Below are 449,324 nucleotides of genomic sequence, written 5' to 3' on the forward strand. Positions count from 1 at the left end.
CGACCGCTTCTTCCGCCTCGCGGACGTGGCCGAGATCTCCCGCGGCTACGAGGATCCGCCGGCCGCCCTGTTCCGCGTCGACGGCAAGCCGGCGATCGGGCTCGCCATCGCCATGCGCCCCAACGCCAACCTGCTCAAGTTCGGCGAGGATCTGAAGGAACGCATGCACGTCATCGAGGGCAAGCTGCCCATCGGCGTCGGCATCCACCTCGTCTCCGACCAGCCTCGAATCGTCGAGGAGGCGGTCGGCGGCTTCACCAAGGCGCTGGTCGAGGCGGTCGTCATCGTCTTGGTGGTGAGCTTCGTCAGCCTGGGGCTTCGCGCCGGCCTCGTCGTCGCGGTCTCGATCCCGCTCGTGCTCGCCATCGTCTTCGTGGTCATGCAGATCATGGGCGTGACGCTGCAGCGCATCTCGCTCGGCGCCCTCATCATCGCGCTCGGCCTGCTCGTCGATGACGCGATGATCACCGTCGAGATGATGGTGGCCCGCCTCGAACTCGGCGACAACCTGAAGAAGGCGGCGACCTTCGCCTATACCTCGACCGCCTTCCCGATGCTCACCGGCACCCTGGTGACGGTCGCCGGCTTCCTGCCGATCGGCTTCAACGGCTCGTCGGCGGGCGAGTACACCTACTCGCTGTTCGTGGTGATCGCCGCTTCGCTCTTGGTCTCCTGGGTGGTCGCGGTGCTGTTCGCGCCGCTGCTCGGCGTCACCATGCTGCCCAAGACCATGAAGCACCATTCGGAGCGGCAGGGCCTGTTCACCCGCGCCTTCATGGCGACCTTACGGGTCGCGATGCGGCTACGCTGGATCACGGTGGTCCTCTGCGTCGCGCTGATGGGGCTGGCCGTGGTCGGGATGGGCCATGTGCAGCAACAGTTCTTCCCGTCCTCCGACCGCTCCGAGCTGCTGGTCGATCTGACGCTGCCGCAGAACGCCACCATCACCGAGACGCGGGCGCAGATGGACCGCTTCGAGTCGCACCTGAAAGACGACCCCGACATCGAGCGCTGGAGCTCCTATGTCGGCCAGGGCGCGGTGCGCTTCTACCTGCCGCTGGACCAGCAGCTCGCCAACGCCTTCTTCGGGCAGATCGTGATCGTCACGAAGTCGCTGGAGATCCGGGATCGGGTGATCACGCGGCTACAGAAGATCGGCCGGCACGATTTCGTCGGCACCGACATCCTGGTGCAGCCACTCAGCCTCGGCCCTCCGGTCGGGCGCCCGATCCAGTACCGCCTGTCTGGGCCCGACGTGCAGGAGGTGCGCCGCCTTGCCCTCAAGCTCGCCGACGTGGTGGCCACCGACAAGCGCCTCGCGGTCCCGACCTTCGACTGGAACGAGCCCGGCAAGGTGCTGCGCGTCGAGATCCTGCAGGACAAGGCGCGCCAGCTCGGCGTCACCAGCCAGGACATCGCCGGCATCCTCAACGGCGTCGTCGGCGGTCAGGCGATCACGCAGGTGCGCGATTCGATCTACCTCGTGAACGTGGTCGGCCGGGCCCGCACCGTGGAGCGCACCTCGCTCGACACGCTCCAGAGCCTTCAGGTCGCCCTCTCCAACGGCTCGGTCGTGCCGATCCTGGCATTCGCCAAGATCGACTACGACCTCGAGCAGCCGATCGTCTGGCGCCGCGACCGGGTGCCGACGCTGACGGTGCGCGCCACCATCAAGGACGCGACCCAGCCACCGACCGTCGTCGCCGCGCTCCAGCCCGCCATCGACGCCTATGTGAAGGCGCTGCCGGAGGGCTACACGCTTGCCGTCGGCGGCGCGGTCGAGGAGGCGGGCAAGGGCCAGGGGCCGATCGCGGCGGTGGTGCCGGTGATGCTGCTGGCCATGGCCTTCTTCCTGATGATCCAGCTCCAGAGCTTCCAGAAGCTCTTTCTGGTATTTTCTGTTGCGCCCCTCGGTCTGATCGGCGTGGTGCCGGCGCTCCTGCTGTTCGACAAGCCGATGGGCTTCGTCGCCATCCTCGGCATCCTGGCGCTGATCGGGATCATCGTGCGCAACGCGGTGATTCTGGTGAGCCAGATCGAGGAATGCGAGGCGGACGGGATGGCGCCGTGGGATGCTGTGGTCGAGGCCACCCGCCACCGGATGCGGCCGATCCTGCTCACGGCTGCGGCGGCGAGCCTCGGACTGATCCCGATCGCCCGCGAGGTGTTCTGGGGGCCGATGGCCTACGCCATGATCGGCGGCATCCTGGCGGCGACCGCCCTGACCCTGCTGTTCCTGCCGGCGCTCTATGTCGGCTGGTACCGGATCAGGCCGCCCACGCACGACGCGGCAGCGCCCGGCCATTGAGGCCGGGCATGCCGATCCTCACGCCGATGCCGGAGGCATCCCACGGGATCCTGCGGATCGGAGACGATCGCGCAAAGATGAAACTAGTTCTATTATGCATCTCACGCGCTTTGCGCCGAGATTTCTGCGCCTGAGCGCATGACCTCTGCTTTTGCTGCATGACCGTCCTGTGCGGCATCTCGCGTCGCCAAAAACTCTTTGCGGATGTCAAGCCATCCGCTAGGCACGTGCCGAACGCCGCGCCAAGGCGGCGGCTCCGATCACCTTCAGGCGAGCCGGCTGCCCGCGATGACCACCGACCACGCCACGGCCAATTCTCACCCGCTCGAGCGCGACGCGCAGGTGGCCATGAGCCACCACGACGTCAGCCCCAACGACATCGCGCTCGGCGTGGTGATCGGGCGGGCGTCGGAATATTTCGACTTCTTCGTGTTCGGCATCGCCTCGGTGCTGGTGTTCCCGAAGGTGTTCTTCCCCTTCGCCGCCCCGCTGACCGGCACGCTTTACGCGTTCGCCATCTTCGCGCTGGCCTTCATCGCCCGCCCGCTCGGGTCGATCTTCTTCATGTGGGTCCACAAGCGGCACGGGCGCGGGGTGAAGCTCACCATCGCCCTGTTCCTGCTTGGCGGCTCGACTGCGGCGATCAGCTTCCTGCCGAGCTACGACTCGATCGGCGTCGTCGCCATCGAGCTGCTCGCGGTGCTGCGGGTGGCGCAGGGCTTCGCCCTCGGCGGCGCCTGGGACGGGATGGCTTCGCTGCTCGCCCTCAACGCGCCGCGGGAGCGGCGCGGCTGGTACGCGATGATCCCGCAACTCGGCGCGCCGATCGGCTTCATGGTGGCGAGCGCCCTGTTCGCTTTCTTCGTGGTCAACCTGACCCCTGAGGATTTCACTGATTGGGGCTGGCGCTTCCCGTTCTTCTGCGCCTTCACCATCAACGTCGTGGCCTTGTTCGCCCGCCTCCGCCTCGTCGCGACGCCGGAATTCACCCGGCTTCTCGACAAGGGCCGGCTGGAGCCGGTCAGCGTCATCGATCTCACCCGCCACCACGCCCTCGACGTTTGGATCGGCGCCTTCGTGCCGCTGGCGAGCTTCGCCCTGTTCCACCTCGTGACGATCTTCCCGATCGCGTGGCTCGCCCTGTCGAGCGAGCGTTCCGCGGGCGACTTCCTGATGGTGCAGTTCTCCGGCGCCCTCGTCTGCGCCGGCGCGGTCGCTGCTTCCGGCCTGATCGCCGACCAGATCGGACGCCGCAACATCCTTCTCATCAGCGCCGGCCTGATCGCCGTATTCGCCTGCGGCAGCATCCTGGCCCCGCTGATCTTCGGCGAGAACGCCATCGGCCAGACGATCTACGTCAATATCGGCTTCATGCTGCTCGGTCTGTCCTACGGCCAGACCGCCGGCGCCGTGACCTCCCGGCTCGGGGCGCGCTACCGCTACACCGGGGCGGCGCTCACCTCCGACCTCGCCTGGCTGTTCGGTGCGGGCTTCGCTCCCCTCGTGGTGCTGTACCTCTCCACCGAGTACGGGCTCGCGATGGTCGGCGTGTACCTGCTGTCGGGCGCGCTGGCGACGCTGCTCGCGCTCGCCCTCGACCGGTCCGAGATGCGCCAGATGTGAGTTTTGCCCCGCGGGCGGAGAATCCGTCTCGCCGCGGGACCGAGAACGCTTTCCGCCGAACGACGACTGCCGGCTCGGCGAGACAAAGCGCGCCACAACACGATCCCGGAGACGCCGAGCCGACACCGTCGGCTCGGCATCTCCGGAGAGAAACGAACCGCCGCCACGCGGGAAGTCACCCGCGCGGCCCTTGCGATGGAACGAAGATTCGTGGCCATGACCGCCGACCGTTCATTGAGAGCCCGTGCCGGGGCCGGCTCCGCGGGCCGGATCCTGCGGGGTCTCGTCCTCCTGCCGCTGTTCGGCCTGCTCGCCGGCTGCAACCTCGTGGTGATGCAGCCCTCCGGCGACATCGCCATGCAGCAGCGCAACCTCGTCCTCGCCTCGACGGGGCTGATGCTGCTCATCATCATCCCGGTGATCGTGCTGACCCTGCTGTTCGCGTGGCGTTACCGCGCGTCGAACACGGCGGCCCGCCACGACCCCGACTGGGACCACTCGACCGGGCTCGAAGTGGTGATCTGGACCGCGCCGCTGATGATCATCATCGCGCTCGGCGCGCTGACCTGGATCAGCACCCACACCCTCGATCCGTTCCGGCCGCTCTCGCGCATCGAGCCGGGCAAGCCGATCGCGGCGGAGGTGAAACCACTGGAGGTGCAGGTCGTCGCCCTCGATTGGAAGTGGCTGTTCTTCTACCCCGAGTACAACGTCGCGACGGTCAACGAGCTGGTCGCGCCGGTGAACCGGCCGATCAACTTCAAGATCACCGCCGCATCGGTGATGAACGCTTTCTACATCCCCGCGCTCGCCGGCATGATCTACGCGATGCCCGGCATGCAGACGCAGCTCCACGCCGTGATCAACAAGCCGGGCGCCTATGACGGGCTGTCGTCGCACTACAGCGGCACCGGCTTCTCGCGCATGACGTTCAAGTTTCACGGGCTCGAAGGCGACGGCTTCGACCAGTGGATTGCCAAAGTGAAGCAGCAGGGTTCGGAATTGAGCCGTGATGCCTATCTCGAACTCGAGCGCCCGAGCGAGCGCGTTCCCGTCACCTACTACGCCTCGTTTGCCGACGGCCTCTTCGGCAAGATCGTCGGCATGTGCGCCGTGCCCGGCAAGATGTGCATGCACGAGATGATGACCATCGACGCCAAGGGTGGCGCCGGCAAGGAAAGCCGAGAGAACGCCGAGCGGCTCCAGTACGACAACCGCCACACGCAGCGCGGCGACGAAGCCCCGGGGGCGACGACCCCGGCCTCGCACCGCGCGCCCAAGAGCGAGTCGCCCGACGGCGAGAAGAACCACGAGGGGAGCGGCCAAGGCCACTCCGCTCCCGACCAGACCAACAACTGATCCGTCGCCGCCTCAGGATTTACGGACGAGTTTCAACCCATGTTCGCAAACACGGACCTGCAGCACCTGCTGTTCGGGCGCCTCTCCCTGGAGGACATCCCGTTCCACGAACCGATCCTGCAAGTAACCTTCGCAGGCGTCGCCGTGGCCGGGATCGCGGTGCTCGCCGCCATCACCTATTTCCGCTTCTGGGGTCCGCTCTGGCGCGACTGGTTGACCTCGGTCGATCACAAGAAGATCGGCATCATGTACGTCATCCTGGCGCTCGTGATGCTGCTGCGCGGCTTTGCCGATGCGTTGCTGATGCGCTCGCAACAGGCGATCGCGTTCGGTGCCAACGAGGGCTACCTGCCGCCGCATCACTATGATCAGATCTTCACGGCGCATGGCGTGATCATGATCTTCTTCGTGGCGATGCCCTTCGTCACCGGCCTGATGAACTACGTCGTGCCGCTGCAGATCGGCGCGCGCGACGTGGCCTTCCCGTTCCTGAACAACTTCTCGTTCTGGATGACGGTGTCGGGCGCGGCCACGATCATGATCTCGCTGTTCGTCGGTGAGTTCGCCCGCACCGGCTGGCTCGCCTACCCGCCGCTCTCGGGCGCGGACATGAGTCCGGGGGTCGGCGTCGATTACTACATCTGGGGCCTGCAGATCGCGGGCATCGGCACGACGCTGTCCGGCATCAACCTGGTCGCGACCATCGTGAAGATGCGCGCGCCCGGCATGTCGATGATGAAGCTGCCGATCTTCACCTGGACCTCGCTGTGCACCAACGTGCTCATCGTCGCCGCCTTCCCGATTCTTGCCGCCGTTCTCGCGCTGCTGAGCCTCGACCGCTACGTCGGCACGCACTTCTTTACGAACGACCTCGGCGGCAACCCGATGATGTACTTCAACCTCATCTGGATCTGGGGTCACCCGGAGGTCTACATCCTCATCCTGCCGGCCTTCGGCGTGTTCTCGGAGGTCACCTCGGCCTTCAGCGGCAAGCGCCTGTTCGGCTACACCTCGATGGTCTACGCGACCGTCGTCATCACGATCCTGTCCTACCTCGTGTGGCTGCACCACTTCTTCACGATGGGGTCGGGCGCGAGCGTGAACTCCTTCTTCGGCCTCACGACGATGATCATCTCGATCCCGACGGGCGCGAAGATCTTCAACTGGCTGTTCACGATGTACCGCGGCCGCATCCGCTTCGATGTGCCGATGCTCTGGACGGTCAGCTTCATGGTCACCTTCACCATCGGCGGCATGACCGGCGTGCTGCTCGCCGTGCCCCCGGCCGACTTCGTGCTCCACAACTCGCTGTTCCTGATCGCGCACTTCCACAACGTGATCATCGGCGGCGTGCTGTTCGGCATGTTCGCCGGCGTGAACTACTGGTTCCCGAAGGCCTTCGGCTTCAAGCTCGACGAGTTCTGGGGCAAGGTCAGCTTCTGGTTCTGGACCATCGGCTTCTACGTCGCCTTCATGCCGCTCTACGTGCTGGGCCTCATGGGCGTGACCCGCCGTGCCCAGCACTTCGACGATCCGTCGCTGCAGATCTGGTTCGTGATCGCCGCCATCGGCGCGGGTCTGATCGCCCTGGGCATCGGCGCGATGATCGTCCAGTTCGCGGTCTCGATCAAAAACCGCGAGAAGCTGCGCGACCTGACCGGCGATCCGTGGGAAGGCCGGACCCTCGAATGGGCCACCTCCTCGCCGCCGCCGGACTACAACTTCGCCTTCACGCCCGTGGTGCATCGCCTCGACGCGTGGTGGGACATGAAGGCCCGCGGCTTCCAGCGGCCGCTCTCGGGCTACAAGCCGATCCACATGCCCAAGAACACCGCCACCGGCGTAATCCTGGGCATGGTCAGCATCGTCTTCTCCTTCGCGATGATCTGGTACATCTGGTGGCTCGCAGCCCTCACCTTCGTGGCGATGCTGGCGATCACGATCGGCCATACCTTCAACTACAACCGCGACTTCTACATCCCCGCCGAGACGGTCCGCCGGACCGAGCAGCGGCGGACCGAGGCGCTGGCGGCGCGGGTCTGAGCATCATGGCAACGCACGCGACCCACACCCTTGTCGGCGAACGGATGTCCGGCGCCGACGTGCCGGACTTCCTCGATCTCGAGGGCGAGCATCACCCGGAAGGGGGCACGATGCTCGGCTTCTGGATCTACTTGATGAGCGACTGCCTCATCTTCGCAGTCCTGTTCGCGACCTACGCCGTGCTCGGCCGCAGCTACGCGGCCGGGCCCTCGCCCAAGGACCTGTTCGACCTGCCGATCGTGGCGGTGAACACGTCGATGCTGCTGTTCTCCTCCATCACCTACGGCTTCGCCATGCTGGCGATGGAGAAGGACGATCTCGCCAAGACCCAACTCTGGCTCGCAATCACCGGCCTGTTCGGCGCGGCCTTCGTCGGGCTCGAACTCTACGAGTTCGCCCATCTGATCCACGAAGGCGCCACGCCCCAGCGCAGCGGCTTCCTGTCTGCGTTCTTCACCCTGGTCGGAACCCACGGCCTGCACGTCACCTTCGGCCTGATCTGGCTCGTCACGCTGATGATCCAGACCCGGCTTAAGGGCCTCGGGGCGGAGAACAAGCGCCGGCTGATGTGCCTGTCGATGTTCTGGCACTTCCTCGACGTCATCTGGATCGGCGTCTTCACCTTCGTGTACCTGATGGGAGTCCTGCAATGAGCGGGGCAGCACACGCCGACGATCACGGGCACGACGGCCATGGGCAGGACGCCCACGGCCACGGCTCCTTCAAAGACTACGTCACGGGCTTCGTGCTCTCCGTCATCCTGACGGCGATCCCGTTCTGGCTGGTGATGGGCGACGTGCTGGGCGACAAGCTCGTCACCGGCGTCGTCATCCTCGGCCTGGGTGCGGTGCAGATCGTGGTTCACATGATCTACTTCCTGCACATGAATACGAAGTCGGAGGGCGGCTGGACCTTCATGGCGCTGATCTTCACGATCACCCTCGTGGTCATCACCTTGTGCGGGTCGATCTGGGTGATGCACCACCTCAACACCAACATGATGCCGATCTCGGCCGAGGAGATGCGTCACGCTCCCTGACGCATCCCGCAAACCCGACGCTTCGACGTCCGCCGTCCCGGCGACGGGTCGGCGGCGCCCGTTGCTCGTCCGGCTCGCCCTGATCCTGGCGGGCCTTGCGGTGACGGGTGTGTTCCTCGGCCTCGGCACGTGGCAGGTCGAGCGCCGGATCTGGAAGCTCGACCTGATCGACCGGGTCGAGGCCCGCATCCGTGCCGAGCCCGCGCCCGCACCGGGGCCGGAGGAATGGGCCGGCCTCACCGCCGCTTCCGCCGAGTACCGGCGGGTCCGACTCACCGGGCGCTTCGCCGACGATCGTGCCACCCTGGTTCAGGCGGTGACCGCGCGCGGCGGCGGTTTCTGGGTGCTGGTGCCGCTCGCGACCGACCGCGGCTTCACCGTCCTCGTCAACCGCGGATTCGTACCGACGGAGGCCCGCGAGCGCGCGGCCCGTGCCGCGGGTGAGCTGGATGGAGACGAGACGGTCACGGGCCTGCTTCGCCTGTCCGAGCCCCGCGGCGGCTTCCTGCGCCGCAACGATCCGGCGGCCGACCGCTGGTACTCCCGCGACGTCGCGGCTATCGCCGCCGCCCGCGGGATCGACGGCACGCCGAATGCGCTCGCGCCCTATTTCGTGGATGCCGATGCCGCATCCAATCCCGGCGGCCTGCCGGTCGGCGGCCTCACGGTGGTGGCCTTCCACAACAACCATCTCGTCTACGCGCTGACTTGGTACGCCCTCGCGCTGATGACCGCCGCGGCCCTCATCTACGCCCTCAGGGAGTCTCGCAGGATGCCAAGTCGCTGACCGCCGTCCTATGCCGGTTCGACGGGATCTTCATGGGCAGCTGCGGCTCCCGGCCATTTGAAAATTATTTCGCACATTTTATCGCTGCACCTGTATCGATTGAACGGTTGAGGTTGTTAACCCTTCATACACCGGTCGCCGTCGCGATTCGCGGCGGCCCTGACCGCGCCGGATGAAGCGGGGAGCCGATATGGGAGTCGCCCTGCAGGGGCCTGAACGGGACGGACGTGATCGCCGGGATGGCGACGGATTCGCCCGTCGCGTACCCGAGCCGCTGGCAGATCTCATTGTTGCCATGGAGCGGACCCTTGTCGCGCTGGCAGGAGAGAGCGGCGGGCGCGACGAGTTGCATGCCCTGCGTAACTATCTCTCCGACCTGTGCGTCCTGACCCAGGAGACGCCGACGATCCGCCGGGCAGTGGACCGTCTCGTCCTGGCAGGCGACCGCCTCGGCGAGGCAGTGATTGCGCCGCGGGGCTACGAGCGCCGCTGGCGGAGCCCCCGCCTGAACAAGGCACGCCAAGCGCTCACCTCTCTCGAACGGACGCTCACGGGTGCGCGGCCGAGCCGGATCGCGGTGCGGCTCGACCGCGACTGGTGAAGGGGAGGCGGGCGAGGCAGGCGCCGCGTTGAGCGGGCGCATCGGGCACCACGCGAAAACGGCCGAGCTTGGCGGAACAGTTGCGCCGGCCAACGGTTTGCGGACGCGTGCGACCGGCGCGCCGGTCCCGCTTCGAGCCACTGAATGGATAAACCCAGCCGCTCGGCCCAGACCTGGGCAGCCACGGCCGGCGCCGCCGCGCTGGCGGTCGGGGCATGGTACCTCCTGCCCGTCGAGGAATGGCTGCGCGCGTTCTCGGACTGGGCGAACGGCCTCGGTCCCTACGGCCTCCTCGCCTTCGGCGTGCTGTTCTTCCTTGCGACGCTCCTTGTCGTACCAGGCACCCCGCTCACCATCGCCGGAGCCGCCGCCTTTGGCTGGGCGGTGATGCCGGTGGTGCTGTTCTCCGCGACGCTTGGATCCTGGCTCGCCTTCGTGGCCGCCCGTCACCTGTTCCGCGAGCGGGTGCGGGGACTGATCCGGCGCCGGCCGGCGCTGAACGCCACCCTGGAGGCGGTCGGCGACGGCGGCTGGCGGCTCATGACCCTGATGCGGCTCAGCCCTTTCGTGCCGTTCAACGCCCAGAACTACGTGTTCGGGGTGACGGATGTCCCCACCTCCGCCTATCTGGTCTCCACGGTGATCGGCATGCTGCCGGGCACGGTGGTGTGCGTCTATCTCGGCGTCATCGGCCGCCATGCCGGCAGCGAGGAGCCGACCCGCTGGGTCACTCTCGGCCTCGGCCTCCTCGCGACCGTCGCGGCGGTGGAACTCACCCGGCGCCGGGTGCGGGCCAAGCTTGAGGCGAGCAAACTCAAGCCGGAAAAGGCCGGGGCACGATGAGTGTTCCGCTCGAACAAGGGATGAGCGCGCCGTCGCGGGGTGGCGGCTCGGTGCGCGCATGAGGATGGAAGTCGGGGTGGGTTACGGATCGTCCGAGAGCTGGCTGCGGCCCGGGCTCACTTGCTGGCGGCAGGAGAGGGCGGGGCGCATCGCGGTGCTGCATGACGGTGCGGCCTATTTCGCCGCCGCCCATGCGGCGCTGCTGAAGGCGCGCACATCCATCACCCTGATCGGTTGGAGCTTCGATCCGCGCTCGCGCCTGCTGCCGGGGGATTCGCCCGATGCGGGCGAGACCCTGGCGGAACTGCTGGCCCGCCTCAAGGCCGCGCGGCCGGAACTCGCCATCCGCATCCTGATCTGGGACATGCCGTGGCCGATCTCGGCGGGCAACGACCACACCCCTGACAGCGTGAGGGCGAGCCTCGGGCCCGACATCGACTTCCGCATCGACGGCACGCTGCCTTTCGGCGCCTGCCAGCACCAGAAGATCCTCGTCATCGACGATGCGATCGCCTTCAGCGGCGGCAGCGACTTCGAGGTGAACCGCTGGGACACCCCCGCCCACCGCGACCGCGACCCCCGCCGTCGCCTGCCCTCCGGCGAGGACTACCCGCCGCGCCACGACGTGATGATGCTGGTCGACCGTGCCGCCGCACGGGCGCTGGCGGATCTGGCCCGCGAGCGCTGGCGCCGCGCCACCGGCGAGACCTTTCCGCTCGCAGGTTCCGACGAAGCCCACGATCCCTGGCCCGAAACCCTCGCACCGCACCTGACCGACGTAATGGTGGGGCTCGCCCGCACCGATCCGCCGCGGGACGGGCGCCCGGCGGTGACGGAGAGCGCCGCGCTCTATCGCGCCTCGATCCGCGCGGCGCAGCGCTTCATCTATCTGGAGAACCAGTACCTGACCTCGCCGGTCGTCGCGGAGGCGCTGGCCGAGCGCCTCGCCGAACCCGACGGGCCGGAGATCGTGATCGTGCTGTCCGAACGCAGCCCGAGCGGCTTCGACCGCCTGACCATGGACAGCGCCCGCCGCGGCCTGATCCGGGCCTTGCGCCGCGCCGACCGGTTCGACCGGCTGCGGATCGTGGCGCCGCACACGGAGAAGGGCCGGCCGATCCTGGTGCATGCCAAGGTCGCGATCATCGACGAGCGCCTGCTGCGGATCGGCTCCACCAACCTCAACAACCGCTCCCTCGGCTACGACACCGAGTGCGACCTTGCCGTTGAGGTGCCGGCCGACGACGCCGAGGCCCGCGCGGCGCTGCGGCGCTTGCTCGTCCGGCTGCTCTCGCATCACGGCGGCTGCCCACCGGATGTGTTCGCGCAAGCCCTCGAGGCCCGCGGCTCCCTGCGCGCGGTGCTCGACGATCCCCGATTGATGCCGCGCCCCCGGGTCTGCCCCCTCGTCCCCTCCCGCCGCGGCCCGGTGGCCCGCCTCGTCGAGGCCTTCCATCTCGGTGACCCGGTGAGCCCCGCCGACGCGTGGCGCCCCTGGCGGCGGCGCAAGGCGCTGCGCCGGGCTGGCGGCCCAAGCTGCTCGGAAGCGGACATCGCCTCGCAACCGGAGAAGGCGGCGCTGGGCGCCTCATAACCCTCAACCGTGACGGTTGGACGGTTGGTTTTCGCCAAGCTCCTCCTCTCCCCGAACAGCGGGGAGAGGCGATGCTCGCTCAGTTCGGGTCCATCACATGGAGCCGAAAAAGCACCGCTACTTGTCGAACACCGCCTGCAAAGCCGCAGCGTCCTTCCGCGCCTCCTTGCCCGCGGGCAGGGCGAGCAGGGTGAGGATGCGAGCCTTGTCCGGCGTGAGGTCGCCCGCAAACACGGCGCCGGCCTTGCGCAGGGTGTTGCCGCCGCCCTTGAAGCCGTAGACCGGGAGCGCGCGGCCGTCATGCACCTTGGTCGCCACGATCACCGGCACGCCCCGCGCGATGACCTCGGCGATGGCGTCGTGCATCTCGGCGTTGACGTTGCCCCAGCCATAGGCCTCGACCACGATCGCCTCGGCCCCGCTTTCGGCCGCGTGCCGCACCTGCGAACCGTCGGCGCCGGCATACATCGCCACGAGATCGACCCGCGGCATCCGCTCCGGCAGCGGCAGGGTCTGGCGGCGCAGGGAACGGCGGCCGAACACGACGCGGTCCTCGTCCACGTATCCGAGGATGCCGGCTTCCCCGGAATGGAAGGTCTCGACGTTGCTGGTGTGGGTCTTGCGCACCTCGCGGGCCGCATTGATGCGGTGGTTGAGCGTCACCGTCACGCCCTGGCCCACCGCGCCCTCGGCCAGGATCTGGCGGGCGGCGTTGAGGAGGTTGCGCGGGCCGTCGGCATCCGCGTCGGACGCGTTGCGTTGCGCCCCCACCAGCACCACCGGCTTGTCGCTCTTCAGCGTCAGGTCGAGGAAGTAGGCGGTCTGGTCGAGGGTGTCGGTCCCGTGCAGGACGATCGCCCCGTGGATGCCGGGATCGGCGAGCAGCGCGTCGAGCCGAGCGGTCAGGGCCGGCCAGCGGTCCGGCCCCATATAGTCGCTCGGCACGTTGCTGAACTCGGTGACCTCGATGGTGGCGATGTCCTTCAGCCTCGGCACCGCCGCGACGAGATCCTCGCCCGACAGGGCCGGGACCGGCGCGTGGGTCGTGGGATCGAGCTTCATCGCGATGGTGCCGCCGGTCGCGACCACGGCGATCCGCGGCGGCTCCGCCCGGGCCGGCCCGGCGGACAATGCGGTCAGGGCGGCGAGACCGAGAGCGGTCAGGAATCCGTTCATCTTCGTCATCGCGCGGCGCATCCTCTCCGGTCCACGGCCGGTCGTTCGTGCCGTCCTGCGAAGGACCATGCGCGCACGCGAAAAAACCCTCAACCCGGCTCGATCCGGATCTCCGCCAGAAGCGGCCGATGGTCGGACGCCTTCCGCGCCAGCGGCGTGTCCACGACCGCGACGCGCTCGACGGTAACGCGCTCGCTCACGAAGACATGGTCGATGCGCAGCAGGGGGAAGCGGCTCGGGAAGGTCGCCCCGCCGCGGCGCCAGCGCCGCTCCCCGGTGAGCCACCGCGCATCGGTGAGGCGTCCGCTCAGCCGGCGGTAGGCGCGCGACCAGCCCGTGGCGTTGAAGTCGCCGAGCAGCACCGCCGGTGCGTCGCAGGCCGGATCGCCGAGCCAGTCCGGCCCGAGCAGCGCCTCGGCCTGGGCGACGCGCTCCGCCCCGAGCAGGCCGAAATGCGTGGTGAGCACCTGAAGCCTGCCCGCGCCGGCCGTCACCTCGATCCAGAGCGCGCCGCGCGGCTCCAGGCCGGGGCGCCGCAGCAGGCCGGGCAGGGGGCCGGCGCGCCGGAGCCGCGAGGGCAGGTGGGTGAGCAGGGCATCGCCGTAGCGCTCCTCCTCGATGTGCAGGGCCGGGTGGAAATGCGCGAACATGCCGACGAGCCGGGCGATCTCCTCCGCCTGATCCAGGCCGCCGGTGCGCTTGCGTCCGACATCGACCTCTTGGAGCGCGACGATGTCGGGCGCACACGCGGCAATCACCCGCGCAACCCGCTCCGGCGCGACCCGCCCGTCGGTGCCGCGGCAATGGCGGACGTTGTAGGTGAGCAGGCGAAGGCGCCGCGACGCCATCGAGGCCGGCTCGTCGGCCGCGATCTCCGATCGATCCTCGGCATGCGCCTCGATCTGCCCCTGTTGCACGCCCTCTCCCCCGGCCGATTGCAGCGCGCCCTACCAAGGAACCGGAGCGGCGCGCGCCAACCGAACGCCGGGACCGGCCAACCGATCCCGGATCGCACGCAGCGAACCCGCGCCGACGGCCGTTTTCCGCTCGAAGCGGAACCGCACCGGGGATGACTTCTTTCGAAAGGGCGAGGCGCGTGATGCGGCGCCGAAGGCAGGATGGGGTGGACGCGATGCGGACGAGCGGGGCACGCAAGGCATGAGGACCGAGGACGCCAGCGCCCGCTACGTCGATCTCGATGCCTGGGCCGGGCTCGACATCCTCCAGGCGCTCTGGGAGGGCCAGCTCGCGGCCGTCGCGGCGGTGGGGCCGGCGCTGCCGGCGATCGATGCGGCGGCGCGGGCCGCCGAGCCGGGTCTGCGCGAGGGCGGGCGGCTGGTCTATGTCGGGGCCGGCACCTCCGCACGGATCGGCGTACAGGACGGGGCGGAATTGCCGCCGACCTTCGATTGGCCGGAGGCGCAGCTCGGCTTCGCCATCGCCGGCGGGGAGGGCGCCCTGCTGCGTGCCGTGGAAGATGCGGAGGATTCTGCCGCCGACGGCGCCGCCTGGATCGTCCGCGCGGAGATCGGCCCGCGCGACGTGGTGGTGGGGCTCGCCGCCAGCGGCTCGACGCCGTTCACCGTCGAGGCGCTGAAGGCCGCCCGCATCCTCGGCGCCGTCACCGTCGGCGTCAGCAACAACCCCGAGGCGCCGATCCTGCGCGAGGCCGCCCACGGCATCCTCGCCGCCACGGGGGCTGAGGTGCTGGCGGGCTCCACGCGCATGAAGGCGGGCACGGCACAGAAGGTGATCCTCAACCTGTTCTCGACGCTGGTGATGATCCGGCTCGGCCGGGTCTATCGCGGGCGGATGGTGGCGATGCGCGCGACCAACCGGAAGCTGCGCGCCCGCGGCGTCGCCATGGTCTCCGAGCTGGCCGGCTGCCCGGCGGAGGTCGCCGCCGACGCCCTGACGCGGGCCGACGGCGACATCAAGCGTGCGGTGCTGCTCGCGGGGGGGATGAGCGCGATGCGGGCCGACGACCTGCTCCTGCGCCACGACGGCAACCTGCGCCGGGCGCTTCGTGAGGTAGGGCGATCATGAGCGCGACGACCTTCATGGCGCGGGAGATCGCCGAGATCCCCGATACAGCTGCAGCGTTGCTGGCAGCCGGCGAAGCAGCCCGGCTCGGCGCGACGCTGAGGGCACAAAGCTTCCCCTTCGTGGTCGTGTGCGGGCGGGGCAGTTCGGGCCATGCCGGCGTGCATCTGCGCTACCTGATCGAGACGCGGCTCGGCCTGCCGGTCTCGGCCGCCGCGCCCTCGGTGGTGACAGGCTATGACCGGCCACCGAAGGTCGCGGGCGCACTCTTCGTCGTGGTCTCGCAATCGGGCCGCTCGCCCGATCTCGTCGCGGCGACGCAAGCCGCACGCGCCGGCGGCGCGCTGACCCTCGCCCTCGTCAACGATCCCGACTCCCCGGCCGCGCGGGCGAGCGATCTCGTCCTGCCGATCCTCGCCGGGTCGGAGCAGGCGGTCGCCGCCACCAAGACGGTGACGAACTCCGCCATCGCGGGCGCGGCGCTGGTGGCGGCCTGGGCCGGCGACAGCGAGCTGGAACAGGGCCTCGCCGCCCTGCCCGAGCGGCTGAGGCAGGCGCTCTTCCTGGATTGGTCCGCCTGGAGCGCTGATCTCGCGAGCGCCCCGGCGGCCTTCGTCACCGGACGCGGCCACGGACTGGGCCCCCTGCGCGAGATCGCGCTCAAGCTCGCCGAGACCCTGCGCCTGCCCGCGCTCGGCTATTCGGCGGCGGAGCTGCGCCACGGTCCGCGCGCCTCCGTCTCCACCGCGACGCCGGTCTTGGCCCTGCGCCAGGCCGACCCGCTGGCTGAGGGCGTGGATGCGCTCGTGCGCGATCTGACCGGGGATGGAATGCGGGTTCATGCCTGCGGCGGCCCCCACGGAACCCTGCCTTGGCTCGGCGACGGGCATCCGGCCTGCGATCCCATCGCCATGCTGGTGCCGGCTTATCGCGCCATCGAGGCCGAGGCCCGCCGCCGCGGCCTCGACCCGGACAAGCCGGCCGGCCTCACCAAGGTCACGGAGACGCTCTGATGAATCCGGATCTCGAAAAGGTGAGCCTTTTCGCGGGTCCAGGGCAGAGCCCTGGAAAGACATCGGGGCGCTGCCCCTACACCCCGCCAAAGGGATGATCCCTTTGGGAACCCAACATTCTTGCGCGCTCGCTGCCGAGCGGGTCTTCGACGGCGAGCGGATGCTCGGTGGCCGCGTCGTCGTGCTGGGCGGCGGGCGCATCATCGACGTCACCGCCGAACCGCCTGCGGGCGTGCCGCTCATCCGGCTGCCGGCGGGGGCGGTGCTGGCGCCGGGCTTCATCGATTGTCAGGTCAATGGCGGCGGAGGGGTGCTGCTCAACGACGATTCCAGCGTGGCCGGCATTGCCCGGATCGCGGCAGCGCACCGGCGCGGCGGCACCACCGGCCTGTTGCCGACCCTCATCACGGACACGCGGCCCGCGATCCGCGCGGCCATCGCGGGCGTTGCGGCGGCGATTCAGGCGGGTGTCCCCGGCATCCTCGGCATCCACCTCGAAGGGCCTTTCCTGAGCCCGCAGCGGATCGGCATTCACGATCCCGGCCGCCTCGCCGCGTTCGGCCCCGGCGACGCCGAACTCCTGACCGAACTGGGCGAGCATGGCCTCACCCTGGTGACGCTGGCACCCGAGCGGGTGCCGGCCGGCGCCGTGGCCGACCTCGTCGCCCGCGGCGCCCGGGTCTGTGCCGGCCACACGGCGGATGCGGGTCCGGCGATCCGAGCGGCGATCGGGGAGGGGCTTACCGGCTTCACCCACCTGTTCAACGCCATGTCGCAGATCGGCCCGCGCGAGGCCGGCGCGGTCGGCGTCGCCCTCTCGGAGGCCGGGACATTTGCCGGGATCATCGCCGACGGCCACCATGTCGGCGACGACCAGCTTCGGCTGGCCCTGCGCCTCAAGGGACGCGACCGGCTGATGCTGGTGAGCGATGCCATGCCGACGGTCGGGGACCCTCGCGCGGACGCGTCCTTCACCCTGTTCGGCCGCCACATCGTCCGGACCGGTGACCGGCTCACCGGCGAGGACGGCACCCTGGCCGGCGCGGCGATCACCATGGCGCAGGCCGTGCGCCACATGAGCACCCGCGGCGGCGCCTCCCTGGAAGAGGCCCTGGCGATGGCTTCGCTGACTCCGGCCCGCTTCCTCGGGCTCGACGCGCGGCTCGGCCGGACCGCCCCCGGATTCGCGGCGGATCTAGTCGGGCTCTCGGTCGACAAGGCTGTGCTCGGTACCTGGATCGGCGGGGAACAAGCCGTCTGAGGCACGGTTCGCTCCCTCATAGAGCCCGTCCTGGGCCGCTTTTCCGTAAAAGGTTCGAACCATGAGATTTCCGCTTCGAAGCGGTCTCGTCGCCCTGGCCGCGACGCTCGCCCTGACCCTCGCCGGCCCCGCCGGCGCGCAGGGCAGCAATTCGGGCAGCGGCCTCTCGCCGTCGGCGAGCGCCACCGGCAACGACCGCAGCGCCGGCGTCAACAGCGGCAACTACCGGCGCCCCGGCGGGTACGGCACCCGGCGGGCCTACCGGGCAAGGCGGAGCCCGTCGCGGCCGTTCATGCGAAGCCGCGCCCCGCGCTTCTGAGCGGCTCCCGGCGCTGCGTCGCCTGATGTCGCAGGGGCGAACCCTGCGCATCTCGGAACGTTGCCGCGGCGCCACGCAACGGGAGCGACCGTGACGGACAGACCCATCGCCGACTACGCCGTGATCGGCGATACCTGCACCACGGCCCTGATCGCCCGCGACGGTTCCCTCGATTGGCTGTGCTGGCCCCGGCACGACGGACCGGCGGTGTTTCTGGCCCTGCTCGACAGCGAGCAGGGCGGCGCCTGCCGCCTCGTCCTCGACGGCCTGACCGGGACGACCCGCCGGTATCTGCCTGACACCAACATCCTCGAAACCACCTTCGTCACCGCTACGGGCTGCGCGGTGCTCACCGACTTCATGCCGCTTCACCGTCACGAATCGGTGCCGGAGGAGGGGCCGGACGGCCGGGCCCAGGCTCAGGTGGTCCGACGCCTCGCCTGCGTATCCGGGCATGTGTCCGGCCGCTGGCGGCTGCGCCCGAGCTTCGATTACGCCCGCGCCCCGACCGAGGCGACGATGGACGACGGGGCCGGTGTCCGCTTCCGCGGCGGTGGGGACACCATCCGCGCCGTCTGCGCCGTGCCGCTCGCCCTTCGCGACCGTGAGGCCGAAGGCGCCTTCGCGCTCGGGGCCGGTGAACGTGCCGACCTCGTGATCGCCCACGGCGAAGCCCGCGTGACGGAGGGAGAAGGGTTACCCGGCGTGGTGGATGCGTCACTTGCCGACACGCGGGCCTATTGGGAAGAGTGGTCGGGCCGATGCACCTACCAGGGGCCCTACCGCGAAACGGTCCTGCGCAGCGCCCTGACCCTCAAACTCCTGACGCACGGCCCGTCGGGCGGCATCGTCGCCGCCGCGACAGCGGGACTGCCCGAGGCGGTGCCGGGCAACCGCAACTACGATTACCGCTACGTCTGGATGCGGGATGCGAGCTTCACCGTTACCGCCTTCGTCAATCTCGGCTACCGGCGCGAGGCCGCGGAGTTCCTGCGCTTCCTGCGCGAGGCCGATACGAGCCGGGGACGCGACCTCCACCTGATGTACGCCCTCGACGGTGCGGTGCCTGGGGAGGAATCCCTCGACCACCTGCGCGGCTGGCGCGGCACCGGCCCGGTGCGGATCGGCAACGCGGCGGCCGATCAGGAACAGTACGACATCTACGGCGAGTTCCTGGTGGCGCTCCACGGCTACCTCGAAGCGGTGGAGTACGACCCACCGGTCAAGGTCAACGACCATCTGCCCGAGGCGCTTGGCCACCTGACCGACCACATCCTGCGCGCCCGACACGCGCCCGATCACGGCCTATGGGAGATGCGCACGCAGAAGCGCCAGAGCGTGCACACCAAGGCAATGCTCTGGGTTGGTCTCGACCGCGCCGTGCAGATCGCCCGCGCCGACCCGAAGCGCCGCCTCGCCCATCCGGACACGATCGCGGGGTGGGAGCGCGCGGCGGCCGAGATCCGGGCCGAGTACCACGCCCGCGGCTGGAACGCGGCGCGCGGCGCCTACACCATGGCCTACGATTCGGACGACCTCGACGCGGCGGTGCTGCGCGCCGTGCTGTTCGATGCCTTCGACCCGGACGATCCGCGCGTGACAAAAACCCTGGAGCGCGTCGGCGAGGAACTCGGCGCGGGCGATCTCGTCTACCGCTACCGGCTCGACGACGGGCTGGAGGGCGAGGAGGCGACCTTCACCGCCTGTGCCTTCTGGCGGGTCGGCTGCTTGGCTATGGCCGGCCGCAACGACGAGGCGACCGCCCTGTTCGAGCGGTTGCTGGCGCGGGGCAACGACCTCGGCCTGTTCGCCGAGGAGATCGACGCGGAAACGGGCGAGCAGCGCGGGAACGTACCGCAGGGCTTCACCCATATGGCGGTGATCAACCACGCCGTCCGTCTCGCCGCGGCCGACCGCGAGACGCCGACCGACGAGCCGGATTGCCGGGCAGAGGCCGATGCCGTCTCGGCCTGATCTGCCGAGCCGATCGGGCGCCCTGACACAAACCGGACCGATTGTCGGGCTACCTTGATTCCGAGGGTGCGGCGATGCGGAGGCCATCCGATGCGAAGCTACAACCTGTTCCGCCGCCGGGGCAGGGAAGCGCTGTTCTGCGCAGTTCCGGAGAGCTGTGCCGTGCCGCGCTTCGTCGGCGGGCGCCGCTGGACCTTCGGCGGGCGAATCGACGGCAGCGCGAGCCCGCCCCCCGGCTTTGACGACCGCGCCGCGGTGACCGCCGTGCGCTTCAACGGCTTCTACCTGTTCCAGTGCCTCGACGAGGGCGGGGCGGGGCGGGTGGGCGACGCCCCCTGAGCGGGCGCGCGATCATGGCGAGCATTCCTTAACGGCCGGCATGGCAGACAGGCGGGGAGTCAGGCGGGCCGGAGACCGATCATGATCAGCGACAAGCGCCAGGAGACGCGCAAGCGAACCTTTCTCAAGGGACGGATCCACTTCAACAAGGGTGCGTCCAGCATGGACTGCCTCGTCCGCGATTTCTCGGAGATGGGCGCGCGGCTGGAGTTGAGCGAGACCAATACCCTGCCGGAAACATTCGACCTCTACATCCCGCAGAAGGAAATCACCCTCCGGTCGAATCTGCGCTGGCGCCGCGGCGATGCGGTCGGCGTCGCCTTCGCGGAGGCGACGAAGGCCGCCCCAGAGCCATCCCCGGCACCGTTGACGGACCCGTCGCTCGCCGTCCTGCTGCGCCGGATCGCCGAGTTGGAGGCCGAGAATGCCGGCCTGCGCTCGGTGATCGCGTCCATGGGAACCAGCATGGGTGCCGCTATGGGAGCGGGATCGGCGAACGGGGCCCAACACGCCTGAATCGCGCTGGCGCGTCGGGACCCCTCCTCAAGCGCCGCGCGGGCTTGCTGATCCGGTCCGCGCTTGACTCAAGCGGAAACCGGATCAGCCCTCGTCCAGCGCCGCCCGGATGCGCGCGGCGTGCTCGGCGAGCACCGCATTGTCGGCCATGCCGCCCTCGTGGCGCTTCAGCGGCACGCCGTCATGGCGCGGCACGAGATGGAAGTGCAGGTGGAACACCGTCTGCCCGCCGGCCGGCTCGTTGTACTGGAACAGCGTCAGCCCATCCGCCTTGAAGGCCGCCTTCACCGCGCGGCCGACCCGCTGCACCGTGCCGATCACGGCGCCGAGCGTCTGCGGCTCGGCGTCGAGCAGCCCGCGCGAAGGCGCCTTCGGGATGACGAGGGTATGGCCCTCGCCCTGGGGCATCACATCCATGAAGGCGACGCTGTGCTCGTCCTCGTAGACCTTGTGGGCGGGGATCTCCCCGCGCAGGATCTTCCCGAAGATGTTGTCCGGATCGTAGGGCGTCATCGCACGGCTCCTCGCAGAAACGGCCGGCACGTTGCACGGGCCGGCTCATCGCAGCAACTGTGCGAGCAACCTTGACCACTCCGGCGGCGTTGACGAGCCCGTGACGGCGGTGCGCGCCGCTCGGGAGCGGGACATGGCCGAAAGCACGGGTGCGATCTACACGGCGGCGGGCGCCAACCTTGCCATCGCGGCGGCGAAGTTCGTCGGCGCCTTCCTCACCGGCTCGACCGCGATGCTGGCCGAGGGCGCGCACTCGCTGGTCGACACCGCCAACCAGCTCCTGCTGCTGGTTGGCCTGAGGCGGGCGAAGAAGCCGGCGGACGCCAAGCATCCCTTCGGCTACGGGCGCGAGGTGTATTTCTACGCCTTCATCGTCGCCCTGTTCATCTTCCTCGGCGGCGGCATCTTCGCGATCTACGAGGGCGCCCACAAGATCCAGCATCCCGAACCCGCCGCCGACGCCACCGTGCTCGGCTTCCACCTCTCCGGCTTCTGGGTGAACGTCTCGATCCTCGGCTTCGCGATCCTGGCAGAGGGCTATTCCTGCCTCGTCGCGCTGAAGGCGTTCTGGGCGGAGAAGGGCGAGCGCGGCGCGATCACCGCGATCCAGCGCAGCAAGGACCCGGCGCTCTACACCATCCTCGTGGAGGACGTCGCCGCCCTGATCGGCCTCGTCATCGCCATGGCCGGCGTGGTGCTCGCGCATGTCCTCGACAAGCCGGCGCTCGACGGCTGGGCCTCGATCGGCATCGGCCTCGTTCTGATCGGCATGTCGATCTTCCTGATGATCGAGACCCACGGCCTGCTGATCGGCGAGGCCGCCGACCCGGCGGTAGTGCGCACGATCCAGGCGGCGGTGCGCGAGGAGAGCGCGGTCCAGCACGTCAACGAGGTGCTGACCCAGCATCTCGGCCCCTCGGACATCCTGGTGAACCTCAGTCTCGACTTTGCCGACGACGTGCCCGCGGGCGAGGTCGAGCAGACGGTGGCCCGGCTGGAGCAGCGGATCAAGGCGAAGAGCCCCAACGTCACCCGCGTGTTCATCGAGATCCAGTCGCGGAAGGGACATGCCGCAGGGCACGCGCCCACCGATACGCCGACCGATGCCCCCACTCCTGCGCCCACTGGCCACGACGCGGCCCCGCCCGGCTCGGCCGTTCCGGCGTGAGGGATTAGAGCATCGTCCCGAAAGGTGGCTTCCGGCTTTCGGAAAAGATGATGCAAAAACAAAAGGCTAGAGCATCGTCCTGGATCCGATATCTAGGACGATGCTCTAGCGCTTCACTCCCTCGCGGGCGAGCAGGGCCGCCTTGCGCGCCGTGCCCCAGCGGTACCCTGAGAGCGCCCCGTCCGAGCGCACCACCCGGTGGCACGGAATCGCGACGGCCAGCGCGTTGGCGCCGCAGGCCATGGCCACGGCGCGGACCGCCGCCGGCTCGCAGATGGCGCGGGCGATCTCTGCATAGGTCGCGGTGGTGCCGACCGGGATGCGGCGCAGGGCCTGCCATACCCGCTGCTGGAAGGCGGTGCCACCGATGTCGAGGGGCAGGTCGAGCGCGCCTCCCGGCGCCGCGACGAGGCGCACGACCTCAGCCACCGTCGCTGCGAAATCCGCGTCGCCGGCCACGATCGCCGCCTTGGGGAAACGCGCCGTCAGGTCGGCTCGGAGCGCGTCGGCATCGTCGCCGAGCAGGATCGCGCAGACCCCTCGAACGGTGGCCGCCACCAGCACGAGCCCGAGAGCGCAGGCGTCGGTTGCAAAGAAAATCCGCTCGCCCGCGCCGCCCTTGCGGTAGGCCGAGGGGCTCATGCCGAGCCGCTCCGCGCCGCCCGCATAGAACCGGCTCGGCGCGCCGTAGCCCGCCGCGTAGACGCTCTCGGTCACGGTTCGGCCCTCGGCGAGGCTGTCGGCGGCGCGGGCCGCGCGGTGGGCTTGGGCGTAGGCCCTCGGCGTCACGCCGGTGACCGCCTTGAAGATGCGGTGGAAGTGGAACGGGCTCAGGGACGCCGCGCGGGCGAGCGCGTCGAGAGAGGGCGGCGTCTCCGCCGCCTCGATCAGCCGGCAGGCGCAGGTGACGGCCTCCGCCTGCCGCTTGGACTGGGCCGCCTCGTCGGGCCGACAGCGGCGGCAGGGCCGGAAGCCCGCGGCCTCGGCTTGCGCCGGTCCGGCATGGAAAGACAGGTTTTCAGGCCGCGCCGCCCGCGAGGGACAGCTCGGCCGGCAATAGACCCCCGTGGAGCGCACCGCGTAGACGAAACGCCCGTCGAAGCCGCCATCGCGCGCGGCGACGGCAACGCGCATCTCGGCCTCGGTGAGAGGCGCCTCGTCGGGTGGGGCGATTTCGGGTTCGGCGAGCATCGGCTCCTCCGGGAGAAGGGGATGCGGCGATCCTGACGGATCAGCGCGGCGCGCGCATCCCGTCCCTTGCGGTCGAATCCGAATGCCGTTGCAAAACCCCTCCCTCCCGCATGCGGAGAGAGGGGGGCTCACGTCACGCCGCCGTGCGCCGCTCCACCATCCGCGCCAGATAGGCCGCGCCGAGCGGGATCAGGCTGTCGTCGAAATCGAAGCTCGCGTTGTGCAGGCCCGGCCCCGGCGTCGCGCCGAGCCAGGCGTAGGCGCCGGGCACCGCCGCGACCATGTCGGCGAAGTCCTCGCTGCCCATGCGTGGCACGGTGTTGGCCTCGACCTTCTCGGAGCCGAACAGCTCGGCGGCGATCTCGGCGGCGGCCGCCGCCTGCTCGGGATGATTGTCGAGCACCGAGAACACGTCGCGCAGGTCCACCTCGATGGTGGCGCCGTAGGCCGCCGCGAAGCCCGCTGCCAGTTCGCGGATGCGGGTGGCGATCAGCTTGCGCAGATCGGCGTCGAAGGTGCGCACGGTGCCGGTGAGATGCGCGCCCTCGGGGATAACGTTGTAGGCAGCGCCCGCATGGATCTGCGTGACCGAGACCACGGCGGATTTCAGCGGGTTGCTGTTGCGGCTGACGATCGACTGCATCGCCTGCACCAGCCCCGTCGCGATCACGATCGGATCGATGCCCTGGTGCGGCATCGCCGCGTGCGCGCCGCGGCCGGTGATGCGGATGTCGAAGAAGTCGGCCGCCGCCATCATCGGGCCGGGCCGCACTTGCAGTACGCCGTGCGGGCCGTGGGGCGCGTTGTGGATCGCGTAGATCTCGTCGACCGGAAATTTTTCGAACAGGCCGTCGGCGATCATCGCGCGGGCGCCGCCCAAACCTTCCTCCGCCGGCTGGAACACGAACACGGCGGTGCCGTCGAAATCCCGCGTCTCGGCGAGGTAGCGGGCGGCGCCGACCAGCATGGTGGTGTGCCCGTCATGCCCGCAGGCATGCATCTTTCCCGGCACGGTGGAGCGGTAGGGGAGGTTGGTCTCCTCGGTGATCGGCAGGGCGTCCATGTCGGCGCGCAGGCCGATCCGGCGGGCGCCGGGCCGGCCCTGCAGCACGCCGACCACGCCGGTCTTGCCGAGCCCCCGGTGCACCTCGATGCCGAACTTTTCGAGCTGCTCGGCGACGATGCCGGAGGTGCGGACCTCCTCGAAGCCGATCTCGGGATGGGCGTGAAGATCGCGCCGCAGGGCGGTCAACTCGTCGGCATAGGTGCGGATGCGGTCGATCGGGCTCGTTTGCAGGCTCATTCGTTTGCGTCCTCGCAGGTGCGGCGGAAGGGCGACATCGTCTCGTACTCGGCCATCGCCGCGTTCACGTGGCTGCGCTCCCGCTTCAGATAGTCGGCGACGGCGCGGGCCAGCGCCGGGTCGGCGATGTCGTGGGCCGAATGCATCGGCACCGGGCGGTAGCCGCGGGCGAGCTTGTGCTCGCCCTGCGCCCCGGCCTCGACCCGCTTCAGCCCGCGGGCGATCGCGAAGTCGATGGCCTGATAGTAGCAGACCTCGAAATGCAGGAACGGGTGATCCTCGATGCAGCCCCAGTTGCGGCCGTAGAGCGCCGTGTCCCCGATGAAGTTGATGGCGCCCGCGATCGGCCGGCCCGCATTCCTGGCGATCACCAGCAGGATGCGCTCGGGCATGCGCGCGCCGATGAGCGAGAAGAAGGTCCGGTTGAGGTAGGGCCGCCCCCATTTGCGGGCGCCGGTGTCCTGATAGAACTCGTAGAAGGCGTCCCAATCGGCTTCCGTGATGTCGGCGCCGGTCTTGTGCTCAACCGTGATGCCCCGGCTCAGAGCCTCCCGCCGCTCGCGCTTGATCGCCTTGCGCTTGCGCGAGGCGAGCGCCCCGAGAAAATCGTCGAAGCCGGCATAGCCCTCGTTCTCCCAGTGGAACTGCTGGTCGATGCGGGTCAGCATCCCGAGGGCTTGCGCCTGCTCGGCCTCGCGCGCGCGGGTGAAGGTGATGTGGATCGAAGAGGCCTCGGTCTCGGCCCGCAGGGCACGCAGCCCCGCGACGAGGGCGGAGGCGGCAGTGTCGGGATCCTCCCCCGGAGCGATGAGGAAGCGCGGCCCCGTGACGGGCGTGAACGGCACGCTCACTTGCAGCTTCGGATAATAGCTGCCGCCGGCCCGCTCGTAGGCGTCGGCCCAGCCGTGGTCGAACACGTATTCGCCCTGGCTGTGGGACTTCAGATAGCAGGGCGCGGCGCCGACCAGCCGGCCCTCGCGCTCGACGCGGACATGCAGCGGCAGCCAGCCGGTGCGGCGGGAGACGCAGCCCGCCTCTTCCAGCGCCGAGAGAAACGCGTGGCAGGTGAACGGGTTGAAGGTCTCGTCGCCCGCCCCGAGGGTCTCGGGGGAGGTGGCGCAGGCGTCCCATTCGGCGGCGTCGAACCGGGCCATGCCCGGCACGGCGCGCACCTGCAGGACGGGCTCGGGAGCGTTCGCCGTCGCGGGGGTCGTCATGGCCCCAAGTTAGAGCGCCTGAGCGTGGATGTGGATAGCGGTTCGGCACATGCCGGGCGCGACAAACTGAGACCGCTCCACGCCTCGCCCTCATCCTGAGGTGCGGAGCGCAGCGAAGCCTCGAAGGATGAGGGCGAGGGTCGGATCTCCGTCATCGCTGTGAGTCGGGCGCCCCTATCGCTTGATCCGGCGCCCGCGCCGCGCCCATATCGCGTCCATGTGCGGACGCTTCTTCATCGGTCAGCCGCCGGAGGTCTACCGCGCCCTCTACGGCTACTCCGAACAGCCGAATTTTCCGGGCCGCTTCAACGTGGCCCCGACCCAGCCGGTGCCCGTCGTGATGCGCGAGAGCGGCGAGCGGCATTTCCGGCTGATGCGCTGGGGCCTGTGGCCGGCATGGCTGAAGGATCCGTCGGACTTTCCCACCCTGTTCAACGCCCGCATCGAGACGGCGGCCGAGAAGCCGGCCTTCCGCGGGGCGCTGCGCCACCGCCGGTGCGTGTTCCTGGCCGACGGCTTCTACGAATGGCGCCGCGACGGGGCCGGCAAGGCCGCGACGAAGACGCCGTTCGCGGTGCGCCGGACCGACGGAGCGCCGATGGCGTTCGCCGGCCTGTGGGAGCCGTGGATGGGCGCGGACGGATCGGAAGTCGACACGGCGGCGATCATCACCTGCTCGGCCAACGGCACCCTCAGCGCGATCCACGAGCGGATGCCGGCGATCCTGGCCCCGGAATCGGTCGGGCCGTGGCTCGACGCGGCGGTGGACGCGCCCGAAGCCGCCCGCCTCTGCCGGCCCTGCCCGGACGAATGGCTGCGGCTCGATCCGGTGAGCGAGCGGGTCAACAGCGCGCGCAACGACGATGCCGGGCTGCCCGAACCGGTGGCCACGCCCGCCGGCCGCAGGGCTCCGGCGAAGGCCGAGACCGTGCAAGGCGAGCTGTTCTGACGCGCTCGCCGCTCAGGCTGCCGCGCCGCTTCCCCCGGCCGTCTCCTCTCCGAACCGTTCGGCGGCGTAGTCGTCGAGGTTGAACGCGTCGTCGGGCACGCGAAACATGAACCGCTCGGCGATCTCGGTGAGCAGGATGTCGGGCCGGGTCCGCTCGACATAGGACCAATCGACCGACGTGCTCCAGACGAAATGCACCTCGGCAAAGGTCTCGGCGAGCATGATCGTCAGCATCAGCGGCGCGAAGTGCGAGTAGGAATCGCCGAACAGGACGAGGCGGCGCGGGTCGCGGGGCGTGGCGTTGGCGTAGATCACGTGCGAGCCGACATGGAGCGTGTCGGCGCGGCCGGCCGCCTCCCGTGCCTGCACGATCGGGCTGGCGTAGCGGCGCACGGCATCGCGCTGCAGGTCGTGGATGCGCGTCCGTTCGATGCGCGGCGGATCGAACCGTCCTCCGAGATCGCCGGAAATCTCGGTCTCGCGGAATCCGCGCGCGGCGAGGTCCGGGCAGGGCGCGGCCCGCAGCGCGCGGCAGATCTCGCGATAGGCGAGGTGGCAGCCGGCGAAGGTCCAGTGGCTGTCGGTGCGGTAGAACAGGTCTTCCCCCGCGCGGGCCGCGCGCATCGGCTCGACGAGGTCGATGCAGGTCCGCCGCAGGACGCGCGTGACCGGCCATTCCCGGAGATGCCCCTTCAGCCGGGAAAGCCACCACCGCCGCGGCAGGCCGCGGATCAGGCGGCGGGCGGGGGAGAGGCGGTGATCGACGGCGATCCCATCGAGGAAGCCGTCGTAGACGCTGAGCTTTTCCGGGACGACGACGTGGTGGTAGGCGATGCCGAGTTCCCGCGCGCGCGCCGCACGGCCGGCGATGCGCTGGCGCCACAGCTCGGTCTGGTGGGCCATGAAGCCCGACTCGTTGAACTGCGCGATGACGTTGTTGCTGCCGGCGACGACGAACAGCCAACCGTCCTTGCCGACATGAATGTGATCGGTGGCCGTGTCCGACACGAAGTCCCGCCCCTCCTCAACCGTCTTCGCCAATGCCGAACGCGCGGGCGGGCCGAGGCTCTACAGGCGCCGGCCGTTCCGAGGCAAATGCGGCTGGGCACGAAGACATGCGTCGGATTTCGCCCGCAGCGATATGCTAGAGCATCATCCCGAAAGGCGGCCGCCGGCTTTCGGAAAAAGATGATGCGAAGACAAGGGTCTAGAGCATCATACCGGACGGTACCCTCCGGGTTTCGGCACGATGCCCCAGCGGTGTTGCGAATTCCTTGAAGGGACGGGCGTCACGGCGGGACCCGTAAGGAGCAGGCTTGAACGACACGCAAGCGGATGAGGCTGCGGCGCATGCCCGGCTGATCGAGGACAACCTCGTCCTCACCTGCGAGGCCGGGCACCTGTACCGCGACGGCGGATTCGCGGGCGATGCCGCCCTGCTCGACCGGCTGCGGGAACGGGTAAGCCCGCTTACAGAAGTGGTCGGCGCGGTGTTTCCCGGCTTTCCCGCGCACGACCCCGCGCCGCCGCGCCTGTTCGGCGGCAGTGCCGCCTTCCGCGAGAAGCAGGGGGCCGCGCTCGCGGCGCCACGCCCGCCGGGACCGCCGACCCTGCTATGCGAGACCCGCGACGTGCGCCTTGCGGGCAACGCCCTGTTCCATGTCAAGGACGGCCGGCCGCAGGTGCTGTTCGAGACCTATCGGCCGCAGGAGCGGCACGTGGTGCCCGGCCCCGGCCCCGGCTTCCTGCATGTGGACGAGACTATCGCGGAAGCGGGCCTCGTCTTCCTCCTCAACTCCGCAGGCTCGTTCAATTACGGCCATTGGCTGATCGACGACCTGCCCCGGCTGCACGCGCTTGCGCTGCTGCGCAAACGTCATCCAGGAGTGCCGATCACCGTCGCGCTCGTGTCCTACTTCCCGCATATCGACGCAGCGCGGCGCCGCTCGATCCAGCTCCTCTTGGGCCACCGCGTCGCGATCCGCTTCCTCGACCGGTACAAGACCTACCGCTTTGCCCGCCTGCACCACGCCACGCCGTGCAGCCTGCCGAGCACGGGCAAGTCGCCGCACGCCCTGCGATATCTCACCGGGCAGGTGCAGGCGCGGACCCGCCTGCCGCGCGCGCTGTTCGCGCTCCGGAGGCTCACAGGGCGAGGCCTGCGCTTGTTCGTGGACCGGCATCCGGGGCGGGGCCGGGGGCTCGCCAACCGCGACGCCGTACTCGGCGGGCTGCGCGGCCTCGGCTTCGAGGTCTTCGACCCCGAACTCACCAGCGTGCGGCAGCAGGTGGTGCGGTTCTCGGCCGCCGAGATTGTGGTCGGCATTGCCGGGGCGGGGATGGCCAACACGGTCTTCTGCCGGCCCGGCACGCCGGTCATCCACCTCGTGCCGGAGGGCTGGGAGGACCGGTTCTACGGCGAGATCGCCACCGCCTGCGGCCAGGATTACGCGGCGGTGTTCGGCTCCCGGATCCCGTCGGACGCGCCCGAGTACCTTCGGGATTTCGCGATCGACCCGGAGGCCCTGCGCGAGGCCCTCGCGGCCGCGGGACTCCGCTAGCGCATCGTCCTGGATATCGGATCTAGGACGATGCTCCAAGCTATTGTTTTTGCATCGTCTTTGTTCCGAAAGCCGGCAACCACCTTTCGGGACGATGCTCTAAAACCCGAGATCCCAAGGGGATCATCCCTTTGGCGGGGTCTCGAGGCAGCGCCCCGATCTCCCGCCATCAAGGTTCAGCGCGGGCGGCGCAGGGTTCGGCCGGTGACCTTCGCCTGCTTGCGGAACACCCCGACCAGCTCGACATGGGCCGACCACGCGAACTGATCCACCGGCGTGACCCGCTCCAACCGGTAGCCGCCCGCGATCAGGGTCGCGGCGTCGCGGGCGAAGGTGCCGGGATCGCAGGCCACGCCGACGACGAGGGGCACCTTCGATTCCGCGATCCGGCGCACCTGTGCCTCGGCTCCGGCACGGGGCGGGTCGAACACCACCGCGTCGAGGGCATCAAGTTCCGGCCCGAGCAACGGGCGGCGGAACAGGTCGCGCGCCTCCGCCGTGATCCGGGCGTAACCAGCTCCGGCCCGGTAGGCGCGGATGAGGGCGGTGATCGCTGCTGCCTCGCCCTCGGCGGCGTGGACCTCACGGGCGCCGGCCGCGAGCGTCAGGGCGAAGGGACCGCTGCCGCAGAACAGGTCGCCGACGCGCCGCACCTTGGCCTTGCCCTCGTCCATGGCCTCCAGCACCAGGGCGGTCAGGCTCGCCTCGCCGGCCTGCGTCGCCTGAAGGAAGCTGCCGGGCGAGGGCACGCGCCGGGCCGGCCCCTCGCCGACCGCGGGCGGGCGGCGCTCGACCACCACGTCGCCGTGGATCGACAGACGGGCGAGGTCGAGTTCGCCGGCAAGCCGGGTGAGGACGCCTCGGACGCCGTCGCTGACCTGCCCGTGGCCGCGGATGTCGATGTCGAGGCCGGTCACGGTGGCGGTGGCGGCGATGTCGAGCGGCTTGCGGCCGTGCCCGAGCGGGGCGGCGAGCGCCTCCGCGACGGCCGGCGCCCGGTGCAGGCCCGGCACGGTGATCGGGCAATGGTCGATCGGCACCAGCGCGTGGCTGCGCGCGGCCATCAGCCCGGCCCGCGCCCGGCCCTCGATCTCACGCACGTGCAGGGTGATCCGCCGCCGGCCCTCTCCCTGGGCGTCGAGGAGCGGCATCAGCGTGGTCTCGATGCGCGCCTGCCCCAGTGCCCCGGCGACGATGCCGCGCTTCCACTCCGCGTAAGGGGCGGGGGCGAGGTGCTGCACGGCGCAGCCGCCGCAGGCCGAGAAATACGGGCAGAACGGCGCGATCCGCTCCGGCGACGCCTCCTCCACGGCGATCAACGTGCCGATTCGGTCGCCGCGATGCACCCGCACGCGCTCGCCGGGCAGGGCGCCGGGCACTGCCAGCCCGCCCTCCGTGAGGCCGTCGCCGCGGGCGCCGAGCCGGGCGATGGTCAGGGTTTCTTCGATCACGTCGGACATGGGATCAATCATGAGAGGAACGCCTCGCGGCGACCAGGAACTCGCGGTTGCCGTCGCCGCCCTCGATGGGGGAGGGGATCGGCCCCGACACGGTGAAACCGAGGCCGACGAGTACGGCGCGCACGCCCTCGCAGACCTCGGCATGAATGTGCGGATCGCGCACGATGCCGCCGCGCCCGACCCGCTCGCGGCCGGCTTCGAATTGCGGCTTGATCAGCGCGGCGATCGCGGCCTCGTCGGCGAGCTGAGCGGCCACCGCCGGCAGGACCAGGCGCAGGCCGATGAAGCTCACGTCGATGGTGGCCAGCCGCGGCGCCGGCTGGATCGCGCCCGGCGGGAGGGCGCGGATGTCGGTGCCCTCCAGGCTCGTCACCCGCGGGTCGGCGCGCAGGGCGGCGTCGAGCTGGTCGCGACCGACATCGACGGCGTGGACATGGGCCGCGCCGCGCCGCAGCAGCACGTCGGTGAAGCCGCCGGTCGAGGCGCCGACATCGAGGCAGGGAAGACCCGTCGGGTCGAGGCCGAACGCGTCGAGCGCCGCGGCAAGCTTCAGGCCGCCGCGGGAGACGTAAGGGTGGGGGGCCGACGCCTCGATCCGGGCGTTGGCCTCGACCAGATCCGAGGGGCGCGTGACGAGGCGGCCGTCGGCGCTGACGAGACCGGCCTCGATCGCCGCCCGCGCCTGCGCCCGGCTGCGGAAATGCCCGCGCTCGACCAGGAACCGGTCGGCCCGCAGCCGCTCGCCCGTCATCGGTCACCCTTTCGCAAACCGCTCCGCCGCGCCCGAGGCTCTCGTCCCGAATACCGGGTCCGGGACGAAAATTTCGGATTTCGATGTTGCATCGTTCTTTTCCAAAAGCCGGTGGCCGCCTTTCGGGACGATGCTCACGTGATCGAGACGGACCGGCCCGTCCCCTGTCGGAATGCGCCGCTTCGCGTTACCTACAGCATCGCCTGAGACGGCGCGTGCCGGCTCGTCCGAAAAGGGCGATGCGAAATCCGCTTTTGCCGGGTAGCCCGGATTGCGCACCGCCTCAAGCGGTGGCGGAATCCCGGGCGGAACCGCCGGGCCGCAGCAACGGAGTGAGTCAGTTCATGAGAGATGCCATCATGCGAGGGGCCACGACGCCTGCCATCCGCCGTATACCGGTCGCCATCCCTTTGGCGGCGGCCCTGCTCGCGGGCCTTGCCGGATCCGCCTTCGCGCAGGATGGCAAGGAGGCTCCGAAGGAGCCGGCCCCCGCCAAGACGGAGAGTGCCGGCGCGCCGCAGACCTACGAGAGCGCGATCACCAACGGCAAGGGTGACACCATCGGCAAGATCATGATCCGCGACGGGGCGAACTCCCTCGTCATGCGGTTATCGATTCAGGCCGGCGGCCTGCCTCCGGGCTGGCACGGCATCCATTTCCACGCCGTCGGCGACTGCTCGGACACGGAAAAGTTCGAGAAGTCGAAGGCCCACGTGAACCACGACCAGAGCAAGCACGGCCTGCTCAACCCCGACGGCCCGGACGAGGGCGACCTGCCCAACGTCTTCGCCAACGCCGACGGCTCGGTGAACGCGGAAGTGTCGAGCGAAACCCCGCTGACCGGCGAGGGCGGCCTGCGCGACGGCGACGGCTCGGCGCTGATCATCCACGCCAACGAGGACGACCACACGAGCCAGCCCATCGGCGGCGCGGGCTCGCGCATCGGCTGCGCGGTGATCAAGTAACACGCCTCTTGCCCTCCCCCTGCGGGGGGAGGGCGTTGTCGGAGGCTACCGCTTCAGGCTCACCACGCTGCCCTCGCGCTGCGCCGCCTTCTCCGGCAGTGCGGCGCGGACGGCCTTGAGGATGCCGTCGGCGTCGAGACCGGCCTCGGCGTACATCTTCTCCGGCTTGTCGTGGTCCTGGTAGCTGTCCGGCAGCGTCAGCGTGCGGACCCGGACCCGGCCCGTGTCGAGCACGCCGCGCTCGGCCAGCAGGTGCAGCACCATCGCCCCGAAGCCGCCGACCGAGCCTTCCTCAACCGTCACCAGAACCTCGTGGCTCATCGCCAGATCGACGATCAGCTCCGCGTCCAGCGGCTTGGCAAAGCGCGCATCCGCCACCGTCGCCGCGACACCCTCGGCCTCCAACGCGTCGGCCGCCTTCAGCGCCTCCGACAAGCGCGTGCCGAGCGAGAGCAGCGCGACCCGCGCCCCTTCCGGACGCCGCACCACACGGCCCCGGCCGATCGCCAGCGGCTCACCCTTCTCGGGAAGTTCGATGCCGACCCCCTCGCCGCGCGGGTAGCGCAGCGCGATCGGGCCCGAATCGTGCGCGTGGCAGGTCGCCACCATGTGCACCAGTTCCGCCTCGTCGGCGGCGGCCATCACCGTCATGTTCGGCAGGCAGCAGAGATAGGCCAGATCGAACGCGCCCGCATGGGTCGCGCCGTCGGCACCGACCAGACCGGCCCGGTCGAGGCAGAACCGCACCGGAAGGTTCTGCAGGGCGACATCGTGCACGACCTGATCGTAGGCCCGCTGCAGGAAGGTCGAGTAGATCGCCACGAACGGCTTGTAGCCTTCCGTCGCCAGGCCGCCGGCAAACGTCACCGCGTGCTGCTCGGCGATGCCGACGTCGAAGGTCCGGTCGGGATGCGCCTTGCCGAATAGGTCGATGCCGGTGCCGCCGGGCATGGCGGCGGTGATTGCCACCACCTTCGGGTCGGCATCGGCCGCCTTGATCAGGCTCTCGCCGAACACCCTTGTATAGGCCGGGGCGTTGGCCTTGGCCTTGGCCTGCACGCCCGAGACCACGTCGAACTTGACCACGCCGTGGTAGCGGTCGGCGCTGGCTTCCGCCGGCGCGTAGCCCTTGCCCTTCTGGGTGACGACGTGGAGCAGGATCGGGCCCTGATCCGAGTCGCGCACGTTCTTCAGGACGGGGAGCAGGTGGTCGAGGTTGTGCCCGTCCACGGGGCCGACATAGTGGAAGCCCATCTCCTCGAACATCGTGCCGCCGCCGACGATCAGCGAGCGAGCATATTCCTCGGCCGCCGCCGCGCGCTGGTAGAGCGCCTTCGGCAGCAGCTTGCCGAGCTGCTTGGCGGTCTCGCGGAGCGAGCGGTAGGTGCCGCCCGAGGCCAGCCGCGCGAGGTAGGCCGACATCGCACCGACGGGGGGCGCGATCGACATGTCGTTGTCGTTGAGGATGACGATCAGGCGCGAGTGCAGCGCGCCGGCATTGTTCATGGCTTCATAGGCCATGCCCGCCGACATCGAGCCGTCGCCGATCACCGCGATCATGTTGCGGCGCCTCAGAGCCGGGCCGCCCGCAGCCTTGGCGTCCGCCTCGTCGAGGTCGCGCGCCACGGCCATGCCGAGCGCGGCGGAGATCGAGGTGGAGGAATGCGCCGCGCCGAAGGGGTCGTACTCGCTCTCCGAACGCTTGGTGAAGCCGGACAGGCCCCCGCCCTGGCGCAGCGTGCGGATGCGGTCGCGGCGGCCGGTGAGGATCTTGTGCGGGTAGCACTGGTGGCCGACGTCCCAGACGATGCGGTCGTCGGGGGTGTCGAAGACGTGGTGGAGCGCCACCGTCAGCTCGACCACGCCCAGCCCCGAACCGAGATGGCCACCGGTGATCGACACGGCGTCGATCATCTCGGCGCGCACCGCGTCGGCCACCCGCCGAAGCTCGCTCTCCGGCAGAAGCCGGAGACGATCCGGCGTCTCAAGACCCTCAAGGATCGTCGTGTCCGCTAGTGCCAAAGCCTTCACCCGTCTCTCAATGCGTTCCCGTCGGCAGGCGGCTCTTGCAGGGCCGCACGCCCGAATCCTCGAACGCGGCCTGCCTTCGGATCTCGCCCGCCCCCGGAAACCGCTCTCCCGGGACATATGAACGATCATTCTAGCGCAAACCGATCATGGGATACCATGATCTTGCTGCAACAGCGGCGCGTCTTTCAGACGATTCGGCCGCTTCGTCTGCCTTCAGAGTTAAGGCAGCCTCACGATTTCACGCGTGACGCGCCCTCAATTATGGATGAAGGCTGCATTGATCAACATCTCGCCCGCTCATCCCTGAGGCTGCCGCCCGATGCCTATCGCCGCAACGTTACCGGCCGCGGCCGCGCTGGCGCTCGCCCTGATCGGTGGGAGCGCGGCCTGGGCGGCGGATGCCGGCAGGCCCTACCCCGGCACGGCGCGCTGCCCCGACGACGTTCGCTGCCGCCGCCCGCCGGGACCGCCGGACCGGGACATCCGTCCGCTGATCGATCCGCTCGGGCGCCCCTGCGGCTTCCGCTGGCGCGAAACGCCGTCCGGCCCCCGCCGCGTCCGGGTCTGCTACTAACTTGGCGATGGCACTGCGTCCGCTCGTTCCGGCTCTTCTCCTTGTCGTCGTCTCGCACGCGGCTTTGTCCCAGGCCCTGCCGGAGGCGCCGGCCTGCCCCACCCTGTTCGCGGACGGCCGGGCGCCGACGCTCACCAACCCGAAGCTGGCCGACAGAGCCGTCCCGCTCTGCTTCGAGGCCTTCGCCGTGCTCCATTCGGGCGTCTCGCGCACGCCGCTCTACGCCGCCGAGCGCCTGACGCGCCGGAGCGTGTCCGCCGCCCGGCGGGTCGAGCGCGCCGACGCCTTCCACGACGAGGACCGGCTGCCCGAGGACGACCGCGCGAGCCTGGCCGACTATGTCCGCAGCGGCTACGACCGCGGCCATCTCGCGCCGGCCGGCGACATGCCGAGCGCGGTGGCCCAGGCCGAATCCTTCAGCCTCGCCAACATCGTGCCCCAGAACCGAGCGGTGAACCGCGGCCTGTGGGCGGCGATCGAGGAGAGCGTGCGCCGGCTGGCCGCCGAGCGCGGCGAGATCTTCGTCGTGACCGGCCCGATCTTCGAGGGCCGCTCGGTCGGGGCGATCAAGGGGCGGGTGCTGGTGCCGACCCAGATGTTCAAGGCGATCTACGATCCGCGCACCGGCGAGGCCGGGGCCTATCTCGTACCGAATGCGGCAGGCGCGGAGTGGCGCGCGGTCTCGCTCGCGAGCCTGCGGGAGACGGCGGGGCTCGACGTGTTCCCGTCGCTGCCCGAGGCGAGCAAGGCTAAGGCGATGGCGCTGCCCGAGCCGCAGGAATTCTCCCGCGGCGGCCAGGAATCCTTCGCCGACTTCCTCAAGCAACTGGCCGTCGATGTCCTGCGCCGGCTCTGGCGCGAGCTGATGCGCGCGATCTTCTAGAGCATCGTCCCGAAAGGTGGCCACCGGCTTTCGGATTCGGACGATGATCGAGCCAAGGAGTCCCCGATGCCGCGCCGCAAAGCCGATGCCCTCCACTTCCGTCCCTTCGCGGAGGATGCGGGCGTCCAGACCTTCGCCGGCTTCTCCATCGAGAACGGCAGGCAGCGCATCGCCCTGCACGGCAGCCTCGACCTCACCCGTGACCGGGCAGGGTTGAAGCGTGCCAGAGCGCTGAAGAGTCTGCTCGACGCGGTGGTCGCCACCCTCGAAGCGGAGGATCTGCCCGACGCCGTGCCCGAAGAGCCGGAGGCGGCCGAGCCGGTGCGCAACCCCTTCGCCTGAGGACCTTTCACCCCTGCCCGACATCGGGCCGGCGCCGGGCGCCGCCTTGCCCTTGCCGGGCGCCGCCTTGCCCCTGCCGGGCGGCCCTGATACTCGAACACGAAATTCTTCATCCGCGAGCGGACGGCGCCCCGCGCGGCATGGCTCGAGCCCCTCGGCTCGACAGAGCCAGCCTCGCGCGAGAGGCCACGCATCCGCGAGCGCCGGCCCGACCGGCTCCCACGCTTCACGCAGGACGAACGTACATGGCCCGCGAATTCATCTACCACATGCGGGGTCTGACCAAGACCTATGTCGGGGGCAAGAAGGTCCTCGAAAACGTCAACCTGTCGTTCTACCCCGACGCCAAGATCGGCGTGCTCGGCATCAACGGCGCCGGCAAGTCGACGCTGCTGAAGATTATGGCCGGCATCGACAAGGACTGGACCGGCGAAGGCTTCGTCGCGCAGGGCGCGCGCGTCGGCTACCTGCCGCAGGAGCCGCAGCTCGATCCGAACAAGTCAGTGCGCGAGAACGTCATGGAGGGCGTCGCCGAGAAGCAGGCGCTGCTCGACCGCTACAACGAACTCGCGATGAACTATTCCGAGGAGACGGCGGACGAGATGACCGCCCTCCAGGACCAGATCGAGGCCCAGAACCTGTGGGAACTTGATTCCAAGGTCGATCAGGCCATGGAAGCGCTCGGCTGCCCGAGCGACGAGCAGCCGGTTGCGACGCTCTCGGGCGGCGAGCGCCGCCGCGTCGCGCTGTGCAAGCTGCTGCTGTGGGAGCCGGAACTGCTGCTTCTGGACGAGCCGACCAACCACCTCGACGCCGAGACGGTGAACTGGCTGGAGGGCCACCTCAAGCAGTATCCGGGCGCGATCCTGATCGTGACCCACGATCGCTACTTCCTCGACAACGTCACCGGCTGGATCCTCGAGCTCGATCGCGGACGGGGCTACCCCTACGAGGGCAACTACTCGGCGTGGCTGGTGCAGAAGCAGAAGCGCCTGGAGCAGGAGGGCCGCGAGGACATGGCCCGCCAGCGCTCGATCAATCGCGAGCAGGAGTGGATCTCGGCCTCGCCCAAGGCCCGGCAGTCGAAGTCGAAGGCGCGTATCACGCGCTACGAGGAGTTGGTCGCCAAGCAGAACAACAAGATCGACGCGGCCGCGCAGATCGTCATCCCGATCGACGAGCGGCTGGGCACCAACGTCATCGAGTTCGACCACCTCAACAAGGCGTTCGGTGATCGCCTCCTGATCGAGGATCTCTCGTTCAAGCTGCCGCCAGGCGGCATCGTCGGCGTCATCGGCCCGAACGGCGCCGGCAAGACCACGCTGTTCAAGATGATCACCGGCCAGGAAAAGCCCGACGGCGGGGCGATCGCCGTCGGCGAGACGGTCAAGCTCGGCTACGTCGATCAGTCGCGCGATGCGCTCGATCCCAACGCGACCGTCTGGCAGGAAGTGTCGGGCGGCAACGACATCATCTACTTCAACAAGCGCGAGATCAATTCGCGCGCCTATTGCGCGGCCTTCGCCTTCAAGGGCGGCGACCAGCAGAAGAAGGTCGGCACGCTCTCGGGCGGTGAGCGCAACCGCGTGCATCTGGCCCGTACGCTCAAGGGCGGCGCCAACGTGCTGCTCCTCGATGAGCCGACCAACGACCTCGACATGGAGACCCTGCGCGCCCTCGAGGACGCGCTGGAGGATTACGCGGGCTGCGCCGTCATCATCAGCCACGATCGCTGGTTCCTGAACCGCATCGCGACCCACATCCTCGCTTTTGAGGGCGACAGCCACGTCGAGTGGTTCGAGGGCAACTTCTCGGAATACGAGGCGGATAAGAAGCGCCGCCTCGGCCTCGATTCGATTATCCCGAAGAAGCTGAAGTACAAGAAGTTTTCGCGCTGACACTCCCCTCTCCCCGCCATGCGGGGAGAGGGCTCTGTACGGTCCTCACCACCACGCCTTGCCCGCCCCGAGCGGCGGCAGGCCGAGATGGGCCGCGACTGACGCGCCGATGTCCGAAAACGTTTCGCGCGGCCCGATCGAACCGGGCGCGATCTCCGGTCCGAAGGCCAGCACCGGCACCTGCTCGCGGGTGTGCTCGGTGCCGGTCCAAGTCGGGTCGTTGCCGTGGTCGGCGGTGATGACGCAGAGATCGCCGGGCCTCAGGACCGCGTGGATCTCGGGCACGCGGGCGTCGAAGGCTTCCAGTTCGGCGGCGTAGCCCGGCACGTCGCGGCGGTGGCCGTGCTCGGTGTCGAAATCCACGAGGTTGAGGAAGACGAAGCCGCCCTCAGGCAGTCCGGCGAAGGCATCGAGCGCCGCGTCGAGGCAGGCGGCGTTGCCGGCGGGCTTGATCTCGCGGCCGGTGGCGCGGTGGGCGAAGATGTCGCCGATCTTGCCGACGCTCACGACCGCCCGGCCCTTAGCCTCCAAACCGTCGAGCAGCGTCCCGGCCGGAGGCGCGACGGAAAAATCCTTGCGGCGGCTAGTGCGGCGGAACCCCTCCGCCTCGCTGCCGAGGAAGGGCCGGGCGATGACCCGGCCGACGCGGTAGGGGTCGCAAAGTTCGCGCGCGATCCGGCAGGTCTCGGTGAGCCGCTCCAGCCCGAACGTCTCCTCGTGCGCGGCGATCTGGAACACGCTGTCGGCCGAGGTGTAGCAGATCGGCCGGCCCGTCCGGACATGCTCGGCCCCGAACGCGTCGATGATCGCGGTGCCCGAGGCGTGGCGGTCGCCGAGGATGCCCGGCAGCCCTGCCCGCTCGATCAGCTCCGCCGTCAGCTCCGCCGGGAAGGCGGGCTGCGTATCGGGAAAGTGGCCCCAATCTTCGCGCACCGACACGCCCGCGATCTCCCAATGGCCCGACGGGGTGTCTTTGCCCGAAGCGGTCTCGACGGCGTGGCCCCAGAGCGCCTGCACCGGTCCCTCCGGCGCGAGCCCCGGCGGCATGCGCCCGGTGGCGCCCTCGCAGGCGAGCCCGAGGCCGAGCGCGGCGAGGTTCGGCAGGCGTAAACGGCCGGTGCGCAGACCCGGCCGGTCGCCGCGCCCGGCGGCGCAGGCCTCGGCGATATGCCCGACCGTGTCGGAGCCGGAATCGCCGTAGCGGTTCGCATCCGGAGCGCCGCCGATGCCGACGGAATCGAGGACGATGAGGAGGGCGCGGGCCATGCGTTCAGGCCGGCTCGATCTCGGCGGTGGTGGCGGCGTCCATTTCGAAGGCCGCCGCGAACAGGGTGCGGGTGTAGTCGGTCTTCGGTGCGGCAAAAATCTCTTCGGCCGGGCCTTCCTCGACCACTTGGCCGTGCTGCATCACCATGACGTAGTTCGAGAGCGCGCGGACCACCTTGAGGTCGTGGCTGATGAACAGGTAGGCGATGCCCCGCTCGCGCTGGAGGTCGCGCAGCAGCGTCACGATCTGCGCCTGCACCGAACGGTCGAGCGCCGAGGTCGGCTCGTCGAGGACGACGAAGCGGGGCTTCAAGACGATGGCGCGGGCAATCGCGATGCGCTGGCGCTGGCCGCCGGAGAATTCGTGCGGGTAGCGGTCCATCGCCGCCGGATCGAGCCCGACATCAGTGAGCGCCTTCGCTACGAGGGCGCGGCGCTCGTCGCCGCCCTTTACCAGCCCCTGCACGGCCAACCCCTCGGCGACGATGTCGCCCACCGACATGCGCGGCGAGAGCGAGCCGTAGGGATCTTGGAAGACCACCTGCATGTCCTTGCGCAGGGGCCGCATCAGGGCGGGGCCGCGCCCCTCGATCCGCTGCCCGAGGAACACGATCGGGCCCTCGGATTCAGTGAGCCGCAGCAGAGCGAGGCCGAGGGTGGTCTTGCCCGAGCCGGATTCGCCGACGACGCCGACCGTCTCGCCCGCCCGCACCCGGAGCCGCACGCCATCGACCGCCTTGACGTGGCCGACGGTGCGCCGGAGCAGCCCCGCCTTGAGGGGAAACCACACTTTGAGCGGACCGGCCTCGACCAGCTCCTCGGCGTCATCGGGCACCGGGTTCGCCCGGCCGGTGGGCTCGGCGGCGAGGAGGCGCTGCGTGTATTCGTGCTGGGGCCGGGTGAAGACCCGATCGACCGGACCCGCCTCGACGATCCGGCCGGCGAGCATCACGCAGACCCGGTCGGCGATGCGCCGGACGATGCCGAGGTCGTGGGTGATGAACAGCATCGCCATGCCGAGCCGCTTTTGCAGGTCGGCGAGCAGCGCGAGGATCTGCGCCTGCACGGTGACGTCGAGGGCGGTGGTCGGCTCGTCGGCGACCAGCAGGTCGGGCTCGCAGGCGAGCGCCATGGCGATCATCACCCGCTGGCGCTGGCCACCGGACAATTCGTGCGGATAGGCGCCGAGCCGCCGCTCGGCATCGCGGATGCCGACGAGATCCATGAGTTCGAGGATGCGGGTGCGCGCCGCTTTGCCCTTCAGGCCGCGGTGGATCTCCAGCACTTCGCCGATCTGCCGTTGGATGGAGTGGAGCGGGTTGAGCGAGGTCATCGGCTCCTGGAACACCATGGTGATGTCCGCGCCGCGCACCGCGCGCATCTCGCGCTCGGGCAAGGCCAGGAGGTCGCGACCCTTGAACAGGATCTTTCCGCCTGGATGATGCGCGGCGCCGTCGAGCAGCCGCAGGATCGAGAGCGCCGTCACCGACTTGCCGGAGCCGGATTCGCCGACCAGGGCCAGGGTCTCCCCCCGCTCGATGGCGAAGCTGACGCGGTCCACCGCGCGCGTCTCACGTGTCCCGCTTCGGAAGGCGACCGAGAGATCCTCGACGGTCAGCAGCGTATCGGACATCGAACCCCGGCGAACGAAAAACGGCCCGCCGCGATCCGGTGTCGGAGCGGCGGGCCGAGGGGTTATAGCGCGCGGGGCCTCCTACGCGAATCGTCTTCGCGTCGCGCTACTGCGCCAGCCCGACCTGCACGAGGTTGTCGCTGAAGGTCGGCGAGTGGCCCATGCCGCCATAGGTCGAGGCGCTGATGACGTTCACCGCCCCGTCGCGGTTGAGCGAGTGCCAGTAGCCGAGCGAGGCGATCACGAGCCCCGGCGGCACCTCGTCGGTGACGCGCGCCTGCCCGTGGAAGGCGCCGCGATCGTTGAACACCCGCACCAGCGCGCCTTCGCCGATCTCGCGGCTCTGGGCGTCGCTCGGGTTGATCAGGATCGTCTGCTCGCCCTGTGCGCGGACCTTGTGCGCCTCGTTGGCGTATTGCGAGTTGAGGAAGCCGTGGCTCTTCGGCGAGACGATGTTGAGGGGATAGCGCTCGGCTTGGGCCGGATTCGTCTCCGGCCGCTCGTTGGCCGGCACGTAGCCCGGCAGCGGGTCGAGGGCCTCGCCGCCCTGGAACTGCTCGTACATCTGCCGGAAGGGCGGCGCGACGAAATTGCCACCCGTGACCGCCGCTTCCGAGTAGAACTCGCACTTGCCGGACGGCGTCGGGAAGTTGCCCTCGGCATGCGGTGTGCGCGTGTCCGGATCGCCGATGTTCAGGCGGTACCAGCCGTGCTGGCGGAAATGGTCCATGCCGATGCCGCCGAGCTTCGGACTCTCCCAATCGAGATACCATTCCATGAGTTCGGTCTCGCTCATGGAGAACTGCGGCTCGGTGAAGCCGAAGGTCTTGGCCAGCCGCCGGAACAGCTCGGCATTCGAGACCGTCTCGCCCAGCGGCTCGATCGCCTTCTGGTTCAGCGTGAAGAAGAAGTGCCCCCAGGAGAACATCATGTCGTCGTGCTCGGCCGCCATGGTGGCCGGGAGCAGGATATCGGCGTAGCGGGCGGTGTCGGTGACGAAGTGCTCGCTGACGACCGTGAACAGATCCTCGCGGGCGAGCCCACGCTTGATCTTGGCGGTCTCGGTCGAGTTCGAGACCGGGTTGGCGTTGTAGACCATCAGGGCGTGGATGCCGGGCTCGATCCCGGCCTCGCCGGTCAGCACCTCGCCGAGCTTGAGCACGTTGAGCACCCGCGTGCCCTCGGGGATCAGGTCCGGCCGGCAGACCCGGTCCCAGTGCACCGGGAATTCCCAGAGCGGCATCTGGTAGACGCCGCCGCCCGGATCCTTCCAAGAACCGGTGAGGGCGGGAAGCGAGAAGATCGCCCGCAGCGCCTGGGCGCCGCCGGCACTCCGCTCCACCGCCACGCCGGGCCGCAGCGCCGCGTTGCGGGTGGTGGCGTATTCGCGCGCGAGCTGCCGGATGTCATCGGCCTGGATGCCGCAGATTTCAGACGCGTATTCCGGCGTGAAGGCCTGCGCCCGTTCCTTCAACGGCTCGAAGCCGACCGTGTGGCGGGCGATGTAGTCGTCGTCGGTCAGGCCCTCTTCGACGATGACGTGGATCATCGCCATGGCGAGCGCGCCGTCGGTGCCGGGCCTGGGCATCAGGTGCCAATCGGCCTGGGCGGCGGTGCGCGAGCGGTAGGGGTCGATCACGATGACGCGGGCGCCGTGGCGTTGCGCCTCCTTCACCACGTGCCAGTGGTGGATGTTGGTCGAGACCGAGTTGCAGCCCCAGATCACGATCAGCTTCGATTGCGCGAAGCTCATCGGGTCGGTGCCGTTGGTCGGGCCGACCGTGAGCAGCCACGCCGTGCACGAGCCGGACCCGCAGAAGGTCTTCTCCGCCACCGTGGCGCCGAGGCGGTTGAAGAAGGCGTCACCCACGGTGAGCCCCTGCACCACGCCCTCGTTGCCGAGGTAGTTGTAGGGAAGGATCGCCTCCGCCCCATGCGTCTCGATGATGCCGGTGAAGCGGCGGTGGATCTCGGCGAGCGCCTCGTCCCAGGTGATCCGCTCGAAGAGGCCGCTGCCCTTCGGGCCGGCGCGGCGCATCGGGTAGAGGATGCGATCGGGGTTGTAGTGGTGACGGTCGAAGTCCTTGAGCTTGCCGCAGAGGGCGCCGCGGGTCATCGGGTGGTCGGGGTTGCCGCGCACGTCGATCAGCCGACCGTTCTCGACGGTGTAGATCATCGAGCAGGTATCGGGGCAGTCGTGCGGGCAGGCGCCGAGCCGGGTGACGGCTTCGGAAACGGACTTTGCGGCCGCCTCGGCGTCGATCTCCGAGATGCGCTCTTCGAGCATCGTGTTCCTCCTCATGAGGCCGGATCTTGGCGTCCGGCTCTTGCAAGCATCGAGCCTAGCGCGCGGGGCGCCAGAAAAATAGTGCAATTCTAAGAACACTACTAAGGTACGGCTCCCTCGCGAAGCGCTACGCCGGCACAATGATGCTCGCCGACAGGGCAGGCCCTGCGGGGTAAGCGGGCAGCCATCCCCTTCCTGGGCCGGCGCCCTAAATCAGCCGCCGTGTCTCGTTTCGCCCTCGTCTTCCTGCCGGCCGCCCTCGCCATGCTCGCCGGTCCCGCGCGTGCGGCCCCCTCGCCCGAAAGCGAGACGGTGGAGCAGGCGCTCTGCCGGCTGATCGAGGACTCGGCCAGGGCGCGAAAGCTGCCGGTGCCGTTCCTCACCCGTCTGATCTGGCGCGAGAGCGCGTTTCGCGTCGGCGTGGTGAGCCCGGCGGGCGCACAGGGCATCGCGCAGTTCATGCCGGGTACGGCGCGGGAGCGCGGGCTCAGCGATCCGTTCGACCCGGAACAGGCGATCCCGCACGCGGCGCATTTCCTGGCTGACCTGAAGCGGCAATTCGGCAATCTCGGGCTCGCGGCGGCGGCCTATAACGGCGGGCCGGGGCGCGTCTCGGCTTGGCTCGCCGGCAGCGGCGGCCTGCCCGCCGAGACGCGGGCCTACGTCATCGGCATCACCGGCCGCCCGGCGGAGGATTGGCGGCCGAACGCGAGCGTGGAAATGCCGGAAGGGGCCGATCCGGCAGCGAAGAAGGTTGAAGGGAAGCCGGAGGACAAGCCGCCCCCGCCGGAGGCCGAGACGCAGAGCTGTCTTCAGGTCACCGCGGCGCTCCGCGTCCCGTCGCGCGGAGACCGCTTCGCCCTGGCGATCGAGGGCGGCCCGGCCGCGCCCTGGGGCGTGCAGCTCGCCGGCAACTTCTCGAAGTCGCTGGCGCTGGCGAGCTTCCAGCGGGCGCGCACGCGCTACACCAGCGTGATCGGTGAGGTGCGGCCGATGATCGTCGGCACCCGCCTGCGCTTTCGCGGCACGCGCACCTTCTACCGGGTGCGCATCCCGGCCGAGAGCCGGAACGCGGCCGACGGGCTCTGCCAGAAGATCCGCGGGGTCGGCGGCGCCTGCCTCGTCCTGAGGACATAACTCCCAACGTCGCCACCCCGCGGCCATGAATCCGCCGCGACCGCCGCGTCAATCACGGGTTACATGATTAAGGCATTCGTCTCCCTCGTCTCGCTGGTTTGCCTCGGGCTCACCGCCCTGGGCTTAAGCGGTTGCTCGCCGCTGGCGCTGTTCGATGCGCTCGGGCCGCGCGACAAGGGCGGGCGCCTCGCGATCCGCGACGCGGCCTACGGCACCGACCCGCGCCAACGCCTCGACGTGTTCGTGCCGACCGACCCCGTGACGCGGGCGCCGGTGCTGGTGTTCTTCTACGGCGGATCGTGGAACAGCGGCAGCAAGGACGATTACGCCTTCGCCGCGCAGGCCCTGGCCGCGCAGGGCTTCGTGACCGTGCTGCCGGATTACCGGCTCTACCCGCAGGTGCGCTTTCCCGACTTCCTGAAGGACGGGGCGGCGGCCATCGCCTGGGTGCGCGACAACATCGCCGCGCAGGGCGGCGACCCGAGCCGGATCGTGCTCGCGGGCCATTCGGCGGGCGCCTACAACGCGGCGATGCTCGGGCTGGACCCGGAATACCTGCGCCAGGCCGGCGTCGATCCGCGGGTCATCCGGGCGGTGGCCGGCCTGTCGGGCCCCTACGACTTCCTGCCCTTCGACCAGAAGACCTCGATCGACGTGTTCGGGCAGGCGCCCGACCCGGAGGCGACGCAGCCCGTGTCCTTCGCCGGTGCCCACTCGCCGCCGACCTTCCTCGCCACCGGCGACAAGGACACCGTCGTGCGGCCCCGCAACACCGCGAGCCTCGCCGAGCGCCTGCGCACCGCCCGCGTGCCGGTGCAGGAGCGGGTCTACGAGGGACTCGACCATGCCGACACGCTGCTGTCGCTCTCCGTCAGCTTCCGCCGCAAGGCGCCGGTGCTCGCCGAGATGAGCGCCTTCCTGCACCAGCACGCGAGCGCACGCCGGCTCACCACGCTGACGATGCACTGACAGCCCGGTCCGCGATCGGCGGGCATCGCCGCCTTCAGCCCTCCAAAGCCTCCGGGATCGGCCGCGGCCGGCGGTCCGGCCCGATGGCGACGAAGGTGAAGAGGCCCTCCGTCACTTTCATGGTGGTCTCGCCCTCCCGCTCCCGGCGCCAGACCTCGACTTGGATGCGCATCGAGGTGCGGCCGGTCTTCACGATCCAGGCATAAAAGCTCACCTCATCGCCGACGAAGACCGGGCGGTGGAACGTCATCGCCTCCGCCGAGATCGTGGCGCAGCGCCCCCGCGCCCGGCGGGCGGCGACATTGCCGGCGGCCATGTCCATCTGCGCCATCAGCCAGCCACCGAAGATGTCGCCGGCCGGGTTCGTGTCGGTGGGCATCGCCACCGTGCGGATCACCGCCGGCCCGCGGTCAGTGGGCTGCACGGCTTCGGCGGAAAGGAGTTCGCTCGTCATCGGAAGGCTTTGCGGATCCTGGAATAATCCCAAGCCTAGCAGGTGCCGTGCCGGCGCGGCCACCGCGCTCGGTGACGGTGCTCGGGACTTGTCTCGCACCGGCTCATGCGCCCCGCCGCGGGCGTCCCGGCCCCGATCGATCAAATGCGACGGATCACGTTAACCGATTTTTAACTCGCCGATTGCGGGAACCGGACGGCCGTGAGAGCTTCATTAACAGAAGCTTAACTGCTCGGTCAGGGCCATGCGTATCGCGTTCTCCAAGCTCTGTGTTGTCCGGTCCGCGCTCACGAGCCGCCTGCTGGCGGGCCTCGCCCTGGCCGGGGCTCTTCTCATCGCGCCGGCCCCGCGCGCCGAGGCGCAGCCGACCGCCGCGCTGCCCGCGGTGAGCCTGTCGGCGGTCACCACCGGCCCTGCCCGGCCGATCGCCGCCTGGGCCGAGTTCTGCGAGCGCTATCCGGGCGAATGCACGGTCGATCGCACCGAGGCCGCCAGCATCACCCTGACCCCGGCGCTGTGGCAGACGATCAACGCGGTCAACCGCCGGATCAACCGGTCGGTGGAGGCGGTCACCGATCAGGAGCACTGGCGCGCCGCCGACCGCTGGGACCTCGCCGAGGACGGCCGGGGCGACTGCGAGGACTTCCAACTCCTCAAGCGCCGCCTGCTGGTCGAGGCCGGCCTGCCGCGCCGGGCGATGCGGATGACGGTGGTCATCGACGAGAAGGGCGAGGGCCACGCGGTCCTCACGATCATCACCAACCGCGGCGATCTGATCCTCGACAACAAGACCAACGCGGTGCTGCCCTGGACCCAGACCGGCTACACCTTCGTCAAGCGCGAGAGCCAGGAGGCTGTGGGCTGGATGGCGCTCGGCCGCGACGCCTCGCCGCTTACGGCGGCCAACCGCTGAGGGAAACGTTTCCCGGTCCCAAATCGGGACCGGACATGGACCCGGCGCGTTAGCGGGTTTTAACGGTTCGGCCGCCAAGGTTGATGAGAGGTTTCCGCGAAGGCTTTCCGCCCCGGAAAACCCCGTCACCGCCTCAGGTTCGCCGTCCCAGGGTCCGCTCGTCCCATGCGTCGCGTCCTCCTCGCCAGCATTCTCGCCCTCTTCGCCGCCCTCCCCGCGCGGGCGGAAACCGCGGAGGGCGCGCGTCACGCGGCGTGGCAGGCCTGTCTCGACGAGGCGTTCGCGGAGCAGATCCGCACCACCAGCCGCAGCTTCGCCGCCACCAAGGCGGTCTCGACCTGCCGGGATCGGGAAGAGGCCTATCTCGGCGTGCTGGCCGGATCGCCGCTCCTCGACGGCGAGGACGTCACCCGCATCCGCCCCGCCCTCGTCGCCCGCGCCCGCGACCGGCTGATGGGCGAGCGGCGCTTCAGCGCGCTTTGACCCCGCCCATCCTCGCCGCGCCTCACGCCAGCATGTAGGCGAGCAGCGAGCGCAGTTGCGCCGGCTTGATCGGCTTGTGGACGAGTTCGGCCCCCGTGGCCTGGGCGCGAGCGGCGATGTCGGCCCCGTGATCGGCGGTGGTGAGGATCACCGGCGTCACCCAGCCCCGGTTGCGCCGCAGGTAATCCACCACATCGAGGCCGCAGGCGCCGTTGTCGAGGTGGTAGTCGATCACCATCACGTCCGGCCGCGCCAGACCGGCACCGAGGGCGGCGACGACGCCGGCCAGATCGCGAAACACCTGCACCTCGGCATCCCAGTTGCGCAGGAGCCGTTGCAGCGCCTCCGCCGTCGAGGCGTCGTTCTCGATCGCAAGTACCCGTGCGCCCGTCAGCGCCGTGGCGAGCGGCGCGAGGGTCACCCGCGCGTCCGGACGCTGGGTGGCCAGCGGCAGGGTGAGGCTCAGCCGCGTGCCGTGGCCGCTGTGGGAATGCAGTTCGATGGCGTGATCCAACGTCGAGGCCATGCGCTGCACGATCGACAGGCCGAGCCCGAGACCGATCCCGCCATCGTCGCACTCGCGCGCGCCACGAAAGAACTCCTCGAAGACCAGCGCCCGCTCGGTCTCGGGAATGCCGCAGCCGGTATCGACCACGTCGATCCGGCAGAGCCTGTCCCGTCGGCGCGCGGCGATCAGCACGCCGCCGCTCTCGGTGTAGCGGATCGCGTTGGAGACGAGGTTCTGGAGGATGCGCTGGAGCAGGATCCCGTCCGTCTCCACCACGAGGTCGGCGCAGCGGGTGACGAGGCGCAGCTCCTTGCGCTCGGCAAACGGCCGGAAGCTGGCCTCGATCCCGGCCACGAGGTCGGCGAGCCGCACCGGCTTGACCACGGGGCGCACGATGCCGGCATCGAGCTTCGAGATGTCGATGAGCGCCTTGATCAGATCCTCGATCGTCTCCAGGCCGCGCTCGACCTGCCGGGCGATGCCCTGCGCTTCCGGCCCCGGCGCGAGGTCGGTCAGCGCCGAGAGCGAGAGGCGGGCGGCGTTGAGGGGCTGGAGCAGATCGTGGCTCGCGGCGGCCAGGAAGCGCGTCTTCGAGCGGTTGGCGGTCTCGGCCTCTTCCTTGGCCGCCTGCATCGCCGCGTTCGAGCGCTCCAGGCTGTTCATCAGCGCGGTCAGTTCTTCCGTGCGGGCGCGGACGCGGCCCTCCAGCATGATCGCGGTCTGGAACAGCGAGTAGGCACCGCCCTGCTGGTCCATGGTGCGCTCGACATGGGCCATCAGCGCCGCGTTGATGCGCTCGAGCTTGGCCACGCGATGCGTCAGGGACTCGATGGTCTGCGGTTCGGGGGCCGGTTCCATCCAGAGGGTCGGGCGGTTCATCGGGCCGTCTTCATGTCGCGGGCTTCGGTTCGGCCCGGCCGATGGCGATGCCCGTGAACGTCTGGTTCAGGTGCATCGAGCGGTACTGCTCGCCATAGGTCTCGAAGCCGACCACGCCGTAGCGCCGGTAGAGGTCGGCGATCCGGTGGCGCACCTGCCGGCTCTCGGCGTCGAGCCGGCGAAACACGCAGTCGAAGCCGATCACGAGATCGAGCCCGCCGAGCGACGCGTCGAGGCTTTCGAGTTCGGCCTGCGTCGCCTCGACGATGTCGCGGGGCTGCGCCAACGTCAGCACCACGCCCTCGCCGATGGCGCAGAAGAAGGTCATCGAGCCGTCCGGCTCCACCCGGCTGATCGAGCGGCAGTAATACTCCCCGCCGATCTTCACCGCGAGCGGGTAGGCGGCAAAGCTCATGGTCGAGAGGTTTTCCGGGTCGAGCCCCACCGCCATGGCGTATTCGCGCGCCGCGGGCTCGGCGTTCAATTCGGTGACGCGCCGCTCGTCCTCGCGGGCGGCGGTGACCACGAACTTGCGGTTCGTCGGCTCGAAATTGTCGCTCTTGAAGATGCGGATCGGGAAATCGGTCTCGACCAGCAGGATCACCGCCGCGTCGCGGCAGAGCCGACCCTCGTGGATCAGCACCGTGCTGCGGAAGGCGAGGTCGTCGCCGGCCGAGCCGCCGATCAGCGGGATGCCGTCGAGCGCCCAGGCCACCGCCGAAACCACCGTCTCCTCCGCGTTGGCGAGGGAATCGATCAGCGAGAGGGCGAAGCGGTGGCCGCTGCCGCCGTCCAACCGCCCCCCGTCGAGGGTCCGGCGCAAGGCCCGCACGGTCGAAGCCGCCCCCTCCACGTCGAGCCGGGCGATGTCGGTGAGCAGACCCGAGACGATGCGGAAACCCTGGCGGGGAAAGGCGATGGCGACGAGGCCGCGGTCGATCGAGCCCGCGGGGCTGATCCCGCCGGAGGTGGAGCAGCCGGTGAGTCCGACGCCGGGGAACTGCGCCGCGAGCGCGACGGTAAGAGGCTCCGCCTCGTAGGCCGGCGAGAAGAAGACGATCAGATGGCCGACAGCCGCGCGGTCGAGGGCCTCCGCCACGGCCGCAACCGCGTCCAGGGCCTCGCCCGCATCCGTCCAGGCCGTCTGGATTCCGCACAGATGCCTGCGCATCTGCGTGCCGTGTACCACCGCCTCGCTCCCTTGCACGGAGTCTGTTCCGGCAAGCCGGCCGCCCCTGACATATTGTGCACGACTATGTCCGCCGTGACAGGGCGTGGCAATGGCCGGACCCGTGAGCCGATCAGGCCGCCGCCGCCGGCCGCTCGCCCCGCGCCCGGTAGGACAGCGCCTCGGCCAGATGCAGCCGCCGCACCTGTGCCTCGCCGTCGAGGTCGGCCAGCGTGCGGGCGACCCGCAGGGTGCGGTGGAAGCCGCGGGCGGACAGCCGCATGGTCTCGGCCGCGTGGCGGATCAGCGCCGCGCCCTCGGCATCGGGCGCGGCGGCGGATTCGATCACGGTCGCCGGGCAAGTGGCGTTGGTCGTCGCAGCCGGCAGGCCGAGGGCAGTGTATCGCGCGCTCTGGAGCAGGCGGGCCGCGGCGACCCGTGCGGCGGCCTCGGCCGAGCCCTCCGCGGGCGGCGGCAGAATCAGGTCGGCGGCGGTGACCGCCGCGACCTCGATCCGCAGGTCGATCCGGTCGAGCAGCGGCCCGGAGATGCGGGCGCCGTACTGGGCGACGCAGCGCTCGTTCGGCCCCCGGCGGCAGGCATAGCCGGGTTCCAGCGCCATGCCGCAGCGGCACGGGTTCATCGCCGCCACGAGCTGGAACCGCGCCGGATAGGTGGTCCGATGGTTGGCGCGGGCGATCATGATTTCGCCCGTCTCCATCGGCTGGCGCAAGGAATCGAGCACCTGGGGCGTGAACTCGGGCAGTTCGTCGAGGAACAGCACGCCGCCATGGGCGAGCGAGGCCTCGCCGGGCCGCGCATTCATCCCGCCGCCGACCAGCGCCGCCATGGAGGCGGAGTGGTGCGGCTGGCGGAACGGCCGCCGGTTGGAGAGCGCCCCGCCCTTCAGCTCGCCCGCGACCGACTGGATCATCGAGACTTCGAGCAGCTCGCGCGGACCGAGCGGCGGCAGGATCGAGGGAAGGCGCGCGGCGAGCATCGACTTGCCGGCCCCCGGCGGGCCGTTCATCAGCAGGTTGTGGCCGCCGGCCGCGGCGATCTCCAGGGCACGCTTGGCGCCCTCCTGGCCCTTGATGTCGCGCAGGTCCGACATCGGCCCGACGGGTGCTGCCACCGCGGGCTGCGGCCGGGCCATCACCTGACTGCCCTTGAAATGGTTGGCGAGCTGGATCAGCGAACGCGGCGCCAGCACATCCATATCGCCGGCCGCCCAGGCCGCCTCGGGCCCGGTCGCGGCCGGGCAGATCAGGCCGAGCCCACGGCCATTCGCCGCCATCGCCGCGGGCAGCACGCCGGCCACTGCGGTGATCGAACCGTCGAGCGCCAGTTCGCCGAGCACGCAATAGCCGCCGAGCGCGTCCGCCGGCAGGGCGCCGATGGCACCCATCACCGCGAGCGCGATCGGCAGATCGTAATGCGAGCCCTCCTTGGGCAGGTCGGCCGGGGCGAGGTTGACCGTGATGCGCTTGGCCGGAAGCGCCAGCCCCGAGGCGATCAGCGCCGAGCGCACCCGCTCGCGCGATTCCGCCACCGCCTTGTCGGGCAGGCCGACGATGGTGAAGGCGACGGCGCCGGCTGCGATCTGCACCTGCACATCGACGGCACGCGCCTCAATCCCCTCGAAGGCGACGGTGGCGACGCGCGTGACCATGGTGTTGCGGCAAGCTCCGAACCCGGAGGTTGCAGCCTAGGCGGCACTACGCGCGCTGGCAATCACGAGCGGGGTCGTCTGGCGATCAGGCAGGAACAACCGGGACGATCGACCGTTCGCCCGGCGTCTCTTATTAATTTGGAGCGTCTCATGTCCTTCCGCCCCCTCGCCGCCTTCGCCCTCGGCCTTGCGCTTCTCAGTGGTCCGGCGCTCGCCGACGAGAAGCTGCCGCCCGATCAGCAGGCCAAGGTCGAGGACATCCTGAAGAAGGAGGGCTTCACCAAGTGGAAGGAGATCGAACTCGACGACGGCATGATCGAGGTGGATGACGCCATCGACGCCAACGGCAAGCAGTTCGACCTGAAGCTCGACCCGAAGACCTTGGAAATCGTGAAGCGCAAGGCGGAGTAGGCGCCCGCTCCCGGAGAGGTCGCCTCTCCGGGACTACCGCATCTTCTTGAAGGTAGCACCGCTCTCGGCCACGCCCTGCCCATCCGGCTTGAGGCCCTGCCAGCGTGTGGTCAGCGCGGCATCCTTGGCGCGAGCAACCTTGGCTAACGTGAACAGGGGCTGGCCCGGCTTGTAGACCGCAACCCCGTACTTGTTGACCGTTCCGCCATCGCCGTAGCGATCGAACGCCACCACGAGATCCTGCCCGTCCCGACGGGTGCGGCAGCGGAGCGTCTCATCGGATTGAAAGCCCCGCACGGTCAGAACGCATCCGTTGCGGACATCGGGGGGCAGCATCACGAGGTCGTAATTGACGACGATGCCCGTGCCGCCGGCCGTGCGACCGGCGACGTGCTCGTAGCGGTAGCGACCCTGCCAATCCTTCGGCGCGCCCTCCTGTGCCGGCTCTCCGGCCCGATCCTGCGCGCCGGCGGGCGCGGACAGGCCCGCGAGCAGAGCGAGTACGGTGAAGTGCACCGGAATCGTGGTCGTCCGCATAGCCTCTCCCTGCATCGGCCCCTGCTTACCGGAAGCATGGCCGCGCGGATCGGGCGAGGCAACCCGCTTGCATCCCGCCGCGCGGGCCGTCATATACGGCGCGGGAGGTTGGCGAGGGACGTTTCACTCGCCAACCGGGTCAGGTCCGGAAGGAAGCAGCCCTAACGAGACCGAGCGGGTCTTTGTCCAGCCTCCCACCCTCGCCGTCCGCCTGAGCGGGACGGCCCGGCCACTTTCCGAAAATTCGAACGGCGGCATGGACGAGACGCACGGCACGCTCACCGACGAGCCGGGCCTGCCCGGCATGCCCGCCGCCGTATCCGTGCCGGCTGCGGCCCCCTATCGCGTCCTGGCGCGAAAATACCGCCCCCAGACCTTCGATGACCTGATCGGCCAGGGCGCCATGGTGCGCACGCTGGCCAACGCGTTCGCGGCCAACCGCATCCCGCAGGCCTGGATGCTGACCGGCGTGCGCGGCGTCGGCAAGACGACCACCGCCCGCATCCTCGCCCGCGGCCTCAACTACCTCCGCACCGGGCAGCCGGATACCGGCCCCACCGTGTCGATGCCGGAACTCGGCCAGCACTGCCAGGCGATCATGGAATCCCGGCACATGGACGTGCTGGAGATGGACGCCGCCTCGCATACCGGCATCGACGACGTGCGCGGCATCATCGATGGCATCCGCTATTCCCCGGTCTCGGCCCGCTACAAGGTCTACATCGTCGACGAGGTCCACATGCTCTCGGAGAAGGCGTTCAACGCCTTCCTGAAGACGCTGGAGGAGCCGCCGCCCCACGCCAAGTTCGTGTTCGCGACCACCGAAATCCGCAAGGTTCCGGTGACGATCCTGTCGCGCTGCCAGCGCTTCGACCTGCGCCGGGTCGAGGCCGACGTGCTCTCCGCCCACCTGAAGAAGATATGCGCCGCGGAAGGCGTGGAGGCCGAGGACGAGGCGCTGGCCGCTGTCACCCGCGCCGCCGAAGGCTCGGTGCGCGATGCGCTTTCCCTGCTCGATCAAGCGATCGCCCACGGGGCGGGCGCGGTCTCGGCCGCGGGCGTCCGCGACATGCTGGGGCTCGCCGACCGCTCACGCATCGTCGATCTGTTCGAGGCCGTGATGCGCGGCGACGTGCCGGCCGCCTTCGCCGAGATCCGCGCCCAGTACGATGCGGGCGCCGACCCGGCGGTGGTGCTCTCGGATCTGGCCGGCTTCACCCATCTCGTCACCCGCCTCAAGCTGGTGCCGGGGGCGGAGGCCGACCCGACCTTGAGCGAGGCGGAGCGCGTGCGCGGCGTCGCGTTCGCCGGGCGCCTGCCGGTGCGGGCCCTGTCGCGGGCGTGGCAGATCCTACTCAAGGCGCTGCCCGAGGTGCAGGCCGCCCCCCGCCCGCTGGCGGCGGCCGAGATGGCGATCGTGCGGCTCGCCTACGCCGCCGATCTGCCGACGCCCGACGAGGCCCTGCGCCAGCTTCGCGCCGACATCGCCTCGTCCGAGGGCAATGGCGCCGCTCGCCCGAGTTCCGGGCGCGACGGCGGTTCCGCCATGGCCTCGCACGGCTCTGCCGCGCTGCAGATGGCGCCCCCCGCCCCGCAACCCGCGCCTCGGCCGACCTTGGCCGCGGTTCCCTCCCCCGTCACCGCCGCGGCACCGCAACCCGCATCGCGCCCGGCTCCGGTGGCCCCCGCCGGTCCGCGGCTCGGACGCTTCGAGGACGTGGTCGCCCAGGCCGAGGCGGCCCGCGACATCGCCCTGAAGGTGGCCCTGGAGCGCGACGTGCATCTCGTGCGCTTCGAGGAGGGGCGGATCGAGTTCCGCCTTGCCCCCGGTGGCCGGCAGAGCCTCCCGACCGATCTCGCCCGGGCGCTCGATGCCTGGACCGGGCGGCGCTGGCTGGTGGCGCTCTCCAAGGAGCCCGGCGCGCCGACGCTCGCGGAGAACTCGCGGGCGGCCGAGGAAACCCGACACCAGAACGCCGCCGCCCACCCGCTGGTGCGGGAGGTTCTGTCGCGCTTCCCCGGCGCGCAGATCGTCGATGTGCGGGACAAGGCGCCGGAGACCGATGGCGCCGACGCCGCGGCGGCGGGCACCGGGCCGGCAGCCCCTCTGCCCGAAGAGACGGACGACGACGCCTGAGGCGCCCGCCTTACCCTGGCAAGGCCGGGCTCCCGCGCCTAAGTGCGGAGAGCTGACCCTTTCTCGACCGGAACCGGAGCGAACCCACCATGCGCGACCTCATGGGCATCATGAAGCAGGCCCAGGCCATGCAGGAGAAGATGGCCTCGGTTCAGTCCGAACTCGAAGCGGTCGAAGTGTCGGGCGCGTCCGGCGGCGGCGCTGTGACCGTGCGGATGACGGCCAAAGGTCAGGTGCTCGGTGTTTCCATCGACCCGAGCCTGATGGTCGCCGACGAACGCGAAATCCTGGAAGACCTGATCGTTGCCGCCTGCAACGACGCCCGCGGCAAGGCCGAGGCGACGGCGCAGGAGAAGATGGCGGAGCTGACCAAGGGCCTGCCGCTCCCGCCCGGCATGAAGCTGCCATTCTAGAACATCGTCCCGAAAGGTTTTTGCCGGCTTTCGGAAAAAGACGATGCGCTAGGCTTGGTTCGGCAGGATCGGCGGCGGGCTATCCCGTCGGCCGGAAAGGTGTCGGCCGGACGAGTGAGGCGACTTGCCACATGCGTCAGCGCGGGCGAGATCCGACGCCCTCACACGGGAGTCGCTCGCGAAATCGAAGCAATGTATCAAGGGCTTGGCATCATCGGGCCATGGCGCATCCAGGGTGCCTCGAGGCCGACATCTGAACGTTCCCCGAACGCGGCGGCACAACTCTAAATTTTGTTAAGGCGGCGATTTCATCGGAGCGGCAAGGTGAATGGGCCGGGTCGAACGCGGCCCCCCTTAGCGAGGCTCGGCGGTTCCGCCGGTCCCTCCGATCTGGGCCGGCGGAACCACCGCCCTGATTCGGGGAGATACCGTACGGATCCTGCTCCCGGTTTCCCTGACCGCCGCGTGCGTTGCCCTCGCGGCCTTTGTTGGCACCACAACCTCTCGGCCCTGCTTGTTGCCGCCGCGATGACCGCGACGGAAGAAGAGCAGGGAACGGGTTGCTGAAGCGGCGCCTCGCCGCTTCAGAGGTCTGCCGGCGCGTCAGGCCGAAAGCCGCAGAGGCGTCGCTTCCAGGCTCGGAGTGAGTTCCGCGTCCTCGCCGTGGCGGGCGACCACCACCCGGCCCACGCCGGTTTCCTTGGCGAGGCGATAGAGCGAGACCAGAACCGGGTCGTCGGACGCCGCATCCGAGGCGATCACGATCGAGTCCATGCAGGGGCCGACCGCGGGAATGAGTTCGGCGCCGTCCTCGGCATTGCGCGCATCGAGGCGGCAGAGCACCCAATCGTAACTCTGCGACAGGGCGTTGAGCCCGATGGCGAGGCCTTGCGGCTCCTCCAACAGCACGTCGAGAGGCGCTGCGCCGCGCTTCACCGCGTGGAGACGTGAGCCCCGCACCGGCTGGATCACGTCGAGGAAATCGGCCGCACCGGCCACCAGATCGGTCAGGCCCGGCTCGGACGGTCCGGAGAGCGCGCCGTTCACATCGACCAGTAGCGTCTGGCGGCGCGGACCGAGCACCCGGGCGAGATTGGAGGCGAGACCGGGCGTGCCGTCGGCACGCGGGGTTTCGACCACGAGCACGCAGCCCCCCTTGGATGGCCCGGTCAACTGCCCCTTGCCGTGCGGCTTGCCGGTTCCGTTCTCCAGCCGGGCGATCAGACCATCGAGATCGGCATAGGAGGCGGAGGATTTCGCGGGGACGCCGAGCCCTTCCTTGCTCGCTCGTGCCGCATCCCCTGGCGCAGCCGCCTCGGCTCCGATCGGCGCCGTGCTGGCGAAGACCGGGTGATGCACCGTCGCCGTCGCCCTTAAGGAGTTGGCAAAGGCGAGGGCCGGCGCGAAGCGTTCCGCCGCAGAGGCCGGATAGGCCCCGCCATAGACCGGCTCGTAGGCAGGACGGCGCGACGCGGGCGGCTCCGGTTCCGGGTAGAAGTCGCGCGGACGATCGGTCCGTGCGTCTTGAACGAGGGGCTCCCCCTCATCTCCGGTACGGTCTCCGCCCGGCTCGGACGGCGTGACGAGGAGATGGCGGCCGATGACGCCCGCGCTCGCGAGCAGGAAGGCGAGCATCGTAGCGAAGGCGACGATCGGCAGCTTCTTCGGGAAGGAGGGCAGATCGGGCACGATCGCACGGGACACCACGCGGGCATTGGCCGGGCTGGCATTCTCGGCGTCGCGCGCGGCCGCCTCGCGGTAGCGGGCGAGATAGGATTCGAGCTGCTCGCGCTGGGATTTCGCCTCGCGCTCGAGAGCACGCAGCTCCACCTCGCTGGTGTTGCCCTTGGCGACCACGTCCTGCTGGCCGTCGACCGCCGCGCGCAAGGACTCGACGCGGGCGCCCGCGATCTTGGCGTCGTTCTCGAGGGTGCGCACCACCCGCTCGGCCGCGGCCTTGATCTGATTCTCGAGATCCTGGACCTGGGCCGTCAGCTCCTTGATGCGCGGGTGGGCCGGCAGCAGCGTGCGCGATTCGAGGGCGAGCTGCGCACGCATCGCCATGCGGCTCTCGACCGTGCGCCGAATCAGCTCGTTGTTGGCGACATCGGGGATCTCGAAGGCGCGGCCCTCCTTGATCATGTCCTTGAGGAGCTTGGCGCGGGCGGTCAGGTCCGCCTGGATCGTGCGCGCCTGCGAGAGCTGGCTCGACAATTCGGAGAGCTGCTGGGACGAGAGCGGCTGAGCCGCCGCGCTGCTGCCCGTGCCGATCAGGCCGTGCTTGGCGCGGAACGCCTCGACCTTCGCCTCCGCTTCGGCCACGCGGGCGCGAAGGTTGGCGATGTTGTTGCCGAGCCAGGTCGAGGCGTAACGGGCGGTATCGACGGAGGCGGCTTCCAGCGAGGCGAGGTAGAGGTCCGCCACCGTGTTGGCACCGCGCGCGGCGAGTTCGGGATCGCGCGAGCGGAACTCGACGGCGAGGATGCGCGACTTGCCGACCGGATAGACCAGCAGGTGGTCGAGATAGCTTTCAAGAATGCGATCCTCGGAAGGACGCTCCATCGGCGCAGAGACGAGGCCCAGCATCATCAGCGTGCGCCGGATCGCCGAGCTGCCCTCGGCCTCCGGATCGAATTCGGGGTTTCCGACGAGCTTCAAGCTGCGAATCGCTTCACGGGCGATGTCGCGCGACATCGCCACCTGCACTTGGCTGGCGACGGCCTGCTCGTCGATCGGCTGGATCTGGTCCGTCCGCTCGGCGGCGGTGCGGGCGAAGGCGGGGTCGCGGCTTTCCAGCAGAACCTTGGCTTCTCCGGTGTAGCGCGGGGTCACCACCTGCACGAAGACGCCCGCCCCGAGCGCGGCGACCAGCGTCGGCACGGCGATCCAGCCCCAGGAGCGGTGCAGGACGCCACCAATCTGTGCAACCGCCAATCCATCGCCGGGCCCACCGGGCCCGCCGGGCGGCGGAAGAGACGGATCGGTCGACAGCCTGAGGCGCGGCATGGGCAGTCTTTACGAAGGCGGGACGCGGATCGGGGCGATCGATCCACCTTCGACCAATAGAGGTCGTTAAGGTTGACTTCTCGTTAAGAGCTGCGGCCGGCCCTCATCGACATTCGAGACGCCGCGCCGGAGGCCGGGCATGTTTCCGCCCGGCATCGCGGCCGGATCAGCATTCGTTAACCATACGCAGTTAAGTAACGCTGAGGTTCTTCACAACGGCGATGGCGATGCAGCGGCGCGCATTCCTCTTGGCCCTTCCGTCCGTCCTCGCGCTCGGCGGCTGTCTGCGTCCGGATTTCCGGACGGTCGATCTCGATGCCACCGGCACCGGCTCCATCGGCACGCGCTACTCGCTGGCGGCAGGCGACAAGCTTCGCGTCATCGTGTTCGGGCAGGACAACCTGTCCAACATCTACGCGGTCGATGGCGGTGGGCGGATCGCGATGCCGCTGATCGGCGTGGTTCAGGTGGGCGGGCAGACGACGGCGCAGGCCGCCCGGCTGATCGAAGCGAAGCTCGCGGCCGGCTTCGTGCGCGAGCCGCACGTGACGGTCGAGGTCGATGCCTACCGGCCCTTCTACATCCTCGGCGAGGTGACGACCTCGGGGCAGTACCCTTACGTCAACGGCATGACCGTCGAGACGGCGGTGGCGATCGCCGCAGGCTTCGGCCCCCGCGCGGCGCGCGACTACGCGGTGTTGACCCGCGAGGGCCAGGGCGGGCTCATCAACGGCATCGTCCCGATGTCTTACCCGGTGCGGCCGGGCGACACGATCGTCGTCAAGGAGCGGTTTTTCTGAGCCGGCTCACTGCGGCATTCACCAACGCCTAACCGTGATCCACGAAAGCCGGGCGTGAGAGACCTCCGCGTGCCATTCTCGCTTGCCCCTTAACCGGGCGCTGACCGCGCCATGACGATCTTCCGCCGGACCGGGCCCCGCATTGGGGCCGCCCGCGCGGAGACCGACTGCCGTGGCCTCTCCCTTCGCCGCTCCTCTGACCGCCGCCGTGACGCCACACGAGCCGATAGGACACCTGGGCGCGGACCTGTCGTCCCGCGTCGGCACCGGTGAGCGGCACCGCATCCTCCACGTGTTCCGGGCCCCGGTCGGCGGTCTGTTTCGCCACGTCATCGACCTGACCCGCCTCCAGGCGGAGGCGGGCCACGCCGTCGGCCTCGTCTGCGACGCCTCGACCGGCGGTGAGCGCGCGGAACGGACCCTGGCGGATCTCGCCCCTTCTCTCGCACTCGGCGTCACGCGTGTCCCGATGCGCCGGAATCCGCATGCGAGCGACCTTCAGGTGTTGCGCACGGTGAGAGCGCAGGCTCTCGCGGTGGGGGCCGACGTGTTGCACGGCCATGGCGCGAAAGGCGGCGTGTTCGCCCGCCTCGCCCCGCTCGGCGCAGGCGGACGCGGGGTGATCCGCGCCTATACCCCGCATGGCGGCAGCTACAACTATCGTCCGGGAACGGCTCTGCACCGGGTCTACATGGCCGCCGAGCAGGTGATGGCGCGGGCGACCGACCTGTTCCTGTTCGAAAGCGAATACGTCGCCTCGCGTCATGCCACCTTTGCCGGAGGCTCGCCGCGCCTCGAGCGCATCGTCCACAACGGCATCGCGGAAGCTGAGTTCGCCCCCGTGGAGACGGCGGATGACCCGTTCGACCTCGTCTATGTCGGTGAACTGCGGGAGGCCAAGGGATTGCCGGTGCTGTTGCGGGCCCTCGCACGGCTGCGGGGACAAGGTCGCGACCTCCGGCTTTTGATGGTGGGGTCAGGCCCTGATACCGAAAGCATCGCCGCGATGGCCGAGAATCTCGGTCTGCGCCATGCCATTGCGTTCGAGCCGCCTCAGGCGATCCGGCCGGTGCTCGGACGCGGCCGGGTCATGGTGGTGCCGTCCTTGGCGGAATCCTTGCCCTACGTCGTGCTGGAGGCTGCGGCGGCCGGCCAGCCTCTCGTCGCGACCAATGTCGGCGGCATTCCGGAAATCTTCGGGGCCTTCTCGTCCGATCTGGTTGCACCCGGCGATTGCGAGGCCCTGAGCGCCGCCATCCTCCGTATCCTCGATGAGGAGCCTGCACGCCGGCAGGGCCGCGCCCGGGCGCTCAGCAATTCGCTGCGCACCCGCTTCTCGATGAACCGCATGGCGACCGACGTGCTGTGCGGCTACGCCGCTGCCTTCAATGCGAAACGCACACGAATAGTGTCTGGCGCCGTGACGGCTTGAGGGCGGGCGGCGATGCGTTCGATGTCCCCGTTTTTCACAGCCCGGCCCGCCCGCACATTAGGCTTTCGTGAAGATCGATCCGGCACACTCGATGGCCGGAGAGGCTCGATGTTTTCACGTGGAACATTCCTATGAGCGCCATCGACGTTCGGGATCTGCTTAAAGTCGCGAAGGAAAACGGCTCGCTGACATCCGTGCCGGCGCCGCTCCCGCTCCACGGCAAGAATCCTGGGGCTGCGCCCTCCGCGTCCGCATTGAAGGGGACTTGGCTGTCGCCGGTCGTGCTGGCCGGTTGCGTGCGGCTTGCCGAATTCTTCGGTCTGATCCTGCTCGGCTTGGTTCTGCATCAGGCCTTGCTGCGAGGCGTCGTGCCGCTCGCGCCGCGCTACCACGCTGCCATTCTAGCGGTGACCCTGGCGGCACTCGGACTGTTCCAAGCCTCGGGCAGTTACCGGATCAGCGCATTCCGCGATCTACCAAGAACAGCCGTGAAGCTTGCCACCGGCTGGTCCATCGCGTTCCTGATGGTGGCCGCGGCCATGGTGCTCGGCAAGGTCGCGGACCATTACTCCCGGTTCTGGCTGCTCAGCTACTACATGGCCGGCCTCGGTATCTTGCTCGGCGGACGCGCGGCGCTCTCGGCCTTCGTGCGGATGCAGGTGGCCAAGGGGCGCTTCGACCGTCGTACCGCGATCGTCGGCGGCGGACCGGCGGCGGTGGAACTGATCCACGCCCTGGAAGCGAGCGGCGACAACGGGATCCGCATCATCGGGATCTTCGATGACCGCGGCGATGACCGGTCCAGCACCCACGTCGCCGGCTATCCCAAGCTCGGCAATGTCAGCGACCTCGTTACTTACGCCCGCCACACCCCCGTCGATCTCGTGGTGTTCACCCTGCCGATCTCGGCCGAGACACGCATCCTGCAGATGCTCGCCAAGCTCTCAGTTCTGCCGGTCGATATCCGACTGTCGGCTCACGCCACCAAGCTGCGTCTGCGCCCGCGCGCCTATTCCTATCTCGGCGGGGTCCCGCTGCTTGACGTGTTCGATAAGCCGCTGGCTGATTGGGACGTTATCCTGAAGGGGATGTTCGACCGCCTCGTCGGCCTGATGCTGCTGCTGGCGCTCTCGCCGGCGATGATCGCGGTCGCGGTCGCGGTGAAGCTGACATCGCCAGGGCCGGTGCTGTTCCGACAGAAGCGCTACGGATTCAACAACGAGCTGATCGAGATCTTCAAGTTCCGCTCGATGTATGTCGATCTGTGCGACGCAGGCGCATCGCAGCTCGTCACCAAGACGGATGCTCGCGTGACGCCCGTGGGCCGCTTCATCCGCAAGACGTCGCTGGACGAGCTGCCGCAGCTCTTCAACGTGATCCGCGGTGATCTCTCGCTGGTCGGACCGCGCCCGCATGCCGTCCAGGCCAAGGCGGCAAACACCCTCTACGATCAGGTGGTGGACGGCTACTTCGCCCGCCACAAGGTGAAGCCCGGCATCACCGGCTGGGCGCAGATCAACGGCTGGCGCGGCGAGACCGATACCAGCGAGAAGCTCCAGCGCCGCGTGGAGCACGACCTGCACTACATTGAGAATTGGTCGATCCTGTTCGACCTCAAGATCCTGCTCACCACGCCGCTCGCGCTCTTCAGGACCGAAAACGCGTATTGAGGATCCTTGAGATCACGAACGGGACGAGGCCCAGGACCGCCAGAGCGCAGTCCTGGGCCTCATTGTTTTTCTGGGCCTCACCGTTTTCAAGGAATGATCCGGCTCGGGCCTGTATGCCAGACTACGGCAGCGCGCCGGCCTTCTCCTTCACCTGGGTCATCGTATCCTGGCAGGCGGTCTCCTGACCGGCCTTGTCCTGCTCCTTGGCCTTGGCAAGCAGCGTGCGCGCCTCTTCCACACCCGCCTTCGTCGACTTGGTCGACGGATCGGAAGGAGCGCCGGCCGGCGGCTTGTCGAGGGCCTTGGGCGAGTTCGACGAGGTGGCGCCGCCCGGTGGCTCCTTGCCGGTCACCATCTCCGCGCCACTGCTGTTGAGCCGCCGCTCCACGGTGGAAATGTCGTCCTTGCAGGTGACGGCCAGGGCGGGGCCCGCGGCAATGAGGACAGCGAGGGCGACGGGCAGCGTAAGGGCAATGCGCATGGGGTTGGGGCTCCTCCGGATCGGCTGTTCGCGAGCCGGTCCCGTGACCGCCCGCTTCGGCCGGAACAGCCCTCGAAGGCCCCTTGGAGTTCCGCTCTGCGACGCTTCGCCCACAGCCCTCGGAAGGTTCGCTGGAGATGAAAAAGGGTGCGGATCTCGCGATCCGCACCCTGGTTTTCGTCCCGAACGAAGTGTCCGGAGATTTAGCGGATCAGGTTGACCAGGGCCGAGCCGGCCGGGCTCGCCAGTTCCTTGGCGTCGATGGTGCCGTCGTTGTCCGGATCGGCGGCCTTGAACTGGGCTTCGACGGCGGCGAGGTATTCCTTCTTGTCGAGGGTCCCATCGTTGTCCGGATCGAGCTTCTTGAGATCGGCCTCGCTGACGCGGCCCTTCAGCTCCTTGGCATCGAGCGTGCCGTCCTTATCCGGATCGAGCTTGTCGAAGGCGGCGGAGCCGGCGGCCAGGGCCTCCTTGAGATCGACGGTGCCGTCCTTGTCCGGATCGAAGGCAGCGATGTCGACCTTCGTCGTCGTCGTCGGAGCCGCATAGGCCGGGGCCGCGACGAGCGCAGCAAGAAGAACGGCAGAGGAGAGGCGCAACGCCATCGGGGGTAAACTCCTGATCGAAGTGGCCCGGCAATCGGGCCAACGGCAAAATCGCGGAGACGCTGACGCCCGCCACGCCTCAGGCAAACCAGCCTAGGCAGGGCGGCCGATCGGCCTCGCTTCAATTGCGTAACTTGCCCGGGATGAAATGGCAATAGCCGGAGTGCCGTTGGCAGGTCGCCTCGGCGAAACCCTGAGGCTCGTCCTGAACATGGAAACGGCGCGGTTCCGGAGAACCGCGCCGCTTTGCATCGATCGAGAACTGTCCCGGACCGGAGATAGTCCGGGCGCCTGTTCGGTTGGGAGACCCGCTCAGCCCTTACGAACCAGGGGCAGCGGCTCCACCACCGGGACCGGAGGCGGCGGCTCGAAGAGGATGCGCAGGCCGCCGAAGGCTGCCACCGGCGCGCCGGGCGCGAGGCTGCGGTTCGAGGTGGCGTTGGGCACCCGGACGATCGGAACCTCGTCCACCGGCGAGAAGGTGCCGAAGGTGGCGTAGTTGGCGTTGAAGGCGTTCTCGACGTAGCCGTAGATCTCGATGTTCGACGCCACGCGGTAGCTGGTGTTGAAGCCGAACACCGCGAAGTCGCCGGTGGTCTTGTTCTGGTTGGTCGGGTCGCCGACGAGGAACTTGCCCGTGGCGAAGCGGGCGAGCGCGCCGACCCGCCATTCCGGCGTTACCTGATACTGCACGCCGACCTTGAGCTGGTGCGGCGCGACGCCGGGCAGGCGGTTGCCCGGACGCACGAGCACGACGCCGCTCTCGTCGCCGCCCGCGCTGTTGAACGGGTTGCCGGGGGCTGCGAGTTCGACCGGCGACTCGAAGGTCGCATCGACGAAGGCGTAGTCGATGAAGGCGTTCCAGCGCGGCGCGTTGTAGAACAGGCTCGCTTCGACGCCCTGCCGCTTGGTCGAGCCGACGTTGCGGAAGAAGGCGCGGCCGATCGTGTCGGGGGCCGGCACGAACAGAATGTCGTCGTCGTTGCGGGTCGAGAAGAAGCCGGCCTTGTACGAGAGGATGCCGCCGAAGAGATCGTCGGGCTGCGGGATGCGGCCGCGGATACCGGCTTCGACCGTGCGCGCCACGACCTGCTTCAGCGGCGGGTCGCCGACGAAGAAGTTGGTGAGCGAGCAGGGCGCCTGCGGATCGGCGCAGGAGAGTTCGGCCGGGGTCGGGGCGCGGTTGGCTTCCGTGTAACCGCCATAGGCGACGAGGTAATCGGGGATGACCTTGTAGGTCGCGCCGATGCCGGGGTTGAAGCGCTGGTAGTAGTGGTCGCCGTTCAGCGCCGTGCCGATCTGGTCGCGCAGGATGATCTTGGCCATGTTGAACCGGCCCTGCAGCGTCAGGGTCAGCCGGTCTGTCAGATCGGTGTTGTTCGAGAAGTAGATGCCGCCGTAATCGTTCGAGGTATGAACGGAGACGGGGGTGATGATGCCGTCGTCGCTGGAGACGACGATGCCCGGGGGCGAGAAGCCGCGGTCGAGCGTGAGGCCACCGATGGAATTGTCGGCCCCGAAGCGGGTACGACCGCCGTCATACTGGCCGCCGAGCACGAAGCGGTTGGGCAGGCCGAACAGCGTCTCGCGCACCACGGTCTGGACCGTGGCACCGAAATTGTCGGTGTCGGTGCGGGTCTGGTTGAGGAAGGCGTAGGGTCCGCCCTCGTCGAAGCGGTCGGCGAAGGTCGGGTTGATCCCGCCGAAGTTGAAGGTGCGCAGCCGGTTGACCGCCACCGGGTTGCCGGTGCGGTCACGCAGGAAGAACTGGTTGTCGTCCGCGCCCTCGGAGCAGACGAAACGCTCGTCGGCCTCGCAGTTCTCCACGTCGGCGGCGTCGCCGTTGGCGGTGCGCTGGCGGAACAGGCCGTAATAAGCGTTGCCCTGCACGGTGATGGTCGGCGTGACGTCGTAGGTGCCGGAGAGCTGGAAGCGCAGGAAGTCGTTCTTGGTCTGGTCGGGATAGGTGAAGACGTCGCTGCGGTCGGCCTTCAACAGCTCGACCGGGGCGGTGCCGTTGCCAGTCAGGCTGTTGCTGGCGCCGATGACGTTGAAGTGGAACTCGCTCCGCTCCCCCTGCACGCCGAGGTCGGCGTAGATCTGGTTGAGGCGCGACGGCGAGTGGCGCCGCCAGCCGTCCTCGCCGAGCTTGGTGCCGGCGACGTAGAGGCCGATGTTGTCGATGCGCTGGCCGTGCTGGAACGCCACCGCGCCGCGGCCGAACGAGCCGCCGAGCACGTTGATCTCGCTGCCCTGGTAGGTGAAGCCGTTCTTCAGCGTCACGGCCAGCGAGCCGCCGAGCGCGTTGAGGCCGAAGGCCGGGTTCGACCCCTCGAGCTCGATCCGATCGACGGCGATGTCGGGGATCAGATCCCACTGCACCGTGTCACCGAACGAGGTGTTGAAACGGGCGCCGTTCAGGTAGACGGCCACGCCCTGCGGTGAGCCGCCGAGCGGCGAGGCCTCGAAGCCGCGGTAGGTGATCGTCGGCTGGAAGGGGTTGCCCTGGGCGTTGTTGACACTGATCGAGCCGACGCGCTCGTCGAGCGCCCGAACCGTGCTCGGGAAGCCGACGCGCGAGACGTCGCCCGAAGTCAGCACGCTCGTGTTCTGCGGCAGCTTGTTGCGATCGATGCCGTCGAGCACCGTCACCTCGCGCAGACCCGAGGGGGTCTGTGTGGCCACGACCCGGCGCGAGGCCGCGACCGGCGTATTCGAGACGACGCTGATCTCTTCGAGCGTGACGGCCTGCCCGCCGCCCGCGCCTTGCGCCATCACATGTCCCGGAAGCAGCGCAACCGATGCGATGAGGCTGCCTCGCAGCACCCGCATTGTCATTCCCCCAGCCCTTGTCATTCGTGCTTGCGGCCCATTCGAGCGGGACCGTTGCCGGATGTTGCTGAAGCTGGGGGGTCACGACAATCGCTGCCGAGCTTCTACGGGATCAATTATGATGGGACGCTCAAGCTTCCGCCGACGCGTGGTGTTGCGGCAACATATTTCTGACGTTCCACCAAAGACTTATGGATAAAAAGGCAGACATATCCGGGATCATTCGGCAATCCTTGGCTGGCATTCGTCAGCCCATCCGGCCAAGATTCTGCCGAGGCTCTTTCTGCCCGAGAATCGGCTTGCTCCACATCAAACCAATTCGCTGCGACCAAGAAGGCCGATGACGAAGCGTGGCCCGACGTCATGCGGTCTAGCTGCAGGCTGCATCGCGCCCGGCATCAAAGGGCCTGGCCGTCGATTGGCAAGGGAAGCAGGTCAGAGATGCGCCTGGATGCGACGGGCAATCTCGCCCAGGCGCTGCTCCAGAATCGTCGGCACCTCGCAGACATAGGAGACCGACTGGTTCCGCTCGTCGAAGATGCGACGGTCCCAGTTGAACCGGCTTTCCAAGTCCGCGACGTCCTTCGAGGCGACCTTGGTGGAATCGGATTCCGGGCTGTCCTTGAGCTCGCTCACCTTGTCCGCCTCGTCGCGGATGCGTTCGGCGAGACGGCGCTGGCCCTGGGCGTAGCGGCTGATCCCGTTCATCACCGTGCTGCGCTCGCCGTTGATGATCTCGAACACCCCGGCAAAGACGCGGGTGAGGCGCTTGCCCTTCTCTGCGGGATCGGCCTTCTGCGCGAATTCATCGAGCAGGGTATCGACCTCGCGCAGTTCGGTGCGACGGGAGGCGAGCTTGCGGGCGAGTTGGGCCGCCTCGCGGTCGCTGCCCCATTCACCCGCCTCGGCGAGGTCCGGCCCGGTCCAGAACGAGCCGTAGCCCAAAGTCGTCACCTTACGCTGCGCGCAGGGCCAATCCGGATCGGCCTTGGGCTGCGCGAGCGCCGGAGCCACCGCGAGGATCAAAGCGAGGCAAAGCGGGGCACGAACGGAACGAGGGATCATGGGAGGTCTCTCAGGCGGCTTCGCCGGCCGGTCCGCCGCGCCGGGCCATGATGCCGCGGCCCGGATCGTAGGCGATCGCGGCGAGGGTGAAGAACAGGAGGCCGGTGCCGACCACGACGGCGCAGGCGACCGGCTCGAAGCGCCCGTAGAGGGCGAAACGCACCAATTCGACCGCGTGGGTGAACGGGTTGGCCTGGCAGATCAGATAGAGCCACTCGCTCGATGCCCGAACCTGCCAAAGCGGATATAGGGCAGAAGAGGCAAAGAACATCGGGAAGATCACGAAATTCATGACGCTCGCGAAGTTCTCGAGTTGCCGCACCAGCGACGACAGGAACAGGCCGATCGCCCCGAGCATCAGGCCGGAAGCCAGGAAGGCCGGCAGGGCGGCGAGGTAGCCGACCGGCGGGATGCCGGTCTCCCAGAACCATGCGATGGCGAGGAACGCGTAGGCCTGGACGATGGAGACGCTGACGCCCGCGATCAGCTTAGCGAGCAGCAGCGACCAGCGCGGATAAGGCGAGGTGAGCAGCACCTTCATCGAGCCGACCTCGCGGTCGTAGACCATCGAGAGCGAGGACTGCATGCCGTTGAAGAGCTGGATCATCACCGCCAGCCCCGGCACCACGTAGGCCTCGTAGAGAACGTAGGTCTCGTAGGGCGGCACGATCGAGGTGCCGAGCGTGTTGCGGAAGCCCGCCGCGAAGATGAACAGCCAGACGAGCGGGCGCACCATCGCCGAGAAGAAGCGCTCCTTCTGGTGGAAGAAGCGCAACAGCTCGCGGCGCACGATGCCGCCGAGCGCGATGAGGTAGCCGACCGCATCGAGCCGGCCCGCATGGGGCACGGTCTTCGCGCCGTCCTCGGCACGGACTGCGACGGCGGGGTTCGGGGGAGACCTCATGCGGCGGACTTCACGGCTCTCTTGTCGGGTTCGGCGACGAGGCGGCGGAAGGCGGCCTCCAGCGTCTCGCCGGGAGCGCCGATCTCACCGGCGCGGCCCCGGGCGACGATGCGGCCCTTATGAAGAACGACCGCATCATCTTCGGACGAAATCTCCTCGAAGATGTGGGTCGCCCACAGCACGGACAGTCCCTCCTCGCGTACCAGGGCGCGGACGATGGCGACGATGTCGGCGCGCGATTCGAGGTCGAGCCCGACCGTCGGCTCGTCGAGGAGCAGCAGGCGCGGCGCGTGGATCAGCGAGCGGGCGATCTCGATGCGCCGCGACTGGCCGCCGGAGAGGGTCCGGATCTTGTCGTCACGCCGCTCGGCCAATCCGACGCGGGCGAGCAAGGTCTCGATGCGCGCACGCGCCGCCGCCCGGCCGATGCCGTGCAGGCTGGCATGGTAGTGCAGGTTCTGCGCGACGGTGAGGTCGGTATCCAGGGTGCGCGCCTGGAACACCACGCCCAGGCCGGCGAGCGCCCGCGACGGCTCGCGGTCGAGGGGATGGCCGAGGATCGAGACCCGGCCCTCCTGATTGTTGTAGAGCCGGGTGATCACCGAGAAGAGCGTGGTCTTGCCCGCGCCGTTGGGCCCGAGCAGCGCCATGAAGTGCCCGCGCTCGACCGTGATCGAGACATCGGAAAGCGCGGCGCGCTGGCCGAAGCGGTGGCTGACGCCGGCGACCTCGAGAGCCGCGCTCATTTCGGCAGCGCACGCTTGGCGTCGTCGAGCGCTTCCAGGCACTCGTCGAACTCGCCCTCGCCCTGCTCGCGCTCGGCGATCTTCAGGGCGCGGGTGAGTTTCTGCGGAACCGCACCGGGCGCCAGCTTTTCGGCCTGCACTTTCACCGCGGCAATGCCCTCGGCGCAGGCAGCCTTGTCGTCGGCGAGCGCGGGGGCGGCGAGGAGGAGAACGGCAAGGGCGGCGCCGCCGCGGAAGCCTCTCGGTGCAGCGAGGGAGGAGCGTGTGCGCATCATGAGATGTCCCCTCTCACTTCACCGTAATCGTGCCGGCCATGCCCTTCTCCTCAAGCCCTTGCGCGTACCACTTGTAGGCACCGGGCTTGATGGCGACGAATTCGATGGCGATCTCACCGGGATCGTCGAATTCGAGATGATCCGGCGGGCCGCCGCCGTGGATCTCCTTGTGCTCGATCACGATCTGGTTGAACCAGATGTAGCGGAAGAACTCGGGCGCGTAGAATTTGTACTCCTGCCGCCCCTTGGCGACGATGCGCAGGCGGTAGGCCTTGCCGGCTTCCAGCTCGATATCCTTGTTCTCGACCACGAAGTCGTTGCCCTCCTCGTTTCCGAGCACGAGGTCGGGCAGGTTCTGCCGCTTCTTGGTGAGGTCGAGGGCACCGGCCGGGCTCGCGGCCAGCATCAGGGCCGCGGCGGCGAGGCCGAGGCGCGTAGTCCATCTCATGTCGCTTCCTCCCACCGCCGTTAGCCGGCGAACTGAACTTATTTCTTCGAGATCGCCACGCCCCAGGGCAGCAACCCGACCGGGATGCTTTTCACCACCTTCAGACCCTCGACGTCGATCACCGAGACGTCGTTGGAGGTGCCGTTGGTCGTGTAGAGCTGCTTCTCGTCGGGCGTGAAGGCGAGCTGCCACACGCGCTGGCCCACGGGCAGGTACTTCTGGACCTCGTAGGTCTTTGCATCGACCACCGCGACGCGGTTGGCCGGCCCGAGCGCGACGAAGGCGCGGGTGCCGTCCTTGGTCAGGCGCACGCCGACGGGCTGGATCTGTTCGTCGGTGACGCTCGGAATCTTGAAGGTGATCTTCTTAATGACCTTGCGGGTGGCGACATCGATCACCGAGACCGTGCCGCCGACCTCCGCCGAGACCCAGAGGAACTTCCCGTCCGTCGAGAACTCGGCGAAGCGCGGCCGGGCATCGACCAGCACGTTGTCGATCACCTCGAAGGTCTTGGTGTCGATGAAGTGGGCCATGTTGGTGGTCTCGGAGGTGTTCACGAGAAGCTTGCCGTCCGGCGACAGGCCCATCCCCTCCGGCTCGACGCCCACCGGCACCTCGGCCAGCACCTTGTTCTTCTCGATGTCGAGGATGGTGACTTGGCTGTCGTCCTCGTTGGCGACGTAGAGCGGGTTGCCGCTCTGATCGAGGATGAACTGCTCCGGGTCGGGCCCCGAGCGCAGGGAGCGCACCACCTTGCCGGTGGCCGTGTCGAGCACATCGATGCGGTCGTCGTCGCTGGCGCAGACGAACAGTTCCTTGTCGTCCTTGGAGAGCGTCACGCCGCGCGGGCGCCGCCCGACCTTCCAGGTCCCCGTCACCGCCAGGGTCTCGGTATCGATGACCGAGACGGTGTTGGCCTTCTCGTTGGTGACGTAGGCGGTAAAGGCCTGCGCGCTTCCCGCGCTCCCGAGCGATACGCCCGCGAGCAGCGCGCATCCCAGTCCTGCCCTCAAGCGCATGACCATCGGCGTTCTCCCTGTCGTTTCCGGCGCGTCGTCTCGCGCGCCTGCGTCCACATCGGCCCGAGCGACATGGCCCCCGCGGCCCCATCGCTCAAACAAGAAACAGGTGACCGGCCGAACCTCACCGGGCGGTGGATTGCCGCATCGCCCGCCGACACGCCGGGATCGCTTCCGCAAGCGGTCACGGCAGTTTGCAAGCGGTCTCCGGCATGTCGGCCCCCAGCGTATCGAGCGGCGTGCGCTGGTGGATGAAGCCCTGTTCAGGCGCCACCGAGACCATCGATTTCGGCTGCACCACGATGACCGGCTGACGGAGCTGGTGGTCCCAGGGCCTGTAGGTCAGCGACACGCCCTTGTAGGCGGGCAGCGAGAATTCGGGCTTCACGAGATGGGCCGCGAGCGTGGCCGGATCGGTGCCCCGCGTCTGCGTCGCCGCCTCGCCGACCGTGCGCACGGCCGCCCAGACCTGATAGTCGAGCGGCTGCATCAGGCGGCTCGCCAACCGCCGGAAACGGTTCTGCGCCTGGGCCGCGCCCCAGGTTTCCAGGGTCGGGTGCCACGTGGTCGCGATCAGCCCCTGCGTGCCGGCCACGGGGCGCGGATCGACGGTGCGGAACGGGACGTAATCGCCCCAATCGCCCTCCTCGTCGGCGACCACCGCGAGGTCGTAGTCGAGCCCGCGGGTGAACACCATCGCCTCGGCCCGGGTCGGCGTATCGCCGCGGGCCTTCGCCAGGGGCCCGAAGGTCCAGGGCTTCTCCGCGGTGATCTTGAGGCCGAACTTGCGGGCGGAGTTCCGCATCGCATCCGCATAGGCCTTGTCGCGCTCGGTCGGGCCGACGATCAGAAAGATCTTCCGCCAGCGCATCAGCGTCAGGTACTGCGCCAGCGCATCCGTCTGCATGGCGCGGCTCGGCAGCACGTGGAACAGGTTGGCGCGGCAATCGGCCCCGCGCAGGCGGTCGTCCGGCGCGCCGGCATTGAGGATGACCGCGCCCGTCTCCTTCAGCGCATCGGCCACCGCCAGCACCTCGGCGGCGGGCAGAGCCAGCACGAAGAACCGCACGCCCTTGGCCGAAAGCGCCTTGGCCGCCTCCACCGGATCGCGCTCGCCGTCGAGGGCGACCTCATCCAGCGCGAAGGTCTGCTTGGTGAAGCGGCCGGTGGTGTTGTTGTCCTTCACCGCCATGCGTGCGCCGGCCACGCCGAGGTCTTCAGGATCGGCCTCGGCATCGTAGGATGAAGGCGCCGGCACCGGACGATAGAGAACGGCGATATGGGTCTCGGAGCCGGGGACCGGCGCGGGCGTCTCGGCAGCGGGGGACCCCGGCGGCGGCTCGCCGGTGGCCGCCTTCGGCTCCTGGGCGCGGGCATGGATGGAAGCGGCCAGGAATGCGGCCGGGCCGGTCGCGAGACCGGCGGCGAGGAGGAGCGGAACGGACAAACGCATTACCCGGTACGCTAGCAACATCTTGCCACCGGCCTCAACGAGAGAAGCATAAGATTTTCATAAGATCACGTGATCGGTGTTTCCGTCCGCCGCTGCCGTTATTCGCCTCCTCACCGTTGCCGGACATGCCGGTACGCTCCAGGGCCGGCCGCCCCGACAGTTGCCAAATCCTCCGGGAAACCGAGTTAAAGACGGTCCGCGCGGCCCCGCGCCCGTCCGAGGCTCTGACCCCATGCGACTTCGCGCCCTCCTGCCCGCCCTCGCTCTCCTGTCCACGCTGAGCGGCACAGCCCTGGCCGAGGATGCGGCGCGCAAGGCCGCGATCTTCCCGGCGGAGGTGAACGACCCGACGCTGGCCTATGGCCGCAAGCCGCTCCCGGCCGACCAGAAGCGCCTCGACCTCGTCACCGACGTGCTGCGCAGACAACTCGCCGAGAAGGGCGGCCTCGAGAGCGTCGATCTCGCCCCCCAGGCGGAAGAGATCCGCAAGGAGAGCCCGCTCTACAAGTGCAACGGCTGCGCCTCTCCGATCGCCAAGGCGCTGGGCGCGGAACTCGCCGTGACCGCCTTCGCCGACAAGGGCGCCAACCAGTTGTTCAGCCTCGTCGTCACCATCGCCGAGGCCGAGACCGGCAAGGTCGTGCGCCAGGGCCAGGTCGTGATAAGAGCCAACACCGACGACGACTGGTCCCACGCCACGCGCTGGATCGTGAAGAACCGCCTCCTGGCCGAGCCGCTGCCCGGCCGTTCCTGAAGCGGGGCTTGTGTGGGCGTGCAAGGCTGAGCAAGAACGTTTCCCGTGTCCGACATCGTATCGATTTCTTCCGCGCGTCCCCGCCTGCTCGTCAGCGTCCGTGGGCCCGACGAGGCGCTGACGGCGCTCCGGGCCGGGGCGGACCTCATCGACGCCAAGGACCCCGAGCGCGGGGCGCTCGGCGCGCTGCCGCCCGAGACCGTGCGCGCCATCGTCGCGGATGTCGGCGGGCGGGCGGTCACCAGCGCCGTGGCCGGCGACGGCACCGGATGCGAAATCGCTGCGGCCATCGCGACCATGGCCGCAACCGGCGTGGATTTCATCAAGATCGCTGTCGGTTCCGCGGACGATGCGGCTTTGGCCGAGGCCGCCGCGCGGGCGCCGGGCCGGATCATCGGCGTGCTCTTCGCCGAGGATGACGTGGCCGCGGATTGGCCGGCGCGCCTCGCCGCAGCCGGCTTTGTCGGAGCGATGATCGACACCCGCGGCAAGAGCGGCACCACCCTTCGCACTCTCATGGCCGCGCCGCAGCTCGCGGACTTCGTCGCCGGATGCCGCGCGCACGGCCTGATGAGCGGGCTTGCCGGCTCGCTCGGCCTCGGCGACATCCCGGCGCTCGCGCGGCTCGACCCCGATTATCTCGGTTTCCGCGGCGGCCTGTGCCGCGCCGGCGACCGGCGGCAGGCGCTCGACGGCGCGCGGGTGGCGCAGGCTGTGACTGCGATGCGGGACGGCCCACGGGCCGACGCGGCGTAAGGCATATGACAAGCGTCCCCCCCGCCCCTCCCCGCTTCACGGGGACAATCGACGGCGCCGTGGTCAAGATCGGCGGCAGCCTCGTCACCGACCGCGCGCGCCTTTGCGCCATCCTCGCCGAATGCGTGGAGGAACCGCCGGTCGCGATCGTGCCCGGTGGCGGCCCCTTCGCCGACGCGGTGCGCATGACCCAAGCGGCGCTCGGCTTCGACGACACCCTCGCCCACTGCCTCGCCCTCGACGCCATGGGCCGCATGGCAGAAGTGTTCTGCGCCCTCGAACGGCGCCTGACCATCGCCGCGAGCCCCGAGACCGTTGCCGATGCCCTCGCGCAGGGCCGCTCCGTGATCTGGGATCCGGTCACGCTCAAAGCGGGTCATGCCGAGATCGCCGAAAGCTGGGATGTCACCTCCGACAGCCTCGCCCTGTGGCTGGCAGGCAGGCTCGGCATCGATCGCTGCATACTTGTAAAGTCGGCAAAACTTCCCGTTCTAACCGATCCCGCGGCTCTGGCGCGCGTCGGCTTCGTCGATGCCGCGTTCCCGCGTTTTGCCGCCGCCTATCGCGGTGCGATCGTGATCCGGGGCCCCGAGGATTTCCGCCAAAGGCACGCCGCATGAGCGCGCCCGAACATCTCGTCTTCATCACCGGCAAGCTGGCCCATGCCCGCCTCGAAAAGGTCGCGGCCACGCTGCCGGCCGAGCGGTTCACCTGGAGCATCGCCGATGCCGGGGTGAAGGTCGCCGCGCTGATGACGGAAGAGATCATCAAGCGCCGGGTACAGATGCCGGAGGGCGCGACCCGCATCGTCCTGCCCGGCCGCTGCCGCGCCAACCCGGAGACGCTCAGTGCCCATTTCGGCCTGCCGGTCGAGCGGGGGCCGGACGAGATCGTTGATTTGCCGGCTTATCTTGGCCTGATCGGGCGCAAGGTCGATCTCTCGCGCCACGATCTGCGCATCTTCTCCGAGATCGTCGATGCCTCGAAGATGACGCCCGACCAGATCCTGGCCAAGGGGCTCGACCTCGCCCGTCGCGGCGCCGACGTGATCGATCTCGGGGGACTGCCCGACACCGCGTTCCCCCATCTCGAAGACAGCGTGCGGGCCCTCAAGGGGGCCGGGCTGAAGGTCAGCGTCGATTCCTTCTCGCTGGACGAGTTGACCCGCGGGGCGCGGGCCGGGGCCGACTATCTTCTCAGCCTCAATGAGGAAACGCTGGACCTCGCCTTCGAGACCGACGCAGTGCCGGTCCTCGTGCCGATGCGGCCCGACGACCTGCCCTCCCTCGACCGCGCCATCGAGCGGATGGAGCGGGCCGGCCGGCCCTTCATGGCCGACCCGATCCTGGAGCCGATCCATTTCGGCTTCGTCGATTCGATCTGCCGCTACCGCGAGATCCGGGCGCGCTGGCCGAACATCGAGATGATGATGGGCACCGGCAACCTCACCGAGCTCACCGAGGCCGACAGCCTCGGGGTCACGGCGCTCCTCGTCGGCATGTGCTCGGAACTCAGCCTACGCAACGTGCTGATCGTGCAGGTCTCGAACCACACCCGCCGCACGGTGGAGGAGCACGACGCCGCCCGCCGGGTGATGTACGCGGCCAAAGAGGACGCCGCCCTGCCCAAGGGCTACGGCCGCGAATTGCTCGCACTGCACGACAAGCGCCCCTTCGTGCAGACCCCCGATGAGATTGCGGCTCTCGCCGCGGAGGTGCGCGATCCCAATTACCGCATCGCCGTCGCCGAGGACGGCATCCACGTCTACAACCGCGACCGTCACACCACCGGCACCGACGCGATGGCCTTCTTCCCCGAACTGAGCGTGGAGAGCGACGGCGCCCACGCCTTCTATCTCGGCGGCGAGCTGACCAAGGCCGAGACCGCGTTCCGCCTCGGCAAGCGCTACGTGCAGGACGAACCCCTCGATTGGGGCTGCGCCGCCGACCGCACCCAGGACGACACCACCGCCTTCAAGGCGGCCGGTCCGACGAAATCCGCCCATACCAAGCATAGCGGCCCCGAGGCGCCCGCCGCCGAGCGCGCGACGCAAGCCGATCCGGAGCGTGACGCCGCGCCGCCGCGAACCGAGACCGGAAGCGGCACGGCAACGGACCGCGACCCGCTCAGCGAGCCGAAGGGCAGCCGCATCGTCTGCGGCCGGCTGGTGCCCGACGAGGACCGGAACTAGTCATTTCTGCATCGGCTTCTTCGGACAAGCCGGTGGCCACCTTTCGGACCGATGCTTGATGCCGCTGATCCTTGAGACCGTCGTCACCACCCTGTCGGCGGAAGGCGCGATGCATCTCGTGCCGTTCGGGCTGATCCGCGAGGGCGAGGATTTCGTGCTCGCCCCGTTCCGGCCCTCGCCCACGATCGACAACCTCGCGGAGCGCCCGTACTTCACGGCCTCGGCGCCCAGTGACGTGCGGGTGATCGCGGGTATCGTCACCGGGCGGCGCGATTGGCCGGTGGTCGATTGCGATCACATTCCCGGCAAGCGCCTCGCCGAATGCTTCGGCCATGCCGAGTTTGAGGTGGCGGCGATCGAGGACGACCCGCAGCGCCCGCGCTACCGCGGGCGGATGGTGCACGCAGTGAGCCACATGCCGTTCATCGGCTACAACCGGGCGCAAGCCGCGGTGATCGAGGCGGCGATCCTGTCCACGCGGCTCCACATGCTGGAGCCGGAAAAGATCCTGACGGAGATGGCCTATCATGCCATAGCCATTGCCAAGACCGCCGGCCCCGCCGAGCGCGAGGCCTGGGATTGGATCGAGGACAAGGTCGCGGGAGCCCTCGGGCGCACCGGCCGCGTCCTCGACGGGACGAGCCGCCCCCTGTGAGGCGCCGACAGACTCAAGCGATGCTCAAGGAGACCTCCGGTTTGAAGCGGATCGCCCTTCTCGCCGCTGCGGCGCTCGCCGTGACCACTGTCGGGACGCAGGCCCAGCACGCGCCGACGCGGCGCAAGGTCGTCGAAAGCGTCACCATCGACGCCTCGCCCGACAAGGTCTGGGCGGTGGTCGGCAACCCCGCCGATGCGGGCTGGATCGAGAACGTGGCCCGCGGCGAACGGCAGGGCAACGCCGACAAGCCGGTCTTCCGGCTGACGCTGAAAAACGGCCACGTCATCGTCGAGGAGAGCCGCAAGCTCGATCCCGAGCGCAAGAGCTTCGGCTACTACATCCTTGAAAATGAGGTCGCCGACCTGCCAGCCAAGGATTACTCGGCCACGATCACGGTACAGCCCGAGGGCGCGCAGGCGCGGGTCGAGTGGCGGGCCGCGTTCTACCGCGGCCATCCGAACAACGACCCGCCGCCCGAACTCAACGACGAGAATTCGGAGAAGCGCGTGCGGGCCTGGATTCACGCCAGCCTTGAGAACCTCAAGGCCCGGCTTGAGAAGAGCGGCTCCTGACACAAGTCGCTCGAATGAGGGATGAGGCTGCCATGCTCGGCAGCTTCGATGGGAGGAGAAAAACGTATGAAGTTCAGGACGCTCGCCGCCGTGGCGGCGCTGGCCACGGTCACCTTCGCCGCGCAGGCCCATGGCCCGACCCGGCAGAAGGTTTCGGAGTCGATCGAGATCAACGCCCCCGCCGACAAGGTCTGGGCCATCCTCGGCAACTTCCAGGACGGAAGCTGGATTCCGGCGGTCGAGAAGACCGAGGGTAAGGGCGGCAACGAGGTCAAGGCGACCCGGACGCTGACCCTCAAGGGCGGCGCGACGGTCGAGGAAGAGCTCGCCAAGTACGACGCCGAGAAGAAGACCTTCATGTACCGGATCACCAAGGTCGACGTGAAGACCCTGCCGGTGAACGACTACTCCTCGACGGTCGAGGTCGAGGGCGACGGCGCCAAGACCAAGCTGACATGGCGCGGCGCGTTCTACCGCGGCTACATGAACAACGATCCGCCGCCCGAGCTGAACGACGAGGCCGCCAAGAAGGCCGTCTCCGGCCTCTACAAGGAGAGCCTGGAGAACGTGAAGGCCAAGGCCGAGAAGGGTTCGTAAGGGCTCGATGATGCGGCAGGCCGGCGTGCTTCGATTGATTCGGCGGGCGCGCCGGCCGTCCCCCCCTCCCCTCCGCAACGGGGGGAAAGTTTGGGCCCTGGGCCTCGTCTGCCTGGCTGCGCTGCCCACGCCCGCCCTGGCGCAGGAAGCCCTTGTCACGGCGCAGCTCGGCAACGCCGTCGAGATCATCGACCTCGCGTCCCGAAAAATCCTGCAATCGATCCCCGTGCCGGGGGCACCCGCCGGCATCGCCCTCTCACCGGACCGGAAGACGGCCTACGTCACCCGCCCCGAGGGTCACGGCGTCTCGGTGATCGACCTCGACGCGCGCCGGGTGACCACGAGCCTCGATCTGCCCGGCGGCCCGCTCGGCATCGGCGTCAATCCGAAATCCGGCGAGGTCTACGTCGCCGACTGGTACGGTGCGCGCGTGTTCGTGCTGCGCCCGAAGGCGGACGGCCTGACGCTGGAAGGCGAGATCGCCACCGGAAAATCCCCCTCCGGCATCGCCGTGACGCCGGATGGCGCCACGCTGCTGGTGGCCAACCGCGAATCCGACTCGGTTTCGATCGTCGACGTAGCGAGCCGCCGGGAGACGCGGCGTGTGTCCGTGGGCCAGCACCCGTTCGGCCTGACCCTCTCGACGGACGGTCGCTACGCCTACACTGCCAACGTGGTCTCGAACGACGTCTCGGCCGTCGATGTCGGAGCCGGCCGCGAGACCGGCCGGGTCGCCACCGGTCAGCGGCCCTACGTGATCGCGTTCGCCGCCGGCAAAGGGTTCGTGACCGACCAGTATTCCAACACCGTGACGGTGTTCGACCCCGCCACCTTGAAGACACTTGCCGCGATCGATGTCGGCGATCACCCCGAGGGCATCGCCGCCACCCGCGACGGAAAGACGATCGTCGTCGCCAACTGGGGCGACAACGCCCTGAGCCTGATCGATCCGTCGAGCCTCGCGGTGACCGGCACGATCGCGACCGGCGACGGGCCGCGCGCCTTCGGGGATTTCCTGCGGTAGCGTCAGGCGGCTGCGGGCGGCTCGCCGGAGCCCGTCTCGGTAGGCGAGTTGAGGACGTCCTCCAGCTCATCCACGAGACGGTCGATCTGGTCCTCGCTCGCCAGCACCCGCGTGGTCCGGCCGTCCTCGGTGACGAAAGCCAGCTCGATCGCCTCGCCGGTGCGGGTAGCCAGGATGCGGGCGAGCTTGTTTCCTGCAGTCATGCGCCTCTCCTTGTGACATGTCCCCGTCAACGCGCGGGAACGGCCCCGTTCCCGAGAGCATCGTCCTGGATACCGAATCCAGGACGATGCTCTCGCCTCTTGTTTTTGCATCGTCTTTTTCCGAAAGCCGGCAACCACCTTTCGGGACGATGCTCTAACCGATCAAACCCACGGCCACCGCCGGGCCGCAGGTCGAGACCCAGGCGGCATCCTCGCCGTTCAAGCAGTCGGCGATGGTCTCGGTGAGCGGCACGGCGCGGCGTCCGAGCCGGGCGGCCAGCCGCTCGGCCAGGAAGCGGCCGGCACCGCAGACGACGACCGGTGCATCCTCCGGCAGATCGGGGCGCGACAGCAGAACCGCGGCGGCATCGTGCAAGGGGCGCAGATGCGCCTCGGCGAACCACGCGGCCAGGGCCCGCCATTCCTCCGCGCTCCCCTCCCCCCGGTCGCGGCCGACCATGCGGGCGAGCCGGATCTCGGTCTCGGGGATCGATTTGCCCTTCAGGTCGGCGCTGTATTGCTGGTCGGCGCCCTCCGGCAGGTCGCCGGTGAGCCGGTAGATGTCGGCGGTGCTGGCGAAGGTCTCGGCCATCAGCCGCGTACGCCGGCCGCGCCAGGGCGCGTGGGTGGCAAAGGCCAGGAGCGGCGTGCGCACCACGCCGGTATAGACCAGTTCGCCGGTCTCCAGCCGCTCGGCGTCGCTGTAGCCCTGCGCGGCGGGCTGCCCTCCGACGATCGGGATCAGGTCGGCGGTGGTCGAGCCGATATCGACCAAGAGCGCGTCGGGAACATGCCGGCCGATCAGGGCGGCGGTGGCATGCCAGTTGGCCGAGGCGATGTCGGCGGAATGCGGGCGGGCGTCCTCGGCCGAGACGAAGCCGGCGCGGCCGGCATAGATCTGCACCGGGCCCGCGAGCGTCGCCGCCGCCCAGGCCGAAAGCTGATGCACCCCATCCGCCCGGTCACGGAAGCAATCGGTCAGCTCGCCGGTCATGGTGACGGCATGCATGGCTTCGCCCCGCACCCAATCCGGCAATTGCGCGAAGGTCTCGTCGAGGGCGGCGACGCCGCGCCAAAGCCGACAGGGCGCCTGCACCGCCTCGACCACGCGGCCCGCCTCGACCAGCGCCGCCTTGACATGCACCCCGCCGAGATCCCACCCGATGACCCTGGTCTCAATCCGGTTCACGCGATGTCTCACGGTTCTGAGGGGCGGCCGTTTCGGCTGATCCCGGTGATCGACCTGCGCCGCGGGCAGGTGGTGCGCGCCCGCGCGGGCGAGCGGGACGCCTATGCCCCGATCGACACCCCCTTGGCCAGAGGCTCGAGGCCTGCCGATGTGGCCCGCGGCCTACTCGATGCCGTCGGGGGGGACCGCCTCTACGTCGCCGACCTCGACGCGATCATGGAGGGCGGCGAGCCCGACCGCGCCAGCCTGGCGGCGGTGGCCGATGCCTGCCCCGGCGTCACGCTGTGGGTCGATGCCGGCTTCTCCGATGTTTTGGAAGTCGAACGCTTCATCCAACTCGGCCTCGGCCGCCCGGTGATCGGCAGCGAGAGCCAGCGCGACGCGGATCTCGTGTGCGCCCTCGGCAACCGTGCCGTGCTCTCCCTCGACAGCCGCGGCGTTGAGCGGCTCGGACCGGACGCCCTGCACGACGATGCGTCGACGTGGCCCGAGGATGTGATCGTGATGACGCTGGCACGCGTCGGCACCGGGACCGGCCCCGACCTCTCAGGGGTGTCGCGGGCGGTCGAAACGGGCGAGGGCCGGCGGATCTATGCGGCCGGCGGCGTGCGCGGGCCGGAGGATGTCGCCCGGCTTAGCGCGGCGGGCGTGGCCGGCGCGCTCGTGGCCTCGGCGATCCATGACGGGCGCCTGCGGTGAACGCCAGAACCCTACAGTGTTAGGGCTCCCTGAATCACGTACATTTCGCCGACGACGGCGGTGACGTCGATGCGCTCCGGCCTCAACTTGCCGTGGGCGATCTGATTGCGGAGGGCATAGTAGAACTGTACCCGCGCCCAGGAACTTTTCGCGCCACTCTGACGGTCGAGGACGAGAGCGGTGCGATCCTCGAAACTGAGACCGGAGAGACGCTTGTCCTCGGGATTGTAAAGGTCCCAGGCACGCCTCACCGCCCAATCCGCGTGGCCCCTTCGCGCGCGGATCGCGGAGCGGCAGGCATCGTCGATAGCGTTTTCGAGCTGCCCCCAGCAGATCACAAAGTAGGCCTGATCGTTGAGGCGCTGCTTGGCCTCGATCCGATCCGCGCCCGGCGCATCACCGGCCTCGATCAAGGTTGCTCGGAGCGCTTCGAGATGCGCGTCGATCTCGGCATACAGCCCGGCAAGTGCGGTCAAGTCCTGCATGGCGTCGGCAAGCCGCTCAGCTCAATACGAACGAGAGAGCCGCGCGATCCAACGGAACGGCCCGCTGCCGGTCAGACAGGGGTACGAGAACCCAATCCGGCTCCTCGAAATTCGCGGCCCTGTCGAGGATGAGATGATGGTCGGCTCCCCGCCGAAGGTCGAGGCGCCCGTTGGCGCCAATGATCCAGAGCCCCCGCGGCTCAATCACCGCTGCGCTTCCCCCGTCCGCGAGCAGGTCGAGCACCGGGAGTTCGTACGCGGGCAAGTCAACCTCGCGCATCGGCTCCTCATGCATCTGTATGCGCCGGTTCCGCTTGGAGGACCAGCCGGATGGAAGCCAGGAATCGATTTGGCTGTACAGGCCGGCGATACGCTGCGCCCAATTCTCCACTCGCTTCTCGACCTGCGAGCGCGTGAGGGCATCGGCCGTGAGTTCTTCGAGGACGTCAGCCATTGCGGCCTCCACTCTCAGTGTCTGTCACACCGTCCTGAGGTGTCATCGTCTCGCCCAAAAAGAAAGGGACGGCCGAAGCCGTCCCAATCCATCAACTAACGTCCAAGGAAGATCGAAGCCAGTCGCTGGAGCAGACCCCGCGGTGCGGGCGGAGGCTCGCTCTGCCCAGGACTGCCTCCGATCTAAGCGTTTGCGGCGAAGGGGTGGGTCGCCGACTTGCGCTGCTCGGTGACGACCGAAGCCTTCGGCTCGCCGTTGACGGCGCGCTGGATCGAGAGCTTGGTAGCCTCGTAGTTGTACTTCTGGATCTTGGCGTCGTCGGCCGCTTCCCAGTGGATGAACACGCCGACCAGCACGTACAGGTCGTCGGCTTCGTCGGCCGGGATGATGCCTTCGGCAACCGCGTCCTGCACGGCCATGGCGACGCCATGCTGAGCCGGGCCGAACATCTGGACGGCCTGACGGGCGTCGTTGATGGTGACCTTGTTGAACATCAGCGTGTTCGGCTTGCACGGCAGGTTCGGCGCGATCACGGCGAGCAGGCTGGTGAAGCCGTGCTTGTTGTTGACCAGACCGTTGCAGAAGGCCGTCTCGGCCGGCGAACCGCGCGGTCCGATGATGAGGTCGATGTGGGCGACTTCGTTGCCATCGCCGACGAGGGCCTCGCCGACCTGAACCTTGGTGATCTTTGCCATTCGGGGTCTCTCCCTGGATTCCTGAAAAAAGGCCCGCCCTGAGAGGAGGCGGGGCCTGGAAGCCATCCTTGTTTGCGGCGCCCGGCTGAGAGCCGAGCCGGTTTGCCCGGATAGCGGGGCGGACCCTACAGCGGGCCATTCCGCCGAACAACCCGCGCAAAGCCCTGAAATCGGCGATTTTTTGGAGGTTGGGGGGCCTTGACGCGACAAGATTCGTCCCCTCGCGGGCGAGGGCCCGGCAATGCCTCAAAATGGCTCAGACGGCCTCGCCGCGGGCGGACAGGAGCGCATCGAGGAACAGCGTCGCGACGGTGAAGTCGGCGCTCGTGCCGGGGTTGAGGCCGGCCGCCTTCAGTTCCCGGTCGTAAGCGAGGAGTTCCTCCACCGGCGCCGCGGCGAGGTCGAGGCCCGCGAGCCGCGCCCGCACTTCCGCCCGCACCGCCTCCGCCCGTTCGGGGCCGTGCTTGCGGGCGATGTGGCTGTCCGGCACGGCGATGAGATAGGCGATGTGCACGGCCGTCGTCGTCCAGGGCGGGGCGAGCCCGCCCGCGCGCGCGCTGACCAGCGCCGGCAGACCGATCGTGAACAGGTCGCGAAACCCGTCCGCGTAGGCGCGGGCGATGCGGTCGCGCGGGGCGGCCTCCGCCATCGCCGCGCGCAGCGGCGGGACCGGAGCGTCATCCGCTTGGGACACGTCGTGGCGCTCGGCCCGGCCCAAGCCTCCGGGATTGGCCCGGCGGATCGCCGCGAACACGTCGCGGGAATCGGAGGCGTCGAACCCCGCCAGCACGGCGTTCAGGGCCTCGGGCAGCGGGCCGGGCTGCTCCGCGGCATACGCCAGCGGGGCGCAGAGAAGCAGGATGCCGAGATTGGTGTTCTGCCCGACGGCGGCGAAGGTCGCCTCGACCCCGCCGCGCACCCGCTGCCCGACGCGCGCCCCTGCGACGGCGAGCGGCGGCGCCGAGACGTCGGCACTGGTGACGAAATCGGCCACGACCATGCGGTGGCCGGGGGCGTAGCCGTGGACGTTGCCGGGTTTCAGCGCGTCGAGTTCGGCAAGGCAGGCGGCCCGGTAGAGGTCGGCCACTGTCGCCGCAGGCAGGCCGCCGGGCGCCGCCATCATCCGAGCGCCGAGACCAGCCGCGGCGGTCGGGCGGCGCGCACCGCGTTGAGGAAGCCGCGCGCCACCGCCCCGGCGATGTCGACCTCCGTCACCTGCTGTAGCCCGGACCAGGCCGGCATGGAGTTGACCTCCAACACGAGAAAGCCGCCCTCGCCGTCCTCGACGAGGTCGATGCCGGTGTATTCGACGCCGACCGCCGCGGCGGCAGCCTCGGCGAGTTCGGCAGCGCGGGCCGGCACGTCCCAGGCGAAGGGCCGGCCGCCGCGGTGCACGTTGGTGATCCAGCCGTCGCCCTCGCGGATCATGCCGGCGATCGCCCGGCCCTCGCAGACGAAGACGCGGTAGTCGCGCCACAGCCCGTCGGCACGGGCGACGTAGCGCTGAAGGTAGTAGACGCCACTCACCGCTTCTTGCGCCGGCAGATCGTCGGGGCTTTCGAGAAGCATCAGCCCCTCGCCCTGCGAGCCGAACAGCGGCTTGAGCACGATCGGTTTTCCCGGCCGTGCCTCGCGGGCGACGATCTCGGCCGCCGCCTCGCGCTTCGAGACGACGAAGGTGTCGGGAGTGGCCAATCCGGCGCGGGCGATCAGCAGCGAGGTCGCCGCCTTGTCCACCGAGCGCTCGATCGCCGCCGGCCCGTTCCAGACGGTGACGCCAGAGGCGACGAGGGCGTGGAGCACACCGAGACGCATGGTGGTGGCCTCGAACGTGCCGCCCGCGATGGTGCGCAGCAGGACGCCGTCCGGCAACCCATCCTCGAAGCCGGGAACGCGCAGCGGTTCGCCGCCGCCCGTCACCACGGCGACGTCGGCCAGCGAGAACAGCACCGGCTCGACGCCGAAGCCCCGCAACGCCTCCCGCAGCCGCGCCTTGTGCCAATTGCCGTTGTCGGCCGCGAGCCCGATGCGCATTCGCTCTTTTTCCGTTCTTCTCAGCGCCTGTTCGACCGACCTATTCGGACGCTCATGCCGGCCCTCATGCTGAGGTGCCGAGCGAAAGCTCGGCCTCGAAGCACGCCGGAACGACCGATCCTGCGGCACCGGCCTGTTGGCGTACGCGGCGCGGCGTGCTTCGAGGCTGCTGACGCAGCACCTCGGCATGAGGGCCGAGGTGCTTGCCAGAGCACTCCGATCAAATCGGCTCTCGGCGACCCTCTCCCTCTGCGGGGGAGGGCCTCACATGCGTGCCTTACGCGAACGATGCATCCACCAACTGCGGCTCCAGCCGGCCGCCGCGGAACGACTTACCGGTCTTGACCGAGGTGACGATGGCCTCGGCCGGGGAGAACAGCGCGCCGTCGATCTTGTAGAAGTCGCCGTTCACCCGCGAGAAGATCTCGGCGAAGGGCGCGCCGTGATCGGCCGAGGTGGTGGAGGGGAGCTGCTCCGCGAGCCCCTTGGCATCCGCGTCGTCGGCATCGACGAAGAGTTGCACCCGGCCGCCATAGATGATGGCGTCATTGGTGCGGCCCATCGCCTGGATGAAGTCCGGATGCGGCGGCGAGAGCGGGGCCGAGCCGATGCCGTCGAGGATCTTGTGCAGATCGAAGCCGACGGTGTGAGCCTTGTGCAGCGCCACTTCCAGCACGCGGGCGACGACCTGCGTCGAACCGGCGAGGCTCTGGGTCGGGGCGTAGATGAAGGTCACGTTCTCCGGCGCGATGCCGGTCTCGCGGGCGACCTTGTTCACCACGGAGGCCGGCGGGGCGCTGGCGGATTCGAGGACGAGGGCGGTCGTCGTCGCGTTGTCGCGATAGCCGAGCTCCTTGTAGAGTTCCTCCACCACGGCGACCGCGCGGCCGGGGCCCGAGCCGAGGGCGAAGAAGCCGGAATCGCCCTCCTCGTCGGCGAGGCTCCAGCCGGCATATTGCGAGCCGAGGCAAGCCAGCACCGGATCGGCGGAGTGGACGACGACCGTGTAGGGCCATGAGGCGACCGGGCCGATCGGCGCGATCGTCACGGTGCCGAGGCCGCCGAGGCAGATCTCGGCGATGCGCCGGCCGGCCTCGATCGAGCCGCGGGCATTGGCGCCGGCATCGACGGTGCGCGCGCCGTTCTCCTGGGCGACGATGAGCCGGAGCTTGGCCGCGTCAGCGACGAGGCTCTCGACCAGAGGCCCGGCCAGGGCGTTGAGGCTCGGCGCGCTCGTGTTGGAACTCATGACTGTTCTCCGTCTCCTCCAGCAGCGCGCGGACCCTCTCGGCCCCCGCCCGCAATTCTTGCTTGACCCCCGCGGCGTCCGGCCCGGAGGCCGTCACCGTGCAGAACGGTGCGTCGCGCGCCACACGGCTGCCGGCTCGCGGCCGATCCCGCACGTGATCCGGCCAGTCGAGCGGCGGCACCGCCGCACAGGTCCGGGCCGCGTAACAGATCTCGGCGCCCGTCGCATCCGCCGGGGCAGCCTCGATTGACGGCATCCGGCCGAGCGCCGCCTCGATATGCTGAATCAGGAGCGGCGTCGGGCGGTGATCGAGCACGTCGAGGGTGGCGCCGGGGCGCGGATTGATCTCCAGCAGCCACCATGTCTTCCCATCGACGAGACAATCGGCGCTGGCGAGGCCGGTGAGGCCGGTGGCGCAAGCGAGTCGGAGCGCGGCCTCGGCGATCTGCGCGGCGACCATGGCCGGAACCGGCGACGCCTCGTCGCGGCCGCGGGCGAGCGCCCCGGCATAGCGGAACGGCCGCAGAGGCGACGGGGACTGCCACTGCTCGGTGAGCGCCAGGGGCTCGATGCGGCGGCCGTCGGACAGAAAGTTCAGGGCGAAGGCGCGGCCGGGCATCCGGGCCTGGAGGTAATGGCCCGGCGGGGTGGTGCCGGCCGCACTCGCGCGGATATGCGAGCCGCCGCAGCCCCCCGCTTGCTTCAGGAGCCAAGCACCGCGCTCCGTGACCGGACCGGCGCTGACCGCCGGATGCGGGATCGCGAGGCGTCCGCACAGGGCGGCGAAATGGAACGGGTCCTTGAGGGCGGCGACCGTCCCGGGGCCGGCGCCGAGCAGGCGGTGGCGGGCGGCGATCTCGGCAATGAGATCCGGCGCACCCTCGAAACCGCTGCCGAGCACCACGCCGAGGGTGCCGCCGGCTTCCTCCGACAACGCATCGAGCCCTGCCAGCACGCCGGCCCGCTCTCGGGCGCCCGCACCGAAGCGGCCGGGCAGCGGGCGGTGGCTCTCGGCCAGCGCCAGGGTGTCCTCGTCGCCGAACAGATCGAGCACGAACGGGCGAAACCCCGCGCGCCGCGCGGCCTGCGCCAGCGCCCGGCCGGATTGGGCGGCGATCAAGATCGCGCCGCCCTCACGGTAGCGGAACGGGCTCAGCCGGCGATCTCGACGGCGAGCTTGTAGGCGTCGCGGAAATCGAGGCAGAGCGGCTCCTGCGCCTCCAGCATCTTGCGGAACATGCGGCACTGGGTCTGGTACTTGACGTTGCCGACTGCGAGCGCGCCGATGCCGACGCCCTTGCCGGTGGGCAGGGGTACGTCGACGGCGTTCACATCGATGCCGGCGATGCCGGCGGGCGGCACGGCGTTGACATCGGAGGCGACCAAGAGCTTGGGCGCCGATTCGAGATCCTCCGCCGTCAGGATCGAGACACCCGCAGGGCCGGCCGAGAGGATCACGTCGGCGTCCGCAATCGCGGCGCGGCGCGCCTCGGGCAAGGTGCCGTCCACGGCGCCGACCTCGATGCCGAAGCGCCACTTCATGGTGAAGGCGATCTTCGAGACGCGCTCCTCGCCGTCATGGCCGACGAGCACGCTGTGCGCCCCCTCCAGCGCGCCGATCACCGCCGCGACGTAGGCGACCACACCCGCACCGCCGAAGATGACGATGCGCTTGCCCTTGAGATCGGTGCCGAACTTCGCTTTGAGCGCACGGGACACCTCGGCGACCATCGCCGCGCCGGTGGTGAAGGAGCCGGCCGGGTCGGCGAAGACGTGGTTGACGAAGGGCGGCACGAAGGCCTTCTTCGCCCGATCCACCATATCGAGCGCCAGTTCGGCGTTCTTGCCGGCGATGAAGATGCCGGTGCGCACGCCGTCCTGCGGCGCGCGGGAGAAGATTGAGTCCTGGGTCAGCGAGACGACATCGGCGAGATCGACGCTCGTGTAGGGAATCAGCGTCTCAAAGCCGGCATCGATCGCCATGTTCACGTCGAACGGGCTCATGTGCTTGAGCGGCGTCAGCATGTGCAGGATCGAGCGGGCCATGGTGTTCGTCCTCTCGTGACCGCGCCCTTGGCAGAGCGCTTCAGGTGCAAAACCGGAACGGCTGGCGCCGGTCAAGCGCAGGTTTCTTTGAAACGGGCGAAAGAAAAAAACTCTAAACTTCGGAAACCGAGGCGCCGACATTGCGCCCGCGGGCGATGACGAAGCGCAGGCGGCCGGGCCGCGCCAGCCCTGCGACCAGCGTCTCCGCCTCCCTCTGCGAGGGCACGAGCGCGAATCCGGTCGGTCCCCAGGAGCTCTGGCCGTAGCCGGGCACGCCGGCCCCTGCGATCGCCGCGAGAGCGTCGGCCACGGCGGGGCTGGCGAATCGTCCGCCCTGATGGGGTGCGAAATGGTCGCCGATCCGCTTCTGGATCGCCGTGATGCCGGCACCGAACCCGTTCGGCTCGGCGGTCGCGGCGGCGGGCAGCACCTGCATCAGCACGATCCGGCAGATCTCGGCGGCTTGCCCCGCATCGAAGGGCGGCAGATCGCGGAACGCTTCGGTCTCGCGGGAGCCATGCACGCCGGTCATCGCCTCGTCGAGGATGAGCACGACGCGCCAATCCTCCGGATAGGGCAGCCGGGCGATGACGGGCGGCGGCGCACCGGAGCCGTCGCGCCCGCCATCCACAATCAACCCGCCCTCGGTGAAGGCGGCGAGCCCGACGCCGGAACGGTTGCCGCGGTCGAGCACGTCGGCGAAGTCCGCCGGCGCGAAGGAACGTCCGTTGAGGCGCGCCAGTGCGGCGGCGACCGCCAGCGCGAGCTGCGTGCCCGAGCCGAAGCCGGCATGAGCGGGAATCGATTCCTCGACCTCCACCGCCACGGCCTCCGGCACATCGAGATAGGCGGCGGCGGCGAGTAGGTTGGCGCGCACCCGCTCGGCCTCCGGGCCGCTGGCGGAGGCGCGTTTGGCAGGGCGCGCGACGAGTTGGACGGCCGGCGCGTCGAGGGCGAGGCCGATGCTGCCGAAGCGGCGCCCGAGGCCGCCGTTGAGATCGAGGAAACCGAAATGCAGGCGCGCGGGCGCGCGGACCCGCACGGCGGCCCCGGCCGGCCGGGGCGTCGTGCTCACGATTTCACCCGTCTGGTCCGGGACCTCGGCCACGGTCTCATTCCCTTCCGCCGACGTCGCCGGCCCAGCCGGCGCGGACGCGCCCACGATGGGGGCGGCTTCTCACATGCTGCGGCGCCCGCGACAACCTCGCAAATGCCGACGCGGTTGTCCCCGCGCCGAACGGATTTCGCGCGCAAACCCGGCGATCGGAGAGAGCGGCCGACGAACGAAATCCTGACGCAAACTTCGCCGGGGGCTTGCGGCCTCCGGCACAGGAATGCAAAACCACCCGGCTCCCTTCGCGGAGCCGGTCCGAGCCACTGCCCCCGAACCCGCATCCCGGATTTCGAGGCATCGAGGCTCCACCAGGGGCGCCCGCGCCTTTCGGACGTGACCGTCTTTCGCCCCGCCTCGAGGCGGGGATGCCCGAAGAAGCGACGGTGAGGAAGCATGGCAGCCTGGGTGAAGGGAGGCGCAGCGGATGGTGACGCTGCGGTCGAGGCCGCGGCCGACCTGCTCGCCGCCTCACGCGTGCCGGTGCTGGCGGGCCTGAGCGCCGAGGTTTCGGCGTTGCGCGCCGCCTACCGGCTCGCCGAAACCCTCGGCGCCTCGCTCGATCCCGTCTCCGGCCCCAGCGTCTACGCCGAACTCGGCGCGCTCAGCGCGGGTGGTGCGATGAGCACGACACGGGCCGAGACGATCGGCCGGGCGGACGTGGTCCTGATCGTCGGCAACCGGCCCTGGGACGGTGAGCTGGTCGCCGAGATCGCCGCCGCGGCCCCTCGCCGCGGACGCGCGGCGGGCACCGAGCGGGCCCTGCTCTCGCTCGGCGGTCCTCAGAACGGTGCGATCCGCCACGTCGCCTATGCGGCGGATGCCGGTGGCCTCGCCATCTCGCTCGGGCACCTGCGCGCCTTCGCCAAGGGACATCTCGCCGGTGAGGCCGCCTTTGCCGACCTCGCCAAGCGCCTATTCGCGGCCCAGTACGGCGTCGTCGTCTACGACCCGGAGGAGGTCGGCGAACTCGGCACGGAAATGCTCCAGGGGCTGATCCGCGACCTCAACGAATCCACCCGCTTCTTCGCGCTGTCGCTGGCCGACCCGTTCCAGGGCCGCACGGCGGTGCAGCTCTCCGCCTGGACCACTGGACAGGCGCCGCGGGTCGGCTTCGGCCGGCACCAGCCCGAGCACGATTCCTGGCGCTTCGACAGCGCCCGCCAGATCGCCGCGGGCGAGGCCGATGCCGTGCTGTGGCTCGCCTCGCTTCCCGCCCCACGCCCCGCTTGGCTCGGGAGCCTGCCGACCATCGCCATCGTCGGCGAGGGCTCTCAGGAGGCTGCGGGCGAGACGGCGGAGGTCGTCATCACCGTGGGCGTGCCCGGCCAGAGCGTCGGCGGCGCCCTCTGGAACGAGCGGCGCGGCGCCATCGCCTACGCCGAGGCCAGCGATCCATCGAAGACCCAGGCTGAAACGGAGACAGCGGCCGGCGTGCTCACCCGCATCCGCGACCGCCTCATCGAGAAGGGTGTCTCATGCTGACCCGTATCCACGGCGGACGGGTGGTCGATCCCACGGCCGGGCGCGACGCCATCGGCGACGTCTGGATCGAGGACGGCCGCGTCGTCGCCCCGAGCGAGCGCGCCCCCGACCAGACCATCGATGCCACGGGCTGCGTGGTGATGGCCGGCGGCGTCGAGGTCCACTCGCACATCGCCGGCGGCAACGTGGTGATGAGCCGCCTGCTGCTGCCCGACCTCTACGTCAGCGAGTCCGCTCCCAACGGCCATCCCTTCGCCCATGCCGGCGGCTCGGGAAGCTGGATCGGCGCCAACTACGCGCGGATGGGCTACACCACCGCGGTCGAACCGGCGCTGCCGCCCTCGAACGCGCTCGCGACGCACCTCGAACTCGCCGACATCCCGCTGCTCGACCGCGGCGGTCTGGCCGTGCTCGGCAACGACGACCACCTGCTCCAGCTCCTGCGCGACGGCGAGGGCAAGCAGGCTGTGCGCGATCTCGTGCAGCAGACGCTGGCCCATTCGCGGGGTCTGGGCGTCAAGTGCATCAATGCGGGCGGCGCCTCGGCCTTCAAGGACGGCGTCTTGAAGCTCAGCCTCGACGACGAAATCCCCTGCTACGGGCTCTCGACGCGCAAGATCATGTCGGCCCTGCTCGACGCGGTGGAAGAGATCGGCGTGCCGCACCCGCTGCACGTCCACTGCAACAATCTGGGGCTCCCCGGTGCCGACGACTCCCTCGTCGCCACGCTGGAGGCGGCGGAAGGCCGGCGCATCCACTTCGCCCACGCCCAGTTCTACGCCTACGGCGTGGTCGATCCAGAGAACCCGATGACCGGCGGCTTCCGCTCGGCGGCCGAGCGCATCAACGCAGCGATGGAGGAGCACCCCAACGCGACCTACGACGTGGGTCAGGTGGTGTTCGGTCAGACGGTGACGATCTCGCTCGACATCCTGCGCCAGTTCGGCGGCCGCAAGGGCGCCAAGCCGAAGAAGTGGGTGATCCAGGCCGGCGACGCCGAGGGGGGCGGCGTGGTTCCGTTCCTCTACCGGCCCCGCGGCCCGGTCTCGTCGCTGCAATGGGCGATCGGCCTGGAATTGATGCTGCTCTCCTCGAACCCCGAGCGCACCATCCTGACGACCGACCATCCGAACGGCGGCGTCTTCACCGAATACCCGCGCATCATCCACCTGCTGATGGATGCCGAGGAGCGCGCCAAGGAAATCGCGACGCTGCCGGCGATCGTCGGCGAGCGCTCCGGCCTGCCCAAGATCGAGCGCGAGTACAGCTTCAGCGAGATCGCCCAGCTTACCCGCTCCGGCCCGGCCAAGCTCCTCGGCCTGACCGACCGCGGCCACCTGCGCGAGGGTGCCAAGGCCGACGTCGCGATCTACCGAGACGACAAGGACCGCACCGCGATGTTCTCGCACGCCAAGCTGGTGCTCAAGGACGGCCAGCCCATCGTCGAGGACGGCGAGGTCGTGGCGTGGTTCTCAGGAAAAACGCTCTCGCTCGACGTCGAGGCCGATGCGGGCATGGAGAAACGCGCCGAGAGCTACCTGCAGGACCGCTTCGGCGCCGGGCTCGACACCTTCGCGGTGCCGGACGCCGCCTTCCCGGAGAACACCGGGACGTTCGAAGACGTGGCGTGCCGGGCCTGATGTCGAGGGTGATGGAATCGAATCGATGAGCGACTTCACCCTCAACGGCATCAAGGTCGAGGACACCTTCGCCGAAGCCTTCGACGTCGCGGGCACCGCGATCATCGTCACCAACGACACGCCGAAATGGGCGATGATCGCGGCGACGGTGATGACGGGCTTCGCCACCTCGGTGATCGGCTGTGGTGCCGAGGCCGGCATCGACGCCGAACTCTCCCCCGAGGAGACGCCGGACGGGCGCCCGGGCGTGCGCATCCTGCTGTTCGGCTTCGAGCCGAACGGACTCAAGGACCAGCTCCTCAAGCGCGTCGGTCAGTGCATTCTCACCTGCCCCGGCACCGCGTGCTTCGCGGGCGTCGAAGGCCCGACCAAGATCAAGCTTGGCGGCGCGATCCGCTATTTCGGTGACGGCTTCGCAGTCGCCAAGCGTCTTCCCGACCACGAGGGCAAGATGCGCCGCTACTGGCGCATCCCCGTCATGGACGGCGAATTCCTGTGCGAGGATTCGGTGCGCGCGGTCGACGGCGCGGTCGGCGGCGGCAACCTGCTGTTCCTCGGCCGCAAGCACGCCGACACGCTGGTCGTCGCCGAGATCGCCGTCGAGGCGGCGAAAGCCATCCCCGGCGCGATCCTACCCTTCCCCGGCGGCATCGTCCGCTCCGGCTCGAAGGTCGGCGGGCGCACCAAGGGCATGATGGCTTCGACCAACGACGCCTATTGCCCGACGCTCAAGGGCCGGGCCGGCTCGGCGCTGCCGCCCGAATGCGGCGTGGTGCTGGAGATCGTCATCGACGCGCTGACCTCGCAAGGTGTCTCCGACTCGATGCGCGCGGCGCTCCACGCCGCCACCGAGATCGGCGCCAAGCACGGGCTCGTGGCCGTCACCGCCGGCAATTACGGCGGCAATCTCGGCCGGCATCACTACCACCTCCGCGACCTGTTGGAGAAACCCGCCGCATGAGCACGCTGAGACTGCGCGGTGATCTGCCGGAGCGGGTCGACCTTCTCAACATCACCCCCCTCGCCCTGAGCGGTCTGTCCGAGGCCGAGGCGGGCAAGCTCGCCATCGGCACGAGCCGCCGCGGCCTGACCCTCGGCGACGTGTTCGAGATCAGCCTCGACGGCTCCGACCGCCTCGTGATCGAGGGCGGTTCGTCCCGGCTCGACCGGGTGGGTGCGGCGCTCTCGCAAGGCGACATCCGGGTCGAGGGCGATGTCGGCCAGCGCCTCGGCGAAGGCATGGCGGCGGGCACGCTCACGGTGACCGGCTCGGCTGGCCCCTATGCCGCCACCGGCGCCACCGGCGGCACGATCACGATTCAAGGCGATGCCGGCGACCACGCGGGCGGCGCGGTCTACGCCGCCAAGGCCGGGCTCGACGGCGCGACGCTCGTCATCGAGGGGCGGGCGGGCGATCATCTCGGCGACCGCATGCGCCGCGGCATGATCCTCGCCGGCTCGGCCGGTGCTTACGCCGGCTCGCGCATGATCGCCGGCACCATCGTCGTCTCCGGCGCGATCGGCGACCATCCGGGCTACGGCATGCGCCGCGGCACCCTGATTGCCGGCAGCCACGGGGCGCTGCTGCCGACTTTCGTCGAGACCGGCACGCCGGATCTGGTCTTCGTCCGGCTGCTGGCCCAGAGCCTCAAGCGTCTCGGCGCGGCGCAGGCCGGCCTTCTCGGCGGCACGCTGCGGCGCTACTCGGGCGATCTCGCGACGCTCGGCAAGGGCGAACTGTTCGTGCCGGCTTAGGCCCGCACGATTTTTCCGAAAGCCGCCGGCAAGTCGCATAAAAATGACTTGCCGGCCTGCCGGATTCTCCCACCTTGCCTTGGACCGAGGCGCGGGACACCGATCCGGTCGAGCCGACCGCGCCCCCTCCGAACCGAGGCCGCGCGCATGTTCCTGCTCCTCTCCGTCTGCCTGATCGCCCAGCCGGCGAAGTGCCACGACGAGCGGATCAACCTAAACTACGACAATCCGAACCCTTTCCTGTGTCTGCGCAACTCGCAGAGCACCCTCGCGGCGTGGCAGGAGGAACATCCGGACTATCATGTGAAGAGTTGGCGCTGCGCCCCCAGGGCGAGCCTGCCGAACGATCTGTAGGACCGATCTGCGAACGGACCGGGAAAAGCCGGCAATGCAAGCCGGCTTGAGACCCCGCCCCGGCGGTGACATGGTCCGCCCGCCGCAGCCGCGGCGGAGAGGGAGACCATGCGTTCGCTGAGAGTCCGGTTCGCCCTCCTGCTCGGCGGCACGGCGTTGATCGCCCTGCTGGCGGCGGCCGGCGTGCTGTGGTCGATCCGGCTGACCGAGAACGTCATCGAGCGCACCCTCGCCGCCCAGCACCGGCTTGAGCTTCTGGCGGAACTGTCGGGGCGGCTGGCGCAGTATGGCTTTGCCGCCATCGACAGCGTCGGCAACCCGGACGCGCCGCCCGAGGCCCTGTCGGTGACCCGCGACCGGGTCGATCAGGCGCTCAACCATGTCGATGACGCCATCGGCAACGGCATGGCGACCAGCGCCAACCTGGAAGACCGGATCCAGTACGTCGCCCGCACCCGGCCGCTCGCCAACGTGCGCGCGGCCCGCGCGATGCTCGACCGTCAGGTCACCCTGGTGCGGCGCGAGACCGATCCCGACCGGCGCAAGACGGCGATGCAAGGCGCGCTCAACGCCTTCGGCGCGATGACGGGACCGCCGCTCTCCCTGCTGATCGAGGCGGAGCGGCGCAGCATGACTGCCGGTTCCGCGGCGGCCCGGACCCTTTCGCAGCGGCTCACCGCCGCCGCGCTCGCCGCGACGGTGCTGGCGCTCGCCTTCGTCGGGGTGCTCTACCGGTCGGTCACGCGGCCGACCCTGGCGCGGATCGAGGAGATCCGCCGGGCGGCCGGCGCCGTCGGCAGCGGCGCGCTCGAGACCCGGCTTTCGGTCGAGACCCGCGACGAACTCGGGCTTCTGGTCGCGAACTTCAACCGCATGGCCGCGCGGCTCGCCCGCCGCGAGGGCCGGCTTGCCGCCGACCGGGCCGCTCTGGAGGACACGGTGGAGGCCCGCACCGCCGACCTGCGCGCGGCCAACGAGCGGCTGGAGATGGTGGACCGCTCCCGGCGCCGCTTCTTCGCCGATGTCAGCCACGAACTGCGCACGCCGCTCACCGTGATCCTGGGCGAATGCGACCTCGCTCAGCGGACAGCGGAGCGCGCCGCCGGCCGAACCATCGATCACGGTCCCGTCTTTGCCACCATTCGCAAGCGGGCGCAGCGCCTCAAGCGGCGGGTCGAGGATCTGCTTCGCGTGGCCCGCTCCGAATCCGGCCAGATTGAACTCGACCGGCGCGCCGTGAGCGCCGTCGAGGTGCTGACCGATGCCGTCGACAGCGCCGGGTCGGAGGCCGCGCGCCGCCGGGTCGAGCTGGTGCTGGAACCGGGCGACCACGACATCGAGATCGCCGCCGATCCGGAATGGCTCCGCCAGGTTGTCGAGAGCCTGATCGACAATGCCCTGCGTCACGCCACCGGCCTGACCCGTATCACCGTCTCGCTAAGCGAGCACGGCACGCCGCAGGGCAGCCGGGCGCTCGTCACCATCGACGACGACGGCCCCGGCTTCCCCGCGGGCGGGGACGGGCTGTTCGAGCGCTTCCGCCGCGAGGCCCGATCGGGAGAAGCGGGATTCGGCATAGGTTTAGCTCTGGCGCGATGGGTCGTTGAGCGCCATGATGGCGCGATCAGCCTCGGCGGAGCCGAACACGGCGGCGCCCGGGTGGTCATCGACCTGCCCTCGCTCGACGATGGCGTCGCACCGGAATTCCACGGGGCAGGACACGAGAGGATCGGCGCCGCATGACGACGCGCGTATTGATCGTTGAGGATGACATCGACATCCGCGGCATTCTGGCTCGCGGCCTGGAAGCGGAGGGGTTTTCCGTCGGCGTCGCAGGCCGGGTCGAGGATGCGCTGAGTGCCGCCCGCGACGACGCGCCGGAGGCGGTGGTGCTCGACATCACTCTGCCCGACGGCTCCGGCCACGACGTCTGCCGCTCCTTGCGCGAGGGCGGCTATCCCGGCGCGATCCTCTTCCTGAGCGCCCGCGACGAGGTCCGCGACCGGGCCGAGGGGCTGGCGCTCGGCGCCGACGATTACATCGTCAAGCCGTTCGTGTTCGACGAACTGCTGGCCCGGCTCCAGGTCCACCTGCTGCGCCGCCGCGAGGCGGACACCCCGCGCACCGTCTTCACCGCCGGCCGCCTGACCCTCGACGTGAACATTCGTCAGGTCAGCTTCGGCGAGGCCTCGGCCCGACTCACCCCGCGGGAGGCGGAGCTGCTCGCTCTGCTGATGCAGGAGGTGAATCGGCCGATCTCCCGCGGCGAGATTTTCGACCGGCTCTGGGCGAGCCAGGGCGGGCTCTCCCTCAACGTGGTCGATGTCTATGTCGGCTACCTGCGCTCGAAGCTCTCGGACTTCGTGCGGCTGGGCGGTCCGGTGATCGTCACCGTGCGCGGCAAGGGCTTCATGCTCGATCTGCGCGGCCAGGATTTCCGCCACTGACCCTCGCGGCATTTTGCTCCGGCCGTCCTCTTTTCCGCTGAAGTCCACCCGCGTGTTTCACGCAAACTTGGCCTGAACCTGGGAAGAAACGGCAAGCTGGCTCTTGCAGGCGGGGCCGGAATTGGCGATATACCTCCGGCGTGCGAAAACGAGTGCGTCGCCAGTATCTTACGATCCTCTTAATCAGGAGATCGAGAGGTTCCGGCGTTCCATAAAGTCGAGGAGAGACACCATGAAGTGGGCTGCCCCCATCGTTTCCGAGATCTGCGTCGGCATGGAAGTCACGAGCTACGAGTCGGCCGAGATCGACACCTTCAACTAAGGTGATTTGAGCCGGGTTGGGGTTGCAGGCATCAGCGGGTTTTCACCATGCATGTCGTGATCCTGGGCTCGGCTGCGGGCGGCGGCGTTCCTCAATGGAATTGCCGCTGCTCCATCTGTTCGCTGGCCTGGGCGGGCGATTCCTGCGTCAGGCCGCGTACGCAGTCGAGCCTTGCGGTTTCCCCTGACGGGGAACGCTGGCTCCTGCTGAACGCCTCCCCCGACATCCGCCAGCAGATCCAGGCCAATCCGCAGATGCATCCGCGCGAGGGCCTGCGCCACTCGCCGATCCACGCGGTGTTGCTGACCAATGGCGATGTCGATCACGTGGCGGGCCTGCTGACATTGCGTGAAGGCCAGCCCTTCACGCTCTACGCCACGCCCGGCATCCTGGCCTCCGTCTCCGACAACCGCGTCTTCGACGTGATGGCCGCCGAGGTGGTGAAGCGGCAGACGATCGCCCTCAACGAGACCTTCGAGCCGGTGCCCGGCCTGTCGGTGACGCTGTTCTCCGTCCCCGGCAAGGTGCCGCTCTGGCTGGAAGACGCCTCGATGGAGATCGGGGCGGAGACCGAGACCACGGTCGGCACGATGATCGAGGCCGGGGGCAAGCGCCTCGCCTACATCCCGGGCTGCGCTCGGGTGACGGCGGATCTGAAAGCCCGCATCGCGGGCGCCGACGCACTCCTGTTCGACGGCACGGTGCTGGAGGACGACGACATGATCCGCGCCGGCGTCGGCACCAAGACCGGCTGGCGGATGGGCCATATCCAAATGAACGGCGAGACCGGCTCGATCGCCTCTCTCGCCGATATCGAGATCGGCCGGCGGGTCTTCGTTCACATTAACAACACCAATCCGGTCCTAGTCGAGGATTCGCCCGAGCGCGCGAGCGTCGAAGAGCGCGGCTGGACGGTCGCCCATGACGGCCTGACCCTCGATCTCTGATCGGGCAGGCCTCGCAGGAAGGGTCCGGCCTGGAAATTTAGTGCCGGACTGAATATGTTTTGCACGATGCAATCGTGCGGCAGCGGCCCTGCTCCGACCGGCAACGGGCCCCATTTAAAAACAACTCCAGGAAACGTCACTCGAAGCTCGGGGGAAACCGAACGCCATGACCGCCCAATTCCCGCCGCCCGTCCCGGACGCCGAGCAACGCCTGCTGAGCCACGAGGAGCTTGAGGCGGCGCTCCGCGACATCGGTGCGCGGCGCTACCACAACCTCCACCCGTTCCACCGGCTGCTGCACGACGGCAAGCTCTCGAAGGATCAGGTCCGGGCCTGGGCGCTCAACCGCTACTATTATCAGGCGATGATCCCGGTGAAGGACGCGGCGCTTCTCGCCCGCCTGCCGGACGCGCAGCTTCGCCGGATCTGGCGCCAGCGCATCGTCGATCACGACGGCGATCACGAGGGCGACGGCGGCATCGAGCGCTGGCTCAAGCTTGCCGAAGGCGTGGGTTTCACGCGCGATTACGTGCTCTCGACCAAGGGCATCCTCTCGGCGACCCGCTTCTCGGTCGATGCCTATGTCCACTTCGTCTCCGAGCGCAGCCTGCTCGAAGCGATCGCCTCCTCGCTGACCGAGATGTTCTCGCCGACGATCATCTCCGAGCGCGTCGCCGGGATGCTGAAGAACTACGACTTCATCACCAAGGACACGCTGGCCTATTTCGACAAGCGCCTGACCCAGGCCCCGCGCGACGCCGATTTCGCCCTCGATTACGTCAAGCGGCACGCCACCACGCCGGAGATGCAGCGGGCGGCGATGGAGGCGCTGACCTTCAAGTGCAACGTGCTCTGGACGCAGCTCGACGCACTCTACTTCGCCTACGTCACCCCCGGCTTGGTGCCGCCCGATGCGTGGCAGCCAGGCGAGGGCCTCGTGACCGAGGCGAGCCCCGCCGCGGCGACGGCTCAGCCCGCGGCCTTCTCGGGCAGCGACGTGCCGCGCCTGCCCCGCGGCGTGCGCCTGCGCTTCGACGAGGTCCGCAACAAGCACGTGCTGCTCGCCCCCGAGCGCACCTTCGACCTCGACGACAACGCCGTCGCGGTCCTCAAGCTCGTCGATGGCCAGAACACGGTTTCGCAGATCGCCCGGATTCTGGGCCAGACCTACGACGCCGATCCGGCCATCATCGAAGCCGACATCCTGCCGATGCTGGCTGGCCTCGCGCAAAAAAGGGTTCTGGAGCGATGAATGCACCGACCCCCGCCCCCTCCCCCGTGGACGTCATTCCGGCGCCGGTGGGTCTGCTCGCCGAGCTGACTCACCGCTGCCCCCTGCGCTGCCCGTACTGCTCGAACCCGCTGGAGCTCGACCGGCGCTCGGCCGAGCTGGATACGCAGACGTGGCTGCGGGTGTTGACGGAGGCGGCGGGTCTCGGCGTGCTGCACGTCCACCTTTCGGGCGGCGAACCGACCGCCCGCCCCGACATCGTCGAGATTACGGCCAAATGCGCCGAACTCGGCCTGTACTCGAACCTGATCACCTCCGGCGTCGGCGGTGCGCTGGCCAAGCTCGACGCGCTCTACGACGTCGGCCTCGACCACGTGCAGCTCTCCGTACAAGGGGTGGACGCGGCCAATGCGGAAAAGATCGGCGGCCTCAAGAACGCGCAGCCGCAGAAGATGCAGTTTGCCGCCCGAGTCACCGAACTCGGCCTGCCGCTGACGCTGAACTCGGTGATCCACCGGGGCAACATCCACGAGGTGCCAGGCTTCATCGACCTCGCGGTCAAGCTCGGCGCCAAGCGGCTGGAGGTGGCCCATACCCAGTATTACGGGTGGGCCTACGTGAACCGCGCCGCGCTGATGCCGGATAAGAGCCAAGTCGATGAATCGATCCGCATCGTCGAGGCCGCGCGCGAGCGCCTGAAGGGTCAGCTCGTCATCGACCTCGTGGTGCCCGACTACTACGCCAAGTACCCCAAGGCCTGCGCCGGCGGCTGGGGCCGCAAGCTCATGAACGTAACGCCGCAGGGCAAGGTGCTGCCCTGCCACGCCGCCGAGACCATTCCGGGCCTCGAATTCTGGTACGTCGGCGACCACTCGCTCGGCGACATCTGGACGCAATCGCCGGCCTTCGCCGCCTATCGCGGCACAGGCTGGATGAAGGAGCCCTGCCGCTCCTGCGACCGGCGCGAGAAGGATTGGGGCGGGTGCCGCTGCCAAGCGCTGGCGCTCACGGGCGATGCCGCCAACACCGATCCGGCCTGCTCCCTTTCGCCGCTGCACGGGAAAATGCGGGATCTTGCCAAGGAAGAGGCTGCCGAGACACCACCCGATTATATATACCGCAGCATCGGGACGAATGTGCAAAACCCGTTGAGCGAAAAGGCACCCCTTTGAGACGATCCTTTCTGGCGGTCGCCCTCTCGGCCGCCCTCGTGACCACACCCTCCGCCTGGGCGGCCTCCGACCCTGCCCCGGCGGCGCCTCGAGATACGGCGGCCCAAGGTTCGACAAACAGAGATCCGGCAACCAAGGGCACCGCACCGGACGCCAGTGAACTGCTGTTCGAGCAGCCGCAGATGAAGAACACCGCGCCCGGCAGCACCCTGACTTACGATTATGCGCGCCGCAGCGGCATCGAACGTGGACCCTACGGGCCGCCGCTCAGCGACGCGATCAAGCTCACGGTCGAGCCCGGCAAGAGCGCCGAGAGCCGCGACATCCGCGTGCAGATGTTCTCCGGCGGCAACCGCCTCCCGGCCGGCCCCTTCACGGACATGCCCGGCAACCCCGTGCTGAGCCTGTTCCTCGAGAACCACCTGAAGGGTCTCGCCAGCCTGCTGGAAGCCAACCCGCGCTACATCAAGAACGCGATCCGAAAAGGTCTGCGCGACAAGGCGACGGTGACGCCGATGCAGGTGTCGTTCAAAGGCCGGACCGTCGAGGGCTGGCGCGTCGAGATGAAGCCGTTCGCGGGCGATCCTCAGTCGGAGCGGATGCGCGGTTTTGAAACCATCACCTACACCTTCGTCGTCGCGCCTGACGTGCCGGGAGAGATTGTCTCGATCCAGGCCCGCGCGCTGAAGCCGGATGGCGGCGAACTCCTCGAAGAGAGGCTCGATTATGACCAGAAGGATTCCTGAGGCGCTCGCCGCCGCGATGCTTGCCGCCGCGATGCTCGCCGCGCCGGCTCGTGCCGACGACAACGACTATCCGACGGATGTGCGGGCCGATTACGTGTTCGGCTGCATGGCCGCCAACGGGCAGACCCGCGAAGCGCTGGAGAAATGCTCCTGCTCCCTCGACGCGCTCGCATCGATCTTGCCCTATGACCGCTACGTTCAGGCCTCGACCATCCTGTCGATGCGCCAGGGCATCGGCCAGCGCACCGCCGCGTTCAAGTCGACCAAGATGTTCGACGACAAGGTGGCCGAGCTGCGCCGTGCCCAGGCCGAGGCGGAGATCCGCTGCTATCGCGGCGCCTCCTGAGTATGCCGGGCCGGGGATGAGGCTGAAGCGGATTGGATCTGGCGCAACCCCGCCGGAGGGGCTAGGCCGGCAAAGTCAGCCCCTCATCCTCGATCCGCGATGCCGCCCGACGCTTCCCCTCCGCCGACGCGCTTGAACACCCTGCTGCCCGGCCTCGGCCGGCGCACGCTGGTGATGGGCATCCTCAACGTCACGCCGGACTCGTTCTCGGACGGAGGCCGCTTCGAGGGCGTCGAGGCGGCCCGCGCGCAGGCGGCGGCATTGACGGAGGCTGGCGCCGACATCCTCGATATCGGCGGTGAATCGACCCGTCCCGGCCATACGCCGGTGCCGGCCGCCGAGGAGCAGGCCCGTGTCCTGCCCGTGATCGAGGCCGTGGCCCCGGGCCTGTCGGTCCCGATCTCGATCGACACCTACAAGGCGTCCACGGCGGAGGCTGCGCTGAAGGCGGGGGCCACCCTCGTCAACGATGTCTGGGGCCTGCAGCGCGAGCCGGACATCGCCCGCGTCGCGGCCGAGCACGGCGCGCCGGTCATCGTCATGCATAACCGCGAGACGATCGACGGCTCGCTCGACATCATCGCCGACATGCTGCGCTTCTTCGAGCGCTCCCTCGACATCGCCCGCCGCGCTGGCATCCCCGACGGCGACATCGTACTCGATCCCGGCATCGGCTTCGGCAAGAGCTGGGAGCAGCATCTCGAGGCGCTCCGCCGCCTGCCCGAAATCCGGGCGCTGGGCTTCCCTCTCCTCGTCGGTGTCTCGCGGAAAAGCCTGCTCGGTCGCCTGCACGACCGGGAGACGGCGCCGCGCGACCGCCTCGTCGGCTCGCTTGCCGCGCATGTGCTGGCCAGCTCGCTCGGCGCCGACATCGTGCGCGTCCATGACGTCGCGCCGCATGTCGAGGCGCTGCGGGTGCTTGACGCGGTGATGCACCCGAAGGGCACGTCTGGGACGATCCATGGCTGACCGCATCCTCGTCCACCGCCTCGCGGTCTTCGCCCGTCACGGCGTGCTGCCGGAGGAGGAGCGGCTCGGCCAGCGCTTCTACATCTCGCTGGAATGCCGGCTCGACCTCGCACCCGCCGGCCGCAGCGACGACGTGACCGCCACCGTGAGCTACGCGGATCTCGCCGAGATCGCCCTCGACATCGCCACCAACCGGCGCTTTGCTTTGATCGAGGCGCTCGCTGAGGCGATTGCCCAGACCTGCCTCGCGCGGTTTGCCCGGATCGAGACGATCGCGGTGCGGATCGACAAGCCGAGTGCGCCGATCCCCGCCGTGCTCGACTACGCGGCCATCGAGATCGTGCGGGGTCGTTCCGACAGAGCAGCGACGCCGGAGACGAGATGACCCGCGCCTATCTCGGACTCGGCAGCAATATCGGCGACAAGGCCGCGATGCTGGCCCGCGCCGTCGAGTATCTTGCGGCGACGCCCGGCATCCGGGTGACGGCGCGTTCCGCCGATTACCGTACGCCGCCCTGGGGCGACACCGATCAGGACTGGTTCCTCAACGCGGCCGCCGCCATCGATACCGAGCTGACGCCGCACGGATTGCTGGAGGTCTGCTTGTCGATCGAGGCGGCGCTCGGACGCGTGCGCGAGCGCCGCTGGGGGCCGCGGGTCATCGACATCGACGTGCTGGCCTACGAGGGGGCGCAGGTCGCCGACGAGCGCCTCGTGCTGCCGCACCGCTTCGTGCGCGAGCGCGCCTTCGTTCTGGTGCCGCTCGCCGAGATCGCCCCCGACCTCGTCATCGGCGGCGAGACGGTCACGGAGGCTCTGGCCAAACTCGATCCGACGGGCATCGAACGGGTGGAATGACAAAAGGCCCGAACCGGGGTTCGGGCCTTCGCATCACGATCCGGGATCACTCGTCCGCGGCGTCGAGAGGCTTGTTGTCCTCCTCCGCCAGCAGCGGCACCTCGTATTCCCGCAGCACCGCCTCGATGTCGGCCTTGCGCTTGCGCAGGACCGCGTTGAGGCTGCGCTTCCAGTCGTTCTCGTTGTGGCGGACGCCCATCGAGACACGGAAGGTCAGCGGCGGCCGTCCCGGCTCTTGGAGGAGCGGCACGACATCCATCGGTACGCCGCTCTGCTTGGCCAGCCAGCCCGCGGACGGCCCCCAGAGGATCGCCACGTCGATCTTCTTCTCAGCGAGATCCGCGATCACTTCCGCCGCGACCGTCTGATGCTTGCGCTCGGCCCCGAAGGCGTAGGGCGCGTAGGCATGGATCCGCTCGCCGACGAGCTTCAGCTCGCTCAGGCGGTTGGAGGGCGGCGTGCCGGCAATGATACCGATCTGCTTGTCCTTCAGCCGCGGGTCGTCGAGACGCTTGAGGTCCGGCAACTCACCCTTGCGCGCGACCAGGACGTAGGCCGAGCGGTAATACGGGTTGGTCGCTTGGACGATGTCGCCGCCCGACGTGCCGATGATCAAGTCGCACAGGCCGGTCCCGAGAGTATTGCGGACGAATCCGGGCCCCTGGGTCAGCCAGTAATAGCGCAGCTTGATCTTGAGTTCGTCGGCGACGATCTGCGCGATCTTGTTCTCGAAACCGCCGCCCTTGCGGTCGGAGAACGGCATGTTGCCGGGATCGCTGCAGACACGCAGGACATCCTGCGTGACCAGATCAGGCAGGTGCTGCGCATGAGCGGGCCGCGCCCCTGCCGAGAGCAGGAGCGCGGCGACCGCGACCGAAACGGGTGCGCTTGAGCGGGTCATCAGCCGCCCAGGCACTCCTTCTCGACGGTCTTGGCGCTTTCGGGCTTGTCTTCCTTCTCGCCCGGACGGGCACGGCCCCAGGCACCGGCGGCGCGGGCGCGCAGGTACACGTAGAGGTCGTTGGCGTAGCACATCACGTTCTTGTTGTCGCCGAAGGCGGGCATCACCTGGTTGGCGGTGTTGCTGACCTCCTGCTTGCCGCCGGCGAGGATGCCGTAGAACTCCTCGTAGGAGAGGCGCTTCAGCGAGTCCTTGAGGGCGGGCGCGTAGGTCGAGCCCATGCCGTCCGGGCCGTGGCAGACGTGGCACTCGGCGTGATAGCGGCGATAGCCGGAATAGGTGAACCAATCGACCTTCTTGCCGTCGTTGGTGATGTGGAAGGTCGGGTGACCGTCCTTATCGAAGTACTTGCCGTCCTCTTCCTTCGTCGCTGCGGCGGCCTTGAGCACCGGCTCGTCGAGCTCCTTGGCGTTCGGATCGAGCTTGTTGGCGAGTTCGGGCTTGGCGTCCTGGGCGAAGGCGACGGTGGCGGCCGGAACCGCTCCGAGCAAGGCTGCACCGACGAGACCAAGAAGAGCGGTTCTTTTCATCGAAGACAACGACGTTTCTCCCGAGACCATCATGTTGCACCGCAACGTAATCTGTGCGGCTACCAAGCAGGCCCTACAGCATAATCATAAAATCATAAAGATGCCGGCGCGATTTCCCGCGCCGGCATCCTTTAGGCTCTATGTCGCAAGCGACTTAGTTGTTCGGCAGCGAGAAGACCGTGAGCTGGCCACCGAGGTTGGTGTAGCTCGACAGAGCCGCGTAGCCACCCACGGCGCCGAGACCGGCGTTCGGGTCGGTCAGGCCGGCCGCGAGGCCGATGCCGGCCCAGCCGCCGACGCCCGAGAGCACGGCGATGTGCTGCTTGCCCTTGTGCTCGTAGGTCATCACGTTGCCGATGATGCCCGACGGGGTCTTGAACTTGTACAGTTCCTTACCCGTCTTCGAGTCGACGGCCTTCAGGAAGCCTTCGAGCGTGCCGTAGAACACCACGTCACCGGCCGTGGCGAGCGCGCCGCCCCAAGCCGAGAACTGCTCGGGGTTGGACCACTTGATCTTACCCTGGAGGTTATCCCAGGCGATGAAGTTGCCCATGCCGCCATGCGAGCCGGGAGCCGGGTACATGGAGAGGGTCGCACCGACGTAGGGCTGGCCCGGGGTGTAGGTGACCCGGAACGGCTCGTAGTCCATGCAGACGTGGTTGGTGGGGACGTAGAACAGGCCGGTCTTGGGCGAGAAGGCCGCCGGCTGCTGGTCCTTGGTGCCGAGAGCCGCCGGGCAGATGCCCTTCGAGTTCACGTCTTCACCGTTCTGCTCGGTCGAGTACTTCGACACAACCAGCGGACGGCCGTAGGTCTTGGAACCCTTGTCCAGGTCGACCTTGGTGGCCCAGTTCACGACCGGATCGAACTTCTCGGCGACGAGCACTTCACCGGTGGCGCGGTCGAGCGTGTAGCCGAAGCCGTTACGGTCGAAGTGCGTCAGCAGCGGACGGTCCTTACCGTCGAACTTCTGATCCGTGAGGATCATCTCGTTGATGCCGTCGAAGTCCCACTCGTCGTGGGGGGTCATCTGGTAGACCCACTTGGCCATGCCGGTGTCGGGGTTACGCGCCCAAATGGTCATCGACCACCGGTTGTCGCCCGGACGCTGCTTGGGGTTCCAGGTGGAGGGGTTGCCCGAGCCGTAGTACATCAGGTCGAGCTTGGGATCGTAGGAGAACCAGCCCCAGGTGCAGCCGCCGCCGGTCTTCCACTGATCGCCTTCCCAGGTCTTCAGCGAGGAATCCTTGCCGATCGGCTTGCCGAGCGACGTGGTCTTCTCGGGGTCGACGATGAGCTGATCGTCCGGGCCGATCGAGTAGCCGCGCCACACCTTCTTGCCGGACTTCAGGTCGTAGGCGGTGACGTGGCACTGCACGCCAAATTCGCCGCCGGAGATGCCGACGATGACCTTGTCCTTCACCGGAAGGACGGTAGCGGTGTTGGTCTCACCCTTGGACGGGTCGCCGTTCTTGACCGACCAGTTGACCTTTCCGGTCTTGGCATCGAGCGACACGACGGTGGTGTCGGCCTGGTGCAGAATGATGGTGCCGTCGGCATAGGCCAGACCACGGTTGACCGTGTCACAGCACATGACCGGGATCACGGACGGATCCTGCTTCGGCTCGTACTTCCAGACGATCCTGGCGCCCTGGTCGAGGTCCAGAGCGTAGACGATGTTCGGGAAGGGGGTGTGGACGTACATGATGTTGCCGACGACGAGCGGGGAGCCCTCGTGGCCGCGCAGCACGCCGGTCGAGAAGGTCCAGGCGACCTGGAGGTTCTTGACGTTGCTGGCGTTGATCTGGTCGAGCTTGGAATAGCGGGTGTTGGCGTAATCGACCGTCTGGAGCACCTGCTCCGCCGGGTTGGCGACGCCCTTCAGAACGCTTTCGTTGGCGAGGGCCGGGCTTGCAGCCGCGAGACCCGCACCGAGTGCGAGGAGATGTACCGCTCTCATGGATTCCTCCGACAAGTCTTATCCGCCGCCGAATAGCAGCCCGCTACCCGCCGTTGATTGACCTGCTGTTTGCGACAGGGATGATATTCGCTCCGGCCGCTCGCGCCTGCCGCACAGGAATTAGGATTATTCCATAGTTCCCGGCGACTTACCCGGCTGGGTCCGCATCCCTTAGCGGCTCCCCGAAACCGAAGCTTGAACGAACTCTAAGAAAATTTCGGGCGCCGTCAACTCGCTTTCGTGTGTCGAATGTCGCACTCGCATCGGCCTTTATCAGGAAACTTGCCGGATAAATTCAGCTTTTTGCGCTGCACAATTTGATGGGCGGCGCACACTTCTCAAGTTTGTTTTGACGAGCTCGAACCCTTTACCAGCAACACCGATGCGCCCACCGCATGGTATGACCAAATTTTCCCACCCCCCATGCGTCAGCGGCACTTTAATTCCTGCCTTCGATGCCACAGATGCCCATTCGCGATGCCGCGTTGCAAACATGACAGGCCTCCGCCGATGCGCTGGAAGGGTCGTCAGGCTGCTCGATCCGCCTCGTAACAGCCGGGAATTTTTTGCAATGAACCGCTCCGTTTATCCTTAAGAGATGGCAGCCATCCCTAACCGGGCCGCGCAGAGCGGGCTGCGGCAGCCTCCGATGGGCTGCCGACGCGTCTGCGGCCTTGGCCGCGCACGATTCTCTCGGACGTGATTCTACTGAGCGACGATGCCGGGAAAGCGCGCGGCAAGGCTCTGCCGTGTCGCGTCGGCCCAAGATCGGTCCCGCTCGCGGCGCGGCCGGTCGAGGGGCAGGCTCGCCAGCAGCCGCGCGGGCCGGGGCGAGACCAGCAGCAGGCGGTCAGCGATCTCGATGGCCTCGGCCACGTTGTGCGTGACCATCAGCGCGCTCGTACCGGAGCCGGCCACCGCCTCGACCACCAGCGCGCGCAGGGACGCGGCCGCCGCATCGTCGAGGGAGACGAAGGGCTCGTCGAGAACGAGGATGCGCGGCTCCAGGGCCAGCGCCCGCGCCAGCGCCACCCGACGCTGCATCCCGAGCGACAGCGCGCCGGGATAATGCGCGCGCCATGGCGCGAGCCCGAGCGACGCGAACAGGCCGTCGAGGTCGCGTGACCGGCGCGCGCGCGGCAGGCCGAGCCGCACGTTCTGCTCGATGGTGCGCCAGGGCAGCAGGCGCGGGTCCTGAAACACCATCGCGATGCCGGCCTCGGAGGGCTCGGGCGTCACGCTGCCCTCATAGTCGCGGTCGAGGCCGAGCAGGATGCGCAGGGTCGTCGTCTTGCCCGCGCCCGAAGGCCCGATCAGGCAGGTGATCTCGCCGGCATGAAGCTCGAAGGCGAGGCCGCACACGGCCTCGACGGCTTCGGTCCGCGCCTTGCGGTAAACCTTGCGGTCCACGCGCACCGTCAGCAGCGGCGCCGACCCGGCGCCGGGTTCAGCGCCGGAGGCAGACTCAACGCCAGCGGCGGACATGGGCATCGAGGGGCTGGAGGAGGAGCGCATCGAGGGCGAGCATCACGCTCATGAAGACGAGGCTGTAGCCGATCACCGCGGTGACGTCGAAGAGGGTGAAGTAGTAGTTGATCGCAAAGCCGACCCCGTTGGGACGCCCCAGCAGCTCCACCACCAGCACGATCTTCCAGGCGAGCGAGATGCCGGAGCGCGCTGCCGCCACCATGAAGGGCTGGAGTTGCGGCAGCAGCACATGGGCGATCCAGGTCCGCCGATCGAAGCGATAGGTCGTCGCCATCTCCTCCAACCCCGGATCGAGACCGCGGGCGCCCTCACGCATGATGACGGCGACGTTCGGAAGCTTGTTGAGCGCCACCGCGACGATGGCCGCGGTCTCGGTCAGCCCGAGCCAGACATAGGCCAGCACCGTGATGACGAGGGCCGGCGTGTTGAGGACGACGAGAAGCGGCGTATCGAGCAACCGGTCGGCAAGGCGCGAGCGGCCGAGCGCGATGCCGAGCAGCACACCGAGGCTCATGGCGATCACGAACGAGATCGCGACCCGGGCGAGCGTGACGCCGACATTGTAGAACAGGCTGCCGCTCTGCGCCTCGCGCAGGATGAACGCGAACACCGCGCTCGGCGTCGGCAAAGTCCGCGTGTCGGCATAAACGGAGACGCCCTGCCACAGGGCGAGGAGGACGGCGAGGGAGAGGAGGCGCGCGAGCAGGGCCATGCGCAGGGTCAGCGGACCAGGACCGTCATCGCGCCTCTTCAGCCGTTGCCCGAGGCGTCGAGATAGAGGTCCGGCGGCAGGCTCTTGCCGACGCCGAGGAGTTGCGCACCCGCGAGCCGGTCGAGGGCCGCGTAGATGCGCTCGCCGTCCGCGCGCTCGGCGGCGATGGTCCGGCGGGGGATGCCGGCGAGGAAGTCGCGCTTGAGCGTGGCGAAGGTGGCGTCGTCCTCCGCCGCCATCAGCGGGCGGACCGTCTCCCAAAGGGCCGGCTCGTTGGCGAGCGCGTCCTTGGCGGCGGCCGAGGCGCGGGCAAAGCCCCGCACCACCTCACCCCGGTCGGCCACGGTGTGGCCCTCGTAGAGATAGCCGATCAGCGAGACGGCACCCTTGGCGCCGAAAGCCCGCATCACGTCGTCGGCCGAGATCAGCCGCTTGAAGCCCTTGGCTTCGAGGCGGGCGCAGAACTGCCAGTAGAGCAGGGCCGCGTCGAGTTCGCCGGTCTCCAGCTTCTGCGCCAGAAGCGGCGGCGCCCCGTAGGCGACCTGCGCCACGTTCTCGAGGTCGAGCCCCGCCGTCTCACGGCCCTGTGCCCGCAGCAGGATCCAGTTCTTGTCGAGCGCGCCGCCCGCCACCCCGAGCCGCTTGCCCGAGAGCCCCTTCAGATCCGTGATCGGGCTTCCGGCAGGCACCATCAGCGCGCCCTCGGTGGTGGAGTAGGGCGAGAAACGCACGCCCCGCCCCTCGTTACCGAGGCGGGCGGCGAAGATCAGGTCGCCGACGATGGCGTCGACCTGTCCGCCGAGGAAGGCGATGCGGGCGGCGTCGTTGCCGGCGAGCTTGACGATATCGAGGGTGAAGCCGTTGGCCGCGTCGAGGCCGCGCGCCTTGATGATCGCAGCCTCCCAGGCCGCGGTGCCGAAGGGCAGTACGCCGAGCCGGAACGTCTCGCCCGCTGCCTGCGCGCGGCGCCCTGTCGGCAGCGCCGCCGCCAGCGACAGAGCCGCCGTCGCGAGCATTCCGCGCCGTGACAGCATGGGCGTCCTCATGAATTATCGGTCAGGCCGTTCCGTCCCCGGCGGAGGCGGACAGTTTCTGTTGAATTTTTTAATAGGGAATCGCTCCCGCTCCGTCCACAGCCGGCCCCGGCGTTTCCGCTGCGACATGCAAGCGTCCGATCTCTGCGATCCTGAGCTTGCGCGCGAGCCGGTCCCGAAGCAGGTTTTCGCCCTCTTCGAGGGAGGGTAACGATGACTCAAGCGCGTGAAGGCGTCCTCGACGACGCCACGGTCGAGCGGCGGCTCAAGGAAGAGCTGCCGGAATGGCGGCTGGAGGATGGCTGGATCCGGCGAACCTACAAGACCGCTTCGTGGAAGAGCACGCTGATGGTGATCAACACCGTGGGCCATCTGGCGGAAGCCGCGTGGCACCACCCCGACCTCACCGCATCCTATGCCTGGGTCGAGGTGCGGCTGATGAACCACGCCGCCAAGGGCATCACCGAGAAGGATTTTGCCTTGGCCCGGAAGATCGAGGAGGTGGTGGGCTGGCAGCCGGGCACGGAAGGCGCCGGGCTGGAAGGCACGCCGACCGATCCGCGCTTCGCCTACATCAAGTACGACAAGTAAGTCCGGCGCCTCGCTCCGGCCTGGAGCGAGGCGCCATCGGCCTCAAGCCACACCGTGCTGCCGGAACCAGTCCTGCAGCCGCTTCCAGCCGTCCTGCGCCGGCTCCGCTCGGTAGCTCGGACGGTAATCGGCATGGAAGGCGTGCGGGGCATCGGGAAAGACGATGAATTCGCAGGTCTTGCCGGCGGCGCGGCAGGCCTCCTTCATCCGGTCGATCGTGGCGACCGGGATGCCTTGGTCGGCCCCGCCGTAGAGGCCGAGCACCGGCGCTTTGAGGTCGGCGGCGACATCGACCGGGTGCTTCGGCGTCAGCGCCGAGCTGTCGCCGACGAGCCGCCCGTACCACGCCACGCCCGCTTTCACGCTCGGATTGTGCACGGCGTAGAGCCAAGTGATGCGCCCGCCCCAGCAGAAACCGGTGATGCCGAGGCGGGCCGTGTCGGCCTTGCCCGTCCCCTTGGCGTAGGCGACCGCCGCGTCGAGGTCGCCCATCACTTGAGCGTCAGGTACCTTGGAGACGACCTCGCTCACGATCTGCTGAATGTTCGTGAGCCCGGAGACGTCGCCCTGCCGGGCATAGAGTTCGGGCGCCAGGGCGACATACCCGAGCTTGGCCAAGCGGCGGCATACGTCCTTGATGTGTTCGTGGACCCCGAAGATTTCCTGCACGACCAGGATCGTCGGAAAGGGTCCGCCCTCGCTCGGCATCGCCCGGTAGGCGGGGATCTCGCCATCCCCTGTCGGGATCTTCACCTCGCCCGCGATCAGCCCGCTCGTATCCGTGGTGATGGTGGTCTGCGCCGCGACGGGCTGCGCCGCGAGCGCGAAGCCGGTGGCGAGGCTCGTGGCGATCACAGTGCGCCGCGACAGAGTCGTCTGAGCCGAAAGGCTCCGCAGGTCGGCATCGAACGCGGTCATGCGAGCCTCTCGGGATGTGAGCATCGAGCGGAACAGTGCCCGTCGGCATAGTTAGCGGCGCAGCGGCGAATGACGACGGTGGCGCGGCGCTTTGGCTTCCGTCGAGGCGGGGCGTGCTGGGGCTCAGCTTGGCGGGATCAGCCGTGCGGCTCCGGCCGGTTGCGCCGCTGGGCTCCTGGCTCTGCCTGTCGATGCCAGTGCATACCAAATCCGGTCGATCCCTTTGGGATGGCGGATTTGGGCTTCGGCGGGATCCCATCGCGCTGGCGCGATGGGGTACCCTCCTCAGTCGCCGCGCGGGCTTGTTGATCCGATCCCCGCTTGGATCAAGCGGGGATCGGATCAGACGAGTGGAACGGCCGCGCCTGAATGCCGGCCACTCAAAAGAAAATGGCCGGGCGAACCCGGCCATCCTCCGTCGATCATGTGAAGAGTTTACTTGCCACCCATCGCGTCGGCCTTCTGGATCAGCGCCTCGGCCATGCGGATCGAGGCGATGTCGATGAGGCGGCCGTCGAGGGAGACGGCGCCGCGGCCGGCCTTGGCGGCCTCTTCCATGGCTTCCAGGATGCGGCGGGCCTTGGTGACCTCGGCCTCGGAGGGGGTGAACACCTCGTTGGCGAGATCGATCTGAGAGGGGTGGATCGCCCACTTGCCCTCGAAGCCGAGCGCGGCGCAGCGGCGGGCCGCCGAGGTGTAGCCGTCCGGATCGGAGAAGTCGCCGAACGGGCCGTCGATTGGGCGCAGGCCGTAGGCGCGGCAGGCGACCAGCATGCGGTTCTGGGCGAACAGCCACGGATCCTGCCAGTGGGTCTGGCGGTTGCCGGCCTCGTCCTTGTCCGTGAGCACGCTGTAATCGACGTTGACGCCGCCGATCACGGTGGAGCGGGCGCGGGTGGAGGCGGCGTAGTCGGCCACACCGAAGGACATCGCCTCGAGGCGCTTGGAGGAGGTCGCGATCGCCTCGACATTGGCCATGCCGAGCGCGGTCTCAATCAGCACCTCGAAGCCGATCTTCTTCTCGCGCTTCTTGGCCTGCTCGATCTGCGTCGTCAGCACGTCGATGGCGTAGACGTCTGCCGGCACGCCGACCTTGGGGATCAGGATCATGTCGAGGCGCGGGCAGGCCTCCACGATGTCGACGACGTCCCGGTACATGTAGTGGGTGTCGAGACCGTTGATGCGGATCATCATGGTCTTGTTGCCCCAATCCAGGTCGTTCAGGGCCTGGATGATGTTCTTGCGGGCCTGCTCCTTGTCGTCGGGCGCAACCGCGTCTTCGAGGTCGAGGAAGATCACGTCGGCCTTCGAGGCGGCCGACTTCTCCATGAAGGTCGGGTTGGAGCCAGGAACCGCGAGTTCGGAGCGGTGCAGGCGCGGGGTGGCCTGCTGGATCAGGGTGAAGCTCATCGGGAATCCTCCGTTCTGTGAGACCGTCTTGTCGTGCGCGCGGTCACGCTCTGGCGTCGCGTGCCGCACTTGAAGTGCATCGTCGTTTTCCGAAAGCCGGCGGCGACCTTTCGTGACGATGGTTTATCTCGCGCGTCCAGGCCGGCCGTCCAGCCGGGCCCGGAACACGTCGCCGAGATTGTATGCATTATCCAGTCGCGCCGAAGCCGACGGCGATGCAGTTGATCGACAGCAGCAGCGCGGACTTCACCGCCTCGCGTTTGTCCTCGTCGGCTTCGTTGCGGTAGCGGCGCAGCAGCTCGACCTGTTCGCGGCTGACCTGATTGATGGTCGGCAGCCGCCCGCGCAGGCGCTCGCTGAATTGCGGGAAGCGCTGGGCGAGTTCGCTGTCGCCCGACACCCGCAGGACCATTTCCCGCGTCAGCGCGTATTCCGCCTCGATCATCCCGAAGATGCGCGCGCGGATGCTCTCGTCCTCGACGAGGCCGGCATAGTCGCGGGCGATCTCGAGATCGACCATCAGCAGGGTCTTCTCGACCTCGTCGAGGACGAGGCGGAACACCCGGCAATCCCGGAACAGGCGCTTGAGCAGGGCTTCGCCCGCCTCGCCGCGGACGTCGATGAAGCTCTTCAGCCCCGATCCGACGCCGTACCAGCCGGTGATGACGTGCCGGTTCTGCGACCATGCGAACACCCAGGGGATCGCGCGCAGGTCCGAGAGCGACTTGGCGCCGAAGCGCCGGGCCGGGCGCGAACCGATGTTGAGCAGCGAGATCTCGTCGAGCGGGCTCGCCGCCTGGAAGTAGTCCACCAGCCCATCGGCCTGGAGCAGGTTGACGTAGGCCGCGCGCGAGGCGCCCGAGAGCGCTTCCAGCGCATCGTCGAATTCGGCGCGCGAGCCGTTGCTGTTACCCTCCGAAAGCAGGGCGTGCTCGAACACCGAAGCCGCGAGCAGCTCCATCTGGTAGGCCGCCGTGCCGCGGTTGGCGTATTTGAACGAGACGACCTCGCCCTGCTCGGTGATGCGGAAGCGGCCCTGGATCGAGCCAGGCGGCTGAGCGGCGATGCCGCGATGGGTCGGTACGCCGCCGCGGCTCACCGAACCGCCGCGGCCGTGGAAGAAGGCGATCGGCACGCCGAGATGGTTGCCGAGCGTCGTCAGCCGCACCTGCGCCTTGTAGAGTTCCCAGTTCGAGGCGATGAAGCCGCCGTCCTTGTTGGAGTCGGAGTAGCCGATCATCACTTCCTGCACCCCGCCCTGCCAGCGGGTGGAGCGGCGCACCACGGGGATGCCGAGCAGCTCCTTCATGATGGCCGGGGCGGCGCGCAGGTCGTCGATGGTTTCGAACAGCGGCACGATCGGCAGCGGGCAGATCTCGGTCCCCGTCGCGTCGAGGAAGATGCCGGCCTCCTTGGCGAGCAGGTAGGCACCGAGCACGTCGACGGTGGAACGCGTCATCGACAGGATGAAGGCGCCGAAGGCTTCGCGGTCGAGGGTGTCGCGCATCTCGCCGACCAGGGCGAAGGTGGCAAGCGTCTCGCGCGCATCGTCGGGCAGACGGTCGGCGAAATCCTCGAACGAGGTTTCGGGCGTGCGCGGGCGGGCGAGCTCGGTGAGCAACCACTCCTTCCAGGCTGGCGCGTCGAGTTCCGGCGGCTCGCGGTCGCCGTTGCGCAGCTTCCACAGCGCGTGCAGCGTCCGGGTGGTGCGGGTCGAGTTCTCGCGCAGATCGAGCCGCACGGTGGAGAAGCGGAAGATCTCGACCATCCGCCGCACGGGCCGCACGATGTCGGTGGCGAGCGCGCCGCACTTGGCATCGGCCAGCCCCCTCTCCAGGGTCCGCAGGTCATTGATGAGCCCATCGGCGCTCGGATAATCCGGCCCGACCGAGCGGGCGCCCTTGTTGCGGGCGATCGTCGCTTCGAGCTTGCGCAGCACGCAGGAGAGGAACTGGCGATAAGCCTCGCCGGGATTGCGGCTGGCGATCGCCCGCGCGTCGCCGGACTCGGCCAGCATGTGCGCCAGTTCACGGCCGAAGGTCTCCGGCACCGGCAGCGAGCGCTCGGTGATCGACAGCACCCGGCCGAGATGGGTGATGCCGTCGCGGTAGCGGCGCAAGCTCGCCAGCGCGTTGCGCTGAAGCGTCTCGCGGGTCACGCTGGCGGTCACGTAGGGGTTGCCGTCGCGGTCGCCGCCGATCCAGCTTCCGAACTGGAAGAACGGCGGCACCTCGAAGGTCTCGTCGGGATAATACTGCGCGAGGCTCTCCTCCAACGAGAGCAGCATCTCGGGCAGCATCTCGAACAGGGTCTCGTCGAAGAAGTGCAGGCCCCAGGCGACCTCGCGCTCGACGGTGGCCTTCTCCAGATGCAGCTCACCCGTCATCCAGATCAGCTCGATCTGGTCGCGCAGCTCGTTCATCAGGCCGTTGCGCTCGCGCTCGGTCCAGCGCGGCAGTTCCAACTCGCGCAGAACGAGGTAGATGCGGCGCAGCTTCTCCAGCACCGTCACGCGCTTGCCCTCGGTGGGATGCGCGGTGATGGTCGGGCGGATGCGCAGGTCTTTCAGCAGCGCGTGGATCTGCTGCGGGCCGATGCCCCGGGCGGAGGCCTCGGCCAGCACCTTGGCGAAGGAGCCGTTCAGCGCCTCGCGGCCCTGGTCGCGCTCGACATGGCGGCGGCGGCGCATGGCCGCGTTCTGCTCGGCGATCGAGACGAGCTGAAACCAGATGCCCTGCACCTGGAGCGCGCGGGCCAGCATCTCCGGCGTGAAGGACGAGATGTCGGCGCGGCCGTGCAGCACGTCCTCCAGCTCGGGATCGTGGCGGCGGGCCACGTCGAGCAGGGCGTGGAACAAGATCTCGAGGGCGTCCTCGGTGGCCGTGCCGGTGATGACCGGCGGCGCGAAGGTCGTGTCGGTCGCGGCTGACGGCCGGGCGTGCAGCGTCTTGGTCATGGGATCCCCCCTGGCGAGGTTCTTTTCGGAGTTCCGCAGGCTGATGCCTTTGGGCGGGCGGATTGATTCGATCGTCGGGGCGCTTCCTCCCCGCAGGCCGGAATGGAGACCTCGTGCTCGTTTGCCCCAACCCTCACCCTCATCCTGAGGTGCTGGAGCGAAGCGGAAGCCTCGAAGGGTCGTCCAGGAATCGCCCGCGATCTGGAGGACCCTTCGCGGCCGCGTCGCGGCACCTCAGGGTGAGGCGTTGGACAGGAGAAGCGCCGCCGACGGAGAGTGCCTCAGGCCGCGCGGGCGAGCACGTCGGCCACGGTGCTGCCGAAGGAGCCCGGATCGGGCGCCACGGTCAGGCCGTAGGAGCGCATGATCTCGGCCTTCTCCGCAGCGCTGTCGCCGGTGGCCGAAATGATCGCGCCGGCATGCCCCATGCGGCGGCCCTTCGGAGCCGTCAGCCCGGCCACGAAGCCGATCACGGGCTTGGAGAAGTTCTCCTTGATCCAGGCTGAGGCCTCGGCCTCCTGCGGACCGCCGATCTCGCCGATCATCAGCACCGCTTCCGTCTCGGGATCCTGCTCGAACAGCGCGAGATGGTCGAGGAAGGAGGAGCCGTTGATCGGATCGCCGCCGATGCCGACTGAGGTCGAGATGCCGATGCCGAGTTCCTTCATCTGCGCGGCGGCCTCGTAGCCCAGCGTGCCGGAGCGGGAGATCACGCCGACCTTGCCGGGCAGGTAGATGTGGCCGGGCATGATGCCGAGCATCGACTTGCCGGGCGAGATGATGCCCGCGCAGTTCGGGCCCACCACCATCGTGCGCTTCTCCTTGGGATAGCGCCGGAGGTAGCGTTTCACCCGCATCATGTCCTGAGCGGGGATGCCGTCGGTGATCGAGCAGACGAGCTTGAGCCCGGCATCGGCCGCCTCCATGATCGCGTCCGCCGCGAAGGGGGGCGCCACGAAGGTGATCGAAGTGGTGGCGCCGGTCGCCTCCACGGCCTCCTTGACGGTGTTGAACACCGGCACGCCGCAATGGGTCTTGCCGCCCTTGCCCGGCGTGACGCCGCCGACGACGTTGGAGCCGTAGGCGATCATTTCCTTGGCGTGGAAGGTACCCTTGTCGCCCGTGATACCCTGGACGATGATCGGGGTCTTCTCGTCGATGAGAATGCTCATGGCGTGATTCCTCCCCCGTTCGTCAGTGCTTGGCGCCGGGGCAGGCTTCGACAGCCTTGCGCGCGGCTTCCGTAAGGGTGTCGGCGGTGATGAGGTCGAGCCCGCTCTCTGCGAGAATCTTCTTGCCCTCATCGACGTTCGTGCCGGCGAGCCGCACCACCAGCGGCACGTCGATCTTCACCTCGCGCGCGGCCTTCACCACACCTTCCGCGACCCAGTCGCAGCGGTTGATGCCGGCGAAGATGTTGACGAGGATCGCCTTCACGTTGCGGTCCGACAGGACGAGGCGGAAGGCCGTGGCGACGCGGTCGGGCGAAGCACCGCCGCCGACATCGAGGAAGTTCGCCGGCTCACCGCCCGCGTGCTTGATCATGTCCATGGTCGCCATGGCGAGCCCGGCACCGTTGACGATGCAGCCGATCTCGCCCTCGAGGCCGATATAGCTGAGATTGTGCTCGGCGGCCTGGGCCTCGCGCGGGTCGCCCTGGGACGGATCGTGCATGTCCGCGATATTGCGGCGGCGGAACAGGGCGTTGTCGTCGAAGGACATCTTGGCGTCGAGCGCCAGAACCCGGTCGTCCTTGGTGACGACGAGCGGGTTGATCTCCAGCATGGTGCCGTCGCAGTCGCGGAACGCCCGGTAGGCGTTCATGATGGTCTTCACCGCGGCCGAGACCTGCTTGATGTTGAGGCCGAGCTGGAACGCGATCTCGCGGGCCTGGAACTGCTGCAGGCCCACCGCCGGCTCGACCACGACCTGGATCAGCGCCTCGGGCTCCTTGGCGGCGATCTCCTCGATGTCCATGCCGCCGCGCTGAGAGGCGATGACGCGGACGCGCTCGGCCTTCCGGTCCAGCACGTAGCCGAGATAGAGTTCGCGCTCGAACGGATCGGCGGTCTCGATGTAGACGCGCTGCACCGGCTTGCCCTCGGGGCCGGTCTGGAGCGTGACGAGGCGCTTGCCCAGCAGGTCGCGGGCGGCATCGCGCACTTCGTTGTAGGTGCGACAGAGCTTGATCCCGCCCGCTTTGCCGCGGGCGCCGGCATGGATCTGGGCCTTCACCGCCCAGAACGAGCCGCCGAGCTCGGTCGCCGCATAGACCGCCTGATCCGGGCTGAAGGCCACGGCGCCCTTCGGGACGGCGACCCCGAAGCTCGCGAGCAGCTCCTTGGCTTGGTACTCGTGAACGTCCATCGAGACCTCCTTCGCGTTTCCGTCGTTTTTGTTGGGCCGACCTTCGCGGAAAAATTACTTTTCGGGAAGCGGGTCAGCTCTCAATTTTTTCTTTTGTAGTGGTTCAGTTTGCTTGCCCGTCAGAGACTTAGCGGGCTTCTCAACTGCGAATCGTCCGGTGCGGGGACGGAGCATAACAAGGCTCGTCTCATCCGCTTCCGCCTGAGACGACGGATCGTCCGGCGGCCACGCGATCCCGGGAGGATCCTTCGAGGCCGCTTCGCGGCACCTCAGGATGAGGCACAGGGTCGGGCGGAGGATATCTGCATCCGCTCTGTTGAAGCGGAGCCGACGCAATCGCGGGCTTGAGCCCCGTCCGGAAACGTCACGCCCCTGAATCGCCCCGCGCTCACTCGCGAGGATGGCAGGGGCGCGAACGGCTCAGTTCACCTTGGCCTTCACGGTCTCATAGATCCGCTCGTTGAGCGCACCTGCCTCGGCCAGCAGGCCTTCCAGCTCCTTCAGCCGCTCCTCGGCAAAGGCGCGGTCGTCGAGCCCCTTGGCGTTGACGTAGACGTTGAGCGCGGCCGAGCGCAGACCGGCATAGGCCGAGAGAACGGCGACGCCGGCATCGGAGATGACGTTGAGATTGCCCTTCTCGGCGACGATCTCGGCCAGATCGATCACCTCGCGGCAGACGCGGCAGCAGGCGAGCGGCACGTCGGTCGCCGTCTTGAGCGCTTCCTGGATCTTGGCGGCGCGGGCGGCCTTCTCCTCGTCGGTATTCTTCGGCAGCCCGTAGGCGCCCATCACCGCATCGAAGGCTTCCACGTCGTCGGCGATCATGCCGGTAAGCGTGCGGCGCAAGCCTTCCGACTTCTCCAGCACCTGCTTCAGGTCGGCCTCGACCTCGACGTATTTCTTCTTGCCGATGGTGAGGTTGCACACCATCGAGACCAGCGCCGCGCCCATAGCGCCGGAGATCGCGGCGGCCCCGCCGCCGCCGGGGGTGGGAGCCGAGCTGGCGAGCCCGTCGAGGAATGTTTCGATCGTCTCGTTCGCGGCCATGGGTCCCTCCCCTGTCGGTTCTTGTTGATTCATCGAGGCGGCGCCGAAGGCTGGCGCCACCCCAAGTTTTCGTTTTTGCATCGTCTCGAAAGACGGCAACCATCTTTCGGGACGATGCCCTAGGCTATGAAGCCGTCAGGCCATTTCCTTGGCGAGCTTGTAGATCTCCTCGGCGTCGAAGACGCCCTCGCTCGACTCGAACAGCTTGGCGATGCAGGCGCGGTGCAGCTTGAGCTTCAGGCCGCCGATGCCGAGCGCACCGAAGGCGCGCTTCCCGCCGTACTCCTTGCCCTTGTCGGTCGCGTCGATGCCACCGATGCCGAGCGGCGGCTGGGCGTTGTAGTCGGCCACGATCTCGATCGAGGCTTCGTTCTGCCAGGTCGCCTGCGGCAACAATTCGAGGCCGATCGCGCCGGCGGCGAAGACGAGATGGGCGCCTTTCACCGCTTCCGAGCGCGAGGCGTCGTCCGGCGTCTCGGCCGCGGTGACGTTCACCTTGAAGCGCTTGTTCACGGAATCGGCCGCGGCCTGCGCCTTGTCGAGCTTGCGCCCGCACAGCACGACCTCGGCGCCCTCGCCGGCCAGCAGCGCCGCGGAGCGCATGCCGACCGGGCCGGTGCCCGCGAGCACCACGGCTTTCTTGCCCTTCACCGAGCCACCCGCCGCCTTGACGACGAGCGCCACGCCCGCCGCGGCGGTCGTGTTGGAGCCGTTCGAGTCCAGCATGCAGGAGACGCGGAACGGTCCGAAGAAGCGCTTCTTCACCGCCTCGAACACCCGCTCGCCAGCGGCCATGTCGCCGCCGCCGACGAAGATCGCCGTCGACTGCTTCTCTTTACCGCCGCGGGTGTAGATCGTGCCGTCGACATAGGCGCCGACATTCTCGGGCGTGACGTTGCCGTAGCCGGCGATGTGGTCGGCACCGCCGTCGTAGCCGACGACGACGTCGAACACGCTCGGGGCGGCATCGGTGTCGAACTGGAAGAGCAGCTTCTTGGACATGATTCCTCTGGCCGGTTGTTCATGGGCCGCCGTGACGGGTCACGCGGCACGTCCGTAGGGAGGATAAGCCCAGGGCCATCCGGCCCCGATCGTCCTCGCCCCTGAGATGTTTCTCATAGCGCGGCCCCGTTTGGCGCCGCAGCCACTCACGCCTCTACGACGTTCTGCGGCTTGCCCGCGACGTAGGCCTCGACGTTGTCCACGAGCTGGTCGGCGAGGATCTGCATCGCCTCCTTGCTCGCCCAGGCCACGTGGGGCGTGACGATCAGGTTCGGCAGGTCGGCGTCGCACAGGATGTTGCCGTCCTTCGGCGGCTCCTGGGCCACCACGTCGAAGCCGGCGCCGCCGATGGTGCCGTCCTTGAGCGCCTGGAGCAGGGCCGCCTCGTCCACCAGCCCGCCGCGGGCGGTGTTGATGAGGATCGCGGACTTCTTCATCTTCTTGAGCTGCTCGGCCCCGATCATGTTCTTGGTGTCGGGGGTCAGCGGCACGTGCAGCGTGATGACGTCGGACTGGGTCAGGATCGTATCGAGATCCACGAGCCCATCCTGGGGGAACACGTCGAAGGCCAGCACCTTCATGCCGAGGGCTTCCGCCCGCTTGGCGATCGACTTGCCGAGCGCGCCGTAGCCGATGATGCCGAGCGTCGAGCCGGCGATGTCGTAGATCGGGTAATCGAAGTAGCAGAACTGCTTCGACTTGTTCCAATCCCCCCGGCGCACGGAATTCGCGTAGGGGACGATCGCCCGACGCAGGGCGAACATCAGCCCGACCACGTGCTCGGGCACGGTGTTGAAGGCGTAGTTGCGGATGTTGACGACGGTGATGCCCTGCGCCTTGGCAGCAGCCTTGTCGACGACGTCCGTGCCCGTGGCGGCCACCGCGATCAGCTTCAGGTCGGGAAGCTGCTTCAGCGTGTCGGCGCGCATCGGCACCTTGTTGATGAGCGCGATCTCGGCACCCTGAAGGCGCTCGACGATCTCCTCCGGCGTCCAGGTCGACTCGTATTCCTTGTACTCGTGCGGGAAGTTGAATTCGCGCACGGTCGCGTCGAGCGACTCGCGATCGAGGAAGACGACTTTCTTTGTCATTCTGGACCCCTTCCGGATCGACCGGCGGGCGTAACGCCGGCCCCGTTTCCTCACTGTCTCGAAGCGTCTCCCGCGGACGATCCGGCAAGCCGGATCGTCCGCGGGGCGCCTTTCTCTACTTAGCGGAAGCGGCGCCGTTGGAACCGGCGCCGCTCACCAAAATTCAGGCCTTGGCGAGGGGGTTCTCGCGCAGGTAGCTGGAGGCGGCGGCAACACCCGAACCGGGGGTCACGTTCACGCCGTTGTCGATGAGCGACATCTCGGCACCGGCGATCGCGCCGAGCAGCGAGAGTTCGTTCAGGTCACCGACGTGGCCGATGCGGAACACCTTGCCCGCGACCTGGGACAGGCCGGCGCCGAGGGCGAGGTTGTAGCGCACATAGGCGTGCTTGATGATCTTGGCCGCATCCACACCTTCGGGCGCCAGGATGGCGGTGACGGTGTCGGAGTTCCACTCCGGCGACTTGGCGCAGGTCTTTAAGCCCCAGGCCGCGACGGCCTGGCGGGTCGCCTCACCGAGCACGGCGTGGCGGTGGTAGACGTTCTCCAGGCCTTCCTCGAACAGGCAGGCGAGCGCCTCGCGCAGGCCGTAGAGGAGCGGCAGCGGCGGGGTGTAGGGGAAGTAGCCGGTCGGGTTCTGCTTCTTCTGGTCTTCCCAGTCGAAGTAGACGCGGGCGAGCCGGTCGTTGCGGCCGGACTGGCCCTCGGCAGCCTTGAGCGCCTTCTGGCTGACGCAGAGCACGCCGAGGCCGGCGGGCAGCATCAGGCCCTTCTGGGAGCCGGCGATGGCGCAATCGACCTTCCACTCGTCGGCCTTGAAGGGCAGCGAGCCGATGGACGACACGCCGTCCACGAACAGCAGGGCCGGGTGGCCGGCGGCGTCGATCGCCTTGCGCACGGCGCCGATGTTGGAGGTCACGCCGGTCGCGGTCTCGTTATGGACCACCATGACGGCCTTGATCTCATGGTTCTTGTCGGCGCGCAGGGCCTCCTCGATCTTCTCGGGCTTGGCGCCGGTGCCCCACTCCTCTTCCTGGACGATCACGTCCAGGCCGAGGCGCTGGGCCATGTCGATCCAGAGGTGGCTGAACTGGCCAAAGCGGGCGGCCAGCACCTTGTCGCCGCGGGCGAGCGTGTTGGTCAGCGCCGATTCCCAGATGCCCGTGCCGGAGGCTGGGAACAGGAAGATCGTGCCTTCGGTCGAGCCGAACACCTTCTTGGTGTCCTCGAACAGCGGCTTCGTCAGCGACGGGAAATCGACCGAGCGGTGATCCTCGGACTGCACCGACATGGCGCGCATCACCCGGTCCGGGATGTTGGTCGGGCCGGGAACGAACAGGTGGTTGCGTCCCGGACGTCTCGTTGCCGCCATGAGAATTTCCTCCAATTAAGTCGTTCTGGGCAGAGCGGCCCTTCGCGGCCGCGATCCCGCCCGATCCTGATGGCGGGCGCAAGCCCGCCGCGAAACGTCGTTCAGTCCCGCCGCAAGGCCGCGCGCAAAGATGCCTTTCGCCGGCCGGGACCGTACCACTGCGATGTCGGATCGTTGACCGTCCCGGAGCGGCGAAGCGGCCGTCGTGCCGCCCGCGTCGCGGCGCGTGCAGCCGCGCCGGTCGCCTCCAAAGGACAGAACCCTCGATGCGTCAGCCCAGCGCCGCATTCAAGCGCGCTCCTGCTGCGTGTCCAGCGCTCCCATCCGTCGCGGCCATTCCCACACCTCTGCCGGGTGCTGCTGCGCATGCACGAGGCACGCACGGCGGATGACCTTGGCTGCCGTTATGCCTCCCCCGCCGGGGAATGGAAAACGGAAAAAACTGAACTGAAAAACAAAAAGATTTTCGTATGCGCCGGCCGCGGGCGGGGTCTGCGGCGCGCCGTGGGCGGACGCGATGCCCGAAACCGGGAAAGGCCGGCCGGAGCGCGGAAGCGGGGCAGGTTGATGCACCCCGCCGTCATCAAACTGAGATCGGAATGCGATTTGGCTCTCCCGCATCGCGATGCGGTTGTGAGGAGCCGGAGGCGCCCGTGTCCCAAGATCCGGAATCGACCATCCGCGTTCGGACGCTCTTCCTGTCCGATCTGCATCTCGGCACCAAGGGCTGTCAGGCGTCCCTGCTGCTCGACTTCCTGCGCGACGTCGATGCCGACACGATCTACCTCGTCGGCGATATCGTCGACGGTTGGCAGCTCCGCTCGGGCTGGTACTGGCCGCAGGCGCATAACGACGTGGTGCAGAAGCTGCTGCGCAAGGTGCGGAAAGGCGCCCACGTCGTCTACGTGCCGGGCAACCACGACGAGTTCCTGCGCGACTATATCGGCATGACCTTCGGCGGCATCGAGATCGCCGACAGCCGGGTCCACGTCGCGGCCGACGGCAAGCGCTACCTCGTCATCCACGGCGACCAGTTCGACATGGTGGTGCGCCACTCCAAGTGGCTCGCGCATCTGGGCGACTGGGCCTACACCTCGGCGCTCGCGGTCAACACCGTGGTCAACCGGGTGCGCCGCCGCCTCGGCCTCGCCTACTGGTCGCTCTCGGCCTGGGCGAAGCTCAAGGTGAAGAACGCGGTCAACTTCATCGGCCAGTTCGAGACCTTCCTCGCCACGGAAGCCCGGCGCCAGGGCGCGGACGGGGTGATCTGCGGCCACATCCACCACGCGGCCCACCGCGAGGTCGAGGGGCTGACCTACCTCAACACCGGCGATTGGGTGGAATCCTGCACCGGCATCGTCGAGCATTACGACGGCCGCATGGAGGTGCTGCACTACCCGACCCTGCTGCGCGAGCGCCGCGCCGCGGAGAGCTTCGAGCCCGAGATCCGACGCGCCGTCGCCTGACCTTTCCCCCACACACGAGACCCGCATGAGGCTGCTGCTCGCCACCGATGCGTGGCACCCGCAGGTCAACGGCGTGGTGCGCTCCGTGGAGCGCATGGCCGAGGCCGCCGCCGGCCTTGGCGTCGAGGCGCTGATGCTGACGCCGGCCGACTTCCCCTCCCTGCCGATGCCGGGCTACCGCGAGATCCGGCTCTCGCTGATCACTCGCGGCCGGGTGCTGTCGCGCTGGGAGCGGCTCGCGCCGACCCATGTGCACATCGCCACCGAAGGGCCGATCGGCCATGCGGTGCGCGCCGCCTGCCTGTCACGGGGGCAGGCTTTCACCACGAGCTACCACACCCGCTTTCCCGAATACCTCGCCGCCCGCGCCCCCGTGCCGGAGGCCTGGAGCTATGCGTGGCTGCGCCGCTTCCACGCCGCGGCGAGCGGCACCATGGTCAGCACGCCCTCCCTCGAACGGGAGTTGGCCGGGCGCGGCTTCACCCACCTGATGCGCTGGACCCGCGGCGTCGATACCGACCTTTTTCGCCCCCGCGATGAAGAGACCGAAGCCGGCCCGTTGCGCGATCTGCCGCGGCCGATCTTCCTCTCGGTCGGCCGGCTCGCGGTCGAGAAGAACCTCGCCGCCTTCCTCAGCCTCGACCTGCCGGGCTCAAAGGTCGTGGTCGGCGACGGGCCGGATCGGGCGCGGCTCGAGGCGCTGGCGCCGGACGCGCATTTCCTCGGTGCGCTCACCGGCGAGGCGCTGGCGCGGGTCTATGCCAGCGCCGACGCCTTCGTGTTTCCGAGCCTGACCGACACCTTCGGCATCGTCCTGCTCGAAGCGCTCGCCTCGGGCCTGCCGGTGGCGGCCTATCCGGTGACCGGCCCCCTTGACGTGATCGGCGGCACCGGCGCGGGCGCCCTCGACGCGGACTTGCGCACGGCAGCACTCGCCGCGCTCGCGATCCCGCGGGCGCGCTGCCGCGCGGAGGCGATGCGCTATACCTGGGCCGAGAGCGCCCGCCAGTTCTACGACAACATTGCGACCGCCCACGCGCCCGGATCGGCTCGGCGTTCCGCCCGCCATCCGAGCAGCGCCCCGCTGCCGCGCCCCGGCTGAACGACGCCGACCTTCCGGCGGGACCAATCGGATGCCGCCGGATACTTTTTCAGTGTGGTCCCCCTTGTCCGCCGGGTTTTGACCCGGCCCAGGATGACGGGTGGGCGTGAGAATGCGAGGGTCCGCGCCATGGCCCCTCGACCGAAATCCGTCAAAGCCCCGCGCCCGTTCGATCCGGCACTTGCCGCGACCTATCCGGCGGTGATCGGCTGCGACGAGGTCGGGCGTGGGGCTCTGTGCGGTCCGGTGATGGTGGCGGCCGTCTGGTTCGACCCCGTCGCCTTTCCGCCGGAGATCCTGGCCCGGCTCGACGACAGCAAGCGCCTGGACCGTGCCGCGCGCGAGGCGCTGACCCCGCTGATCCGGGCGCATGCGCGGGTTTCGCTCGCGGCGGGCTCGCGGGCGCTGGTGGACCGGGTGAACGTGCGCGGCGCGACCCTCGACGCCATGCGCCGGGCGGTCCTGAACCTCGGGCTCGATGCGACCGTGCTGGTGGACGGGCGCGATCCGGTTCCCGGCCTGACGCAGGGCTGCCGCGCGGTGATCGGCGGAGACCGCCTCGTGCCGCAGATCGCCGCCGCCTCCATCGTCGCCAAAACCGTTCGCGACGAGATCATGCGTCGTCTGGCCTCGCGCCACCCGGCCTATGCCTGGGAGCGCAATGCCGGCTACGGCACCGCCGCCCACCTTGCCGGCCTCACCGCGCAGGGTCGCAGCCCGCACCACCGGGTGAGCTTTACGGGGCGGTTCGAGACCGCGCGTGCCCTCTCGGACGCGTGACGTGGTTGGATCGCTGCGTGTCCCGTTGAGCCCCCCTCTCCCCGCACGCGGGGAGAGGCCCATGGCCACCCCGTCTTGCCCATGGGAAGCGGAGGCGCAGCCGCAGCGGCGGTGAGGGGGTGGCTCAGGATCAGCCTGTTCCGGCCAAGCCCCCTCACCCTCGGCTGCCGCCTCGCTTTGCCGACGACGAGGTCGGCAAAGCCCTCTCCCCGCAGGCGGAGCGAGGGGATGCGCTCTCCCTCCCCCGAGCCTCCTCAAAACAAAGCGAGCTGATCCCCTGCCCTCTCCGGCCGGCGAAACAGCTCCGTCGTTTGGCGCACCGGTTCTTCCGCATAGCCGAGGCGGCGCTTGGCCAGGGCGAAGCGGCGGCGGATCAGGTCGGCATAGGGGCCCTGCCCGATCATGCGGGTGCCGAAGGCGGCGTCGTAGGCCTTGCCGCCGCGGGCCCCGCTCAGCAGGGAGAAGACGTGCGCCTTGCGCCCCGGATAATGCTCCGAGAACCAATCGCCGACCAGTTCGTCGAGTTCGTGCGGCAGGCGCAGCAGCACGTAGTTGGCCTCCCGCGCGCCCGCCGTCCGGGCCGCTTCGAGGATCGCCTCGATCTCGTGATCGTTGAGCGAGGGGATGACGGGTGCGGCGATCGCCATCACCGGCACACCCGCCTCACTCAGGCTCCGGATCGCCTCCAGGCGCTTGCGCGGATGCGGCGCGCGCGGCTCCATGCGGCGGGCGAGATCCGGATCGAGGGTGGTCACGGAGATCGCCACCTTCACGAGATCCTGCGCCGCCATCTCGGCGAGGAGATCGCGGTCGCGCAGGATCAGGTTCGACTTCGTGACGATGCCGACGGGATGGCGGAACCGGGCCAGCACCTCCAGCACGGCGCGGGTGATGCCGTGCGTGCGCTCGATCGGCTGGTAGGGGTCGGTCGCGGTGCCGAGCGCGATGGTCCGCGGCCGGTAGCCCGGCGCCGACAGCTCGCGCTCCAGCAGGGCGGCCGCATCGGGTTTCGAAAACAGCCGCGTCTCGAAATCGAGACCCGGCGAGAGCCCGACATAGCCGTGGTTCGGCCGGGCGAAGCAGTAGACGCAGCCGTGCTCGCAGCCGCGATACGGATTGATCGACCGGTCGAACGAGATGTCCGGCGAGGCGTTGCGGGTGATGATGTGGCGGGCGCGTTCCGGCGTCACCTCCGTACGCCGGACACGTTCCGCCTCCCCCGGCCAGCCATCGTCGAAGGTCTCGTGCCGGGTCGCCTCGAAGCGCCCCTCCGGGTTGGCGGTCGCCCCGCGACCGCGCCGTGCCTCCGGCGCGACCGGGGAACCGCCGTGTGAGAAGCCGGTCGGCTTTCCCCGAAGCGGCGTCTGTCCGTCACCCACCCCGAACCCCACCGTCATGCCATGCTCGCGTTCTTCATAAGAACATAGCGCGAACATGAAAAGCGGGGATGCACAAGTTTCATGCAGGTGAGGGCTTTGTCCGTCCTCCGGGGCCGTCGAAGGCGAGGGCAGCGCAACGAGTGCTTTGCGAAGGCGGAAAATCGGGTATTCGCCCCCCATGATCTCCGGCCTCATCCACGTGGCGCGATCCGCCGACCCTGCCGCGATCGAGTGCCTCGCCGACACGCTGAGCGCACTCGTCGCGGGCGTGGCGGCCGGGCTCGTGGGCGACGCGGTGATCGTGACGGCGGAGGCCTGCCCCGCGCTTGAGACGGTGGCCGAAGGCAGCGGCGCGACCTTGGTTGTGCGCCCGCCCGGCGCCAACCCGTGGAGCGCGGGCGCGCGGGCGGCGCGGCGCGAGTGGCTGCTGTGCCTGGAGCCGGGCGACATCCCGGCGGAGGGCTGGATCCGCAGCCTCGACCGCTTCGTCGGCACGGCGCGGCCGGACATGGCGCTCGGCCGGATGCGACGGGCATACGGTGCTCTACCGGCTCGGATCGCCGCACGAGGAGAGAGCGTGGTCGGCGCGCGCGGACCGCGGGCGGGCGATGTGGTGCGGCGGGAGCGGGTGCTGGCGGGCCTGCCGTTCTCGCCCCGCCTCAAGGTGCGGATGCTGACCGCCCGGCTCGACCGCGCCTGAGCCCGCGACCGGCCACGCCTCGGCGAGCACGTCAGCTCACCCGGAACCAGGTCGGGGCCGAGCGCAGCAATACCACCAGCGCGGTCGCCACCAGGGCGGCCCCCAGGGTGATCTCGGCCGAATGCGCGTAGCCGGACCGTTCCAGGACGGTGGCGGCCGAGGCGATGGTGAGGCCGATACCGGCCGGAGCGAGGCAGCTGGGCAAGGCGTTCATGCGCCGACCCTAGACGCGATCGCTTGCGCGAGCGTTACGCCGGGCCGCCCTGATTCTTCAGCACTCCGTGAGGATGGGTCGATGCTACAAGGAAGCGGGTGCCGGAACGCGAAAAAGCCGCTCCGATGCCGGAACGGCCTTGCCGCATCGCTTCCCAGGGAAGCGGACGCTTGGTGTCTCGCCCCCGGCTGCACCGACACGCCCCGAAGGCGGTCAGGGTCCGGGATTTGGGCGAGACCGGCTTACTTGATCTCTCTTACTTGATCTTGGCTTCCTTGAACTCGACGTGCTTGCGCGCGACCGGGTCATACTTCTTCATGACCATCTTCTCGGTCTGCGTGCGGGAGTTCTTCTTCGTGACGTAGAAGTAGCCCGTGTCGGCGGTCGAGACGAGGCGGATCTTGACGGTAACGGCCTTGGCCATGGCGTGGCGCTCCTAAAGCGGGTCGAGGGGCGATTCGCTGGTGGCGGCGCCAGCGCGGGCGAAACGCAAAAGGCCGGGAAGCCCCGGCCGAATTCCGGCGCGGTCAATGCCCGATGGGGGGCGTTTCGTCAAGCCGGACTGTGCCCGCGCAGGCGGGCGCCAGCGATTGGGGCCGGCCGAAACCCAGGGTGATCGCTCTGAAGCGATGGCCTTGTCACCGCGGCGGGTAGGTGTGCCCCTCGGCCGGGAAGCGGCCCGCCTGCACCTCGTCGGCATAGGCGCGCACCGCCTCCTCGATATGAGCGCGCAGCGAGCCGTAGCTCTTGACGAAGCGCGGCACCCGGTCGCTCAGGCCGAGCATGTCCTCGAGCACGAGGATCTGCCCGTCGCAGGCCGCGGTAGCGCCGATGCCGATGGTCGCCGCGCGGATCGTCGGGTCGGTGGCGATGGCCCGCGCCACCGGCTCGACGATGCCTTCGAACACGATGGCGAAGGCGCCCGCATCGCTGATCGCGCGGGCATCGGCCCGCAGGCGGTCCTCGTCGCCGGCCCCGTGCCCCTGCACCTTGAAGCCGCCCATGGTGTTCACCGATTGGGGGGTGAGGCCGATATGCCCCATCACCGGCACGCCGCGCTCGGTCAGGAAGGCGACCGTCTCGGCAAAGCGCGCGCCGCCCTCCAGCTTGATCGCCCCGGCGCCCGTTTCCTTGAGGACGCGGGCGGCGTTGAGGAAAGCCTGCTCGCGGCTCGCCTCGTAAGAGCCGAACGGCATGTCGACCACGACGAGGGCGCGGGAGGTGCCGCGCATCACGGCCTGGGCCTGGAGAATCATCATCTCCAGGGTCACGGGCAGGGTCGATTCCATGCCGTGCATGACCATGCCGAGGGAATCACCCACCAGCACGAAGTCGCAATAGGCATCGACGATGCCCGCCGTGTGCGCGTGATAGGCGGTGAGCGCGATGATCTTGCGCCCCTCGGCCTTGCGCTTGATCAGATCGACCGCCTGGAGACGGCGCGTTTGAACGACCTGCGACATGGCTCGTGATCCGGAGTCTGGCGTTCCCGGGGGCGCCCATCGGATCGGGCGCGGCGTGCGGAACGCCTCTATAAGCCCGTTCGCGCCGCCCCGCAGGGGGCCTGTGGGCCGGTTCCGGTGGATCGGACGCGAAGTGTCACGACGAGAAGGTTCACCCGGAGGGGCCTGCCTTCTCCTGCGGCGTTCCGGCTCCTTCACGCAACGACCGCCGAAAGCGGCGGCCGGCAATCAACGTGAAATGCGCTTCGGTCGTCCCGCTCGCCCTTTTCCGGGCGTTTCCTCCCTAGACTTCGGACCGCCTCCGGGTCCGCCGTTTTTCCGCCACATCCCAGCCGGTGTCAATGGCGTAGCCTGAAGATCGAGGCGATTGAGATTGCTCGAAATTTAGACTCTTGAGCACACCTGGCCGAATCATGGCAGAAACGTGTCAGAGCGCTTTTTCGAGGAGCTGGTCGATCCATTCGGGTTGAGTCTCGCCGACCGAGCGGGCAACCTCAGTGCCGCCCTTGTAGACGATGAGCGTGCTCTGCATCTGCGCTCCGAACCGGCGCACGAGTTCGCGCTGCGTGTCGAAGTCGATCGTGAAGACCGCGAGCGTCTTGAAGCGCGGGTCGGCGGAGAGCGCGGCCAGGATCGGCTTCTGTGCGCGGCAGATCGGGCACCACGGCGCCGAGATCTGCACGAGGATCGGCCGCCCCGCCGCCTGCGCCGCCTCGAAGGCTTTCTGGTCGTAGGCAGCAGATTCGGCGGCTTGTCCGGCACAGGTCCAGCCGCCGGCCAGGACGGCCGCCGCGAGGATGAGAACGTTCCGGCGGCTCCTCATCGGTGTCCTCACGGCCTCTTCGCTCAAAGGCTCAGCGCTGGGGGGCACGCGCGCTGTCCACGCGCATCCAGGCCGGATCGGGCTTGGCGACGGCGGTGTCGTGATCGTCCTGCCAGCCCTCGACGCCGGGGGGGAACCAGTGGACGCGGCTATAGCCGGCCGCGACCAGCCGCTTGCCGGCGTTCCAGCTGCCCCAGCATTCCGGCCGGCAGAAGGTCACGACGGGCTTGGCCTTGTCCCCGCCCGTCAGCTCGGCGACGCGCTTGAGGAAGGCTTCCTCCTTCTCGGGTGCGAGCGGGGCGCCGCCCGCGCCCGGCATCCAGACCGCGCCGGGGAGCGAGCGGTGGGTCGGCAGCCAGGGCCGGTCGGCGGGCAGGCCCTCGGGCCGGCGGTCGGCCAGCACCACGTCGATGAGGACCGGCCCTTCCGCCAGCAGGCCCTCAAGCCCCTTCAGATCGATGACCGTCGCGCCCTTGAGGGTCGCCGGGGTGTAGCCCTTCGGCGGCCCGGTATAGAGCCCGTCCGGCTCCGGCACATTGACCGGCGAGTCGGCAGGGCCGGCCGCGCCGAGCATCAGGCCAAGGGCAGCCAACGCCGCGGTTCTGGCGATCACCCGCATGCTCTTCCCCATCGGCGTCAGTTGCTCGCGGACGGAACGGGGAAGGTCTGCGCCCAGCGCCCTTCCTGGTTGTCCGAGGCCGTGACCTTGAACGACCCCTGCCCTTCCGGCTTGAAGGCGAAGTTGATGACCGGGTTCGAGGCGATGGAGATGTCGCCGTCGAGGTGGAACACGAGCGTGTCGCCGTAGGTCACGTCGAGCGCCTGGATGTAGCGGGCCGGGGTGTAGTCGCGGGTGAGCTGGTTCATCTGCATCCCGGAGAAGTTCGGATGGCGCACCATCAGCGTCGCCTCGGCCGGCTTGCCGGGCTGGACGTCGCCGACGAACTTCATGCGCATCTCGCCCATGCCCTTCATCGCCTCCTCGTCGCTCATGCCCATCGGCGCCGAGCAGCCGCCGGAGGCCTTGACGAACTTGGCCGATTCAAGGAGCCGCCCGTCCTTGGTCTCCACCACGGCGTGGACGTTGGTGTAGTTGTTCACCCGCACCCGCATCTTGATCTCGCCCGGGTCGGCGGCCGGGCCGAAGGTGAAGTGCGCCGCGTAGGGCGACGGGTTGTCGTCGATGATGAAGTAGAGGCCCTTCACGCTGTCCTTGTTGGCGAGCGTCAGGCCGATCGGCACCAGGGCGGCGTCGAGGGCACGGGCGGGCGCGTCGATCTTCACGGCGCTGTCGCTGGCCTCGACCTTCCGGTCACCGAAGATCGACGCCTTGATCTCGGTCCAGCGGGCGGCGCGTTCCTCGTCGGTATCGGTGGCGCCGGCCAGCGCCGGGGCGGGCGCGAGCGCCGCCGCGGAGAAGGTCAGGCCGAGGGCGAACATCAGGCGTTTCATGGCGCGTTTCCTTCCTAAAAGTCCCCCGAAGCGGGCGGCGGTCATTCCCATTCGAGTTCTTGGTAGGCCTGGGTGACGTTGCGGCCGTTATAGGTGTCGAACAGCGCCCAGTTGTCCTTTTCCCCCAGCGCGACGGTCTGCACCGCGGCCTCGATCGGCACGCCGGAGGCCACCGCCTTGCGAGTCTCGTCGCGCAGTGCCGAGAGATAACGCGCGAGATCGGCCATCGCCGGCGCGAACGCGACCCGCGTCGGGCCGTGGCCCGGCACGGCGTCGGCGGCGCCCACCGCCTTCAGCCGCTCGATCTCCTTGAACCAGCCGAGCAGGCTGCCGTCGAGCGAGGGGATACGGCCGACGAACAGCAGGTCGGCGGGGAACAGTAGCCCGCTGCCGGTGTCGAGCATCGACAGGTCGCAACTCGTATGCGCAGCACCGTGGGCGGTGAGCCGGAACGTGCGGTCTCCGAGATCGATCTCGGCGTGATCCTTCACCTCCATCGTCGGGTAGACCACCTCGCCCGCCGCCGCCTCTCCGAGGATCTCGACGAGCCGCTGGCGGTAGAACGCGCCCCGGGCATCGAGCGCACCACGCAAGCCCGCATGGCCGACGAAGGTGGGGTTGTCGCCGCGGAAGGCGGCAGCGCCGAAGACATGGTCGGGATGCACGTGGGTGAGCATCACGTAGCGGATCGGCTTGTCGGTGCGCCGGGCGATTTCTTCGCGCAACCAACGTCCATCGGCGAGGCTGCCGCCGGATTCGGTGACGAGCACCCCGTCGCGCCCGATGATGAAGCCGACATTGGCGATCCCATCAGCGTTCGCCGGTGTCGCCTCTGCATCGGGCCCGCGCCGGATGAAGGTGCCGGGTGCGACCTCCTCCATCGACAGGGCATCGACGGCAAAGCCCGCCCGCGGCAGGCAGCACAGGCAGAACCCGCCGAACAAGGCCGCGCGGCGTGTGACGGGGGCGCTCACCACCCGTCTCCGCCGGACTCGTGACCCTGGCACGTCCGTGCCGCCATCTGCCGCTTCCTCCCGCTGATTTTGTCGATATAGTGCAAACCATCTAGTAGGTAGATTTTTGCGCCGTCAAGTGCCACCATCGCGAAACGAAGGGGTCCATCGCGGGCACGTGATCGGCCCGATACGAACGGACGGACGATGAGAGACACGCGCGCATCGCTCCTCAGCGAGGCCGAGATCCTGGTGCGCGGCCGGGGCTATTCCGGCTTCAGCTACGCCGACCTCGCCGAGGCGGTCGGCATCCGCAAGGCGAGCATCCACCACCATTTCCGCACCAAGGAAGCGCTCGCCCAGGCGCTGATCGAGGCCTACGACGCGCGCTACGACGCGGCGCTCGACGAGATTTCGGGCGCGACCAGCGACGGGGTCGCCCGGATCGAGGCCTATGGCCGGCTCTATCTCGGTGGGGTCGAGCAGGGGCTCGGCTGCCTGTGCGCGGCGCTCGCCGTCGAGTTGGAGACGCTGCCCGAGGCCCTACGCCGCGCCATCACCGCCTTCTTCGAGAAGCACATCGCCTGGCTCGCCGGCGTGATCGAGGAGGGCCAGATCTCCGGCAGCGTCCGCGCCGGCCTCGACCCGCAGGCCCATGCCCGGATGATCGTGGCGACGCTGGAGGGTTCTTTGCTGCTGGAGCGGTTCCTCGCCGGCCCGGAGGGGTTCGGGCGGACGCTGGCGGCGCTCAGCGAGGGGCTGCGGCCGGCCCGTTCGAACGGCGGAGCCTGACAAGAGGCTGCGTTGCAACGGCGCGGCCTTTCATGGACGCCCGTTGATACAATATGACAGGCCATACCCTTCACAGCCCCCTCTGCCCAGGTTTGCCATGTCCGACGCCTCCCCCCTCGCTGCATCCCAAAAGATCCCGGTGACGGTGCTCACCGGCTATCTCGGCGCTGGCAAGACGACGCTGCTCAACCGCATCCTCACCGAACAGCACGGCAAGCGCTACGCCGTGATCGTCAACGAGTTTGGCGAGATCGGCATCGACAACGACCTCGTGGTCGGCGCCGACGAGGAAGTGTTCGAGATGAACAACGGCTGCGTCTGCTGCACCGTGCGCGGCGATCTGATCCGCATCATGGACGGGCTGGTGAAGCGCCGCGGCAAGTTCGACGCGATCATCGTCGAGACCACCGGGCTCGCCGACCCGGCCCCCGTGGCCCAGACCTTCTTCGTCGATCAGGATGTCGGCGAGGCCGCCCGGCTCGACGCGGTGGTGACGGTGGCCGACGCCAAGTGGCTCACCGACCGGCTCACCGACGCGCCCGAGGCGAAGAACCAGATCGCGTTTGCCGATGTGATCCTGCTCAACAAGTCCGATCTCGTCTCGGGCCAGGATCTCGACCGGGTCGAGGGCCAGATCCGCGCGATCAACCCCTGGGCCAAGATCCACCGCACCGAGCGCTGCGCGATCCCGCTCGATCAGGTGCTCGACCGCAACGCCTTCGACCTCGCGCGCATCCTCGACGTGGAGCCCGACTTCCTGGAGGAGGGCCACCACCATCACCACGACGAGCAGATGCAGTCGGTCTCGGCCAAGATCGACGGCCCGGTCGATCCGGAGAAGTTCATGCCCTGGATCTCGAACCTGACCCAGGTTCAGGGGCCGGACATCCTGCGCTGCAAGGGCATCGTCGCCTTTCCCGACGAGCCGAAGCGCTTCGTCTTCCAGGGCGTGCACATGATCCTCGACGGCGACGTCCAGGGCGATTGGGGCGCCGACGAGCCGCGCGTCTCCCGCGTCGTGTTCATCGGCCGCAACCTCGATCCGGAGGCGATCCGCGAAGGCTTCTTCGCCTGTAAGGTCTGATACGGTTTCCGCTTGATCCAAGCGGGGACCGGATCAGCAAGCCCGCGCGGCGCCTGAGCGAAGCCCAAATCCGCTATCCCGAAGGGATCAAACGGATTTGGTATGAGGCAACGCGCTGCCGATCGGGAAACGCGCATGAAAAAGGGCCGCCCTCGCGGGCGGCCCCTTCGTTTTCGTCGATCGCACCGCCGGTCGGCCGACCGGGGACTTTCGATCAGAGGGTGGTGTTCGGCGTCAGAGGTTGAGCAACACGCTCGCAGAGCCGACCGCGGTGGTCACGAGGCCAACCGCGAGAGCACCGATCATCCCGTAAGAAAACGCCTGCATCATCCGCATCTGTCGAAAATCCTCCATTCGTATCCAATCGAAGCGCCTGTCGCCGATCCCGCTGCCGGTTCGGCGGAGACGAAGCGCGTTCAAACAAGGGTTGAGAGATCAGGCCCTACCCGGCTGGATCGGGCCGAAGACTCAGCAGCGGTTGCCGCCCGCGGTCTGGCCGTACTGCTTGACCGGAAAGTTCTGCTGGTTGGCGTTGCCTTCCGCGGCCGAGTTCATCGGGCAGGCGGCGTAGCGCGGGCCGTCATGGACGCCGAGGGAGTCGGTCCAGCCGGACGTCATCGGGATCGGGCGGGCATAGCTTTCGCTGAAGGCCAGGGCGGACGTGACCGGTGCGACACCCAGGACGATAGCGGCGACGGCGGCGGCAATACGGGTCTTCATCAATCTCTCCGATGATCTGCTTCAGGATAGTCCGGCGATCCGAACTTCTTTTTTCTTCGCTAAACTGGATATGGGGAGCGTTTGTCCGCCCTGACGTGCCGTGGCGCACGTGGTGAGCCGGCAAGGCGCTGGGCCGGTCTTTCGGCGCCGTCCCGGCAAAGTCGAGGCCGGTCCCATCCGGCCGAAAGTCCGCCGCCGGGTCGATCCTATTCGGGTCGCAGAATCGTTCCGACGGATAACGTCGGCGCATCGTCCGTCACGATGCGCCCGCGACGATCGCGTGATCATCTGGCGCGTCGCCTCGAACTTGTTGTTCCGGACGCGGTGGAGGCACCCCGGCCGGGCATCTCGCGCGGGGCGCGGCGAATGAATCCGTACCCAGGCGGAACGGCCACCTCAGGTTTGCTAGCAGCGATGTTCCGCACCCTGACAGAGCGGAAGATGCCCCGCAGCCCGGTGCTGTTGGTTAAAACGCAACCTTTCGGTGGTTCGATCCGTCCGGTTGAGGGGTCCGCAATCCCGCCGGGTGCCGCGTCGCGGGGCTCTGGCGGGTGGCGTGCGCGGGGCCCCGCGAGAGTTCGAGTTCGCCGATGTCCTCCATGACAGCCGCGCCGACCGGTGCGACGGCCGCCGCGTCGGCTTGGGCTGCTGGCTCGCCACCATGGGCCGCGGGCTCGTCACCATGGGCCGCGGGCGCCTGGGGCCGCGTCCCCGCCCTCCGCGCGGTCCAGGGCTTGGCGAGCGGCCTCCACGCGGCGTTCATCTTCTTTGCCTGCTTCGCCTTCTCGGATGCCTCGCCCTACGACCTCGTGGCGATTCCGACGATCGTGCTGTGGCTGGCGCTCGGCATCCGCCTGCACAGGGGGGCGCTGCCCCTCGTGCTCCTGCTCCTCGCCTACCTCACGGCGATGGGGATCGCGCTCCTGCCCTATCTCAACGAGCCGCTCTCGGTGACGTGGACGGTGCAGCTGTTCTACCTCGCGGCCACCTGCATCTTCTTCGCGATGCTCTACGCCGACGACACGCAGGCGCGCATCGAGGTCGCGCTCAAGGCCTATACCGCCAGCTGCGTGCTCTCGGCGGGTCTCGGCATCGTCGGCTACCTGCAACTGCTCGGCATCGAGGATCTGTTCTACAAATACGGCCGCGCCTCGGGCACCTTCCAGGACCCGAACGTGTTCGGCTCCTTCCTCACGCTCGGCGCGCTCTACCTGATCCACCGCCTCCTCTCCGGCGCGACCCGCTGGCCGATCCTGTCGCTGCTCAGCCTCGTCGTCGTGATGGCGGGCATCTTCCTGTCCTTCTCGCGCGGCTCCTGGGGCGGGACGGTGGTGGCGGTCGCCGTCATGGTCGTGGCGCTCTACGCGACGAGCCGCTCGCGGGCCCTGCGGCGGCGGATCGTGACCCTCGGCCTCGTCACCGTCGGCTTCGGCGCGGTCGCGCTGGCGGGGCTGCTCTCGATCGACAGCGTCGCCCAGACCTTCCAGACCCGCGCCGCGGTCACGCAGGACTACGACGAGGGCGAGACCGGCCGCTTCGGCAACCAGATCCGCGGCATGGGGATGCTGCTGGAGGAGCCGCTCGGCCTCGGCCCCCTGCGCTGGCGCCAGATCTTCAACTTGGAGCCGCACAATTCCTACATCGGCAGCTTCGCCAACGGCGGCTGGATCGCGGGCGCCGCCTTCATCGCCCTCGTGGCGGCGACCTCCTTCGTCGGCGTCCGGCTGATGCTGCGCCCCTCGCCCTACCGGGCCTACGCGCAGATCGTGTTCCCCGCGCTGCTGATGTTCTTTCTCCAGGCGATGCAGATCGACGTGGAGAAATGGCGCCACGTCTACATGATGCTGGGGATGGTCTGGGCGCTGGAGGCGGCCCGCCTGCGCGCCGTCCGTGCGCCCTTGACCCTCCCCCTCCCGCGGCGCATCGGAGACCATCCGAGCGTTGCAGCACCGCCCGGGACAGGCGGAGCGCACCGAAATTGGATCGGAGGCAGGGGCGAGGTGTCCGGAACGACGGTGAGGCCGTGACCACGGGAGCGGCAAGCGAGGCCGAGCGCCTCGCGGCCCTGCACGCGTTGCGCATTCTGGATAGCGATCCGGAGGCGCAGTTCGATGCCGTGTGCCGGACGGCGCAGCGCCTGTTCGGCGTCGCGGCGGCCTATATCTCCCTGGTCGATGCCGAGCGGCAATGGCTCAAGGCCTGCGCCGGCACCATGCCGACGCAGACGCCGCGAAAGGACTCCTTCTGCGACCAGACGATCGAGCAGGATGCGATGCTCGTCGTTCCCGATGCCCGCCGCGACCCACGCTTTTCCGGGCTCGGGATCGTCACCGGCCCGCCCCACATCGTGTTCTATGCCGGCGCCCCGCTGATCCTGCGGCCGGGCGTGCGGCTCGGCTCCCTCTGCCTCGTCGATCCGCAGCCGCGGGACTTCACCCCGGACGACGCGGCGGCCCTGCGCGACCTCGCCGAGATCGTGATGGCGCAGATGCGGCTGCGGCGCGACAACCTCGCCTTCGCCAGCGAGAAGGCCTTGCGGCAGATCCACGAGAGCACCATCCGCGCCCAGGGCGTGGAGATCGAGCGGCGGGCGAGCGCCAACTCGCTTCTCACCATGGCCGAGCAGATCGCCCAGGTCGGCCATTGGCGCATCAATTTCGCCAGCGGCCAGCCGATCTACTCGGAGAGCCTGCTGCGCATCGCCGGGCTCGATCCGGCGGCCAAGCATCCCGGCCTCGCCCGGCTGTGCCATCACGCGGACCGGGAGCGCGTCGAGGCCGCCCTCGCCGCGGCGATCGCCGGAGGGCGCGACTTCGAGTTCGAGACGCGGTTCGCGCGGCCCGACGGAACGGTCCGCGACGTGTTGGTGCGCGGCACCGGCAAGACCGACGAGGCGGGCCGTACGATCGGACTGTTCGGCATCCTCATGGACGTGACCGACCGGCTGCGGATCCAGGCCGAGATGCGCCGCAGCGAGATGCGCTACCGCAGCCTGGCCGACGCCCTGCCGCTGCTCGTCTGGACCATCGATCCGGACAGCGGCGAGGCGACCTACGTCAATGCGCGCTTCGAGGATTACTACGGCCCGATCGGCGCCTCGCGGGTGCAGCGGCTCGCCCGCAACCATCCCGACGACGCGCCCGCCATGGAGGCGGCATGGCAGGCGGCTCAGGCCAGCGGCCGGGGCTATGACGGCCAGTGGCGCCTGAGGGCGCGGGACGGTTCCTACCGCTGGCACAAGCTGTCGATCACCCCGATCCGCAGCGCGGGCGACCCGGCCGGGATCACCGAGTGGATCGGCACCGCGCTCGACATCGACGAGATCGTCTCCGCGCGGCTGTCCGTGGAGGATACGAGCCGCCTGCTCGGCATCGCCCTGGAGGGTGCGGAGGCCGGCACCTTCGACTGGAACCTGCGCACCGGCATCACGGTGCTGTCGCCGGAAAGCGTGCGCCTCTACGGCCTGCCCGAGACCGGTGAACCGCGCGCCCTGTCGCCGACGGAATGGACCGCGACCATCCACCCCGACGACGTCGTCGAGGCGTGGAACCGGATCCATCACGCCGTCGATTCCCGGTCCCGCTTCACCGCGGAATACCGGGTGGGCGAGCGCTGGCTCTACACCTCCGGCCGCACCCTCTACGAAGGCGACGGCCGCCCCTACCGGATGCTCGGGCTGCATCTCGACATCACCGAGCGCAAGGCCGCCGAGGCGGCCCTGCGCGCCGCCACCGCCGAGGCCCGCGCCGCCACGGTGGAGGCCGAGCGGGCGAGTGCGGCCAAGAGCGAGTTCCTCGCGGCCATGAGCCACGAGATCCGCACGCCGCTGAACGGGATCCTCGGCTATGCCGACCTGCTCCTCGACCGAACCGACCACGATCCGGAGGATCAGCGCCGCCTGGAACTGATCCGCGTCTCGGGCGAGTCCCTGCTCACCGTCGTGAACGACGTTCTCGACGTCTCCAAGATCGAGGCCGGCCAACTCGAACTCGACCCGCTTCCCTTCGCGCTGGGCAAGCTGATCGAGGACACGGTCGCGATCGTGCGCGGCACCGCCCTCAAGAGCGCGCTGACCGTCGAGGCGCGGATCGATCCGGACCTGCCCGCGAGCGTGGTCGGCGACGCGAACCGCCTGCGGCAGGTGCTGTTCAACCTGCTCAACAACGCGGTCAAGTTCACGCCGGCCGGCTCGGTCGTCCTCACGGCCCGCTACGAGGGCTCCGTCCCGGGCACCGACGGCGATCCCGCGGAAGCGCTGCGCTTCGAGATCAGCGACACCGGCATCGGCATCGCGCCCTCGCAGCGGCACCGGCTGTTCAAGCCCTTCAGCCAGGTCGACGGCTCGATCAGCCGGCGCTTCGGCGGGTCGGGCCTGGGGCTCGCGATCTGCCATCGCCTCGTCACCATGATGGGGGGCGAAATCGGCGTCGAGAGCCGAGAGGGCGCCGGCTCGACCTTCTGGTTCACCCTGGCCCTGCCGCGCGCCACCACGCCGCCCGCCGCGCAGCCGGCGGCCGGACCGCTTCGCCCGGAAGCGGCGCGACCGGCCCGGCTCCTGCTCGTGGAGGACGTGCCGATCAACCAGACGCTGGCCCGCGCCGTGCTGGAGGTGCAGGGCTACCGCGTCGATGTGGCGGGTGACGGGAACGCAGCGATCGCGGCCGTCGAGGCCACCTATGGCCCGGAGGAGGCCGGCACCGACCCTTACTCCGTCGTGCTGATGGACGTGCAGATGCCGGGCATGGACGGCCTCACCGCGACCCGCCGCATCCGCGCCATGACGGGCCCCGCCGCCCGCCTGCCGATCGTGGCGATGACGGCCAACGTCCTCGACGGGCAGGTGCAGGAATTCATCGCGGCGGGCATGGACGACCATGTCGGCAAGCCGTTCAAGCGCGCCCAGCTCTGCGCGGTGATCGAGCACTGGCGGGCCGTCGGCGCCGAGCGGGCGCGGGAGACGACATCCCCGGCTCGTCCGCCCAGAGACCTTCTCCGGCGTCGCCCCGAAAGCGTGCCGCCGGATTTCGCGGATCGCGGGCACGGCGAGCCGTTGCTCGACCGCGCCGCCTTTGCCGCCGTGCAGGCCACGATGGGCCGCGAGCGCGTGCTGTCGCTCCTGTCCCTGCTCGAACTCGACCTCGAGCTGCGCTTCCTCCCGGAGGGGGCCGAACCGGGCCGGACCGAGTTCGACCGGGAGCAGCTCGCCTACGACGCCCACGCCATGGTCGCCGCGGCGGGCGCCCTCGGCTTCATCGCCCTGTCCGGTCTGTGCCGGGAGATCGAGGACGCCTGCCGGGACGGCGGCGCGCTCGGCCCCCTGATCCACCGCCTCGCGACGCTGCGGACGGGAACGCTCGGAACGATCAGGGCCCTCAGGGCGGCGTGAGATGCCTCCGAGGCCTTTCCGCGTCTTGAGATCGCGGCCGCCCCGCGCCACCTGACAGCCGGTCCCGCTTCCCCAACGAAGCCTGCCGCCAGAGCCTGCCTTGCCGCCCCTCTTCGACTACGCCGCGCAAGCGGGCTCCGCGATCAAGGCCTTCGCCGAAGCCTCCAGCGATCTCCTGATCCAGCCGACGCTGAGGCTCGGTGTCACCGGTCTCGCCCGCTCCGGCAAGACGGTGTTCACCACCGCGCTGATCCACCATCTCGTGGAGGGCCACGCGCTGCCGGCCTTCGAGCCGGCGCAAGGAGGACGCCTGCGCCGGGCGCGGCTCGTGCCGCAGCCCGACGACGACGTGCCGCGCTTCCCCTTCGAGGAGAACTTTTCCGCGCTCACCGAGGCCCGGCGCTGGCCGGGCTCCACCGACCGGATCAGCCAGCTCCGCCTGGAGATCGAGTACGAGCGCGCGGGCGGCTGGCGCTCGGGTCCGGGCACGCTGATGCTCGACGTGGTGGACTATCCCGGCGAATGGCTGCTCGACCTCGCGCTCGTCGATCAGAGCTACGTGGCGTGGTCGCGCGCGACCATCGCCGGCACCCGCCGGGCGGGGCGGGCCGCGATCGCCGCGCCCTGGCTCGCGCTGATGCAGGAACTCGACCCTGCGGCCCCCCTCGACGAGGTGCTGGCCGAGCGCGCCGCCAATGCCTTCAAGGCCTATCTTGGGGCGCTGCGCGCGGGCGCGGAATCGGTCGCCACCACGCCGCCGGGGCGCTTCCTGATGCCGGGCGATCTCGCCGGCTCGCCGATGCTGACCTTCGCCCCCCTCGACCGCCTGGAGGAAGCCCAGGTGCCCGGCAGCCTCGGCGCGCTGATGGAGCGGCGCTTCGAGGCCTACAAGAGCAAGGTGGTGGAGCCGTTCTTCCGCGAACATTTCCAGCGCGTCGATCGGCAGATCGTGCTGGTCGATGTGCTCTCGGCGGTCGATTCCGGGCCCGCGGCGCTGGCCGAACTGGAGGAGGCGCTGGACGCGGTGCTGCTCGCCTTCCGGATCGGGCGCAACAGCCTGCTCTCGCGCTTCTTCGCGCCGCGGGCCGAGCGGATCATGTTCGCCGCGACCAAGGCCGACCACCTCCACCAGTCGAGCCACGACCGGCTCGACGCACTCCTGCGCCTCCTCGTTTCGCGGGCGATGCGCCGCACCGAGGCCGCGGGCGCGCGGGTCGGCACCGTGGCGCTCGCCTCCGTCCGCGCCACCCGCGAGACCACGGTCCACGATGGCGGCGAGGTCTTGCGCGCGGTCTCCGGCACGCCGGAGGCGGGCGAGCATGTCGGCGACGAGATCTTCGACGGGCTCTCGGAGGCCGCGGTGTTTCCCGGCGAACTGCCCGCCGACCCGCAGGCGGTGCTCGACGGCGCGGTTCCGGCAGGCTCGTTCCGCTTCCCACGCTTTCGCCCGCCGCCGGTGAAGCCCGACGCGCTCGGCCGTGCCGGGCATCTGCCGCAAATCCGGCTCGACCGGGCCATGCAGTTCCTGATCGGGGACAAGCTGACGTGACCAACCCGCAGCGCCCGCGCGCCTTCCGCATTCCCGCCGCCGACCAGCCTCCGCCGGAGGCCGCCACCGCCGAGGCGACGCCGCGGCCGGAGGTGCGCCTCGTCGACGAGCCCTACGAGATCGTGGACGCCGCCGACGGCGTCGCCGTGCCGGTGGCGCCCAAGCGCCGCGCGCCCTGGCTGTCGATCCTGTTCAGCGCGCTCGGCGGCCTCGTCACCATCGCCGTCGGCCTCTCGCTGGAACGGCTGATCGCCGATCTGTTCGCCACCGCGCCCTGGCTCGGCTGGGTCGCGCTGGCGCTCCTCGCCGTCGCCGTGATCGCGCTGACGGCCATCGTCGCCCGCGAGGCGCTCGGCGTCTGGCGCGAGCGCAAGATCGAGGCGTTGCGCGAGCGTGCGCTGGCCGCCCTCTCGACCCGTGACCACACCGCCGCGCAGGGCGTGGTGCAGGAGCTGCGCGGCTTCTACGCCGACCGGCCGGCGCTGGCAGGCGCCATCCGCCGGCTCGACGCGGTGGGCGATGCGATCCTCGACGTGGACGACCGTCTGGCCCTGGCCGAGGGCGAGTTGCTTATCCCCCTCGACCGGCAGGCCAAGGCGGCGATCGCCCAGGCCGCGAGCCAGGTCTCGGCGGTGACGGCGCTGAGCCCGCGGGCCATCGTCGATGTCGCCTTCGTGGTGTTCTCCGCCGCCCGGCTGCTGCGCCGGATCGCGGCGATCTACGGCGGGCGGCCCGGCTTGCTCGGCTTCCTCAGGCTCGCCCGCGCCGCTTTCGCTCACCTTACCGTCACCGGCGGCATGGCGGTGGGCGAGGGCATGCTGCATCAGGTGCTCGGTCTCGGCCTCGCCGCCCGGGTCTCGGCCAAGCTCGGCGAGGGCGTGCTCAACGGTTTGATGACGGCCCGCTTCGGGATTGCGGCGCTGGCCGTCTGCCGGCCGCTCCCCTTCGTCCGCGTGAGCCCGCCCACCGTGAATGACGTCGCGGGCCAGCTCTTCCGCAACAGCGAGCCCAAGGAATAACAAGATCCCTTTGGCGGGGATTGGGGCAGCGCCCCGAAAACAAGAAGCTCCCGAGCCGTCAGGCCCGGGAGCTTCTTCTCTTCTACGGCTGAGTGAGCGCGACGATCAGCAGTCGTCGCCGCCCTTCTTCTCGCCGAGCTTCTGGTCATGACCGGCGGCGTTCATCGCGCCGACCGTGCCCGGCGCAGCCGGCTGCTCGCCGCCGGCGGTGTTCTTGGCCGAGGCGGTCTGCTCCGAGCCCGGCTTGTTGCCGACGCCCTGTCCCGCGCCGACGTTGTTCATCGCACCGACCGTGCCGGGCGAGGCCGGCTGCTGGCCGCCCGCGAGATTCTTCGAACCCGAATCGGCGCCACTGCCGGTGCTGCTGTTCGCTGCAGCGGAATCGCCGGGGGCCTTGGCGTTGGTGCTGCCGGTGTTGCACGGCGCGGCGAGCGCGGAACCGGCGATGAAGGCGAAAGCGGTGGCGGTAGCGATGGTCTTCGTGAGCGTCACGATTGCGTCCCTCCGGAATTATCCAACCGGCATTGCCGGCCGGTCTGCCCGGAGAAAGCAATTAAGGAAATTTAAGTTCCCGATTCGCCCCAACACCGTAGGAACTTTTTAGAACTGCATTCCCATGCATTTGATGGAAATTCCAACAAACCCCTGATGGATCATCTTCTATTCGGCTGGCACCTCAGCCGCTCCGGCGGCTCAGTCCGGCTCAGAGCGGGGCGAGGAAACCCGCCAGCCGCATCAACCCCTCCGGCCAGGGCCCGTGCCCGCTCGCGACGTTGATGTGGCCGGCCTCGCCCGCATCGACCAGGGCCGAGCCCCAGGCATAGGCGTAGTCCTCCGCCCGCCCGTAGGTGCAGTGCGGGTCCGTGCGGCTAGCCACCAGCAGCGACGGGAAGGGCAGCGGATCGCGCGGCACCGGCCCGAAGGCGCGCACGCTCTCGGGCAGGTCGGCGCCCGCCTCGATATCTGGGAAGGCCACCAGCAGGGCCCCGCGCACGACGCCTTCGGGGAAGCGCGGCGCGGCCTCCACCGCCGCAACGACGCCGAGGCTGTGGGCGATGAGGATCACCGGCTGGGTCGCCGCCGCCACCGCCTCCGCGACGCGGGCACGCCACGCCTCCGGATCGGGCCGGTGCCAGTCGTCCTGCGCGACGATCCGCGCGGTCTTGAGCCGCGCCGCCCAGCGCGCCTGCCAGTGCTCCTCCTCGGAGCCGGCATAACCCGGCAGGATCAGGATATCGCAATCGGCAGTCTTCATGGGCGGTCTTCTCGGACGGGCGGCGTCCTCACGCAACGGGCAGCGGGCCGCGCGGGCTCCGCCGAGAGCGTCACGCGAGCCAATCGGGCAGGCGGTCGAGGCGGATCAGGTCGTCGTAGCTCGGGCGCGGGCGCACCACAGCCGAGCGGTCGCCGCTCACCAGCACCTCCGGCACGAGGCGGCGGCTGTTGTAGGTGCCGGCCTGGACCGCGCCGTAGGCGCCCGCGCTCATGACGGCGATGAGGTCGCCCGGCGCCACGGTCGGCATCTCGCGCCCCAGTGCCAGATAGTCGCCGCTCTCGCAGACCGGACCGACCACGTCCGCCGTCAGTCGGGGGGTGTCCGGGGCGGGCTCGCGCACCGGGCGAAGGGCGTGGAAGGCCTCGTAGAGCGTCGGGCGGATCAGGTCGTTCATCGCCCCGTCGACGATGACGAAGGTCTTCTCCTCCGTCGGCTTCACGTAGATCACGCGGGTGACGAGGATGCCGGCATTGCCCGCGATCATCCGCCCGATCTCGAAGACCGGACGCAGGCCGAGCGGCCGGAAATGCGGGCGCAGGATCGCGGCGAGCGCTGCCGGATCGGGCGGGGGCGCGTTGTCGTCGCGATAGGGAATGCCGAGCCCGCCGCCGAAATCGACGTGGTGCAGCCGGTGCCCGTCGGCGAGCAGGTCGCGGGCCAGTTCGCAGAGCAGGCGCGCGGCGTTGTCGAACGGGGTCAGGTCGGTGATCTGGCTGCCGATATGCGCATCGACGCCGACGATCTCGAGGCCCGGCAGCCGAGCGGCCCCGGCATAGACCGCGCGGGCGCGGGAGATCGGGATGCCGAACTTGTTGTCGGACTTGCCGGTCGAGATCTTGGCATGGGTCAGCGCATCGACATCCGGGTTCACCCGGATCGAGACCGGCGCCTTGCGCCCGCGCGCGGCGGCGACCTCGGACAGGGCGGCGAGTTCCGGCTCGCTCTCGACGTTGAAGCAGAGGATGTTCGCGTCGAGCGCGGCGGCCATCTCCTCGCGGGTCTTGCCGACGCCGGAGAAGACGATGCGCTCCCCCGGCACGCCCGCAGCGAGCGCCCGGCGCAATTCACCCTCGGAGACGATGTCCATGCCCGCGCCCTGACGCGCGAGGGTGGCGAGCACCGCCTGGTTCGAGTTCGCCTTCATGGCAAAGCACACCAGGGCGTCGTCACCCGAGAAGGCCTCGGCGAAGACGCGGTAGTGACGCTCCAGAGTCGCGGTGCTGTAGCAGTAGAACGGCGTGCCGACCTCCTCGGCCAGGGCCGCCAGATCGACGTCCTCGGCATGGAGGCGCCCGTCCCGGTAGTGGAAGTGGTGCATGTCAGGAGAATCCGCCGCCGCGCCCGCCGGATGGGGAGCGGCGCATCCGAATGCCCCCATGCGCGGTGCGCTGTCTACGTGTCTGTCACAAAACGCCCGGTGTACCGGCATGGCTGGAGGGGGAGGCTCGACGATCGGACGTTCCGCGAGCCCGCCGCGATCCGGTCACGCTCCGGCGGCCCGCTACAGAAGCGGATCGAGGATGAACGGCTCCTTGGGGATCCGGTAGCCGCGCTTGGATCCGCGGGAGGTCGTGACCGGAACGCCGTCGCCGCCCGCGGGGATCGCCGCGGCGCTCAGTTCGTCGCCCGCCTGCACGGCTTCCGGATCGGGGGCCGCGCCGCGATCGCCCACGGAGACCGTGCTGCCCGGCAGGCTCCGCGACGAGGCGGGAACGCCGGGCCGCGTCCCCGGAGCGGTTTCTGACAGGGCCGCACCCGGCGGCTCCAGGCTGCCGCGCCGGCCACAGGCCGTGCAGGCCAGGGTGAGGCCGAGCGCGATCAGGATCGAGAGGCGGGCGGAAGAGGCGGGCATCGAGGTTTCCGGCGGTCTTTCCCGGCTGGGCGGCGCCAGCTTAGCCGTTGGGGCTTCGCCCCGAAAGGTGGGCCGCGGCGTCTCGGGCGGGACGATGCGCGCTCGGCGCAGAATGCTCGGCGCGCGCCCGCTTCCGTTGCCCCCCGCGTGGCCCTCAGCTCTTCTTGTTGCCGCGCTGCGAATCCTTCGGCGGCGCGTAGGCATCGATCGCCCGGCGGCAGTTCTCGGAGAGCTTGGCCCAGTTGGTCTTGAAGCACTGATCGGTGGCCGGATCGTCCGGGTCGAGATTGCCGCAATAGCTGAGGTAATCGCCGGTGCAGTACTTCTTGAGCGTCTCGTTGCCGCGCTTCGACTGCTGCGCCTGCGCCGGAGCAGCCAACACGGCGACCGCGCCCGTGAGGGCGAGAACCAGGGGCGTCAGCTTCAAAGCCATGATGTTCGCTCGATCGCGGTTCGTGGGAAGAGATTCGTGAGAGGAGGTCCGGGCGCGATGATGCCCTCGCTTGTTCGAAACAAGGCGGGTCCGGGGCAACCGCAAGATGGTTCGGTGCTTACGGGCTCGTGCCGGACGGGGCAAGGGAGGCTGAAGGAGACGCTGAAACGGACGCTCGACGGGACGGTAGCAGAGTAGGCCCCCGATCGGCTCCGCTCGGTGCGTTTCAGCTCTCGGCGAGCGCAGGCGACGCGGCCGGAAAGCCTCCGGCTTGGGGCAGACGGTCTTGAGGCAAGCGGTCTTGGGGCAAGCGGTCGCGGCGCGCCAAGGCGTCGGCGACCTCGCCGATGCGGCGGCGCAGCTCGGCGGTGTCATCGCTCCCGCGTGCGGCCAGCGTAGCCTGGGCCGCCGTCAGTTCGGCGCGCAGCGCCTCGATCTCGGCCGCCGTGGAGGTGTATCCGACGGTCTCACCCTCGGCGCCCGACGGCGCGGTCGCGGTCTGCATCCGGCGCGTCGCCTTGAGATCGTCGAGGATCGCGCGGTGAGCCTCTTCCAGGGCATGCAGGGTGGCGAGCCCCGTCTCGCCCTCGGCCCGCGCACGGGCGAGATCCCGGTCGAGCCCGGCGATGCGCTCGAGAGCGCGGGCCACCTCGGCCTCGCTGAGGATCCGGGCGGTAACCGCGGCCTCGGCCTCCATGGTGCGGGTGCCGATGGCGGCCATGTCGGCGTGGCGCCGGGCGGCCACCGCCTCGGCCTTCCGCTCCAGCCGGCGCTGCGCGACGGCGAACTCCGCGCGCAAATGGTCGCGCTCGGCCACGACCTCGGACACGCTCACCGGCAGGGTCGCCTCGATCCGCCGCCGGGCGAGACGGCCGGCGCGGGCGCTCACGGTCGGCAGGATCGTCAGGGCGCACAGGCTCGCCAGGAGGAAGCCGAGCCCGAAGATCATTACGGTCTCGATCACGAAGGGGCCCTCACGCCGCCTCGGCCGGGCAGATCCGGCCGCTGCGTCTTTTGCCCGTCTTGCCCGCGCGGAGGCAAGCGCCGTGTCTTCGCTCCAGCTTCAAGCGTCGGCGGGCGCTTGTCGCAGGCAGGCCTCCCACCGACACCTGCCCCCTTTCTCCGAGCCATCGCGCCGCATCGCATCAGGTGCTGGCCGGAGTCGCTCTGAAGACGATCAGAACGGGTTCCAGGTCGGGCGGCCGGTGAATTTCAGGTAGCCGATATTGATGCCGAGCCGGGCGCCGACGCCGGAACGGATCGGCACCACGATGATGCCGCCGTCGGTCACCGCCGTCATGCCGAAGCCGCCGATGAAGTAGGCCGAGCCATCGACGCCGCCGAAGCGCCGGTAGAGGTCGCGCACGGCGGGCAGGTTGTAGACGAGCATCATGGTGCGCGCGCCGTCGCCGCCGACATCGAAGCCGAGCGTCGGGCCCTGCCAGTAGATCCGGCGCTGCCCGGCATTGCGGGTATAGAGCGTGCCCTCGCCGAAGCGCAGGCCGCCGACGATGGCGCCAGACGCCTCCTGTCCGAGGATATAGCCGTTGGGCTCGCCCCAGCGCCGGGTCGCCTCCTCGACGGTCAGAGCGAGGCCGCGGGACACGCTGCCGAAGAAGCGGTGCCCGTTCTCGACCACCTCAGCGGCGCGGAACGAGTCCGGGCGCACGCCGTCGTCCTGATAGGCCAGAGCCGGGACGGCCCCGGCCAGGAGGCCGCCGGACAGTCCGGCCGAGAGGCCGAGCAGGGCAGCGCGGCGGGTCGTGCCCCCGGTGCGGATGGGATCGTGCGGCATGTCGGTCTCCCTACCGGCTCCCTTGACTAGATCTCTTGGCCCGCCCCTCCATGCCGGCCTCGCGGGCGCTGCCCTCAACGGAAGCGGCATCGGATCGAGGCACGCAGGGAGCGCGCAGTCTCGGGTCCGATCAAGTCAAGTTTGGGTTAACGGCTGGTTAAGCGGCTTGCCGCCGCCTCAGGCCTCCTGGACCGCATCCGGCGAACCCGCCCCTCCGGCGCGGCGCCGGTCGAAATACGACACGGCGCTGTGCTGCGGCAGGTCGAGCGCGTCGCGGTAGGCCGCCGAGGCCAGCGCCGCGAAGGGGCCGTTGCGGTAGAAGCGGGCATGGTGGCCGTAGGTGATCGTGGCGCCGTCGGGCCCGACGACGCGCCCGCCGGCCATGGTCAGCACGTGGTCGCCGGCCGCCGTGTCCCACTCCATGGTGGGGACGCAGCGCACGTAGATATCCGCCTCGCCCGCCGCGATCAGGCAGAACTTGAGCGCCGAGGAGGCGACCCGCCGCTCGCCGACCGGCAGCCGCTCCAGGCAGGCATCGGTGTCGCTGTCGCCGTGCAGGCGGCTGACGAGGGCGACGAGACCGTCGGCGGGGGCCGCGCGCACGCCCACGGCCTGGAACGCGCCCGGCCGCCCCTCGCGGATCGGCGCCTCGCGGGCGGTAGTGCCCGCCGCCCAGACCCGGCCGAGCCCCGGCGCCGCCAAGGCGGCGGCGATCGGGCGGTCGCCCTGAATCAGGCCGATATTGACGCAGTACTGTTCGTTGCCGGCCAGGAAGTCGCGGGTGCCGTCGAGCGGATCGACGAGGAAGAACAGCGCGGCGGGCTGCGCGGTGCCGGAGGTCTCCTCGGCGATCACCGGGATGCCGGGGAAAGCTTGCCTCAAGGCCATAATGATCAGCTCCTCGGAGCGGGTGTCGGCGAGGCTGGCGGGCGAACCGTCGGGCTTGATGACGTGCGGGCAGTCGCTGCCGTGATAGCCCTTCAGAATACGCCCGGCCTCGCAGGCAATGCCGGCGAGCTGCTCCGCGATGGCGTCTCGCATCGCGGCCGGAACGGGGGCCGTCAGGGACGCCGACGGGACGGGAGCAAGGGCGGTCATCGCAATGTCATCAATGAAGGAAAGGGGCTTGTCGATCCGAGTCTTGAGCAAATTCGGTGCGCAAGCCTGCGTGACCCGATCCCCATGAGCGCCGGTTGCGGCGAATTGGGGACACTTGTGCCGTCGCGGCGGCCTTCACCGCGAAATGAGCGCCGCAACGGGGCCCGGGATCTGCCGGGGTGCCGTCGCGCGCGACCGGCGAACCGGTCGGATTGATGTCGGCGGCTTTCCAAAGCGGTCGCCGGTGACTATTCGCTTGGGCCCATCCGGTGTCCGCGGCATCCGAGGGGGCAGGCCACCTCCGCGATCGACGGCACTACTTTCGACAGCCGGTTTCGACAGCCGGGAACGGAGCGCGCCATGAGCGGTACCAGCAGCCTCACCCTCGACGCCCTCGATCTCTCGGCTCTGCTGTGCTCGCGCGTGTGCCACGACGTGATCAGCCCGATCGGGGCGATCGTGAACGGGCTCGAAGTGCTGGAGGACGACGACGACCCCTCGATGCGCGAATTCGCCCTCGAACTGATCCGCAAGAGCGCGCGCACCGCCTCGGCCCGGATCCAGTTCGCCCGGATCGCCTTCGGCGCGGCGGGCTCGGCCGGCGCCTCGATCGATCTGGCCGACGCCGAGAAGGTCTCGAAGGCCATGTTCGCCGACGAGAAGACGCAGATCGCCTGGAGCGCACCGCAGGCGCTGTTTCCCAAGAACAAGGTCAAGCTGCTGCTCAACCTCGTGGTGATCGCGTCGAGCGCGATCCCGCGCGGCGGCCTGATCGACGTGGCCGTGACCGGCGGCGGCGACGCCCCGCGCTTCGTCCTGCGCGCCAAGGGCAGCCATGCGCGCATCCCGCCCCATGTCGAGGGGCTGATCGCCGGCACGCCGGAGGGCGGCACCGTCGACGCCCACGGCATCCTGCCGTTCTATGCCGGCCTCGTCGCCCGCGCGGCGGCGATGGACGTGCGCTTCACCATCGAGGGCGACGAGGTGACGGTCGCCGCCACGCCGACCGAGGCCGCGGTCGGATTGCCCGGCGCCCCCGCCCCCAGCATCGAGGACGAGCGCCCCTCCGATAGCGCCCCGCCGGACACGCAGCTCGCCTGAGGCGGCCGCGCCGCAACCATCGCGCGGAGAAGTGGGCGGAGGCGGGTCGCGGCGAATTCTTGCGGCCGTCTTCTCAAAACAATTGTGAAGTCGGCCCCCGCCCTCAACGCTTCCATAACTTTCCGAGGCGAGAGTGCTCGTCGCACGTCCCTTTGTGCGCGTAGACGAGTACCCCCCCATGGACGATCTGCTTCGCGAGTTTCTGGTCGAGAGCGCCGAGCATCTGGACACCGTCGATGCGGAGCTGGTCCGTTTCGAACAGGACCCCAATAACCAGCAGATCCTGCGCAACATCTTCCGGCTCGTCCACACCATCAAGGGGACGTGCGGGTTTCTCGGCCTGCCGCGCCTCGAAGCGCTGGCGCACGCCGCCGAGACCCTGATGGGGCGTTTCCGCGACGGCTATCCCGTCAGCGGCGCCTCGGTCACGCTGATCCTGGCCACCCTCGACCGTCTCAAGGCGATCCTCGGCGACTTGGAAGCCACCGGCTCCGAGCCGGCCGGCGCCGACGAAGACCTGATCGGGGCCCTGGAGGCGATGGCCTCCGAGGAATCGCCCGCCGCCGCCGCGCCGCCGCCCCTGCCCGAGCTGCCGCCGATCGTCGAGCGCGAGCTCAAGCCCGGCGAAGTCTCGCTGGACGACCTCGAGCGGGCTTTCATGGAAGCCCCCGGCCCCGACGACTTTGCCGCCATGGACGCCCCGGCACCCGTCCTCGCGGCCGACGAGCCGGCCTTCGAGAGCGCGCCCGAGCCGGCGGCCCCGATCCAGGCTGCCGAACGTCCCGCCGCCGCTGCCGCCCCCTCCGCCGAGGGCGGTGAGAGCGCGGTGGCCGCCAAGGTGCAGACGATCCGCGTGAACGTCGACACCATCGAGCACCTGATGACGATGGTCTCGGAACTGGTGCTGACCCGCAACCAGCTCCTCGAGATCGCCCGCCGCCACGAGGATTCCGGCTACAAGGTTCCGCTCCAGCGCCTCAGCCACGTCACGGCCGAGCTGCAGGAAGGCGTGATGAAGACGCGCATGCAGCCGATCGGCAATGCGTGGCAGAAACTGCCCCGCGTCGTGCGCGACCTCTCGGCCGAGCTCGGCAAGGGCATCGACCTCGTGATGTCGGGCGCCGAGACCGAACTCGACCGCCAGGTACTCGACGTCATCAAGGATCCGCTCACCCACATGGTGCGCAACTCGGCCGACCACGGCATCGAGTCCACCAACGAGCGCCTCAAGGCCGGCAAGCCCGCCCGCGGCTCGATCCGCCTCTCCGCCTACCACGAGGGCGGCACGATCACGATCGAGATCGCCGACGACGGCAAGGGCCTCGACCTCGCCGCGATCCGCAAGAAGGCGATCGAGCGCAACTTCGCGCCCGCCGCCGACATCGAGCGGATGACCGACGCGCAGGTCGCGAAGTTCATTTTCCACGCCGGCTTCTCGACCGCCAAGGCGATCACCTCGGTCTCCGGCCGCGGCGTCGGCATGGACGTGGTCAAGACCAACATCGAGACCATCGGCGGCGTGGTCGACATCGCCACCGAGCTGGGCAAGGGCACCACCTTCACCATCAAGATCCCGCTGACGCTCGCCATCGTCTCGGCGCTGATCGTCAAGGCCGGCGCACAGCGCTATGCCGTGCCGCAGATTGCGGTGCTCGAACTGGTGCGGGTCGATCCCAAGGGTGACAACACCAGCGCGAACTCGATCGAGCGCATCCACGGCGCGCCGGTGCTGCGCCTGCGCGAGCGGCTCCTGCCGATCGTCACCCTCGACGGGCTGATGCGCGGGCAGGCGACCGTCGAGGAGGGCGAAGTCGTCGAGTCCGGCTTCGTGGTGGTGGCCCAGGTCGGCCGGCAGCGCTTCGGCGTGCTCGTGGACGAAGTCTTCCACACGGAAGAGATCGTCGTGAAGCCGATGTCGTCGAAGCTGCGGCATATCCCGCTGTTTGCCGGCAACACGATCCTCGGCGACGGCGCCGTGGTGCTGATCGTCGATCCCAACGGCGTCGCCAAGCTGGTGGGCCAGAGCGCGCAGTCGGGTGCAGCGACGGAGACCGAGTCCGAGGAGGTCGAGGCCGGCGACGCCAAGGCGACGCTCCTCGTGTTCAAGGGGGGTGCCGGCGGCTTCAAGGCCGTGCCGCTCTCCCTCGTCACGCGCCTCGAAGAGATCGACGCCTCGAAGATCGAGCATCTCGGCGGGCGTCCGCTGATCCAGTACCGCGGCCGCCTGATGCCGCTGGTGCCGGCCGATCCTGCGGTTCCGATCCGCTCGGAAGGCAACCAGGCGCTCGTCGTGTTCTCCGACGGCGACCGGGCGATGGGCCTCGTCGTGGACGAGATCGTCGACATCGTCGAGGAGCGCCTCGACATAGAGATCGCGGCCGACCGCTCCGACCTCATCGGCTCGGCGGTGCTGCGGGGCCGGGCGACCGACATCATCAACATCGCCCACTTCCTGCCGCTCGCCTACGACGACTGGGCGCGGGGCCCGCGCAAGACGGTGGTCAAGGCGCCCTCGCTCCTGCTCGTGGACGACTCGGCCTTCTTCCGCGACATGCTCACCCCCGTGCTCAAGGCGGCGGGCTACGGCGTGACGACCGCGGCATCGGCGGAGGAGGCGCTCGGTCTGCTCAAGGGCAATGCCGGCATCGACCTCGTGGTCAGCGATCTCGACATGCCCGGCCGCAGCGGCTTCGACCTCGTCGCCGCCATGCGCAAGAGCGGCGGGCGGCTGGCCGAGATGCCGGTGATCGCGCTCACCGGCACGGTCGCCCCCGACGCCATCGAACAGGCACGGCGCCTCGCGATCAGCGATCTCGTCGCCAAGTTCGACCGCAGCGGCCTCCTGGCAGCGCTCGCCGAGATCGGCGAAGCCGCCCAATCCGCCGACGCCCGCGTCGCGGCCTGAACCACGAACGGACCGGAAGAGGACACGCCGCCATGCAGGCCGCCAACGGAAACACCGTTCCCACCGACACCACCGACTACGTCACCGTCTTCGTCGGCGAGACGATGTTCGGGCTCACCATCGACCGGGTGCACGACGTGTTCGTGCCCGCCGGCATCACCCCGGTGCCGCTCGCACCCCGGGAAATCGTCGGCCTCCTGAACCTGCGCGGGCGGGTCGTCACGGCCCTTTGCCTGCGCCGCCGCCTCGGCATCCCCGGCCGCGAGGCGGGTGCCGCCGAGATGGCGATCGGCCTGGAACAGGCGGGCGAGACCTTCGCGCTCATCGTCGACGGGGTCGGCGAGGTCTTGAAGCTCGGCGCCGAGACGCAGGAGCCGGTGCCGATCAACCTCGATCCCCGCTGGCGCGACCTCTCGCTCGGCGTCCACCGCCTCGACGGGCGCCTCCTTGTCATCCTCGACGTCGATGCGCTGCTCGCCTTCGGCGACGCCCGCGAGGCGAAGGTCGCCTGAAGCCAAGGGGTGCGCTCATGATGACCGGCTCGACCAAGAACGCGGCGAAAACGGCCCTGATCGTCGATGACTCGGCGGTGATCCGCAAGGTCGCCCGCCGTATCCTGGAGACCCTCGACTTCAGCGTCCGCGACGCGGAGGACGGCGCCACGGCGCTGGCGATGTGCGCGGAAGCGATGCCGACGGTGATCCTGCTCGACTGGAACATGCCGAACATGGACGGCTACGAGGTGCTGCGGCGCCTGCGCCAGTCCCCGCTCGGCGATCGGCCGAAGGTTCTGTTCTGCACCACCGAGAACGATGTCGGCGCCATCGCCCGGGCCCTGCATGCGGGTGCCGACGAGTACATCATGAAGCCCTTCGACCGGGAGATCATGATGGCCAAGCTCGATCAGGTCGGCTTCGCGGTGCGTCCGTCCGAAGCCGCCTGATCCGTCTCCGGGGGCTTGCCCAGGCCTCCGCCCCTCCCTCGCTCCCCCGGAAACGAGTTCCCCCCATGTCGGCATTCCCGGCCGTCGCACAGGCTCCGGCGGCGCGCAGCCCGATCAAGGTGCTGGTCGCCGACGACTCGGCGGTGGTGCGCGGGCTCGTCTCCCGCTGGCTCGGGGAGGCGGGTCACGAGGTGGTCGCCACCGCGCCCAACGGCCGCGCCGCCGTGGACGCGCTCGCCCGCTGCAACCCCGACGTGGTGCTGCTCGACATCGAGATGCCGGAACTCGACGGCATCCAGGCCCTGCCGCTGATGCTGGCCAAGCAGCCGGGCATCCAGGTCGTGATGATGTCGACGCTGACCCAGCGCAACGCCGACGTCTCCCTGCGCTGCCTCGCGCTCGGCGCGGTCGATTATATCCCCAAGCCCGAGAGCAACCGCGGCGTCACCACCTCGGACGGCTTCCGCAACGACCTGATCGAGCGCATCCGTGTGTTCGGCGCCGCCCGCGCCCGGCGCCGGCCCGCGCCGACCGCGGTCGAGGCCGCCGCTTCCGCCACGCCCGCCGCACCGGCGGTCTCGCGCCTGTCGGGCACGGTGACGCTGCGGCCGAAGCCCCGCACCGTGACGCCGCCGCGCGTCCTGCTGGTCGGCTCCTCCACCGGCGGCCCGCGTGCGGTCGGCGAGGTGCTGGAGAAGATCGGCGCGGCCACGCTCCGACGCCTGCCGGTGCTGATCGTGCAGCACATGCCGCCGGTCTTCACCGCCGTCTTCGCCGAGCATCTCGGCGCCCGGATCGGGCTGCCCGCGGCCGAGGGCAAGGCCGACGAGCGGTTGCAGCCCGGCCGCATCTACGTCGCCCCGGGCGGGCGCCACATGCGGCTCGCCGGCTCCGCGGCCGAGACCGTCATCCGCCTCGACGACGGGCCACCGGTGAACTTCTGCCGCCCGGCGGTGGACGTGATGTTCCTCGATGCCGCCGCCCTCTACGGCGGGGCGACGCTGAGCGTCATCCTCACCGGCATGGGCTCGGACGGCACGGCGGGCGCCCGCGCGCTGGTGGAGGCCGGCGGCATCCTCCTGGCTCAGGACGAGGCCACCAGCACGGTCTGGGGCATGCCCGGCAGCGTCGCCAAGGCGGGCCTGTGCCACGCCGTCCTCCCGCTCCCCGACATCGGACCGGCCCTGCGCAGCGCGATCGGAGACCGGGTCTGATGACCGAGGCGGATTTCGCGTTCCTGCGCGACTATCTCAGGAAGCGCTCCGGGCTCAGCCTCGGCGCGGAGAAGCGCTACCTCGTGGAGAGCCGACTCACCCCCGTCTGCCGCCGCTTCGGGATCGCGACGCTGAGCGACCTCGTCGGCACCCTGCGCCTGTCCCGCGAGGGGCCGCTGGAGAAGGCCGTGGTCGAGGCGATGACCACCAACGAGACGTTCTTCTTCCGCGACCGCGCGCCGTTCGACCTGTTCCGCGACGTGCTGCTGCCGAAAGCCATCGCGGCACGCGCATCCCAGCGCCGCCTGCGGATCTGGTCGGCGGCGGCCTCCACGGGACAGGAGCCGTACTCGCTCGCGATGATGATCCAGGAAGCCGCGGCGCAGCTCGCCGGCTGGCAGGTCGAGATCGTCGGCACCGACCTCTCGACGGAGGTCTTGGAGAAGGCGCGGCTCGGCCTCTACAGCCATTTCGAGGTGCAGCGGGGCCTGCCCGTCCAGCTCCTCGTGAAGCACTTCACCCAGGTCGGCGAGCAGTGGCGCATCAGCCCGGCGCTTGCCGGGATGGTGAGCTTCCGGCCACTCAACCTGCTGAACCCGTTCGAGCATCTCGGCCAGTTCGACATCGTCTACTGCCGCAACGTGCTGATCTACTTCGACGCGCCGACCAAGACCGACGTGCTGGAGCGGATCGCCAAGACGCTCACCCCCGACGGGGCGCTGCTGCTGGGCGCAGCCGAGACCGTGATCGGCCTCACCGAGGCGCTGGTGCCTGATTCCCAACATCGCGGCCTCTACCGCCAGGCCGCAGCCGCCGGGCGGGCGGCGGTGCCCCACCGCCTCGCGGCGGGGTTCTAAAAATCGACGTCTCGCAGCGGGCCGCCCGATTGGGTAACCTGCCACCCATGACGCACGACGCGCCGCGGCTGCTGCCCTGCGGAGACACGGCCTTCACCATCGAATTCGGCTCAAGCATCGACGCGGGCCTCAGCGCCCGCGTGCTGGCCCTCGACGCGGCGCTCGCGGAGCGGGCCCTCCCCGGCGTGGTGGAGAGCGTACCGACCTACCGCTCGTTGACCGTCCATCTCGACCCACTCCGCGCCGACCCGGCCGAACTCGGCCGCGCCGTGCTGGCGCTCGCGGGCGAACCGCTCGCGGCGGTCCCAGCCCCGCGCCTATGGCGCATCCCCGTGGTCTATGGCGGCGCGTTCGGGATCGACCTCGACGCGGTCGCCGCGCATCATGGGCTCACGCCCGAAGCGGTGATCGCGCGCCACAGCGCCCCGGACTACAGCGTCGCGATGATCGGCTTCCTGCCGGGCTATGCCTATCTCGAAGGGCTCGATCCCGGCCTCGCCCTGTCGCGCCGCCCCAGCCCGCGCCCGGTGACGCCCGCCGGCACCATCTCCATCGGCGGCGCCCAGGCGCTGGTGGCGAGCATCGCGGCCCCGAGCGGCTGGCATCTTCTCGGGCGAACCCCTGAAAAGACCTTCGTGCCCGAGCGCGACCCCGTCTTCCTGCTCCGCCCCGGCGACCGGGTCCGCTTCGTCCCGACCCCGGCCGAGCGCTGGGACGCGCTGGCCGCCGCGGCGGAGGCCGGCGAGCCGGTGGCCGAGCTGTGCGAGGGGTGAGCGCTCACCTCCATCTCGCCCGCCTCACCGGTGCGGCCTCGCTTCAGGACGGCGGACGGCGCGGCTATTTCCGCTTCGGCCTCTCGGCCTCCGGGCCGATGGACTCGCTCGCCTTCGCCGCCGCCAACCGCCTCGTCGGCAACCCGGCCGATGCGGCGGCGCTCGAACTAGGCCTCGCTGGGGCGAGCCTGCGGGTCGAGGGAGGGGCTGCCCGCCTTGCGCTGGCGGGCGCGCCGAGCGGGCTGCGTCTCGACGGCGAGCCGCTGGCCGCGCATCGCTCCTTCGTCCTGCGCGAGGGCTCGGAATTGACGGTCGAACGACCGCGCGAGGGCGTGTTCACCTATCTCGCGGCGGCCGGCGGCTTTCCGGTGCGCAGCGTCATGGGCAGCCGGGCGCTCCACCAACGTGCGGCCCTCGGCGGCCTCGACGGACGCGCATGCCGCGAGGGCGACCGCCTGCCGCTCGCCGCCCCAGCCTCGGGCGAGGCGGACCAGAGCCTCGACCCGATTCCGCTGGAGCGCGACGCCCCGATCCGCGTAATCCTCGGGCCGCAGGACGACCTGTTCTCGCAAGTCGGCCTCGCGACCTTCCTCGGCGAGGCCTTCACCGTGTCGAACCGAGCCGACCGGATGGGCTATCAGCTCGACGGACCGGAGATCGCCCACGGCGCGGGCGGCTTCAACATCGTCTCCGACGCCACCGTGGCCGGCTCGGTGCAGGTGCCGGGCTCAGGGCGCCCTATCGTCCTGCTCGCCGACCGCCAGACCACCGGCGGCTACCCGAAGATCGCCACCGTGATCTCCGCCGACCTGAGACGGATCGCCCAGCGCCGGCCGGGCGAGACTTTGCGGTTCGTGGCGGTGGATCTCGCCACCGCCACCCGCCTTGCCCGCGAGGCGGCGGCGCGGATCGCGGCCCTGGGCACACATCTCCGGCCGGTCGAGGGCGAGGCCGAGCGGCTGATGGCGGCCAACCTCGCGGGCGCGGCGGTGGATGCTTTCCAAGATGGGGATTGATGCATTTCACCGGGGGCCGAAGCCGGCCCTGACGCGTTATCGGCCCATGTCGCGCAAGCCCAACCTCTCCCAGCCGCCTCGCCTCGGCTTCTGCTGCACCTTCATCCCCGATCCTGACCCAAGCCACAAAACCCTGAAGGCCGCCAAGGATGCGGCCAAGCTGATGAATCTCGGCACGGTGACGATGGCGCATCTGGAGCGCCTTGGGCCGACCGCGCGCTTCGAAAAGCTGGAGGGCGTGGTGCGCCACAACCTCGCGGCGCTGGAACGCCAGATCGCCTGGGTGTCGGCCCGGCCGCCGTTGGAGCGGCTGCTGCGCATGGCGAGTTCGGTGCTGCCCGGCTACACCCATCCGGTGGCCGAGCCGCTCTATGCGCAAGCCCCGATGCGCGCGCTGATCGAGGCCGGCCTCGCCCGGATCGGCGAGCAGGCCCGGACAGGCGACGTGCGACTGAGCATGCATCCCGGCCCGTTCTGCATCATAGCCTCGCGCAACCCGAACGCGCAGAAAAACGGCATCGCCGAACTCGAATACCATGCCGAGGTGATGGCGATGCTGGGCTACGGCTCCGGCTGGCACCCGCATGGCGCCCACGTGAACATCCATATCGGCGGGCGCGAGCCCGGCATCGAGGGATTCCGCAAGAGCCTGTCACTGATCTCGGAGACGGCGCGCAACCTGCTGACCGTCGAGAACGACGAATCGCTGTTCGGCCTCGACGCGGTGCTGCGGCTCGGTGAGCGCGTGCCGGTGGTGCTCGACCTCCACCATCACTGGGTCGAGAGCCGCGGCGCCTATATCGAGCCCGACGATCCCCGCATCCCGGCGGTGATCGCCTCCTGGCGCGGGGTGCGGCCGGTGAGCCATATCAGTGTTTCACGGGAAACGGTCCTGCCCGAGCACGATACCGGCACCCTGCCGGACTACGCGGCGCTCTCGGAACAGGGCCATTCCTGGCGCGATCTCGCCGCCCATTCCGACCTGATGTGGAACGAGGCGGTCAACGCGCTCGTCGCCCGGCACCTCGCCTGGAGCGATTTCGAGATCGAGGCCAAGGGCAAGAACCAAGCGAGCGTGCCGCTCGCCGCCCGGATCGGCCGCGAATTCTCGAGGGCCGCGGCCTGAACGCCCCAAGCGCGGCTGGGCGGATTTGACCCGGCGGAGCGCGCCCGTCACCATGCTAGCTTCCTCATTCGTGCGCGGGGCTCGTCTGCCCGGCGCCCGCGGGAGCCGCGACCGGACACGATGAGCGAGGCCGAACGGACGAATTCGAGCAGCGGCGATCCACAGGGCGCGACGCGCCATCGCCTCGACCGGCTGGTGGCGCAGGCGCGGGCCGCGGGCCTGTGGGAACGGGCCTGGCCGGTGCTGTGGCGCGGGCTCGGCGTCGTCCTCGCCTTCCTCGCCGCCTCCTGGCTCGGCCTATGGCTCGACGTATCCCCGCTCGGGCGCATGATCGGGCTCGGGCTCTTTGCCCTTCTGCTTGTCGCAGCGCTTTGGCCGGTCGTCCGGCTCCGCGCCCTGAGCCGGCGTGAGGCGCTCGCCCGGATCGACCGCGAGGCGGCCCGCGGCGGCGGGACCGCGCATGATCCAGCCTCGTCGATCGAAGACACGCTCGCCGTCGGCCAGAGCGATCCGGTCACCCGCGCGCTTTGGGCCATGCACCAGTCGCGGGCGGCTGCCGCCGTGGCGAGGCTGAAGGCCGGGCGCCCGCGCCCGCATATGCCGGGGCACGATCCGCTGGCGCTCCGCGCGGGCGTTCTCGTCGTGGCGCTGGCCGCCCTTTTCGTGGCGGGCCCCGAATGGCGCGGGCGCGTCGCCGCCGCCTTCGACTGGCGCGAGCCCCAGGCCGCCGCGCCGAGCTTCCGCGTCGACGGCTGGATCGACCCGCCGATCTACACCCGCGTGCCGCCGCTGATCGTGACGATGTCGGGGACTCCGAAGGATACGGTGCAGCGCCTGCGCGCGCCGGTCAATTCCACCCTGATCGTGCGCATCGCCGGCCAGGGCGAGGCGGAGCTGACCCCGAACGCCGCCCTGGTGCCCGTGGCCAAGGACGAGAAGGCCGCCTCCGCCCGTCCCACGCTCCAGAACGAGACGAGGGGCGCGAAGGCCAACGAGACACGCGCGACCCTGCGCGAGGAGCGCTTCCGGCTCGCGGGCGGCACCGCCGAACTCGGCATCGCCGCCTCCGGCTCGGAGCCGCAGCGCCTCGTGATCGAGACGATCCCCGACCAGCCGCCGGAGGTGCGCCGGGTCGGCGACCTCGAAGTGAACGGCCGCGGCACCTTCAATCTCAGCTACCGCGCCAAGGACGATTACGGCATCGCCTCTGCCGAAGGGCTGGTCGAGCCACTGAAGGCGGGCCGCTCGCTCGTGCCGGTGCCCAAGATCGCGCTGGCGCTCCCCGCCGACGCGACGGGTGAGACCGACACCAAGACGCTGGTCGATCTCACCGACAATCCCTGGTCGGGCGCGCGGGTGAGGCTCACTCTCGTGGTGCGCGACGAGGCCGGGCAGGAAGGCCGCACCGAGACCGCCGAGATCGTGCTGCCGGCCCGCCCCTTCAGCCAGCCGCTCGCCCGCGCGCTGGCCGAGGAGCGCCGCCGCCTCGTGACAGCGCCCGACGCCGACCGCGGCCGGGTCCAGACCGCGCTCGACGCCCTGCGGATCGCGCCGGAGCGGTTCACGCCGCAGCCCGCGATCTTCCTCGGCCTCACCACCGCCGCCAGCCGGCTGCGCGCGGCGAAATCGGACGAGGATCTCACAGGCGTCGCCGACCTCCTGTGGGAGATGGCCCTCAAGATCGAGGACGGCGACCTCTCCGATGCCGAGAAGGCCCTGCGCGCCGCTCAGGACCGCCTCAAGGAGGCGATCGAGCGAAACGCGCCGGACGAGGAGGTCAAGAAGCTCACCGAGGATCTGAAACAGGCCCTCGACAAGTTCATGAAGGAGTTCGCCCAGCGGGCGAAGCCGCAGAACCGGCAGCAATCGGAGCGCCAGCAACAGCAGCAGAACGGCCAGACCGTCACGCCCGACGATCTGGAAAAAATGATCAAGGACATGCAGGAGGCGATGCAGCGCGGCGACACGGCGGAAGCCCAGCGCCTGCTCGAACAGCTCCGCAACGTGCTCGAAAACCTCCAGAACGCCGAGGGCGGCCAGAAGTCCGATGGCGGCATGGCCGAGATGAACCGGCAGCTCGACGAACTCGACAAGATGTCCCGCGAGCAGCAGGAGCTGCGCGACGAGACCTACAAGGAAGGCCAGCAGGGCCAGCAGCGTCCCGGCCAGCGCCAAAGGCCGCAGCCGGGCCAGCAAGGCCAGCGCGGGCAGCAGCCCGGCCAGCAGGGCGAAGGGCAGGAAGGCCAACAGGGGCAGCAGGGCCGCGGCCAGCAGGGACAGCGCGGCCAGGGACAGGGCCAGCAAGGTCAGGGCAGCGGGCAGCAGGGCCAGAACATGGGCCAGCGCCAGCAGGGCCTGCGCGAACAGCTCCAGGATCTCAAGAACCGGATGAAGCAACAGGGGCTTCAGGGGGAAGAGGGACTGTCGGATGCCGAGGAGGCCATGCGCGAGGCCGAGGAATCGTTAGGCCAGGGCCGCAATGGCGAGGCGGTGGACGCGCAGGGCCGCGCCCTCGACGGGCTGAAGCGCGGCGCCGAGGGCATGCATAAGCAGATGCAGCAGATGGCCGAGGGCGAGGGCCAGGGTCAGGGTGAAGGCCAGCAGGACGGGCAGTCGCAGGGACAGCAGGGCCGCTCGGGCTCCGCCGACGACGACCCGCTCGGCCGTCCGACCCGCGGGCGCGACCTCTCGAACGGCAACGTGCGGGTGCCCAATGCCGACGAATCCGCGGTACAGCGCGCCCGCCGGATCATGGAGGAGTTGCGGCGCAAGCTCGGCGACCCCTCGCGCCCGCAGGAAGAACTCGATTATTTCGAGCGCCTGCTTCGCCGGAACTGAGTGTCTCTCACAAAACTCCCGTTGCGCCGTCGTGCCCAGAGGGGGAACGATCGGGGATCGGGAGTTTTGCGAGGCACTCCGAACCCCGCCGATCGAACCCCATTTCGGGCCGTGCTCGCGCGAGCACGGCCTCTCACGAGATCACCGACCGATGTCCGCCAACCAGCTCGTTCTCCTCGCCTGCCTCGCCGTCGCCGGCGTGCTGCTCTTCGGCCTCGTCAACATGATGCGGGGCGGCAGCGCCAACCTCTCGCAGAAGCTGATGCGCCTGCGCGTGCTCCTGCAATTCGTGGCGATCATCGTCATCATGGGCGTGGTGTGGTGGCGGGCGGCCTGAGCACCCGCGCCCTCACTCCTTCGCGCGCTCGAAGGTGACGATGCTGCGGGTTTCCCCTTTGTCGGCCCAGTTCGGCATCACCCGCCAGGGGGTCAGAACCCGCAGGCGTTCGCCGTCGAACGCGAACGTCCGGGTCTGCTCCGAGCCGACCCATTTCGGATCCCAGGCAACGTCGAGGTCGGCAATCCACTTGTCGCCGTCGAGGCGGAACTTGCCGGTATAGGAGACGAGGGTTTCAAGGAGATGCGCCCGCTGTGCGTCGTCCTTGGCGGGCTTGCGGCCTTCACCGGTCAGCACGAAGAACACGCGCTTCTCCGGGGTGAAATAGGCGTAGCCGGTCGGGTGGTCGCCCATCACCGGCAGCTTCTCGCCGTCCTTGCGGACCTCCACCTCGTACGAGACCAGCTTCCAGAGACCCTTGAGCGGGGTGTCGCTCTCCGCCCGGGCCGTCATCGGCATCAGGGTCGCCGCCAGGGTCGCAGCCGCCATCATCGTCGTCGTTGTCCGCATCGTCCGTCCCATTGCGTGGAAAGCCCCGCTCGGAGGCCTTTCATCCAACGCTGCCCACCCATTGTGCGATGCATCATTCGTTGCACGACCGGAATGTTGTCACCGGATTTCCCGCCGACCGTGCCCGCGCCGGCACGTCCGTCTGCGCACCGGACCAAGTGTGGCGCGCACGCCCCACCCGACCGGCAAAAGGATCCGGACCGGATGAATCCGCAGGCTGTGCTCAGGACGCCGTGATATTTGGGGCGGATTGAAACGGACGGACCGACCGCCGATGAAGTCACCCTTTGCCCGGATTTGCGTCGGCGTCCTCGCCGCCTCGGCCATCACGACCACGCAGGCCGCCGATCTCGGCGCCGCCCGGGCTCCCGCACCGCCGCCCTACTTCGCCCCCGTCCAGCCCTACTCCATCGTGTCCGAGGTCCGCATCGGCGGCTCGGTGCAGGATCCGGGTAGCGCCGAGGGCAAGCTGCCGGGCTTCAGCACCGCGAACGTCAACGGCGAGATCCTGTTCGCCAAGCCGCTCGTGACCACCGATCCGTTCTGGCAAGCCTTCGTGCCGCGGCCCACCGTGGGCGGCAGCTACAACACCGGCGGCCGCACCAGCTACGCCTATATCGGCGCGACCTGGACCGTGGACCTCTTCCCCGAGACCCTGAACCGGCGCGTCTTCCTCGAAGGCTTCTTCGGCGGCGCGGCGCATAACGGCTATACCGGCCTCAAGGCGAACGCGCCCTACGGCTTCAACGCGCTGGGCTGCAATCCGCTGTTCCGCGAGGCGGCCGCGCTCGGCTTCCGTATCGACGCGCATTGGAGCGTCATGGCCACCGTCGAGCACATGTCGAATGCCGGCCTGTGCGGCGACAACCGCGGCCTGACCAATTTCGGCGGCAAGATCGGCTACACCTTCTGACCGAAAGCCGCTTTTGCGGGTTGCCAGAGTTTTATGGGTTGAAAAGACCCGCCGAGCGCGAAACATCGCCCGGCGGGTCTTCTCATTGAAGAACATTAATGGCCCGCGGGAGAGACGCCGTGGTCAAGCTCAACCGCATCTACACCCGTACCGGCGACCAGGGCACGACCGGGCTCGCCAACGGCGAGCGCCGCTCGAAGGCGGATCTGCGGGTGGAGGCCTACGGCACCGTCGATGAGACCAATGCCTGCATCGGGCTCGCCCGCCTCACCGCCGAGCCCACCCTCGACGCGATGCTGGCACGCATCCAGAACGACCTGTTCGATCTCGGCGCCGACCTCGCCACACCGCCGAGCGACAAGCCTCTGGAGTATGAGCCCCTTCGCGTGGTCGCCGCGCAGGTGCAGCGGCTGGAGACGGAGATCGACGCGCTCAACGCGAATATCCCGCCGCTGAAATCCTTCGTCCTACCGGGGGGCTCGGCCACGGCCGCCGCGCTCCACCTCGCCCGCACCGTCTGCCGCCGCGCCGAGCGGCTGGTGGTCGCGCTGTCGGGCGTCGAGAGCGAGGCGATCTCGGCGGAAGCCCTGCAATATCTTAACCGGCTGTCGGACTTCCTCTTCGTGGCCTCCCGCGCGGCCAACCGCGACGGCACCGACGACGTGCTCTGGGTACCCGGCCAGAACCGGTGAGTGTGCGGGGCGTGCCCCGACAGGGGGCAATCACGCGAAGCCGCGTGAGCGGGCTGTTCAGGACGTCAGTCCTGAACAGCGTCGAGTGAAGCGAAAGCCTGAGCCCGCAGAGGCGCGCGCCGGCGATTGAGGCCGGCAATAATTCAGGGCAATCGCTTTCAAGCGATCGCCCTGCAAGCCGCCGACAAGGCGCGTTGACAAGCGGGAAATCGCCTCGCTACGGTCCCGCCGCCCTGACAATCCCATCGATCGCGGTCAAGCGGGTCCGAGAGCCGTCCACCAAGTGACGCCGGGACTATCGCAGGAGCGGAGGAAAGCGACAGCCATGAAGGTTCTGGTGCCCGTCAAGCGGGTCGTCGATTACAACGTGAAGATCCGCGTCAAGGCCGACGGGTCGGGCGTGGAGCTCGCCAACGTCAAGATGTCGATGAACCCCTTCGACGAGATTGCCGTCGAGGAGGCGATCCGCCTGAAGGAAAAGGGCAAGGTCACCGAGATCGTCGCCGTCTCGATCGGCCCGCAGCAGGCGCAGGAGACCCTGCGCACCGCCCTTGCCATGGGGGCCGACCGGGCAATCCTGGTCAAGACCGACGTGAATTGCGAGCCGCTCGCCGTCGCCAAGGTGCTGAAGGCGATCGTCGAGAAGGAAAGCCCGAACCTCGTCATCCTCGGCAAGCAGGCGATCGACGACGATTCGAACCAGACCGGCCAGATGCTGGCGGCGCTTCTCGGCTGGCCGCAGGGCACCTTCGCCTTCAAGCTCGAATTCGGCGATGGAAGCATCGACGTGACCCGTGAGGTCGATGGCGGCCTCCAGACCGTCTCGCTCAAGCTGCCGGCGATCGTCACGACCGATCTGCGCCTCAACGAGCCGCGCTACGCGAGCCTGCCCAACATCATGAAGGCGAAGAAGAAGCCGCTGGAAGAGCTGACGCCGGAGGGGCTCGGAATCGACGTCGCGCCGAAGCTGACCGTGCTCAAGGTCGTTGAGCCGTCGGGCCGGCAGGCGGGCGTCAAGGTCGGCTCCGCGGCCGAGCTGGTGCAGAAGCTCAAGGTCGAAGCCGGCGTGCTCTGATCCTCGCGGCGCCGCTCCCGGCCCCCCGGTCGAGCGGCGCGCCTCCCCTCTTTTCGAGAAGTTTCGCCGATGACCACGCTCCTCTACGTCGAGCACGCCAACGGGCAGATCAAGGACGGCACGCTGAAGGCGCTGACCGCTGCCAGGGAACTGGGTGCGCCCATCCACGCCCTGGTGCTCGGCACCGGCTCGAAGGCTGCGGCCGAGGCTGCGGGCACGTTCGAGGGCGTCGAGAAGGTGCTGAATTCCGAGGATGGCGCCTACGACCACGACCTCGCCGAGCCGACCGCCGCGCTGATCGCCGCAATCGCCGAGCCCTACGACGCGATCGTCGCCGCTGCCACGACCACGGGCAAGAACACCCTGCCGCGCGTGGCCGCGCTCCTCGACGTCGCCCAGATCTCCGACATCATCAAGGTTGTCTCACCCGACACCTTCGAGCGGCCGATCTATGCCGGCAACGCGATCCAGACCGTGCAGGCCGGCTCCGGCAAGCGCGTCATCACCGTGCGCACCGCCGCCTTCAAGCCCGCCGAACCGGGCAGCGCTTCGGCCGCAATCGAGGCGGTTTCGGCCGCCGCGCCCGATGCGCTGGGTGCGGCCTACAAGTCGGAAGAAATCGCCAAGTCCGACCGGCCGGAGCTGGCCTCGGCCAAGTTCATCGTCTCCGGCGGCCGTTCGCTCGGCTCGGCGGAGAAGTTCAAGGAGCTGATCGAGCCGCTGGCCGATGCGCTCGGTGCCGCGGTCGGCGCCTCGCGCGCGGCGGTGGATGCCGGCTACGCCCCGAACGACTGGCAGGTGGGCCAGACCGGCAAGGTGGTGGCGCCCGACCTCTATGTCGCGGTCGGCATCTCCGGCGCGATCCAGCATCTGGCCGGCATGAAGGACTCGAAGGTCATCGTCGCCGTCAACAAGGACGAGGACGCGCCGATCTTCCAGGTGGCGGATTACGGGCTGGTCGGCGACCTGTTTCAGGTCGTGCCGGACTTGCAGGCCGAGATCGCCAAGGCCAAGGATCGGTAGGTGTATCGGTAGACGCATCGATAGACGGATCGGTAACGCACCTCGCGACACCGTCGAACCGGCCTGGGCGCCTGCGGCTTGAGGCCGGTTTGACGCATTTGTTGCAGTGCCGCATCCTAAGGGTGCGGTCGAGAGGACGATGCCGCAGCAGGTAGGACGCGATACGGTTATGGGCATCGAGATCAAGACGGTCGGCATCGTCGGTGCCGGCCAGATGGGGAACGGCATCGCGCATGTCTGCGCGTCGTCGGGCCTCCATGTTCGGCTGAACGACCGCGATCCGCAGCGGATCGATGCCGGCCTCGCACAGATCGACGCGAACCTCACGCGTCAGGTTCAGAAGGGCACCCTGAGCGACGAGCAGCGCCGCGGCGCGCTGGACCGCATCGCGGCGGCCCGCAGCTTCGACGACCTCGCGCCCTGCGACCTCGTCATCGAGGCGGCGACCGAGGACGAGGCGACCAAGCGCAAGATCTTCCAGGCGCTCTGCCCCTCGCTCAAGCCCGACGCCCTAGTCGCGACCAACACCTCCTCGATCTCGATCACGCGGCTCGCGGCCTCGACCGACCGGCCGGACCGCTTCATCGGCATCCATTTCATGAACCCGGTGCCGGTGATGCAGCTCGTCGAGCTGATCCGCGGCATCGCCACCGAGGATCCGACCTACGAATCGGCCAAGGCCTTCATCGCCCGGCTCGGCAAGACCTCGACCATGTCGGAGGACTTCCCGGCCTTCATCGTCAACCGCATCCTGCTGCCGATGATCAACGAGGCGATCTACACCCTCTACGAGGGCGTGGGCTCGGTCGAGTCGATCGACACCGCGATGCGGCTCGGCGCGAACCATCCGATGGGCCCGCTGCAGCTCGCCGACTTCATCGGCCTCGATACCTGCCTGTCGGTGATGCAGGTGCTCTACGAGGGGCTGGCCGACTCGAAGTACCGCCCCTGCCCGCTGTTGGTGAAATACGTCGAGGCCGGCTGGCTCGGCCGCAAGACCAAGCGCGGGTTCTACGATTACCGCGGCGAGACGCCCGTCCCGACACGCTGAAGCGCACGCCGCACGCAAAAAGGAAAAGCCGCCCGAGACGAAGTCTCGGGCGGCTTTTTCGTGGTCCCTACCTCTTAGCCTTACTGCGCCGACTTCTGCGCCGGCTGCGGATAGGCGGGGTTCTCGGCCGGAACGTTACCGCTGTTGGAAGACGGGGCCTTGTTGACGGAACCCGTGGTCACCTCACGTGCCGATTCCTGGCTCTTGCCAGCGTACTCGGAGGTCGTCTCCGCCCGGTTCCAGCTCAAGAGGCCGACCGTGGCGACCGCCAGCAGGACGAGGCTCGCCACGAGGACGTAAAGGACAGGCTTGCCCTTCGCACCCTGGCGGGCATCGGTTTGGGTCTCGATCTGGGCCATGAAGTTCCCTCTCTTCCGCCCGGCGAAAGGGGCGGCGTCAGCATCGGTTATGCTTGGCCAACGCCGGTCCGGCTTCGAGAGTTCCTGTGGCAAGCTGCGCCCTGAGCCTTGCCCCGTATTCGGGCTGCGGCTCAGAGTTCTCATTTTGGAAGCGTCGCTTTCGAACCGTCGCAGGCCATCGTTCGCTAGAACATCATCCCGAAAGGTGGCTGCCGGCTTTCGGAAAAAAGATGACGCAAAAACAAAAGCCGAGAGCATCGTCCTGGATCCGATATCCAGGACGATGCTCTCGGCGGCTTCAGCGGCCCGTCGTCAGCAGAATCTTGCCCGTGTGGTTGCTGGTCTCCATCAGTTCGTGCGCCTTGCGCGCCTCCTCCAGCGGGAAGGTGGCGTGAACGACGGGGCGGATCTTGCCAGCTTCGACCAGCGGCCAGACATCCCGCTTCAAGCCCTCGGCGATGGCGGCCTTCGCCTCCTTGGCCTGGGCCCGAAGGGTCGCGCCGGTGATGGTCAGACGCTTGAGCATGATCGGGGTCAGCGTCAGGTTCTCGGCCTTGAAGCCCTTCATGAAGGCGATCTGGACGAGACGCCCCTCCACCGCGAGCGAGGCGATGTTCTTCTGCAGGTAGGCCGCGCCGACCATGTCGAGGATGACATCGACCCCCTTGCCGTCGGTGAGACGTTTCACCTCCTCGGCGAAATCGGCCTCGTGGTAGTTGACGGCGGCATCCGCGCCCAGTTCCTCACAGAACCGGCACTTCTCGTCCGAGCCGGCGGTGGTGAGGACGCGGGCACCGTGCTGCTTGGCGATCTGGATCGCCGTGGTGCCGATGCCGCTCGACCCGCCATGGACGAGGAAGGTCTCGCCTTTCTGCAGCCGCCCGCGCTGGATCACCGTGGAATAGACGGTGAAAGTGGTCTCGGGCAGGCCGGCGGCCTCCACCAGCGAGAGCGGCCCGGGCTTCTTCAGCACCTGCCCGGCTTCGGCGACGGCGAACTCGGCGTAGCCGCCGCTGATGACGAGCGCACAGACCTCGTCGCCCACGGACAGACCCGTCACACCCTCGCCCAGCGCCGCGATGCGGCCGGCGACCTCGAGGCCGGGAATCTCGGTCGCCCCCTTCGGCGGCGGGTAACTGCCCTGGCGCTGCATGATGTCCGGCCGGTTGACCCCCGCCGCGACCACCTCGATCAGAACCTGCCCGGCCGCGGGCTCCGGCAGCGGCACGGTCTCGACCGCGATGACCTCCGGGCCACCCGCACCGGTGAAGCGGATCTGGCGCATGGTCTCGGGCAGGTTTTTTGTCATCAGACTTCCTCGGGGCTTCCTCGGGCTCACGCGGCGGGCTGGTCGCGCGTACGCTCGCGTCAGATGGCGCAGGGGACGGGGCGCGTCGAGGCGTGAACCGCCTCCGTCATCGCGAGCGAGCGCTAGATCGAAAACCGAAGCATCAGCGCGTGCCGTACATCCGGTCGCCGGCATCGCCGAGGCCCGGCACGATGTAACCGTGGTCGTTGAGGTGGCTGTCGATCGCCGCGGTCCAGACCGGCACGTCCGGATGCGCCGCCTGGAAGCGGGCGATCCCTTCGGGGGCGGCAAGCAGGCAGACGAAGCGGAGATCCTTCGCGCCCCGGCTCTTCAGCCGCTCCACCGCCGCGACCGCGGAGTTGGCGGTGGCGAGCATGGGGTCGAGCACCAGCACGGTGCGGTCGGCCAGATCCGACGGGCTCTTGAAGTAATACTCCACCGCCTGGAGCGTGTCGGGATCGCGGTAGAGTCCGACATGGGCGACGCGGGCCGAAGGCATCAGCGAGAGCATGCCGTCGAGGAAGCCGACGCCGGCGCGCAGGATCGGGGCGAGCACGAGCTTCTTGCCGGCGATCCGGCGCCCTTCCATGGGCTGAATCGGCGTCTGGATGGTGACCGGTTCAAGCGGCAGGTCGCGGGTCACCTCGTAGGCGAGCAGCATGCCGATCTCGTTGAGGAGTTCGCGGAACCCCTTGGTCGAGCGGTCACCGTCGCGCATCATCGTCAGCTTGTGCTGGACGAGGGGGTGATCGACCACCGTCACCCGCGCCGCGCCGCCGCTCTCCGCCTGCATCGATACCGTCCCTTTGCCTGTAGTGATCCGGCCGCACGATGCCACGGGGGGCGGAGGAAGCCGAGACGCGCGGGACGTTTTCCCGCTTGAGCGGATCAGTCGAGGATGGGGGGCGACTTCAGCACCAGCACCGCCCGCTCGGGCAGATCGACGGTGCCACCGGCCGGGACCGGCGGACGCGCTCCGTCGGGGACCGTGCCGGTGTCGAGGGTGGTGTCGAAGACCGGGCGCCAGGGACCGCCGAGATCCGGAGGCAGGGCGAAGGGGCAGGGCTCGGGCGCCGCGTTCATGAGGATGAGGACGCGCTCGGAACCCTCGATGTCGTTGCTCATCTGCATGCCGAAGGCGCGGCGCTCGCCGTCGGCCCAGGCGGCCGCGTCCATCTCGGTCCCATCGGGGGAGAGCCAGTGCACGTCCTTCAGGGCCGTTTCGCCGACACGGCTGCCGACGAGGAAGTGCCGCCGCCGCAAGGATCGGCAGACCCGGCGGAGCCCGGCGAGGTTTGCCACGAACTCGGTGAGCGTCGGGTCGGGATCGGTCTCCCAATCCATCCAGCTCAACGCGCCGTCCTGGCAATAGGCGTTGTTGTTGCCGCCTTGCGTGCGGGACCGCTCGTCGCCCATCAGCAGCATCGGCACGCCCTGCGCGAAGAACACGCAGGCCAGCATGTTGCGCTTCTGCCGGGCGCGGACGGCCAGGATGGCGGGGTCGTCCGTCTGGCCCTCGATCCCGTAGTTGGCCGAGAGGTTGTGGCCGTGGCCGTCGCGGTTCTCCTCGCCATTGGCCTCGTTGTGCTTCTCCTCGTAGGCCACCACGTCGGCGAGCGTGTAGCCGTCATGCGAGGCGACGAAGTTGATGCTGGCGAGCGGCGAGCGGCCGGAGGGCAGGAAGATCTCGCGCGAGCCGGAGAGCCCCTGGGTCAGCTTGGCCAGCGTGCCGGAATCCCCCCGCCAGAAGCCGCGAAGGTTGTCGCGGAACTGGTCGTTCCACTCGCTCCAGCCATAGGGATAGCCGCCGAGCTGGTAGCCGCCCCCGCCGATGTCCCACGGCTCGGCGATGAGCTTGACCCGCGAGAGGACGGGATCCTGCTGCACCGCCTGGAAGAACGCGGCCTGGGGAGAGAAGTCGCTCGGCGCGCGGCCGAGGCTCGTTGCGAGATCGAAGCGGAAACCCGCTACGCCATAGGCGGTCACCCAATGGCGAAGGGAGTCGAGCACCATCCGCATCACCCGCGGATGGGCGACGTTGAGGGTGTTGCCGCAGCCGGTGCAGTCGATGTTGCGGCGTGAATTCTCGGGATCGAGCTTGTAGTAGCTGGCGTTGTCGATGCCGCGGAAGGCGAGCGTCGGCCCGAGATGGTCGCCCTCCGCCGTGTGGTTGTAGACCACGTCGATCAGGGTCTCGATGCCTGCCGAGGCCAGCTCGCGGATGGCGAAGCGCAGCCCGCTCGCCCCGCCCTCGCCGAGGTAGCGCGGCTCGGGGGCGAAGTAGTTGTAGGGCTGGTAGCCCCAGAAATTGACGAGCCCCTTGTCGATCAGGAAGCGGTCGTCGGCGAAGGCCTGGATCGGCAGGAGTTCGAGGGCGGTGACGCCGAGCTTCAGCAGGTGCTCGATGATTGCCGGGTGGGCGAGGCCGAGATAGGTGCCGCGCTCGGCCTCCGAGAGAGCCGGATGCGTCTGGGTCAGCGCCTTGACGTGCGCCTCGTAGATCACCGTCTCGTGCAGCGGGCGCGGAGCGGGCAGGGCGATCGCGTCGGGCGTATCGGGGCGGGTGACCACGCCGCGCGGCACGAACGGGGCGCTGTCGCGCCGGTCCATCTGGTCCTCGCGGGCGCCGCCGTGGCGATGGCTGTAGAGCGCGTCGTGCCAGCGGATGCGGCCGGCGATCTCGCGGGCATAGGGGTCGAGGACGAGTTTGGCGGGGTTGAAGCGGTGTCCGGCCGCCGGGTCCCAGGGACCGAACACGCGGTAGGCGTATTGCTGCCCCGGCAGAAGGCCGTGGAGATAGCCGTGGAAGACGTCGTCGGTCCGGCTGGGTAGGCGAATCGTGCGCGATTCGTGACGGGCGCCGGGATCGAACAGGCAGAGATCGACCCGGGTCGCGTTCTGCGAGAAGAGGGCGAAGTTGCTGCCGCGGCCGTCGAAATGTGCGCCAAGCGGCGTCGGCAGGCCCTCCTCGATGACGATCATTCCGGTCTTTCGTAAAGCGGGCCCAAAAAGAAAAGGCCCCGCTTCGACTTAGGCCGATTCGTCGCCGAGGCGGAAGCCCCGCTACTCCGCCGCCGCCGCCGTCGTGCTCGGCGGCTCGCGCTCGACGGTGCGGAAGGTCTCCAGCTCCACCATGAAGCAGCGGGCCCACCAATCCACATCCTCGCGCAGCATGCGGTCCGCCATCGGCTTCCAGCGCTCCAGGCGCTCAGCCCGGGGCATGTAGAGCGCCTGCCGGATCGCCTCGGCGACCTCGAAGCGGTCGTAGGGGTTCACGAGCAGCGCCTCGGGCAACTGACGCGCCGCACCCGCAAACTTCGAGAGGACGAGGACGCCGGGATCCTCCTCGCTCTGGGCGACGACGTACTCCTTGGCCACCAAGTTCATGCCGTCGCGCATCGGCGTGACGAGGCCGACGCGGGCAGCGCGATAGAGACCGGCGAGCACGGGCCGCGGATAGGCCTTGGTGACGTACTGGATCGGCGTCCAGGCCGGCTCGCCGAGCATACCGTTGATGTCGCCGACCTTCTCGTTCACCTCGCGCGAGAGCTGCTCGTATTCCGGCACCTCACTGCGGGATTTCGGCGTGATCTGGATGTAGACGACGTTGCCGCGCTGGTCCGGATTCGAGGCGAAGAAGCGGTCCACCGCCTCCATGCGCTCGGGCACGCCCTTCGAGTAGTCGAGCCGATCGACGCCGATAAGCAGCTTGCGGGTGCGCAGGCCCGCCATGGTCTCGCGCACCACCTTGTTGGAGCCGGCCTTGTCGGCAGCCTCCTTGAAGCTGGCGACATCGATACCGATGGGGAAGGAGCGGATCCGCGTGCGCCGCCCGTCCACCATCATCGAGCCGCCGCCGAGCGGGATCGCCCGCATCGTGTCGATGAAGTTGCGCGAGAGATTCTGCACGTCCGCATCGGTCTGCAGGCCGATCAGATCGTAATCGGCCATGGCGCGCAGCAGCTCATTGCTGGCGGGCAGGGTGTTGAACACGTCGGCGGCGGGCCACGGGATGTGGTGAAAGTAGCCGATCGGGTTGGCGATGCCCTGGCCGCGCAACTCGCTCGCCAGCGGCAGAAGGTGATAATCGTGGACCCAGATCAGATCGTCGGGCTCGACGAGCTTGGCGAGCGCCTGGGCGAAGGTCTGGTTGACGCGCTGGTAGCCTGCATAATCCGAGCGGGAGAACGTCCCGAGCCCAATCCGGTAGTGCATGATCGGCCAGAGCGCCCGGTTGGCAAAGCCGGCGTAGTACTCGCGATGGTCTTGCGGCGAGAGATCGAGGACGGCGTACTGGATCGGCCCGCGGTCGATCAGTTCGGGCTCGGCGCTCGGGTTGTCGCGGATGTTGCCGCTCCAGCCGAACCACAGCCCCTCGTAGGAGGAGAAAGCTTCCTTGACCGCGACGGCGAGTCCCCCTGCGGAGACCGCATCCTTGCCCTCGGCGGGCACGGCGACACGGTTGGAGACGATGATCAGACGTGCCACGAACCCGGCTCCGGTCCTCGCTGGGGCCGGCACGCGGGGCGCGCCAGCCTAAGGGTCTTGCGTCTGGGAGAAAACGCGCGGAAGCCTGGCGCGATCCGTCGAGATGCAGCCAAACGCATCCCCGCCGGCAGGTCAAGCGGGCGGACCGACGATGTCACCGCTGTTCGACCCCGCATCCGCCCGACCGGCCCCCACGCTTTCCCGCGTTCCCCGCAGTGCAGCAGAGCCGCCGCCACCATGCAAGGGCCAAGCTGAACGGGTGATGACATCCGGGTCCGGACCAGCATCGGGCCGGGGAGCATGATCGTCGCGGGCATCGGCATCGGAGCGGCGGCGCTTCCTCGCTTGTTCTGACGTCCGTTCACAGCGGCCCTTCGTTCGGCGACCACGGCGCGGAAGGGTCTCGTGAAACGGAACTCCGCGAGGCAGCCAACGGTTCTCCGGCCACGTTCGTCGCAGATCGAAGCGCATCCGCGCCGATCCAGCGATCTTGACCCGCCATCTTGCCCGGAGACAACCCCATGACATCGTCCGCGTCCCCAGATCCCATCGGCGGTGCCAAGCCGGCCGAGACCAAGGCCGACCTGGAGGATCTGCGCCACGACGTGGAAGACACCGCGAATCTCGCGGCCGAGCGCGGCAAAGGGCTCGCCGCGGCCGCACGCCAGCAGGCGCTCTCCTACGTCGACGACCGCAAGGGCGAGGCGGCCCGCTCGGTCTCGGACCTCGCCAAGTCTCTGCGCGATTCCGGCAAGACCTTCGACGACCGTCCCAACATCCGCGCCTTCTTCGACAGCGCGGCGGAGGGGCTCGACGACCTCGCCGGCTCGATCGAGCGGCGCAGCCTCGACGACTTCTACCGTCAGGCGGAAACCTACGCCCGTCGCTCCCCGGTGACGGTGGCGGTCGGCGCGTTCGCGGCGGGCTTCCTGCTGTCGCGCTTCGTCAAGGCGTCGGGCAGCGCCGAGACGGATCCCCTCTACGACGACTACCGGGCCTGAAGGGACGCGCCATGGCAGGCCCCAATCCATCCCCTCCTCCCTCCTCGATCCAAGCCCTCGTCGCCGACGCCCTGCGCGAGGCAAGCGAGCTTGCCAGCAAGGAGATCGCACTCTTCCGCACGGAGATGACGAACAACGTCCGCTCCCTGTTCATCGGCCTCGCGATGATGGTGCTGGCCGCGGTGTTCGCGGTCACGGCGATGCTGGTGCTCATCGGCGCGCTGGTGAAGTTCGTCGCCACCCTCGTGGGGTCCGAGTGGCTCGCGGCCCTGCTGGTGGGCGGCGGCATGCTGCTCGTGGCGGTGGTGCTCGGCGTCATCGGCGCCCGGGCGATGTCGCTGTCCAACCTCGCGCCGACCCGGACCTCGCGGCAGGTCCGGCAGGATGCCCGCGCGCTGACGGAAAGGGTTTCGGGATGAGCGAATCGATCTCGGACCTCGAGAAGGACATCGAGCAGAGCCGCGCGCGGCTCGACGAGACCATCGACCGGATCCAGGGGCGCCTGAACGCGTCGAGCCTCGTCGACGAGATGCTCGGCTCGGCCCGGCAGACGCCCTACAGCGGCTTCTACGACGATGCCTTGCTGGCGGTGCGGCGCAACCCCCTGCCGGTTCTGCTGATCGCGGCCGGCGTCGGTCTCCTACTTAACGGCATGCGGACCGTCCGCCGTCCCTCTCCCTCGCGCGCCGTCGTGCCGGTGGACGCCAAGCCGGTCACCGTGACGGGGGCCGACCGCACCTACGACCCCGACGCCCCTGGCGGGCGCCCCCTCCATGATCTGCCGCCCGAGCGTCAGGTCTGACCCCTCATCTCAGGCCGCGCGCGGACGTTCCGCGCCGACGGCCGACCAGGAAACGGAGTCCATCATGAGCCAAGGCCCCACTCATCAAGGCCCGGTCACCACGCCGCCCTCTGGCGCGCCGGTGGAGACCCTGCCCGAAAACATCGCCGCCCGCTCCGGCATGCCGCGCGAGTCCGGCGTCGATCATAGCCTGCACGAGATCGCCGACCGGGCGACCACGCAGGGCCGCGACGCCAATGCCCGCCTCCAAGCCGGCCTTGAGGATACGACCGAACAGGCACGGGAAGGCGCGCGCAACCTGCGCGACCAGGCCGCGGACCGGGCTTCGGATCTGAAGAACCGCGTCAGCGAGGCCGCCGACTCCACCCGTGCCCAGGCCGGCGAAACGGTTCGCGCCGCCCGCGAGCGGGCGAGCGAGACCTACGAGGGTGCCCGCTCCTGGGCCGAAGACCGTTACGAGACGCAGCGCCAGCGCGCGGCCGACCTTGCGGATCGCGGCTATCGCCGCCTGAACGAGGGTCGCACCGCGACCGAGCACTTCGTTTCCGAGAACCCGCTCCTCGTCGGCGTGGTCGGCCTTGCTGCCGGCCTGCTGCTCGGCGCGCTCCTGCCGCGCACCCGCCAGGAAGACCGGGCGCTCGGCCCCTATGCCGACGACCTGCGCGACCAGGGCATCCGCTACGCCCGCGACCTCACCCATCGCGGCCGCGCCTTCGTCGAGACGGCGCTCGACCCCGAGAACATCGACGCCGCGGTCAAGCGCGCGAGCGCGGAAGGCGGCCCGCAGAGCGGTCAGCAGGGCGGGCCGGCAACGGGACAAGCGACCGGCTCTCAGCCCGGCTTCAACGAGACCGCACGGCCGGCGCACAGTCTGTAAGGGACATGCGCGGGTCTTCCCCTCTCCCCGCATGCGGGGAGAGGGGGTGTGCTCATACGGACCGACGGTTGAGGTGGAACTGTCTCACCCGAAATGCCGGGCCAGGGTCTCGCGGACCGCCACGATCATCCGCTCCACCGGCACCGAGATCTGCGCCGGGCGGGCGGCCTTCCACTCGGCGTTGCTGGCGATGGCTTCCGCCTTGCGGGCCCCCTCGATCAGGTCCTTGATCTGGACCTCGCCGGCCTCGCGCTCGTTCGAACCCTGGATCACCACCGCCGGGGCGCGGCGGCGGTCGGCGTATTTCATCTGCGCCTTCATCCCGGCCGCACCCAGGTAGAGTTCGGCCCGGATGTTTTCCGCACGCAGCTGCGCGACCAGCGCTTGATACTCGGCGATGTTCTCGCGATCGAGCACCAGCACCACGACCGGCCCGGGTTTCATCGCGCCCTCGACCAGCGGGCTCTTGGTCAGCCGCAGGGCCGAGAACAGCCGCGAGACGCCGATGGAGAAGCCGGTCGCCGGGACCGGCTCGCTGCGGAAGCGGCCGACGAGACCGTCATAGCGCCCGCCGCCCGCCACCGAACCGAAGCGGACGGTCTGGCCGTCCTCGTTGGTGACGGGGAAGGTCAGCTCCGCCTCGTAGACGGGGCCGGTGTAGTATTCGAGGCCGCGCACCACGGAGGGGTCGGCCCGCACCCGGTCGTGGCCGTAGCCCGCCGCCTCGCACAGCCGCATGATCGCGTGGAGTTCGGCGATGCCCTCGCGGCCGGTCTCGGAGGTGCCGACGACCTCCTGCCAGGAACCGAAGAACTTTTCCCAGAATGCCATCCGGTCGGCGCCCTCGTGCGGGCTCGCCTCGAAGCCGACATAGGCCAGGATGCGCTCGATCGCGTCGTCGCCCAGCCCGGCGCCCTTGGTGAAGTCGCCGCTCTCGTCCTTGCGGCCGGGGCCGAGCAGCAGGCGCACGCCGTCGGCGCCGAGGCGGTCGAGCTTGTCGATGGCGCGCAGCACGGTGAGGCGCTGGCCGGCCTTGTCCGGGCCGGCGAGGCCGATCGCCTCCATCACGCCGTCGAGCACCTTGCGGTTGTTGACCTTGACCACGTACTGGCCCGCGAGCCCGAGCCGCTCCAGCGTGTCAGCCATCAGCATGCAGGTCTCGGCATCCGCCGCGACGGAGCCCGCCCCGACGATGTCGGCATCGAACTGCATGAACTGGCGGAAGCGGCCCGGCCCCGGCTTCTCGTTGCGGAAGACGTAGCCCGCCCGGTAGCTGCGATACGGTTTGGGGATCGCGTCGAAGTTTTCCGCGACGTGGCGGGCGAGCGGCGCTGTGAGATCGTAGCGCAGCGAGAGCCACTGCTCGTCGTCGTCCTGGAACGAGAACACGCCCTCGTTCGGCCGGTCGAGATCCGGCAGGAACTTGCCGAGCGACTCGGTGTACTCGACGAAGGGGGTCTCCAGCGCCTCGAAGCCGTACAGCTCGAAGGTCTGCCGGATCGTGTCGAGCATCCGCCCCTGGGCCAAGATGTCGGCCTCGGTGCGGTCGGGGAAGCCACGCGGCAGGCGGGGTTTCAGGGTGTCGGCCTTGGCCATGTCGTCGCCGATCGGAGCGGTTCTTTGAAGGGAAGCCCGGCTCTATCGCAGGCGGCCGTGAGGCGGCAACCCGAGGGCATCTCAGAACAGGCGGCTGCCATCCGGCACCGGCTTGTCGGGGGCGAACAGCACGACGGCGCCGGCCGCGTCGGCAAAGCCGAGCGTCAGCACCTCCGACAGGAATTTTCCGATCTGTCGCGGCGGGAAATTCACCACCGCCGCGACCTGCCGGCCGACCAGGGCGTCGGGCGTGTAATGCTCGGTGATCTGCGCGCTGGAGCGCTTGGTCCCGATCACCGGCCCGAAATCGATGACGAGCTTGATCGCGGGTTTGCGCGCTTCGGGGAAAGGCTCGGCCGAGATGATCGTGCCCACGCGGATATCGACGGCGAGGAAGGCGTCGAACCCGATCTTTTCGGATTCCGGGGCGGTGGGATCGTGGCTGACGTGCATGGCCGGGCTTGACTTGGCGGGATGAGAGCAGAGCCTTCTACGAAAGCCGACCGCGTCCTCCAATCCGCATCTTCACACTGAGGTGCCGGAGCGAAGCGGAGACCTCGAACGATCTTCCAGAGATCACGCGGGATCGGGAGGATCCAGAGCATCGTTCTGGATCCGACATCCAGGGCGATGCTCGCGCGCGGGCACCCCAGGATGAGGGGGAGTGGATCGGGATCCTCCACCAAAACGAAAGTTAGAGCGTCAGGCGATAGGCCAGCAGCGCGGCGAGGCTGAGGACGGCCAGCGGGATCTGTGCCGGCCGCAGGCGCTCGAAGAACAGGGGCGCCTCGCCCCGGCGCGCGGCGATGGGATCGAGGATCGTGATCTCGGTGAAGCCGGCGATCAGCAGCCCGAGCGCGATGGCGGGCTTGCCCAGCGCAAAGGCGATGAGGGCGCCGTAGCCCAGCAGGAACAAGCTCAGCATCGTGGCGATCTGCGCCAGCGTCGCCCCGCCCTCGGTGCGGAAGCTGACGCCGCGACGCACGCCGGAGAGGAACAGCAGGATCGCGCACCCCCACAGGAGCGTCAGGGTGAAGACCGCCTCGGCCACCGGCCCGCGCAGGATCCAGACCAGCACCGCCCCGGCGACGAAGGGCAGCATCGGCCCGTAGCCGAATACGACGCTGAGCCAGGGCACCGCGCGGGGCTCGTGCGCATGGATCATCCGGCCGGTCTCGTCGCCCTGGGATCGGGCCGTCGGAATTTGAGCCATGCACGCCTCGCGGCCGAAGGAAAAGGCTTCGCCGACCGCTCGCTCTCCGGACGCGGCTATGCGGTGGGCGCTCCGTGGAGACGCCGAAACGCACGGTGAACCGCTGGGGAGTCGGCCTGTTCCGGCCGATCAGGCCGGCTTCTCCGAGGAGCGCGCGGCGTACCGGCGCTCCTCGCGCCGGGTGCGGCGGCGCTGGGAGCGGCTGTCCTCGGTGGTGGCGGCGAGCCACCAGACCAGGGCGAGCGCCCCGAGGCCCGCTGCGCCGAGCGCAAGGAAGGATCCGCTCCAGCCGAACCAGCCCTGGGCGAGACCGCCGTACCATGCCGAGAGCGCGCCGCCCGCGCCCTGCACAGCGTTGACCGTGCCGAGCGCCGTCTGGGTTCGGCCCGAACCCCAGGTGAGGTCGGCCACCACCACCGGCACCGCCACGCCGATGATGCCCGAGGCCACGCCGTCGAGGATCTCGGCGGTGATGAGCCAGTATGGGTCGTCGATGAAGGCCGAGAGCGCCGCCCGGATTGGCAGGACGAAGCAGGCGGCGATGAGGAGCTGGCGCCGGCCGCGCCGGTCGGCGAGCGATCCGGCGGCCAGCGCCACCGGCACCATCACGAGCTGGGCCACCATGACGTAGCGGGCGGTCCAGGCGGTGGGGTTGTCCGCCGTGTGGACGAGCTTCTGCCCCAGCAGGGTCAGCATGCCGCCATTGCCGAGCTGGAACAGGGCGAGCGCCACCGCGAGCACGAGCAGCCGCTTGTTGGTGAAGACGTCGAGGTAGGAGGAGCGGGCGGGCTCCGTCTCGTCCTCCTCCGTCCAGCCCGCCGCCCGGCGCCGGTTGAAGCTGCCGGCCGGCATCGCCCACGCGGCGGCGATGGCGGCGGCGGCCATGGCCCCCAAGACCCAGAAGGCGATCTCGGGCCCGAAATGGGCGGTGCCGAGGGTGATGAGCCCGGCCGCGATCAGGATGCCGACATGGTTGAAGGCCTGGTTGCGCCCCTGCTGGCGCGGGAACGCCTCCTTGCCGACGACGCCCAGCGTCAGCGCCGTGACCGCGAGCAGCAGCAGCGTGCCGCCCGCCGCAGCCAGAAACTGCGCTGCCAGCACTGGCACGAAGGAATGGGCCGGCATCAGCAGCAGCGTACCGGCGAGGATCGCGACGCAGGAGACCACGATGAGCAGGCGCGGGCGCCCGAGGCGATCGACCAGCGCGCCGAAGGGGCCGCTGAGCAACAGCGTGCCCACCCCCACCAGCGTGGTGACGAGCCCAACCTGCGACGGGCTCCACTGCCGCATCTGCGCAAGCCACGTGCCGAGGAACGGCCCGAGCCCGCCCTGGATGTCGCCGATGAAGACGTTGATCAGGGCAAGGTGGGTGGTGGGCGCCATGCTGTCCTTGGGGGCGGGCCGGGGGCGGCGGCCGTAGCGTACCGCCGCCCCCAGGGCAACGCTCGCCAGCGCCGCCGGGCTCGGACCCGGCGGCGCGATCCGGATGCCCGGATGCGCAGGCCCGGACTATGAGGCCCGGCTACCGTGGCGCGAGCCAGCGCTGGAAGCCGTCGGCGTAATCGTTGGCGGCCCGGTCGAACTGGTCATCGGCCCCGGCCGAGACCATGACGGCATCCACCAAAGCGACCGCGCCCTGGCCGGCGGGTCGGGTGCCGATCGCGCCCCGGTACGTCGTCAGCAGCGCGCCCGAGCGCGCGTCAACCACGGCGATGTCAGCCTGCACACTCGGATGGCCGCCGATGAGCACCCGCTGCGCGGCGGAGGGGATATCGACCCGGTTGATCGTGGCGACGAGCCGCACCGGCTGGGAGCCCTCAGGCCGGGCCGCGGTCACACGCTCCAGGGCGCGCTTGAGGCGGCTCGCGGCGAGATCGCGCAGATGGGTACGGGCGGCCGGCGTCGCGGTGAGAGCCGGATCGGTCTGCGAGAGGCCGCGGGCGCGCAGGTAATCGTCTTCGGCAGCGCTCCAACGGATCGCGGCCTCGGGCGGGACGCGAACCTCAAGGCTGGTAAAGCGCAGGTTGGCCGTCTCCTGCGGCGAGAGCGTATTGGGCGCAACGGTGGTGCAAGCGGACAGGCCGAGCGCCAGGAGAAGCGCGGCAAAGGTCGGACGGCGGAACATCGGGAAGGCTCGGGTCGGCAGCCAGAATCGGCTGCGACCAGCGCGCTAACACAGCTGTTGCGCGAGCCCTGCGGCCAGAGAGCCACAAGGCACTGCAAATCAAACAAATGATGCAAAGCAAAACCCCAGGGCCGTCAGCCCTGGGGTTTTGCTCAGAGAATTCGAGAGGAAGGTCTACGCAAAGCCTCGTCTCAAGAGGCGAGCGGCGCACCCGGCTGGCCGCCCTGGGCCTGCGCTTCCATCATCTTCTGCTGATAGAGGCCGACGAAATCGATCGGGTCGATGTAGAGCGGCGGGAAGCCGCCGTTGCGCACGGCCTCGGCGACGATCTGGCGCGCGAACGGGAACAGCAGGCGCGGGCACTCGATCATCACCGCCGGGTGGATCTGCTCCTGCGGGATGTTGCGCATGCGGAAGATGCCGGCGTACTTCAGCTCGAAGGCGAACAGCACCTCGTTCTGGATCTTGGCATCGCCCTCGAGCGTCAACTCGACTTCGAAGTCGGCCTCGGCGATCTGCTGGGCGTTGACGTTGACCTGGATGTTGATCTGGGGCCCGCCCTCCTGCGGCTGCAGGGAGCGCGGCGCGTTCGGGTTCTCGAAGGAGAGATCCTTGGCGTATTGCGCCAGCGCGTTGATCGCGGGCGCGAGATCCTGGCCCTGCGCGCCGTTGCCGTTCGGTGCCGCGGTATCGGCCATGGCGTCTCTCCTTCTTGCGTCGTCTTCGGCGCGCGCGTGTCCCGCGCTAAAGAGCGCCCCTTCGGCGCGGGCTGCGGCTACCATGCCCGTATCCGGCGAACAAGCCGAACCCATGCGACCGCCTCGGCCCGAACCAGGCTTCGAACCCCGGTTCCGCAGCATGCGCCGTGGCGCGCGTAAATGGGACGCGGCGGCTCGTCTGATTCGTTTCCCTGGAATACCTCGCAGGTCCGCCCATATCACGGTAAGGTCACGGACTTCGAACAGTCGGAGACATTCAGACCCAAGCGCCTACCAAGGTCTCCGTTCCCGGGTCGATCCCCACGCCGCCCTCGGCTAAGAGCCGGTCTCGCGAACCCTTCTCCGGCTCCGGTCGGGAACCTCGCGGAACCATCTTCCGGAGCGCGGCGGGCGGGATCAGGGGGCGGACCTTTCCCGTCCGGGCGGCCTTACGGGCGCCGGACTCACGTGTGCGACGGTCACGATTCGGATCGGTGATGCAGGATTCCTTCGACGCAACCACTCTGATTTTCCTGGCGCTGGCCGTCTTCGTGATCTGGCGGCTGCGCTCGGTCCTGGGCCAGAAGACCGGCACCGAGCGCTCGCCCTTCCGGCCGGTGGAGCGCAATCGCACCGAGCCGCCGGCCGGCCGCAGCGAAGGCGACAACGTCGTGCGCCTGCCCGGCGCCGACCGCAGCCCGGCAGGAGCGGCGGCCGTGCAGACCGCGACCCGCGATTGGCGCGGCATCGCCGAGCCGGGTTCGGCGGTCGCCCGCGGCCTCGAGCAGGTGGTGCAGCTCGAGCCGACCTTCGAGCCCCGTGCCTTCCTCGAAGGGGCCAAGGGCGCCTACGAAACCATCGTCACCGCCTTCGCCAAGGGAGACCGCAAGACTTTGCGCACGCTCCTCTCGCGGGAGGTCTGCGAGGGCTTCGAGCGGGCGATCTCCGAGCGCGAGAAGCGCAACGAGACCGCGGAAACCACTTTCATCTCCATCGACAAGGCGGAGATCGCCGCCGTCGAGGTGAAGAACCGTGCGGCCCAGATCACCGTGCGCTTCCTCTCGAACCTCATCACCGCCACCCGCGATGCGGACGGCAAGGTGATCGACGGCAATGCCGAGACCGGCGTCGAGGTGCCCGACGTGTGGACCTTCGCCCGCACGCTCGGCTCGCGCGACCCGAACTGGCAACTCGTCGCCACCGACGCGGGCGGCTGATCGTTTCGCCTCATGCCGTGTTTGCGCGTTTCCCTTCCGGCCGCAGCGGTCCTCGCCGCTGCGGCCGTTTCCATTCCCGCCGTACCCTCACGCGCGGATGGGCCTCCGCGCGTGCCGGGCGCCGTGCTGGAGCCGGTCCCCCTCGCAGCCCTGCCCGGCTGGCGCGAGGATGACGGGGCGGCCTCTCTCGACGCCTTCCGCCGCACCTGCGCCGGGCCCGGCCCCAACCCGCCCCAGATCGGGGGCGTGACGGGCTCGCCCGCCGACCTCGCGGCGGCCTGCGCCGCCGCAGCCGAGGTGAAGCCGAGCGAAGCCAAAACATTCTTCGAGGCGCGGTTCTCCGCCTACCGCATCGTCCGCCCGGCCTCCGGAACGGAACCGGAGCGCCGGGTCGGCTTCCTCACCGGCTATTTCGAGCCGGAACTCACCGGGTCGCTCGAGCCCGGCCCCGGCTACACCGCCCCCGTGCTGGCCCGACCGGACGACCTCGTCAGCCTCGCCCCCGGCGAGACGGTGCCGGGGCTCGATCCGATCTACCGCGCAGGCCGGCGCACCGAGACCGGGCTCGTCCCCTATCCCGACCGTGCGGCGATCGAGGACGGGGCACTCGGCGAGCGCACCCGGCCGCTGCTGTGGCTGCGCGACGCCGTGGACCTCTTCGTGCTGCAGGTGCAGGGGTCCGGGCGGGTGCGCCTGCCCGACGGACGCGGGATGCGGGTGCTCTACGACGGCAAGAACGGCCAGCCCTACACCTCGATCGGCAAGCTGCTCGTCAACGAGGGCCACCTGCCGATCAACGGGCTGAGCCTGGAGCGCTGGACGGCGTGGCTGCGGGCCAACCCCGACCATGCCCGCCGGCTGATGCGGATGAACGCGTCCTACATCTTCTTCCGGACCGAGCCGGTGACCGACCCCGCCCTCGGGCCACCCGGCGCCGCGGGCGTGCCGCTGAGTCCGGGGCGCAGCATGGCCGTCGACGGGAACCTGTGGCGCTACGGCCTGCCGTTCTGGCTGGAAGGCAAGCTGCCGGGCCAGCCCGGCCGCGGGCATCTGGTCGTCGCCGCCGATACCGGCTCGGCCATCGTCGGCCCGGCGCGCGGCGACCTCTATGTCGGCACTGGCGCCGCCGCCGGACGGGCGGCGGGCGACCTGCACGACCGGATGGGCTTCGTGGTGCTGATCCCGAAACCCGCCCCGGATAGCGCTGGGAAGGACGCGGCCGCACCGGAGGCCGCCGCCGGAGCGGCGCGGCCGTGAGCGTGCGACCGCCGCGGCGCTCGCGCCTGCTCTCGCGTGAGGAGGCGCATCTCTGGGGCGAGATCGCCAAGCTGATCACGCCCCTGCGGAGCCGCGCCAAGCCGAAAAAACCCGCTCAGAAGGGGCCCGAGGCCGGCGCCGAACAGCCCGCGCCGCCGATCACCAGGTCTGCGGCAAAAGTCGCCAAGCCGGCTCCGAAGCCGGCCGCCAAGCCTATCTGGAAATCCGCCTCCCCTCCCCCGGCGCCCCCCGCCAAGCCTGTCCCACTCAAGCCTGCTGCCGCACTCTCTGTGTCGCGGGCCGCGTCGAAGCCGCTCAAGCTTGGCGACCTCGCTCCCGAGATCGCCCGGGCCAGCGCCGCACCCGCTTCGCCACCGCCGCCTCCGTCCCCAGGGGCGCCGGGCCTGGAGCGGCGGGAGCGGCGTGGGCTGGAGCGGGGCACGCTGACGATCGAGGCGCGCATCGATCTGCACGGCCTGTATCAGGCGGAGGCGCATGCGGCCCTGGTCGGCTTTCTTCTGCGCTCCCGCGCGGCGGGGCATGCCCGCGTGCTCGTCGTGACCGGCAAGGGCGGCGAGGATTTCGGCGGCCGCGACCGCGGCGGTTTCTCCGAGCGCGGCGTGCTCCGCCGCAGCGTCCCGCACTGGCTGCGGGGCCCGGAATTGCGCGGCCTCGTGATCGGTTTCGAGGAGGCGGCGCGCCATCACGGCGGAGGCGGCGCCCTCTACGTGAGGCTGCGGCGGCGATAGGCCGGCTCGCCAAACCCTAAGATGAAATCGGCGGGCGGGGTCTTGAGCCGGGTGGCGAAACGCGCTACTGAGCCATGCTCTCCCATTGCAGCCGTGTCGCATTCCGAGGTCTTTCTGGCCCAGCGGAACCGATGCGCGGGCCGAGCCGCGCGCCCGCGACGGCTATGGACCCTGGGGCGCTTCCCCGGCGCCCGGCTCTGCTCCCGAACCGGCCGACCACTCCCCGCCCTTCGTTGGTTGCATCTCCCCACATGACGTCACAGAACGACGCTCTCTCCCCTGTCGAAGCTCCGGCCGAAGCCGTCGTCGCGCCGGCCGATCTCGTCGCCCGGCGGGAGGTGAAGCTTCAGGACCTCAAGTCCAAAACGCCGACCGAGCTCACGGCCTTCGCGGAGGAGCTCGATGTCGAGAACGCCTCGACGATGCGCAAGCAAGAGCTGATGTTTGCGATCCTCAAGCAGCTCGCGGCCAACGAGACCGAGATCATCGGCGCCGGCACGGTCGAGGTGCTTCAGGACGGGTTCGGTTTCCTGCGCTCGCACGATTCGAACTACCTGCCGGGTCCGGACGACATCTACATCTCGCCGACCCAGATCCGCCGCTTCGGCCTGCGCACCGGCGACACCGTCGAGGGCCCGATCCGCGGCCCCAAGGACGGCGAGCGCTATTTCGCGCTGCTCAAGGTCAACACGATCAACTTCGAGAACCCGGAGAAGATCAAGCACAAGGTCCACTTCGACAACCTGACGCCGCTGTTCCCGACGCAGCGCTTCAAGCTCGAACTCGACAACCCGCCCAAGAAGGACTTCAGCCCGCGGATCATCGACATCGTCTCGCCGATCGGCAAGGGCCAGCGCGCGCTGATCGTCGCGCCGCCGCGCACCGGCAAGACCGTGCTGATGCAGAACATCGCGCAGTCGATCACGATCAACCACCCGGAATGCTACCTCATCGTGCTGCTCATCGACGAGCGCCCGGAAGAGGTGACCGACATGATCCGCTCGGTGAAGGGCGAGGTCATCGCCTCGACCTTCGACGAGCCGGCGACCCGCCACGTGCAGGTCGCCGAGATGGTGATCGAGAAGGCCAAGCGCTTGGTCGAGCACGGCCGCGACGTGGTGATCCTCCTCGATTCCATCACCCGCCTCGGCCGGGCCTACAACACGGTGGTCCCGTCGTCGGGCAAGGTGCTGACCGGCGGCGTCGATGCCAACGCCTTGCAGCGGCCCAAGCGCTTCTTCGGTGCGGCCCGCAACATCGAGGAGGGCGGCTCGCTCTCCATCATCGCGACCGCGCTGATCGACACCGGCTCGCGCATGGACGAGGTGATCTTCGAGGAGTTCAAGGGCACCGGCAATTCCGAGATCATTCTCGACCGCAAGGTCTCGGACAAGCGCATCTTCCCGGCCATCGACATCACCCGCTCCGGCACCCGTAAGGAAGAGCTGCTGGTGCCGCCCGATTCGCTCAAGAAGACCTATGTGCTCCGCCGCATCCTCAACCCGATGGGCGTCACCGACGCGATCGAGTTCCTCATGGACAAGCTGCGCCAGACCAAGAGCAACAGCGACTTCTTCGACTCGATGAACACATAAGGCGAGACACCTCGCCGAGGCTTTTGCCAAGGGGGCCCGCCGACACGATCGGCCGGCCCCCTTTTTTATGTCAGAGCCTATCGCGCAATGGGATCGCTCGGGCACGAAGCAGCCGGAACGGAAGAAGGGCCGTCATCGATCCGGCCCGGCCACAGGTCGGCGAAGTGACGATCCTGCCGGAGACGATGCGCTCGGCATGCGAAATTGTGCAGTCATTACAAAATCTTCGATCCATCGAACCTTCGCTTGCGTTTGACGTTGGCCCGCCGTCACCGCCTTCTCGGGCGGTCCTGTTCGGAGACGGCGCATGGCAACCCGCAACGTATCGGATCTCGTGGTCGAGACGCTCCAGCAGGCGGGCGTGCGCCGCGTCTACGGCCTCGTCGGCGACAGCCTGAACGGGATCACCGAGGCGATCCGCGCCCGCGGCGTCATTGATTGGGTCCATGTCCGCCACGAGGAGGTCGCCGCCTTCGCCGCCGCCGGCGAGGCGCAGATCACGGGCGAACTGGCGGTCTGTGCCGGCTCTTGCGGACCGGGCAACCTCCACCTCATCAACGGCCTGTTCGACGCTCACCGCACGCGCACCCCGGTCCTGGCGATCGCCGCGCATATCCCGTCGAGCGAGATCGGCCTCAACTACTTCCAGGCGACGCGGCCCGAGGAGTTGTTCCGCGATTGCAGCCATTTCTGCGAGACGGTCTCCGACCCGGCACAGCTGCCCAACGTCCTTGAGGCGGCGATCCGCTCGGCGGTCGGCCAACGCGGCGTCGCCGTGGTGGTCATCCCCGGCACCGTCGCCCTGAAGGAGGCGCCCAAGCGCGCTCTATCCGCGCCCGCAACGCTGCGCCCCCGCGCGCCGGTCACCGTACCGCCCGCGGATGAACTCGACCGCTTGGCGGATCTCCTCAACGGGTCCAAGAAGATCACGCTTCTGTGCGGGCGCGGCTGCGCCGGGGCGCACGCCCCGCTGATGCGGCTGGCCGAGCGTCTCAAGAGCCCGATCGTCCACGCGCTCGGCGGCAAGGAGCATGTCGAGCACGACAATCCCTACGATGTCGGCATGACCGGTCTGATCGGGTTCAGTTCGGGCTACGCGGCGATGGAAGCCTGCGAGACCCTGCTGATGCTCGGCACCGACTTCCCCTACCGCCAGTTCTACCCTGAGCACGCCAAGATCGCGCAGGTCGATCTGCGTCCGGAGAATCTCGGCAAGCGCTGCCGGCTCGAACTCGGTCTCGTCGGCGATGTCGCCGCCACCATCGAGGCGCTGCTGCCGCGGCTGAACGGCAACGACAGCGGGCGCCATCTGGAGACCAGTCTCAAGCACTACGCCAAGGCGCGCGAAGACCTCGACGACCTCGCCACCGGCAAACCGGGGCGCAAGCCGATCCACCCGCAATACCTCACCCGGCTCCTCAGCGAGGCGGCGACCGACAACGCGGTGTTCACGGCCGATGTCGGCACGCCGACCGTCTGGGCCGCGCGCTACCTCGCCATGACGGCGGGACGGCGCCTGATCGGCTCCTGGGCGCACGGCTCGATGGCGAACGCCCTGCCGCACGCCATCGGCATCCAGGCGGCGAGCCCCGGCCGGCAGGTGATCTCGCTGTCGGGAGACGGCGGTTTCACCATGCTGATGGGCGACGTCCTCACGCTGACGCAGGAGCGGCTGCCGGTGAAGGTCGTGATCTACAACAACGGCACCCTCGGCTTCGTCGAACTGGAGATGAAGGCCGCAGGCTATCTCGAGACCGGCGTTACGCTCGAAAACCCGGATTTCGCCGCCATGGCCCGTGCCATCGGCATCCACGCCCGCCGGGTCGAGGATCCGGGCGATCTGGAAGGCGCCATTCAGGACGTGCTGTCCCATCCCGGTCCGGCTCTGCTCGACGTGGTGACGAACCGCCAGGAACTGGCGATGCCGCCCAAGCTCCAGGCCGAGCAGGTGAAGGGGTTCAGCCTCTACGCACTCCAGGCGGTGATGAACGGGCGCGGCGACGCAATCCTCGATCTGGCCAAGACCAACCTGTTGCGCTGAACCGATCCGCCTCGGCGCGGTCCTCTCGGGAGGTCCGCGCCGGCTGAGAAAAGTCTCTCGCCGAGTATCTCGACAACACCGTTCCGGGTCACGGCTCGCTCTTCTCGAACTTCGCCGATCCGCGCTTCCAGAAGACGAACCTGTTCTCGGGCGATCCCGCCTTCCAGGATCTCACCACCTGGCAGTACCGCATCGGCTACGCCTTCGAGCACCGCTTCGGTCCGGATGTCGTGTTCCGGCAGAACTCCCGCAATTACAACGTCCTCGGCTTCCTGAGAGACACCCAGACCGGCACGATCAACCCAGATCTCCAGACCGCCGGCCGCTTCAACGGCCGCATCACCAATGCCCTCGACACGCTCTCGCTCGACAACCCGCTTGAAACCCGCTTCGCCACGGGCCCGGTCGCCCACGTCCTGATCGCCAGCCCGACCAACGAGGTGCCCGGCAGCTTCCGCCGCTCAACCGTCACCTTGCTCGATGCGGTCGCGGCCTCCGACTTCGTCAAGGCCGATCCCCGGCTGAAGCGCCTGCGACTTCAGGTCAACGTGAACAACGCGTTCGACCGCCGCTATTTCACTTGCCAGGCGGGGCTCTGCTACCGCGGCCAGCCCCGGCAGTTCTTCGCGAGCCTGATCTACCGCTGGTGAGGCGGATCCCGCCCTGACCCTCATCGTCCAGACATCCCTCGACGGCGCCCTGAGCGGGGCCTTCGCCCCCTTTGCCGGTCGGCTGCGACGCGATCCTGACCCTCGGGCCTGTGCGCTGTCGGAGCTCGCGCGCAGCGGTGCGATCGACGACGGGGTCGCCCGCTTCGCGGATGTCCAGTCCGGGGGCGAGCGCAGGGCGGTAGCCTCGCTGTGGAGCGCCTACCTCTTCGCGGCGCTGGTCGCGCCAACGCTGGCAGCGGGCGCGCGGCTCGGCGTGGTGCTCCCCCTCGACGCGGTTTGTCTCGCGCCGGAGACCGGGCTGCCGGCGACGGTCCATCTCGCACCGGAACGGGCGCTGCCCGCCTCGCTTCCCGTTCAAGTCGATCGGCTGCTCGCCGAGTGCCTCGCACCCGTGATCCAGGCGCTGCGAGTCGAGACGGGGCTCTCGACGCGGCTGCTGTGGGAGAATGCCGGGGGGCATCTGTTCTGGACGCTCAAGACGATCGCGCGGGAGGATCCGGAGCGGACCGGCGAGGTGACCGAGGCGCTACAATCCCTGCGCTGGCCGCGCGAAGCCTGCGGGGCGCTCACCCTGATGCGCGCCGATGCGCTGGCGGGCTTTGAGGCGCCACGCCGCCGGCTCTGCTGCCTGCGGCACGGCCTGCCCGGCTTCTCGAAATGTGAGGGGGTCTGCCCCCTGCTCAGGCAGCGCGGGGAAAGCCGCTTATCCGGTTCTCCCCCCTCATCGTGAGGCGCTGGAGCGGAGGCCTCCTTCGCGGCCGCTCCGCGGCACCTCAGGATCAGGTGAAGTTTCGAAGAGCGACCTCCGCGCTCAGCCGCGCCCGGCTTCCGCGCCGAGGCCACGCTGCGCCTTCGAGCGCAGGCGCTTATTCTGAAAGATCAGTGTGACGGTGCCGCCGCTGCCGCGGTCCGACCAGAGATAGGTCTCGAAGGTACCGAGCCCGGGTATGGTCGCGGTGGCGTCGAGGGTGCCGCGGCAACCCAGTAGGCCCTCGGCCTCGGCCAGACGCATCTCGGCCTGGAGCAGATCGAAGGTGCCGAGGCTGACCGGGCACTGGGTCCGCTCCGTCGGCGGCCGGTGCGCGGCGACCGACGCCGTGGCGAGGCGGGGCGGCTCGCCCGCCGCGTCGGCGGCCGAGGGCTGCGCCTGCCAGGCTCGAACGGGCGGCGCATCATGCCGCGCATCGGGGGAAGCGGCAGGCATCGGGGCAAGCGCGCGTGGCACTTCCGCCTGCGCTACGCCGCTCCGTAGGGCGGGGGTGAAGGCCGAGCCCTGCCGAAGCCGAGAGGTCCCGCTCGAAGCCCCCCCGCCCCCATGCGGTGCCCATTCCTCCATCGCCTCGCCGGGCGCGCGGGTATGTCCAACGACGATGGCGCGGCGCAGGGCCGTCTCCAGGCCGCGCAGGTCGCGGGCGAGGCGCTCGCTCATTCCGGTGCGGGCCGACCCCGACTGGGTCTCGCAGGCCGCGAAGGTGGAAACGGCGTCGCGAATCTCATCCTCGGTCCACTGTCCGGCCGGCTTGCCGAAAAGGTCGGCCTCACCCTGCGGCACGGCATGGGCCGTGGCCGCGCCGAGCCGGCCGAGCCTCTCCTCCGCGAGGACGCGGTGCATGCCGCAGCCGCCGGCCGCCGCGAGGGCCGCGCGAAACGGCGAGGGCGCCGCCGCAACGGAGGATCCGCACGCGGCTGCGAGCAGGGCCGGTGCGAGGAGGAAGCGCATGAGGGCGGTCGCCTGGGTTCAGGTCATGCTGCCGAAATGAGCGTTTCGGCGTGAACGGATCCTTACCCCACGGGCCGGGTCAGCCGGGGATCGGCCTTCATGCCTTACCGTCCGTTGACCGGTTCGCTCGGATCGATCGCATCCGCGCCCCGAGAAACATCGCCATCCGAGCCGGCACGGCCTCGGGAGCGGAGGACGTATGACGTCCCAGCATCTCCCGGCAGTTTTCACGGGAAAACTGCCGCGCTTCAGGCGCCACCCATTGGCGTCTTCGCCCGCCTGCGGCGGCGGGCCACCATGTTGAGGCCCTCCACACCGGCCGAGAACGCCATGGCGGTGTAGATGTAGCCCTTCGGCACATGCGCCCCGAAACCTTCGGCGAGCAGCGTCATGCCGATCATGATGAGGAAGCCGAGCGCCAGCATCACCACGGTGGGGTTGGCGGCGATGAAGCGCGACAGCGGGTCGGCGGCGATCAGCATCACGGTCACGGCGGCGACGACGGCGATGACCATGATCGGCACGTGCTCGGTCATGCCGACGGCGGTGATGATCGAATCGATCGAGAAGACGAGGTCGAGCACCAGAATCTGGCCGATGGCCGAGCCGAAGGTGAGCGCCGCCCGGCTGCCGGGCTTCTCCTCCGGGCTCGGATCGACGCTGTAATGAATCTCCTTGGTCGCCTTCCACAGCAGGAACAGGCCGCCCGCAATGAGGATGAGATCGCGCCAGGAGAAACTCTTGCCCAGCACCGCGAAGACCGGCTCGGTCAGGTGGACGATCCAGGCCACCGTGCCGAGCAGCGCCAGCCGCAGGATCAGGGCGAGGCCGATGCCCAAGCGCCGCGCCCGGCTCCGCTCGGCCTCGGGCAGCTTGTTTGTGACGATCGAGATGAAGATCAGGTTGTCGATGCCGAGGACGACCTCCATCACCACGAGGGTCGCCAGCGCCGCCCAGGCGGTGGGGTCGGCGGCGAGGTGAAGCAGGCTGTCCACGGGCGGATCCGAGGGTTCAGAAGGGAAGAGGGAACCGGCTCGTGGCGACGGGCGCGGCGTCCGGCGGCGCGAGAACCCGCACCGCCTTCGGCATCACCTTGAAATGGGCCGGCGTCCAGGTCGTCAACTCACCGTCGGTGTTGACCGCCCGCGGCTTGCGGGTCTTCAGCATCAGCTCCGTGGTCTCGAACGCACGCACATCCGCTGCCTTGCCGTGGGTCCCGCGGCGCAGGGCCGGCAGCAGCGCGATCAGCCGCCACCAATGGGCGACCTCCAAGCTGTAGAAGTCGAGCCGTCCGTCATCGACGGTGGCGTCTTCCTGCACGGTCATGCCACCGCCGTAATGGCGCCCGTTGCCGACCGAAGCCTGGATGGTCGTGACCTTCTCGGTGCGGCCGTCATGCTCGATCGTCACGGTGAAGGGACGGGCGCGGCGCAGAAGCCGGAAGGCGGCGATGGCATAGCCCACCGTGCCCCAGGTCTTCTTGGCCTCCGCCGTCAGCTCGCTGGCGAGATCTGCGGAAAAGCCGACGCTCGCCACGTTGAAATAAAGGTGCCCGTTGACCCAGCCGAGGTCGATCGCCTTCTCCGGCGCCGTGGGGATCAAGCGGGCGGCCGGCTCCGGCTCGAGGGGCAGGCCGAGGGAGCGGGCGAGATCGTTGGCGGTGCCGAGCGGCAGGATGCCGAAGGGCAGCCCCGTCTCGACCAGGGCGGGTGCAGCCGCGTTCATGGTGCCGTCGCCACCCCCGAGGATCACCAGATCGACGGAGGACGCATGCCGCCCGATCACCTCCTTGCAATCGGCGCTGTCCTCCGGCTCGACGAGGTCGAGCCCCCCCTCGCGCAGAATCGTGCGGATCGCATCCAGCGACGCGGACCCGCTGCGAGCCTTGGCGTTCACGAGAAGGAGCGCGCGGCGCTTCCCGGTCTCCGAGGTCGCGCTCAAGCCGCTGCTCCGCTCGCATGGGGCCGGAACAGGAAAACCAACATGGCCGGCACAGGAATATCCTCGCACGCTTTACGCGCCGCGTTCGCGCCAGCGGTGAAAAATCCGACATCACGGTCGACGCCTCGACCGTCGGAGGGGCCCGGCCCCGTCCTCGGCGGCCCCGCTCGATGCTTGGCACCAAGGGCGCTCGGCCTGCTGCATTCGCACGCAGGACGAGCCGGGAACGTCATGCTCAAGGTGGGCACTTCCCGCGCGATGGCAAGGGCGCGGCGCAAGGGCACGGGGAAAGGGTGCGTGCGAGGGCGCTTGGCGCGGGCCCGGCACCAGGGGCCGTGACCAGGGAAGCTTGGACAGCGGGGGTAACAGGCCTTCCGGTGAAGGCATCGGTCGCACGGGCGCCCGACTCGGTGTAGGCACTCAGCCGGTGGCGGAAAGGCGTGGAACCGTAGCGGTGCCGTCACGCGTTCCCTCTCACCGACCGCCTTCCGCGGAGTGCCGGCCGCCGTCACCCTTCCGAGGTGAGCGCCGCCGGTGACCCGGCCTTCCGCGAGGCACCTTCAGGCCTGCTCGCCCGATCGGTCCCGTCATGCGCCCCGTCCTGTTTCTGACTCTTCTCCTCTCCTCGGCCTGCGCGACGGGAGGCGCCCTGGCCCAGCAGGGATCGAACTGGATCGACCCACCCGCCAAATCCGACGCCGCCCCCGCTGGCAGCGAGCGGACGAAGCCGGCGGCCAAATCCGCCCCCCGTTTCGAGGCCGAACCGGAGGCCGGGACCCGTTCGCGCCGGGCCACCGCCCCCGCCCCCGCCCGGCGGGACATGCACCGCCAGGACCGCACCCGCGCCGCCGAGATGCGCCGCGCCCGCCGAGCCGCGATCCGCGAGCGGGCGCGCGACGAGGGGCACGCCCACACCGCCCGGATGCACCGCCCTGCCCCGCCGCCCGCCGCGAACCTGGCCCGCGCCGAGCCGGATCCGCGCTTCTCCGATTGGGCCGTGGCGGCGCGTCGCCTGAGTTTCGGCTATCTCGACAGCGTGTCGGCGCCCAACGGCGCGATGCTGTCCGCCGCGCCCCGCTTCTATGGCAGCTCGGTGCGCTTCCACGGCCGTGTCATGACCACCAACGCGCTCCTGGCTGAGAAGCGGCGCTTCGCGCGGCGCTGGCCCGAGCGGCGCTACGAGCCGCACGGGGAGCCGCGGATCGCCTGCGACGGACCCAGCGCCACCTGCCTCGTGCGCATCGTCCACGATTTCACGGCGGTCAGCCCGGCCCGCGGTGCGCGTTCGCAGGGGGTGGCCGAACTCACGCTGACGGTGAGCTTTGCCGGAGGCGCACCGGTCATCGTGTCGGAGTCGAGCCGCGTCCTGAGCCGGGCAGGGGCCTGACGATCGGGGTCCATCGCTCGAAGCCGCATGAGTGGCTTGCCGGCGCGAAGAGCGTGCTCTTTGGGGCGTGAGCCTCGGAGAGCATCGAGCGGCGCGGGAAGCATAAGTCCGCGGAGGCGGGCGCAGGCGATTGAGGCCGGGTGGGAAATCAGGGTGTTCGCCTTGGGCGGTCATCCTGCGGGATCAGCCGCCGCATCGACCGGATACTCCGGCCGGTCCATGTTGTAGAAGCAGCCGACGGGCGCCGCCGTGAGGGGCGCCCCGGCGACGAACGAGAACAGGGCATCGCACGCGTGAAGGGATCGGCAAAGGCCGCAGGTCGGAGCAAGGACGAGACGGCGGCCCCGCCGGAGGCGCCGGTCTCCGAGGACGACCGCCGGATCCGCGCGCTGATCCTGGCCGAGCTCGACCGACGCGGCGCGCGACCGGTGGCACGCCGGACGCTGGCCCTGATCGCCGAAGGCTTCGTCTTGCCCGCCGACGGGGTGCCCGGCTACCGGATCGTCGATCGCACCGGCACGGTGCGCCTGCGGGGCGAGGCGGGTGCCGGCGTGCCGCTGACCCTTCACGACCTCGTTGAGGAACTTCGGGAGCAGCACGCACCGCTGTTTCTCCCCCCTGCCCCCGAACCGGAGCCGGAACCCGCCCGCGACACCATCGCCGACGTGCGGGCCGCGGGCGCCCGCTTCGTGGAGACGCAGTCGGCGCTGGCGCGCTCCCTGGCGAACAGCTCCGCCGAGCGCAGCCGGGCGCTCGCGAGCGCCGCGAGCGAGACCGTCGAAGGCTGGCGCAGCCGCCTCGCCGAACGGCTGAAGGCCCGGCCGCGGCCCGCACCGGTCGGCGCCTCCCTCGATCCGGCCGCGTCGTCGCCGAACGCGGCGGAGCGCCTTGCCGGTGCGCGCGCCCGCGTCGGAGACGGCTGGCGGCGCGTGGCCGGCGGGATTCAGCCCCGCCAGACGGCGAACCGGATGCGCGACCTCGCGGAGGATGCCTTCGCTGCGGGAAGCCGCCGGCCGGTTCTGCTGATGGCGTTCGGCGCCTTGGCGGGCGCAGGCCTCGTCGCGGCGCTCTCCCTGAGCGGACGCGATACGGAGGAAGCCGGTCGCCCCGTCCAGCAGACCGCCGAAACCCAGGCCCCGCAGACGACGCCCACCGGATCGCCGCCGGCCTCGGAGCGCGTCCCGGCCGCGGAGGAGCCGGCTCCCGATGCACCACCCGCGGACGCGCCGGGGACCACGGCCGAGCGTCCGCCCGAGCCGGAGGCGCCGCGCAAGGGCGCCAACGCCATCGTCGGCGTGCCGGAGGTGATCGACACGGCGACGCTGCGCGTCGGCGGCAAGGTCGTGCGCCTGTTCGGCGTCGAGTGGGTCCGCGGCGGCCAGTCCGACGAGCTAAATAAGTATCTCCGCAAGCGCTCAGTGACCTGCCAGCCCGCGCCCGGCAGCAGCGCGCATATCTGCACCGTGGAGGGCCGCGACCTCTCCGAGGTGGTGCTGTTCAACGGCGGCGGTCGCGCCTCATCCGAGGCGACGCCGGATCTCGCGGCGGCCGAGGATCACGCCCGCACCGAGCGGCTCGGCGTCTGGAAGCGGTGAGGCGTTGGGTCCGGGCCTATCCCGGCCTCTTCAAAGCAAGGGCTGGCGCGCGGCCGCATCCTCACGGGCACAGAGCGTGGGGTCAGGCTTTGCCCCCTCCCCGCTCAGCGCGCGTTTGAGGTCGGCCCGGGCGCGCTCCAGATCGATGCGGAACTCGGGATCGGCGAGCAGCACGGCGACCAGCGCCGAGGCGCCGGTGCGGGCGGCCTCGACATCGCTGAGCCAGTGGACGCCGCACACCACTCGGCTCTCGCCGTAGAGCCGGCTCCGCACCAGGAACTGCGTCGCCTTCTCCGGCATCAGGTTCGCCATGATCATCCCGTAGGCCCAGCCCTGGCCGGAATGGCCGGAGGGATAGCTGAAGCTGTCGGCGAGCTCGGCCGTGCGGGCGACGCAGATCGGCAGATCGTTGCCGACGAAGGGGCGCAGACGGCGGTAGCGCCGTTTGGCCACACGGGTGGCGCGGGCGATGTCGATGCGGGCCCGGTCGAGGAGCCGCATCAGGTCGGGCACGCCCCCCTGGTCGATGCGCTGGCCGAGGACGCAGGCATAGTCCTCGAGAAGCGCGGCGCCGCCATCGGCGACGTCGTTGGTGGCGAGCGCCCAGCGCGGGCTACCCTGGAAGGCCCGGGTCGCGTTGTAGACCGCCCGGTCCGCCGCCTCCGCCGCCGAGTGGCCCGCGGGGGGCGGGGGCAGGATCGCCACGAGGTTCGGCGTCGCCTCCTCGCTGAGATAGCCCTTCGGGGCAGCGGCCGCGAGCTTGTCCTTCTCCAGAGAGGGCGCGGAGGTCGCCGGACTGGCCGGTGCCGCCGGCTCGGCCTTGACGGGGGCGATTTGGAGCAGCGGGACGGCGAGGGTCAGCGCCACCAGGGCGGCCAAGCGCACCGGCGCACGGGTCGGGCGGGTCATCGGAGGAGAAGCTTTCAGGCGCCGGGGCTGAATGGATCGTGGCGGAGGCCAGGAGCGGGCTTCAGTTTCGAACTGATGCTTCCGGCCTGTCTAGAAGGGACGTGCGACGGATGCGTCACAGTCCCAATCCGGTGTCAGGCCGCAGCGCTTTTTCGGCCTGGCGTCAGGGCGTCCGGATCGCGGCGGCGACCTCGCGGAAGAACTCCTCGTGGGCGCTCAGCGCCCCCGGTACGGTGAGAGCCGAGACGCGGCCCGTGCCGATCAACGCATCCATCTCGGCGCCCGAGCGGCGCGGCGCCTTCTCCGGACGCAGCACCTGCACGGGCGGCAGATCGTCCCCGAACGAAGCCAGGAATTGCTCGCGCGAAGAGGCCGGATCGAGGCCGCCCGTGACGAAGGCCGCGGTGCCGAATCGGCCCCGGCTCTGGCGGGTGATGCGGTGCTTGGCGGCGATCACGGCCGGCGTGACATGCGCCGGCTCGGCATAGACATGGGCGCGCATCATCCGCCCGATGATCGGCCGGCTGATGTTGATCCGGTAGAGCGCTTCGCCGAGGAGCGGCGTCTCGACCGCGCGACGAATTCGGCCGAACCACGCGGCGCGCTCCGGCCCCATGGCGGTCGGCAGGGGCCCGCGCCAGGTCGGCGCCACGAGCACGAGCCGTGCAAACGCGCCGGGATCGCGGCGTGCGGCGGCGACGAGGTAGGGCGCGGCGTGGCCCGCGGCGATGCCGAGCGCGTAGGGGCCGGGTGCGGCCGCCAGCAGCGCATCGAGGAAGGCGTGGAGGTTGGCGGGATTCAGCGGCAGCCGGGCCCGCGGATGCGCGCCGAAGCCCGGCCAGTCGGGCACGAGGCAGCGATGCGTCGCGCCGAGTTCGCGGGCGAGGGGCAGCATCTCCTCGCGCGCCGAGATCGAGGAAAGGGCGGGCAGGAGCAACGCGTCGGCGCCCTCCCCGATCACGGCACAGGGCGTCGCCACCCGGTGCCCCGCGACGGTGAGGTCGAGGGTCCGGGTGGCGGGCGACGGGCTGGCCGACGCCATCAGGTCCGCAGCAGCTCGTTGATACCGGTCTTGGCGCGGGTACCGGCATCGACGCGCTTGACGATCACGGCGCAGTAGAGGCCGGGGCCGGGGGTACCGTCGGGCAGCGGCTTGCCGGGCGTCGTGCCCGATACCACCACGGAGTAGGGCGGCACGCGGCCGTAGAAGGTCTCGCCCGTATTGCGGTCGATGATGCGGGTCGAGGCGCCGATGTACACGCCCATCGACAGGACCGAGCCCTCGCCGATGATCACGCCTTCGGCGACCTCGGCGCGGGCGCCGACGAAGCAGTTGTCCTCGATGATGACCGGGTTGGCCTGGAGCGGCTCCAGCACGCCGGCGATGCCGGCGCCGCCCGAGATGTGACAGTTCTTCCCGACCTGGGCGCAGGAGCCGATCGTCACCCAGGTATCGACCATGGTGCCCTCGCCGACATGGGCGCCGAGGTTGATGAAGCTCGGCATCAGCACCGCGCCCGGCGCGATGTAGGAGCCGCGGCGCACGAAGCAGCCCGGCACGGCGCGGAAGCCCGCGGCGCGGAACTCGGCCTCGCCCCAACCGGAAAACTTCGAGGGCACCTTGTCCCACCACGGGGAGGAGCCGGGGCCGCCCTCGATCGGCACCATGTCGTTGAGGCGGAAGGAGAGCAGCACCGCCTTCTTGAGCCACTGGTTGACCTGCCAGGACTCACCCGCCTTCTCGGCGACGCGGGCCTGACCGGAATCGAGCAGGTTCAGCGCCTCGTCCACCGCCTCGCGCACCGCGCCGGTGGTCGCGGTCGAGATGCCGGCGCGCTCCTCCCAGGCGGCTTCGATGGTCTTTTCGAGATCGGCGTGTGACATCGGGGCTTTCCGGACGAGAAGGCGCGAAAGGTGGTCGTGCTTACAAAAGCCGTCCGGTCCTGTCACCGTTTGCGTGGCGCGAGGCCCACAAGTCGCTCGCGCACGCCGGACAGACCCTGCACCAGATCGAGCAGCTCCTCGGCCATGCCGTCACGGATCGCCGCCGCCGCGTCGGGAAACTCGCGCAGGACACGGCTCATCACCGAGGGCGTCACGCGCATCACTTCGGCAGGCTCGACCGCGCGCGCCTCCGCCGGCCGCTCGACCGGGCGGAAGAGGGCGTTGCGCCCGATGACCCCGGAGCGGGACACCGTGACCGGCTCCGTACCGGACCGCAGGGGGACGAGCGCGATGGTGCCGGACATGACGACGTAACCGCCATCCGACGGCTCGCCGCGGGCGAACAGCAGGTCGCCCTCCCCCAGGAGGCGGCGCTCACCGGCAAAGCAGAGCAGGCGCAGGGCGTCGCGTCCGAACAGCTCGAACACGGGGGCCGCGGCGAGGATCGCGATGTCGTCGTCGAGCCCCAACGCCTCTCCGCCCCTCGGCCGCGATACGCTACGCCTGTTGCATCGCCTCGGTGTCTCTCACGAAACGCCCGCTGCGCCGCCGTGCCCGGAAGGGAAACGATCGGTGATCGGGAGTTCTGTAAGGCACTCTCACTCCGAAAGCCGGCGACCACCTTCCGGGACGATGCTTGACTGTCCGGGCGCAAGCTTAACCGATGCGGAGGCGGCGCGATACGTCACCCGGCCGCGTGCTGTGCGGGACGGTGGATACCGGCGCCGAATCGGCCTTCAGGGTAGCAATTTGTAGCCGCCGCCTTCGGTGACGAGGATCGCGGCGACCGCTGGGTTCGGCTCGATCTTCTGGCGCAGCCGGTAGATGTGCGTTTCGAGGGTGTGGGTGGTGACGTGGGCGTTGTAGCCCCACACCTCGGCGAGCAGCGTATCGCGCCCCACCACCTCGCGGCCCGCCCGATAGAGGTAGCGCAGAATCGCCGTCTCCTTCTCGGTGAGCTTCAGCTTGGAGCCGCGCTCGCCGACCAGCAGCTTGGCACCCGGCCGGAAGGTGTAGGGGCCGATGCGGAACACCGCATCCTCGCTCGCCTCGTGCTGGCGCAGCTGCACCCGGATGCGGGCGAGCAGAACGGCGAACTTGAACGGTTTGACCACGTAATCGTTGGCGCCCGCCTCCAGGCCCTCGACCATGTCGTCGTCGGATTCCTGGGCGGTCAGCATGATGATCGGGCCGCGATAGCCGTTGCGGCGCAGGGTCCGCACCGCCTCGCGCCCGTCCATGTCCGGCAGCGCGACATCCATCACCACGAGATCGACCGGCTCCTGCGTGACACGGTTCAGCGCCCCGGTCGCCGTCGGCTCGCCGATGACGGAGAATTCGTCATAGGCGTCGATCTGTTCCGTCAATGCCTCACGCAGGGCGTCGTCGTCGTCACAGACGAGGAGGCAATAGGGGTTGGACATCGACGCAGCGGCTCTCAACAAGCATTCCGGCCACCTGGACTTCGCACAGAGATCCGGCAGGCGGCCAAGACGATTTCATCGCGGCACGCCGATTCGAATAGGCATATCGCCCATTGGCTGGCCGCGGACGGAACCCATGCGGTGCCGCCTGACGACAAACCTAGTTCGTTTTACGCGCCGGGAAATCCGGATTGCGCGCTTATGCAGAATTTTCGCCATCTTCCACCTTTCTCTGCCGCGACACGACGTCAGGCCGGGCAAAGCTCGGAACAAGCTGGGACAAACTGGCAATGCGGCGCGCTCAAGTTGCGAAGTGGACCGGGATCGCCGCGACAGGACAGGGGAGACGGACCGGCACCCTCGATCTGCTGCGGGTACGCCCGCTGCCGGGCGACCCGACCCGCGGCACGCTGATCGCAGGCGGGGTCGTGATCCCCTGTGCCCTCGGGCGCTCCGGCATCACAACGCAGAAGCGGGAAGGGGACGGGGCCTCGCCGCGGGGTGTCTTTCGCCTGCGCGGCGGCTTCTACCGGCCCGACCGCTTCCCCGTCCGCCCCATCAGCGCGCTCCCTCTGCGGGCCACGCGACGTGACGACGGCTGGTGCGACGCGCCTCAGGACCGCCGCTACAACCAGCCGATCCGGCTGCCGAGCACGGCGGCGAGCGCCGAGCAGCTCTGGCGCGACGACGGACTCTACGACCTCGTGATCGACCTCGATTACAACCGCGGTCCGATCCGTCCGGGCCGGGGCTCGGCGATCTTCCTGCACATCGCACGCAGCGGCTACCGCCCGACGGAAGGCTGCGTCGCCCTGAAACCCGCCGACCTGCTGCGCCTGCTCCGCCGCCTCGGGCCGGGAACGCGGATGAAGATTGGGAGATAACCTGTCATTAACCGGCTAATCCTTGAGGCGCATCAGGGTTTTACCGGAACCGAGCGGCCGTCTGCGCGAAGGACAGGCCGGCCCGTTGGTCGCAGGCGGGTCAGGCCCGCTTCGTCCGCCGGCCGAAGATGGCCGTGCCGACGCGGACATGGGTGGCGCCCATCTGGATCGCGGCCGGAAAATCCGCGCTCATGCCCATCGACAGGATCGGTAGGCCGTGGCGCTCGGCAATGCGGGCCAGCAGGGCGAAATGAGGGGAGGGCGGGTCTTCGGCCGGCGGGATGCACATCAGGCCGTGGATCGCGAGATTGTGGGTTTCACGGCACTCCGAGAGCAGAACATCGACCTGATCGGGGGAGACGCCCGCCTTCTGCGTCTCGCCGCCGGTATTGACCTGGATCAGGAGCTTGGGCGCCCGGCCGCTCCGCTCGATCTCCTTGGCGAGCGCCGCGGCGAGCGACAGCCGGTCGAGGGCGTGGATCACGTCGAACAGCTCGACCGCCTCACGCGCCTTGTTCGACTGGAGCGGGCCGACGAGATGCAGTTCGACATCCGGATAGCGCTCCCGCAGCGCCGGCCACTTGGCCCGCGATTCCTGCACGTAGTTCTCACCGAAAATCCGCTGGCCGGCCTCCAGCGCCGGCAGGATGCCCTCGGCCGGCACCGTCTTCGAAACGGCGACGAGGTGGACGCCGGCCGGATCGCGCTCGTTGTCCTCGGCGGCCCGGCGGATGCTCGCGCGTACCTCCGCGAGCCCGGCCGCGACATCGGCCTCACCCACCGGCGGCTTGGCGTCGAGGGTCTGATCCGGGGTTTGGCTCTCATCCATCATGGGCCCTCCTTGCGGCGGCGCAGACACGACTTCAAGGGTCGCGGGGTGTTTCCCTGCTTCGCGCCCGCGATATCCTGGCCTCTCCCGATCCGAACGGAGAAGCCCCGCCGATGTTCGATACGCCCGCCGACGCCCAGGCCCAACTCGCGCAGCACTTTGCGCGCCCACAGGTCGAGAGGGTGGTCGGGGCGCTGGTGCCGACCGTCGTGTTTCGTCCGCTGCCGACGGACAAGGGAAGCGTCGGCGGCACGCGGATCGGCGGGACACCGGACCTTCCGCCGGGGCTGACCTGGCCGCGCCGGGCCATGCCTGCCGATGCGGAGGCCATCGCCAAGCGAGGGAACGCGGATGCCGGGGAGGACATGCGGCGGCACTTCCGCAAGGAGTTGCCCTACGCCCTCTTCGCGCAGGTCGATCTCCGGGAGGCGAGGGGGCAGGCCGAAGGGCCGGCCAAGAAGGCGGCCAAGGAGTCGGCCAAGGAGCCGACGATGGGAGAGGGCGGTCCCGCCGCCGCCCTGCCGGGGCACGGGCGGCTGCTGTTCTTCTACGATCTCTCCGCCGGCCCGTGGGACAACGGCACCGAGTCCGCCCGCGTGATCTGGGACGAGAGCCCGCGCGAAGGCCTCGCCCCCCAGACCATCCCCGCCGACCTCGCGGCGGCGGCCGATGCGCACCGGGCTGAGATCGCGAAGACAAACCGGCAGTTCAAGCTGCCCCTCCCGAAGCCCGGCTCCGGCACGCCCTATGGCGGCCCGGCCCGGCCGATGAGCCTGCACGCCACCCTGCGCCCGCCGGCCATCGAGAGCCTGGAGATGGACGCTCAACCGGCCCTGAAGGCGGCGTTAGCGCTCCGCACCGAGGGTGAGGAGAGCTTTCACGACGCCTATCAGGACCTCTTCGCGAAGGCCTTCGACAGCTATTACGGGGCCGCCAATGCCGGGCGGCGCAACCAGCTCCTCGGCTCGCCGCTGCCGGAACAAAGCGATCCGCGCTTCGAGGCGGAGGTCGTCTCGCGCTTCGGCATGCAGCATCTCAGCCAGGAGGAATGGAGGGCGCACAAGCCTGCAATCGAGACCGGCGCACGCTCCTGGCGCCTCCTCTTGCAGATCGATGTCGGCGACTTCCTGCAGGAGAACGGGGAGGGCACCGTCTACTTCCTGATCCGCGCCTCCGATCTTGCCGAGCGGCGCTTCGATCGGGTCGTGGCGGTCTATCAGCAGACCTGAACCGCGCCGATCGTTGACCCTTGACCGCACGGATATGCTAGGTGCCGGGCTTCGGCCCCCGCGACAGCCTCGCGTACGGCCCACCTCCTTCTTACGCTGATCCCGGCGCCCCCGATGACCGACTCCGCACAGCCCTCTCCGACAGCGCAAGAGCGCCACCACGAGCGTTACAACGCCAAGGACGCCGAGCCGCGCTGGCAGCAGGCCTGGGACGCGGCCAAGCTGTTCGAGACGAAGAACGACGACGCCCGACCGAAGTACTACGTGCTGGAGATGTTCCCCTACCCGTCGGGGCGCATCCATATCGGCCATGTGCGCAACTACGCGATGGGCGACGTGGTGGCCCGCTACAAGCGCGCCAAGGGCCACAACGTGCTGCACCCGATGGGCTGGGACGCCTTCGGCCTGCCGGCCGAGAACGCCGCCATGGAGCGCAAGGTCAACCCGCGGGAGTGGACCTACGCTAACATCGCGACCATGCGCGGGCAGCTTCAGAGCATGGGCCTGTCGCTGGATTGGAGCCGGGAGATCGCGACCTGCGATCCTGACTATTACAAGCACCAGCAGCGCATGTTCCTCGACTTCCTGGGCAAGGGGCTCGTCACCCGGCGCACGGCGAAGGTGAACTGGGACCCGGTCGATCACACCGTGCTCGCCAACGAGCAGGTCATCGACGGGCGCGGCTGGCGCTCGGGCGCGCTGGTCGAGCAGCGCGAGCTGACCCAGTGGTTCTTCAAGATCACCGATTTCGCGCAGGATCTGCACGACGCCCTCGACGGGCTGGAGCGCTGGCCGGAAAAGGTCCGGCTGATGCAGCGCAACTGGATCGGCCGCTCTGAAGGGCTGGAGGTGCGCTTCGCGCTGTCCGCGCCGTTCGCCGGCACGGACGAGGTGGCGGTCTACACCACCCGCCCCGACACGCTGTTCGGTGCCCGGTTCCTGGCGATCTCCGTCGATCACCCGCTCGCCAGGGCGCTGGCCGAATCCGGCCCGAAGGCCGCGGAGTTGCAAGCCTTCGCCGAGGAGTGCCGCCGCATCGGCACGGCGCAGGAGGCGATCGATACGGCCGAAAAGCTCGGGCACGACACCGGGCTCACGGTGCGCCACCCGCTCGATCCGTCCTGGGAGTTGCCGGTCTTCGTCGCGAACTTCGTGCTGATGGAGTACGGCACCGGCGCGGTGTTCGGCTGCCCGGCCCACGACCAGCGCGACCTCGACTTTTCCAACAAGTACGGGCTCGGCAACACACCGGTGGTCTGCCCCGAGGGACAGGACCCGGACGCCTTTGTCATCACCGACACCGCCTATGACGGCGATGGGCGGATGATCCACTCGCGCTTCCTCGACGGCATGACGACGGACGACGCGTTCAAGGCCGTCGCCGACCGGCTGGAGGGCGAGACCCTCGGCGTTGCGCCCGTCGCTCGCCGGAAGGTCCAGTTCCGCCTCCGCGATTGGGGCGTGTCGCGCCAGCGCTATTGGGGTTGCCCGATCCCGATCATCCACTGCGAGGCCTGCGGCCCGGTGCCCGTGCCGGTGGAAGACCTGCCGGTGAAGCTGCCGGACGAGGTCTCGTTCGATCAGCCCGGCAATCCGCTGGAGCGGGATCAGGCATGGCGTCAGGTGCCGTGCCCGCGCTGCGGTGCGGCGGCCCGGCGCGAGACCGACACCATGGACACCTTCGTGGATTCGTCCTGGTACTACGCCCGCTTCACCGCCCCCTGGCTCGCCGACGCACCGACCGACCGGACGACCATCGATCACTGGCTGCCGGTGGATCAGTATATCGGCGGCGTCGAGCACGCGATCCTGCACTTGCTCTACTCGCGCTTCTTCATGCGGGCGATGCAGGCGACGGGCTGGTCCGGCGTGTCCGAGCCGTTCGCCGGCCTGTTCACGCAGGGCATGGTCGTCCACGAGACCTACAAGGATGCGGCCGGCGCCTGGACGCCGCCCGCCGAGATTCGCTTCGAGACGCAAGACGGAGCGCGCAAGGCTTTTCACGTGAAAACCGGCGAGCCGATCGAGATCGGCCCGACCGAGAAGATGTCGAAGTCGAAGAAGAACGTCGTCGACCCCGACGACATCATCGCCAGCTACGGCGCCGACACCGCGCGCTGGTTCATGCTGTCCGACTCGCCGCCCGAGCGGGATGTGATCTGGACCGAGGAGGGCGTGCAGGGTGCCGCCCGCTTCGTGCAGCGCGTCTGGCGCCTCGTCCACGGAGTGGCGACCGCGAGCGGACCTGGGGGCGCCGCCGACACACCCTTGCGCAAGGCCGCCCACAAGGCGCTCGCCGCCGTCGGCGAAGATATCGAGCGCCTGCGCTTCAATCGCTGCGTGGCCCACATCTACACCCTGGCCAACGCCCTCGACGAGAGCCTGCGCGGCGGTGCCTCGCAGGCCGCGGCGGGCGAGGCGGCCCGCATCCTCGTCCAGCTCATCGCACCGATGATGCCGCATCTTGCCGAGGAATCCTGGCGCGTGCTGGGCGGGGAGGGGCTCGTCGCAGAGACGGCTTGGCCGGTGGCCGATCAGGCGCTGCTCGTCGAGGACGAGATCACCCTTCCGGTTCAGATCAACGGCAAGAAGCGGGCGGACGTGACCGTCCCGCGCGACGCGGATGCGGGGGCCGTCGAGGCGGCGACGCTGGCCCTGGAACCGGTGCAGCGCGCTCTGGAAGGCCGGGCCCCGCGCAAGGTCATCGTCGTGCCGGGGCGGATCGTGAATCTGGTGGTCTGACCGGCCTCTCGTTTAAAATAGGTCTCGCGGCTGCCGCGTCCCTCCTCCCGCAAGAGGAATGGGGCGCGGCGGCGGGATAGCCTCTACCGTCATGTCTCCACCCCTTCCCCACCGCGACGACACCATCTTCGCCCCGGCGAGCGGCTTCGGCCGTGCAGCGGTGACGGTGGTGCGCATCAGCGGGCCGGCGGCGGGGCTTGCGCTCGACCGGCTGGCCGGCGGGCGCCCGGAGCCGCGCCGTCTCTCCCTGCGCCGCCTGCGCGACCCCGACTCCCGCGGCATCCTCGATCAGGCCCTCGTGGCATGGCTGCCAGGCCCTGCCACTGCCACCGGCGAGGACATGGCCGAGCTGCACCTGCATGGGGGCCTCGCCGTGCGGTCCGCCGTGCTTGGAGCGCTCGGACGCGTGCCGGGCTGCCGCCCGGCGGAGGCCGGGGCGTTCAGCCGCCGCGCCTTCCTCAACGGCCGGGTCGACCTCACCGAGGCGGAGGGCATCGCCGACCTCATCGACGCCGAGACCGAAGCGCAGCGTGTCCAGGCTCTGCGTCAGCTCGACGGAGCCCTCGGCCGCCAGGTCGCCACCTGGCGCAAGACCGGCATCGATCTGCTCGCCGGAGCGGAGGCGGCCCTCGATTTTGCCGATGAGGGCGATGTCGATGAGGACGGTCTCGACGCTGCCCTGTCCGGCCGCGCCGCGGCCCTGCGCGATGCGATCCGAGCCGCGCTGGCCGACGGACGCCGGGGCGAGCGTCTGCGCGAGGGTTTCTGCGTCGTGCTGGCCGGGGCGCCCAACGCTGGGAAATCGACCCTGCTCAATGCGCTGAGCGGGCGCGACGCGGCCATCGTCTCGGACATTCCCGGTACGACCCGCGATGCCATTGAGGTGCGCTGCGATCTCGGCGGGCTGCCGGTTGTGCTGGTCGATACCGCGGGCCTGCGCGAGACGGCGGATGCGATCGAGGCGGAAGGCGTCAAGCGCACGCAAAGTCGTATCCGCACCGCCGACCTCGTGCTCCATCTCGTGTCGACGGACGGCAATGCCGATACCGGGCTTTCAGCGGACGTCCCCGTCCTTCTCGTTCGCACGAAAACCGACCTTGCGCCGGAGGTGTCGGGGGCGGGCGGCCTCGCCGTCTCGGCTGTCACGGGCGCTGGGCTCGACGCGCTCCTGGATGCCATCCAGGCCGCAGCTCAAACGGCCCTCGGTCAGGGCGACGCCCTCGTCACCCGCGAGCGTCATCGCGAGGCCTTGTCCCGGGCTGCGGATCATCTCGACCGCGTTGCTAGCGCTTCAGTTGGCTTCCCGCCCGAACTGGTGGCGGAGGATCTCCGCCTCGCCGTCCGGGCGTTGGGCGAAGTCGGGGGCCATGTCGGCGTCGAGGAGATGCTGGACCGCCTCTTCTCTGGGTTCTGCATCGGCAAGTAGTGGGCGTGAGTGGCTAGAGCATTGTCCTGGGTATCGGATCCAGGACGATGCTCTAGCCTTTTGTTTTTGCATCATCTTTTTCCGAAAGCCGGAAGCCACCTTTCAGGACGATGCTCTAGCGCCGGAATACCGCGATACGGTTGCCCTCGACGATCTGGAAGCCGATTCCTGCCCGCTGAAGCGCGGCCACGGCCCTCTCATGGCTGTGGGCGCGCCGCCCGCCGGCATTCTCCTCGAGGCGTCGGACAGTGGCGAATGACAGGCCGCCCGCCTGAGCCAGATCCTGCATCGACCAGCCGAGCAGCGCACGCGCCGCGCGCAGATGGCTGCTGTCGATGCTCTGCACCAGTCCCCGACGCACCTGATCGATGACCGGAGCCTTGGGGCCGCCCAGCCGCGATGCGTAGGTCGCCCAGGTCTCGGTGCGGCCCTCGGCGTCGCGGACGGGGGTGTAAAGGAAGCGGAACTGGCCCTGGTCACCATCCGCCATGAGCAGGCGTTTCGAGACCTCGAACGACTTCCCCTCGGCAATCATGGCCTGAATATGCGCGCGCATGCGGGCGCGGTCGTCGGGGGCGACGATCCGGTCGCAATCCGCCTTGAACACATCCTGGCTCACGCCGGTCAGACTGAGAATCTCGGGCGACGCTGTCCGTTGCCCGCCGACATAGAGCGCCGCGTTCGACCAGGATTGCAGCACCTCGAACAAAGCCCATTGGCGACGGCGCTCCATGCGCAACGACGCCGCCATCTGCTCACGATCCGTCACATCCAGCACGATGCCGGCCGCCGCGCGCGGGCGGCCTTCGGGCGTATGATAGACGGTACCTCGAAGGCTCAGGATCCGCAGGACTCCATCGGGGCGCAGCACACGGACGGTGTGCGCGCCGAGCATGCCTTCGACTCTGACATCATCCGGACGTTCGAGCCGGTCCTGATCCTCCGGATGGACGAACTGGATCAGTCGCTCATAGCTCGGCGTGGTCTCGCCGACAGCGAGCCCGAGCATGCGGAAAAGGCCGGGCGACCAAACCTGTTCCCCCGTCGCGAACGTCCAGCCCCAGGTACCGGTGAGGCCGATACTTTCCAGAAGCTGCAGGAAGTCGGACGACGAGAAGCTGAAATCCGCCGCGTTCATCGGCGAGCCGATGCAGGATTGCGGCGTGATACGAAAGGGCCTGGACGATTTTCGCTCATCTCTCACCGGGGAGCTGGGTAGATCTGCGACGGACAACGCTGTCTCAACCGACGGACCAAGCCCACTATCTCAGGACGCGGCCATTTTCCTCGGTTGCCTTCCAAGTGATATATCGCGCGCTATTTAACATCGAACAATGCAACATATTCTTCCGGGCGTCAGCCCATTTGAGCATTTTTTGGCGAAGCATAAACTGTCGTCGAAGCGTATGAGCACAAAGTGCTCAGCAAATTATTGACTACAAACTTTATTATTTACGGGATTTAGGTCATCATTGCTTTTCATTACGCTCAATCACCGAATGCGATATGCCAAAGTACTTCTTCAACGTGCACGACGGCCTCGACATCGCGGATGACGATGGGGTTGAATGCGCCGATCTGGAAGCCGCTCTTTGCACAGCGGTGCGCTATGCCGGCTCTCTGCTCAAAGAATCCGGCCATCGGATGAACCTGGGCGACACATGGTCCCTGGAAGTGATCGAGGAGGCGACGTTATCGTCGTTCTGCATCGACCTGCATATTCGTCCGTCCCTAGCCTCGGCCCTCCCCGAGCCCCACCGGTCCGCCGCCTGACGCGTGTCTCGCAAAAATTCTCACCACCTCTCCGCAGCGGAGACGTGAGCGTTTTACGAGATCGGCATCGCGAGGGCGGGAGAGGCCGAAGGCTTTGAACCACTGCCAGCCGAGGCAATGAAGCGGGTCTGCGTTGACCTCTTCGATGGCGCGCGCATAAGCACGGGTCATGCACGCCCATTCTTCCAGTTACGACGTCATCGTCGTCGGCGGCGGCCATGCCGGCGTCGAGGCCGCCGCGGCATCGGCGCGCGTCGGCGCCCGCACCGCCTTGGTGACACACCGGGCCGCCACCATTGGCGCGATGTCGTGCAACCCGGCCATCGGCGGCCTTGGCAAGGGCCATCTCGTGCGCGAGGTGGACGCCCTCGATGGGTTGATGGGCCGCGTCGCGGACGCCGCCGGCATCCAGTTCCGCCTGCTCAATCGCCGCAAGGGCCCGGCCGTGCGTGGCCCACGCACTCAGGCCGACCGGGCGCTCTACGCCCGCGCCATGCAAACGGCGGTGGCGGAGACACCAGGGCTCACCGTGATCGAGGGCGAGGCCGACGACCTGACCGTACATTCAGGCCGTGTCGCGGGTGTGTTGCTCGCGGACGGCCGTGCCCTCACCGCGGCGGCCGTCGTCATCACCACAGGCACCTTCCTGCGCGGGCTGATCCACATCGGCGACCAGCAGATCCCCGCGGGCCGCGTCGGCGAAGAGCCCGCCATGGGGCTGGCGCGCACGCTCGACCGGCACGGCTTCCGCCTTGGCCGCCTGAAGACCGGCACGCCGCCGCGCCTCGATGGACGTACGATCGATTGGGCAGCGCTGGAGATGCAGCACGCGGACGCGGAGCCCGTGCCGTTCTCGACCCTGACCGAGCGGATCACCACGCCGCAGATCGCCTGCGGCATCACCCGCACGACGCAAGCGGTGCATGACCTGATCCGGGCCAACCTCCACCGCTCACCGATGTATTCCGGTGGCATCAGCAGCCGCGGCCCGCGTTACTGTCCCTCGATCGAGGACAAGGTCGTGCGCTTCGGTGACCGCGAAGGCCACCAGATCTTCCTGGAGCCGGAGGGGCTCGACGATCCGACCGTCTACCCGAACGGCATCTCGACGGCACTTCCGGAGGAGGTTCAGGCCGGCATCATCGCCGCCATCCCCGGGCTGGAGCGCACCCGCATCCTGCGCCCCGGCTACGCCATCGAGTACGATTACGTCGATCCCCGCGAACTCGACGCGACGCTCCAGACCAAGCGTCTGCCCGGCTTGTTCCTGGCCGGCCAGATCAACGGCACCACCGGATACGAGGAGGCGGCAGGGCAGGGGCTCATCGCCGGCCTCAACGCGACCCGGCTGGCGGGCGGCTCCAATCTCGCGATCTTCGACCGGGCCGAATCTTATCTCGGCGTGATGATCGACGATCTCGTCACCCACGGGGTGAGCGAGCCCTACCGCATGTTCACCTCACGCTCGGAGTACCGTCTGAGCCTGCGTGTGGACAATGCCGACGAGCGCCTCACGCCCCGCGGCGCGGCACTGGGCTGTATCGGCTCGGCTCGGGCCGCGCACTTTGCCGCTTCGCAGACAGCGTTGTCCGAGACACGCGCCCGGCTCGACACCTTGAGCCTCACCCCGAACGAGGCGGCCCAGCACGGCCTCGCCCTCAACCATGATGGCCTGCGCCGCAGCGCCTTCCAGATCCTGTCCTACCCGGAAATCGGCTGGGAGCGGCTCGCCGCAGTTTGGCCCGAACTGGCAGCGGTGCCCCCGCGGGTCGCGGAACGCCTGCGGACGGACGCGACCTACGCCGTCTATCTCAATCGGCAGCAAGCCGACATCACGGCCTTCCGCCGCGACGAGGCGGTGCACCTGCCGACCGCCCTCGATTACGGCGCCATCGCCGGCCTTTCCAACGAGATGCGGGCAAAGCTCGACGGCGTTCGCCCGACCACACTGGGGCAGGCAGCCCGCATCGAGGGCGTAACACCGGCCGCCCTGACCCTGCTTGCCGCCCACGCTCGCCGGAGCCGGGTCCAGGCATCGGCATGAGAATGCCGGCCTGCTCCGACACGAGGACGGCAGAATGAGCACTGATCTGCGCAACCGCGTCCTGAGTGAGCATCATGTTTCACGTGAAACAGCCGCGACTCTCGACCTTTACGTCGCACAGCTCACGCGCTGGCAATCCGTCAAAAACCTCGTCGGCCCCGCCACGCTGAAGGAGGTCTGGCACCGGCACATCGCCGACGCGCTTCAGCTTCTGACCATCGCGCCCGGTGCGTCTCGCTGGCTCGACCTTGGATCGGGCGCCGGCATCCCCGGTCTCATCCTCGCCATCGCCGGCAAAGAGCGACCGGGCTTTCACGTCCGTCTGGTCGAGAGCAACGCGCGCAAATGCGCCTTCCTCTCCGAGACCGCGCGCCTCACCGGTGCACCGGTCACCGTCCACAATGCGCGTATCGAGGCGATGATCGGGACCCTCACCGACACTGAAATCGTCTGCGCCCGCGCCCTAGCCCCACTCACGCAACTGCTCACCTGGACCGAACCATTGTTGACAAGGGGCACCGTCGGGCTGTTTCCGAAGGGACGTGATGCAGCCACGGAATTGACCGAGGCCGAGGATGCGTGGACATTCACCCGCGACCTGATTCCGAGCCGCACCGACTCGCAGGCACGGATCGTGCGCGTCACGTCGCTTTCCCGCGTGGACCCATGACCGACTCATCCACGGCCTTACCGGCGCAGGCTGCTCCTGCTCAAGCCAAACCGCTGCGCGTGCTCGCGCTCGCCAACCAGAAGGGCGGCGTCGGCAAGACCACGACGGCAATCAATCTCGGCACGGCACTGGCTGCGATTGGCGAGCAGGTGCTGGTGATCGACCTCGACCCGCAGGGCAACGCCTCGACCGGTCTCGGCATCGACCGACGCCGCCGCAAGGTCTCGACCTATCATGTCATGGCCGGCGAGGCGCCGCTGGTGGACGCGATCACGCCGACCGCGGTGCCGCGCCTCTCCGTTGCACCCTCGACGATGGATCTGCTCGGCCTCGAACTCGAACTGGCAAGCGCCTCCGACCGCGCCCATCGCCTGCGCAACATCCTGCGCGACCTGACGATGCCGGAGGGGATCGAACCCATCAGCTACGTGCTGATCGATTGCCCGCCCTCGCTGAACCTGCTCACCATCAACGCGCTGGCTGCCGCCGACGCGGTGATGGTGCCGCTGCAATGCGAGTTCTTCGCCCTCGAAGGTCTGAGCCAGTTGCTGCGCACTGTCGAGCAGGTGCGCGGGGCGCTGAACCCCAAGCTTCAGATTCAGGGCGTCGTGCTGACTATGTACGACCCGCGCAACAACCTCTCGACCCAGGTGGTCGCCGATGTCCGCGGATTCATGGGCGACAAGGTCTACGAGACGATGATCCCGCGCAACGTGCGTGTCTCGGAGGCGCCCTCGCACGGCAAGCCGGTCCTGCTCTACGATCTCAAATGCGCCGGCTCGCAGGCCTATCTGCGGCTTGCCTCCGAAGTGATTCAGCGCGAGGGCCGGGCGCCCCCGCCCGCCGCCGCCGCTTAAGCAATTAAAAAATCTGGAGTTTCGATCGTGGCAATGGCGGATGATGCGGCGCGGCCGCGGCTCGGACGCGGCCTTGCGGCGCTGATCGGCGATTTTTCCGACGACGCGCCGGAGGAGGCCGCCCGCACCGCCGGGCACGCGCAGCGCAAGGTGGCGGTGGAGTTCCTGCGCCCGAATCCACGCAACCCGCGCCGCCGCTTCTCCGAGCCGGAACTCGACGAGCTGGCAGCCTCGATCCGCCAGCGCGGCGTGATCCAGCCGATCGTCGTGCGTGCGCTTTCGGGCGTGCCCGGCACTTTCGAGATCGTAGCCGGCGAGCGCCGCTGGCGCGCAGCCCAACGGGCGGGCCTCAACGAGGTGCCCGTGGTGGTGGTCGAGATCGACGACCGCACCTCGCTCGAATACGCGATTCTGGAGAACGTCCAGCGGGCCGATCTGAACGCCATCGAGGAGGCGTCGGGCTACGAGCGGTTGATGGGCGAGTTCAAATATACCCAGGCCGAGCTGGCCGATCTGCTCGGCAAGAGCCGTAGCCATCTCGCCAACACCCTGCGCCTGCTCCAGCTTCCCCCCGCGATTCAGGACCGCGTGATCGCCAGCGAAATCACCGCCGGCCACGCTCGTGCGCTGCTCTCCGTACGCGACCCGGAGGCGGTAGCCCGGCGGATCGTGGCCGAGGGGCTGTCGGTGCGTGAGGTCGAGGCGCTGGCCGCAGCGGAGACCCCACAGGACGACACGCCCCGCCCCGGCCGTCCGCGCCGCTCCGCCGAGGGGGATGCTGCCCTGCGCTCCCTGGAGGACGTGCTCGGCCGGGCACTCGGCTACAGCGTGGCGGTGAAGGCCAAGGCGAGCGGTGAGGGCGAGATCCGCATCCGCTATACCAGCGCCGAGGAGCGCGACGCGCTCTGCCGCAAGCTCGGCGGAGCCTGAGGGGGATGCACAGCGGCTGTCACGAAACGAGCGGCGGCCTTCCCGATCAGACCGCGCTCCACACCGGCCGCGCGGTCTTCACCGAGCCGCTCAAGGGCGACGTGACAGACCCGGCACCAGGGCGGCGAGCCGGTCCTTGAGGGCGAGCCGCGGCGGCCCGAAACCGGGCGGCGGACCCTGCGGCGGCCCACCCGGTGGTGGCCGCTCGGGCCGGCCGGAGGGCGTGCGCACCCGGTCGGTCAGTTCCGCCGCGTCGGCACCGCGGTCCACGCCGATAACGAGGCTCGCGACGTAGCGGTCGCGCTCCTCCTTCACCGCACAGAAGGCCCGCCGCTGCGGATCCTCCTCGCTGGCGATGCCGTCATTGACGTTGACGACGAGGCGGTCGGCCTTGCGCCCGCCATAGGCCGGGACCTGCGTGTAGAGGAACTCATTGAGCGCATCGGGAAAGTAGATCTGCCCGGTCAGCACCGTGCGCCGGTCGAGGAAGACCTTGACGTGAACATGCGTCGCCCGGCCCGCGTACCAGCCCGGATAGATCGTCTCGAACGTGGCCCAGCCGCTCGAATCCGTGTGCCCGGTACCGCGCAGAAATGTCTGGCCGCTGGTGTCGATGCTGCGCGAATCGCCCTGGCCGGGATAGCCCGAGTAAAGCCCCTGTGCATCGCAGTGCCAGACGTCGACCCGTGCGCTCTCCACGGGCGTACAGGGTCCGGCCTCGATCACGCGCAGGCGCAGGCGCAAGGGCACGCCGGGCCGCCCCTCGGTGATGTCGGCGCGGGCGAGGCGTGGGTCGGTGTAGAACGGCCCCTCGATCGCTTGCGGCGTCAGCAGGCAGGCGCCCTCGTCGGAGACGTGCGTTGCCGTAGCGGCGACCGGCCTGGCGGAGAAGAGACCGGCGGTTCCCGCGCTCAGGATCGCGAGCAGACCACGGCGCGAACTGGTGAGTTCCGGCATTCGTCCTTCTCCCGCCGATGGCATGGGGCGATGCGATACGCCGGGAGGATGTCTCGATTGTTTCGCGGTGTCAGGCCCGCCGCCGCGCGGCTTCGATGGCGATGCGCAAAAACACACCCTGCGCCTGGGCATGGGCGAGGTCCGGTTCGGAGCGGCGGCAGGCAAGCACCGCGTCCTGAAGCCAGGCCACGGCCTGCTGCAGCCCCGGTGCCGACCACCGGGCGAGCTGGGTTTCAGCCAGCGCCTTGCGGCGAAAATGCAGGCCGCGCCAACTGGCGACAATCTGGCTCGCGCTGCCGCGTGGATTGTCGAGGCGCAGCGACAGCAGGGTGAGGGCATGGCGCAAACCGGCCCCGAGCATCGCCGAAGGGTCCATCCCCTCGTGGCGGAAGCGGCGATACTCGCGCTCGGCCTCGCTGGCACGGCCGGCGAAGGCTGCGTCGATCAGCGCGTTGAGGACGCTCGCCCCGACATCGCTGACGATCGCCTCGACGTCGTCCACGCCGACGCTGCCCTGGCCGCGGGCGTAGAGAGCGAGCTTGCCGATTTCGGAGAGGCTGGCGCGGCGGTCGCTGCCCAGGCTGCCCGTCAGCAGGTCGCGGGCGTCGCGGTCGATGCGCAGCCCGTCCTCCTGCAACGTGCGCTCGATCAGATCGGCGAGCGTGCGCTCGTCGTCGGGGTAGCACGGCAGGGCGAGCGCCCTGGGCGAGCCCTCGCACAGCGTGCGCAGGGGGGCGGAGCGGGCGAGATCACCCGCCTCCACGACGATGCGGGCACCATCGGTCGGCGCCTTCAGCACCGCATCGACGGCCGGCGCGTAGTTGCGGCTGCCGGAGCGCACCCAGATCGTGCGGCTGCCGCCGAACAGGCCGACGGTGCCGGCCTCGTCCACCAGACGGCCCGGATCGGAGGCGAGGGTGTCGCCGTCGATCCGGATGAGGGCGAAGGGGTCGTCCGGGTCGGCGACCATCCCCCGGACCAGCCGCATCGCCCGGTCGGCGACAAGACCGACATCGGGCCCGTAGATCAGAATCACCGCGATACGCGGATCGGGGCCGCGCCGGACCAGCCCCTCGACGTCGCCGGCTTTGACCGCCGTCATGCCACGCCCGTCAGGGATTCGTCTTGACGGTGAGGACAGAGGCGATCCGGGTCTTGATCTGGTCGGCCAGCACCTTGGCGAGGCGGATCTCGGCGTCGCGCGCGGCGCGCAGCGAGGCGAAACGCTGGATCGAGCGATCATACGTCGCGGTGCTGGTCGCGACGCCCTCGGTGAGGATGCGGCGCCCGTCCAGGCTCTCCAAAGAGAACTTCACCGTGCCGACGATGGTGCCGGCTTCCGCCCGCGCCGTGGTCGAGGAGACGATCGGCGTCTGGACCTGCTCGGAGCCTTGCATCTTCAGCCGGTAGCGCTTGGGCACGGCCGACTGGCCGGAGCCGTCGAGATCGAAGATCAGTTCGCTGCGCAGGTAGTGCCCGAGGCGCTCCTGGTCCTGCGCCATGTTCACGTCATCCACTTGGATCGCCGCGAGCAAGCCCTGCATCGATTCGCCCGACGCCGTCGGCCCGTAGAGGGGGCGAAAGCAGGCACCGAGATTCAGCGCAAGGCCGGCGGCGAGCGCGAGCCGCGCGATCCGAACCCCCGGTCTGTTCCTCGCCACACCCATCACCCGCCCCAAGGCTGTTCCCCGCCGCGTCACGTCGATCCGTCCAAAAACCGTCGCTGCGAACCCAAGCGCAGCACGCTGCTCCGCTTGTACGGCAAGCATCTTCTACGGCAGGCATCGTGCCCGGTCACCCTGCCAGACCCATGCTTTACGAATGCTGTGCGGCGGGACGATGATCGCTCGACCGAATCGGGACGCGGCAAGGCGCCCTCGCTTGTGGAACCAGGCGGCGATCCCCACCTTATCTTGACCCCGGAACCCGTTCCGAACCAGCGCCTTGACGGTGGTCGGACGAGCGCTGTAGAACAGAACAAATGGCGAACAAACGAGCCCTGTCCTGGTCGGTCGCGCTTCGCGATCTCAAGGACGATCGATCCCGGAGAGCGGATGTGCGCGAGGAGCGTCTCCGAACCATGGCGGGCCTGCGCGGCGCTGCCGCCCCCGCCCTGAGCGCGTGGCGCGGCCGGTCCGGCCGCCGCTACGTCGTCGGCGTCCACGAGCTGGCCGCGCCCGACCTCGCCGAGGTCGATGAGGCGGTGGTCATCGCCGTGCGGCGGGACGAGGCCGGCATTGCCCAGGCCGTTTCCATCGCCGCGACCGGCAAGGGGCCGCGCGAGCGCCTGCACCGCAACTGGCTGGCCCGCGCCCGCCAGGGCGGCGCGACGGAGATGCACGTTCACCGCCTCGCCGAGGGCGAGACCGAGCGCCGCGCCGTCGTGCTCGACCTCGCTGCCGACACGGAGCAGGCAAGCGCCTGACCCGACGCCGCCGACGTCGCCTCTCCGGCCTTTGAAAGCCAGGGGAGGGCGGGGCCCTTGCCTTGGACAGCCCCGGTCTCCAAACACGGGGCGTCCGGCCTCTCCTGCCGGGCCGCGCAGGAACGAGGCCGATGGCGCAGACACCCGATCCGATTCCCGGCGGACCGCTCCCGCGGCGCAGGCGGGTTGGCCTTTTCCTTCCCTACATTCTGCTCGCTACCCTCGCCATCGCCTGGACCGCCGCGTGGTTCTTCATCCGTGGCAAGGCCGAGAGCGAGATGGATGCGTGGCTCGCCCGTGAGGCTCAGGCCGGCCGGGAATGGACCTGCGCCGACCGCTCGATCACCGGCTATCCCTTCCGCCTCGAACTGCGCTGCGGCTCGGTCCGCTTCGCCCGCTCCGACGGCAATTTCACCCTCGGGCCGACCACCGCCGTGGTACAGGTCTACGATCCGCGCCACGCCGTTCTCGAAGTCGCCGGCCCCTTCCATGTCGAGCAAGGCGAACTGACCGCCGATGTGACCTGGACATCTCTCGAGGCGAGCTTCCACGCTGCCTCGAACGGCTTCAACCGCGCCTCCCTCGTCGTCGATGGCCCCAAGGGCACGGTGCAATCCCCCGATCCGGGCCCGGTGGACTTCGCCGCTCAACACCTCGAACTACATGCCCGGCCGACTCCGGGCCGCTTCGAGAGCGACGGCGCCGTCGACCTCAGCCTGCGCCTCGCCAAGGCCGCCGTGCCGCGGCTCGATGCCCTCAGCGGCAGCGGCGACCCGGCCGACGTCGATCTCGACACGACCATCGAGCGGGCCACGGTGCTACGCACCGGCACGGTGGCGCGGGAGTTGGAGAAATGGCGCCGGGCCGACGGCCGCCTCGACGTGACCCGCCTGTCGATCGCCAAGGGCGAGCGTCGTCTCCAAGCCAAGGGCGAAGTCGGCCTCGACGAGGCCCATCGGCCCGAGGGGCGCTTCGACATCCGCGCGCTGGGGCTCGAAGCCCTGGTCGGGCAGGTGATGGGCCAGCGCTTCGGCTCAGACAAGGGTGCGTTGATCGGCAATCTCGTCGGCCAGTTCCTCGGCGGGCTGCGCAAGCGCGAGGGCGCAGCCGGCGAAGCGCAGGCGGCGGACAGCCCCAACGGTCTCAAGCCCCTGCCGACGCTGCGCCTGGGCGACGGGCGCCTGATGCTCGGCCCGCTCGCCGTGCCGAACGTGGCGCTGCCCGCCCTGTACTGAGTGATTGCTCGGCCTTCCGGGTCCGAAGAGCGCCCCGTGGAGCCGGTTCGAGGTTGGCATGACGCCTAAACGCCACGAACTCCTGCGTCACCTGCGGCGCTCGCCCGAGAGCGGCATCCGTGCCCTCGCCCGAGCGCTCGGGCGGGATGTCCGGCGCGTACACGAAGATGTGGTGGCGCTGGCGGAACTCGGCTTGGTGACGCGAGACGCAGACGGCCGCCTGTCGAGCGTCGTGGACGAAATCCCCTCGACGATCCGCATTGCGGCCTGATCCGAGCGCCCGCTACGCGGCCTGATCCGAGCGCCCGCTACGCAGATGCTCCGGCCCTCGTCTACCAGGGGCGCGGTGCCCCGAAGATCTTGCGCCGAACGAAGCGCCCGGCGGCTTCCACCCGCAGCCTGTGCAGATGGCGCAGCCGCCACAGGCGATGCTCCCGCAGCGCGACCGGCTGCGCCAGCTCGGGCACCGCAGCGGTGCGCGCGCGCAGCCGCGCGGCCTCGGCCGGTGCGACGCTCTCCAGGTACGTCAGGAGATGGCGCATTTCGTCGAGGGTCGGCCGCACCCAGCTCGCCGTCCGGGCGCACGGCTCCGTCTCTGCGCGCGTTTCGGGTGCCGATGCGCCCGGAGCAGGACGGGGATAATGGTTGAGCCGGATCTCCCCGTGCCGCACGGCGAGGATCGCGCCGGGCCGCTGCGGGTCCGGCTCGGCGGGTCCGAAATCGCTCATCAACCGCTCGCCCTGCACGAGTTCCGCCATGTGCGCGTCGGCGATCGTGGCGACGGCGCCCTGCCGGTAGATCGATGTGACGACGCGGTTCTCCGCGCGGTCAGCCTTCGTGAAGGCGCGAGGGAAGCGGCGCAGGACGAGCCCGGAGGCCGGGCCGTCCGGCTCCGCGGTGTCGAAGACGCGCCGGTTGACCACCACCGCACCGGCATGCGGCGGGATGCGGGCGATCCAGTCTTCGATCGAACGGCCGGGGGCCGGCACCAGGAATTCATCGGTGCCGAGGAAGGCAGCGAAGCGGAACAGCCGCGCCCACGAGGCGAGGAAATGGTCGTAGGCCGCAAAGCGCGGCGTGCGGTCGATGCGGGTCGGGCAGGGCAGGGTGGTGACCCCGATCGCCGCGTGCGCCTTCAGGAGCGCCGCAGCCTCACCGTCGAGTCCGTTATCGTAGATCACGAAGTGGCGCACGCCGACCGCCCGGTGGAAGGCGAGCCACTCGAACAGATCGGGCGCCGCGCCCTCGACGACGGCAACGATGGCGAATGTGCGCATCTCGGGCGCCCTTTCCTTCAGCTCTGCTTCGCCGCGGGCGCCGCCGCGTTGCGGGCGCGGCCGAAATCCGGCTCGGCCGTTTCCTGGCCCATGGCGACGATGCCGCGGCGGATGGTGCGGGTGCGGGTGAACAGTTCGTGCAGAGCCTCGCCGTCGCCCCAGCGGATCGCCCGCGACAAGGCCGACAGATCCTCATTGAAGCGCCCGAGCATCTCCAGCACCGCGTCGCGGTTGGTCAGGAAGATGTCGCGCCACATCGTCGGGTCGGAGGCGGCGATGCGGGTGAAATCGCGAAAGCCGCCGGCGGAGAACTTGATCACTTCCGACTGGGTGACCTCTTCGAGGTCGGCCGCCGTGCCGACGATGTTGTAGGCGATCAGGTGCGGCACGTGGCTGGTGATGGCGAGCACGAGGTCGTGGTGCTCGGGCGTCATGGTCTCGACGATGGCGCCCAAGCCCTGCCACAGGCCCTGCACCCGCTCCACCGCCGTCGCGTCGGTTCCCTCCGGCGGGGTGAGGATGCACCAGCGGTTCGAGAACAGGGTGGCGAACCCTGAATCCGGCCCGGAATACTCGGTGCCCGCCACCGGATGCGCCGGTACGAACGGGTTGTCTGGCGAGAGATGCGGCGTGACGGCCGCCACCACCGCGGCCTTGACCGAACCGACATCGGAGACGACCGCGCCGGGCTTCAGGTGCGGCGCGATCTCAGCCGCCACCGCGCCGATGGCGCCCACCGGCACGCAGAGGATGACGAGGTCGGCCTCGGCCACCGCCGAGGCTTCGGTGCTTGTCGCCTCGGCCAGACCCAGGGCCATCACCCGCTCGATCACGCCCGCGTCGCGGTCGATCGCAACGACCGCGTCGGCAAGACCGTAGGTCCGGGCGCCGCGGGCGATCGAGGAGCCGATCAGGCCCAGCCCGACGATGGCGAGGCGCTTGACGACCGTCACGGACGCTTGGCTCCCAGGAAGGCGGCCAACGCATCCACGAAGGCGCGATTGGCCTCCTCGCCGCCGACCGTCACCCGCAGGGCGTTCGGCAGGCCGTAGGAGGAGACGCGCCGCACGATCACGCCCGCGCTGGTCAGATGCGCATCCGCCTCCGCCGCCGTGCGGCCGGGCCTGTCCGAGAAGTGCAGGAGCAGGAAGTTGCCGACGCTCGGCGTCACGGTGAGCCCCAGCGCCTCGACTGCGCAGGTGAGCCAGGCGAGCCATTCGTCGTTGTGGGCGACCGCTGCCGCGACGTGGGCCTCGTCGGCGATCGCCGCAGCACCCGCCGCGATGCCGCCCGCCGAGAGGTTGAACGGCCCGCGGATGCGGTTGATCGCATCGACCACGGCCTCGGACCCGACCATCCAGCCGATGCGCTGCGCCGCCAATCCGTGGATCTTCGAGAAGGTGCGCGTCATCACGACGTTCGGCGCATCGAGCGCCATTTCGAGGCCGGCGGTGTAGTCGTTCGCGCGCACGTACTCGGCATAGGCCCCGTCGAGCACGAGGAGCACGTTGCCGGGCAGGCCGGCATGCAGGCGGCGCACCTCCTCGAACGGCAGGTAGGTGCCGGTCGGGTTGTTGGGGTTGGCGAGGTAAACGATCCGGGTGCGGGGCGTGACCGCGGCGAGGATGGCATCGACATCCGCCGTCAGGTTCGTTTCCGGCGCCACCACCGGCGTGCCGCCCGCGGTGAGGATCGCGATGCGGTACACGAGGAAGCCGTGCTCGCAGAAGATGCCCTCGTCACCCGGCCCGACGAAGGCCATCGCCAGCAGCGTCAGCAGTTCGTCCGAGCCGGCACCGCAGACGATGCGGGCGGGATCGAGCCCGTAGCGCGCGCCGATCGCCGTGCGCAGGCGGGTCGCGCTGCCGTCCGGATAGAGGGCCAGCGTCGCGGCCTCCGCGCGCAGAGCCTCGATCGCGTGCGGGCTCGGGCCCAAAGGCGTCTCGTTGGACGAGAGCTTATGGATCTTCGCCACGCCCGGCGCGGCGCTCTTGCCGGGCACGTAGGCCTCGATGGCGAGCACGCCGGGGCGCGGCTGAGGGCGAAGCACGGGATCGGTTGCGGACATGGGCGAGGGTCAGTCGACGAGAGCCAGCGGGAGCGTCGGACGCGGGTATCGCCCGTCCCTCTACAGCATTTCGCGGGAACGGGGAGCCGCCGAGTTGGCGGCGCACCGATCCCGCGCCCTCCGCTGTCCGTGCCCGCCCTGGGCCGGTGGGCAGCGCTATGGCTGCGCCGGCTTGCCTTCAGGCGCAGCGGGCACTTCGCCGGAGCCCGGCGGCAGCAGGACGTTCTTCACCACGTTCCCCTCGGGGCCGTACTCGCCGGCCACCGCGAGGCAGGCCTGTTCGCGGTTGAGGTTCATCTGGTTGGACATCAGCGTGAAGATGCCGATCACCCGGTTGCCGAAGGGCCCGCGGGGGCTCACGTCCTCGGGCCGCGTGTTCTGCTTGGCGAGCAGCGCCTCGAATTCGGGCGCGTTGAGCCGGTAGCCGCAGACATTGACCGCCGAGAAGATGTACGCGGCAAATTCCAGCGCCCGCGGGCTCGGCGCGTTGCGGATCGGCCGCGGGGGTGCGGCCTCCTTCGAGGGCTCCTGCGGCGCGGTCTGCGCCGGGGGCGGGGCGGTTTCCTGCGCACCGGCAGGGCAAGCCATGCCGACCATCAGGAGAGCGGCAAAGAGGGGGCGGGCGATCATCGGCGTTCCTCGGGCGGCGGATTCTCATGATCCGCTTACGAAACCCCGAGATAGACCGGCAGCCCGTCGCCTCCAAGGTGGTGCAGGGCCCGGAGCGGGGCCCTGCGGCGGTTCACCACTTGTAGCTCACGCTCGCCAGCACGCGGCGAGCATCGCCATAGAAGCACTCGTTGGCCGAAATGCACGAGGAGACGAAGCGGCGGTCGCCGATATTGGTGGCGTTGATCGCCGCGCGCCAATTGTCCCAGGTGTAGTGGACCTGCGCGTCGAACAGCACGTAGTCCGGCACGATCAGGGTGTTGGCCACGTTCGCGAAGGAACGCCCCACATAGCGGACGCCGCCGCCGAAGCCGAAGCCGCGCCAGTCGCCGGTCGGGATCGTGTAGTCGGCAAAGACCGAGGCCAGCACCTCCGGGATGCGGGTCGGCGTGCGCCCGACCTGATCGGCCTCGCCCTTGATGGTCTGAAGGTCGTAGGCGGTGAAGGCCGCCACGAGGTTCAGGCCCTGCGCGAGGTTGGCAACCGCTTGAACCTCGACGCCGCGCGAGCGCACCTCGCCGAGCTGGGAGCTGAAGAAGGTGCCGGGCACCGGCTGCAGCACGTTCTGGCGCACGAGATCGAAGGCCGCCGCCGTCAGGAAGAAGCCGTAGCCGACGGGCTCGAACTTGACGCCGACCTCGACCTGCTCGCCGTATTCGGGTGCGAAACTGCGGCGGTTGGCGTCCGAGCCGATCTGCGGCTGGAACGAGGTCGAGTAGCTGACATAGGGCGCTAGCCCCTCGGGGAAGTTGTAGATGAGGGCGGCGCGCCCGCTGAAGGCTTCGTCACTGCGGCGGCTGCTGTTGGCCGGGGTGAGCCGGTCGCGCACCACGTTGTCGGCGAAGTCCTGGCGGCCGCCGAGAACCAGGGTCAGGCGGTCGGTGAGCTTGATCTGGTCCTGGGCATAGATGCCGAGTTGCTGGAACGTATCGGCGTTGACGAGGTAGGGCGACGGGCGGCCGCTGATCTGGCCATAGACGGGGTTGAGGAGGCTCAGGCCCGGAACGGGGTAGAAATTCGCGAAATTGGTACCCTGGTTGTCGTGCAGATCGTAGCGCTTGTAGTCGAGGCCGATCAGCAGATCGTGGGCGAAGAAGCCGTCGAAGAAGCGCGCCTCGGCCTGGTTGTCGACCTGGAAGATCCCGACCTTCGAGCTGGTCAGGAACTGGTAGCGGTTGAGAACCGTCTCCGTTGCGGCGTCGATGTAGCCGGTCTGGTTTAGGTACGAGTTCTGGAACGCGTCGCTGAACGAGTAGCGGAGGTTCTGGCGGAAGGTCCAGGTCTCGTCGATGGCGTGCTCAAACTCGTAGCCGGCGAAGACCTGCTCGCGCTGGAAGGTGTTGATCGCCGGATCGCCGACGTTGAGCGAGCGCGGGATGCGCAGGCCGCTGAGATTGCGCCGCACGGTGCCGGAATAGGGCAGGAAGTTCGCGGTGACGGCGGTCGAGTCGCGCTGATAGCTGGTCAGGATGGTCAGCGAGGTGCCGGCATCCGGGCGGTAGGTCAGGGCCGGTGCGATATAGGCGCGGTCGTCGGGCGCATTGTCCACCTGGGTGCCGCCCTGCCGGCCGAAGCCGGTGAGGCGATAGAACCAATGCCCGGAATCATCGGCCGGCCCGCCGATGTCGAAGGCGCCGTAGACCTGACCGAACGAGCCGCCGCCGACCTCGACATAGCCGAAGGGCTGGGTCGTCGGCCGCTTGGTGATCTGGTTGATGATGCCGCCCGGGTTGCCCGCTCCGAACAGAACCGCGGCGGGCCCGCGCAGAACCTCGATCCGCTCCAGGCCGAAGGTCTCGACCTTGAAGGTGCCGAAGCCGTAGTTCAGCACCTGGAGGCCGTCGCGGTAGATGCCGTAATCGCTGGCGATGAAGCCGCGCAGGGTGAAGTAGTCGACGCGGGTGTCGGCACCGAAGGTGCCTGAATAGATGCCGGCCGTGTATTGCGTCGCCTGCGTCAGGGTCTGAGCCTTCTGCGCGTCGATCTGCTCGCGACCGACGACGGTGATCGATTGCGGGGTCTCGATGAGAGGCGTGTTGGTCTTCGTCGCGGTGGCCGAGCGGGTGGCGACGTAGCCCTGGACGGGACCGCGGGGATCCTCGGGCGCGGCACGCCCGTCGGGGCCGCGTTGGGCAGCCTGCCCTCCGCCGGTGGCGCCCGCGCCCCGGCCGCTGCCTTCGACCGACAACTCTTCCAGCCGCGCCGTCGCCTGCGCCGCGGCGCCCACCGTGAGGGCGACCAGCGAGGCGCCTGCCAGGACCGCGGTCCGCAGGGCGCGGATGCCTACGAGAGTGTGTACCGACTCCATCACCGTGGTCCCTCCGCCCGGCGCAGCCGGAACCCTCCGCAGGAGACGCGCGGAACCCGGCAGGTCGGTTGTTTGGAATTATGCTAAAGTGTTGTTGTTACTTGCTTTTCGCAAGCCAAGCCGTACGGGGCGGCGCCAGGGGGTGCAAGTCGGTCGCGCGCAAATGGTCGTCCTGTAGCCGGCAGGCCACAGGATTGTGCACAACCCTTCGTTGGCAGACCGGGGCGGAATGCATCCGGCCCGATCGTCCCATACGATGGTCTAAACGGTCACCTGCGTGCCGACCTCGACGACGCGGCCGGTCGGAATCTGGAAGAAGTCCGTCGCGTCGTTGGCGTTTTTGGCCAGCGTGATGAAGATCCGATCCTGCCAAAGCGGCATGCCAGAATGAGCCGCCGGACGGATCGAGCGGCGCGACAGGAAGAACGAGGTCGACATGATGTCGAACTTGAAGCCCTGGGGCTTGAGCAGCGTCAGGGTGCGCGGGATGTTGGGCGTCTCCATGTAGCCGAAGCGCATCACCACCCGGTAGAAGCCGAAGCCCACGGGCTCGATGCGCACGCGCTCCCCTTTCGTCGCGCGGGGCCGGTCCATGGTCTCGACGGTGAGCACCACGTTCTTCTCGTGGATCACCTTGTTGTGCTTCATGTTATGCAACAAAGCGGCCGGGGCGATCTGCGGATCGCTCGTGAGGAAGACCGCGGTGCCCTTCACCCGCTGGTAGGAGGTGCTCTTCTCCAGCATGCCGACGAGTTCGACCAACGGCACGTCGGTCTTGCGGGTCTTGTTGAACAGGATCGTGACGCCCCGCACCCAGGTCCACATCATCAGCATCAGGCCGCCGGCCAGCAGCAGGGGCACGTAGCCACCCTCGTGCAGCTTCAGGAGGTTCGAGAGCAGGAACAGCGTCTCCAGCACGATGAACGGCACGATGATCGCCGCCGAGACGAGCGGCGAGAGCCGCACGACCTTCCACAGCACCACGTAGGCCATGGAGGCGGTGAGAAGCATCGTGCCCGTCACGGCGATGCCGTAGGCCGAGGCCAGCGCCGAGGAGGAGCGGAAGGTGATCGCCAGGATCACCACGCCGAGGGCGAGCAAGGTGTTGATCTGCGGCAGGTAGATCTGGCCGGAATGCGACTCGGAGGTGTGGCGGATCTCCATGCGCGGCAGCATGCCGAGCTGGATCGCCTGCCGCGACAGAGAGAAGGCGCCGGTGATGACCGCTTGGCTCGCCGTCACCGTGGCGAGTGTCGCCAGCAGCACCATGGGGATCAGGCCCCATTCCGGCACGAGCTGGTAGAACGGATCGGTGGTCTCGGGCTTGGCCAATACGAGGGCGGTCTGGCCGAGATAGTTCAGGACGAGGCAGGGTGCGACGAGGCCGAGCCACGCCACCTGGATCGGGCGGCGCCCGAAATGGCCGAGATCGGCGAACAGGGCCTCCGCCCCGGTCACCGCCAGGAACACCGCGCCGAGCGCCACGAGCGCGCCGGTGCCGTGGCCGAGCAGGTAATGCACGGCGTACCAGGGATTGAAGGCGGCGAGCACGCCGGGATTGCCGGCGATGTGCGGAAGGGCGGCGGCGGCCATGGCCAGGAACCACACCACCATGGCCGGCCCGAAGAAGGTCGCGACCCGCGCCGTGCCGTGGCTCTGGACCGCGAACAGGCCGAGGATGATCGCCACCGTGATCGGCAGCACGTAATCGTCGAAGGCGGGCGTGACGAGCTTCAGACCCTCCACCGCGGAGAGCACCGAGATCGCCGGGGTGATGACGGAATCGCCGTAGAACAGCGAGGCGCCGAGCAGGCCCAGCATGAACACGATCTTGGAGCCGCCGAGCGCGTGGCGGGCCTGGGCCATCAGCGAGAGGATGCCACCCTCGCCGTTGTTGTCCATGCGCAGCAGGATCGCGACGTACTTGATCGTCACGATCAGGAGCAGCGCCCAGATGATGAGCGAGGCGGTGCCGATCACCTCCTCGGGGAGCAGGATGCCGTCGGTGCGCGAAGGCGCCAGCGCCTCACGGAAGGCGTAGAGCGGGCTCGTGCCGATATCGCCGTAGACGACGCCGACGGAACCGACCGTGAGGGCCCAGAAGCCGGTCTTGGCGTGGCCGTGCGCTTCCTCCTGGGTCGCATCGACCGCGCCCGCCGAGGCCGCGACCGGGCCTCCCTCGCCGGGCGCCGGCCCGCCCGCGGGAGCGGCGACGGGGCCGTCCGGCGGCTTGGATCCGGCGGAATGGGGGCTGTCGGGCTGGGTCATCGGGCAGGCGTGCCTGGGCTCGCGCGTCGTCCGGCCGGGTGTGCCGGAGTCGCATGAAGGGAATGCGTCGGAGATGCGAATCGATGCGCACCGGTCACCGCGGCGCCCCTGAGGCGGCCACACCACCGCGAGCCGTCTCGCGGCACAGGAACACCGTCCGCGTTCGGTTCGCGAGGCTCGAACCGGAACGTCATGGCGGGTGCGAGGCGGGGGGCAGGGAACGCGGGCGGTCCGCCGACAGGGCGGCCCGGTTCGGACAACGAAGGGCGGGCCGCTTCCCTCACCGCGAAGGTTTCGGGAGCCGGCCCACCCGAGGGGCTCACTCGGCGGCGTCGCGCTTGCCCTGGCCGAAGCGGCGCTCGATGTAATCGACCACGATCGTCTCGAAGTCCTTGGCGAGCGTGGCGCCGCGCAGGGTCATCGCCTTCTTGCCGTCGATGAAGACCGGTGCGCTCGGGCTCTCGCCGGTGCCGGGCAGCGAGATGCCGATATCAGCGTGCTTCGACTCGCCGGGACCGTTGACGATGCAGCCCATCACCGCAACGTTGAGGCCTTCGACGCCCGGATAGGTCTTCTTCCACTCCGGCATGGAGGTGGAGATCCAGTTCTGGATGTCGCGAGCCAATTCCTGGAACGTCGTCGAGGTGGTGCGACCGCAGCCGGGGCACGCCGCCACGAGCGGCACGAAGGTGCGGAAGCCCATGGTCTGCAGGAGTTCCTGCGCGGCCTTGACCTCCACGGTCCGGTCGCCGCCGGGCTCGGGCGTCAGCGAGTAGCGGATCGTGTCGCCGATGCCTTCTTGCAGCAGCACGCCGATGGCGGCCGAGGCCGCGACGATGCCCTTCGAGCCCATGCCGGCCTCGGTCAGGCCGAGATGGATCGCGTAGTCGGAGCGGCGCGCCACTTCGCGGTAGACCGCGATCAGATCCTGCACCGCCGAGACCTTGGCCGACAGAATGATGCGGTCCTTCGGCAGGCCGAGTTCGACCGCCCGGTCGGCGGAGGTCAGCGCCGACTGCACCATGGCCTCGCGCATCACCGCGCGGGCATCGATGGGACGGGGCGACCGGGCGTTCTCGTCCATGAGGTGCGTCAGCAGGGCTTCGTCGAGCGAACCCCAGTTCGCGCCGATGCGCACCGTCTTGCCGTACTTCACGGCCTGCTCGACGATGGTCGAGAACTGGGTGTCCTTCTTCTCCTTGAAGCCGACATTGCCCGGATTGATCCGGTACTTGGCCAGCGCCTCGGCGCAGGCCGGATGGTCGGACAGGAGCTTGTGGCCGATATAGTGGAAGTCGCCCACCAGCGGCACGTGCACGCCGATGCGATCGAGCCGCTCGCGGATCTTCGGCACGGCGGCCGCCGCCTCGTCGCGATCGACGGTGATGCGCACCAGTTCCGAGCCGGCGCGGGCGAGCTGGGCGACCTGGGCCACGGTGCCGTCGATGTCGGCCGTGTCGGTGTTGGTCATCGACTGCACGACGATCGGGGCGCCGCCGCCGACGGTGACGGCGCCTTCGCCGCTGCCGATCTGCACGCCGACGGTGCGGTGCCGCGGTGCCGGCCCGGCGATCTCCGGCCCCATCATGTTGGGGCTGCGGGAGTCGAGCGGGTTTGCCAGGGCGTCGGGAGCTTCCATGACTTCCATCGTGCCTTCGCGGGTCAAACTGTCGTCCGCGCGTGCCGGCTTTCGGCGTCCCGCAGGCGCGGGCGTGATCCTATCCGAATCCGGTTCGATCCGCGACCTGGAGATCGTCTCCGCGCCGCGCCCGCGCGGACGGATGCGCAGCACGCCTCGATACGAGGCCGCTTCCATGTCGCATCCCGAGCGGGATGTCGAGCGTATGCAAGGATGTCGGGAGACGAAAGCGCCTTATCATACCTTGCATTCGCGTGCCTGCGGGTCAAAGAACCGCACGGGCACACTTGCTGCTTTGCACCATTTGAATGTGCATCGCAATAAATCACGTGAGGCAAGATGGACAGGACGAGCCCGGACATTCACTCCACCGACAGTGAGCAGATCGAGGCTCGGTCCGCCGGCTCGCCTCCGGTCGATACCCGTGAGCGAACCGGAACCCTCGACGGACCGTCTCACGACGACGCCCACAACCCCGCGACCGCCGTTCCCGATCCGATCGCGGATTCGACCCGGCCGGGCGCCGCGTTTCGGGGCCTTGCCGGACCGCGCGCGGAGAAAGCCGTCTCGCTGGCGCTTCAGGGCGGCGGCTCGCACGGCGCCTTCACCTGGGGCGTACTCGACGCGCTGATCGAGGACGGGCGCGTTGCCTTCGAGGCGGTAACGGGTGCGAGCGCTGGGGCGATGAACGCCGTCGTCCTCGTGGACGGCTGGCTCGCGGGCGGCCCCGACGGCGCCCGCACGGCGCTGGAGAAGTTCTGGCGCGAGGCGAGCCTGGACGCCGACCTGCGGCCCTCGCAGCAGAGCTGGATCAACGGCCTCTTCAACTTCTGGAAGGGCAACCCCTTCGCCGAAGCATGGATGAAGGCACTCAACCCCGGCCCCTACGCGACCAATCCGTTCAACTTCAATCCGCTGCGCGACGCGCTGGAACACACCGTCGATTTCGACCGCCTGCGCGCGTCCGACACCGCCAACGTCTTCGTCTCGGCGACCAACGTCTGGACCGGCAAGCTCGCGGTGTTCGAGCGCGATTGCCTCACGGTCGATCACCTGATGGCCTCGGCCTGCCTGCCGACGGTGTTCCAGGCGGTCGAGATCGACGGCGTGCCCTACTGGGACGGCGGCTACCTCGGCAATCCGGCCCTCTACCCCCTGCACGGGTCGAGCACCCGCGACATCCTGCTCGTGCAGATCAACCCCGTGGAGCGCCGCGAGACGCCGCGCTCGGCCAGCGACATCCAGGACCGGCTCAACGAGATCACCTTCAACGCCAACCTGATGCGGGAACTGCGCTCCATCGACTTCGTGCACGGCCTGATCGACGAGGGCGGACAGGGGCAGGTTCCGGGCTTGGAGCGGGTCTTCCTCCACCGCATCGACGGGACCGACTCGCTCGACAACTACGCCGCCTCCTCGCGCATCGATGCCCGCTGGCGGATGATCGAGCGCCTACGCGACAAGGGCCGCGCCGCCGCCAAGGCTTGGCTCGCGGAGGGCTACGACGAGGTCGGCGTGCGCTGCACCCTAGACCTCAAGAAGGCCTATCAGTAGCGGCCCGTCGCTGACGAAGGGACCGGGTCGTCAGCGAAACCTCTTGCCACCGGCTCGCTGCGCACATAAAGATATCTTTATGTCTAGCGAGAGCGGCCTCACGAACAGCGCGACCCCGGTCCCGGTGCCCTTCGCCGAGGCGCTCGCCGTGCTGCGGGCGGCGGCGGAGGAGACGCGCCTGCGTATCCTAGCGCTGCTGGCCGAGGGCGAGTTGTCGGTCTCCGACCTCACCGACATCCTCGGCCAGTCGCAGCCGCGCATCTCGCGCCATCTCAAGCTCCTCGTCGAATCCGGCCTGATCGAGCGTCACCGCGAGGGCGCCTGGGCGTTCTTCCGCCTGCGCGAGGCCGCCATCGGCTTCGTCGAGCCCCTGATCGCAGCGCTGGAACGCGCCGCGCCGCCGCTCTCCGAGGATCGCGCCCGGCTCGACTCGGTGCGGACGCAACGGGCCGAGGCGGCGCAGACCTTCTTCGCCCGGCTCGCTCCCAAATGGGACGGCCTGCGCTCCCTGCACGTGCCCGAGGCCGCCGTCGAGGCGGCGGTGGTCGAGGCGCTCGGAGACCGGCCGATCCGCCACGTGATCGATCTCGGTACCGGGACCGGGAAGATGCTCGGCCTGCTGGCCCCCCTGGCCGGTCGCGCAACCGGGCTCGATTCGAGCCATGCCATGCTCTCGGTCGCCCGGGCCAACCTCGAACGGCTCGGCCTGTCGCGGGTCGACCTGCGCCAGGGCGACCTCCACGCGCCGCCCTTCGGCCGCGGCGGCTTCGATCTCGTGGTGCTGCATCAGGTGCTGCACTACCTCGACGACCCGGCTCGGGCGCTGCGCGAGGCCGCCCGCCTCGTCGCGCCGGGCGGGCGGTTGCTCGTGGTCGATTTCGCGCCCCACACCCTGGAGCAGTTGCGCGAGAGCCAAGCCCATCGCCGCCTCGGTTTCGGTGCGGAGCAGATCGCGGGCTGGCTCGTCCAGGCGGGCCTGGGCGATGTCGAGAGCCGCGACCTCGCGCCGGAGGACGGGATCGAGCACCCGCTCACCGTCACCCTCTGGCTCGCGCACGACACCGCCGCCGCGATCGAGGCGCCAACCCTAGAACGCGCCGTGGCCTGAACTTCGGGCCCTGGCCGACTTCCATCGACGACCGACACCACGACAGACGTCCAGGAGAAGGGACGAAGAGATGCCCAACGCCTCCCAACACCGCGCCAGCCGCGACGGCTTCCGCCCGATCCGGGTCTCGATCGAGTTCTTCCCGCCCAAGACCGAGGAGATGGAGAAGATCCTCTGGTCCTCGATCGAGCGCCTCGCGCCGCTCCAGCCGAAATTCGTCTCGGTGACCTACGGCGCCGGCGGCTCCACCCGCGAGCGCACCCACAACACCGTGGCGCGCATGGTGCGCGAGACCAGCCTCAAGCCCGCCGCCCACCTCACCTGCGTCGCGGCGACGAAAGAAGAGATCGACGCGGTGGTGCAGTCCTACTGGGATGCGGGCGTGCGCCACATCGTGGCCCTGCGCGGCGACCCGGCCGAGGGCGTCGGCCACAGCTACCGGCCCCATCCCGGCGGCTACGCGCAGACCTCAGACCTCGTCGCCGGCATCAAGCGGATCGGCGACTTCAAGGTCTCGGTCTCGGCCTATCCGGAGAAGCATCCGGAGGCCGCCTCGCTCGATGCCGACATCGACGCCCTGAAGGCCAAGGTCGATGCCGGGGCGGACCAAGCGATCACCCAGTTCTTCTTCGATAACGAGATCTACCTGCGCTACCGCGACAAGGTGCGCGCGGCTGGCATCGACATCCCGATCATCCCCGGCATCCTGCCGGTGCAGAACTTCAAGCAGGCGGCCAGCTTCGCCCGCCGCACCGGCGCCTCGGTGCCGTACTGGCTCGCCGCCCGGTTCGAGGGCCTCGACAACGACGTGGAGACCCGCCGTCTCGTCGCCGCCGCGGTCGCCGCCGAGCAGGTGCTCGACCTCGTCGACGAGGGCGTGGAGGACTTCCACTTCTACTCGATGAACCGCTCGGATCTGGTCTACGCCATCTGCCATCTGCTCGGCCTGCGCTCCCAGGCGCCGGCCAAGCCGGCGGCGAAGCCGGAAGCCAAGGCGGCCTGACCCCTCGCCACCCCGCTCCTGAACCTCATCCCGAGATGCGACCGCGCCGCGGTCGCCGCACGGGTGGGTGCCAGGAGCGATCGCGTTTTCTGGAGGCCTCCGAGGCCTCCGCCCCGGCGCCTCAGGATGAGGTGGGTTGATGCGGCCGACGCTTTCGGCCATCGCCGTCCCGGAACATCCCAGGATCGTCCGACATGACCGCTTTCCCCCCCGTCGACGGCACCGAGATCGAGCGCGCGCTGCGCCAGCGCGCCTCGGAGAAGATCCTCGTCCTCGACGGGGCGATGGGCACGGTGATCCAGCGGCTGAAATACACGGAAGAGGATTTCCGGGGTGAGCGCTTCAAGGATCACGGCCACGACCAGAAGGGCAACAACGACCTCCTGATCCTCACCCAGCCCGACGCGATCCGGCAGATCCACCTCGACTACTTCCTCGCCGGCGCCGACGTCTGCGAGACCAACACCTTCTCCGGCACCACGATCGCCCAGGCCGATTACGGCATGGAATCGATCATCCACGAGCTGAACGCCGAGGGCGCCCGGCTCGCCCGCGAAGCCGCCAAGCTCGCGGAAGAGCAGGATGGCCGCCGCCGCTTCGTGGCCGGCGCCATCGGCCCGACCAACCGCACGCTGTCGATCTCGCCGGACGTCAACAATCCCGGCTACCGCGCCGTGACGTTCGACCAAGTCAAGCAGGCCTATATCGAGCAGGTGCGTGGCCTCATCGACGGCGGCGCCGAACTCATCCTGATCGAGACGATCTTCGACACGCTCAACGCCAAGGCGGCGATCGCCGCCGCTTGGGCTGTGTTCGACGAGACCGGCATCCGCCTGCCGATCCAGATCTCCGGCACCATCACCGACCTGTCCGGCCGTACGCTGTCGGGCCAGACGCCGGCCGCGTTCTGGAACTCGCTGCGCCATTCGAGCCCGCTGACCTTCGGCCTCAACTGCGCGCTCGGCGCTAAGGAGATGCGCGGCCACATCGCCGAGCTGTCGCGCATCTGCGACACGCTGGTCTGCGCTTATCCGAATGCCGGCCTGCCCAACGAGTTCGGCCTCTACGACGAGAGCCCGGAGGCCATGGGCAAGCTCGTCGGCGAGTTCGCCGCGTCTGGCCTCGTCAACATGGTCGGCGGCTGCTGCGGCACCACGCCGGACCACATTCGCGCCATCGCGGAAGCCGTCGCCGACAAGACCCCGCGCGCGATTCCCGAGATCCCGCGCCTGATGCGCCTGTCGGGCCTCGAGCCCTTCGTGCTGACGAAGGAGATCCCCTTCGTGAACGTCGGCGAGCGCACCAACGTCACCGGCTCGGCCAAATTCCGCAAGCTCATCACCAACAACGACTACGCCGCCGCGCTCGACGTCGCCCGCGATCAGGTCGCGGCCGGCGCCCAGGTCATCGACGTCAACATGGACGAGGGCCTGCTCGACAGCGAGAAGGCGATGGTCGAGTTCCTCAACCTCGTCGCCGCCGAGCCTGACATCGCCCGCGTGCCGGTGATGGTCGATTCCTCGAAATTCGAGGTGATCGAGGCTGGCCTGAAGTGCATCCAGGGCAAGCCGATCGTGAACTCGATCTCCATGAAGGAGGGCGAAGCGAAGTTCATCGAAGCTGCCAAGATCTGCCGCTCCTACGGCGCGGCGGTCGTCGTCATGGCCTTCGACGAGCAGGGCCAGGCCGATTCCTACGAGCGCAAGGTCGAGATCTGCACCAAGGCCTACACGATCCTCACCGAGCAGATCGGCTTCCCAGCCGAAGACATCATCTTCGACCCGAACATCTTCGCGGTGGCGACGGGTATCGAGGAGCATAACCCCTACGGCGTTGCGTTCATCGAAGCCACGAAGACCATCCGCGAGACGCTGCCCCACGCCCACATCTCCGGCGGCGTCTCGAACCTGTCCTTCGCCTTCCGCGGCAACGAGCCGGTGCGCGAGGCGATGCACGCGGTGTTCCTGTTCCACTGCATCAAGGCGGGCATGGACATGGGCATCGTCAATGCTGGCCAGTTGGCCGTCTACGACGAGATCCCGGCCGAACTCCGCGAGCTGTGCGAGGACGTGGTCCTCAACCGGCGCGACGACTCGACCGAGCGCCTGCTGGAGGCCGCCGAGCGCTTCAAGACCGGCGCCTCGGCCCAGGCCAAGACCGCCGACCTATCCTGGCGCGAGGCCCCGGTCGCCAAGCGCATCGAGCACGCGCTGGTCAACGGCATCACCGAGTACATCGTCGCCGACACCGAGGAGGCGCGCAAAGAGGTCGCGCGTCCGCTCCACGTCATCGAAGGCCCGCTGATGGCCGGCATGAACGTGGTCGGCGACCTGTTCGGGTCGGGCAAGATGTTCCTGCCGCAGGTGGTGAAGTCCGCCCGCGTGATGAAGCAGGCGGTGGCCTATCTCGAACCCTTCATGGAGGAGGAGAAGCGGGCCAATGGCGGCGACGGCAAGCGCCAGGCCGCCGGCAAGGTGCTGATGGCCACCGTGAAGGGCGACGTCCACGACATCGGCAAGAACATCGTCGGCGTGGTTCTGGCCTGCAACAACTACGAGATCATCGATCTTGGCGTGATGGTGCCGGCGGCCAAGATCCTCGAGACCGCCCGGCGCGAGAACGTCGACATCGTCGGCCTGTCGGGCCTCATCACCCCGTCGCTCGACGAGATGGTGCATGTGGCCGCCGAGATGGAGCGCGAGGGCATGGAGATGCCGCTCCTGATCGGCGGCGCCACCACCAGCCGCGTGCACACGGCGGTGAAGATCCACCCGGCCTACGCCAAGGGGCAGGCGGTTTACGTCACCGATGCCAGCCGGGCCGTCGGCGTGGTGTCGAGCCTGATCTCGAAGGAGACCCGCGGGGCCACCGTGGAGAAGGTGCGCGCCGAGTACGCCAAGGTTGCCGATGCGCACCGCCGCTCGGAGGCCGACAAGCAGCGCCTGCCGCTCGCCAAGGCGCGCGCGAACGCCTTCAAGGTGGATTGGTCGGCCTACAAGCCGGCCAAGCCCAGCTTCACCGGCACTCGCGTCTACGGCTCCTACGAGGTGGCGGACCTCGTCCCCTACATCGACTGGACGCCGTTCCTGCAGACCTACGAGTTCAAGGGCCGCTACCCCGCGATCCTCGACGATCCCGAGCAGGGCCCGGCGGCGCGGGCGCTGTTCGAGGACGCGCAGGTGATGCTCAAGCAGATCGTGGAAGAGCGCTGGTTCAACCCGAAGGCGGTGATCGGCTTCTGGCCGGCCAACAGCGTCGGCGACGACATCCGGCTCTATACCGGCGAGAGCCGGGGGGAGACGCTCGCGACCTTCCACGGCCTGCGCCAGCAGCTCTCGAAGCGCGACGGGCGCGCCAACACCTGCATCTCCGACTTCGTGGCGCCGGCCGAGACCGGCATCGCCGATTACGTCGGCGCGTTCGTGGTGACGGCGGGGCTGGAAGAGGTGCGCATCGCCGAGCGGTTCGAGCGGGCGAACGACGATTACCGCTCGATCCTCGTCAAGGCGCTCGCCGACCGCATCGCCGAGGCCTTCGCCGAGCGGATGCACGAGCGCGTCCGCAGGGAGTTCTGGGGCTATGCGCCGGACGAGAGCTACACGCCCGACGAACTGGTGCACGAGAAGTATGACGGCATCCGGCCCGCGCCGGGCTACCCGGCCCAGCCCGACCATACGGAAAAGGTGCAGTTGTTTGACCTGCTCAAGGCGGAGAGCCGCATCGGCGTGAAGCTCACCGAGTCCTACGCCATGTGGCCGGGCTCCTCGGTCTCGGGCCTCTACCTCGCCCATCCCGACGCACACTATTTCGGCGTCGCCAAGGTCGAGCGGGATCAGGTCGAGGACTATGCCGGGCGCAAGGGCATGGACATCGCCGAGGTCGAGCGCTGGCTCGGGCCGATCCTCAACTACGACCCGGCCCGCTACCTCAAGGCCGCAGCCGAGTAGTCACGCCGAATAGGTCACAGGTGGCGCGGGATCGCACCGCAACGCTCCCGCGCCGCGACTTTTTCCTTGCCGAGGGGCGGCGGGGCGCGGCACGCCTGCCGTCACGACCCGCGGGGCCGCCCCGCCTTCGACAGGAAGTCCCGATGCGCCCCACGCTGCTCGTCCTCGCCGCCGCCGTCCTCGCCTGCGGGCTGTCGGCCTGCAACAGCACCGATTCCGGCGGCCCTGGCCTGGCCTCGGCTTTCGAGACCAGCAACTACCGCCATTCGTCCGACACCAACGGCACCCAGACCCGCCGGGACGTGAACCGCGCCTACACGCAGCCCTCGCTGCCCTCGATCGCCAGCCGCGGCTTCTGAGCCGCCTTGGCTCAGCGCCGCAGCCGCCGACGCAGGTTCTGGGCCGCCGCCCAGAGCCGCGGCGAGCGCTTGATCCGGTGCTTGAGCCGCACCGCCAGCCGTGAGGCGAGCACGAGGGCGTGGCTCGCCGGGCTCACCGGCACGACCTGCTCCACGAGTTCGATGGTCTCGTCGCAGGTCTTGGCCTTGTAGCCGGCCTCGCCGACGCCAAGGTCGAGCGCCCTGCGGCCCCGCGCGGCCTGATCGCCGACGAGCCGGTGCAGCAGGATCTCGCCGGGGCTGAACCGGCCGAGTTCGGGGTCGGTGTCGAAGGACGTCCACATCCCGCAGAAGCGGGCGCCGTCCACCGCGCCGCCGAAGGTCGCCAGGATGCGCCCGCTCTCGCTCGCCACCAGGGCGTGGGTCTCGATCGCCGCCGCGCGGCCCTCCGCGCCTGGCACGGTGGCAAAGGCGATGAAGCGGCGGATCTCGGCATCCGCGTAAGGGTCGGCGACACCGAGATCGGCGAAGCGCGCGGCCTTCTGCGCATAGAATGCCGCCTGGATCTCGGCGGCCGCCTCCGGCGTCCCGGCGACGCGGTGCTCGACGGACCCAAGAAACTCCACGAGCTTGCGCTCCTTGGCCCGCAGCTTCTTGCGGGTGTCGCCGCTGAACACCCGGCGCAGGGTCGCCTCGGCATCGGGGCCGAGCAGCATGCCGTAAGCGTCGCTCGGCGCCGGCAGGCCGCCTCCGGCCAACGGGTTCGGGGTGCCGTCCCAGACGCGCGGCTGGTTGCGGAGCGCGAAGGCGTCGATGCCCGCCGCGCGGCCGGCCCGGACCAGCGCTTCGGTCAGATCCTCGGCCGGCATCGCCGCCGCCTCGCGGGAGGCAAAGAGCGGCATGTGGAAGTTGGCGTGCCGGTCGCCGACCACCCGCGCGACCCGCAGCGGACCGCGGCGCCCGATCGCGAGCGGGAGAAGCAGCCGCACCCGTCCATGCGCATCGCGGAGCACGAGAATGCGCGTCTCCTCACCGGCATCGATCCCGGCGCCGAGATACGCCGCCACCCAGTCGAAGCGCTGGTAGGGCGTCATCAGGACGGCCGGGTCGGATTCCAAGCCTCGCCACAGCCCCTCGACCTCGGCGAGATCGGAAAACACCTCCGCGGTGAGGCCGCCATGGCCCCGCAGCTCCGCCCGCACGGGGCGCCCCAGATCTTCGGCGAGAGCCGCCATTGCCACATCCCCCTTTGCGGGCGCCCGTCACGGCCAGGACGGGCAGCCCCACGAAACCGCCGGATACGGTTGCCGCTTGATCCAAGCGGGAACCGTATCCGCAAGCCCGCGCGGCGCTTGAGAAGGGATCCCATCGCGCCAGCGCGATGGGATCCCGCCGAAGCCCAAATCCGCTATCCCGAAGAGATCAACCGGATTTGGCATGAGGGCGATCCTGCCCGGTCTGGCCTCAAGCCTCGGTTGATGCCGGCGGCCGATCTGCGGGGATGGGTAACGAAAGCTTTTCGCGTCGGACGCTAGGCTCAAGGCGATGCCGGGATCGCCCGGTGCCCCGAGTCCTGACGCGCCATGCTGTCGCCCCGCACCCGACACCGCCTGTTCCGCGCCGGCTTTCGGGCGATCACCGCCACGGGCGCCGACCGCTGGCTCGCCCCCGCCACCCGCGGGCGCGGGATCATCCTCACCTTCCACCATGTCCGCCCCGAGTCGGTGCCGAGTTTCGCGCCGAACGCTCTCTTGTCGATCACCCCCGCCTTTCTCGAACGGACGCTGAAGGGGCTCGCCGCCCGTGGCTTCGAACTGATCGGCCTCGACCAAGTCACCGAGCGGCTCGCAAGCCCGGAGGCTGGGCCTCCCTTCGCGGTGCTGACCTTCGACGACGGCTACCGCGACAATGTCGAGCACGCCCGGCCCGTGCTGACACGGCACGGCGCACCCTGGACGCTGTTCGTGACGAGCGATTTCGCCGAGGGGCGCGGGCGGCTGTGGTGGCTCGAACTGGAGCGGGCGGTGGTCCGGCTCGACGCGGTGCGGCTCGGCTCCGGCCTCGTCCTGCCGGCCCGCACGGATGCGGAGAAGACGACCACCTTCGAGACGGTCTACCGCGCCCTGCGCGCCGGCCCGGAGCCGGTGCTGCTCGAAGAAATCGCCCGGCTCTGTCGCGAGGCCGGGTTCGAGCCGGGCGGGCTCGCCCGCGAACTCTGCCTGACCTGGGAGGAACTGCGCGACCTCGCCCGCGACCCGGCCGTCTGCATCGGCGCGCACACGCTCTCGCACCCGATGCTCGCCAAGCACGACGCCGGTTTCGCGCGGCGGGAGATGGCCGAGAGCCGTGCGCGGATCGAGGCGGAGCTGGGTCGCCCGGTGCGCCACCTGTCCTATCCGGTGGGCGATCCGACTTCGGCCGGGACGCGGGAATTCGAAGCCGCCAAAAAACTCGGTTTCGCCACCGCGGTGACGACCCGGCCGGGCCACCTGTTCGCAGGGCACGCGGAGCATTGCCACGCCCTGCCGCGGGTCTCGGTGAACGGGTTGCACCAGAGTGAGGCCGCGCTGGCGAGCCTCCTGTCCGGCGTGCCGTTCCTGGCCTGGAACCGCGGGCGGCGGCTCAACGTGGCGTAAGGAGAGGCCGCCTCAGCGGCGGCGGCGGCGCGAGCGCGACGAGCCGCCCTCCGATTCCCCCGCACCGGCATCGGCGCTGCCGACATCGAAGCTGGCGCTGGCCCGGCCGCGCCGGCCGGAGCGCCGCCCCCGGCGCCGCGCCGGCTCGACATCGGGCTCCTCGATCGAGGGGATGCCGGGGATCGTCGCTGTCGAGGCGACCGAGGAGGTGCTGGAGGCGTCGTTGCCGCTGACATAGCCGCCGCCGCTGGCGACGTTCCGAGCGGGCGGGCCGAACATGGCGAGGCACTGGTTGTAGGCGAGATCGTTCTTCAGCCGCTCGCATTCCGCCATGGAACGCGGCGTCCCCTGCGCGGCAGCGGTTTCGGCGGCCAGCGGCGCGGCGAGCATCAACGAGGCGGCGAGGAGGTGCGGACGGAACGAAAGCGCGGGACGGCGCGAGGAGGGGCGCATGGGCGGCGGGCGACCTTCGGAAGCGAACCTTGAGCGTAAGACGTCTCGCCTTTTCGCCAGGGAGTACGGCGAAAAAAGGGGCCCGGCGTGTTCTAATCCCTAATCGTCCGGCCGATCCATCCAGCGGATCAGCGGCATCAGCGGGAAGATCCAGGCGATGCCGAGGATCGAGTAGATCACCGTCTGCACCGCCGGATGGGTTTCCGAGATGCGGCTGTCGGCGAGCGCCATGGCCAGCGGCGCGTAGACGATCACGAAGGCCAGGATCCCGAAGGTTCCGAGCAGGGTGCGCGTGCGGCGGCGCATGGGGGCCTTCGATCTCTCGTGTCGGGAAGCGCGCCGGTCCGCGCGCCGGAACGGGTCGTACCGGTCCTGTTCGGACGCCGCAATGCGGGAAGCCTGCGTCACGGGGCGATCGCTCGAAATCGCGGAATGCGGCTTCGCGGCGCGTGCCTTGGCTCAGCCAAGGCGTCGAGCGGAGCGAAAGCATGAACCCGCGGAGGCGGGCGCCGGCGACTGAGGCTGGCAGGAAAACAGGGGGATCGCCTGAGGCGATCCCCCCTGCATGCGTCATAGCTCGCGTTGCGCGCGGGGTCCCGCTTCCCGTAAGCCACACCCGAACGTTCCCGGCCGCCGGACCTGACGCGCGAGACCATGAGACTGTCGACGAACCCGACCCTCGACCGCTTCGACGCCGTTCCGGCGGCCTCCTACCGCCCCGGACACGGTGCGGTGCGCGCGTGGCTCTATGGGCTCGCCGTGCTCGTCGTCGCGATGGTCGCCGTCGGCGGCGCGACGCGGCTCACCGGCTCGGGCCTCTCGATCACCGAGTGGCGGCCTGTGACCGGCGTGGTCCCGCCGCTCGACGCCGCCGACTGGGCGGCGGAGTTCGACAAGTACCGCGACACGCCACAATTCCGCATCCTCAACCAGGGCATCGGGCTCGACGGCTTCAAGACGCTGTACTGGTGGGAATGGGGGCACCGCCTGCTCGGGCGGATCGTCGGCCTCGTGTTCTTCCTGCCGTTTGCGTGGTTCTGGGCCCGCGGCATGCTCGGGCGGCGCCTGCTCACCGGCCTCCTCGGCCTTGGCCTGCTCGGCGGGCTTCAGGGCGCCATCGGCTGGATCATGGTCGCCTCGGGCCTCCAGCCCGGCATGACGGCGGTGGCGCCGCTCAAGCTCGCACTCCACCTCACTACCGCGAGTCTGATCCTCGCCGGTCTCGTCTGGCTCGCCGCCGGCACCCGCCCGCGGGCGCTCGCTCCGGCGCCCGAACCGGTGCGGGTCGTCGCTTGCCTGTTGCCGGCCCTGGTGCTGGTCCAGATCTGGCTCGGCGGGCTCGTTGCCGGCTCGAAGGCGGGCCTGCTCTACAACACGTGGCCGGACATGGACGGCGTTCTCGTGCCGCCGGCCCGTATGCTGTTCGACAAGGTGCCCTTCATCGAGAACTTCATCGACAACCTCGCCCTGGTGCAGTTCAACCACCGCCTCTTCGCCTATCTCGTGGTGCTGGCGGCCATCGCCCACGCGGTCCAGGCCGCGCTTACGGCGCCCAGAAGCGCCGCGGCGGGCCGGGCGATGGGCGTGGCGGCGCTGGCAACGGCACAGATGGGTCTCGGCATCGTCACCCTCCTGTTGCAGGTGCCGCTCTGGGCGGGTCTGGCGCATCAGGTCTTCGCCATGGCGGTGCTGATCATGGCCACCGTCCATGCCCGCCTTGCCCTCGGCGTGCCCGCCGCCTCCGCGCCCATGGGGGCGGAGGTGCCGATCGGGCTGGAAGCGCTCGCCGGCCGCGGCGCCTGAAACGGCTCCGCGGCATTCCAGCGGTTTGGCGCGAAACCTGCTCGGCGTCCGCGTCCGGTTCATGAAACCGTCGCGATCAGCTTCGATGCTGGGGGAAAGCTCGGAATGGAACCTTGGCCGACTGCGATGCAGCATAGAAAGCAGCGTACCTTGCAGCGCAAAAGGTGGGCTCCAGTCGTCGTCACAGCAATTTCGGTGGAAGACTCTGCTCTCGGTAGTCCGACGATGGAACGACTCGCCGCTCTATAGAATTAAATACCTCGCCAACACAGGAGCAGAGGATGTTTCTGGCCGAGGACGGACGCCCGCTTGCGCTGACATGGAACTACACGCCCAGTGAATTGCGGGCGGACGGTGTAGTCCATATCGCAGGTATCGCCCTCGGGTTTCTCGGCGCGATCTGCTTGATCGCGATGGCAGCCCTCAACCATCTCGGGTGGATCGAACGGGCCTCTCTGCTGGTCTACGCCACCGCGTTGCTGGCGATGCTCGGCGCATCTGCCGCCTACAACATGTGGCCGGTGAGCCCGCGCAAGTGGATCCTGCGCCGTTTCGACCATGCCTTCATCTATCTGATGATCGCCGGCACCTACACGCCGGTGGTGGCGCTGGTCGGCTCCGGCCCCGTCGCCTGGACGCTGCTCGCCCTGATCTGGACGGTGGCCCTCACCGGCATCGCCATCAAGATCCTGATGCCCGGCCGCTGGGACCGGGTCTCGATCGTGCTCTACCTGATGCTCGGCTGGAGCGGCGTCCTTGCCTACGAATCGGTGATCTCGGGGCTCACCCCGTCCGCCCTCTGGCTCCTCGCTATCGGCGGCCTGCTCTACTCGGGCGGCGTGGTCTTCCACGTCTGGCGCAGCCTGCCGTTCCAGAATGCGATCTGGCACGCCTTCGTCCTGGCCGCGACCGCCTGCCATTACGGGACGATCATGGCGAGCGTGCTGCACGCCGGGGCGTGAACGGTCCTGCCTTTCCCGGCACCGGGCTGCGAAGCCGTTGCCACGCGCGATGTCGATGCAGCGCGTGAGCTGGGAACAAGCAAAAACGCGCGAAACCCGGCCGATGGCCGACGGCGCCTGAATGCTCAGGCCGGCTCGGAGATGCTGCTGCCCTCGCCCAGGGTGTCGGAGGCGCGCTCGACGGCGCTGATCGCATCGAGCAGGTGCTGCACGCTGCGCTCCACCTCGATCCGGGGCCGGTCCATGCCGGCCGCCCGCGCCACCAGCCCTTCGAGCTGATCGAGAACGTCCAGGAGGTCGCCCGCGACAGCCGCGACGTCGCAGCCGGCGCGGGCCGGCGTGGCGGGGGCAGGGGGGCGGCGGAAAGGGATGACCGTGCTCATCGCCATCGTGTGTCGCGAAAAGGCGGGCGCGTGGCCACCCGCCGACCGGGCGTCATCCACACCCAAGCCGCAGCGCGGGGTCGCCAAAGGAGGCTTCCCGGCTCAATTGGTGAGTTTTTCGTCGAAACCGTGGCTCGAATCCGCGGCAATCGGTCAAGCTTTGCCGCCGTGACACCGGGCCAGTTCCGAACCAAAAAATCTTTCCTCCGAATCGGCCCGTTCCGGCGATGCATTGACAAGGATCGCGCCGAAGCAGAGGCTGGAATCGTTCCGAGGGGGGCCCCGTATGGGGCTGAGAGTGGGCAGGCGCCCTGACCCTTGAACCTGATCCGGCTCGTACCGGCGGAGGGACGGGAACCAGTGGCCGCTGCTCACAAGCAGCATCGGCCAGCCGCACCATCGTCGGGACCACGGGTCGCCTCCCCTATCAGGAGCGACAGCGATGAACGCACCCGTCCGTCCCAAAGATCTTCCCAACGGCAATCCCGCCAGCGTGACCACCGGCCCCGTGCAGGGCTCGCGCAAGGTCTATGCCGAGGCGCCCGGCCGCCCCGACATCCGCGTGCCCTACCGGGAGATCGCCCTCTCCGACCCGAAGGAGGAGCCGGTGCGGGTCTACGACCCGTCGGGCCCCTACACCGAGACCGATGCGGGCATCGATCTCGAGAAGGGTCTGGCCCCGGTCCGCGAGCCGTGGATCGTCGGGCGCGGCTACGCCGCCGTGAAGCCGCGCGAGGTGAAGCCGGAGGACAACGGCTTTGCCGCCGCCGACAAGCTCGTGGCGCCGTGCCCCGCCGAACGCACGATCCGCCGGGCGGAGCCGGGGCAGCTGGTCACGCAATACGAGTTCGCCCGCGCCGGGATCATCACGGAAGAGATGATCTACGTGGCGCATCGCGAGAATGCCTGCCGCGCGCAGATGCTAGAGCGCGCCGAGGCCGCGCTCGCCGACGGCGAGAGCTACGGCGCGGCGGTGCCGCCCTTCATCACGCCCGAATTCGTCCGCGACGAGATCGCCCGCGGGCGGGCCATCATCCCGGCCAACATCAACCACCTCGAACTCGAGCCGATGGCGATCGGCCGTAACTTCCTCGTCAAGATCAACGCGAATATCGGCAACTCCGCCGTCACGTCGTCGGCCGCCGAGGAAGTCGAGAAGCTGGTCTGGTCGATCCGCTGGGGTGCGGACACGGTCATGGACCTCTCGACGGGCCGCAACATCCACAACATCCGCTCGTGGATCGTGCGCAACTCGCCCGTGCCGATCGGCACCGTGCCGATCTATCAGGCGCTGGAGAAAGTCGGCGGCGACCCGCTGAAGCTCGATTGGGAGGTGTTCAAGGACACGCTCATCGAGCAGGCCGAGCAGGGCATCGACTACTTCACGATCCATGCCGGCGTGCGGCTGGCCCACGTGCCGCTCACCGCGCGGCGCACCACCGGCATCGTGTCGCGCGGCGGCTCGATCATGGCGCGCTGGTGCCTCGCCGGGCACCGCGAGTCGTTCCTTTACGAGCGGTTCGACGAAATCTGCGACATCATGCGGGCCTACGACGTGTCGTTCTCGCTCGGCGACGGCCTGCGCCCCGGCTCCATCGCGGATGCCAACGACGCGGCCCAATTCGCCGAACTGGAGACGCTCGGCGAACTCACCAAGATCGCCTGGGACAAGGGCTGCCAGACCATGATCGAGGGCCCCGGCCACGTGCCGATGCACAAGATCAAGGTCAACATGGAGAAGCAGCTGACTGAGTGCGGCGAGGCGCCGTTCTACACGCTCGGCCCGCTGACCACCGACATCGCGCCGGGCTACGACCACATCACGAGCGGGATCGGCGCGGCGATGATCGGCTGGTTCGGCTGCGCCATGCTCTGCTACGTCACGCCGAAGGAGCATCTCGGCCTGCCGAACCGCGACGACGTGAAGACCGGCGTCATCACCTACAAGATCGCCGCGCACGCCGCCGACCTCGCCAAGGGCCACCCCGCGGCGCAGCTCCGCGACGACGCCCTCAGCCGCGCCCGCTTCGACTTCCGCTGGGAGGACCAGTTCAACCTCTCGCTGGATCCCGACACGGCGCGTACCTACCACGACGAAACCCTGCCGAAGGACGCGCACAAGGTCGCCCATTTCTGCTCGATGTGCGGCCCGAAATTCTGCTCGATGAAGATCACGCAGGATCTGCGCGCCGACGTGCTCGCCATGGAGGAGGCCGGCATCGTCATCGGCCAAGCCCAGCCGATGAGCGACGCCGAGCGCCAGGCCGGCATGGCGGCCAAATCGCAGGAGTTCCTGGAAGAGGGCGGCAAGCTCTACGTCGACGCGGCGGAATAAGCCGCGCCGAATACGGGATGGCCGCCCGGCGGGCGGCCATCCTCGCAAAAGCCATCGCTTGATGCGAATTCGCGAAAATTCTTCAGGTCATCGTTACGGATCGGTGAGGCTGGCCGGCATTCCCGGGGGACAAGCGGCGGGCCTTAAGATTCCGGTAGCGACGCACGCAATCTCCTGAGGTCCGGCCTCGCGCCGGAACCGAAGGAATGCAGCCATGGACCCGATCAGGGCCGCGGCCTCGACGCCGCCCGTCTCCACCGCCCCCATCACCCCCGTCCGACCGGTCGCGGAGACCGTTCGCGACGAGGCGCCCGCCTCCCGCGTGCTCGATCCCGCGGTCACCGTCGCCGTGAGCCCCGAGAGTGCGGACACGAAACCGTCCGAGCCGGAGCGGCGTGCCTATACCCGCGATGCGGACAGCCAGAGCCTCGTTTTCCGTGTCACCGATCCGCAGACCGGCGATGTGGTGATGCAGATTCCCGACGAAGTGATCCTCAAGGCGCGGGCCTACGCGCGGGAAGCAGCTCCATCTCCGGGCGAGCGCATCGCCAAGACGGCCTGATACCAAATCCGTTCGATCCCTTCGGGATGGCGGATCTGGTATGACCAGCCATCCGACGGGACCGGACGTGCGGGCACGCGCGCGCCGCGTCGGCCCATGGTTTCAACGGCCCAGATAGTACGCCGCTGCCGAAGGCGATCCGCTCCGGCGGCTCTGAAGCGATTCGGTTGCTGGAAGCCGGCCTTTACACCCCCGGCCCGGCGTCGCCCTGAAGCCCCGCAGCGATGTGGTTGTTGAGCGAGACGAGCGACTCGATCTTCTGCGCGGTCGGCTCGATCATCGTGTCCAGGATCGTATGGAACACGTAGGCCGAGAGCTGCGCCATGCCGGTGCGGACCTCGGCGGGGAGCGGGCTGTTCGGCTCGGTCGCGGCGGACGCCAGGATCGTCCAGACACGCTGGTTGAACGTCAGCGCGTCGTTGAGCGCCGGCCCCGCCTCGATCTGTGAACCGAGGGACTGGAGACGGCCGGCGGCCTTCAGCAGAACGGCTGCCTCGGCTTCCCGAGGGGAGAGCGCCACGCGCGAAGCCTTCGCATAGGCATTGGCCGCGTACTGCATCGTCAGTGTTCTCCCTGCGCCGCCCTCGGCCGATCGCAGGCGAATCAATGCATCGTTTTTGTTAAAAGCCGGTATGCGAGCGTTCTGCCGTATTGGCGCCCCGAAAGGGGGTGAGTGCTTCGGCGTGGCGGCCGTTATGGCCAGTCCGTGCCACATCGGGTCCGGAACCCGCTTCAGATGACGAATTTCTTTCTCGGATTGATGGCCGGCTGCATCATCGCCGGTGTCGTCACCATCACCGCTGCCCGGCACCCGGCGGTGCAAATGCGACTCGGCCTCGTGCCGCCCGCTCAGGCAGCGGTCGTCGTAGCACCTCGCCCCGAGACGCCCCGCTGCCCGGTGCCGAAGACGGCGAACCAAGTCGGCAATCCGGAGATGCTGTTCTCGCGTAGCCGCCTCTGGTCGGTCGCCCCCTGAGGCCAGTCCCGATCCCTCGAGGCAGGCCTCAGGAAATCCGCTCGTTCGCTTCGCAGGGCGCGATGTCGTGTCTCGTGCGAGCGCCGCGCGGGCTTGCTGATCGGTCCCCGCCTGGATCGAGCGGAAGCCGGATCAGACGCTGCTGCTGAGCAGAAACATCACCATCGTCGTCGCAACGGTGCTGCCGAGGAAGCCGAACAGGGCCGCGGCGAAGGAGGGGCCGGTCTGCATGTCAGCGGTGGGCTGACGGAGGGCGTTGTCGGTGGCGATCATGGCAAGACCCTGAGGGGAGAAGAGAAGTTTTCCGGCGCGAAGCAATCGGTTCGATTGCAGTGAATCTGCGCTTCACGGTGACGCTTGGCGGTGCGGGACCACACTCGGACCCGCGGACGGATCCGGCTTCGGCAGCATCGGGTTAGAGGCGGTCTCGATCCGCCGGGAGCGCGGGGCCGGCCGCGGTCAGTCGCAGCGGTTGACCTGCTTGGCGGCGCGCAGGGAGCGGAGCTCGCTGCGCAGATCGATCGACACGATGTCGGCCCCGCAATCCTCGAAGGCGTCCTGCGCCTCGTGGTAGCGATCGCCGATCTCGTCGAGGGTGTCGCAAACCCGGTCGTGATTGCCGAGCTGTGCTTCCTGGCGGGCCTGATAGCGCAGAGCGCTGGCTTCCTGGATCTTGCGGCGGCCGTCGAGGCAACCCGGCGCCGCGAGCGCGGAGGAAGCCAGGGAGACGCCGACGAGGGAGGCCGCAAGGCCGGCGAAAACGGTGTGTCGCATGAGGTGACGCATGGAGCAGACCGACTTTGTTCGACCGAAGTCATGATAAGGTTAAGGAGCGTTCAGCACGCGGCCATCACAGTGTCTTCACCGATCCGGCCACTGCGTCATCGCTCGTGTCGGCTTTTGAACGGTGACGCTAAGCCGATGGTTCCGAAACTGGCCTGCAGGATCTGCCAAGATTCTTGGAAGCTTCCCGGACGATTCTTGGTGGAACATTCGGCGCACTGGGATTCGATCGACACCCCTATCCCTCCGCGGACTCCTTTTGACCGAGAACTTGGCGACCGAGATCCTGCCCGGCGCGGTTTTGGCGCGCCGTCTCCGACACACGCCCGCGGCGCGAGACGAGAATCTGGTCGAGGGTGACCGGCGCCAAGCCCTGCGTATCGACGCCGACATCGTATTGTCGCGGGATCGGCTTGAGCCGGCCGTGGGAATGGCCGTGCAGGTTGATCGCGCCGCGACCGAGGCCGTTCCAGGTGCGGAAGGCGTAGTGGCACAGTACGAGCCGGCGGCCCTCGACCTCGGTCTCCGCGTAATGCGCCACCGAGGCCCAGCCGGGCGCCGACAGGGTGGCGGGACCGTCGTTGTTGCCGACGATCAGGTGCTTGCGGCCGTTGAGCGCCTCGAGCAGGGCCGCGATGCGCTCCGGTGGGGGACCGAGGGCGAAGTCTCCGAGATGCCAGACGGTGTCGTCCGGCCCGACGACGGCGTTCCAGGCCTCGATCAGGGCCGCGTCGTGGGACGGCAGATCCGCGAAGGGGCGCCGGTCGATCCGCAGGATCCGGGGGTCGCCGAAATGCGTGTCGCTCGTGAAGAAGATGGTCATCCGCCGCGCTGTCCGGTGTGAGCGGGACAACGCGGCGGACGGGAGAACGATGCCGGCCTAACGTCCTGGGCTGAAGCGCAGCGGTACGGTGACCGGGAGGCTCGACTGCGTCACCCCGGAGGGGGCGGGCGGCAGGCTGCCGCGCACCGCCGCGAGCGCGGCGCTGTCGATGGCGCCGATCCCGCTGCTGCTGCTCAGAGACGCTCCGCTCACCGCGCCGGAGCGGCTCACGGTGAAGCGCACGGTGGCCACGCCGCCACTGGTGCCGGCCGCGGCTTCACGGTTCATCCGGCCACGGATCGTCGCGGCGATGGAGCCCTTCCAGGCGGCCATGGCGTTGGGGTCGTTGGCCGCGGCGGCCGTGCCCGTCGCGCTTTGGCGCGAGGTGGCGGCGGAGTCGCGCTGCGAATTGCCCGCCCGGGCGGCCTGGGCGCGCCGTGCGGCATCACGCTCGGTCTTCGCCTTGGCGGCCTTGATCCGCGCTTCCTTCTGCGCCTCCTCGCGCTTCTTTTCGATGATCTCCTTGCGGCGTGCCTCGCGCTTCTTCTCCAGCTCGGCCTTGCGGCGCTCCTCGATCTTGGGATCGGGCTTGGGCGGCTCCGGGGCCTTCGCCACCACGGGCGGGGGCGGCGCCAGCGGCTCCGCCTCCTGCGCCTCGGAGGCGATGATCTGCTCTTCCGGCGGCGGGGGAACCGTGTCGGGCGGAACTTCCGTCACGGCTTCCGGCGGCGGAGGCGGCGGCTGTACCTCCTCCGGCATCACCTCCGTCATCTCCGGGGGGGGCGGGGGCTTCACCTCGTCCGGTGTCTCGACCGGCTCGGCCGTCTCCGGCTCGCCCTCAGGCTTGGCCTCCTCGGGAATCTCTTCGACCCGCTGCGACTCGGCAGGCGCCTGGGTCTCGGCCTCCGCCATCTGCGGCGCGAGATCGATCGTGATCTCCTGATCACCCGGGGGCGCAGGCGGGGTCAGATGCAGATAGGTGATGCCGATCAACCCCGCGGCGTGCAGGGCCAGGGCCAGGGCGAAGGCGGCCGTGAGGCGCCCCTGGCCGCCTCCCTCGGAAGGGCCCGAGGGTAATCCCTGCCCGGCATGAGCGGGCACGGGAGCCGGCATCGGGGCAGATATCGGGGCCTGCATCGGCGGCATGGGGGCGGCCTTCGGAGCTGGCTTGGGAGCGGCCATCGGCTTAACGGGGCGTCCCTGCGGCCGGCGCGCCACCCGCCGACTGGGCAATCAGCGAGACCTTGGTGAAGCCCGCCTGACCGACGAGGCCCATCACTTCCATGATCCGGCCGTAGGGCACGTCCCGGTCACCGCGCACGAGCACGACCTGATCCGGGTTCTCCGCCCTGAGCTGCTTCAGGCGCGGCAGGATCGTCTCCGGCGTGAACCCGTCCTTGGCGATGAACGGATTGCCGTCCTTGTCGATGGAGACTTCGAGCGGCTTCTGTGACTGCGCCACCTTGGCGGCGGTCGTCTTCGGCAGTTGCACCGGCACGCCCGTCGTCATCAGCGGCGCGGCCACCATGAAGATGATCAGCAGCACCAGCATCACGTCGACCATCGGCGTGACGTTGATCTCGGACATCGGCGTGGCGTCGAGGCCGTCCTCGTCGTCGCTCGCCGAACGCGCGGTTCCCATGGCCATGGCTTCGCCCTTCCGGGTGTCGGCGACGGCCCGCCGAGCTGAGGCGGGCGCCGCGAAGGTTTCAGGAGTCGGCGAAGAGGCGGATTACTCGGCCGCCGCGGCCCGGGCGTGGGGACCGCGGTCACGGGCGAGGCGGTTGCCGAGCACCGAGATGCAGGAGACGAAGCTCGACTGGATGCGGGCGACGTCACCCGAGAGCTTGTTGTAGGCCATCACCGCCGGGATCGCGACGACGAGGCCGATGGCGGTGGCGAACAGCGCCTCCGCGATGCCGGGCGCCACGACCGCGAGGCTGGTGTCCTGGCTCTTCGCGATCGACGAGAACGAGTTCATGATGCCCCAGACCGTGCCGAACAGGCCGACGAAGGGGGCGGTGGAACCGGAGGTCGCCAGCAGCGGCAATCCGCCCTGGAGACGCTTCACCTCCAGGCTGAGCGCGCCCTTCATCGCCCGCTCGATCCGCTCGCGGCGCTCGGCCCGGCTCTCGCTCGGATCCTGGTCGCGCCACGCGTCGAGCCCCGCCTTGATCACGTGGCCGGAGATGCCCTTCTGCCCGGTATCGATGGTGCCCTCCGAGCGGACCATCGCGTCGAAGGCCTTGGCCTGCCGTTTGGCGGCGGAGAGGCGCACGATCTTCTCGAAGACGACGGTCCAGCAGGCGAGCGAGGCCACCACGAGGAGAATCATCACGCTTTTGACGATCGGGTCGGCCTGCAGGAACAGACCGATGAACGACATGTCGTGGGCTGCAGCGACCGCCTCGGCGGGCACGGACGTCGGATCCATGTGTGACTCCTCGTGGCTCCAATATGCGTCCGTCACACCCGGTCGAACCGGTGGGACGGACGCGGCCGGCCTCAGCGATCGAAGGCGGCCGATGTCTTGGTGGCGGGCTCGATCCGCTCCAGGCAGGTCTCGCGGGTGGCGTCACCGCCCTCGCAAGCGAGCACGTCGTTGAGCAGAAGACGGCCGATTTTCGGGCAGGAGAGGCCGGCGAAGTCGAAGAGCCGCACCACGGTCTTCTTCTCTTGCACCGGGCCCAACTCGACGGCGAGGCGCTTCTGGGCGACGCCCTCCGTGTCGAAGGCGAACAGATCGACCTTGAGCGACTTCAGCGCGGGCCCGCGGCTGTTGTCGACGAGCATGTAGGTGCGGCAGGCCTCGCCCGCGGGCTCGAGCCGGTTCAGTTCGATTTTCAGGGGAGGGGCGTCCGATTTGGCCGGCGGCGTCGCATCCTGTGCCATCGCGGCGGGGATCGCGGTGATCAGCGCTGCGGCGAGGGCGGCACTCGCGACGAGGCGTCCCCCGATCCCGCTGCGTCCCGGCCCTGCATCGCTCATTCCCCAGCCTTCCTGAATCACGACGATCTCATCTCCCCAATCTCGCGCCGCCCCGGAGATCCGGCGCGGGCCGCTTGACCCGAAGGCCGAAGGACTGCCGCTATCCCGCCGACATTCGCTTCGCCGTGGTTTCGACGGCACCGAGAGGCGCCGTCATCCGAGGCGGGATCACCGTGACGCGATCTCCGCCGCATGGCGATGTGCGGATACAGCAAAGGTCACGCCCGGCGCTTCCCACAGCACCGTGTACGTTTCCGGAGCGTGCCTATCCGACAAGCAGGGTGTTGATCAAGGTTTGCTAAGAATTTCAGAGCAATTCCAAACTATTGAAGAAAGCCGGCACTCGGATTGGGATTTCTCTTTTATCCCGCCACAGTTGCCGTTTTATCCCGAATCCCCATTCCCCGTGCTTCACCGCCCGCGCGGCCGACCACCCTTGATCGGCATCCGCCCACTTTCCATATCCTGATCCAAGAGCGCTGCCGCGAGGCGGGCTCGAGACCGCGAGGTGCCGCCAAGGGCTCGACGCCGTTCGATCCCCCAGGGCCTCGCCGGAGGTTTGAGCGACGATGACGCGGCCGTCCCCGTTCGGGTATCCATTCCTGCTCGGCTTCGACGAGATCGAGCAGGCACTCGATCGTGTCTCGAAGGCCGCCAGCGACGGATATCCGCCCTACAACATCGAACGTGTCACCCGCAGCGAACGCGAGCCCGAACGCTTGCGGATCACGCTCGCGGTGGCCGGCTTTACGCAGGATCAGCTCGACGTTTCCCTGGAGGAGAATCAACTGGTCGTGCGGGGGCGGCAGGTCGACGACAAATCCCGTCACTACCTGCATCGTGGCATCGCGGCGCGGCAGTTTCAGCGGGCCTTCCTTCTTGCAGACGGCATGGAGGTCTTGGGCGCGGAGCTGTCGAATGGGCTGCTGGCGATCGATCTGGCACGACCCGAGCCCGAGCGCATCGTCCGCAAGATCGCGATTGCCGCCAAGGATCCCTGATCCTGCGGGGCGATCCGGACCTGCTCAACCAAGGGGCGACGCGGGCGATCCGCGTCGATGGATCGCAGGCTCCACCGCCCGTCTCTCGGGCCTCCACCCCATCCCGGATTTGTCGCTGCCGATGTGCGGGACCATATCCGGTTCAACGCTCTGCCTCGGAAGGAGGGCATTCCATGACCACTGCCACAAACGACCTGACCATCGACACGACCGTCAACCCTGCCGTCGATCCGGCAGAGTTCGCCGCACTCGGCGAAGGCCACATCGCCTATGTCCGGCCGATCCGCTCGGACGAGGTGCGTGAGCTATTTCCGCAGGCGCCTGAGATGAGCCCCGGACTCGACCTGTTCGCCCTGCTCTCGGCGAGCGGCGCGCCGATCCTGCTCACTGATTCCCGCGAGGTCGCCGTGGCGAACGCCATGGCCCACCAGCTCTACCCGGTGAGCCTTCACTAGAGCATCATCCCGAAAGCGGGTTGCCGGCTTTCGGAAGAAGCTGATGTAAAAACAAAAGGCGAGAGCATCGTCCCGGGTCCGATATCTGGGACGAACTCTGGAGTCGTCTCCCCGCCGCTCGGCGGGGACACATCTCAAGCCATCGCCGCGACCGTGCGCACGAGGAGTTCGATATCCTCGGGCCGCGACAGGCGGTGGTCGCCATCCTTGATCAGCGTCAACCTCGTCCCCTGCGCGGGCAGACGCTCCAGAATCCGCAGGGCATGGGGATAGGGTACGTCCGGATCGGCCATGCCCTGGAGGATGTGAACCGGGCAGCCCGGCTCCAGGGCCGCGTTCAGCAACAGGTGACGCCGCCCGTCCTCGATCAGCGCCATGCGGATCGGGTCGGGCTTCGGGGCGTAGGGCGTCTCCCGATACCATACGCCGTCGCGCTCCAGGATCTGCCGGACCTCGGGCGGGAAGGCGTCCCACATCAGCGTCTCGGTGAAGTCGAGGGCCGGGGCGATCAGCACCATCCCGCCGACTTGCCCGCCGAGATCCGCCGCGCGCCGCGCCCGCTCGCGGGCGGCGAGGCAGGCGATCCAGCCGCCCATGGAGGAGCCGACGAGGATCGGCCGCTCGTTCGCGTAGCGGTCGATGACGGCGCAGGCATCGGCGAGCCAATCGGAGATGGTGCCATCCTCGAAGCGCCCCTCCGACTCGCCATGCCCGGAATAGTCGAACCGCACCATGCGCCGGCCGTTCTCGGCGGCCCAGGCGTCGAGGGCGGCGGCCTTCGTCGCCCGCATGTCGGAGCGGAAGCCGCCGAGCCAGACCACGGGCGGCCCCTCGCCCTCTCGGACCCGCACCGCCAGCCGGCGCGGGGAGGGGCCTCCGATGTCGAGCGTCACGAGGGGCAATTCGCCCGGCGAAGTCTCCGGATCGCTCACTGGGGCGCAATATCCTGTGATTCTGAAACAACGCGGCGACGCTTCGTTTACCGAACCGTAAAGCCGCGGGGACAATCCTTACCTCATGACCCAATTCCAAGCGACCGTCCCGCTACGGGTGACGCGATGAACGGAGGCAGCCTGTCCGGCGGCCCTGTGCGGTTGTCCGAGGCGTCGCCGCTGGCGGGCGTCACGGTGCTGCAGATCATCCCGGCGCTGGAGGCGGGGGGCGCCGAGCGCACCACCGTCGACGTCGCGGCCGCCCTCGCCGAGGCCGGCGCCCGGCCGCTCGTGGCTACGGAGGGCGGGCGGCTCGTCGGCGAGTTGCAGGCCAAGGGCGGGATCTGGGTGCCGTTCCCGGCCAACACCAAGAACCCGTTCGCCATGGCGCTCAACGTCGAGCGCCTCGTCCGGCTCTGCCGCCGGGAGAACGTGCAGATCCTGCACGCCCGCTCCCGCGCCCCGGCCTGGGTCGCCCTCGGCGCGGCCCGCCGGCTGAAGCTGCCCTTCGTGACGACCTATCACGGCAGCTATTCGGGCCGGACCAGCGTCAAGGTTCTGTACAATTCGGTGATGGCGCGGGGCGACGTCGTGATCGCCAACTCGCACTACACCGCCGACCTGATCCGCCGGACCCATCCCGACCAGGCCGGCGGCCGGATCAGCGTGATCCACCGCGGCACGGATCTGGCGGCGTTCACGCCCTCGGCGGTCGCGGCGGCACGGGTCGAGAGCCTGCGCCGGGCCTGGAACGTGGCGCCGCATGAGCGGGTCGTGCTGCTCGCGGCCCGGCTCACGGCCTGGAAGGGCCAGCGCGTGCTGATCGAGGCCGCCGCCCGCCTGCACGATCTCGGCCTCACCGACTTCGCCGTCGTGCTCGCGGGCGATCCGCAGGGACGTCACGCCTACGAGCGCGAACTCGACGCGCTGATCGAGACGCGTGGCCTGTCGGGCATCGTGCGCAGGGTCGGACACTGCAGCGACATGCCGGCAGCCTTCCGCGCGGCCTCCGTTGTCGCGGTCCCTTCCGTGGAGCCGGAAGCGTTCGGCCGCTCGGCGGTCGAGGCGCAGGCGCTCGGCATCCCCGTGGTCGTGTCCGATCTCGGCGCCGTGCCCGAGACCGTGCTGGCCCCCCCCGACGTCGAGCCCGGCCAGCGCACCGGCTGGCGGGTGCCGCCCGGCGATGCCGCGGCTCTGGCTGAGGCGCTGAAGGAGGCCCTGTCGCTCGGCGCCAGCGCCCGCGATGGGCTCGCCCGCCGGGCGCAAGCCCATGTCGAGGCGAATTTTTCGCTCGACCGCATGATCGATGGCACCTTGAACGTCTATGCCGACCTTCTGAACCGAGCGAAAACGTGACAGGGTGAACCGAAATCAGTCCCGCGAGTTGACTCGGCAAGAAGATTTGCCAAGTTAGTGCCGTCCGGCCGAGCCGGATCAATCGGTGGCCGGGGCTCGCCAGACGCGGTGGCTCTCAGGCTGCCGTTTTGTCGTTGATACAGGAGAACTGAGCCATTCGCAGACCAATGAGAGCCATGCCGGCCCCGCAGAAGGACGGGCCGCGCGCAAACCGGGACATACGCGGCGTCCGCGACGTCCAGCTCATCGACCAAGATGGGCAGAACCGGGGTGTCGTGCCCTTCTTCGACGCGCTGGCCATGGCTGAGGAGGTCGGCCTCGACCTCGTCGAAATCGCGCCGAATTCGGTCCCTCCCGTCTGCAAGTTCCTCGATTACGGGCGCTTCCGCTTCAACGAACAGAAGAAGCAGAACGAGGCCCGCAAGAGGCAGAAGACGGTCGAGGTGAAGGAGATCAAGCTCCGTCCCGGCATCGACAAGCACGATTACGAAGTGAAGATGAAGGCCGTGCAGCGGTTCTTCGAGGAAGGCGACAAGGTCAAGGTCACCCTCCGCTTCCGCGGCCGTGAGATCGCCCACCAGGATATCGGCCTTCGGCTCTTGGAGCGCGTGAAGCAAGAGACCCAGGAGATCGCCAAGGTCGAGAGCGAGCCGATGCTCGAAGGCCGCCAGATGATCATGATCCTGGCGCCGCGCTAACCGTCTCGGCCCTTCCGCCGTCTTGCGGAAAAGGCTCGTCTGCAAATGCGCTGCTCCCTCGCGGGGGCGGCGCATTTTTCGTTTTTCGTCAGGGGATGGCGACCGGGCGTCCCCGAACAGACGAGGCCGCCCGGTCGCGTGCAAGAAACCTACTTCAGCATCGCGATCTGCACGTCGCCGACGCGCCGCGTCACCGACACCGTCACGTCGCCGCCGTGGCGGTGAAGGCGGATGTCGGCCCGCGCGTCGCCGAGCTTGAGGTTGAACAGTTCCACCGCTTCGAGGAAGCGCGGCAGGACCGGGTTGCGGAAGCGGATGCGGTTGCGGGCGTGGTCGATTTCGAGCCCGAGACAGGCAGCCAGGAAGGCGAAGGGGGCCGCCGCCGCCCAGGCCTGCGGCGAGCAGGCCACGGGATAGCTCACGGGCCCGCGCTGGCGCCGCCGCATGAAGCCGCAGAACAGCTCCGGCAGCCGCTTCTGGTCGTAGTAGAGGCTCGTGTCGAACATCCCCTCGAACACCCGCGCCGCCTCCTCCTTGAGGCCGTAGCGGGCGAGCCCGAGGGCGCAGATCGCGTTGTCGTGCGGCCAGATCGAGCCGTTGTGGTAGGACATCGGGTTGTAGCGCGCCTCGCCCTTGGCGATGGTGCGGATGCCCCAGCCGTTGAAGCCGTCGTTGGACAGGAGCTGCGCCGCGACCTGCGCGGCCCGCTCCGGCAGGGCGATGTCGGTGAACAGGGCGTGGCCGGTGTTGGACGAGCGCACGGCGCATTGGCGCTTGGCGCCGTCGAGGGCGAGCGCGTAGGTGCCGATCTCCTCGCACCAGAACGCCTTGTCGAAGTTTTCGCGCAACGTGTTGGCGGCTGCGGACAGGCGGGCTGAAAGATCGTCCTCGCCCAGCAGGCTCGCCAGCCGCGCCGCGCCGCGCTTGGCCGCGTAGACGTAGCCCTGGACCTCGCACAGGGCGATCGGCCCCTTGGCCATGGCGCCGTCGGCGTGGAAGATCGAATCGTGGCTGTCCTTCCAGCCCTGGTTGGCCAGGCCCTGCTCGGTCTCGCGGGCATATTCGACGAAGCCGTCGCCGTCGCGGTCGCCGTACTGGTCGATCCATTCGAGCGAGAGCTTGAGCTGCGGCCAGATCGCCCGGATCGTGTCGAGGTCGCCTGTGACCTCGTGATACTGCGCCGCCAACATCACGAAGAGCGGCGTGCCGTCGATGGTGCCGTAATAGTGGCGGAAGGGCACCTCGCCGAGCATCGCCATCTCGCCGCGGCGAGTCTCGTGGAGCACCTTGCCGGGCTGGGCGTCGGCGGCCGGATCGGCGGTCTTGGCCTGCGTCGCGGCGAGGAAGCGCAGCACGCCCTTGCCGAAATTCGGATCGATCCAGAGCGCCATCATCGCCGTGATGATGCCGTCGCGCCCGAACACCGTGGAGTACCAGGGGATGCCGGCGAACGGGTAGATGCCCTCCTGCGTCCGGGTCGCCAGCATGTAGAGGTCGGCGGTCGCGCGGCAGAGCCCCTCGTTGAACTGGTCGTTCGAGGAGATGATCGTGGTGATGCCGGCAGTGATCTGGCGCTGGTCGCGGCGGTTGTCGCGGTAAGCGCGGGCGAAGACGCGCCCCTCGCTCAAATGCCGGTCAGGCTGCTCGGCGAGGCTGCCCGCCGCCCGCGACAAGGCCGCGGCCGCGGACTCGCCGGCCTTCTCGGGCCCTGGCGCGCTGGTATAGGCGCGGTGCGACTGGCACACGACGCGGATGAACAGCGAGGTGTTGGCGCCGGGCTCCAGCTCGACCACGAACTCGGCCCTGCCCGGTTCCAGCGTGTGCGGCTTCGGCCCGAAATGCAGCGAGGTAGTGCGTACGATCTCGTCGAGGCCGGCGTAGCGGAACTGCACCTCGGCCTCGCTGCGGCGCTCGACCGTGCGCTTGCCGCGGTTGGTCCGGTCGGAGCCGCGCACCTCGAACAAGTCGCGGTAATCGGCATCGAACGTCACGCCGATGCGCAGGTGACGACGGCGGGTGTCGTAGTTGCGCAGGCCGATCCGGTCGTAGCAGGCGCCCTTGAACAGGAACTTGGTGCGCTCGATGGCAATCAGCTCGCGGGGGATCGCGGTCTCGTCGCCGGCGTCGAGGCGGATGTCGGGGGTGGTGAGATCGACGCTGAGCGCCCCGTTGTCGTCCTGAATCGCCGAGGAGAGCATCATCGGCCGCTCGTCCTCGATCGTCAGCGCGAGGCGCGAGAGATAGCGCGTGTCCTGGAAATAGAGGCCCTCCGGCCCCGGCGTCCAACCAATGTCGCCGTAGCTGTCGAGAACGGCGAAGGTTTCGCCGTATTTGAGGGCGCGTAAGGGGCGGTCCACCAGGGAGGCCTGCGCCTCGATATGGTACTGTGGCAGGTTCTCGTCGGCGTCGAGCAGGCCGAATTTCGAGGCCGTCCGCTCCTCGGAGTGTTCGGCGTGGAGATGGGCTGCGTCGTCCTGTGCCGCCATGCGAAGCGCCTTTTTGCCGTTGATCCGATGGATGCGAGGTCGCCCTCGCAAAACGAAGGCCGCCGGTGCCTCGCAGCGACCGGCGGCCCTGTCGGACCCGTTCAGTTAGGCGCTCTGCCGGCCCCGGCGAGGGGCCGACAAAGATTCCGTTAAGCCTTTCAGGCCGGCATCGCGGCGACGTGGATCGGGCCGTGGGCCGAACCGTTCAGTTCGCCGTACTGGGGCGAGAAGGCGCCGGCGGCAGGCATCTTGATGACGTTGCCCTGGCCGGCCAGGAGCTGCTCGTAGGCCGAGACGTACTTGCGGACCATGACCTCGGCGGTGAAGCGGCCCTCGAAATGGGTGCGGACGCCGGTACGCGGCAGATCCTTGACCTTGCGGCAGGCCTCGACCGCCTCGTCCATCGAGTTGACGATGAAGCCCGAGACGCCGTCCTTGATGACTTCCGGGACCGAGCCGTTGCCGAAGGCGATCACGGGGGTGCCGGCCGACATCGCTTCGATCATCACGAGGCCGAAGGGCTCCGGCCAGTCGATCGGGAAGGCAAGCGCGAGGGCGTTGCCGAGGAAGTCCTTCTTCTGCTCCTCGTTGATCTCGCCGATATACTCCACCAGCGGGTGGTGGATCATCGGCTCGATCTTTTCGTCCCAGTATTCCTGGTCGGCCTTGTCGACCTTGGCGGCGATCTTCAGCGGCGTGCCGGAGCGGATCGCCATCTCGATCGCGCGATCGGGGCGCTTCTCAGGCGAGATGCGGCCGAGGAAGGCGAGGTAGCCGCCCTTGGTCTCCGGGTAGAAGGGGCAGTTCTGCTTGGGCAGGCCGTGATGGATCGTGGCCAGCCAGTTGGAGCTGTCCGGCATCGGCTCGCGCTGGTTGTCCGAGATCGAGACCAGGGGCATGCCGGTGAACGTATTGTAGACCGGCATGAAGTCCGGCACGTCGAGGCGACCATGCATGGTCGTCAGGCACTTGTGGTAGAGATCCTCGAACATCGGATACTGCAAGAGATCGATGTGGAAGTGGATCACGTCGAACTCGTGCGCCCGGCGATGCACGTGATGCAGCATGGCGAGGTGGCCCGCGGTGTGGTCGCGGTAGCCGAGAAGGCGCAGGCCCTCCGGGTGGCAGGCGGCGAGCTTGGCCGAAGTCTGAGAATCACCGCTCGCGAACAAGGTCACGTCGTGACCCTGGCGGACGAGCTCTTCCGTGATCCACGAAACGACACGCTCGGTGCCGCCATAGAACTTCGGCGGCACGGCTTCCGCGAGCGGGGCAACCTGGGCAATGCGCACGAAGACGTCTCCTGTGACAGGAAAATGGGATGTTGGGCAGACTAATGGGGGACGCGGCCTGAGCGGGACATGAACGAAACAGACAGCCAAGGTTTATGGTTCCAGGCGGCGACTGGGGCGAGCGGCAATCTTTGCAAGCCCACGCAATACCGGTTTTCCACATATGTTGGTCGGCGGCCTCGGATTCGGCGATGCGCGCCTTGACGGTGGCCGAGACGCAATGCGCGTGCCTTGCCCATGGCGCAGGCTCCGCCAGCCGTCCAAGTCGATTGAAACCGCCGGATGTTTCTGCCATAAGCCGCCCGCGTTGAACCGCCCGGCCGATCAGGGCTGCCGTGGCGGTTCCCGTTGCTCCAGCAGCATTCAAGCGCGAAGTGCCGGCCGCCGGTCGAATCGCTGTCGCGTTTCAGGAGAGCCAAATGCCCAAGCTGAAGACGAAGTCGGGCGCCAAGAAGCGCTTCAAGGTTACCGGCACCGGCAAGGTGGTCTACGCCCAGGCCGGCAAGCGCCACGGGATGATCAAGCGGACCAACAAGCAGATCCGCAACCTGCGCGGCACCACGACCCTGTTCGAGGGCGATGCCGCCAACGTGAAGAAGTACTTCCTGCCGAACCAGCGGTAAGTTCTTCCACCCCTCGCGATCTGTTTTGTCTTAACGTTCCAGGAGATCTCCCATGGCCCGCGTCAAGCGTGGCGTGACCAGTCACGCGAAGCACAAGAAGGTTCTGAAGGCTGCCAAGGGTTATTACGGCCGCCGCAAGAATACGATCCGCATCGCCAAGCAGGCGGTGGAGAAGGGTCTGCAGTACGCCTACCGCGACCGCAAGAACAAGAAGCGCACCTTCCGTGCTCTCTGGATCCAGCGGCTCAACGCGGCGGTGCGCGAGCATGGCCTGACCTATTCCCGCTTCATCAATGCCCTGGCCAAGTCCGGCATCGAGGTGGACCGCAAGGCGCTCTCCGAACTCGCCATCCACGAGCCGGCCGCCTTCGCGGCGGTGGTCGAGAAGGCGAAGTCGGCCCTGCCGAAGGCCGCCTGATCGTTCCGCCGCACGGCGGAACGCTCGAAGCTCTGACAAGGCGCGGCGCGGCAAGCGCCGCGCCTTCTTCATTTCGGGCCGGGGCGTGTTTGCCCGACGGCCCCGGCCCGCCCCATTCGTGCGCTTGCAGGATTGCGAACGACGCGCGAAGGCAGCCCCGGACGACTGGCCAAGGACAGCGGTAATGGATCTCGACGCTCTCGAACGCGATCTTCTCGGGCAGATCGAGCAGGCCGGGGACGAGGCCGGCCTCGAAGCCCTGCGCGTGGCGGCGCTCGGCAAGAAGGGCAGCGTCTCGGAGCTGCTGAAGACGCTGGGCGCGATGACGCCCGACGAGCGCAAGGAGCGCGGCCCCCTCATCAACGGCCTGCGCGACCGGGTGCAGGGTGCGATCGCACAGAAGCGCGAGGCGCTGGCGAACGCCGCCCTCGATGCGCGGCTTGCCGCCGAGCGGATCGACGTGACGCTGCCCTTGCGCGAGGCGCCGGAGATCCGCGGCCGCATCCACCCGATCAGCCAAGTGATCGAGGAGATCACCGCGATCTTCGCCGATCTCGGGTTCTCGGTGGCGGAAGGGCCCGACATCGAGACGGACGAGCTGAACTTCACCGCGCTCAACTTCCCCGAAGGCCACCCGGCGCGGGAGATGCACGACACGTTCTTCTTGCGCCCCGACCATCTCGGGCGGAGGAAGCTCCTGCGCACCCACACCTCGCCGGTTCAGGTGCGCACCATGCGCGCGGGGCAGCCGCCGATCCGCGTGATCATGCCCGGCCGCACCTACCGGCACGATTCCGACCAGACCCACACCCCGATGTTCCATCAGGTCGAGGGCCTCGTCATCGACCGCTCGGCCAACATCGCCAACCTGAAATGGGTGCTCGAATCGTTCTGCCGCGCCTTCTTCGAGGTCGAGAACGTGACGATGCGCTTCCGCCCGTCGTTCTTCCCCTTCACCGAGCCGTCGGCCGAGGTCGATATCCAGTGCTCGCGAAAAGGCGGTGAACTGCGCTTCGGCGAGGGCACGGATTGGCTGGAGATCCTCGGCTGCGGCATGGTCCATCCCAACGTCCTGCGCAGCGGCGGGCTCGATCCGGATCAGGTCCAGGGCTTCGCCTTCGGCATGGGCATCGACCGCCTCGCCATGCTCAAATACGGCATGCCGGACCTGCGCCCCTTCTTCGAGGCGGATGTGCGCTGGCTGGAGCATTACGGCTTCCGGCCGATCGACGTGCCGAGCCTGGTCGGCGGCTTGACCGCCTGAGTCCCGCCGCCCCGCCTTTCGATCCCGGCCCGGTCCGCTCCGGCGGCCGCGAGGATGTTCTGAGATGAAATTCACCCTCTCCTGGCTCAAGGACCACCTCGACACCGAGGCTTCGCTCGACGCGATTGCCGAGACGCTGACGCGGATCGGCCTCGAGGTCGAAGGCATCGAGGACAAGGCTTCTGCGCTTCGCCCCTACGTGATCGCGCGGGTGATCTCGGCCGAGCAGCACCCGAATGCCGACCGCCTGCGGGTCTGTCAGGTCGATGCCGGCGACGGCCAGCCGCTCCAGGTCGTCTGCGGTGCGCCGAACGCGCGCACCGGCATGCTCTCGGTCTTCGCGCCGCCCGGCACCTACGTTCCGGGCAAGGCCATCACCCTGTCGGTCGGCACGATCCGCGGCGTCGAGAGCCGCGGCATGCTCTGCTCCGGCGCGGAACTCGGCCTCGGCGACGACCATGACGGCATCCTCGATCTACCCGCCGACGCACCGGTCGGCACCGCCTACGCCCTCTGGGCCGGGCTCGACGATCCGGTCATCGAGATCAACCTGACGCCGAACCGCTCGGATTGCACCTCGATCCACGGCATCGCCCGCGATCTCGCCGCCACCGGCCTCGGCACTCTCAAGCGCGAGCCGATGCCGCCGGTCCGCGGCGAGGGCGCCTGCCCGACCCCTGTCACGCTGCAGTTCGACGCGCACGACCGGGGCCTCTGCCCGCTCTTCGCGCTCCGCCTCGTGCGCGGGGTGAAGAACGGCCCGTCGCCCGAGTGGATGCAGAAGCGCCTGCGGGCGATCGGCCTGCGCCCGATCAATGCGCTGGTCGACATCACCAATTACATGACCTTCGACCGTGGCCGGCCGCTTCACGTGTTCGACGCCGGGAAGGTCGCGGGCGGCCTCACCGTGCGCCGGGCGGAAGACGGCGAGAGCCTCGTCGCACTCGACGGCAAAACCTACCGGCTCGATTCCGACGCCGTGGTGATCGCCGACGGCAACGGCGTCGAGTCGATCGGCGGCATCATGGGCGGGCAGGCCTCGGGCTGCGACGAGAGCACCACCGACGTGCTGATCGAGTCGGCCCTCTGGGACCCGCGCAACATCGCCCGCACCGGGCGGCGCCTCGGTATCATTACCGATGCGCGTTACCGCTTCGAGCGCGGCGTCGATCCGGCCTTCGCCCTGCCGGGCCTCGACCTCGCCACCCGCCTCGTGATCGATCTCTGCGGCGGCAGCCCGAGCGAGGCCACCATCGCCGGCGAGATCCCGGATCTCGACCGCGTCATCGACTTCCCCTGGACCGAGGTTCGCCGGCTCGCCGGCATCGAACTGTCGCGGGCCGAGATGAAGGTGACGCTGGAGTCGCTCGGCTTCCACATCTCCGGCTCGGGAGACCGGGTGAAAGTGCTGCCGCCGTCCTGGCGGCCGGACGTGGAAGGCAAGGCCGACCTCGTCGAGGAGATCGTGCGCATCGCCGGCCTCGACCGGATCGAGCCGAAGCCGCTGCCGCGGATCGAGACGGTGGCGGTCGCGCCGATGCTGACTGTGCTGCAGCGGCGCGGGCGTCTCGCCAAGCGGGCGCTGGCGGGCCGCGGCATGCTGGAAGCGGTGACCTATTCCTTCATCGCGCACGACGACGCGAAGTTGTTCGGCGGCGGCAAGGCGGATCTGGCGCTCGCCAACCCCATCGCCGCCGACCTCTCCGACATGCGCCCGAGCCTCGTGCCGGGCCTGTTGCGGGCCGCACAGCGCAACGCCGACCGCGGCTTTGCCGACACCGCCCTGTTCGAGGTCGGCCAGTGCTTCGCCAGCGACGAGCCGGAGGGCCAGTCCCTGCGCGCCACCGGCCTGCGCCGCGGCACGGCGCGGCACGCCGGCTCCGGGCGCCACTGGAGCGGCGCGGCAGAGACCGTCGATGCGTTCGAGGCCAAGGCCGATGCGCTGGCGCTGCTCGCGGCCCTCGGTGTGCCGACCGGCGGCCTCCAGGTCGTGGCCGGCGGGCCCGACTGGCTGCATCCCGGCCGCTCGGGCACGCTGCAATTCGGGCCGAAAAACGTGGTCGGTCATTTCGGCGAGTTGCACCCGCGGCTCCTGAAGGCAATGGACCTTAAGGGCACATTGGTGGCCTTCGAGATCACACTCGATTCCCTACCGCTGCCGCGCCACCGGCCGACCAAGGCAAAGCCCGCCCTGGTGCTACCCGACCTTCAAGCGATCTCCCGCGACTTCGCCTTCGTCGTCCCCCGCGACGTGGCGGCGGCCGACATCCTGAAGGCGGCGCAGGGCGCCGAGCGCAAGCTGATCACCGGGATCGAGGTGTTCGACCTTTATGAGGGTGCCGGCATCCCGGAAGGCTCGAAGTCGGTCGCGGTCGCGGTGCGGCTGCAGCCGTCCGAGCGCACGCTCACCGACACGGAGATCGAGGCGGTGAGCGCCAAGATCGTCGCCGAGGTGGGCAAGAAGACCGGCGCGACCCTGCGCTCCTGATCGAGAAAGGCCGAGGGAGAGATGGTCATGGATGCGGACCTCGTCGCGGTTCTCACGCAAGAGAACCATCTCCCGGCCGAAGCGCTGAAGCGTGCCGCCCAGAACCCCGAGGCGATCGCCGAACCGGTGCTCGCCCTGCTGGAGCGGGCAGCCGAGGATGCCGAGGCGATCGCGGACGAGGAGACCAACCTCCTGTTCTGGGGGCTGCACGCCCTGGCCGCAGCGCGCGACACGCGGGTCTTCCCGCTCCTGATGCGGCTGCTGCATCAGGACGGAGAGGCGGTGGAGGGGCTCCTCGGCGACGGCATCACCGAGGGCCTTTCGCCGGTGATTGCCTCGACCTTCGACGGCGATACCAGCGCACTGGCCCGGCTGATCCTCGACAGCACCGCCGACGATTTCGTGCGCGGCGCGGCCTTCAGCGCCCTGGGCTTCCTGACGCGGCAGGGCCGGATTCCGTTGGAAGAGACGGAAGCCCTGCTGGTGCGCTTCGACGAGGCGCGTGCCGCGGTGGAGGAGGGACCGGCCTGGACCGCCTGGGAGGAGACGATCGCCTATCTCGGGCTGGCCGGCCTGACCCCGCGGGTGGAGGCGGCCCGGCGCGACGGCCGCATCACCGACGAGTTCAGCGACCTTCCCTGGTTCCGCAAGGCGCTTAGGCAGGCCAGCGCCGAGCCGCCGGATCTCAGTGCCTTCGATGCGCGCCACTACACCTATCTCGACGATCCGGTGACGACACTCGGCTGGACCGCGGAGAGCTACGGCCAGCCGGTCAAGAACCCGTTCAAGGATGTCGGCCGCAACGATCCCTGCCCCTGCGGCTCGGGCAAGAAGTACAAGAAGTGCTGCCTCAACGCCCTTGAAGTGAAGCCGGCTCCGGCGCGTCTGCCCGGCCTGTCCTGACCCCGTTCCCGTTCAGCGGGTTGTCCGGGTCCCAGGCATACTGGAGCGTCTCGAACCGCATCGAGCGGGCATCCACCATCAGCAGGCGCCCGACCAGGGGCTCGCCGAAGCCGGCGAGCGCCCGGATCACCTCCATCGCCATCAGCGAACCCATCACGCCCGCGAGCGCCCCGAGCACGCCGGCCTCCGAACAGGGCGCGACGCTGCCGGGCGGCGGCGGGCTCGGAAACAGGCAGCGATAGGTCGGGTTCGGCTCCCCCGTTGGGCCGGATTCGTGGGCGCGAATCGTGGTGAGCGAGCCGTCGAAGGCGCCGAGCGCCGCCGTCACCAGCGGTTTTTTAGCCGCGAAGCACGCATCCGAGACGGCGTAGCGGGTGGAGAAATTGTCCGAGCCGTCGGCCACGAGATCGTATTCGGCGAGCAGGGCGGGAGCGTTCTCGGGCGTCAGGCGGCAGGCATGGGTCTCGACGCGCACATGCGGGTTGAGCCGGGCCACGGCGTCGGCCGCGCTCTCGACCTTCGGGCGGCCGAGATCCGGCGTGCCGTGGATGACCTGCCGCTGCAGGTTCGAGAGCGAGACGGTGTCGTCATCGACGATGCCGATCGTGCCGATGCCAGCGGCGGCGAGATACTGAATCAGCGGCGCACCGAGCCCGCCCGCGCCGATGACGAGCACGCGCCCGGCCTTCAGCCGGGCCTGACCCGGGCCGCCGACCTCGCGCAGGACGAGGTGGCGGGCGTAGCGTTCGACTTCTTCGGACGAGAGGGCCATGCGCGCCATGTAAGCGCGTCAGGCGGGTAGCGGAAGCGGCAGGGCCGTGCTGCGTGTGGAGTGGGTGCGTGCTACGGCTGGCAGACATCGAAGCGATGCGCCTCCGACCCGTAGCCCTCATCCTGAGGTGCGTGCGTGAGCAGGCCTCGAAGGATCTTCCAGGGATCGCACGGCAACTGGAAGATCCTTCGAGGCCTCCGCTACGCTGCGGCACCTCAGGATGAGGGAGCGGATGGGAGACGCGATTACGACCAAGCCACCGGGACCGCCCTTGTCCGACCACTCCCCCCTCGCCCTCGCCCAGGCGCTGATCCGCTGCCCCTCCGTCACCCCGGAGGAGGGCGGTGCCCTGTCCTTCCTGGCGGATCGCCTCGCAAGAGCGGGCTTCTCGGTCGAGCGCCCGGTCTTCTCGCAAGCTGGCACGCCGGACATCGAGAACCTCTACGCCCGCATCGGCACCGCAGGCCCGGTTCTCGTCTTCGCCGGCCATACCGACGTGGTGCCGCCGGGCGAAGTGGACTCATGGACCCACAGACCGTTCTCGGGCGAAGTCGCCGACGGCTTCCTCTATGGGCGCGGCGCGGTGGACATGAAGGGCGGCATCGCCTGCATGCTCGCCGCGACACTCGCCTTCCTCGACCGGCACGGGCCGGATTTTTGCGGCTCCATCGCCTTTCTCGTCACCGGCGACGAGGAGGGGCCGGCGGTCAACGGCACCGTCAAGCTGCTCGACTGGGCAAGGGCGAGGGGCGAGCGCTTCGACCATTGCCTGCTCGGCGAGCCGACCAACCCCGATACCCTCGGCGAGATGATCAAGATCGGCCGGCGCGGTTCGTTGACCGGCCGCATCACCGTGCACGGGCGCCAGGGCCACGTCGCCTATCCGCACCGGGCCGAGAACCCGATTCCCGGCCTGCTGCGCCTCGCCTCGGCGCTGATCGCCGATCCCCTCGACGGCGGCACCGCGCATTTCGATGCCTCGAACCTCGAATTCACGACGATCGATGTCGGCAACCCGGCCACCAACGTGATCCCGGCCTCGGCCAAGGCCGTGTTCAACGTGCGCTTCAACGACGACTGGACCGCCGACACCCTCGGCGCCGAGATCCGGCGGCGGCTGGAGGCGGCGGCCGGCAACGTGGTGCGCTTCAGCCTCGACCTTCAGCCCTCGAACTCGCCCGCCTTCCTGACGCAGCCCGACGCCTTCGTCGAGTTGGTGGCCAATGCAATTCAAGCCGAGACCGGCCGGCGGCCGGTCCTCTCGACCACGGGGGGCACCTCGGACGCCCGCTTCATCAAGGATGCCTGCCCGGTGATCGAGTTCGGCCTCGTCGGACGGACCATGCACGAGACCGACGAGCGGGTGGCGGTAGCGGATCTCGACCGGCTCACCGCGATCTACGGGCGGGTGCTGGACGCTTACTTCTCGTCGTAATCGACGCCGACGAAGGTCAGCCCGCAGGCCGGGGCCAGGGGCCCGCAACGGTGCTTGGCTCTTGTGGCCAGGATCTCTGCCACGTCATCGGCGGAGAGGCGTTTGCAGCCGGCGAGCATCAGCGTGCCGGCCATGGCGCGCACCTGATGATGCAGGAACGAGCGCGCCGAGGTCGCGATCACGATCTCCTCGAACAGGCCCATCCGCTGGCGAGTCACATCGAGCTGTTCCAACGTGCGCATGGGCGATTTCGCCTGGCACTCGGCGGCGCGGAACGCCGAGAAATCGTGGTGGCCGAGGAGCCGTTGCGCGGCCATATGCATCAGCCCGGCATCGAGCGGCCAGTGCACTTGCCAGACATGGGCGCGGGTGAGCGCGGCGGGGCTGCGCCGGTTGAGGATGCGGTAGCGGTAGTGCCGCCGGATCGCCGAGTGACGTGCGTCGAACTCTTGTCCGACGATCTCGGCGGAGAGGATGGAGACCGGCTGCGGGCGCAGATGCGCGTTGAGCGCGTCGCGCACGGTGTCGGTGCGCCAATCCTTGGCAAGGTCGAGATGGGCGACCTGATGGATCGCGTGCACGCCCGCATCGGTGCGGCCGGCGCAGGTGAGCCGCGCCGTGTCGCCGGAGAAACGCGTCACGGCGGTCTCGATGGCGGCCTGTACGGTCGGGTCGTCGGTCTGACGCTGCCAGCCGCGGAACGGCGCACCGTCGTACTCGATGACGAGCTTGTAGCGAGGCATCAGGCTTGCGCGCTCACCCGAGCCGCGCCCCCGCCGCCAGCCGCGCGCCGCGCAAGAACGCCTCCCCGCTGGCGGTGCCGCCCTTTCCGGCCCGACGCAGTTCGAGGAGCCGCACCGCGCCCGTGCCGCAGGCCACCGTGCCAGCGGCATCGAGCAGCGTGCCCGGCGCGCCGGAGCCCTCGGCGGGCAGGGCACGCAGCACCTTCACCCGCTCCGGGCCCTTGCCCAGATCGGCCTCGACATAGGCCCCCGGAAACGGTGACAGCCCGTTGATGTGGCGCGCGACCTCGTGAGCCGGGCGCGACCAGTCGATCCGCGCATCCTCGTTGGTGATCTTGTGGGCGTAGACGACACCCTCTTCGCCTTGAGGCGTGAAAGCGAGGCCGTCCCGCTCCAGTGCGGCGATCGCCCGCCCCATCAGGTCGGCGCCGAGCGGCATCAGAGCGTCGTGCAGCTCGCCCACACTCATCCCTTCGGTGATCGCAAGACGCGCTTCCATCGCCACCGGCCCGGTATCGAGCCCAGCCTCCATCCGCATCACACCGACACCGCTCTCCGCGTCACCCGCCATCACCGCCCGCTGGATCGGCGCGGCCCCGCGCCAGCGCGGCAGCAGCGAGCCGTGCAGGTTGAGGCAGCCGAAGCGCGGAAGGTCGAGGATCCTTTGCGGGAGCAGCATGCCGTAGGCGACGACCACCGCGACGTCCGCCTCATGTCCGGCGAAGGTCTCGGCGGCCTCGTCGCTCTTCAGCGTCGTCGGCGTCAGAACGGGCAGGCCCAGCGCCTCGGCGCGGGCATGGACCGGGGAGAGCTTGAGCGCCATGCCGCGGCCGGCTCTGGCCGGGGCGCGGGTGTAGACGGCGGTGATCGTGTGACCGTCGGCGTGAAGACGATTCAGGGTGGGAACGGCAAAATCCGGCGTTCCCATGAAGACGATGCGCATCGGACCTTCGTCAGGCAGCGTCGCGCTTGGCGGCCTTGGTGAACTTCTTCATCACCCGGTCACGCTTCAGCTTCGACAGGTGATCGATGAACAGGACGCCGTTGAGGTGATCGATCTCGTGCTGGAGGCAGGTCGCGAGCAGGCCGTCGGCCTCCTGCTCCACGGTCTGCCCATCGAGGTCCATGTAGCGCACCCGGACGCGGTCCGGCCGCTCGACCTCGCCGTAGAATTCGGGGATCGACAGGCAGCCCTCGTCGTAGACCCGCTTCTCCTCCGACACCCAGACGATCTCCGGGTTGAGGTAGACGGTCGGATTCTTCGCGTTCTCGTCCTTCGAGGTGTCGATGGTGACGACCCGCTTGGCCACCCCGATCTGGATCGCGGCGAGGCCGACGCCGGGGGCATCGTACATCGTCTCGATCATGTCGCGGGCAAGCGTCCGGATCTCGTCGGTGACGGCCGCCACCGGCTCGGAGGTGAGACGCAGTTGCGCGTCGGGCAGGATCACGAGGGGGCGGACGGTCATGGCTTCCGGGCTGGGATGGGCGAGTGCACGAGCAGGAGCCTGAAAAGGCGTTTCACCATCCGCAGATAGGCGGCAGCGCCGGGGCGGTCAAATACCCCGCGGGTGCATCCGTCACATCGCCACGGACGCCGGCGCCGGGGCCAGCACCGAACCAGCCCGTGCGGCCGAGGCCGGAGCACGCTCCCGCCGCAGGATGTGCCACATCAACGTGAGCAGGATCAGCAGAAACGGGCCGGGCAGCGACAGCGCGACGGAGGGCTCCGCTCCCGCCGCGACGAAGCGCTCGTTGATCGTCCCCGCGACGAAGCCATAGCCGCCGCTTACCCAGCCGAGACCGAGCAGGGCCGCCTGCTCGCGGCGGCTCGTGCGAGCGAGAAGATCGGGAAGCAGCAGGGCCAGACCGACGCCGTAGAGCGGCAGGTCGTAATCGTAGGCGTAGGGGCTTACGAGCAGGCCCGCCACGGCGGCGAGGCCGACCACCTGATGCCGCGGCAGGCCGCACCGGAGCGCGAGCAGGACGAAGCCGAGCGCCGTGACGGCCGTCACCGCCTGCGCCGCGAGTGCGACCGCGGCCGGCAGTTCGAGGCTGCGCAGCGAGGCATAGACCGAGATCATCCGGAACAGGGGATAGAGGCCCGCGGCCAGGTTGGCCGATGCCTCGTCGGCGCCGCGCAGGAAGGCCAGCCAGATCGCGGGGCCGAGCACGGCGGTGGCGAGCGCCGCCGCGAGGCCGGCGGTGACTGCGGCCACGGCCAGACACGCCCACCGCCGCATGGCCAGGGCGCAGACCGCGACGCCGACGGCGAGATGCGGCTTGATCACCATCAGGCCGAGCGGCAGGCCGGCCATCGCCCTCCCCTGCACCAGCCCAAGGCAGGTCAGGCCGATCAGCGTGCCCGTGAGGAACCCGTTCTGGCCGCAGGTCACCGTGATGAAGAGGACCGGAAACAGGGCGATCAGAAGGGCAGGAAAATGCGTGCCGGCGATCCGGCGCAGCACGAACAGGAACGCGGCGAGCGTCGTGCCGGTGAAGAGCAGGTAGGCGAGGCTGACCGGCAGAGTCGCGAGCCCGGCCACCACGAGGTTGAACGGCGGCGGATAGGCCCAGGGCAGGAAATCCTGCTGCCCCGTGAGCGCCTGCTGGACCCGCAACAGGGCGGGCAGGTGGTAGGCGTCCGCGATGTCGCCCCGCCACACCATCCGGCCCGCGATGTGGAGGATGTCGAAATCCGAGAGCCCCGCGGGGCCGAGAAGCCCGGTGAATCGCGCCGTCCGGCCCAGGATCACCACCGCGAGGGCCGCGAGAAGGGTGCGCACCACGAGGGGCGTCGCGAACCGCTCGTAGACCGTCGCTGGGCGGGGCCGGTTCTGCTCCACTGGCAACGATGCCGTTCGCATGACGGATCACCCGACTTGGACAAGGCCGTCACGCGACGCGGCGGCCGATGCCGAGGCTATCCCGCTGCGACTTAAAGGGCGGTTAGAGCCGCGTCCCGACCTGCGCAGACCGCCGGCTCAGAACGCCGTGCGGCTGCGGATCGCCGCCGTGAGCGTGCCCTCGTCGAGGTAATCGAGCTCGCCGCCCACCGGCACGCCGTGGGCGAGGCGCGTGATCGTCAGCCCGAGATGCTTGATCGACTCGGTGAGGTAGTGGGCCGTGGTCTGGCCATCGACGGTGGCGTTCAGCGCCAGGATGATCTCCTTGACGCCCGGCTCGCTCGCCCGCTCCACGAGGCGGGCGATGGTGAGGTGTTCGGGCCGCACCCCGTCGAGCGCCGAGAGCACGCCGCCGAGCACGTGGTAGCGCGCCTTGACCGCGCCGGAGCGTTCCAGCGCCCAGAGATCGGACACGTCCTCGACCACGACGAGGGTGGTGGGGTCGCGGGTCTCGTCCCGGCAGATCGTGCAGGGGTCGCTGGTATCGACGTTGCCGCACGAGTGACACACGACGATGCGCTCGACGGCGACCCGCATCGCGTCGGCCAGGGGCGCGAGCAACGTCTCCCGTTTCTTGATGAGCTGAAGCGCGGCCCGGCGGGCGGAGCGGGGCCCGAGGCCCGGCATGCGCCCGAGAAGCTGGATCAGGCGCTCGATCTCGGGGCCGGCGACGGCTTGGGGCATGCGGGTGCGAAACGGCTGTGGCTGAGGAGGGGCGGCGGGCGCCCTCCCTCACATAGGCGTTCCATCGGGATTTTGCCGCCGGGATTTTGCCCGTTCAGGATTGCGACAGCTTGGCCGCTGCATGGGGAGTCGGCGCACAAATTTTATTTGAGCCCATACCAAGGATTAGTTGACGGCCAAGCCGGAGACCGATCCATTGAACGGGCGGGGCGGAGAACCTGCGTGCGGCGGCCCTGAGCGACCGCACGGACGCCCCACCAAGAACGCGAAACAGCCGGACCGACTGGCGTGACGGCGCGATCAGGGGCCGTGAGGGAGGAACTATCCGTGAAGACCATCGGTGAATTCAACGCGGCCCACGGTCCGGAAGCGATCGGCCTGACCGATCTCGCCGCCGTCCACTGGAACCTGGAGGCGCCGCGCCTCTACGAGGAGGCCTTGCAGCGCGGCGAGGCAGGGCTCGCCCGCGGCGGCGCGCTGGTGGCGACCACCGGCAGCCATACCGGCCGTTCGCCCAAGGACAAGGTCGTGGTGCGCGACGCCAGCACCGAGAACGAGATCTGGTGGGACAACAACGGCTCGATCACGCCCGACCAGTTCGCGACGCTGCTCGACGACTTCCGCGCGCATGCCCGCGGCAAGGAGCTGTTCGCCCAGGATCTGTTCGGCGGCGCCGACCCGGCCCACCGGGTGCGGGCGCGGGTCTATACCGAGTTCGCGTGGCACTCGCTGTTCATCCGCAACCTGCTGATCCGCCCCGAGCGCGACGAGCTCGCGGCCTACGTGCCGGAACTGACGATCATCGACCTGCCGAGCTTCCAGGCCGATCCGGCCCGGCACGGCTGCCGCTCCAAGACCGTCATCGCCATCGATTTCGCGCAGAAGATCGTACTGATCGGCGGCTCGGCCTATGCCGGCGAGATGAAGAAGTCGGTCTTCACCTACCTCAACTACGTGCTCCCCGGCGTGGGCGTGATGCCGATGCACTGCTCGGCCAATGCCAGCCTCGACGAGACCGGTGATTCGGCCCTGTTCTTCGGCCTGTCCGGCACCGGCAAGACCACGCTCTCGAACGATTCCTCGCGCCAACTGATCGGCGACGACGAGCACGGCTGGAGCCGGGACGGCATCTTCAACTTCGAGGGCGGCTGCTACGCCAAGACCATCCGCCTCTCGCGCAACGCCGAGCCGGAGATCTATGCCACCACCGAGCGCTTCGGCACGGTGATGGAGAACGTCGTCATCGATCCCGTGAGCCGCGTGCCGGATTTCGACGACGCGACGCTGACCGAGAACACCCGCTGCGCCTATCCGCTGGACTTCATCGCGAATGCCAGCGCCACAGGCCGGGCCGGGCATCCCAAGAACATCGTGATGCTGACCTGCGACGCCTTCGGCGTGATGCCGCCGATCGCCAAGCTGACGGGCGCGGAGGCGATGTACCACTTCCTCTCCGGCTACACCGCCAAGGTGGCGGGCACCGAGCGCGGCCTGACCGCGCCGGAGGCGACCTTCTCGACCTGCTTCGGCGCGCCGTTCATGCCCCGCCACCCGAGCGTCTACGGCAACCTGCTGCGCGAGCTGATGGCCGAGCACGGCGTCGATTGCTGGCTCGTCAACACCGGCTGGACCGGCGGCGGGGTCGGCACCGGGCGGCGCATGCCGATCCGCGTCACCCGCCGCCTGCTCTCGGCGGCGCTCGACGGCTCGCTGGCGCAGGTGGAGTTCCGCCGCGACCCGTATTTCGGCTTCTCGGTGCCCGTCGAGGTGCCCGGCGTCGAGACGCAGGTGCTCTCGCCGGTCGAGACCTGGACCAACAAGGCGGCGTTCGCCGACACCGCCACGCGTCTCGTCACGATGTTCCGTGAGAACTTCAAGCGCTTCGAGAGCCACGTCGATGCCGACGTGCGTGCCGCCGAGCCGGTCGCCGCTCAGATCGCGGCGTAACAAGCGCGTTTCCCTCCCCCTGCGGGGAGGGAAACGCCAGATACGGCGGCATTGCAAATCACGATATGAAATGGTTGTTTTCGGGTTGGGCGACGCTCCTGCTTCACCGATGGTCTGCGGGGAGCTCTCGCAACGCTAGACGAACGCAAGCGAATCGCACCACAATTTACTAACATAAGTTGCAAAAGGACACCTCAGTTGCATTTTCCCAATTGTCGAGCTATGGCAACCTGAGATTAAATTCAGTCAGAGAAATCTGCAAATATGAGCGATAATTATTCCAGCTGGGAAGCTGCTTTTCAGACGATGAAGGATAATTATTCTCTCACAGACGATAGCATAGGGATATTTTCTCTAAATCTTAGATTCGGACTTGATGACATACAAACCCTTGTTAGCGAGGCTATTACTGGTGGCGGAGACGACAAAAAATGCGACGTCCTCTACGTCGACAAAGAGCGAGAAATAGCCGTCATTGCCCAATGTTATATCTCTAAAAAGCAACGAGATGCGGCGCCTGCTAATAAGGCATCTGACTTAAACACAGCACTAACTTGGCTATTGATCAATGACATCGAAGCTCTTCCTGATGGACTGAAAGGTCGTGCGGATGAACTTCGATCTGCCATTCGAAATGGTGAAGTGAAGCAGTTTTATATTTGGTACGTACATAACCTTCCCTGCTCAAAAAATGTCAAAGACGAACTCCAAGCCGTCGAACAAACAGCCAGATCCGCCCTCAGTTCTTATCCTTTCGGGTCTGACATAAATATATTTGCTCAGGAAATCTGCTCTGCCGAGATATCGCGCCTATACATGCAGGCAGAACGGACCGTAATCGTTACGGATGAGATAGAAACCAAAATCCCCGACGCCGTGGAAGTAAAGCAGGCCGGCTGGTCTTCAATCATGACTACAGTACAGGGGTCTTGGCTGAATAATCTATACCATAGGTATGGAACCGATTTGTTTTCCGCAAATCTGAGAGGATACCTTGGATCTCGGGAGAGCGACAGCAACATTAATAACGGCATCAAAAATTCCGCTCGAGAGGAGCCGGAAAATTTTTACGTTTACAACAATGGCATAACTGCGCTGGTTTTGGATTATGAACTTGGCCGCCGCCAGAAAGCCAGTCGGAGTCTCAAAATTAGAGGCATCTCTATCGTGAACGGTGCTCAGACAACTGGTTCCGTTTCGAGCATCGGTGGAGAGATATCCCCCCACCTACAAATCGCAATAAGATTTGTAAAAGCCACAAAAGATGAAATTATAGAAAACGTTGTAAGATTTAACAATTCTCAAAACAAGCTTCAAGCAGCTGACTTTCGAAGCACAGACCCAATTCAAGAGCGCTTACGAGGTGAGTTTACTCAGATCCCAGACGCGGACTATGAAGGAGGACGCCGTGGAGGCGCTAGCGACGCTATCAAGCGAAGCAAGTTCACGCTGCCGTCCTATACTGTTGGGCAATCCCTCGCTGCCTTTCATGGAGATCCAGTAACTGCTTACGACAAAAAATCAGAACTCTGGACCAATGAAAAGAACTATAGACATATATTTACCGATAGAACCACAGCTAAACATATAATTTTTTGCTATTCTCTTCTTTCTGCAATAACAAACAAGAAGCTTGTACTATCACAAAAGCAGAAAAAAGACCAATCGTCTTTGACAACTATTGAAAATACAAGCCTTGATTTTCTTAGCAAAAAGGGCGCGACCTACTTGATGGTTGATGTTATTGCGCAGTGCATGGAAACGATATTGGGAAAATCTATATCGAATAAATCTGATTTAGTTTTTGCCAAAAACGTCAGTCCTCTACAAGGGGAATTGATTTGGGCGCCAATCGTAGAAATGATGTTGTCCCTGTCTAATCAATTGGAGAGTGCATTTTCTCGGAACAGAATATCAAATGAGGCGGTCACACGAACTGTGCCTAACTTCGTCGGCGTTGTAGCATCAATTGCTCCGCTACAGAGAGAGACATTTGCGAAATTTGCGGCCGAAGTGAAGATAAACAAATAGCGCGAAAAAACACTACATCCCCCTTTTATTGAAAGGGGCCGGTGTGCAGAAGCTTACTGCTATGGATATTAAACGGTTTCCGCTTGATCCAAGCGGGGACCGGATCAGCAAGCCCGCGCGGCGCCTGAGCGACGTCCAAATCCGCTATCCCGAAGGCATCAAACGGATTTGGTATCAGTCGACCTGATCGGCGTAGACCGCCTCCGCGCCCATGCCCGCTTCGAGCATCATCCGGGTGCGGGCGCGCAGCTTTTCGGTCTCGCTCTTGAGCTGGCCGCAGGCCGCCAGGATGTCGCGTCCGCGCGGGGTGCGCACCGGCGAGGCGTAGCCGGCATCGAACACGATCTCGGAGAACCGCTCGATCCGCTCCCAATCCGAGCACTCGTATGTCGAGCCGGGCCACGGGTTGAACGGGATCAGGTTGATCTTGGCCGGAATGCCCTTGAGGAGCCGCACCAGGGCGCGGGCATCGACGTCCGAATCGTTGACGCCCTTCAGCATCACGTACTCGAAGGTGATGCGACGGGCGTTGCTCAGCCCCGGATAGTTCCGGCAGGCGTCGAGCAACTGTGCGATCGGGTATTTGCGGTTCAGCGGCACCAGTTCGTTGCGCAACTCATCGCGCACCGCGTGCAGCGAGATCGCCAGCATCGCGTTGGCCTCCAACCCCAGTCGCTCGATCTGCGGCACCACGCCGGAGGTCGAGACCGTGATGCGCCGCCGCGAGAGCGCGAGGCCCTCCTGGTCCGACATCACCGCGATGGCGTCGATCACCGCGTCGAGATTGTAGAGCGGCTCGCCCATGCCCATGAACACGATGTTGGTGACGAGCCGACCGGGCTCGCCGCCATCCTTGCCCGGCATCTGGCCGGTGAAATCACCGAGGGCGTCGCGGGCGACGACGAGCTGCGCCACGATCTCCGCCGTGGAGAGGTTGCGCACGAGGCGCTGCGTGCCGGTGTGGCAGAACGAGCAGGTCAGGGTGCAGCCGACCTGGGACGAGACGCAGAGCGTGCCGCGGTCGTCGCCGGGGATGTAGACGCACTCGATCTCGGCGCCGCGGTTGTGGTCATGCGCGCCGGTCGGCGCCATGCGCAGCAGCCACTTGCGGGTGCCGTCACGCGAGACCTGCTCGGTCACGACCTCCGGCCGCTCCAGGGTGAAATGGTCCGCAAGCTGCGCCTTGAGCCCCTTGCCGACATTGGTCATCTCGGAGAATTCGCGGGCGCCGCGCACGTAGAGCCAGTGCCAGACCTGGCTCACCCGCATCCGCGTCTCGCGCTCGGGCACGCCGATGCCGAGCATCGCCTGCTTCAAACCCTCGCGCGTGAGGCCGACGAGGGAGGCCTTGCGGCCGGGCAGGGTCGAGAGGGCCGTGACCTCGGGGGTCTTCTCGATTGCGGGGAGGGCGCGCGATGCGCCCGGGGCGGAGTCGAACGACGCCGTCGCCATGGCTCAAGACCTTAGAAAGCTGGAACGGCTCTCATATAGTCGTATTCGGGCGGGAACGCGACTGCGCCTGCTCCGGACCTCCCTTGCATCGCGCTGGGGCCCGCTCAGCCCCGCAGCTCCTCCTCCAGGAAGGCCCGCACTTCGCCCGCGTCGATTCCCGGCGCGATGAAGCTCTGGCCGATGCCGCGGGCGAGGATGAAGGTGAGCTGGCCGTCGCGGACCTTCTTGTCCTGGGCCATGGCGTCGAGGAGCGCGTCCGGGTCGCCGGCCCCACCCGGCACCTGTTGCAGGCGGGTCGGCAGGCCGGCGAGCGCGAGATGGTTGGCCACGCGCCCCGCATCCTGGCCGGGGCAGAGGCCGAGCCGGGCCGAGAAGCGGAAGGCCAGCGCCAGCCCGATCGCGACGCCCTCGCCGTGGACGAGCCGGGCGGCGTCGTAGCCGGTCAGCCGCTCCAAAGCGTGGCCGAAGGTGTGGCCGAGATTGAGCAGGGCGCGCTCGCCGTCCTCCCGCTCGTCGCGGGTCACGACGCCGGCCTTGGCGCGGCAGCAGGCGGCGACCGCCTCGTCGCGCTCCGGCCCGCCGGAAAAGATGCCGGCCCAGTTCGCCTCGCACCATTCGAAGAAGTCGGCATCGCCGATCAGGCCGTACTTGGCGACCTCGGCGTAGCCCGCCCGCATCTCGCGCTCCGAGAGCGTGTCGAGGGTGGCGGTGTCGGCCAGAACGAGGCGGGGCTGGTGGAAGGCGCCGATCAGGTTCTTGCCGAGCGGCGAGTTGATTCCGGTCTTTCCCCCCACCGAGGAATCAACCTGTGCGAGCAGGGTCGTCGGAACCTGGAGGAAGCGGACCCCGCGCCGCAGGGAGGCGGCGGCAAAGCCCGCCAGATCGCCGACCACGCCGCCACCGAGCGCCACGACAAGGTCGCCGCGCTCGATCTTCTGGGCCAGGAGCCCGTCGCAGACACGGGCGAATTCGGCGTAGCTCTTCGAAGCCTCGCCCGGCGGAACGGCGATGACTCCGCAGCGCAAGCCGGCGGCTTCCAGGCTCGCCCGCACGCGCTCGCCGTAGAGGCCGGCGACCGTCTCGTCGGTGACGATACCGGCGGCCCTCGCGCCGAGATCGCGCGCTTCTGCGCCCACCGCGTCGATCAGGCCCCGCCCGATACGGATATCGTATTCCCGCCCGCCCGACAGGGGAACGTTTACACGCGAGGGTTGCTTCGCCATGGAGAATGTCAATTGTTGTGATTGTGTCGTATGAGATGGGTTGATGTGGACATCGAGCGCTTCCATCACGTCCTCCACCACGCGGTCGTGGGACACCTCACGGGACAGAACCGTGACATCGGCCTGGGCATAGACCGGATGGCGCACCTCCATCAGGGCGCGCATGGTCGCCTCCGGATCCTCGGTCTGGAGGAGAGGGCGGGTGTTGCGTTTGCGTACGCGTCGCATCAGCACTTCAAGGTCGGCCTTAAGCCAGACCGAGATGCCCCCCTCGGCGATCCGCGCCCGCGTCGCCTCGCGCATGAAGGCGCCGCCGCCGGTGGCCAGCACCATCGGCCCCTCGCGCAGCAGACGCGTGATCACCCGCTCCTCGCCCCCGCGGAAGCTCGCCTCGCCGTAGATCGCGAAGATGTCGGCGATGGTGAGCTTGGCCGCCGCCTCGATCTCGTGGTCGGCATCCTTGAACATCAGCCCGAGGCGGCCGGCGAGGCGGCGCCCGACCGTGCTCTTGCCCGCCCCCATCAGACCGACGAGCACGATCGACCGGGCTCCGAGGCCGCGGCGCAAACGTGCTTCGATCGGTTCGCCGGGCGGCGGCGCCGGCGGCAGGGGGACGGTCATCGGGCGGTCATAGACGGTTTTGCGGACGCGGCGAAGCGTCCGGTACCGCCCTCGGCGCCGAGTCGAAAGCCCCACGACCTCGCCGTGACTGCAATCCAGACGGGATCTGCAGAAAAACCGGTGCCGGAAGGGGTTGCAAAGTGCCGCGCGGAGGGAAAGGCTTATACGCGAGCGCGTGGGACGGCACCGCTCTCGACCAGGCCTGCTTGGTCGAGTGCCCCCACGCTTGTTGTCTCTGTGCCGGGAAAATGATGTTGCCGTACGGATCCCTCACCCTTCCCGTCACCCTGGCCGAGAGCGAGAGGGAGGCGAGCGATCCAGTCTCCGATCCCCGTGCCGGCCCTCCTCGATCGTCGCGCCTCACCGGCCCTGCCGCCCGCGCCAGGTCCACACCGGTCTCGACGGACGCGCGGCTGCTCGCCATCGCCACGGAGCACCTGACCCGGCTCGGGCCGAAACGGGTGACGGTGGTGGCGGTCGCGGCGGAAGCGGGCATGACCCATGCCAACGTCTACCGCTACTTCCCCTCTAAGGACGCCCTGCTCGACGCGGTTGCCGGGCGCTGGCTGCGCGACCTGGAGACGGAACTCGCCGGCATCGCCGATGCACCCGATCCCGCCGACGACAAGATCGAGCGCTTCGTCAGCGCGCTGGCCAGCGCACAGAGCGAGATGCTGACCCGCGAGCCGAACCTGTTCGCCGTGCATCTCGACGCCACCGTGGCCTCCCGTCCGATCGCCCGCCGCCACCGCGTGCGGCTGCGCGCGCTTGTCGAGCGCGTGGTGGAAGAGGGCATCGGCACCGGCGTCTTCGCCGCCCGCGACCGTGAACGGGCCATCGCCGTCATCTTCGATGCGAGCTACCGCTTCACCCATCCGGTCGCAATCCAGCACGACGCGGATGTTCCCCGCGACCTGCTCGACGCCCGGCTCGGCGCGGTGATCCAGTCGATCCAGCGCGCGCTGCGGACCGGTACTTTCTGAATACGGAATATGATCTCAGTGCTGCATCGCGGCGGGGCCGGGATGCCACTCGATGACAGAGTGCAAAACCTGTCACCGACACCTTGCCGGCGACCCTTCGGCGGGCGCAATCAATATAAAGCGTTGAAATAAAATAGGTTTTATTGAGGCCCTCTAGGCTCGGCCACTCTTCAAACCTTAGTGTAGCCCCGCTCCTCCCGACCTTCGTCGGGTTGAAGCGCTGTGGCTTTTCCGCCAAACACCGCCCCATCAGAATTGATCGGCGAAGGTTCGGCCGCAGCGCACCATCCGCGACATCGCTGACATGATTTCCGAACCGTCGCGAATTCCGACCGGAGGCTAGACCATCCATGGCACGCAGCAAGATCGCGCTCATCGGCGCCGGACAGATCGGCGGCACGCTGGCCCATCTCGCCGGCCTCAAGGAACTCGGTGACGTGGTGCTGTTCGACATCGTCGACGGCGTTCCGCAGGGCAAGGCGCTCGACATCGCCGAGTCCGCTCCCGTCGACGGCTTCGATGCCAAGTATTCGGGCGCCAGCGACTATTCCGCGATCGCCGGGGCCGACGTGGTGATCGTGACGGCGGGCGTGCCGCGCAAGCCCGGCATGAGCCGTGACGACCTCATCGGCATCAACCTGAAGGTGATGGAGGCGGTCGGCGCCGGCATCAAGGAGCACGCGCCCGACGCCTTCGTGATCTGCATCACCAACCCGCTCGACGCGATGGTGTGGGCGCTGCAGAAGTTCTCGGGCCTGCCCACCAACAAGGTCGTCGGCATGGCCGGCGTGCTCGACTCCGCCCGCTTCCGCCACTTCCTCGCGGAAGAGTTCGGCGTCTCGGTCGAGGACGTGACCGCCTTCGTGCTCGGCGGCCACGGCGACGACATGGTGCCGCTGACCCGCTACTCGACGGTGGCCGGCGTGCCGCTGACGGATCTGGTCAAGCTCGGCTGGACCACCCAGGAGAAGCTCGACGCCATGGTCGAGCGCACCCGCAAGGGCGGCGGCGAGATCGTCAACCTTTTGAAGACCGGCTCGGCCTTCTACGCCCCGGCGGCTTCCGCCATCGCGATGGCCGAGAGCTACCTGCGCGACAAGAAGCGGGTGCTGCCCTGCGCGGCCTACCTCTCGGGCGAGTACGGCATCGACGGCCTCTATGTCGGCGTGCCGGTGGTGATCGGCGAGAACGGCGTCGAGCGCGTCCTCGAAGTGACCTTCGACGAGGCCGAGAAGGCGATGTTCGAGAAGTCGGTCAACTCGGTGAAGGGCTTGATCGAGGCCTGCAAGAGCGTCAACGACAAGCTCGCCTGAGTGACGCGCACAAAATTCCCGCGGCACCGTCGCCGAAGAAGGCGACACGGTCAGTGACCGGGAGTTTTGTGTGGCACTCCAAGCGCCGTCAGGCTCGGCGGCGGGAGGCTCGGCCGCCCGCTCAGCCCTCCCTCCCAGCCCGTCCGACGAGGTCTCGATGAACATCCACGAATACCAGGCCAAGGCTGTCCTGAAGGAATTCGGCCTGCCCGTCTCTCGCGGCGTGCCGATCTTCAAGCCGGAGGAGGCGGCCGCCGCCGCCGACGAGCTCGGCGGCCCGGTCTGGGTGGTGAAGTCGCAGATCCATGCGGGCGGGCGCGGCAAGGGCACCTTCAAGGGCGCGCCCGAGGGCGCCAAGGGCGGCGTGCGCGTCACCAAGTCCAAGGACGAGGTGGTGCAGTTCGCGGCCGAGATGCTCGGGCAGACGCTGGTGACGGTGCAGACCGGCGAAGCCGGCAAGCAGGTCAACCGCCTCTACATCGAGGAAGGTGCGGCGATCGCCGCCGAGTTCTACCTGTCGATGCTGGTCGATCGTGAGACCGGCCGCGTCGCCTTCGTCGTCTCGACGGAAGGCGGCATGGACATCGAGCAGGTCGCCCACGACACGCCTGAGAAGATCGTCACCTTCTCGGTCGATCCGGCCACCGGCATCATGCCCCATCACGGCCGTGCCGTCGCCAAGGCGCTCGGCCTCTCCGGCCCCCAGGCCAAGGAAGCGGGCGCGCTCACCGAGAAGCTCTACGCGGCCTTCACGGCCAAGGACATGAGCATGCTGGAGATCAACCCGCTGGTGCTCACCGGCGAGGGCGGTCTCAAGTGCCTCGACGCCAAGATCTCCTTCGACTCGAACGCCCTCTACCGCCACCCCGAGATCGTCGCGCTGCGCGACGAGACCGAGGAGGACGCCAAGGAGATCGAGGCCTCGAAGTACGATCTCGCCTACATCGCGCTCGACGGCACCATCGGCTGCATGGTCAACGGCGCGGGTCTGGCCATGGCCACGCTCGATATCATCAAGCTCTACGGCGAGGAGCCGGCCAACTTCCTCGATGTGGGCGGCGGCGCCTCCGAGGAGAAGGTCACAGCGGCCTTCAAGATCATCACCGCCGACCCGCAGGTGAAGGGCATCCTCGTCAACATCTTCGGCGGGATCATGAAGTGCGACGTCATCGCCCGCGGCGTAATCGCGGCGGTGAAGGCCGTCGGCCTCGAAGTGCCGCTCGTCGTGCGCCTGGAGGGCACCAACGTCGAGGAGGGCAAGGAGATCATCCGGAACTCCGGCCTCAACGTCATTCCCGCGGACGATCTGGACGACGCCGCGCAGAAGATCGTCGCCGCCGTGAAGAAGGGTTGAGCTGACAGATGTCCATTCTCATCGACCAAAACACCAAGGTCATCTGCCAGGGCTTCACCGGCAAGAACGGCACCTTCCATTCCGAGCAGGCCATCGCCTACGGCACCAAGATGGTCGGCGGCACGAGCCCGGGTAAGGGCGGCTCGACCCATCTCGGCCTGCCGGTGTTCGACACCGTGGCCGAGGCCCGCGAGGCCACCGGCGCCGACGCCTCCGTCGTCTACGTGCCGCCGCCGGGCGCGGCCGATGCGATCTGCGAGGCGATCCAGGCGGAGATCCCGCTGATCGTCTGCATCACCGAGGGCATTCCGGTGCTCGACATGGTGCGGGTCAAGCGCGCGCTCGAAGGCTCGAAGTCGCGCCTGATCGGGCCGAACTGCCCCGGCGTCGTCACCGCGGGCCAGTCGAAGATCGGCATCATGCCGGCCAACATCTTCAAGCCGGGCTCCGTCGGCATCGTCTCGCGCTCGGGCACGCTGACCTACGAGGCGGTGTTCCAGACCACCGTCGAGGGGCTCGGCCAGACCACCGCCGTCGGCATCGGCGGCGATCCGGTGAAGGGCACCGAATTCATCTCCATGCTGGAGCTGTTCCTCGCCGATCCCAAGACCGAGTCGATCGTGATGATCGGCGAGATCGGCGGCTCGGCCGAGGAAGAGGCGGCGCAGTTCCTCGCGGACGAGGCCAAGCGCGGCCGCAAGAAGCCGATGGTCGGCTTCATCGCCGGCCGCACGGCGCCCCCCGGCCGCCGCATGGGCCATGCCGGCGCCATCATCTCCGGTGGCAAGGGCGGCGCCGAGGACAAGATCGCGGCGATGGAAGCTGCGGGCATCCGCGTCTCGCCCTCGCCGGCCCGGCTCGGCTCCACGCTCGTGGACGTGCTGAAGTCCAGGTGATGAAGAGTTGAGGGGGTCTGTAACCGGGACCTGCGCGGCTGTGTTGCACCGCACGCGTGCTCGGGCGACCCATATGGAAGAACATGTCGGGGCGCGACCGTGCCCCGGCCTGATCCGGAGGCGCGAAGCGGGGTTCTGAAACCTCGCTCGGATCGACGCGCCGGATCGAACTCGACGCGGCGGCCCGCTGAGACAGCGCCGCCCGAGCGGTAGGACAGGCAGCGATGGCACGCCAGGACGCGAACGAAGCGCTTCTTCGAACCTCCTTCCTCTACGGCGCCAACGCCGCCTGGATCGAGGAACTGCAGGCGGCCTATGCCCGCGATCCGAACTCGGTCGATCCCGAGTGGCAACAGTTCTTCAAGGATCTGGGCGAGGACAACGCCCTGGTGAAGAAGAACGCCGAGGGCGCCTCCTGGGCCAAGCCGAACTGGCCGGTCGTGGCGAACGGCGAGATCGTCTCGGCGCTCGACGGCAACTGGGGCGCCCTGGAAAAGACGCTCGGCGAGAAGATCCAGGCCAAGGCTCAGCCCGGCAAGCCCGGCGACTCGACCAAGGGCGCGGCCATCGTCGCGGCCACCGGTGTCTCGGTCGAGCAGGCGACCAAGGATTCCGTGCGCGCGATCATGCTGATCCGCGCCTACCGCATGCGCGGCCACCTTCACGCCAAGCTCGACCCGATCGGGCTCGCCCCGCGCGGCGACCACGAGGAGCTGCACCCGCAGCATTACGGCTTCCAAGAGAGCGACTGGGACCGCAAGATCTTCCTCGACAACGTGCTGGGCATGGAGTTCTCGACGATCCGCGAGATCGTCGCGATCCTGGAGCGCACCTACTGCCAGACGCTCGGCGTCGAATTCATGCACATCTCCGATCCCGAGGAGAAGGCGTGGATCCAGGAGCGCATCGAGGGCAAGGACAAGGAAATCTCGTTCACGCCGGAAGGGCGGCGGGCGATCCTGAACAAGCTGATCGAGGCCGAGGGCTTCGAAAAGTTCCTCGATCTTAAGTACACCGGCACCAAGCGCTTCGGCCTCGACGGCGGCGAGTCGATGGTCCCGGCCATGGAGCAGATCATCAAGCGCGGCGGCGCGCTCGGCGTCGAGGAGATCGTGCTCGGCATGGCCCATCGCGGCCGGCTGAACGTGCTCACCAACGTGATGGCCAAGCCCTTCCGGGCGGTGTTCCACGAGTTCAAGGGCGGCTCGGCCTCTCCTGCGGAGGTCGAGGGCTCAGGCGACGTGAAGTACCATCTCGGCGCCTCGTCCGACCGCGCCTTCGACGACAACACCGTCCACCTCTCGCTCACCGCCAACCCGTCCCACCTCGAGATCGTCGATCCGGTGGTGCTGGGGAAGGTGCGCGCCAAGCAGGACCAGAAGGCCAAGCCCAACGTCGAGCGCCGCCGTGTGCTGCCGCTCCTGATCCACGGCGACGCGGCGTTCGCGGGCCAGGGCGTGGTGGCGGAGTGCCTGGGCCTGTCCGGCCTGAAGGGTCACCGCACCGGCGGCTCGATCCACTTCATCATCAACAACCAGATCGGCTTCACCACCGATCCGCGCTTCTCGCGCTCCTCGCCCTATCCGTCCGACGTGGCGAAGATGGTCGAGGCGCCGATCTTCCACTGCAACGGCGACGACCCGGAGGCGGTGACCTTCGCGGCGAAGGTCGCGGTCGAGTACCGGCAGAAGTTCGGCAAGCCGGTCGTGATCGACATGCTGTGCTACCGCCGCTTCGGCCACAACGAGGGCGACGAGCCGGCCTTCACCCAGCCGAAGATGTACCAGCGCATCCGCAAGCATCCGACCGCGCTGGAGACCTACGGCAAGAAACTCGTCGCGCAGGGCGACCTGACTCAGGAGCAGCTCGACGCGCGCAAGGCCGAGTTCCGCTCGATACTGGAGGGTGAGCTCGAGGTCGCGGGCGGCTACAAGCCGAACAAGGCCGACTGGCTCGACGGGCGCTGGTCCGGCTTCAAGGCGGTGCGCGAGGACGTGGACGATCCCCGCCGCGGCCGCACCGGCGTGCCGCTCGACACCCTGCGCGACATCGCCACCCGGATCACCACGCCCCCGCCGGGCTTCCACCTGCACCGCACGATCCAGCGCTTCTTCGACAACCGTGCCAAGGCGGTCGAGACCGGTGTCGGCATCGATTGGGCGACGGCGGAAGCGCTCGCCTTCGGCTCGCTGCTGATCGAGGGCCACCGGGTCCGGCTCTCGGGCCAGGACGTCGAGCGCGGCACCTTCTCGCAGCGCCACGCCGTGGTGATCGACCAGGAGAACGAGCAGCGCTACACCCCGCTCAACTCCCTGCGCGAGGGGCAGGCGAGCCTGGAGGTCATCAACTCGATGCTCTCCGAGGAAGCGGTGCTCGGCTTCGAGTACGGCTACTCGCTGGCCGAGCCGAACTCCCTGGTGCTGTGGGAGGCGCAGTTCGGCGACTTCGCCAACGGCGCGCAGGTCGTCATCGACCAGTTCATCTCATCGGGCGAGCGCAAGTGGCTGCGCATGTCCGGCCTCGTGATGCTGCTGCCCCACGGCTACGAGGGCCAGGGACCGGAGCACTCGTCGGCCCGTCTGGAGCGCTATCTCCAGATGTGCGCCGAGGACAACATGCAGGTCGCCAACTGCTCGACGCCCTCGAACTACTTCCACATCCTGCGCCGCCAGCTGAAGCGCGACTTCCGCAAGCCGCTGATCCTGATGACGCCCAAATCGCTGCTGCGCCACAAGCGGGCGGTCTCGAAGATCGAGGACATCGCCGACGGCTCGACCTTCCACCGCATCCTGTGGGACGACGCCGAGCACGACGAGAACGGCGTGAAGCTCACCCGCGACGACAAGATCCGGCGCGTCGTGCTGTGCTCGGGCAAGGTCTATTACGACCTCTACGACGAGCGGGAGAAGCGCGGCGTCAACGACGTCTACCTGATGCGCGTCGAGCAGCTCTACCCGTTCCCGCTCAAGGCGCTGGCCAACGAGATGACCCGCTTCCGCAACGCGGAGGTGGTGTGGTGCCAGGAAGAGCCCAAGAACATGGGCTCATGGTCCTTCGTCGAGCCCTATCTCGATTGGGTGCTGGGCCAGGCCGGCTCCGCCTCGAAGCGCGCCCGCTACGTCGGCCGTCCGGCCTCGGCCTCGACCGCGGTCGGCCTGATGTCGAAGCACCTCGCCCAGCTCCAGGCCTTCCTCAACGAGGCGCTGGCGGTCTGACGCCGCCGGCCCTTTTCGACCGACCCACCAACCGGGGCCGCGCCTGCCCGATGCGCGCCCCGAAACTCCGGTGAACACAGATTATGGCGACCGACATCCTCGTCCCCACGCTCGGCGAATCCGTCAGTGAGGCCACGATCGGCCGCTGGTTCAAGAAGCCCGGCGACACGGTGGCCGCCGACGAGCCCCTCGTCGAACTCGAGACCGACAAGGTCACCCTCGAAGTGAACGCCCCCGCCGCGGGCGAACTCGGCGAGATCCTCGTCAAGGACGGCGAGACGGTGGAGCCCGGCGCGGTGCTCGGCTCGATCGTCGAGGGCGGCAAGGGTTCGGGCAAATCGGACTCCAAGTCGGATGCGAAGCCCGCTCCGAAGAGCGCCGAGCCGGCCGAGACCAAGGCGCAGTCCCGCGAGGAGAAGGGCGAGAGCAAGCCCGCCAAGGACGACGCCCCGGCCCAGGAATCCTCGGCCTCCTACGGCAGCCACGGCGACGCTCCGCCCACCGACGGGCGCCCGGCCGACGACAGCGGCCCGGCGGTGGCCAAGCTCGCTCGCGAATCCGGCATCGACCCGGCGAGCCTCAACGGCAGCGGCAAGGACGGCCGCGTGACCAAGGGCGACATGCTCGCCGCGATCGACAAGAACGGCCAGAAGGCTCCGGCCCAGGACGCCAAGAGCGAGACCAAGGCCCCCGCCCCGCCGCGCGCGCCCTCCGCGCCGGACGACGCCGCGCGCGAGGAGCGCGTGCGGATGACCAAGCTGCGCCAGACCATCGCCAAGCGCCTCAAGAGCGCCCAGGAAACGGCGGCGATGCTGACCACGTTCAACGACGTGGACATGGGCGCGGTGATGGCGATGCGCTCGCAGTACAAGGACATCTTCGAGAAGAAGCACGGGACGAAGCTCGGCTTCATGGGCTTCTTCACCAAAGCGGTGATCGGCGCCCTCAAGGACGTGCCGGCGGTCAATGCCGAGATCGACGGACAGGATCTCGTCTACAAGAACTACTACCACATCGGCATCGCGGTCGGCACCGATAAGGGCCTCGTCGTGCCGGTGGTGCGCGACGCCGACGACCTCTCGATCGCCGGTATCGAGAAGAAGATCTCGGGCTTCGGCAAGAAGGCGCGCGAGGGCAAGCTCTCCATCGACGAGATGCAGGGCGGCACCTTCACCATCACCAACGGCGGCATCTACGGCTCGCTGATGTCGACGCCGATCCTCAACGCCCCGCAATCGGGCATCCTCGGCATGCACCGCATCGAGGAGCGGCCGGTGGTGCGGAACGGCAAGATCGAGGCGCGGCCGATGATGTATCTGGCGCTGTCCTACGATCACCGCATCGTCGATGGGAAGGAGGCCGTGACCTTCCTCGTTCGCGTCAAGGAGGCGCTGGAGGATCCGGCCCGCCTCGTGCTCGACCTGTAAACAGCGCTGTCGGCAGCGATCGCGATGGCGGTTTCGCCCGCGATGGCTGCCGACACCGACCTGCCGACGGCCGTCAGTTCGTCGCCTTGCTTCTTGATTTCGCTGCGATAGCCGCGCTGGCGTCTCTCCTTATTTTCTCCGCGCGCGGGCTTGCTCGACTTCTTCTCCGACTCGTCAGGTAGACTTGATGTCCTACGATCTCGTCGTCATCGGCACCGGCCCCGGCGGCTATGTCTGCGCCATCCGGGCGGCCCAGCTCGGGCTGAAGACCGCGGTGGTCGAGAAGCGGGCGACCCACGGCGGCACCTGCCTCAACGTCGGCTGCATCCCCTCGAAGGCGCTGCTGCACGCCTCCGAGGCGTTCGAGGAGGCCAACAAGCACTTTTCGGAGTTGGGCATCGACGTGGGCACGCCGAAGCTTGATCTCAAAAAAATGCAGGGCTTCAAGCAGGGCGGCGTCGACGGCAACACCAAGGGCGTCGAGTTCCTGCTCAAGAAGAACAAGGTCGACACCTATCACGGCCGCGGCCGCATCGCGGGGGCCGGCCGCGTCGAGGTGATCTCGGACGACGGCGGCAACCAGTTGCTGGAGACGAAGAGCATCGTCATCGCCACCGGCTCCGACGTGACCCGGCTGCCGGGCGTCGAGATCGACGAGAAGACGGTGGTCTCCTCCACCGGCGCGCTCGAACTCGCCGAGGTGCCCAAGCGCCTCGTGGTGATCGGCGCGGGCGTGATCGGGCTCGAACTCGGCTCGGTCTGGCGCCGCCTCGGCGCCGAAGTGACGGTGATCGAGTATCTCGACCGCGTGCTGCCGGGCATGGACGGCGAGGTCGGCAAGCAGTTCCAGCGCATCCTGGCCAAGCAGGGCATGGTCTTCAAGCTCTCGACCAAGGTGACCGGTGTCGAGACCGGCAAGAAGGGCCGCGCGACCGTCACAGTCGAGCCGGCGCAGGGCGGCGAGTCGGAGAAGCTCGAGGCCGACGTGGTGCTCGTGGCCATCGGCCGGGTGCCCTACACGGAAGGCCTAGGGCTCGAGACGGTGGGTGTGGCCACCGACGACAAGGGCCGCATCGAGACCGACAACCACTACGCCACCAACGTGACCGGCATCTACGCCATCGGCGACGTGATCGCCGGGCCGATGCTCGCGCACAAGGCCGAGGACGAAGGCGTCGCGGTCGCCGAGATCCTGGCCGGCCAGTCGGGTCACGTGAATTACGGCGTGATCCCGAACGTGGTCTACACCTTCCCGGAGGTTGCCTCGGTCGGCAAGTCCGAGGAGGAGCTGAAGAAGGACGGGATCGGCTACAACGTCGGCAAGTTCCCCTTCACCGCCAACGGCCGGGCCAAGGCCAACGGCACCACCGACGGCTTCGTGAAGATCCTCGCGGATGCGCAGACCGACCGCGTGCTCGGGGTGCACATCGTCGGCGCGGATGCCGGCAACCTCATCGCCGAGGTCGCCGTGGCGATGGAGTTCGCGGCTTCCGCCGAGGACATCGCCCGCACCTGCCACGCCCACCCGACGCTGACCGAGGCGATCAAGGAAGCCGCGCTCGCCGTCGATAAGCGCGCGATCCACGTCTGATCCCGTGGCAGCCGGCCCTGGCCTTCCGGGTCCGGCTGCGATGCCGTGACGGGCGGCGGATTGGCGCAATCCAACCTGCCCGCCGGTTCTGCGACCTTGTGTCGTTCACGAAGCGTTCAAGCCGTCATTTCATCGGGAACGCGCTGCTGTAGCATCGGATTGACACGCGCAATCCGACCCAGTGGGTCGTCCCCGCTGGAAAGTTTCGATGCCTTCGTCACCCGAGAAGCCCAGTGCACCCGGGCCGAATACGCCTGTCACCGGCAGCGGTGCCTCCGGCGTCGTCGATCAACATCACGACATCTTCTTCGCGGCCGTCGAGACGACGCGCATGCCGATGATCGTCACCGATCCGCACCAGCCGGACAACCCGATCATCTTCGCCAACCGCGCCTTCGTCCGGATGACCGGCTATTCGGCCGACGAGCTGATCGGATCGAACTGCCGCTTTCTCCAGGGCCCCGATACGGACCGCGACACCGTCTCGGAGGTGCGCGACGCCATCCGGGAGCATCGGGAATTCGCCGCCGAGATCCTGAACTACCGCAAGGACGGCTCCTCGTTCTGGAACGCGCTGTTCGTCAGCCCGGTGTTCAACCGCTCGGGCGACCTCGTCTACTTCTTCGGCTCGCAGCTCGACGTGTCGCGCCGCCGCGATGCGGAGGAATCGCTGCACCAAGCCCAGAAAATGGAGAGCCTCGGCCAGCTCACCGGCGGCATCGCTCACGATTTCAACAACCTGCTGCAGGTCGTGTCGGGCCACAACGAGGTGATGCTGGCGCTGCTCGACCATCCCACCCTCAACGTGCCGCGGATGCGCCGGGCCGGTGAGGCGGTGCGGGCGGCGACCGACCGGGCCGCCAAGCTCACCCACCAGCTCCTCGCCTTCTCGCGCAAGCAGCGGCTGGAGGGGCGGCTCCTGAACCTCAACGGCCTCGTCGAGAGCATGGGCGAGATGGCCGGGCGGACGCTGGGCGACGACGTCGTCCTGAAATCCGTTCTCGCGTCGGACCTCTGGACCACCCGCATCGACCCGACGCAGGCCGAGGTCGCCCTGCTCAACGTGTTGATCAACGCCCGCGACGCGATGCCGGAGGGCGGCTCGGTCACGGTGCGGACCGAGAACCTGCTGATCGAGGACGAGGACACCGCGCTCTACAAGACGGTGCCGCCGGGCGCCTACGTGGTGATCTCGGTGACCGATACCGGGACCGGCATGCCGTCCGAGATCCTGGCGCGCGTCATGGAGCCGTTCTTCACCACCAAGGGTGAGGGCAAGGGCACGGGGCTCGGCCTCGCCATGGTCTACGGCTTTGCCAAGCAGTCCGGCGGCTCGGTGAAGATCTATTCCGAGGTCGGGCACGGCACGACGGTCCGGCTCCTGTTCCCCGCCTCCGACCAGAAGGCCGAGGAGGAGCACAAGCCGACGATCCGCGCCGCCGACCGGCACGGCACCGAAACGGTGCTCGTCGTGGACGACCGGCCCGACGTGGCCGAGACCGCCGGCATCATCCTGGAGGATTTCGGCTACAAGGTCACCGTCGTCGACGGTCCCAAGGCGGCGCTCGAAATCCTCGACGGCGAGGGGCGCATCGACCTGCTGTTCACCGACCTCATCATGCCCGGCGGCATGAACGGCGTGATGCTGGCCCGCGCCGCGCGGGAGCGGCAGCCCAAGATCAAGGTGCTGCTCACCACAGGCTACGCCGAGGCTTCGATGGAGCGCACCGACGCGGGCGGCACCGAGTTCGAGATCATCAACAAGCCCTACAAGCGGATGGAGCTGGCCCGCCGGGTGCGACGGGTGATCGACGGGCCGACCGGCGTCGGGTAGAGGCGCGCGCCTCAACCTCTCGGTTTGTCCGCGGCACGGAACGCGGGTAGAGGCGGCGGATGGCTGAGACTGCGATCCGCGCCGAAGCACTCCCCTTGCGAAGCCGCCATTCCCATCGGGTCGCGCGGAGGCTTCTGGCCGGCCTCACGGTGCTCGTGGCGCTTCCGTTTCCGGCGCTCGGCGCAGGCCAGGGCGCGGCGGCCACCGCGTATCCGCTGGCCTGCGCCTACTTCCGACGGGATCTCGACTCGTACGAGCATTGCGCCCGGCGCGAGGGCGGGATGGTCCGGGTCGCTCCGGCGCACGCCGCGCGGATGCAGTTCGAGCGCGGCTTGGCCGAGTTGCGCGTGCCGGGAGTCGGCTGTCTCTGGGCGCGCCGCGACGGCCTCGCACTGCCCGTCTACATGCTCGACAACGGGCCGGACCCGTTCGCGCAAGGCCTCGTGCGCAGTCAGCGCGAGGGCAAGGTCGCCTTCTACGACCGCCGGCTGCGGCTCGTCCTCGCCACGCCCTACGACTGGTCCTTCCCGTTCAACGCCCGCGGCGAGGCGCTGGTCTGCGAGGGCTGCCGCTCGGACGGACGCGAGCCCGCCTCCATGGTCGGCGGGCGCTGGGGCCTCATCGACCGGACGGGGCGCCTCGTCATGCCGCTCTCCGAGAACGGCGCCGCGGACCGGCGCTATTTCGGCCGGCGCTGATCCGCGCCCTACGCGCCCTCGACCTCGTAGCCGAACTCGGCCGCCGCGTGCTCCAGCCAGCGCCAGAAGCTACCGGCGAAGCTGCGGGCGACGGCGAGGTCGTAGGTCGGGCCGGCATCGCGCTGCCAAAGCTGCACGCCGATATGGGCGATGCTCGTCACCGCCGCCCGGCCCGGCCCGAAGGCGCGAGGATGCAGATCGATCGCGACGCCCTTGGCGAGTAGGGCGCGGGCCTGCGGACCGGAGATACGCACCAGGGCGCGGCTGTCGCTCTGGTCGGTGACTGCCGCGACGCCGCGCAGAGCGTCGGGCAGATCCCGCAGATCGCGCGGTGACGGCGCCACCGCGAGCCACTGGCCGGGCGCGGACCAAACCAAACCCGTCTCACCCTCGAAGACGGCGGTGCCGGCCTCCGGCAGGGACCGGCCGAACCGATCCGCGAGAGCGGCTTGTAAGTCGGCTTCCTTTCCATCCGCCGCGATGAGCGTGGCGAGGCCGCAGCCTTCGCGGAGCCGCAGGCGGATGTCCGCTGGGCCCTTCGCCGCGCCGTGCCGTCCGGTCTTCGCGGCCCCCTCCCAGGCGCCGCGGGGGCGCCAGAGGGATGCGGGCATTTGGAAAGCCGAAGCTTGGGTCGTTGCCGCCTCAGACACGCAGCTTCTCCTCCTTGGGATCGACGAAGACGGGCGAACAGATCTCGACCTCGATGTCGGCGCCGCGCACCGGATCGGCGGCGCGCACCCGCTCGCCGTGACGCTCCGTCCCGCGCCGGATCAGGCCGAGGCCGATCCAGCCCTTCAGGCTCGGCGAGTAGGCGACCGAGGTCATCACGCCCTCGTCCGCCTCCAGGCTCGGCTCCGCGTCGAGACCCAGGAAATGCGCGCCTGCCCGTAGCCGCACGCTGGGATCGACCGGCCGGAAACCGGCCAGGATCGGCCGGTCCGGATCGACCAGCCCCGGACGCTCCTTCATCAGGCGGCCGACATAGTCCTTCTTCTTGGCGAGCATCCCGCCGAGACCGAGGTCGCGCGCGGTGGTCTGGCCGTTGATTTCGGCACCCGCCGCGTGGCCCTTCTCGATGCGCATCACCGAGAGCGCCTCCGAGCCGTAGGCGGTGATGCCGTAGGGCAGGCCCGCCTGCATGACCGCCCGCCACGCGGCGTCGCCGTAGGCGGCCGGCACCGCCAACTCGTAGGCGAGCTCACCCGAGAACGAGATGCGGAACAGCCGCGCCGGGATGCCGCCGCCGACGGTGATGTCGGCGCAGGCGAGGAACGGGAAGGCCTCGTTGGAGAGGTCGAAGCCGGGATCGACGATCCGGCGGAGCGTATCGCGGGCGCGGGGGCCGGCGAGCGCGTATTGCGCCCATTGCTCGCTGACCGAGGCGAGCTGCACGTCGAGGTCCGGCCATAACCATTGCCGGCAAAATTCGAGGTGCTGCATCACCCGTGCGGCGTTCGCCGTCGAGGCGGTCATGACGTAGTGCGTCTCGCCGAGGCGCGCGACGGTGCCGTCATCCAGGATGAAGCCGTCCTCGCGCAGCAGCACGGCGTAGCGGGCCTTGCCGACGGGCAGCGTCGCGAAGGGGTTGGCGCAGACCCGCTCGATGAAGGCCAGCGCATCGCGGCCCTGGATGTCGATCTTGCCGAGCGTAGTGACGTCGCAGATTCCGACGCGGGCGCGCACGGTCTCGACCTCCCGCACCACCGTGTCGAGCCAATCCGTCTCGCCGGCGCGGGGGAAGTAGGCCGGGCGCAGCCACAGGCCGGTCTCGACGAAGACGCCGCCGTTCTCCTCGGCCCAGGCGTGCGACGGGACGTGGCGGGTAGCGCGGAATTCCTTGCCGCGGTGATGGCCGGCAAAGGCGCCGATGGCGACGGGGGTGAAGGGCGGGCGGAACACCGTGGTGCCGACGCTCGGGATGTCCTTGCCCGTCAGCTCGGCCATGATCGACAGGCCGGCGAGGTTCGAGGTCTTGCCCTGGTCGGTCGCCATGCCGAGCGTGGTGTAGCGCTTCAACAGCTCGACCGCGCGGAACCCCTCGCGGTGGGCGAGTTCGACGTCGGAGGCGGCCACGTCGTTCTGGAAATCGACGAAGGCCTTTCCGCGGGGCTTGGGCACGCGCCAGAGCGGGGTGTGACTCACGCTCTCCGGGTCGGTCCGCGGCGCGGCCTCGGGCATCGCGGTGAAACCGCAATCGGTCGCCGCCTCTGCGCCGGCCTGCGCGCCGGTCTCCAGGCATTCGGCCAGGGTGAAGCGCCCGGCGGCGGCGCCCGCCGCCCACATGCCGGAGGGGAGGGTGCCCGGCACGAAGGCGTGGATCGCCCCGTCCCAGACCGGCCGGCGGGAGAGATGGGAGTCGAGGTGGACGATCGGGTTCCAGCCATTGGCCATGGCGAGGCCGTCGCAGGGAATGGTCTCGGTGCTGTTGTAGCCGTCCACGACCTGGATTGCGCTGAGGCCCAGATGGCCCTTGGTGCCGGCAACGTATCCGCCGGTCACCACCCGCGCCCCGGCGGCCTCCGCCATCCGGCGTAAGGCGGGGGGAACGGTGGTGCGGGTGTCGATCACCGCCGCAAGCCCGCCGCCCGCGGCCACGATGTCGGTGGCGGTGCGCCAGCCGTCGTCGCTCGACGTGAACACCGCGAGGCGCCGGCCCGGCAAGACGCCGTAGCGGTTGAGATAGGTCCGCACCGCACCGGCCAGCATCACGCCGGGGCGGTCGTTGCCGCCGAAGACGTGCGGGCGCTCGATGGCACCGGCAGCGAGCACCGCGCGCCGCGCCACGATCCGCCACAGCCGCTGGCGCGGGGCGTGGGCCGGGGGCACCGCGAGATGGTCGGAGACGCGCTCGACCGCCCCGTAGGCGCCGTGGTCGTAGACGCCGAACAGAGTGGTGCGCGACAGGATGCGTACCTCGGCCAAGCTCTCCAGCTCGGCTACCGCCCGGGCGGCCCACTCGGCCCCGCTCGCGCCGCCGATCTCGCGACGCTCCGCCAGCAGGCGGCCGCCAATCGAAAAATCCTCGTCGACCAGGATCACCCGCGCGCCGGAGCGGCCCGCAGTGAGCGCCGCAGAAAGACCGGCCGGGCCGCCGCCGATGACGAGCACGTCGCAATGGGAATGAACGTGGTCGTAGGTGTCGGGATCGGGGGCGTCGGCGGCCCGGCCGAGGCCCGCCGCGCGCCGGATCATCGGCTCGTAGAGCTTCTCCCAGAACACGGCCGGCCACATGAAGGTCTTGTAGTAGAAGCCCGCCGCGAAGACCGGCGAGAGCAGCGCGTTGACCGAGAGCGCATCCACGGCGAGCGAGGGCCAGCGGTTCTGGCTCGTCGCCTCCAGCCCCTCGTAGAGCTCGGCCATCGTGGCGCGGGTGTTGGGCTCGCGTCGCGCCCCGGAGCGCAGTTCCACCAGGGCGTTCGGCTCCTCCGAACCCGCCGAGAGGATGCCGCGGGGCCGGTGATACTTGAACGAGCGGCCGACGAGGCGCACGCCGTTGGCGAGCAGCGCCGAGGCCAGCGTGTCGCCGTGGAAGCCGGTGAGGCGCCGCCCGTCGAAGGTGAAGTCGCGCGGCCGGTTCCGGTCGATCAGGCCGCCGGCGGCGGTGCGGAACGGCTGGTCGGCCGCGTTCGCGGGAGCGGGCGCCTCGGCGCGCTGAAGGGCGAGCGTGGTCATGCGGCCTCTCCCGAGCGGCGCGCCCGCGCGACCTCGCGCGCCGGCTCGACCGATTCGATGGCGTGGGTGCGGGTGTCGCGGGTCACGACCAGCCAGGAGCGGCATCCGGCGGCGTGGTACCAGAGTTCGCGGATGGTCCCGGCGGGGTTGTCGCGCAGATAGACGTAGTCGTGCATGGCTTGCGCCGAGGCATCCATCCCGTCGGGACGCACGGGGGCGGCGTCGCCGAGATAGCTGAACTCACCGTTGTCGCGCTCGCCGCAATGGGGGCATCGGATGCGCATGGCGTGTCGTTCCTCTTCGAGATCGGCGCCCGCTGCAGCGGGCGCCGCCAAGGAAGTCTCAATGCAGGTTGGGCTGCGCGCCCATGCCCTTCTCGTCGATGAGATGACCGGTGGCGAAGCGGTCGAGGCGGTAGGCGCTCGCATCCGCGTGGGGTTCGTCGCGGGCGATCAGGTGGGCGAAGCAGAAGCCCGCGGCCGGCGTCGCCTTGAAGCCGCCGTAGCACCAGCCGGCATTGAGATAGAGGCCGCCGATATCGGTGCGGTCGATGATCGGGCTCCCGTCCATCGACATGTCCATGATGCCGCCCCAGTGGCGCAGCAGCCGCAGGCGCCCGAGGCCGGGCCATAGCGCCATGCCGCCCTCCATCACGTCCTCGATGGTGTGGAGGTTGCCGCGGCTCGCATACGAGTTGTAGCCGTCGATATCGCCACCGAAGACGAGGCCGCCCTTGTCCGACTGGCTGACGTAGAAGTGGCCGGCGCCGAAGGTCATCACGCCGTCGATCAGGGGCTTCACGCCCTCGCTGACGAAGGCCTGGAGCACGTGGCTCTCGATCGGCAGGCGCATGTCGACCATGCCGGCGAGCAGCGAGGAGGAGCCGGCCACCGAGATCGCGACCTTCCCCGCACGGATGAAGCCGCGGCTGGTCTCGACGCCGGTGACCCGGCCGTTCTCGCGGCGGATGCCGGTGACGGCGCAGTTCTGGACGATGTCGATGCCGCGCGCGTCGGCCGCGCGGGCATAGCCCCAGGCCACCGCATCGTGGCGCACGGTCCCGCCGCGGCGCTGGAGCAGGCCGCCCTTCACGGGGAAGCGCGCGTTGTCGAAGTCGATGAACGGCACGAGGCGGCGCACGCCCTCGCGGTCGAGCAGCTCCGCATCGATCCCGGCGAGCCGCATGGCGTTGCCGCGGCGGGCATAGGCGTCGCGCTGCGCATCCGAGTGGTACAGGTTCAGCACGCCGCGCTGGCTGACCATGGCGTTGTAGTTGATGTCCTGCTCCAGCCCCTCCCAGAGCTTCATCGACCGCTCGTAGAACGGGATGTTGCCGGGCAGGCCGTAATTCGAGCGCACGATGGTGGTGTTGCGCCCGACATTGCCGGAGCCGATGTGGCTCTTCTCCAGCACGGCGACGTTGGTGATGCCGTGCTCCTTAGCGAGGTAGTAGGCGGTGGCGAGCCCGTGCCCACCGCCGCCGACGATCACCACGTCGTAGGCCTCCTGCGGGGCGGCGTCGCGCCATTGCGGGGTCCAGTCGCGCTGGCCGCGCAGGGCTTGTCCCAGGACGCTGAAGAGGGAGTAGCGCATGCGGGGATCCGCTCAATCGCCGGAGGAGTGTCGCTCGCCCCCAGCACTAGCCGACATCGCCCGCGGTCTGGCTTGCATTTCGCGACGTGATTCCGGCAAATCGCGTAGAAATGCATGAGACACACGAACCGACCGGCCGGGCGCGGTCCGGGCGCAGGGCGCCGCGGGCGGCCACACCCGCCCCGCGCACGGTCGGCTTCGTGCTGGTGCCGGACTTTCCGCTGATGGCCTACACCGCGGCGGTCGAGCCCCTGCGCGCCGCCAACACGCTGTCGGGCTGCGAACTCTACCGCTGGTGGCACGCCGCTCCCGGCGGCGGCGTGGTGCAGGCCTCGAACGGGCTCGGCATCCTCACCGACGTCGCCGTGGGCGCCGGGAGCATCGCCGCCGACCGCGTCTTCGTCTGCGCCGGCGGCAATCCGGCCGAGTTCGACGATCCCGCCCTGTTCGCGTGGCTGCGCGGGCTCGCCCGCCACGGGGTGACGCTCGGCGGCATCTCCGGCGGCCCCTACCTCCTGGCGCGCGCCGGCCTGCTCTCGGGGCGGCGCTGCACACTGCACTGGGAGCACGTTCCGGCCTTCGAGGAGCGCTACCCCGAGATCGCGGTTGTCCGCTCGCTGTTCGAGATCCAGGGCGACCGCATCACCTGCTCCGGCGGCATCGCCGCGCTCGACCTGATGCTCGACCTGATCGGCCGCGACCACGGCGCCGGCCTCGCGGCGGGCGTCAGCGACTGGTTCCTGCATAACCAGATCCGCGAGGGTTTGAGCCCGCAGCGGATGGATCTGCGCCAGCGCTTCGGCGTGCGCGACCCGCGCCTGCTGCGGGTGCTCGCGGCGATGGAGGCGAACGTTGAGGCGCCGCTCCCGCGCGAAGCCTTGGCGGAACTGGCCCACGTCTCGGTGCGGCAGTTGGAGCGGCTGTTTCGCGACGGCCTCGGGTGCGGGCTGCACCGGCATTACCTGCACCTGCGCCTCGACCGGGCACACCAACTCGGCCGGGAGAGCGCGTTGAGCCGCGCCGAGATCGCGACAGCGACGGGTTTTGCGAGCGCGGACGAGCTGTCGCGGGCCGAGCGGCGGCGCGGGCAGCAGGGGGCTGAGTCCTGACGCGGTAACCTCCCAGCGAACGGGCCATCATCCTTTCGCTTGAAGCTGGGTTTCCCCCTCTCCCCGCCGGGCGGGGAGAGGCCGGCCTGCACCTTGTCGTGCAGGCCGGAAGCGGAGGCGAAGCCGGAGCGGAGGTGAGGGGGTATCTCCGGACGAGGCTCCTCCGGAAACGCCCCCCTCACCTTCGGCTGCCGCCTCGCCGCGCCGACGACAGGGTCGTCGCGGCCCTCTCCCCGCAAGCGGGGCGAGGGGATGCAGGTTTCATCGGAGTACTGCTTCCTCAAACCGGCAAGGGAGGCGGCAGCGCGAATGATAGTCGCGTCGTCAGTTTCATGAGAGGAAATTTTCGTGCCTGAAAGTTGACGTAACCGCGGCACCGTGCGATCCCTCTCGACACTGATCGAACGGACGGGGCGACGCCGATGTGCGGTATTGTCGGACTATTCCTCAAGAATCCGAAGCTTGAACCGCAGCTCGGCGCGATGCTCTCCAAGATGCTGGAGACGATGACGGATCGCGGTCCCGACAGCGCGGGCTTTGCGGTCTACGGCTCGGACGGCGTCTCGGATGCGGGCAGCATGAAGCTGACCCTGCGCGGTCCCGGCGCTTCGGCCCTGCGCGACGCTGTCTCGAAGATGGAAGAGGCGCTGTCGCTCTCCACCGAGGCGACCGAGCGCGACACCCACACGGTCCTGTCCGTCCCGGCGGAGCGCGAGGCGGAGATCCGCGCCTGGCTCAAGGACAGCGCGCCGGGCATCGACGTGGTGAGCGCGGGCCGGCGCATGGAGATCTACAAGGAGGTCGGCCTGCCGGCATCTGTCGCCGAGCGCTTCGCCCTGAAGGGCATGGCCGGCACCCACGGCATCGGCCACACCCGCATGGCCACCGAGAGCGCGGTGACGACCAACGGCGCCCATCCGTTCTCGACCGGCACCGACGAGTGCCTCGTCCATAACGGCTCGCTGTCGAACCACAACGACCTGCGCCGCCGCCTCCGGCACGAGGGCCTGAGCTTCGCGACGCTGAACGACACCGAGGTCGCCGCTGGCTACCTCAGTTGGCGCATGCGCGAGGGCGCCTCGTTGAAGCAGGCGCTGGAATCGAGCCTGACCGATCTCGACGGCTTCTTCACCTTCGTGGTCGGCACCGAGAACGGCTTTGCCGTGGTGCGTGACCCCATCGCCTGCAAGCCCGCCGTGATGGCCGAGACCGACGACTACGTCGCCTTCGGCTCCGAGTACCGGGCGCTGGTCGGCCTGCCCGGCATCGACACCGCCCGCGTGTTCGAGCCCGAGCCGGCCAAGGTCTACGCGTGGGAGCGCGTCAGCCACCACGCCTCCGGGGAGCGCCAGTGATGCCGAGCTTCGACCTGCGATCCGCCCCCCTGCGCGAGCTGAACCGGGCGCTCCACGCCCTGCGGCCCGACACCAATGAGACTCACTGGACCGTCACCGGTCCGGACGGGCGCCACGCCATCGCCGCAGGGCTCGACGCGCCGGTCTCCGTCGAGATCGAGGGCAATGTCGGCTACTATTGCGCCGGCATGAACAAGCTCGCCACCGTTCTCGTCAACGGCAATGCGGGCGTGGGGGTGGCCGAGAACATGATCTCCGGCCTCGTCCACGTGCGGGGCGATGCCAGCCAGTCGGCCGGCGCCACGGCGCATGGCGGCACGCTCATCATCGACGGCAATGCCGGCGCCCGCTGCGGCATCTCGATGAAGGGCGTCGACATCGTCGTGAAGGGCTCGATCGGCCACATGTCGGCCTTCATGGCCCAGGCCGGCACCCTCACCGTGCTCGGCGACGCGGGCGAGGCGCTCGGCGACTCCCTCTACGAGGCCAAGCTCTACGTGCGCGGCTCGGTCAAAAGCCTCGGCGCGGACTGCGTCGAGAAGGCGATGCGCGACGAGCATCTCAAGGAACTCGCCGAGAAGCTCGCCGCCGCCGGCCTCGCCGGGGAAGTGAGCCCGAGCGAATTCCGCCGCTACGGCTCGGCCCGCACCCTCTACCACTTCCACGTCGACAACGCCGGAGCCTACTGATGACGGATCATCGCCAGCCTCCGCGCACCAAGCCGCGCCTGTCGGCGACCTTCACCCCCGACGTGATGTCCGAGATCCGCCGCGCGGCGGCCACCGGCATCTACGACATCCGTGGCGCGGGGGCGAAGCGCGCGCTGCCGCATTTCGACGACCTCCTCTTCCTCGGCGCCTCGATCAGCCGCTATCCGCTGGAAGGCTACCGCGAGCGCTGCGGCACCGAGGTGGTGCTGGGCGCGCGCTTCGCCTCGAAGCCGATCCACCTGAAGACGCCGGTCACCATCGCCGGGATGAGCTTCGGCTCGCTTTCGGCCAACGCCAAGGAGGCGCTCGGGCGCGGCGCCACCATCGCCGGCACCTCCACCACCACCGGCGACGGCGGCATGACGCCGGAGGAGCGGGGCCATTCCAAGACCCTGGTCTACCAGTACCTGCCCTCGCGCTACGGCATGAACCCGGACGACCTGCGCAAGGCCGACGCCATCGAGGTCGTCATCGGCCAGGGCGCCAAGCCCGGCGGCGGCGGCATGCTGCTCGGCCAGAAGATCACCGAGCGCGTCGCCGGGATGCGCTGCCTGCCGCCCGGCGTCGATCAGCGCTCCGCCTGCCGCCACCCGGACTGGACCGGGCCGGACGACCTCGCGATCAAGATCGAGGAACTGCGCGAGATCACCGACTGGGAGAAGCCGATCTACGTCAAGGTCGGCGCGAGCCGCCCCTACTACGACACTGCGCTGGCGGCGAAGTCGGGCGCCGACGTGGTGGTGCTCGACGGCATGCAGGGTGGCACCGCCGCGACGCAGGACGTGTTCATCGAGCATGTCGGCATCCCGACACTCGCCGCGATCCGCCCGGCGGTTCAGGCGCTTCAGGATCTGGGGCTCCACCGCAAGGTGCAGCTCGTGGTCTCCGGCGGCATCCGCTCCGGTGCGGACGTGGCCAAGGTGCTGGCGCTCGGCGCCGACGCGGTCGCCATCGGCACCGCCGCGCTGATCGCGCTCGGCGACAACGACCCGCGTTGGCAGGCCGAGTACGAAGCACTCGGCACCACGGCCGGCGCCTACGACGACTGGCACGAGGGCCGCGACCCCGCCGGCATCACGACCCAGGATCCGGAACTGGCCAAGCGCCTCGACCCGGAACTCGCCGGCCGCCGGCTCGCCAACTACCTCGCGGTGATGACGCTGGAGGCCCAGACCATCGCGCGGGCCTGCGGCAAGAGCCACCTGCACAACCTCGAACCCGAGGATCTGGTGGCGCTCACCATCGAGGCCGCGGCGATGGCACAGGTGCCGCTCGCCGGAACCGGCTGGATTCCCGGCAAGAACCCGACGGCGTCCGGCATGTGATCTGCGTGGGCCGCTCCCGAGGCTTCGAGGGCGGCCCTCTTTCTTTTGTGACGATGGGGCCGAACCACCAAGCCGGGAGGATTCTTGCAATGACGCACGAACTCGAAGCCGCCGCCCGGGAACGCGGCATCAAGTATTTCCTCGTCTCCTACACCGACCTGTTCGGCACCCAGCGCGCCAAGCTGGTGCCGGCCGCCGCGATCGCCAGCACCTGCCGCAACGGCGCGGGGTTTGCCGGCTTCGCCACCTGGCTCGACATGAGCCCGGCGGATGCCGACCTGCTGGCCATGCCCGACCCCGAGGGGCTGATCCAGCTTCCCTGGAAGCCGGAAGTCGGCTGGCTGCCCGCCGACCTCGTCATGGACGGCAAGGCCGTCGAGCAGGGGCCGCGCAACATCCTCAAGCGCCTGATCAAGGAAGCGGCCCGCGAGGGGCTGCAGATGAAGAGCGGTGTCGAGTGCGAGTTCTTCCTGATCACGCCCTGCGGCTCGGAGCCCGCCGACACCGCCGACCGGCAGACCAAGCCCTGTTACGACCAATCCGCCCTGATGCGCCGCTACGAGGTGATCACCGAGATCTGCGACGCGATGCTGGCGCTCGGCTGGAAGCCCTACCAGAACGACCACGAGGACGCGAACGGCCAGTTCGAGATGAACTGGGACTACGATGACGCGCTGATCACCGCCGACCGGCACGCCTTCTTCAAGTACATGACCCGCTCGATCGCCGAGAAGCACGGCTTCCGCGCGACCTTCATGCCCAAGCCCTTCATGGACCTGACGGGCTCGGGCTGCCACGCCCACGTCTCGCTCTGGCGCGACGGCCAGAACGTCTTTTCCGACCGCTCGGACGAGATCGGCCTGTCGAAGCTCGGCTACCACTTCATCGGCGGACTGATCCACTCGGCGGATGCGCTCGCCGCGCTCACCAACCCTTGCGTGAACTCCTACAAGCGCATCAACGCGCCGCGCACCACCTCCGGCGCGACCTGGGCGCCCAACACCGTGACCTACACGGGCAACAACCGCACCCACATGATCCGCATCCCCGACGGCGGGCGCTTCGAGTTCCGCCTCGCGGATGGGGCAGCCAACCCCTACCTGCTCCAGGCGGGCCTCCTCGCCGCCGGCCTCGACGGCATTCGCCAGGGGCGCGATCCGGGGCAGCGCCTCGACATCAACATGTACACCGATGGCCACACCGTGGAGGGCGTCAAGCGCCTGCCGCTCAACCTGCTCGATGCGCTCCGCGCCCTCGAAGCGAGCCCCGTCCTCAACGAGGCGCTCGGTGCCTTCGTGCCGAGCTACCTCAAGCTCAAGCGCTCGGAATGGGACGATTACTGCCGCCACCTGACGCAATGGGAGCGCGACACCACGCTCGATTGCTGAGCGATCCTCCGGCCCCCGGCCGATCCCTTCGGTCCGATGCCGGTATCGCGTGCGACGGGTGGACGCGATGAGGCCGAACGCGCCGTCAGCTTCTCCGAGAGGGCCCGAACGAGCCCCGGGCAGGGCGGCGTGAGGTCGGTTGCTCGATCCGGCTCCGTCGGACTATCGATCGCCCAGCCGCCGTCGCCCCGACGGAGCGACAGGGAGACCCGATCCCCGATGGCGTGGCTCGGACGCCTCCTTCTGGCTGCCTTCGCCCTGATCGTGGCCATCCCGGCCGGCGCCCTGACACTCGGCTCCGGGGTGCTGCTCGATCCGGGCTTCCGTGAGGCATTGGGCGAACTCGGCCTTGTCGGTCTCCTCGCCGGCCTGTCGGATCTCGCGCAAGGCGTTCCGCCGGATATGGCGGTGATGGCCGTGCTCCTCTTCGCCCAGGCGCTCAGCCTCCTGCTGAGCCTGCCGCCGACGCTGGCCGCGCTCGTCGGCGAGACGCTCGGGCTGCGCTCCCCATTCTGGTACGGCGGCGCGTCGGGCGGCCTCACGGCGCTTCTACCCTGGCTCGCCCGCGGCGGCCCGCCCCCGGCCGCCGGATCGGTGGCGTCGGCCGCGGAAGCGCGGCTGGCCGCGATCCTCCTCGTGACGGGCGCCGTCTCGGGTCTGGTCTACTGGCTGATCGCCGGCCGCAGCGTCGGCAACCGGACACGGCGGCGCGGCGGCGACGCATTTTAGGGGTGGACAGGCGTCCGCCATCGCTTATGAAAATGGGGTGCGTCCGAAGCTCCGTGCTCGGAACCACCCTCCGGCTCAAGAGCGCCTCGTCGCTCCGCGGGCGGCCGGATGCGGGCGTAGTTCAGTGGTAGAACGTCAGCTTCCCAAGCTGAATGTCGTCGGTTCGATCCCGATCGCCCGCTCCAACTAACCTGTTGAAGCATCAGCCCGTTTAACTCTCTACCGCTGATCTCGCGTTCCCCACGTTCCCCGTCGCGTTCCCTATGGCCTGTTCAGGCCCCGTTCTTCACGCTCCGATGAGCGATGCGTAGCGTCGCCACCTTGCGTGATCTTCCGACCGCGCCGCGCGAGTAGCGCGCCGTCGTCGAAGCTTGCGTGTGGGCGGTGTGCCGTCCACCAGTCCCGCCGCGGGCAGACGCCTCACGGTAGGATGATCTTCGAGCTTCATGGAGTACGGATCGTCGGCCTGGGGCGAACTGATGGCCCGGATGCCAGGATCTTGCGAAACGGGCTTCCCAGCGCTGATCGCCCTGAAAATATATGTTAATATAAATCTATATCGCTGCATCCCCGTGTGCGCAACCGGTCGGGCTCGTCACATCTTCGGCGATGCACCCGATGCCGCTACGCCCAGTCGCGCGAAGGCGCTCATCGGCCGCGATAGACCGGCTCCCGCCCCTCGGCCTCGGCCTTGCGGCCTTCGAGGAAATCCTCGGTGGCGTAGAGCGCCCGGTATTGCTCGGCGAGGTTGGAGAACGCCACGCCTTCCGACTGGCCGACCGCGACGCGGGCCGACCCCAGGGTGGCCTTGATGCCCAGCGGGCTGCAGCGGGCGATCCGACCCGCTATGTCCAGCCCCCGTTCCAGGGCGGAGCGAGGGTTCGGGGCGATCTCCTGCACCAGCCCCATGCGCCGCGCCTCCTCGGCTCCCCAGTGGTCGCCGGTCAGCATGTATCGCATCGCGTTGCTCCAGCCGGCCTCGCGCGGAAACCGCACCGTTGCGCCTCCCCCTGGAAAGCGTCCGTGGGTGTTCTCGTCCTGGGCGAAGCGTGTCTCGGCGGATGCGATGCGGATGTCGGCCACGAGGAAGAGTTCGTGGCCCATGTTCCAAGTGTCGCCATGCACGACCACGACGAGCGGCTTGCTCAGGAGGGCGCGCCGTCCCAACGGATCGATCCCGTCGGCAAGGGGCGCGCGCCCCTTGCCCGTCCTCAACATCTCGGCGAAGGCATCGACGTCGATGCCACGGGTGAAGTTCTCGCCGTGCCCGAACAACACGGCGGCGCGAAGGTCGTCATCGGCATCGTACGCGGCGTAAGCCCGTGCCAGGGCGCCGAACGCCTCGGGATCGACCCGGTTGTGAACGTGGGGCCTGTTGAGGCCGATCAGGCAGATCCCGCCCCGTCGCTCGACCGTGACCTTACGGCCTGCCGGCGGCTCGCTTGGGCCTTCTATACGCCCTTCCGTGGCTTGCGAGCCTTTGGCGGGCCCACCCTCGGCAAGCAGGCCAGACGCGCCCCCCGCCAGGGAAGACATGACGACCGCGCGTCGCGACGGTCGGGACAGTGGCACTGACATTCGCAACACCCTGAATTTCCTGGACGTCTCGTCGGTCCGGACCTCGCCGGCTCCCCGTTCGAGCATCGGACCTCGACTTTTTCCGAAGCCGTAGACCGGCGGGCGCGAAAGCCATTGACGATAGATGACGACCGTAATAGATGATGAGCTTAATTTCAAACACTCAGTTGGTCATGGGGAACCGGCTATGGATGCGAGATGGATGATCGGCCTGACCGGTTTGGCCCTTGCGGCCTGCTCGCCGGCCGAGACGGCCGTGACGCCGGAGCCGCCCCTGGTCCAAGTCGCCGAGGTCGCTCCGGCGGTCGGCGGGGTCTCGCGCTACACCGGCGTGATCCGGGCTCGAACCGAGAGCAACCTCGGCTTCCGCGTCGGGGGCAAGATCTTCGAGCGTCTCGTGGATCCGGGGGACCGGGTGCATCTCGGGCAGCCGCTGATGCGTCTCGACCGCACCGACTTCACCCTCGCGCTCAACGCGGCGCGTGCCTCCGTCGAGGCGGCGCGCGCGCAGATGATCAAGGCCAAGGCGGACGAGGAACGTAGCCGCAAGCTCGTCTCGGACGGCTGGACCTCCAAGCAGACCTACGACCAGAACAAGGGCGCGGCCGATTCCGCCATCGCCCAGTTCGCCAACGCCGAGGCCCAGGCCAGCCAGATCGAGAACCAAGCGGCTTACGCCGAGCTCAAGGCCGATGCCGACGGTGTGGTGATGGAGGTGCCCTCCTATCCGGGCGAGGTGGTCGCCGCCGGCCAGACCGTGGTCAAGCTGGCGCGTGACGGGTCGCGCGAGGCGGAGATTTTCCTGCCCGAGGCGAGCCGGCGTCTGGCCAAGGGCGAGGCTTCGGCGACGCTCTATGCCGAGGGCGAGGCAACCTATCAGGCCCGCCTGCGCGAGCTCTCCGCCATCGCCGATCCGGCCACGCGCACCTACCGGGCGCGCTACATCCTGTCGGGGGGCGGCGAGGACGCGCCGCTCGGCGCCACCGTGACCCTGCAGCTCAAGTCCCGCGAAGCCGCCCGTGCCGCGACGGTCGAGGTGCCCCTCACCGCCCTCTTCAACCAGGGACGCGGCACCTCGGTCTGGCGCTACGATGCCGAAAGCCAGACGGTGAAGCCGCAGGCCGTGCAGGTCGCCCGCATGGGCGAGGAGCGTGCCGAACTCGCGACCGGCCTCAATCCGGGTGACCGGATCGTGGCCCTCGGAGCCCACCTCCTGAAGGCCGACCAGAAGGTGCGCCCTGCGCCCGCCAGCATGACCGGGGTGGTGCGATGAGCGGCTTCAACCTCTCGGCGCTCGCCGTCCGCGAGCGGGCCGTCACCTTATTTCTCCTGATCGCTCTCACAGGCGCGGGCTTCTTCGCCTTCGAGAAGCTCGGACGTGCAGAGGACCCGGCCTTCACCGTCAAGGTCATGACGGTCTCGGCCGCTTGGCCCGGAGCCACGGCGGAGGAGATGCAGCGCCAGGTCGCCGACCCGCTGGAGAAGCGACTGCAGGAACTCGTCTACTACGACCGGGCCGAGACCACGGTGCGCCCGGGCTTGATGGTGACCAAGGTCATCTTCAAGGACAACATGCCGCCGGCCAAGCTGCAATCGGAGTTCTACCAGACCCGCAAGAAGCTTTCCGACCAAGCCGCCAGCCTGCCCCGCGGCGTGATGGGCCCGCTGTTCAACGACGAGTTCTCGGACATCTACTTCGCCCTCTACGCCGTGCAGGCCAAGGGCCTGCCTCACCGCCAGCTCGTGCTGCGCGCCGAGGACCTGCGCCAGCGCCTGCTGCGCGTGCCGGGCGTCGAGAAGATCAACATCCTGGGCGAGCAGGCCCAGAAGATCTTCGTCGAGATTTCCTACCAGCGCCTCGCGACGCTGGGCATCAATGGCCAGCAAGTCCTGGCCGCGCTGGCCAACCAGAACGACGTGACGCCCGCGGGCTTCGTCGAGGCCGAGGGCCCGCGCGTCTACCTGCGGCTCGACGGGGCCATCGACGGCATCGAGGCGGTCCGCAACCTGCCGGTGGCGGCGGGCGACCGCAGCCTCAAGCTCGGCGATATCGCCGAGGTCAAGCGCGGCTACGAGGACCCCAGGACCTTCGAGATCCGCAACGACGGCGAGCCGGCGCTGATGCTCGGCCTTGTAATGAAGCCCGGCTTCAACGGCTTGACCCTCGGCCAAGCCCTGAACGCCGAGGAAGTTGCCATCCACCACGAGACGCCCGTCGGCATCACCTTCACCAAGATCACCGACCAAGCGAAGGTCATCGACGACGCCATCCATGAGTTCATGGTGAAGTTCTTCACCGCGCTCGGCGTGGTGATCCTCGTGTCCCTGGTGGCGCTGGGCTTCCGGGTCGGCATCGTTGTGGCGCTGGCTGTGCCGCTGACGCTCTCGGCGGTGTTCGTCGTGATGATGCTCACCGGCCGCGACTTCGACCGCATCACCCTCGGCGCCCTCATCATCTCGCTCGGCCTCCTCGTCGACGACGCCATCATCGCCATCGAGATGATGGTGGTGCGCATGGAGGAGGGCTACGACCGCATCGAGGCGGCGACCTATGCCTGGAGCTCGACCGCCGCGCCCATGCTCACCGGCACGCTGGTCACCATCGCCGGCTTCCTGCCCGTGGGCTTCGCCGCCTCGACGGCGGGCGAATACGCCGGCAACATTTTCTGGGTGGTCTCGTTCTCGCTCATCATCTCGTGGATCGTGGCGGTGACCTTCACGCCCTATCTCGGCGTCAAGCTCCTGCCCAACATCAGACGAGTCGAGGGCGGCCACGACGCGATTTACGCCACGAAGAACTACGAGCGCCTGCGCCGGATCGTGCGGATGTCGGTCGACCATAAATGGTGGGCCGCCGGCATCACCGTGGCGCTGTTCGCGGGTGCGGTGGTCGCCATGGGCAAGGTCGAGCAGCAGTTCTTCCCGAACTCCGAGCGCCCCGAACTCATCGTCGAGGTCACCCTTCCGGCGGGCTCGGCCTTCGCCACGACGGAAGCCAGCGTCAAGCGGGTCGAGGCGGCCGTACGCGAGCTTCCCGAGGCCAAGGAGATCACGAGCTACATCGGGCAGGGCATGCCGCGCTTCGTGCTCTCGTTCGACCCCGAACTGCCCGATCCCGCCTTCGCGCAGATCGTGGTGCAGACCGCCGACGCGGCGGCCCGCGACGCCCTGCGGGTCAAGGTGCGCGGGCTCGTCGACGCGGGCCGCTTCCCCGAGGCGCGGGTGCGGGTACTGCAGATCGTGTTCGGGCCGCCGGTGCGCTTCCCCGTCGCCTTCCGGGTGGTCGGACCCGACCTCGATGTGATCCGCGGCATCGCCGCCGAGGTGTCCGAGGCGATGGCCTCCAACCCGAACATGCGGATGGTCCACCTCGACTGGGGCGACAAGACTCCGAGCCTGCGCCTCGCCCTCGACCAGGAGCGCCTGCGCCTGATCGGCCTGACCCCCAAGGAGGCCGGCCAGCAGTTGCAGAACTACCTCAACGGCACGCCCGCCACCCAGGTGCGCGAGAACCTGCGCTCGGTCGACGTGCTCCTGCGCAGCCCCGGACCCGAGCGGCGCTCACTCGGCGACATCGGCGACCTGACGCTTGCGACGAAGGACGGGCGCCAGGTGCCGGTCTCGCAGGTCGCCCGGCTGGAAAGCCGCTACGAGGACGCGGTGCTCAAGCGCTACAATCGCGAGACCTACATCCGCGTGCAGGGCGACGTGCTCGACGGCAAGCAGCCGCCGGACATTCACGCCCAGGTCTTCCCACTGCTCGACCCGATCAAGGCCAAGCTGCCGCCGGGCTACCGCATCGACACGGCCGGCTCGGTCGAGGAGAGCGTGAAGGCGCAACTGTCGCTGGCAGCCGTGTTCCCGGTCATGCTGTTCGTCACGCTGACGGTCATCATGATCCAGGTCCGGTCGTTCTCCGCCATGTTCATGGTGTTCGCGACCGCCCCGCTCGGGCTGGTGGGGGCCGCGCCGACGCTGCTGATCTTCGGGCAACCCTTCGGCTTCAACGCGATCCTCGGCCTGATCGCGCTGTCGGGCATCCTGATGCGCAACACCCTGATCCTCGTGGACCAGATCCACCACGATCAGGCCGCGGGGCTGTCGGACTACGACGCCATCGTCGAATCGACCGTGCGGCGGGCGCGCCCCGTCATCCTGACGGCGGCGGCCGCGATGCTGGCCTTCATCCCGCTCACCCACTCGGTGTTCTGGGGAGCGCTCGCCTACGTGCTGATCGGCGGCGTCGGCGTCGGCACGCTGCTGACCCTGCTGTTCCTGCCCGCGCTTTACGCCCTCTGGTTCCGCGTCGTGCGGGAACCGCGCAGGGACGACGCTGCCTCTCGCGCAGGCTCAGTGCCGATGCCCGCCAACCCCTGAGACGGGCCGCCCCCTTCGATGCCCCGTCTTCGGGGCATCCCGAGATCGCGCGTTCGTCCGTCGAGCGTGCGATGCGTCGACCGGCCTGCGCTTCCGCTCACCTCGCGTAGGCCGGTCGATCAGCTTTCTTCACAGCATTGGAGCGATCCGGGGAAGCTCAACACCCATCGCCACTTCAATACATGACTCATTGCATCTATATGATCATCTTCAACGGCGAAGGACGGTAGGATGCCCAGGGTCTCGCAGGAGCAAGCCAAGCTCAACCGAGAGCGTGTCGTCGAGGTCGCGTCCGCCCTGTTCCGGGAGCGTGGCCTGCACGGGATCGGCGTCGTGGACATCATGGCGGCCGCCGGCCTGACCCATGGCGGCTTCTACGGCCAGTTCGCCAACAAGGAAGCCCTTGCGGCCGAGGCGTTCGACGCCGCGATCGGTAACGAATACCGGGCGAACCTCGACACCTTCATCGAGAACTACCTCTCCCTCGGACACGTCCGAACCCCCGGGAAAGGCTGCCCCGTCGCGGCCCTGGTGAACGACGTGGGGCGCGAGCCTGCCGGCAGCGCCTTACGGTCGCGGTTCACCCATGCGGTCAAGGGGCTCGCCGGCCTCATCGCGGACAGGCTGCCCAAGAGTTCCAAGGAGCGTCGTCGGCAGCGCTCCCTCGTGGCGCTGTCGACCATGGTCGGGGCGGTGGTGCTGGCGCGAGGCGTCGACGACGAGGCGTTGGCCGACGAGTTGCTCAAGGCGGCGCGCAACACCGTCATCGGCTGAGGCGTTCCGGGACCCCGCTTTTCGAAGCGGGGCGCCCCAACCAAAGCAGAATCCTCGTTGACCGGTTCAACGCGGTCAAATAGATTAATATCATAATTTTTACTGATGCTGATTCCCAGGTGGATCGGGCCGTCACGGGACGATGGCCCGTCTCGGTCACCTAAGAGGAGCTGACGATGATGAACCCAAGTCGCTCGGCGCGTCGCAGAGGGCATTTCAGGCGCGCAGTGAGGCTTTCGCTCGCCGTCGCCTCCTTGAGCTTTCCTGCCTTCGCCTCCGACGGTTCGACGAGCGTGCGGCTGCCGGAGAGCAATCGTTTCCCGGAGAGCGTGACGTCGGACGCAAACGGCACCCTTTTCGTCAGCAGCATCGCGGATGGCGGGGTTCTCAAGCTCGCCGCGGATGGGGCCGTCACGTCGCAGTTCCTGAAGCCGGGCGACCATGGCACCCGGTCGACCTTCGGCCTGCTCGCCGATCCCCAGCGTGGCGTGCTTTGGGTCGCCTCGAACGACGCCACGGCCCTCGGAGCGAAGGGGCCGACCGGCACGGAAGGCGCGTGGGTCAAGGCCTTCGATGTCGCGACCGGGGCCATGAAGACGAGTGTCAGGCTGCCCGGCGCCAAGGCGCTCGCGAACGACTTCGCCCTCGACGGCGACGGCTCGCTCTACGTCACCAACACGTTCGCGCCCCAGATCCTGCGGCTCAAACCCGGCGCCACGGAGTTCGAGGTGTTCGTCGAGGACCCGGCCCTGAGCAAGGGGCTCGACGGCATCGCCTTCGGCCCCGACGGGAACCTCTACGTCAACACCTTCATGGGCGGCGAGCTGTTTCGCATCGAGGTGAAGCAGGGCGCGGCCGGTCAGGTCACGCAGCTCGAAACGCCGCGTCCGCTGAAGTTCCCGGACGGGCTGCGGGCCTTCAAGGACGGGTTCCTGATGGTCGAGGGCAGCGGCGCCCTGAGCCGCGTCACGGTCTCCGGAAACAGTGCCAGGATCGAGCCGATCGGGCAGTTCGCGGGCCCCACCGGCGTAACGGTTTCCGGCGACAGGATCTGGGTCTCCGAGGGCCAATTGGGGCTCATGTCCAAGCCGCCCGAGGCCGGAGGTGACGCACCGAGCTTCCATCTCCGCTCCGTGAACGTCCAGTAACACGGCGACCGACGGCCACCAAGAAGGCTCGCCCCGGTCTCGAAGCCAGAGTTCGGGGCCGGCAGCCCATCGGAAGCGGGCCGCCGACATGGCTCGCCCTTGGGCCGACGGTCTCGCTCCTCGGTCGTGGAGCCGCGGCTCCAAGACCGGCAGATCCTCACGAAGGTTCATCGATGACGGGCGAAGCGCATCCTGAAACGCACGCGCCTTCGCGGCGCAGGGTCGTCGAGTGGGCCGATCCCCGTTCCATCGCCGCGGCGGGACAAGCCCTGGCAGGGATCGACTTCCTGCACGCGCTCCTGGCGGGGGAGATCGCGCCACCGCCCGTGATCCAATTGCTCGGTATCGAGTTCGTGTCCGCCGATCCTGGCACGGCCACCATGCGCATGCCGGCCGCGGAGTACCTCTTCAATCCGCTGGGCTCCGTCCATGGCGGATCCCTCGCCACGCTTCTCGACAGCGTCATGGGGTGTGCCGTGCACTCCACCTTGCCGGTCGGACGCGGCTACACGACGCTCGAATTCAAGTTGAATTTCCTGCGCGCGGCCACCGATCGGTCCGGCCTTCTGACGGCCGTCGGGCAGGTCATCCACGCCGGTCGGCAACAAGCCGTCCGAAGGTCGCCTCAGCGACGAGTCCGGCCGCCTCGTCGCGACCGCAAGCACGACCTGCCTCCTGTTCGATCTGCCCACGGCCGGGACGCGTCCCGCCGTCGGCTGACTGCGCAGAAATTTCGCCGCCCGCCCCTGCTGATCCGAGTTTCGCCGATGTCGACCCGCCAGATCGTGCTTTGCCATCCTGTCCGCACCGCCATCGGCGGTTACGGCGGCAGCCTCAAGGACGTCGCCGCGACCGAACTCGGCGCGGTCGCGGTCCGTGAGACCCTGCGCCGCGCCGGCCTCGACGCCAGCCGGCTCGGCAGCGTGACGATGGGCAACGTCGTGCAGGCCGGCAACCGCATGAACCCGGCCCGGCAGGCTGCCGTGAAGGGCGGTGTGCCCGTTTCCGTGCCGGCGCTGACCGTCAACCGCGTCTGCGGCTCAGGAGCCCAGGCCATCGCCACGGCGGCCGACGAGATCCGGCTCGGCCATCACGACGTCGCGGTCGCGGGCGGCATGGAGAACATGGACCGGGCGCCGTACCTGATGGGGAGTGGGCGCTGGGGTCATCGGATGGGCCACGCCCAGCTCCTCGACAGCATGCTCAATGACGGCCTCGTCGATGCCTTCTCCGGCGAGCATTCCGGCTGGCACACCGAGGACGTGGCCGCCCGCTCGGAGATTGGCCGGGAGGCGCAGGACGCCTGGGCGGCCCGCTCCCAGCAGCGGTTCGAGAGGGCTCGGTCCGCGGGCGCCTTCGACGGGGAGATCGTTCCGGTCGAGATCAAGGGCCGCAAAGGCGTCGAGATCTTCACGCGCGACGAGGCGCCCCGTCCCGAGACCAACGTCGAGACGCTGGCGAGGCTGAAGCCGGCTTTCCGGAAGGACGGCACCATCACGGCCGGCAACGCGCCGGGCCTGAACTCGGGCGCCTCCGCGATGATCGTGGCCGAACGGGCCTTCGCGGAAACCAAGGGCCTCGACGCGTTCGGTCGCCTCGTCGCGTATGGCGTCGGCGCCTGCGAGCCGGGCCTGTTCGGCCTTGGTCCGATACCGGCCGTGCGCCAGGCACTGGAACGGGCCGGATGGTCGCTCGGCGACCTGGAGCGCGTCGAGATCAACGAGGCCTTCGCGGTGGTGCCGCTCGCCGTGGCCAAGGAGCTTGGCCTGCCCGAGGACATCGTCAACGTCGAGGGCGGAGCCATCGCGCACGGCCATCCGATCGGGGCGACCGGCGCGGTCCTGACGACCCGCCTGCTCCATTCCATGCGCCGGGACGGCATCCGGCGCGGGCTGGTCACGCTCTGCATCGGCGGCGGCCAGGGCATCGCCCTCGCCGTCGAGGCCGCCTGAGCCGGAGCGCTCGGCGGGGATCCCCACCGTTCCGAGCGTCCGGGCTCGCAATCCATGACTTCGTGAGGGTTCCGCCATGGACACACGCACGCGCCGCCTGCTGGAAGCGCCTCTCGTGCCGACCCTGGCCCGGATGGCCGCGCCCAACATCCTGGTGATGGCGGTCCAGACCTCCGTCGGCCTGATCGAGACGTATTTCGTGTCGATGCTCGGGACCGACGCGTTGGCCGGCATGGCCATCGTCTTCCCGGTGGTGATGCTGGTCCAGATGCTCTCCGCCGGCGGGATGGGGGGCGCCATCCAGTCGGCGGTCTCCCGCACGCTGGGTGCGGACCGACGGGCGGATGCGGGAATCCTGGCTTGGCACGCGACGGCGCTCGGCCTGGGGCTCGGCATCGCGACGAGCCTCGTTGCCCTTCCCCTGGGGCCCACTCTCTACGCACTGATGGGTGGGGCCGGAGGCTCGCTCCGGGCCGCGACCACCTACGCGAGCATCGTCTTGGGCGGGGCGGTCCTGATCTGGCTGTTCAACGCGCTGTCGGCGGTGATCCGCGGCACCGGCAATATGGCGCTCCCGGCTATCGTCACCTGCGTCGGGGCCGTCGTGCTGGTGCCGCTCTCGCCCGCGCTGATCTTCGGCTGGGGACCGTTCCCCGAGCTTGGGGTCGCGGGCGGCGGCGTCGCGTTCGCGGCCTACTACGCCGTGGGCTCCGCGGTCTTCGCCGCCTACATCTGGTCGGGCCGCGGCGTGTTGCGCCCGAGCCGGCGCTTGCCGAAACTGACCTGGGCCCCGTCCCGGGAGATCCTCCGCATCGGGGTGCTTTCGGGCATCGCCAGCGTGACCTCCAACGTCACGGTCATCGCCGCCACTGTCTTCGTAGGGGCGGCCGGGCCGGCGGCCGTGGCCGGGTACGGCACCGGCGCGCGGCTGGAATATCTCTTGGTTCCCCTCGTCTTCGGTCTGGGCTCGCCCATCGCGGCCATCGTCGGTACGGCCTTGGGAGCCGGGGACCATGCCCGCGCCCGTCGGGCAGCCCTGACCGGCGCGGCCGCCGCCGGCGTCCTGACGGAATGCATCGGGATCGCGGCCGCCCTGCATCCGGTCGCCTGGCTTGGCCTGTTCGGGGACGACCCGGCGATGCTCGACACGGGCTCGCTCTATCTGCGTGTGGTCGGCCCGTTCTACGGGTTCTTCGGGTTCGGGCTGGCCCTCTACTTCGCAGCCCAGGGCGCGGGTCGCGTCGGCTGGCCGCTCGCTGCCAGCCTGCTCCGGATGGGGGTGGCGCTGGGCGGAGCCTGGACCGCCTCGGCGCTCGGGTTCGGGTTGGGTGGCACCTTCCTCGCCGTCTCGGCCGGGTTCGTCGTCATGGGCCTCGTCAACGCAGCGGCCTTCGCGACGGGCCGCATGTTCTCGCGCGATCCCACCGACCTCCCGTCCGTGACGCCCTTGCCCGCCGCGCCTGCCGCGGCTGCGGTCGCCAGGCGCTGACCGTCCCGTCTTGAGGAGACGCCATCGATGATTGTCACATCCAATGGGCGACGCCTCGGCGAGTGGGCGCTCCGACTCCTGCTCACGGTGGTCTTCATCGTCGCGGCCGGGATGAAGCTCACGGCGTCCGAGTTCGAGATCTCGAATTTCGGGCGCTTCGGCTACCCGTCCTGGTTCATGTACGCGGTCGGCATCGCCCAATTGCTCGGCGCGGGCTCGCTCTGGGTCCGGGGTTCCATCGCCTACGGGGCGCTGTTGCTGGCTGCGCTGATGGCCGGCGGTGTCTTCAGTCACCTTCGCGCCGGTGACCCGGTCGTGATGGCCGCTCCGGCGCTGGGGCTGCTGGTGCTTCTGTGCGGCCTCGCCTTCGCCCGGCGAGGTGAGCTTCTACCTCGACGGGGCTGAACCACGGGATGGGACCGTAACCGGTACGAGGCTCTACGGGCCATTCTCCAGTCCCGATGCGGCAAGCCGCCACGACACCGTCGCAGCGGCTTGCCAATTAAAATTATGTACGTAATTTATTAAGCCGTGCGGCGGGTGGCCTGTCGCGACAACGGGAGGGCATCGTGGCTCAGGGAAGCATCAAGACAGCAATTGTCACCGGCGCAGCCGGTGGCATCGGGTTATCGACCGCAACGGCCTTGCAGGCCGCGGGCTATCGTGTGTTCGGGACGAGCCGGAAGCCCGCTCCGAATGGGGGCGGCGGGACCAGGATGCTGGTGTGCGACGTCACCGACGAGGCATCCGTTGCCGACATGGTCGAGACGGTCTTCGGCGAAACCGGTCGCATCGATCTCCTGGTGAACAATGCCGGCTTCGGTATCAGCGGCCCTGCCGAGGAGACCTCAGTCGCGCAAGCCCAGGCCATGTTCGACGTGAACCTGTTCGGCGTCATCCGGACGACCCAGGCGGTTCTGCCCCTGATGCGCGCCCAGAGAGGCGGCCGCATCGTCAACGTCAGCTCGGTGCAGGGCTTCATACCGGCCCCCTACATGGCGCTGTACGGCGCCAGCAAGCACGCGGTCGAGGGCTACTCGGAGTCGCTCGACCACGAGGTTCGCGGCCAGGGCATCCGGGTCGTGCTCGTCGAGCCCGCCTTCACGCGGACTGCCTTCGACGAGAACCTGGTCCGGCCCGATAAGCCCCTGGCCATCTACGAGGCGGACCGGGCCGGGCGCGGCAAGTTCTGGAGCGAGGTCATGAAGACCGCCGATGCGCCCGAGGTCGTGGCGAAGGTCATCCTGAAGGCCGCGACCGCGGAGGCGCCGAAACGCCGTTACGCAGCGGGACCGAAGGCGCGGCAGGTCAGCCTCCTGCGCCGGTTCGTCCCGGCGGGCGCCTTCGACAAGGCCCTTCGTAAGGAAATGCAGCTTCCGCCGATGTCCTGAATACTCGCAACGTTCAGGCTCACGTTCGACAGGCGGGCACCCGTCTTCGGGCTTGAATTGCCTCTGCGGCGCCTCTTGTTCGTGGCCGAAACGACGCTCAGTGCCACTGAGGCGCTCGGAAACTCCAGATCAAGCCGATTCAGGTGCGGATGAACGTGCGTCTGTACGAGGCGTCCGGCCTAACCACCTCAACGCAGAGGATCGACGCCTGCCGAGGAACGCTGGTCCTGGCGCAGGGCAAGCGCAAACGGGGTAAACGACGGACTGACCGTGCCCACCCCGTTCCCATGGCTGACGCCGAGCGATCGAGAGAGGCGTCTTCCCTGGTGCCCCCCGGTCAGCCTGCTGGATTGCGCGCCGTGACGATCCACGCGGCGCCGTCCATCATCACTGACCGCTCGCCGGCGCGGCCCGCGAAGGCGGCACGAACCGCGGCCAAGGCGCGGGCGCGGATGCCGTCGGGCTGATCAGCGAGTGCGCGTGCCGGCGGGCCGACCGCGAACGTCATCTCCACCGCGTCGTCGATTGCCGCGTCCCGCGTCTCGCCCTCGCCGAACGGGACGGAAGCATCGAAGGGCGCGATATCGATATCGGTGAAGCCGGCCGCCGACAGGATGCGCTCCACCCGCCCGCGGTCGCCGAACGCGAAAGGGCTAGGTGCCTCGGGATCGGGCCGCGCAGTCGGCGGGACGATGTCGTTGATCGCGCTCATCGGGAGGCGCACCCAATCGTTCTCGGCCGCGCCGCGCCAACAGACGAAGGCGACCCGGCCGCCCGGCCGGAGCGCGCGGCGCAGATGCGCGAACGTCCCTGTCGGATCGTCGAAGAACATCACTCCGAACCGCGAGAACAGGATGTCGAATGCGCCCTCGGGCAGCGCGACGCTGCCGGCGTCGGCCACTTGGAACATGGCCGGCATATCGCTTGGCGCGAGGGCGCGGGCTCTGCCGATCAGCGGTTCGGATATGTCCACGCCCAGCACGTGCCCCCCCGCGCCGACACGGGCGGCCAGAGCCAAACTCGATGCGCCAGCGCCGCAGCCGACGTCGAGCACGCGCTCGCCCGCTGCGGGCGCGGCGGCTTCGAGAGCGGCCTCGCCGAACGGAGCCAGCATGGCTTCGAGCCGGGCTTGGTAAGCGACCCAGCGCCCCCCGTCCTGCCCCTTCCAATCGGCGGCCTGAACGGCATCTCGTTCCGCCATGTCAAACCCTTCTCGAGAAATAAATTGCGTTCAAAATTTATATTCTTATAAAGTCGGCGAACGCAAGCCAAGGGGAAGGCCGCCGAAGCGGTCGCGCGCCAGACTCGGCCCAACCCCCGCCATTCGCGACGCGGAGCTCATCACCATGGATGATGTGATCATCATCGGCGGCAGCTTTGCCGGCCTCGCCGGCGCCCTGCAGCTCGGCCGTGCCCGCCGCAAGGTCACCGTTCTCGACACCGGCCTGCCGCGTAACCGCTTCGCTGGCCATTCGCACGGCCTGCTCGGCCACGACCACAAGCCACCATCGGACATCCTGGCCGAGGCGCGCCGGCAGTTGGCGCGCTACCCCACGATCAGGCTGGTCAGCGCGCGGGCCGACAGCGTCTCCGGCGCCATCGACGATTTTTCCGTCCTGACCGGCGATGGCGAAAGCCTCGGGGCGCGCCGCCTGATCCTGAGCTATGGCGTCGCCGATCAGATGCCCGCTGTCCCGGGCTTTGCCGAAGGCTGGGGCAAGTCCATCGTGCCATGCCCCTATTGCGACGGCTTCGAAGTCGCGGGCCGGCACTGGGGCCTTGTCTGGTCCGGGCCCCAGTCGAACAACTTTGCCAAGCTGTATCGCGATTGGACCGACACGTTGACGCTCTTCGCCGACGGTCACGACATCAAGCCCGACATCCGCGCCAATCTGGCGAGCCGCAACGTACCTGTCGTGGATGGCCGGATCGTCGAGGTCGTGAATCACGGGGGCGATGCTGCCGGCGTCATTGTCGACACCGGCCTCCATGTCCCGGTCGACATCCTGTTCGCGCATCCTCGCAACAAGCCCTCGGCAAGCCTGCATGAAACACTGGGCCTCGCCACGGTCGACACGCCCGGCGGCATCGCCCTCAAGGTCGACGAGCGCCGCGAAACCAACGTGCCCGGCATCTACGCCGCCGGTGACCTCGCCACCCCCGGAATGCCCTCGGTCACCCAGGCATCATCGCAAGGTGCGATGGCGGGCATCTTCGCGCAGCAGTCGATGGTGGTTTGAGAGCGGCGGTGGATGCCGCTTAAACCCCGCTGCCCACCCGAAGCCTGTTGCCAAACTCCAGGAGTCTCGCACCGCTTCCTGCGGCCGGGTGGTGCGCGCCGCCATCCACCGCGACAGCAGCTTTCGATGCGTGCGGCCGCTCTTCTTGTGTAAGCAGACCTTCGTGAGATCGAATGCAGAGGTCCGCCAATGGCGCGAAGCCGTCGTTCAGCGGGTGGACGCTGTTCGGCACGAAGACGGAGGAAGTCCGGGCTTCGATTTCATTGACTCGACGCGCGGCCCTGAAATAACACTCGCTTGACGGTTCCCCTCGGGGATCAAAAGGGAACGCGGTGAGGGCGAAAGCTCGATGCCGCGGCTGCCCCCGCAACTGTAAGCGGCGAGCCTTCCGCCACCATGTCACTGGGCAGCCTCGCCCGGGAAGACGGTGAGAGGGCCGCGACCCGCGAGCCAGGAGACCTGCCGTCAGTCGTGGTCACACGCGAAACGCGTCGGGCGGGGTGTCCTGGCGGGTGTCGAAGCGGCGTGATCCCATCGGGACGCGAGCGCCGAGGCCTCGTTCGCGGTGACGTGCCACTGCCGTTGCCCGAGGCCCTGTCGCCGTGCCCCATCTCTGCCGATCCGCGCTTCGCGGAGCGCTGGCTTTGTCCTGCGCCCTTCCCATCCTCGCCTGCGCTCCCGCCGCGGCCCAGCAAACCGCCGCCCCCTTCGCTGCCGCCCCGGCCGGCGTCGAGACCACCCTCGACGAAATCTCGGTCGCGGCGACCGGCGTGCCGACACCGACCGCCCAGGTGGGATCGAGCGTGAGCGTGCTGACCGAGCGGACGCTCGAACAGCAGCAGCGCCGCACCGTGCCGGACGCACTTCAGCAGGTGCCGGGCCTCAACGTCGTTCAGACGGGTGGTCCCGGCGGCCAGACCTCCGTCTTCATCCGGGGCGCCAACTCCAACCACACCAAGGTGCTGATCGATGGCATCGACGCGACCGACCCGTCGAACGGCAACGGGTCGTTCGACTTCGGCCAACTCCTGACGGACGACCTCGCGCGCATCGAGGTGCTGCGCGGCCCCCAGAGCGGCCTCTACGGCTCGGACGCCATCGGCGGCGTGGTTTCCTTCACGACCAAGCGCGGCGAGGGGCCGGCGCGGGCGTCGCTGCGCCTGGAGGGCGGCTCGTTCGGGACCTTCAACCAGTCGGGTCGGATCAGCGGTGCCGAGAACGGCTTCGACTACTCGGTCTCGGTCGCCCATTTTCGGGCGGCCGCAACCCCCGTCACGCCGCCCGACCTCGTGCCGTTCGGGCGCCCGATCCATCCGAACTTCTACGACAACGAGACCGTCTCGGCGAAGTTCGGCTACCAGTTCACCGACACGTTCCGCATCAACTCGGTCACGCGCTTCATCAACTCGCGGCTGCTGCTGACGGGCGACGACTTCAGCACCTTCCCGGCGGCACCCGCGGCCTTCCGCAGCGAGGCGGCGGTCCAGCAAATCTTCACCCGCAACGAGGCCGAGTGGACGCCGTTCGCCGGCTTCCACAACATCCTCGCCATCAACTACTCGAACCTGTTCAACCGGCAGCAGGGGCCTCTCGATCCGCTGGCGACACCCGACGGGACCACGGGCTTGGGCGAACGGACACGCTTTGAGTATCGCGGCGACTATCTGCTCTCACCCGGCAACATCGTGTTGTTCGGCGCCCAGCGGGACGAGGAGAGCCTGTTCACGACCTCGCCGGGCTCCGTTCCCGACTCCTTGCGGGCGAGGAACGGCAACACCGCGGGTTACGGCGAGGTGCAGCTCACGCCGTTCGACCGCGCCTTCCTCGTCGCCAATCTCCGCCATGACGAGAACGACCAGTTCGGCCCGGCCACCACATTCCGGGTCGCGCCGAGTTACATCTTGCCGTTCACGGACACGCGCCTGAAGGGCAGCGTCGGGACGGGCTTCAAGGCGCCGACACTGAGCCAACTCTACCAGAGCTTCCCGGCGTTCAACTTCTTCGCCAACCCGAACCTCAAGCCCGAGGAGAGCCTCGGCTACGATGCGGGCTTCGAGCAGCCGCTCGGCGACCGGGTTCTGGTCGGAGCCACCTATTACCGCAACGACTTCACCAACCTCATCAACACCAACGCGAGCTTCACCTCGAACGAGAACGTCGGCAAGGCCGTATCCTACGGCGCGGAGGCGTTCGCCTCGGTCCGGTTCTCGGAGACGCTGTCGGGCCGCGTCGATTACACCAACACGGTCACCAAGAACGAGATCACCAACCAGGAGCTTCTGCGCCGACCGCGACACAAGGGCAGCGCCACAGCGTTCTGGAACCCTTCGCCGGGCCTGAGCTTCAGCGGCACGGTGATCGTGCTCGGTTCCTTCGTCGACGGCAACCGGGACTTCTCCGTCCCACGCCTGAAGAACCCTGGCTTCACCCTCGTCAACCTCGCGGTCAACTACGATGTCAGCGAGACGGTCAGCGTGTTCGGGCGCATCGATAACCTGTTCGACCGTCGCTACGAGAATCCGACGGGGTTCCTCGGGCCGGGGCTCGCCGTCTACGGCGGCGTGCGCCTGACCAGCTTCTGAGGTGACGATGCCGTCACGAGCCGTGACCTTTCTGTCGGCGGTCCTGGCCGCCGTGCCCGCGGCCCAGGCCGCCGGCATGGCCGAGGCGCCGGTGCGCGTGGTCTCGATGAACCTGTGCGCGGACGAACTCGTCCTGCGGCTCGCCGACCGCGACCAGGTGCTGGCCGTCACCTATCTCGCCGGCGACCCACGCGGATCGACGGTCTCAGCCGAGGCCGCCGGAGTTCCGGTGACGCGCGGCCTCACCGAGGAGGTCGTCGCGCTCCGGCCAGACCTCGTCATCGCGGGCGCCTTCACGACGCGCGCGACCGTCGGCATGCTCAAGCGCGTCGGCGCGCCCGTGCTCGAACTCGGTGTGCCGACCGACCTCGACGGCGTGCGTTCCCAGATCCGGCAGGTCGCGCGAGCGCTCGGGCACCCCGAGCGGGGGGAGGCCTTGGTCGCAGACCTCGATGCCAGGCTCGCATCGGTTACCCCGTCGACACGGCCGTTGCGGGCCCTCGTCATGCGCCCGAACGCCTTCACGGTCGCGCCCGGCGGCCTTGGCGACGCGCTCATCCGCGCCGCCGGCCTCGTGAACATGGCTGCCGAGATGGGCCGCGACCGGTTCGGGCAGGTGCCGCTCGAAGCCGCCGCGCTCGCGAACGCCGACCTGATCGTGACCGACGAGGGAACGCCGGGCATGCCTTCGCTCGCCGACACGCTTCTGCACCATCCCGTCTTCCGGGCTCTCGCGCGCAGGGGTCGGACCGTCTCCATCCCGAACCGCTTCTGGACCTGTCCGGGCCCTCAGGTCGCCGAGGTCGTGGCGCAGCTGGCGGCCGCCGCGAACGCGCGGGCGCCTCAGCCATGAACGCGCCCGTTCGGACCATCGCCGATCCCGTCTCGCGACGCCCGGACACGCTGCGCGTCCGCGGTGCCGTCGTCGCCGTCCTCGGCGTCGCGGTCCTCACCCTGACGCTCGCCTCGGTCGCGATCGGCTATGCACCCTTCGATGTGCCGGCCGCGTTCGCGGACCTCGTTGCCGGTAAGACCACACTGCCCGCGATGGTGCTGTGGGAGTTGCGTGTCCCGCGAGCGCTTCTCGGTGGCCTCGTCGGGTTCAGCCTCGGCCTGACCGGCGCGGCGATGCAGGGCTACCTGCGCAACCCGCTGGCCGACCCCGGCATCCTCGGGATCTCCTCGGCTGCCGCCTTGGGGGCCGTGCTGGTCTTCTACAGCGGGCTTGCCGCCTCGCTGAGCCTGGCCCTGCCGCTCGGCGGCATTGCCGGCGCGGCAGTGGCGGCGCTGCTCCTCAACGTGCTCGCCGCCCGCGGCAGTTCCACGCTCGGGCTGATCCTGGCCGGCGTCGGCTTGTCGAGCCTGGCAGGCGCCCTGACCGCGCTGGCGCTCAACCTGTCGCCGAACCCCTACGCGGCCCTGGAGATCGTGTTCTGGCTGATGGGCTCGCTTGCCGACCGCAGCCTCGACCACGTCCTCCTCTGCCTGCCGCTGATGGTGGTGGGCTGGGGCCTGATGCTCTCGACCGGTTCCGCGCTCGACGCTCTCACGCTCGGGGAGGACACCGCGGCGAGCCTCGGGATCGGCCTCGTCTCAGTCCGCCTGCGCCTCGTCACCGGCGCGGCGCTCGCCGTCGGCAGCGGGGTGGCGGTCTCCGGTGCCATCGGCTTCGTCGGCCTCGTCGTGCCGCACCTGATGCGTCCGCTCGTCGGGGCCCGGCCCGGTGCCAACCTGTTGCCGAGCGGCCTCGCCGGCGCTGTCCTCGTGCTCGCCGCCGACATCGGCGTGCGCCTGCTCGCCACCCGGCCCGAGCTGAAGCTCGGCGTGGTGACCGCGCTCGTCGGGGCGCCATTCCTGATCGTCCTTCTGCTGCGCAACCGCGGGAGGCCGGCATGAGCCTCGGTCTCCAAGACGTCCGGGTCACGCTGGATGGCCGGACGATCCTGTCGGACATCGACCTTGTGCTGGAGCGCGGCCGCTTCGTCGGGCTCGTCGGGCCGAACGGCGCCGGCAAGACCACGCTCCTGCGCGTCCTGGCGGCGCTGGTCGCGCCGACCCGAGGCCGCGTCACCCTCGAAGGCCGAGCGCTGGCCGGCCTGAACCGCGACGAACGGGCCCGCCGCATCGCCGCCCTGTTCCAGGGTGCCGGCATCGGCTGGCCGATGCGCGTGCGCGAGATCGTGGCGCTCGGCCGCCTGCCGCACCGCCGTGCCTTCGCGGGGTTCTCGGACGCCGACGCGGTCGCCGTTGCGCGGGCGATGGAGCGTACCGACATTGGGCACCTCGCCGACCGGACCGAGCCGACCCTGTCATCGGGCGAGCGCATGCGCGCGCTGCTCGCCCGGGCGCTCGCGGTCGAGGCCGATTGGTTGCTGGCCGACGAACCGGTCACGGCCCTCGACCCCGCCCACCAGCTCGACGCCATGGCCCTGCTGCGCGCTGCGTCGCGCGACGGCGCCGGGGTCGTCGCCGTCTTACACGACCTCGCCCTCGCGGCCCGGTTCTGCGACTGGATCGTCGTGCTGTCCGGCGGCCGGCTCGTCGCGGACGGGCGGCCGGAGGAGGCGTTGACCGATTCCTTGCTTGCCCGCGTGTTCGGCGTCACGGCGGAGCGGGGCGAGGCCGCGGACGGAACCCGATACATCCTGCCCTGGGCGCGTTCCGGGGCGACAAAGGAGAAGAGCGATGGCGCCATCATCCCAGGCTGATGCGGTCACGGACCTGCTGCGCGAAGCCTTGGCGGACCCCGGCACCGCCTGGAGCCTCGGCAGCTTCGGCGCCATCGCCGAGTTCATGCGCGATCCGGACGAGGCGGTCTCGGCCCTGCCGGACGACCGTCTCGGCATGGCGACCGAACGCGGCGCCATCGCCTTGAGCGCCTGTCCCGACCTGCGCCCCGTCGCCTACGAGACCTCGGTCGCGTCCGGCTGGAACCACGCCGTCGCTCTATGTCTGCCGGAGGCGACCTGCGCCATGACCCGGCGCGGCGTGGTGACGGAGCTCGGTCCCGACCGGGAGGCCGCCCGCGAAACGGACCGGGATGCCATCCTGTTCGACCTGGGCCTGGATTTGCTCGCGGTCGACGCCTGCGTGCGCACGAGCGACCCGGAGGCCATCTCCTGCCTTCGGTCGGGAGCCGGGCGGCCCCTGTTCGACCCCGCCAACCCCATCGGTCGGCATCTCGTCGCCATGAGCCCGCATCGCGTATTCCTTACTCGGGTCGGGCGCATCGAGGTCTACGCCCCGATCCCGGGACCGGGAGGCACGAGCCCGGAGGGTCCGCACACCCACGTCCTGCCCAAGCTCCTGCGCAGCGGGCGCACCCATGCGGCGACGACGCCGATCCCGGCGGGCTGGGTGCCCTGCGCTGCCCTCCACCCAGCCCACCCTTACAAGGACATGATGGGCCAGCGGATCGCCTTCGACGCCAGCCGGCATGCGGCCTTCCAGGAGTTGCTCGACCGCTGGGGCGATCCGGACCTGCTCGCGGTCAAGCGCGGCGGGGAGCATCATCCGGACAGCCAAGTGTCGAGCCGTCACGCCCAAGCGGCCCGTCGCGTGGCCGAGATCCAGGCCCGCTTCCTCCGCGGCGAGGTCATCGAGGCCGATCCCGAGGCCGATGAGGACGAGGCCGCTGCCGACCATGCCTGACCCTGGCCGTCAGCGGGTGGTCGGACTGATCGGCTGTCCCGGAGCGGGCAAGACGACCTACGCGCGTCGGTTCGACCCGCTGGATGGCTGGGTGCACCTGACGCTGGACGACCTTCGGCAGGCGCTCTGGCCACCGGACCGGCAGGTCTACTGGGCGGTGCGCGGCGGCGGCCGGGACCGGCAGGCCCAGCGGCTCCTCCATGCGGTGAAGGTCGCCGCTCTCGACACCGCCCTCGCTCAGGGCTTCAGCGTGGTGATGGCGGACACCCACCTGACCCGCTCCGTGTTCGAGGACGAGCTTGATGTCGTCGAACGACACGGCCTTGCCGTCGAGTGGAAGGTGTTCGACGTGCCCTGGGAGGTGCTTCTCGCTCGGAACGCGGCGCGCGGCGCTGTCGACCCGTCGCACCTGCAGCCCGAGGCTGTGCTGCGGTTCGCCTACGACGCCTTCAACGCGCCTGATGCGTGGTGGCGGACTCTTCCCCCTGCCCAGGTCGAGTACATCGAGCTTTCACTGGCGGAAGCCGAAGCCCGGCACGGTCTGGCACCTGGGACCCGGACGTCTCCCGCGAGCTGACCGGTTGCGTTCCCTTGCTTTCACCTGTGGAACCGGTTTCCACTTCGCCGGAATGCGCTCTAGCAACTCCGTCAAGGACGCGGCCCGGCACTTGGTCGTCGAGGCCTCGGCTGGAGCACCCCTTCTTTCCTGACGAAACAGACTGAAGGCGGCACCGCGCATCAATGGTTGCGGCGTGATCGAGGCGCTGGCTGACGCGATGTGCCTGGGCGGCATCCCAGAGCACAATCCGCTGCGACGATGATCCTGAGACGATCGCGAAGGCGCTGCGCAAGTCGGTCGCTTAGACTCGGCCACAGATCCACGACACCGCGCCGGGCTTGCCGCGGGAGAGCGGGTCTTGCGAGAGCTTCAACCTCCCACGGCACAACGAGTGTCTACGAAAGGAGGTCTTCCGCCCGTCGAAGGAGGCACCGGCCGTGATCGCTTTTGGCATGACACCTGCAAGCGTGACCGGACATTCGGAGCCGGTCTCCCATGGTGTCAATGGCGTCTTCCCCGCCGGCTTCCGCGGCCGGGACCGAGCATCGCGTGCCCCTTGAGCCCGAGGAACGGGTTCCCCGCGCGGCCCTCGGTCTGCTCGGTCTGCAGCACGTGCTCGTGATGTATGCGGGCGCCGTGGCGATCCCGCTCATCATCGGCCGCGCGCTCAAGCTGCCGCCCGAGCAGGTGGCCATGCTGGTCAGCGCCGACCTGTTCGCCTGCGGGATCGTCACGCTGATCCAGAGCTGGGGCCTGCCCGGCATCGGCATCCGCATGCCGGTGATGATGGGCGTGACGTTCGCGGCCGTCGGCCCGATGCTCTCCATGGGGGCGAATCCGGCGATCGGCCTCACCGGCATCTACGGCGCCGTCATCGCCTCCGGCCTGTTCGGCCTCGTCGTCGCCCCGCTGATCGGGCGTCTCCTGCCGCTGTTCCCGCCGGTCGTGACCGGCACCATCATCCTCGTCATCGGCATCTCGCTAATGCGGGTCGGGGTGAACTGGGCCGCCGGCGGCGTTGGCAACCCGAATTACGGCGCCCCCGTCTATCTCGGCATCGCCGCCTTCGTGCTCTGCGCGATCCTCGCCATCACCCGCTACGCCACGGGTTTCGTAGCCTCGGCCTCGGTGCTGATCGGGATTGCGCTCGGCATGGTCCTGGCCGGTTTTGCCGGTCTGGTGGAACTCGACCGCGTCGCCGCGGCACCCTGGTTCGACCTCGTGCGCCCCTTCGCCTTCGGCTGGCCGAGCTTCGACCCGGTCTCGATCGTCACCCTGTGCCTCGTGATGATCGTCGTGATGATCGAATCGACCGGCATGTTCCTGGCGCTGTCGCAGATCACCGCCGATCCGGTCGATGAGCGGCGGCTGACGCGAGGCCTGCGCGCGGACGGACTCGGCACCGTCATCGGCGGCATCTTCAACACCTTCCCCTACACCTCCTTCTCGCAGAACATCGGGCTCGTCGGCGTCACCGGCGTCCGCTCGCGCTGGGTGACGGTGGCCGCAGGCTTCATCATGCTCGGCCTCGGTCTGGTGCCGAAGCTCGCGGCTCTGGTCGAGGCCGTGCCGCAATGCGTTCTCGGCGGGGCCGGCCTCGTGATGTTCGGCATGGTCGGCGCGACCGGCACGCGCATCCTCGGCGGCGTCGATTTCGCGCGCAACCGCAACAATCTGTTCGTCGTCGCGGTCTCGGTCGGTTTCGGCATGATCCCGCTCGTCGCGCCGAACTTCTTCAAGCAGATGCCGCATGCGCTGCATCCGTTGCTGGAATCGGGCATCCTGCTCGCCGCGATCGCGGCGGTGGGGCTGAACCTGTTCTTCAACGGATTCGGCGACAGGGCGGCATCCCGTGAGGCGGCGATCCGTCAGGCCGAGATCGCGCAGGCCCACTGACGTCACCGCGGGCCGGCGGCGAGCCGTCAGACCCCTGACCGCCGTGCGGGGGCCGAGCCGCCTGTCGCCGGCATGGATCGGAGGGCCTGAAACGGCCGCCCGGCCTGCACCGCGCGCGGTGACGCGTCAGGCACCGCTCGCGCCCCCACCGGGAGCGTCGTCGATGACGCTGACATGGGCCGCCACCACCTTCCAACCGTCGGGAAAGCGCAGCCAGGTCTGGCTCTGGCGTCCGACTCGGCCGGGGGCGCCCTCGCGCCGGAACAGCGTCATCGCCACGGCGCAGTCGCGGCCGAAGGTGGTGATGACGGTGCCTGAGAGGTCGCGGGCGAGGCCCTGCGCGGGCCGCACCCGGCGGAAGGCGCGGATCGCGTCCATGCCGTAGAGATTCTCCGCCGCGCCGTAGCGGATCGTGCGGGGATCGTCGTGGAACAGGCGTTCGAGCGTCGCGACGTCGTTGTTGACGAGCGCCGCCTCGTAGGTCGCGAAGACCTGCTCGACCTCGGCCTTCACCGCGGGATCGTCGATGAACATCACGTCTCCTCCAAGGTCGCGACCGGCGCCCGGACCGCGCTCTCGCGTTCGAGGTGATGCGCCACCCGCAGGCAGAGCGCCTCGTTCCAGGGCGCGGCGATGACCTGCACGCCGAGCGGCAGGCCGCCGTCGAGCCAGACCGGCACCGCGGCCACGGGCAGGCCGATGAAGGAGATCGGCTGCGTGAACACGCCGATATTGGGCCGCACCGGCAACGCGACGCCGTCCAACACAAAGGTCGTCTGGCCGGAGCGCGGCGCCCGGACCGGCGTGCTCGGCGCGAGGATCACGTCGACCCCGCGGAAGAGTTCCAGCACGGCGTCGCGATACCAGCGGCGGAAAATCTGCGCCCGTTCCACGAAGGGGGCGGGCAGCATCGCCCCGGCGATGAGTCGGTCGCGCACCGCCGGATCGAAGTCGCCGGCGCGGGCACGCAGCCGGTCGAGATGCAGCGCGGCGCCCTCGGCCGCGGTGATGAGGTACGCCGCCGCCCGCGCCCGGGCCGCCTCCGGGATCGCGACGCTGCGGGTCACGCCCAGGGCACGGGCGACATGCGCGACGGCGGCGAAGGCCTCCGGGTCGCCCCCTTGCGCGAAGTAGTCGCCGGCCACCGCGATGCGCAGATCCGCGACGCCCCGGTCGAGGTCCGGAACCGCTGGCTCGACCGGGCGAGGCGCCACGGCGGGGTCCTCGGGATCGGGCCCCTGCATGGCGTCGTAGGCCAGGGCGAGATCGCGGCTCGAGCGTGCCATCGGACCGAGATGGTCGAGGCTGCCGACGAAGGGGAAGCTCCCGGCCCGGCTCAACCGGCCATAGGTGGGCTTGAGCCCGAAGCAGCCGCAGAAGGCGGCGGGCACGCGGATCGAGCCGTTGGTGTCCGAAGCCAACGCGACCGGCACCAGCCCCGCCGCCACCGCCGCACCCGACCCGCCGGACGAGCCGCCGGACATGTGGTCGAGGGCGTGCGGGTTGCGGGTGTTGCCGTCGTGAATGTTCTCTCCGGTGAAATCGTAGGCGTACTCACCCATGCCGAGGGTCCCGACCAGGACGGCGCCCGCCGCCTCCAGCCGCCGGACCAGGGCGGCGTCGCGGGTGGCCGGCGCCCGCTCGCGGTTGATCCGCGAGCCCGCCCGCGTCGGAAGCCCGGCGACGTCGAACAGGTTCTTGACCGCGAACGGCACTCCGGCGAGGGGGCCGAGAGCGTCCCCGCGGGCCCGCGCGGCGTCGAGGTCCGCGGCGCGGGCGATGGCGCGGGCGGCCAGGCGGTCGGTGAAGCTGTTCACCGCCGGATCGATGCGGGCGATGCGGTCGAACGCGGCGGCGACCACGTCGCGGGCGCCCACCCTCCCCGTCGAAACGGCCCCGGCGATGTCGGAGGCCGAGGCGAGGCTCCAATCCGTCGTCGCGCTCACGCCGTGTAGACCGGGGCCGCCTCGGCGGTGTCGGGCAGCGGGAACCCGCCGACGAGGGCTGCCGCCGCATGGAGCACCCGAAGGTTAGCGGCGATCGCCCCGGTCCAGGCCGGATCGAGGGCGAGGCCCAGCAGGGCTGCCGCCGCCGCGGCATAGGCGTCGAGATCGGGCATCGGCGTGGGCGCAGCGTGATCGGTCATCGGTTCCCCCCTGAGGATCGGGCGCTTGGCAGCCGCTGCAATGGCCGCGCCACGGCCGGCCCGCCCGCGGCCGTTCCGCCGTTCAGGCGCGCCTCACGCCCGACCGAGGGCGGCGATCACCGCAGCGGAGTGCGAGACCCAGCCGAAGATGCCGCCCTGGGCCTTGATCATGGCAAGGCCCGCCTCGTGGAAGGCCGGGATGTACGAGCCGCAGGCATCACCGACGACGACGCAGCGATAGCCGCGGTCGTTGGCCTCGCGCACGGTGGTGTGCACGCAGACCTCCGTCGTCACACCGCAGACGATCAGGGTCTCGATGGCGCGCGCCTCCAGCAGGGCCGCGAGGCCGGTCGCGTAGAAGGCGCCCTTGCCCGGCTTGTCGATCACCGGCTCGCCGTGGAGGGGGGCGAGTTCGGGAACGATGTCGTGGCCCGGCTCGCCACGGATCAGGATGCGGCCCATGGGGCCCGGCTCGCCGATGCGCGCCGTCGGCGCGCCGCGCTCCAGCTTGGCCGGCGGGGCGTCCGAGAGATCGGGCGCGTGTCCCTCGCGGGTGTGGACGACGAGGAGGCCGGCCGCGCGCGCGGCGGCCAGCAGGGCGCGGGCGGCCGGCACCGCGGCGGCGAGGAGCGAGACGTCGTTGCCCAGGCTCTCGCCGAAGCCGCCGGGTTCGAGGAAGTCGCGCTGCATGTCGATGACGACGAGGGCCGTCCGGGCCGGATCGAACGGCAGGGGCGCAGGCTCGGCGTCGAGAAGGGGCTGCGGGGCGGGCATGGGCTACCTCGAAGCGATCGCACGGGGCCGGAGCCCGGAGAGCGTCCGGGCCGCCGGGATGATGGCGGGCGGCTTCCGAAAAATCGTGCTCGATCATCGTCTTCGATGCACGAAGTGTCGTCAGGCTGGCGCCGGCCTGGGCATCCGGCGGTGGTACGCAGCCGGCGTCGGTCGCGCGGCGCGAGCCGCCATGCCCGCAAACTTCTCCCGCACCGGGTTCTTGCCGGCATCACGTCCATTCCGTGCGCAGGATGACCGGGCGGCAAGCCGACGGGATACGGTTTCCACTCCTCACCTCGCGGCGACGAAGGCGCGCCCTCCCACGTCTGCCGATCTCAAAAGGAGCGTTGCTCCGGCCATACACGGGCGATCCGGCCGGCGGCCGCGCGAAAGTGTTGCGTATTTGTGACTTATGCCGCCGCGCAGGCACCCGGAGGACGCAGTCTGTTGAGCGTTGGCACCCCCGTTGCTGCCGTCCGACCAACGGAAGGACGAGGAGAACAAGAATGTCGGTTCGGGGGTTCGCGGCCGTTGCGCTGTCGCTCTTCACGGTCGGTACGGCGGTCGCGGCGGATCTCGGGGAGAAGCGGGCCCCCGAGGCGGTGGCCGCGAAGGAAGTGCCGTTCTTCCTCTTCGCGGACACGCAGGTCAGCTACCGCTGGCAATTTCCGACCGTCACGCCCGGAATCCAGATCCAGCGCCCCGACGGCAGCTTCCGCTCGCGCGAGGCGCCCAAGCACATCCTCAACATCTCGCACGCCGATGCCTGGGCCTACGGCACGAACTTCTTCTCCCTCGACATCCTCAAGTCCGGGTCGCAGTTCCCCGCCGGCACGACCAACACCCCCGGTGGCGTTCCGACCTTCGCCGATTACGGCAACACCGAAGCCTACGGCCTCTACCGCGGTACGCTCAGCCTGAACGCCCTGACCGGCACCAAGGCCTTCGCCTTCCCGGGCATCGTCAAGGAAGTCTCGCTCTCCTTCGGCTTCGACGCCAATTCGCAGAACGACGCCTTCGGCTCGAAGAAGCGCGACGTCGTCGGCGGCCTGAACTTCGCCTTCGACGTGCCGGCCGGCTTCCTGAACCTGTCGGTCCACGCCTACAAGGAATGGAACCGCAACGGCTTCAACATCCAGCCCGACCGCGACCAGAGCTTCAACACGGTCCCCGAATTCGAGATCGTCTATAACCTGCCGCTGACCTTCACCGGCCTGCCGCTGACGCTGGCCGGCTTCAACAACATCGTCCTGCCCAAGGGCCGCGGCATCAGCAACAACCCCGCCGCCTTCGCCTTCAACCCGCCGCGCGGGCTGGAATTCCTGTCGCGCACCAACCTCGTGCTCGATCTCGGCAAGCTCGTTTACGATCAGCCCAACAAGGTCGATGTCTTCATCGGCTTCCAGTACTGGCTGAACAAGTTCGGCAACCAGGAGACGGCGACCTTCAAGGGCACTGAGGAGAAGAGCTTCCTCGCCGGCGTCGCCTTCCACATCTTCTGATCTCCGACAGGAAGCGAAGCCGGATGATGGAATCGAGCTCTCGCCCCCGCCGTCTCTGGCTGCGCGATCCGCTGGCGATCCTCGCGGACGGGGCCGGCGGCGGGCTCGTGGTGGAGGGCACCCGCATCGCCGAATTCGTGGCCGCGGGCGCCCGGCCCGCGAACCCGGTCGACGAGATCGTCGACGCCTCGCGCCACGTCGTCATCCCCGGCCTCGTCAACACGCACCACCACTTCTTCCAGACGCTGACACGTGCCCATCCGGTCGCGATCAACAAGCCACTGTTTCCCTGGCTGAAGGCGCTCTCGACGGTCTGGCCGAGGCTGACCCCGGACGCCTTCCGGCTGGCGACGCGGCTCGCCTACACGGAACTGCTGCTCTCGGGCTGCACCACGGCAGGCGACCACCACTACCTGTTCCCGAAGGGCTTGGAGAGCGCCGTCGACATCCAGGTCGAAGAGGCGCGCTCCCTCGGCATCCGCGCCTTCGTCACCCGTGGCTCCATGAGCCTGTCGGAGAAGGACGGCGGCCTGCCGCCCGAGTCGCTGGTGCAGGACGACGACACGATCCTGGCCGACAGCGAGCGGGTGCTGCGCCTGTTCCACGATCCCGCGCCCGGCGCGATGGTGCAGATCGGGCTCGCGCCGTGCTCGCCGTTCAACGTCACCAAGCGCCTGATGCGCGAGAGCGCGGCGCTCGCCGAGCGCCACGATTGCCGCCTGCACACCCATCTCGGCGAGACGCTCGACGAGAACGCCTTCTGCCTGGAGGCGTTCGGACAGCGCCCGGTGGACTATCTCGAAGAGGTCGGCTGGATGACCTCGCGGGCCTGGCTCGCCCACGGCATCCATTTCAACGACGACGAGGTGAGGCGCCTCGGCGCGGCCGGCGTCGGCGTGTGCCACTGCCCGACCTCGAACATGGTGCTGGCCTCGGGCCAGTGCCGGACCTGCGAGCTGGAGGCGGCAGGCTCGCCCGTGGGCCTCGGCGTCGACGGCTCGGCCTCGAACGACAATTCCAACCTGATCGAGGGCGTGCGCCACGCCCTGATGATCAATAGGCTCACCTACGGCGCGGAGGCCGTGACCCATCTCGACGCCCTGCGCTGGGCGACGGAAGGCTCCGCCGCCTGCCTCGGGCGCAGCGATATCGGCCGGATCGAGCCGGGCCGGGAGGCGGATCTGGCCTTGTTCACCCTCGACGAACTGCGCTTCTCCGGTGCCCACGACCCGCTCGCGGCGCTGGTCCTTTGCGGCGCCCACCGGGCCGACCGGGTCATGGTCGCGGGCGCATGGCGGGTGATCGACGGGCAGCCGCTCGGCCTCGAGACCGGGCGCCTGCGCGAGGACCACACCCGGCTGGCCCGCAGCCTGTTCGGGACGGTTTGATGGCGACCGCATCCGCTGCGCCGGCCTCGCGGGGAGGCCCGACCCCGCTCTTCGGGGCCTACGGCATCGTCAAGCGCTTCGGCGCCTTCACCGCCAATGACGGCATCGATCTGGAGATCCGCGCCGGCGAGATCCACGCCCTGCTCGGCGAGAACGGCGCCGGCAAATCGACCCTGATGAAGATCCTCTACGGCCTCCTGGAGCCGAGCGAGGGCGTCGTCACGCATCAGGGCGACATCGTGCGGCTGGCGAACCCCGAGGCCGCGCGGGCGCTCGGCATCGGCATGGTGTTCCAGCACTTCTCGCTGTGCGAGAACCTGACGGTCGCCGAGAACATCGCCCTCGTCATGCCCGCCGGGCTGACGGGCCGGGCGCTGGCGGAGCGGATCGCCCGGCTCGGGGCGGATTACGGCCTGCATCTCGATCCCGCGCGGCCGGTCTGGTCGCTCTCGGCGGGCGAGCGCCAGCGCATCGAGATCGTGCGCTGCCTGCTCCAGAACCCGAAGCTCGTGATCCTCGACGAGCCGACCTCGGTGCTGACGCCGGGCGAGGCGGAGGTGCTGTTCTCGGTGCTGGAACGCCTGCGCGACGAGGGCCGCGCCCTGCTCTACATCTCCCACCGGCTCGACGAGGTGCGCCGCCTCTGCACCCGGGCCACGATCCTGCGGGGTGGCCGGGTCGTCGGCACCTGCAATCCGCAGGCGGAGACCGCCCGCTCGCTTGCCGCGATGATGGTCGGCGCGGGGGTGAGCGAGGTGCGGCCGAAGGCGGCCCGCGCGGGCCGCCCCGAGCGCCTGGTGCTGGAGCGCCTGTCGCTGCCCGCGCCCGGCCTGCACGGGACGCCGCTGCGGGAGATCGCGCTCTGCGTCGCGGGCGGCGAGATCCTCGGCATCGCCGGGATCGCCGGCAACGGGCAGGCGGAGTTGTTCGACGCCCTGTCCGGCGAGAGCCGGGCCCCGGCGGCCGGGGCCGTGCGCCTCGACGGCCGGGCGGCGGGTCATCTCGGCATCAATGCCCGGCGCCGGCTCGGGGCCGCCTTCGTGCCCGAGGAGCGCAACGGCCACGCCGCCGTCCCGTCCATGACCCTGTCGGAGAACGCGCTGCTCTCCCGCCACGCCACGGCGTCGCTCACTTGGCTGGGCCTGCTGCGGCTCGTCGCGGCGCGGGCGCTCGCCCGGCGGGTGATCGACGCCTTCGACGTCCGCGGGGCCGGACCGGACCCGGCGGCCGGCACGCTCTCGGGCGGCAACCTGCAGAAATTCGTGGTCGGGCGCGAGATCCTGGCCGAGCCGGGCATCCTCGTCATCAACCAGCCGACCTGGGGCGTCGATGCCGCCGCCGCCGCCCATATCCGGCAGGCCGTGCTCGATCTCGCCGGCCGGGGGAGCGCGGTGATCGTGATCAGCCAGGATCTCGACGAGTTGTTCGAGATCGCCGATTCCATCGCCGTGCTGCATGCCGGCGCGCTCTCGCGGCCCGTCCCGGCCGCTGCGACCAGCCGCGCGGCCCTGGGGCTGCTGATGGGCGGGGCCGGCGAGCCGGAGCCGCAGACCGGCGAGCCTCCGGCGGCGGCCGCGGCCCGAGCCGTCGCGCCCGTGTCCTGAACCCACCCTGATCCGCCCCGCAAGCGTGAGAAGCCAGCCAGGAATGAACGGGATGCGCGATGCGCCTTGATCTCCTCCCCCGCGCGCGCCGGTCGCCCTGGCTCGACCTGCTCGCGCCCGCGCTCGCCTTCCTCGCCGCGGTCCTGATCGGCGGGGTCGCGGTCGCGGCCCTCGGCGTGGCGCCGGAACAGGCCTTCCTCACCTACTTCGTCGCGCCCCTGAGCGAGGTCTGGTCGCTGCAGGAGGTCGCGCTGAAGGCCGCGCCGCTCGCCCTGATCGCGACCGGTCTCGCCTTCTGCTACCGCGCCAACCTGTGGAACATCGGGGCGGAGGGCCAGTACGTGGCCGGCGGCCTCGCGGGGGGCTGGGTCGCGGTTGCCGCGCACGGTTTCCAGGGGCCTACCGTCTGGATCCTGCCCGCGATGCTGATCGCCGGCACGTGTGCCGGCATCGCCTACGCGATGATCCCGGCGCTGCTGCGGGTCAGGCTCGGCGTCTCGGAGATCCTGACCAGCCTGATGCTCGTCTACGTCGCGCAGTTGCTGCTCGACTACATGGTGCGCGGGCCCTTGCGCGATCCGCAGGGCTACAACTTCCCGCAGAGCGTCAGCTTTGCCGACGCCGCCCGGTTGCCCCTGCTGATGGAGGGCGAGTCGCTCCACGCGGGCGTGCTCATCGGGCTTCTGGGAATCGTGCTGGCGGCCCTCGTCCTGGCGCGGACCCTGTTCGGCTTCGAGGTGCGCGCCGTCGGCGCGAGCCCGCGGGCAGCCCGCTTTGCCGGCTTCTCGGACGCGCGGCTGACGCTCTCGGTCTTCGCGATCTCCGGCGGCGCGGCGGGGCTCGCCGGCATCTGCGAGGTGGCCGGACGGATCGGCCAGCTTCAGCCGGAGATCTCACCGGGCTACGGCTTCACCGCCATCATCGTCGCCTTCCTGGGGCGCCTCAGCCCGCCGGGCATCCTGCTCGCAGCGCTCGTCATCGCCCTGACGACGATCGGCGGGGAGGGGGCTCAGATCGACCTGAAACTGCCGCTCGACCTGACCCGCGCCTTCCAAGGGCTGCTGCTCTGCCTCGTGCTCGGGGCTGACGTGCTTACGCGCTACCACGTTCGGATCGTGCCGGGCGGCGCGAGCACACGGGTGACACCATGAGCCTCGACATCGTCCAGATGGTGCTCGTCACGGTGCTGACGGCAGCGACCCCGTTGATCCTGGCCGCCATCGGTGAACTCGTCGTGGAGCGCGCCGGCGTGCTCAATCTCGGCGTCGAGGGCATGATGGTGCTGGGCGCGGCCGCCGGCTTCGCCGTCGCGACCGAGACCGGATCGACCGGGCTCGGTGCCCTCGGCGGGGCCGGGGCGGGCCTGCTGCTTGCCGCGCTCTTCGGCATTCTCACCGTGGGGCTGGCGGCCAATCAAGTCGCCTCGGGACTGGCGCTGACGATCCTCGGGCTGGGGCTCTCCGGCCTCGTCGGCGCCGGCTATGTCGGGATGAAGCGCGATCCGGCGCCCCATCTCCATCTGCCCGGCCTCACCGACCTCCCCGGGATCGGCCGGCTGCTGTTCGGACACGACGCCTTCGTCTACGCAGCCCTCCTCCTCGTCGCGGGGGTGTGGTGGTTCCTCTGGCGCACCCGCGCCGGGTTGACCCTGCGCGCCATCGGCGACGATCACACCGCGACCCACGCCCTCGGGCTCAAGGTGCGCAAGGTCCGCTTCCTCGCGGTGCTGTTCGGCGGTGCCTGCGCGGGGCTGGCGGGCGCCTACCTGTCGCTGGCCTACACGCCGTTCTGGGCGCCGGCGATGACGGCCGGACGGGGCTGGATCGCCCTGGCGCTCGTGGTTTTCGCCTCCTGGCAGCCGCTGCGGGTGGCCGCGGGGGCGCTGCTCTTCGGCGGGGCGACCGTGCTCCAGCTTCACGCCCAGGCCGCGGGTCTCGGCCTGCCGGGCCAGTTGCTCTCGGCGGCCCCCTATCTCGCCACCATCCTGGCCCTCGTCCTGCTGTCGCTCGGCCGGCGTCGGGGCGGCTCGCTGGCACCGGCGGCGCTCGGCCGCGTCTTCGCCCCGAGTCGATGAGGCGTCTTCGGAGGAGGGCTGGCGCGAAAGCAAGCATCCGCAGATATGTTTTTAGGCGTGCCATCCAATTCGACAGGGTTTTCCCTGCCGGTTGACCAGCGTTCCGATGCTGAAATTTTGCTCTTTTCTCTACGCGGAACAGGATCGATGCTTGCCAAGCTTGTGCAGACGGCCTGGAAAGACGGATCGCGCCTCGTGTCAGCCCATCCTTTCTCCCGCAGACATCTGCTCGGCGGCGCGGCCGCCCTCTCGCTCGGCGCGCTGCCCTTCGGCCGCGCCCGGGCCGCCGGCCCGCTCACCATCGGCTTCATCTATGTCGGGCCGAAGGACGATTACGGCTACAACCAAGCCCACGCCCAAGGGGCGGCCGCCCTCAAGGCGCTCCCCAGTGTCCAAGTGGTCGAGGAGGAGAACGTCCGCGAGACCACCGACGTCCAGAAGACCATGGAGAGCATGATCAACTTGGACGGCGCGAGCCTCGTCTTCCCGACCTCGTTCGGCTACTTCGATCCGCACGTCCTGATCGAGGCCAAGAAGAACCCGAAGGTGCAGTTCCGCCATTGCGGCGGCCTCTGGACCGAGGCGAACCCGAAGAACGCCGGCTCGTATTTCGGCTACATCGCGCAAGGGCAGTACCTGAACGGCATCGTCGCCGCCCACGCCTCGAAATCGAAGCGGCTCGGCTTCGTCGCGGCCAAGCCGGTCCCCCAGGTGCTCAACAACGTCAACGGCTTCCTGCTCGGCGCGCGCAGCGTCGACCCGTCCATCAACCTGCAGGTGATCTTCACCGGCGAGTGGTCGCTTGCGGTCAAGGAGGCGGAGGCGACCAACGCGCTCATCGACGCCGGGGCCGACGTGATCACCTGCCACGTCGATGGTCCCAAGGTCGTGGTCGAGACCGCCGCGCGGCGCGGGGCCTTCGTCTGCGGCTACCACGCCGACCAGTCGGCGCTGGCCAAGGACAAGTACCTCACCGGGGCCGAGTGGAACTGGGCCTCGATCTACAAGGGGTTCGTCGCCGACATGCAGGCGGGCAAGGCGCCCCCGAACTTCGTGCGCGGCGGCTTGCCGGACGGGTTCGTGAAGATGAGCCCCTACGGGCCCGCCGTGTCCGAGGCGGCGCGCCGCAACGCCGACGCGGTCAAGGCGGAGATGATGAAGGGGGGCTTTGCCATCATCAAGGGGCCGCTCAAGGACAACAAGGGCAACGAGATCGCCGGCCCCGGCAAGGCGTTCGCCGAGAACGCGATCGAGCTGGAGAAGACCAACTACCTCGTCGAGGGCGTGAAAGGCTCGGCCTGATGCGGCCCCTGCCATCCCGCCGGATGCCGGCGGATCCTGGGCTCCACCCGAGAACGGCTGCCGCGCACCAGCCGCCCTGCCGTCGCACGGCGCGGGCGGGCCTGCGCTTCGGGGCGGGGCGGTGAGGGACGGCTTGGCACGGTTTCTGCCGCTCGGCGGGCGAGGACTGAGCGATGGCCGCTGACACCACTGCCCCCGCACGGCCGCTCGTGGAGAGCGCCGTGATCGGCCCGGACCATCCGCCGGCCTCGCTCCAGGCCCGGGCTTGGCTCGCGCGCCGGGCCGAGGCCCTGGCGATCCCGGCCGGTGCGGTCATTGCCGGCTTCCTGCTGTTCTCCCTCTTCCTGCTCGCCCTCGGAAAGAGCCCGCTCGCCTTCCTCGACCTCGTCTGGCGCGGCGGCTTCGGCTCGCCCTTCGCCCTCCAGAACAGCCTGCAGCGCGCCGCGCCCCTGCTGCTCGCCGCGCTCTGCGTGGCTCTGCCCGCCCGGCTCGGCCTCATGGTGATCGGCGGCGAGGGCGCGATCGTGCTGGGAGGCGTGGCCGCGGCGGCCGCAGCGCAGCCGCTCCAGGGCTTCTCCCCGATGCTCGCGGTGCCGCTGATGGCGCTTGCCGCAGCAGGGGCCGGAGCGGCCTGGATCGGCGCCGTCGGCGCGCTGCGCGCCTATCGCGGCGTCAACGAGACCATCGCCAGCCTGCTGATGTCCTACATCGCCATCGCGCTCTCGAACCACCTGATCGAGGGTCTGCTGCGCGATCCGGGCAGCCTCAACAAGCCCTCCACTTGGCCGATCGGCGAGGCGTTCGCGGTCGGCCCCCTACCGGGCCTGGAGGTTCACTGGGGCCTCGGCATCGGCATTCTCGCCTGCCTGGCCGCCTACGGGCTCACCGAGCGCACAACGATCGGCTTCGCTGCGCGCATCGCGGGCGGCAATGTGCGGGCCGCGCAGATCCAGGGATTGCCGGTCGGGCGGCTCGTCGTCGGCTTCACCGCGCTCGGCGGCGCCTGCGCGGCGCTGGCCGGCTTCTTCGAGGTCGCGGCGGTGCACGGCAACGCCAACGCCTCGCTCAATGCGGGCTTCGGCTATACCGGCATCCTCGTCGCCTTCCTCGCCCGCCACAATCCCCTGGCGATCCTGCCGGTGGCCTTCCTGCTCGGCGGCATCGAAGCCTCCAACGGGCTGATCCAGCGCCGGATGCAGCTGCCCGACGCCACGGTCCTCGTGCTCGAAGGACTGCTCTTCCTCGTCGTGCTCGTCAGCGAGACGCTCTACGGGCGCTTCAAGCCCTTCAGCCCGCATCTCTGGGTGGGAAAGCGCGGGGTGGCCCCGTGAGAGCCGGTATCGAGGACGGGCGATGAGCGACGATCTCGGCCTGGGGACCGTACTGCTCGCCGTGATCGGCGGCGCGATCCGCGTCTCGACGCCGTTCCTGTTCGTGAGCCTCGGCGAGACCATCACCGAGCGCTCGGGGCGGATCAATCTCGGGCTGGAGGGCACCCTCGTGTTCGGGGCGATGTCGGCCTACGCCACCGCCGTGCAGACGGGCAGTCCCTGGGCCGGCGTGGCGGTCGCGGGGCTCGCGGGCGGCGCCTTCGGCGGGCTGCACGGCTTCATCTGCCGCTTCCCCCGGGTCAACGACGTGGCGATCGGCATCGCACTGATGCTGTTCGGGTCGGGCCTCGCCTTCTTTCTCGGCAAGCCCTTCATCCAACCCTCGGCCCCGCCGCTGCCGGCGATCCCCCTCGGCTTCTGGTCCGACCTGCCGCAGGTCCAGGCGGCGCTGCGCGTCAACGTGCTGTTCCTGGCCGGCGCGGCGCTGGCGCTGTTCCAGTGGTGGGCGCTCCGCAACACCAAGGCGGGTCTGATCGTGCGCGTGGTCGGCGACAGCGCGGAGGCGGCGCGCGCCATGGGCTACGACGTCGATCGCGTGCGGCTCCTGGCGACCGCCGCGGGCGGCGTACTCGCCGGGATCGGCGGCGCCTATCTCTCGCTCTACTATCCCGGCTCGTGGAACGAGGGCATCTCGTCCGGACAGGGTCTGATGGCGGTGGCGCTCGTCATCTTCGCCCGCTGGAACCCGCTCGCCTGCTTCGGGGCGGCCCTGCTGTTCGGGGGCGCCGGGGCACTCGGACCCGCCCTGCAATCCGTCGGCATCTCTCAGGGCTACTACCTGTTCTACGCCGCGCCCTACGTCCTCACCCTGGCGCTCCTGATCGCCACCTCCTCGCCGGACCGGGCGCTGACCGGCGCGCCGGGCGAATTGTCCCTCAAGTAAGGTCGCTTCATGAATGGTCTCGGTGGGCTGAACAAATCCCCGAACGGCGTCGTCATCGGCCTCGTCCAGCTTCAATTGCCGACCATCGCCACGCGGGCCGACGTGACCGCGCAGACCGAGCGCATCGTCGCGATGGTCGCCAAGGCGCGCGCCAACATGGCGAGCATGGATCTGGTCGTCTTCCCCGAATACGCCCTGCACGGCCTGTCGATGGACACGCGTCCCGAGATCCTGTGCACCCTCGACGGCCCTGAGGTCGCGGCCTTCAAACAGGCCTGCCGCGACAACCGGATCTGGGGCTGCTTCTCGATCATGGAGGCCAACCCGAACGGCAACCCGTTCAATTCCGGTCTCATCATCGACGAGACCGGCGAACTCAAGCTCTACTATCGCAAGATGCACCCCTGGGTACCGGTCGAGCCCTGGGAACCGGGCGATCTCGGCATCCCGGTGATCGAGGGGCCGAAGGGAGCCAAGATCGGCCTCATCATCTGCCACGACGGCATGTTCCCGGAGATGGCGCGCGAATGCGCCTACAAGGGCGCCGAGATCATGATCCGCACGGCCGGCTACACCGCGCCGATCCGCGAATCCTGGCGCTTCACCAACCAGGGAAACGCCTTCTGCAACCTGATGGTGACCGCCAACGTCTGCATGTGCGGCTCGGACGGCACCTTCGACTCGATGGGCGAAGGCATGATCGTCAACTTCGACGGCACCGTCATCGCCCACGGCACCACCGGCCGCGTCGACGAGATCATCACCGCCGAGGTGCGGCCGGACCTCGTGCGCGAGGCGCGGGCGCATTGGGGCGTCGAGAACAACATCTACCAGCTCGGTCACCGCGGCTACACGGCGGTGACGGGCGGCGCGGGGGACTGCCCCTACACCTACATGCACGACCTCGCCGCGGGCCGTTACCGCCTGCCGTGGGAGGAGACGGTGAAGGTGACGGACGGCACCTCGTGCGGCTTTCCGGCCCCGACCCGCGCCTATGGCGAGGGCCAGACGTCGGCGGTTCGGGAGGCGGCGGAGTGAGCGTCATTCCCTTCCCCTCGGCCGGGTCGGCCGGGGGCGGGCGCTTCGTCGCCGCCGAGCCCTATCCCTGGCCCTACGACGGCTCGCTCGACCCGAAGACCACGGCGCTCGTCATCATCGACATGCAGACCGACTTCTGCGGCAAGGGCGGCTACGTCGATGCCATGGGCTACGACCTTGCCCTCACCCGCGCACCGATTGAACCGATCGCGCGGCTTCTCGCCGCCGCGCGGACGGGCGGCTACCCCGTGATCCACACCCGCGAGGGCCATCGGCCGGATCTCGCGGATCTCCCCGCCAACAAGCGCTGGCGCTCGCGCCGGATCGGGGCGGGCATCGGCGATCCCGGTCCCTGCGGGCGGGTGCTGGTGCGCGGCGAGCCGGGCTGGGAGATCATCCCCGAGCTGGCGCCGCGTCCGGACGAGCCGGTGATCGACAAGCCGGGCAAGGGCTCGTTTTGCGCCACCGATCTCGAACTGATCCTGACGACGCGGGGCATCCGCAACCTGATCCTCACCGGCATCACCACGGATGTCTGCGTCCACACCACCATGCGCGAGGCCAACGACCGCGGCTTCGAATGCGTGATCGTCTCCGACGGCACCGCCGCCACCGATCCCGGCAACCACGAGGCGGCGTTGAAGATGGTGACGATGCAGGGCGGCGTGTTCGGCGCGGTCGCCACGTCCGAGGCGATCCTGGCGGCGATGGGCTGAGATTATCATGGCGGCTTCCGCGCACGCTGTCCCGTCCGACGCCCGCTCCGGCGCCCTCGCTGTCGAGACCATCGGCATGACGAAGCGCTTCGGCGGCTTCACCGCCCTCGACGACGTCTCGATGAAGATCGAGGCCGGCGGCTTCCACGCCCTGCTCGGCGAGAACGGGGCGGGCAAGTCGACCTTCGTCAAATGCGTGATGGGCTTCTACGCCCCCACCGCCGGCTCGGTCCTCATCGACGGCCGCGAGGCCGAGATCATCGGGCCGAAGGGCGCGCAAGGACGCGGCCTCGGCATGGTCTACCAGCACTTCACCCTGGTGCCCTCGCTGACCGGCGCCGAGAACCTCGTCATCGGCCGGGCCGACGCGCCCGCGATCCTCGATTGGAAGGCCGAGCGCGCAGCACTCGCCGACTTCATGGCGCGGATGCCGTTCCGGCTGAACCTCGATCGGCCGGTGGCGGAACTCGCGGCGGGCGAGCGGCAGAAGCTCGAGATCGTCAAGCAGCTCTACCTCAAGGCCCGCTTCCTGATCCTCGACGAGCCGACCTCCGTGCTGACCCCGGCCGAGGCCGAGGAGATGTTGGGCCTGTTGCGGGACATGGCCGATGCGGGCACGCTCACGGTGCTGATGATCAGCCACAAGTTCCGCGAGGTCGAAGCCTTTGCCCGCAGCCTCAGCGTCCTGCGGCGCGGGCGGCTCGTCGGCGGCGGCGCGGTCGGCGCGCTGTCGCGGGACGACATGGCGGCAATGATGGTGGGCGAGCGTACCGTGCGGACGGTCGCCGCGCGGGTCGGCGAGCCCGACCCGGCGCGCGAGATCCTGCGGGTGGAGGGCCTGACCGCCACCGACGTCTCCGGACTGCGGCGGATCGATGTCGCGGATCTGCGGGTGCGCGCCCATGAGATCGTCGGCATCGCCGGCGTCTCCGGCAACGGACAGAAGGAACTCGCCGACGTGCTCGGAGGCCAGATCCGCGCGACCGGCGGGCGGGTCGCGGTGCAGGGCCAGCCCTACGCCGGCACGCGGGCGCAGAGCCGCCGGCACCGGGTGCGCTTCATCCCCGAGGAGCCCCTGCGCAACGCCTGCGCGCCGCGGATGTCGGTGGCCGAGAACCTCGCCTTCCGCGCCTTCGACCGGCGCGGCGACGATCCTGCCGGCCCGCCGACCCTCTGGCTCGACCGGGGCGCCATGAGCCGGCGAGCCAAGGATCTGATCGCCCGCTTCAAGGTCAAGACCGCCTCCTCGGAGGCGCCGATCGCCACGCTCTCGGGCGGCAACGTGCAGCGCGCCGTGCTCGCGCGCGAACTCACCGACCCGGTCGATCTCCTGATCGTCGTCAATCCCTGTTTCGGCCTCGATTTCGCGGCGGTCGCCGAGATCCGCTCCCGCATCGTGGCGGCGCGCAACGCCGGCGCCGCCGTGCTGTTGATCAGCGAGGATCTCGACGAGATCCTGGAATTGTCCGACCGCATCTGCGTGATGTCGGACGGGCGGCTCGTCTACGAGACGTCGGCCGCCGCAGCAGAAGCCGGGGTGATCGGCCGCCACATGGCTGGGCATCACTGAAGCATCGTCTTTTCCGAAAGCCGGCAATCAGCTTTCGGGATGATGCTCGAGGTCGGGGGGCATCCTACCTCGCGTCGTGGTGGATCCTGGCCGGAAACCCGACGACAGCTCGGGCGATCCGTGCTTGCCGACCGTGGATGTTCGGGGCAGTGCTCGACAGCAAAGCGCTCACCTGACGGAGACGGTTCGAAGCTCCGCCGTGCTGCCCAGGATCGTCTCCTGTAACGCCATCGCAACGGGATGCTGGCGGCCTGAGCCGAGCACCACGAACTCGACATCGCCGATCGGAGGCAATCCGGCCGTCTTCGGAACAGGGGTCAGTCCCGGCGGCATCACTCTGGCCGAGTGCGGCGCGATGCCCAGACCCGCTTCGACGGCTGCGCGCAGCCCCATCAGGCTGCCGCTGGTGCAGGCGATCCGCCAGGAGCGGCCCGCCGCTTCGAGGGCATCGAGCGCCAGGGTGCGCGTCATCGACGGTGGCGGATAGAGGACCAACGGCAACGGCAGCGCCGGATCGGGAACGAAGCCGGGCCGGCCCGCCCAGATCAGCTCTTCGGCCCATGCCAGCTCGCCGCGCGGATCGCCGCGTCGGCGTTTGCAGAAGATCACGTCCAGTTCGCCCGCGTCGTAGCCCTGGTAGAGGACCCGGCTGAGCCCGATGGTCAGTTGCAGATCCACGGACGGGTGGCGATCCGCGAAACGCGCCAGAACCTGTGCCAGGGCTGTCAGGGTGTAGTCTTCGGAGACGCCGAGGCGGATGCGGCCGCGTAGGCCACTGGGCGAGAAGAAGGCGCGAAGCCGGTCGTGCGCCTCCAGCACGTCGCGCGCAAAGCCGATCATGGCCTGGCCGTCCGGCGTCGGGGCGACCCTATGGGTATCCCGCATGAGGAGGGAACGGTCCAGCGCCTGTTCCAGCCGCGCGATGTGTCCGCTGATCGTGGATTGCCGCACGCCGAGCGTCTGGGCAGCGGCCGTGAAGCTGCCGCTCTCGAGCACGACTAGGAAGGAGCGGATTTGATCGACGCTCAGGCTGCTCATCATGCTTCGTGATAGCCGATATCTTTCCCGTTCTGGAGCCCGGCAGGCTTAGGGTTCAGGCCAACCCTCCTCACGAGCCTTTTCGTCGAGCTTTCCCGATGACCGCTCCCGTTGCCATAGCCATGATCTTCATCAGCGGCTTCGTCGCGATCCCGACATTCGGGAGATGGGCGCATCAGATCACGGAAGGGCTCGTCTTCCTTCTGACGACCCTGCTACTGGTCACTGGGATCATGTTCCTTTGCGATCACTGGCCAGATTACTACACCAGCCCCCAAATATCGATCGCGATGACTGAAACATTGCCCGAAAATTGATGCATCGCAGCAACCTACTCGCCACCAACCTAGAGAAAGCCTCGTGAAGCTGAAGATCACAAGGGGCGGTACGTCCGCTGGAAACGCCCTCGCCTTTGTCGCAGGCTTCGTCGATGCCGCGGCCTTCATCGCGCTGACAGGTCTGTTCACGGCGCATGTCACCGGAAACTTCGTCCTGATCGGTGCCGAATTGGTTGCGAGTTCAACGGGTGTGCTGGCGAAGCTTCTTGCGCTGCCCGTCTTCATGGGGGCGGTCGCAGGGGCCCGCATCCTCGTGCTGCTCTTGGAGCAAGGGGATGCCGACCCGCTGCCCTGGCTGCTCGCCGTTGAGGCGGCCTTCCTCGCAGGTTTCGGCTTGTGCGGGACCCTGTTGTCGCCGCTGGATGCGCCGGACGGTGCCCCGGCTCTGGTCGTCGGCATGCTCGCCGTCGCGGCCATGGGTGTGCAGAACGCGATCGGTCGTCTCTCGCTCGGCCATCTCGCCCCGACCACGGTGATGACCGTGAGCGTAAGCCAGGCCGTCATCGATGCAACGGATCTCGCCCTGAGAACATCCGGCAACCCCGCTCAGACGCGCGCGCGTCTGCTGCGTGTGCTGCCTGCCATTCTGACCTTCGCCGCGGGTGCCCTGTGCGGAGCCTTCGGGATCGCCTATCTGGCCTTCGGCTGCATCACGCTGCCGATCATGGTCCTCATCAGCTTGATCGTCCTGGCCATGATGCCCGCCGAAGCGGACGCCGTGACGTGAGCCACGCCAGCGATATCTCGAATCGCGGTCGATCAGGAAGGCTGCGCAATCGAACGTTCGCTCTTGAGCGATGAGGGAACCTCCGCCTTCCACCCTCAGCAACCTGTCACATGGTCGATCTGGTCAGGTTCCGAACCCAGAACCGGTCTGACGCTTCCTGCTCCCGCGGCCCTCCTGGCCCTGGTCTTGCTCTGAAATCCCCTCGGGCGCCCATGCGCGGCGTCGGCAAGCCGCGGCGGACAACGCCGTCGAAAAGGGGCAGACACTCATGATGGGCAACATCGTCACGCGCGTGGCCGCGGCACTCCTGTGCGCGGCCGTCGCGGCGGCTCCGGCGCGGGCGGCGGACAAGCTCAAGGTGGGCTTCGTCTATGTCGGCCCGGTCGCCGATTACGGCTATTCCTACCAGCACGATCTGAGCCGGAAGGCGCTGGCCGAGGCGTTGCCCGGCCAAGTCGAGACGACCTTCCTCGAAAACGTGCCCGAAGCCGACAGCGAGCGCTCGATCGAGAAGCTCGCCCGCTCGGGCGCCGGCCTGATCTTCACGACCTCCTTTGGCTTCATGGAGCCGACCCTGAAGGTCGCCAGGAAATTCCCCAAGGTGAAGTTCGCCCATGCCACCGGCTACAAGCGGGCCGACAACGTTTCCACCTACTCGGCCCGCTTCTACGAGGGCCGCTACATCTGCGGGAAGATCGCCGGCAAGCTGTCGAAATCGGGCACCGTCGGCTACATCGCCTCCTTCCCGATCCCCGAAGTCGTGAGCGGCATCAACGCCTTCATGCTCGGCGCGCAATCGGTCAACCCGGACATCAAGATCAAGATCGTCTGGGTGAACACATGGTTCGACCCCGGCAAGGAGGCGGAGGCCGCCAAGGCATTGCTGGCGCAGGGCGCCGACATCCTGACCCAGCACACCGATTCCGCTGCGCCGCTTCAGGAAGCGGAGAAGGCCGGCAAGCTCGCCTTCGGCCAATCCTCCGACCAGTACCGCTTCGCCCCGAAGGCGCAGCTCACCTCGATCGTCGACGATTGGAACGGCTACGTCATCGCGGAGGCCAAGGCCGTTCTCGATGGCACCTGGAAGAGCGGTGACACTTGGGCCGGCATCAAGGACGGCATGGTCGTGCTGGCACCCTTCACCAACATGCCCGACGACGTGAAGGCGCTGGCCGAGGAGACCAAGAAGGGGATCGTCGAGGGCAGGATCCACCCGTTCCAGGGGCCGGTGCTCAAGCAGGACGGCTCGGTCGCGGTGAAGGAGGGCGAGCACGCCCCCGATCCGATGATCCTCGGCATGAATTGGTACGTGAAAGGGATCGACGACCGGCTGACGCAGTAGGGGCGGGCACCCCGGAAATGGAGGCGCCGCCGGAGCGATCCGGCGGCGCCTCTTCGCGTTTCGATGCCGGTCAGGGACGTGGCGGGGGCGGCAGGCGGCGCTCTCCGGCCGGGGGCGGCGCTGTCTCCACAGGCACGCCTGTGCCGGGCGCTGCCGGGATCGCCTCGCCCGAACGGAACGCCTCCCGCTCGTTCGGGAGGGCCGCCGCTCCCTCCGTGCCGCCTGGCGCGGTCGCCCCCGGGCTGCCGGCCGGGGCGCCCGTCGACCCTTGGGCCAAGGCCGCACCGCCCAGGCCCGCGAGGACGCTCAGAGCGAGCGTGGCTGTCGTGATGAGACGCATGGGACGGACTTTCCGGTTGCGGAGAGGAGGGCGCGCGATGTCGCCGGGCGGCAGGGATCCTGGCTTGCGTCTCACCGATGACGCTTCCGGTGCGAACGGGCGGCCTTGCCGCGCCGTCCGCCCGGAGCGGTGACACGCGATTGGCCGGCCGGCGGCGTCACCGTGCCCTGCGCACGGGCGCCGGGAGCCGTGGCGACGCCGCTGCCGAGGCAGAAGGCTGCGACGAACCAAGCGAGGAGAGGTAGGCTGAGGCCGAGAAAGGCCCGTTTCGCGCGCATCGTCGAGGCTCCCGTCGGGCCGTGCCGGCCACCGTTTGCACGGCTGGCTTCAGCAAGGGCCGTGCCGCCGGGACCGATCGAACGGCTCGCCCGAGCACCGGCAGCAGTTGCCGCAACGGTCGCTCGGTGCCGTTGCGGAAGGCGCACCCGATCCCCTGCGCCTGCATCGCCGCGGCCGCCCCCCCGTCTCCGGATTGAGGGCGGCAGCAAAGGTAAAGAATGCGTTTCACGTGAAACAAGCCGCTCAGGTCGCAGCGTCGATGGGCGTGAAGGTCCGCGCCCTTCACGGGTTCATCGGGCCGACGGGATCGATGAGTCGCTCGAAGCCGAGATGGTCGGTCTCCGTTCGCTTGTGCTGGGTGCGGTCCTCAAGCGTGTCGAAATGTGGGTTGGCGCACGAGACGCCCCACGCTTCGCGCGCCTCGACCATGGGGTTTAGCCCGTCGCGACGCAGCTGCTGCCCTACGACGCCCTGACAGATGAGACCGCCGGGCCCTCGTAGACGGGTGCGGATAGCGGGGATTGGTGCGCAACAGCACTTACGGAGAAAGGAGCGTGCCAGAAGACGCGCTCTGTCAAAAAATTCTGCAATCTGATGCTAACACTCAGTCGAAACTGGTCTTTTCGGGCGAGATCGACCAAACGGCTTCGAGACTTCATCGCTGCTATGCCGTATCTATGTGCACAAGCTCAAAGCAGTTCATGTTGTTTTACAAGGCATTGGTGCTCAGTTTGTGGGACATACGACGTCGCTTGGTCTGATCGCGACGCCGAAGCCAATCTCGGAGATTGACGACATGATCTCACGCATCGTTGCAGGCGCGGCCCTCACCCTCGCTCTCACCACCGCCGCCTCGGCCCAGAGCTACAACGCTCCGGCCGGCATCCCCGCCGTCACCGCTCCGGGCGGCCTCGTCGGCATCGCCGGTCCGGGCAATGTCGAGCGCTACCTGGACCGCGACGGCCGCCACGGCACCGTGTCCGTCGATGGCGTCTACACTACCGGCTCCACCGTCCGGGGCACCCACACCGTTCGCGGGCGCTGATCCGGTTTCCGCTTGATCCAAGCGAGGACCGTATCGCTTAGCCCGCGCGGCGCCTGAGGAGGGTACTCATCGCGCCAGCGCGATGGGATCCAGCCGAAGACCAAATTCGTCATCCCGAAGGGGTCAACCGGATTTGGCATGACGCATCCGGATGGTCCGACGACCGCCGTTTCAAGGGTCCGAAGGGCCGGCCACGCATTGCCGCAGCCGGCCCTTTTTCCATGGAATCCAGGCCAGGGCACGAACGGGCCCTGCCTCATGCCGGCCGGAAGCTCATCTCCAGCTTTTCGACTTTCTCGAACGTTTCGTTCGATCTTATTCCAGTTTTCGGAAAGCTCGTGCAGGTCCATCTTCGCTTCATCAGATGACGGACGAACCGGCCGTCACCGCCGCCCACCGATGGAGTGTCCCATGTCCCGCATCCTCACCGCTTCCGTCCTCGCCCTTGCCCTCACCACCGCCGCCTCGGCCCAGAGCTACAACGCCCCGGCCGGCATCCCCACCGTCACCGCCCCGGGCGGCCTCGTTGACGATGTCGGCGGCGTGCAGCGCCCGACGGCGCGCGACACCCGCCTCGGAACCCTGCCGGCGGACGCCAACCTGACCACCGGCTCGGTGCGGCGGACGCATCACGCGCGCTGACGGTCCCGAAATCCGCGCGCATCCCGAAGCCGGCCCTCGCCAGGGGGCCGGCTTTCGGTCGTTTTCGGCCGCGGCTTCGCGCTTGCTTGTCGGGGTTCTCGCCGCGGCGGGAGGCCGGGTTGGGGGCATAAGCGCATGCAGGGACCGGGGACGCCGACACTCGACCAGCTCCGGGTGTTCCTCACCGTGGTCGAGACCGGCAGCTTCGCCGCGGCCGGGCGCCGTCTCAACCGCGCGACTTCGGTCATCAGCTACGCGATCGCCAATCTGGAGCTTCAGCTCGGTCTGCCGCTGTTCGATCGCGAGGCCACGCGCCGGCCCCAGCTCACCGAAGGCGGCCGGGCCGTGCTGGCGGAGGCCCGCACCGTCGCCCACGGCATCGACACGCTGCGAGCCAAGGTGAGCGGCCTGCTCGGCGGTCTCGAAGCCGAACTCGGCTTCGTGTCGAGCGTGCTGATGCCCGGCGCCCGGCTCGTCGATGCGCTCACCGCGTTCCAGGCGGCCTTCCCGACCGTGTCCTTGCGCCTCAACGTCGAGGCGCTCGGGGCAGCCCAGCAACTCGTCACGGATGGCCGGGCCGATCTCGGGATCACCGTGGAATTGTGGACCCGCGACAGCGATCCGCTCGAACTGATCTCCGTGGGCGAGGTCGAGATGCTGCCCGTCGCCGCGCCGAACCATCCGCTTGCCGGGGCGGGCGGCCTGATGCCGGGGGCGGCGCGCGATCATGTCCAGCTCGTCATCACCGACCGCTCGCCGCTGTCGCAGGATCAGGAATTCGGGGTGGTCGCCAACCGCACGTGGCGGCTGTCGGACCTCAGCACCAAGCACACGCTGCTGCTCGCCGGAATCGGCTGGGGCAGCATGCCCGCGCACATGGTCGAGGCGGACATCGCCGCCGGCCGCCTCGTCGAGCTGGATCTACCCGACGTCCGGCGCCGCCGGCTGCCGCTCACGGTGATCTACCGCACCGGCCATCCCCCGGGACCGGCCGGGCGCTGGCTGATCCGCCGCTTCGTCGAGCAGGCGGAGCGCGAGGCCGCGGCGCGGGCGGCCTGACGGGCGAGGAGGTTCAGGCGCCCGAACCGACCGCCCCATCCGGCCCCGGATAGACCAGCGGGTCACCCGCGCGCCGGTTGTCGTAGACGGCCTCGCCCGCGACCCAAGTGGCGCGCACCGTGCGGTGGTCGCCAAGCGTCATCAGCACGAACAGCAACTCCTCGATGCTGGAGCAGGTGCCGGTGCGAAAGCCCAGGAGCGGCGTCGCGGCGAGGTCGAGGACGCAGAGATCCGCATCGTGCCCCGGCGCGATCCGCCCGATCCGGTCGTCCAACCGCAGCGCTTCGGCGCCGCCGAGCGTCGCGAGCCAGAACGCCCGGACCGCGTCGAGCCGTGTGCCGCGCAAAGCCGCGACCTTGTAGGATTCGCCGAGCGTCTTCAGCAGCGACAGGGTGGTGCCGGCGCCGACATCGGTGCCGAGCCCGACCCGCACCGGGCGGCGCGGATCGAGGGCGTCGAACAGCCGGAACAGGCCGCTGCCGAGGAAGCCGTTCGAGGTCGGGCAATGGGCGATCGCCGCCCCGCTGGCGTGGCAGGTACAGAAATCCTCCTCCGAGAGGTGGATCGCATGGCCGAGCACCGTGCGCGGGCCGACGAGGCCGGACTGCACGTAGACGTCGAGATAGCTCGCCCGGTCGGGGAACAGCTCGCGCACCCAGGCGATCTCGTCGGTGTTCTCGCACAGATGGGTCTGGAGGAAGAGGTCGTCGTGCTCCCGCATCAAGGTGCCGGCGGCATCGAGCTGGGCCTGCGTGCAGGAGGGGGCAAAGCGCGGCGTGACGCAGTAATGCTGGCGCCCGCGCCCGTGCCAGCGGGCGATCAGGGCCCGGCTCTCGTCGTAGCCCCGCTGCGCCGTGTCGAGGAGCCCGGCCGGGGCGTTGCGGTCCATCAGGACCTTGCCGGCGATCATCCGGGTATTGAAGCGGGCCGATTCGGCGAAGAACGCCTCGACCGAGCCGGGATGGACCGTGCAGTAGACCACCGCCGTGGTGGTGCCCGCGCCCAGGATCTCGCGGAAGAACAGCTTGGCCACCCGCTCGGCATGGGCCTGATCCGCGAACTGCAGCTCGGCGGGGAAGGTGTATTTCTCGAGCCAGGCCAGCAGCTGCTCGCCGTAAGAGGCGATCATCTGCAACTGCGGATAATGAACGTGGGTGTCGATCAGGCCGGGCAGGATCAGGGCGTTCTCGTAGGTCGTGACCGCGACGCCCGCCGGGATGCGGTCCGACAGGTCCGCGAAGTCGCCGAAGGCGGTGATGCGCCCGTCCTCGATCAGGATCAGGGCATCGGCCACGTGCTGGAGACAGCCCTCGCTCAGGAAGGGGTTGCCGGTCAGGCTCACCGCCTGTCCGCGAATCGCCCGCATCCGGGCCGGTGCCGCCGTCATGCGTCCTCGGTCTCCCGTTCCGCATCCTCCGTTGCCGCCATGACCTGTCGAAAAATCCGGTCGGGGGCGAACGGCGTCGCGGTCAGCCGCACGCCGGTGGCGTCGCGGATCGCGTTGCCGAGCGCGGCGGCGACGGGGTTGTAGGGGGCCTCGCTCATCGATTTGGCGCCCAGCGGCCCGACCGTGTCGTGGGTGTCGGCGAACAGGACCTCGGTCACCGGAACGTCTGCCATCGCCGGGATGTGGTAGTTGCGCAAGGTCCGCGTGACGACCGCGCCCGCCGCGTCGAAGCGATAGTCCTCGTAGAGGGCCGCGCCGAGCGCCTGCGCCACCCCGCCCTCGATCTGCCCGCGGCACTGCATCGGGTTGATGACCCGGCCGGCATCCGCCGCCTGGACGCTTCGGAGGATGCGGATCTCGCCGGTCTGCGGATGCACTGCCACGCGAAAGGCCTGGACGTTGAAGGCGACCGAGCGCGGCGTCCCGTCCGCCTCGCCCGCGGCCTCAAAAGCGGCGCCTTGCGCGAGGGTGGTGAGGGCGATGCGGCCGGCGGGTGTCTCGACGCCGTCGGGTGTCAGGCGGCAATCGGCCGGGGCGACGCCGGCCCGCTCGGCGGCGGCCGTGCGAAGCCGGTCTGCAAGCGCCGTGGCCGCGCGGAAATTCGCTTGGCCCGCGACCACGGTGCCCGTGCTGCCGTAGGCGCCGGTATCGTGCCGGACGGCGTCGGTGTCGGCCTGGGTCAGGCGGATGCGGTCGGGCGTGGTGCCGAGCACCTCGGCGGCGATCTGCCCGTGCACGGTGCTGGTGCCGTTGCCGAACTCGGCGGTGCCGACCGCAAGGGCATAGGTTCCGTCCGGCTCGAGGCGGATGCGGGCATGGGCGACGTGGCCACGCGGCGGAATCGTGTCGATCATGGCCATCGCCATGCCCTCGCCGACGCGCCAGTCCGGTCCCGGCACCGCCTCGCCGCCGCCGTCCGCCAGGGCGGCCTGGACGCGGTCGAGACACTGGTCGAGGCCGTAGGAGCCGTAGACGACGTCGTGCGGCTCCAGGCTCGTCGATACCATCGGGTCGCCGGGCCGCACCGCGTTGAGGCGGCGCATCGCGAACGGGTCGATGCCAAGATCGCGGGCGAGTTCGTCCAGCGCCGATTCCACGGCAAAGATGGTCTGGCTCAGGCCGTACCCGCGAAAGGCCCCGGACGGCAGGGTGTGGGTGTAGGCGGCGTAGCCCTCCACCCGCTTGTTCGGACAGGCATAGGCGGCGATGCTCTCGTTGCAGCCGTGGTGCAGCACGCCGCCGGCATGGTTGCCGTAGGCGCCGGTGTTCGAGAGCACGTTCAGCGAGAGCGCGGTGAGACGCCCGTCGGCCCGCGCGCCGACCTTGACCCGCACCCGCATCGGATGGCGCGTCGTCGCCGCGCAAAAGTTCTCCTCGCGGGTCATCTCGTAGGAGACCGGGCGGCCGGTCCGCAGCACGGCGAGCGCCACGAGATCCTCGGTCAGCATCTCCTGCTTGCCGCCGAAGCCGCCGCCGACCCGGCCGCAGAGCACGCGCACCCGGTCCCGGTCCAGATCGAACAGGCGGCACAGGGCATCGCGGGTCAGGAAGGGCACCTGCGTCGAGGAGCGCAGGGTCAGCCGGCCCTCAGCGTCGAGCCAGCCGAGCGCGCCGTGCGTTTCGAGATGCACATGCTGCACCCGCTGCGAGACGTACTCCGCCTCGTGGATCAGATCGGCTTGGCCGAAGCCCGCCTCGACATCGCCGATCGCCCCGTGCGCCTCGGCGGCGAGGTTCGGGTGCGCGAGGAGCGGCGGCGCATCGTCGCCGGGCCGCGGCGGGTCGCGGTCGGCCGGATCGTGAACGAGGGGCGCGTCCGGGCGCAAAGCCGCCTCCGGGTCGAAGACGGCGGGCCGCACGTCGTACGCCACCCGCAGCGCCCGCACGCCCATGGCGGCCGCCGCCGCACTCTCGGCGACCACCGCCGCGACACGCTGGCCGTGGAATCGGATCACGGAATCGAGCACGCCCGTGTCGGCGGCGTCGTCCAGGGGGTTCTCGTGCCGCCCGGTCGAGAAGCGGCGGCGCGGCGCGTCCTCGTGGGTGAGCACCGCGACCACGCCGGGCACCGCCAGCGCCGCCGTCCGGTCGATGCTGCGGATACGGGCATGGGCGTGGGGGGCGCGCAGCACCTTCAGGTGCAGCAGGCCCGGCACGGCGGTGTCGAAGGTGTAGGCGGCCCGGCCGGAGACGAGGGCGCGGCTCACCGGAGCCGGAAGGGAGCGGCCGACCGGGCCGACCGCGCTGCCCGCATCGACATGCGCGAGGCCGGCCACGGCGTCACGGATCGCCCGGTAGCCGGTGCAGCGGCAGAGATTGCCCTTGAGCGCGGTGCCGAGATCCTGCCGCTGGCCCTGGTCGAGGGCAGCCGCCGTCATGATCATGCCCGGCGTGCAGAAGCCGCACTGGAAGCCCTGTGCATCGCAGAACGCGTCCTGCATCGGGTGGAGGTGCTCGGGCGGCCCGTCGCCAGGCGCGCAGGGGCCGGCGAGGCCTTCGATCGTGGTGATGCCGCGTCCCTCCGCCTGGAAGGCGGGCAGGAGGCAGGAATGGACCGGCTCGCCGTCGAGATGGACGGTGCAGGCGCCGCAATCGCCCGCATCGCAGCCCTTCTTGACCCCGAACCAGCCGAGATCCCGCAGCAGCGTGCGCAGGCACTGGCCGGGACGCGGCGCGGCTTCCTGGACCTGCCCGTTGACGGTGAGCCTCATCGGGCGAGTTCCTCCCGGATCTCTTCGGCAAGCAGCCCGGTGACGTGCCGGCGCCAATCCGGCGCGCCGTGGACGTCGTCGTACCAGCCGTCCCCGGGGATCGCCGTCGCGATCGCCTCCTGCAGCGCGGCCGCCGCCGGAAGCGCATCGAAGCGGAGCTGGACCGGCCGCGGCGTCGAGGCCGTCACGGTGATCGCGAAGGCGCCGGCCCGGTCGCGTGTTCCGATCACCAGGGCCCCGGAGCGGCCCTCGGGGGAGAGGGCGATGCGCCGGAAGGCCGTGCGCCGCCGCAACGCGGTGGCGGGCAGGTCGATGCCACGCAGGATCTCCCCGGGGGCGAGCGCCGTGCGCTGCGGCCCGAGGATGAACTCCGTGACGGGCAGCCGCCGCTCGCCGCCGCCGGGCCGGGTCAGCAGGCAGGTACCGTCCAGGGCCGCGGTGAGCGCGATCATCGGCCCGGCGGGCAGGGCCGTGCAGAGGTTGCCGCCGACGCTCGCCCGGTTCCAGATCTTGAACGAGCCGAGCAGCGCCCGGCAGCATTGCCCGACGAGGGGCGCCGCGATCCAGTCCCGCGGCAGGGCGAGCCGGTCGAGTTCGGCGATGGTGCCGGTCGCCGACAGGCGAAGGCCCGCCTCGGACAGCTCGGCCGCCGGCCATCCGAGGGCGGACAGGTCGATCAGCCGGGCGAGCGCCGGCTGCGGCTCGGAGAACAGCCACGTCCCGCCCGCGAGCCAGGCATCGCCCTTGCGCCAGGGGGGCAGCTCATCGAGGCGCGCCGGTCTCAGGACGGCGGTGATCGTGTCGAGATCCATCGGAGGCCGGCTCGCAAGTTCCTATCCAACGGCGGGCGCCGGAGCTTACACGGTTTCCGGATGGTCGTTTCCGGGTCCGCGGAATCCCCTCTCCCCGCAGGCGGGGAGAGGGGATCCATCGGGCAACCACTGCGCCGGGCCTACTGCCCCACGGTCGCGGTCACCGCATGCGTCCAGGCCCCCTCGGGCTTGCGGGTGATGACGGGCTGGTCGGTGCCGCCGGCGAGCAGGATGGCGACGGTGCGCTCGTAATCGGCGGGGTCGAGCCGGCCGCCGGACGTGTCGAGCAGCTTGGCGACCGCGCGCATCATCCGCTTCTGGTGCGTCTCGGTCTGGGCGCCGCTGGCGTCGTTCTCCAGCACGATCTCCGCCGCCTCGTCCGGATGCGCGGCGGCATAGGCCCAGCCCTTCTCGGAGGCGGCCACGAACTTCGCCAGCCGGGCGACGAAGGCCTTGTCCTTCAGCTTCGGTTCGAGGGCGTAGAGCCCGTCCTCCAGCGCGGCGACGCCCTGATCCTCGTAGCGGAACACGACGAGCTGCTCCGGCTTGAAGCCGGCATCGATCACCTGCCAGTACTCGTTGTAGCTCATGGTCGAGACGCAATCGGCCTGTTTCTGGATCAGGGGGTCGACGTTGAAGCCCTGCTTCAGCACCGTCACGCCGCCGGGCGAGCCGTCGGTCTTGAGGCCGAGCTTGGCCATCCAGGCCAGGAACGGGTACTCGTTGCCCGCGTACCAGACCCCGAGCGTCCGTCCCTTCAGGTCGGCGGGCGACTTGATGCCGGTATCCGCCCGGCAGGTCAGCATCAGGCCCGACTTCTTGAAGGGCTGCGCGATGTTGACGAGGGGCACGCCCTTCTCGCGCGAGGCGAGCGCCGAGGGCATCCAATCGACGACGACATCGGCGCCGCCGCCCGCGATGACCTGGGGCGGGGCCACGTCGGGCCCGCCCGGCTTGATCGTCACGTCGAGCCCGGCTTGGCTGTAGAAGCCCTTGGCCTGCGCGACATAGTAGCCGGCAAACTGCGCCTGGGGCACCCATTTGAGCTGGAGCGTCACCCGCTCCGCCGCCCGCGCGCCGCCCGCGGCGAGCCCGACCAGCGCCGCTCCGGCGCAGAGGAGCGCTCTTACCGTTTTCCCCGCCGTTTTCCCCGCCATCTCAGCCTCCTTCAGCCTGTCCCCTTCGGGACTTTCCCCTGCGGCCTTCCCCTGTGACCGCCGGGCCGTGGTTGTTCGAACGGATGCGAGCGGACCCCGCCTTCAGCCTGCGCGCACCGACGGGTGCCAGCCGGTCGCGGCGCGCTCGGCCAGGGCGATGAGGCCGTAGAAGGCCGACCCCGCCAGGGCCGCCAGCACGATCTCGGCCCAGACCATGTCGAGGGAGAGCCGCGCCGCCTCGATCGAGATGCGGAAGCCCATGCCGACGATCGGCGTACCGAAGAACTCGGCCACGAGCGCCCCAATCAGCGCCAGCGTGGCGTTGACCTTCAGGGCGGTGAACAGGAAGGGCAGGGCCATGGGCAGGCGCAGGCTCAGGAGCGTGCGCGAGTAGCCCGCCGCGTAGGTGCGCATCAGGTCGCGCTCGATTCCGCCCGTGGCGGCAAGGCCGGCGCCGGCCTGCACCAGCATCGGGAAGAAGGTCATCACGGCGACGACCGCGGCCTTCGACGGCCAATCGAAGCCGAACCACATCACCATGATCGGGGCGATGCCAACGATCGGCAGCGCTGAGGCGACGTTCGCCACCGGCAGGAGGCCGCGCCCGAGGACGGGCAGCCGGTCGGCCAGGATTGCGACGCCGAGGCCCGACAGGCAGCCGATGACGTAGCCCGGCAGGGCCGATTTCAGGCAGGTCTGGACGAAATCCGCCCCGAGGACCGGCAGCGCCGTGGCGAAGCGCATGGCGATCGCCGAGGGCGGCGGCATCAGCACGGCGGGCACTCCCGCGCCCACGACGACGACCTCCCACAGCACCAGCACGAGGGCGCCGAACAGCAGCGGCACGGCGAGCCGCACGAGGCGGCGGACGGCCGGATGGCCCGGCTCCAGGGCGGCGAGGTCGCGCGCGGCCAGCGTGGCGGCGAGCCAGACCAGGAATGCGGCGAGCCAGAAGCCCGGCCCCGCTGCGCCGGCCAGACCGGGCCGGTGGGCGGCGATGGCGAGTGCTGCCCCGCCGATCAGTGCGGCGGGCGTGAGCAGGCCGATCCGTGCGGCGCGATGCGTCATCGGGAGCCCCCCGCGGGCCGGGCGCCGAGGGCGCGGGCGGTCGCACTTTCCGCAAGGCCGATCCCCTGGACGAGGAGCGACGAGAGCGCCGCCGCCGCGAACAGGGCTGCCCAGATCTGGATCGTCTGGCCGTAATAGGAGCCGGCGAGCAGCCGCGCCCCGAGCCCGGCCTGCGCCCCGGTCGGCAGTTCGGCGACGATGGTGCCGACGAGGCTCGCCGCCACCGCGATCTTCAGGCTCGCGAACAGGTAGGGTAGGGCGGCCGGCCAGCGCAGCCGCACCAGGATCTGGCCGCGCGAGGCCGAATAGGTCCGCATCAGGTCGCGGTGGATCCGGTCGGGGGCGTTCAGCCCCTTCACCATGCCGACCGTGACGGGGAAGAAGCAGAGATAGGCCGCGATTACCGCCTTCGGCAGCAGGCCGGTCAGGCCGGCCGCCCCCAGGGCCACGATGATGATCGGCGCCACCGCCAGGATCGGCACGGTCTGTGAGGCGATGATCCACGGCATCAGGCTCGCATCGACGCTGCGCAGGTGCACGACCGCGACCGCCAGCGCGATGCCGAGCAGCGAGCCGAGGGCGAAGCCCGTCAGCGTCGCCGAGAGGGTGACCCAGGCGTGGTAGACGAGGCTGCGCTTCGAACTCAGCGGCACGCCGAGGACGCTGCGCGACAGTTCCGAGGCCACCTGATGCGGTGCCGGAACGACGGGCCGTTCCTGCGCCATCGTCGCCGCCGCGATGCTCATGGCGTCGGGCGCCGCGCCGGCCCGCACGAGCGTATCCGCGGCGCCGTTCCAGTTGCCGAGCAGGGCGGCGAGATACCACCCAACGAGAAGCGCCAGCACGACGCCGGCCACCGGCAGCGCCCGGCCGCGGGGAAAGGACGCCGCCTTACGCGTCATAGGCGTGACCGGCGCGCAGACCCTCGCGCACCCGCTGGCCGAGACGCAGGAACTCGGGCGTCTCGCGGATCTCCAGCGGACGCTCCCGCCCGAGCGCGGTGCAATCGACGATGTCGATGATCCGCCCCGGGCGCGGCGACATCACCACGACGCGGGTCGAGAGGTAGACCGCCTCGGGGATCGAGTGGGTGACGAACAGGACCGTCTTGGCGGTCTTGCGCCACAGCGCGAGCAGCTCGGCGTTGAGGTGATCGCGGACGATCTCGTCCAGCGCCCCAAAGGGCTCGTCCATCAAGAGCAGCTTCGGATCGAAGCAGAGGGCGCGGGCGATCGAGGCCCGCTGCTGCATGCCGCCGGAGAGCTGCCAGGGGTACTTGTTGGCAAAGCCTGTGAGCTGGACGAGGTCGAGGTGATGCGCCACGCGCTCCCGCCGCTCGGCGCGCGGCACGCCGAAGATCTCGAGCGGCAGGGCGACGTTCCTCGCGATGGTCCGCCAGGGATAGAGCGCGGGCGCCTGGAACACGAAGCCGTAGTCGCGCCGCAGCCGCGCCGCCTCGGCGCCGACCCCGTTGACGGTCAGTTCGCCGCCGGTCGGCTGTTCGAGGTCGGCGACGCAGCGCAGCAGCGTGGTCTTGCCGCAGCCGGACGGGCCGATGAAGGAGACGAATTCGCCCGGCGCCACCGCGAGATCGACGTCGGCAAGCGCGTGAACCGGCCCGTCGGCAGTGGTGTAGGTGAGGGACAGCCCGCGCGCGGCGATGACGGGGGCCACCGGCACCGCGCGGGGCGCCGGTTGCTCGAACTCGGGCGGCTGTTTGAGGGCGAGGGCGCCGGCACGCGACATGGCAGGCTTTCGTTCCGTGGGTTGCGGGTCGGCGCGCGATCGGTCGTCCGGGAACCGGTGGCGGGCCGAGGGAAGGGCGGGCCCGCCGCCGGACCTCTTCGCAGTACCGGATCGAGCATTTTCCGTGCCGTCCGTGCCGAACGGCGCGAAGGCGTCCGGCGGCGGGGATTCGATGGGCCGGTCCCGGCTCAGGCGCTCCTCAGGGCCAGCCTCGGCCCTTCGGCGGGCCGGGCTCCGACGGCGCGCGCCGGCTCGGGCGGGGCGGATCCGCTCCGCGGCGCGCGGGGAAGCGTGCGGTAGCGGCGCTCGCTGTAGAGCAGCGCGTCGGCCTGCCCCGAAGCGGCGAGGGCTTCGACCGCGCAGTAGAACACGTCGTGGCTGCCGACGGCGTGGCGCCCGACGATGCGGCAATCGAAGCTGCCGAGGGCGTCGGCCAGCGCGGGCGCCCCGCTGCGCAGCCGCCGCCACGTCCCCGCTGCAAAGCGCTCGTCCATGGGGGTGCGGCCCCCGAACAGGCCCGCCACCGTCTCGTGGCCCTCGCTGAGGGTGTTCACGCACAGCGTTCCGTTGCGGGTGAGGGCGGCGTAGGCGGAGGAGGCGCGGTTGACGCAGACGAGCAGCGTCGGCGGCGCGTCGCTGACGCTGCACACGGCCGAGGCGGTGAAGCCGGCCCGCCCGCCCGGACCGTCGGTGGTGATCAGATGCACCGCGCTCGCGAGCCGGGACATGGCCTCGCGGTAGGCGGCCGCATCGACGGGGACGGCTGCGGCGCTCTCGGACTCGGTCTCGAATTCGGTCATCGGCGGCGGCCTTTCGTGAGGTCGGGTCGCTTCAGGGACTTGCGAGGAAGTCGAGGAGCGTGCGGTTGAAGGGGGCGGGGCGGGTGACGCTGTGCGCGTGGCCGCCCTCGGGCGCGAGGTCGAGGCGGGCGTTGGGGAGCCCGGCCGCGAGGACTTCCGAGGCGGTGAAGGGCACGAGCACGTCGTCGCGCGCGGCCATCAGCAGGGTCTCGTGCGGGATGCGGGGGAGGGCACCGGTCGCGTCGAACGCCTCCAGGGCGGCGATACGTGCCAGCACCGTCTCCGTGCCCGGAAAATGCGCCAACGCCAGCGCCTCGTCGGCCGCGACCCGCTCGGCGTTCTCGGACAGCCACGGCGCCGGGTAGAGGAAGATGCCTTGCGCACGTACGAAGGCCTCGGGGCCGGATTGCGTCAGCAGCGCCTTGCGGGCGGCAAAGCAGCGGCGGGTGGCCGGGTCCATCGCCGCCCAGCCGTTGACCGCCACGATCCGCCCGACCCGCTCGGGATGGGTGAGGGCGAGTTGCAGGGCGATGAGGCCGCCGAGCGCGTGGCCGACGATGTCGGCCGTGCCGATGCCGAGATGGTCGAGCAGGGTGAGGACGTCGCGGGCCATGGCCGCGATGTCGTGGCCCGGTTCGAGCGGACCGGGGGAGCGCCCGGTGCCGCGGTGATCGTAGGTGACCACCCGGAAGCGCTCGGCCAGCACCGGCACTTGCGGCGCGAAGTAATGGGCCGAGCCGCCGAGCCCGGGCGAGAGCAGCACGGTGCGCCCGCCCTCCGGCCCGTGCAATTCGTGATGGACGGGCGCGGCCATCGGCTCAGACCGGCTTACCGATATGGGCGACCGAGGCGATCTCGACGCGTGCGGCCGGCTTCACCAGCCCGCACTGGATGCAGTAGCGAGCCGGCTTCTCGCCGGGGAAGTACGCGGCGTAGACGGCGTTGATGGCGCCGTAATCGGCCCAGTCCTTGAGGAAGATGTGATTGAAGGTGACGTCGTCCATCGTGCCGCCCGCGGCCTCGACGACGCCCTTGATCGTTTCCAGCACGTGCCGGGTCTGCGCGCCGGCATCGCCCTCGTGGACGACGTTCGCCTCCGCATCGAGCGGCAGGGTGCCGGAGACGTAGAGTACGCCGTCGGCGAGCGTGCCCGGCACGTAGGGCGCGAGCGGCTTGCCGGTGCCGGGCGGGATCACAACGGTCTTGGGCATGAGGGGTCTCCGGTCAGGCGGGGATGCGGCGGGCCTCGTCGGAGCTGAGCGCCGCCTCGAAGGCGGCGACGTCCGACACCCAGCCGAAGAAGGTCTCGATGTTGCGGAGCGCGCCCTCCTGCAGGGCGGGCGGGCCGGCCTGATAGGTGGCGTCGGCGAGCACGATCCCGAAATACTCGCGGTGGTAGCCGTCGCGCAGGGTCGATTCCACGCAGACATTCGTGGCGATGCCGGTGAAGACCAGCGTGCGGATGCCGCGCGCCCGCAGCATGCTGTCGAGCGGCGTGTTGTAGAAGCCGCTGTAGCGGGGCTTGCCCAGGACGATGTCGCCGGGCTCCGGCGTCAGCGCGTCGACGAGGGCGTAGTCCCACGTGCCCTTGGCGAGCAGCCGCTCGTTCATCTCCGGCTGGCGGCGCATGGTCTTGAGCGCGTTCGACTTGTGCCAGTTCGGCGAGCCCGGCCCCCCGGCCTCGACGTAGTCCGGGTCCCAGCCGTTCTGGAACCAGATCACACGGATGCCGGCCGCGCGGGCCGCCGCCACGGCCCGGGCGATCCGCTCGATCACCGGCCCGGTCGCCGAGACGTCGAAGCCGGCAAGATCGAGGTAGCCCCCTTTGGTCGCGTAGGCGTTCTGCATGTCGACGGCGATCAGCACGGCCGTGTCCGCGTCGAAGGCGATCGGCTCGGGCCGCGCCGGCAGCGTGACCGCGCCGTGGCGGCCGGACGGGTCGCGGTAGCCCGCGGGGGCATCGGCCGCCATCACGCCACCTCCGCCAGCATTCCGCCCGTGACGTGCCGGCGCGAGCGCATCAGCGGCTGGATCTTCGTGCCGAAATCGTCGAGGCCCTTCAGGAAGTCGTCGAAGACCAGCAGCACGCCGCCGGTGCCCGGCACCGTCACCACCTCGTCGAGCAGGGCGGCGACGGTGGCATGGGAGCCCACCAGGGTGCCCATGTTGATGTTCACCGCCGAGGTCGGGTCGGCCATCTGGCGGATGTTGGTGTCGGCGCCGGACTTGGTGTCGGCCGCGCCCTGGAGGCCGAGCCAGGCGATCGCCTCCGCGTCGGCGCCGGCCTTGTAGTGCTCCCACTTGGCGCGGGCGGCCTCGTCGGTCTCGTCGCTGATGACCATGAACAGGACGTAGGAGGACACGTCGCGGCCGGTCTTCGCCTTGGCCTCCTCCAGCCGCTCCACGGTGGGGGCGAAGGCGGTCGGCGTGTTGACGCCCTTGCCGAAGCAGAAATTGTAGTCGGCGTAGGTCGCGGTGAAGGCCATGCCGGCGGCGCTCTGCCCGGCGCAGATGATCTTCATCTCAGTCTGCGGGCGCGGGCTCAGGCGGCAATCCTCCATTTGGAAGAATTCGCCCTTGAGGTCGCTGCGGCCGGTCTCCCACAGCTCGCGCAGGACCTGCGCGTATTCGGAGAGATACTCGTAGCGCCGGCCGAAATACTCGTCGCCGGGCCACAGGCCCATCTGCGCGTATTCCGGCCGCTGCCAGCCGGTGACGAGATTGATGCCGAAGCGGCCGTTCGCGATTGAGTCGATGGTGGAGGCCATGCGCGCGACGATCGCCGGCGGCAGGCACAGGGTCGGGGCTGTGGCGTAGAGCTTGATCCGGCTCGTGACCGCGGCGAGCCCGGCCATCAGCGTGAAGGATTCGAGGTTGTGGTCCCAGAACTCGGTCCTGCCGCCGAAGCCGCGCAGCTTGATCATCGAGAGCGCGAAGTCGAGCCCGTAATGCTCCGCCTTGAGCGTGATCTGCTTGTTGAGCTCAAAACTCGGAAGATATTGCGGAGCATTCTCCGATAGGAGCCAGCCGTTGTTTCCGATCGGAATGAAGACGCCGACATTCATGGCGTGATCTTTGGACTGATTGTTGGCCTGGGTCATGACAAACCCTCGCTCGCTCGTCCGGCCGGCGCCCTGAAGGGCCGGCGACAGGTCTGGACGGTAGCGAGTCGGACCATTTGGTCAAACTCTCAGAGCCGTTATTTGACCGTTTGCACAAACTCTCCGCGCGATGCCCGCGCGGCGGGCCGCTTCTGCTTACGGCCGATGCGGTTTCATCCGGTTCTCTTCGGTCTTGGCACGGGGCCGGGGCGAATCAGCTCAGTCCGAGGCTCGCCAGGATCAGCCGCTGGGTGCTCTCCACCGTCTGCTCGAAGAAGGCCTCATCGCCGAGGTCGCGCCCGGTGATGGCCTCCACCTGTACCGCGAAGTCGGCATAGTGCTGGGTGACCGCCCAGATCGCGAAGACGAGGTGGCGGGGATCGTGCGGGGCGATGCGCCCCTCCGCGATCCAGCCGCGCAGCACCGCGGCCTTGGCCTCGACCAAGTCCCGAAGGGGGCCTTCGAGTTCGGCGCGCAGTAGCGGCGCGCCCTGCACGATCTCCAGGCAGAACAGCCGCGAGGCCCGCGGCGCGTCCCGCGACAGGGTGATCTTCGAGCGGATGTAGCGCTTGAGCGCCTCGGCCGGCTCGGATTCCGCATCGAGCGCCTGGAGCGGGTCGAGCCAGACATCGAGCACGCGCCGCAGCACGGCGACGTAGAGGTCTTCCTTGGTGCGGAAGTAGTAGAGCAGGTTCGTCTTCGAGAGCCCGGCGCGCAGGGCGATCTGGTCGAGGCTGGCGCCGTGCAGGCCGACGGTCGAGAAGATCTCCAGCCCGGCATCGAGCACGGCTTCCCGCCGCAGGGCGCCGTCGCGTCGCTGTCGGCGCGCGGGGGCCCCGATCTCGCTTCCGACCACGCCAGAGTCTCCCGATCCGTCACCGCCCCTCGCGGCATCCGGATCACGTATCCGATCCCGCGCGCGCGACCAATCGGCGACGCCGCGAGCCGTGCCGCCTTCGCGCCGGTCCCCCGCAAGACGAGGCCGGTCGAAAGCTCTCACCCGCGTGTGATGATCCAGGGCTCGTCGAAGGAATGCTCCTCCAGGTTCACCCCGGGGCCGCCCCGGTCGATCACCCAGAAATCCTGGGGCCGGTCGAGCGGCGTGAGGACGCCGTGCCACGTGCCAAGCGCGTAGCAGACGCCCTGGCCGGGGGCGGTGACGAAGGCCCGCGGCCGACCGGGCCGGCCGCCCTCGTCCGGGCAGACGACGACGAGGAACGGCGCGGCGTTCAGGGGGATGAAGGCCTGGGCTCCGAGCGGGTGGCGCTCGACGAGGCTCAGGCGGAGCGGCAGCGTATAGGGATCGGCCTCGACGAAGCCGATCACCACCCCCCCGTCCGCGCCCGCGACAGCCACCCGCGCGAGGTCGTGGAAGCGGCGGGCCTTGCCGGCGTTCATCGGCCGCGGGGCGACGTCCGCCCTGTCGATCACCGTGCCGAACGGCGCGAAGGCCTCCCGCGTCAGCGGCTCGACCGGGATCCGCCGCTCGCTCATCGGGAGGCGCCGAACGGCGCGAGCGCCGCGTGCCGGTTCACGTCCTTGTAGAGCAGGTAGCGGAACGGGCCGGGGCCGCCCGCGTAGCAGGCCTGCGGGCAGAAGGCGCGCAGCCACATGAAGTCGCCGGCCTCGACCTCGACCCAGTCGCGGTTGAGCCGATAGACCGCCTTGCCCTCCAGCACGAACAGGCCGTGCTCCATCACATGCGTCTCCTCGAACGGGATCGAGGCGCCGGGCTGGAGCGTGACGATGTTGACGTGCATGTCGTGGCGCACATCCTCGGGCGAGACGAAGCGGGTGGTGGCCCAGGCGCCGTCGGTGCCCGGCATCGCCGCCGGGGCGATCTCGGATTCGTGGGTGACGAGGGCCGGCGGACAGGCGAGTCCCTCGACGCGCTCGTAGGCCTTGCGGATCCAGTGGAAGCGCGCCGGCTCGGCCCCCTCGCCGTGCAGGCTCCAGGCCGCCCCCGGCGGCAGATAGACGTAGCTGCCGGGGCGCAGGGCGTGCGCTTGGCCTTCGAGGACGAGGCGGAGGCGGCCGCCAACCACGAACAGCACGCCCTCGGCGCGGGCGTCGGGCTCCGGCCGCTCGCTGCCGCCGCCGGGCGCCACCTCCATCAGGTACTGGGCGAAGGTCTCGGAGAAGCCCGACAGGGGCCGCGCCAGCATCCAGGCCCGCGTTCCCGTCCAGAACGGCAGCACGCTCGTGACGATGTCGCGCATCACCCCCTTCGGAATGACGGCGTAGGCCTCGGTCAACACGGCCCGGCCCGTCATCAGCGCCGTCTGGGGAGGCAGGCCGCCGCAGGGCGGATTGTAGGGCGAAGCAGTCATTCGGAGGCGTTCCGTTGTCGCGAATGGCGAAGTCGGGGCGGAGATCTCAGCGCGCGGCGTCCGCGAGCCAGGCCGCGATCACGCCGCGCTCCGCGTCGGTCATCTCGGTGACGTTGTTGGGCGGCATGTTGTGCGTCAGCACGACCTGCAGGCGGATCGCCTCGGCCTGGCGGCCGATGGCCTCGGCGGTGTCGAGACGAACGCCCTTCGGCGCCACTCCGATCCCGTCCCAGACCGGCTCGGCCGCGTGGCACATGGCGCAGCGCCCCGCGACGAGTTCGACGATGGGGTCCGGCGGCACGGCGCCCCCGTGACCGGCCGAGGCCAGGGCGGTGGCCGGCGGGCCTTCGGCCTGCGGCGGCAGGCCCAGCACCGAACGGCCCCCGGCGCTGCCGGCGACGGCGAGGACGAAGGCGGCGGCCAACCCCGCCGAGGCCACGGCCCAGGCCCACCAGGGCGAGCGGGCGTGGTCGGCATGGCGCACGTTGTAGAAGAAGCGGATCACCGCGCCCGAGGCGGTGACCAGGGCGACGATGAGCGGGATCGTCGCCTTCGAGGCGAACAGCATCGGGTAGTGGTTGGCGATCATCATGAGGACGACCGGCAGGGTCAGGTAGTTGTTCTGCGCCGAGCGCTGCTTGGCCTGCTTGCCAAGACTTGGGTCCGGCCTCTCCCCCTTCAGCAGCGCGGCGACGACCTTGCGCTGGTTCGGGATGATGATGAAGAAAACGTTGCCAGCCATCCAGGTCGCCATCAGGGCGCCGGTATGGATCAGGGCGCCGCGGCCGCTGAACACTTGCGAGAAGCCGAAGGCGGCGAGCGTGATGGCGAGCAGGCCGACCGCCGCGAGGCCGGTCTCGCTCTCGCCGAGCTTCGAGCGGCAGATGCGGTCGTAGACCAGCCAGCCGAGCGCCAGCGCCCCGACGCCCAGCGCCGCCGCGACGGGGGCCGACAGGTCCATCACCGCCGGATCGACGAGATAGAGCCGCGACTGCGCGTAGTAAATCCAGGCCAGCAGCACGAAGCCCGACAGCCACGTCGTGTAGGCCTGCCACTTGTGCCAGGTGAGGTCCGGGGAGAGATGCTCCGGCGCGACGAAATACTTGCGCATCTCGTAGAAGCCGCCGCCATGCACCTGCCAGGCTGCGGCGCCTTCGCCGGCCGGGATGTCCGGCGTCCGCTTCAGCGAGGCGTCGAGATGCATGAAGAAGAACGACGAGCCGATCCAGGCCATCGCCGCGACGATGTGGAGCCAGCGCAGCAGCAGGCTTCCCCATTCCCAGACGAAGCTCTCCACGGCCTCTCCCTCCCGTATCCGGCTACAATTCTACCGCTGTCGGCAGGGCTGTATGCCCATCAAATTCCTTGCCAGTTTTCGAATTTTTCGCTCAATCGGGGGCAAGGCTCGGAAGGGGCTCGGAGGGCGGATGCTGTCCCTGGAGAGTATCCGCATCTTCATGCGCGCGGCGGAGACCGGCAGCTTCTCCGCCGCCGGCCGCTCACTGCGCCTGTCGCCCTCGGTGATCAGCTACCGCATCCAGACGCTGGAGCAGCATCTCGGCTGCCTGCTGCTCACCCGCACGACGCGGCGGATGAACCTGACGGAGGCCGGCCGCGTCTTCTACGACCGCTGCCTCGACATCGCGGCCTCCGTGGAACGCGCGGAGAAGAGCGTCGAGACCCAGGGCGCCGCGCCGCGCGGGACACTGAAGGTCACCGCCCCACTGACCCTGAGCCGGCGCGTCGTGGCGCCGCTGATCCCCGCCTTCCGCGAGCGCCACCCGGAGGCGGACGTCCACCTTCGGCTCTCCGATCATCTGCTCGACCTCGTGCAGGAGGCGGTCGACGTGGCGGTCCGTCTCGCGCAGATGCGCGACTCGACCTTCACCCTGCGCAAGGTCGCCGATATCGAGCGGATCCTGTGTGCCTCACCGGCCTATCTCGCCGAGCATCCCGCCCCCGAGAGTCCGGCCGGGCTCATCGATCATGACTGCCTGCTGCTGCGGTTTCCCGGATCCGAGCAGTTCCGCTGGAGCTTGCGCGACGGCGACGAGGTCGTGACGCTGCCGGTCTCCGGGCCCATCGACGCGGATGACGGCGACGTGCTGACCGAATGGGCGCTCCAGGGGCAGGGCATCGTCCTCAAGCCCGTCTTCGAGGTGGCGCCCTACCTTGCCGACGGCCGCCTCGTGCCGCTCCTACCGGGCACGCCGCCGACACCGGTGACCCTGGGCGTCGTCTACCCGTCGCGCAAGATGCTGCCCGCCCGCGCCAAGACCTTCGTCGAGATGACGACCGAGGCCCTGCGCGCCCATGTCGGCGCCGGGCTCGACCTGATCGGCCGGCGCCGGGCGCGGTAGGGACCGGTGCCGGGAGGCGGCTCGCGCGGGATCAACCCTCCGAGGGCAGCCGGTCCTTCAGGCGGAGCCACGCGATCCGCTCGATCTGGCGCAACGCCTCCTGGAATTCCTGCTCGGGATCGTTGCGCAGCCGCTCCTCGAACGCCGTCAGGATCGCCTCGCGGCCGCTGCCCTTGATGGCCATGACGAAGGGCAGGTCGAAGCGCGCGCGGTAGGCTGCGTTCAGCCGCTCGAACCGCGCCAGCTCCTCGGCCGAGAGCGCGCCGAGGCCCGCACTGCCCTGCTCGGCGGTGGAGGCTTGCGTCAACTGCCCGGCCAGGGCGAGCCGGCCGGCGAGTTCGGGATGGGCGCGGATGAGGGCGCGCTGCCGCTCGGCGGGCAGGCCGCGCAGGGCGCCGACGAGGGCGGCATGGAGCCCCTCCGCACTGTCCTCGCGCGCGGTCAGGCCGGCCTGCCAGGCCGCAAGCGCGATCTCCGGTGTATCCTCGAAGATGTCGCCGAACCGGGTGAGGAACTGCGCCGCGCTCATGGTGCTCGGGCGTAAGGCGTCGGCCGGGTGCCGCGCCGTCCAGTGCCGGGCGATGTCGATGCGGCGCGCCAGCCAGACGCCGTCATGGGCGGCGACGTGGTCGAGGAAGCGCGCGATCGCGGCGATGCGGCCGGGCCGGCCGACCAGACGGCAGTGCAGACCCACCGACATCATCTTCGGTGCGGCGGCGCCCTCCGCGTAGAGCGCGTCGAAGGTGTCGCGCAGGTAGGTGAAGAAGTGCTCGCCGGTGTTGAAGCCCTGCGCGGTGGCGAAGCGCATGTCGTTCGCATCGAGGGTGTAGGGCACCACGAGGCCGGTGCCGGCCCGCCCGTACAGCCAGTAGGGCAGGTCGTCGGCGTAGGAATCGGCGAGATAGGCAAAGCCCCGTTCCAGGCCGAGTTCCAGCGTGTTGACGGAGGAGCGGCCGGTATACCAGCCGAGGGGGCGCTCGCCCGTCACTTCCGCGTGCAGGCGGATCGCCGCATCCATCTGCGCCGCCTCCTCCGCGCGTGGCATGTCGCGGTAATCGATCCACTTCAGGCCGTGGCTGGCGATCTCCCACGCCGCCTCCCGCATCGCGGCCACGACGTCCGGGTTGCGCGCGAGCGCGGTGGCGACGCCGAACACGGTCACCGGCACGCCGCGTTGCGTGAAGAGCCGCCACAGCCGCCAGAAGCCGACGCGGGCGCCGTACTCGTAGATCGACTCCATGTTCATGTGGCGCATGCCCGGCCAAGGCGCGGCGCCGACGATCTCGGATAGGAACGCCTCGGAGGCCGCATCCCCGTGCAGGATGCAGTTCTCAGCCCCCTCCTCGTAGTTGAGCACGATCTGCACGGCGATCCGGGCGCCGCCGGGCCAATCCGCCTGCGGAACGTTGCGGCCGTATCCGATCAGGTCGCGGGAGGTGTGCATCGATGACCCCGGGTCTGCCGCGCAGGCGCGCGGATCGTTCCGACTCGCTTCGGAAGGTTGCGAAGATGCAACGATAGCGCCGCGCGGATTCCTGATCTGTCGGACTTTTCGAAAGCTGCTCCCGAAAATCCGGGTTGGTGCATGGGACCCGATCTGCAAGGTTGCGGTGCCGGCAAAGCGCGGCCCTCGGGCAGCCGCGGATCGCCCGGCGACTCCGGAGGAGGAACCGCATCCCATGGCCGTCGCAAACCCCGCCGCACCACCGGATGCCCGGCGGCTCACGACCCACGTGCTCGACACGTCCACCGGCCGCCCGGCGGCGGGACTGGCCCTTCAGCTTCTGCGCATCGAGGGTGCCTCCCGCACGCTCCTCAAGACGGTCGCGACCAATGCCGACGGCCGCTGCGACGCGCCCCTCCTCTCGGGCGAGGCGATGGAGCCCGGCACCTACGAGATCGCCTTCGAGGTCGGCGCCTACTTCGCCCGCACCGCCGCCGGCGGCGAACCGCCGTCCTTCCTCGACATCGTACCCGTGCGCTTCCGGATCGCGCCGGAGGGCCCGGACGTCCCCCCTCATATCCACGTGCCGCTCCTGATCTCCCCCTATGGCTACAGCACCTATCGCGGAAGCTGAGCCCTGGGCGGACCCAGCCTACACGGCTCCGCCGCCGACGCCGATCGGCCCTACGCGGTGGTCCGAGTTCGAAGTGAGCGCCGGATTCAGGGTCAGGTGTCGTGCAGCAGGCCGATGCCGCGGCAGCCCGCAGGGTGAGCGCATCGAAGGGCGGCAGCCTCATCCCGGCTCACGACCTCGACGCTTCAGCGATCCTCGATCAGGCACAGGGGGGCGGAACGAGCCGCCCGACGCCTCCCCAGGGAACGGCTCCGCCGCCGCTCGCAGGAGCCCTCGTACGAGCTTCTGGCACCACCGGAGCGGATTGCGACCGAGGAACGGCGGCGACCCGATCGGGTGGCAGCCGCGGCGCCTGCGCCGGGGCGGCAGGCTGCGTTCGATCGGAGGGCTTATGCCGCCCAGGCCAGAATCAATACGCCGCTGAGGAACATGGCATAGGTCGCGAGCAGCGCGGAAATCTCACGGTGCTTCGAAACGACGGCGCGGGGGACGGACAGCATGGCGGCGATCAATCACGAGGTGACCGGATCAGGCTGATAGCCAAACCTTGACGGATTTGGAGAGGCCAGGGCTCTGTTTCGCAAGAAAAGACGAAGTGTTGCGCGCTAGCGACTCTTTTCCGGGGCCGATCCTGCCCGTCACCGCCTGCCGTCCCATTCCCCCTTCGGCGTGCCGTGATGATCGTGCCCGGCCCGGCCCGGTGGGTTTCCTGGCGATGAGCACGACCTTCTCGACCCCGCGCACTGGACGCCTCCCCACGAAACGCCGCGCGCACCGTATCCGGGACGGGGTGCGCGGTTTTTGGCGTCAGTGCGATCCGCGCCCTGCCTCATGAGACGCATCCTCGCTTAACCGCTACGCTGCGCCATATGCTCGCCGAGTAGAGAACGGGATGAAGCGACTGTGAGCGTCGGACTGCTAGCCCTCTTGGATGACGTGGTCGCCCTGACAAAGGTTGCGGCCGCTTCGCTGGACGACGTGGCGGCCCAGGCCGCCAAGGCCGGGACCAAGGCGGCCGGCGTCGTGATCGACGACGCCGCGGTCACGCCGCGCTACGTCGTGGGCTTCTCGCCGGATCGCGAATTGCCGATCGTCTGGCGTATCGCCCGCGGCTCGCTCATCAACAAGCTGGTGTTCCTGCTGCCGGCCGCGCTGCTGCTCAGCGCCTTCGCGCCCTGGGCAATCACGCCGCTCCTGCTGCTCGGAGGCCTGTACCTCGCCTATGAGGGTGCCGAAAAAGTCTACGAGATGATCGTGCCGCACGCGGCCCACGATCACACGGCCGAAGCGAAGGCAAGGGCGGCCGCACCGAATGCGCAGGTTCTGGAAGACCAGCGGGTCTCGGGCGCGATCAAGACCGACTTCATCCTCTCGGCCGAGATCATGGCCATCACCCTGTCGGGCTTGGGCGATGGCACGGTCTGGTCGCGCGCCATCGTGATGGCGCTCGTCGCGATCGGCATCACGGTCGCGGTCTACGGCGCCGTCGCGTTGATCGTGAAGGCCGACGACATCGGTCTGGCGCTCGCCCGGCGAGGCAGCGGCGTGCTGGCCGCGATCGGCCGCGGGCTGGTGCGCGGCATGCCCGTCTTCCTCAAGGCGCTGGCCCTCGTCGGCACGGCGGCCATGGTCTGGGTCGGCGGCGGCATCATCGTTCACAGCCTCGCGGGCTACGGTTTCGCAGGCCCCGAGCACGTGATCCACGAGGCGGCCGTGGCCGCGAGCGGGGCCGTGCCGGCACTCGGCGGCGTGATCGCGTGGCTGGTGACGGCGGGCGGCGCGGGCGTGATCGGACTGCTCGCAGGCTTCGCGCTGATCCCGATCGCCGGCAAAGTCCTGGCACCGGCCTGGAGGGCGATAACGCAGGTCCTCCCCATGCGGAAAAAAGAAACCTGACAGACCTGAGAAGAAACCCTGGGGCCGCCCCCTTCTCTGCTTGGAGCGAACACCTCCAAACCCATTTTTATGCTTTAGGATTTGTTAGGGATCGCTAGCGGCGGGAATTAGATAAACATACGATAACTCTTCATTAGGCTCTGCGCTTTATCCTTTGTTGGCTTGAACGTCCGATAGCCGATGACTTGGGAAAGCGTGAGGGCGCTCCAACCACGATGCTTGCAGCCTTCTCAAGGAGGCTCCTTCCATGAGAAGCGAGCCCCCGGTTTCGTCGCAGCGCCTGCATCGTGCGGAGGCCGGGCAACACATCGGTCCGGTTCATCGCTCGGCCGTGGCCGGTTCGACCGCACAGCGTCTCGGCCCGGAGCGTTCCGCGAACGGCAGCGCGGGCGTCCCGCAGATCCCGGCTCGCATCGAGGATCTTGGGGCCCCGGATCTCCGGTCGGCCCTGGCTGGGGGAGAGTTTTCGCTCGCCTACCAGCCGATCGTGTCGGCGGCGACGGGGGCGATCACCAGTTGCGAGGGGCTGCTGCGTTGGCAGCACCCGTCCCTGGGGCCGGTCTCACCCGCTGATTTCATCCCCCTGGCCGAAAGGACGGGGGCGATCGGCCCGATCGGAGCCTGGGTTCTCGAGACCGCCTGCCGACAGGCGGCAGCATGGCCGGAATTCTGTCGGGTCTCGGTGAACGTCTCCCCGGTTCAATTGCAGGATCCGGACTTCGCGGACCGGGTCGTCGCCACGTTGCTGGCAACCGGACTGGCGGCATGCCGGCTCGAACTGGAGCTGACCGAAGGCGTCCCGATGGGTGACGTCGCCGTCGCGCTCGAGGGCGTCGCGGCCATCCGCGCCCTCGGCGTCAGCATTGCCCTCGATGATTTCGGAACCGGCTTCTCGTCGCTCGGCTACCTGCAGCGCTTCACCTTCGACCGGCTCAAGATCGACCGCACCTTCATCACAGGCCTCGGTGAGGCGCGCGAGAGCTGGTTCCTGGTCCGGACGATGCACGACATCGCCCGTCATTTCGGGATGGCGGTGACCGCCGAGGGGATCGAGACCGAGGACGAAGCCCGGATGCTTCGCGAGATCGGCGCGACGGAGTTGCAGGGCTTCCTGTTCAGCCGACCCGTGACGGGCGAGGCCGCGACAGCGCTCTTGAGAGAGCAGTCGCACAGGCTGCGATCGGGCAAGGCCGGACGCCTAATGAAATCCTTGGACCACGCGGTCCCATGATGCGCCGTACCGCCCAGCCCCCGCGAACGGGGCAACCGGGATCGGATCCGGACCGCTGTTCCGGAGTGCCTTTCGCCGAACCGGCAATCCGCTCCGAGGCTGGAGCGATCACACGCGCGGGTCTTCCATAAAGGTCATGCTCGACTTCAACACCCTCCAGGTCGCCGGTATCAGCAGCCGCCTTGCTTTCTTTGTGGTATTTCTCGTCACCCTACTGCGGCACCCACGTGAGATTTATTTCGGAATCTGGGCCGGCGCGCTCAGTTTCTCGCTGATAGCCTCATTTCTGATGCTCGGAGATCCACCGAGCGTGCCGCTGAATGCCGTCAAAGGAAGCGTCGTCTACATCCTGTACGGGTCGAGCCTTGCCGTGTCCTGGGTCGGCTTGCGTCTCTTCCACGAGCGCACGCCCGTCCCCCTCCCGGCCCTCGGGCTCGCGCTCTTCAGCGGCCTGTCCTACGGCCTCTTGCTCCAGGCCGGGGCGTCGATGTCGTGGAGCCTGAGCGCCGTGTTCGGCTGCATCACGCTCTGCACAGCCCTGTGCATTTGGGAAATCCTGAGAACGCCCGCTCCGATGCGCCTGTGGACGCAGTACATCGTCCTGGCGGGCTTCGGCGGATACTTCTGCGTCTTCCTGCTGTCGATCGGCGTGGTTCATTTCGCGAGCGAGCGCCTCGCCGCGCCCGAGAGCGGTATCTACTCGCTGCTGTTCGACCTGTGGTGCGGCGTCTTCATTCAGGTCGGCTATCTGGCCATGGTGAGCGAGCGAGCGCACGTGAAGCTCAGTCGCCTGGCCGACACCGACCCGCTCACCGGGCTGGCGAACCGGCGCGGATTGTTCGCGGCGAATGAGCCAGCGGGCCGGCCTGTCCCCCTCCCAGCCACGATGCGCGATCCTGCTGGCCGACATCGACCACTTCAAGGCGATCAACGACACCTACGGCCACGACGGCGGCGACGCCGCCCTGGTCGGCTTTGCTGAGCGATTGCGCGGCGTGATGCGCAAGAACGACCTCGTCGCCCGCTGGGGCGGCGAAGAATTTCTGGTCGTGCTTGACCAAGCCGATGCCACCATGGCCGCCACCGTCGCCGAAAGCCTGCGAAGGTCCGCCGCCAGGCAGCCCTTCACCGTGAACGGAGCGCCCGTGACCGTGACCGCCAGCATCGGGGTTGCGGTCGTGGCGGCCGGCGAGGAGCGAATCGACGCCGCCCTGTCCCGGGCGGACGCGGCCCTCTACGCCGCCAAGAGAGGCGGCCGCAATCGCGTGTGCTTCGAACCGGCGCCGCCTCAGCCGGACACCCGCGCCACCCGAACGGAGCCGTCCTCCGGGCTTCGCGAGGCCATCGAGGCCATCCAGGTCGTCGGCCAGCCGCGATCCGAGCCAGCCTGAGCGTCACGCACGGAACGCCCGTCGAACGTCCGCGCGCCCGGAGAAACGGTCCGCCGACAGGCATGTCGTGAGGCGGGCCGAAACGACTTTCCTCGAGATCTGAAAAACAGAACTCATGTTCGACCATCCTGCCGCGTCCCCTTCGCCCTCCGGGCAGGACCGGCGTCTTGCCTGCGCGTCACACAGGTCGGGATCGGTCCGGAGCAAAGCGTCGCGACCGGGCCTGCTCGCGGCCGTGCTCGGCATCATCGGGGTCGGCATGCTTGGGGCTTCCGCCCCCTGTGAGGCCGCCGAGCCGGCGGCGAATCCGGTCTCCGGCGGGCTGACCGCGGGGAGCCTCCTCGTCCGCGGCCGCGTCGTCGGCTCCATCCCGGTCGGCCAGTTCTCCCGGGTCGAGCCGATCGGCGGCCGCGTCATCACCCCGGCGCGCGCTCTGCCGGATCTCGACGTGACGTATTTCCTGTCCGATCATTTCGCGCTGGCCGGTCAGGTCGGCGTGGTGTCGACCCGGACCTCGATCCGCAACTCGTTGATCGGCGACCTGCCGATCGGCTCGACCTGGAGCCTCGCCATGACCGGTGCGGTCCAGTTCCACTTCCTCCCGCACGGGGTCTTCAACCCTTATATCGGCGCGGGCGCGGGCTACACCCACCCGATCGCCTACGAGCCGGCAAAGCCGCTCATCACCAAGATGGAGGCCGATCCGCAACTGGGGCCAATGCTTCAAGCCGGCTTCGACTGTCACCTCGGCGGCGACTGGTACGCGAACATGGAGATCAAGAAAATCTTCCTGCCGCCGCAGGTCTCCCGGATTGGTACCGGCAGCGCGACGGTGCGGCTCGACATGCTGATCATCGGTGCGGGTATCGGCTACCGCTTCTGAACGACGGCCGGTCTCGGCCCGGCCCGCGAGCAGGGGCCTCCGAAGATCGCACCGCGGATCGCCGGAGCGAGACGGGGCCGCCCGGAACCGGATCCGAAAGGCCGGCATCAGGCCAGCGTCTCTCCGTTTTGGTTGTGACGCACATTCTTTCGACGAACCGGAAACCGCTTCGTCGGAATGGCGCTAGAGCCTCGTCCCGAAAGGTGGCCCCCGGCTTTCGGAAAAGACGATGCAAAAACGAGTGCCTAGAGCATCGTTCTGGATCCGATATCCAGGACGATGTTCTAGCGCCACCCCTGCAGCCAGGATGTGACGGGATCGACGACGTAGGCCGCGACGGAGGCGGCCCAGGCGCCCGCCCGAGCCGTCAGGGGAAGGCCGGCCCTTCGCGCGGCCTCGTCCTCGCGGGTGTGTTCGAGCATGGTAGCGGCCACCAACTGGTCCTCGTGCGCCCTGCACTCGTCGAGGACGTTGCGCTGCGCCCCGGCCCGGCTCTGACCCGGCGGTTGCCGGCCATAGGCCTCGCGGACGCAGTCATGCCAAGCCGCTTCGAGATCCTCGAGATCGCGCGTGCGCGCCGCCGCGGCGTCGGCGCCCAGGCTGCCGCCGATCACGAACAGGGCAAGGAGAAGCCGTGGCGCGTTCATCGCGTTCATGGCGGCGAGATGCTCCCGAAGCCATCAAGGCCGACTTAACGGGCCGCCGGCCGCAGGCACCGATGACGGGACGGTCGCAAGGGACACGCGAAGGAACGACTCCGCCTCACGGCGCTTCCCACCTTCCAACGACACATCGCCGACAGGAAGCCGCATGGCCAAGGACGTGACCACCTACACGCTCAAGCAGGCGCTCGCCGCCAAGGTTGAGGACCACATCGAGATCGCGGTGGAAGCCGAGGACGGGACGAAGTTCAAGATCCGCGCGACCGCCGATCAACTCGATGCACTCACGGGCGATCTGGAAACGATCCTCGACGGCGACGACGCCGACGCCTAACCCGCCCCCACGGCTGGCCGAAGGTCCGATCCCGGCGCCAGCCGTCACAGCCCCCACGCCATTACGGCCGATGCCGGCGCCACGCCCTCATATGTTCGAGGGCCGGACGCCGGCATCATGATGTCTGCCTCCGAGCCGCTGAGCGACGGCGGAAGGGCGCTCGGCCAAGGCCCCCGCGGCATCGAACCCCGACACGCCTTGCGCGCCGATACGGCGGGACACGCAACGCGCGAATCATCCGGGCGCGCGCGACGGATGGCTTGCGCCGGTGCGGCACGGCACGCCGCCCGCCAAATCCCGATCATTTCAGAGATTTTTGTCAGGGCCTCGTCCGATTGCACGGGACGAAAAATCGGTTTGTGAACGTTTTATGACATATTGGAACGCGCGATCATCGTGCGTGGAGGAGACATAACAAGATGCGGATCGTCCCCATCCTCGCAGCCGGCCTCGTGCTCGGCACCATCGGCGCCACGGCGGCCTCCGCCGCTCCGGCTCTGCCCCAGCCGGGTGTCATCGCCGGCAACCCCGCCCAAACCGTGGATTGGCATCCCAGCACCAGCCACTGGGATCATCACTTCCACGCGCATCAGGAGTCGCTGCGCTACCACCAGCCGACGGAAGCCGAGCACCGGATCCGCCGTATGCGGCGCACGGAGCCGCACCTGCGCGACCCGGCATGGACTGCCCCCCGCTACCGGCTCGGCAATCGCTAAGCACCGTCCCGAAAGGCGGCCACCCGCTTTCGGTAAAGGACGATGCAAGGACGAGAGACTGGAGGATCGTCCCGGATTCGAGATCTGGGACGATCCTCCCAGGGTGTGCCTGCAAGAGGTTGTCCATCCGGCCTGAACCGAAGACGTCTCGCGATCAGCCGGTGCGAACTTTCCGGGGGCCGCGGGGTTGAGGGATACCATTTCCCTCGGACAGGACCCCTCATGCGGCTCACGACGATCGCGCTGGCTCTGACACTGAGTCTCCCAGCGGCCGCCATGGCTCAGGCCGGCGCGGGCGCGCCGCCCTCGCCGCCGAGCCCGAAGGCTTCGGCCACGGGCTCGCAGCCGGTGCCCGGCCCGAGCACGGCCGGTGCTCCGGTCGGCACCCCGAACAAGCCGGCCGTCGTCGGCGGCACGCCGGGCGCCGTGATCGGCGGCACGCCCACCAGCGGACCGCCCGGCACCGGCGGCACGGCGGGCGGTCCGTCGTTGAGCGGGCGATAGAGCCTCCCCGCGTCAGACGGTGGCGGGCATCGGATGCAACGATGCCCGAATGAGGCGCGCCTCGTCCCGAGCGGGGTGCGCCGAAGGACGAGTGATCGCTCGCGGCACGCATGGCCGCGCCCCGCATTTGCGATAAGCTCGGTCCATGAGCCCGACTTCGCCCGTTCGCCCCGCCCTCGCGCTTCTCCTCGTCGCCTCCCTGGCGGTGCCGTTTCCGGCCCAGGCACAGGCGGTTCCGCCCGCGCCCGAACCGCCGCCGATCCAGTCGGACGAGGCCCGCCTCCTGCCGGTTCTCGCCCGCCGCGGCATGGTCTCATCGCAGGACGCGCTCGCCACCCGCGTCGGCGTCGAGATCCTGAGGCGGGGCGGCAACGCCGTCGATGCGGCGGTGGCGGTCGGCTTCGCGCTCGCCGTCACCCTGCCGCGGGCGGGCAATCTCGGCGGCGGCGGCTTCATGATGGTGCACCGCGCCGCGGCCAAGGAAACCGCTGCGGAAACCATCGCGATCGATTACCGCGAGACCGCCCCGGCCGCGTCCACCGCCGACATGTTCCTGAACCCGCAGGGGGAGCCCGACCGCGCCGCCTCCACCCGCACCGGCAAGGCGGTGGGCGTGCCCGGCACGGTGCGCGGCCTCGCCGAGGCCCACAAGCGCTACGGCTCGGGCAAGCTCACGCTGGCCGACCTCATCGCTCCGGCGGAAAGGCTCGCCCGCGACGGCATCCCGGTCGAATCCGGGCTGGCCGATTCCCTGCCGCGGGCGTCCGGCCTGCTCGGGCAATGGCCGTCGAGCCGGGCGGTGTTCTTCGAGGGCGACCATGTGCTCCCCCGCGGCGCGACCCTGCGCCAGACCGATCTGGCCGACACCCTGAAGGCGATCGCCGAGCGGGGGCCGGACGCCTTCTACCAGGGGCCGATCGCCGACAAGATCGCCGCCTCCGTCCAGGGCGCGGGGGGAATCATGACCGCGGCCGATCTCGCCGGCTACCGGCCGGAGATCCGCACGCCGGTGCGCGGCACCTATCGCGGCTACGAGGTCGTCTCGATGCCGCCGCCGAGTTCCGGCGGGGTGCATCTCATCGAGATCCTCAACATCCTCGAGGGCTACGACCTCGCCGGCATGGGCGCAGGCAGCGCGGGCGCGCTTCACACCCTCGCCGAGGCGATGAAGCCCGCTTATGCCGACCGGGCCACTTGGCTCGGCGACCCGTCGCGAACCAAGGTTCCGGTCGCGGGGCTCATTGCCAAACCCTACGCCGCGACCTTACGCGAAAAGATCGACCCGGAGCGGGCCAAGTCCGCCGCGGAGGTCAGCGCCGGCAATCCGCTGCCTTACGAATCCGACCAGACCACGCACTTCTCGGTGGTGGACGCGGAGGGGAACGCCGTCTCCAACACCTACACGCTGAACTTCTCCTACGGGATCGGACTGGTCGCCGAAGGGACGGGCGTGCTGCTCAACAACGAGATGGACGACTTCTCCGCCAAGACCGGGGCGCGCAACGCCTACGGCCTCGTCGGCGGCGAGGCCAACGCCGTAGCGCCGGGCGCGCGCCCGCTCTCCTCGATGACGCCCACCTTCGTGTTCCGGGACAGCAAGCTGTTCCTCGTCACCGGCAGTCCCGGCGGCAGCCGCATCATCACGACCACGCTTCAGGTCATCGTGAACGTGCTCGATTTCCGGATGAACCTCGCCCAGGCCGTCGCCGCGCCGCGCATCCACCACCAGTGGCAGCCCGACGTGCTGATGGCCGAGGAGGGCGTCTCGCCCGATACGCTCGCCCTGCTACGGGCCAAGGGCCACACCGTGAAGGTCGGCGCGACCTCGGGCTCGGCCAATTCGGTGATGGCCGAGGACGGCCTGCTGGCCGGCGCCTCCGATCCGCGCCAGCGGGGCACGCTGGCCGAGGGGCCTTAGCGAGCCCCCTCCGACTGCCGCGACCAGGGCTCTGCCCTGGACCCGCGAAAAGGCGAGCCTTTTCGAAATCCGGGCTCTTGCGGCGGCCCCGGCGGGTTTCCGCGGTGGGCAAGCGCAGGCGCACACGGTAAAGGAGCGCCAGCCTCACGCGGACCACCGATGCTCCTCTTCCGCTCGCTTGCCTTCAACCTCTCCTTCTACGTCGCGACGGCCGTGATCGCGATCGGGGGACTGCCCGCGTTCATCACACGCAAGGGCGTGATCCGGGTGGCGCAGTTCTGGGGCCGCACGGTGGTGTTCCTGCTGCGCGCGATCGGTGGGACACGCGTGGAGTTCCGCGGCCTGGAGAACATCCCGAAGGGCCCGCTGCTGGTCGCCGCCAAGCATCAATCCGCGCTGGAGACGCTGGCGCTCACGATCCCGTTCGACGATTTCGGCTACGTGCTCAAGCGCGAGCTGATGTGGATTCCGGTGGTCGGTTGGTACTTCGCCCGGGGCGGCATGGTGCCGATCGATCGCTCGAAGGGCACGCGGGCGATGGCGGCGATGAACAAGGCGGCGGCGCAGGCCATCCGCGACGGGCGCCAGCTCATCATCTTCCCCGAGGGCACCCGCCGCCCGGCCGGCGCCCCGCCCGCGTACAAGCAGGGCGCCTCCCACCTCTACGCGGCGCTGAACGTGCCCTGCCTGCCCGTTGCGCTGAACACCGGCCTCTATTGGCGCCGCCGCGGCTTTCGCCGGATGCCGGGCACGACGGTGATCGAGTTCCTGCCGGTCATCCCGCCGGGGTTGCCGCGTCCCGCCTTCCTCAAGGAGCTGCAGACCCGCATCGAGACGGCCTCCGATGCGCTGCTGGCGGAGGGCCGGGACGACCTCGCCCGCCACGGCCACCCGGTCGCCGTGGCGATGGGCGGCTCGACGCCCGTGCCGGATCCATCCGGGACGCTGTGAACATCAGACGGCCGCGAAACGGCGGACGGCGGAGGGCCCGCGCAGAACGACCCGGCGGCCGGCAAAGCTTTCGACAAGTGCGAGGCTGCGCGTCCGGCGGATGCGGTTCCAGCGCGCGGTATACTGCAGGAACTCGAACGTGAGCTGCTCCGGGCAGCCCTCGGGCCCGTCAGGCCGCACCTGCCCCAAGCTCGACAAGGTCCGCCGCAGCATCCGCGCCGTGCAGCGCCACGCCGGCATGTCGAGATAGATCACCGTGTCGGCTGCGGCGAACCGGGGCGCGATCGTGTCGATGTAGTTGCCGTCGACGACCCAGACGGGGAGGGCGGCGATCCGCTCGACTTCGGCGCGGAAGGCCGCGGGCTCGGCCTCGACCCAGCCGGGGTGCCAATAGGCGCGGTCGAGGTGGAACACCGGCAGACCGTGCCGGGCGCCGAGATCGCGGGCCAGGGTCGATTTCCCGCTGCCCGGCGGCCCGAGGATCACCACTCGCCGGGGCGGAGGCCTCGTCCCAGATCCGATTGATCCCTTCAGGATGGCGGATTCGACTTCGATCAGGCGCCGCGCGGGCTTACCGATACGCTCCCCGCTCGGATCGAGCGGAAACCGTATCACCCCCGCCCCCCACCGCGCCGCAGCAGGAACACGCCCTGCGCGCCGATCAGGTTCCAGAACCACCACGGCATCGAGAAGCGCATCGGCCGGCCCCGCGCGTCGAGGGCGGTGGCCTTCTCGATGCGGGCGCCGACATCCCGGCACAGGCCGACGAAATCGCGGATCGTGCAATGGTGGATATTGGGGGTCTCGTACCACGTCTCCGGCATAATCTCGGTGACCGGCATCCGGCCGCGGAAGGCGAGTTCGGCCCGCACCCGCCAATGGCCGAAATTCGGGAACGAGATGATGACCTGCCGCCCGATCCGCAGCAGGTGCTCCAGCACGATGCGCGGGTTGCGGGTCGCCTGGATGGTCTGGGACAGGACCACGACGTCGAAGGCATCGTCGGGGTAGTTGGCGAGATCGGTGTCGGCGTCGCCCTGGATCACCGGCAGGCCGCGGGCGAGGCAGGCGTTGACGCCTTCGCGCGAGAGTTCGATACCGCGGCCATCGACGCCGCGACGGTCGCGCAGGAGCGCCAGCAGCGAGCCGTCGCCGCAGCCGATGTCGAGGACGCGCGCGCCCGGCGGCACGAGGCCGAGCACGACGATATGATCGACGCGCGCCGTGCCCTCGCCTCGGGGCAGCGCCTCGGCGGCCTCCCAGGGAACGCCCGAGGCGGCGTCGGTGAAGCTCTCGCTCATCGTCTCACAGTCCCGTTCTCAAAGACCTCTGGCGCGGGCCGCGGCGTCGATGAAGCCCCTGGCGGCGGAGAACATCGCCGGTTCGTCGAGCAGGAAGGCGTCATGGCCCTTGTCGCTCTCGACTTCGACGAAGGCGACGGGTGCCGCCACCGCATTCAGCGCGTGGACGATGGCGCGGGAATCGGCGGTGGGGAACAGCCAGTCCGAGGTGAAGGACATCACGCAGAAGCGGGTCTTCGAGCCGCGGAAGGCATGGCCGAGCACGCCGCCATGGTCCTCGGCGAGGTCGAAATAGTCCATCGCCCGCGTGAGATAGAGGTAGGCGTTGGCGTCGAACCGCTCGACGAAGCTGAGACCCTGGTGGCGCAGGTAGCTCTCGATCTGGAAGTCGGCGTTGAAGGAGAAGGTCGGCGCCGCCCGGTTCTGCAGGCGGCGGCCGAACTTGCGGTGCAGGGCCGGCTCGGAGAGGTAGGTGATGTGTGCGCCCATCCGCGCGACGCCGAGGCCCTTGGACGGCCTCGTGCCGGCTTCGAGATAGCGACCCTCCTCCCAGGCCGGGTCGGCCATGATCGCTTGGCGCCCGACCTCGTGGAAGGCAATGTTCTGGGCCGAGTGGCGCGCACCGGTGGCGATGGGCATGGCGGCAAACACCCGCTCGGGGAAGAGCGAGGCCCATTGCAGCACCTGCATCCCGCCCATCGAGCCGCCGATGCAGAGGAACAGGTCCGGGATGCCGAGCCGGTCGAGCAGCATCGCCTGGGCGCGGACCATGTCGCGGATCGTCACCAGCGGGAAGTCGAGCCCGTAGGGGCCGCCCGTCTCCGGGTTGAGCGAGGCGGGCCCGGTCGAGCCCATGCACGAGCCGATGACGTTCGAGCAGACGACGAAGTAACGGTTGGTATCGACCGGCTTGCCCGGCCCCACCAGCGTCTCCCACCAGCCGGGCTTGCCCGTCACGGGATGGCGGTGGGCGAAATGCTGGTCGCCGGTGAGCGCGTGGCAGATCAGCACCGCGTTCGAGCGCTCGGCGTTGAGGGTGCCGGCGGTCTGGTAGGCGACTTGGAACGGCCCGAGCCGCGCGCCGGAATCCATCGCGAGCGGCTCGTCGGCGGAAAACAGCATCACCGGGCTGCGCGGGTCGGAAGCCGGCGAGGCCTCGTAGACCTCCCGGCGCGCATCCTCCCGCTGAAGGGTCTCGGCGGCGCGCTCGGCGTTCGGGGTGAGGGTGGAATCCATGGCTTGTCCCGGGTGCCGGCCCTGGAACCGGTCCCGAGCGGCCCGGCACCGACTGTCCCGCCGGTCGCAAGGGCGGATAGGATGCACCCGCGAGCGTATCTCAGGAGCCTGTCTTGGCCGGCTGACCACACGAGGTAATGTGCGCATCCCCGAGCGTCAACGCGGCGCGCCGGGCAGATCCAGGGCAACCGGGCGAAGAGACGCGCGGGCCACGCCAGCAGGGCTGCGGTCGGGACGGCCTGCGGCGGTTCGTCTTCGCGGCGGCGCTGCCGGTTCCGTGCTATCGATTGCGCGCGATTGATCATCCCTGTCCCGTCGCCGGAACCGGGGGAGCCCGTCTCCCTCGCAAGCTGGCGGACCGCAGCCCATCGGAGTCCTCGCGCATGAACCGCCGCCAGACCTTGCGTGCCGGAGCCTCGCTGCTGGGCCTGCTCGCCGCCTCCCGCCTCCCGGCCGTGATGGCCGGCCCCGCCTCCGCCGCGGGCTTCGAGGTCGAGAAGTCCGAGGCCGAGTGGCGCGCTTTGCTCTCACCCGCCGCCTACCGGGTGCTGCGCGAGCACGGCACCGAACGGGCCTATACGAGCCCGCTCAACGGCGAGAAGCGTCCGGGCCGCTTCGCCTGCGCCGGCTGCGACCTGCCACTGTTCTCGTCGAAGACCAAGTTCGAGAGCGGCACCGGCTGGCCGAGCTTCTTCGAAACCCTGCCCGGCGCGGTCGGCACGCAGGTCGACGGCGCCTACGGCATGCGCCGCACGGAGGTGCATTGCCGCCGCTGCGGCGGCCATCTCGGCCACGTGTTCGAGGACGGCCCGAAGCCGACCGGCCTGCGCTACTGCATGAACGGCGTGTCCCTGCGCTTCGAACCCGCTGCCGACGGCCCGGCCTGACACATGGATCGAGCACACGGATCGAGAAGGATCAGCACCATGACGCGCGAACGCTTCCGTCCCCGCTCATCCGCCCTCATCGGCGGCTTGGCCGGTCTCGCCCTGCTCGCCGGTGCGGCCCTGCCCCTGGCGCCCGCTGCGGCGCAGGAGGGCGGGCAGCGCCTGCCCGAGGCGGCGATGACGGCCCGGGAGACGGTCGAGAAGACGGCGAAGGACGGCTCGGGCCTGCGCACGGCGACCTTCGCGGGCGGCTGCTTCTGGGGCGTGCAGGGCGTGTTCCAGCACGTGAAGGGCGTGAAGAACGCGGTCTCGGGCTATGCCGGCGGCGCCCGCGCGAGCGCCCGCTACGACGAGGTCGGCACCGGCCGCACCGGGCATGCGGAGGCGGTGCAGGTCACCTACGATCCGGCGGTGGTCCGCTACGACGAGCTCTTGCAGATCTTCTTCTCGGTGGCGCTGGACCCGACCGAGGTGAACCGGCAGGGCCCCGACAACGGCCCGCAATACCGCTCGGCGCTGTTCCCCGCGGATGCGGAGCAGGCCAAAGTCGCAGGGGCCTACATCGCCCAGCTCGACGGGGCGAAGGTGTTCTCGAAACCCATCGCCACGAGAATCGAGTCCGGCGCCTTCTACCCGGCAGAAGGCTACCACCAGGACTACATGACGCTTCATCCGACCAACAGCTACATCGCCGCCAACGATGCGCCGAAGCTGCGGGATTTGAAGGCGTTGTTCCCCGAGCGGGCGAACGCACAGCCGGTGCTGGTGGGCCGTCCGCCGGCGTAAAGGGGAACTCTCCCCTCCCCGCGAGGGAGGAGGGGAAAGAGGATCACTCCTTCTCGGGCGCGATCTGCTCCAGGCCGCCGACATGGCGCTGGGCGTAGAGCGGCAGGCCGATCTGGCCGATCAGGTCGAGCTGGGTCTCGAGGAAGTCGATATGGCCTTCCTCGTCCTCGGCCAGATCCTCGAACAGCCGCTTGGAGACACGGTCATTGATCGAGTCGCAGTACTTGGCGGCTTCGAGATAGAGCGAACGCGCCTCGTTCTCGGCGGCGAGGTCGCACTCGATGATCTCCTGAACGTTCTGGCCGATCCGCAGCGGGTCGAGCTCCTGCAGGTTCGGAAAGCCGTCGAGGAACAGGATCCGGTCGATGAACCGATCCGCGTGGTTCATCTCCTCGATGGATTCCTTGCGCCAGAACTTGGCGAGATCGACGTAGCCCCAATCGTTCAGCAGGCGGAAGTGCAGCCAGTACTGGCTGACCGCCGTGAGCTCGCTGCGCAGGCCGCGGTTGAGATACTCGATGACCTTAGCGTCGCCCTTCATACACCTCTCTCCTCGTGAGGCGTCGGGACGAATGATCGTCTCAGGCTGCGACGCCCTCGGGCTCCCTTGTAGTTTGGAATGATCCCAAACTGCAAGACGCTTCGCAGGCCGTCGAGCAGGCATGTGCACCGCCATGCGCGGCGCTGTGCGCCTGCGCCTCGTCGATGGCGTTGCGCAGGATCGAACGGATGGTGCGGGCGCAGCGTCCACATTTCGGACTGCAGCCGAGACAGCCATAGACCTGGGCCGGGGTACGGGGACAGCCCGGACCCGGCTGCAGGCACGCGCGCACCTGTCCGTCGGAGAGGACGTTGCAAGAGCAGACAATCATGCGGGATCGCAACCTGTCGTGCCTGTCGGGGAGCCCGGCCCGCGAGAGCCGCGCAGCCCGAAGCCTCCGATCATTCGCGCCGCTCAAGGCCACCGGAAACCGGCCGATTTGAGGCAGACGCAGATTAGAATGATTGAAAACTTCAAGCTTTTCAGCAGTTTAGCGGCCGATCCGGACCCTGGCAACTCCTAACGGGCACGATTGAATGCGGCGCGAGCCTTCGTCGCGACCGTCCTCGACGCGCCGCGGGAGCCTCATCCGCCGGGACACGCTTAAGCGAACGCCTTCGCCGACAACGGGAAATTCCCCCGTGCCGGGTCGGCGCCGCGGGCCGCGTGGCTCAATGCGCCATCAGCACCGGCACGGTCGCGTGCGACAGGATGTGGCTGGTCGGGCCGCCGAAGATCATCTGGCGCAGGCGGCTCTGGGTGTAGGCACCCTTGATCAGAAGGTCGCAGCCGAACGATTCGGCGGTGTCGAGGTAGAGTTCGCCGGGGGTGCGGCGGCCGGCGGGCAGCGCCTTGTGGGCGGCCTCGATGCCTTCGCAGGCGAGCGAGCGCGCCACGTCCTCCGCGCTCGGGCCCGGCACCATGCCCCCCTCGGCGCTGAGCACGAGCACCCGCCGGGCGCGGCGCAGGAAGGGCATGGCGAAGGCGACGGCCCTCGCCGTCTCGGTCGAGCCGTTCCAGGCGATCAGGACCGCCTCACCCAGGCAGGCCGGCGCGACCGGCGGTGCCAGCAGGATCGGGCGCCCGCTCTCGAACAGGGCGGTCTCGAACGTGGTCATGCGCGGCGACCCGTCATCGGCACCGGGGCGCCCGACGACGGTCGCCGAGAACAGCCGCGCGTACTGGCCGAGGAAGGCGTCGCCCGGCGGCACGTCGGGCTGCCAGCGGTAGCGCGGTCCGGCATTGGCCGCCGCATCCGGGGCGCAGGAGGCGCCGGGCTCGCGCCGTGGCAGGCCGGCCGCCTCCATCGCCGCCACGAAGCGCTGGCCCGCATCCTGCGCCTCGGCTTGGTCGGCCTCCTCGTCGCGCAGCCACGTCATGCCGCCGACCATGTCCACGGGCACGTATTCGGCGAGCGCCGGGCGCAGGGCCACGCCCTCGATCAAGCTGCCGAAGCGGCGCGCCACCAGCACCGCCGTGGCGAAGACGGAGGGCAGGGCGTCATGGAGGGTGACCGGAACGAGCAGGGTCTTCATGGCCGGCCTCCGAGGCGTGCGAGGGACGTGACGGCCGGAGGCTAGTGCGAAACGGGGTTTGGGAAAACTGCCCATGACACCGTCATCCCCGCCGTCGTCCCCGCCTCATCGCTCGGGCGTCGCGGCGCTTTTCGAAGCTTCGGCGGAAGGTGCGGGGTCGAGCCCGCGGCGGACCAGGCGGGTCAGGGGCCGCTCCACCAGCCGGTGGACGAGGAGCGCGGCCGGCAGGGTCAGCGCGACCATCACGACGAGGCTCGGCCAGGGTCCGAGCAAGGGGGCAAGCAAGGGTGCGAGGCCGGTGCGCAGCAGCCCCTCGCGGGCCGCCCGCAGAACGAACGGGTGGATCAGGTAGAGGGCGTAGGAGGCGTCCCCCAACCGTTCGGCCGCGACGAGAAACCAGTCGGCGATCCCGCTACGCACGGCCTCGGGCCGGTCCCGGCCGAGGACCGCCGCCGCCACGAGGAAAGCGGCGGGCAGGCCCCAGGCGAGCAAGCGCAGCACCGGCTCGACCGGCGCCGCGGCGAGCCCGAACAGCCCCGCCGCGGCGAGCGCGAGCCGAACCCCTGAACCCAGGCGCACCCCCTCGGCCCGCAGGAGCGCGAGCCCGGCACCGAGGGCGAATTCGAGGACGATCGGATCGGACCAGAAGGCGAGGGGGACCGGCGGCGCGGGTACCACCCGCCCGGCGAGAACGAGGAGCACCAGGGCGCCGACGAGCCACGCCACCGCCCCGCGCCGCGAGAAGCCGAGGCCGAGGGCGAAGAGGGCGTAGAAGGCCATCTCGTAGTTCAGGGTCCAGCCCAGGCCGTAGAGCGGCAGCACCGCCCCGTCGGACCGGGCCATCGGCCAGAACAGGAACGAGGCGAGGGTGCGGGCGAGGTCCGGGGAACTGCCCTCGCCGCTGAGCAGGGTCGGCGCCGCGAGACCCAGAGCGAGGTAGAGCCCGGTCACCCCCCAGTAGAGCGGGACGAGGCGGGCGATGCGGTGGGCGGCAAAGCGGCTCCGCGCTCCGGGGCGTCCGTAGAGCGGTGCCGCCGCATGGACGATGATGAAGCCGGAGATGACGAAGAAGATGTCGACGCCCGCCGGCCAGGGCAGTCCGTGGCGCGGGACGAAGTCAATTCCCATGCGCCCGGCCAGGGCCGCAGCCTCGTTCTGCGCGTGGTGAACGACCACCATCAGCGCGGCCAGGGCACGCAGCCCCTGCACGAGGACCAGTTTTCCCCGGATGGGATCGGGATGAAAAAGCTTATTCAAATTTCGGGAACCAGCGTGGAAGGTCGTCGTTGTCGCGTCGAAGTGATCTTCACGGCCTTGATCGGTCCAACCGGTTTCTGAGGCCAGTTCGTATGTCGAAAATCCGATATTTGAGGTTTGGTATGCTGAAGAAATACGCTGCTGCGTCCGCTCTCGTCGTCGCCATGGCGACCCCCGCCTTCGCCCAGGTCGGGGGCGATTTCCGCCTCGACGCCATGCAGGCAAATGCCTTCGAGATCCAGTCCGCCCAGATCGCGCTTCAGAAGAGCCGTAACCCGTCGGTGCGGGCCTATGCCCGCGAGGCGCTGCGTGACCATCAGGCCGCCAACGTCGCCCTGGCCGGCGGCGAGCGCAACTACATGGCCGCCCGTCAGGCCGGCCCCGGCGGTCTCGTCGGCGGCCTGGTCGAGGCTCCGCTCGCCATCGCCGGCGGTGCGGTCGGCGCGGCCACGGGCGTGGCGACCGGCGTGGTCGGCGGCACCCTGCAGGGCGGCCCGGTCGGCGCGATCGAGGGCGCGGGCACCGGTCTGAGCCGCGGTGCGGCCGCCGGCGCACGGGCCTTCGACGTCGACACCACCGCGGGCACCACCGTGGTTCAGCCGAACCCGCAGCAGCAGCAGATGCTGGCCGAGCTGAACGCCACCCCGCCCGGCGCTCGCTTTGACCGGCTCTACGGCCAGCAGCAGGTGATGACGCACCAGATGTCGATCAGCATGGCGCAGTCCTACGCCCAGTCCGGCCCGAACCCGGCCCTGCGCAACTACGCCCAGCAGGCCCTGCCGGTGTTCCAGCAGCACTACGCCCACGCTCAGCGTCTTCCCGGCGCCCGCTAAGGCGGCCCATCGCACACCAGCCTGATGCGAATCGCGAGAAGCGGCGGACCTTCGGGTCCGCCGCTTCTTTTCGTTGTGGGCCGGTCGCGGGCAGGGGGCGATACGGGGCCCGCTCGATCGCACGAGACAGCGCATCGCGCGGCGCCCGAGAAGACGCCCCATCGTGCCGGCACGGCGGGACCGCTGAAATCCGGATCCGCCACGCGACGACGGACGAGAATGAAACCGGAGCGATCAATCGGAACCCGTCTCGGAGCGGATCGACCGGGTTCGGTGACGATCCGACATGAAAACGGCGCCCCCGATCAGTGATCGGAGGCGCCGTGTGTTTGCTGGATCCGGGACTTCGGAAAGACGGGCTGTTTAAGCCGCGGTGCAGCCGATCAGGGCGGAGGCCGCGAGCGTCTGGCCGTCGCGGGAGACGACGGATTCGAATTCGCCGGTCTTCGGGTCGCGGATGCGCAGCTCACCCGTCTCGATGCCGAAATGTGCGCCGTGCAGCTGCAGCTTGCCCGCCTCGACCGCCTCGCGGATGAAGTCGAAGGTCATCAGGTTTTCGAGGCTCTGCCCGATCATCGTGTATTCGAGGCGGGTGAGGTAGCCCTCCTTGTCCTTGCTGTCGCCAGCGTCGGCGAGCGTCTTCGTCGCCGGCTGGACCAGCGAGACCCAGCGGCCGATGAAGTTACCCGAAGAGAGCGGATCGGCGCCAAGGCCGGCCGCCTTGATGCCGCCGCAGGTCGCATGGCCGAGCACGACGATGTGCTTCACCTTCAGCGCCTGCACCGCGAACTCGATCGCCGAGGAGGTGCCGTGGTAGCCGCCGTCCCGCTCGGCGGGCGGCACGATGTTGGCCACGTTGCGGATCGTGAAGATCTGGCCGGGACCGGTATCGAAGATCACCTCCGGGGCGACGCGGCTGTCGCAGCAGCCGATCAGCAGCACCTCGGGCTCCTGGCCTTCCTTGCCGAGCGTCTCGTACTTGCGCCGCTCGTTCGGCAGCCGCTCGCCGAGGAAGCTGCGGTAACCGTCGGTCAGAACCTGAGGAAACATGGGCGGTTGTCCTTTCATCGTTGCTGTTGTGGTGACGCGCTTACCAAACGATCTGACCCGCCGAATCCATCCCCTCCGGCGGCTGCGCTTGCGCACATGGCGCGCGTAAAAGCCGGGAAAATCGGATGGGAGCCGATCGATTCCATCGCCGGACGGGTGCGCGCGGCCCCCGCGCATCGGCACGCTCGGCGCAGGGTGCGACCGGCATGCCGTGGGCGGCGGCTCAGGCGTCCCGCCAGTTGAGGCGGACGGGCTGGTCCGGAACGTCGCCGGCGGCGATTTGTTGCGCCAGCGCGGCCAATCCCGCGGGTTCGACGCGCTCGGCCGAGGCCGCGAGTTCCTCCAGCACCCACCAGCGGGTGCCGCGCACGGGATTGTCCTCGGTCTCGGCGAGCCGGCTCGTATCGACGCGATCGCTCGCGAGCCGGACCACGAAGTAACGCTCGCGGGCAAAGCGGGCGTTGCGGAACAGGTGGAACGGCCCGTCGCAGACGGCGACGCAGGGTCCGAGGTCCACGTCCGCGACGCCGATCTCCTCCGAGAGTTCGCGTCGGCACGCCTCCTCGTGGCTCTCGCCCGGTTCCAGCCCGCCGCCGGGCATGAACCAGAAGCCGCGGTCCTCGGGGTTGGCCGGATCGATCGGGCGCACCGCCTCGTACTCGATCAGGAGGAGGCGGTTCGAAGGATCGAAGACCAGGGCGCGGGCGATGTCGCGCCCCGGCGGATCCGCGTCGGGGTGGTCGGTCACGGGGCTCAATTCCTCATGGGCAGGGGCGCGGGCGCCCAGATCACGATCGGCAGGCCATAGCTGTCGCGCTCGATCGCGTTGGGAAGCGGTTCGGCGCGGTCTTCGGCGATGTCGCGGGCGACGACGAGGGCGACCATAGCGTCGAGATGGTCGTCGGCGCCGACCCCTGGGGGTGGCGGCGAACCGACCATCGCCTCGGACAGCCCAGCGGCGATCAGGAGGGCCCGGCGCGCGGCAAGACCCTCGGCACGGGCCGGGCCCTTCTTGCCGGCCCCGAGACGCCGCTCGCCGTTGAGGCGGAAGAAGGCGACCTCCGGATGCACCTCGTGCAGGCGCGTTACGAGATCGGGCCGCGCGCGCAGGAGTTCGTCGGCCTCCCGCACATAGCGCAGGATGTTCCAGCACTGGATCGAGGGGGCGAAGGGTGGCTCCGAATGCACCCGCGACAGGGCCTTGGCCTCGTCGTAGCTCGCGGCATAGACCGCCGCGCGGGCCGGCACCGGAAAGACGCTGGAACGCCCCGCCCCGAGAAACGCCCGCGCCGCCCGGTCGGCGGAGCGTCCTCCGCCGCTCACCCGGTCGGGCAGGCCGATCGGCACGTCGATGCCGACGCAGACCGGCGCCTCCGGCCCGTCGAGCAGATCGACTACCCGTGGGAAGCGGGCGCAGCGCCAGCGCGCCGGATCGTCGAGGTCGAGCAGGACGCCCGCCCAGGCCCCACGGCACCCATCCAGCCCCGCCACCCAGCGCGTCATCGCCTCACCCCGATTGCCCCACGCCACCGCTTCGGAGAAAGGTCTTTCCGCAGTCCTGCGCGGCCGTCGAGAGGAACCCTTTGTCACAATCCCCTTCGAAGGTCGGCCTTCACATTCTCGATCCGCGGCTCACCGGGTGGGGCTTCCCCCGATGGGGAAGTGCGGCCGCCGCGGGGCTCGATCTGCATGCCTGCCTCGATGCTCCCCTGGTGCTGGAGCCGCAGGCGCCGCCCGCGCTGATCCCGGCCGGCTTCTCGCTGCGGATCGGCGAATCCGACTGGTGCGGCTTGGTGTTCGCCCGCTCCGGCCTCGGGCACCGGGAGGGCTTGGTGCTCGGTAACGGCACCGGCGTGATCGATGCCGATTACGAGGGGCCACTCCTGATCTCCGCCTGGAACCGCAACCCACCGGGCAGCGGCGCGGCGATCCGGATCGAGCCGGGGGAGCGAATCGCGCAACTCGTCTTCACCCGCGTCCTGCGGCCGGATTTCGAGATCTGCGACGACGCGCCGGAGGCGAACAAGCAGGGGAGCAGCGAGCAAGGGGCCAGGGGACAGGGCGGCTTCGGCTCGACGGGCCGGCGCTGAGGGCCGGCGCAATCACCGGAATCCACCCCGGCGACGATCTTGGTGAATTTCAGTACAAGCTTGGCCATTTGAAGCTCAACCCATCGGCCGGACAAGCTTGTGCGAGAGAAACGACACCGGAACGATTGAACTCTTTTGTCCGCATCCCGTTGGTTTTCTGCATCCACCTGCGAGACGAACCATGGCCGCCCCCCACGACATCCTCGGTTTCTTCGAGCACCGCACCGACGGCGCCTGGATCTGTGTGAAACCCTTTACCCTCAACACCCGATCGACCCAGGTCGATATCCGGCGCGGGATGCGCTTCGAGTACGGCCGGCGCGTCGGCGGCCTCGACCTTGCCGAGTATCTCGAACAGCTCGGCTCGCAATTCGGCTCCTGACGGCTCATTCCAGGGTCTGAAAGCGTTCGGCCGGGCATCCGGACTTGCGTCAGAATCGGCGCGGGTGGGCATCCCGCGCGCGGCCTGTCCTTGTTTTCAGCGTTCTTTCACCGACTAAGAGCTTGTGTGTGGAACGGCTCGCACAGTTCCGCTTTGAGGACCGGATGACCGGACTCGCAAGCTTTCGAAGCAGCCGGAGTCGAAGATCAGGTACTGACGACGATGCCCGCCGCCACGGCCCAGATTCTTCCGTCGTCCGGCGAAGCCCCGCCGACGACGCGTGACCGGATCGTGGAGGCGGCGGCCCGCTCGTTCCAAGACATCGGCTATCAGAAAACCACGGTCGCCGACATCGCCCGCACCCTCAAGATGAGTCCGGCCAACGTCTACCGCTTCTTCGAATCGAAGAAGGCGATCAACGAGGCGGTGGTCGAGCAACTGACGGGCGAGATCGAGGCGATGATCGCAGTGATCGCCAACGCGCCGAAGCTCGATGCGCCCGAGCGGCTCACCCGGATTATCACCGCACTCCACGACGATTGCCGCCGCCGCTTCGAGGCGCATCCGCGCCTCCACGAAATGGTCGAGGCCGCGATGAGCGAGAGCTGGGGCGTCTGCCAAGCGCATGTCGATCGCATCGGCGCGGTGCTGGCGCGGGTGGTGGCCGACGGAGCGCGCGAAGGCGCCTTCACCGTCGCCGATCCGAGGAGCGCGGCAGCCTGCCTCCAGGCCGGGATCACCCGCTACTGCCACCCGATGCTGGTAGGCCGCCAGCCCAACACGATCGAACCGCCGCTGCCGGTGATGATCGCCTTCCTGCTCGGCGCCCTGCGGCCGGGCGGCTGAAGCCGCCCGACGCGCGGATTCACTCCGAAGCGGTACCCGGCGTCGGCGACGGCTCGGAGACGACGGGCTGCGGGCCGTCATACCCTTCGATCACCAGGATGTCGGCCTCGGCACCACCCTTCTGCAGGGCACGGGCGGATTGGTAGAGATCGGAGTTCCAGCAGGCGAGGGCATCGTCGTAGCTCGGGAACTCGACGATGACGTTGCGCGCCCGCGCCTGCCCCGCCACCGCCTCGAAGGTGCCGCCGCGCACGAGGAAGCGCCCGCCGAACCGGGCAAAGGCGGCGCCGTTGGCGGCCGCATAGGCCTTGTAGGCCTCCGCGTCGCTCACATCGACCCGCACGATCCAGAAGCCCTTGGCCATGTCTAAGCGTCCTCCATCTCGGCAACGATTCTCTGCGCGACCGCGCGGGGGTCGTCGGCTCCGGTGATCGGGCGTCCGACCACGACATGGTCGATGCCCGCAGCCCGCGCCTGCCCCGGCGTCATCACCCGCTTTTGGTCACCCGCCTCCGCGCCGGCCGGGCGGATGCCGGGCGTCACGATCAGCCCCGACGGGCCGATTTTTCCGCGCACCGCCGCGGCTTCCACTGCCGAGCAGACGATCCCGTCGATGCCGATCTGCGCCGCCTGCTCCGCACGGCGCGCCACGAGGTCGGCGACGGGGAGCGCGTAGCCGGCTTCCGCCGCGTCGGCGTCATCGTAGGAGGTCAGCACGGTGACGGCGAGGATTTTCAGGCCCAGGCCCCGTCCGCGCACGGCCGCGCGCATGGTCTGCGGATAGGCGTGCACGGTGAGGAAGGTCGCGCCCAGGGCGGAGGCCGAGCGCACCCCCTCCTCGACGGTGTTGCCGATGTCGTGGAGCTTGAGATCGAGGAAGGTCTTCTTGCCGCTCTTCGCCAGCCGCGCGGCGAAATCGAGCCCGCCCGCATAGGCCAGCCGGTAGCCGATCTTGTAGAAGGTCGCCGCGTCGCCGATGCGCGCGACGAGCCGCTCCGCCGCCGCCACGTCGGGCAGGTCGAGGGCGACGATCAGGCGGTCGCGAGGGTCGGCACTCTCCGGCATCGGGCTCTCGTTCGTGGATTGAAGCGCCGGCAGCGATCCTCCCAAGGAGGGTCGCCTGTCAACGCCGGAGCGCCGGAGGCGGCCCAGTCACACGTGATCCGCTCGCCTCGAACCACTCCGCCTCGCAACGGCCACGTCCGGGAAAAACCAGCGGAGACGCGAGACCGGCCAATGTCACCCATTCCAACCCGCGTGACGGATTAAAAATTCTTCTCAGCCGTAACGAACTCAAGGGAGATTATTCCCGCCGGCCAAGCTTGAGCACACGCGGAACTCCTGCTGGCCGGCTGAAAATTGGCATAACATTCTGTTTTTAGATCAATGGTTTGTACCTATAATTTACAGCGATCCAATAAAAATGCCTACGTCGAGGGGTTGCTGTGTTCGGTGTTTTCGAGGCTGGCCTGAGGCGAGCCGAAAGATCTGCTGATTTCGGAAAGCGCTACGGTCTCGCCCGGCCGGCCCGTGTCGCGGCGCTTCTCGGCGCCCTCGTTCCGGCGGCGGCCTCGGCACAGGTCGCGCCCGGCCAAGCCCTGCAGCAGAAGCCCTACTTCGCCCTCTACGAGGCGCTCGGCAAACCCGAGAACTGGAAGATCTACGGCACCTTCCGGCCGCGGGTCGAAGGGCTCGGCGGCCAGTTCCGCCCCGCCCCCGCACCGGCCACCAACGATCTTCTCTCGATGCAGACCACGCTGTTTGCCGAGTACGACACCGGCCCGGTGCGGTTCGGCGGCGAGATCTTCGACAGCCGGGCCTACTTCCAGCGCCGCGGCTCCAGCTCCATCGGCACCACGGAGGTGAACGCGCTCGAACTCGGGCAGGCCTATCTCGGCTTCGACATGGCGGATGCCGCGGGCGACGGCACGGTGAGCACGCTCACCGTCGGGCGCTTCACCCAGAACGTCGGCTCGCGCCGCCTCGTTGCCCGCAACCAGTTCCGCAACACCATCAACGCCTTCACCGGCATCGCCTACGACTGGGAGAATGCGGCCAAGGACCGGCTGCGCCTGTTCTACACCCTGCCGCATTACCGCCTGCCGGATGATCGCGCGGGCATCCTCAGCAACAGCATCGTGTGGGATCACGAGGGCTTCGACACCCAGCTCTTCGGCGGCATCTTCACCAAGGCGGGCGTGTTCGGCGGCATCATGGAGGCCTACGGCTTCGGGCTGCTCGAACGGGATTCCGGCTCGCAGCTCGAAGGCATCCAGACCCGGGACCGGCGCCTGTTCACGCCGGGCTTCCGGCTCTACCGCGTGCCCAAGGCCGGGCAGTTCGATCACGAACTCGAAGTGATCGGTCAGGTCGGCGTCGCGCGCAACACCGCCGCCGTCACCGACGTGACCGACGTACCTGTCTCGGCCTACTTCGTGCACGCCGAGGCCGGCTACACCTTCGACACCGCGTGGACGCCCCGGATCTCGCTCCACTACGACCATGCCAGCGGCGACAGCGCCAACCCGAACAGCTACACCCGCTTCGACACGCTCTACGGCGCGCGGCGCTTCGATTACGGCCCGACGAGCCTGTACGGCGCCGTGCAGCGGGCGAACCTGATCTCGCCCGGCGTCCGGTTCGAGATCGCACCGGACCCCGACTGGGACGCCTTCATCGACTACCGCACCCTCTGGCTCGAAAACCCGACCGACAGCTTCGCCGCCACCGGCGTGCGCGACCGGACGGGCCGCTCCGGCACCTTCGCCGGCCACCAGATCGAGGGGCGGGTGCGCTACTGGCTGGTGCCGCGCTCAATCGTGCTCGACAGCGGCGTCGCCTACCTCCTCAAGGGCGACGTCCTGCGCAATGCGCCCAATGCGCCGAACACCGGCGACACGATCTACGGCTACATGACGACGACGTTCTTCTTCTGAGCGGAGCGCGGGGCGGCGGCTTACCCGCCGCCTTCCCCCGCCATCGCCGCCGCCACCTCGGCGCGCAGCACCGGCAGGAGCTCCGCCTCGAACCACGGGTTGGTGCGGAGCCAGCCGTTGTTGCGCCAGGAGGGGTGGGGCAGGGGCAGCACCCGCGGTCGCGCCGAGGCCGCCAGGATCTCGCGCCAGCCCGCGACCGTCTCGGTGAGGCCGCCCGTCCGCGGTCCGAGATGCCAGGCTTGCGCATACTGGCCGATCACCAGGATCAGATCGAGCTGCGGCAGCCCGGCGAGGAGGTCGGCCCGCCAGGCCGGCGCGCATTCCCGCCGCGGCGGCCGGTCGCCGCCCTTGGCGTCGAGGCCGGGGAAGCAGGCACCCATCGGCAGGATCGCCACCCGCCTGGAATCGTAGAACGCCGCCTCGTCGAGCCCGAGCCACGCCCGCAGGCGCCGGCCCGACGGGTCGCTGAACGGAATGCCGCTGCGATGCGCCCGGTTGCCCGGCGCCTGACTCGCGATCAGCAGCCGCGCGGTGGCCGAGCCCTGGACCACGGGCCGTGGCTCGTGCGGCAGGGGCGCGCCGTGGCGGGGCGCGTCGCGGCAGATCCGGCAGGCACGCAGGCGGGCGGCGGTGGTCTCGAAGGCATCAGGGTGGGCAGACATCGCCTCGCAGATGGGATGGATCATCCGGCGGCGCGATGCGGCACCGCGCCCGGCCCGTCGCGCCCGCGCAAGCTTGGCACGAATCGCAGGGGCCCTACCTCACCTTGTGCGCGCATCTCCGGCGCGCCGAGGGAGGCCGGCTTGGCAGGATCGCGCGCGTCACGGCTGGGAGCGGGCGTCGGCCCGAAAACGCCGCAGGTCGTCGTCCTCGTCGGCGCCACCGGCGACCTCGCGCAGCGGAAACTCCTGCCCGGCCTGTTCCACCTGTTCAGCGCCGGCTTCCTGCCCGACCTGCGCATCGTCGGCGTGTCGCTGGACGACATCGGCGTCGAGGCGTTCCGAGAGCGCGCGCACAAGGCGATCGACCAGTTCTTCACCCGGCAGGCCGGGGACGGGGAATGGGCCGCCTTCGCCGGACGGCTCGATTACGTGTCGCTCTCGGCCGGTGCCGAGGCGCTCGCCGCGGCGGTCGCCCGCGCCGAGGCGAGCTTCGGCCAGGAGAGCCGGCGCCTGCACTATCTCAGCGTGCCGCCCGCCGCCGCGCTCACCGTCGTGCGCCTGCTTGCCGAGGCGGATCTGGCGGCGGGCTCGCGCATCGTCATGGAGAAGCCGTTCGGCACCGATCTGGAGAGCGCGGTGGCGCTCAACGACCGGCTGCACGAGGTGTTTTCCGAGGAGCAGATCTTCCGCATCGACCACTTCCTCGGCAAGGAGCCGGCGCAGAACATCCTGGCCTTCCGCTTCGCCAACGGCCTGTTCGAGCCGATCTGGAACCGCACCTTCATCGACCACGTGCAGATCGACGTGCCGGAGACCCTCGGCCTCGGCACCCGCGCCGCCTTCTACGAGGCGACCGGCGCCTACCGCGACATGGTGGTGACCCACCTGTTCCAGATTCTCGGCTTCATGGCGATGGAGCCGCCGACCTCGCTCGAACCGGGTCCGATCTCGGAAGAGAAGAACAAGGTGTTCCGCTCCATGCTCCCGCTCGACCCGCGGGAGGTGGTGCGCGGGCAATATGCCGGCTACCGCGACGAGCCCGGCGTCGATCCGCAATCGGATACCGAGACCTTCATCGCCCTCAAGTGCCGCATCGACAACTGGCGCTGGGCGGGGGTGCCGTTCTTCCTGCGCACCGGCAAGCGGATGGCGGAGGGCCAGCGCATCATCTCGATCGCCTTCCGCGAACCGCCCAAGAGCATGTTCCCGGTCAATTCGGGCGTCGGCGCGCAGGGGCCCGACCATCTCACCTTCGATCTCGCCGACGCCTCGAAGATGTCGCTGTCGTTCTACGGCAAGCGGCCGGGGCCGGGGATGCGGCTCGACAAGCTCTCGCTCCAGTTCAACATGAAGGACACCGGCCTGATGGGCGAGGTGCTGGAGGCCTACGAGCGGCTGATCCTCGACGCCATGCGCGGCGACCACACCCTGTTCACCACGGCGGAGGGCATCGAGCGGCTGTGGGAGGTCTCGACGCCGCTGCTCGAGGCGCCCCCACCGGTGCGGCTCTACGCGCCGGGCTCCTGGGGCCCGAAATCGATCCACCAGCTCGTGGCACCGCAGGCCTGGCGCCTGCCCTTCGAGCGGGAATGGCGCAACACCGACGAGCAGGGTTGAGCGCCCGAAGGAAAACGCGCGAATCCTTGAAGGCTAAGCGAGGCACTCGCGATCGCGGCTGAAAGCGAAGCCGCGCCGGCCGCGGCTTCGATGAAGCTATCGGCGACCTGTCCGCGGATATGCTGGAATAATTCTCAACTCAGTCTCAGATAATTCGTCGGCGAGACGGTTGCCGGCTTAGCCGAACAGGAGAAAATTCCGCGCCAAACTTGCCCGTCGATCCGATTTGTCTAGACTGAGCCTTATCAGCCGATTCGATTGACGGATATCACACCGCCCGCCGCATGAGCCTGACGACTGCCCAGATCCTCGATCTCGCCCCCGACGCGTCGAGCCGCAAGGCCGGGCAGGATCAGGGAAAACCGCAGAAATGGGCCGGTCTCGGCCGGGCGGGCACGGTGATCTGGGGCGAGATCAAGGGCAGCGGGGCCGCTCCCTACCGCACGGTGGCGGATCTCGCCGGCCCCGCCTCGAAATGCACCTGCCCGAGCCGGAAGTTCCCCTGCAAGCATGCCCTCGGCCTGATGCTGGTCGATGCGAGCGCTCCGATCACGGAGGGCGAGCCGCCGGATTGGGCCGCCGCCTGGATGAAGGGGCGCGACAGCCGCGCCGCCGCGGCCGAGACCCGGGCGAAGGAACCTGCCAAGCCGGTCGACGAGCGGGCGCAGGCCAAGCGCCGGCAGGCCCGCGAGGACCGGGTCGCGGCCTCGCTCGACGAACTCGACCTCTGGCTGCGCGACCTGATGCGGCGCGGGCTCGGCGCCGCGCGGGGCGAATCCTACGCCTTCTGGGACCGCATGGCCGGCCGCCTCGTGGACGGGCAGGCCCCCGGCCTCGCCCGCCGGGTGCGGGCCCTGCCGGGGCTGATCGCGGCGGCACCACAAGCGGGCGCCCCCCGGCCGGAAGCCGCGCTCGGCCTCGGCCTCGGCCGGCTCGCCCTGCTGCTTCGGGCCGCGCGCCGCCTCGACGCGCTCGCGCCCGAGCAGGCGGCGGGCGTGCGCGCCGCGCTCGGCTACCCCGTCACCGCCGAGGAGATGGCGGCCCGGCCGGACCAGACCGACACCTGGGCGGTGCTGGCCCACGCGGTCGAGGAAGAGGATCGCCTCACCGCCCGCTCGGTCTGGCTCGTCGGCCGTACCAGCGGCGCCCTGGCTCAGGTGATCGATTACGGCACGGCCGGTTCGCCCCTGCCGCCGGCCCCCGCCGCCGGCCAGGATTTTTGCGGGAGCCTCGCCTTCCAGCCCGGTGACCCGCCCCTGCGCGCCGTCTTCCGCGAGGGCCGCTCCGGCCCGGCGGCGCAAGCGGTGCTGCCCGGCGCGGCCAGCGTCGCGGCGGCGCGGGACACCTTTGCCGAGGTGCTGGCCCGCGCGCCCTGGTGTGAGCGCTGGCCGGTGCGGCTCGCGAATGTGCGGCTCGGCCGCCTCGCCGCCGCGACCGGGGGCAAGGTTGCCTTCGCGGCAGGCGACGAGACCGGCAGCCTCGCGCTCGGGGCCGATCCGCGCCTGCCGAGCCTGCTCGCGGTGGCGGCGGGCCGACCGGTCGATCTGTTCGGCCTCTACGACGGCACCGGCCTCCATCCGCTCGCCCTCGTCGCGCAAGGCCGCCTCTACGCGATGCCGGCGCAGGGTGCGCAGCCGGTCCTGCTGCAGGTCGCCTGATGGAGACGGCCGAGCACACACCCGATGGCTGGGAGCCGACGCTTGCCGCCGCACTCCTCGGGGCCGAGCGCGCCCCGCCGGTCGCTCCCGGTCCGCTCGCCACACTCGTCGCGGAGAGCGATCCCGGTGCCGCCCTGCTGGCGCGGCTCGCGGCGGAGGGCGTCCACCATCTCGCCGGAACGGAAATCGGGCCGGAGGCGCTGGCGCCGATCGAGCCGCGCGACGCCTTCGGGCCCGAATGCCCACCCGCGGCCGCGACGCGGCTCTACGGCCTCCTCACCGAGGGCACCCGCGCGCGCACCCGCGTCGAGGAATGGTTCGCGCTTGCCGCCGCGATGGGCGCGCGCCCGCCCGCTTGGCTGTTCCAGGTGTTGATGCAGCAGCGCGACAGCCTGCCGGCGAGTGCCTCTGCCCTCATCGGTGCCGAACTCGACTGGCTCGCCCGCGCCTGCGGCGAGACCCCGGCCCAAGATGCGGACGCGGCGCCCGCTTCGGACTGGACCGAGGGCACGGTGGCCGAGCGCCGCGCCGCCTTCACCGCCTACCGCGCCCGCGATCCGCAAGGGGCGCGCGCCGCCCTGGAACCGGTCTTCCGCAAGGAGAAGGCCGAGGCGCGCGAGGCCCTGGTCCACGCCCTGGCGACCGGCCTGTCGGCGGCCGACGAGCCCTTCCTCGAGGCCTGCCTCGACGACCGGGCCAACGGCGTGCGGCTGGCCGCACAGCACCTGCTGCCGGGGCTTCCCGACTCGCGCTACGCCGAGCGCATGGCGGCACGCGCCCGCGCCGCGTTGAACGTCGAGAGCAAGCGCAAGCTGCTGGGCGGCACCACGCACAGCCTCGTCGTCACGCTGCCGGAGGAGAGCCCGGACCTCGCCCGCGACGGCGTCGAGGCGAACGCCTGGGAGCGACGCGGCGGCGGTACCCGCGCCGGCCTGCTGCGGGCGATCCTGGCGCGCGCGCCGCTCCACGCCTTCGCCGAGCAACCGCCGCGGCTCTGGATCGAGCTCGCTTTGCGCAGCGAGTGGGCCGACCCGGTCTTCCACGGGCTGTTCTCGGCGGCCAAGCGCACCCTCGACCCGGCCTGGGCGGAGGCGATGGCCGACATCACGGCGGACGCCTACGAGGGCAAGGTTACCGGCGTCCGCCGCACCAACGAGGTGCTCGGGATGTGGGCGGAGGCGCTCGACCTCCTGTCCGACGCCGCGTGGGAGGCCCGCGTCGCGGCTTTGATCCGCGCCCGCAAGATCGAGGTGATGCTGGCCGTGCTGGGCTCGGGGCCAGAGCATTTCTCGGAAGCCTTCAGCGCCGCCCTGCTCGACTGGCTCGCCCTCGTCACCCGCGGGTCGGACGCCCTGCGGCGCGATCTGGCCAAGCCGTGGGTGATCGCCCGCCTCGGCGACCGGCTCTGGCCGAGCGACGACGCTGCGGCCTCCGCTGCCGCCAGCCTGGCGCGCCTGCCGGAGGGGGAGGGCGACCGCCTGCACACGCAGCTCACCGGATTGACGAGCGTGCTGGAATTACGCGTCGCGATCCGGCGCGACTTCCGACCGGAGACCACCACAGGGGGAACGGCTCAAGGATGACATCGACCCACGCCGTCAAGACCGCGCAGCTTCGCCAGTCCGCCGAGGATGCCTTCGCCGAGGAGATCGCGGCGCTGCGCGACTCCGACGACCGGCCGCGCCCGCCGAACTGGCAGATGTCGCCGCAGGCCGTCGTCACCTACCTGCTCGGCGGCCGGCTCGCCTCCGGCTTCGAGGTCACGCCGAAGTATATCGGCGACCGGCGCCTGATGGAGGTCGCGGTGGCGACGCTCGCCACCGACCGGGCTCTGTTGCTGCTCGGCGTGCCGGGCACCGCCAAGAGCTGGGTCAGCGAGCATCTGGCGGCGGCGATCTGCGGCACCTCGCGCCTCATCGTGCAGGGCACCGCCGGCACCAGCGAGGAGGCGATCCGCTACGGCTGGAACTACGCGCTGCTGCTCGCCAAGGGCCCGAGCCGCGAGGCGGTGGTGGCCTCGCCGATCATGCGGGCGATGAACGAGGGCCGCATCGCCCGCGTCGAGGAGTTGACCCGCATCCCCTCCGAGACGCAGGACAGCTTCATCACCGTCCTCTCGGAAAAGACCCTGCCGATCCCCGAGCTGAACGAGGAAGTGGCGGCGCAGAAAGGCTTCAACCTCATCGCCACGGCCAACAACCGGGATCGCGGCGTCAACGAATTGTCGAGTGCGCTCAAGCGCCGCTTCAACACCGTGGTGCTGCCGCCGCCGGCCACCATCGAGGCCGAGATCGCCATCGTCGAGACCCGCGTCGCCGCGCTCGGCCGCGCCTTCGAGATTCCGGCCGAGCCGCCGGGCGCCGAGCAGATCCGCCGCGTCGTCACGATCTTCCGCGAGCTGCGCGAGGGGGTGACAGCGGATGGCAAGAGCAAGGTGAAGCAGCCCTCCGGCACGCTCTCGACGGCCGAAGCCATCAGCGTCGTCGGCAGCGGGCTGGCGCTCGCCGCGCATTTCGGCGACGGCCGCCTCTCGGCGCACGACCTCGTCTCGGGGATCAGTGGGGCCGTGGTGAAGGACCCGGTGCAGGACGCCATCGTCTGGCGCGAGTACCTCGAGACGGTGGTCAAGGAGCGCGCTGACTGGAAGGATTTCTACAAGGCCGCCCGCGCGAGCGCGTAACCCCAGCGATGCCCGACATCCGCCTTTTCGGAATCCGCCACCACGGCCCCGGCTCAGCCCGCTCGCTCAGAACTGCGCTCGACGGCTTTGCGCCCGACTGCCTGCTGATCGAGGGCCCGCCGGACGCCGATGCACTGATCCCGCTCAGCCTCCACGAGGCGATGGCGCCGCCCGTCGCGCTCCTCGTCTACCGGCCGGACCGGCCGCGCGATTGCGCCTTCTTCCCCTTCGCGGCCTTCTCGCCGGAATGGGTGGCGATGCGCTTTGGAGTAGCGGCGGGCGCCACGGTGCGCTTCATCGACCTGCCGCACGCGATCCAGCTCGCCGACGGCTTCGGCGCGCCCGAGGCCGCGCCGATCGACGGGGAGCCGGTGGCAGAGGCGGCCGAAACCCCATCCGCGCCCGACCCGGCAAAAGCCGCGATCCGGCGCGATCCCCTCGGCGAACTCGCTGCCCTCGCCGGTTACCCGGACGGCGAGCGCTGGTGGGACGCGCTGGTCGAGAGCCGCGCGGGCGCCGATGGCGACGTGTTCACCGCAATCGGCGAGGCGATGGCGGCCCTGCGCGAGGGCGCCGAGCCCGACCCCGACGACGCGTTTCGCGAGGAGACGCGCGAGGCGCATATGCGCGCGGCGATTCGTAAGGCGGCCAAGGAGGGGTTCGCGCGCATCGCCGTGGTCTGCGGCGCGTGGCACGTGCCGGCGCTCGCCCGCCACGACGCCAAGGGCCAGGCCACCGCCGACACGACAACCCTGAAAAACCTGCCCAAGACCAAGGTCGCCGCCGCCTGGGCGCCCTGGTCCTACGAGCGGCTGGCCTTCGCCTCCGGCTACCGCGCCGGGGTGCTCTCGCCGGAATGGTACGACACCCTGTGGCACCACGAGGGCCGCGTCGCCGCCCGCTGGCTCGCGCGGGCCGCCGCGCTGCTGCGCGAGAACGATCTCGACGCCTCGCCGGCCTCGGTGATCGAGGCGGCCCGGCTCGCCGAGGCGCTGGCGGGCTTCCGCGGCCGGTCGCGGCCCTCCCTCGACGACCTCGACGAGGCGGCGCAGGCCACGCTCTGCTTTGCCGACCCGGCGCCGATGGGGCTGATCCGGCGCAAGCTCGTCATCGGCGAACGCCTCGGCGCCACCCCGCCGGACAGCCCCGGCACGCCGGTCGAGACGGATTTCGCGGCCCAGTGCAAGCGCCTGCGCCTCAAGCCCGGCGCTTCGGCCGGCGAGATCACCCTCGACCTGCGCAAGGAGACCGATCTCGCGCGCAGCCATTTCCTCAACCGGCTGAAGTTGATCGGCATCCCATGGGGTGAGCGGCGCGAGGCGCGCGGGCGCGGCACGTTCAAGGAGGGCTGGTTCCTCGCCTGGGAGCCGGAATGGGTGGTGGAGCTGGTGGCGGCCTCCGCCGAGGGCGGCACGATCGCCGAAGCGGCCGCCGGCCGGGTACGGGTCCGCGCCCGCGAGGCGACCCGCGTCGCCGACCTCTCCGGCCTGATCGGCACCCTGCTCGACGCCGACCTCGCCGATGCCACGGCGGAGGTGATCCGTGCGCTCAACGACCGCGCCGCGGTCTCGGCCGACGTGTTCGACCTGATGGACGCGCTGCCCGCGCTCGCCGAACTCGCCCGCTACGGCTCAGTGCGCTCCTCCGACACCGAACCGGTGCTGACCGTGGTGCGGGGCCTCGTGCCGCGGGCCGCCGCCGGGCTGGTCGCCGCCTGCCAGAGCCTCGACGACGACGCGGCGGCGGCGGCCAAGGCGCGCATCGTCGCCGTCTCGGGCGCGGTCGCGCTGATTGAGGAGCCGGAGCTGAAGGCGGTGTGGGGGGAGGCGCTGCGGGCGCTGGCCGATCAGGAGCACGTCCACGGCCGCGTCGTCGGCCGCGCCGTGCGCCTGCTGTTCGATGACCGCGCCATCACCGCCCCTGAGGCCGGCGAGCGCCTGCGGCTTGCCCTGTCGCGGGCCTCGGGCGCCGTCCCAGCCGCCGCCTGGATCGAGGGGTTTCTGGAGGACAGCGGCACGGTGCTGATCCACGGGCGCGAACTGCTCGCGGTGGTCGATAACTGGCTCTGCGGCCTCGACGCGGACCTGTTCACCGAATTGCTGCCGCTGGTGCGCCGCACCTTCGCGACGCTGGCGCCGGCCGAGCGCCGGGCGGTGGGCGAGGCGCTGGCCCGGCCGGGCGGCACGGCCCCCGGTGAAGCGGAGGGCGCTCAGGGCTTCGACGCGGCGCGTGCGGCGAAGGTGCTGCCGATCCTGCGCCTGCTGCTCGGCCCCGAACCCGCCCGAACCGCCGACGAAACCACGGGAGACGCCGCATGAGCGCGAGCGAAGCGGAACGCCTGCGCCGCTGGCGCCTCGTGCTCGGCGGCGGGGCGGCGGAGGGTACCGGCTGCACCTTGAGCGAGCGCGACGGGCGCCTCGACCGGGCGATGGGCGCCCTCTACGATTCCGACCGCAAGGGGGGGCTGGGCGCCTCCGCCCCTTCCGTGCCGCGCTGGCTCGGCGACATCCGCGACTACTTCCCGGCCTCCGTGGTGCAGGTGATGCAGCGCGACGCCTTCGAGCGGCTCGACCTCAAGCGGATGCTGACCGAGCCGGAGATGCTGGAGGCGGTCCAGCCCGACGTCTCCCTCGTCTCGACCCTGATCTCGATGCGCGGCCTGCTCGGCGGGCGCACCAAGGAGACGGCCCGCCTCGTGGTGCGCAAGGTCGTGGACGCACTGATGAAGCGGCTGGAGGAGCCCCTGCGCCAAGCCGTGAGCGGGGCGATCGACCGCGCCAGCCTCAACCGCCGCCCGCGCCACGCCGAGATCGACTGGAACCGCACCATCCGGGCGAACCTGCGCCACTATCAGGCGGAGTACCGCACCATCATCCCGGAAACCCGCCTCGGCCACGGGCGGAAAAGCCGCGGATCGCTCAAAGACGTGATCCTGTGCATCGACCAGTCGGGCTCGATGGCCAATTCCGTGGTCTATTCCAGCATCTTCGGGGCGGTGATGGCCTCGCTGCCCGCGGTCTCGACCCGGCTCGTGGTGTTCGACACCGAGGTGGTCGATCTCTCCGACGCCATGGACGATCCGGTCGAGGTGCTGTTCTCGGTCCAGCTCGGCGGCGGCACCGACATCAACCGGGCGGTCGGCTACTGCGCCTCGCGCATCACCCGGCCCGAGGACACGGTGCTGGTGCTGATCTCCGACCTCTACGAGGGCGGGGTCGAGGCCGGTTTGCTCGCCCAGGCGCAGCGCCTCGTCGGGGCGGGCGTGCAGGTGGTGGCGCTCCTGGCCCTCTCCGACGAGGGCGCGCCGGCCTACGACCGGGGGCTGGCCGCGCGGCTCGCCGCACTCGGCGTGCCCGCCTTCGCCTGCACGCCGGACCTCTTCCCCGACATGATGGCGGCGGCGATCCGCAAGCAGGATCTCAACACCTGGGCCGCGGGCGCCGGCATCGCCGCGGTCCCGGCCGCCCAAGACGGCTGAGCCGCCGCCGTCCCCGAAACCCTGATCCGGGAGCCTCCTCCTGCCCGTCGTCCCCTCCCTCTCCGGCCGCCCGCCCGTTCCGGAGGCGCCGCTCACCTTCGAGGCTCCCCTCACCTTCGAGCATCGGGTCACCGGGAGCCTCTACGCCCAGAGGGCGCCGCTCGCGGCGCAGCGGCGGCGCATCCTTACGCTCGGCCTGCCGGTGCTGTGGTTCCTGACCCTGCTCGGCGCGGTCTCGGCCTGGGCGACGTCGGGCGGGCGGCGCAGCCTTTCGGCGCTCTGGCGCGACCTGCCGAGCTTCGATCCGCTGCCGCTCGCCGCCACACTCGTCCTGATCGCGCTCGCCCTGATCGCCCATTACACGCTCCACCCCTGGTTCGCCCGCCGCAGGGTGCGGGCCCTGATGGGGCCGCCGGGCGGAGACGGCCGCGATCCGAGTCCCGTGCCGGTGCGCTACCGGCTCGACGGCGCCGGGCTGACCCAGACCGCGCCGGATCTCGTGAGCTTCGTGCCCTGGCCGCGCATCCGCGACCTCGCGGAGGACCGGCACCATCTCTTCCTGCTGACGGAGATCGGCGACGTTCCGGTCGTGCTGCCCAAGGCGTCGCTGAGCACGGAGACCATCGCCGGCATCCGGCGCTGGATGCAGGCCTGCGCCGGCCGGACCGCCCCGACGGCGCCGCCGGCCGAACCGGCCACCGGGCCCGAGGCCGTGCGCGCCACGATGCGCCTGACGCCGGAGGAGCGGGTGCCGATCATCCTGCGCGCGCTGGAGAACCCTTTAGCCCGCCGCGCCCGGCTCACCGGCGCCGCCGCGTGGCTCGTGGGCCTGACCCTGCTCTACCCCGTCCTGCTGACGATGCTCTGGGCGGTCGATCCCTACCGGGTGCCGTTCTTCGACGCGCTGCCGCTCTTCGCCGAAATGGTCGCGAACGCGTTCTGGAAGCCCGCCGCCGCCGTCGCGGGGGTGATTGCCCTGTTCTTCGCGGCCCATACTTTCGCGCGCCGCTGGCTCGCGCGGGATCTCGCCGCACAGCTCGACGCCGAGGAGTCCCCCGCCGAGGCCGAGATCGTGATCGACGAGGCCGGCATCACCACCGCGAAGGACGGCGCCCACGCCCATCTCGGCTGGCCGCTGTTTCGCCGACGCGAGCGGGTCGGCGACCTGATGATCCTGCCGATGCGCTGGGACGAGATGCTGCCCGTGCCGCTGCGGATCTTCGAGCCTGAGGCGCGCGCCCGCTTCGAGGCGCTGGCCGAACGCCACGTTCCGAAGGAGATCCGTGCCCGATGACCGACGCGCCCGCCCGTCCCCGACTGCACACGGCCCTTCTCGCCGCCTGCCTGTTGCCGTGCCTGCTCGCGATCGCCCCGGCCCTGGCCGAGGAGGCGCCGGACTCCACCGAGGAGCCTGCACCCGATGCGAGCACGGACGGGGCAGATTCCCTGCCGGGCCCGACGACGCTGCGCCTCGATCAAGGTTTCACGCTCGACCTGCCGCCGGGCTGGGTGCTGGAGGAGGCCGACGAAGATCCCGGCGACGCCTCCGGCCGGCGCGTGGTGCGGATCGTGTGCGAGACACCCGCCTGCGCCCGCACCAAGGAGGCCTGCACCCTGCGCCTGCGAACCGCGCCGGTCGAGGGTGCGGACGACGCGGCCCGTCTTGCCGGGCTCTACACGTCGCCGCTCTCCCGCTACGTCCGCCTGCGCGCGGTCCTGAAGAGCACGAGCCTGGGCGCCTCGATCCGCCGACCGCTCGGGCCCGAGCGATTCGGGCCGCGCGATTGGATCGCGGTCGAGACCGAGGCGGCGCCGCGGTTCAAGTCGGGGCTGTTCGCCGAGACCGTGATCGACGGCCGTTATCTCGGGGCGATCTGCAAGACCTGCGAGACCGGCGCGGTGCGCTATGAGGCCGCCCGCGCGATCCTGGGAAGCGTCCGCCGGGTGGAGCGCTCGGCGGCGCGCTGAAGGCTTGTCCATGGGCCGGTCACGCAGACGGATCGGCGACCTGGGGTTGGCCTGACAATCGGCTGCGCGTGTTCAAGGTTTCAGGGCATGGCAGCCATGTAATCGGCGGGTTGTCGCTCGCCCGAACGTGTTGTAGCGGACCGATCGGGCCAATAAATTTTTGAGCGGCACGAAAAATAAAATGAATTCTGACGATAAACTGCACATTCGTTCCGCCAATCTGCAACATAGTCTGATGCCGATGAACCGGCGTCACGTTCTCGGCGGCGCGCTGGCGGGTCTCGCGGCCAACGCTCTGCCGGCTTCGCCCCTGCTCGCCGCGGGCGAGCCCCGCAAGGTCGATGTCCTGCTGATCGGCGGCGGCATCATGAGCGCGACGCTCGGTGTCTGGCTGCGCGAGCTCGAACCCCACTGGTCGCTGGAGATGGTCGAGCGGCTCGACGGCGTGGCGCTGGAAAGCTCCAACGGCTGGAACAATGCCGGCACCGGCCACTCGGCCCTGGCCGAGCTGAACTACACGCCGGAGGATTCCAAGGGGAACGTCCAGATCAACAAGGCCGTCGAGATCAACGAGGCCTTCCAGGTCACGCGCCAGTTCATGGCTTGGCAGGTCCAAAAGGGCGTGCTGAAGAACCCCCGCTCCTTCATCAACTCCACGCCCCACATGAGCTTCGTCTGGGGCGACGACAACATCACCTTCCTGCGCAAGCGCTACGAGGCGCTGAAGGCGAGCCCGCTGTTTGCCGGGATGGAGTTCTCGACCGACCCCGAGCAGCTCAAGAAGTGGGTCCCCGTGATGATGGAGGGGCGCGACCCGAAGCAGAAGGTCGCCGCCACGTGGTCGCCGCTCGGCACCGATTGCGAGTGGGGCGAGGTCACCCGCCAGTACATCGCCTCGCTGAAGAGCGGGCCGAAGTTCGACCTGCGCCTCTCGACCGAGGTCGAGAGCTTCGAGCGTAACGGGGACGGCACCTGGCGCGTCACGTCGAAGAACCTGAAGGACGGCAGCCGCCACACGGTCGATGCCCGGTTCGTGTTCATCGGCGCCGGCGGCGGCGCCCTGCACCTGTTGCAGGCCTCCGGCATCCCGGAAGCCGACGATTACGGCGGCTTCCCCGTCGGCGGCTCGTTCCTCGTCACCGAGAATCAGGACGTGGCCCTGCGCCACCTCGCCAAGGCCTACGGCAAGGCCTCGGTCGGCTCGCCGCCGATGTCCGTGCCGCACCTCGACACGCGGATGCTCGACGGCAAGCGCGTGATCCTGTTCGGACCGTTCGCGACCTTCTCGACCAAGTTCCTGAAGGAGGGCTCCTACTTCGACCTCTTGACCTCGACCACCACCAGCAACGTCTGGCCGATGGTCCGCGTCGGCGTCGAGCAGTACCCGCTGATCGAGTACCTCGCCGGCCAGGTGATGCTCTCCGACGAGGACCGCTACCAAGCCCTGCGCGAGTACTTCCCCGACGCGAAGAAGGACGAGTGGCGCCTCGTCCAGGCCGGGCAGCGCGTGCAGATCATCAAGCGCGACCCGGAGAAGGGCGGCGTCTTGAAGCTCGGCACCGAGGTGGTCGCAGCCAAGGACGGCAGCATCGCCGCCCTGCTCGGCGCCTCGCCGGGCGCCTCCACCGCCGCGCCGATCATGCTGACGGTGCTGGAGAAGGTCTTCGCGAAGAAGGTCGCCAGCCCCGAATGGCAGGCGAAGATCCGCCAGATTGTGCCGAGCTACGGGACCAAGCTGAACGACGATCCGCAGCGGGTCTACCAGGAACTCGCCTATACCAGCGAGCACCTGCAGCTCACCCCGCCGCCGCAGATCGGGGCTCCGGCCGAGCCGGTGCCCGCGGCCGAGATGGGGACCGTCAAGCCGGTCCCCGACATGGCGCCGTAAGACGATCGGGGCCGGAGCGGAGGATCAGGCCTCCGCTCCGGCCCCGTCCTCGATGTAGAGCTCCTCCAGCAGCACCTTGATCACGGCGACCAGCGGCAGCGCGAGCGCCACGCCCCAGAGGCCGAACAGCACGCCGAGCAGGAGCTGTCCGGCGAAGATCGTCGCCGCCGGCAGGTCGAGGGCGCGGCGCTGGATGAACGGGGTGAGCCCGTAGCTCTCCGCCGCCTGCACCGCGAGGTAGACGCCGAGCGCCCCGAGCAGGCCGTTCAGCCCCGAGGCGAGGCTGCTCAGCACGATCACCAGACCCGCGATCAGGGGCCCGACGGTCGGCACGAAGGCGAGCAGGCCGGCCTGGAGTCCCAGAATCAGCGCGCCGCCGATCCCGAGGAAGCTCAGGCCCGCCCAGGTCAGCACGAAGATCGCTGCCATGGTCACGAGCTGCCCGAACAGCCAGTGCCGCAGGGTCTCGCCCGACCCGTCGAGGACGCGCGCGCCGGTCTCGCGATGGCGCGGGGGCACGAGCCGCAGGGCGCCGTTGCGGTAGCTCCCCGGATCGGCAGCGATGGCGACGCCGAGGAAGACGATGACGAGGACGTTGCCGAGGGCGTTGAACAGCGCCAGGACCACGCTCGCCGCTGGCCCGAGCACGCTGCCGGCATCCGACAGCAGCGAGCCGGGGCTCTTGAGGGCGCCCGAGGCGAGACCGGCGAGGCCACCCTCCTTCCCGTTTTTGTCCTTGCCCTCTCCGCCCTGACCGGCGCCGGCCGGCGCCCCCTGCGACAGGTCGATCTCGACGCCGCGCTCCTTCAGCCAGTCGCGCACGGTCTCCGATTGCTGGCGCACCGTGGCCCCAAGGTCGCGCGCCTGGCTCGCCACGGTGGCGCCGCCGAAGGCCGAGAGGCCGACGGCGAGGGCGGCGAGGACGAGGCAGACGAGCGTGAGGCGCCAGCCGCGCCCGATCGGCAGCACGTAGCCGAGGCCCCGCGTCAGCCCGTCGAGGAAGACGGCGAACAGGATGCCGGAAAAGATCAGCAGCAGCGTCGCCGCCGCGGTCCAGGCGAGCCAGAGGGCGGCGGCAAAGGCCACGACCGCGATGCCCGCGGCCGCGAGGCGTCGCGCGCCCGGCGGGTTGGCCGGCGGGCTGAAAGGGGGAGCCGTCATGGTTCGGGGGATCCGTTCGCAGTTCATGCGGGGCCGCAGGGGACCCCGGTACAATCAAATGTGTATCACGCCCAGGCTTGGGCGGCGGCGGCGTCGGCCTCCGTCGCCGCGACCCAGCCGCCGATGGTGCCGTCGGCGAGGTGTTCGCGCTTCCAGAACGGGGCGCGGGTCTTGAGGTAGTCCATCAGGAAGTCGGCCGCGGCGAAGGCGGCCTTGCGGTGGGGCGAGGCGCTGACGACGAGGACGATGCCCTCGCCCGGGCGCACCAGCCCGTGGCGGTGGATCACCCGCAGCGCCTGAACCGGCCAGCGGGCCTGCGCCTCCTCCACCACGCGGGCGATCTCGGCCTCGGCCATGCCGGGGTAGTGCTCCAGCTCCAGCGCGGCGAGCCGGCCCGCCTCATCGCGGCACAGGCCGGAGAAGGTCACCACCGCCCCCGCCCGCCCGGCGAGGTCCGCCTCGATCCGGGCGATCTCGGCGGCGGTGTCGAAGGGCTCGGACTGGATGCTGACCGTCATGACCCACTGGTAACCCACATTTGGGGAACGCGTACGCGGCGCCGACAGGTTAGGCCCGGCGTTTTCGCAAAGCCCCGTTACCCCGTTTGCCCGTGAGCCTATATGGCTCAAGAATAGGACCGCGCCACCGGCGCCGTTTCGACGAACAGCGAGCCGCGACGTGACGCCCGACCTGATCCTGCCCCATGACGGCATCCTGCCCGTCTTCGCCAGCCGCCCCGTCTGGTGCGGGCGCGCCAGCACCGTGATCGGCGCCGCCACCCTCGGGGCCCAGGCTTGGCTCGGCGACGACAGCGTGATCCGCAGCGACGGCCAGCCGATCACCGCGGGCGAGCGCTTCTGGCTCGGCGCCCGCTCCACCGTCCACATCGCCACCGAATCGCTGCCGACGCAGATCGGTGACCGGGTCACGGTCGGCCGCAACGCGGTGGTGCATGCCTGCACCGTCGGCTCGGATGTGGTGATTGAGGACGACGCGATCATCCTCGACGGCGCGACCGTCGGCGACAACGTGCTGATCGAGGCGGGCGCCACGATCTTCCCCCGCTCGAAGCTCGAGAGCGGCTTCGCCTATGGCGGCAACCCGGCCAAGCGCCTGCGCCCGGTGACGCCGGAGGAACTGGCCGAGCGGGCTGAACGCCTGCGCGAGGCTTCGGGCGAGGCGTCGAGCCCGCCCGTGCCGGCCGAGCCGCTGGAGACCGAAGCCAGCGTGTTCGTGGCCCGCACCGCCCGTCTCTCCGGCCGCATCGCGCTCGGCGCCGGATCGACGGTGCTGTTCTCCTGCGAACTCGCCGCGGAAGTGGGCCCGATCGTGGTCGGCGCCGACACCAACATCCAGGACAACACGGTGATCCGCAGCCGCGGCGAGGGCGTGGTGATCGGGCGCGACACCACGATCGGCCACAACGTGCGCATGGCCGATTGCCGGATCGGCGCCCGCAGCCTCATCGGCATCGGCTCGGTGCTGGCGCCGGGCACGGTGGTGGCCGACGACGTGATGCTGGCCGGCGGCTCGACCACCGATCCGGGCCAGTTGCTGGAGGGCGGCCATCTCTGGGGCGGGCGCCCGGCCCGCATCCTCGGCGCCCTCGACCCGGCGAAGCGCGCGATGATGAGCCACATCGTCGAGGGCTATTGCCGGCACGGGCGCGAGTACCGGCTGCTGCAGGAGCAGGAGGGGTGAGGCTGCCCGCAGCCCTCATCCGCTCCGCCGCACGCCATCCCCGGAGATCGACGCAGCGATGATGAGCCGACTCTCGATGCTCACGCTCGGCGGCCGGAAGCGGTTCGACGATCTCGGCGAGCAGGAGATCCTGGCGCTGGCGATCGGCTCCGAGGAGGAGGACGGCCAGATCTACCGCGCCTATGCGGCACGCCTGCGCGCCGACTATCCCCATTCCGCCGCCCTGTTCGACGCGATGGCGGAGGCCGAGGACGAGCACCGGCGCCGGCTGATCGCACGCTACAAAGAGCGCTTCGGCGATTTCATCATCCCGATCCGGCGTGAGCACATCGCCGGCTATTATGCCCGCAAGCCGGTCTGGCTGATGCGCCATCTCGGGCTCGACCGCGTCCGCGAGGAGGCCGCCGCGATGGAGCGGCAGGCGCGCGACTTCTACCTCGCCGCCGCCCGGCGCTCGACCGACGCCGACACGCGGGCCCTGCTCGGCGACCTCGCTGCGGCGGAGAGCGCGCACGAGCGCACGGCCGAGGCACTGAGAGACGCGCATCTCGGCGGGACCGTCCGCGACGAGGAGGACGCGGCCGCGCATCGCCAGTTCATCCTGACCTGGGTCCAGCCGGGGCTTGCCGGACTCATGGACGGGTCGGTCTCGACGCTCGCCCCGATCTTCGCCACCGCGTTTGCCACGCAGAACCCGTGGACGACCTTCCTCGTCGGCCTCTCGGCCTCGATCGGCGCGGGCATCTCGATGGGCTTCACGGAAGCCGCGCACGACGACGGCAAAATCTCCGGGCGCGGCTCGCCGCTCAAGCGCGGCCTTGCCTCCGGCGTGATGACCGCGCTCGGCGGCCTCGGCCATGCGCTGCCCTACCTGATCCCGAACTTCTGGCTGGCGACGAGCATCGCCTTCGCCGTGGTCTTCGTCGAACTCTGGGCCATCGTCTGGATCCAGAACCGCTACATGGAGACGCCGTTCCTGCGCGCCGCCTTCCAGATCGTGCTCGGCGGCGCCCTCGTGCTGGCGACGGGCATCCTCATCGGCGGCGCTTGAAGCGCTCGAGCATCATCCCGAAAGGCGGCCTCCGGCTTTCGGAAAAAGATGATGCAAAAGCAATGGGCTAGAGCATCCTCTTGGATCCGATGTTCAGGACGATGCTCTAGCCGCAGGCGATCTGATCGCAGCGCCGCATGGCCCCGATCATCTTCGCCAGCGATTTCACGCCGGGATGGCCGAGCACGCCCGTGTTGCCGAGGACGTAGGAGGGCGTCGCGGTGAGGCCGAGATTGGCGGCGACGTTCATGTGCGCGCGCATCGCCTCGCGCACTTCGTCGCTGTCGGCGATCCCTTCGAGTTCGGCCCGCGGCACCCCGGCCTTGGCACCGATCTCGAGCGCCTTGAGCCCATCGATCTGGCCCCTGGTGGCGAGAAGCTGGCCGTAGAAGGCGAAAGCCGCGGCCGAGCCGAGCTTGCGCTGGACCGCGAGCGAGACCTTGGCGGCCTGGGCCGACATCGGCGAGAGGATCGGGTTGTGGACGAGGCCGATGCGGAGGCCCGGGTCGCTGGCGGCGAGCGCGGTGACGTCGGCGGCGGCCTTGCGGCACCAGGGACAGTTGTAGTCGAAGAACTCGTAGAGGGTCACCTCGGCCTCGCGCGGCCCGACATAGGTGACGCCGCGCAATTCCTGGATCTGCCCGGTGATCTCGCCCGGCAGCCGCATGTTGGCCACCGGCCGGCCCTCGTCGTTCTCGACCTTGAAGGTCTGGCCATAGCTCTGCGCGGCGGCGGGGCCGGCGATCGCGAGGCCGAGCGAGGAGGCGAGGAAGCGGCGGCGGGAGAGGGGCATCAGCAACGGACCGGACAGTGGGACGCCGCCGAGGATAGGGCCAAGAATGGTTTAAGTTCGACTTCCGGCAGGACGGCCGGGACGGTTCGATCCGGTGGGCCGGCACGAAACCTCGTATTGGACTATCGAGCAGTCCAGATTCGGATCCATCTCGTCGAAAGAGGAAATGGGCCGATGCACGTCTCGGTGACAGACGCCAAGGGACAGTTGACCGACTTGGTACGACGCGCGGAAGCAGGAGAGGAAATCATCCTGACGCGGCACGGCCATGCCGCGGTTCGCCTCGAGCCCCTCAGAATCGTGCCGGATCGACAGGCACGACGGGCTGTCCTGAACGCCGTCAGGAAGTCCGCAGCGGCCAAGCCATCGCCAGGGCCACATGCGGAGCGGAGTCAGGACTTCCTCTACGGCGAAGATGGATTACCCGAGTGATCGTGGTCGATACCTCGGCCTTGATGGCGATCCTCCTCGGTGAAGCGGAAGCGGAACGATGCGCCGACGTTCTGGAAGCCGAGGATAAGATCCTCATCTCGGCCGGCACGATGGCCGAGGCCTTGATCGTTGCTTTGCGACGGAATCGGGCGGACGAGATGAAAAAACTTATCGCCGGCCTCGGCATCGAGACCATCGGCGTGACAGCTGCCACCGTGCAGAATGTCGTTCAAGCCTACGAGACATGGGGCAAAGGCGTCCATTCCGCTTCCCTGAATCTCGGCGACTGCTTTGCCTACGCTCTGGCGAAGGAGAGAGATTGCCGTCTACTTTATGTCGGTGAGAATTTTGCACGGACCGATCTGGAACGCGCATAACCAGTATACAACATGATCAGCGGAAAACGGCTTCCGAACCAGATCGCCCGAAAGCCGAAAATCCTCACGCCGCTTCCGCCGTCGCCGCCCGCTCCCTTGCAAGCTTCGTGACGCTGACCTGATCGACCTTGCCGGTGCCGAGCATCGGCAGGCCCTCCACGACGACCACCTCGGCGGGAATGGCGACGTCGGCCGCGCCCCGGCTCTTGGCGTGGTTCTGGTAGGCGGCCCGCGTCGCGCCCTTGGCCTGCGTGAACAGGATCAGGCGCTCGCCCTTGCGGGCGTCGGGCACGGCGGCCACCGCGCTCGGGGCGTCGGGCCAGAGTTCGGCGGCGAGCGCTTCGACGCTGGCCAGCGACACCATCTCGCCCGCGATCTTGGCGAAGCGCTTGGCCCGGCCCTTGATCGTGACGAAGCCGTCGGTATCGAAGGCGACGATGTCGCCGGTGTCGTACCAACCGTCCGCGGGCGGCTCCAGCACGCCGGGATTCTCCGCCCGCAGGTAGCCGAGCATGATGTTGGGGCCGCGCACCATGAGGCGTCCGCCCTCGTCGATGCCGGGCACGGGTTCGAGGCGCGATTCGATGCCCGGCAGCAGCCGGCCGACGGTGCCGAAGCGGTTGAACATCGGCGTGTTGAGCGCGAGCACAGGCCCGCACTCGGTGACGCCGTAGCCTTCCAGGATGCGCAGGCCGAACTTCTCCGCCCAGGTCTTGCGGGTCGTCTGCTTCACGGCCTCCGCGCCGGCCACGACGTAGCGCAAGGAGCGCAGGTCGTAGGAATGCGCCATCTTCGCGTAGCCGGTGAGGAAGGTGTCGGTGCCGAACAGGACCGTGGCATTCGTGCCGTAGATCAGTTCGGGCACGATCCGGTAGTGCAGCGGGGAAGGATAGAGGTAGACCGGCACGCCCGAGATCAGCGGCAGCACCAGCCCGGCCGTCAGCCCGAAGGCGTGGAACACGGGCAGCACGTTGAACACCTTGTCGCGCGGCCCGAAATCGATGCGCGCGGCGACCTGCGCGGTGTTGGCGAGCATCGCCCGGTTGGCGAGCATCACGCCCTTCGGCGTGCCCTCCGAACCCGAGGTGAACAGGATCGCGACCGGATCGCTACCCTTGCGCGCGACCAGCGGACGACGGGGGCTCAGGAACCCGCGGATCTTGTCGCCCGTGGTCACGCCCGCCCGCACGTCCTCGAGATAGATCAGACGCACGCTGCCCTGGATGCCCTCGATCAGGGTGCCGAGGCGCCCCTTCTCGATGAAGGCGCGCGAGGTGAGGATGGTGTCGACTTGCGCCGCCTTGCAGGCCGAGAGCACCGCGGTGGGGCCGGCGGAGAAGTTGATCATCGCCGGCACGCGCCCCGCGCTGGCCAGCGCGAAGAACGTCACCGCGGCGCCGTTGGCGTTGGGCAGCATCAACCCGACCGGCTTCTTCGCGTCGGGCAGGAGCGCCTGAAGCTTCCGGCCGAGGATGTTGGCGCCCATCACGAGGCGGGCATAGCTCATCGTGCCCGAGACCGGGTCTTCGAGCGCCGTGCGCCGCCAGCCGTGGAGTTGGCCCGCCTCGACCAGCGCGGAGAAGACGCCGCGGTCGATGTCGGCGGTCTCGAACACGAGGTCCGACATGATGTCATAGAGCGCCGCGCCCGCCGCGCGACGGCGGTTCTTGCCCTTGAGTTCGGGATCGACGTGGAGCCGGACCGGCGGCATGATCGTCACGGTCACCTTCGGCCACCATGCGCGACGCACCTGATCGCGCTTCAGGCGCGAGAAGATCGTGCGCTCCGGCCCGTCGATCTTCACCGGCACGACCATGGCGCCGGACTTGTCGGCGATCAGGCCCGCCCCGTCATAGACCTTCATCAGGCTGCCCGTGACGGTCAGCCGGCCCTCGGGGAAGATGATCAGCGTCTCGCCGCTCTTGACCGCGTTGATGAGCGTGCGGGTGGCGAGCGGGCGCGTCGGGTCGAGTGGCATCGCCTTCGTCACCTTGAGGAACGGCTTCACCCACCAGCGCTGGGCGATGCCGTGGTCGATGGCGAAGACGGGCTCCTGGTCGAGCAGAGAGAGCGCCAGCGGCGCATCGAGGAAGGAGACGTGGTTGAGGGCGACGATGGCGTTCGGGCCCGCCTTCTCCACGTTCTCCAAGCCCTTCACCTCCAGGCGGTAGAAGGCGCGGAACAGGATCGAGAGGGCATCACGCAGGGGGTTCGTCGGCAGGGTCACGAGGATCACCGCGCCGGCGATCAGGTTCAGCACGGCCACGAGGCCGAGAAGCTGGGCCGTGGACAGGCCCGCGCCCTGAAGCACCGCGAGCGCGAGCGTCCCGCCGACCATGAAGGCGGCCGTCAGCACGTTGACCGCACCGATGACGCGGGCGCGCTTGGCCTTCTCGGTCCAGGCCTGCACCGCGGCGAACGAGGGGACGACGTAGAGCCCGCCCGCGACGGCCAGCCCGAAGAAGTCGCAGGCGATGCGCAGGCCCGAGCCACCGGTGAGGAAGTCCCAGGCGCCGACCGGTTCGGCCGTGGCCGGGCTCACCTGCGACACCGTCCAGGCGAGGTCGAGCCCGAACAGGCCCATCAGCACCGCGCCGACCGGCGTCGGCAGCAAGACGATGCGCCCGCTCGCGAGCCACGAGGCGAGGCCGGAGCCGACCGCGATGCCGACGGAGAAGATCGCCAGCAGGGTGGTGGCGACGATCTCGGTGCCGTTGAGGGTCTGGCGCACCAGCACGGGCAGCAGCGAGAGGATGACCACGCCGACGAGCCAGAACCAGCTCACGATCACCGAGCCGCGCCACAGCCGCGTGTCGGACCACAGGTCGCGCAGGAGTTCGGCGGTGGAGCGGGCGATGTTGCGGTCGACGTGGAGATCCGGTGCGCCCTCGCCGGTGGCCGGGATCATCCGCGCGGCGAGCCAGCACAGGACCGCCATGCCCATCAGCCCGGCGCTTAAGCCCAGCGCGTGGCCGCCCATCGCCATGGCCAGACCCGCGGTGATGGTGCCGAGCAGGATGGCCAGGAAGGTCGCGGCCTCGACCAGAGCGTTGCCGGCGGTGAGTTCCTCGCGCTTCAGGTGGTCGGGAAGGATGCCGTACTTGATCGGCCCGAACAGCGCCGCGATGATCCCGAACAGGCCCAGCGCCGCGAACAGCAGCGGCACCGAGTGCAGCCAGAAGCCGAGCACCGAGAGCAGCGCGGCGAAGATCTCCGCGAATTTCAGCCGCTTGGCCAAAACCGCCTTGTCGTAGCGGTCGGCCATCTGCCCGCCGAGGCCCGACAGGATGAAGAACGGGCCGATGAACACGGCGCTCGCCAGCGTCACCAGCACCCCGCCCGAACTCTCGCCCCGCGCGCTCACCTGGAACAGGATCAGCAGGGCGAGCGCGTTCTTGAGGAAATTGTCGTTGAAGGCGGAGAAGAATTGGCACCAGAACAGCGGCGCGAAGCGTCGCGTCGTCATCAGTGTGCGGAACATCATGGTCTCTCCCGGCTCAGGGCATGACTGCCTGCCGACGGCGTAGGCGTCAAATCCGCGTTTTGCACGATGTTCAAATTGAACGCGGTTCGAACCGGCCGCAAGCTTGATATTGCACGGCGTGCAATCTAACGCTGAGGCCGCGTGCGAACCGGCACGAGCACCGGCGGCAAGCGGGCACGGAGACGGATTTGGCAAGGGACTCGGCGCCCAGGGCACGGGGGAGCGGACCGCGGGGCGAGCACGACCGCGAGGGCTTCATCGCCCTGGTCGCGGGCGCGGCGGAGAGCCTCGTGCGCAACGAGGGCTACCGTGCGCTCGGCATGCGGCGGCTGGCGGCGGCCATCGGCTACGCGCCGAACTCGATCTACAACGCGGTGGGCGACCTCGATCAGGTGGTCCTGCGGGTCAATGCCCGCACGCTCGCCCGGCTGCACACGGCGCTGAGCGCGGAGATCGACCCGGATCGGGCACCGCGGGGCAACGCGCTGGCCCTGGCCGACGCCTATCTCGTCTTCGTCGCCGCCGACCCGCGGGTTTGGAGCCTGCTGTTCGAGCATCTCGTCGCCCCCGACCAGCCGTTTCCGGACTGGTACGCCGCAGCCCTGGCCGAGCCGGTGGCGCTCGTCGATACGGTGCTGGCGCCGCTGATCGCCGATACCGACGAGCGCCGCCGGGCGGTGGCCGCCCTCTGGGCCGCCCTGCACGGGCTCGCCTCGCTCTCGACCTCGCGCAAGCTCGCCGTGCTCACCCCCGACCCGCCGCGGGATCTCGCCCGGCTGCTGGTGGGGCGGTTCCTGGGGTGATTTTTTTTTACGATTCCTCCTGCCCGGCGGGACGGGCTGTGCGCGACCGGGACCGGCCGGCGGTCTTCAGTGAGACGCGAAGACGGGTATAGAGCCCGCAACACCGCCCGACCGGATCCTTCGATGACTCACCCTTCCGTCCCGACGCTGCGCCACTTCGCGGAAGTGGCCGAGCGCTACGACCTGATCCTGTGCGACGTCTGGGGCGTCCTGCATGACGGCACGCGCGGCCACACCGCCGCCGGCGAGGCGTTGATCCGCTTCCGGGGGCTCTCCGGACCCCGGCCGCGTCGCGTGATTCTCGTCTCGAATGCGCCCCGTCCCTGGCAAGGCGTCCAAAAAATCCTCGACGGCTACGGCGTGCCGCGGGAGGCCTACGACGCGATCCTCACCTCCGGCGACCTGACCCGGCGGCTGATCGCCGAGCATCCGGGCGAGCGGGTGTATCACTTGGGGCCGGAGCGCGACGCCCCGGTCTTCGATGGGCTCGACCTCACCCTCGTGCCGGCAGAGGAGGCGCAGCGCATCGTCTGCACCGGCCTGTTCGATGACTACACCGAGACGGCGGAGGATTACCGCGAGGCCCTGGCCGAATTCCGCCAGCGCAACGTGCCGATGATCTGCGCCAACCCCGATCTCGTGGTCGAGCGCGACAAGAAGCTGATCCCCTGCGCCGGCCTGATCGCCCAGGCCTACGAGGCGATCGGCGGCGCGGTCGTCTATGCGGGCAAGCCCTACCGGCCGGTCTACGAGACGGCTTTGGCCATGGCGGGCGAACTCGACGGCCTGCCTCCGCCGGACGTGCGCCGCACCGTGGCGGTGGGCGACGCGATCCGCACCGACATCGCCGGGGCTGCCGGCTACGGCATCCCCTCGATTCTGGTGGCACGCGGCATCCACGCGGAGGAACTCGGCGTCACGGCCGAGCACCACAGCCTCGGCGACATCGCCGAGTGGCTGTCGCGCCAGGAGGTGAAACCCGACGCGGTGATCGAGCGGCTGGTCTGATGATCGAGGAGGTCAGCGGAAAGCCGGACCCCCTCCCTGCCAATTCGATGACTCTTACGCAGTCCGATCCGCGCGGAAATACCCCGGCCCGGTCGCCAATCGGGAGCGCGATTGCTATGGGGGCCAAAATCAAGCTGGATCCGAGACGATGACGAGACCGGAGGCAGGCGGCCCGAGCGGCGCGGAGGCGGTGCGCCATGTGCGGCTGTCGGCGCATTTTTCCGCCTGCGGATACGTGCCCGCGTCGCCCCCCGTGCTGCAGCCGGTGGAGCCGTTCCTCGAATTGTCGGGCGAGGACATCCGGCGGCGCATCTTCGTGACGCAGGACGCGACCGGGGCCGAACTGTGCCTGCGGCCGGAATTCACGATTCCCGTCTGCCGCCTGCATCAGGCGACGCAGCTGGGCGAGAGCGCCGATTACAGTTATCTCGGCCCGGTCTTCCGCCTCGTGGCGGGCGAGCCCGACGAATTCGTCCAGGGCGGCATCGAGTCGATCGGCCGCACCGACACCCCGGCGGCGGATGCCGAGGTGCTGGGGCTCGCCCTCGAGGGGCTCGCCCTGCTCGGGCGCGCCGACGTCACGGTGCGGCTCGGCGATATGGGCCTCACCCACGCCTTCCTCGACGCGCTTCACGTGCCGCCGGTGGCCAAGCGCCGGACCCTGCGGGCCATCGCCGCCGGGCGCTCCCTCGACGAGGTCGCCAACAGCGTCCAGGCCGAGGACCGCCATGCCGGCCTGCTCGCCGCGATCCAGGGCCAGGACGCGGGCGCCGTGCGCGCCTTCGTCGAGGACGTGCTGTCGATCGCCGGCATCTCGCAGGTGGGCGGACGCAGCGCCGGGGCCATCGCCGAGCGCTTCCTCGCCAAGGCTTCGGCGCAGGCGCATGGGGGCGCCGGCCTCAACACGGCGAACCGCGAGCTGATCGAGCGCTACTGCACCATCTCCGGCGATCCCGATGCGGCGGTGGCCGCGGTGCGGGCGCTGGCGCGCGAGGCGGGCCTGACCCACGAAGGGCTGGAGGCGGCGCTTGCCCTGTTCGAGGAGCGCACCGGCTTCATGGCGGCGCGGGGTCTGCCGGTCGAGCGCTTCCGGTTCAACGGCGGGTTCGCGCGCAACCTCGACTATTACACCGGCTTCATCTTCGAGGTGACGGGCCCTCAGGGTGGCCCGACCCTGGTCGGCGGCGGGCGCTACGACGGGCTCCTGCAGCAACTCGGCAGCCCGGTGCCGCTGCCGGCGGTGGGCTGCGCGTTCTGGCTGTCGCGCTGCACCGACGGAAGCGCTGAAGGAGTTGTCGCGTGACCGATGGTCCACTCGTTCTCGCCGTCCCCTCGAAGGGCCGGCTTCAGGAGAATGCCAGCGCCTTCTTCTCCCGCGCGGGCTTGAAGCTCGTGCAGAAGGCGGGCGCGCGCGAGTATCGCGGCACGCTCGCCGGCCTTCCCGGCGTCGAGGTGCGCTATCTCTCGGCCTCGGAGATCGCCGGCCAGCTCGCCAGCGGTGCCGCCCATCTCGGCGTGACCGGCGAGGATCTGATCCGCGAGATGCTGCCCGACCCCGCCGGCAGCGTCGAATTGCTGACCCCGCTCGGCTTCGGCCATGCCAGCGTGGTGGTCGCGGTGCCGCAGGCCTGGATCGACGTGCGCGCCATGAGCGACCTCGACGAGGTGGCCAGCGAGATGCGCCTGCGCCAGGGCCGGCGGATGCGCATCGCCACGAAATACGTGAACCTGACCCGTCGCTTCTTCGCCGAGGCCGGCATCGCCGATTACCGCATCGTCGAGAGCCTGGGGGCCACCGAGGGCGCCCCGGCGGCGGGCTCGGCGGAGATCATCGTCGACATCACCACCACCGGCACAACGCTCGCGGCCAACGCGCTGAAGATCCTCGACGACGGAGTCATGCTGCGCTCGGAGGCCAACCTCGTCGCCTCGCTGAAAGCCCCCTGGGGCGAGACGGCGCGGGCTAGCCTTCGCACCGTGCTCGGCCGGATCGCGGCGGAGGAGCGCGCCCGCACCAGCCGCGAGGTGCGCGCCGCGCTTCCTGAGACGGGCGCGATCGATCTCGCCACCATCGCCGGCCTGCACGAGGCCGAGTTGCCCTACGGCGCCCCGCGCGGCGCGGACGGCGAGATCGTGATGCGCTGCCCGGTGGACGCGGTGTTCGACCTCTCCGACGCCCTGGTGCAGGCCGGAGCGCGGTCCGTCACCGTGCGGCGGATCGACTACGCCTTCGCGGCGGAGAACCCGCTGGCGGAGCGGCTGCTGGCGCGGCTGTGAGCCGCGTTTTTTTGATGACTTAGGACGCCAAGGGTTCCCCCTCTCCCCGCACGCGGGGAGAGGCTCATCCTGAAGCGCCCCCTCACCCTCGGCTGCCGCCTTGCTTCATGCCCCGACAAGGGGGCACGAAGCCCTCTCCCCGCGTGCGGGGAGAGGGGGAATCCGCACATCCCAAATGATCAACCTGATACCGAGCAAAGCGGAGCCTCAGGATGAGGGGATGGGTGGGAAGGGCGGCTGGTGCCCCTACTGCCCGCCCTGCTTGGCGAACTCCGACAGCACGCCCCGCAGCACCTTGAGCCGGCCCTCGTAGGCGGCCGTCAGGCAGGCGACCTCGGTGCCGCAGGCGCGGCGATCCTTGAGCCAGGCCTCCTGATCGTCCTGCATCTTGGTGCGGTTGCCCATCGGCAGCAGGTCTTTGAGGATGTCGAAGCGCACCGCCATCTCGACATCGAGGTCGTTGAGGCTGCGGGTGTCGCAGATCGTCTTCTCGTCCGGCGTCTCCGCTTTGGCGCAGGGAAAACTCGCCGCCGCCGCGGGCGAGGCCGCGGCGAGGCTCACGGCGAGGGCAAGAAACAGGGTCCGCATCGGACAAACTCCATCGCGGCGAACGGCCACGCTTGCCCATCCAACACACGAGCCGGCCCGGCGGTGCCGGACCCGTCGCAAAAGAATCAGCCCCAGGGCTTCACGATCGCTAGGATGACGATGCCGATCATCAGGAGCGTCGGCACCTCGTTGATGACCCGGTAGAAGCGCTGGCTGCGGGTGTTGCGGTCGGCGGCGAAGTCCTTGACCGTGCGGGAGAGGAAGCCGTGCACGCCGCTCATCGCCAGCACCAAGGCGAACTTCGCCTGCAGCCAGGGCGAGGCGTAGTAGCCGCTCTGCCACGCGAGCCAGAGGCCGAGGATCCAAGTGACGATCAGGGCCGGCGTCATGATCGCCTTGAGCAGGCGCCGCTCCATGACCTTGAAGGTCTCGGACTGCACCCGCGACCCGGCCGGCAGGGCGGCGTGATAGACGAACAGGCGCGGCAGGTAGAGCATCGCCGCCATCCAGGCGATCACCGCGATGACGTGGAAGGCCTTGATCCAGGGGTACAGGGTCTCAAGCACCGGGTGAGGCACTCCGTGTGGGGGATGCGGCGCGCAGGCGCGCCAGGAATTGGCCGGTCAGAAGCGGCGCGAGCGGCCAAGCGGCCTCGTCCGTTCCGCCGGTGAGCGAGAGCCAGCGGATCTCTTCGATCTCGGCACCGCAGACAGGGTTCAGGCCGGGTGTTGCGACCTGCCGATAGACGGTCGCCTCGACGATGTGGCCGGGCTCGTTGGCGGCTTGCGCCTCGAACCGACCCAGCCGCACAGCCGTGCGGGGGTCGAAGGCGAGAGCGAGTTCCTCCCGGAGTTCGCGGGCAAGACAGGCGGCGTCGGTCTCATCCGCCTCGAACTTGCCGCCTGGGAGCATGAAGCGGAGGCTGCCGCGCTTGCGCACCAGCAGCAACGCTTCGCCCGTCTCGTCCCAGCGCGTCAGAGCCAAGGCCGCGACGCGGATACGCGTCACCGGCCGCCTCTGAGCCGGGCCAGCATCTGCTCGACATGGGCGATCGGCGTCTGCGGGGTGATGCCGTGGCCGAGGTTGAAGATGTGCGGCAGGCCCTCGGTCGCCGCCAGGATGGCATCCACGGCCGCGTCCAGGGCCCGCCCGCCCTCGATCAGGGTCTCGGGGTGGAGGTTGCCCTGGGTGACCGTCGAGGCCGGCACACGGGCTCGCAGGGCCGCGAGATCGACACCCCAATCGACGCCGACGGCACTCGCGCCGGTCTCGGGCACGACACGGGCATGGCCCTCCAGCCCCGATCCCTTGGCGAACACGATGATCTTCGCATCCGGCACCTGCGCCCGGACGCCCTGGACCATCCGCGTGATCGGCCCGAGCGAGAAGCGCTTGAGGGCATCGCCGTCGCTCGACTCCGGCAGCACGCCGGCATGCGACTCGAAGATCTGCACCGCGTCGGCGCCGGCCCGGAGCTGGCGCACGAGATATTCGGTCTGCACGGCGACGAGCCGGTCGAGCAGCGCGTCGAGCAGCGCGGGGTCGGCCGCCGCCAGCGACCGGGCCGGGGCGAGGTCCACCGTTCCGCGGCCACCGATCATGTAGCTCGCCACGGTCCAGGGCGCGCCGCAGAAGCCCAGCAGCGTGGTCTCGTGGGGAAGCGCCCCGCGGATGCGCTCGACCGCCTCGAAGACCGGTGAGAGGTGCGAAAAGATCGCCGGGTCGCCCGCCTCGCGCAGGCGGTCGAACTGGGCGCGGCCTTCCAGCGCATCGAGGCGCGGGCCCTCGCCCTCGACGAAGCGCACGTCCTGGCCGAGGGCGTGGGGGATGACGAGGATGTCGGAGAACAGGATCGACGCCTCGAAGCCGAAGCGGCGGATCGGCTGGAGTGTCACCTCGGTGGCGAAGGCCGGGTTGTAGCAGAGATCGAGGAAGGAGCCGGCCTCGGCCCGGGTCGCCCGGTATTCCGGCAGGTAGCGGCCGGCTTGGCGCATCATCCAGGCCGGGGGCGGGGAGATAGCCTCTCCCGACAGCACCCGCAGCACCGGTCTATCCGCCGTCTTTGCCTCCGCCATGCCTGAAGTCCGCATCCTGCCTGATTGCCATTCGAGGGAGACCGGAGGGATCGCGACCGCGCCATCCCCACCCCGGCCCTACTCAAAGAAAGAGAGATTCTAGAATCTCTGTTTTTTCTCTTGGACGTTGGATCGTGATGCCGCAAGCGCGTCCACAGGCCCTCCCCACGGCCACGGCGTTAATCGCCTCTTAACGGATTGGATCTAATGTCCACGATAGGCCAAGCTCAGCAGTGGCTTGCGTGGGCCCGTATGCCCTGACCGCCGCCTCGGTCCCGGATTCTCCCATCCGGGCGACTCCACCGTGTGCGCAGGGTCGGGGTGTTGAGGGCGGAGTCGATGGATCTTGGGGCAACCCGCCGTCGCGCTCCAAATGGGCCTGGTTTTCCCCACTTATCGACTCCCCGGACGCGCTCTGGGGACAGCGTGGCGGTAGTGGGACGCTAAATCACTGACAGAACAATCGAATAACAACGGATTGGTGGCGGTACCGGCCACTGCGCCGCCCTGCCGGAACGGTTCGGCTCCGTCGTTCCATGCCAGTGCGGGCCAGGCCCCGGCGTCATCCGCGAGGGTTGGCGACGCGCTCCGGCCGCTGCGATGACGGACCGTCCGGCCGCACGGCAGCCGGTGTCCCCCACGGACGACGGCAATTCGGCATCGCGCTTGCCCGAGAAAATGCTCTAAGCATCCCCTCGGGGCGGGTATGTCGCCCCGGACCGAGCGTCACGGCAGAGACGGGCCGACGATGAGCCGCAGCTACTTCCACCTTCATCTCGTCTCGGATTCCACCGGCGAGACCCTGATCAATGTCGGGCGCGCGGCGGCGGTGCAGTACGAGGGCATCTCGGCGATCGAGCACGTCTACCCGCTGGTGCGCTCGGGCGCGCAGCTCGAACGGGTGATCTCCGAGATCAAGGCGGCGCCGGGCCTCGTGCTCTATACGCTGGTCGGTCACGAACTGATCGAGCGCCTGGAGGAGGCCTGCCGCGAGACCGGCTCGCCGACGCTCAACGTGCTCCAGCCGGTGCACGCGCTGCTGCGCTCCTATCTCGGCGCGACCTCGACCGAGCGGCCGGGCGCCCAGCACATGCTGAACGCCGAGTACTTCAAGCGCATCGACGCCATGAACTTCACGCTCGCCCACGACGACGGCAACCTGCCGGCCGACCTCGACGAGGCCGACGTGGTGCTGGTCGGCGTCAGCCGCACCTCGAAGACGCCGACCTCGATCTATCTCGCCAACCGCGGGCTCAAGACCGCGAACCTGCCGCTGGTCCCCTCGATGCCGCTGCCGCCGAGCTTCGAGCGGGTCAAGAAGGCGCTGATCGTCGGGCTGATCGCCAGCCCCGAGCGGATCGTGCAGATCCGCCAGAACCGCCTGCTGAGTCTCAAGGCCGACGACAATTCCTCCTACGTCGATCGGCAATCGGTCTCCGACGAGATCGCCGCCTCGCGCCGGCTCTGCGCCAAGTACCGCTGGCCGACCATCGACGTGACCCGCCGCTCGATCGAGGAGACGGCCGCCGCGATCCTCGACCTCTACCGCGAGCACCGCCTCAAGTTCATCGCGACCTGAAGGCGGGGAGATGGAAGACGCGGGCCCTCCCGCGGCCGATCTGCGCGAGACCGTTGGGGCCGGGCGCGGGCGCTGCACCGATCTCAGCCTGTCCTACCGGGACTGGGCGCCCCCGCCCGAACTGCTGGTCGGCGCGGTGACGCCCAAGCTGCTGCGCGTCTATCACGAGCAGACCACCGTGCTCGGAACGAGCCTCTACGAGTTGCCGGGGGCGGAAGTGACGGAGGAGGGCGTCGTGCTCCTCGACGGCGTGTTCCAGTACGCCGCCCAGCTCAACATCTTCTCCGTCAACTTCGAGGGGCATTTCCGCGCCATCGCCGCGCGGCTTCCGAGCCTGCGGCGGGTCACCGTCGAGGAGCCGGTCGTGCTGCTGACCGGCATGGGCCACCAGATGTACGGCCACTGGCTGGTCGATTTCCTGCCGAAGCTGTTCCTGCTCGACCGGGCCGGTCACGACATCACGCGGCTGCGCTACCTCCTGCCCGCCGACACGCCGCGTTTCGCGCGAGATTGGCTCGGCCTCCTCGGCATCGGGAAGGACCGCCTCGTCGTCTACGACCGCACCGGCGATCTCGTCGTCTGCCGCTCCCTCCTCGTGCCGACGGCGCTCCGCTTCATCAGCCGCGCCTCGCCGCTGATACGGCAGGCCCGCCGCTTCCTCCTCGAGCGCGCCGCGCCCGGCGCTCGCTGGCGGCTCCCTTGGCCGCCCGGCCGCCGCCGCGAGAAACCGGGGAGCAAAAAACTCCTGATCTCCCGCTCGGATAACGCCGACACGCGCAACCGGCGCACCCTGGCGGAGCGGGCGGCGTTCGAGGAGACGGCGGTCGCCCGCGGCTTCACCCCCGTCCGGCCCGAGCGGCTGAGCGTGCCCGAACAGATCGCCCTGTTCCGCTCGGCCGGTACGATCATCGGCGAGTACGGTTCGGGGCTGCACGGTTCGCTGTTCGCCCCCCCCGGCACCACCGTGGTGGCGCTCCGCGACAACGGGCTCGAACTCGGCTTCCTGCAAAGCTCGATCGACCATACGCTGGGCCATGCCAGCGGCTACGTGATCGGCTCCGAGCGCTCGGAGGAGGGGTTCTTCTCCGTGGCGCCCGAGGATATCGACTTTCTGTTCGACTGGCTCGACTGGCGCGGCCTGCGCTGACGGAATCATTTTCGACGTGAACGCTTCTGCCCTCTGGCTCGCCCCCGCGCCCCTCCTTCTCGCCTCGGCGAGCGCCACCCGGCGCAATCTCCTGACGGGCGCCGGCCTGCCGGTGGAGACGGCACCCGCGCGGATCGACGAGCGCGCGTTGGAGGCCGAGGGCGGTGCCCTGGCTCCGATCGAACTGGCGCGGCGGTTGGCTCGGGCCAAGGCGGAGGAGGTGGCGGCCCGCCATCCCGGCCGCGTCGTGATCGGCGCCGACCAAGTGCTCGAATGCGAGGGCCGGATCTTCCACAAGCCCGCCGACCTCGCGGCGGCGCACGCCCATCTTGCCCGGCTCCAGGGCCGGACCCACCAGCTTCATTCGGCGGTCGCAATCGTACGCGGCGGCCACGCCGAGGATTTCGTCGAAACCGCGCGGCTGACTCTGCGTCCCCTCGATGCGGGGGCCATCGACGCCTATCTGCGGCTCGCGGGAGTAGCGGTCACGACCTCGGTCGGCGCCTACCAACTCGAAGGCCTCGGCATCCACCTGTTCGAGCAGGTCGAGGGCGACCATTCGACGATCCTCGGCCTGCCGCTCACGCCCCTTCTCGCGCGGCTGCGGGGCCTGGGCCTGCTGGCGTTCTGACACGGCGAGGGACGATGGACGACCACGGGCAGGATCATCGGCAGAGTCATCGACACGACCACGCCCATCCGGATCACGGCCACGATCATGCCGGGCACGGGCACAGTCATGCCCACGGTCATGGGGGCCATGGTCACGTCCACGCCCCGAAGAATTTCGGACCGGCCTTCGCCATCGGCATCGCGCTGAATCTCGGCTTCGTCGGCGTCGAGGCGGCCTATGGCTGGCTCTCGAACTCCATGGCGCTGGTGGCCGATGCCGGACACAACCTCTCCGACGTGCTCGGCCTCGTCGCCGCCTGGATCGCCGCGGTGCTGGTGAAGCGGGCGCCGTCGGCGCGCTTCACCTACGGCCTGCGCGGCTCCTCGATCCTGGCCGCTTTGTTCAACGCGGTGGTGCTTCTGGTCGCTACCGGCGGCATCATCGTCGAGGCGGTGCAGCGCTTCCTCGAGCCGGCCCCGGTCGCCGGCACCACGGTGATGGTGGTGGCCGGCATCGGCATCCTCATCAACGGCTTTACTGCGTGGCTGTTCGCCTCGGGTTCCAAGGACGACATCAACATCCGCGGCGCCTACCTGCACATGGTTGCCGACGCGGCGGTCTCGGCCGGCGTGGTGCTGGCGGGCCTCGTCATCCTCGCCACCGGTTTCGACTGGATCGACCCGCTGGTGAGCCTCGCCATCGCCGCGCTCATCATCGTCGCGACCTGGGGGCTCCTGCGCGACAGCGTGGCGATGTCGCTTGCCGCGGTGCCGCCCGGCATCGATCCGGAGGCGGTTCGCGCCACTCTCGCGGCCCGCCCCGGCGTGCGCGGGCTGCACGATCTCCACATCTGGCCGATGAGCACCACCGAAGTCGCCCTCACCGCCCATCTCGTGGTCGCCGACGAGGCGCCCGGCCGGCTCTTCCTCAAGGAGACGGCGGACGAGCTGCGGGCGCGCTTCGGCATCCATCACGCCACCCTCCAGATCGAGATCGAGGGGCAGACCGCCTGCACGCTGCCGGCGGCGTGCGTCGCGTGATGTCTCTCGACCTTCGCAAGCAGGATTCCATGACAGCCAGGGCCTTCGTCGTCGGCCATCCGATCCGCCATTCCCGCTCGCCGCTGATCCACGGGCACTGGCTCGCCGAGCACGGGTTGGATGGCAGCTACGAGCGCATCGATGTGGCGCCTGACGCGTTCGAGGCCTTCGTCCGCGGGCTTCCCGCCTCGGGCTTTGCCGGCGGCAACGTCACCATCCCGCACAAGGAGGCGGCCTTTCGGCTGGCCGATTCCCTGACGGAGCGGGCGCAAAAGATCGGCGCCGTGAACACGCTGATCGTCGAGGACGGCTGCGTGCGCGGCGACAATACCGACGCGCCGGGCTTCATCGCCCATCTCGACCACAGCCTCGGGCAGGGCTGGCCCGAGCGGACCGGCAGGTCCGCCCTGGTGCTCGGCGCGGGCGGCGCGGCGCGGGCCATCGTCGTCGGGCTGGTGGAGCGGGGGCTCTCGGTCCACGTCGCCAACCGCAGCCCCGAGCGGGCGCGGGTGCTGGCCGAACTCGACCCCGAACACGTTGAGGCGCTGGCCTGGGAGGCCGTGCCGGATGCACTTTCCGACACCGGGCTTCTCGTCAACACCACCTCGCTCGGCATGGCCGGGCACCCGCCGCTCGCTCTCGACCTCGCCCCGCTCCCGGACCACGCAGCGGTGGCCGACATCGTCTACGTGCCGCTGGAGACGCCGCTCCTCGCCGCGGCGCGGGCGCGGGGGCTTGCGGCAGTGGATGGGCTCGGCATGCTGCTGCACCAGGCGGTGCCGTGCTTTGCCGCCTGGTTCGGCCTGCGCCCCGAGGTGACGCCGGCCCTGCGCCAAAAAATCGTCGCGGATCTCGTCGCGAAATGAGCGCTTCCGAACAACCCCGCCCTCCCGTGGTGCTCGGGCTCACCGGCTCGATCGGCATGGGAAAGTCGGCCACCGCCGCGATGTTTTCCGCCCGCGGCGTCCCGGTCCATGATTCGGACGCGGCGGTCCACGCCCTCTACGGGCCGGGCGGCGCCGCGGCGCAGGCGATCAGGGACGCCTTTCCCGGCGCCTTGACGCCGGAGGGCGGCGTCGATCGCCCGGCCCTGCGCACGGCGGTGCTCGGCAATGCCGAAAAACTCGCCCGGCTGGAGGCGATCGTGCATCCGCTGGTTCGCGACGAGAGCCGCGCCTTCCTCGCCCGCAACGCGGGGGCGCCGCTCGTCGTCCTCGACATCCCGCTCCTGTTCGAGACCGGGGCCGACGCCCGCTGCGACGCCGTCCTCGTCGTCACCGCTCCGCCGGAGGTGCAGCGCGCCCGCGTGCTCGCCCGCCCCGGCATGACCGAGGATGCGTTCGACGCGATCCGTGCCAAGCAGATGCCGGATGCCGAGAAGCGGGCGCGAGCGGACTACGTGATCGACACGAGCCGCGGGTTCGAACACGCCGAAGGCGAGGTGAAGCGGATCGTCGAGGAACTGGCCAACCGAACCCGCTGAGGGACGCTGTCGGTTAACGCATCCTTCGCCAGCCGCGCGCAGGCTGTGTTCCTGCATCGGATCGGAAAAAATGCTGCGCGAGATCGTCCTCGATACCGAGACCACCGGCACGGAGGCTCGAAACGGCGACCGGCTGATCGAGATCGGCTGCGTCGAACTCATCAACCACGTCCAGACCGGCGAGACCTTCCACCGGCTCATCAACCCGCAGCGCGCGGTGTCCGAGGGGGCGTTCGGGGTCCACGGCATCTCGGATGCGATGCTGGCCGACAAGCCGGTCTTCGCCGAGGTGGTCGACGCCTTCGTCGCCTTCTGCCGCGATTCGCGGCTGGTGATCCACAACGCGCCCTTCGACGTCGGCTTCCTCAATATGGAGTTCGCCCGGCTCGGGCCCGCCGCGCCGAAGCCGATTGTGCTGGAGGACGTGGTCGATACCCTGCTGCTCGCCCGCCGCAAGCATCCGGGCGCGGCCAACAACCTCGATGCCCTGTGCAACCGCTACGGGGTGGACACCACCCGCCGGGTCAAGCACGGCGCGCTGCTCGACGCGCAGATCCTGGCCGAGGTCTATGTCGAGTTGCTCGGCGGCAAGCAGACCACCCTAGGTCTCAGCATCGCCGAACCGGCGGAGACCGTGGCGCTCGGTGCCCTGACCGATTCGGGTCCGGTCGGGCCGCGGCCGATCCGCAGCCGGCTCACCGAGGGTGAGCGCCTGAGGCATGACAGCTTTGTCGAGAGCCTCGGAACAAACGCCGTCTGGCGGGAATACATGGAGCCGTGAGCCGTTGCCCGCAGCGGTGACCGCACCGGCAACGATCCGTTAAGTCTTTCTCGGCGCGCAGTCTTTGGTGTCGAGTGGCCCGTCCTTCGACCGGCGAGGCGCAAGTGGCGCCTCTCCCATCTCCTCATCCCATCTTGCTGCAATGCAAAAAACTTCATCTTGCGGTGCAGCATAAGCCTTTCCATACCATCCTGGTGGCTGGCGCAGGGATGTCGCGCGATGATGGACGTGATTCAGGAGCGGCGGCCGGATGCCCCGATCGCCGTGAGACTCGGGCCCAAACCCGGCGACCATGAGAAGATCACGGTCAATCTCGGCTTCGTCGATCTCGGGCATGTCGATCTCCTCGTGTCGGAGGGCGTCTACGCCAACCGCAGCGACTTCATCCGCACGGCGGTCCGCAACCAGATCGAGCGGCACGCCGACATCACCCGCCAATCGGTGGCCCGCAAACCGATCGAAGTCGGCCTGCGCCGCTACGGCCGGGCCGAACTGGAAGCGGCGCAGGCGGCGGGGACCCGGCTCGACATCCGCGTCCTCGGCCTCGCCGTCATCGCCGACGACGTTCCCGCCGACCTCGCCAGCGCCGCGATCGCATCGATCGAAGTGCTCGGCAGCCTCCAGGCGAGCCCCGCCGTGAAGCGGGTGCTGGCCGACCGCCTGCCCTGACCCTCGGAAAATCCCCCTCGTGACCCGCTGCGCTCGCGCGCGCCCGTCGCCGACCCGGAAAGCGAGACCCGCATGACCGAACGTCACAACGCCTTCTTCACGGATATCGCCGAGGCCACCCGCCTGACCCAGGCCGGACGGCTCGGTGAGGCGACCGCCCTCATCCAGCGCAGCCTCGGCGGTGCGAACCTCTCCGCCGAGGGGGCGCGGCCGACCGATGCGTCGCCCGCCCCGAACGGGACGCCGCGGCTCGAAGCCCCGGCGACCCGGCTCGATCCGGAGGTGGGTGCGGCTCAGCCTACGGATCACGCGACGCTGATCCCCGAACGGCTTCGCGAGAACATCGACCATGTGATGCAGGGCCTGCGCTCGCTGGTGCCGTCGCTGAATGGGCTGACGGGCGGTGGCCAGGAGGCGCCCAGACCCAACGGTACCGAACCCGCCGGGGTCGCGTCGGAGGGCGGCCAGTTCGTCGAGCGCAGCTTCTCCAATGCCGCCGGGGCGCGGGACTACAAGCTGTTCATCCCGAGCCCGCGGAGCGGACCCCGTCCGCTGCTCGTGATGCTGCACGGCTGCAGCCAGTCGCCGGAGGATTTCGCGGCGGGAACGCGCATGAACACGCTCGCCGAGGAGGAGGGGGTCTACGTCGCCTATCCCCGCCAGACGAGCCGGGCCAACGCGCAGAAGTGCTGGAACTGGTTCGAGCCCGGCGATCAGGGCCGGGAGATGGGCGAGGCCGGCATCGTTGCGGGCCTCGTCCGCGCGGTCTGCGCCGAGCATTCGATCGATCGCTCCCGCATCTACATCGCCGGGCTCTCGGCGGGCGGGGCGGCGGCGGCCAACATCGCCCGGGCCTATCCCGACCTGTTCGCGGGCCTCGGCGTGCATTCGGGCCTTGCCGCGGGCTGCGCCCGCGACCTGCCCTCGGCGCTCTCGGCGATGCGCGTCGGCGCGCCCGGTGCGGCCGAGCCCGGCGGTGCGGCCGGCTTCGGCGCCGGCGCGGTGACGCAGAACCTGCGGGTGCCGACCATCGTCTTCCACGGCGAGGGTGACGGCACCGTCCATCCGCGCAACGCCGACGCGGTGCTGGCGCAGGCCGGCATCGACGCCCTGACGCCGCGGCAGGAGGGCGGCAGCAACGGCCGTCACAGCTACACCCGCACCCGCTACGCCGACGAGGCCGGCCGGGTCCAGGTCGAGGCATGGTCGGTGCAGGGCGCGGGCCATGCGTGGTGCGGCGGCAGTTCGGCAGGCAGCTACACCGACCCGAACGGGCCGGACGCCTCCCGCGCGATGCTCGACTTCTTCCTCAGCCACAACCTGACGGGCGGGCGAGGGTAAGCATCACAGAAAGGCCGGAGCATCGTCCCGAACACCGGTCCTCACCGTTCGCGACGGTGCTCCAGCGCGGCTGCAAGGCCGTCGGGGAAGAGGGCGGCGCCGTCCGGAAGGGCATCCGGCCGGCACCAGCGCGCGGTGCAGGCCGTGCCGTCATCCTCGCTGAAGCGGATCACGTCGCGGTCGTAGAGGGCTGCATCGTGAAGGCGGATGTCGGCGGAAAACACGATCTCGTGGCCGAGCGCACCTTCGTGGCGGTAGATGTTCTCGAACACCGTCCAAGGGCTCGTGATCGCCACGCCGCAGCCCAGCTCCTCCCGAAATTCCCGATCCAGGGCCTGTTCGCGGGTCTCGCCGAAGGCGACACTGCCACCGGGCGGACGCAGGCCCTTGATCCGGCCGTGATCGTCGAGGACTTCGACCGCCAGCAGCGCGTCCCCTCGCCACGCCAGACCGATCACCTTGACGCGGATCGCTTGCGGTGGGCGCCAAGATGTCATCGGTCTCCGGTCCTTTCGCGATCGCCGCGCGGGGGCTTTGCGGCGTCCTCAGCCTCGGCCGCGCGCTCTTCGGCCCGCCACCGCGTCGCGGCGTCAGCCAAACCCGCCCGCAGATCCTCCCAGGCCGCCGCTTCGACCGCAAGCGCCACCGCCGGAGGGCGCGGCAGAACGAGGGCGGCGGCGAGATCCCCCGCCCCGAGACTCAGGCCCCGGTACTGCGCGAAATTGGCGAAGGTGACGCCGAGCCCCGGCGGCTCCGCCACGACGCTGCCGACGGCGAGGAGTTCGAGCGGCACGGTGAGGCCGCAGCGCAGCGCCTTGGACAGCGCCTCCTTCAGGCACCACAGCCGGGTCAGCCGCTCGGCCTCCGGCGCGTCGAGCCGGGCGGCGAGGTGGCGGCGCTCGACCGCCGTGGTCTGCCGCGTCAGCAGCGCGACGTTGACCGGCTGAATCCGCTCCAGATCGATCCCCATCGGGCAGGCCTCGGGAAACACCACCGCCACGGCGACCGGGCCGGCATGGGACAGGCTGATGCCGAGGTTCTCGACCCCGCCGCCGGACAGAACCGGCTGCTCCAGCACGCCGGGCCGGATCGCCAGATCCCGGGGGTCGAGATCGGGCTTGAGCGCGGCGAGGGCGCATTTCGCCGCGTAGCGCCCGATCAAGAGGCCGTGGCGGCGGCGGGCATGGAGCCGGTCGGTGAGCAGCGCGGCTTCGTCCGGGTGAAGGAAGCCGCCGCGATGAGCGTCGAGCCAATCGAGCGGCGCGCTCGCGAGCGCCAGAACGGCCTGCGTCACGCCGGTCCGAGGCGCATCGAGCGTGAGGCGCAGGCTCCGCACCAGCGGGACGGCGGCCTCCGCACCTGCCGCGCTTTCGGCGCTTTCCTCACACGTCATGACCGGCATCCACCTCGCTCGCCTTCGCATCGTCCTGGAACCGGATCCAGGACGATGCTCTAGGCTCTTGTTATTGCATCATCTTTTTCCGAAAGCCGGCAACCACCTTTCGGGATGATGCTCTCGCCAAGAAGGAAATGCGCCATCTCCGCAATGCGAAAGCGCGCGCTGGCCGCCCTCGTCCTGAGCGGCTTATCGCATCTCCCGACATCTGCCCTGGCCGACGATCCGTCCGCGCGGGTCGCCGCCGCGGTCGAGCAGGCCTATCGCCCGCTCCTGAAGGCGTACGACGTGCCCGGCCTCGCCGTCGCCGTCACCCGCGAGGGGCATTCGACCGTCTTCACCTTCGGGCTCGCCGACCGGGAGCGGCAGCGGCCGGTGACGCGCGACACGCTGTTCGAGATCGGCTCGGTCAGCAAGATCTTCACGGCGACGCTCGTTTCCTACGCACAGGGGCTCGGCCGGCTCTCGCTCGACGACGCGCCGAGCCGGTTCCTGCCGTCGCTGCGGGGCAGCGCGCTCGACCGGATCAGCCTGCTCGACCTCGGCACCTACAGCGCGGGCGGCCTGCCGCTGCAATTTCCCGACAGCGTCACCGACGAGGCGGCGATGATCGCCTACTTTCGCCGGTGGCAACCCTCCGCGCCGCCCGGAACGCAGAGGCTCTATTCCAATCCCAGTCTCGGCCTGTTCGGAGCCGCCGCCGCCGCTTCCATGGGTGGCGACTTCGCCGGCTTGGTGGAAACCCGGCTGTTTCCGGGGCTCGGCCTGACGCACAGCTTCATCCGCGTGCCCGTTGCCGAGAGCGAGCACTACGCGTGGGGTTACGGCCGGGACGGCACGCCGATCCGGGTCAATCAGGGCGTCCTCGACGGGGAGGCCTACGGCGTCAAATCCAGCGCCGCCGACATGATCCGCTTCGTCGAGGCCAACATCGATCCCGGCCGCCTCGACCCGCCGATGCGGCAGGCGGTTCAAGGCACCCATGTCGGCTATGTCCGAAGCGATGCGATGGTGCAGGGGCTCGGCTGGGAGCAGTTGCCCTTTCCGATCCCGCTGGAGCGCCTTCAGGCCGGCAACGCCGATCCGGTGCGGTTCGAGGCGCAACCTGCCGCGCGGCTTGATCCGCCGCAGGTGCCGATGGGGGCGACGCTGTTCAACAAGACCGGCTCGACCAACGGTTTTGGCGCCTACGTCGCCTTCGTACCGGCCAAACGCATCGGCCTCGTCATGCTGGCCAACCGCGCGTTTCCCATACGAGCGCGCATCGCAGCGGCCCACGCGGTGCTGGAGGCGTTGGCGGCCGAGGCGCCCTGACCCGTCACCGCTCCCGGTCGGTGCGGAAGGCGTGCGGCACGCGCGGCATGCCGAGGGCCTCGTAATAGCCCTCGATCCCCGGCGCGGCCGTGAGCAGCAGCGAGGCCTCGGGGCCGGCCGCCGCCCGCGTTTCCGCGATCAGCCGGCGGCCGATGCCGAGGCCCTGGCAGTCGCGGGCGACCGCGAGGGTGGCGAGATAGGCGCAGGAGGCGAAATCGGTCAGCGTGCGCGCCACGCCGACGAGGCGCCCGCCGAGCCGGGCGGTGACGATCAGGTCGGATTCCCTCAGAATCCGCCGGAGTCGTTCGAGATCTTCGTCCCGTCGCCAGGGCTCGAGCCCCGATTCGACGAGGACACCCCAAAAGGTCTCCGCGTCGAGATCCGGCTCCAGCCCGTAGACGAGCGCGCCGCTCACCGAAGGCTCACGCCTCGGTGGCGAAGCGGCCGTGGCAGTGCTTGTACTTCTTGCCCGAGCCGCAGGGGCAGGGTTCGTTGCGGCCGACCCGGCCCCAGGTGGAGGCGTCGTCGGGCTTGCGCTCCAGCACGGCCGCGTCCGTCGAGAGTTCGCGCGCGGCAAAGCCGTAGGCGCCCCCCGCCCCGCCGTCGCTGCCGGAGCCGGCGAAGGCGAACTCGTTCTCGCCGGTCACCGGGTCGCGGTGCTCGGGGAACATCGGCGGCAATTGCGGTTCGCTGAAGCCGGCGCTCTCGAACCCGCCGTCGGTGAAGCCCTCCGGCTGCTGCTGCATGATCTCGACATGCGAGAGCTGGGCGGTCACCTGCTCGCGCAGGGCCGTGACGAGGCCATTGAACAGCTCGAAGGCCTCGGACTTGTACTCGTTGAGCGGGTCGCGCTGGGCGAAGCCGCGCCAGCCGATCACCTGCCGCAGGTGGTCGAGGGTGACGAGGTGCTCGCGCCAGAGGTGGTCGAGCACCTGCAGCACCACCTGCTTCTCGACATAGGTCATCACCTCCACGCCGTTGCGCTCGACGCGGGCGGCGTAGGATTCGTCGGAAGCCTTGCGCAGGCGCTCGCGGATCTCCTCGTCGGCGATGCCCTCTTCCCGGACCCACTCTTCCACCGGCAGGTCGAGGCCGAGCACGTCGAGGGCGCGGTGCTTCAGCCCCTCCGCGTCCCACTGCTCAGCATAGGCGTTCTCGGGGATGTGCACGGCGACGAAGTCGTCGATCACGCCGTGGCGCATCTCGTCCACGGTCTCGCGCACGCTGTCCTGGCCCATCAGGTCGCGGCGCTGCTCGAACACGACCTTGCGCTGGTCGTTCATCACGTTGTCGTACTTGAGCACGTTCTTGCGCATGTCGAAGTTGCGCGCTTCGACCTTCTGCTGCGCCTTCTCGATCGCCTTGTTGATCCAGGGATGGATGATCGCCTCGCCCTGCTCCAGGCCGAGCCGCTGCAGCATCCCGTCCATGCGGTCGGAGCCGAAGATCCGCATCAGGTCGTCCTTGAGGGACAGGTAGAATTTCGAGCGGCCCGGATCGCCCTGGCGGCCGGAGCGGCCGCGCAGCTGGTTGTCGATGCGCCGGGATTCGTGGCGCTCGGTGCCGATGATGTAGAGCCCGCCCGGCAGATCCTTCTTCCGGCCCGCTTCCGGGTCGGCCTTCTCGCCCGACGCCAGCACCTTGGTGCGGTTCTCGGCGATCTCGGCCTTCAGCGCCGCGATCGCCGCGTCGCGCTCGGGCCCCTCCGCCATGCCGCCGAGCTCCTTCTCGATGCGCATCTCGAGGTTGCCGCCGAGTTTGATGTCGGTGCCGCGGCCGGCCATGTTGGTGGCGATGGTGATGGCGCCCGGCACGCCGGCCTCGGCCACGATGTAGGCTTCCTGCTCGTGGAAGCGGGCGTTGAGCACGGCGAAGCGCTTGGTCACCCGGTTCTCGCGGGCGGCCTTGTAGACGTCGGTCAGAGCGTTCGGGTCGGAATAGTCGAGCAGGGTGTAACCGGCCTTCTTCAGCAGTTCGCCGATCAGCTCCGATTTCTCGATCGAGCCGGTGCCGACCAGGATCGGCTGGTGGCGGGCATGCGCCTTGTCGATCTCCTTGATGATCGCCTCGTACTTCTCCTCGACGGTGCGGTAGACCTCGTCGTCCTCGTCGACGCGCTCGACCTCCTTGTTGGTCGGGATGTCGACCACGTCGAGCTTGTAGATCTCGGCGAACTCGTCGGCCTCGGTCGAGGCGGTGCCGGTCATGCCGGCGAGCTTCTTGTAGAGGCGGAAGTAGTTCTGGAAGGTGATCGAGGCGAGCGTCTGGTTCTCGGGCTGGATCGTCACCCGCTCCTTGGCTTCCAGCGCCTGGTGCAGGCCTTCCGAGTAGCGCCGGCCCTGCATCATGCGGCCGGTGAACTCGTCGATGATGACGACCTCGTCGTTCTTGACGATGTAGTCCTTGTCCAGGGTGAACAGGGTGTGGGCGCGCAACGCCTGGTTCACGTGGTGGACGATGGTGACGTTGTGCGCGTCGTAGAGGTCGCCCTCCTTGAGGATGCCCTCGGCGCGCAGCTCCTCCTCGATGAACTCGTTGCCAGCCTCGGTGAGCGAGACTTGCCGCTGCTTCTCGTCGAGGTCGTAATGCTCAGGCGTCAGGCGCGGCATCACCGTATCGACGGCGACGTAGAGTTCCGAGCGGTCGTCCACCGGGCCGGAGATGATGAGCGGCGTGCGCGCCTCGTCGATGAGGATCGAATCGACCTCGTCGACGATGGCGAAGTGGTGCCCCCGCTGCGTCATCTGCGAGAGCTCGTACTTCATGTTGTCGCGAAGATAGTCGAAGCCGAACTCGTTGTTGGTGCCGTAGGTGATGTCGCAGGTATACGCTTCCTTGCGCTGCCCGTCGTCGAGCCCGTGCACGATGGTGCCGACGGTGAGCCCGAGGAAGCGGTAGACCCGGCCCATCCACTCCGCGTCGCGCGAGGCGAGGTAGTCGTTGACGGTGATGACGTGGACGCCCTTGCCCTCGAGGGCGTTGAGGTAGACCGGCAGCGTCGCCACCAGGGTCTTGCCCTCGCCGGTCTTCATCTCCGAGATGCCGGACTCGTGCAGCACCATGCCGCCGATCATCTGCACGTCGAAGTGGCGCTGGCCGAGCACGCGCTTGGCCGCCTCGCGCACGGTGGCGAAGGCGGGCACCAAGAGGTCGTCGAGGCGGGTGCCGGCGGCGAGCTGGTCGCGGAACTCCTGCGTGCGGGCGCGCAGCTGCTCGTCGGAGAGAACGCTGATTTCCGGTTCGAGCGCGTTGATGGCCGCGACGCGTGGGCGAAAACCCTTGACGCGGCGGTCGTTGGACGAGCCGAAAATCTTCTTGGCGAGGGCACCGAGCATCGTGAACCTGCGGTCGTGAGGTCGTCGCGAGCGGCATTTTTCGCGCCGCCGGCCTGCGTTGGGCGGGCTTATAGAGGTAAATATCCGCAGGCGCATCCGGTAGTGCCGGACCGGACAGTCAAGAGATCGCCCGGTCCGGCTTTTTGGCCGGCCTTCATCGTCGGTGCCCGCCGCCGCAGGCTCAAGCTCTCGCTCCGCTCAGGACCCAAATTTCTGAAAAGCCCGCTCCGCGCGGTACTTTTCGCCCCCGACAGGCGGTGCCATCGCTCTTCGTGCGACAGCCTCATCGACCCGCGGTCACGAGACCGCGCGGCGGTCACGGCCACGCTTGCCTTTGCCCGGAAGAGGTTCCACCTGTGTCGCGCTTCGCGGCACCTGCCGCATTCCCGACGAGCCCCGCGGGACGAAGCCGGACGGCGTACAGACCGGCCCGGCGGGGACGACGCCCAAGGAACGACGCTTCCGATGCCGATTCCGTTCTCCCTCCGGCGCGCGAGCGCCCTCGCGCTGATGCTCACCCTGCCGGGCGCCGCCCTCGCGCAAGCGCCGGCGGCCCAGCCAGCGCCTGCGGGCCAGAAGACGCCCAGCGCGCCCGCTCCCGTCTCGGCGGCGGTCCCGCCGGAGACGGTGGTGGCGCGGGTCAACGGCCAGCCGGTCACGGCGGCCGACCTCGCGATTGCGGGCGAGGATCCGGCGCTGTCGCTGCCGGGCGTCGATGAGGGGGCCAAGCAGAACCTGCTCGTCGATTACATGGTCGATCTCAAGGTCGGCGCGCAGGCGGCCGAGGCCGCCAAGGTCGGCGAATCGCCGGAGTTCAAGCGCAAGCTCGCCTACTTCCGCGACAAGCTCCTGCTCGACGACTACCTCGAGCGCGAGGCCAAGAAGGCGGTGACGCCCGAGGCCGCCAAGGCGCTCTACGAACAGACCGTGAAGTCGATGAAGCCCGAGGAGGAGGTGCGGGCCCGCCACATCCTCGTCGAGAGCGAGGACGAGGCGAAGAAGATCGCCGCGCGCATCAAGGGCGGCGAGGATTTCGCCAAGATCGCGGGCGAGGTCTCGAAGGACCCCGGCTCCAAGACCGAGGGCGGCGATCTCGGCTGGTTCACTCAGGAGCGGATGGTGAAGCCGTTTGCCGACGCCGCTTTCAAGATGACGCCGGGCCAGATCTCCGATCCGGTGAAGACCCAGTTCGGCTGGCACGTGCTGCGCGTCGAGGAGAAGCGGACAAAGCCGGTGCCGACCTTCGACGAGATGAAGGAGCAGATCGACCAGTACCTAACCCGCAAGGCGCAGCAGGACACGATCGTGAAGCTGCGTGAGGCGGCCAAGGTCGAGCGCGCCGGCAGCAGCGCCGCTCCTGCCGGGGGTGAAACCAAAAAGCCCTGAGGGAATGAATAATGGCAGGCCGGCGCGCAGTTATGCGTCGGCCGCATGTCGGAGCTTAGGTATCTGGTATACCAGAATCCAGAATGCGGTGCGATATAGGCTTTATCGCAACGCAGCAACGGACCTGCCCGGCATGATCGCCCTCGTCGTTCTCGCCGCCGCCATCGCCAACGTGATCTTCGTCGTGATGCTGGCCGAGCGTTTCGGCTCCGAGGGCGGCGCGCATGCCTCCGCCGGCGAAATGACCAGCCCCCTGGTCCCCGGCCGCACTCCGGCAGCCGCTGTCAGGCTGGCCAACGAGAACATCGCCGTCACCGCGACCAAGATCGCCGCCTGACAGCGTTTCCACTCCGGACGATCAGAACCGCCCCCGCGCCGTCCGGCCGGGGGCGGTTTCTTTTTGGGCGACGTGCCCCCCTTGATCGATCGTCTTGCCGGCTCGCCCGAGGGGCCGCGTGATCGCATTTTCTCTCGCCACATCAGGCTTCGTGCGGCCGGCATGCGGATCGGACGTCCGGTCTTCCAGACTTTGCCTCTGGGGTGCGCCGTAGTGGCACTTCTCGCGGTCTCGAGGATTGACGGCGCAGCTTTAGTTTCCTTCCGCAAGGCGCGACGTCCATGCCTGCCGTTCCAGCTTGGCTGATGCGTCGTGAGACGCTGCTCCTGGCCGCGACCCTGGCGATCGGGGCCAGCCTCGGTATCGCTTGGTACCTGCTGCAAGCGACTGTGCTCACGATCGCTGTCGCGCCCCGTGACGGCACCGAGCCGGAACTCATCAAGGCCTACGCCGACGCTCTCGATACGGGCCACGAGAACATCCGCCTGAAGATCGTGTCGTTCGATGATGTGCGCGAGAGCGCCGCCGCCTTGCAGGACGGGCGAGCCGATCTCGCGGTGGTCCGGCCCGACGTGCTCTTGCCGACCAACGGGCTGACGCTCGCCATCCTGCGGGACCAGGCGATGATCATCGCCTCGCCCTCCCAATCCGGTATCAAGAGCTTCCCGAAGCTCGCCGGAAAGCGGCTCGGTATCGCCGCACACCGCGATGCCGACTTCTCCCTCCTGAACAACATCCTCGGCTATCACGGCCTTGCCCTCGACACGCAGCCAGCCGGCGGGCCGGTGCGCGAGGGCACGGTCCATCTCGTCCGGATCGACCAAGACGCCGTCGCCGCTGCCTTCAGGGACAAGCGCATCGACGCCTTCGTCAGCATCATCGCGTCCTCGGCCCCGAAGGCGCTGGCCCTGGTCGGCGCCGTGCGCTCGGTCGCCCGCAACGGCAAGGTCGAGTTCGTGGCGGTCGAGGATGACGGGGCGATCCTCGAGCGCTTCCCACGGCTCCAGGCGGTGACGATCCCCGGCGGCCTGTTCGCGGGTGACCCGAAGCTGCCGTCCGATGACGTGAAGACCGTGGGGGCCTCCTACCGGCTGATGGCGCGCGCTTCCCTCGGTCGTGTCATCGCGGCCGATGTCACACAGCAGCTGTTCGAGAAGCGCACCGCCGCAGCCGTGAAGACGGATGCCGCAGAGTACGTGCAGGCACCGGCCTACGACACGACGGCGGCAGCGACGAGCGCACGCATTCCGATCCATCCCGGCGCGATCGACTACTACGAGCGCGAGCAGCACGGCTTCGTCGATCGCTACGGCGACACGCTCTATCTGCTGGGCGCCCTGGCCGGCGGCCTGTTCTCGGCACTGGCTTGGCTGCGCCAGCGCCTGTCCAGCCTGCGCCGCGAGCGGATCGACGAGATCATCGACCGATTGCTGGAGGTGACCGAGCAGGCACGCGCGCTGACCGATCCGGCCGCCATCGAGGCGCTCAACGTCGAGGTCGACCGGCTCGCCACGGAGGCGGTGCGCTATGCTCGGGAACGGGAGCCGAACGACCGGACGATGGCCGCGGTCTCGATCGCCATCGACACGGCGAAGGCGACGATCGCCGATTGCCGGAACCTCGCGGCCCCTTCCGAAGATCAGGCTTCGCCTCGGATCCTCAGACCGGTTCGCAGGCATGGACCGGACGCCTGACGGGGCCGGGGACCGCAGTCATATCAATTCCCACCCAGCCGCCAGTCGATCGGCGCGCGGCCCTGCGCTTCGAGCCACGCATTCGCCCGCTCGAACGGATGCGAGCCCGGAAAGTCGCGGGCGCGGTTGAGCGGGGAGGGGTGGCCCGAGGCGATGATGCCGTGGTGGCGCGTGTCGATCAGCGCCTCGCGGGCGCGGGCCTGGGCGCCCCAGAGCAGGAACACCGCCGGCGCGTCGCGGGCCGAGACGGCTTTCACCGCCTCGTCGGTGAGCTGCGCCCAACCGACCCGCAGATGCGCACCGGACTTGCCCGCTTCCACGGTGAGCGCCGAGTTGAGGAGCAGCACGCCGCGCTCCGCCCAGGGTGTCAGGTCGCCGGTGGAGAGGTCGGGCTTGGCGCCCTCGGGGGCGAGTTCCGCCAGGATCACCTTGAGCGAGGCCGGCAGGCGGCGTCCGCCGACATAGGAGAAGGCGAGCCCGTTGGCGTCGCCCGGTGTCGGATAGGGGTCCTGGCCGAGGATCACCGCCTTCACCGCGGGAAGGGACGTCAGCGTCAGGGCCCGGAAGATCGCGGCGGGTTCCGGCAACACCGTCGCCCCGGCCGCGACGCGCGCATCGACCTTTTGCGCGACCCGGTCCGCCGCGCCTTCCTTGAAGAAGGGCAGGTCGAGCCAGGGGGAGCCGCTGGCGCGGAACGCTTCGAGCGCGGCTTCGACGGGTCCGGTCACGCGAGCCTCGGTCATCCCGTTTGCCGTGAAGAGGTCGGCCATGGAAAATTCCGCTCATCGTTATGGAGAGGCTTCAGCCGAAGCCATCCAGCGGCGCGACCGTTCCGGACGAACCGCGATCCTCGATCGCTTCGGCTCGCCCCGCGATGACGACGCGCGGGCGGGCAGGGCCGGGCGATCGGGTTCAGAGCACCCGAATCCGCCCGCCGGTTTCGGCCGGCAGCGGCGCGCGGGCGCGGATATAGGCCATCACCTCGTTGGCGAGGAGCCTGCCGTCGGTGCCGCCGATCAGGACGCGGCCCTTGGCCAGCATCCCGTAATCGTTGCCGCCGCGCAGCATGAAGTCGTTGGCCGCCACGCGGTAGGTGCGGGTGTCGTCCAGGGGTGCGCCGTCGATCGTCGCGGCCACGACGCGTCGGCCGGGCGGCGCATTCGGGTCGAGCGTCACCACCATTCCGGAGAGTTGCAGGAACCGGCCCGAGGCGCGGCCGAGATCGCGAAACCCGTTCTCCAGGGCCTCGCGCAGGGTCGCCCCGTCGATCGCCACGAGCACGGTGGTGTTGCCGAAGGGGAGTTCGCTGAGGATGTCGCGCCGGGTGAGCACCGTGCCGGCCGGGTAGAGCCGATCGCCGCGGATGCCGCCGCCGTTCATCAGGCCGATCTCGGCGCCGGTGCCCACCCGCACCGCGTCGGCGACGAGATCGCCGAAGCTCGCCTCCTGCACCCGCACCGAGGCGATCCGGCTGTCGAGCGCGCCCTGCGTCGTGCCGATCACGACGTCGAGTTCCCGCGACAGCTCGCCCCCGAGCCGGCGCACGACAGCGAGCGTTTCCGGATCGGGCGTCACATCGGCGGTGTCGTGGATGCGGAAGGCGGCGCGCCAGCGCACCGTCTCGTCGCCTGTCCCCGTGACGAAGACATCGACCGCGGTGACGTAATGGGCGTCGTGGCTCGACTCGACCATCACCGCCTGCCCGTCGTCGCGCACGACGAGGTCGTGGTCGTGGCCCGAGAGCAGGATATCGACGAGGCGTGCCCGCACGATCGCGTCGTCGGTCACTCGCGCGGTGTGGGCGATCCCGACGATCATCTGAGCACCCGCCTTGCGCAGGGCGTCCGCCTCGCGCGCCAGCGTCTCGATCTCGGGGCCGAAGCGCAGGTTGCCGGATTGCGACTTTTCCGGCGTCGCCTGCAGGGCGATGCCGACGAGGCCGAGGCGGACGCCGCCGAGTTCGATCAGCCGCGTATCCTCGATGCCGGGCAGCTTTTCGCCCTCGGACCCGCGCAGGTTGGCGGCCAGGAACGGGAAGCGAGCCTCCCTCCGGCGCTCGGCGAACACATCGGGGCCGAAATCGAACTCGTGGTTGCCCGGCACGAACACGTCGGGCGGCGCCAAGTTCAGAAGTTCGACGATATGCGCGCCCCGGTCGAAGCCGGACATCAGCGAAGGTGAGAAGCTGTCGCCGGCATGGGTGTAGAGCAGCGGCACGCCGCGGGCGCGCTCGGCCTTCACCACCGCGTTGAGCCGGGCAAAGCCGCCGCGCCCCTCCGCCTCGTCCATCGCGTAGATGTCGTTGACGAGGAGCAGGGTGAAGGTCGGCGTGCCGGCGAGCGCTGCACCGGTGCCGGCTGCGAGGAGCCCGGCGCCGAGCCCGGCGACGGTCTCGCGGCGGCTCGGGCGCATCACCGGCTCAGCGCTTGGTGAGCCCGTCCTTGGCCATTCCGTCCCGCACCGCCTTGGCGTTGCGCCGCAGCGCCGGCCAGATCCAGGCGCCCGAGGCGAAGTAGAGCCCCGCCGACATCGGCTTCAGATCGACGGCGAGCCGGTCGGCGAGGCCGGGATTCGTCAGCGGCACGGCGGGCGCATCGGTCTTGCGGTAGACCACCGTGGTGTCCTCGCGCCAGTACTCGGTATGCGGCACGAGGCCGGCGCGGCGGGCCAGGAGATCGAAGGTCTCGCGCACGTAGCCGTGGACATGGGCGAAGTGGAAGCGCTCGTGCGGCGGCTTGCCGGTAGCGGCCATGTTCGGCACCGCCGCGTAGAGGATACCGTCGGGCTTCAGCCAGCCGGCCAGCCGCTCCATCGTCTCGGCCGGGTTGCGCAGGTGCTCAAGCACGTGGTGCGTGGAGATCACGTCGAAATGGCCGGTGGGGAAGCGGTTCGGGTCCTCGGCCTCGTCGAGCACCTCGACGCCGTGATGCGTCCGGGCAAAGGTCGCGTAGTCGCGGCCGGGCTCGACGCCGATCACCTCGCAGCCGCGCCGTTTGGCCTCCGCCAGGAACTCGCCCGAGCCTGAGCCGAAATCGAGCAGCTGCGCGCCGGCTTTAAGCTTCGGCGCCAGCAGGTCGGCGCGGAACGTCGCCTCGCGGGCCGAGCGGTTCAGGTGGTGGCGCGGCGGCCCGCCCGCGAAGGCGAGTTGGTAATCGGCGCGGTAGGCGGTCGAATAATATTCGGCCAGCTCGTCCGGCGTCGGCATCGGGTCGGTGCGGATCAGGCCGCATTGCGTGCAGGCGATCGAGCGCAGCGTCTTGAGCCGCCGGTCGGTCTCGGCCACGGTGACGGCGTCGCGGCATCCGCACAGGTTGCACGCGGCCGGCGCCCCCTCGTAGGGATAGCCGGTGAACGGCACGAAGTGCTTCAGGAAGTAGCGGGGGGACGGCATGTCGCGCTGGCCTCCGGAGCGATTTCGGGCAAAGGGTTTGCCAAGATACGGACCAAGCTCTTCGGCGAGAGACTTCTCTTTCCGGAGAGTCTTGGCCTTGAAAAGCCGCCTGCTCTAGATCGAACGGCCGGTCCGCACAACCGGATCGCTTGCCGCATTGAGGGAGGCGGGGAGCCCGTGACCGGAAACCCGATGAACGAACGCGTCGAACCTCAGACCCTCTTGCGCGATCCCGTGCCGGTTGCGCCCACCGCCCTGCCGCCCGACCACCCGGCGGTGCGGACCGGCCGCGTCGGCGTGCTCTTGATGAATCTCGGCACTCCCGAGGGCACGAGCTACTGGCCGATGCGCCGCTATCTCAAGGAGTTCCTCTCCGACCGCCGGGTGATCGAGGTGCCGCGGCTGATCTGGTGGCCGCTGCTCAATCTCATCATCC

Annotated in this window: 421 protein-coding genes, 1 tRNA gene, 1 other RNA gene, 2 pseudogenes and 2 riboswitches (2 of these 427 only partly in view); of the genes and pseudogenes, 237 read left to right on the forward strand and 188 right to left on the reverse strand. The window is 69.3% G+C overall.

Features of this window, described 5'->3' with window-relative positions:
- From MKK50_RS18505 to MKK50_RS18550, 10 genes are all read left to right on the forward strand, one after another.
- Positions 1–2,308 carry the 3' portion of an efflux RND transporter permease subunit gene (locus MKK50_RS18505; RefSeq protein WP_499024444.1) on the forward strand. Its footprint begins 755 nt before the window's first position, so the window shows 2,308 of its 3,063 coding nt (coding positions 756–3,063); the start codon falls outside the window, past its left edge; the stop codon is at positions 2,306–2,308.
- Between the two features lie 288 nt (positions 2,309–2,596).
- The gene (locus tag MKK50_RS18510; RefSeq protein ID WP_253369408.1) at positions 2,597–3,931 is read left to right on the forward strand and encodes an MFS transporter; all 1,335 of its coding nucleotides are present in this window, start codon (positions 2,597–2,599) and stop codon (positions 3,929–3,931) included.
- Positions 3,932–4,147: 216 nt separating this feature from the next.
- Positions 4,148–5,290 (forward strand): ubiquinol oxidase subunit II, encoded by a 1,143-nt coding sequence (gene cyoA / locus MKK50_RS18515; RefSeq protein WP_253369410.1) that lies wholly within the window; start codon positions 4,148–4,150, stop codon positions 5,288–5,290.
- Positions 5,291–5,329: 39 nt separating this feature from the next.
- A complete protein-coding gene (gene cyoB / locus MKK50_RS18520) occupies positions 5,330–7,333 on the forward strand; it encodes a cytochrome o ubiquinol oxidase subunit I (protein ID WP_499024447.1) in 2,004 nt (667 codons plus the stop codon).
- A gap of 44 nt (positions 7,334–7,377) precedes the next feature.
- Positions 7,378–7,986 carry a cytochrome o ubiquinol oxidase subunit III gene (cyoC, locus tag MKK50_RS18525; RefSeq protein ID WP_375541385.1) on the forward strand — a complete coding sequence of 203 codons (609 nt, stop codon included), beginning with the start codon at positions 7,378–7,380 and terminating at the stop codon, positions 7,984–7,986.
- Complete coding sequence (cyoD, locus tag MKK50_RS18530; RefSeq protein ID WP_253369416.1) at positions 7,983–8,372, forward strand: cytochrome o ubiquinol oxidase subunit IV; 390 nt, start codon at positions 7,983–7,985, stop codon at positions 8,370–8,372. Before cyoC ends, cyoD begins: the two co-directional genes overlap by 4 nt.
- 61 nt (positions 8,373–8,433) lie before the next feature.
- The gene (locus MKK50_RS18535; protein WP_499024450.1) at positions 8,434–9,159 is read left to right on the forward strand and encodes an SURF1 family protein; all 726 of its coding nucleotides are present in this window, start codon (positions 8,434–8,436) and stop codon (positions 9,157–9,159) included.
- Positions 9,160–9,454: 295 nt separating this feature from the next.
- Complete coding sequence (locus tag MKK50_RS18540) at positions 9,455–9,760, forward strand: hypothetical protein (protein WP_253369419.1); 306 nt, start codon at positions 9,455–9,457, stop codon at positions 9,758–9,760.
- Positions 9,761–9,904: 144 nt separating this feature from the next.
- A complete protein-coding gene (locus MKK50_RS18545) occupies positions 9,905–10,603 on the forward strand; it encodes a TVP38/TMEM64 family protein (RefSeq protein WP_499024451.1) in 699 nt (232 codons plus the stop codon).
- Between the two features lie 58 nt (positions 10,604–10,661).
- Positions 10,662–12,197: a phospholipase D-like domain-containing protein gene (locus tag MKK50_RS18550; protein ID WP_499024453.1), complete on the forward strand. Its 1,536-nt coding sequence runs from the start codon at positions 10,662–10,664 to the stop codon at positions 12,195–12,197.
- Positions 12,198–12,314: 117 nt separating this feature from the next.
- On the opposite strand, the gene MKK50_RS18555 is transcribed toward MKK50_RS18550, so the two are convergent.
- Both MKK50_RS18555 and MKK50_RS18560 read right to left on the reverse strand, forming a co-directional pair.
- Positions 12,315–13,382: an asparaginase gene (locus MKK50_RS18555; protein ID WP_499024456.1), complete on the reverse strand. Its 1,068-nt coding sequence runs from the start codon at positions 13,380–13,382 to the stop codon at positions 12,315–12,317.
- 80 nt (positions 13,383–13,462) lie between these two features.
- On the reverse strand, positions 13,463–14,290 hold the full coding sequence (locus tag MKK50_RS18560) for an endonuclease/exonuclease/phosphatase family protein (RefSeq protein ID WP_499024458.1): 828 nt from the start codon (positions 14,288–14,290) through the stop codon (positions 13,463–13,465).
- Positions 14,291–14,531: 241 nt separating this feature from the next.
- On the opposite strand from MKK50_RS18560, the gene MKK50_RS18565 reads away from it, so the two are divergent.
- From MKK50_RS18565 to MKK50_RS18595, 7 genes are all read left to right on the forward strand, one after another.
- Positions 14,532–15,419, forward strand: coding sequence for an N-acetylmuramic acid 6-phosphate etherase (locus MKK50_RS18565; RefSeq protein ID WP_499024460.1), 888 nt, complete (start codon positions 14,532–14,534; stop codon positions 15,417–15,419).
- The gene (locus tag MKK50_RS18570) at positions 15,416–16,429 is read left to right on the forward strand and encodes an SIS domain-containing protein (RefSeq protein WP_499024462.1); all 1,014 of its coding nucleotides are present in this window, start codon (positions 15,416–15,418) and stop codon (positions 16,427–16,429) included. Before MKK50_RS18565 ends, MKK50_RS18570 begins: the two co-directional genes overlap by 4 nt.
- 94 nt (positions 16,430–16,523) lie before the next feature.
- Positions 16,524–17,690, forward strand: coding sequence for an N-acetylglucosamine-6-phosphate deacetylase (gene nagA, locus MKK50_RS18575; protein ID WP_499024464.1), 1,167 nt, complete (start codon positions 16,524–16,526; stop codon positions 17,688–17,690).
- A gap of 61 nt (positions 17,691–17,751) precedes the next feature.
- On the forward strand, positions 17,752–18,009 hold the full coding sequence (locus tag MKK50_RS18580) for a hypothetical protein (protein ID WP_499024467.1): 258 nt from the start codon (positions 17,752–17,754) through the stop codon (positions 18,007–18,009).
- A 90-nt stretch (positions 18,010–18,099) separates the two neighbouring features.
- Entirely contained in the window at positions 18,100–19,983 is a 1,884-nt protein-coding gene (locus tag MKK50_RS18585) for a glycoside hydrolase family 15 protein (RefSeq protein ID WP_499024469.1), read from the forward strand.
- Positions 19,984–20,073: 90 nt separating this feature from the next.
- A complete protein-coding gene (locus MKK50_RS18590) occupies positions 20,074–20,322 on the forward strand; it encodes a hypothetical protein (RefSeq protein WP_499024471.1) in 249 nt (82 codons plus the stop codon).
- Positions 20,323–20,403: 81 nt separating this feature from the next.
- Positions 20,404–20,838: a PilZ domain-containing protein gene (locus MKK50_RS18595; RefSeq protein ID WP_499024473.1), complete on the forward strand. Its 435-nt coding sequence runs from the start codon at positions 20,404–20,406 to the stop codon at positions 20,836–20,838.
- An 84-nt stretch (positions 20,839–20,922) separates the two neighbouring features.
- Here MKK50_RS18595 and MKK50_RS18600 read toward each other — a convergent pair whose 3' ends face one another.
- Entirely contained in the window at positions 20,923–21,351 is a 429-nt protein-coding gene (locus MKK50_RS18600; protein ID WP_499024475.1) for an HIT family protein, read from the reverse strand.
- A 133-nt stretch (positions 21,352–21,484) separates the two neighbouring features.
- Between MKK50_RS18600 and MKK50_RS18605 the strand changes: the two genes are divergently transcribed.
- Positions 21,485–22,519 carry a cation diffusion facilitator family transporter gene (locus MKK50_RS18605; RefSeq protein WP_499024478.1) on the forward strand — a complete coding sequence of 345 codons (1,035 nt, stop codon included), beginning with the start codon at positions 21,485–21,487 and terminating at the stop codon, positions 22,517–22,519.
- A 105-nt stretch (positions 22,520–22,624) separates the two neighbouring features.
- Here the strand turns inward: MKK50_RS18605 and ada are convergent, their stop codons facing one another.
- The 3 genes from ada to MKK50_RS18620 all read right to left on the reverse strand — a co-directional run bounded on the left by ada (position 22,625) and on the right by MKK50_RS18620 (position 26,230).
- Entirely contained in the window at positions 22,625–23,710 is a 1,086-nt protein-coding gene (gene ada, locus MKK50_RS18610) for a bifunctional DNA-binding transcriptional regulator/O6-methylguanine-DNA methyltransferase Ada (RefSeq protein ID WP_499024480.1), read from the reverse strand.
- 133 nt (positions 23,711–23,843) lie between these two features.
- A complete protein-coding gene (locus MKK50_RS18615) occupies positions 23,844–25,013 on the reverse strand; it encodes a M20 aminoacylase family protein (protein WP_499024482.1) in 1,170 nt (389 codons plus the stop codon).
- Positions 25,010–26,230, reverse strand: a complete 1,221-nt coding sequence (locus tag MKK50_RS18620; protein WP_499024484.1) for a GNAT family N-acetyltransferase — start codon at positions 26,228–26,230, stop codon at positions 25,010–25,012. Before MKK50_RS18620 ends, MKK50_RS18615 begins: the two co-directional genes overlap by 4 nt.
- Positions 26,231–26,447: 217 nt before the next feature.
- On the opposite strand from MKK50_RS18620, the gene MKK50_RS18625 reads away from it, so the two are divergent.
- Entirely contained in the window at positions 26,448–27,179 is a 732-nt protein-coding gene (locus tag MKK50_RS18625; RefSeq protein ID WP_499024486.1) for an SOS response-associated peptidase, read from the forward strand.
- 12 nt (positions 27,180–27,191) lie between these two features.
- Here the strand turns inward: MKK50_RS18625 and MKK50_RS18630 are convergent, their stop codons facing one another.
- Positions 27,192–28,187, reverse strand: coding sequence for an alginate O-acetyltransferase AlgX-related protein (locus MKK50_RS18630; protein ID WP_499024488.1), 996 nt, complete (start codon positions 28,185–28,187; stop codon positions 27,192–27,194).
- 308 nt (positions 28,188–28,495) lie between these two features.
- Between MKK50_RS18630 and MKK50_RS18635 the strand changes: the two genes are divergently transcribed.
- Complete coding sequence (locus tag MKK50_RS18635; protein WP_499024490.1) at positions 28,496–29,740, forward strand: glycosyltransferase family 61 protein; 1,245 nt, start codon at positions 28,496–28,498, stop codon at positions 29,738–29,740.
- Positions 29,741–29,916: 176 nt separating this feature from the next.
- Here MKK50_RS18635 and MKK50_RS18640 read toward each other — a convergent pair whose 3' ends face one another.
- Genes MKK50_RS18640 through MKK50_RS18650 form a run of 3 tightly spaced genes read right to left on the reverse strand, consistent with a single transcriptional unit; the run spans position 29,917 to position 32,230 of the window.
- The gene (locus tag MKK50_RS18640; protein ID WP_499024491.1) at positions 29,917–31,212 is read right to left on the reverse strand and encodes a class I SAM-dependent RNA methyltransferase; all 1,296 of its coding nucleotides are present in this window, start codon (positions 31,210–31,212) and stop codon (positions 29,917–29,919) included.
- Positions 31,205–31,951 carry a TlyA family RNA methyltransferase gene (locus MKK50_RS18645; RefSeq protein ID WP_499024493.1) on the reverse strand — a complete coding sequence of 249 codons (747 nt, stop codon included), beginning with the start codon at positions 31,949–31,951 and terminating at the stop codon, positions 31,205–31,207. Before MKK50_RS18645 ends, MKK50_RS18640 begins: the two co-directional genes overlap by 8 nt.
- A 3-nt stretch (positions 31,952–31,954) precedes the next feature.
- Positions 31,955–32,230, reverse strand: a complete 276-nt coding sequence (locus tag MKK50_RS18650) for a hypothetical protein (RefSeq protein WP_499024496.1) — start codon at positions 32,228–32,230, stop codon at positions 31,955–31,957.
- An 80-nt stretch (positions 32,231–32,310) separates the two neighbouring features.
- Between MKK50_RS18650 and MKK50_RS18655 the strand changes: the two genes are divergently transcribed.
- A complete protein-coding gene (locus MKK50_RS18655; RefSeq protein WP_499025115.1) occupies positions 32,311–32,916 on the forward strand; it encodes a superoxide dismutase family protein in 606 nt (201 codons plus the stop codon).
- 45 nt (positions 32,917–32,961) lie between these two features.
- On the opposite strand, the gene dxs is transcribed toward MKK50_RS18655, so the two are convergent.
- Positions 32,962–34,938 (reverse strand): 1-deoxy-D-xylulose-5-phosphate synthase, encoded by a 1,977-nt coding sequence (dxs, locus tag MKK50_RS18660; protein ID WP_499025116.1) that lies wholly within the window; start codon positions 34,936–34,938, stop codon positions 32,962–32,964.
- A gap of 328 nt (positions 34,939–35,266) precedes the next feature.
- Between dxs and MKK50_RS18665 the strand changes: the two genes are divergently transcribed.
- The 4 genes from MKK50_RS18665 to ettA all read left to right on the forward strand — a co-directional run bounded on the left by MKK50_RS18665 (position 35,267) and on the right by ettA (position 38,644).
- A complete protein-coding gene (locus MKK50_RS18665; protein ID WP_253373143.1) occupies positions 35,267–35,521 on the forward strand; it encodes a hypothetical protein in 255 nt (84 codons plus the stop codon).
- Positions 35,522–35,528: 7 nt separating this feature from the next.
- On the forward strand, positions 35,529–36,404 hold the full coding sequence (locus MKK50_RS18670) for a DNA/RNA non-specific endonuclease (protein WP_499024498.1): 876 nt from the start codon (positions 35,529–35,531) through the stop codon (positions 36,402–36,404).
- A gap of 66 nt (positions 36,405–36,470) precedes the next feature.
- A complete protein-coding gene (locus MKK50_RS18675) occupies positions 36,471–36,746 on the forward strand; it encodes a hypothetical protein (RefSeq protein WP_499024501.1) in 276 nt (91 codons plus the stop codon).
- A gap of 245 nt (positions 36,747–36,991) precedes the next feature.
- A complete protein-coding gene (ettA, locus tag MKK50_RS18680; RefSeq protein ID WP_253373149.1) occupies positions 36,992–38,644 on the forward strand; it encodes an energy-dependent translational throttle protein EttA in 1,653 nt (550 codons plus the stop codon).
- A 45-nt stretch (positions 38,645–38,689) separates the two neighbouring features.
- Here ettA and MKK50_RS18685 read toward each other — a convergent pair whose 3' ends face one another.
- The 3 genes from MKK50_RS18685 to MKK50_RS18695 all read right to left on the reverse strand — a co-directional run bounded on the left by MKK50_RS18685 (position 38,690) and on the right by MKK50_RS18695 (position 43,830).
- Complete coding sequence (locus tag MKK50_RS18685; protein ID WP_499024502.1) at positions 38,690–39,910, reverse strand: phosphopentomutase; 1,221 nt, start codon at positions 39,908–39,910, stop codon at positions 38,690–38,692.
- 4 nt (positions 39,911–39,914) lie between these two features.
- Positions 39,915–41,543 (reverse strand): ABC transporter ATP-binding protein, encoded by a 1,629-nt coding sequence (locus MKK50_RS18690; RefSeq protein WP_499024505.1) that lies wholly within the window; start codon positions 41,541–41,543, stop codon positions 39,915–39,917.
- A gap of 106 nt (positions 41,544–41,649) precedes the next feature.
- Positions 41,650–43,830: a molybdopterin-containing oxidoreductase family protein gene (locus tag MKK50_RS18695; protein ID WP_499024507.1), complete on the reverse strand. Its 2,181-nt coding sequence runs from the start codon at positions 43,828–43,830 to the stop codon at positions 41,650–41,652.
- A 222-nt stretch (positions 43,831–44,052) separates the two neighbouring features.
- Between MKK50_RS18695 and MKK50_RS18700 the strand changes: the two genes are divergently transcribed.
- On the forward strand, positions 44,053–44,967 hold the full coding sequence (locus tag MKK50_RS18700; protein ID WP_499024511.1) for a transglycosylase SLT domain-containing protein: 915 nt from the start codon (positions 44,053–44,055) through the stop codon (positions 44,965–44,967).
- Positions 44,968–45,030: 63 nt separating this feature from the next.
- Entirely contained in the window at positions 45,031–45,936 is a 906-nt protein-coding gene (locus tag MKK50_RS18705) for an alpha/beta hydrolase (protein ID WP_253373159.1), read from the forward strand.
- Positions 45,937–45,970: 34 nt separating this feature from the next.
- Here MKK50_RS18705 and MKK50_RS18710 read toward each other — a convergent pair whose 3' ends face one another.
- The gene (locus MKK50_RS18710; protein ID WP_253373161.1) at positions 45,971–46,390 is read right to left on the reverse strand and encodes an acyl-CoA thioesterase; all 420 of its coding nucleotides are present in this window, start codon (positions 46,388–46,390) and stop codon (positions 45,971–45,973) included.
- Between the two features lie 244 nt (positions 46,391–46,634).
- On the opposite strand from MKK50_RS18710, the gene MKK50_RS18715 reads away from it, so the two are divergent.
- The gene (locus MKK50_RS18715; protein ID WP_499024513.1) at positions 46,635–47,303 is read left to right on the forward strand and encodes a transglutaminase-like cysteine peptidase; all 669 of its coding nucleotides are present in this window, start codon (positions 46,635–46,637) and stop codon (positions 47,301–47,303) included.
- A gap of 165 nt (positions 47,304–47,468) precedes the next feature.
- Entirely contained in the window at positions 47,469–47,786 is a 318-nt protein-coding gene (locus MKK50_RS18720; protein ID WP_499024515.1) for a hypothetical protein, read from the forward strand.
- A 22-nt stretch (positions 47,787–47,808) separates the two neighbouring features.
- On the opposite strand, the gene MKK50_RS18725 is transcribed toward MKK50_RS18720, so the two are convergent.
- From MKK50_RS18725 to MKK50_RS18735, 3 genes are all read right to left on the reverse strand, one after another.
- Positions 47,809–49,173 carry an ATP-binding response regulator gene (locus MKK50_RS18725; protein WP_499024518.1) on the reverse strand — a complete coding sequence of 455 codons (1,365 nt, stop codon included), beginning with the start codon at positions 49,171–49,173 and terminating at the stop codon, positions 47,809–47,811.
- Between the two features lie 10 nt (positions 49,174–49,183).
- Positions 49,184–50,362, reverse strand: coding sequence for an FIST N-terminal domain-containing protein (locus tag MKK50_RS18730; RefSeq protein WP_499025117.1), 1,179 nt, complete (start codon positions 50,360–50,362; stop codon positions 49,184–49,186).
- A gap of 112 nt (positions 50,363–50,474) precedes the next feature.
- Positions 50,475–52,013 (reverse strand): YifB family Mg chelatase-like AAA ATPase, encoded by a 1,539-nt coding sequence (locus tag MKK50_RS18735; protein ID WP_253373181.1) that lies wholly within the window; start codon positions 52,011–52,013, stop codon positions 50,475–50,477.
- A 150-nt stretch (positions 52,014–52,163) separates the two neighbouring features.
- Between MKK50_RS18735 and MKK50_RS18740 the strand changes: the two genes are divergently transcribed.
- Positions 52,164–52,424, forward strand: a complete 261-nt coding sequence (locus MKK50_RS18740; RefSeq protein WP_253373183.1) for a PepSY domain-containing protein — start codon at positions 52,164–52,166, stop codon at positions 52,422–52,424.
- 33 nt (positions 52,425–52,457) lie between these two features.
- Here MKK50_RS18740 and MKK50_RS18745 read toward each other — a convergent pair whose 3' ends face one another.
- Entirely contained in the window at positions 52,458–52,961 is a 504-nt protein-coding gene (locus MKK50_RS18745; RefSeq protein ID WP_499024522.1) for a DUF5991 domain-containing protein, read from the reverse strand.
- Positions 52,962–53,063: 102 nt separating this feature from the next.
- Between MKK50_RS18745 and ffs the strand changes: the two genes are divergently transcribed.
- From ffs to MKK50_RS18760, 3 genes are all read left to right on the forward strand, one after another.
- Positions 53,064–53,160: signal recognition particle sRNA small type (gene ffs / locus MKK50_RS18750), an RNA gene on the forward strand.
- A 57-nt stretch (positions 53,161–53,217) separates the two neighbouring features.
- Positions 53,218–55,098: a DNA polymerase III subunit gamma/tau gene (locus tag MKK50_RS18755; RefSeq protein ID WP_499024525.1), complete on the forward strand. Its 1,881-nt coding sequence runs from the start codon at positions 53,218–53,220 to the stop codon at positions 55,096–55,098.
- Positions 55,099–55,187: 89 nt separating this feature from the next.
- Entirely contained in the window at positions 55,188–55,511 is a 324-nt protein-coding gene (locus MKK50_RS18760; protein ID WP_012253408.1) for a YbaB/EbfC family nucleoid-associated protein, read from the forward strand.
- Positions 55,512–56,114: 603 nt separating this feature from the next.
- On the opposite strand, the gene MKK50_RS18765 is transcribed toward MKK50_RS18760, so the two are convergent.
- The gene (locus MKK50_RS18765) at positions 56,115–58,517 is read right to left on the reverse strand and encodes a GumC family protein (protein WP_499024526.1); all 2,403 of its coding nucleotides are present in this window, start codon (positions 58,515–58,517) and stop codon (positions 56,115–56,117) included.
- A gap of 221 nt (positions 58,518–58,738) precedes the next feature.
- Between MKK50_RS18765 and MKK50_RS18770 the strand changes: the two genes are divergently transcribed.
- The 3 genes from MKK50_RS18770 to MKK50_RS18780 all read left to right on the forward strand — a co-directional run bounded on the left by MKK50_RS18770 (position 58,739) and on the right by MKK50_RS18780 (position 62,419).
- Entirely contained in the window at positions 58,739–59,317 is a 579-nt protein-coding gene (locus MKK50_RS18770) for a polysaccharide biosynthesis/export family protein (protein WP_253373191.1), read from the forward strand.
- A 172-nt stretch (positions 59,318–59,489) separates the two neighbouring features.
- On the forward strand, positions 59,490–60,749 hold the full coding sequence (locus tag MKK50_RS18775) for a glycosyltransferase family 4 protein (RefSeq protein WP_499024529.1): 1,260 nt from the start codon (positions 59,490–59,492) through the stop codon (positions 60,747–60,749).
- 131 nt (positions 60,750–60,880) lie between these two features.
- On the forward strand, positions 60,881–62,419 hold the full coding sequence (locus tag MKK50_RS18780; protein WP_499024530.1) for an undecaprenyl-phosphate glucose phosphotransferase: 1,539 nt from the start codon (positions 60,881–60,883) through the stop codon (positions 62,417–62,419).
- 121 nt (positions 62,420–62,540) lie between these two features.
- On the opposite strand, the gene MKK50_RS18785 is transcribed toward MKK50_RS18780, so the two are convergent.
- From MKK50_RS18785 to MKK50_RS18830, 10 genes are all read right to left on the reverse strand, one after another.
- On the reverse strand, positions 62,541–62,900 hold the full coding sequence (locus MKK50_RS18785; RefSeq protein ID WP_253373197.1) for a hypothetical protein: 360 nt from the start codon (positions 62,898–62,900) through the stop codon (positions 62,541–62,543).
- A 203-nt stretch (positions 62,901–63,103) separates the two neighbouring features.
- A complete protein-coding gene (lanM, locus tag MKK50_RS18790; protein ID WP_253373199.1) occupies positions 63,104–63,505 on the reverse strand; it encodes a lanmodulin LanM in 402 nt (133 codons plus the stop codon).
- A gap of 312 nt (positions 63,506–63,817) precedes the next feature.
- A complete protein-coding gene (locus MKK50_RS18795) occupies positions 63,818–66,337 on the reverse strand; it encodes a TonB-dependent receptor (protein WP_499024534.1) in 2,520 nt (839 codons plus the stop codon).
- Positions 66,338–66,772: 435 nt separating this feature from the next.
- The gene (locus MKK50_RS18800; protein WP_499024535.1) at positions 66,773–67,402 is read right to left on the reverse strand and encodes a hypothetical protein; all 630 of its coding nucleotides are present in this window, start codon (positions 67,400–67,402) and stop codon (positions 66,773–66,775) included.
- A gap of 10 nt (positions 67,403–67,412) precedes the next feature.
- The gene (locus MKK50_RS18805) at positions 67,413–68,306 is read right to left on the reverse strand and encodes an ABC transporter permease (protein WP_499024538.1); all 894 of its coding nucleotides are present in this window, start codon (positions 68,304–68,306) and stop codon (positions 67,413–67,415) included.
- Entirely contained in the window at positions 68,303–69,052 is a 750-nt protein-coding gene (locus MKK50_RS18810; RefSeq protein ID WP_499024539.1) for an ABC transporter ATP-binding protein, read from the reverse strand. The genes MKK50_RS18805 and MKK50_RS18810 overlap by 4 nt, the downstream gene beginning before the upstream one ends.
- Entirely contained in the window at positions 69,049–69,327 is a 279-nt protein-coding gene (locus MKK50_RS18815) for a hypothetical protein (RefSeq protein WP_499024540.1), read from the reverse strand. Before MKK50_RS18815 ends, MKK50_RS18810 begins: the two co-directional genes overlap by 4 nt.
- 13 nt (positions 69,328–69,340) lie before the next feature.
- Complete coding sequence (locus MKK50_RS18820; RefSeq protein ID WP_253373210.1) at positions 69,341–69,775, reverse strand: cupredoxin domain-containing protein; 435 nt, start codon at positions 69,773–69,775, stop codon at positions 69,341–69,343.
- Positions 69,776–69,813: 38 nt separating this feature from the next.
- Positions 69,814–70,800 (reverse strand): YVTN family beta-propeller repeat protein, encoded by a 987-nt coding sequence (locus MKK50_RS18825; RefSeq protein ID WP_499024542.1) that lies wholly within the window; start codon positions 70,798–70,800, stop codon positions 69,814–69,816.
- A gap of 178 nt (positions 70,801–70,978) precedes the next feature.
- Positions 70,979–72,247 (reverse strand): ABC transporter substrate-binding protein, encoded by a 1,269-nt coding sequence (locus MKK50_RS18830; RefSeq protein ID WP_499024543.1) that lies wholly within the window; start codon positions 72,245–72,247, stop codon positions 70,979–70,981.
- Between the two features lie 232 nt (positions 72,248–72,479).
- Here MKK50_RS18830 and MKK50_RS18835 point away from each other — a divergent pair, with 232 nt between their 5' ends.
- The 8 genes from MKK50_RS18835 (at position 72,480) to MKK50_RS18870 (ending at position 78,799) form a co-directional block, all read left to right on the forward strand.
- Entirely contained in the window at positions 72,480–73,001 is a 522-nt protein-coding gene (locus MKK50_RS18835; RefSeq protein ID WP_499024544.1) for a DUF3280 domain-containing protein, read from the forward strand.
- Positions 73,002–73,046: 45 nt separating this feature from the next.
- On the forward strand, positions 73,047–73,757 hold the full coding sequence (locus MKK50_RS18840) for a (5-formylfuran-3-yl)methyl phosphate synthase (RefSeq protein WP_499024546.1): 711 nt from the start codon (positions 73,047–73,049) through the stop codon (positions 73,755–73,757).
- A 5-nt stretch (positions 73,758–73,762) separates the two neighbouring features.
- Complete coding sequence (locus tag MKK50_RS18845; RefSeq protein ID WP_499024548.1) at positions 73,763–74,377, forward strand: amino acid kinase family protein; 615 nt, start codon at positions 73,763–73,765, stop codon at positions 74,375–74,377.
- Positions 74,374–75,948, forward strand: a complete 1,575-nt coding sequence (locus tag MKK50_RS18850; protein WP_499024552.1) for a DUF6513 domain-containing protein — start codon at positions 74,374–74,376, stop codon at positions 75,946–75,948. Before MKK50_RS18845 ends, MKK50_RS18850 begins: the two co-directional genes overlap by 4 nt.
- 58 nt (positions 75,949–76,006) lie before the next feature.
- On the forward strand, positions 76,007–76,603 hold the full coding sequence (locus MKK50_RS18855) for a DUF447 domain-containing protein (RefSeq protein ID WP_499024553.1): 597 nt from the start codon (positions 76,007–76,009) through the stop codon (positions 76,601–76,603).
- Positions 76,604–76,623: 20 nt separating this feature from the next.
- The gene (locus MKK50_RS18860) at positions 76,624–77,178 is read left to right on the forward strand and encodes an SRPBCC family protein (protein WP_253373226.1); all 555 of its coding nucleotides are present in this window, start codon (positions 76,624–76,626) and stop codon (positions 77,176–77,178) included.
- Positions 77,179–77,244: 66 nt separating this feature from the next.
- Positions 77,245–77,775, forward strand: a complete 531-nt coding sequence (locus MKK50_RS18865) for an SRPBCC family protein (RefSeq protein WP_253373228.1) — start codon at positions 77,245–77,247, stop codon at positions 77,773–77,775.
- Between the two features lie 7 nt (positions 77,776–77,782).
- Positions 77,783–78,799: a beta-propeller fold lactonase family protein gene (locus MKK50_RS18870; protein WP_499024556.1), complete on the forward strand. Its 1,017-nt coding sequence runs from the start codon at positions 77,783–77,785 to the stop codon at positions 78,797–78,799.
- A gap of 2 nt (positions 78,800–78,801) precedes the next feature.
- On the opposite strand, the gene MKK50_RS18875 is transcribed toward MKK50_RS18870, so the two are convergent.
- Both MKK50_RS18875 and MKK50_RS18880 read right to left on the reverse strand, forming a co-directional pair.
- On the reverse strand, positions 78,802–79,002 hold the full coding sequence (locus tag MKK50_RS18875) for a hypothetical protein (RefSeq protein WP_253373232.1): 201 nt from the start codon (positions 79,000–79,002) through the stop codon (positions 78,802–78,804).
- Between the two features lie 154 nt (positions 79,003–79,156).
- Complete coding sequence (locus tag MKK50_RS18880) at positions 79,157–80,191, reverse strand: hydantoinase/oxoprolinase family protein (RefSeq protein ID WP_499024558.1); 1,035 nt, start codon at positions 80,189–80,191, stop codon at positions 79,157–79,159.
- A 3-nt stretch (positions 80,192–80,194) separates the two neighbouring features.
- On the opposite strand from MKK50_RS18880, the gene MKK50_RS18885 reads away from it, so the two are divergent.
- A complete protein-coding gene (locus MKK50_RS18885; protein WP_499024559.1) occupies positions 80,195–80,890 on the forward strand; it encodes a HisA/HisF-related TIM barrel protein in 696 nt (231 codons plus the stop codon).
- An 11-nt stretch (positions 80,891–80,901) separates the two neighbouring features.
- Here MKK50_RS18885 and MKK50_RS18890 read toward each other — a convergent pair whose 3' ends face one another.
- The 9 genes from MKK50_RS18890 to MKK50_RS18930 all read right to left on the reverse strand — a co-directional run bounded on the left by MKK50_RS18890 (position 80,902) and on the right by MKK50_RS18930 (position 88,961).
- Complete coding sequence (locus MKK50_RS18890; protein WP_499024561.1) at positions 80,902–81,375, reverse strand: hypothetical protein; 474 nt, start codon at positions 81,373–81,375, stop codon at positions 80,902–80,904.
- 16 nt (positions 81,376–81,391) lie between these two features.
- Entirely contained in the window at positions 81,392–81,829 is a 438-nt protein-coding gene (locus MKK50_RS18895) for a hypothetical protein (protein ID WP_499024564.1), read from the reverse strand.
- Between the two features lie 182 nt (positions 81,830–82,011).
- A complete protein-coding gene (gene fae, locus MKK50_RS18900; RefSeq protein WP_003604760.1) occupies positions 82,012–82,524 on the reverse strand; it encodes a 5,6,7,8-tetrahydromethanopterin hydro-lyase in 513 nt (170 codons plus the stop codon).
- 256 nt (positions 82,525–82,780) lie between these two features.
- Complete coding sequence (locus MKK50_RS18905; protein WP_499024565.1) at positions 82,781–83,644, reverse strand: triphosphoribosyl-dephospho-CoA synthase; 864 nt, start codon at positions 83,642–83,644, stop codon at positions 82,781–82,783.
- The gene (locus tag MKK50_RS18910; protein WP_499024568.1) at positions 83,644–84,558 is read right to left on the reverse strand and encodes an ATP-grasp domain-containing protein; all 915 of its coding nucleotides are present in this window, start codon (positions 84,556–84,558) and stop codon (positions 83,644–83,646) included. The genes MKK50_RS18905 and MKK50_RS18910 overlap by 1 nt, the downstream gene beginning before the upstream one ends.
- Before the next feature lie 277 nt (positions 84,559–84,835).
- Entirely contained in the window at positions 84,836–85,807 is a 972-nt protein-coding gene (gene mch / locus MKK50_RS18915) for a methenyltetrahydromethanopterin cyclohydrolase (protein WP_253373241.1), read from the reverse strand.
- Positions 85,737–86,861 (reverse strand): ATP-grasp domain-containing protein, encoded by a 1,125-nt coding sequence (locus tag MKK50_RS18920; RefSeq protein ID WP_499025118.1) that lies wholly within the window; start codon positions 86,859–86,861, stop codon positions 85,737–85,739. The genes mch and MKK50_RS18920 overlap by 71 nt, the downstream gene beginning before the upstream one ends.
- A 98-nt stretch (positions 86,862–86,959) precedes the next feature.
- Positions 86,960–87,853 (reverse strand): NAD(P)-dependent methylenetetrahydromethanopterin dehydrogenase, encoded by an 894-nt coding sequence (gene mtdB / locus MKK50_RS18925; protein ID WP_253373245.1) that lies wholly within the window; start codon positions 87,851–87,853, stop codon positions 86,960–86,962.
- Between the two features lie 112 nt (positions 87,854–87,965).
- Positions 87,966–88,961 carry a beta-ribofuranosylaminobenzene 5'-phosphate synthase family protein gene (locus MKK50_RS18930; protein WP_499024571.1) on the reverse strand — a complete coding sequence of 332 codons (996 nt, stop codon included), beginning with the start codon at positions 88,959–88,961 and terminating at the stop codon, positions 87,966–87,968.
- Positions 88,962–89,360: 399 nt separating this feature from the next.
- On the opposite strand from MKK50_RS18930, the gene fhcB reads away from it, so the two are divergent.
- The 16 genes from fhcB to folK all read left to right on the forward strand — a co-directional run bounded on the left by fhcB (position 89,361) and on the right by folK (position 103,236).
- A complete protein-coding gene (gene fhcB / locus MKK50_RS18935) occupies positions 89,361–90,449 on the forward strand; it encodes a formyltransferase/hydrolase complex subunit B (protein WP_499024573.1) in 1,089 nt (362 codons plus the stop codon).
- On the forward strand, positions 90,443–92,089 hold the full coding sequence (locus MKK50_RS18940; RefSeq protein WP_253373252.1) for a formylmethanofuran dehydrogenase subunit A: 1,647 nt from the start codon (positions 90,443–90,445) through the stop codon (positions 92,087–92,089). Before fhcB ends, MKK50_RS18940 begins: the two co-directional genes overlap by 7 nt.
- A gap of 25 nt (positions 92,090–92,114) precedes the next feature.
- Complete coding sequence (gene fhcD / locus MKK50_RS18945; protein ID WP_253373254.1) at positions 92,115–93,050, forward strand: formylmethanofuran--tetrahydromethanopterin N-formyltransferase; 936 nt, start codon at positions 92,115–92,117, stop codon at positions 93,048–93,050.
- Positions 93,047–93,844, forward strand: a complete 798-nt coding sequence (locus tag MKK50_RS18950) for a formylmethanofuran dehydrogenase subunit C (protein ID WP_499024579.1) — start codon at positions 93,047–93,049, stop codon at positions 93,842–93,844. The genes fhcD and MKK50_RS18950 overlap by 4 nt, the downstream gene beginning before the upstream one ends.
- A 147-nt stretch (positions 93,845–93,991) precedes the next feature.
- Complete coding sequence (locus tag MKK50_RS18955; protein WP_056196321.1) at positions 93,992–94,198, forward strand: hypothetical protein; 207 nt, start codon at positions 93,992–93,994, stop codon at positions 94,196–94,198.
- 108 nt (positions 94,199–94,306) lie between these two features.
- Positions 94,307–95,941: a sensor histidine kinase gene (locus MKK50_RS18960; protein ID WP_253373258.1), complete on the forward strand. Its 1,635-nt coding sequence runs from the start codon at positions 94,307–94,309 to the stop codon at positions 95,939–95,941.
- A complete protein-coding gene (locus tag MKK50_RS18965) occupies positions 95,938–96,645 on the forward strand; it encodes a response regulator transcription factor (RefSeq protein WP_012453681.1) in 708 nt (235 codons plus the stop codon). Before MKK50_RS18960 ends, MKK50_RS18965 begins: the two co-directional genes overlap by 4 nt.
- A 232-nt stretch (positions 96,646–96,877) precedes the next feature.
- Positions 96,878–96,967, forward strand: a complete 90-nt coding sequence (gene pqqA, locus MKK50_RS18970; protein WP_012317526.1) for a pyrroloquinoline quinone precursor peptide PqqA — start codon at positions 96,878–96,880, stop codon at positions 96,965–96,967.
- A 47-nt stretch (positions 96,968–97,014) separates the two neighbouring features.
- Complete coding sequence (gene pqqB, locus MKK50_RS18975; protein ID WP_499024583.1) at positions 97,015–97,914, forward strand: pyrroloquinoline quinone biosynthesis protein PqqB; 900 nt, start codon at positions 97,015–97,017, stop codon at positions 97,912–97,914.
- Positions 97,915–98,080: 166 nt separating this feature from the next.
- Positions 98,081–99,166 carry a pyrroloquinoline-quinone synthase PqqC gene (gene pqqC / locus MKK50_RS18980; protein ID WP_499024585.1) on the forward strand — a complete coding sequence of 362 codons (1,086 nt, stop codon included), beginning with the start codon at positions 98,081–98,083 and terminating at the stop codon, positions 99,164–99,166.
- Entirely contained in the window at positions 99,163–100,317 is a 1,155-nt protein-coding gene (pqqE, locus tag MKK50_RS18985) for a pyrroloquinoline quinone biosynthesis protein PqqE (RefSeq protein WP_253373265.1), read from the forward strand. Before pqqC ends, pqqE begins: the two co-directional genes overlap by 4 nt.
- Entirely contained in the window at positions 100,314–101,063 is a 750-nt protein-coding gene (locus MKK50_RS18990) for a hypothetical protein (protein WP_499024589.1), read from the forward strand. The genes pqqE and MKK50_RS18990 overlap by 4 nt, the downstream gene beginning before the upstream one ends.
- The gene (locus MKK50_RS18995; protein ID WP_253373269.1) at positions 101,044–101,409 is read left to right on the forward strand and encodes a hypothetical protein; all 366 of its coding nucleotides are present in this window, start codon (positions 101,044–101,046) and stop codon (positions 101,407–101,409) included. The genes MKK50_RS18990 and MKK50_RS18995 overlap by 20 nt, the downstream gene beginning before the upstream one ends.
- A gap of 99 nt (positions 101,410–101,508) precedes the next feature.
- Positions 101,509–102,378: a dihydropteroate synthase gene (gene folP, locus MKK50_RS19000; protein ID WP_499024591.1), complete on the forward strand. Its 870-nt coding sequence runs from the start codon at positions 101,509–101,511 to the stop codon at positions 102,376–102,378.
- Positions 102,371–102,763, forward strand: a complete 393-nt coding sequence (folB, locus tag MKK50_RS19005) for a dihydroneopterin aldolase (protein WP_499024593.1) — start codon at positions 102,371–102,373, stop codon at positions 102,761–102,763. Before folP ends, folB begins: the two co-directional genes overlap by 8 nt.
- Positions 102,760–103,236 (forward strand): 2-amino-4-hydroxy-6-hydroxymethyldihydropteridine diphosphokinase, encoded by a 477-nt coding sequence (gene folK / locus MKK50_RS19010; protein WP_499024595.1) that lies wholly within the window; start codon positions 102,760–102,762, stop codon positions 103,234–103,236. Before folB ends, folK begins: the two co-directional genes overlap by 4 nt.
- A 46-nt stretch (positions 103,237–103,282) precedes the next feature.
- On the opposite strand, the gene xoxJ is transcribed toward folK, so the two are convergent.
- The 6 genes from xoxJ to MKK50_RS19040 form a co-directional block, all read right to left on the reverse strand.
- Positions 103,283–104,137 (reverse strand): rare earth element methanol dehydrogenase accessory protein XoxJ, encoded by an 855-nt coding sequence (gene xoxJ, locus MKK50_RS19015; RefSeq protein WP_499024597.1) that lies wholly within the window; start codon positions 104,135–104,137, stop codon positions 103,283–103,285.
- Complete coding sequence (gene xoxG, locus MKK50_RS19020) at positions 104,137–104,688, reverse strand: methanol metabolism c-type cytochrome XoxG (protein ID WP_499025119.1); 552 nt, start codon at positions 104,686–104,688, stop codon at positions 104,137–104,139. Before xoxG ends, xoxJ begins: the two co-directional genes overlap by 1 nt.
- A gap of 193 nt (positions 104,689–104,881) precedes the next feature.
- Positions 104,882–106,687: a lanthanide-dependent methanol dehydrogenase XoxF1 gene (gene xoxF1 / locus MKK50_RS19025; protein WP_253373279.1), complete on the reverse strand. Its 1,806-nt coding sequence runs from the start codon at positions 106,685–106,687 to the stop codon at positions 104,882–104,884.
- 705 nt (positions 106,688–107,392) lie between these two features.
- Positions 107,393–108,172 carry an ABC transporter ATP-binding protein gene (locus MKK50_RS19030; protein ID WP_499024601.1) on the reverse strand — a complete coding sequence of 260 codons (780 nt, stop codon included), beginning with the start codon at positions 108,170–108,172 and terminating at the stop codon, positions 107,393–107,395.
- The gene (locus tag MKK50_RS19035) at positions 108,153–108,887 is read right to left on the reverse strand and encodes an ABC transporter permease (protein WP_253373283.1); all 735 of its coding nucleotides are present in this window, start codon (positions 108,885–108,887) and stop codon (positions 108,153–108,155) included. Before MKK50_RS19035 ends, MKK50_RS19030 begins: the two co-directional genes overlap by 20 nt.
- Positions 108,888–108,925: 38 nt before the next feature.
- Positions 108,926–109,921: an ABC transporter substrate-binding protein gene (locus tag MKK50_RS19040; RefSeq protein ID WP_499024604.1), complete on the reverse strand. Its 996-nt coding sequence runs from the start codon at positions 109,919–109,921 to the stop codon at positions 108,926–108,928.
- Between the two features lie 213 nt (positions 109,922–110,134).
- Between MKK50_RS19040 and MKK50_RS19045 the strand changes: the two genes are divergently transcribed.
- The gene (locus tag MKK50_RS19045; protein WP_253373287.1) at positions 110,135–110,512 is read left to right on the forward strand and encodes a 4a-hydroxytetrahydrobiopterin dehydratase; all 378 of its coding nucleotides are present in this window, start codon (positions 110,135–110,137) and stop codon (positions 110,510–110,512) included.
- 42 nt (positions 110,513–110,554) lie between these two features.
- Here the strand turns inward: MKK50_RS19045 and MKK50_RS19050 are convergent, their stop codons facing one another.
- The 9 genes from MKK50_RS19050 to MKK50_RS19090 all read right to left on the reverse strand — a co-directional run bounded on the left by MKK50_RS19050 (position 110,555) and on the right by MKK50_RS19090 (position 122,675).
- Complete coding sequence (locus MKK50_RS19050) at positions 110,555–111,430, reverse strand: dienelactone hydrolase family protein (protein WP_499024606.1); 876 nt, start codon at positions 111,428–111,430, stop codon at positions 110,555–110,557.
- A 435-nt stretch (positions 111,431–111,865) separates the two neighbouring features.
- Positions 111,866–112,840, reverse strand: coding sequence for an HpcH/HpaI aldolase/citrate lyase family protein (locus MKK50_RS19055; protein ID WP_253373291.1), 975 nt, complete (start codon positions 112,838–112,840; stop codon positions 111,866–111,868).
- 187 nt (positions 112,841–113,027) lie between these two features.
- On the reverse strand, positions 113,028–115,796 hold the full coding sequence (locus MKK50_RS19060; RefSeq protein ID WP_499024611.1) for a phosphoenolpyruvate carboxylase: 2,769 nt from the start codon (positions 115,794–115,796) through the stop codon (positions 113,028–113,030).
- Between the two features lie 281 nt (positions 115,797–116,077).
- The gene (sucD, locus tag MKK50_RS19065; RefSeq protein ID WP_056196273.1) at positions 116,078–116,968 is read right to left on the reverse strand and encodes a succinate--CoA ligase subunit alpha; all 891 of its coding nucleotides are present in this window, start codon (positions 116,966–116,968) and stop codon (positions 116,078–116,080) included.
- Between the two features lie 22 nt (positions 116,969–116,990).
- Complete coding sequence (locus MKK50_RS19070; RefSeq protein WP_499024615.1) at positions 116,991–118,163, reverse strand: malate--CoA ligase subunit beta; 1,173 nt, start codon at positions 118,161–118,163, stop codon at positions 116,991–116,993.
- Positions 118,164–118,583: 420 nt separating this feature from the next.
- Positions 118,584–119,210: a methenyltetrahydrofolate cyclohydrolase gene (fchA, locus tag MKK50_RS19075; RefSeq protein ID WP_499024617.1), complete on the reverse strand. Its 627-nt coding sequence runs from the start codon at positions 119,208–119,210 to the stop codon at positions 118,584–118,586.
- A 135-nt stretch (positions 119,211–119,345) separates the two neighbouring features.
- Complete coding sequence (locus MKK50_RS19080; RefSeq protein ID WP_253373301.1) at positions 119,346–120,212, reverse strand: NADP-dependent methylenetetrahydromethanopterin/methylenetetrahydrofolate dehydrogenase; 867 nt, start codon at positions 120,210–120,212, stop codon at positions 119,346–119,348.
- A 146-nt stretch (positions 120,213–120,358) separates the two neighbouring features.
- Complete coding sequence (locus MKK50_RS19085; protein ID WP_253373303.1) at positions 120,359–121,303, reverse strand: D-2-hydroxyacid dehydrogenase; 945 nt, start codon at positions 121,301–121,303, stop codon at positions 120,359–120,361.
- A 163-nt stretch (positions 121,304–121,466) separates the two neighbouring features.
- Positions 121,467–122,675, reverse strand: coding sequence for an aminotransferase class V-fold PLP-dependent enzyme (locus MKK50_RS19090; RefSeq protein ID WP_499024622.1), 1,209 nt, complete (start codon positions 122,673–122,675; stop codon positions 121,467–121,469).
- Positions 122,676–123,328: 653 nt separating this feature from the next.
- Between MKK50_RS19090 and MKK50_RS19095 the strand changes: the two genes are divergently transcribed.
- The 3 genes from MKK50_RS19095 (at position 123,329) to rnhB (ending at position 126,023) form a co-directional block, all read left to right on the forward strand.
- Positions 123,329–124,141: a UDP-2,3-diacylglucosamine diphosphatase gene (locus MKK50_RS19095; protein ID WP_499024624.1), complete on the forward strand. Its 813-nt coding sequence runs from the start codon at positions 123,329–123,331 to the stop codon at positions 124,139–124,141.
- A gap of 25 nt (positions 124,142–124,166) precedes the next feature.
- Positions 124,167–125,243, forward strand: coding sequence for a glycosyltransferase family 4 protein (locus MKK50_RS19100; RefSeq protein WP_499024626.1), 1,077 nt, complete (start codon positions 124,167–124,169; stop codon positions 125,241–125,243).
- Positions 125,244–125,372: 129 nt separating this feature from the next.
- Positions 125,373–126,023, forward strand: coding sequence for a ribonuclease HII (rnhB, locus tag MKK50_RS19105; RefSeq protein ID WP_499024628.1), 651 nt, complete (start codon positions 125,373–125,375; stop codon positions 126,021–126,023).
- Between the two features lie 254 nt (positions 126,024–126,277).
- On the opposite strand, the gene MKK50_RS19110 is transcribed toward rnhB, so the two are convergent.
- Entirely contained in the window at positions 126,278–127,420 is a 1,143-nt protein-coding gene (locus tag MKK50_RS19110) for a PA0069 family radical SAM protein (protein ID WP_499024631.1), read from the reverse strand.
- Between the two features lie 160 nt (positions 127,421–127,580).
- Here MKK50_RS19110 and MKK50_RS19115 point away from each other — a divergent pair, with 160 nt between their 5' ends.
- On the forward strand, positions 127,581–128,102 hold the full coding sequence (locus tag MKK50_RS19115) for a hypothetical protein (RefSeq protein ID WP_253373309.1): 522 nt from the start codon (positions 127,581–127,583) through the stop codon (positions 128,100–128,102).
- A gap of 31 nt (positions 128,103–128,133) precedes the next feature.
- Here the strand turns inward: MKK50_RS19115 and MKK50_RS19120 are convergent, their stop codons facing one another.
- The 7 genes from MKK50_RS19120 to MKK50_RS19150 form a co-directional block, all read right to left on the reverse strand.
- Complete coding sequence (locus tag MKK50_RS19120) at positions 128,134–128,316, reverse strand: hypothetical protein (RefSeq protein WP_499024635.1); 183 nt, start codon at positions 128,314–128,316, stop codon at positions 128,134–128,136.
- 256 nt (positions 128,317–128,572) lie between these two features.
- Positions 128,573–128,740 carry a 50S ribosomal protein L33 gene (gene rpmG / locus MKK50_RS19125; RefSeq protein WP_003602581.1) on the reverse strand — a complete coding sequence of 56 codons (168 nt, stop codon included), beginning with the start codon at positions 128,738–128,740 and terminating at the stop codon, positions 128,573–128,575.
- A gap of 214 nt (positions 128,741–128,954) precedes the next feature.
- Positions 128,955–129,779 (reverse strand): 3-methyl-2-oxobutanoate hydroxymethyltransferase, encoded by an 825-nt coding sequence (gene panB / locus MKK50_RS19130; protein ID WP_253373311.1) that lies wholly within the window; start codon positions 129,777–129,779, stop codon positions 128,955–128,957.
- Between the two features lie 427 nt (positions 129,780–130,206).
- Complete coding sequence (locus MKK50_RS19135) at positions 130,207–130,602, reverse strand: thioredoxin family protein (RefSeq protein ID WP_499024639.1); 396 nt, start codon at positions 130,600–130,602, stop codon at positions 130,207–130,209.
- Between the two features lie 31 nt (positions 130,603–130,633).
- Positions 130,634–131,221 carry a rhodanese-like domain-containing protein gene (locus MKK50_RS19140; protein WP_499025122.1) on the reverse strand — a complete coding sequence of 196 codons (588 nt, stop codon included), beginning with the start codon at positions 131,219–131,221 and terminating at the stop codon, positions 130,634–130,636.
- 17 nt (positions 131,222–131,238) lie between these two features.
- A complete protein-coding gene (locus MKK50_RS19145) occupies positions 131,239–132,054 on the reverse strand; it encodes a quinoprotein dehydrogenase-associated SoxYZ-like carrier (RefSeq protein ID WP_499024641.1) in 816 nt (271 codons plus the stop codon).
- A 41-nt stretch (positions 132,055–132,095) separates the two neighbouring features.
- Positions 132,096–133,028: a quinoprotein relay system zinc metallohydrolase 2 gene (locus MKK50_RS19150; RefSeq protein WP_499024643.1), complete on the reverse strand. Its 933-nt coding sequence runs from the start codon at positions 133,026–133,028 to the stop codon at positions 132,096–132,098.
- A gap of 186 nt (positions 133,029–133,214) precedes the next feature.
- On the opposite strand from MKK50_RS19150, the gene MKK50_RS19155 reads away from it, so the two are divergent.
- Positions 133,215–133,799, forward strand: coding sequence for a TetR/AcrR family transcriptional regulator (locus MKK50_RS19155; protein WP_253373315.1), 585 nt, complete (start codon positions 133,215–133,217; stop codon positions 133,797–133,799).
- Positions 133,800–133,896: 97 nt separating this feature from the next.
- On the forward strand, positions 133,897–134,883 hold the full coding sequence (locus MKK50_RS19160) for a CobW family GTP-binding protein (RefSeq protein ID WP_253373316.1): 987 nt from the start codon (positions 133,897–133,899) through the stop codon (positions 134,881–134,883).
- Positions 134,884–135,351: 468 nt separating this feature from the next.
- On the opposite strand, the gene MKK50_RS19165 is transcribed toward MKK50_RS19160, so the two are convergent.
- A complete protein-coding gene (locus MKK50_RS19165) occupies positions 135,352–135,603 on the reverse strand; it encodes a hypothetical protein (RefSeq protein WP_499024646.1) in 252 nt (83 codons plus the stop codon).
- A gap of 590 nt (positions 135,604–136,193) precedes the next feature.
- On the opposite strand from MKK50_RS19165, the gene MKK50_RS19170 reads away from it, so the two are divergent.
- The 4 genes from MKK50_RS19170 (at position 136,194) to MKK50_RS19185 (ending at position 143,557) form a co-directional block, all read left to right on the forward strand.
- Positions 136,194–137,630, forward strand: coding sequence for an O-antigen ligase family protein (locus MKK50_RS19170; protein ID WP_499024647.1), 1,437 nt, complete (start codon positions 136,194–136,196; stop codon positions 137,628–137,630).
- Positions 137,627–140,989: a PAS domain-containing protein gene (locus tag MKK50_RS19175; RefSeq protein WP_499024648.1), complete on the forward strand. Its 3,363-nt coding sequence runs from the start codon at positions 137,627–137,629 to the stop codon at positions 140,987–140,989. The genes MKK50_RS19170 and MKK50_RS19175 overlap by 4 nt, the downstream gene beginning before the upstream one ends.
- Before the next feature lie 100 nt (positions 140,990–141,089).
- Entirely contained in the window at positions 141,090–142,538 is a 1,449-nt protein-coding gene (locus tag MKK50_RS19180; protein WP_253373321.1) for a YcjX family GTP-binding protein, read from the forward strand.
- Positions 142,535–143,557: a YcjF family protein gene (locus MKK50_RS19185; protein WP_499024652.1), complete on the forward strand. Its 1,023-nt coding sequence runs from the start codon at positions 142,535–142,537 to the stop codon at positions 143,555–143,557. Before MKK50_RS19180 ends, MKK50_RS19185 begins: the two co-directional genes overlap by 4 nt.
- Positions 143,558–143,662: 105 nt before the next feature.
- Here the strand turns inward: MKK50_RS19185 and MKK50_RS19190 are convergent, their stop codons facing one another.
- From MKK50_RS19190 to MKK50_RS19225, 8 genes are all read right to left on the reverse strand, one after another.
- Positions 143,663–144,049, reverse strand: a complete 387-nt coding sequence (locus MKK50_RS19190; RefSeq protein ID WP_253373323.1) for an exopolysaccharide production protein YjbE — start codon at positions 144,047–144,049, stop codon at positions 143,663–143,665.
- Between the two features lie 211 nt (positions 144,050–144,260).
- Positions 144,261–144,812, reverse strand: a complete 552-nt coding sequence (locus MKK50_RS19195) for an RBBP9/YdeN family alpha/beta hydrolase (protein WP_499024655.1) — start codon at positions 144,810–144,812, stop codon at positions 144,261–144,263.
- Between the two features lie 70 nt (positions 144,813–144,882).
- A complete protein-coding gene (lysA, locus tag MKK50_RS19200; RefSeq protein ID WP_499024658.1) occupies positions 144,883–146,151 on the reverse strand; it encodes a diaminopimelate decarboxylase in 1,269 nt (422 codons plus the stop codon).
- 183 nt (positions 146,152–146,334) lie between these two features.
- On the reverse strand, positions 146,335–146,685 hold the full coding sequence (locus MKK50_RS19205; protein WP_499024659.1) for a hypothetical protein: 351 nt from the start codon (positions 146,683–146,685) through the stop codon (positions 146,335–146,337).
- 154 nt (positions 146,686–146,839) lie between these two features.
- Positions 146,840–147,118, reverse strand: a complete 279-nt coding sequence (locus MKK50_RS19210) for a hypothetical protein (protein ID WP_003597646.1) — start codon at positions 147,116–147,118, stop codon at positions 146,840–146,842.
- Positions 147,119–147,344: 226 nt separating this feature from the next.
- The gene (locus MKK50_RS19215; protein WP_253374094.1) at positions 147,345–148,067 is read right to left on the reverse strand and encodes a hypothetical protein; all 723 of its coding nucleotides are present in this window, start codon (positions 148,065–148,067) and stop codon (positions 147,345–147,347) included.
- A gap of 228 nt (positions 148,068–148,295) precedes the next feature.
- Positions 148,296–148,913: a DUF1134 domain-containing protein gene (locus MKK50_RS19220; protein ID WP_003597644.1), complete on the reverse strand. Its 618-nt coding sequence runs from the start codon at positions 148,911–148,913 to the stop codon at positions 148,296–148,298.
- Positions 148,914–149,090: 177 nt separating this feature from the next.
- On the reverse strand, positions 149,091–150,011 hold the full coding sequence (locus tag MKK50_RS19225) for a 3'(2'),5'-bisphosphate nucleotidase CysQ family protein (RefSeq protein ID WP_499024662.1): 921 nt from the start codon (positions 150,009–150,011) through the stop codon (positions 149,091–149,093).
- Positions 150,012–150,371: 360 nt separating this feature from the next.
- Here MKK50_RS19225 and chpT point away from each other — a divergent pair, with 360 nt between their 5' ends.
- From chpT to MKK50_RS19280, 11 genes are all read left to right on the forward strand, one after another.
- Positions 150,372–151,112 carry a histidine phosphotransferase ChpT gene (gene chpT / locus MKK50_RS19230; RefSeq protein ID WP_253373329.1) on the forward strand — a complete coding sequence of 247 codons (741 nt, stop codon included), beginning with the start codon at positions 150,372–150,374 and terminating at the stop codon, positions 151,110–151,112.
- A gap of 178 nt (positions 151,113–151,290) precedes the next feature.
- A complete protein-coding gene (locus MKK50_RS19235; protein WP_499024665.1) occupies positions 151,291–154,017 on the forward strand; it encodes a hybrid sensor histidine kinase/response regulator in 2,727 nt (908 codons plus the stop codon).
- A 32-nt stretch (positions 154,018–154,049) separates the two neighbouring features.
- On the forward strand, positions 154,050–154,529 hold the full coding sequence (locus MKK50_RS19240; protein WP_253373331.1) for a chemotaxis protein CheW: 480 nt from the start codon (positions 154,050–154,052) through the stop codon (positions 154,527–154,529).
- A 20-nt stretch (positions 154,530–154,549) separates the two neighbouring features.
- Positions 154,550–154,960 carry a response regulator gene (locus tag MKK50_RS19245; RefSeq protein ID WP_253374095.1) on the forward strand — a complete coding sequence of 137 codons (411 nt, stop codon included), beginning with the start codon at positions 154,550–154,552 and terminating at the stop codon, positions 154,958–154,960.
- Positions 154,961–155,025: 65 nt separating this feature from the next.
- Positions 155,026–156,174 carry a protein-glutamate methylesterase/protein-glutamine glutaminase gene (locus MKK50_RS19250; RefSeq protein ID WP_499024668.1) on the forward strand — a complete coding sequence of 383 codons (1,149 nt, stop codon included), beginning with the start codon at positions 155,026–155,028 and terminating at the stop codon, positions 156,172–156,174.
- On the forward strand, positions 156,174–157,031 hold the full coding sequence (locus MKK50_RS19255) for a CheR family methyltransferase (protein WP_253373333.1): 858 nt from the start codon (positions 156,174–156,176) through the stop codon (positions 157,029–157,031). Before MKK50_RS19250 ends, MKK50_RS19255 begins: the two co-directional genes overlap by 1 nt.
- Before the next feature lie 47 nt (positions 157,032–157,078).
- On the forward strand, positions 157,079–157,804 hold the full coding sequence (pxpB, locus tag MKK50_RS19260) for a 5-oxoprolinase subunit PxpB (protein WP_499024671.1): 726 nt from the start codon (positions 157,079–157,081) through the stop codon (positions 157,802–157,804).
- Positions 157,801–158,820, forward strand: a complete 1,020-nt coding sequence (locus tag MKK50_RS19265; RefSeq protein ID WP_499024672.1) for a 5-oxoprolinase subunit C family protein — start codon at positions 157,801–157,803, stop codon at positions 158,818–158,820. Before pxpB ends, MKK50_RS19265 begins: the two co-directional genes overlap by 4 nt.
- 46 nt (positions 158,821–158,866) lie before the next feature.
- A complete protein-coding gene (locus tag MKK50_RS19270) occupies positions 158,867–159,946 on the forward strand; it encodes a UV damage endonuclease UvsE (RefSeq protein ID WP_499024674.1) in 1,080 nt (359 codons plus the stop codon).
- 120 nt (positions 159,947–160,066) lie between these two features.
- Positions 160,067–162,784, forward strand: a complete 2,718-nt coding sequence (locus tag MKK50_RS19275) for a TIGR02302 family protein (RefSeq protein WP_499024676.1) — start codon at positions 160,067–160,069, stop codon at positions 162,782–162,784.
- A 151-nt stretch (positions 162,785–162,935) separates the two neighbouring features.
- Positions 162,936–163,121: a twin transmembrane helix small protein gene (locus tag MKK50_RS19280; protein ID WP_003601223.1), complete on the forward strand. Its 186-nt coding sequence runs from the start codon at positions 162,936–162,938 to the stop codon at positions 163,119–163,121.
- A 12-nt stretch (positions 163,122–163,133) separates the two neighbouring features.
- Here MKK50_RS19280 and MKK50_RS19285 read toward each other — a convergent pair whose 3' ends face one another.
- The gene (locus MKK50_RS19285; protein WP_367399414.1) at positions 163,134–163,574 is read right to left on the reverse strand and encodes a lipocalin-like domain-containing protein; all 441 of its coding nucleotides are present in this window, start codon (positions 163,572–163,574) and stop codon (positions 163,134–163,136) included.
- Positions 163,575–163,905: 331 nt separating this feature from the next.
- Between MKK50_RS19285 and MKK50_RS19290 the strand changes: the two genes are divergently transcribed.
- From MKK50_RS19290 to MKK50_RS19310, 5 genes are all read left to right on the forward strand, one after another.
- Complete coding sequence (locus tag MKK50_RS19290) at positions 163,906–164,544, forward strand: acyloxyacyl hydrolase (RefSeq protein WP_499024678.1); 639 nt, start codon at positions 163,906–163,908, stop codon at positions 164,542–164,544.
- A gap of 119 nt (positions 164,545–164,663) precedes the next feature.
- The gene (locus MKK50_RS19295; protein ID WP_499024679.1) at positions 164,664–165,236 is read left to right on the forward strand and encodes a cob(I)yrinic acid a,c-diamide adenosyltransferase; all 573 of its coding nucleotides are present in this window, start codon (positions 164,664–164,666) and stop codon (positions 165,234–165,236) included.
- Positions 165,237–165,561: 325 nt separating this feature from the next.
- A complete protein-coding gene (locus MKK50_RS19300) occupies positions 165,562–166,311 on the forward strand; it encodes an electron transfer flavoprotein subunit beta/FixA family protein (RefSeq protein WP_499024682.1) in 750 nt (249 codons plus the stop codon).
- A gap of 69 nt (positions 166,312–166,380) precedes the next feature.
- Complete coding sequence (locus MKK50_RS19305; protein ID WP_499024685.1) at positions 166,381–167,334, forward strand: electron transfer flavoprotein subunit alpha/FixB family protein; 954 nt, start codon at positions 166,381–166,383, stop codon at positions 167,332–167,334.
- A 169-nt stretch (positions 167,335–167,503) separates the two neighbouring features.
- Entirely contained in the window at positions 167,504–168,385 is an 882-nt protein-coding gene (locus MKK50_RS19310; protein WP_499025124.1) for a 3-hydroxybutyryl-CoA dehydrogenase, read from the forward strand.
- Positions 168,386–168,465: 80 nt separating this feature from the next.
- On the opposite strand, the gene MKK50_RS19315 is transcribed toward MKK50_RS19310, so the two are convergent.
- The 5 genes from MKK50_RS19315 to MKK50_RS19335 all read right to left on the reverse strand — a co-directional run bounded on the left by MKK50_RS19315 (position 168,466) and on the right by MKK50_RS19335 (position 174,541).
- On the reverse strand, positions 168,466–168,744 hold the full coding sequence (locus tag MKK50_RS19315) for a hypothetical protein (protein WP_499024687.1): 279 nt from the start codon (positions 168,742–168,744) through the stop codon (positions 168,466–168,468).
- A gap of 298 nt (positions 168,745–169,042) precedes the next feature.
- A complete protein-coding gene (locus MKK50_RS19320; protein ID WP_499024688.1) occupies positions 169,043–170,053 on the reverse strand; it encodes an NAD(P)H-quinone oxidoreductase in 1,011 nt (336 codons plus the stop codon).
- A gap of 142 nt (positions 170,054–170,195) precedes the next feature.
- Complete coding sequence (gene upp / locus MKK50_RS19325; protein WP_253373345.1) at positions 170,196–170,846, reverse strand: uracil phosphoribosyltransferase; 651 nt, start codon at positions 170,844–170,846, stop codon at positions 170,196–170,198.
- A gap of 95 nt (positions 170,847–170,941) precedes the next feature.
- Positions 170,942–173,035 carry a glycogen debranching protein GlgX gene (glgX, locus tag MKK50_RS19330; protein ID WP_499024691.1) on the reverse strand — a complete coding sequence of 698 codons (2,094 nt, stop codon included), beginning with the start codon at positions 173,033–173,035 and terminating at the stop codon, positions 170,942–170,944.
- Positions 173,036–173,116: 81 nt separating this feature from the next.
- Positions 173,117–174,541 carry an alpha,alpha-trehalose-phosphate synthase (UDP-forming) gene (locus tag MKK50_RS19335; RefSeq protein ID WP_253373347.1) on the reverse strand — a complete coding sequence of 475 codons (1,425 nt, stop codon included), beginning with the start codon at positions 174,539–174,541 and terminating at the stop codon, positions 173,117–173,119.
- Between the two features lie 521 nt (positions 174,542–175,062).
- Between MKK50_RS19335 and MKK50_RS19340 the strand changes: the two genes are divergently transcribed.
- The 4 genes from MKK50_RS19340 to MKK50_RS19355 all read left to right on the forward strand — a co-directional run bounded on the left by MKK50_RS19340 (position 175,063) and on the right by MKK50_RS19355 (position 177,221).
- Complete coding sequence (locus MKK50_RS19340; RefSeq protein ID WP_499024692.1) at positions 175,063–175,542, forward strand: hypothetical protein; 480 nt, start codon at positions 175,063–175,065, stop codon at positions 175,540–175,542.
- 11 nt (positions 175,543–175,553) lie between these two features.
- On the forward strand, positions 175,554–175,961 hold the full coding sequence (locus MKK50_RS19345; RefSeq protein ID WP_253373349.1) for a phage holin family protein: 408 nt from the start codon (positions 175,554–175,556) through the stop codon (positions 175,959–175,961).
- A complete protein-coding gene (locus MKK50_RS19350) occupies positions 175,958–176,344 on the forward strand; it encodes a DUF3618 domain-containing protein (RefSeq protein WP_499024695.1) in 387 nt (128 codons plus the stop codon). The genes MKK50_RS19345 and MKK50_RS19350 overlap by 4 nt, the downstream gene beginning before the upstream one ends.
- A 64-nt stretch (positions 176,345–176,408) precedes the next feature.
- Positions 176,409–177,221, forward strand: a complete 813-nt coding sequence (locus tag MKK50_RS19355; RefSeq protein ID WP_499024697.1) for a hypothetical protein — start codon at positions 176,409–176,411, stop codon at positions 177,219–177,221.
- An 84-nt stretch (positions 177,222–177,305) separates the two neighbouring features.
- On the opposite strand, the gene hisS is transcribed toward MKK50_RS19355, so the two are convergent.
- From hisS to secB, 6 genes are all read right to left on the reverse strand, one after another.
- Positions 177,306–178,817 carry a histidine--tRNA ligase gene (gene hisS / locus MKK50_RS19360; protein WP_499024699.1) on the reverse strand — a complete coding sequence of 504 codons (1,512 nt, stop codon included), beginning with the start codon at positions 178,815–178,817 and terminating at the stop codon, positions 177,306–177,308.
- Positions 178,818–178,898: 81 nt separating this feature from the next.
- Complete coding sequence (locus MKK50_RS19365; protein WP_499024700.1) at positions 178,899–179,270, reverse strand: tRNA-binding protein; 372 nt, start codon at positions 179,268–179,270, stop codon at positions 178,899–178,901.
- Between the two features lie 241 nt (positions 179,271–179,511).
- Positions 179,512–180,030: a DUF3429 domain-containing protein gene (locus tag MKK50_RS19370; RefSeq protein WP_499024702.1), complete on the reverse strand. Its 519-nt coding sequence runs from the start codon at positions 180,028–180,030 to the stop codon at positions 179,512–179,514.
- A 129-nt stretch (positions 180,031–180,159) separates the two neighbouring features.
- Positions 180,160–181,413: an MFS transporter gene (locus tag MKK50_RS19375; protein WP_499024703.1), complete on the reverse strand. Its 1,254-nt coding sequence runs from the start codon at positions 181,411–181,413 to the stop codon at positions 180,160–180,162.
- A gap of 139 nt (positions 181,414–181,552) precedes the next feature.
- Complete coding sequence (locus MKK50_RS19380) at positions 181,553–182,155, reverse strand: hypothetical protein (protein ID WP_499024705.1); 603 nt, start codon at positions 182,153–182,155, stop codon at positions 181,553–181,555.
- Positions 182,156–182,346: 191 nt separating this feature from the next.
- Positions 182,347–182,853 carry a protein-export chaperone SecB gene (gene secB, locus MKK50_RS19385; protein ID WP_003601188.1) on the reverse strand — a complete coding sequence of 169 codons (507 nt, stop codon included), beginning with the start codon at positions 182,851–182,853 and terminating at the stop codon, positions 182,347–182,349.
- 497 nt (positions 182,854–183,350) lie between these two features.
- On the opposite strand from secB, the gene MKK50_RS19390 reads away from it, so the two are divergent.
- The 7 genes from MKK50_RS19390 to fhuF all read left to right on the forward strand — a co-directional run bounded on the left by MKK50_RS19390 (position 183,351) and on the right by fhuF (position 191,113).
- Positions 183,351–184,070, forward strand: a complete 720-nt coding sequence (locus MKK50_RS19390) for a Tim44/TimA family putative adaptor protein (RefSeq protein ID WP_253373356.1) — start codon at positions 183,351–183,353, stop codon at positions 184,068–184,070.
- 12 nt (positions 184,071–184,082) lie between these two features.
- Positions 184,083–185,327, forward strand: a complete 1,245-nt coding sequence (mltA, locus tag MKK50_RS19395) for a murein transglycosylase A (protein ID WP_499024706.1) — start codon at positions 184,083–184,085, stop codon at positions 185,325–185,327.
- Positions 185,324–186,076, forward strand: a complete 753-nt coding sequence (locus tag MKK50_RS19400) for a Smr/MutS family protein (protein WP_499024708.1) — start codon at positions 185,324–185,326, stop codon at positions 186,074–186,076. The genes mltA and MKK50_RS19400 overlap by 4 nt, the downstream gene beginning before the upstream one ends.
- 251 nt (positions 186,077–186,327) lie before the next feature.
- Positions 186,328–187,671: a transcription termination factor Rho gene (rho, locus tag MKK50_RS19405; RefSeq protein ID WP_253373359.1), complete on the forward strand. Its 1,344-nt coding sequence runs from the start codon at positions 186,328–186,330 to the stop codon at positions 187,669–187,671.
- 307 nt (positions 187,672–187,978) lie between these two features.
- Positions 187,979–189,712, forward strand: a complete 1,734-nt coding sequence (gene poxB / locus MKK50_RS19410; RefSeq protein WP_499024710.1) for a ubiquinone-dependent pyruvate dehydrogenase — start codon at positions 187,979–187,981, stop codon at positions 189,710–189,712.
- Between the two features lie 230 nt (positions 189,713–189,942).
- Positions 189,943–190,362: a hypothetical protein gene (locus tag MKK50_RS19415; protein WP_499024712.1), complete on the forward strand. Its 420-nt coding sequence runs from the start codon at positions 189,943–189,945 to the stop codon at positions 190,360–190,362.
- 142 nt (positions 190,363–190,504) lie between these two features.
- Complete coding sequence (gene fhuF, locus MKK50_RS19420) at positions 190,505–191,113, forward strand: siderophore-iron reductase FhuF (protein WP_499025125.1); 609 nt, start codon at positions 190,505–190,507, stop codon at positions 191,111–191,113.
- An 81-nt stretch (positions 191,114–191,194) separates the two neighbouring features.
- Here the strand turns inward: fhuF and MKK50_RS19425 are convergent, their stop codons facing one another.
- From MKK50_RS19425 to MKK50_RS19435, 3 genes are all read right to left on the reverse strand, one after another.
- Positions 191,195–192,103: a hypothetical protein gene (locus tag MKK50_RS19425; RefSeq protein WP_499024713.1), complete on the reverse strand. Its 909-nt coding sequence runs from the start codon at positions 192,101–192,103 to the stop codon at positions 191,195–191,197.
- Positions 192,104–192,351: 248 nt separating this feature from the next.
- Positions 192,352–193,098, reverse strand: a complete 747-nt coding sequence (locus MKK50_RS19430) for a TerC family protein (RefSeq protein WP_499024716.1) — start codon at positions 193,096–193,098, stop codon at positions 192,352–192,354.
- A gap of 16 nt (positions 193,099–193,114) precedes the next feature.
- On the reverse strand, positions 193,115–194,044 hold the full coding sequence (locus tag MKK50_RS19435) for a lipid kinase (RefSeq protein WP_253373365.1): 930 nt from the start codon (positions 194,042–194,044) through the stop codon (positions 193,115–193,117).
- Between the two features lie 589 nt (positions 194,045–194,633).
- On the opposite strand from MKK50_RS19435, the gene MKK50_RS19440 reads away from it, so the two are divergent.
- Both MKK50_RS19440 and MKK50_RS19445 read left to right on the forward strand, forming a co-directional pair.
- Positions 194,634–195,431, forward strand: coding sequence for a hypothetical protein (locus MKK50_RS19440; protein WP_499024717.1), 798 nt, complete (start codon positions 194,634–194,636; stop codon positions 195,429–195,431).
- Positions 195,432–195,724: 293 nt separating this feature from the next.
- The gene (locus tag MKK50_RS19445; RefSeq protein WP_499024718.1) at positions 195,725–197,026 is read left to right on the forward strand and encodes a thermonuclease family protein; all 1,302 of its coding nucleotides are present in this window, start codon (positions 195,725–195,727) and stop codon (positions 197,024–197,026) included.
- Positions 197,027–197,056: 30 nt separating this feature from the next.
- Here MKK50_RS19445 and MKK50_RS19450 read toward each other — a convergent pair whose 3' ends face one another.
- The 5 genes from MKK50_RS19450 to MKK50_RS19470 form a co-directional block, all read right to left on the reverse strand.
- Positions 197,057–197,935 carry an acid phosphatase gene (locus tag MKK50_RS19450; protein ID WP_499024719.1) on the reverse strand — a complete coding sequence of 293 codons (879 nt, stop codon included), beginning with the start codon at positions 197,933–197,935 and terminating at the stop codon, positions 197,057–197,059.
- A 163-nt stretch (positions 197,936–198,098) separates the two neighbouring features.
- A complete protein-coding gene (locus tag MKK50_RS19455) occupies positions 198,099–198,977 on the reverse strand; it encodes an alpha/beta fold hydrolase (protein WP_499024721.1) in 879 nt (292 codons plus the stop codon).
- Positions 198,977–199,819: a 2,3,4,5-tetrahydropyridine-2,6-dicarboxylate N-succinyltransferase gene (gene dapD, locus MKK50_RS19460; RefSeq protein ID WP_499024723.1), complete on the reverse strand. Its 843-nt coding sequence runs from the start codon at positions 199,817–199,819 to the stop codon at positions 198,977–198,979. The genes MKK50_RS19455 and dapD overlap by 1 nt, the downstream gene beginning before the upstream one ends.
- A 62-nt stretch (positions 199,820–199,881) precedes the next feature.
- Positions 199,882–200,349, reverse strand: coding sequence for a Crp/Fnr family transcriptional regulator (locus tag MKK50_RS19465; protein ID WP_499024724.1), 468 nt, complete (start codon positions 200,347–200,349; stop codon positions 199,882–199,884).
- Positions 200,350–200,616: 267 nt separating this feature from the next.
- Positions 200,617–201,303, reverse strand: a complete 687-nt coding sequence (locus tag MKK50_RS19470; RefSeq protein WP_003601479.1) for a response regulator transcription factor — start codon at positions 201,301–201,303, stop codon at positions 200,617–200,619.
- 290 nt (positions 201,304–201,593) lie between these two features.
- On the opposite strand from MKK50_RS19470, the gene MKK50_RS19475 reads away from it, so the two are divergent.
- Complete coding sequence (locus tag MKK50_RS19475) at positions 201,594–202,187, forward strand: L,D-transpeptidase family protein (RefSeq protein ID WP_499024726.1); 594 nt, start codon at positions 201,594–201,596, stop codon at positions 202,185–202,187.
- A gap of 100 nt (positions 202,188–202,287) precedes the next feature.
- On the opposite strand, the gene MKK50_RS19480 is transcribed toward MKK50_RS19475, so the two are convergent.
- Positions 202,288–203,019 carry a YggS family pyridoxal phosphate-dependent enzyme gene (locus MKK50_RS19480; RefSeq protein ID WP_253373373.1) on the reverse strand — a complete coding sequence of 244 codons (732 nt, stop codon included), beginning with the start codon at positions 203,017–203,019 and terminating at the stop codon, positions 202,288–202,290.
- A gap of 110 nt (positions 203,020–203,129) precedes the next feature.
- Here MKK50_RS19480 and MKK50_RS19485 point away from each other — a divergent pair, with 110 nt between their 5' ends.
- The 3 genes from MKK50_RS19485 (at position 203,130) to mnmE (ending at position 208,413) form a co-directional block, all read left to right on the forward strand.
- Complete coding sequence (locus tag MKK50_RS19485; RefSeq protein WP_499024728.1) at positions 203,130–204,245, forward strand: DUF1963 domain-containing protein; 1,116 nt, start codon at positions 203,130–203,132, stop codon at positions 204,243–204,245.
- A gap of 114 nt (positions 204,246–204,359) precedes the next feature.
- Positions 204,360–206,987 (forward strand): leucine--tRNA ligase, encoded by a 2,628-nt coding sequence (gene leuS / locus MKK50_RS19490; RefSeq protein ID WP_499024730.1) that lies wholly within the window; start codon positions 204,360–204,362, stop codon positions 206,985–206,987.
- 91 nt (positions 206,988–207,078) lie between these two features.
- Positions 207,079–208,413: a tRNA uridine-5-carboxymethylaminomethyl(34) synthesis GTPase MnmE gene (mnmE, locus tag MKK50_RS19495; RefSeq protein WP_499024731.1), complete on the forward strand. Its 1,335-nt coding sequence runs from the start codon at positions 207,079–207,081 to the stop codon at positions 208,411–208,413.
- Positions 208,414–208,528: 115 nt separating this feature from the next.
- On the opposite strand, the gene MKK50_RS19500 is transcribed toward mnmE, so the two are convergent.
- The gene (locus MKK50_RS19500; protein WP_499024732.1) at positions 208,529–209,551 is read right to left on the reverse strand and encodes a PAS domain-containing protein; all 1,023 of its coding nucleotides are present in this window, start codon (positions 209,549–209,551) and stop codon (positions 208,529–208,531) included.
- A gap of 368 nt (positions 209,552–209,919) precedes the next feature.
- Here MKK50_RS19500 and MKK50_RS19505 point away from each other — a divergent pair, with 368 nt between their 5' ends.
- The 5 genes from MKK50_RS19505 to MKK50_RS19525 all read left to right on the forward strand — a co-directional run bounded on the left by MKK50_RS19505 (position 209,920) and on the right by MKK50_RS19525 (position 214,687).
- Positions 209,920–210,186, forward strand: a complete 267-nt coding sequence (locus MKK50_RS19505; protein WP_499024734.1) for a DUF6894 family protein — start codon at positions 209,920–209,922, stop codon at positions 210,184–210,186.
- Positions 210,187–210,355: 169 nt separating this feature from the next.
- The gene (gene mnmG, locus MKK50_RS19510; protein ID WP_499024735.1) at positions 210,356–212,230 is read left to right on the forward strand and encodes a tRNA uridine-5-carboxymethylaminomethyl(34) synthesis enzyme MnmG; all 1,875 of its coding nucleotides are present in this window, start codon (positions 210,356–210,358) and stop codon (positions 212,228–212,230) included.
- Between the two features lie 34 nt (positions 212,231–212,264).
- On the forward strand, positions 212,265–212,900 hold the full coding sequence (gene rsmG, locus MKK50_RS19515; RefSeq protein WP_499024736.1) for a 16S rRNA (guanine(527)-N(7))-methyltransferase RsmG: 636 nt from the start codon (positions 212,265–212,267) through the stop codon (positions 212,898–212,900).
- Entirely contained in the window at positions 212,897–213,757 is an 861-nt protein-coding gene (locus MKK50_RS19520; protein ID WP_253373381.1) for a ParA family protein, read from the forward strand. The genes rsmG and MKK50_RS19520 overlap by 4 nt, the downstream gene beginning before the upstream one ends.
- 33 nt (positions 213,758–213,790) lie before the next feature.
- Positions 213,791–214,687 (forward strand): ParB/RepB/Spo0J family partition protein, encoded by an 897-nt coding sequence (locus MKK50_RS19525; RefSeq protein WP_499025127.1) that lies wholly within the window; start codon positions 213,791–213,793, stop codon positions 214,685–214,687.
- A 90-nt stretch (positions 214,688–214,777) separates the two neighbouring features.
- Here the strand turns inward: MKK50_RS19525 and MKK50_RS19530 are convergent, their stop codons facing one another.
- The 3 genes from MKK50_RS19530 to lptE form a co-directional block, all read right to left on the reverse strand.
- Positions 214,778–215,644, reverse strand: a complete 867-nt coding sequence (locus MKK50_RS19530) for an intradiol ring-cleavage dioxygenase (protein ID WP_499024737.1) — start codon at positions 215,642–215,644, stop codon at positions 214,778–214,780.
- A gap of 70 nt (positions 215,645–215,714) precedes the next feature.
- A complete protein-coding gene (gene holA, locus MKK50_RS19535; RefSeq protein WP_499024739.1) occupies positions 215,715–216,746 on the reverse strand; it encodes a DNA polymerase III subunit delta in 1,032 nt (343 codons plus the stop codon).
- Between the two features lie 10 nt (positions 216,747–216,756).
- The gene (gene lptE, locus MKK50_RS19540) at positions 216,757–217,311 is read right to left on the reverse strand and encodes an LPS assembly lipoprotein LptE (protein ID WP_499024740.1); all 555 of its coding nucleotides are present in this window, start codon (positions 217,309–217,311) and stop codon (positions 216,757–216,759) included.
- A gap of 413 nt (positions 217,312–217,724) precedes the next feature.
- On the opposite strand from lptE, the gene MKK50_RS19545 reads away from it, so the two are divergent.
- The 3 genes from MKK50_RS19545 to MKK50_RS19555 all read left to right on the forward strand — a co-directional run bounded on the left by MKK50_RS19545 (position 217,725) and on the right by MKK50_RS19555 (position 219,575).
- Positions 217,725–218,069, forward strand: a complete 345-nt coding sequence (locus MKK50_RS19545; RefSeq protein ID WP_253373384.1) for a hypothetical protein — start codon at positions 217,725–217,727, stop codon at positions 218,067–218,069.
- Positions 218,070–218,200: 131 nt separating this feature from the next.
- On the forward strand, positions 218,201–219,304 hold the full coding sequence (locus MKK50_RS19550; protein ID WP_253373385.1) for a DUF2125 domain-containing protein: 1,104 nt from the start codon (positions 218,201–218,203) through the stop codon (positions 219,302–219,304).
- Positions 219,305–219,362: 58 nt separating this feature from the next.
- A complete protein-coding gene (locus tag MKK50_RS19555) occupies positions 219,363–219,575 on the forward strand; it encodes an HVO_A0114 family putative DNA-binding protein (RefSeq protein WP_253373386.1) in 213 nt (70 codons plus the stop codon).
- A gap of 61 nt (positions 219,576–219,636) precedes the next feature.
- On the opposite strand, the gene MKK50_RS19560 is transcribed toward MKK50_RS19555, so the two are convergent.
- The 7 genes from MKK50_RS19560 to ispG all read right to left on the reverse strand — a co-directional run bounded on the left by MKK50_RS19560 (position 219,637) and on the right by ispG (position 229,542).
- Positions 219,637–220,581 carry a glycosyltransferase family 92 protein gene (locus MKK50_RS19560; RefSeq protein WP_253373387.1) on the reverse strand — a complete coding sequence of 315 codons (945 nt, stop codon included), beginning with the start codon at positions 220,579–220,581 and terminating at the stop codon, positions 219,637–219,639.
- Positions 220,582–220,598: 17 nt separating this feature from the next.
- Positions 220,599–221,534, reverse strand: coding sequence for a prephenate/arogenate dehydrogenase family protein (locus tag MKK50_RS19565; protein ID WP_499024741.1), 936 nt, complete (start codon positions 221,532–221,534; stop codon positions 220,599–220,601).
- Positions 221,531–222,649, reverse strand: a complete 1,119-nt coding sequence (locus tag MKK50_RS19570) for a pyridoxal phosphate-dependent aminotransferase (protein ID WP_499024742.1) — start codon at positions 222,647–222,649, stop codon at positions 221,531–221,533. The genes MKK50_RS19565 and MKK50_RS19570 overlap by 4 nt, the downstream gene beginning before the upstream one ends.
- A gap of 156 nt (positions 222,650–222,805) precedes the next feature.
- Positions 222,806–223,279: a hypothetical protein gene (locus MKK50_RS19575; protein ID WP_499024743.1), complete on the reverse strand. Its 474-nt coding sequence runs from the start codon at positions 223,277–223,279 to the stop codon at positions 222,806–222,808.
- A 112-nt stretch (positions 223,280–223,391) separates the two neighbouring features.
- Positions 223,392–225,626, reverse strand: a complete 2,235-nt coding sequence (locus tag MKK50_RS19580) for a TonB-dependent siderophore receptor (RefSeq protein WP_253373391.1) — start codon at positions 225,624–225,626, stop codon at positions 223,392–223,394.
- Positions 225,627–225,887: 261 nt separating this feature from the next.
- Positions 225,888–227,894: a potassium transporter Kup gene (locus MKK50_RS19585; protein WP_253373392.1), complete on the reverse strand. Its 2,007-nt coding sequence runs from the start codon at positions 227,892–227,894 to the stop codon at positions 225,888–225,890.
- A gap of 319 nt (positions 227,895–228,213) precedes the next feature.
- Positions 228,214–229,542 carry a flavodoxin-dependent (E)-4-hydroxy-3-methylbut-2-enyl-diphosphate synthase gene (gene ispG / locus MKK50_RS19590; protein WP_499024744.1) on the reverse strand — a complete coding sequence of 443 codons (1,329 nt, stop codon included), beginning with the start codon at positions 229,540–229,542 and terminating at the stop codon, positions 228,214–228,216.
- Positions 229,543–229,872: 330 nt separating this feature from the next.
- Between ispG and MKK50_RS19595 the strand changes: the two genes are divergently transcribed.
- The 5 genes from MKK50_RS19595 to MKK50_RS19615 all read left to right on the forward strand — a co-directional run bounded on the left by MKK50_RS19595 (position 229,873) and on the right by MKK50_RS19615 (position 237,504).
- The gene (locus tag MKK50_RS19595; RefSeq protein WP_253373394.1) at positions 229,873–231,087 is read left to right on the forward strand and encodes a patatin-like phospholipase family protein; all 1,215 of its coding nucleotides are present in this window, start codon (positions 229,873–229,875) and stop codon (positions 231,085–231,087) included.
- 79 nt (positions 231,088–231,166) lie between these two features.
- Positions 231,167–232,195 carry an ArsR/SmtB family transcription factor gene (locus MKK50_RS19600; RefSeq protein ID WP_499024745.1) on the forward strand — a complete coding sequence of 343 codons (1,029 nt, stop codon included), beginning with the start codon at positions 231,167–231,169 and terminating at the stop codon, positions 232,193–232,195.
- Positions 232,196–232,265: 70 nt separating this feature from the next.
- On the forward strand, positions 232,266–233,198 hold the full coding sequence (gene metF / locus MKK50_RS19605) for a methylenetetrahydrofolate reductase [NAD(P)H] (RefSeq protein ID WP_253373396.1): 933 nt from the start codon (positions 232,266–232,268) through the stop codon (positions 233,196–233,198).
- Between the two features lie 194 nt (positions 233,199–233,392).
- Entirely contained in the window at positions 233,393–237,145 is a 3,753-nt protein-coding gene (gene metH / locus MKK50_RS19610; protein WP_499024747.1) for a methionine synthase, read from the forward strand.
- A gap of 143 nt (positions 237,146–237,288) precedes the next feature.
- Entirely contained in the window at positions 237,289–237,504 is a 216-nt protein-coding gene (locus tag MKK50_RS19615) for a hypothetical protein (protein WP_499024748.1), read from the forward strand.
- Positions 237,505–237,515: 11 nt separating this feature from the next.
- Here the strand turns inward: MKK50_RS19615 and MKK50_RS19620 are convergent, their stop codons facing one another.
- Positions 237,516–238,718: a GNAT family N-acetyltransferase gene (locus MKK50_RS19620; RefSeq protein WP_499024750.1), complete on the reverse strand. Its 1,203-nt coding sequence runs from the start codon at positions 238,716–238,718 to the stop codon at positions 237,516–237,518.
- A gap of 348 nt (positions 238,719–239,066) precedes the next feature.
- Here MKK50_RS19620 and MKK50_RS19625 point away from each other — a divergent pair, with 348 nt between their 5' ends.
- Positions 239,067–240,119: a polysaccharide deacetylase family protein gene (locus MKK50_RS19625; RefSeq protein WP_499024753.1), complete on the forward strand. Its 1,053-nt coding sequence runs from the start codon at positions 239,067–239,069 to the stop codon at positions 240,117–240,119.
- A gap of 12 nt (positions 240,120–240,131) precedes the next feature.
- On the opposite strand, the gene MKK50_RS19630 is transcribed toward MKK50_RS19625, so the two are convergent.
- Together MKK50_RS19630 and MKK50_RS19635 are read right to left on the reverse strand one after the other, a co-directional pair.
- Positions 240,132–240,572, reverse strand: a complete 441-nt coding sequence (locus MKK50_RS19630; protein WP_499024754.1) for a hypothetical protein — start codon at positions 240,570–240,572, stop codon at positions 240,132–240,134.
- Positions 240,573–240,671: 99 nt separating this feature from the next.
- Complete coding sequence (locus MKK50_RS19635; RefSeq protein WP_009863569.1) at positions 240,672–240,878, reverse strand: DUF2842 domain-containing protein; 207 nt, start codon at positions 240,876–240,878, stop codon at positions 240,672–240,674.
- A gap of 348 nt (positions 240,879–241,226) precedes the next feature.
- Between MKK50_RS19635 and MKK50_RS19640 the strand changes: the two genes are divergently transcribed.
- Positions 241,227–242,375: a COX15/CtaA family protein gene (locus MKK50_RS19640; protein WP_499024755.1), complete on the forward strand. Its 1,149-nt coding sequence runs from the start codon at positions 241,227–241,229 to the stop codon at positions 242,373–242,375.
- Positions 242,376–242,656: 281 nt separating this feature from the next.
- Complete coding sequence (gene trhA, locus MKK50_RS19645; RefSeq protein ID WP_253373403.1) at positions 242,657–243,337, forward strand: PAQR family membrane homeostasis protein TrhA; 681 nt, start codon at positions 242,657–242,659, stop codon at positions 243,335–243,337.
- A 125-nt stretch (positions 243,338–243,462) separates the two neighbouring features.
- Here trhA and MKK50_RS19650 read toward each other — a convergent pair whose 3' ends face one another.
- Positions 243,463–243,726 (reverse strand): hypothetical protein, encoded by a 264-nt coding sequence (locus tag MKK50_RS19650; protein WP_499024757.1) that lies wholly within the window; start codon positions 243,724–243,726, stop codon positions 243,463–243,465.
- Between the two features lie 257 nt (positions 243,727–243,983).
- Positions 243,984–244,088, forward strand: a riboswitch (TPP riboswitch).
- Between the two features lie 74 nt (positions 244,089–244,162).
- Between MKK50_RS19650 and thiC the strand changes: the two genes are divergently transcribed.
- Both thiC and MKK50_RS19660 read left to right on the forward strand, forming a co-directional pair.
- On the forward strand, positions 244,163–246,055 hold the full coding sequence (thiC, locus tag MKK50_RS19655) for a phosphomethylpyrimidine synthase ThiC (protein ID WP_499024758.1): 1,893 nt from the start codon (positions 244,163–244,165) through the stop codon (positions 246,053–246,055).
- 214 nt (positions 246,056–246,269) lie between these two features.
- Entirely contained in the window at positions 246,270–246,617 is a 348-nt protein-coding gene (locus MKK50_RS19660; protein ID WP_253373406.1) for a flagellar protein FlaG, read from the forward strand.
- A 184-nt stretch (positions 246,618–246,801) separates the two neighbouring features.
- Here the strand turns inward: MKK50_RS19660 and MKK50_RS19665 are convergent, their stop codons facing one another.
- Positions 246,802–247,176 carry a flagellar biosynthesis regulator FlaF gene (locus MKK50_RS19665; RefSeq protein WP_499024759.1) on the reverse strand — a complete coding sequence of 125 codons (375 nt, stop codon included), beginning with the start codon at positions 247,174–247,176 and terminating at the stop codon, positions 246,802–246,804.
- Positions 247,177–247,353: 177 nt separating this feature from the next.
- Here MKK50_RS19665 and MKK50_RS19670 point away from each other — a divergent pair, with 177 nt between their 5' ends.
- Entirely contained in the window at positions 247,354–247,593 is a 240-nt protein-coding gene (locus tag MKK50_RS19670; RefSeq protein ID WP_253373408.1) for a hypothetical protein, read from the forward strand.
- Between the two features lie 132 nt (positions 247,594–247,725).
- On the opposite strand, the gene MKK50_RS19675 is transcribed toward MKK50_RS19670, so the two are convergent.
- The 7 genes from MKK50_RS19675 to MKK50_RS19705 all read right to left on the reverse strand — a co-directional run bounded on the left by MKK50_RS19675 (position 247,726) and on the right by MKK50_RS19705 (position 252,187).
- A complete protein-coding gene (locus MKK50_RS19675; RefSeq protein WP_253373409.1) occupies positions 247,726–247,866 on the reverse strand; it encodes a hypothetical protein in 141 nt (46 codons plus the stop codon).
- A gap of 186 nt (positions 247,867–248,052) precedes the next feature.
- Positions 248,053–248,379 (reverse strand): hypothetical protein, encoded by a 327-nt coding sequence (locus tag MKK50_RS19680; RefSeq protein WP_253373410.1) that lies wholly within the window; start codon positions 248,377–248,379, stop codon positions 248,053–248,055.
- A gap of 235 nt (positions 248,380–248,614) precedes the next feature.
- The gene (locus MKK50_RS19685; protein WP_499024762.1) at positions 248,615–249,199 is read right to left on the reverse strand and encodes a metallophosphoesterase family protein; all 585 of its coding nucleotides are present in this window, start codon (positions 249,197–249,199) and stop codon (positions 248,615–248,617) included.
- A 57-nt stretch (positions 249,200–249,256) separates the two neighbouring features.
- A complete protein-coding gene (locus tag MKK50_RS19690; RefSeq protein WP_499024764.1) occupies positions 249,257–250,345 on the reverse strand; it encodes an energy transducer TonB family protein in 1,089 nt (362 codons plus the stop codon).
- A gap of 40 nt (positions 250,346–250,385) precedes the next feature.
- Positions 250,386–250,847, reverse strand: coding sequence for a protein TolR (tolR, locus tag MKK50_RS19695; RefSeq protein WP_253373413.1), 462 nt, complete (start codon positions 250,845–250,847; stop codon positions 250,386–250,388).
- Positions 250,848–250,931: 84 nt separating this feature from the next.
- On the reverse strand, positions 250,932–251,633 hold the full coding sequence (locus MKK50_RS19700) for a MotA/TolQ/ExbB proton channel family protein (protein ID WP_499024766.1): 702 nt from the start codon (positions 251,631–251,633) through the stop codon (positions 250,932–250,934).
- A gap of 71 nt (positions 251,634–251,704) precedes the next feature.
- Positions 251,705–252,187, reverse strand: a complete 483-nt coding sequence (locus MKK50_RS19705) for a Tat pathway signal protein (protein ID WP_253373415.1) — start codon at positions 252,185–252,187, stop codon at positions 251,705–251,707.
- A gap of 569 nt (positions 252,188–252,756) precedes the next feature.
- Here MKK50_RS19705 and MKK50_RS19710 point away from each other — a divergent pair.
- Both MKK50_RS19710 and MKK50_RS19715 read left to right on the forward strand, forming a co-directional pair.
- Positions 252,757–253,188 carry an Hsp20 family protein gene (locus MKK50_RS19710; protein WP_003602681.1) on the forward strand — a complete coding sequence of 144 codons (432 nt, stop codon included), beginning with the start codon at positions 252,757–252,759 and terminating at the stop codon, positions 253,186–253,188.
- A 173-nt stretch (positions 253,189–253,361) separates the two neighbouring features.
- Complete coding sequence (locus MKK50_RS19715; protein ID WP_499024768.1) at positions 253,362–253,643, forward strand: BQ00720 family protein; 282 nt, start codon at positions 253,362–253,364, stop codon at positions 253,641–253,643.
- A 134-nt stretch (positions 253,644–253,777) separates the two neighbouring features.
- On the opposite strand, the gene MKK50_RS19720 is transcribed toward MKK50_RS19715, so the two are convergent.
- Positions 253,778–254,575, reverse strand: coding sequence for an alpha/beta hydrolase (locus tag MKK50_RS19720; protein WP_499024769.1), 798 nt, complete (start codon positions 254,573–254,575; stop codon positions 253,778–253,780).
- Between the two features lie 126 nt (positions 254,576–254,701).
- On the opposite strand from MKK50_RS19720, the gene MKK50_RS19725 reads away from it, so the two are divergent.
- Positions 254,702–255,931, forward strand: a complete 1,230-nt coding sequence (locus MKK50_RS19725) for a glycosyltransferase family 4 protein (protein ID WP_499024770.1) — start codon at positions 254,702–254,704, stop codon at positions 255,929–255,931.
- Positions 255,932–256,107: 176 nt separating this feature from the next.
- A complete protein-coding gene (gene infC / locus MKK50_RS19730) occupies positions 256,108–256,629 on the forward strand; it encodes a translation initiation factor IF-3 (protein ID WP_003602674.1) in 522 nt (173 codons plus the stop codon).
- A 149-nt stretch (positions 256,630–256,778) separates the two neighbouring features.
- On the opposite strand, the gene MKK50_RS19735 is transcribed toward infC, so the two are convergent.
- Positions 256,779–259,115 (reverse strand): amylo-alpha-1,6-glucosidase, encoded by a 2,337-nt coding sequence (locus tag MKK50_RS19735; RefSeq protein ID WP_499024772.1) that lies wholly within the window; start codon positions 259,113–259,115, stop codon positions 256,779–256,781.
- 158 nt (positions 259,116–259,273) lie between these two features.
- Positions 259,274–260,407 (reverse strand): glycosyltransferase family 4 protein, encoded by a 1,134-nt coding sequence (locus MKK50_RS19740; RefSeq protein ID WP_499024774.1) that lies wholly within the window; start codon positions 260,405–260,407, stop codon positions 259,274–259,276.
- Positions 260,408–260,826: 419 nt separating this feature from the next.
- Here MKK50_RS19740 and rpmI point away from each other — a divergent pair, with 419 nt between their 5' ends.
- The 5 genes from rpmI (at position 260,827) to MKK50_RS19765 (ending at position 266,103) form a co-directional block, all read left to right on the forward strand.
- The gene (gene rpmI, locus MKK50_RS19745) at positions 260,827–261,030 is read left to right on the forward strand and encodes a 50S ribosomal protein L35 (protein WP_009863555.1); all 204 of its coding nucleotides are present in this window, start codon (positions 260,827–260,829) and stop codon (positions 261,028–261,030) included.
- Between the two features lie 52 nt (positions 261,031–261,082).
- Positions 261,083–261,448 (forward strand): 50S ribosomal protein L20, encoded by a 366-nt coding sequence (gene rplT / locus MKK50_RS19750; RefSeq protein ID WP_012453520.1) that lies wholly within the window; start codon positions 261,083–261,085, stop codon positions 261,446–261,448.
- 184 nt (positions 261,449–261,632) lie between these two features.
- Positions 261,633–262,712, forward strand: coding sequence for a phenylalanine--tRNA ligase subunit alpha (gene pheS / locus MKK50_RS19755; RefSeq protein ID WP_253373421.1), 1,080 nt, complete (start codon positions 261,633–261,635; stop codon positions 262,710–262,712).
- A gap of 64 nt (positions 262,713–262,776) precedes the next feature.
- Positions 262,777–265,200, forward strand: coding sequence for a phenylalanine--tRNA ligase subunit beta (gene pheT / locus MKK50_RS19760; RefSeq protein ID WP_499024777.1), 2,424 nt, complete (start codon positions 262,777–262,779; stop codon positions 265,198–265,200).
- A gap of 27 nt (positions 265,201–265,227) precedes the next feature.
- A complete protein-coding gene (locus MKK50_RS19765) occupies positions 265,228–266,103 on the forward strand; it encodes a DUF1186 domain-containing protein (RefSeq protein ID WP_499024779.1) in 876 nt (291 codons plus the stop codon).
- Here the strand turns inward: MKK50_RS19765 and MKK50_RS19770 are convergent.
- On the reverse strand, positions 266,051–266,875 hold the full coding sequence (locus MKK50_RS19770) for a HesA/MoeB/ThiF family protein (RefSeq protein ID WP_499025129.1): 825 nt from the start codon (positions 266,873–266,875) through the stop codon (positions 266,051–266,053). The genes MKK50_RS19765 and MKK50_RS19770 overlap by 53 nt on opposite strands.
- A gap of 232 nt (positions 266,876–267,107) precedes the next feature.
- Here MKK50_RS19770 and dapE point away from each other — a divergent pair, with 232 nt between their 5' ends.
- A complete protein-coding gene (gene dapE, locus MKK50_RS19775; protein ID WP_499024781.1) occupies positions 267,108–268,310 on the forward strand; it encodes a succinyl-diaminopimelate desuccinylase in 1,203 nt (400 codons plus the stop codon).
- Here the strand turns inward: dapE and truA are convergent.
- The 5 genes from truA to recR all read right to left on the reverse strand — a co-directional run bounded on the left by truA (position 268,295) and on the right by recR (position 272,643).
- Positions 268,295–269,053, reverse strand: coding sequence for a tRNA pseudouridine(38-40) synthase TruA (gene truA / locus MKK50_RS19780; protein ID WP_499024784.1), 759 nt, complete (start codon positions 269,051–269,053; stop codon positions 268,295–268,297). The two genes, dapE and truA, sit on opposite strands and share 16 nt — an antisense overlap.
- A gap of 13 nt (positions 269,054–269,066) precedes the next feature.
- On the reverse strand, positions 269,067–269,996 hold the full coding sequence (fmt, locus tag MKK50_RS19785) for a methionyl-tRNA formyltransferase (protein ID WP_499024785.1): 930 nt from the start codon (positions 269,994–269,996) through the stop codon (positions 269,067–269,069).
- A 10-nt stretch (positions 269,997–270,006) separates the two neighbouring features.
- Complete coding sequence (locus MKK50_RS19790; RefSeq protein WP_253373428.1) at positions 270,007–270,522, reverse strand: peptide deformylase; 516 nt, start codon at positions 270,520–270,522, stop codon at positions 270,007–270,009.
- 111 nt (positions 270,523–270,633) lie between these two features.
- Positions 270,634–271,920 (reverse strand): glycosyltransferase family 87 protein, encoded by a 1,287-nt coding sequence (locus tag MKK50_RS19795; RefSeq protein WP_499024787.1) that lies wholly within the window; start codon positions 271,918–271,920, stop codon positions 270,634–270,636.
- A 117-nt stretch (positions 271,921–272,037) separates the two neighbouring features.
- On the reverse strand, positions 272,038–272,643 hold the full coding sequence (recR, locus tag MKK50_RS19800; RefSeq protein WP_253373430.1) for a recombination mediator RecR: 606 nt from the start codon (positions 272,641–272,643) through the stop codon (positions 272,038–272,040).
- Between the two features lie 327 nt (positions 272,644–272,970).
- Between recR and MKK50_RS19805 the strand changes: the two genes are divergently transcribed.
- Positions 272,971–274,590, forward strand: a complete 1,620-nt coding sequence (locus tag MKK50_RS19805; protein WP_499024789.1) for a phosphoenolpyruvate carboxykinase — start codon at positions 272,971–272,973, stop codon at positions 274,588–274,590.
- Between the two features lie 264 nt (positions 274,591–274,854).
- Positions 274,855–276,621 (forward strand): AIPR family protein, encoded by a 1,767-nt coding sequence (locus MKK50_RS19810; RefSeq protein ID WP_499024791.1) that lies wholly within the window; start codon positions 274,855–274,857, stop codon positions 276,619–276,621.
- Between the two features lie 174 nt (positions 276,622–276,795).
- On the opposite strand, the gene rlmN is transcribed toward MKK50_RS19810, so the two are convergent.
- Together rlmN and aroB are read right to left on the reverse strand one after the other, a co-directional pair.
- On the reverse strand, positions 276,796–278,073 hold the full coding sequence (gene rlmN, locus MKK50_RS19815) for a dual-specificity RNA methyltransferase RlmN (protein WP_253373432.1): 1,278 nt from the start codon (positions 278,071–278,073) through the stop codon (positions 276,796–276,798).
- Positions 278,074–278,177: 104 nt separating this feature from the next.
- Positions 278,178–279,917, reverse strand: a complete 1,740-nt coding sequence (gene aroB / locus MKK50_RS19820) for a 3-dehydroquinate synthase (protein WP_499024793.1) — start codon at positions 279,915–279,917, stop codon at positions 278,178–278,180.
- Between the two features lie 251 nt (positions 279,918–280,168).
- Here aroB and MKK50_RS19825 point away from each other — a divergent pair, with 251 nt between their 5' ends.
- From MKK50_RS19825 to MKK50_RS19865, 9 genes are all read left to right on the forward strand, one after another.
- Positions 280,169–280,900: a TetR family transcriptional regulator gene (locus tag MKK50_RS19825; RefSeq protein WP_253374102.1), complete on the forward strand. Its 732-nt coding sequence runs from the start codon at positions 280,169–280,171 to the stop codon at positions 280,898–280,900.
- A gap of 350 nt (positions 280,901–281,250) precedes the next feature.
- The gene (mdh, locus tag MKK50_RS19830) at positions 281,251–282,213 is read left to right on the forward strand and encodes a malate dehydrogenase (protein ID WP_253373434.1); all 963 of its coding nucleotides are present in this window, start codon (positions 281,251–281,253) and stop codon (positions 282,211–282,213) included.
- A gap of 157 nt (positions 282,214–282,370) precedes the next feature.
- Complete coding sequence (gene sucC / locus MKK50_RS19835; protein WP_253373435.1) at positions 282,371–283,567, forward strand: ADP-forming succinate--CoA ligase subunit beta; 1,197 nt, start codon at positions 282,371–282,373, stop codon at positions 283,565–283,567.
- 8 nt (positions 283,568–283,575) lie between these two features.
- A complete protein-coding gene (gene sucD / locus MKK50_RS19840; protein WP_003599893.1) occupies positions 283,576–284,463 on the forward strand; it encodes a succinate--CoA ligase subunit alpha in 888 nt (295 codons plus the stop codon).
- A gap of 224 nt (positions 284,464–284,687) precedes the next feature.
- Positions 284,688–287,678 carry a 2-oxoglutarate dehydrogenase E1 component gene (locus MKK50_RS19845; protein WP_499024795.1) on the forward strand — a complete coding sequence of 997 codons (2,991 nt, stop codon included), beginning with the start codon at positions 284,688–284,690 and terminating at the stop codon, positions 287,676–287,678.
- A gap of 83 nt (positions 287,679–287,761) precedes the next feature.
- Positions 287,762–289,105, forward strand: coding sequence for a 2-oxoglutarate dehydrogenase complex dihydrolipoyllysine-residue succinyltransferase (gene odhB, locus MKK50_RS19850; protein WP_253373437.1), 1,344 nt, complete (start codon positions 287,762–287,764; stop codon positions 289,103–289,105).
- 187 nt (positions 289,106–289,292) lie between these two features.
- A complete protein-coding gene (gene lpdA / locus MKK50_RS19855; protein ID WP_499024798.1) occupies positions 289,293–290,696 on the forward strand; it encodes a dihydrolipoyl dehydrogenase in 1,404 nt (467 codons plus the stop codon).
- Positions 290,697–290,904: 208 nt separating this feature from the next.
- Entirely contained in the window at positions 290,905–292,530 is a 1,626-nt protein-coding gene (locus tag MKK50_RS19860; RefSeq protein WP_253373439.1) for a hybrid sensor histidine kinase/response regulator, read from the forward strand.
- Positions 292,531–292,589: 59 nt separating this feature from the next.
- Positions 292,590–293,228, forward strand: a complete 639-nt coding sequence (locus MKK50_RS19865; protein ID WP_499024800.1) for a hypothetical protein — start codon at positions 292,590–292,592, stop codon at positions 293,226–293,228.
- An 8-nt stretch (positions 293,229–293,236) separates the two neighbouring features.
- Here MKK50_RS19865 and MKK50_RS19870 read toward each other — a convergent pair whose 3' ends face one another.
- Genes MKK50_RS19870 through MKK50_RS19885 form a run of 4 tightly spaced genes read right to left on the reverse strand, consistent with a single transcriptional unit; the run spans position 293,237 to position 298,493 of the window.
- On the reverse strand, positions 293,237–293,839 hold the full coding sequence (locus tag MKK50_RS19870) for a sarcosine oxidase subunit gamma (RefSeq protein ID WP_499024802.1): 603 nt from the start codon (positions 293,837–293,839) through the stop codon (positions 293,237–293,239).
- Positions 293,840–293,870: 31 nt separating this feature from the next.
- Complete coding sequence (locus MKK50_RS19875; protein ID WP_499024803.1) at positions 293,871–296,900, reverse strand: sarcosine oxidase subunit alpha family protein; 3,030 nt, start codon at positions 296,898–296,900, stop codon at positions 293,871–293,873.
- Complete coding sequence (locus tag MKK50_RS19880) at positions 296,897–297,184, reverse strand: sarcosine oxidase subunit delta (protein ID WP_499025130.1); 288 nt, start codon at positions 297,182–297,184, stop codon at positions 296,897–296,899. Before MKK50_RS19880 ends, MKK50_RS19875 begins: the two co-directional genes overlap by 4 nt.
- A gap of 58 nt (positions 297,185–297,242) precedes the next feature.
- Complete coding sequence (locus tag MKK50_RS19885; RefSeq protein WP_499024805.1) at positions 297,243–298,493, reverse strand: sarcosine oxidase subunit beta family protein; 1,251 nt, start codon at positions 298,491–298,493, stop codon at positions 297,243–297,245.
- Positions 298,494–298,603: 110 nt separating this feature from the next.
- Here MKK50_RS19885 and MKK50_RS19890 point away from each other — a divergent pair, with 110 nt between their 5' ends.
- From MKK50_RS19890 to MKK50_RS19920, 7 genes are all read left to right on the forward strand, one after another.
- Positions 298,604–299,602: a GlxA family transcriptional regulator gene (locus MKK50_RS19890; RefSeq protein ID WP_499024806.1), complete on the forward strand. Its 999-nt coding sequence runs from the start codon at positions 298,604–298,606 to the stop codon at positions 299,600–299,602.
- Between the two features lie 422 nt (positions 299,603–300,024).
- On the forward strand, positions 300,025–300,957 hold the full coding sequence (locus MKK50_RS19895; RefSeq protein ID WP_499024807.1) for a class II glutamine amidotransferase: 933 nt from the start codon (positions 300,025–300,027) through the stop codon (positions 300,955–300,957).
- The gene (locus MKK50_RS19900) at positions 300,957–301,646 is read left to right on the forward strand and encodes a protein glxC (protein ID WP_499024809.1); all 690 of its coding nucleotides are present in this window, start codon (positions 300,957–300,959) and stop codon (positions 301,644–301,646) included. The genes MKK50_RS19895 and MKK50_RS19900 overlap by 1 nt, the downstream gene beginning before the upstream one ends.
- Positions 301,646–302,992, forward strand: coding sequence for an FMN-binding glutamate synthase family protein (locus MKK50_RS19905; protein WP_253373448.1), 1,347 nt, complete (start codon positions 301,646–301,648; stop codon positions 302,990–302,992). Before MKK50_RS19900 ends, MKK50_RS19905 begins: the two co-directional genes overlap by 1 nt.
- Before the next feature lie 89 nt (positions 302,993–303,081).
- Positions 303,082–304,380 (forward strand): type III glutamate--ammonia ligase, encoded by a 1,299-nt coding sequence (gene glnT / locus MKK50_RS19910; RefSeq protein WP_499024810.1) that lies wholly within the window; start codon positions 303,082–303,084, stop codon positions 304,378–304,380.
- Between the two features lie 219 nt (positions 304,381–304,599).
- Positions 304,600–305,109 (forward strand): hypothetical protein, encoded by a 510-nt coding sequence (locus MKK50_RS19915; protein ID WP_499024812.1) that lies wholly within the window; start codon positions 304,600–304,602, stop codon positions 305,107–305,109.
- A gap of 110 nt (positions 305,110–305,219) precedes the next feature.
- Positions 305,220–305,294: transfer RNA gene (locus MKK50_RS19920), tRNA-Gly, on the forward strand.
- A gap of 463 nt (positions 305,295–305,757) precedes the next feature.
- Here the strand turns inward: MKK50_RS19920 and MKK50_RS19925 are convergent.
- A complete protein-coding gene (locus tag MKK50_RS19925; RefSeq protein WP_499024814.1) occupies positions 305,758–306,645 on the reverse strand; it encodes a crotonase/enoyl-CoA hydratase family protein in 888 nt (295 codons plus the stop codon).
- Between the two features lie 229 nt (positions 306,646–306,874).
- Here MKK50_RS19925 and MKK50_RS19930 point away from each other — a divergent pair, with 229 nt between their 5' ends.
- The 9 genes and pseudogenes from MKK50_RS19930 (at position 306,875) to MKK50_RS19970 (ending at position 317,818) form a co-directional block, all read left to right on the forward strand.
- Positions 306,875–307,960, forward strand: coding sequence for an efflux RND transporter periplasmic adaptor subunit (locus tag MKK50_RS19930; RefSeq protein WP_253373451.1), 1,086 nt, complete (start codon positions 306,875–306,877; stop codon positions 307,958–307,960).
- On the forward strand, positions 307,957–311,064 hold the full coding sequence (locus MKK50_RS19935) for an efflux RND transporter permease subunit (protein ID WP_499024815.1): 3,108 nt from the start codon (positions 307,957–307,959) through the stop codon (positions 311,062–311,064). Before MKK50_RS19930 ends, MKK50_RS19935 begins: the two co-directional genes overlap by 4 nt.
- A 231-nt stretch (positions 311,065–311,295) precedes the next feature.
- Complete coding sequence (locus tag MKK50_RS19940) at positions 311,296–311,838, forward strand: TetR/AcrR family transcriptional regulator (protein ID WP_499024816.1); 543 nt, start codon at positions 311,296–311,298, stop codon at positions 311,836–311,838.
- A gap of 329 nt (positions 311,839–312,167) precedes the next feature.
- Positions 312,168–312,986, forward strand: a complete 819-nt coding sequence (locus MKK50_RS19945; protein WP_499024817.1) for a Vgb family protein — start codon at positions 312,168–312,170, stop codon at positions 312,984–312,986.
- A 386-nt stretch (positions 312,987–313,372) separates the two neighbouring features.
- Positions 313,373–313,540: pseudogene (locus MKK50_RS19950) on the forward strand (PaaI family thioesterase); the annotation flags it as partial.
- Between the two features lie 213 nt (positions 313,541–313,753).
- The gene (locus tag MKK50_RS19955) at positions 313,754–314,938 is read left to right on the forward strand and encodes a thiolase family protein (RefSeq protein ID WP_499025132.1); all 1,185 of its coding nucleotides are present in this window, start codon (positions 313,754–313,756) and stop codon (positions 314,936–314,938) included.
- Between the two features lie 76 nt (positions 314,939–315,014).
- Entirely contained in the window at positions 315,015–316,427 is a 1,413-nt protein-coding gene (locus MKK50_RS19960; protein ID WP_499024820.1) for an MATE family efflux transporter, read from the forward strand.
- A gap of 27 nt (positions 316,428–316,454) precedes the next feature.
- On the forward strand, positions 316,455–316,832 hold the full coding sequence (locus MKK50_RS19965) for a DoxX family protein (protein WP_499024822.1): 378 nt from the start codon (positions 316,455–316,457) through the stop codon (positions 316,830–316,832).
- A 164-nt stretch (positions 316,833–316,996) separates the two neighbouring features.
- On the forward strand, positions 316,997–317,818 hold the full coding sequence (locus tag MKK50_RS19970; RefSeq protein ID WP_253373459.1) for an oxidoreductase: 822 nt from the start codon (positions 316,997–316,999) through the stop codon (positions 317,816–317,818).
- Between the two features lie 337 nt (positions 317,819–318,155).
- On the opposite strand, the gene MKK50_RS19975 is transcribed toward MKK50_RS19970, so the two are convergent.
- Complete coding sequence (locus tag MKK50_RS19975; RefSeq protein WP_499024823.1) at positions 318,156–319,019, reverse strand: class I SAM-dependent methyltransferase; 864 nt, start codon at positions 319,017–319,019, stop codon at positions 318,156–318,158.
- A 145-nt stretch (positions 319,020–319,164) separates the two neighbouring features.
- Here MKK50_RS19975 and MKK50_RS19980 point away from each other — a divergent pair, with 145 nt between their 5' ends.
- The 9 genes and pseudogenes from MKK50_RS19980 (at position 319,165) to MKK50_RS20020 (ending at position 328,746) form a co-directional block, all read left to right on the forward strand.
- Positions 319,165–320,058, forward strand: coding sequence for an NAD(P)/FAD-dependent oxidoreductase (locus MKK50_RS19980; protein WP_499024825.1), 894 nt, complete (start codon positions 319,165–319,167; stop codon positions 320,056–320,058).
- Between the two features lie 284 nt (positions 320,059–320,342).
- Positions 320,343–320,539, forward strand: a riboswitch (cobalamin riboswitch).
- Between the two features lie 121 nt (positions 320,540–320,660).
- Positions 320,661–322,640 (forward strand): TonB-dependent receptor plug domain-containing protein, encoded by a 1,980-nt coding sequence (locus MKK50_RS19985; protein ID WP_499024827.1) that lies wholly within the window; start codon positions 320,661–320,663, stop codon positions 322,638–322,640.
- A 7-nt stretch (positions 322,641–322,647) separates the two neighbouring features.
- Positions 322,648–323,493: an ABC transporter substrate-binding protein gene (locus MKK50_RS19990; protein WP_499024828.1), complete on the forward strand. Its 846-nt coding sequence runs from the start codon at positions 322,648–322,650 to the stop codon at positions 323,491–323,493.
- On the forward strand, positions 323,490–324,536 hold the full coding sequence (locus tag MKK50_RS19995) for a FecCD family ABC transporter permease (protein ID WP_499024831.1): 1,047 nt from the start codon (positions 323,490–323,492) through the stop codon (positions 324,534–324,536). The genes MKK50_RS19990 and MKK50_RS19995 overlap by 4 nt, the downstream gene beginning before the upstream one ends.
- Positions 324,533–325,348: an ABC transporter ATP-binding protein gene (locus MKK50_RS20000; RefSeq protein WP_499024833.1), complete on the forward strand. Its 816-nt coding sequence runs from the start codon at positions 324,533–324,535 to the stop codon at positions 325,346–325,348. Before MKK50_RS19995 ends, MKK50_RS20000 begins: the two co-directional genes overlap by 4 nt.
- Positions 325,326–326,291, forward strand: coding sequence for a DUF6925 family protein (locus MKK50_RS20005; protein ID WP_499024834.1), 966 nt, complete (start codon positions 325,326–325,328; stop codon positions 326,289–326,291). The genes MKK50_RS20000 and MKK50_RS20005 overlap by 23 nt, the downstream gene beginning before the upstream one ends.
- Positions 326,284–326,868: an AAA family ATPase gene (locus MKK50_RS20010; protein ID WP_253373467.1), complete on the forward strand. Its 585-nt coding sequence runs from the start codon at positions 326,284–326,286 to the stop codon at positions 326,866–326,868. Before MKK50_RS20005 ends, MKK50_RS20010 begins: the two co-directional genes overlap by 8 nt.
- A 142-nt stretch (positions 326,869–327,010) precedes the next feature.
- A pseudogene (locus MKK50_RS20015) lies at positions 327,011–327,296 on the forward strand (integrase core domain-containing protein); the annotation flags it as partial.
- 49 nt (positions 327,297–327,345) lie between these two features.
- Positions 327,346–328,746, forward strand: coding sequence for a nucleobase:cation symporter-2 family protein (locus MKK50_RS20020; protein ID WP_499024835.1), 1,401 nt, complete (start codon positions 327,346–327,348; stop codon positions 328,744–328,746).
- A 126-nt stretch (positions 328,747–328,872) separates the two neighbouring features.
- On the opposite strand, the gene hpxZ is transcribed toward MKK50_RS20020, so the two are convergent.
- The 4 genes from hpxZ to MKK50_RS20040 all read right to left on the reverse strand — a co-directional run bounded on the left by hpxZ (position 328,873) and on the right by MKK50_RS20040 (position 331,666).
- The gene (gene hpxZ / locus MKK50_RS20025; RefSeq protein WP_499024837.1) at positions 328,873–329,280 is read right to left on the reverse strand and encodes an oxalurate catabolism protein HpxZ; all 408 of its coding nucleotides are present in this window, start codon (positions 329,278–329,280) and stop codon (positions 328,873–328,875) included.
- Positions 329,280–330,692 carry an AtzE family amidohydrolase gene (locus MKK50_RS20030; RefSeq protein ID WP_499024838.1) on the reverse strand — a complete coding sequence of 471 codons (1,413 nt, stop codon included), beginning with the start codon at positions 330,690–330,692 and terminating at the stop codon, positions 329,280–329,282. The genes hpxZ and MKK50_RS20030 overlap by 1 nt, the downstream gene beginning before the upstream one ends.
- Complete coding sequence (locus MKK50_RS20035; protein WP_499024839.1) at positions 330,689–330,892, reverse strand: DUF4089 domain-containing protein; 204 nt, start codon at positions 330,890–330,892, stop codon at positions 330,689–330,691. The genes MKK50_RS20030 and MKK50_RS20035 overlap by 4 nt, the downstream gene beginning before the upstream one ends.
- 93 nt (positions 330,893–330,985) lie before the next feature.
- Positions 330,986–331,666, reverse strand: a complete 681-nt coding sequence (locus MKK50_RS20040; RefSeq protein WP_253373472.1) for a cysteine hydrolase family protein — start codon at positions 331,664–331,666, stop codon at positions 330,986–330,988.
- A 506-nt stretch (positions 331,667–332,172) separates the two neighbouring features.
- Here MKK50_RS20040 and MKK50_RS20045 point away from each other — a divergent pair.
- The 11 genes from MKK50_RS20045 (at position 332,173) to MKK50_RS20095 (ending at position 345,134) form a co-directional block, all read left to right on the forward strand.
- Positions 332,173–333,168: a hypothetical protein gene (locus MKK50_RS20045; protein WP_499024841.1), complete on the forward strand. Its 996-nt coding sequence runs from the start codon at positions 332,173–332,175 to the stop codon at positions 333,166–333,168.
- A 23-nt stretch (positions 333,169–333,191) separates the two neighbouring features.
- Complete coding sequence (locus MKK50_RS20050) at positions 333,192–334,556, forward strand: 8-oxoguanine deaminase (protein ID WP_499024842.1); 1,365 nt, start codon at positions 333,192–333,194, stop codon at positions 334,554–334,556.
- Positions 334,556–336,160: an ABC transporter ATP-binding protein gene (locus MKK50_RS20055; RefSeq protein WP_499024843.1), complete on the forward strand. Its 1,605-nt coding sequence runs from the start codon at positions 334,556–334,558 to the stop codon at positions 336,158–336,160. The genes MKK50_RS20050 and MKK50_RS20055 overlap by 1 nt, the downstream gene beginning before the upstream one ends.
- A gap of 59 nt (positions 336,161–336,219) precedes the next feature.
- Positions 336,220–337,311 (forward strand): ABC transporter permease, encoded by a 1,092-nt coding sequence (locus MKK50_RS20060; protein WP_499024844.1) that lies wholly within the window; start codon positions 336,220–336,222, stop codon positions 337,309–337,311.
- Entirely contained in the window at positions 337,308–338,234 is a 927-nt protein-coding gene (locus MKK50_RS20065) for an ABC transporter permease (protein WP_499024845.1), read from the forward strand. Before MKK50_RS20060 ends, MKK50_RS20065 begins: the two co-directional genes overlap by 4 nt.
- Positions 338,235–338,429: 195 nt before the next feature.
- Positions 338,430–339,536, forward strand: coding sequence for a BMP family ABC transporter substrate-binding protein (locus MKK50_RS20070; RefSeq protein WP_499024847.1), 1,107 nt, complete (start codon positions 338,430–338,432; stop codon positions 339,534–339,536).
- A 173-nt stretch (positions 339,537–339,709) separates the two neighbouring features.
- Positions 339,710–340,867 carry an ABC transporter permease gene (locus tag MKK50_RS20075; protein WP_499024848.1) on the forward strand — a complete coding sequence of 386 codons (1,158 nt, stop codon included), beginning with the start codon at positions 339,710–339,712 and terminating at the stop codon, positions 340,865–340,867.
- Positions 340,868–340,889: 22 nt separating this feature from the next.
- Positions 340,890–341,810, forward strand: coding sequence for an ABC transporter permease (locus MKK50_RS20080; protein ID WP_499024849.1), 921 nt, complete (start codon positions 340,890–340,892; stop codon positions 341,808–341,810).
- 9 nt (positions 341,811–341,819) lie between these two features.
- Positions 341,820–342,848, forward strand: a complete 1,029-nt coding sequence (locus tag MKK50_RS20085) for a formamidase (RefSeq protein ID WP_499024851.1) — start codon at positions 341,820–341,822, stop codon at positions 342,846–342,848.
- Positions 342,845–343,564, forward strand: coding sequence for a biuret amidohydrolase (gene biuH / locus MKK50_RS20090; protein ID WP_499024853.1), 720 nt, complete (start codon positions 342,845–342,847; stop codon positions 343,562–343,564). Before MKK50_RS20085 ends, biuH begins: the two co-directional genes overlap by 4 nt.
- 7 nt (positions 343,565–343,571) lie before the next feature.
- A complete protein-coding gene (locus MKK50_RS20095; RefSeq protein ID WP_499024854.1) occupies positions 343,572–345,134 on the forward strand; it encodes an ABC transporter ATP-binding protein in 1,563 nt (520 codons plus the stop codon).
- Positions 345,135–345,302: 168 nt separating this feature from the next.
- On the opposite strand, the gene MKK50_RS20100 is transcribed toward MKK50_RS20095, so the two are convergent.
- On the reverse strand, positions 345,303–346,172 hold the full coding sequence (locus MKK50_RS20100; RefSeq protein WP_499024857.1) for a LysR family transcriptional regulator: 870 nt from the start codon (positions 346,170–346,172) through the stop codon (positions 345,303–345,305).
- 98 nt (positions 346,173–346,270) lie between these two features.
- On the opposite strand from MKK50_RS20100, the gene MKK50_RS20105 reads away from it, so the two are divergent.
- The 3 genes from MKK50_RS20105 (at position 346,271) to MKK50_RS20115 (ending at position 348,579) form a co-directional block, all read left to right on the forward strand.
- Positions 346,271–346,489: a hypothetical protein gene (locus MKK50_RS20105; protein ID WP_499024858.1), complete on the forward strand. Its 219-nt coding sequence runs from the start codon at positions 346,271–346,273 to the stop codon at positions 346,487–346,489.
- 43 nt (positions 346,490–346,532) lie between these two features.
- Entirely contained in the window at positions 346,533–347,237 is a 705-nt protein-coding gene (locus MKK50_RS20110) for a YoaK family protein (RefSeq protein ID WP_499024859.1), read from the forward strand.
- Between the two features lie 268 nt (positions 347,238–347,505).
- Positions 347,506–348,579 (forward strand): BMP family ABC transporter substrate-binding protein, encoded by a 1,074-nt coding sequence (locus MKK50_RS20115; protein ID WP_499024861.1) that lies wholly within the window; start codon positions 347,506–347,508, stop codon positions 348,577–348,579.
- A gap of 70 nt (positions 348,580–348,649) precedes the next feature.
- Here the strand turns inward: MKK50_RS20115 and MKK50_RS20120 are convergent, their stop codons facing one another.
- The 3 genes from MKK50_RS20120 to MKK50_RS20130 form a co-directional block, all read right to left on the reverse strand.
- The gene (locus tag MKK50_RS20120) at positions 348,650–348,919 is read right to left on the reverse strand and encodes a hypothetical protein (protein ID WP_499024864.1); all 270 of its coding nucleotides are present in this window, start codon (positions 348,917–348,919) and stop codon (positions 348,650–348,652) included.
- A 71-nt stretch (positions 348,920–348,990) separates the two neighbouring features.
- Positions 348,991–349,197, reverse strand: a complete 207-nt coding sequence (locus tag MKK50_RS20125) for a hypothetical protein (RefSeq protein ID WP_253373489.1) — start codon at positions 349,195–349,197, stop codon at positions 348,991–348,993.
- A 283-nt stretch (positions 349,198–349,480) separates the two neighbouring features.
- Complete coding sequence (locus MKK50_RS20130) at positions 349,481–349,627, reverse strand: hypothetical protein (RefSeq protein WP_499024866.1); 147 nt, start codon at positions 349,625–349,627, stop codon at positions 349,481–349,483.
- 367 nt (positions 349,628–349,994) lie between these two features.
- On the opposite strand from MKK50_RS20130, the gene MKK50_RS20135 reads away from it, so the two are divergent.
- From MKK50_RS20135 to MKK50_RS20145, 3 genes are all read left to right on the forward strand, one after another.
- Positions 349,995–350,243, forward strand: coding sequence for a hypothetical protein (locus MKK50_RS20135; protein ID WP_253373490.1), 249 nt, complete (start codon positions 349,995–349,997; stop codon positions 350,241–350,243).
- Between the two features lie 411 nt (positions 350,244–350,654).
- The gene (locus tag MKK50_RS20140; RefSeq protein WP_499024867.1) at positions 350,655–350,885 is read left to right on the forward strand and encodes a hypothetical protein; all 231 of its coding nucleotides are present in this window, start codon (positions 350,655–350,657) and stop codon (positions 350,883–350,885) included.
- 135 nt (positions 350,886–351,020) lie between these two features.
- On the forward strand, positions 351,021–351,944 hold the full coding sequence (locus MKK50_RS20145) for a LysR family transcriptional regulator (RefSeq protein WP_499024868.1): 924 nt from the start codon (positions 351,021–351,023) through the stop codon (positions 351,942–351,944).
- A 13-nt stretch (positions 351,945–351,957) separates the two neighbouring features.
- On the opposite strand, the gene guaD is transcribed toward MKK50_RS20145, so the two are convergent.
- The 16 genes from guaD to MKK50_RS20225 form a co-directional block, all read right to left on the reverse strand.
- Positions 351,958–353,331: a guanine deaminase gene (gene guaD / locus MKK50_RS20150; RefSeq protein ID WP_499024869.1), complete on the reverse strand. Its 1,374-nt coding sequence runs from the start codon at positions 353,329–353,331 to the stop codon at positions 351,958–351,960.
- The gene (locus MKK50_RS20155) at positions 353,328–356,102 is read right to left on the reverse strand and encodes a molybdopterin-dependent oxidoreductase (protein WP_499024870.1); all 2,775 of its coding nucleotides are present in this window, start codon (positions 356,100–356,102) and stop codon (positions 353,328–353,330) included. Before MKK50_RS20155 ends, guaD begins: the two co-directional genes overlap by 4 nt.
- Positions 356,099–356,914 (reverse strand): FAD binding domain-containing protein, encoded by an 816-nt coding sequence (locus MKK50_RS20160; RefSeq protein ID WP_499024871.1) that lies wholly within the window; start codon positions 356,912–356,914, stop codon positions 356,099–356,101. Before MKK50_RS20160 ends, MKK50_RS20155 begins: the two co-directional genes overlap by 4 nt.
- Positions 356,915–357,054: 140 nt before the next feature.
- On the reverse strand, positions 357,055–358,071 hold the full coding sequence (locus tag MKK50_RS20165) for an ABC transporter substrate-binding protein (protein ID WP_499024872.1): 1,017 nt from the start codon (positions 358,069–358,071) through the stop codon (positions 357,055–357,057).
- A gap of 102 nt (positions 358,072–358,173) precedes the next feature.
- Positions 358,174–359,139: an ABC transporter permease gene (locus MKK50_RS20170; protein WP_253373497.1), complete on the reverse strand. Its 966-nt coding sequence runs from the start codon at positions 359,137–359,139 to the stop codon at positions 358,174–358,176.
- The gene (locus MKK50_RS20175) at positions 359,136–360,041 is read right to left on the reverse strand and encodes an ABC transporter permease (RefSeq protein ID WP_499024873.1); all 906 of its coding nucleotides are present in this window, start codon (positions 360,039–360,041) and stop codon (positions 359,136–359,138) included. The genes MKK50_RS20170 and MKK50_RS20175 overlap by 4 nt, the downstream gene beginning before the upstream one ends.
- Positions 360,031–360,885: an ABC transporter ATP-binding protein gene (locus MKK50_RS20180; protein WP_253373499.1), complete on the reverse strand. Its 855-nt coding sequence runs from the start codon at positions 360,883–360,885 to the stop codon at positions 360,031–360,033. The genes MKK50_RS20175 and MKK50_RS20180 overlap by 11 nt, the downstream gene beginning before the upstream one ends.
- Before the next feature lie 188 nt (positions 360,886–361,073).
- Entirely contained in the window at positions 361,074–361,685 is a 612-nt protein-coding gene (gene rutF / locus MKK50_RS20185; protein ID WP_499024875.1) for an NADH-dependent FMN reductase RutF, read from the reverse strand.
- A gap of 31 nt (positions 361,686–361,716) precedes the next feature.
- Positions 361,717–362,499 carry a pyrimidine utilization protein D gene (gene rutD / locus MKK50_RS20190; protein ID WP_499024876.1) on the reverse strand — a complete coding sequence of 261 codons (783 nt, stop codon included), beginning with the start codon at positions 362,497–362,499 and terminating at the stop codon, positions 361,717–361,719.
- A 4-nt stretch (positions 362,500–362,503) separates the two neighbouring features.
- Entirely contained in the window at positions 362,504–362,896 is a 393-nt protein-coding gene (gene rutC / locus MKK50_RS20195; RefSeq protein ID WP_499024877.1) for a pyrimidine utilization protein C, read from the reverse strand.
- 13 nt (positions 362,897–362,909) lie between these two features.
- The gene (gene rutB, locus MKK50_RS20200) at positions 362,910–363,656 is read right to left on the reverse strand and encodes a pyrimidine utilization protein B (protein WP_499024878.1); all 747 of its coding nucleotides are present in this window, start codon (positions 363,654–363,656) and stop codon (positions 362,910–362,912) included.
- Positions 363,656–364,750 carry a pyrimidine utilization protein A gene (gene rutA, locus MKK50_RS20205; RefSeq protein WP_499025133.1) on the reverse strand — a complete coding sequence of 365 codons (1,095 nt, stop codon included), beginning with the start codon at positions 364,748–364,750 and terminating at the stop codon, positions 363,656–363,658. Before rutA ends, rutB begins: the two co-directional genes overlap by 1 nt.
- Positions 364,751–365,000: 250 nt before the next feature.
- Entirely contained in the window at positions 365,001–365,642 is a 642-nt protein-coding gene (gene rutR, locus MKK50_RS20210; protein WP_253373504.1) for an HTH-type transcriptional regulator RutR, read from the reverse strand.
- Between the two features lie 140 nt (positions 365,643–365,782).
- Positions 365,783–366,280: an ureidoglycolate lyase gene (locus tag MKK50_RS20215; RefSeq protein WP_499024879.1), complete on the reverse strand. Its 498-nt coding sequence runs from the start codon at positions 366,278–366,280 to the stop codon at positions 365,783–365,785.
- A complete protein-coding gene (locus tag MKK50_RS20220) occupies positions 366,277–367,116 on the reverse strand; it encodes a bifunctional allantoicase/(S)-ureidoglycine aminohydrolase (RefSeq protein WP_499024881.1) in 840 nt (279 codons plus the stop codon). The genes MKK50_RS20215 and MKK50_RS20220 overlap by 4 nt, the downstream gene beginning before the upstream one ends.
- 46 nt (positions 367,117–367,162) lie before the next feature.
- Complete coding sequence (locus tag MKK50_RS20225) at positions 367,163–368,413, reverse strand: urate hydroxylase PuuD (protein ID WP_499024882.1); 1,251 nt, start codon at positions 368,411–368,413, stop codon at positions 367,163–367,165.
- Between the two features lie 130 nt (positions 368,414–368,543).
- On the opposite strand from MKK50_RS20225, the gene MKK50_RS20230 reads away from it, so the two are divergent.
- A complete protein-coding gene (locus MKK50_RS20230) occupies positions 368,544–369,476 on the forward strand; it encodes a LysR family transcriptional regulator (protein WP_499024883.1) in 933 nt (310 codons plus the stop codon).
- A 31-nt stretch (positions 369,477–369,507) separates the two neighbouring features.
- Here MKK50_RS20230 and puuE read toward each other — a convergent pair whose 3' ends face one another.
- A complete protein-coding gene (puuE, locus tag MKK50_RS20235) occupies positions 369,508–370,920 on the reverse strand; it encodes an allantoinase PuuE (RefSeq protein ID WP_499024884.1) in 1,413 nt (470 codons plus the stop codon).
- A gap of 235 nt (positions 370,921–371,155) precedes the next feature.
- On the opposite strand from puuE, the gene uraH reads away from it, so the two are divergent.
- The 6 genes from uraH to MKK50_RS20265 all read left to right on the forward strand — a co-directional run bounded on the left by uraH (position 371,156) and on the right by MKK50_RS20265 (position 376,955).
- Entirely contained in the window at positions 371,156–371,554 is a 399-nt protein-coding gene (gene uraH, locus MKK50_RS20240) for a hydroxyisourate hydrolase (RefSeq protein ID WP_499024885.1), read from the forward strand.
- 903 nt (positions 371,555–372,457) lie between these two features.
- On the forward strand, positions 372,458–373,450 hold the full coding sequence (locus MKK50_RS20245) for a DUF808 domain-containing protein (RefSeq protein ID WP_253373511.1): 993 nt from the start codon (positions 372,458–372,460) through the stop codon (positions 373,448–373,450).
- Between the two features lie 247 nt (positions 373,451–373,697).
- Positions 373,698–374,681 carry a putative bifunctional diguanylate cyclase/phosphodiesterase gene (locus MKK50_RS20250; RefSeq protein ID WP_499024888.1) on the forward strand — a complete coding sequence of 328 codons (984 nt, stop codon included), beginning with the start codon at positions 373,698–373,700 and terminating at the stop codon, positions 374,679–374,681.
- A 136-nt stretch (positions 374,682–374,817) separates the two neighbouring features.
- The gene (locus MKK50_RS20255; protein ID WP_499024889.1) at positions 374,818–375,663 is read left to right on the forward strand and encodes a hypothetical protein; all 846 of its coding nucleotides are present in this window, start codon (positions 374,818–374,820) and stop codon (positions 375,661–375,663) included.
- Positions 375,608–376,072 (forward strand): GGDEF domain-containing protein, encoded by a 465-nt coding sequence (locus tag MKK50_RS20260; RefSeq protein ID WP_499025134.1) that lies wholly within the window; start codon positions 375,608–375,610, stop codon positions 376,070–376,072. Before MKK50_RS20255 ends, MKK50_RS20260 begins: the two co-directional genes overlap by 56 nt.
- 259 nt (positions 376,073–376,331) lie before the next feature.
- Entirely contained in the window at positions 376,332–376,955 is a 624-nt protein-coding gene (locus MKK50_RS20265) for an OmpW/AlkL family protein (RefSeq protein WP_499024890.1), read from the forward strand.
- A 284-nt stretch (positions 376,956–377,239) separates the two neighbouring features.
- On the opposite strand, the gene MKK50_RS20270 is transcribed toward MKK50_RS20265, so the two are convergent.
- Positions 377,240–377,602, reverse strand: coding sequence for a hypothetical protein (locus MKK50_RS20270; protein WP_367399413.1), 363 nt, complete (start codon positions 377,600–377,602; stop codon positions 377,240–377,242).
- Positions 377,603–377,765: 163 nt separating this feature from the next.
- Between MKK50_RS20270 and MKK50_RS20275 the strand changes: the two genes are divergently transcribed.
- The 5 genes from MKK50_RS20275 to MKK50_RS20295 all read left to right on the forward strand — a co-directional run bounded on the left by MKK50_RS20275 (position 377,766) and on the right by MKK50_RS20295 (position 382,040).
- Positions 377,766–377,951: a hypothetical protein gene (locus MKK50_RS20275; RefSeq protein ID WP_253373516.1), complete on the forward strand. Its 186-nt coding sequence runs from the start codon at positions 377,766–377,768 to the stop codon at positions 377,949–377,951.
- A 419-nt stretch (positions 377,952–378,370) separates the two neighbouring features.
- Positions 378,371–378,667: a hypothetical protein gene (locus tag MKK50_RS20280; RefSeq protein WP_499024892.1), complete on the forward strand. Its 297-nt coding sequence runs from the start codon at positions 378,371–378,373 to the stop codon at positions 378,665–378,667.
- Positions 378,668–378,889: 222 nt separating this feature from the next.
- A complete protein-coding gene (locus MKK50_RS20285) occupies positions 378,890–379,171 on the forward strand; it encodes a hypothetical protein (protein WP_499024894.1) in 282 nt (93 codons plus the stop codon).
- Positions 379,172–379,316: 145 nt separating this feature from the next.
- Positions 379,317–381,089: a gamma-glutamyltransferase gene (ggt, locus tag MKK50_RS20290; RefSeq protein ID WP_499024896.1), complete on the forward strand. Its 1,773-nt coding sequence runs from the start codon at positions 379,317–379,319 to the stop codon at positions 381,087–381,089.
- Between the two features lie 159 nt (positions 381,090–381,248).
- Positions 381,249–382,040 (forward strand): lysophospholipid acyltransferase family protein, encoded by a 792-nt coding sequence (locus MKK50_RS20295; protein ID WP_499024897.1) that lies wholly within the window; start codon positions 381,249–381,251, stop codon positions 382,038–382,040.
- Between the two features lie 3 nt (positions 382,041–382,043).
- Here MKK50_RS20295 and MKK50_RS20300 read toward each other — a convergent pair whose 3' ends face one another.
- The 3 genes from MKK50_RS20300 to metX all read right to left on the reverse strand — a co-directional run bounded on the left by MKK50_RS20300 (position 382,044) and on the right by metX (position 384,577).
- Entirely contained in the window at positions 382,044–382,526 is a 483-nt protein-coding gene (locus tag MKK50_RS20300; RefSeq protein ID WP_499024898.1) for a P-loop NTPase family protein, read from the reverse strand.
- A gap of 125 nt (positions 382,527–382,651) precedes the next feature.
- Entirely contained in the window at positions 382,652–383,341 is a 690-nt protein-coding gene (gene metW, locus MKK50_RS20305; protein WP_253373522.1) for a methionine biosynthesis protein MetW, read from the reverse strand.
- 18 nt (positions 383,342–383,359) lie between these two features.
- The gene (gene metX, locus MKK50_RS20310; protein WP_499024900.1) at positions 383,360–384,577 is read right to left on the reverse strand and encodes a homoserine O-acetyltransferase MetX; all 1,218 of its coding nucleotides are present in this window, start codon (positions 384,575–384,577) and stop codon (positions 383,360–383,362) included.
- 383 nt (positions 384,578–384,960) lie between these two features.
- On the opposite strand from metX, the gene msrB reads away from it, so the two are divergent.
- Both msrB and msrA read left to right on the forward strand, forming a co-directional pair.
- Complete coding sequence (msrB, locus tag MKK50_RS20315; RefSeq protein ID WP_499024902.1) at positions 384,961–385,464, forward strand: peptide-methionine (R)-S-oxide reductase MsrB; 504 nt, start codon at positions 384,961–384,963, stop codon at positions 385,462–385,464.
- A gap of 39 nt (positions 385,465–385,503) precedes the next feature.
- The gene (gene msrA / locus MKK50_RS20320) at positions 385,504–386,250 is read left to right on the forward strand and encodes a peptide-methionine (S)-S-oxide reductase MsrA (protein WP_499024904.1); all 747 of its coding nucleotides are present in this window, start codon (positions 385,504–385,506) and stop codon (positions 386,248–386,250) included.
- A 43-nt stretch (positions 386,251–386,293) separates the two neighbouring features.
- Here msrA and bfr read toward each other — a convergent pair whose 3' ends face one another.
- The 4 genes from bfr to MKK50_RS20340 form a co-directional block, all read right to left on the reverse strand.
- Complete coding sequence (gene bfr / locus MKK50_RS20325) at positions 386,294–386,791, reverse strand: bacterioferritin (protein WP_003604433.1); 498 nt, start codon at positions 386,789–386,791, stop codon at positions 386,294–386,296.
- Positions 386,792–386,831: 40 nt separating this feature from the next.
- Positions 386,832–387,122 (reverse strand): (2Fe-2S)-binding protein, encoded by a 291-nt coding sequence (locus MKK50_RS20330; protein WP_253373526.1) that lies wholly within the window; start codon positions 387,120–387,122, stop codon positions 386,832–386,834.
- A gap of 340 nt (positions 387,123–387,462) precedes the next feature.
- A complete protein-coding gene (locus MKK50_RS20335) occupies positions 387,463–388,326 on the reverse strand; it encodes a universal stress protein (RefSeq protein ID WP_253373527.1) in 864 nt (287 codons plus the stop codon).
- Between the two features lie 105 nt (positions 388,327–388,431).
- A complete protein-coding gene (locus MKK50_RS20340) occupies positions 388,432–389,535 on the reverse strand; it encodes an acyltransferase family protein (protein ID WP_499024906.1) in 1,104 nt (367 codons plus the stop codon).
- 170 nt (positions 389,536–389,705) lie between these two features.
- Here MKK50_RS20340 and MKK50_RS20345 point away from each other — a divergent pair, with 170 nt between their 5' ends.
- Positions 389,706–390,416 (forward strand): DUF4142 domain-containing protein, encoded by a 711-nt coding sequence (locus MKK50_RS20345; protein WP_499024907.1) that lies wholly within the window; start codon positions 389,706–389,708, stop codon positions 390,414–390,416.
- 363 nt (positions 390,417–390,779) lie between these two features.
- Here MKK50_RS20345 and MKK50_RS20350 read toward each other — a convergent pair whose 3' ends face one another.
- The 3 genes from MKK50_RS20350 to MKK50_RS20360 all read right to left on the reverse strand — a co-directional run bounded on the left by MKK50_RS20350 (position 390,780) and on the right by MKK50_RS20360 (position 392,969).
- Positions 390,780–391,466, reverse strand: a complete 687-nt coding sequence (locus MKK50_RS20350) for a carbonic anhydrase (RefSeq protein ID WP_253373530.1) — start codon at positions 391,464–391,466, stop codon at positions 390,780–390,782.
- A 223-nt stretch (positions 391,467–391,689) separates the two neighbouring features.
- Positions 391,690–392,223 (reverse strand): NUDIX hydrolase, encoded by a 534-nt coding sequence (locus tag MKK50_RS20355; protein ID WP_499024909.1) that lies wholly within the window; start codon positions 392,221–392,223, stop codon positions 391,690–391,692.
- On the reverse strand, positions 392,220–392,969 hold the full coding sequence (locus MKK50_RS20360; RefSeq protein WP_499025136.1) for a DUF429 domain-containing protein: 750 nt from the start codon (positions 392,967–392,969) through the stop codon (positions 392,220–392,222). The genes MKK50_RS20355 and MKK50_RS20360 overlap by 4 nt, the downstream gene beginning before the upstream one ends.
- 80 nt (positions 392,970–393,049) lie before the next feature.
- Here MKK50_RS20360 and dut point away from each other — a divergent pair, with 80 nt between their 5' ends.
- From dut to MKK50_RS20375, 3 genes are all read left to right on the forward strand, one after another.
- A complete protein-coding gene (gene dut / locus MKK50_RS20365) occupies positions 393,050–393,556 on the forward strand; it encodes a dUTP diphosphatase (protein ID WP_499024910.1) in 507 nt (168 codons plus the stop codon).
- 181 nt (positions 393,557–393,737) lie between these two features.
- Positions 393,738–393,938, forward strand: coding sequence for a hypothetical protein (locus tag MKK50_RS20370; RefSeq protein ID WP_003605412.1), 201 nt, complete (start codon positions 393,738–393,740; stop codon positions 393,936–393,938).
- Between the two features lie 222 nt (positions 393,939–394,160).
- Positions 394,161–394,784, forward strand: coding sequence for a TetR/AcrR family transcriptional regulator (locus tag MKK50_RS20375; RefSeq protein ID WP_499024911.1), 624 nt, complete (start codon positions 394,161–394,163; stop codon positions 394,782–394,784).
- A gap of 19 nt (positions 394,785–394,803) precedes the next feature.
- Here the strand turns inward: MKK50_RS20375 and MKK50_RS20380 are convergent, their stop codons facing one another.
- Positions 394,804–395,148: a DUF1330 domain-containing protein gene (locus MKK50_RS20380; RefSeq protein ID WP_499024912.1), complete on the reverse strand. Its 345-nt coding sequence runs from the start codon at positions 395,146–395,148 to the stop codon at positions 394,804–394,806.
- A gap of 2 nt (positions 395,149–395,150) precedes the next feature.
- The gene (pyrF, locus tag MKK50_RS20385; RefSeq protein WP_499024914.1) at positions 395,151–395,849 is read right to left on the reverse strand and encodes an orotidine-5'-phosphate decarboxylase; all 699 of its coding nucleotides are present in this window, start codon (positions 395,847–395,849) and stop codon (positions 395,151–395,153) included.
- A 380-nt stretch (positions 395,850–396,229) separates the two neighbouring features.
- Between pyrF and MKK50_RS20390 the strand changes: the two genes are divergently transcribed.
- Complete coding sequence (locus MKK50_RS20390; protein ID WP_499024915.1) at positions 396,230–397,720, forward strand: alginate export family protein; 1,491 nt, start codon at positions 396,230–396,232, stop codon at positions 397,718–397,720.
- A gap of 20 nt (positions 397,721–397,740) precedes the next feature.
- Here MKK50_RS20390 and MKK50_RS20395 read toward each other — a convergent pair whose 3' ends face one another.
- The gene (locus MKK50_RS20395; RefSeq protein WP_253373539.1) at positions 397,741–398,382 is read right to left on the reverse strand and encodes a uracil-DNA glycosylase family protein; all 642 of its coding nucleotides are present in this window, start codon (positions 398,380–398,382) and stop codon (positions 397,741–397,743) included.
- A gap of 141 nt (positions 398,383–398,523) precedes the next feature.
- Between MKK50_RS20395 and zwf the strand changes: the two genes are divergently transcribed.
- From zwf to mqo, 9 genes are all read left to right on the forward strand, one after another.
- Complete coding sequence (gene zwf, locus MKK50_RS20400; protein ID WP_253373540.1) at positions 398,524–399,999, forward strand: glucose-6-phosphate dehydrogenase; 1,476 nt, start codon at positions 398,524–398,526, stop codon at positions 399,997–399,999.
- A 284-nt stretch (positions 400,000–400,283) separates the two neighbouring features.
- The gene (locus tag MKK50_RS20405) at positions 400,284–401,657 is read left to right on the forward strand and encodes an SWIM zinc finger family protein (RefSeq protein ID WP_499024916.1); all 1,374 of its coding nucleotides are present in this window, start codon (positions 400,284–400,286) and stop codon (positions 401,655–401,657) included.
- Positions 401,657–403,240: a DUF5691 domain-containing protein gene (locus MKK50_RS20410; RefSeq protein ID WP_499024918.1), complete on the forward strand. Its 1,584-nt coding sequence runs from the start codon at positions 401,657–401,659 to the stop codon at positions 403,238–403,240. Before MKK50_RS20405 ends, MKK50_RS20410 begins: the two co-directional genes overlap by 1 nt.
- Entirely contained in the window at positions 403,237–404,337 is a 1,101-nt protein-coding gene (locus tag MKK50_RS20415; RefSeq protein ID WP_499024919.1) for an ATP-binding protein, read from the forward strand. Before MKK50_RS20410 ends, MKK50_RS20415 begins: the two co-directional genes overlap by 4 nt.
- 8 nt (positions 404,338–404,345) lie before the next feature.
- Complete coding sequence (locus tag MKK50_RS20420) at positions 404,346–406,655, forward strand: DUF5682 family protein (protein WP_499024921.1); 2,310 nt, start codon at positions 404,346–404,348, stop codon at positions 406,653–406,655.
- Complete coding sequence (locus tag MKK50_RS20425; protein ID WP_499024923.1) at positions 406,652–407,815, forward strand: VWA domain-containing protein; 1,164 nt, start codon at positions 406,652–406,654, stop codon at positions 407,813–407,815. The genes MKK50_RS20420 and MKK50_RS20425 overlap by 4 nt, the downstream gene beginning before the upstream one ends.
- Positions 407,816–408,017: 202 nt before the next feature.
- The gene (locus MKK50_RS20430) at positions 408,018–409,109 is read left to right on the forward strand and encodes a YcxB family protein (RefSeq protein ID WP_499024924.1); all 1,092 of its coding nucleotides are present in this window, start codon (positions 408,018–408,020) and stop codon (positions 409,107–409,109) included.
- Positions 409,106–409,783, forward strand: a complete 678-nt coding sequence (locus tag MKK50_RS20435) for a hypothetical protein (RefSeq protein WP_499024926.1) — start codon at positions 409,106–409,108, stop codon at positions 409,781–409,783. The genes MKK50_RS20430 and MKK50_RS20435 overlap by 4 nt, the downstream gene beginning before the upstream one ends.
- 235 nt (positions 409,784–410,018) lie before the next feature.
- Positions 410,019–411,671: a malate dehydrogenase (quinone) gene (gene mqo / locus MKK50_RS20440; protein ID WP_499024928.1), complete on the forward strand. Its 1,653-nt coding sequence runs from the start codon at positions 410,019–410,021 to the stop codon at positions 411,669–411,671.
- Positions 411,672–411,695: 24 nt separating this feature from the next.
- Here the strand turns inward: mqo and MKK50_RS20445 are convergent, their stop codons facing one another.
- Entirely contained in the window at positions 411,696–412,832 is a 1,137-nt protein-coding gene (locus MKK50_RS20445; RefSeq protein WP_499024929.1) for an AI-2E family transporter, read from the reverse strand.
- Positions 412,833–412,897: 65 nt separating this feature from the next.
- The gene (locus MKK50_RS20450) at positions 412,898–413,350 is read right to left on the reverse strand and encodes a molybdenum cofactor biosynthesis protein MoaE (RefSeq protein ID WP_253373548.1); all 453 of its coding nucleotides are present in this window, start codon (positions 413,348–413,350) and stop codon (positions 412,898–412,900) included.
- 160 nt (positions 413,351–413,510) lie between these two features.
- Here MKK50_RS20450 and MKK50_RS20455 point away from each other — a divergent pair, with 160 nt between their 5' ends.
- On the forward strand, positions 413,511–414,533 hold the full coding sequence (locus tag MKK50_RS20455) for a gamma carbonic anhydrase family protein (RefSeq protein WP_253373549.1): 1,023 nt from the start codon (positions 413,511–413,513) through the stop codon (positions 414,531–414,533).
- A 58-nt stretch (positions 414,534–414,591) separates the two neighbouring features.
- Positions 414,592–415,584, forward strand: a complete 993-nt coding sequence (gene mbfA, locus MKK50_RS20460) for an iron exporter MbfA (protein ID WP_499024931.1) — start codon at positions 414,592–414,594, stop codon at positions 415,582–415,584.
- A gap of 106 nt (positions 415,585–415,690) precedes the next feature.
- Here the strand turns inward: mbfA and MKK50_RS20465 are convergent, their stop codons facing one another.
- The gene (locus tag MKK50_RS20465) at positions 415,691–416,377 is read right to left on the reverse strand and encodes a DsbA family protein (protein WP_253373551.1); all 687 of its coding nucleotides are present in this window, start codon (positions 416,375–416,377) and stop codon (positions 415,691–415,693) included.
- A 174-nt stretch (positions 416,378–416,551) separates the two neighbouring features.
- Here MKK50_RS20465 and MKK50_RS20470 point away from each other — a divergent pair, with 174 nt between their 5' ends.
- The gene (locus MKK50_RS20470; RefSeq protein ID WP_499024932.1) at positions 416,552–416,809 is read left to right on the forward strand and encodes a type II toxin-antitoxin system Phd/YefM family antitoxin; all 258 of its coding nucleotides are present in this window, start codon (positions 416,552–416,554) and stop codon (positions 416,807–416,809) included.
- Positions 416,806–417,186, forward strand: coding sequence for a type II toxin-antitoxin system VapC family toxin (locus MKK50_RS20475; RefSeq protein WP_499024934.1), 381 nt, complete (start codon positions 416,806–416,808; stop codon positions 417,184–417,186). Before MKK50_RS20470 ends, MKK50_RS20475 begins: the two co-directional genes overlap by 4 nt.
- Positions 417,187–417,250: 64 nt before the next feature.
- Here the strand turns inward: MKK50_RS20475 and MKK50_RS20480 are convergent, their stop codons facing one another.
- Complete coding sequence (locus MKK50_RS20480; protein ID WP_499024935.1) at positions 417,251–420,667, reverse strand: acyl-[ACP]--phospholipid O-acyltransferase; 3,417 nt, start codon at positions 420,665–420,667, stop codon at positions 417,251–417,253.
- A gap of 293 nt (positions 420,668–420,960) precedes the next feature.
- On the opposite strand from MKK50_RS20480, the gene MKK50_RS20485 reads away from it, so the two are divergent.
- The 4 genes from MKK50_RS20485 (at position 420,961) to hisG (ending at position 424,758) form a co-directional block, all read left to right on the forward strand.
- Entirely contained in the window at positions 420,961–421,473 is a 513-nt protein-coding gene (locus tag MKK50_RS20485; RefSeq protein WP_499025137.1) for a TetR/AcrR family transcriptional regulator, read from the forward strand.
- Between the two features lie 123 nt (positions 421,474–421,596).
- On the forward strand, positions 421,597–422,481 hold the full coding sequence (locus MKK50_RS20490) for a TIGR01459 family HAD-type hydrolase (protein ID WP_499024937.1): 885 nt from the start codon (positions 421,597–421,599) through the stop codon (positions 422,479–422,481).
- A 148-nt stretch (positions 422,482–422,629) separates the two neighbouring features.
- Positions 422,630–423,784 carry an ATP phosphoribosyltransferase regulatory subunit gene (locus tag MKK50_RS20495; protein WP_499024940.1) on the forward strand — a complete coding sequence of 385 codons (1,155 nt, stop codon included), beginning with the start codon at positions 422,630–422,632 and terminating at the stop codon, positions 423,782–423,784.
- Positions 423,781–424,758 carry an ATP phosphoribosyltransferase gene (hisG, locus tag MKK50_RS20500; RefSeq protein ID WP_253373557.1) on the forward strand — a complete coding sequence of 326 codons (978 nt, stop codon included), beginning with the start codon at positions 423,781–423,783 and terminating at the stop codon, positions 424,756–424,758. The genes MKK50_RS20495 and hisG overlap by 4 nt, the downstream gene beginning before the upstream one ends.
- 246 nt (positions 424,759–425,004) lie before the next feature.
- Here the strand turns inward: hisG and MKK50_RS20505 are convergent, their stop codons facing one another.
- The 4 genes from MKK50_RS20505 to hemE all read right to left on the reverse strand — a co-directional run bounded on the left by MKK50_RS20505 (position 425,005) and on the right by hemE (position 427,382).
- The gene (locus tag MKK50_RS20505) at positions 425,005–425,346 is read right to left on the reverse strand and encodes a lysozyme inhibitor LprI family protein (RefSeq protein WP_499024942.1); all 342 of its coding nucleotides are present in this window, start codon (positions 425,344–425,346) and stop codon (positions 425,005–425,007) included.
- An 86-nt stretch (positions 425,347–425,432) separates the two neighbouring features.
- The gene (hemJ, locus tag MKK50_RS20510; protein ID WP_499024945.1) at positions 425,433–425,873 is read right to left on the reverse strand and encodes a protoporphyrinogen oxidase HemJ; all 441 of its coding nucleotides are present in this window, start codon (positions 425,871–425,873) and stop codon (positions 425,433–425,435) included.
- Positions 425,866–426,315 (reverse strand): NUDIX hydrolase, encoded by a 450-nt coding sequence (locus MKK50_RS20515; RefSeq protein ID WP_499024947.1) that lies wholly within the window; start codon positions 426,313–426,315, stop codon positions 425,866–425,868. The genes hemJ and MKK50_RS20515 overlap by 8 nt, the downstream gene beginning before the upstream one ends.
- Entirely contained in the window at positions 426,312–427,382 is a 1,071-nt protein-coding gene (gene hemE, locus MKK50_RS20520) for a uroporphyrinogen decarboxylase (RefSeq protein ID WP_253373561.1), read from the reverse strand. Before hemE ends, MKK50_RS20515 begins: the two co-directional genes overlap by 4 nt.
- A 748-nt stretch (positions 427,383–428,130) precedes the next feature.
- Here hemE and MKK50_RS20525 point away from each other — a divergent pair.
- From MKK50_RS20525 to MKK50_RS20565, 9 genes are all read left to right on the forward strand, one after another.
- A complete protein-coding gene (locus tag MKK50_RS20525; protein ID WP_003597705.1) occupies positions 428,131–428,961 on the forward strand; it encodes a pyruvate, water dikinase regulatory protein in 831 nt (276 codons plus the stop codon).
- Positions 428,962–428,971: 10 nt separating this feature from the next.
- Positions 428,972–430,108 (forward strand): glycosyltransferase family 61 protein, encoded by a 1,137-nt coding sequence (locus tag MKK50_RS20530; RefSeq protein WP_499024950.1) that lies wholly within the window; start codon positions 428,972–428,974, stop codon positions 430,106–430,108.
- 16 nt (positions 430,109–430,124) lie between these two features.
- Complete coding sequence (locus MKK50_RS20535) at positions 430,125–430,739, forward strand: Maf family protein (RefSeq protein WP_499024953.1); 615 nt, start codon at positions 430,125–430,127, stop codon at positions 430,737–430,739.
- Positions 430,740–430,753: 14 nt separating this feature from the next.
- Complete coding sequence (locus MKK50_RS20540) at positions 430,754–431,761, forward strand: cation diffusion facilitator family transporter (RefSeq protein WP_499024955.1); 1,008 nt, start codon at positions 430,754–430,756, stop codon at positions 431,759–431,761.
- Positions 431,762–431,790: 29 nt separating this feature from the next.
- Positions 431,791–432,627, forward strand: coding sequence for a shikimate dehydrogenase (locus tag MKK50_RS20545; RefSeq protein WP_499024957.1), 837 nt, complete (start codon positions 431,791–431,793; stop codon positions 432,625–432,627).
- Positions 432,624–433,244 (forward strand): dephospho-CoA kinase, encoded by a 621-nt coding sequence (coaE, locus tag MKK50_RS20550; RefSeq protein ID WP_499024959.1) that lies wholly within the window; start codon positions 432,624–432,626, stop codon positions 433,242–433,244. The genes MKK50_RS20545 and coaE overlap by 4 nt, the downstream gene beginning before the upstream one ends.
- A 70-nt stretch (positions 433,245–433,314) precedes the next feature.
- Positions 433,315–434,025, forward strand: a complete 711-nt coding sequence (gene dnaQ, locus MKK50_RS20555) for a DNA polymerase III subunit epsilon (RefSeq protein ID WP_499024960.1) — start codon at positions 433,315–433,317, stop codon at positions 434,023–434,025.
- Between the two features lie 219 nt (positions 434,026–434,244).
- A complete protein-coding gene (locus MKK50_RS20560) occupies positions 434,245–434,694 on the forward strand; it encodes a CopG family transcriptional regulator (protein WP_499024962.1) in 450 nt (149 codons plus the stop codon).
- A gap of 72 nt (positions 434,695–434,766) precedes the next feature.
- On the forward strand, positions 434,767–436,035 hold the full coding sequence (locus tag MKK50_RS20565) for an extracellular catalytic domain type 1 short-chain-length polyhydroxyalkanoate depolymerase (RefSeq protein WP_499024963.1): 1,269 nt from the start codon (positions 434,767–434,769) through the stop codon (positions 436,033–436,035).
- A gap of 41 nt (positions 436,036–436,076) precedes the next feature.
- On the opposite strand, the gene MKK50_RS20570 is transcribed toward MKK50_RS20565, so the two are convergent.
- The gene (locus MKK50_RS20570) at positions 436,077–436,532 is read right to left on the reverse strand and encodes an NUDIX hydrolase (protein ID WP_499024965.1); all 456 of its coding nucleotides are present in this window, start codon (positions 436,530–436,532) and stop codon (positions 436,077–436,079) included.
- On the reverse strand, positions 436,529–437,428 hold the full coding sequence (locus MKK50_RS20575; RefSeq protein WP_499024967.1) for a 4'-phosphopantetheinyl transferase family protein: 900 nt from the start codon (positions 437,426–437,428) through the stop codon (positions 436,529–436,531). The genes MKK50_RS20570 and MKK50_RS20575 overlap by 4 nt, the downstream gene beginning before the upstream one ends.
- A 153-nt stretch (positions 437,429–437,581) precedes the next feature.
- On the opposite strand from MKK50_RS20575, the gene ampC reads away from it, so the two are divergent.
- Positions 437,582–438,745 carry a class C beta-lactamase gene (ampC, locus tag MKK50_RS20580; protein WP_499024970.1) on the forward strand — a complete coding sequence of 388 codons (1,164 nt, stop codon included), beginning with the start codon at positions 437,582–437,584 and terminating at the stop codon, positions 438,743–438,745.
- 4 nt (positions 438,746–438,749) lie between these two features.
- On the opposite strand, the gene MKK50_RS20585 is transcribed toward ampC, so the two are convergent.
- Both MKK50_RS20585 and secA read right to left on the reverse strand, forming a co-directional pair.
- Positions 438,750–439,160, reverse strand: coding sequence for a GNAT family N-acetyltransferase (locus MKK50_RS20585; protein ID WP_499024972.1), 411 nt, complete (start codon positions 439,158–439,160; stop codon positions 438,750–438,752).
- Between the two features lie 7 nt (positions 439,161–439,167).
- Positions 439,168–442,080: a preprotein translocase subunit SecA gene (secA, locus tag MKK50_RS20590; protein ID WP_253373574.1), complete on the reverse strand. Its 2,913-nt coding sequence runs from the start codon at positions 442,078–442,080 to the stop codon at positions 439,168–439,170.
- A 465-nt stretch (positions 442,081–442,545) separates the two neighbouring features.
- On the opposite strand from secA, the gene MKK50_RS20595 reads away from it, so the two are divergent.
- The 3 genes from MKK50_RS20595 (at position 442,546) to MKK50_RS20605 (ending at position 445,497) form a co-directional block, all read left to right on the forward strand.
- The gene (locus MKK50_RS20595) at positions 442,546–443,466 is read left to right on the forward strand and encodes a peptidylprolyl isomerase (RefSeq protein WP_253373575.1); all 921 of its coding nucleotides are present in this window, start codon (positions 442,546–442,548) and stop codon (positions 443,464–443,466) included.
- 133 nt (positions 443,467–443,599) lie between these two features.
- A complete protein-coding gene (locus tag MKK50_RS20600) occupies positions 443,600–443,803 on the forward strand; it encodes a hypothetical protein (RefSeq protein ID WP_499024973.1) in 204 nt (67 codons plus the stop codon).
- A gap of 281 nt (positions 443,804–444,084) precedes the next feature.
- The gene (locus tag MKK50_RS20605; RefSeq protein ID WP_499024975.1) at positions 444,085–445,497 is read left to right on the forward strand and encodes a TAXI family TRAP transporter solute-binding subunit; all 1,413 of its coding nucleotides are present in this window, start codon (positions 444,085–444,087) and stop codon (positions 445,495–445,497) included.
- Between the two features lie 23 nt (positions 445,498–445,520).
- Here MKK50_RS20605 and MKK50_RS20610 read toward each other — a convergent pair whose 3' ends face one another.
- From MKK50_RS20610 to MKK50_RS20620, 3 genes are all read right to left on the reverse strand, one after another.
- The gene (locus tag MKK50_RS20610; RefSeq protein WP_499025138.1) at positions 445,521–446,225 is read right to left on the reverse strand and encodes a uracil-DNA glycosylase; all 705 of its coding nucleotides are present in this window, start codon (positions 446,223–446,225) and stop codon (positions 445,521–445,523) included.
- Between the two features lie 184 nt (positions 446,226–446,409).
- Positions 446,410–447,909 (reverse strand): bifunctional metallophosphatase/5'-nucleotidase, encoded by a 1,500-nt coding sequence (locus tag MKK50_RS20615; protein WP_499024976.1) that lies wholly within the window; start codon positions 447,907–447,909, stop codon positions 446,410–446,412.
- 7 nt (positions 447,910–447,916) lie between these two features.
- Positions 447,917–448,888, reverse strand: coding sequence for a class I SAM-dependent methyltransferase (locus MKK50_RS20620; RefSeq protein ID WP_253373579.1), 972 nt, complete (start codon positions 448,886–448,888; stop codon positions 447,917–447,919).
- 192 nt (positions 448,889–449,080) lie between these two features.
- Between MKK50_RS20620 and hemH the strand changes: the two genes are divergently transcribed.
- Positions 449,081–449,324 carry the beginning of a ferrochelatase gene (gene hemH, locus MKK50_RS20625; RefSeq protein ID WP_253373580.1) on the forward strand. 827 nt of this gene lie beyond the right edge of the window, so the window shows 244 of its 1,071 coding nt (coding positions 1–244); its start codon is at positions 449,081–449,083; its stop codon lies beyond the right edge, outside the window.

The organism is Methylobacterium sp. J-043, from assembly GCF_022829505.1.
Classification (GTDB): Bacteria; Pseudomonadota; Alphaproteobacteria; order Rhizobiales; family Beijerinckiaceae; genus Methylobacterium; species Methylobacterium extorquens_A.

What these genes read in the sequence shown, in the direction of transcription:
- MKK50_RS18510 (WP_253369408.1), top strand. Translation starts at nt 2,597, where the DNA reads ATGACCACCGACCACGCCACGGCCAATTCTCACCCGCTCGAGCGCGAC.
- cyoA (WP_253369410.1), top strand. Translation starts at nt 4,148, where the DNA reads ATGACCGCCGACCGTTCATTGAGAGCCCGTGCCGGGGCCGGCTCCGCG.
- cyoB (WP_499024447.1), top strand. Translation starts at nt 5,330, where the DNA reads ATGTTCGCAAACACGGACCTGCAGCACCTGCTGTTCGGGCGCCTCTCC.
- cyoC (WP_375541385.1), top strand. Translation starts at nt 7,378, where the DNA reads ATGTCCGGCGCCGACGTGCCGGACTTCCTCGATCTCGAGGGCGAGCAT.
- cyoD (WP_253369416.1), top strand. Translation starts at nt 7,983, where the DNA reads ATGAGCGGGGCAGCACACGCCGACGATCACGGGCACGACGGCCATGGG.
- MKK50_RS18540 (WP_253369419.1), top strand. Translation starts at nt 9,455, where the DNA reads ATGGAGCGGACCCTTGTCGCGCTGGCAGGAGAGAGCGGCGGGCGCGAC.
- MKK50_RS18545 (WP_499024451.1), top strand. Translation starts at nt 9,905, where the DNA reads ATGGATAAACCCAGCCGCTCGGCCCAGACCTGGGCAGCCACGGCCGGC.
- MKK50_RS18550 (WP_499024453.1), top strand. Translation starts at nt 10,662, where the DNA reads ATGAGGATGGAAGTCGGGGTGGGTTACGGATCGTCCGAGAGCTGGCTG.
- MKK50_RS18555 (WP_499024456.1), bottom strand. Translation starts at nt 13,382, where the DNA reads ATGACGAAGATGAACGGATTCCTGACCGCTCTCGGTCTCGCCGCCCTG.
- MKK50_RS18565 (WP_499024460.1), top strand. Translation starts at nt 14,532, where the DNA reads ATGAGGACCGAGGACGCCAGCGCCCGCTACGTCGATCTCGATGCCTGG.
- MKK50_RS18570 (WP_499024462.1), top strand. Translation starts at nt 15,416, where the DNA reads ATGAGCGCGACGACCTTCATGGCGCGGGAGATCGCCGAGATCCCCGAT.
- nagA (WP_499024464.1), top strand. Translation starts at nt 16,524, where the DNA reads ATGATCCCTTTGGGAACCCAACATTCTTGCGCGCTCGCTGCCGAGCGG.
- MKK50_RS18580 (WP_499024467.1), top strand. Translation starts at nt 17,752, where the DNA reads ATGAGATTTCCGCTTCGAAGCGGTCTCGTCGCCCTGGCCGCGACGCTC.
- MKK50_RS18590 (WP_499024471.1), top strand. Translation starts at nt 20,074, where the DNA reads ATGCGAAGCTACAACCTGTTCCGCCGCCGGGGCAGGGAAGCGCTGTTC.
- MKK50_RS18595 (WP_499024473.1), top strand. Translation starts at nt 20,404, where the DNA reads ATGATCAGCGACAAGCGCCAGGAGACGCGCAAGCGAACCTTTCTCAAG.
- MKK50_RS18600 (WP_499024475.1), bottom strand. Translation starts at nt 21,351, where the DNA reads ATGACGCCCTACGATCCGGACAACATCTTCGGGAAGATCCTGCGCGGG.
- MKK50_RS18605 (WP_499024478.1), top strand. Translation starts at nt 21,485, where the DNA reads ATGGCCGAAAGCACGGGTGCGATCTACACGGCGGCGGGCGCCAACCTT.
- ada (WP_499024480.1), bottom strand. Translation starts at nt 23,710, where the DNA reads ATGCTCGCCGAACCCGAAATCGCCCCACCCGACGAGGCGCCTCTCACC.
- MKK50_RS18615 (WP_499024482.1), bottom strand. Translation starts at nt 25,013, where the DNA reads ATGAGCCTGCAAACGAGCCCGATCGACCGCATCCGCACCTATGCCGAC.
- MKK50_RS18620 (WP_499024484.1), bottom strand. Translation starts at nt 26,230, where the DNA reads ATGACGACCCCCGCGACGGCGAACGCTCCCGAGCCCGTCCTGCAGGTG.
- MKK50_RS18625 (WP_499024486.1), top strand. Translation starts at nt 26,448, where the DNA reads ATGTGCGGACGCTTCTTCATCGGTCAGCCGCCGGAGGTCTACCGCGCC.
- MKK50_RS18640 (WP_499024491.1), bottom strand. Translation starts at nt 31,212, where the DNA reads ATGATTGATCCCATGTCCGACGTGATCGAAGAAACCCTGACCATCGCC.
- MKK50_RS18645 (WP_499024493.1), bottom strand. Translation starts at nt 31,951, where the DNA reads ATGACGGGCGAGCGGCTGCGGGCCGACCGGTTCCTGGTCGAGCGCGGG.
- MKK50_RS18655 (WP_499025115.1), top strand. Translation starts at nt 32,311, where the DNA reads ATGCGAGGGGCCACGACGCCTGCCATCCGCCGTATACCGGTCGCCATC.
- MKK50_RS18665 (WP_253373143.1), top strand. Translation starts at nt 35,267, where the DNA reads ATGCCTATCGCCGCAACGTTACCGGCCGCGGCCGCGCTGGCGCTCGCC.
- MKK50_RS18670 (WP_499024498.1), top strand. Translation starts at nt 35,529, where the DNA reads ATGGCACTGCGTCCGCTCGTTCCGGCTCTTCTCCTTGTCGTCGTCTCG.
- MKK50_RS18675 (WP_499024501.1), top strand. Translation starts at nt 36,471, where the DNA reads ATGCCGCGCCGCAAAGCCGATGCCCTCCACTTCCGTCCCTTCGCGGAG.
- ettA (WP_253373149.1), top strand. Translation starts at nt 36,992, where the DNA reads ATGGCCCGCGAATTCATCTACCACATGCGGGGTCTGACCAAGACCTAT.
- MKK50_RS18685 (WP_499024502.1), bottom strand. Translation starts at nt 39,910, where the DNA reads ATGGCCCGCGCCCTCCTCATCGTCCTCGATTCCGTCGGCATCGGCGGC.
- MKK50_RS18690 (WP_499024505.1), bottom strand. Translation starts at nt 41,543, where the DNA reads ATGTCCGATACGCTGCTGACCGTCGAGGATCTCTCGGTCGCCTTCCGA.
- MKK50_RS18695 (WP_499024507.1), bottom strand. Translation starts at nt 43,830, where the DNA reads ATGCTCGAAGAGCGCATCTCGGAGATCGACGCCGAGGCGGCCGCAAAG.
- MKK50_RS18705 (WP_253373159.1), top strand. Translation starts at nt 45,031, where the DNA reads ATGATTAAGGCATTCGTCTCCCTCGTCTCGCTGGTTTGCCTCGGGCTC.
- MKK50_RS18710 (WP_253373161.1), bottom strand. Translation starts at nt 46,390, where the DNA reads ATGACGAGCGAACTCCTTTCCGCCGAAGCCGTGCAGCCCACTGACCGC.
- MKK50_RS18715 (WP_499024513.1), top strand. Translation starts at nt 46,635, where the DNA reads ATGCGTATCGCGTTCTCCAAGCTCTGTGTTGTCCGGTCCGCGCTCACG.
- MKK50_RS18720 (WP_499024515.1), top strand. Translation starts at nt 47,469, where the DNA reads ATGCGTCGCGTCCTCCTCGCCAGCATTCTCGCCCTCTTCGCCGCCCTC.
- MKK50_RS18725 (WP_499024518.1), bottom strand. Translation starts at nt 49,173, where the DNA reads ATGAACCGCCCGACCCTCTGGATGGAACCGGCCCCCGAACCGCAGACC.
- MKK50_RS18735 (WP_253373181.1), bottom strand. Translation starts at nt 52,013, where the DNA reads ATGGTCACGCGCGTCGCCACCGTCGCCTTCGAGGGGATTGAGGCGCGT.
- MKK50_RS18740 (WP_253373183.1), top strand. Translation starts at nt 52,164, where the DNA reads ATGTCCTTCCGCCCCCTCGCCGCCTTCGCCCTCGGCCTTGCGCTTCTC.
- MKK50_RS18745 (WP_499024522.1), bottom strand. Translation starts at nt 52,961, where the DNA reads ATGCGGACGACCACGATTCCGGTGCACTTCACCGTACTCGCTCTGCTC.
- MKK50_RS18755 (WP_499024525.1), top strand. Translation starts at nt 53,218, where the DNA reads ATGGACGAGACGCACGGCACGCTCACCGACGAGCCGGGCCTGCCCGGC.
- MKK50_RS18760 (WP_012253408.1), top strand. Translation starts at nt 55,188, where the DNA reads ATGCGCGACCTCATGGGCATCATGAAGCAGGCCCAGGCCATGCAGGAG.
- MKK50_RS18765 (WP_499024526.1), bottom strand. Translation starts at nt 58,517, where the DNA reads ATGCCGCGCCTCAGGCTGTCGACCGATCCGTCTCTTCCGCCGCCCGGC.
- MKK50_RS18770 (WP_253373191.1), top strand. Translation starts at nt 58,739, where the DNA reads ATGGCGATGCAGCGGCGCGCATTCCTCTTGGCCCTTCCGTCCGTCCTC.
- MKK50_RS18780 (WP_499024530.1), top strand. Translation starts at nt 60,881, where the DNA reads ATGAGCGCCATCGACGTTCGGGATCTGCTTAAAGTCGCGAAGGAAAAC.
- MKK50_RS18785 (WP_253373197.1), bottom strand. Translation starts at nt 62,900, where the DNA reads ATGCGCATTGCCCTTACGCTGCCCGTCGCCCTCGCTGTCCTCATTGCC.
- lanM (WP_253373199.1), bottom strand. Translation starts at nt 63,505, where the DNA reads ATGGCGTTGCGCCTCTCCTCTGCCGTTCTTCTTGCTGCGCTCGTCGCG.
- MKK50_RS18795 (WP_499024534.1), bottom strand. Translation starts at nt 66,337, where the DNA reads ATGCGGGTGCTGCGAGGCAGCCTCATCGCATCGGTTGCGCTGCTTCCG.
- MKK50_RS18800 (WP_499024535.1), bottom strand. Translation starts at nt 67,402, where the DNA reads ATGATCCCTCGTTCCGTTCGTGCCCCGCTTTGCCTCGCTTTGATCCTC.
- MKK50_RS18805 (WP_499024538.1), bottom strand. Translation starts at nt 68,306, where the DNA reads ATGAGGTCTCCCCCGAACCCCGCCGTCGCAGTCCGTGCCGAGGACGGC.
- MKK50_RS18810 (WP_499024539.1), bottom strand. Translation starts at nt 69,052, where the DNA reads ATGAGCGCGGCTCTCGAGGTCGCCGGCGTCAGCCACCGCTTCGGCCAG.
- MKK50_RS18815 (WP_499024540.1), bottom strand. Translation starts at nt 69,327, where the DNA reads ATGATGCGCACACGCTCCTCCCTCGCTGCACCGAGAGGCTTCCGCGGC.
- MKK50_RS18820 (WP_253373210.1), bottom strand. Translation starts at nt 69,775, where the DNA reads ATGAGATGGACTACGCGCCTCGGCCTCGCCGCCGCGGCCCTGATGCTG.
- MKK50_RS18825 (WP_499024542.1), bottom strand. Translation starts at nt 70,800, where the DNA reads ATGGTCATGCGCTTGAGGGCAGGACTGGGATGCGCGCTGCTCGCGGGC.
- MKK50_RS18830 (WP_499024543.1), bottom strand. Translation starts at nt 72,247, where the DNA reads ATGCGTTTGTCCGTTCCGCTCCTCCTCGCCGCCGGTCTCGCGACCGGC.
- MKK50_RS18835 (WP_499024544.1), top strand. Translation starts at nt 72,480, where the DNA reads ATGCGACTTCGCGCCCTCCTGCCCGCCCTCGCTCTCCTGTCCACGCTG.
- MKK50_RS18845 (WP_499024548.1), top strand. Translation starts at nt 73,763, where the DNA reads ATGACAAGCGTCCCCCCCGCCCCTCCCCGCTTCACGGGGACAATCGAC.
- MKK50_RS18850 (WP_499024552.1), top strand. Translation starts at nt 74,374, where the DNA reads ATGAGCGCGCCCGAACATCTCGTCTTCATCACCGGCAAGCTGGCCCAT.
- MKK50_RS18855 (WP_499024553.1), top strand. Translation starts at nt 76,007, where the DNA reads ATGCCGCTGATCCTTGAGACCGTCGTCACCACCCTGTCGGCGGAAGGC.
- MKK50_RS18860 (WP_253373226.1), top strand. Translation starts at nt 76,624, where the DNA reads ATGCTCAAGGAGACCTCCGGTTTGAAGCGGATCGCCCTTCTCGCCGCT.
- MKK50_RS18865 (WP_253373228.1), top strand. Translation starts at nt 77,245, where the DNA reads ATGAAGTTCAGGACGCTCGCCGCCGTGGCGGCGCTGGCCACGGTCACC.
- MKK50_RS18870 (WP_499024556.1), top strand. Translation starts at nt 77,783, where the DNA reads ATGATGCGGCAGGCCGGCGTGCTTCGATTGATTCGGCGGGCGCGCCGG.
- MKK50_RS18875 (WP_253373232.1), bottom strand. Translation starts at nt 79,002, where the DNA reads ATGACTGCAGGAAACAAGCTCGCCCGCATCCTGGCTACCCGCACCGGC.
- MKK50_RS18885 (WP_499024559.1), top strand. Translation starts at nt 80,195, where the DNA reads ATGTCTCACGGTTCTGAGGGGCGGCCGTTTCGGCTGATCCCGGTGATC.
- MKK50_RS18890 (WP_499024561.1), bottom strand. Translation starts at nt 81,375, where the DNA reads ATGCAGGACTTGACCGCACTTGCCGGGCTGTATGCCGAGATCGACGCG.
- MKK50_RS18895 (WP_499024564.1), bottom strand. Translation starts at nt 81,829, where the DNA reads ATGGCTGACGTCCTCGAAGAACTCACGGCCGATGCCCTCACGCGCTCG.
- fae (WP_003604760.1), bottom strand. Translation starts at nt 82,524, where the DNA reads ATGGCAAAGATCACCAAGGTTCAGGTCGGCGAGGCCCTCGTCGGCGAT.
- MKK50_RS18905 (WP_499024565.1), bottom strand. Translation starts at nt 83,644, where the DNA reads ATGGCGGCGCCCGGCGGCCTGCCTGCGGCGACAGTGGCCGACCTCTAC.
- MKK50_RS18910 (WP_499024568.1), bottom strand. Translation starts at nt 84,558, where the DNA reads ATGCGCATCGGGCTCGCGGCCGACAACGGCAATTGGCACAAGGCGCGG.
- mch (WP_253373241.1), bottom strand. Translation starts at nt 85,807, where the DNA reads ATGAGTTCCAACACGAGCGCGCCGAGCCTCAACGCCCTGGCCGGGCCT.
- mtdB (WP_253373245.1), bottom strand. Translation starts at nt 87,853, where the DNA reads ATGGCCCGCTCGATCCTGCACATGCTGACGCCGCTCAAGCACATGAGC.
- fhcB (WP_499024573.1), top strand. Translation starts at nt 89,361, where the DNA reads ATGGCAGCCTGGGTGAAGGGAGGCGCAGCGGATGGTGACGCTGCGGTC.
- MKK50_RS18940 (WP_253373252.1), top strand. Translation starts at nt 90,443, where the DNA reads ATGCTGACCCGTATCCACGGCGGACGGGTGGTCGATCCCACGGCCGGG.
- fhcD (WP_253373254.1), top strand. Translation starts at nt 92,115, where the DNA reads ATGAGCGACTTCACCCTCAACGGCATCAAGGTCGAGGACACCTTCGCC.
- MKK50_RS18950 (WP_499024579.1), top strand. Translation starts at nt 93,047, where the DNA reads ATGAGCACGCTGAGACTGCGCGGTGATCTGCCGGAGCGGGTCGACCTT.
- MKK50_RS18955 (WP_056196321.1), top strand. Translation starts at nt 93,992, where the DNA reads ATGTTCCTGCTCCTCTCCGTCTGCCTGATCGCCCAGCCGGCGAAGTGC.
- MKK50_RS18960 (WP_253373258.1), top strand. Translation starts at nt 94,307, where the DNA reads ATGCGTTCGCTGAGAGTCCGGTTCGCCCTCCTGCTCGGCGGCACGGCG.
- MKK50_RS18965 (WP_012453681.1), top strand. Translation starts at nt 95,938, where the DNA reads ATGACGACGCGCGTATTGATCGTTGAGGATGACATCGACATCCGCGGC.
- pqqA (WP_012317526.1), top strand. Translation starts at nt 96,878, where the DNA reads ATGAAGTGGGCTGCCCCCATCGTTTCCGAGATCTGCGTCGGCATGGAA.
- pqqB (WP_499024583.1), top strand. Translation starts at nt 97,015, where the DNA reads ATGCATGTCGTGATCCTGGGCTCGGCTGCGGGCGGCGGCGTTCCTCAA.
- pqqC (WP_499024585.1), top strand. Translation starts at nt 98,081, where the DNA reads ATGACCGCCCAATTCCCGCCGCCCGTCCCGGACGCCGAGCAACGCCTG.
- pqqE (WP_253373265.1), top strand. Translation starts at nt 99,163, where the DNA reads ATGAATGCACCGACCCCCGCCCCCTCCCCCGTGGACGTCATTCCGGCG.
- MKK50_RS18995 (WP_253373269.1), top strand. Translation starts at nt 101,044, where the DNA reads ATGACCAGAAGGATTCCTGAGGCGCTCGCCGCCGCGATGCTTGCCGCC.
- folP (WP_499024591.1), top strand. Translation starts at nt 101,509, where the DNA reads ATGCCGCCCGACGCTTCCCCTCCGCCGACGCGCTTGAACACCCTGCTG.
- folB (WP_499024593.1), top strand. Translation starts at nt 102,371, where the DNA reads ATGGCTGACCGCATCCTCGTCCACCGCCTCGCGGTCTTCGCCCGTCAC.
- folK (WP_499024595.1), top strand. Translation starts at nt 102,760, where the DNA reads ATGACCCGCGCCTATCTCGGACTCGGCAGCAATATCGGCGACAAGGCC.
- xoxJ (WP_499024597.1), bottom strand. Translation starts at nt 104,137, where the DNA reads ATGACCCGCTCAAGCGCACCCGTTTCGGTCGCGGTCGCCGCGCTCCTG.
- xoxF1 (WP_253373279.1), bottom strand. Translation starts at nt 106,687, where the DNA reads ATGAGAGCGGTACATCTCCTCGCACTCGGTGCGGGTCTCGCGGCTGCA.
- MKK50_RS19030 (WP_499024601.1), bottom strand. Translation starts at nt 108,172, where the DNA reads ATGTCCGCCGCTGGCGTTGAGTCTGCCTCCGGCGCTGAACCCGGCGCC.
- MKK50_RS19035 (WP_253373283.1), bottom strand. Translation starts at nt 108,887, where the DNA reads ATGGCCCTGCTCGCGCGCCTCCTCTCCCTCGCCGTCCTCCTCGCCCTG.
- MKK50_RS19040 (WP_499024604.1), bottom strand. Translation starts at nt 109,921, where the DNA reads ATGCTGTCACGGCGCGGAATGCTCGCGACGGCGGCTCTGTCGCTGGCG.
- MKK50_RS19045 (WP_253373287.1), top strand. Translation starts at nt 110,135, where the DNA reads ATGACTCAAGCGCGTGAAGGCGTCCTCGACGACGCCACGGTCGAGCGG.
- MKK50_RS19050 (WP_499024606.1), bottom strand. Translation starts at nt 111,430, where the DNA reads ATGACCGCGTTCGATGCCGACCTGCGGAGCCTTTCGGCTCAGACGACT.
- MKK50_RS19055 (WP_253373291.1), bottom strand. Translation starts at nt 112,840, where the DNA reads ATGAGCTTCACCCTGATCCAGCAGGCCACCCCGCGCCTGCACCGCTCC.
- MKK50_RS19060 (WP_499024611.1), bottom strand. Translation starts at nt 115,796, where the DNA reads ATGACCAAGACGCTGCACGCCCGGCCGTCAGCCGCGACCGACACGACC.
- sucD (WP_056196273.1), bottom strand. Translation starts at nt 116,968, where the DNA reads ATGAGCATTCTCATCGACGAGAAGACCCCGATCATCGTCCAGGGTATC.
- MKK50_RS19070 (WP_499024615.1), bottom strand. Translation starts at nt 118,163, where the DNA reads ATGGACGTTCACGAGTACCAAGCCAAGGAGCTGCTCGCGAGCTTCGGG.
- fchA (WP_499024617.1), bottom strand. Translation starts at nt 119,210, where the DNA reads ATGGCCGCGAACGAGACGATCGAAACATTCCTCGACGGGCTCGCCAGC.
- MKK50_RS19080 (WP_253373301.1), bottom strand. Translation starts at nt 120,212, where the DNA reads ATGTCCAAGAAGCTGCTCTTCCAGTTCGACACCGATGCCGCCCCGAGC.
- MKK50_RS19085 (WP_253373303.1), bottom strand. Translation starts at nt 121,303, where the DNA reads ATGACAAAGAAAGTCGTCTTCCTCGATCGCGAGTCGCTCGACGCGACC.
- MKK50_RS19090 (WP_499024622.1), bottom strand. Translation starts at nt 122,675, where the DNA reads ATGGCGGCAACGAGACGTCCGGGACGCAACCACCTGTTCGTTCCCGGC.
- MKK50_RS19100 (WP_499024626.1), top strand. Translation starts at nt 124,167, where the DNA reads ATGAGGCTGCTGCTCGCCACCGATGCGTGGCACCCGCAGGTCAACGGC.
- rnhB (WP_499024628.1), top strand. Translation starts at nt 125,373, where the DNA reads ATGGCCCCTCGACCGAAATCCGTCAAAGCCCCGCGCCCGTTCGATCCG.
- MKK50_RS19110 (WP_499024631.1), bottom strand. Translation starts at nt 127,420, where the DNA reads ATGACGGTGGGGTTCGGGGTGGGTGACGGACAGACGCCGCTTCGGGGA.
- MKK50_RS19115 (WP_253373309.1), top strand. Translation starts at nt 127,581, where the DNA reads ATGATCTCCGGCCTCATCCACGTGGCGCGATCCGCCGACCCTGCCGCG.
- MKK50_RS19120 (WP_499024635.1), bottom strand. Translation starts at nt 128,316, where the DNA reads ATGAACGCCTTGCCCAGCTGCCTCGCTCCGGCCGGTATCGGCCTCACC.
- rpmG (WP_003602581.1), bottom strand. Translation starts at nt 128,740, where the DNA reads ATGGCCAAGGCCGTTACCGTCAAGATCCGCCTCGTCTCGACCGCCGAC.
- panB (WP_253373311.1), bottom strand. Translation starts at nt 129,779, where the DNA reads ATGTCGCAGGTCGTTCAAACGCGCCGTCTCCAGGCGGTCGATCTGATC.
- MKK50_RS19135 (WP_499024639.1), bottom strand. Translation starts at nt 130,602, where the DNA reads ATGAGGAGCCGCCGGAACGTTCTCATCCTCGCGGCGGCCGTCCTGGCC.
- MKK50_RS19140 (WP_499025122.1), bottom strand. Translation starts at nt 131,221, where the DNA reads ATGCGGGTGATCGCCAGAACCGCGGCGTTGGCTGCCCTTGGCCTGATG.
- MKK50_RS19145 (WP_499024641.1), bottom strand. Translation starts at nt 132,054, where the DNA reads ATGAAACGCCTGATGTTCGCCCTCGGCCTGACCTTCTCCGCGGCGGCG.
- MKK50_RS19155 (WP_253373315.1), top strand. Translation starts at nt 133,215, where the DNA reads ATGAGAGACACGCGCGCATCGCTCCTCAGCGAGGCCGAGATCCTGGTG.
- MKK50_RS19160 (WP_253373316.1), top strand. Translation starts at nt 133,897, where the DNA reads ATGTCCGACGCCTCCCCCCTCGCTGCATCCCAAAAGATCCCGGTGACG.
- MKK50_RS19165 (WP_499024646.1), bottom strand. Translation starts at nt 135,603, where the DNA reads ATGAAGACCCGTATTGCCGCCGCCGTCGCCGCTATCGTCCTGGGTGTC.
- MKK50_RS19170 (WP_499024647.1), top strand. Translation starts at nt 136,194, where the DNA reads ATGTCCTCCATGACAGCCGCGCCGACCGGTGCGACGGCCGCCGCGTCG.
- MKK50_RS19195 (WP_499024655.1), bottom strand. Translation starts at nt 144,812, where the DNA reads ATGAAGACTGCCGATTGCGATATCCTGATCCTGCCGGGTTATGCCGGC.
- lysA (WP_499024658.1), bottom strand. Translation starts at nt 146,151, where the DNA reads ATGCACCACTTCCACTACCGGGACGGGCGCCTCCATGCCGAGGACGTC.
- MKK50_RS19205 (WP_499024659.1), bottom strand. Translation starts at nt 146,685, where the DNA reads ATGCCCGCCTCTTCCGCCCGCCTCTCGATCCTGATCGCGCTCGGCCTC.
- MKK50_RS19210 (WP_003597646.1), bottom strand. Translation starts at nt 147,118, where the DNA reads ATGGCTTTGAAGCTGACGCCCCTGGTTCTCGCCCTCACGGGCGCGGTC.
- MKK50_RS19215 (WP_253374094.1), bottom strand. Translation starts at nt 148,067, where the DNA reads ATGATCTTCGGGCTCGGCTTCCTCCTGGCGAGCCTGTGCGCCCTGACG.
- MKK50_RS19220 (WP_003597644.1), bottom strand. Translation starts at nt 148,913, where the DNA reads ATGCCGCACGATCCCATCCGCACCGGGGGCACGACCCGCCGCGCTGCC.
- MKK50_RS19225 (WP_499024662.1), bottom strand. Translation starts at nt 150,011, where the DNA reads ATGACCGCCCTTGCTCCCGTCCCGTCGGCGTCCCTGACGGCCCCCGTT.
- chpT (WP_253373329.1), top strand. Translation starts at nt 150,372, where the DNA reads ATGAGCGGTACCAGCAGCCTCACCCTCGACGCCCTCGATCTCTCGGCT.
- MKK50_RS19235 (WP_499024665.1), top strand. Translation starts at nt 151,291, where the DNA reads ATGGACGATCTGCTTCGCGAGTTTCTGGTCGAGAGCGCCGAGCATCTG.
- MKK50_RS19240 (WP_253373331.1), top strand. Translation starts at nt 154,050, where the DNA reads ATGCAGGCCGCCAACGGAAACACCGTTCCCACCGACACCACCGACTAC.
- MKK50_RS19245 (WP_253374095.1), top strand. Translation starts at nt 154,550, where the DNA reads ATGACCGGCTCGACCAAGAACGCGGCGAAAACGGCCCTGATCGTCGAT.
- MKK50_RS19250 (WP_499024668.1), top strand. Translation starts at nt 155,026, where the DNA reads ATGTCGGCATTCCCGGCCGTCGCACAGGCTCCGGCGGCGCGCAGCCCG.
- MKK50_RS19255 (WP_253373333.1), top strand. Translation starts at nt 156,174, where the DNA reads ATGACCGAGGCGGATTTCGCGTTCCTGCGCGACTATCTCAGGAAGCGC.
- pxpB (WP_499024671.1), top strand. Translation starts at nt 157,079, where the DNA reads ATGACGCACGACGCGCCGCGGCTGCTGCCCTGCGGAGACACGGCCTTC.
- MKK50_RS19270 (WP_499024674.1), top strand. Translation starts at nt 158,867, where the DNA reads ATGTCGCGCAAGCCCAACCTCTCCCAGCCGCCTCGCCTCGGCTTCTGC.
- MKK50_RS19275 (WP_499024676.1), top strand. Translation starts at nt 160,067, where the DNA reads ATGAGCGAGGCCGAACGGACGAATTCGAGCAGCGGCGATCCACAGGGC.
- MKK50_RS19280 (WP_003601223.1), top strand. Translation starts at nt 162,936, where the DNA reads ATGTCCGCCAACCAGCTCGTTCTCCTCGCCTGCCTCGCCGTCGCCGGC.
- MKK50_RS19285 (WP_367399414.1), bottom strand. Translation starts at nt 163,574, where the DNA reads ATGACGGCCCGGGCGGAGAGCGACACCCCGCTCAAGGGTCTCTGGAAG.
- MKK50_RS19290 (WP_499024678.1), top strand. Translation starts at nt 163,906, where the DNA reads ATGAAGTCACCCTTTGCCCGGATTTGCGTCGGCGTCCTCGCCGCCTCG.
- MKK50_RS19300 (WP_499024682.1), top strand. Translation starts at nt 165,562, where the DNA reads ATGAAGGTTCTGGTGCCCGTCAAGCGGGTCGTCGATTACAACGTGAAG.
- MKK50_RS19305 (WP_499024685.1), top strand. Translation starts at nt 166,381, where the DNA reads ATGACCACGCTCCTCTACGTCGAGCACGCCAACGGGCAGATCAAGGAC.
- MKK50_RS19310 (WP_499025124.1), top strand. Translation starts at nt 167,504, where the DNA reads ATGGGCATCGAGATCAAGACGGTCGGCATCGTCGGTGCCGGCCAGATG.
- MKK50_RS19315 (WP_499024687.1), bottom strand. Translation starts at nt 168,744, where the DNA reads ATGGCCCAGATCGAGACCCAAACCGATGCCCGCCAGGGTGCGAAGGGC.
- MKK50_RS19320 (WP_499024688.1), bottom strand. Translation starts at nt 170,053, where the DNA reads ATGACAAAAAACCTGCCCGAGACCATGCGCCAGATCCGCTTCACCGGT.
- upp (WP_253373345.1), bottom strand. Translation starts at nt 170,846, where the DNA reads ATGCAGGCGGAGAGCGGCGGCGCGGCGCGGGTGACGGTGGTCGATCAC.
- glgX (WP_499024691.1), bottom strand. Translation starts at nt 173,035, where the DNA reads ATGATCGTCATCGAGGAGGGCCTGCCGACGCCGCTTGGCGCACATTTC.
- MKK50_RS19340 (WP_499024692.1), top strand. Translation starts at nt 175,063, where the DNA reads ATGACATCGTCCGCGTCCCCAGATCCCATCGGCGGTGCCAAGCCGGCC.
- MKK50_RS19345 (WP_253373349.1), top strand. Translation starts at nt 175,554, where the DNA reads ATGGCAGGCCCCAATCCATCCCCTCCTCCCTCCTCGATCCAAGCCCTC.
- MKK50_RS19350 (WP_499024695.1), top strand. Translation starts at nt 175,958, where the DNA reads ATGAGCGAATCGATCTCGGACCTCGAGAAGGACATCGAGCAGAGCCGC.
- MKK50_RS19355 (WP_499024697.1), top strand. Translation starts at nt 176,409, where the DNA reads ATGAGCCAAGGCCCCACTCATCAAGGCCCGGTCACCACGCCGCCCTCT.
- hisS (WP_499024699.1), bottom strand. Translation starts at nt 178,817, where the DNA reads ATGGCCAAGGCCGACACCCTGAAACCCCGCCTGCCGCGTGGCTTCCCC.
- MKK50_RS19365 (WP_499024700.1), bottom strand. Translation starts at nt 179,270, where the DNA reads ATGCACGTCAGCCACGATCCCACCGCCCCGGAATCCGAAAAGATCGGG.
- MKK50_RS19370 (WP_499024702.1), bottom strand. Translation starts at nt 180,030, where the DNA reads ATGGCTCAAATTCCGACGGCCCGATCCCAGGGCGACGAGACCGGCCGG.
- MKK50_RS19375 (WP_499024703.1), bottom strand. Translation starts at nt 181,413, where the DNA reads ATGGCGCCCACCACCCACCTTGCCCTGATCAACGTCTTCATCGGCGAC.
- MKK50_RS19380 (WP_499024705.1), bottom strand. Translation starts at nt 182,155, where the DNA reads ATGTTCCGCCGTCCGACCTTTGCCGCGCTTCTCCTGGCGCTCGGCCTG.
- secB (WP_003601188.1), bottom strand. Translation starts at nt 182,853, where the DNA reads ATGGCCGATACCGCGGCACCGAACGGCAACGGCGCGCAGGGCCAGGAT.
- MKK50_RS19390 (WP_253373356.1), top strand. Translation starts at nt 183,351, where the DNA reads ATGCAGGATTCCTTCGACGCAACCACTCTGATTTTCCTGGCGCTGGCC.
- mltA (WP_499024706.1), top strand. Translation starts at nt 184,083, where the DNA reads ATGCCGTGTTTGCGCGTTTCCCTTCCGGCCGCAGCGGTCCTCGCCGCT.
- rho (WP_253373359.1), top strand. Translation starts at nt 186,328, where the DNA reads ATGACGTCACAGAACGACGCTCTCTCCCCTGTCGAAGCTCCGGCCGAA.
- poxB (WP_499024710.1), top strand. Translation starts at nt 187,979, where the DNA reads ATGGCAACCCGCAACGTATCGGATCTCGTGGTCGAGACGCTCCAGCAG.
- MKK50_RS19425 (WP_499024713.1), bottom strand. Translation starts at nt 192,103, where the DNA reads ATGCGCTTCCTCCTCGCACCGGCCCTGCTCGCAGCCGCGTGCGGATCC.
- MKK50_RS19440 (WP_499024717.1), top strand. Translation starts at nt 194,634, where the DNA reads ATGCGCCCCGTCCTGTTTCTGACTCTTCTCCTCTCCTCGGCCTGCGCG.
- MKK50_RS19450 (WP_499024719.1), bottom strand. Translation starts at nt 197,935, where the DNA reads ATGACCCGCCCGACCCGTGCGCCGGTGCGCTTGGCCGCCCTGGTGGCG.
- MKK50_RS19455 (WP_499024721.1), bottom strand. Translation starts at nt 198,977, where the DNA reads ATGGCGTCGGCCAGCCCGTCGCCCGCCACCCGGACCCTCGACCTCACC.
- dapD (WP_499024723.1), bottom strand. Translation starts at nt 199,819, where the DNA reads ATGTCACACGCCGATCTCGAAAAGACCATCGAAGCCGCCTGGGAGGAG.
- MKK50_RS19470 (WP_003601479.1), bottom strand. Translation starts at nt 201,303, where the DNA reads ATGTCCAACCCCTATTGCCTCCTCGTCTGTGACGACGACGACGCCCTG.
- MKK50_RS19475 (WP_499024726.1), top strand. Translation starts at nt 201,594, where the DNA reads ATGCGGCGCGCTCAAGTTGCGAAGTGGACCGGGATCGCCGCGACAGGA.
- MKK50_RS19480 (WP_253373373.1), bottom strand. Translation starts at nt 203,019, where the DNA reads ATGATGGATGAGAGCCAAACCCCGGATCAGACCCTCGACGCCAAGCCG.
- MKK50_RS19485 (WP_499024728.1), top strand. Translation starts at nt 203,130, where the DNA reads ATGTTCGATACGCCCGCCGACGCCCAGGCCCAACTCGCGCAGCACTTT.
- leuS (WP_499024730.1), top strand. Translation starts at nt 204,360, where the DNA reads ATGACCGACTCCGCACAGCCCTCTCCGACAGCGCAAGAGCGCCACCAC.
- mnmE (WP_499024731.1), top strand. Translation starts at nt 207,079, where the DNA reads ATGTCTCCACCCCTTCCCCACCGCGACGACACCATCTTCGCCCCGGCG.
- MKK50_RS19500 (WP_499024732.1), bottom strand. Translation starts at nt 209,551, where the DNA reads ATGAACGCGGCGGATTTCAGCTTCTCGTCGTCCGACTTCCTGCAGCTT.
- MKK50_RS19505 (WP_499024734.1), top strand. Translation starts at nt 209,920, where the DNA reads ATGCCAAAGTACTTCTTCAACGTGCACGACGGCCTCGACATCGCGGAT.
- mnmG (WP_499024735.1), top strand. Translation starts at nt 210,356, where the DNA reads ATGCACGCCCATTCTTCCAGTTACGACGTCATCGTCGTCGGCGGCGGC.
- rsmG (WP_499024736.1), top strand. Translation starts at nt 212,265, where the DNA reads ATGAGCACTGATCTGCGCAACCGCGTCCTGAGTGAGCATCATGTTTCA.
- MKK50_RS19520 (WP_253373381.1), top strand. Translation starts at nt 212,897, where the DNA reads ATGACCGACTCATCCACGGCCTTACCGGCGCAGGCTGCTCCTGCTCAA.
- MKK50_RS19525 (WP_499025127.1), top strand. Translation starts at nt 213,791, where the DNA reads ATGGCGGATGATGCGGCGCGGCCGCGGCTCGGACGCGGCCTTGCGGCG.
- MKK50_RS19530 (WP_499024737.1), bottom strand. Translation starts at nt 215,644, where the DNA reads ATGCCGGAACTCACCAGTTCGCGCCGTGGTCTGCTCGCGATCCTGAGC.
- holA (WP_499024739.1), bottom strand. Translation starts at nt 216,746, where the DNA reads ATGACGGCGGTCAAAGCCGGCGACGTCGAGGGGCTGGTCCGGCGCGGC.
- lptE (WP_499024740.1), bottom strand. Translation starts at nt 217,311, where the DNA reads ATGGGTGTGGCGAGGAACAGACCGGGGGTTCGGATCGCGCGGCTCGCG.
- MKK50_RS19545 (WP_253373384.1), top strand. Translation starts at nt 217,725, where the DNA reads ATGGCGGGCCTGCGCGGCGCTGCCGCCCCCGCCCTGAGCGCGTGGCGC.
- MKK50_RS19550 (WP_253373385.1), top strand. Translation starts at nt 218,201, where the DNA reads ATGGCGCAGACACCCGATCCGATTCCCGGCGGACCGCTCCCGCGGCGC.
- MKK50_RS19555 (WP_253373386.1), top strand. Translation starts at nt 219,363, where the DNA reads ATGACGCCTAAACGCCACGAACTCCTGCGTCACCTGCGGCGCTCGCCC.
- MKK50_RS19560 (WP_253373387.1), bottom strand. Translation starts at nt 220,581, where the DNA reads ATGCGCACATTCGCCATCGTTGCCGTCGTCGAGGGCGCGGCGCCCGAT.
- MKK50_RS19570 (WP_499024742.1), bottom strand. Translation starts at nt 222,649, where the DNA reads ATGTCCGCAACCGATCCCGTGCTTCGCCCTCAGCCGCGCCCCGGCGTG.
- MKK50_RS19575 (WP_499024743.1), bottom strand. Translation starts at nt 223,279, where the DNA reads ATGATCGCCCGCCCCCTCTTTGCCGCTCTCCTGATGGTCGGCATGGCT.
- MKK50_RS19580 (WP_253373391.1), bottom strand. Translation starts at nt 225,626, where the DNA reads ATGGAGTCGGTACACACTCTCGTAGGCATCCGCGCCCTGCGGACCGCG.
- MKK50_RS19585 (WP_253373392.1), bottom strand. Translation starts at nt 227,894, where the DNA reads ATGACCCAGCCCGACAGCCCCCATTCCGCCGGATCCAAGCCGCCGGAC.
- ispG (WP_499024744.1), bottom strand. Translation starts at nt 229,542, where the DNA reads ATGGAAGTCATGGAAGCTCCCGACGCCCTGGCAAACCCGCTCGACTCC.
- MKK50_RS19595 (WP_253373394.1), top strand. Translation starts at nt 229,873, where the DNA reads ATGGACAGGACGAGCCCGGACATTCACTCCACCGACAGTGAGCAGATC.
- MKK50_RS19600 (WP_499024745.1), top strand. Translation starts at nt 231,167, where the DNA reads ATGTCTAGCGAGAGCGGCCTCACGAACAGCGCGACCCCGGTCCCGGTG.
- metF (WP_253373396.1), top strand. Translation starts at nt 232,266, where the DNA reads ATGCCCAACGCCTCCCAACACCGCGCCAGCCGCGACGGCTTCCGCCCG.
- metH (WP_499024747.1), top strand. Translation starts at nt 233,393, where the DNA reads ATGACCGCTTTCCCCCCCGTCGACGGCACCGAGATCGAGCGCGCGCTG.
- MKK50_RS19615 (WP_499024748.1), top strand. Translation starts at nt 237,289, where the DNA reads ATGCGCCCCACGCTGCTCGTCCTCGCCGCCGCCGTCCTCGCCTGCGGG.
- MKK50_RS19620 (WP_499024750.1), bottom strand. Translation starts at nt 238,718, where the DNA reads ATGGCGGCTCTCGCCGAAGATCTGGGGCGCCCCGTGCGGGCGGAGCTG.
- MKK50_RS19625 (WP_499024753.1), top strand. Translation starts at nt 239,067, where the DNA reads ATGCTGTCGCCCCGCACCCGACACCGCCTGTTCCGCGCCGGCTTTCGG.
- MKK50_RS19630 (WP_499024754.1), bottom strand. Translation starts at nt 240,572, where the DNA reads ATGCGCCCCTCCTCGCGCCGTCCCGCGCTTTCGTTCCGTCCGCACCTC.
- MKK50_RS19635 (WP_009863569.1), bottom strand. Translation starts at nt 240,878, where the DNA reads ATGCGCCGCCGCACGCGCACCCTGCTCGGAACCTTCGGGATCCTGGCC.
- MKK50_RS19640 (WP_499024755.1), top strand. Translation starts at nt 241,227, where the DNA reads ATGAGACTGTCGACGAACCCGACCCTCGACCGCTTCGACGCCGTTCCG.
- trhA (WP_253373403.1), top strand. Translation starts at nt 242,657, where the DNA reads ATGTTTCTGGCCGAGGACGGACGCCCGCTTGCGCTGACATGGAACTAC.
- MKK50_RS19650 (WP_499024757.1), bottom strand. Translation starts at nt 243,726, where the DNA reads ATGGCGATGAGCACGGTCATCCCTTTCCGCCGCCCCCCTGCCCCCGCC.
- thiC (WP_499024758.1), top strand. Translation starts at nt 244,163, where the DNA reads ATGAACGCACCCGTCCGTCCCAAAGATCTTCCCAACGGCAATCCCGCC.
- MKK50_RS19660 (WP_253373406.1), top strand. Translation starts at nt 246,270, where the DNA reads ATGGACCCGATCAGGGCCGCGGCCTCGACGCCGCCCGTCTCCACCGCC.
- MKK50_RS19665 (WP_499024759.1), bottom strand. Translation starts at nt 247,176, where the DNA reads ATGCAGTACGCGGCCAATGCCTATGCGAAGGCTTCGCGCGTGGCGCTC.
- MKK50_RS19670 (WP_253373408.1), top strand. Translation starts at nt 247,354, where the DNA reads ATGACGAATTTCTTTCTCGGATTGATGGCCGGCTGCATCATCGCCGGT.
- MKK50_RS19675 (WP_253373409.1), bottom strand. Translation starts at nt 247,866, where the DNA reads ATGATCGCCACCGACAACGCCCTCCGTCAGCCCACCGCTGACATGCAG.
- MKK50_RS19680 (WP_253373410.1), bottom strand. Translation starts at nt 248,379, where the DNA reads ATGCGTCACCTCATGCGACACACCGTTTTCGCCGGCCTTGCGGCCTCC.
- MKK50_RS19685 (WP_499024762.1), bottom strand. Translation starts at nt 249,199, where the DNA reads ATGACCATCTTCTTCACGAGCGACACGCATTTCGGCGACCCCCGGATC.
- MKK50_RS19690 (WP_499024764.1), bottom strand. Translation starts at nt 250,345, where the DNA reads ATGCCGCCGATGCAGGCCCCGATATCTGCCCCGATGCCGGCTCCCGTG.
- tolR (WP_253373413.1), bottom strand. Translation starts at nt 250,847, where the DNA reads ATGGCCATGGGAACCGCGCGTTCGGCGAGCGACGACGAGGACGGCCTC.
- MKK50_RS19700 (WP_499024766.1), bottom strand. Translation starts at nt 251,633, where the DNA reads ATGGATCCGACGTCCGTGCCCGCCGAGGCGGTCGCTGCAGCCCACGAC.
- MKK50_RS19705 (WP_253373415.1), bottom strand. Translation starts at nt 252,187, where the DNA reads ATGAGCGATGCAGGGCCGGGACGCAGCGGGATCGGGGGACGCCTCGTC.
- MKK50_RS19710 (WP_003602681.1), top strand. Translation starts at nt 252,757, where the DNA reads ATGACGCGGCCGTCCCCGTTCGGGTATCCATTCCTGCTCGGCTTCGAC.
- MKK50_RS19715 (WP_499024768.1), top strand. Translation starts at nt 253,362, where the DNA reads ATGACCACTGCCACAAACGACCTGACCATCGACACGACCGTCAACCCT.
- MKK50_RS19725 (WP_499024770.1), top strand. Translation starts at nt 254,702, where the DNA reads ATGAACGGAGGCAGCCTGTCCGGCGGCCCTGTGCGGTTGTCCGAGGCG.
- infC (WP_003602674.1), top strand. Translation starts at nt 256,108, where the DNA reads ATGCCGGCCCCGCAGAAGGACGGGCCGCGCGCAAACCGGGACATACGC.
- MKK50_RS19735 (WP_499024772.1), bottom strand. Translation starts at nt 259,115, where the DNA reads ATGGCGGCACAGGACGACGCAGCCCATCTCCACGCCGAACACTCCGAG.
- rpmI (WP_009863555.1), top strand. Translation starts at nt 260,827, where the DNA reads ATGCCCAAGCTGAAGACGAAGTCGGGCGCCAAGAAGCGCTTCAAGGTT.
- rplT (WP_012453520.1), top strand. Translation starts at nt 261,083, where the DNA reads ATGGCCCGCGTCAAGCGTGGCGTGACCAGTCACGCGAAGCACAAGAAG.
- pheS (WP_253373421.1), top strand. Translation starts at nt 261,633, where the DNA reads ATGGATCTCGACGCTCTCGAACGCGATCTTCTCGGGCAGATCGAGCAG.
- pheT (WP_499024777.1), top strand. Translation starts at nt 262,777, where the DNA reads ATGAAATTCACCCTCTCCTGGCTCAAGGACCACCTCGACACCGAGGCT.
- MKK50_RS19765 (WP_499024779.1), top strand. Translation starts at nt 265,228, where the DNA reads ATGGATGCGGACCTCGTCGCGGTTCTCACGCAAGAGAACCATCTCCCG.
- MKK50_RS19770 (WP_499025129.1), bottom strand. Translation starts at nt 266,875, where the DNA reads ATGGCCCTCTCGTCCGAAGAAGTCGAACGCTACGCCCGCCACCTCGTC.
- dapE (WP_499024781.1), top strand. Translation starts at nt 267,108, where the DNA reads ATGGGAGACGCGATTACGACCAAGCCACCGGGACCGCCCTTGTCCGAC.
- truA (WP_499024784.1), bottom strand. Translation starts at nt 269,053, where the DNA reads ATGCCTCGCTACAAGCTCGTCATCGAGTACGACGGTGCGCCGTTCCGC.
- fmt (WP_499024785.1), bottom strand. Translation starts at nt 269,996, where the DNA reads ATGCGCATCGTCTTCATGGGAACGCCGGATTTTGCCGTTCCCACCCTG.
- MKK50_RS19790 (WP_253373428.1), bottom strand. Translation starts at nt 270,522, where the DNA reads ATGACCGTCCGCCCCCTCGTGATCCTGCCCGACGCGCAACTGCGTCTC.
- MKK50_RS19795 (WP_499024787.1), bottom strand. Translation starts at nt 271,920, where the DNA reads ATGCGAACGGCATCGTTGCCAGTGGAGCAGAACCGGCCCCGCCCAGCG.
- recR (WP_253373430.1), bottom strand. Translation starts at nt 272,643, where the DNA reads ATGCCCCAAGCCGTCGCCGGCCCCGAGATCGAGCGCCTGATCCAGCTT.
- MKK50_RS19810 (WP_499024791.1), top strand. Translation starts at nt 274,855, where the DNA reads ATGAGCGATAATTATTCCAGCTGGGAAGCTGCTTTTCAGACGATGAAG.
- rlmN (WP_253373432.1), bottom strand. Translation starts at nt 278,073, where the DNA reads ATGGCGACGGCGTCGTTCGACTCCGCCCCGGGCGCATCGCGCGCCCTC.
- aroB (WP_499024793.1), bottom strand. Translation starts at nt 279,917, where the DNA reads ATGACCGTCCCCCTGCCGCCGGCGCCGCCGCCCGGCGAACCGATCGAA.
- MKK50_RS19825 (WP_253374102.1), top strand. Translation starts at nt 280,169, where the DNA reads ATGTTGCCGTACGGATCCCTCACCCTTCCCGTCACCCTGGCCGAGAGC.
- mdh (WP_253373434.1), top strand. Translation starts at nt 281,251, where the DNA reads ATGGCACGCAGCAAGATCGCGCTCATCGGCGCCGGACAGATCGGCGGC.
- sucC (WP_253373435.1), top strand. Translation starts at nt 282,371, where the DNA reads ATGAACATCCACGAATACCAGGCCAAGGCTGTCCTGAAGGAATTCGGC.
- sucD (WP_003599893.1), top strand. Translation starts at nt 283,576, where the DNA reads ATGTCCATTCTCATCGACCAAAACACCAAGGTCATCTGCCAGGGCTTC.
- MKK50_RS19845 (WP_499024795.1), top strand. Translation starts at nt 284,688, where the DNA reads ATGGCACGCCAGGACGCGAACGAAGCGCTTCTTCGAACCTCCTTCCTC.
- odhB (WP_253373437.1), top strand. Translation starts at nt 287,762, where the DNA reads ATGGCGACCGACATCCTCGTCCCCACGCTCGGCGAATCCGTCAGTGAG.
- lpdA (WP_499024798.1), top strand. Translation starts at nt 289,293, where the DNA reads ATGTCCTACGATCTCGTCGTCATCGGCACCGGCCCCGGCGGCTATGTC.
- MKK50_RS19860 (WP_253373439.1), top strand. Translation starts at nt 290,905, where the DNA reads ATGCCTTCGTCACCCGAGAAGCCCAGTGCACCCGGGCCGAATACGCCT.
- MKK50_RS19865 (WP_499024800.1), top strand. Translation starts at nt 292,590, where the DNA reads ATGGCTGAGACTGCGATCCGCGCCGAAGCACTCCCCTTGCGAAGCCGC.
- MKK50_RS19870 (WP_499024802.1), bottom strand. Translation starts at nt 293,839, where the DNA reads ATGCCCGCATCCCTCTGGCGCCCCCGCGGCGCCTGGGAGGGGGCCGCG.
- MKK50_RS19875 (WP_499024803.1), bottom strand. Translation starts at nt 296,900, where the DNA reads ATGACCACGCTCGCCCTTCAGCGCGCCGAGGCGCCCGCTCCCGCGAAC.
- MKK50_RS19880 (WP_499025130.1), bottom strand. Translation starts at nt 297,184, where the DNA reads ATGCGCATCCGATGCCCCCATTGCGGCGAGCGCGACAACGGTGAGTTC.
- MKK50_RS19885 (WP_499024805.1), bottom strand. Translation starts at nt 298,493, where the DNA reads ATGCGCTACTCCCTCTTCAGCGTCCTGGGACAAGCCCTGCGCGGCCAG.
- MKK50_RS19890 (WP_499024806.1), top strand. Translation starts at nt 298,604, where the DNA reads ATGCATGAGACACACGAACCGACCGGCCGGGCGCGGTCCGGGCGCAGG.
- MKK50_RS19895 (WP_499024807.1), top strand. Translation starts at nt 300,025, where the DNA reads ATGTGCGGTATTGTCGGACTATTCCTCAAGAATCCGAAGCTTGAACCG.
- MKK50_RS19900 (WP_499024809.1), top strand. Translation starts at nt 300,957, where the DNA reads ATGCCGAGCTTCGACCTGCGATCCGCCCCCCTGCGCGAGCTGAACCGG.
- MKK50_RS19905 (WP_253373448.1), top strand. Translation starts at nt 301,646, where the DNA reads ATGACGGATCATCGCCAGCCTCCGCGCACCAAGCCGCGCCTGTCGGCG.
- glnT (WP_499024810.1), top strand. Translation starts at nt 303,082, where the DNA reads ATGACGCACGAACTCGAAGCCGCCGCCCGGGAACGCGGCATCAAGTAT.
- MKK50_RS19915 (WP_499024812.1), top strand. Translation starts at nt 304,600, where the DNA reads ATGGCGTGGCTCGGACGCCTCCTTCTGGCTGCCTTCGCCCTGATCGTG.
- MKK50_RS19925 (WP_499024814.1), bottom strand. Translation starts at nt 306,645, where the DNA reads ATGTCTTCCCTGGCGGGGGGCGCGTCTGGCCTGCTTGCCGAGGGTGGG.
- MKK50_RS19930 (WP_253373451.1), top strand. Translation starts at nt 306,875, where the DNA reads ATGGATGCGAGATGGATGATCGGCCTGACCGGTTTGGCCCTTGCGGCC.
- MKK50_RS19935 (WP_499024815.1), top strand. Translation starts at nt 307,957, where the DNA reads ATGAGCGGCTTCAACCTCTCGGCGCTCGCCGTCCGCGAGCGGGCCGTC.
- MKK50_RS19940 (WP_499024816.1), top strand. Translation starts at nt 311,296, where the DNA reads ATGCCCAGGGTCTCGCAGGAGCAAGCCAAGCTCAACCGAGAGCGTGTC.
- MKK50_RS19955 (WP_499025132.1), top strand. Translation starts at nt 313,754, where the DNA reads ATGTCGACCCGCCAGATCGTGCTTTGCCATCCTGTCCGCACCGCCATC.
- MKK50_RS19960 (WP_499024820.1), top strand. Translation starts at nt 315,015, where the DNA reads ATGGACACACGCACGCGCCGCCTGCTGGAAGCGCCTCTCGTGCCGACC.
- MKK50_RS19965 (WP_499024822.1), top strand. Translation starts at nt 316,455, where the DNA reads ATGATTGTCACATCCAATGGGCGACGCCTCGGCGAGTGGGCGCTCCGA.
- MKK50_RS19975 (WP_499024823.1), bottom strand. Translation starts at nt 319,019, where the DNA reads ATGGCGGAACGAGATGCCGTTCAGGCCGCCGATTGGAAGGGGCAGGAC.
- MKK50_RS19980 (WP_499024825.1), top strand. Translation starts at nt 319,165, where the DNA reads ATGGATGATGTGATCATCATCGGCGGCAGCTTTGCCGGCCTCGCCGGC.
- MKK50_RS19990 (WP_499024828.1), top strand. Translation starts at nt 322,648, where the DNA reads ATGCCGTCACGAGCCGTGACCTTTCTGTCGGCGGTCCTGGCCGCCGTG.
- MKK50_RS19995 (WP_499024831.1), top strand. Translation starts at nt 323,490, where the DNA reads ATGAACGCGCCCGTTCGGACCATCGCCGATCCCGTCTCGCGACGCCCG.
- MKK50_RS20000 (WP_499024833.1), top strand. Translation starts at nt 324,533, where the DNA reads ATGAGCCTCGGTCTCCAAGACGTCCGGGTCACGCTGGATGGCCGGACG.
- MKK50_RS20005 (WP_499024834.1), top strand. Translation starts at nt 325,326, where the DNA reads ATGGCGCCATCATCCCAGGCTGATGCGGTCACGGACCTGCTGCGCGAA.
- MKK50_RS20010 (WP_253373467.1), top strand. Translation starts at nt 326,284, where the DNA reads ATGCCTGACCCTGGCCGTCAGCGGGTGGTCGGACTGATCGGCTGTCCC.
- MKK50_RS20020 (WP_499024835.1), top strand. Translation starts at nt 327,346, where the DNA reads ATGGTGTCAATGGCGTCTTCCCCGCCGGCTTCCGCGGCCGGGACCGAG.
- hpxZ (WP_499024837.1), bottom strand. Translation starts at nt 329,280, where the DNA reads ATGTTCATCGACGATCCCGCGGTGAAGGCCGAGGTCGAGCAGGTCTTC.
- MKK50_RS20035 (WP_499024839.1), bottom strand. Translation starts at nt 330,892, where the DNA reads ATGACCGATCACGCTGCGCCCACGCCGATGCCCGATCTCGACGCCTAT.
- MKK50_RS20040 (WP_253373472.1), bottom strand. Translation starts at nt 331,666, where the DNA reads ATGCCCGCCCCGCAGCCCCTTCTCGACGCCGAGCCTGCGCCCCTGCCG.
- MKK50_RS20045 (WP_499024841.1), top strand. Translation starts at nt 332,173, where the DNA reads ATGTCGGTTCGGGGGTTCGCGGCCGTTGCGCTGTCGCTCTTCACGGTC.
- MKK50_RS20050 (WP_499024842.1), top strand. Translation starts at nt 333,192, where the DNA reads ATGATGGAATCGAGCTCTCGCCCCCGCCGTCTCTGGCTGCGCGATCCG.
- MKK50_RS20055 (WP_499024843.1), top strand. Translation starts at nt 334,556, where the DNA reads ATGGCGACCGCATCCGCTGCGCCGGCCTCGCGGGGAGGCCCGACCCCG.
- MKK50_RS20060 (WP_499024844.1), top strand. Translation starts at nt 336,220, where the DNA reads ATGCGCCTTGATCTCCTCCCCCGCGCGCGCCGGTCGCCCTGGCTCGAC.
- MKK50_RS20065 (WP_499024845.1), top strand. Translation starts at nt 337,308, where the DNA reads ATGAGCCTCGACATCGTCCAGATGGTGCTCGTCACGGTGCTGACGGCA.
- MKK50_RS20075 (WP_499024848.1), top strand. Translation starts at nt 339,710, where the DNA reads ATGGCCGCTGACACCACTGCCCCCGCACGGCCGCTCGTGGAGAGCGCC.
- MKK50_RS20080 (WP_499024849.1), top strand. Translation starts at nt 340,890, where the DNA reads ATGAGCGACGATCTCGGCCTGGGGACCGTACTGCTCGCCGTGATCGGC.
- MKK50_RS20085 (WP_499024851.1), top strand. Translation starts at nt 341,820, where the DNA reads ATGAATGGTCTCGGTGGGCTGAACAAATCCCCGAACGGCGTCGTCATC.
- MKK50_RS20095 (WP_499024854.1), top strand. Translation starts at nt 343,572, where the DNA reads ATGGCGGCTTCCGCGCACGCTGTCCCGTCCGACGCCCGCTCCGGCGCC.
- MKK50_RS20100 (WP_499024857.1), bottom strand. Translation starts at nt 346,172, where the DNA reads ATGAGCAGCCTGAGCGTCGATCAAATCCGCTCCTTCCTAGTCGTGCTC.
- MKK50_RS20105 (WP_499024858.1), top strand. Translation starts at nt 346,271, where the DNA reads ATGACCGCTCCCGTTGCCATAGCCATGATCTTCATCAGCGGCTTCGTC.
- MKK50_RS20115 (WP_499024861.1), top strand. Translation starts at nt 347,506, where the DNA reads ATGATGGGCAACATCGTCACGCGCGTGGCCGCGGCACTCCTGTGCGCG.
- MKK50_RS20120 (WP_499024864.1), bottom strand. Translation starts at nt 348,919, where the DNA reads ATGCGTCTCATCACGACAGCCACGCTCGCTCTGAGCGTCCTCGCGGGC.
- MKK50_RS20125 (WP_253373489.1), bottom strand. Translation starts at nt 349,197, where the DNA reads ATGCGCGCGAAACGGGCCTTTCTCGGCCTCAGCCTACCTCTCCTCGCT.
- MKK50_RS20130 (WP_499024866.1), bottom strand. Translation starts at nt 349,627, where the DNA reads ATGGTCGAGGCGCGCGAAGCGTGGGGCGTCTCGTGCGCCAACCCACAT.
- MKK50_RS20135 (WP_253373490.1), top strand. Translation starts at nt 349,995, where the DNA reads ATGATCTCACGCATCGTTGCAGGCGCGGCCCTCACCCTCGCTCTCACC.
- MKK50_RS20140 (WP_499024867.1), top strand. Translation starts at nt 350,655, where the DNA reads ATGTCCCGCATCCTCACCGCTTCCGTCCTCGCCCTTGCCCTCACCACC.
- MKK50_RS20145 (WP_499024868.1), top strand. Translation starts at nt 351,021, where the DNA reads ATGCAGGGACCGGGGACGCCGACACTCGACCAGCTCCGGGTGTTCCTC.
- guaD (WP_499024869.1), bottom strand. Translation starts at nt 353,331, where the DNA reads ATGACGGCGGCACCGGCCCGGATGCGGGCGATTCGCGGACAGGCGGTG.
- MKK50_RS20155 (WP_499024870.1), bottom strand. Translation starts at nt 356,102, where the DNA reads ATGAGGCTCACCGTCAACGGGCAGGTCCAGGAAGCCGCGCCGCGTCCC.
- MKK50_RS20160 (WP_499024871.1), bottom strand. Translation starts at nt 356,914, where the DNA reads ATGGATCTCGACACGATCACCGCCGTCCTGAGACCGGCGCGCCTCGAT.
- MKK50_RS20165 (WP_499024872.1), bottom strand. Translation starts at nt 358,071, where the DNA reads ATGGCGGGGAAAACGGCGGGGAAAACGGTAAGAGCGCTCCTCTGCGCC.
- MKK50_RS20170 (WP_253373497.1), bottom strand. Translation starts at nt 359,139, where the DNA reads ATGACGCATCGCGCCGCACGGATCGGCCTGCTCACGCCCGCCGCACTG.
- MKK50_RS20175 (WP_499024873.1), bottom strand. Translation starts at nt 360,041, where the DNA reads ATGACGCGTAAGGCGGCGTCCTTTCCCCGCGGCCGGGCGCTGCCGGTG.
- MKK50_RS20180 (WP_253373499.1), bottom strand. Translation starts at nt 360,885, where the DNA reads ATGTCGCGTGCCGGCGCCCTCGCCCTCAAACAGCCGCCCGAGTTCGAG.
- rutF (WP_499024875.1), bottom strand. Translation starts at nt 361,685, where the DNA reads ATGACCGAATTCGAGACCGAGTCCGAGAGCGCCGCAGCCGTCCCCGTC.
- rutD (WP_499024876.1), bottom strand. Translation starts at nt 362,499, where the DNA reads ATGGCCGCGCCCGTCCATCACGAATTGCACGGGCCGGAGGGCGGGCGC.
- rutC (WP_499024877.1), bottom strand. Translation starts at nt 362,896, where the DNA reads ATGCCCAAGACCGTTGTGATCCCGCCCGGCACCGGCAAGCCGCTCGCG.
- rutB (WP_499024878.1), bottom strand. Translation starts at nt 363,656, where the DNA reads ATGGCGGCCGATGCCCCCGCGGGCTACCGCGACCCGTCCGGCCGCCAC.
- rutA (WP_499025133.1), bottom strand. Translation starts at nt 364,750, where the DNA reads ATGAATGTCGGCGTCTTCATTCCGATCGGAAACAACGGCTGGCTCCTA.
- MKK50_RS20215 (WP_499024879.1), bottom strand. Translation starts at nt 366,280, where the DNA reads ATGAGCGAGCGGCGGATCCCGGTCGAGCCGCTGACGCGGGAGGCCTTC.
- MKK50_RS20220 (WP_499024881.1), bottom strand. Translation starts at nt 367,116, where the DNA reads ATGACTGCTTCGCCCTACAATCCGCCCTGCGGCGGCCTGCCTCCCCAG.
- MKK50_RS20230 (WP_499024883.1), top strand. Translation starts at nt 368,544, where the DNA reads ATGCTGTCCCTGGAGAGTATCCGCATCTTCATGCGCGCGGCGGAGACC.
- puuE (WP_499024884.1), bottom strand. Translation starts at nt 370,920, where the DNA reads ATGCACACCTCCCGCGACCTGATCGGATACGGCCGCAACGTTCCGCAG.
- uraH (WP_499024885.1), top strand. Translation starts at nt 371,156, where the DNA reads ATGGCCGTCGCAAACCCCGCCGCACCACCGGATGCCCGGCGGCTCACG.
- MKK50_RS20250 (WP_499024888.1), top strand. Translation starts at nt 373,698, where the DNA reads ATGAGAAGCGAGCCCCCGGTTTCGTCGCAGCGCCTGCATCGTGCGGAG.
- MKK50_RS20255 (WP_499024889.1), top strand. Translation starts at nt 374,818, where the DNA reads ATGCTCGACTTCAACACCCTCCAGGTCGCCGGTATCAGCAGCCGCCTT.
- MKK50_RS20265 (WP_499024890.1), top strand. Translation starts at nt 376,332, where the DNA reads ATGCTTGGGGCTTCCGCCCCCTGTGAGGCCGCCGAGCCGGCGGCGAAT.
- MKK50_RS20270 (WP_367399413.1), bottom strand. Translation starts at nt 377,602, where the DNA reads ATGAACGCGCCACGGCTTCTCCTTGCCCTGTTCGTGATCGGCGGCAGC.
- MKK50_RS20275 (WP_253373516.1), top strand. Translation starts at nt 377,766, where the DNA reads ATGGCCAAGGACGTGACCACCTACACGCTCAAGCAGGCGCTCGCCGCC.
- MKK50_RS20280 (WP_499024892.1), top strand. Translation starts at nt 378,371, where the DNA reads ATGCGGATCGTCCCCATCCTCGCAGCCGGCCTCGTGCTCGGCACCATC.
- MKK50_RS20285 (WP_499024894.1), top strand. Translation starts at nt 378,890, where the DNA reads ATGCGGCTCACGACGATCGCGCTGGCTCTGACACTGAGTCTCCCAGCG.
- ggt (WP_499024896.1), top strand. Translation starts at nt 379,317, where the DNA reads ATGAGCCCGACTTCGCCCGTTCGCCCCGCCCTCGCGCTTCTCCTCGTC.
- MKK50_RS20295 (WP_499024897.1), top strand. Translation starts at nt 381,249, where the DNA reads ATGCTCCTCTTCCGCTCGCTTGCCTTCAACCTCTCCTTCTACGTCGCG.
- metW (WP_253373522.1), bottom strand. Translation starts at nt 383,341, where the DNA reads ATGAGCGAGAGCTTCACCGACGCCGCCTCGGGCGTTCCCTGGGAGGCC.
- metX (WP_499024900.1), bottom strand. Translation starts at nt 384,577, where the DNA reads ATGGATTCCACCCTCACCCCGAACGCCGAGCGCGCCGCCGAGACCCTT.
- msrB (WP_499024902.1), top strand. Translation starts at nt 384,961, where the DNA reads ATGAACCGCCGCCAGACCTTGCGTGCCGGAGCCTCGCTGCTGGGCCTG.
- msrA (WP_499024904.1), top strand. Translation starts at nt 385,504, where the DNA reads ATGACGCGCGAACGCTTCCGTCCCCGCTCATCCGCCCTCATCGGCGGC.
- bfr (WP_003604433.1), bottom strand. Translation starts at nt 386,791, where the DNA reads ATGAAGGGCGACGCTAAGGTCATCGAGTATCTCAACCGCGGCCTGCGC.
- MKK50_RS20330 (WP_253373526.1), bottom strand. Translation starts at nt 387,122, where the DNA reads ATGATTGTCTGCTCTTGCAACGTCCTCTCCGACGGACAGGTGCGCGCG.
- MKK50_RS20335 (WP_253373527.1), bottom strand. Translation starts at nt 388,326, where the DNA reads ATGAAGACCCTGCTCGTTCCGGTCACCCTCCATGACGCCCTGCCCTCC.
- MKK50_RS20345 (WP_499024907.1), top strand. Translation starts at nt 389,706, where the DNA reads ATGCTGAAGAAATACGCTGCTGCGTCCGCTCTCGTCGTCGCCATGGCG.
- MKK50_RS20350 (WP_253373530.1), bottom strand. Translation starts at nt 391,466, where the DNA reads ATGTTTCCTCAGGTTCTGACCGACGGTTACCGCAGCTTCCTCGGCGAG.
- MKK50_RS20360 (WP_499025136.1), bottom strand. Translation starts at nt 392,969, where the DNA reads ATGACGCGCTGGGTGGCGGGGCTGGATGGGTGCCGTGGGGCCTGGGCG.
- MKK50_RS20370 (WP_003605412.1), top strand. Translation starts at nt 393,738, where the DNA reads ATGGCCGCCCCCCACGACATCCTCGGTTTCTTCGAGCACCGCACCGAC.
- MKK50_RS20375 (WP_499024911.1), top strand. Translation starts at nt 394,161, where the DNA reads ATGCCCGCCGCCACGGCCCAGATTCTTCCGTCGTCCGGCGAAGCCCCG.
- MKK50_RS20380 (WP_499024912.1), bottom strand. Translation starts at nt 395,148, where the DNA reads ATGGCCAAGGGCTTCTGGATCGTGCGGGTCGATGTGAGCGACGCGGAG.
- pyrF (WP_499024914.1), bottom strand. Translation starts at nt 395,849, where the DNA reads ATGCCGGAGAGTGCCGACCCTCGCGACCGCCTGATCGTCGCCCTCGAC.
- MKK50_RS20395 (WP_253373539.1), bottom strand. Translation starts at nt 398,382, where the DNA reads ATGTCTGCCCACCCTGATGCCTTCGAGACCACCGCCGCCCGCCTGCGT.
- MKK50_RS20405 (WP_499024916.1), top strand. Translation starts at nt 400,284, where the DNA reads ATGAGCCTGACGACTGCCCAGATCCTCGATCTCGCCCCCGACGCGTCG.
- MKK50_RS20410 (WP_499024918.1), top strand. Translation starts at nt 401,657, where the DNA reads ATGGAGACGGCCGAGCACACACCCGATGGCTGGGAGCCGACGCTTGCC.
- MKK50_RS20415 (WP_499024919.1), top strand. Translation starts at nt 403,237, where the DNA reads ATGACATCGACCCACGCCGTCAAGACCGCGCAGCTTCGCCAGTCCGCC.
- MKK50_RS20420 (WP_499024921.1), top strand. Translation starts at nt 404,346, where the DNA reads ATGCCCGACATCCGCCTTTTCGGAATCCGCCACCACGGCCCCGGCTCA.
- MKK50_RS20425 (WP_499024923.1), top strand. Translation starts at nt 406,652, where the DNA reads ATGAGCGCGAGCGAAGCGGAACGCCTGCGCCGCTGGCGCCTCGTGCTC.
- MKK50_RS20435 (WP_499024926.1), top strand. Translation starts at nt 409,106, where the DNA reads ATGACCGACGCGCCCGCCCGTCCCCGACTGCACACGGCCCTTCTCGCC.
- mqo (WP_499024928.1), top strand. Translation starts at nt 410,019, where the DNA reads ATGCCGATGAACCGGCGTCACGTTCTCGGCGGCGCGCTGGCGGGTCTC.
- MKK50_RS20445 (WP_499024929.1), bottom strand. Translation starts at nt 412,832, where the DNA reads ATGACGGCTCCCCCTTTCAGCCCGCCGGCCAACCCGCCGGGCGCGCGA.
- MKK50_RS20450 (WP_253373548.1), bottom strand. Translation starts at nt 413,350, where the DNA reads ATGACGGTCAGCATCCAGTCCGAGCCCTTCGACACCGCCGCCGAGATC.
- mbfA (WP_499024931.1), top strand. Translation starts at nt 414,592, where the DNA reads ATGATGAGCCGACTCTCGATGCTCACGCTCGGCGGCCGGAAGCGGTTC.
- MKK50_RS20465 (WP_253373551.1), bottom strand. Translation starts at nt 416,377, where the DNA reads ATGCCCCTCTCCCGCCGCCGCTTCCTCGCCTCCTCGCTCGGCCTCGCG.
- MKK50_RS20470 (WP_499024932.1), top strand. Translation starts at nt 416,552, where the DNA reads ATGCACGTCTCGGTGACAGACGCCAAGGGACAGTTGACCGACTTGGTA.
- MKK50_RS20480 (WP_499024935.1), bottom strand. Translation starts at nt 420,667, where the DNA reads ATGTTCCGCACACTGATGACGACGCGACGCTTCGCGCCGCTGTTCTGG.
- MKK50_RS20490 (WP_499024937.1), top strand. Translation starts at nt 421,597, where the DNA reads ATGACTCACCCTTCCGTCCCGACGCTGCGCCACTTCGCGGAAGTGGCC.
- MKK50_RS20495 (WP_499024940.1), top strand. Translation starts at nt 422,630, where the DNA reads ATGACGAGACCGGAGGCAGGCGGCCCGAGCGGCGCGGAGGCGGTGCGC.
- MKK50_RS20505 (WP_499024942.1), bottom strand. Translation starts at nt 425,346, where the DNA reads ATGCGGACCCTGTTTCTTGCCCTCGCCGTGAGCCTCGCCGCGGCCTCG.
- hemE (WP_253373561.1), bottom strand. Translation starts at nt 427,382, where the DNA reads ATGGCGGAGGCAAAGACGGCGGATAGACCGGTGCTGCGGGTGCTGTCG.
- MKK50_RS20525 (WP_003597705.1), top strand. Translation starts at nt 428,131, where the DNA reads ATGAGCCGCAGCTACTTCCACCTTCATCTCGTCTCGGATTCCACCGGC.
- MKK50_RS20530 (WP_499024950.1), top strand. Translation starts at nt 428,972, where the DNA reads ATGGAAGACGCGGGCCCTCCCGCGGCCGATCTGCGCGAGACCGTTGGG.
- MKK50_RS20540 (WP_499024955.1), top strand. Translation starts at nt 430,754, where the DNA reads ATGGACGACCACGGGCAGGATCATCGGCAGAGTCATCGACACGACCAC.
- MKK50_RS20545 (WP_499024957.1), top strand. Translation starts at nt 431,791, where the DNA reads ATGACAGCCAGGGCCTTCGTCGTCGGCCATCCGATCCGCCATTCCCGC.
- coaE (WP_499024959.1), top strand. Translation starts at nt 432,624, where the DNA reads ATGAGCGCTTCCGAACAACCCCGCCCTCCCGTGGTGCTCGGGCTCACC.
- dnaQ (WP_499024960.1), top strand. Translation starts at nt 433,315, where the DNA reads ATGCTGCGCGAGATCGTCCTCGATACCGAGACCACCGGCACGGAGGCT.
- MKK50_RS20560 (WP_499024962.1), top strand. Translation starts at nt 434,245, where the DNA reads ATGATGGACGTGATTCAGGAGCGGCGGCCGGATGCCCCGATCGCCGTG.
- MKK50_RS20565 (WP_499024963.1), top strand. Translation starts at nt 434,767, where the DNA reads ATGACCGAACGTCACAACGCCTTCTTCACGGATATCGCCGAGGCCACC.
- MKK50_RS20570 (WP_499024965.1), bottom strand. Translation starts at nt 436,532, where the DNA reads ATGACATCTTGGCGCCCACCGCAAGCGATCCGCGTCAAGGTGATCGGT.
- MKK50_RS20575 (WP_499024967.1), bottom strand. Translation starts at nt 437,428, where the DNA reads ATGACGTGTGAGGAAAGCGCCGAAAGCGCGGCAGGTGCGGAGGCCGCC.
- ampC (WP_499024970.1), top strand. Translation starts at nt 437,582, where the DNA reads ATGCGAAAGCGCGCGCTGGCCGCCCTCGTCCTGAGCGGCTTATCGCAT.
- secA (WP_253373574.1), bottom strand. Translation starts at nt 442,080, where the DNA reads ATGCTCGGTGCCCTCGCCAAGAAGATTTTCGGCTCGTCCAACGACCGC.
- MKK50_RS20595 (WP_253373575.1), top strand. Translation starts at nt 442,546, where the DNA reads ATGCCGATTCCGTTCTCCCTCCGGCGCGCGAGCGCCCTCGCGCTGATG.
- MKK50_RS20600 (WP_499024973.1), top strand. Translation starts at nt 443,600, where the DNA reads ATGATCGCCCTCGTCGTTCTCGCCGCCGCCATCGCCAACGTGATCTTC.
- MKK50_RS20605 (WP_499024975.1), top strand. Translation starts at nt 444,085, where the DNA reads ATGCCTGCCGTTCCAGCTTGGCTGATGCGTCGTGAGACGCTGCTCCTG.
- MKK50_RS20615 (WP_499024976.1), bottom strand. Translation starts at nt 447,909, where the DNA reads ATGCGCCCGAGCCGCCGCGAGACCGTCGCCGGGCTCGGCGCCGGGCTC.
- MKK50_RS20620 (WP_253373579.1), bottom strand. Translation starts at nt 448,888, where the DNA reads ATGCCGTCCCCCCGCTACTTCCTGAAGCACTTCGTGCCGTTCACCGGC.